Here is a 461,373-nt window from a genome sequence, read left to right as displayed (position 1 = left end):
CAGGTCCTGGGTAAGGGGAACCGGAGCGGGCGCGGGGGCCGCCGGGGCGGCAGCGGCGGTGGTTTTGGTCGTGGTAGTTGTCTTTTTAGCCGGGGCAGTAGTTTTCTTGGTCGTGGTGGTTTTGGTGGTTTTTTTGGTCGTAGCCGGCTTTTTAGTTTGGGCCAGGGCAGGAACGGCAGCCAGCAGGGCGGCCGCGAGTAGCAAATTTTTCATTAGGGAGAGAGGAAATAACGCAAGCCAGCAAACCAGATGGCCGGTGCGGCTGTCTGATACTACCGCGCAAAGGTGCCTACAAAACCTTGCCAAATTTCCCGCCCCGCTTCTTATGGACGTTGAAATCATGACCATCGGCGACGAACTGCTCTACGGGCAGGTGGTCGATACCAATTCGGCCTTTATGGGCCAGCAACTCGGGCGCCTGGGCTTGCGCGTGCGCCAGATAACGAGCGTGAGCGACCAGGCCGACGAGATTGTGGCGGCCCTCGACCAGGCCCGGCAGCGCGCCCGCGTCATTCTGACCACCGGCGGCCTAGGCCCCACCAAAGACGACTTGACCAAGCACGTGCTGGCCCGCTACTTCGGCCGCGAGCTGGTGCTGCACGAGCCCACGCTGCGCCACGTGGAGGAGATTTTTCGGCGCTTCAACCGCCCCATGCTCGACGTGAACCGCCAGCAGGCCCTGGTGCCCGAAGGCACGGAGGTGCTGCACAACGCCGTGGGCACCGCGCCCGGCATGTGGCTGGAAGACCAGGGCACGGTGTTCATCAGTATGCCCGGCGTGCCCTTTGAGATGAAGCGCCTGATGCAGGACGAGGTGCTGCCCCGCCTGCAACGCAAGTTCGACCTGGCCCCCATCGAGCACGTGGTGGTGATGACGGCGGGCCTAGGGGAGTCGTTTCTGGCCGAGAAAATAAAGGACTGGGAAGCCGCCCTGCCGCCCCACGTGAAGCTGGCCTACCTGCCCAGCCTGGGCAGCGTGCGCCTGCGCCTCACTGGCCAGCCCGACGGCCAGCCCGACTTGCGCGGCCGCATGCTGGCCCTGCTGCCCGAGCTGCGCGCCCGCATCGGCAGCTACATTTTTGCCGAGGAAGACTCGCCACTCGAAGTAGTGGTGGGCCAGCTGCTGCAAGCGAAAGGGTGGCAGCTCGGCACCGCCGAAAGCTGCACCGGCGGCGCCGTGTCCCAGCGCCTTACCAGCGTGCCGGGTAGCTCGGCCTACTTCCGGGGCAGCGTGGTGGCCTACGACAACGACCTCAAGGAGAGCCTGCTGGGCGTGAATGCCGAAACCCTAGGCACCCACGGCGCCGTGAGCGAAGCCACCGTGCGCGAGATGGCCGAGGGCGCCCGCGCCCGCCTGGGCTGCGACGTGGCCCTGGCTACCAGCGGCATTGCCGGGCCCGGCGGCGGCACGCCCCTCAAGCCGGTGGGCACCATCTTCATCGCCTGCGCCACCCCTAGCGGCACCGTAAGCCGGCAAATCAGCATTGACCGCGGCCGCCAAACCAACATCGAGTATACCACCCAGGCCGTGCTCATTTTGCTGTGGCAGCAGCTGGCCGGCCACCAGGAAGCTAGCCTGCTAAAGGTGTGAAAATGCATTACCCTAAGTGCCCCTAGGGCCTGATGGGTCTACAAAAGCGCCGACAGAACTATGAATAGCAGTTATAGTTCTTTCGGCGCTTTTGCAGGCCCATTAAGCCCTAGGCCAGCTGTAGCGCCGGCTCGGCCACTGGGCTGGCTAGCAGGGGCGCGCCGGCCAGTATTTCGGGGCTGGCGGCGGGGGCGTACTTCTCGAAGTTGGTCACGAACTTGCGCGCCAGCGTAGCGGCGGCCTGGTCGTAGGCGGCTTTGTCGGCCCAGGTGCGGCGCGGGTCGAGCAGGTCGGTAGGCACGCCGGGCACGGCGCCGGGCATCTGCACCCCGAATACCGGGTGGGGACGAAATTTCACTTCGGCGAGCTGGCCGGTGAGCACGGCCGTAAGCAAGGCGCGGGTGTGGCGCAGCTGCATGCGGTGGCCCACGCCGTAGCCGCCGCCCGTCCAGCCGGTGTTCACGAGCCACACCTGCGCGGCGGGATTTTCATCGAGCTGGCGGCCGAGCAGCTCGGCGTAGCGGGTGGGGTGCAGGGGCAGAAACACCGCCCCGAAGCACGCCGAAAACGTGGCCTGCGGCTCCAGAATACCCATTTCGGTACCCGCTACCTTAGCCGTGTAGCCACTCAGGAAGTGGTACATGGCGTGGCTCTTATCGAGGCAACTCAGGGGCGGCAGCACCCCGGTAGCATCGGCCGTGAGAAAGAAGATGTGCCTAGGGGCCGGCCCTACGCTAGGCCGGGCGACGTTCGGGATATAGTCGATGGGATACGCCGTGCGCGTGTTTTCCGTTACCGATTTGTTGGCGTAGTCCACGGTGCGGGTGCCGGGCACGAAGCGCGTGTTCTCCACAATGGCCCCGTAGCGGATGGCCTGCCAGATTTCCGGCTCCTTCTCCTGGGCCAGGTCGATGACCTTGGCGTAGCAGCCGCCCTCGAAGTTGAAGAGGCCACCCTCGCCCGGCAGCCAGCCGTGCTCGTCGTCGCCGATGAGGTGGCGGTGGGGGTCGGTGGAAAGCGTGGTTTTGCCGGTGCCCGAGAGGCCGAAGAAAATGGCCGCATCGCCCGCGGCGCCCACGTTGGCCGAGCAGTGCATGGGCAGCGTATCGTGCTGGGTGGGCAGCAGGAAATTGAGCACCCCAAAAATGCCCTTCTTCATCTCGCCCGCGTAGGCCGTGCCACCAATCAGCAGCACCTTTTTGCTGAAATTGAGAATAGCGAAGTTTTTCTGCCGGGTGCCATCCACGGTCGGGTCGGCCTCGAAGCCAGGGGCGCAGATGATGCTAAAGTCAGCCGCCCAGCTGGTATCGGCACCCGCCTCGGGCCGCAGAAACAGATTGCAACAGAACAAGTTGTGCCAGGCCAGCTCATTGACGATGCGCAGCTTGAGCTGGGTGGCGGGGTGCGCCCCGGCGTAGGCCTCACGCACGAACAACTCCTTGCCCGCGAGGTAAGCCACCATTTTCTGCTGCAGTTGGTCGAACTGCTGCGGGTCAAAAGCCAGGTTGATGTCGCCCCACCACACGCTAGCGGCCGTCAGCTCATCGCGCACGATAAAGCGGTCCTTGGGCGAGCGGCCCGTGAACTGGCCGGTGTCGCACATCAGCGCGCCGGTATCGGTGAGGGTACCCTCGCCCCGGCGCAGCGCCGCCTCCACGAGGGCCGCGGGCGGCAGGTTGAGGTGAGCTTCCGGGGGAAGGTGCGCGAACCCTAAGGGTTGCAGGCGGCTTGAGGTAGCGTGGCGCATAGGCATGAGGGGATGGCTAAGTGACCTGATGTGGGCGAAGTGTTTCTATCAAAATGCGAGAGCCTTTTGGCAAAAAGGACCAAGGCCCGCAAGCTGGGTGGGATAAGCGGAGGACGCTAGCAAACTTACGACAGCGAATCGAATCAATTAGCGAATTTTCGCTAATTGATTCGATTCGCCTTGACGCCTTATCTTTGCCCGGCCGCAAAAAGTAGTCTGCGGTGGCAGCAAAGGCCTTTTTATTGTTTTTTAGCTGCTCAAACTTTTTATGCGCTGGCTGAGCAACCGGCCGTTTTACGTCACCCCTCATGCTTACCCACGGCCAGATTGTGCGCCTGATTTTTGGCCTGAAGCTGCGCGAGCTGCGCCAGGAGCGGGGCCTGAGCCCGGCCGAGCTGGCCCGCCGCTGCGAGGTGAGCGTGAGCTACCTCAACGAGATTGAGAAGGGCAAGAAGTATCCTAAGGCCGATAAGATACTGGCTTTCAGCAAGGGCCTAGGGGTGCGCTACGACCAGCTGACGGCTACCACGCTGCCGCGCCGCCTCGAGCCCATTGCCGACTTGCTGCAGTCGCAGGTGCTGCAAGAGTTTCCGCTGGAACTGTACGGCCTGGAGCCGGCCCGGCTGTTTGACATGATTGCCACGGCGCCAACCAAGGTGATGGCCTTTATCAGCACGCTCATCGAGATTGCCCGCAACTACGAGCTGCGCCAAGAGCAGTTTTTGGTGGCCGCGCTGCGCGCCTACCAGGAGATGCACGACAACTACTTCGAGGACCTGGAGCAGGCGGCGCGGGCGTTTGGAGCCCGCCACCAGCTCGACCCCGCCGCGCCCCCCGACCCGGCCGCGCTCGAAGCCATCCTGACCCAGGAGTACGGCTATACCATCGACCGCACCACGCTGGCCGCGCACCCCGTGGCGGTGGCGCGGCGGCTGCGCTCGGTGTTTCGGCCTGCCACCAACACGCTGCTGCTGCTGCCCACCCTCAGCCGGGGCCAGCAAAACTTTGTGCTGGGCCGCGAGCTGGGCTTCCAGTACCTGCGCCTCACCGAGCGGCACTACGCCAGCCCTAACCCGCTGGAAGTGCGCTCGTTTGAGGAGGCGCTGAACAATTTTCAGGCCTCCTACTTTGCCAGTGCCCTGCTGCTGGCCGAGGAGCAGCTGGTGCCTGACCTGCGCGCGCTGCTGGCGGCGCCCACCTGGCAGCCGGCGGCGCTGCCCGCCCTGCTGGCGCGCTACGCCGTGAGCCCCGAGCTACTGATGCAGCGCCTCACCACCTTGCTGCCCAAGCACTTCCATCTGAGCGACGTATTTTTTCTGCGCTTCGACCAGGCTACGGTGGCCGCCCCGTACAAGCTCACCAAGCAGCTGCACCTGGGCGGGCGGCACCGCTCGCACGGGCGCGGCCTGCACGAGCACTACTGCCGCCGCTGGGTGGGCCTGCGCCTGCTGGCCGAGGGCCGCGCCAATGCGTTTTCGGCCGGCACTACCCTGGTGCTGCCCGGCGCCCAGCGCTCGCAGTATTTGGGCACTGCCGATGAGTACCTGTGCTTGTCGCTGGCCCGCGTGGGGGCCGCCCACGAGCCGGCCATGAGCGTGACCGTGGGCCTGCGCTGCGACGACAACCTGCGCCAGCAAGTCAGCTTCTTGGCCGACCCAGCCCTGGCCAGCGTGGTAGTAAACGAAACCTGCGAGCGCTGCCTGCTGCCCGACTGCACGGTGCGCGCCGCGCCGCCCACCCAGGCGCAGCACGCCGCCGAGCGCGCCACCTTCGAGGCCGCCGTCGAGGCCCTGGTGCGGGGCGAGGGCCTAGGGGATGCCTAGGCCCCAATGCGGCTATAACCTGCGCGGTATGGGCTGCGTATGAGCGCGGCAACCCGCCCACCTGGCAGGCCCGGCAAGCTGGCACGACTTGTGTTAAGCTCAACCGTTTCTGCTGGCTACCTTGCTTAGGGCCGGGGAAACGTCCTTATTTTTTACCTCTAAGTATTTTTATGAAAAAATTATTGCTCCTCGCGGCGGCTGGCCTACTGGCTGGCTCGGCCCAGGCCCAGTCGCTCAAGTTCGGCCTCAAGGCCGGCGCCAACCTCTCGAACCTGTCCGGCAACCTCACCAACCAGGACCAGTACAAAAACCGCTTTGGCTTTCAGGGCGGCGTGATGCTCAATATTGGCTTGGTTGACAAGGACTTCTTCTCGATTCAGCCCGAGGTGCTGTACTCGCAGAAAGGCTTCCGCTACGCCGACCAGTCCTTTACGGTGCTGGGCAACACCTACCGCAACAGCGGCAACGTACGCTACGACTACCTCGACGTGCCGGTGCTGCTGAAAATCAAAACCCAGGGCGTTTTCTTCGAGGCCGGCCCGCAGTATAGCTACTTGATGAACATCACGACCAACCGCCAGCAGACGCTGAATGGCAATGTGCAGGGCACGGCTGGCTCGGGCACCAGCAACCTCGACAACGTGAACCGCAACGAGCTGGGCTACGCCGCCGGCCTGGGCTTCCAGGCCAACCAAGGCTTCCTGATTGGCGTGCGCTACAACGGCGCGTTCACCGATTTTGCCAAGGACGGCTATAGCAACAACGAGTTCCGCAACGCCCGCAACTCGGCTTTCCAGGCCTACATCGGCTTCTTGCTGGGGGGCAAATAAGGGTACCTGAGCTAAAAGGCAACCAAAAGGGCCGCTTCTCCGCTGGGAGGGGCGGCCCTTTTGGCTGGCCGCGGCTGTAATGAGTCAGCCCCTTGATGCGAAGTAAGCCCTAGGGGCGGCAGGTTTTAGCCGCCGTGCTTAGGTTGCGGCTGCTTTTCACCTTTTCTACCCGCTGGCTATGGGACTATTCGATTTCATTCACAACGAGCTGCTGGAGCTGATTGAGTGGGTAGATGCGTCTACCGACACCGTTATCTGGAAATTTCCCGACCGCGACAACAACCTCAAGAACGGGGCCCAGCTCACGGTGCGCGAGTCACAGGTGGCTATTTTGCTCGACCAGGGCCGGGTGGCCGACGTGTTTGGCCCCGGCCGCCACGAGCTGAGCACGCCCAACCTGCCGGTGCTCACCACGCTACGGGGCTGGAAGTACGGCTTCGACTCGCCGTTCAAGGTGGATGTGTATTTCGTATCGACCCGGCAGTTTACCAACCTCAAGTGGGGCACGCCCAACCCGGTTATTTTGCGCGACCCCGAGTTTAAGCAGGTGCGGGTGCGGGCGTTCGGCACGTTTGCGCTGCGCGTGCGCGAGGCCGCCAAGTTCCTGACCGAGTTTGCCGGTACCAACCCCGTGGTGCGCATCGGCGACGTGGAGGGGCAGCTGCGCTCGGCCATCGTCAATAAATTCTCGGACACGCTGGCCGAAGCCAACGTATCGGTGCTCGATTTAGCACGCAACTACCAGGAGCTGGGCGAGCGCCTGCGCCCGCTGCTGCAAGACGATTTTGGGGCCTACGGGCTGGAGCTGACGCGCTTTTACCTCGAAAACGCCAGCTTGCCGCCCGAGGTAGAGGCGTTCCTCGACAAGACCACTCAGCTGGGCATGGCCGGCGACATGGCGCGCTTTCAGCAGTTTCAGGCGGGGCTGGCCGTGGAGAAAGCGGCCGAGCAGCCGAGCGGCGTGGGCGGGGCGGCCGTGCTACTAGGGGGCCTGGGCTCGATGCTGAACGCAACCGCCGCACCCACGCCCCCCGCGCCCGGCCCCGACCGCGCCCAAACCATGCAACTCCTGCGCGAGCTGGGCCAGCTCAAGGCCGAGGGGGTGCTGACGGAAGAGGAGTTCAACGCCAAAAAAACCGAGCTGCTGGCCCGCCTCTAAGCTCGCCCCGCCCATGGATGCCGCTACCGAAAGCGCCCTACGCCAGCTGCGCACCGAGGATTTGCTGCGGGCGCCCTGCGCCACGTGCGGCTCGCAGCTCACGTTTCGGGCCGAAACCCAGCAGCTGGCGTGCGGCCACTGCGGGGCCACGCAGCCCCTGGCCTTCACCCGCACTAAGCTCCAGGAGCATCCGCTCGGCCCGGCTGGCGTGGGCGCCGAGCTGCCCCCCGGCCGCGTGGTGGAGGAGCAGCTATTCTGCTGCCCCAGCTGCGGGGCGCGCACCCGCGTCAGCGCCGAGCAGCCCACGCTGAGCTGCGGCTTCTGCGGCAGCCGGGCCATCAACCCCGAGGCCCAGCGCACCCGCCTGATTGCGCCGGCCGGGGTGCTGCCGTTCCGGCTGGGGCGCGAGGCGGCCCTAGGGGTGTTTCAGCGCTGGATTGGCAGTAAGTGGCTGGCGCCAAGCGACCTGCCGGCCGGCGCCGTGCTGGATAATCTGCACGGCATCTACCTGCCCTTCTGGACGTTTGATGCCCAGGCGCACTCGGCCTGGCACGGCGAGCGGGGCACGCATTACTACGTGACCGTGACGGGCACCGACGGCCAGGGCCGCCAAACCACGCGCCAGGAGCGGCGCACCCGCTGGAGCTACGAAAGCGGCACCCGCCAGCAGTTTTACGACGACGTGCTAGCCGCGGCCTCGCGCAGCCTGGCCCCGCAGCAGCCGTACCTGGCCGAGGTGCAGCAGTACCAGTTGGCGGAAGTAGTGGACTATGACCCGCGCGTGCTGCTGGGGTGGGAGGCCGAAGTGTATAGCATCGACCTGCACGACGGCCTGGCGCAGGCCCGCCGCACCGTGCGGGCCTGGGAGCAGGAGGCCTGCGCCGAGGCCCTAGGGGGCGACGAGCAGCGCAACCTGCAGGTGCGCACGACCCTTAGCAACGAGTCGTTCAAGCACTTGCTGCTGCCGCTGTGGCTATGCGCCTACGTGTACCGGGGCAGGCTCCACCACTTTCTCATCAACGGCCAAACCGGCAAAATCAGCGGCTCGCGCCCTACCTCCGCCTGGAAGGTAGCGCTCTTGGTGCTGCTGGGCCTGGTGCTGCTAGCGGCGGCGTACTGGGCGTGGCAGCAGTATGGCGGTAGGTAGGGTACCCTCGGGACATTAGAGCGCCCGCGTATAAGCTGAGCTAGGATTGTGAGCGTGCCTGCGTAGTGGCTGCAAAATTTAATTGCGCTACCTAGTAATACTTGGCGGGGCACGCTGGTAATTAGGGGCGCAACTCATTGCTAACCGCCCGTGCGCCACTCTATTGCTTCACTTTGGTCGGCAGGTCGGACACACGCATTCTAATCGCATCGGCGGGCTTGCTTTTTTTGTATCATTTTCTGGCCCAACTCTTTGCTATTCTGCACCACCTTAGGGCCCTGATAGGAGTCGGCGCGGCGCTCGGCGGTTTTCGCGCGGATGGTTTTGGCCTGGGCGGGCGTGGGGTTGCGCGGCGCGGCGGCGGGCGTAGTTTGGGCGCGGGCGGGCTGCAGCAGGGTAGCCAGGGCCAGGCTACCAGCCAGGGAGAGCATCACTTTCATAAGAGGGACCAAGAGCTGTTTGTACCTTGATAATGACAAACATACACCCCATCTTGGCAGAAATTTACTCACCCACTGATGCTGCTAGCGGGCGCCTATTGGGCCTGGCAGCAATATGGGAGCCGGTAAGTATCCCTAGGACATTCCACATGCAAATGGGCCACGTTAAGCAATAAAAAGGCGACTTTTATAGCTTAAATATCTTTTAAGCATTTATTATAAAATAAACAAGCTTTTGTAACACTACCTCATATATGCTACGAATCAACCCGCGCTTTCAAGTAGGTTATCTGACTTTATCAGCACTACTAGTCGGGGCTGCCATTCTTCTTGGCTTTGATGCGTGGACTTCTATTTTAGTGGGCTTAGCTAGTTGGCTAGTTGCCTGTACCACTTACCCCGGGTTTGAGTTTAGCAAGGACGGGCTTCGCATGAGGGATTACCATGGTCTTTTCGGAATTAAAATCGGACGCTGGGAGAAAATACCACCAGTTGTTGGCGTTACTATCAAGCAGTTCTCCGAGATGATAAAAAACGATTCAAAATACAGTGCGGGTATTTGGAATTCGTCTTCGACTCGTCATGCGGAATTAATTGTAATGCTTTCCGTAAAACATTCTACAAACGGCATAATTATGGGCCGTTTTTCAATAGATAAGCCCGAACAAGCAACGGAGTTTGCTAATCAGCTTGCTGAACGCTTTAAAGTACCCGTTAATTCGTATTTGTCTAATGAGTAATTCACTGTGCTATGAATTACCTCACAGCGCCGTATCCAGCACGTCGTCGCCGTCGTCGGCCAGGGTTTTGGCCAGCCGGCCGATGTTGAGGCTGCGGGCCGAGGCGTCGAAGATTTCGCGGTAGGTGCCACGCTGCTCGTAGAGCTGCCCGTGGGTGCCGTGCTCCACCACTTCGCCCTTTTTAAGGACGTAGATGCAGTCGGAATCGAAGATTTGGGCCAGCGAGTGCGAGATGATGACCACCGTGCGGCCCTGCTTGATGGCGTCGAGCGAGTTCTTAATCTGCTCGGTGGCGATGGCGTCGAGGCTGGCGGTAGGCTCGTCGAGGAAGATGATGGGCGGATTTTTGAGGAACAGCCGGGCAATGGCGATGCGCTGCTGCTGCCCGCCGCTGAGCTGCTGCGCGTCGCTGCCATAGCCTAGGGGCAAGTCCAGAATCTGCTGGTGCAGGTAGGCCTGGCGGGCAGCCGCCTCGATGTCGGCCTGGGTAGCCCGGAAGTTGCCGTAGCGGATGTTCTCCTCGATGGTACCCTTGAAAATGTGATTTTTCTGGAGCACCAGGCCAATGTGCTGGCGCAGGTAGTGCAGGTCGTAATCGCCTAGGGGGTGGCCATCGAGCAAGAGCTGGCCGGCGTTGGGGCGGTAAAACTCGCAGAGCAGGTTGAGCACCGTGCTTTTGCCGGCGCCGCTGAGGCCCACCAGCGCCGTGGTGCGGCCGGCCTCGATGGTCAGGCTCACCCCGCGCAGGGCGCTGGTGCCGCTGGGATACGTGAAATCGACGCGGCGCAGTTCGAACTGCCCGCGCAACTGGGCGGGGCGCAGGCGGCCGGGCCGTTCGGCCTGGTCCTGGGCGTCGAGGATGCTGAAGAAGCCCTCGGCGTAAGTCAGCGCCTCATTCATCTCGTCGTAGATGCGGTGCAGCTGGCGGATGGGGGCCGACACGTTGTTGAACAGCAGCACGTGAAACATGATGGCGCCGATGCTCATTTGGCCGGCCAACACTAGGTAGGCCGTGAGTACGATAATAGCCACTACGCCAATCTGTTCCACAAACGTCTTCACGCCGTCGTAGCGGAAGTTGGTTTTGCGGGTTTGCAACTGGGCCTCCTCCAGGCGGTCCTGCACGGCCAGCTGCTTGTCGGCCTCGTAGTCTTCGCGCACGAAGCTCTTGATGACAGTAATGTTGTCAATCAAACTCAACAGGCCGTGGTTTTTTTCCTCGCGCAGGCCGCGCAGCCGGCGCCGGGTACCGTTGAGGCGGTCGGCCTGGCGGTAGCTCAGCCAGAAGTACACCGGCAGCACCCCTAGGGCCACCAGCCCCACCCAGCGGTTGGCCACGAACATGACCACCAGCGCCACCAGGGCGTTGGCAAACAGCGGCAGAATATCGATAAAGAAGTTCTGCACCAGCTTCATCAGGCTCTCCACGCCCCGGTCGATGCGTGTTTGCAAGCGCCCGGCCTGGTTGCCGGCATCAGTGAAGTAGCCGAGCTGGTAGCTGAGCAGCCGCAGCACCGCCGTTTCGGAAAGGGCGCCCGACACGCTGATGCGGATTTTCTCGCCGAAGTACTTCTGGCCGAAGGTGATGCCGGCGTTGAGAATTTCCTTGCCCAGCAAGATGACGCTCACCCACAGCAGCAGGTGCCAGCCCTGCGCCAGGCCCTGGCCGCTGCTCAGCAGCCGCTGCACCGTGTCTACGGTGTAGCGCAGGGCAAACGGATTGACCTGGGCGGCCAGCGAGCCCACCAGCGTAAGCAGCAGCGTGGCGATAACCAGCGGGCGGTAGGGCCGCACGAAGGGCAGCAGGCGCTTGATAATTTCCCAAAGACTCATGCACAAATACCATTTTTAATTTCATTGCCTTTCATCCGCTGGCCCGGCCCTAGGGCCGCAGCTAGACGCTGGCTATCAGCTACACGCGCGGCGGGGCACTGGGGTTGTGAAAGGGCCCACCCGGCGAATGCAGCGGGGCCACCGTCGATGACCGGGGTAAGGACACGTACTTTTTTGCGGCACCCGGCAGTTAGTACCCCGGCAGCAGGGCGCTGCCCGCGGGGCCCGGCCCTGCGCATCCTGGTTTCTTTTGCTGCCAAAACCCATGTTGCGAACTGCCGTCTCCTTTTGCCTGCTGGCTTTGCTGGCCCTGCCCCTCGCCCCGGCCCACGCCCAACCCACCTGGTGGTTCTGGCTTTCGAAGCCCGAGCGCCACGGCAGCCGCAAGATGGCGGGCGACTTCCGGCCGGTGTACGGCACCTACCGCCTGCACAGCCACGAGCGCGCCGCCCGGCGCACCATGCCCGGCAACTTTAAACCCAACTACGCCTCGTACCGCTACCACAGCCGCGAGCGCAGGGGCTTCTTCAGCTTCCTGCATTTTGGCAAGCGTAAGCCCGGCGTCACGTATCGCCGCCAGGCGGGCTCGCCCAGCCACGCCGCACCGCGCCGCTCGCGCACCACGCTCTAGGGGCCACTTGGGCCCTAGGGGGCGGCAGCCGCCCCGCCCCGCTGCCATCTATTGGGTTCTTGACTTATCCTAACCACCGCATCCGTTATTGCCTGTTATAAAAAAAGCCCCGGCCGCTTGGCCGGGGCTTTTTGCGTGAGGCAGCGAGCACTTAGCTCTGCGAGGTCTTCGACTTGATTTTCAGGTCGCCGTCCTTGGCTTTGAACTTGCCGTCGGCGCCTTCGGGGCGCATGCCGTGGTGGCGGCGCTCCTCGCGCATGGCGGTGTACTTGCCAAACTGGTCGGGGGTGAGCACGGCTTTCAGCTGCTCGTCGTATTTGGCGCGGTTGGCTTGCATTTGCTGGCGCAGCTGCTGGCGGTCGGGGCTAGCCGAGGCGGTGGCGTGCATAGCCTGCATGTCTTGGGCGCGCTGCTGCATTATCTGCGCCACCTTGGCCGACTGGTCGGCGCTGAGGCCCAGCTTCTTGCTGAGGCGCTGGGTTTGGTGGGCCGCCATTTCCTGGGGCGAGTGCTGGCGGCGCGGGCCGGGACCCTGGGCAGCAGTGGTTTGGGCCGAAGCCACGCCGAAGGTGAGCGAGAGGGCAGCCAGCAGGGGCAGGGCGGTTTTCGAGAAGGATTTCATGAGTGTTGGAAGCAGAAAAAAGGAGAGAAAAGCGGAATAGAACTAGCCGGCCGGGGCGGGCCACCAACCAGCGGCCTGCTACCCGTTTTGCAAATGCCCGGCCACAAACCGGCGCCCCAGGGCCACTGCCGACGAGCGCCCGCACTTTGCCGACGAAGCTGACTAAAGCCCAGCCCTAGGCGGTAGTTTACGCGTAAAAGGGAGCAGTTCCCTCCCTTCTGCTGGCCGATGGCAACTGTACGCGTTCAGGGCTCTCCCACCGCTTTTCGGCTGGGCGGAGCAGTTTTTTCGCTCGTTGGCGCCCTGCTGCTGGTGCTGGCCTGGCACCTCACGCAGCAGCAGCGGCAATTTCGGGCCGGGGCTAGTACTGCCCAGGGGGTGGTGGAGGGCCTAGGCCGCGACACCCACCCGGGGAATGGCGGCCGCTCCACTACTGCCTTTATCCTGCTGGTGCGCTTCTCCGATGCCAAGGGCAACAGCTACCAGATAGTAGGCACGGCGGGGGCCAGCCGCCCGGCCAGCTACCAGGTGGGCCAGCGCGTGACGGTGTACTACGACCCCGCGCGGCCCTGGGATGGCCAGCTGGGCGGCTTTCTGGGCCAGGGCATGAAGCTAACCTTCGCGTGGGGATTTGGGTTAGTGATGACGGGCGTGGGGCTGCTGTGCCTGCGGCTGAGCAGCCCAGCCAACCGACCGGCCTAGGGGGTGTCGTCCGCCCGAGGCTCGTAGCCCGGGCCGCCCGGGCGCCGCGCTACCTTTGCGCCGTAGTTCTACCCCCATCCCTCCCACCCCCCCCCACTTTTTCCTGCCCTTATTTATGGCCCGATTGGAAATGACCATGCCCAAGATGGGCGAATCCATTATGGAAGGCACCGTGCTCAAATGGCTAAAGCAAGTCGGCGACGTGATTGAGCAAGACGAGTCGGTGCTGGAAGTAGCCACCGACAAGGTGGACACTGAGGTGCCCGCCCTGCACGCCGGCACCCTGGCCGAGATACTGGTGCAGGAAGGCGACGTAGTGGCCGTGGGCGCGCCCATTGCCGTTATCAGCACCGATGCCAGCAACGGCCAGGAAACTCCTAGGCCCACGCCCGCCGAAAACGAGGACGACCTGGAGGAAGCCAGCGCCAACCCGCCCATGGCCGACCCCGACAACGTGCCCGACCTGCCGGTGGCGCCGCCCGATACCGACGGCGTGCCCTACCTGCCCGCGCCAGGCACGCCCATTGCGCCCGCGCCGGGCCAGCCGGCCGTGCTGCCCCCCGCCAGCCAGCAGGGCCCCGCCCCCGCCGACGAGCACCCCGTGCTGCCCGGCCGCTTCTACTCGCCCCTGGTGCTCAGCATCGCCCGCGAAGAAGGTATTGCCATGACCGACCTGGAGCGCCTGCCCGGCACCGGCCAGGAAGGCCGCGTCACTAAAAAGGATATTCTGGACTACGTGGCCGCCGGCAAAAAACCGCTGGTGCCCCAGGCCGCCCCAGCCGCCCAGCCGACGCCCGCCCCCGCCCCGCAGCCCTCGGCCAACGGCCAGCAGGCCAAGGCGCCCAACGCGCCAGCCTCGCTTGATGCGCCGAAGCCCGCCCCTCGCCCCAGTGCTGCGCCGACGGCCCCTAGCCCTCGGCCGGCTCCCAAGCCCGCGCCCTCGGTATCGGGCGGACAGGAGCTGGTAGAGATGGACCGCATGCGCAAGCTGATTGCCCAGCGCATGGTGGATTCCAAGCGCATTGCGCCGCACGTGACGAGCTTCGTGGAAGCCGACGTGACGGAGCTGGTGAACTGGCGCAACCAGCACAAGGACGTCTACAAGCAGCGCACGGGCGAAAACCTGACGTTTACCCCGCTTTTTGTGCACGCCGTGGCCCGCGCCATTCAGGACTACCCGGCCATCAACGTGTCGGTTGATGGCGACTACATCATCAAGAAGCGCGACATCAACATTGGCGTGGCCGTGGCCCTGCCCAGCGGCAACCTTATCGTACCCGTCATTCACAACGCCGACCAGCTCAACCTCAACGGCCTGAGCAAGAAGGTAAACGACCTGGCCAACCGCGCCCGCCAGAACAAGCTCAAGCCCGAAGACCTGGAGGGCGGCACCTACACGCTGAGCAACGTGGGCTCGTTTGGCAACGTCATGGGCACGCCCATTATCATGCAGCCGCAGGTGGCCATCCTGGCCGTGGGCGCCATCAAGAAGAAGCCCGCCGTGATTGAAACGCCCCAGGGCGACCTGATTGGCGTGCGGCAGTTTATGTTCCTCAGCCACAGCTACGACCACCGCGTGGTCGATGGCTCCCTAGGGGGCATGTTCGTGCGCCGCGTGGCCGACTACCTCGAGCAGTTCGACCCCAATACGGCGGTGTAGCGCTGCCGCCGCGTATTTATCCAGAACGTCATGCTGAGCCTGCCGAAGCATCTCTACCACGCCGTATCGTACGGTAGAGATGCTTTGGCAGGCTCAGCATGACGTTCTTTTTTAACGCTTTACCCTCACCATGAAAAATATCCTATTCCTGCTGGTCCTCGCCATCTCGGCGGGCCTCAATATCTTTCTCTACCAGCGCTTCACGGCGGCCAGCCAGGCCCAAAAAGTAGCCGAGCAGCACTTCGCCGACTGCCAGCAGGTGACGTTTCAGCTGCAAAACCAGCTGAGCACGGAGGAAAGCAAAGCCAGTACTGCCGGCGCCAAGAAGCCCTAGGGCCCCCAGCAGCCACCAAGTCTGACCCACCCAAAAAAGCCCGGCCACGTGAGTGTGGCCGGACTTTTTTAGGAGCGGGTGTTACTATAGCAATGCTTTGTCGCCGAGCACCAGGAACATGAAGGCGTACTGCCGGGATACGTCGTGCAGGGCCTTGAAGCGGCCCGAGGCGCCGCCGTGGCCGGCTTCCATGTCGGTGTGCAGCAGCAGCAGGTTGTGGTCTTGCTTGGTGGCGCGCAGCTTGGCTACCCACTTGGCGGGCTCGAAGTACTGCACCTGCGAGTCGTGCAAGCCGGTGGTAACGAGCAGGTTGGGATAGTTCTGGGCCTTCACATTGTCGTAGGGCGAGTACGAGAGCATATAGTCATAGGCGGGCTTGTTGGCGGGGTTGCCCCACTGCTCGTACTCGCCGGTGGTGAGCGGAATGCTGGCATCCGACATGGTCGTAACTACATCCACGAACGGCACGGCCGCGATAACGCCCTTGTAAAGGTCGGGCCGCAGGTTGATGACCGCACCCATGAGCAGGCCGCCCGCGCTGCCACCTTCGGCGAAGAGCTTGGCGGGCGAAGTGTAGTGGTTTTTGATGAGGTATTCCGAGCAGTCAATAAAATCGGTAAACGAGTTCATCTTGTGCATCATGCGGCCGTCCTCAAACCACTGGCGGCCCAGTTCCTGCCCGCCCCGGATGTGGCAGAGCGCGTAGGCAAAGCCGCGGTTGAGCAAGCTCAGGCGGGCGCTCGAAAAGGTGGGGTCCATGGAGTAGCCGTAGCTACCGTAGGCGTATTGCAGCAGCGGCCCCTGCCCGTTTTTGTGAAAGCCCTTCTTGTAGACAATCGCCACGGGCACCTGCTTGCCGTCGCGGGTGGTCACGAACTTGCGCTCCGTCACGTAGTCGTTCTTGTTGAAGCCGCCTAGCACCGGCTGCTCCTTGAGCAGCGCCAGCTTGTGGGTGGCCATATTGTAGTCGTAGGTGCTGGTGGGCGTCGTAAACGAGGTGTAGATGATGCGCAGCGTGGGCGTGTCGAACTCGGGGTTGGCCCCTAGGTAGGTAGTATAGGCCAGTTCCCGAAAATCGACCGTGTGGCCAATCTGGTCTTTGAAGTTGATGACCCGCACCTGCCGGATGCCTTCCTCGCGCTCGTTTAGCACCAGGTGGTTCTTAAACAGCTCCATGCCTTCCAAAAACACGTCTTCGCGCTGCGGAATCACTTCCTGCCACTGGCCGCGGTCGGTGGCGGCCAGCGGGGCGGCCATCACCCGGAAGTTGGGCGCCTCCCAGTTGGTGAAGATGTAGAACTTGCCGTTGGCGTCCTGCACGTCGTAGAGCAAGTCGGGCGTGCGCGGCGCAAATACCTTAAACTCGCCCCTAGGGGTAGTGGCGTCGAGGTAGCGGTACTCCGACGAGAACGCGCTGCTCAGCTCAATGCCCAGGTACTTCTTCGACTTGGTGCGGCTCACGTCCAGGCCAAACGTATCGTCCTTCTCCTCGTACACCAGCACGTCCTGCGCCGGGTCGGTGCCCAGGGTGTGCCGGTACACCTGGTAGGACAGCAGGGTCGTTACGTCCTTCTTGGCGTAGAAAACCGTCTGGTTATCAGCGGCCCACACGGCATGGCCACTGGTGTTGGCTATTTTCTCGGGGTAGAGCTGCCCGGTTTTCAGGTTCTTGAAGCGCAGCGTGTACAAGCGCCGGCTCACGGTATCCACGCCGTAGGCCAGCAGCTCGTTGTTGTCGCTCACGGTGGCGCCGCCTACGGCAAAATAGCTGTGCCCCTGCCCCAGCTGGTTGCCGTTGAGCATCACCTCCTCGGTGGCTTGCAGGCTGCCGGGCTTGCGGCAGTAGAGCGGGTACTCGCCGCCGGTTTCGTAGCGGGTGTAGTAGTAGTAGCCGTTGTCGCGCACCGGCACGCTCTCGTCCTGCTCCTTGATGCGGCCCTTCATTTCCTGGTAGAGCTTGTCTTCCAGGCCCTTAACGGGCGCCATCTGCTGGTCGAAGTAGTTGTTTTCGGCCTTGAGGTAGTCGAGCACCTGCGGGTTTTCGCGCTCGTTGAGCCAGTAGTAATTGTCGGTGCGGGTGCCGTAGGGCGACACTAATTGCTTGGCCTTGACGGCCGCAACGGGGGGCGTAAGCATGGCGGGGGGTGGGGTAGGCTGCTGGGCCAGGGCGGGTAGCGTGGCCCCTAAGCTGAGGCAGCAAAGCCAGAAAGTAGCAAGTGTTTTCATACGGGCAAGCAGTTGGTTGGCCAGCCCAAATAAAGCTAGAAAAACCTATTTTTCTTTATATTATTTGTCAGCACTTGCCAAAGCAAAGATTCGTGAAGTTGCTGGTTGAGTACACCCACCAAAATAAAGGAGTGGGGTATGGCGCAGGCTTTTAAATAGTAGCTGCTCATCAAAAGGCGGTCATGCTAAGCCCCGCGCCGCAACTCTACCAACTGTTGTTTAAACGGCGCGGTAGAGCTGCTGCGCGGGGCTTGGCATGACGACTGGCGGCGGGGTGCTACTACCCCTACTCCATTCCTTGCAGGCCTTGCTCCAGGGCGGCGATTTTTGCCTCGGCATCGGCCAGCTTCTGGCGCTCGCGCTCCAGCACGTCGGGCTTGGCGTTGGCCACGAACTTCTCGTTGCCCAGCTTCTTGTTTACCGAGTCGCGGAAGCCTAGGGCGTAGGTCAGCTCTTTTTCGAGGCGGGCGCGCTCGGCGGCAACATCTACTTGGCCGTCGAGGGGCACGAAGAACTCGCTGCCGCTGGCCACGAAGCCCACGGCGGCAGCCGGCGCGGCCTGCACAAACGTCAGCTCGCTGAGGTTAGCCAGCTTGCTGATAAGCGGGGCGTAGGCCTGCACCAGAGCGGGGTCGTCGGTCTTCACGGCCAGGGCCACCTGCTTGGTAGGGCCAATGTTTTTCTGGTTCCGAATATTGCGCACGCCAGCCACAATCTCTTGGGCTTTCGCCATATCGGCCAGGGCCTCGGCCGCGCCGGCGGGCGCCGTCAGCACCGGCCAGTGGGCCACGCACACATAGTCGCGCGGGCCCCGCTCGGCCAGTTCGTGCCACAGCTCCTCCGTGATGAAGGGCATGAATGGGTGCAGCAGCTTGAGCAGCGTTTCCAGAAAATCGACGGTGCGGCGCAGCGTTTCGGGGTCGATGGGCGCCTGGTAGGCGGGCTTCACCATCTCCAGGTACTGCGAGCAGAAGTCGTCCCACACCAGCTTGTACACCGCCAGCAGGGCGTCGCTCATCCGGAATTTCTCAAAGTGCTCGTCGAGCGCGGCCACGGCCTCGGCCAGCTTGGCCTCAAACCACGCCACGGCCTGCGCGTTGGCGAAGCCTAGGGTGGCGTCGGGTTCCCAACCCTTCACCAGCCGGAAGGCGTTCCAGAGCTTGTTGGTGAAGTTGCGGCCTTGGTCAATCAGCTTCTGGTCGTAGAGTAGGTCGTTGCCGGCCGGCGACGAGAACAGCATGCCCGTGCGCACGGCGTCGGCCCCGAAGTCGCGGATGAGGTCGAGCGGGTCGGGCGAGTTGCCAAGCTGCTTGCTCATCTTGCGTCCTAGGGCATCGCGCACAATACCAGTCAGGTACACGTTGCGGAAGGGCACTTCCTGGCGGTATTCCAGCCCGGCCATAATCATGCGCGCCACCCAGAAAAACAGGATTTCGGGGGCCGTCACCAGGTCGTTGGTCGGGTAGAAATAGTTGATGTCGGCGTTGTCGGGGTCGTCGAACCCGTCGAACACCGAGATGGGCCACAGCCACGACGAAAACCAGGTATCGAGCACGTCCTCGTCCTGGCGCAGGTCGCTGGCTTGCAGCTCGTTGTTGCCGCTTTGCTCGCGCGCCAGCCCTAGGGCCTCCTCGGCGCTCAAGGCCACCACAAACGAGCCATCGGGCAGGTAGTAGGCCGGAATACGCTGGCCCCACCACAGCTGCCGCGAGATGCACCAGTCGCGCACGTTTTCCATCCACACCCGGTACATGTTCTTGAACTTGGGCGGGTGCAGCTTAATCGTGTCATTCTCCACCACTTCCAGCGCCGGCTTGGCCAGGTGCTCCATTTTCAGGAACCACTGCAAGCTCAGCTTGGGCTCAATTACGGCGCCGGTGCGCTCCGAGGTCTGGGCGATGGTGGCGTACTCCTCGATTTTATCGAGCAGCCCGGCCTCCTGCAAGTCCTTGGCAATGAGGCGGCGCACAGCAAAGCGGTCCATGCCCGCGTAGCGCGCGCCGGCCTGCTCGTTAAGCGTGCCGTCGTCGTTGAGCACGTCAATCACCGGCAGGTTGTGGGCCAGGCCGATTTCGTAGTCCACCAGGTCGTGGGCGGGCGTCACCTTCAGCGTGCCGGTGCCAAAGTCCACGGCCACGCGCTCATCGGTGATGATGGGCACCTCGCGGCCCACCAGTGGAATGCGCACCTGCTGGCCCACCAGCGCCGCGTAGCGCGGGTCGGTGGGATTCACAGCCACGGCCACGTCGGCCATGATGGTTTCGGGGCGCGAGGTGGCCACCGTGAGGTAGTGGCCGGGCTCGCTCACCAGCTCGTAGCGCAGGTGGAACATCTTGCCCTGCACGTCCTTAGCAATTACCTCCTCGTCGGAGATGGCGGTGCCGCCCTGGGGGTCCCAGTTCACCATGCGCACCCCGCGGTAAATCAGCCCTTTACGGTACAAATCCACGAACACGCGCAGCACAGCCTCAGTCAGCTTGGGCTCCATCGTGAAGCGGGTGCGGCTCCAGTCGCAGGAGGCGCCCAGCTGCTTGAGCTGCTCCAGAATGATGCCGCCGTACTTCTCCTTCCAGGCAAAGGCGTGCCCTAGGAACTCCTCGCGCGTGAGGTCTTTCTTATTGATGCCCTGCTCTTTGAGCATGGCTACTACCTTGGCCTCGGTGGCGATGCTGGCGTGGTCGGTGCCGGGCACCCAGCAGGCCTCCTTGCCCTGCATGCGGGCCCGGCGCACCAGCACATCCTGGATAGTATTATTGAGCATGTGCCCCATGTGGAGCACCCCCGTCACGTTGGGCGGCGGGATAACGACAGTATACGGCTGCTTCTTGGGGTTAACGTGGGCCTGAAAAAAGCCCTTTTCCTGCCAGCGCTGGTACCATTTGGCTTCTACGTCGGCGGGCGAATAAGTTTTGGCGAGGGACATATCTAGGTTTGGCGGCTACTAAGGGGCAAAAGTACAGCAGGCTGGGTTGGTGGTATAAGGCTCACCTGCTCTTTACTTTTGTTAGTGGCTTGGCCTGCTTGACAACATGACGAACCGAGAATTACGTAACTCGCTACTAGCACTATTGGCTTTAGAGTTTCGGCCTTATGGTTTTGTGCTTAATAAAGCACAGTCAATTTTCACTAAAAAGACAAATGATGGCACGAGGAAAATTTCAATTAATTTTCCTCGTGCGCAGCGAAAGCTGGGAAATCAATCCAGTAATGCTATTACGCAAAAATGTAGTAGAAGATATTTATCACAAGGCATCTTATTATGAAGTTAAATACCACAAAACAACCCCTACAATTGGTATTGCTTTAGAGAATTTTAATAATGATGGCAATCCATATCGTCTTCAGCTTGCTAGACAAGAAGATATTACTTTCTGTCACAACCGTTTAGCAGGCCTTTTTCAAAATGTTGCCATCCCATTTTTTGAGAAATATGACAGGCTGGATGAACTTGACAAAGAAGTAAATATAATCAGTAGAAAAAGCTTATTTTCCGGCCTTAAATACGAGGGAAACTTAGGAATTATTCTTGCTAAATTGGTCGATAATCCCAATTACTATAAACTAGAAGAGAAATATCGAGAATACTATCAGCAATTTTCTAATGGCTTTTATTTATCGGAGTACGAAGGTGTTGTTAAAATCCTAAAGAGTATTTAATGCCCCGCTCACCTTCCCCCACCCACCGCCACCCGCAACGGCCTACTGCTGCTCAACGGCCAGCCCACGGTCGAGAACCTGCTGGCGGCGTACAGCCGGGGCCTTTGCAAATCGCGGCTTTGCGGCAGCTGAATTTGGCGTGAACTTTGGGCACGCAACCACCGGCGGCCTAGGCCGGTCAGCTACTTCATAACCTCCTTTTCCATGGCAACACTTTTTCTCTCGAAATCTGTTCTCGCGCTGGCTGGCGGCGCCCTAGCCCTGGCTAGCTGCTCGCGCGATGAGGCCACCCCTAGCTCCGAAGCCAGCTACCGCCGCACGGTCGTGTACCTCGACCAAGCGCAGCCGGCCCGGCACGATACCACTTACCAAGCGTCCACGCTACAAGCCACGGCCAAGCTCGACGCCAAGTCCTGCGTCGTCTTTCTGCAAGCCGCTACCGGCAAAGCGGGACTGGCTTTCGGCGTTCCGCGGGCGCAGCTGACGCCCGGCTTCGTGGGCAGCTACGCTTTCCGGGCGCCCATCAATCCCGGCCAGGGCCCTAACTACCGCTACTGGGTGAATACCGCCAACGACCCATCGGGCAGCAACTCCTGGACCTACGAGAGCTGGTGGCTGACTTCCACGGGTGCGGTGACGGGCGCCCTAGACATCACCGCCTACGATGCCAAACGGCAGCTGCTCAGCGGCCGCTTCCAGCTGGCCCTAACCGGCACCTACGACCCTAGGGCATCCAGCACCGAGTTCAGCACCCGCCGCTGCGACCTGACCCTAACTGGCACCTTCGCCAACGTGCCGGTTGCCAACACGAACTAAGCAGCCACCTGTTTCCTACCCGGTGCCCCTCGCCTTCCCCCCACCCACCGCCGCCCGCGACGACCTCGACGGCCTACTACTGCTCGGCGGCGAGCCCACGGTCGAAAACCTACTGGCGGCGTACAGCCGGGGCATTTTTCCGTGGCCCATCGAAGGGCTGCCCTTGCCGTGGTTTTGCCCCCCTAGGCGCGGCATCTTGCGGTTTAGCGGGCTGCACGTAGGGCGCAGCCTAGCGCGGGCGCGGCGCCAAAGCCCCTGGCGCATCAGCTTCGACGAGGACTTTAGGGCGGTGATGCGAGCCTGCCAGGCGCAGCCGCGGCCGGGGCAGGATGGCACCTGGATTACCCCGCAGCTGCTACGTGGCTACACGGCGCTGCACGCCGCCGGCTACGCCCACAGCGTGGAAGTATGGGACGGTCCCGAGCTGGTAGGCGGCCTCTACGGAGTGGCCGTGCTAGGGGTATTTGCGGGCGAAAGCATGTTTCACCACCACCCCAATGCCTCCAAGCTGGCCGTGCTGGCGCTGGCCGAGCACCTGCGGGCGCGGGGCGCTAGCTGGTTCGATATTCAGCAGCTAACGCCGCACATGGCTGCCCTAGGGGCCGAGGAGGTTTCGCGGGCCGAGTTTCTACATCTGCTGGCGGCGGAGCAGGACGAGGCGCGAATGTTGTTTTAAAAAAGCACGTCATGCTGAGCCTGTCGAAGCATCTCTACCGCGCCGTATTATTCGGTAGAGATGCTTCGACAGGCTCAGCATGACGTTCTATTGTTTTCCTCGCGGACTCACAGAGTCCACGATACGTTTAGGCCGCCTTGTGCAGCCACTGCTGCTTCTGGGTGAGGCGCTCGCGGCTTTCGCGGTGGTCGGGGTCATCTACGCAGCAGTCTACCGGGCACACGGCGGCGCACTGCGGCTCTTCGTGGAAGCCCACGCACTCGGTGCACTTATCGGTCACGATGTAGTAGTACTCGTTGCTGACGGGGCGCTGGGGGTCGGTGCCGCCTACCTGCTTGCCGTCGAGGGTTTCTACTTGCTTCAGGGTGGTGCCATCGGCCCAGCGCCACTGGGCGCCGCCTTCGTAAATGGCCGTGTTGGGGCACTCGGGTTCGCAGGCACCACAGTTGATGCACTCGTCGGTTATCATGATAGCCATAGGGCGGGCGCAGCTCGCAGGGAGCTAAAAGGGTAATTTTACGTTAGGAAACTGCCCGCCTATACGCAACTGCGGTGGCTAGGGCTGTCGTTTCCACACCCAAAGGTACCTATCGAATGCGGCAAGCAAGGCAACTGTGAAGATGTGAAAAGGAGCTGGTGGCTATGCCGCACGGTTTTTCAAAACTATCCATTTTCACATTCATGCCCTATTTCCACATCTCTCACATCAATCAGTAGATGTTCAACCACTCCGCTCGCCTGGCGGCTTTTGCCGCCCTGGGCCGCCGCCTCGCTACTCTTTCCGACGACGAAATCACCGACCTGGCCGCCCGCGCCCGCTCGCGCAACGGCTGGTTCGACCGCCCCAACGTGAAGGCCGCCCTGGCCGGCGTGGCCCACCTGCTAGCCGAGCCCGCGCTTAGCCAGTGGGCCGGCCGCTACCCCGCCGAGCCCACCCAGCCCCGCCAGGTGGGCGTGGTCATGGCCGGTAATATTCCGCTGGTGGGCTTCCACGACCTGCTGTGCGTACTGCTAAGCGGCCATACGCTGCTGGCCAAGCCCAGCAAGGACGACACGGTGCTCATGCTGTGGATTGTCCAGGAGCTAACCGCTATCGAGCCGGCCTTCGCCGAGCGCATCCAGTTCGTGGAGCGCCTCAACGCGGCCGATGCGTTCATTGCTACTGGCTCGGACAATACGGCTCGCTACTTTGAGTATTACTTTAAGAGCAAGCCTCACCTTATCCGACGCAACCGCACCAGCTTGGGTATCCTCACGGGCCACGAGTCGGCGGCGGAGCTAGCTCTGCTCGGGCCCGATATTTTCCAGTATTACGGCCTAGGGTGCCGTAACGTGAGCAAGCTCTACGTACCTGAGGGCTACGACTTCGTGCCGCTGCTCAATGCCCTGCAGGTGTGCGCGCACGTGCTCGACCACCACAAGTATCAAAATAACTACGACTATAACAAGAGCATCCTGCTGGTAAACGCCGTGCCGCATTACGACACGGGCTTTCTGCTGCTCACCGAGCGCACGGCCGTGGTGTCGCCCATCTCGGTGGTGCACTACAGCCAGTACGCGAGCGAAGTAGACCTGCTCGACCAGCTAACCGGCGTGGCGGCCCAAACGCAGTGCCTGGTGTCGGCCGGCGGGCGCTTTGCCGGCTCGGTGCCCTTTGGCCGGGCTCAGGCTCCCAGTGTGGCCGACTACGCCGACGGTATCGACACGATGGAATTTCTGGCGGCCGAGCTTTAATCGCAGATTTAACGGATTTAACGGATTTCGCAGATACGCCACCTGCGGTGGCTGGCTACGCGGGTGGCGGGGCTAGGGCAACCTGCGGGGCAGGCTGGTCGTCTTTTTAGTAGATTATTTACTTCACGCTTCTTTTTGCATGTTCTACCTACCCACCAACGAGGCTATTGAAACCATTGACCGCGAACACCTTGCTGCATTGCACTTCAACCACGACGACGTGCTGGAAGGGCACCCGGCCGAGCAGCGCCGCCGCCGGGCCGACGCCGAGCGCGCCGTGCTGCTGACTCACGGTGACAACAAAACCACCATCTATTTTCGCACTGCCGACGGCCATACCAAGCGCGTGCGCGCCAAGGTCCTCACCGCCCACAGCCAGTACCTCACCCTCAAGGGCGACATCCAGCTGCCCATCCGAGCGGTGCTGGGCATCGACAGTTAATCGCAGATTTAACGGATTTCGCAGATACGCCACCTGCGGTGGCTGACGACGCGAACGGCGTGTACGCTGCTTTACTCATTCTGCTGTCCTAGGGCAAGCGAAGCAAGTAATGCAGCGATACACGCCGTTCGCGTCGTCAGCCACCGCAGGTGGCGTATCTGCGAAATCCGTTAAATCCGTTAAATCTGCGGTTAAAGGAGCGCCAGGGTTCTGACAATCAATCGCTCCACGATTTCGCCGGTGTCCTTGGCGAACTCGCCGGTGGCGCGATTGGCTACGATGGCGTTGAGGCTCAGTACCTCGTGGCCCAGCAGCTGGCCTAGGGCATAGTAGCCAGCGGTTTCCATCTCGAAGTTGGCGAGGCGAAAATCGCCTTCTGGGCTTTGGTGGCGGAAGTTTTGCAGGCGCTCCATGTAGTCGGGCGAGCGCAGGTCGAGGCGCAGGCGGCGGCCCTGCGGCCCGTAGAAGCCGGGGCAGGTTACGGTGTTGCCAACAAGGAGGTCGGCGGCCAGCTGCTCGCGCAAGAGGTCGGAGCCGCGCACCACGTAGGGCGCGAAAGGCAGACCTAGGGACTGCTGCAAGTCGCGGGCCACCTGGGTTTCGAGACCGGTTTCCACCAACGGGTAAAATTGCATCAGCGAGTCGAGGCCGATGGCGTGCTGGCTGGCCAGCAGGGCGCCCACTGGCACGTCGGGCTGCAGGCTGCCGCTGGTGCCCAGGCGGATGATGCGTAAGCTCAAGCGCTCCTCGGGCGGGCGCACCGTGCGCGACATAAAGTCGATGTTGACCAGCGCATCCAGCTCGTTCATGACAATATCAATATTGTCGGTGCCCATGCCGGTGCTCAGTACCGTCAGGCGCTTGCCGCGGTAGTAACCCACGTGGGTTACAAATTCGCGGTGGGTGCCCTCAAACTCGATGGAGTCGAAATGCCGGCTCACTTGCGCCACCCGCGCTGGGTCGCCCACGGTCAGGATGGTATCAGAAATATGGTCGGGCAGCAGATTGAGGTGGTAAATCGTGCCGTCGGCGTTCAGAATAAGCTCGGATTCAGGAATCATGGGAGTACTTAAGAAGTAAAAAGCACGTCATGCTGGGCCTACCGAAGCATCTTTACTACGTCGGTAACCCTAACGGCAAGAGTTACTGACGCAGTAGAAATACTTCGGTAGGCCCAGCATGACGCTCAACTAGTGGCTTATGCGGCCTTATACGAGGCCAAGCCCTGGGCCGGCGTGTAATGGTTGCTTTGCCTGGGGTACGTGCCCGTACCGTCATACGGGCGCTTATCGGGGTGCTCGGCGCAGCTGGTAGAGCAAGCGCCCTGTAGCTGCTCGGCGCAAGGTTCGCAGAGCGGCACGTGGGCGTTGCAATGCGGGTTGGCGCAGTTTACTAGCCGGGGCGAGGGCTGCTGGCAGTGGTGGCAGCGCGCAATCACGGTGGGGTTCACCGTGTTCACGTCCACCGCCACGCGGTTGTCGAACACGTAGCACTGGCCGTCGAAGTCCTCGCCGCCCACTTCCTGGCCGTACTTGATAATGCCGCCGTGCAGCTGGTACACGTTCTCGAACCCCTGCTCCAGCAGAAAAGCGCTGGCTTTCTCGCACTTCACGCCGCCCGTGCAGTAGGTCAAAATCTTCTTGCCTTCAAACTCGCGCAGCCGCTCTACCCGCTCCGGGAAGTCGCGGAAATTCTCAATATCCAGGGTTATGGCGTTCTTGAAGCGCCCTAGGGTATACTCATAGTCCGAGCGCACGTCCACCACCACCACGTCGTCGCGGTCCTTCAGCTCCTTGAATTCCTGCGGGCTCAGGTGCTGGCCAGTGCGCTCGTGGGGGCGCACGTGGCGCAGGCTGCTGTGCACAATCTCATCCTTCAGCCGCACGTGCAGCTTCTGAAATACGTGCGCCGGGGCCTCGTCCACCTTAAACTCTAGGGCCGCAAAGCGCGGGTCGGCTTGCACGGCGGCCATGTAGGCCGTGCAAGCCGCGGGCGTGCCCGACACGGTGCCGTTCAGCCCCTCAGCCGCCACAATAATGCGCCCGCGCAAGTCTAGGGCTAGGCACAGCCGGTGGTGCTCGTCGCGAAATCGCGCAGGGTCGGCAATCGGGGTATAGCAGTAATAAAGCAGTACCTGCATTTCTTTAATTATGAATTTTGAATTATAAATTATGAAGTGATAATTGCCTTAAGTGACAACGCAAGACGATTCATAAGTTGTAACTCCCAATTTTTAATTAAACGGGCTTAGCGGGGTTGCCGAATACGGTTTGGCCCTTGGGCACGTCGGCCACCACTACCGAGCCGGCACCCACGCGGGCCTTGTCGCCCACCTTCACGCCGGCCACCACCACGGCGCCCGCACCCACAAAGGCGTTTTCGCCCACCGAGGCCCCTACCCCGATTTGGGCGCCCGTGCCCAGCTGGGCGTAGTCGCCCATCGTAGCCCGGCCTTCCACCACGGCGTTGGGGCCCACCAGCACGCCCTGGCCCAGCTTGGCGGTGGCCGCAATTACCGCGTTGGGGCCCACGTAGATACCGTGGCCCACTTCGGCGTGGGTTGATACGCTGGCGCGCTGGTGAATACTATTGACGGGCACCACCTCGTATTCGTCGTGCAGCATTTTGGTGAGGCTGCGGCGGCTGGCCGCGTCGTCGGTGGCTACAAATACCTCGCACTTCTTGCCCAGCAGCTTCAGCAGCTCGCCGTCGTCGGTGTTGCCCATCACGGGCACGTCGAGCAGTTCGGTGCTGTGCAGCTTGGGGTCGTCGTCGAGAATGCAATACACCACCACGTCGTTCGACAAAAAAGCATCGAGCGCCGCCGTGCCCACGGCTTGGCCGCCCAGAATGATAACCGGATTTTCCATAAACCCCAAAGTTACGACTACGACTCTGGAGTGCGGCCCGCACGCTAACGAGCCAGCCTTAGCCCTACGGGTGCCCCTAGGGCCTAGGCACGTTCTAGCTAGTGCGTTGCTTGCTTGGCGGGCGCCGCCGGCGCTTGCAGTACCAGCCACAGCAGCCAGGGCAGCAGCACCGAGCGGTAGCGGTTGAGGGTACCCAGGTTGGGAGTACTTAGGCCAATGAATGCGGCCAACAACACGCAGTGAATCAGTAGCATGGCTACCAGCGCTACCGGCAGCGGGCCTGGCCGCCCGCGGGCGGCGGCCCACAAAGCCCGCAGTACCAGGGCCGTAAGCAGGGCGTTTTCCAGGCCCGCGCCCACGTATTGAGGCCAGGCGGCTTCACCCAGCCAGGGGCGAGTCAGGGTTTCGACAACGGCCTGGGGCGCGTGCGCCAGTAGGCCCAGCGCGGTCGGCTGCCAGTGGGCGTATGCGAGGTGAGGGCGGCCACCAGACGTAGCCAGGCCGTGGTGGTAGTTGAGGTTAACTTCACGCATGAAGTAGCTGGTAGTCAGCAGCTCACCCCCTAGGGCCCTGGCCACGCCCAGCAGCAGGGCCAAGGCTAGCAGCAGGCCGCCTACCTGGGCCAGCCAGCTGGCACCCAGCCAATGGCGCCGGGTGGCGGCGCGCACGCCCGCCAGCGCCACCAGCCCACCCAGCAGGGGCAACGCGAAAAAATAGCGTACCCGCGTCATTACCCAGGCCAGTAGCAAGCCCAGCAGCACCTGCCCCAGCCACCGGGGCCACCCCAGCGCCACCCGGCCGGGCGCGCCGTAGAGGTGGGGCAACACCAGCGCCACTACCCCCGCCCCGGCCCCCACCAGCACGGTTTCCTTATTCAGTCCACCCGTCCACCACAGCACGGTAGGCCAGAGCAAAAACGCCAGCACGGCGGCCGGCGGCGTGGCCTGGGGCAGGGCCCGGCGCACGGCCACCACCAGGCTCCAGCACCCTACAAAGCACCCTATACTTATACATACAGCGCTCGCCCACAAGCCATTGCCACTGAGCAGAGCAACTAACGCTACCAGCTTGTCGAAGAACAGCGTCTGGCTCCAGCGGTACACCTCCTGGCCAGTGTCGGTCAGGCTTTGGTAGAACCGAGGCCGTTGCAATAGGGCCAGCGCCTGGCCGGGATGGGCCAGTAGCCGCGCCGCAATCAGCTGGCCCTGCTCGTTAGCGTGCAGGGCATCCTGGCTGGGCCAGTAGGCCGCGGCGGCCGTGGCAGCCAGGCGCGCAGCCAGGGCCGGTAGCAGCCAGCCTTGCAGTTCGGGCGGGGCCTGGCGGTAGGCCCAGCGCAGCCAGGCCGCAAAAGCCAGCAGCAGCCCAAGGCCCCCCAGCAACAGCCAGGGTATCATCGCACCACGCGCAGCTGGCCCGCGCTGCCCCCCACCAGCCTAGCCCCGATGGCGCAATGCAGGCAGCGCCGCGGCTGGCAGTAGCCCTGGTGCAGGGCCAGCAGCCCCTGCGAGTCGGCGGCCGTGCGGTGCTCGAAGCCTAGGCTGGCGTAGAGGTCGGTGTACTGGTTGTGCTCGGCGGGCAGCTGGCTGAGCAGGCCTACGCTGCTTTCCACCAGCTCGGGCTGGCCGGTGTGGTGGGCGTAGGCCACCCGCAGGGGCACTACCACGTTGGTAATGAGCAGCTCAATGCTGCTTTTGCCCAGCGCCGGCACCTTGCCCGCACGGCCCGGCCGGTAGTGCTGGCGCCAGTAGTCGGGGGCGGGGGCGCCGGCAAAAAACTCCCCCAGGGCCGCCACGCTGGTGGCCGTCAACAGGGCGTCGAACAGGGCCGGGCGGCGGTGTAGCAGCCCCACCAGCTGCCCCAGGCGCACGGCCGGGAAGTTGGCCGGCCGCAGGCGCAGGTAGTTCCACTCGTGGGCAGCCAGCGCCACCTCGGCCAGCCCGTACTTGTGGCGCAAAAACTCGTGCTCCTGCCGCCGGTCGGTTAGGTAGGCGTCGCCCTGGGTTTCTTCATTTTCCACCAAAAAGCCGGCCTGCCCAAACAGCAGCGCCTCCAACTGGCGCGCGTCGTGGCGGTGGCGGCGCAGCACGGCCAGCGGCACGGCCTTAGCCAAGCGGCCCAGGGGCTCGCTGTTTTTTTGAAAGCCAAAGGCCGCCATCAGGGCGTGGTAGGCGGTAGCCTCCCAGTCGTGGCCCAGGTGCTCGTGCAGCGTAGCTAGCGTGTCGGCCTTGCGCTCGACGCGCTCCAGCAGGGCCCGCTCGGTCATCATGGTGCGCGTCAGCATGGGTACTTGGGGTAGCAGCGGGGCGCAGGGCAGCGCGGCGGCCGGCGGGGCCTGCACCAGCGCCTCGTAGCGCGCCAGCAGGTCGGGCGCCAGCCGGGGCCCTAGGGGCAGGGCTGGTATCAGGCTGCCGTTGGTGCGGCGCACATCGGCGTCGGCCGTCAGCACCACGTGCAATACTACCTGGTCGTACTTCTGGTCGGTCTGGTGGTGGTGGCGCTGCCAGTCCGAAGCCCGCAGGTGGATTTCCACGGCCCCGTTCCACTCCACTTCCCCCAGGCGCAGACGCGCGTTCAGAAAGTCGGGGCCCGCGTCGGCGTTGCGCTGGCCGGGGCGCAGCACCTGGATTTCCTCGCCACCGGTGGTGCGCAGGTCGGTTTTATCGAAGTACTGGTGCTGCCAGGCGTAGTGCAGAAAATCCTCGCGCATAGAGGGCAAATGTAACCCGCGGCCGCTCGCCAGCAGCCAGGGCCCGGCTACCAAGCCGCCCAAAAAAAGGGCCCGCTTCCGAAGAAGCGAGCCCTTTGCGGCTGGAATTACCCTAGGGAATTTGCCAGGAGCTAAGCGATACTAGCGCAGGTCAATCACCTTCACGCCGGGGTGCTTGGCTTTGTCGAAGGTGAAGGTGCTGGCCGTCACGGGCACGTTGGGCTTGAAGTTTTTGAGGGTGAAGGTAGTGCGGGTGCCGTTCTTCTTGAACGTTTTCACGCTCTTAATAGCCTTATCAGCCCGGTTCACCAAGATATCCACCTTAAACACGTCGTTGGTTTTGTTGTCGGGCGTCAGCTCAATCTGGTCGTAGGTGATGCCGCCTTCCTTCACTGGCTTGAGCAGCTGATACTTATAGCCCTTCTTGTACATGGTGTACATCTGGGCCGGCGACATATCCTGGTTTTTGGGGTCCGACTCGGTGATGTTCACCTCGTTCTCGTTTTTGAGGTAGGTGTAAGTGTTTTTACCGTCGTTCACCACCTCCTGGCCGTTGGCCGACAGGGCATACTGCTGGCCGCTCACCGTCACTTCGCCGCTCAGGTTCTGCTTGAGCTTGGCAGCGGGGTTTTCCAGGGTTTGGGTAAAGCCGGCCTGGAACGACTTGAGGGCGGTGTACTTGGCGCTTACCGCGTCCAGGATTTTGCCGGCGGCGGGGTCTTGCTGCGCGGCGGCGGGCAGGGCTAGGGTAGCGGCCAGCGCCAGCAGGGAAAAGTTCTTGGTCATGGGTTCAGGAAAAAAGCCCGGCGGGTTGGGGGCCGGGGCGGGCTAGCATACGCAAAAGCGGGGCCAAAGTGTTTGGCCCAAACCAGCACGGCCGGCTGAGCTTAGTGAAGCTCAGCCGGCCGTGCTGGTTTGGGCCGCTGCTCAAATAATTTTCAGCAGTTCCTCCAACTCGTCTTCGCTGCGCACCAGCACGGCGCGGGCCTTGCTGCCCTCAAACGGCCCCACGATGCCCGCTTGCTGCAGCTGGTCCATGAGGCGGCCCGAGCGGTTGTAGCCCAGCTTGAGCTTGCGCTGAATGAGCGACGTGGAGCCCTGCTGGTGCAGCACGATGCAGCGGGCGGCCTCGGCAAACATCGAGTCGCGCTCGCTGGGGTCTAGCTCCTCGTTGCCGCTGCCCTCGTCGCCGTCGGCGCCGGCCACTTCGGGCAGCAGGTAGGCGTCGGCGTAGCCCTGCTGCTCGCCGATGTAGTCGCACACGCGGTCCACCTCGGGCGTGTCGATAAAGGCGCACTGCACCCGAATCAGGTCGGAGCCGGCCGAGAACAGCATATCGCCCTGCCCAATGAGCTGGTCGGCCCCGCCGGTGTCGAGGATGGTGCGCGAGTCGATTTTGCTGGTCACCTTAAAGGAAATCCGGCACGGAAAGTTGGCTTTGATGATGCCCGTAATCACGTTCACCGAAGGGCGCTGGGTAGCCACGATGAGGTGGATGCCGATGGCGCGGGCCAGCTGGGCCAGGCGCGCAATGGGGGTTTCCACTTCCTTGCCGGCCGTCATCATCAGGTCGGCCAGCTCGTCAATCACCAGCACGATGAAAGGTAAAAAGCGGTGACCCTTCTTGGGGTTGAGCCGTCGCTCCACGAACTTGGCGTTGTACTCCTTCAGGTTGCGGCAGCCGGCTTCCTTCAGCAGGTCGTAGCGCCGGTCCATCTCCATGCACAGCGAGTTGAGCGTGTGCACCACCTTTTTGGTGTCCGTGATGATGGGCTCCTCCACATCGGGCAGCTTGGCCAGAAAGTGCCGCTCAATCTTGTTGAAGATGCTCAGCTCCACCTTCTTGGGGTCGACGAGCACGAACTTGAGCTGCGCGGGGTGGCGCTTGTAGAGCAGCGAGGCCAGGATGACGTTGAGGCCCACCGACTTGCCCTGGCCCGTGGCGCCGGCCATCAGCAGGTGGGGCATCTTGGCCAAGTCGGCCACGAACACCTCGTTGGTGATGGTGCGTCCGAAGGCCACCGGCAAGTCCATCTCGGTGCGGGCAAATTTCTCCGAGCCCAGCACCGAGCGGATGCTCACCATCTCCTTCTTGGTATTGGGCACCTCAATGCCGATGGTGCCCTTGCCCGGAATGGGCGCGATAATGCGAATACCCAACGCGGCCAGGCTCAGGGCAATATCATCCTCCAGACTCTTGATTTTGGAGATGCGGATGCCGGCGTCGGGCACGATTTCGTAGAGCGTGACCGTGGGGCCGATGGTGGCCTTGATGCTGGCAATGCTGATGCCGTAGTGCCCCAGCGTTTCCACGATGCGGTCCTTGTTGGCTTCCAGCTCCTCCTTGGTCACCTGGGCCTTGGGCACGCCGTAGTCGTTGAGCAAGTCCAGGGTGGGGTACACGTAGCGCGAGAGGTCGAGCGTGGGGTCGTAGTTGACGTCGGGCATCACGTCGGCGTCCTCGTCCTCGTCGGCCACCGCCGCAATGTCGGCGCCGGCGTTCGGGTCGAGGTCGTCGCGGCTCGGAATGGTGATTTCCAGCTTGGCCGCGGGCGCGCCGGCCGCCGGGGCGAGCGGCAAGCTGCGGGCCGGCAGGGGCCCATCGGCTAAGTCGGCCAGCGAGAGCGGGGTAGGAATGCTGGCGGCCAGCGGGGCCACTTCCGGCTCGGGCGTGGGCAGCTCAAACGAGAATGCGGGACCGCTGCTGGCAGCGCCGGAGCTGGCGGCGGCTGTGGCGGCCAGGGGCCCTAGGGCCACCGCGGGCGACAACGCCACGGCCTCGCCCGCCAGCGCGGCGGCGACGAGCGGCGCGGCCAGCGGCACCGCTACAGGTGTTGGCTCGGCGGCCGGCTCGGCAATTTCCAGGCTCAGGGCCGGGGCGGCGGCAGGGGCCCTAGGGGCCGCGGGGCGGGGCGCCGGCTCAAACTCCTGCGGGGCATCGGTGGCTGCGGCAGCGGCGGGGGCGCTGGCGGCCGGGGCGGCGTAGCTTGGCGCGGGGCTGGCTACCGGGCGAGACGCTTCGGCGGGCACTTCCGCTTCGGCGTCTTCCAGGTCGTCTTCTGCTTCTTCGCGGCTACCCAGGCCCAGGTTGAGGCTGGTGACGTTGAAGAAGAAGACGACAAACATTATCAGCCCAAAGGCCAGCAGCAGCACCGTGCCCCAGCCCAGCAGCGAGTACAGCCACGAAGCCAGCTCGTAGCCCGCGCCGCCACTCAGCCAGTCGAGGCGGTGGGCCTGGCCGGGGTCGGGCAGGCTGCCGGCCGCGTCGGGCTGGCCCAGCTGCACCACCACGTAGCCCAGCAACGTGCTCGCCCAAAGGATACTGAATAAGCTGAGCGCCAGCGCGTAGCTAACCGAGCCGCCCGCTCGCCGAAACACTATTTTATACCCTAGGAAGAACACCAGCGGAATGAGCGCGTAGGCCGCTACCCCGAAGCCGCGGTAAATAATCTTCTCGGCCAGCCAGGCCCCGAGCAGCCCCAGCCAGTTGCTGGTTTCGGCGCCCGCTTCTTTTACGGGCACGGTGCCTAGGGCCGCCACCACGCTCTGGTCGGCGCGCCCGCTCAGCAGAAACGAGGTGAAGGCAATGGTGAGGTAGAGCGAGCCTAGCAGCAGCCCAAACCCGATGAGCAGGTGAAAGCGCCGGTCGCGCAGCACCTCCCCTACTTGCCGCACGAAGGCGGGCGGGCCACTCCGGGCCGGGCGCGGGGCGGCGGCCTTAGCGGGCGCGGCTTTGGCGCTGGCGGCGGGCCTAGGGGCCGGGCGCGGGGCAGCGGCGCGGGCGGCTTTGGGCGCCGGCGCTTCCTCGCGGGGCGGGGCGCCCGCCGGGCCCGGCGCCGGGCGGGGCGTATTGCCGCGGGGCCGGGCGGGCTCGCCGCTGCCGGCCGGCGGCACGGGGCGGTTGGCGGGCGCGGGGCCGCTGGCGGGGTTGCGGTAGCTATTGGTGGCCATTCGCGAAAAGTCGAAGCAGAAAACCCAAATCTACGCCAGCCCCGGCGGTTTTGGGGGCGGCGCGGCCGGGGTGCGCCGCGGCCGCCGGGCGCTTGGTTCGGCGGTGCCTCAGGCCAGGTCAGTAGCTCAGGAAGCTGGTTTGCTCGTTGTTGCGCGACTGACATGAGCAGCCCTAGGGCCCTTTCGAGAGGCTAGCGCGGAGCAGGCTTATCTCCCCCTACCGCCTGCACCGCCGGCTGGTAGCGGCTGGGCGCTGGGCGCACCGCCTCGCCGCTACCGAGCAAAAAGAGGAAGTATGCCGTAGGGGTGGCCCCATAGCCCCACCACTACGGCGAAACTGCGTTACTTCTGCGGGCGGGCCTAGGGGGCCACCTCGTATAGATACAGCCGCCAGTAGGCTTCCGAGTCGTCGAACACACCCAGCAGGCGCAAGTGGCTTTCGGCGGGATTTTCGAGGCGCACGGCGGCCAGCAGGTAGCGCCCGTCCAGCTGCTTAAACTGCGCGGCCCCGAAGGCAAAGTGCCGCACCGTGCGTGCTGGCTGCTTGGCAATGAGGTAGTGGCGGCCCAGCTCGGCGGCTTCCACGTAGCAGCGGTTGCCCCAGGCGTCGAAGTAGGTTTCCAGCTCGGGGCTCTTGGCCAGCTCGCCGGCGATGAGGGGCCGGAAGGCGTGCTTGTAGGGCAGCGGGTAGCTGTTCTGGTTGCTGTCGAGGGTGTAAAAGCCGTTGAGCTGGGCCACGGCCGGCGGCAGCCCCAGGCTGGCCACCCGGTAGGCGGCCGGCGCCTGCCCGGTTTGACGCTCGATGAAGGCGCGCACCTGCCCCAGCAGCTTGGGCGCCACAAAGGCCGCGTAGCTGGGCGCGGCCGGGTTGGGGCGCCCCAGGGCCAGGCGTAAATTGTTGATATATTCCTCATTGAGCGGCAGAGCCACCAAGAATTGCAGCCCTACCAGCCCGTAGGCGAGCCGCGCCGCGCCCGGCTGCCCCAGCGGCAGCTCGCGCAAGCTCAGCACCAGTACCATAAACCAGCCCAGCGAAAACAGGAAGTGAAAGCGGTTAAAGTTGAAGGCCGTGAGCAGCGGCAACTGGTGCTGCCAGGCACCCGCCAGCTGCAGGGCAAACCCGCAAAACAGCGCCAGCCCGGCCATGACCAGCAGCAAGGCGCCCGCCCGGCGCACCAGCTGCGCCCGCGCCGGGCCGCTGGTTTGGCGCCAGGCCAGCCCGAGGGCCAGCAGCACCACGCCTCGAAAGAACGGGCTGGCGTGGTACTGCCCCACCAAGAAAAACCGCGCGGCCTCGTGCAGCCCCACGCCCACGCCGTGCGGCACCAGGCGCTGATAATCGAACTCGGTGCGGTGCGACACGAACTGCTTGGCTACCAGCAGCGAGTAAAATAGGGGCCACTCTACCACCACGTATACGGCCAGCAGCAGCCCTAGGCCCGCTGCCCCGCGCCAGGTGCTCGCCCAGGCCGCCCGCCCGCGCCGCCCCACGTCGAGCGCCAGAAACCCGCCCCACACCACCGCGATAAACGGCCCCACGTACACGAAGCTCGACCACAGCGGAAACACCCCGCATACCGCGTAGGCTACCCCTAGGTGCCGGCCGCGCCGCAAGTCTAGCGCCGCCCGCAGCAGCGCCGGCTGCCCCAGCACCGTGAGGCCGTAGATGCTGTACACGGGCAGCGTGGCCCAGGCCAGGGCCACGGCGGCGGCCAGCCCGCGCTGCCTCGGCTGGCGCAGGCCGTAGCCGCGCAGCAGCCAGTACATAGCCAGCAGCCCCCCTAGGCGCACCAGCGCCTGCTGCACCAAGTAGGCCCGCCACGGCTCGCTTACCAGGCTATAAATGAGCATCGTAGCGCTGAGCCCCGGCCGCAGCGCATTGCGCGGAATACCATTCATCACCTCGGGCACCACCATGCCGGGCCCGTAGGCAAACGCCAGGTGCCGCTTGGCTAGCAGGTACACCAGGCTGATTTCGGTGTCCAGGCAGTCGTGGATGAGCACGTAGGCGTGGCGGCCCAGCAGCAGCACCGGTAGTAGAAAAACAAAGAGGCCTAGCAGGGCCCAGTGGAGGGGTTTCAAGCGAATTCGTCGTGAATAAGTAGCCTAACAAAGAACGTCATGCTGAGCTGGTCGAAGCATCTCTGCCGCGCTATCTGGTAGTCGTCCAGGCGATGCAGTAGAGATGCTTCGACAAGCGGACGCCAGATAAGCATGACGTTCTAGCTACTGCCGGCTAGCTCCTAGGGTGAAACTCGGTCATTACCTGCTTGAGGTAGTCCCTATCCAGGTGGGTATAGATTTCGGTGGTGGTGATGGAGGCGTGGCCCAGCATTTCTTGCACCGCGCGCAAGTCGGCGCCGCCCTCCAGCAGGTGGGTGGCGAAAGAGTGGCGCAGGGTGTGGGGGCTGATATTCTGGGTGAGGCCCGCCTGCGCGGCCAGCGCCTTGATGGTAGTGAAGACGGTAATGCGCGAAAGTGGCCGGCCCCGCGTGCTCAGAAACACGGTGTCTTCGGCGCCGGGCTGCACCGTTTGGTGCTGCCGCACGCCGCCCAGATAGAAGTGCAGGTGCTTGGCCGCCTCGCGCCCTAGGGGCACCAGGCGCTCCTTATTGCCCTTGCCCAGCACCCGCATAAAGCCTTGCTCGAAGTAGATATTGGACAGCCTAAGGTCGCACAACTCGCTCACGCGCAGCCCCGAAGAGTACAGCACCTCCAGCACCGCGCGCGCCCGCAGACCCTCGGTGGTGCTCAGGTCGATGGCGCTTAGCAGGCGCTCCACGTCGGGGTACGCGAGGGTATCGGGCAGGTGGCGGCCGGGCTTGGGGCTTTCGAGCGTGTCGGTGGGGTCGGCCTTCAGCAGGTCTTCCAGCAGCAGAAACTCGTAGAAGGCACGGATGCCCGAGAGCGTGCGCGCTTGCGAGGGGGCCGAGAGGCCTAGCTCGGTGAGGGTGGCCAGAAAATCGCGCAGCAGCCGGGTGGTTACTTGCAGCGGCCCGGCCGGCAGCCGCTCCAGCGCCAGCCACTGCTGCAGCTTGCGCACGTCGCGCACGTAGGCCTCAATGGAATTTAGCGAGAGCGACTTTTCGAGCTGCAAATACCCGCTAAACTGCCTGATTGCCTGGGGCCAAGTGAGGGACATAGTGAAATAAAGGCATCTTATGCCACAAAGAACGCTCTGCCGCGCGGGCCGCCGCACGCCCACCGCGCTGCTTGGGGTAGCGCACGGGCGCGCGGCATGACGTTCTTTGCGCTTTCTCAATTTCTGCGCTACTGCCTTGAATATCCTCATTCTCAACGGCCCTAACCTGAACTTACTGGGCCGCCGCGAGCCGCACATCTACGGCCACCGCTCGTTCGACGACTTTTTGCCCGAGCTGCAAGCTGACTTTCCCGACCTCGTGCTCACTACCTTTCAAAGCAACCACGAGGGCGCCCTGCTCGACCGCCTGCACGCGGCTGCGGGCTGGGGCGATGCCGGGGCCGACGGGGCCAGCCAGGCCGTGGTGCTGAACGCGGGCGGCTTCACCCACACCAGCGTGGCGCTGGGTGATGCCGTGGCGGCCGTGGCCGGCGCGGGCCTGCCCGTGGTGGAGGTGCACCTGAGCAACCTGGCCGGGCGCGAAGAATTCCGGCACACCAGCTATATCGCCAAGCACTGCGTGGGCAGCATCAGCGGCTTCGGGCTCGAAAGCTACCGCCTGGCCCTGCACTACCTGCTGCGCCAAAAGCCTAGGGCTCCGCTGGGCTTCGGGCGGCGCTAAGCCCGCTCCCATCCTTATTCCGCCAGCCCGCGGGCGGCCCTTCCTAACCGGGGGCCGCCCGCGGGTTTTTGTGTTTTTACGGGGTTGACTTGCCGACTTCGGTAGGCTTTTCTGCATTTATCGGATAAATAATTTTCTTTAAAACTGAACTGTACAATTTTCATTCAACGGATAATACTTGTTTAATAGCGCCAGTATAGCTTTACTGAATACGCTATTCAATAAGGTTTTATCGTTATGAACTACAAAGCAATATTTTGCACTATTACTAGTTTTTTAGTTTGGATATTTTGGTTGCTACCCAGCAGCGCAGCAGCCCAATCGGCCTGCCTGCTGGTGCCGGTGCCCCTAGCCCAGCGCATGCAAGCGGCCACGCTGGTAGTGGAGGCGCGGGTGGCCAGCCAGCAGGCCGAGCAGCAACCCGGCGGCCACTTAGCCACTAGCTACACCTTAGGGGTCTATAAAGTATTTAAGGGCCAGCTGCCCGCCGGGCCGCTGCGCGTGCTAACGCCCGGCGGCACCCTGGGCTTGCTGCACGAGGCCGTGAGCGACGGCGTGGTGCTGCCCACGGGCCAGCAGGGCATTTTCTTGCTGGAGCCCGGCCCCACCGGCGCCTACCGCCTGGCGGCGGGCCCGCAGGGCTTTATCGGCTACGACGCGGCCAGCGGGGTAGCCACCGACCCGTTTGGCACCTACCCGGCCATTGAGGCCAGCTTGTACCCCACCCTGGCCAGCCTGGCCGGGCACGCTTATCAGGCCTTGCAGCCTGCCCCGGCCCTAGGGGTGGCCGCGGCGGCGCGGGTAGCCCGCCCGGCCGCCCAGCAGGCGCTGGCCGCCACGCCCACCATCAGCAGCCTGGCGCCGCTGGCCGTGGCGGCGGGCGCCAGCACCAGCACCAATGCCTCGCAGGCGGGCGTGCTCACCATCAGCGGCGCGGGGTTTGGCGCGAGCCAGGGGTCGGGCTACGTGCAGTTTCGCAATGCCGACAACCCCGGTCCCGACGCGACGCCCAATTACGTGCGGCCCCAGGCCGGCGACTACCTCAGCTGGGGCGACAACCAGGTGGTAGTGCGCGTGCCCTCGCTCAGCACCAGCGGCAACGCGGCCGGCACGGGGCTGGTGCGCGTGGTGAACGGCGACGGCAACCTGGCTACCAGCAGCCAGCCCCTGACCGTGAGCTACGCCCTTTCGACGGTGCTGCCCAACAGCGACCCCACCCACCCCTACCGCGTGCACCTGGTGGGCGTGGAGAATGGGGGCTACACCCTGCACTACAGCCCCAGCCTGCCCGCCGCGGCCCAGGCCTCGTTTGAGGCGGCCCTGGGTAGCTGGCGCGACCAGGCCGGCGCCAACCGCTCGGTGGGCGCGGCCACCACCACCGACGCCACCAACCGCGACAATGAGAGCATCGTGCGCTTCGACAACCTGGTGGACGCGCTGCCGGCCGGGGTGCTGGGCCGCACCTACAGCTACTACTCGGGCTGCACCATGAGCGGCATCCTCACCTGGGTGCTCATGGAAACAGACTACGTGTTCTCGGCCAGCGCCAACTGGAACTTCGGGAGCGGCGGCCCTGCCGCGAGCCAGTACGATTTTCAGAGCGTGGCTTTGCACGAGCTGGGCCACGGCCTGCAGCTGGCCCACATTATTTCGGCCACCGGCGCCATGAACTACGCCATCGGCAACGGCCAGGCCCGCCGCACCCTCAGTGCCGACTCGGACCTGGCCGCCGCCCGCGACATGACGACTTACGGCACCGCCGCCAGTTCCGCCGAGCGCTGCAACCTGGCCAGCTATGCTCCTAGCAGCACCGCCGCGCCGCTGCCCGTGGTGCTGGTGGCCTTCGGCGCCCGCTACGTGCCCGGCCAGGGCACCGCCCTTAGCTGGACGACCGCCTCGGAGCGGCAGTCGGCCGAGTTTGTGGTGGAAAGCCAGGCCGGCGCCGACGAGCCCTGGCAAGCCGTGCTGCGCCAGCCGGCCGCCGGCAGCAGCGCCACCACCCGCCAGTACGCCGCCCTTGATGCGCGCCCGCTGGCCGGCACCCGCTACTACCGCCTGCGCCAGCTCGACCAGGACGGCACCGGCCACTACTCGGCCACCGTGGCCGTGCAGGGCCTAGGGGCCGAGACCCTTGCACTGGCCGCCTACCCCAACCCGGCTACTGGCCAGGTGCACCTAAGCGGCCCGCTGGCCCCCGGCGCCACGGCCCGCGTGCGCCTGCTCGATGCCCTAGGCCGCGTGGCCCGCCAAACCAGCGGCCCCGCCGACCAAGCCACCTTCGACCTGCCCCTGGCCGGCCTGCCCGCCGGCCTCTACGTGCTGGAGTGGGACGGCGGCACCGGCCTCAACCGCCAGCGCCTCACGGTGGAGTAGAACCCTAGGGCACTAGAGTTGGTCCAGGCAGTAAGGAATAAAAAAGCACGTCATGCTGAGCTTGTCGAAGCATCTCTACCGCGCCGTTAGGTTTACTAATCCTGATGGGTGTGGTAGAGATGCTTCGACAAGCTCAGCATGACGTGCTTTTTACTTTTTCTAGTAGCCAACCCTAATAGGCCGGCCTAGCCTCGCCCCTACCTTTGCCGGCCTTATGAATCCGCAATTCACCTTCAACCCCGGCCCGGCCGCCGTGTACCCCGAGGTGCGCCAGTACCTGCTCGATGCCTACGACGAGGGCTGGCTGTCGGCCCCGCACCGCGGCGAGCGCTTCCAGGCCATGGTGCGCCAGTGCACCGAAAACCTGCGCCTCAAGCTCAACATTCCGCAGGACTATACCATCCTGTTCACGTCGTCGGCCACCGAGTGCTGGGAAATCCTGGCCCAGAGCCTGACGCCGCGCCGCTCGTTTCACCTCTTCAACGGCTCGTTTGGGCAGAAGTGGTTTGACTACGCCCGCGCCCTGCGCCCCGGCTGCACCGGCCTGCGCTTCGACGTCAACGACGTGCCCGATGCGGCCACCCTGCCCTTCGACCCCGCCGAGACGGACCTGGTGTGCATCACCCAAAACGAAACCAGCACCGCTACCCAGCTGCGCGACCAGTTCGTTTTGAACCTCTTCAACCGCATCGGGCCGGCGCTGCTGGCCGTGGATGCTACCTCGTCGCTAGGTGGGGCGGCGCTCAAGTTCATCAAGGCCGACGTGTGGTACGGCTCGGTGCAGAAGTGCCTGGGCTTGCCGGCGGGCCTAGGGCTGCTGGTGCTCTCGCCCCGCGCCGTGGCCCGCGCCCGCGAAATCAACGAGAAGGCCCACTACAACAGCCTCACGAGCATGATTACCAACATGCTCAACCACCAAACCACCCACACGCCCAACGTGCTGGACATCTACCTGCTGAGCCGCGTCATTGCTCAGCGCGAAGGCATCAAAACCATTGCCCCGCACTTGCAGGAGCGCGCCCAGAAGCTCTACGACTACTTCGAGCAGGTGCAGCCCCTAGGCCTGCGCCCGCTCATCGACAACCCCGACGCGCGCTCCGTCACCGTGGTGGGCGTGCAGGGCCCGGCCGCCCTCATCGAGGAGGTGAAGCGCCGCGCCCGCGACGAGGCCGGCTTGCAGCTGGGTTCGGGCTACGGCGACCACAAGGCCACCAGCTTCCGGCTGGCCAACTTCCCGGCCGTGCCCGACGCTGCCTTCGAGGCGCTGGTGCAGTTTCTGGAGAAAGCGCGGGCGGCAGTGTCGGCCTAGGGCAGCCCTAACTTGAAAAAGAACGTCATGCTGAGCTTGTCGAAGCATCTCTACCGCGCCTCTCGCATCGTGCAATGGCGCGGTAGAGATGCTTCGCAAGCTCAGCATGACGTTCTTATATAGTTATTTATCTTCTTCTCGTCCCTCCCCCACCCCATGATTCAACTGTTCACCGACGGCTCCTCACGCGGCAACCCCGGCCCCGGGGGCTACGGGGCCATTTTGCGCTACGGCCCCCACGAGAAGGAGCTGAGCCAGGGCTTTCGCCGCACCACCAACAACCGCATGGAGCTGCTGGCCGTGATAGTGGGCCTAGAGGCCATCACGCGCCCCGAGGTGCCGGTGCAAGTCATTTCCGACTCGAAGTACGTGGTGGAGGCCGTGGAGCGCCGCTGGGTATTCGGCTGGGCCCAGAAGCCCGACTTTGGTAAGAAGGCCAACGAGGACCTCTGGCGCCGCTTTCTGCAAGTGTACGCCAAGCGCAAAGTCAGCTTCCACTGGATAAAAGGCCACGCCGGCCACGCCGAAAACGAGCGCTGTGACGTGCTAGCCGTGCAAAGTGCCCTAGGGAAGGGCTTATTGGTGGATGAGGGGTATGAGCAGCAGGGGTAATTTTCGCTATGAGCAAGTTATCGCCTGATTTACTGGTCCGTGCAGCAACTTACTATGACTTGGCCCAAACCGAGCAGCGAGCGGTATTGCGGGATATTTTGATAGCCGCCGACGCCGACCCAGCGGGATTTGTGCAGCAGGTTGAGCAGGAGCCATTTAATGAATTAAATAATCTCCCGGTCTTTTATGAGGCGCTTGCTCAGGGAGCCGACCGCTGGTCTGATTTCTTTTTAGCGGAGGCCCAGCGGCTGCTCGCGGCGGCCAGTTCAGTAGCTGAACCCGCCAAGGTTCTTACTCATCTGCGCGAGTTTGCCTTCCTGAGCACTACCGGCTTCTCGCACCGCCGAAAGCTTGTGGCGCTATTTGGGCCGATACTACGCCACGCGAATCCGATTTTCCGCTTCCACGCCGTTCAGCTGCTGGGCGAGTTTGTTAGCAGCTCCGATAGGGTTGTTATGCAGGACATGCAAGCCCTGCAACGAGATGTTAACTGGCGGGTGCGCTACGTTGCTTACCTAACGCTGCTAGATGTAGAGGGGGGCGCTCATGTGGCCGCGCTTGCCTGGCCTGACTGGCTACGTGCCAAGTTTTTCCAGCCCTTCGCCATCGCGTAGCCGCACCAAGCCGTGCCCAACGACTACTTCCAGTTTCAGCAGTTCCGCATCAACCAAGCCAGTTGCGCCCAAAAGGTGAGCACCGACGCCTGCCTGCTGGGCGCGGCCGCCGACCTGCGCGGCGCCACCCGCGTGCTGGACGTGGGCACGGGCACCGGTCTGCTGGCCCTCATGGCGGCCCAGCGCACCCCTAGGGCCCACATCGAGGCCATCGAGATTGACGCCACCGCCGCTGCCCAGGCGGCGGCCAACGTGGCAGCCAGCCCCTGGGTCGAGCGCGTGGCGGTGCACGCGCTAAGCTTGGCCGCCTATGCCGCCACCCAGCCGGGTTCGTTTAGTCACATCATCTGCAACCCGCCCTTTTTCCGGCGCAGCCTGGCCTCGCCCGATGCGGCCCGCACCGCCGCGCGCCACACCGGCGCGCACTCGCTCACGTTTGGCGAACTGGCGGCCTTTGCGGCGGCGCACCTGGCGCCGGGCGGCACCCTTACGGTGCTGCTGCCCCCGCCCGAAATGCAGCAGTTCGCCCGCGAGGCGCAGACGCATGGCCTCGCCGAGCAGGCGCGGCTGGCCGTGCGGCACCGGCCGGGTGGGCGCCTCACGCGCTGCATCAGCCAGTTTGGTGCCCTAGGGCCTGCCGCGCCCCAAACCGAGCTGGTTATCCAGGCGGCTGATGGCAGCTACTCGCCTGAGTTCCGGGCGCTGCTGGCGGGCTTTTACCTGGCGCTGTAGCGCGGCGCTCCAACTTCGCGCCGCCCGCTTGGTACCTGCGTCGCTCAACTAAACGCGAAGCCGGAGCTTCGCGCTACCCCCTAGGCGGGGGCATCGTGCTCGGTGAAGGCAATGCCGTAGTCGGTCGCCAGCTCGGCCAGGATGGGCTCGTACAGCTCGGCCACGGTGGGAATGACGACCCCGCGCGCGCTTACTTCGCCGCGCAGTAGGCGGCGCACGGCCATGCTCAGGGGCAGCCCCACGGTTTGGGCCATGGCCGTGTGGCCGCCGTCGGCGCCAGTTACTACCAGCGACGCGGTGCGGCGGCGGGCTTCCCCGGCCAGCGCGTAATCGAACTGGTGCTGCATCACCACCTGGTCGTGGTCGTGGGGGCCTAGGGCCCATTTGGCCGCCAGCAGGTGCTCCAGCAGCTGGGCGCAGGTAGCGTGGGCCAACCCCACTGGGCGCTCCGAAAACAAGCCCAGCCAGGTTAGGCGGGTCATTTCGGGGCCGTGCGGGTCGAGGCCCAGCTCCTGCACGGTATAAGCCGCCACGTCGTCGATGAGGGGAGCGGGGCGGTTGAAGCTGTCTTGCAGCACCTCGCGCCAGGGCGTAGTGGCGAGGTAGTGGGTAGGCTCCTCATCGTTGGTGAGGCCTAGGGCCACCAGCGCCTGCCAGGCCCCGCAGAAGCCCGGCCGCCGCAGGGTGCCGCGCCGCAGGGTGCGCACGCCGGCCAGGCCATACGCCGCCTGGTAGGTGAGCGCGTCGCGGTTGGCGTAGGCCTCAAAGTGGCCGTGGCCGGGCACGGCTATGGTTTCGGCGCGGGCAAACAGCTCATCGTAGGCAAGGAATTGCTCGCGCCCGTTGTCGAGGTAGCGCGCGGGGCCGGGCTGCCCGGCCAGCACCACGTTGCGCGGGCTCCAGCTAAACTTGTAGCGCCAGGGGTTGTCGCCCTCGCTCGCGGGCGCCACCAGCCCCCCGCAGTCCGAGCGGAAACCCGTAATGCTGGCCCCTTTCGCTTGCAGCTCGTTGATAACCTGCATGGCCGACATGTGGTCGAGGCCGGGGTCGAGGCCGCACTCCATTAAAAAAACCAGGCCGGCCCCGGCAGCTTCGTGGTGCAGCGCCCGAATTTCGGCACTCACGTAGCTGGCCGTGGCCAGGTGGCGGCGGTGGCGCAGGCAGGCGGCGGCCACCACCGGGTGCAGCGCGGCGGGCAGCATCGAGATAACCAAGTCGGCTTCCTGCACCCGCGCGTCGAGCTGCGCGGCGTCGTGGGCGTCGAAGGGCAGCACGCGCACGTACTGCGAGTGCATGGCCAGGGCCGGCGCCAGGTGCGCCGCCTGGGCATCGGCAATGGTGAGAAACCAGTGCTCGGCGGGGGCGTGGCGCAGTAAGTATTCTATCAGGGCCGAGGCCGAGCGGCCGGCCCCCAGCAGCAGCAAGCGGGTGGAGGAAGTCATAAGGCGGGTAAAAGTAGCGGCTACCCGGCGAGCAGCTTCGGCAGCTAACGAGACCTAGAGCGGTGCTGGCCAATTTTTGCCGTTCTTTGCCGCCCCATTTCCCTGCCCATCCGCATGGCCGCCGCCAGTCCGCCTTCCGCCACCCGCCGCCAGCTCAGCCTGGCCTACGACGAGTTTGCCAGCCCCGACCTGCTGGCGCCCGCCGAGCGCCGCACCTGGGACGCCGCCCGCGCGGCCACCCAGTTTGCCTACGCGCCCTACTCGCACTTCCATGTGGGCGCGGCCCTGCTGCTGGCCGATGGCAGCCTCTACCAGGGCACCAACCAGGAAAACGCGGCCTACCCCTCGGGCCTCTGCGCCGAGCGCACAGCTTTGTTTGGGCTGGCTGGTAGCTGGGCGGGTGGCGAGCCGCCGCGCATCGTGGGCATGTCGGTGGCCGGACGGCCCACCACCGGCGACTTCAGCCCCGCGCTGCCCTGCGGGGCCTGCCGCCAAGTGATGCTGGAATACGAGTTGCGCCAGGGCGCGCCCATCTGGCTGCTGCTGCCCAGCCTGGCCGGCACCGTGCTGCGCTTCGAGCGCCTGGCCGACTTGCTCCCCTTCCACTTCTCGCAGAGCGACTTACCCCCTAGGCTGTAGGCTGTAGGATGAGACGGTAAGGGTAAAGAGAACGTCATGCTGAGCTTGCCGAAGCATCTCTCCCGCACCGTTTGAATCGTTCAACGGTGCGGGAGAGATGCTTCGGCAAGCTCAGCATGACGTTCTTTAGGCTTTCAACTCACTCTTCCCAACTTTTCTCCACCGCATGTCTGCCCGCCTTATTCTTCAACTAGCTGCCGTCCTAGGGGCCCTCACGGTGGCCATCGGCGCCTTCGGGGCCCACGGGCTGCGGCCCATGCTCGAAGCCAGCGGCCGCGCCGAAACCTTCGAAACGGCCGTGCGCTACCAGTTCTACCACACCCTGGCGCTGCTGGCGCTGGGCGTGCTGGCCGCCGTCCGCCCCGATGTGCGCGGCCTCGACACGGCGGCGCTGCTGTGGGCGGCGGGCGTCGTCATCTTCAGCGGCTCGCTCTACGCCATCTGCTTCACGGGCATCACCAAGTTTGGCGCCGTGGCGCCCCTAGGCGGCCTGCTGCTCATCGCCGGCTGGGTGCGTCTGCTGTTCGCCGTAAGCAAGCTGTAACGCAAACAGCCGGCGTAGTTACGCTGGCTAAACGGTAGCCAAAAAGAAAAGGCCCGCAGCTAGTGCTGCGGGCCTTTTTCAGTAGAGCTTAGCGTTGCTTACTTCAGGGTAGTGGCGGTAGCGGCTGACTTTACGTCGCCCACCAGCGAGACGGTGGTGCTGCCACCTACCGAGTTCGAGTCGATGGTCAGCACTTTGTTTTGCATGCCTTCCTTGCCGGCCGAGTTAAATTTGGCCGAGATGGTACCCATCTTGCCGGGCTGCACGGGCTCCTTGGTCCAGGCCGGGGTGGTGCAGCCGCAGCTCACGCCGATGTTGGAAATCACGAGCGGCTGGGTGCCCACGTTCTTGAACTTGAAGGTGTGGTCTACGATGTCGCCCTGCTTGATGGAGCCGAAGTCGTACTTCACTTCCGAAAACTCAATTTGAGGACCGGCAACTTTGGTAGCCTTGGCCGATTTCATGGCCGGAGCCTGGGCGTGGGCGGCGGTGGCGGCAAAAGCGAGGCCAGCGGCCAGTAGCAGCATTTTCGTCATGACAAGTAGATGGTTGAAGGAATGAGTGGTAGCAAAAGTAGGGTGCCGAGCAGGCCTGGCAAATTTACGGCCAAAGGTAGCCGCTGGCCGTGGCCGCCGGCTCCAAACCCGCCGCGGCTCCCAAAGATTCCGCGCCGCGCCAGTTTTGGCCGGCTACTGCCCTAGGGGCGGCTGGCGCCGCCGGCTGAGCGTGACCCGCGCCCGCTGGCAAATGCCGCCCAGCGGCGGGTTGAATTTGGAAACGCTGACCCGCGCCCGGCGCACCGGCGGCAGCTCGCCCAGCACGCGGTCGAGAATGCGGTGGGCCAGGTGTTCGAGCAGGCGGGCGGGCTGCTGCATTTCGGCCAGCACTAGGCGGTAAAGCACTTCGTAGTCAATGGTTTCGGTTAGCTTATCGGAAGCTCCGGCGGCGTAGAGGTCGGTGGTGAGGTAGATATCGACGCCGTACTTGTTACCAATTTTTTGCTCTTCGTCATAGTAGCCGTGGAAGGCGAAAAATTCCAGGCCTTCGAGTGCGATTTGCCCCATTGGTGTGGTAGTAAATGAGTGAGAAAAAGCAGGGCGCGGCACCTGGCCCCAGGGCAAAGGTGGGGCGCCGGCGCCGCGCCCGCGGTGGCGGCACCGGCGCAGCGGCTACTTTAGCTGGCGCTAAACCCTTTTCCCCCATGGAACCCACTCCTCCCCAAGCCACCCTGCACCGCTGGGCCGACATGCCCGTCGACCAGCTTTCGGACACCATCGGCCGCCGCCTCATCACGGGCCAGGACATGATGCTGGCCCACGTCTACCTCAAAAAAGGCGCCCTGGTGCCCCGCCACCAGCACCACAACGAGCAGATAACCTACATCTTGGAGGGCGCGCTGCGCTTCCGGGTGGGCGAGGGCGACGGCGAAGAAGTAATTGTGCGGGCCGGCGAGGTGCTCTGCATCCCGTCCAACGTGCCGCACCAGGCCGAAGCCCTCGAAGACACGCTCGACGTGGATGTGTTCAGCCCCCCGCGCCAGGACTGGCTCGACGGCAGCGACGCTTACCTGCGCCAGAAATAAACCCCTAGGCCCTTCATTATGGATTTAGGCATCAAAGGCAAGGTGGCGCTGGTGGCGGCCGCCAGCAAGGGCCTGGGCCGCGCCGTGGCCGAGGAGCTGGCCGCCGAAGGCGCGTCGCTCGTGCTGTGCGCCCGCGGCGAGGCGGCGCTGCTCGCCACCTGCGCCGAAATAGCGGCCGCCCACGGCGTGCCCGTGCTGCCCGTAGTGGCCGATGTAGGCACGCCCGCCGGCGTGGCTCAGGTGACTGAGGCGGCCCTAGGGCGCTTCGGGCAGGTCGATATATTGGTCACGAACTCGGGCGGGCCGCCGGCCGGGCCCTTCGAGGCGCACGACGCGGCCGCGTGGGCAGCGGCCACCCAACTGCTGCTCGGCAGCGTGGTCGAGCTGACGCGGGCCGTGCTGCCGGGCATGAAGGCGCGCGGCTGGGGCCGCATCCTCACCATCACGTCCATTGCCGTTAAGCAGCCGGTGACGGGGTTACTGCTGTCCAATAGCCTGCGGGCGGCCGTGACGGGCCTGGTGCGCACGCTGGCCACCGAGGTAGCGCCGTTCGGCGTCACGGTCAACACTATTTTGCCCGGCTACACCCGCACCGAGCGTGTCGAGCAGCTGGCCCAGGCCGCCGCCGCGCGCGAAGACATCAGCCCCGAAGCTGCCACCGCCCGCTGGACCCAGGAAATCCCCATGCAGCGCCTGGGCGAGCCGGCCGAGTTTGCGGCGCTGGCCGCCTTTCTGTGCTCGGCCCGCGCTAGCTACATCACCGGCACCTCCACGGCCGTTGATGGCGGCTGGATTAAAGGGCTGCTGTAGCCTTGCTAGAAATATATCTGGCAAAAAAGACCGTCCTGCTGAGCTGGCCGAAGCATTTCTACCGAACGATGCCCGAACGGTGCGGTAGAGATGCTTCGGCCAGCTCAGCAGGACGGTCTAACAACGCAAAAGGCCCCGCCAGTGCGGGGCCTTCTGCGTTGTCAATTGCCCTAGGGCGCCCACTTATAGCTCGTCGAAGAACGACTTTTCCCCTGCTGGCGCGGCAGCCATGCCAGGATGCGTGATGGGCTCGGGCTGCTGAATATCGGGGCGGTCGGGGCCAATGGGCGCGATTTCGGGCCGGGCGGGCTCCACATAGGGCGAGGGCGAGTTGGGCACGGTTTCGGGGCCGGGCTCGGGCACGAAAGGCGCGGGCGAGATGCCGGGGTTTTCGCGCGGGGCCTGGGGCCGCTCAATGTCGGGGCCGGGCGCTTGGTTGGGGTTGCGGGGGTCGGGCTGCTGGCCCGGCTTGGGGTTGTAGGCGGTAGGCGCGGCGGCGGGCATGGCAGCGGCGGGGCGAGTGGGGGCAGTTATTTGCATGGCAGGGGCAGGCTTGGGGGGCGTAGGTTCGGCCGGTTCTGAGGGCCGCTCTGGCTTTACGCTGGCCGCCCGCGAAAGGATGGCCGCCGCCCCATTTTTGGGGCGCGCGCCGGCGCGCTGCGCTTTGTCGAGCGCCTCGGTAGCCAGGTGGTGCAGGCTGTGCACCAGCGTGTCGAGCTGCTGCTCGAGGCGCTGGCACTCCTGGCCCAGGCCGCCCACTTCCTTCTGCATGTCGGCCACAGTCGCGGCGGCGGTTTGGTAGGCCTCGTCCACAATGGCGCGGGCCCGCTGGCGGGCATCGGCCAGGGTGTGCTCGGCTTGCAGCTGGGCCTCGCGGCGGCGCAGGTCGGCGTCGCGCTGGGCCTGCTCGGTAATGGAGTTGCCGGTGTCCTCGGCCGTTTTGAGGGTGCGGTACAGGGAGCTTTCCACCTCGCGCAGCTTCTGCACGTCGTGCATCGTATGGTCGAGCTTGAGGCGCAACTCGCGGTTTTCCTCCCCCATGCGCTCCCACTGCTGCGAGAGCATGTTCAAAAATGCCTGCACCTCATCCTTATCAACTCCCCGAAAGGATTTCTCAAACGTTTTCTGCCGAATATCCAGGGCGGTAATTTTCATCTTGCGAAGCAGTTAGCCGCTAGCCAGTTAGCTAGTAGCTTTTTAGTTTTAAAGTATAAACAGAAATAAGCTAGCCACTCCCTGGCCCGCCCTACAACGAAAGCCAACCGCCAACCGCTATAAGCTAGCGGCACCCTCTACCACCTGCCACACGGCCAGGCTGCGGTCATCGCTGCACGAAACTAGCCGGTGCTGCCCGCCCGGCCAAACTACTTTATTGACGGAGGTGCCGTGGCCCGCGGCCCGCGCCCTATCCAGCACCCGCAGCAGCCCTAGGGTGGCGGCATCCCAAAGCTTGATGCTCTTATCGAGCGAACACGAAGCCAGGTAGCGCCCGTCGGCGCTGAAGGCTAGGTGGTTGATAGCGTACATGTGGGCCACCACTACCAGGCCTGGCGCGTAGTCCTGGTCCACGTCATAGCGGCGCAGGTGGGCATCGCGCCCGGCGGCCAGCAGGCTGGCCCCGTCGGGCGAGTAAGTGAGGGCGAATACCGAGTTGGTAGCCTCGGCCAGTTGGAATTTCACGGCCAGTGAGTCGAGGTCGAGCACGTAGGTAACCCAGTCGGAGCTGCCCACGGCCAGCTCGCCGCGCGCTTCGTGCAGGGCCAGGCAGCGCAGGCTTTTCTCGCTGAGGCGCAGCAGCTTTTCCAGCCGGAACTCGGGGCCCACCAGCACGGCCAGCGTGCCATCGGCCAGGGCGCAGTACAGGCGCTGGCGGCTTTCCGCGTACACCATATCGAAAATAGCCAGCGGCGGCAGGGCCGTGGCGTAGGCCAGCCGGCGCGAGGCCAGGTCGAGCAGCTGCACGCCCTGAAAGTTGTGGCCCACCGCCAGCAGCCCGAGGGTTGGCAGCTCGCGCAGGGCGTACACCGAGTTTTCGACCTGGGCCAGCAGCTGGCCGTCCTGGGCGGGGTCGGCGGCGTTCCAGGCCACCACCAGCCCGTCGGCCCCGCTCGAAAACACCCGGTCGGCGTTGGGTCGGCCAGCGAGCGCGTACACCGCGTCGCGGTGCCCGGCCAGCGTGCCGAGGCGGTGCGCGGTAGGGCGAGAAAACGAAGCGGCGGCGGCGAGCATAAGCAACGAGCCCGGTTGGCTAAGGCGCCGGGCGGGCGGCAAAGGTCGGGCCGCGCCGGGGCACTACCTTCGCCGCCCGCTCCTTTTTATGCCGCTCCATTCACTTCAGCCCCTGCCTGGCGGGGCCTGGCTGGGCCGCTGGCACCTGCTCGAAGCCCCCGCCGCCCTGTGGCCCCTGCTGGCCGATGCCCCCGCCTACGCGCCCCTGCTGCCCGCCCGCACCGCCGGCCCGCGCCAGGCGCAGTGGTTGGCCGGGCGCGTGCTGGTGCAGCACCTGCTGGCGGCGGCCGGCTACCCGGCGGCTCCGCTGCGCAACGAGGCCAGCGGCCGTCCCTACCTGCTGGGCGCTACCCTAGGCCCCACCGTGTCGCTGTCGCACGCCGGGGCCTGGGTGGCCGCGCTGCTGGCCCCGCCCGGCGGCGGCGCCGGCCTCGACGTGGAGGCCGTGCGCCCCAAAGCCCAGCGCATTGCGCCCAAGTTTTTGACCGCTGCCGAGCAGGCCGTTAGCGAGCAGGCTATTGGCCGAGGCGCGGCGCCTGAGGCGCTTTATACCCTGCTCTGGAGCGCCAAGGAAACCCTGTTTAAGCTCAGCGGCCGCGCCGGTATTATCTTCCGCCAAAACCTGCTGCTCGACCTGCCGCCCGGGCCCTGGCCGCCTGCCGGCACCCTGCCCGCCCGGCTCTGGCTGGCGGGGCAGGAAACGCGGCACCAGATTTGTTATTTCGAGCCCGCTCCCGGCTACGTGCTTACGTATTGCGTAGGCCCGGCCTAGGGCCACCCGGCTTCGTCACTCGCCAGCCAATCAGACTTTTACCTCGTTTTTAGCTCATCCTATGCGTTTTCACAAACTCTCGATTATAGTAGCCACCGGGTTGCTGCTGGCTACCGTGGCGGTGGGCGTGGCGCGGGCTCAGGGCAGCCCCGTGCGCGATTTCACGGTGCAGAAAACCGGGGGCGGCGATGCCTCGCTGAGCGCCTACGCCGACCGCAAGGCGGTGGTAGTGGTGTTTGTGAACCCCGGCTGCGCCTTTTCGCGGCTCTACCAAGAGCGCCTCAGCGCCCTGCGCAGCGCCTACGAAGGCCGCGACGTGGCATTTATGTTCGTTAACGTGCCCATCAACCTCGACGCGGGCGACGGCGGCGGAGCCAACCTAGCCACCTTTACCGACGGCGGGGCCGCCAGCGCCGCCCTAGGGGTCAGCAAAACTACGGAGGCCGTAGTGCTGCAACCCAGCGGCGGCAGCTTCGCCGTGCGCTACCGCGGCGCCATCGATGATAACCCCCAGGTAGCCAGCGACGTGCGCCAGCCTTACCTGCGCCAAGCCCTCGATAACCTACTGGCCGGCCGCCCTGCCGGCGTGGGCGACACCCGCGCCGCAGGCTGCCTCATTAAACGCTGACCGCAGATTTAACGGATTCAACGGATTAAAACGGATACGCCTGGCGATGCCAGGCTGACTACGCGGACGGTAGGGCGGCTTCGCCTGCCTCTTGCCCTTAGGGATAAGGTGCGAGCCGAAGGCCGCTGCTCGTCCGCGTAGTCAGCCTGGCATCGCCAGGCGTATCCGTTTTAATCCGTTGAATCCGTTAAATCTGCGGTCAGGATAGTTAGCAGCTGCCCAACTTCCTCTACTTTGGCGGGTTCCTGCAGCTTCTCGAAGCCTACTTGCAAGTTGCGCATGGCGCGGCGCACGATGTCGAGGTTGGCGCAGGGCTCGTAGAAGCTTTCCTGCGAGGTGATGCCCAACTGACCCACGTAGTGCTCAATATCGGCCCTGGAAAGCGTGACGCCCCGGTTGTAGCAGTTGATGTAGAACGGGGTAGCGCCCGGCGCCTCGGGCTGGTAGGTGAGCACGAACAGGTTGGGTAGGTTGACGCCGAAGATGGGCAGGTCGAGCCGCTGGGCCACCAGCAGGTATATCACACAGAGCGACAGCGGGTTGCCGCGCTTGGTTTCGAACACCCGGTGCAGCATCGAGTTGGCCGGCGAGTGGAAGTGCTGGGTATTGGCCGCAAACTTATGGTTGCGAAAAATGACGTGGTTGAGCACCTGCACCTGGTCGGCGGGGTGCATGTCGGCGCGCAGCAGCGTCCACACCTCAAAGCGCAGCTGCTCGATGGCCCGGTTTAGGGCCTGCAAGTCGGCGTCGGGGTACTGGTACGAGTTGAGCAGCCACATGCCCTCCAGCAAGTCCTGGCCGCCACTGTCGCGCCATACGCGCAGGCGCTGCTGCAAGCCCTCAAACTGGAGCTGGTGAATCAGGTCTTCGAGGCGGCGCTGCTGCTGGGGGTCGAGGGTTTCCTCCCACGACTCTTCCAAAAACGGGATGATGGCTTCGCCCAGGTTCTGAATTTCGCCCTGCACCTGGGGCGCAATCTCTGGGTCGTCGAGCAGCGAGATAAGGGCTTTGATTTCGTTGGTAGTCATGCAGGCAAGTCACTCCCGCCGGCGGAAGCGGGTCGAATTTAACACCCGCAACTACCCATTTTGTTCGCTTAAATTGACTGACTAGCGTTTTGGGTCGCCTAATACCCTAGGGCCCAACTTCCAGCTCTACGCCAGCTTTAGTCAAAAAGCCTGATTTTGGCCTGGGCCAGTAGCTTGCCGCCGTGCCCGCTCAGCAGCGCCTGCCCAGCGGGCTAGCCCTGGCCCCAGGCCTCGTCGGCAGCGAGGGGCAGCAGCTTTTCGTGGCGCACTACGGCATCTATCACCACGGGTCCGTGGTGCGCCAGCGCCTCGCGCAACACGGCCGCCAGCTGGGCCGGGTCGCGCACGCGCAGGCCCTTGAGGCCAGTAGCCTCGGCCAGCCTGGCAAAGTCGGGGGCAGATAGCTCGGAGCCGGCGGCCGGCTGGGCTTCGTGGCGGTAGCTCCTGTCGTTGAGCACAATAACCTTGACGGGCGCCTGCGTTTGGCGCAGGGTGAGCAGCTCGCTCAGCAGCATGGCGAAGCCCTAGGGGCTGCACAGGGCCACCACCTGGCGGCCGGGCGCCGCCAGGGCCGCCCCAATGGTCTGGGGCAGCGCGGCCCCCAGGTTGCCGTGCACGATAGAGTTGAGTAGCCGGCGCCGGCCGTTCATGTGCAGGTAGCGGCTAGCCCAGGTCAAGGGTGCCCCCGTGTCGCAGGCAAAAATGGCGTCGGCAGTGCCTAGCTCAATTGAGCAGGTGGGCAAGGTGCGCAGCGCGCAACGCTGCCTCACCGGGCGGCGCGGTGGCTAGCGCGGCCAGGTGCACGACCACATCGGCGGGCAGCACCACTACGCCCACCCCGCCCCGGCCAAGGGCTACTTGCACGGCCGCTTCAGTCACGCGCACGGCCTGCGCGGGCACCGCAATAGTGGCGCAGTAGTGGCTGCAATCGCGAAAAAGCAATTCGGGGCGCGTTTCCTGGAAGTAGCTGCTACCAATTTCGTAGCTCGGTACTTGGGCCACAATGGCCAGCACCGGCAGGTGGTTGCGGTGACAGTCGTAGAGCCCGTTGAGGAGCTGCGCAGTGCCGGGCCCGCACGCGCCCACACAGACCGCCAGCGAGCTGCTAATAGTAGCCTCTCCCCCAGTGGCAAGGGCGCTAGCTTCTGCGTGCTGCACTTCTACCAGGGCCAGGCCCTTGCGGGGGTGGATGGCTTTGGCCAAGCCAGCTAGCTCCCAACAATACTTTTCTTTCCTATGTGCGCAAGGCGTTATAATAAATTAAATCATCTATATAGCTGATTTATAGGCTAAAATTTACACGCTGATGTCAACATTCTGTTGCCTTGCTCAGCCGTATCGCGCCTGGCTCGGGCTCGCAACTGGTCCTAGGCGCCGCTCTTAGCCAGCCGTTTTAGGTGGTTGCCCGCCGTGCGTTGCCGGGCGCCGAGCCATTTTTGCCAACCCGCCGCCCGCGGGCCCGTTGCAGCCCTATGTCCATTGTCCAAACTATTGCCGCCCTCGAGGCCGAGCTAGCCGGCACCGCCGCCCGCCTAGTTGTCGTCACCAAAACCCACCCCGTGGAGCGCCTGCGCGAAGCCTACGCCGCGGGTGCCCGCCTGTTTGGCGAAAACCGGGTGCAGGAAATGGCTGCCAAGCAGCCCGTGCTACCCGCCGATGTGGAGTGGCACCAGATTGGCCAGCTTCAAACCAACAAGGTGAAGTATTTGGCCGCCTTCGTGCACACCGTGCAAAGCGTAGACAGCTTGCGCCTGCTGCAAGAGCTAGATAAGCAGGCGGCTAAGCACCAGCGCGTTATCAACGGCCTGCTGCAATTCCACATTGCCCAGGAGGAAACCAAAACCGGCCTAACTCTACTCGAAGCCGAGGAAATACTGCAAAGCCCGGCCTACCAGCAGCTGCGCCACGTGCGCCTAACCGGCGTCATGGGCATTGCCACCTACACGCCCGACGAGGCCGTGGTGCGCGCTGAGTTTCGGCAGCTGCGTCAGTATTTCGAGCATCTGAAGGCCGGCTATTTTGCTGACCAGCCGCAGTTTAAGGAGCTATCGATGGGCATGAGCGCCGACTATGCCCTGGCCGTGGCCGAGGGCAGCACCCTAATACGGGTAGGCAGCGCCATTTTCGGCAGCCGCACCTAGGCCTAGCCCTATACCTGCTGGCATCTTTATCTCTCCGCCTTACCGAACCACCCTGCATGCGCTTTCTATATATTTTCAAATCTATACTAGCCCTCTGTTCTCCGCTGGCGAGCATAGCGCAGCACAGACCACCTGCTCCCATTCAAATTATGATAATGGGCTCCGACCACCTCCAGCAGCTCTACAATAACCAACCGCAGTCCGATGTCTTCAGTCCTAAGAAGCAGGCAGAACTAGCGCGAGTACGAGCGCAGCTCGCGCGGTTTCGTCCTAATATCATCTTGCTGGAGGCCGAGCCTAAGGAACAGGGGCAACTTGATAGTCTGTATGCCCGCTACTTAAAAGGCGACCTACAATTGACAAACCTACCCACTGGGCGCAGTGAGAGGTACCAAGTGGGCCTGGCCTTAGCCAAACAACTCGGGTTACCCAGCCCTAGGGCAGTAGACTATTATGCCGCAACGTCCCAATCGCTGCTGAGTACGGGCACTAATATCGAAGCCTTTACGCAAGCTCTCAAACAGTTGCAAATCACCGCGCGCCCTTTGCGCAGATTAGTGCAGCACGATAGCCTCTCCCTTTATGACTACCTGGCGCTGGTCAACCAACCCGCCATGATTGCTTTGGTTCACCGAGTTCAATTCAATACCCCAGCTCTGGTAATGAATGGCACATTTGCAGCGAACGGTACAAATACTGTAAACCTAGGTAAGGTAGATAACGAATATATTGGTGCTCATTTTATTACGTTGTTCTACAACCGCAATCTTAAAATTTATTCCAATATTTTGCGGGCGCAGCAGCAAAGCCAGGCGCAGCGCATACTCGTCTTGTTTGGAGTAGCCCACGTTGGGGTGCTAGAAGAACTCTTCGCAGCCAACCCAACCTACCAAATCGTTCACGCGGCTACTTACTTAAAGACCAGCAGGAACAAGCTTCGGCACGTCACGAAAGGTGCTAACAAGTAATTTTAAACTGACGAAGCATCCCTAAGCATGCAGCTTAGGCGTCGCGGCGCACGGTAGCTGCCGCCGCCTGCGCGGCCGGAAAAATGATGACTTCGGCAATTTGCACGTGCGGTGGGCGCGTCACCATAAACTGGATGAGGTCGGCAATGTCGGCGGCCGTGAGGGGCTGCACCCCCTTGTACACCGTAGCGGCCCGGGCCTCGTCGCCCTTGAAGCGCACTTCCGAAAACTCGGTCTCCACCATGCCCGGCGCCACTTCGGCCACCCGAATGCCCCTAGGCAGCAAATCGAGCCGCATCGTGCGCGTGAGCATGGCCACGGCCGCCTTCGAGGCGCAGTACACGTTACCGTTGGCGTAGGCCTCGTGCCCGGCAATCGAGCCAATATTGACGATAAAGCCGCCCTCGCCCATGCGCGGCAGCACCGCCCGGCTCACGTAGAGCAGGCCCTTCACGTTGCCATCCAGCATGGCGTCCCAGTCGGCCACGTCGCCGTCCTGAATTGGGGCCAGGCCGTGGGCATTACCCGCGTTGTTGATGAGCACGTCGATGCGGGCAAACTCAGCCGGCAAGCCGCCCACGGCCGCTTCTACTGCCGCGCGGTCGCGCACGTCGAACGCCAGCGCATGCACTGGCACGGGGGCCAGCTCGGCCGCCAGGGCCGCCAGCCGCTCTTGGCGCCGCCCGGCTATTATGAGTTGAAAGCCCGCCGCCGCCAGCGCCCGCGCCGTGGCTTGCCCAATGCCCGACGAGGCGCCGGTTACGAATGCCGTTTTCATGTTAAATTCTCTTGAATAGTAAAAGAACGTCCTGCTCATCTGACGTCCGCCTGCCGAAGCATCTCTACCACGACAGTAATTCTAACGTCAGGAGTTAATTATGCGGTAGAGATGCTTCGACAGGCGGACGTCAGATGAGCAGGACGTTCTTTTTTGAGAAGTTTAATTCAGGAACAAGTCTAACAGCTAAAGAAGCTATTCAATGTTTAAATACAGCGTTACCGTGTTGGTGCGCAGGCTTTGCAGGCTGTTGCTGTAGGTATTGTTCTGGGGCACCAGAATGTTGCGCAGGCCGTGCGAGAAGCGCAGCTCGGGCCCAAACTTGAAGTAGGGGTAAAACAAGTCCAGCCCCACGCCATACTCCAGCATAATGTCGCTGCGGTTAATGGTCAGCTGGTTGATGGCCGGCACGTTCTGGCGCTGCGTCACGGCGAAGCTAGGCTTGATGCCCGCAATGGCGTACACGCGGGTATTGCGCCGGCGGTTCGACTGGTACTTGAGTAGCAGCGGCAGCTCCAGCTGGGTGGTGTTCACCTCCTGCGTACGGATGGTATCGGGTTGCCCCACCCCGCGCCCCTGAAACTCGACGCGGCGCGCCATAAAGTTCAGGCCGGGCGCAAAGCGCAGATGCAGCGGCGTTTCGGGTGGTCCTAGGCGAACATCACCGATGAAGCCCACGGCCAGCCCGCCGCTAATGATGGCATTAGCCGCTAGGCCGCGGCCGTATTGCAGCGCCTGCACGTAGGCGGCCGACTGCTCGATGAAAAAGCGCGAGAAATTGGGCGCGATGTAGAGGCCGGGCCGAAAAAACCGCTGGTTGTAGTTGGGCAGGTTGTCTACCGTCACGCCCCGGATGTGCCCCTTGCGGTTGCGGTCGATGTCGTCGCTGCGCTTGCGCTGGGCCAGGGCCGGCCCGGCCAGCAGCAATAGCAGCCCCAGCAGCACCAGCCCGCGCCCCCCTCCTACTTGTGGCCGGTGTAAATGGAGCTGATGCCGAACGTAAGTGGTTGCCATGTGGGATTGCTAAAGCCGACGCGCCGCAGAATAGCCACGAAATCGGCACCGTCGGGAAACGCCTGCACCGAGGCGGGCAGGTAGGTATAGGCGCTCTGGTCTTTGGAGATAACCTTGCCAAACACCGGCAGTACCCGACTGAAATAAAAATTGTACGCTTGCTTGAGCGGAAAAGCCGTGGGCTTGCTGAACTCCAGAATGACGAGCTTGCCGCCCGGCCGCAGCACGCGGTACATCTCAGCCAGCCCCTTTTCCAGATGCGCAAAGTTGCGCACCCCAAACGAGGCCGTTACCGCGTCAAACGTACTGTCGGCGAACGGCAGGCTCTCCGAGTCAGCCAGCTCTAGCTGGATGCGGTGCCCTAGGCCCTTGGCAGCCAGCTTCTGGCGGCCCACCGCCAGCATCCCAGCCGAAATATCTACGCCCGTCACCTGGGCTTCGGGCGCGGCGGTGCGCAGCGTTTCAATCGCGAAGTCGGCCGTGCCCGTGGCAATGTCCAGAATGCGAGCTGGGCGCAGGGCCTTCAACTCATTCACGGCCTGGCGGCGCCAGTAGATATCGGTGCCCGCACTTAAAAAGTGGTTGAGGAAGTCGTATTTGCCGGCAATGTTGTCGAACATGCGGGCCACCTGCGATTTCTTATCGGCGGCGTCTTCTTTGTAGGGTACTACGGCCATAGCGGGGTGCAAAGAACGGCACGAGGCCGCGAAAATTGCGCAATGCGCGGAAGTGGCCGGCCCACGTGGCCCGCCGCATAGCAGACAAAAAAACGGCCGGACTGTTTGTCCGGCCGTTTTCAATGAAGCTTACCCTAGGGTTACTCGGCTTTGGCTTTCACCTTGGCCTTCTCGCCCGAGGCGTCTTTGGCTTTCGAATCTAACTCGCCGTCTTTCGAAACGGTTTTCGACTTCGAACCCTGCGCGCCTTTGGTTTTCACCTTCACTTTGTCGCTGTCCTCGTCCACCTTGGTTTTCACCTTCGAGCCGTCGGCCATCTTCACCTTGCTCTTGCCGGGCAGCGGCGGGGCAGTTTCCACGGGCACAGCAATAACCGTGGTAGTCGTCGTGGTGCCAGTAGCGGTGGGCGCGGGCGGCATAGGAGCCGGGCCTGCTACGCGGATGGGGCGGAAGTCATCGCGGCGGTTAAGCTGCATGTTTTCCGGCGAATCGTTCGGCGCAATGGGCTTGCGCTCGCCAAAGCTCACGGTCGTAATGCGGGCGTCGGCAATGCCTTGCTTCACGAGGTAGTTCTTGCCCGCGTCGGCGCGGTTCTGGCCGAGTACCATGTTGTACTCATCCGTGTTGCGCGAGTCGCAGTTACCTTCTACCGATACGTTGACACCAGGATTAGCCTTCAAATAGTTCGCGTTGGCATTCAGCACCTTAATGGCCTCGGCGCGCAGCTTGTATTTATCGGTGTCGAAATAAATCGACTTCATCACGTTATTAGCACCGCCGGGCTGGAACGCCAGGCCTAGGGTATCCACGTAGTTCACGTAGAAGTTCTTAGTGATGCTGGTCGAGTCGTTGGTCGAAACCGGCACGGCAAACTCCTGCGTCTCAATGTTCTTGCCGTCCTTGTTTACCACCACCTGGTAGGTGCGGCCCGACAGCACGCTCACCTTGTAGTCGCCGTTGGGGTCCTTGGTGATGTCGCGGAAGCTGATGGCCGTTTTGTCGGCCTGCGTGCCGTTAAACACCAGCTCAACGCCCGGAATGGCCGTGGTGCTATCACGCTTCGAGAACACCTGGCCCTTGATGTTGATGTTCTTGATGTAGCTGATGGTATAGATGTCCTTCTCGCCGTAGCCACCAATGCGGTACGAACTGAGGTAAGCATACGTGCCATCGGGCGCCAGGCGGTAGTACGAGTCGGCGTCGGGCGTGTTGATGGGGTAGCCCATGTTCTCGGGCCGGCCCCACTTGTGGCCGATGCTGTCGTACTGCGACTTGAAGATGTCGTAGTCGCCCATCGTGTTGTGGCCGCGCGAGCTGAAATACAGCGTCTTGCCGTCGCGGCTGATGTAGGGGCTATCCTCGTCGTACTTGGTGTTGATAACACCCCCTAGGGACTTAGCCGGGCCCCAGTCGCCGCCCGGCGTGCGGGTGCTGTAGTAGAGGTCCAGGTTGCCGTCCTCCGAGTAGTGGGCGGTCGAGAAGTACAGCGTGTTGCCGTCCGGGGTGATATAGGCGTCGCCCTCGTACTGCTTCGAGTTGATGTTGTTGTTCAGCTTCACCGGGGCCTGCCAGTCGCCGCCCGCCGCCTTCGAGGCGATGAACACGTCACCGTCCTCGTCGCTGCGATACATCAGCAGCTTGGTGTCGTTGTCAAACAGCTGGTCGGAGGCGTCGTGGCCTTTGCTGTTGAGTGCCTGCGACAGCGAGCGCGGCTTCTCCCAGTTGTCGGCGTCGATGCGGTGCGTTTCCACGATGCCCTCGTAGTACTCACCATCGGCGGCCGTCTTGTCGCGGCGCTTGGTGTCGAGGCCCGGAATGTCGGTGGGGTTGGCGCGGGTCGTGAAAATCAGCGTCTTATCGTCCGACGAGATAACCGGGCTGTGCTCCGAATACTGCGTATTCACCGTGGGGCCCAAGTTCTTCACGAAGATGTCCTTGGGCGAGTTGAACAGCACCTTCGCGTTTTTGCTATGTTGAATGAGCTGCGCTACTTCTTCGCGGCGCGAGTCATTCTTCTTTTTCAGCGTGGCGTTGTAGTTCTGGTAGTGGGTAATCGCCTCGTCGAAATTGTAGTTGAGGTGGTCCACCCGGCCCAGCCAGTACTCCACATCCTTCGACACTTTAGGCTTCACCTTCTGCGCCTTGTAGATGTAGTCGCTCGCCTTTTCTTTATCAAAGGACAGGTAAGCTACCCCGGCCCGAAACAGCGCCGTAGCGTTATTGGGGTCTTTGGCCAGTACGCGCTCGTAATAAGGAATAGAGGCCCGGTAGTTTTCCTGATTATAGAGCTTGTTTGCCGTTTGCAGGTCCTTGCGCACGCTTTGAGCGTCGGCCGAGGTGCTCACGGCCACCGTCAGCGTCAGCGCGCAGGAAGCTTGCAGCAGCCGTTTGGATAGGTTGTCCATTGAAAAAAGGAAGTGATTGAAGAATTTTTTAAGGAAGGACGGTAGTTATAAGTGAGTAGCGGGCGCCCGCCCAGTGCCGCGCCACGCGTAAAAACTGGCAACTTATACTGTAAACTAGCCGCAGGGTTAGCCCCTGGCAGCCTAGGGCTTCAGCTAATAGGCCGACAAATATATTGAATACTTGGGGTTAAGCTCGGCTTTAGGGGTTAGCCAGCGGCCTCCCCTACTGCTGGTGCGCCTTTGCCAGGGCACTCCGCAAAGATAGCGGCAGCCACTAAACCGCAAGCCGCTACCACCTTAGCCTTGCTGATGGGCCTAGGGTGCCGCTTGCGCCCGTAGCCCGCCGCATCTTTGTACCCGCACTGTTTAGAAGGTAACCCGCCATGGTCATTCGCGAAGCAAGTTTTTTGAGCAGCAACACCCAGGTGGCCGCCTGCCCCGCCCCCGACCGCCCCGAGTACGCTTTTATCGGGCGCTCCAACGTGGGCAAGTCGTCGCTCATCAATATGCTGACGGGCCGCCTGGCGCTGGCCAAAATATCGAGCACTCCCGGCAAAACCCAGGTTATCAACCACTTTATGATTAACGACGAGTGGTACTTGGTTGACTTGCCGGGCTACGGCTACGCCCGCGTCAGCAAAAGCTCGCGGGCCGACTGGGGCAAGATGATAAAGGCCTACCTCACCAAGCGCGAAAACCTGACCTGCGTGTGCGTGCTGCTCGACTCGCGCCACGCGCCGCAAGCCGTCGATTTAGAGTTTATGGCCTGGCTGGGCGAGGCGGGCGTGCCGTTCGTCATGATTTTTACGAAGGCCGATAAGCAGTCGGCCACGCGCACCCAAGAGTTGGTGGACGCCTACCTGCGCCAAATGCAGGAGCAGTGGGACGAGCTGCCGCGCCACTTCATCACGTCGGCCGAAACCGGGGCGGGGCGCGAGGCGGTGCTGGGCTTCGTGGACGAGGTGAACCGCCAGCTGGCGGCCGAAGCGCCGAGCAAGTAGCTACTTTTGGCCCGCCGATTGCCCCTAGGGCTGGCTAGCGGGGTTTGCCTGCCCTTATTTACAACTAGTACATGAAAAAATCCTTGTTTACCCTGCTGGCGCTGGCTGGCCTGGCTACAGCCGCCCAGGCACAAACCACGCCGGCCCCCGCTCCAGGTGCGACTGCCTCCAAAAGCATAGGCACCATTGTGCGCCCCACCGAAGCACTGCCGGTAGCCGCTTACTACGAGGGCGGCCAGGAGGCCCTCTATGCCTTTCTGGCGCAGGAAGTGAAATACCCGGCCCTCGCCTACCGCACCCGGCAGCAGGGCCGCTGCCTGCTCGATTTTACGCTCAACGCCGACGGCTCGCTTAGCAACGTGCGCGTCTTGGTGAACCCCGGCGGCGGCATCGGCGACGAGGCCACGCGCCTGCTGCGCCTCATCAAGTTCAAGCGCCCTGACAACCCTATCATCTTGAAGATGCCGATGGATTTCAAGATTAGTCGGCCGACTTCCAACACTACCCAAAACTGATTTTTGTAATGTGACAAATGCGAAGATGTAGAAAGATGTAACATGTAATATTGTCATTGCTCGGCACATACCATCCTTTTTACATCTTCACATTTTACCCATTCTCACATTCTATCTATTCCTCTACTTCTTCCCCAATGCCCTACGATTTGAAAGAGCTGGCTGCCATTAGTGGCCAAAGTGGTTTGTTTCGGCTGGTGCGGCCCGCCCGTCACGGTGTGCTCGTCGAAAGCCTGGATGCTAAAGGCACCCGCTCGCTGGCACCGGCCAGCAACAAGGTTTCGCTGCTAACCGAGATTGGCATCTACACGCAGGACTCGGACGAGACGGTGCCGCTGACGGAGGTATTTGAGCGCATTCACCAGCGCTACGGCGCCGAGCTGCCCGTGACGGGCAAGTCGGGCGAGGCCGAACTAACGAGCTTTATGGGCGAGGTGCTGCCCGAGTATGACCGCAACCGCGTGTACCAGTCCGATATTAAAAAGCTGGCTACCTGGTACGGCATCGTGAGCAAAAACGTGCCCTACCAAGCAGCGGCAGCCGACGAGCCCGCCGCCGATGAGCCCCTGAGCACCGGCGGCGTTATCGGCGAAACCGACCCTAGCCCCACCGACGCCGGCAACCCGGAGGTAACACGGTAGCTTTCTGAGCCAACCAATTTTAATAAGCAGGTCCGGCCGCGTAAGCGTGGCCAGACCTACTTATTAAGCTAATGCGATACAGCTTGTTATACTCCTGCGGGCACCGTTTCCTGGGCCAAAAAGCGCTCGGCCAGTGCCACTAACTCGGGGCTGCCAATGAAGAAGGGGCAGCGCTGGTGGCAGGCAGCGGGCTCTAGCTCGAGGGTGCGCGCGTAGCCGTTGGAGCTGCGGCCGCCGGCCTGCTCCACGATGAAAGCCAGCGGGTTGCATTCGTACATGAGGCGCAGCTTGCCGGCGGGGTTTTTGGCCGTGGCGGGGTAGAGGTAGATGCCGCCCTTGAGCAGGTTGCGGTGAAAATCGGCCACCAGCGAGCCAATGTAGCGGGCCGAAAACTGCGCGTCTTGGCAGTGCCGCACGAAGGCCGCTACGCCGGGCGAAAACGAGTTACTGGAGCCCTCGTTGATGGAATAAATGGTGCCGGTGCGGGGCGTCTGAATGTCGGGATGCGAGAGGAAAAACTCCCCTAGGCTCGGCTCGTAGGTAAAGCCGTTGACGCCGTTGCCGGTGGTGTAGACGAGCATCGTGCTGGAGCCGTAGATGACGTAGCCGGCCGCTACCTGGTGGGTGCCGGGCTGCAGGCAGTCGGCCGCGGTGCCGGGCTGGCCGGTGGGCGACACGCGGCGGTACACGCTGAAAATGGTGCCAATGCTCACGTTCACGTCGATGTTGGACGAGCCATCAAGCGGGTCAATGGCCACGATGTACTTACCCTGCACGTTGCCGGTATCAATGGCCTCGTCGTCTTCTTCCGAGATGATGGTGCAGGCCTCGCCGCCGTTGCGCAGCGCGCGGATAAAACGGATGTTGGCCACTACGTCGAGTTTCTGCTGCTCCTCACCCTGCACGTTCTGGTTGCCGTAGGCGCCGGCAATGTCGATGAGGCCCGAGCGGTTGATTTCGCGGTTCACGATTTTAGCGGCCAAGGCAATGTCGCGCAACAGCTGGCTCAACTCGCCAGTAGCATAGGGAAAATCCTCCTGCTTGCGCATGATGAAGCGGTCGAGTGTAGTGCCGACGGGCAGGGCAAGCTTGCTGGCGTCCATGAGGATGCGTATAAAATGAACCGCTACAAAGCTACTCTAAGCCCGGCGCGCAGCCTAGCAACATTTCCGCAAACGATTACGGAAGCTTTCGGGCCGGGCAGGCCCCAGGCCGGGCGCCGCCAAGCCCCCCGCACCGCCGGGCTTTCCCGACCGCGCCCTAGTTTTGGCATCTATGAGCAACGTAGTACCGGGCCTGCGGGTCTACAAGTTTGGCGGCGCCTCGGTGAAGGACGCGGCCGGCATCCTCAACGTCTGCCGCATCGTGCAGGAAACGGCCCTAGGGCAGCCACTGCTCATTGTGGTGTCGGCGATGGGCAAGACGACCAATGCGCTGGAGGAGATTTTCGACTTGGCCTGGCGGGGGGAGGATTACGCGGAGCCGTTGAAGGTACTGGAAGATACCCATCGGAGTATAGCGTCTAGTTTAGGGCTAACTACAGAATCGACCGGCTGGTTTTACTTCGATAAGCTGCTTCTGCAGCTTGGGCAACGTCTGCAGAAAATAAAATCTAGTAGCGAGGAATACGACGAACAGTATGACCAAATAATCAGCTTTGGCGAAATGTTAGCTTCACAATTGCTTACTCATACACTTGGTGTGCAGTCATGCAATTGCCAGCAGGTTATACAAACAGATACCACTTGGCGCGAAGGAAAAGTAGACTGGCAAAAGACACAAGTCAATTCGTACAGCTGGCTCGCACCACTCTTAAAAGAAGGAGTTGTGGTAACGCAAGGATTCTTAGGCGGCACTAGTTACGGCGTTCCTAAAACTCAGAATTCAACCGAAACTGTTTACAGGGAACGCACCACCACCCTAGGGCGCGAGGGCTCCGACTACTCGGCCGCCATTTTTGCCTACTGCCTGGGGGCCGAGAGCGTGACGATTTGGAAAGACGTGCCGGGGCTGCTTAACGCCGACCCGCGCATCTTTGCCGACACCGTGCTGTACTCCGAAATCAGCTACCAGGAGACGATTGAGATGGCCTACTACGGGGCCAGCGTCATTCACCCCAAGACCTTGCAGCCGCTGGCCGAGCGCGGCATTCCGCTCTACGTCAAGTCGTTTCTAGACCCTAGGGCGCCCGGTACGCTCATCCACGACTGCCGGCACCCGGCGCTGGCCCCGGCCTACATCCGCAAGGGTGGGCAGTGCCTGCTGTCATTTCAGAGCAAGGATTTCGCCTTTATTTCGGAAGAAAACCTGGCGGTGATTTTTGGCGCCCTGGCTCAGGCGCGGCTGAAGCTTAACGTGATGCAGAACTCGGCCATCAGCTTTTCGGTGGCTACCGACTACCACGAAGCGCGGGTGCAGCAGTTGCTGGCGCTGCTGCAGGGGCAGTTTACCATTCACTACAACGCGGGGCTCACGCTGTTCACCATCAAGCACTACGACCAGGCCAGCATCGAGCGCCTCACGGCCGGGCGCCCGCTGCTGCTGGAGCAGCGCACCCGCAGCACCTTCCAGTTTTTGGTGCGCGAATAACCGGGCGGGCGTTTTTGGAGTATGAGGGACAGGCGGCGCGGGAAAGATTTCCCGCAGAAGACGCAGTGTTTTCGCAGAGGACGCAGAGCGCTAGTGGCTTCACTCATAATTTATAACTCATAATTCATAATTTAAAAAATGCCCGTACTCGTTGGTAAGCGCGCCCCCTCCTTTAGGGCCGCGGCCGTTATCGGCACCCAGGTAGAGGAAGAATTTTCGCTTGACCGCTACCTCGGCAAGCGCTACGTACTGTTTTTCTTCTGGCCCTCTGATTTTTCGAGCGTTTGCCCCACCGAGCTGCTGGCGTTTCAGGCCAAGCTGGCCGAGTTTGAGGAGCGTGGCGTGGCCGTAGTAGGCTGCAGCACCGACTCGGTTAACGTGCATAAGGCCTGGCTGCGCACTCCGCGCAGCGAGGGCGGCATTGAGGGCGTCACTTACCCGCTGGTAGCCGATAGTACCATGACCATCTCGGCCAATTACGACGTGCTGGCTGGCCACTTCGACTACAGCGAAACTGGCGAAATGGTCTTTATTGGTGCGCCGGTGGCCTACCGGGGCTTGTTTCTGATTGACCGCGATGGCATTGTGCGTCACCAACTGGTGAACGACCGCCCCCTGGGCCGCCGCATTTCCGACGCGCTGCGCATGGTAGATGCCCTGCGCCACTTGGAGGAGCACGGCGAAACCTGCCCCGCCGACTGGGAAGCCGACGGCTAAGCCAGGGGCAGCCAGACGGTCATGCTCGGCTGGCTTATTCCTTAACTTTGTAGCCGCGCCGGGCCTGATGCCGGGCGCGGCTTTCTTTTTTGCAGTTTCTGTATTCAACCGGCCTAGGGCTGTATGCAAGTGCCGTGCGGCTGGCCGCGCCGTTTAATGCCAAGGCGGCGGCCTGGGTGGCGGGGCGGCAGGGGCTGCTGCCGCGCATCGAGGCCGCGCTGGCCGCCGAGCCCGCCCCGCGCCTCTGGATGCACTGCGCCTCGCTGGGCGAGTTTGAGCAGGGCCGGCCGCTGCTGGAGGGGCTGCGGCGGCAGTACCCCGGCCACAAAATCGTGCTCACCTTCTTCTCACCCTCGGGCTACGAAGTGCGCAAAAACTGGCCGGGCGCCGACTACGTGTTTTACTTGCCGCTCGACACGGCCGCCAACGCGGCCGCGTTTGTGCGCCTGGTGCGGCCTAGCCTGGCCGTGTTCGTGAAGTACGAGTTTTGGTACTACTACCTGCGCGAGTTGCGGCAGCAAGGCGTGCCGGCCGTGGTGGTGGCGGCTATTTTTCGGCCCAGCCAAGTGTTTTTCAAGCCCTGGGGCGGCTTTTTTCGGCAGATTTTACGCGAGCTGCACCACATTTTTACGCAGGATGAGGCCTCGGCGCAGCTACTGCGCGGCCTGGGCCTGGCGCGCGTGACGGTGGCCGGCGACACCCGCTTCGACACGGTGGCGGCGACGGCTTCGGCCCCCCCTAGGGCCCTGCCGCTGGTCGAAGCCTTCGTGGCCGATGGGGCGCCGCTGCTGATAGCCGGCAGCACCTGGCCCGAAGACCTGCCCGCCCTGGCCCCGCTGCTGCGCAAGCACGCCCGCGGCCTGCGCTACCTCGTGGCTCCGCACGAAATCAGCGAAGCGCATTTGCAGCAAGTAGAGGCTGCCCTGCCAGGCCTCACGGTGCGCTACTCGCGGGCCACGCCCGCCACCGTGGCCGAGGCCCGCCTGCTGCTCATCGACAACGTGGGGCTGCTGAGCCAGCTTTACCGCTTCGGGCGCTTTGCCTACGTGGGCGGCGCCTTTGGGGCGGGGCTGCACAATACGCTGGAAGCCGCGGCCTTTGGGCTGCCGGTGTTTTTTGGGCCGCGCTACGAGCGGTTTCAGGAGGCGGTGGAGCTAGTGGCGCTGCACTGCGCCTTCCCGGTGCAGTCGGCCCAGCAGCTTGAGGCGGCCTTCGACCGGCTGTACTACAATGAGGAAGCCCGCCTGAAGGTGCAGGACACCAGCCTCGACTACGTGCACAGCCACGCGGGCGCCACGGGCCGCATCCTGAAGGAGTTAGCAATCAGCGCTTGCTGAGCGTCAGCCTGATGCTCTTTTTTAATTCGTAACGTTCCTCTTGCATGACTGGCACCGTCGTTAAATCTACCGGCTCGTGGTACGTGGTGCGCGAGGCCGGCACCGGCCAGCTGCACCGCTGCCGGCTGCGGGGCAAGTTCAAAAACCAGGGCCTGAAGGTGAGCAACCCGCTGGCCGTGGGCGACGTGGTGGCGTTTGAGGTGCCCGAGCAGTCGGAGGGCGCGGGGGTGATTCACGCCATAGAGCCGCGCCGCAACTACATCATCCGGCGCTCAGTGCACAAGAGCGAGCACGCCCACATCGTGGCTGCCAACCTCGACCAGGCGCTGCTGGTGGTTACGCTGGTGTCGCCGGCTACCTCGTTCGGGTTTATCGACCGCTTCCTGGTCACGGCCGAGGCGTACCACATTCCGGCCAGACTGATTTTTAACAAAGCCGACCTCTACGACGCGGACACCCTGGACTACCAGGCGCAGGTAGCCGACATGTACGCCAGCCTAGGGTACCCGAGCGTGCTGTGCTCGGCCGAAACGGGCGCCGACGTGGCGGCCGTGGCCTCGCTGCTGCCCAATAAGGTATCGCTGCTGTCAGGCCATTCGGGTGTGGGCAAAAGCACGCTCATCAACGAGCTGGTGCCGGACCTGGACCTGAAAACGGCCGAAATTAGCGCTTTTTCCGATAAGGGCAAGCACACCACCACCTTCGCCGAAATGCTGGAGGTAGTGCCCGGCACCTACCTTATCGACACGCCCGGCATCAAGGAGCTGGGGCTGGTGGACGTGCCGCCCGCCGAGCTGGCCGGCTACTTCCCCGAGATGCGCGCCCTGCTGGGGCAGTGCCGCTACCACAACTGCCAGCACGTGCACGAGCCCGGCTGCGCCGTGCGCGAGGCCGTGGACCAGGGCAAGCTGGCCGTACCGCGCTACGAGAGCTACCTCAGCATGCTCGCCGACGAGGACAACCGGCATTAGGCCCTAGGGGTACTACGCAACAAAAAAGGCGGTCATGCTGAGCCTGCCGAAGCATCTCTACCGCGCCGTATTATTCGGTAGAGATGCTTCGGCAAGCTCAGCATGACCGCCTTTTTTGTTGCGTAGTACCCCTACTTGACTTAATACGTGAACACCTTGCCGCCTACCATCACTTCCTGGGTTTTCTCATCAAACGTGGCCTTGAGGCCAGTGTGGGCGGCGGCCGTAGTCATGATATTGGCGATGGAGTGGCTGTAGCCGGCCTCGACGGGCGCGTGGGGCTGCTGGCGGCTGCGCACGCACTCCATCCAGTTGCGCACGTGGTTGGAGGTGAGCACGTCGCCGCCGGTATTGGCCGAGGCGACCACGGCTTCGGCGCTGGCCAGGTTGAACTCGGGCAGCAGGTTGGGCGGCAGGTGCATGGCCTCGGCGTGCTGCTTGGTGAGGCCGCCGGTGGGCGATACGCGGTTGGTAATCAGGTTCAGCTCGCCGCCGTTGGAGTAGTAGATTTCGGCCGGGTGCTCGTCGCCGTTGTGCATGCGCGAGGCGAACGTGACTTGGAAGCCGCTGCTGGGGTCTTGCAGCGGGCCGTAGTCAAACACCGCCGTCAGCGTATCCCAGTTGCGGCGGCCATCCTTCCACATGTAAATGCCGCCGTTGGCCACCACGCTGCGCGGGTGCGGCAGGCCCGTAAACCAGTGCACGGTGTCAATTTGGTGGCTCATCCACTGGCCCGGCAGGCCCGACGAGTAGGGCCAGAACAGGCGGTACTCCAGGTACTTGCGCGGGTCGTAGGCTTCAAAGGGGCGGTTCAGCAGGTAACGCTTCCAGTCCACGTCAGCCTCGCGCAGCTGGGCTACCAGCTCGGGCCGGCGCCAGCGGCCGGGCTGGTTCACGTTCCAGGTCAGCTCTACCATTGTGATGGGGCCAAACTTACCCGACTTGATGAACTGCTCGGCGGCCAGGTAATTGGCCCCGCTGCGGCGCTGCGAGCCGATTTGCACAATCTGCTTCGAGTTTTTAACGGCCTTGAGGGCGGCGCGATTGTCGGCCATCGTTTCGGCAAACGGCTTCTCGACGTAGGCATCGCAGCCAGCCTGCACGGCCTCGATGGCATGCAGCGCGTGCTGAAAATCGGCGGTGCCGATGAACACGGCGTCCACGCTTTTGCTGGCATACAGCTCGTCGTTGTTGCGGTAGGCGGCTACGGGGTGGCCGAGCTTCTCCTGCCACAGGGCGGCGCCCTCGGCGCGGCGCTTGCTCCAGATGTCGGACACGCCCACCACGTCGAAATTCAGCGCCTTGTAATGCTGCAAAAAGCAGGGCATGTGCGAGTTGCGGTGCCGGTCCGAAAACCCGACCACGCCCACCCGCACCCGGTCGTTGGCCCCGATAATGCGCTTGTAGCTGCTGGCCGACCAGGCCAGGCGCGGTAGCAGAGCCGCGGCGCCCCCTAGGGCCACTTGCTGAAGAAACTGACGACGAGGCTGCGACATGGCTAGGATGAGATGGGTGGGATATAGTAGCTAGAGTTTAAAAGCAACCAGTTGAACGTCATGCTGAGCTTGCCGAAGCATCTCTCCCGCGTAACTAACTCCAATCGTTAGAATTACTTACGCAGGAGAGATGCTTCGACAAGCTCAGCATGACGGTCTTTTTTAGATTCAGTTTTACTTCAGCTCTTTGAGCTTGATGCTGCGAAACGACACGCGATTGCCGTGGTCTTGCAGCAAGAGGTGGCCAGCCTTGGCCTCGCCGAAATTGGGCCAGACGTGGTACTTGCTCTGGGCTACCAGCTCCCGAAATTCTGGGGAGCCGCGCTCGTACTCCAGCACCTTGGTGCCGTTGAGGTAGTGCTCCACGTGGTTGTTAGGGTACACCACCACGCGGCCTACGTTCCACTCGCCGATGGGGTGCACGAAGCGCGGCGGCTTGTTAGCGGTTTTCAGGTCGTAGAGCGAGGCCAGGGTGCGGTCGCCGTCGCGGCCCAGCTTGGCGTCGGGGTGCAGGGCATCGTCGAGCACCTGGTATTCGAGGCCGATGGCCGAGGCGTCGGTTTTTTCGGCCAGCGTCACGAAGTACTTCACGCCGCTGTTGGCGCCCGGCGTCAGCTTAAACTCGAACGATAAGTCGAACGCGCCGTACTCGGCCTGGGTCACGATGTCGCCGCCGTTGGCCGCTTCCTTGCCCTCGGAAGGCAGCACGGTGAGCGTGCCGTCGGCTATTTCCCAGCCATGGGCGGGGAAGGTGGGGCCTTTGGCGCTACGCCAGCCCGCCGGGCTTTTCCCATCGAAGAGCAGCTGCCAGCCGTGCTGCTTTTCGTAGGCATTCAGGTAGTTAGGCACGAAGTTGACTACGTAGATATCGGCTGGGAACGCGCTGGGCGTGAGGCCGGTGGTCTTGATGCGGATGTTCTTGAAATATACCTTGTGGCCGGCCTGGGCGGCCTCGCTCACGGCGTGCACCTGCAGGCCGATGAAGCCCCTAGGGTCTACGGGGTCCACCACGTAGGCCACGGGCACGCCGTTCACCCAGGTCTTCATTTCGTTGCCCAGGCACTCCACCTTTATATGGTTGTACTCGCCCACCTTGAACGCCGTTTTGGCCTGCGGGTGCAAGTCTAGCGGGTAGAGCCACTGGCGGCGGGCCTCGTCGTAGATGCCGCCCGACCAGCTCCGGGCCGAGGGGTCAATCTCGACCTGGCGGCCGTAGACCTTGCCCGGCGCCGCGGCCCCGCCGAAGTGGCTGCGCGTTTGCACGCCCGAATTATTGGTGGGGTCGTCAATCTTGGCGTCCAGCTCCAGCACGTAGTCGCCGTACTCCTTTTCCGTCACCAAAAAGGTATTGCCCGAATTGGCTACGGTCGTACCCACGATGGCGCCGTTTTCCACCTTATAGGTGGCCGTGCCCCCTAGGCGCTTCCAGCCGGTCAGGGTCTTGCCATCAAACAGGTTTTGCCAGGTGCCGGCCGGCGGCGTAGCGGCGGTAGCAAGCAGCGGGGCGGCCAGGCAGGCGGCCAGCCAAGCAGTGCGAAGGAGTGGCATGGGCGGGAAAAGGCGAGTGGGTTACAAAAGCTTGGTGCGCTAAAAGTAACATACAGCCCCCAGGCAGTTGCATTTTTAGCATCTTTTGCCTGCGCGTGCTCGTTAGGCGGGCATGAACATTTCTTTTCTGGGCCTGGGCAGCATGGGGGCTGCCATGGCTACTAACCTGCTCAAAGCCGGCTTTCCGCTCACCGTCTACAACCGCACCGCCGCCAAAGCCGAGCCCCTGCGCCAGCTGGGCGCCACCGTGGCGGCCAGCCCCGCCGAGGCCGTGCGCACGGCCGACCTCGTTTTCACGATGGTAACCAACGACCAGGCGCTGGAAGAAATTACGACCGGCCCCGACGGTATACTCAGCACGCTGCCCCTAGGGGCCATTCATGCTTCGTGCAGCACCGTAGCGCCCGATACCAACCGCCGCCTGGCCGAGGCGCACCGGGCGCACGGCTCATTTCTGGTGGCTTCGCCCGTGTTTGGCAAGCCCGATGTGGCGGCGGCGGGCAAGCTGTGGGTGGGCAGCTCGGGCGCCACGGCCGAGGTGCGCGCGCAGCTCACGCCCGCGCAGGCGGCCATCGGCCAGGGCATCCACGACTTTGGCGACGACCCCGGCGCGGCCAGCGTAGCCAAGCTGTGCGGCAATTTCCTGCTCGGCACCGTCATCGAAGGGATGGCCGAGGCGCTGACCCTGGCCGAGAAATGCGGCCTCGACCGCGTGGGCTTCTACGAGATGCTGACCAGCACGCTCTTCAACAACCCCATTTACAAAAGCTACGGCAAGCTCATTGCCGAGCAGCACTACCAGCCGGTGGGCGCGCCGCCCGCCATCATCCGCAAGGATATGAACCTGGTGGTGCAGGAAGCTTATAAAAACGACATGCCCATGCCCTTCGCCAATATCATCCGCGACCGCCTCACCGCGACCGTGGCCCTAGGCGAGCCCGACGTAGACTGGGCCAGCTTCGCCCAGCGCGTGTCGGACGACGCGGGCCTCGCAGGAAAATAGATGCCTGGCAACCACTAAAAAACGTCAGGCTGAGTTGGTGAAGCAACTCAGCCTGACGTTCAGTATTACGCTACTGGCTTACTTGGCCGGCAGGGGCAGAATAACGGTATCGATAACGTGGGTGACGCCATTGCTGGAAATCACGTCGGGAATTTGCACGGTGGCGGGGGCGTCCTTGCCGTTGCCAATCATCACCTTGCCGTCCTTGATGGACACGTGCAACTTCTCGCCGTTCACGGTCGTGATTTCCTGGCCATCCTTGAGGTCGGCGGCCACCAGGCGGCCCGGAATGACGTGGTAGGTAAGCACGCCCTTAAGCTTGGCCACGTTGGAGGGAGCTTGCAGCTCGGTTAGGGCAGCCTTGGGCAGCTTGGCGAAAGCGGCGTTGGTGGGGGCAAATACGGTAAAGGGACCGGGGCCCGACAAGGTTTCTACTAAGCCAGCGCTTTTCACCAGCGTTACTAGGGTGCTCACGCTTTTGGCGCCCATTGCGTTTTGCACAATGTTTTTATCGGCCGTCATAGCCACGCCGTCCACCATTACGCCGCCGGGCTTAGCCATGCGGGCCGAGTCGCCGGCCATAGCGGCTACCGAGTCGGCCGGGTTGGCGGTGCTGGGCGTAGTAGTGGTAGTTTCGGCGGTGTTGTCGCTGCCGCCGCAACTGGCGAGGCTGGCCGACAAAGCCAAGGCCGCAGCGAAGGAAAGAAGGTGTTTGGACATAAAGGGAGAAAAACCGAAAATGGTACGCCCCCTGTACGCAGCAACGGCTAGGCGGGGTTGCTGAACCCCTAGCACGGGCCGCGCCGTACCTTACCCTAGGCCCGGTCGCGGGCTCCATTTTCCCACCAAGCTGTTTTTATGAAAACTGCCGAAATCCACACCCCCAAGGGGGTTATGAAAGTTGAGTTCTACGAAGAGGACGCCCCCAATACCGTTAAGAACTTCACCGACCTGGCCAGCAAAGGCTTCTACGACGGCACGAAGTTTCACCGCGTCATCCCGAATTTCATGATTCAGGGCGGCGACCCCAACACCAAGCCCGGCGCCAAGGGGATGCCCGGCACCGGCGGCCCCGGCTACAAGATTAAGTGCGAAACCAGCGGCGGCCACCAGCACCACGAGCGCGGCGTGCTCAGCATGGCCCACGCCGGCAAAGACACCGGCGGCTCGCAGTTTTTCATCGTGCACGACCGCCAGAACACCGCCCACCTTGACCGCGTGCACACCGTGTTCGGCAAAGTGGTGGATGGCCTGGACGTAATCGACCAGATTCGCGGCAACGACGAGATTACCAAGATAGTAGTGCACGACGACGCAGCCTAGGCCCGCCGCCGTGCCAGCAGCTAGCTGCCTGGCTACCAGCACTGGTAACCCAAAGTGACCGGAAAATTCCGGTCACTTTTTTTGTGCTTTTCAGTCGGGCGCCGCCGCGCCCCGTATAGCTGGGCAGTTCCCTGCTACCTATTTAGTAGCGTTTTTGTAGTTGGCGCCGACTAGTAGGCCTAGGGCCGGCCGCTTCGCCAAAACCCCTCTATTGACATGAGATACTCGTTAAGATTCGTTACGCTGCTGGCCGCAGCTAGCTGCTCGCTGGGTAGCTGCTCGGTTTTCCGCTCCGACGTCAACTCGCCCAATCCTATTATTGCTGAGCAGGCCCGCCGCGTGCAAGACTTGGAAAACCAGCGCAACTCGCAGGAAGCCGTAGTGAACAGCGAGAAGGCCAAATTAAAAGCCATTGATTACCAGATTAAAAGCGCTAAGCAGGAGCTAAAAGCCCGTAAGCAGCAAGTGAAAACCGGCTATTGAGCCCTAGGGTACTAAGCAGCAAAAAGCCCCGCGCACCGATTGGTGCGCGGGGCTTTTTGCTGCTTAGTACCCTAGGGCCTAGCGACGGCGGCGGGGCTTCTCGTCCTCGTCGTCGTCATCATCCTCGCCGAAGCTGGGCATAGTAAACATGCTGGCCAGCAAGTCCTTGAACTGCGCGCCGCCGGTGAGCTTATTACGCGAGATGAGGCTGTATTCGGCCAAGCCGTAGAGCAGGAATTCCATCAGGAAGTACGTGGTATCGGCGTCTTCCTTGGGGTGCAGCTCCTTCACGATGTCGCGCAGACCGGGCACCTTGTCGAGGGCGGCGCGGTAGTCGTTTACGTGGCCGTCGTGCAGCAAATCCAGGGTGTTGCCGCTGCCAAACCAGTCCTGCACCGCCTTGTAGGGGTTGGGGCGGCCCTTGAGCTTCTTAGCCTTGTCGGGGTCGGGGAAGTAGTTGAGGAACTGCGTGCGCATGGCCTTGCCCATGAGCTTCTCGGCCACAATGCCCGCGCCCTCCTGCTCGCCCTCGTACACCAGCTCGACCTTGCCCGTAATGGCGGGCACAGCGGCCACGAAGTCGGCCACGCGCACGTAGGTGCGCTTCTCGCCGTTAATCAGCGCCCGGCGCTCGGCGGCGGCCACCACCTGCTCGTAGGCCGAGATGGTGAGGCGGGCCGACACGCCCGACTTAGCATCCACAAACTCCGAGCCGCGGGCCTCGATGGCAATCTGCTCCACCAAGTCGTGCACGATTTCGTTGCTCGTCACCATCCCTTTCTGCTCTTCCCGAATGCGCGCTTCCTGCTTGGTAATGCGCTTGCCAATCTCAATTGACTTCGGGTAGTGCGTGATGATTTGGGCGTCGATGCGGTCCTTGAGCGGCGTCACGATGCTACCACGATTGGTGTAGTCCTCGGGGTTGGCTGTGAACACGAACTGAATATCGAGCGGCAGCCGCACCTTGAAGCCGCGAATCTGAATATCGCCTTCCTGCAAGATATTGAACAGCGACACCTGAATGCGGGCCTGCAAGTCGGGCAGCTCGTTGATGACGAAGATGCCGCGGTGGGCCCTCGGAATCAGGCCGAAGTGGATAACCCGCTCGTCGCTGTAGGGCAGCTTGAGGGTGGCGGCCTTGATGGGGTCGGCGTCGCCGATGAGGTCGGCCACGGTCACGTCGGGCGTGGCCAGCTTCTCGGTGTAGCGGTCGTCGCGGCCCAGCCAGGTGATAGGCGTATCGTCACCGCGCTCGTCAATGAGGTTTTTGGCGTAAATCGAGAGCGGCTGCAGTGGGTCGTCGTTCAGCTCCGAGCCTTTCACTACCGGCACGAAGGGGTCGAGCAGGTTGATGAGCAGGCGGGCGATGCGGGTTTTGGCCTGCCCGCGCAAGCCCAGCAAATTGATGTGGTGCCCGGCCAAGATGGCGCGCTGCAGCTCCGGAATCACCGTTTCCTCGTAGCCGTAGATGCCCGGAAAAACGTCTTCTTTGTTTTTAAGTTTTTGAATGAGGTTGTCCCGCAATTCCTCTTTCACGGAGCGGGGTTGATAGCCGCTGGCGCGCAATTGGCCCAGGGTGCGGATAGCGTCGTGTTTCATCAGGTAGTAAACTCCCACGGGCGCCTTGAGGTTCAGCCGCTCCCGGCCAAGATTTTACCCTGGGGCCTGGCCGCCGCCCTAGGGGCCGCCAGCCGGGCCAGCGGCTGGCCCACGGCGCCCCGCCTACTGCGGTAGCGACAGCAGGTAGCCAATCGTAAAATTGGCGTCCCAGTCAAATATAAACTTCTTGCAGCCAGTAGCTTGCGCAACTGCCTTATAAATAACTACCCCCGCCTTGCCCTTGGCGCTCTCAAACTGGTATTCATCCGGCGGGCTGAGGACGGTGTAGCGCTCTTTGCCCTTGCGCACCTGCTTGGCCATCTCAAACGGCACGCCGCCCATAATAAAGCAGGTTTGCGACACGCTAATGGGCACCTGCTCGGCCTGGTGCTTGGCATCGAGCGCCACCACGTCGTCGGCCACGCCGTGCTCGTAGTATTTCGAGCCGTAGGTATCTACCGACTGCGTTTTGCCTGCCTGCTGCCACGAAATCTCGGTGCCGCCCGAGCCGATATCCACCACGAAGGCCCGGTCGCCAAACAGCGGCGGCAGGGCCACGTTCAGGCCCAGGGCCGCTTCCTTGGCCGGCGTCATGGTGTTCACCACGTAGTGCATGTGCGCCAGCTGCGCCACAATGCGGTGGGTAGCCAGCACCTTCAGGGCGCCCGAGCTTACCACGAAGTGAATGTCGCGGCCGGCCACGCCGTAGTCCAGCATCTTGGTAATGTAGGCGCGCAGCCCCCGCCGAATATCCTCGTCGGAAGCCATGTTCTCCATTATCAGGCTGTTGTCATACTCCGCTTTTTGCAGCTGCCAGTTGTGAAGCGCATCGGTGCGCACAATAAACGAGTTGAATCCGCTGGCTCCCAGCTCCACCACCCCGCGCAGCTTGCCGCCTACCGGCTTCAGGGGCACGTAGTTGAATACCTGCTCGGGGTGGAGCGCGGCGCTAGCTTTCGCGGGGTGGGCGGTATCGGCCGCGGGCTCCTCCACCAGGGTGGTAGTGGGCTTCGCGGCTTTACTGCTGACTATTTTCAGGGTCATGCCCATTATCGCCAGCACTAGCACCCCCAGTAGGATGCGGGTAAAAGTAGAGTTTTTCATAGACTAAAAAAGGAGGGTGAGGAAGGGGCTTTTTCGAAGCGACGGGCCTAGGAGCACGCACCGCGCGCCGGGTAGCACGCAGCTCAACCAACCGGGGCAGCGCGCACCTGGCCGGAATAAGAGGCCTTACTAGCACGCAATCAAGGCTCTAGGTGCAATATTTTTTTTGAGATGAGGAGTAAAACACGTAAAAACGCCTGAATATAAAGCTATTTTTTCACCTTTAATTGCAAGCAAAAATTAGTTTATCTGCTCCATGAAACCGACTTTACGTTGGCTGGGCATTGCCTTAGGTTTTGGCCTGCTGCTACTGGCTGGGTTCGCTGTTTTCGTGGCTGCCCGCGGCGTTCCGCACTACGCTGTGCCCGTAGTGGCCGCGCCAACCCTAACCAACACGCCGGCCCAGGTGGAGCTAGGTGAGCATCTGGTGCGCGCCAGCTGCGCCGAATGCCACCTCAACAAGCAAACCAACCGCCTCAGCGGGCACCAGCTGCTCGACACGCCCACCGAGTTTGGCGCGCTCTACTCGTCCAACATCACGCAAAGCCAGCAGCACGGCATTGGGGCCTGGACCGATGCGGAAATAGCGGTGCTGCTGCGCACCGGAGTGGGGCGCGATGGGCGCTACCGGCTTATCATGCCCCACTACACCTACCTATCCGACGACGACCTGGCGGCCATCCTGACCTTTTTGCACTCCGACCGCCCGTGGGTGCGGGCCGACCCTACCCCTAGCCGCGCGCAGCAACCCTCGTTTCTGCTAAAGGCACTCACTAATACCGTGATGAAACCCACGCCGCTGCTCGCCAGCACTGCGCGGCCTGTGGCGGCTAGCAGCCCGGTAGCCTATGGCCGCTACCTGGTGGTAGGCCGCTACCTCTGCTACGAGTGCCACTCCAAGGACTTCAAAAGCAACAACGCGCTAGAGCCGGAAAAATCGGCGGGCTACCTGGGCGGCGGCAACCTGCTGCTTGACCAGCAGGGCCAGCCCATCCGCTCGGCCAATATCACCGGCACCGGCATTGGTGGCTGGTCGCCGGCCCAGCTGGCGGCCACGCTGCGCTTCGGGCAGGGCCCGCACGGCCCCGTGCGCTACCCCATGCCTAAGTACTCGGCCATGACCGACGCGGAAGTACAAGCCATCTACGCCTACCTGCAGTCGGTGCCGAGGCTGCCCGCCGTTAAGTAAGCCCTAGGGCCTAACGGGCCGCCAAGGCCTGGGCAATCATTTTTACGGCTGGCAAGCCGTCGGAGGGGCGCGGGGCGTTGCCGCTCCACACGCGGCTCCGGCGGTCGAGCAGCACGTAGGTCGGGAAGCCGTCGATGTGGTAGGCCCGGGTGGCGTAGCGCCCTTCGGGGTCGAGCAGGTGCACGCTGGTGGGCCCGGCCAATCCGTGCTGCTCAATGCTGCGCTTCCAGTCGTCCACGTTGGTTTCGGTGGAAATGTAAGCGAATACCACCTCCTGCCCCGCAAACTGCTGCTTCAGCTTGGCCGCCGCGGGGGCTTCGGCCAGGCAGGGCTTGCAGCCAGCAAACCAAAAATCCAGGTACATTACTTTGCCCCGCAAGTCACTCAGGGCCACCGCCTGGCCGCTGGTATTTATCAGTCGGAAGGCAGGGGCTGCCATACCCTTGGCCAACGGCACTACCGGCGACCCAGTAGCTGGCCTGGGCCGCCCGCCCGGCGCCAACGAAATAGGTTGAGCCCCGCCAGTGAGCACCGCCCCTAGCAACAAAAGGATGGATAGGAAGTAGCGCATAGCAGAGCAGCAATAAGAAAGCCCCCGAAAGTACGTACTTCCGGGGACTCCATGCGTAGCAACGCGGGGCACGCCGCCTGTTTAGCTACAGCGACTTGCGGCGGTTCTTCTTGTAGTCTTCAAACACCAGCTGCCCTAGGCCCTTCAGGCCCGAGTAATAGGCCTTGCCTTGGTTGACTTCCGTAAACTCCTCCACAAACTTCTGCAAATACGGGTCGGAGGTAATCATGAAGGTGGTAATCGGGATTTTGATGCGGCGGGCGGCGGCGGCCAGGTTCAGCGTCTTGTTCACCACCTTGCGGTCGAGCCCAAACGAGTTCTTGTAGTAGCCGCCGGGCTCCTTGAGGCACGTAGGCTTGCCATCGGTAATCATAAAGATTTGCTTGTTAGGCGTTTTGCGCTTGCGCAGCAAATCCATCGCCAGTTCCAGCCCGGCCACCGTGTTGGTGTGGTAGGGGCCCACTTGCAGGTAAGGCAGGTCCTTCACCTCAATCTGCCAGGCGTCGTTGCCAAATACAATCACGTCGAGCGAATCCTTGGGGTACTTCTGCTTCACCAGCTCGGCCAGGGCCATAGCTACCTTTTTGGCAGGCGTGATGCGGTCCTCGCCGTAGAGTATCATGGAGTGCGAGATGTCAATCATCAGTACCGTGCTGGTCTGTGACTTGTGCTCATTCTCGCGCACTTCCAGGTCGCCCTCGGTCAGCATGAAGTTATCGCCGTCCATGCCGTGATTTAGCTGCGCATTGCGGATAGATTCGGTCATCTGAATCTGCTCCAGCGAGTCGCCGAAGCGAAACTCGCGCAGGTCGGTACTTTGCTCGTCGCCCTGCCCGGTGTGGGGCGTGCGATGGTTGCCGGTGTTGCCGCGCTTGAGCTTGCCAAACACCTCTTCCAGCGCATTCTTGCGAATCTTCTGCTCGGTTTTGGGAGTGATTTTCAGTTCACCCCGCTCCTGCTCGTTCTCATCGATGTAGCCCTTTTTCTTCAGGTCCTCGATGAAATTGCCCATTCCGTAGTCGTCATTGGTGAGGCCGTACTGCTTATCTAGCTCATTGAGCCACTGCAGCGCCTCGCCCACATCGCCGCTCGTAATGGTAACGAGCTGCATAAAAAGCTTAAAGAGCTGCTCAAAGCCCTGCTCGCCCTGGTTTTCATCGGGCACAAAATCACGAAAGCGAACGCCAATAGCCATAGTTTCCTCAAGGTACGTAGTGGCTAGGAAAACAAGGCGCGGCGCGGCAATGTTCAATTAAGCAGCCTAGCCCAGCGCGGCGGCCCATCAGCAACCGCGCCGCGCCAAACTAGCCTGTTGCTACTCAGCCATTACGTAACCGGGCCCTAGGACCTTATTTTTTTATGAAAGCCATTTGGAATAATACCGTCGTAGCCGAAAGCAACGACACGGTAGTGGTCGAGAACAACCACTACTTCCCCGCCGACGCCCTCAAGCAAGAGTATTTTGAGGACAGCATTGCCCACACTACCTGTCCCTGGAAGGGCCAGGCTAGCTACTACTCGCTGCGCGTGAACGGCGACTTGAACAAGGATGCTGCCTGGTACTACCCCAGCCCCAAGCCGGCCGCCGACAATATTAAAGGCCGGGTAGCCTTCTGGAAAGGCGTGAAGATTGAGCAGTAGCCGGCTTCAGCTACCAGCGTGTTACTAGCAGTTTCGGCCCTAGGGTCCCGCGCATCGCAACGGGCAACAAACGAAAAAGCCGCCTCCTAAGCAGAGAAGCGGCTTTTTGTATAAACTACCCCTAGGGCTAGCTAATCCACTTGAACTGGTACTCGAGTTTGGGCACGGGCATGCGGTCGCTCACGCGGCGCAGGCGGGCGGGCAGGTTCATCACGTAGTCCTGGGCTTTTTGGGCGGCGGGGGTCAGGCCGGTGCGGCTGGCTATCTTCCACTCGTCGAGCAGCGTATCCAAGATGTCGGTGTAGTCTTGGCTGGTGTAGACGCCGATGCGCTGGGCGGCGTCGGTGAAGTGGCCGAAGGTTTTGCCCATGTCCACCCCCAGCTCGCGCATGTAGTGGGCGGGCATCACGATTTTTTTGCGCATCATATCCTCGAAAGCCAGCATCATCTCGCTGGGGTCGAGGTCGAAAATCATCGAGATAAACGTTTTGTAGGCCTTGGCGTGGCGGTTCTCGTCGCCGGCAATCATGCCGCAGATTTTCGAGAGCTGGTCGTCGCCGGCCTGGCGGGCCAGCTGGCCCACGCGGCGGTGCGACACATTAGTGGCCATTTCCTGGTAGCTCGTGTACACGAAGGCGCGGTACGGGTCGTGGGCGGTGCCCAGGTCAAAGCCGTCGTTGATGAGGTGCTGGGTCGAGGCCTCCATCTCGCGCATGTTGACGCGGCCGCAGAGGTAGAGGTAGCGGTTGAGCAAGTCGCCGTGACGGTTTTCCTCGGCCGTCCAGCCCCGTATCCACTTGGCCCAGCCGTTGTCGCGGTCGCGCTTTAGGTTGTCCAGCTCATGAAACCAAGCCTCATAGTTAGGCAGGGCTTCTTCGGTGATGGTATCGCCGATGAGCACGGCCAGCAGGTCGTAGCTCAGGCCGTTGGCTTTTTCGCGCAACTCCTTCACCTCGGCGAAGAAGGTATCGCGGCGCGAATCGGGCAAGAAATCGCCGGGTTGCCAGCTGTCCTCAACGGGTTTCAGAAAGGTATAGATGTTATCCTTTAGATACCCTTCGAGTTGTTCGAGAACGTGGCCACGGGAAATAAGTAGTTCGTCGGAGATAAGCATAGTAGAGTAAGCGGCAGATGAGCGGCAGCTGAAAGAACGCGCGAAGGTCTGTTTTTAGTTGAGTTTTTTGGGTACAGGATTAAGGCATTTTAAGAAGAAAAGCCCAACGGCTACGCCAACAAGTGCGCGGCCGGGACTAATTTTCCCCGCCTTATCCTACCCTCATGCTCAAGTTTACCGCGGCCGCGCTCCTGGCCCTGGCGGCCCTAGCTGCCTGCCAGTCGTCGCCCACTTCGTCGCAGTCGACTAGCGCGCCCGCAGCGGCGGCACCTAGCCCCGGTGCTCTCTACAACGAGCCATACCGGCCGCAATTTCACTTTTCGCCGCCCAAAAACTGGATGAACGACCCCAACGGGCTGGTGTACGAAAACGGCACGTACCACCTGTTTTTTCAGCAAAACCCCACCGCCAACGTGGCCGGCAACCTGCACTGGGGCCACGCCACCAGCCCCGACCTGGTGCACTGGCAGCCACAGCCCACGGCCCTGGCGCCCGATAGCCTAGGATTGGTTTTTTCGGGCTCGGCGGTGCTCGACTCGGCCAATACCAGCGGCCTGGGGCGGCCCGGCCAGCCCGCCCCGCTGGTGGCGCTGTACACGGCCCACAGCACCGAAAAGGAGAAGGCCAACCGCCAGGACGTGGAAAGCCAGTGCCTGGCCTACAGCCTCGACCACGGCCAGACCTGGACGAAGTACGCCCATAACCCGGTGCTGAAAAACCAGGGCAGCCGCGACTTCCGCGACCCCAAGGTGAGCTGGCACCCCGCCCAGAAGCAGTGGGTAATGGCGCTGTCGGCCCACGACCACGTGGAGTTTTACGCCTCTAAGAACCTGACCAGCTGGGTGAAGCTCAGTGACTTTGGCCAAACCCTAGGGGCCCACGGCGGCGTGTGGGAGTGCCCCGACCTGGTGGCGGTGCCCGACTCGGCGGGCCTGCCGCACTGGGTGCTGATTGTGAACATGAACCCCGGCGGGCCCAACGGCGGCTCGGCCACGCAGTACTTCGTGGGCAAGTTTGATGGCAAGACGTTCAGTACCAGCCAGCCCGGCACGCGCTGGCTCGACTACGGCCCCGACAACTACGCGGGCGTGACCTGGGCCAACCTGCCGAAGGGCAGCCGCCCCACTTACATTGGCTGGATGAGCAACTGGGAATATGGCCAGCAGGTGCCCACCAGCCCCTGGCGCAGCGCCATGACCGTGCCGCGTACCCTCACGCTGCGCCCCGGCCCTAGGGCCAGCGAGCTGCTGCTTACCTCGCGCCCTGTGGAAGGGCTGGTGGGCCGCCTGGCCGAGGATTTCGTGAGCTTGCCCAACGTGCAGGTGCAGGGCCGCTACGACCTGGCCCGCCACCTCAAGCACCCCACCGGCCGCTACACGCTGCATTTCAACGTGCCGCGGGCCCAAACCTGGGCGGTGGAGCTGAGCAACGGTAAGAATGAGCGCGTGCTCATTGGCTACGACCACACCAAGAAGCAGTATTACTTCGACCGCAGCCAGTCGGGCAACGTCACGTTTGCGCCGGCCGATAAGGGCTTTACCCGGGTGGCCTACGCGCCCCGCCAGGCGCGCGGCAACGCGCAGGAAATCGGCCTGGTTATCGACGCGGCCTCGGTGGAGCTGTTTGCCGACGGCGGGCGTACCTGCCTGACGGGCATCTTCTTTCCCAGCCAGCCTTTTACCGGCCTGGCGCTGCAAGCGAAGGGCTTGCAGCTACCGGTGGTGGAGGTGATGGGCATGAAGTCGATTTGGGAGAAATAACCTGCCAGCCACCACCTACCTACTTTTCCACCAGCATTTACCCGTAGCATGAACTTGCGTTTTCTTTGGATAAGCTACTTGCTTACCTGCCTCTTTACCAGCCAGCTGGCCCTAGGGCGAGTAGCGCCGCCGCCCCTGCGCGTGGCTACCTACAACCTGCGCATGAACACGGCCAGCGATGGCCCCAATGCCTGGCCCAACCGCAAGGAGATGGTGAAGGACCTGGTGCGCTACCACCACTTCGACGTGTTTGGCACGCAGGAGGGCTTTCGGGACCAGCTCAACGACATTGCCGAGCTGCGCGACTACGCCTTCGTGGGGCGCGGGCGCGACGACGGGCGCGAGGCGGGCGAGCACTCGGCCATCTTCTACCGCAAAAGCCGCCTGCAGCTGCTCAAAACTAGCGACTTCTGGCTGAGCGAGACGCCCGACAAGCCGGGCAAGGGCTGGGACGCCACCTGCTGCAACCGCATCTGCACCTGGGCCCAGTTTAAAGACCTGGCAACCAAGCAGGAGTTCTATTTTTTCAGCGTGCACTTCGACCACCAAGGCGTGGTGGCCCGGCGCGAGTCGGGCAAGCTGATGGTGCGCAAGATTGCCGAAATCGCCGGTAGCGCGCCCGTTATCTGCACCGGCGACTTCAATTCGACGCCCGACACCGAGCAGATTAAAGCCATGCAAGGCCCGTTGCGCGACGCCCGCGCCAGCAGCACCACCCCGCCCTATGGCCCGGTGGGCACCTTCCAGGGTTTCGACCTGGCCGCGCCCCTAGCCGACCGCATCGACTACATCTTCGTGAGTCCCGGCAGCCAGGTACTAACCTACGGCGTGCTCACCGACTCGCTGCGCGGCCGCTACCCATCCGACCATTTCCCGGTGGTGGCCGACGTGGTGCTGCCTACCAAAACGCGCTAGCGCCGGCAAGGGGCCTAGGCCGGGTGAGCGGCGTAAAAGGCTTGGCGCACCCGGCGCAGGGTTTCTTCGGCCGCGGCGGCAGCGGGCGTTTCGGGCAGCGGCGAGGCGGCAAAGGCGGCCTCGACCCGCGCCACCAGCAGCTCGGCTTCGGCTACCAATTCGGCATACTCGAACTCGCCGCGTCGGATTTGAAGCAGGAACTCGCGGTTGGGGCGGCGCACCTGGAGCTGGCCGGTCAAGGCAATTTCCTCGGCCATTTGCAGCAAGCGAAAGACGTGCAGCATATTCTTGGCGTCGTAGTTTTTGCCGTGCTGCACGGTGTTGGCGTAGCGCTCCTGGTTGCGCTTCTCCACCCACTCCCAGTACTCGCGAAATACGCGGCAGTAGGAGCTGTAGCCGTTGCGGTTGAACGACAAGTACGCCACCGGCGCCTCCCCTTTCGGCACAGCCGAGAGCTGCACGTCCTGGCTGGTATCGGGGTCGCGCACCAGACCGCGGTACCCTAGGGCCTGGTTCGGCGTGCCATCCACAAACAGGGCGTAGAGGTCGGTGAGGTGCGGCACATTGGCCAGGCCGCACTGGGTGGCGCGCAGGCCCTGGCGGCCCAGCCACACCTCGGCCGGCTGCGCGCCGGCGCCCACCGTCACGTAGCAAAAGTCCAGCACCGACTTGCGGCCGGGCGGCTCGGGGTGGTTGATTTTCTTGTTCAGGCCCTTGGCCTTGCGGATTTGCGCCACCGCATACTCGGCAAAGCTTTGGCGGCAGAGCTTGGAGAGAAAGTCTGAGGGCCGAAACTGGTTGAACAGCGGGTGCTGGTAGACGATGCAGTCGGGCGACGTGCCGAGCAGCTCCAGCACGGTGGGATTGTTTTTGAGCAGCAGCTCCACGAAGCGGCGCAACTCGTAGAATACCTCGTCGTTGGTTTCGTTGGCCACTTGTGGCACGTAGCCGAGGCCAAAAAAGTCTTTTTCGGGCAGCACGAATACGCCCTTCAGGTCGGTATCGGAGTGCGGCAAGTTAGTGCCGTAGGCGCGGCTGCCGCTGATGGCTTCGAACAGAATCAGGCGCTGCTGGCGCAAGTCGGCAATGGTCATGGGCGCAAAGTAGCCCAGGCGCTGCGCCCCAAGCTACTTTCAGGCAAAATTCAGCTTTTACCCAGACTGTGGGCCGTGCTTTGCCAAAAAAACACCTGGATTTCACTAAAGCCGGTTCTGCCTCTGCTATGCTGCATCGTTTTGTATTCGCGCTTTTGCTGCTGCTACCGGCCACCTTGCTGGCGCAGAGCCTGCGCTTTACCCTGCGCGACTCCGTCAGCCGCCAGCCGCTCGTTGGAGCCAGCGTGGGCGTGCCGGGCACCGGCATCGGCGGCACCACCGATGCCCAGGGGGCGGTGCAGCTAGCGCCCGCGCCGGCCGCGGGCACTCGCCTGCGGGTCGAAGCGCTTGGCTATAAGCCCCGTATTCTACTCGCTCCCGCCCCCGGCGGCGCGCCCATTACTCTGCTCCTAGCCCCCAGCGCTGCCGAAATCGACGAAGTAGTAGTCACGGCCACCCGCACCAACTCGCGCATCGAGGACCAGCCCGAGCGCGTGGAGGTGCTGGGTGAGGAGGAGATGCAGGAGGAGAACGGCATCAAGCCCGGCAACATCGCCAGCCTGCTCGGCGACATCGCGGGCACCCAGATTCAGCCGACTTCGCCCACTACCGGCAATGCCGATTTGCGCATCCAGGGCTTGCAGGGGCAGTACTCGCAGATTTTGCGCGACGGGCTGCCGCTCTACGGCGGCTTCGCGGGCAGCTTCGGCATTTTGTCGGTGCCGCCCCTCGACTTGCGCCAGATTGAGTTGCTGAAGGGCTCCAACTCGACGCTGTTTGGGGGCGGGGCCATCGCGGGCCTGGTGAATTTGGTGAGCAAGACGCCCACGCTCAGCAAGCCGCAGTTTACGGCCACGCTCAACCAAACGACGCTCAACGAAACCAACCTCAACGGCTTTGCGGCGCAGCGCAACCAGCGTTTCGGCTACTCGGTGTTTGCCGGCCTCACGCGGCAGCAGGACGTGGACGTAGACGGCGACGGCTTCGTGGACGTGCCCCGCGTGCGCAACCTCACGGTGCACCCTAGGCTATTTTATTATCCCAACGCCAATAGCCAGCTGGCCGTGGGCTACACCGGCACCTTCGAAAGCCGGCGCGGCGGCCAGCAGCAGGCCCTGCGCGACGACGCGGAAACGCTGGGCGGGCCGGCCTATTTCGTCAACAACACCAGCCAGCGCCACACCCTCGATGCCGTGTACACCAATGACAGCGTGGGAACCGGCCGCCTGACGCTCAAGGGGGCGGTTACCAACTTCGGGCGCGATGTGCAAACCAACACGGTGGCTTTTAAGGCCTACCAAACCACCTACTACACCGAAGCCAACTACCTGCACGAGCTAGGCCACAACAATACTCTCGTGGCCGGCGCCAACCTCAACGGCGAGCTGCTGCGCACTGCCGACGGCAGCGCCACGCCCCTGCTCAGCCCCTACACCTACCAGACCCTAGGGGTGTTTGCCCAGGATAACTGGACGCCCTCGCCGCGCTTCAACCTGCAAGCCGGCCTGCGCTACGACCACCACAACCAGTACGGCGGCTTCGTGCTGCCGCGCCTCGCGGTGCTCTGGCACCTCACCGACCAGCTCACGGCCCGCCTCAATGGGGGCCTAGGGTACCGCGTGCCCGTGCCCTACGTGAATGCCCTCGACGAGCGCGACTACCCGCAGGTGCAGCCGCTGCGCGGCCTGACGGCCGAAACCTCGCAGGGCCTAAACGGCGACTTGAACTACGAGCGCCGCCTAGGCCCTAAAACGGTGCTGAACCTCAACCAATCGTTTTTCTACACGCGCCTTTCAACCCCGCTCATCCTGCCCGATGGCGGCATTGTGGGTGGCCCCGGCGCGGCCAGCTACCAGCCCGGCAGCGGCCCGCTCACCTGGCAAAACGCGCCCGCGCCCGTCGTCACCAAGGGCCTCGAAACCTACCTGCGCCTGCGGGCTAATGAAACAGAACTCTATCTAGGTTACGTCTTTACCTACGCCCGCCGCCTCTACGATGCCGCGAACCCCAACGTGGAGCTAGCGGCCCGCCACAAGCTGGCGGCCGTGCTAGTGCAGGAGTTCGGCGAGCATTTTGGCGGCGGCATCGAGGCCAGCTACACCGGCCAGCAGTACCTGAGCGACGGCACTACCACGCCCGGCTACCCTATTGTGGCGGCGCTGCTGCGCTATCGCACCGGCCCCTGGACGGTGGTGCTCAACGCCGAAAACGTCTTCGACTACCGCCAAACGCGCCGCGAGCGGGTGGTGCTGCCCGTGGGCGGCAGCTTCCGCAGCCCCATTTTCCGCGAGCTGTGGGCGCCGGTAGAAGGGCGGGTGGTAAACCTGTCGCTGAATTGGCGCTTCGGGCAGTAACACTATAGCTTAAACTATTTGATTCTAAGCTACCCACTCCCGCAGCACCGCATCCAGCGCCTCGCCCAGTCCCGCCGGGCGAACTGCGGGCAGCCTATCCCGCGCCGCCTGTCCGGCCGCGTACTCCGCCGCCAGGAACTCGACCAGTGCGGCGGCCCTAGGCACCGTCGTTTTCTCATTGGAATGCGCTTTTTGGGCCAATAGCTCATCTATCGCGCCTTGCAGCTCGGCCGGCAGCAGCGCCCGCAGCGGCTGAAACTCCATCGGCGGCAGCGCGTGCCGCTCGCGTATCCAGCAGGCGGCCAGGGCCGAGCGCAGGGCATAGAACAAACGTTTCAGGCGCACTTCCTCGCCAATTAAATCTTCCTCCACGCCGCGCCGCAATTGCCCTAGGTAGTGGTGCAGGCCCGCTTTCAGGTTGAAGGCTAGCGGCAGCAGCGGCTTTAGCCGCGCCCGAAACCCCAGGGCCTCGTGGTACACGATGGGCGATTGCAGCCACTCGAAGAGGGCGGCGTTGCTGCCGCGCAGCAGGCGCAGCGTTTTGCGCAGTTCCCAGCCGGCCAGGTCCAGCTCGTCATCAACGGGGAAGTTGAGGGTGTCGGGGCCTTCGTCGAGCCCTAGGTACCAGGCCAGCGGCTGCACGTAGATAAAGCGCACGTCGTAGTCGGAATCGGGCGAGGGAAAGCCCCAGGCCCGGCTACCCGACTCGCAGGCGTAGAGGATGCGGATGCCGCGCTCAGCTTCGAGGGTGGCCAGCGCGGCGGAAATGCGGGTTTGCATGGAGTGAAAAACGGCGGGCTAACGTTTACTAAGGCTCTGGGCGCAAGCGGCGCGCGGTAGCAATAGCTTCAACAAAAGGTAGCAAAAAAACGGCGGGCGTGCAGTTTGTTGAGAATTTATACTACTTTTGTTAAACAAAACAAGGCCCAGTGGCCTTGTACATTACCCAGCCGGCTTTTTACCAAAATGCCAAAATTTTTTACTGGCTTTTCCCAAACCTACGCGTCGGTTGCCGGTAATCTGCGCGGCTTGCCTTTACTTTTTTAGGCCGCGGCTACGGCCGCACCCAATTATTTATTTTCAACTTTCAACCTATTACCACCTACCCAATGGCTGACGAGCATAACCAACACCCGCCCGCGTCCAACACCACGGAGCACTTCATGAACGATGCCTCGGTGGCCAAGTGCCCTTTCTTGTCGGGCATGGCGCAGCAGCACACGGCCGGCGGCGGCACCCGCAACCGCGACTGGTGGCCCAACCAATTGCCGCTCGGCATCCTGCGCCAGCACTCGGTGCTATCCAATCCCATGGGCGCCGAATTCAACTACGTGGAGGAGTTCAAGAAGCTGGACCTCAACGCCGTAAAGCAGGACCTGTTTGAGCTGATGACCACCTCGCAGGATTGGTGGCCGGCCGACTACGGCCACTACGGCCCGTTCTTTATCCGCATGGCCTGGCACTCGGCCGGCACCTACCGCATCTCGGACGGGCGCGGCGGCGCGGGCGCGGGTATGCAGCGCTTTGCTCCGCTCAACAGCTGGCCCGACAACGCCAACCTCGACAAGGCCCGCCTCTTGCTGTGGCCCATCAAGCAGAAGTACGGCGAGCAAATTTCCTGGGCTGACCTCATGATTCTGGCCGGCAACTGCGCCCTGGAGTCGATGGGCCTCAAGCCCTTCGGCTACTCGGGCGGCCGCGCCGACCAGTGGGAGCCGATGGAGGAAGTGTACTGGGGCTCGGAGCGTGAGTGGCTCGGCGACAAGCGCTATACCGGCGACCGCCAGCTCGAAAACCCGCTGGCCGCCGTGCAGATGGGCCTCATCTACGTGAACCCCGAAGGCCCTAACGGCAACCCCAACCCCCTAGGGTCGGCCCGCGACATCCGCGAAACCTTCGGCCGCATGGCCATGAACGACGAGGAAACGGTGGCCCTAATTGCGGGCGGCCATACCTTCGGCAAAACCCACGGCGCCGCCGACCCCGCCCAGTACATCGCCCACGAGCCCGCCGCGGCCGGCATCGAGCAGCAAGGCAAGGGCTGGCTCAACTCGTATGGCACCGGCAACGCCGGCGACACCATCACGAGCGGCCTCGAAGGCGCCTGGACCGCTACCCCCGCCAAGTGGAGCAACGGTTACTTCAACAACCTGTTCGGCTTTGAGTGGGAGCTGACCAAGAGCCCCGCCGGGGCGCACCAGTGGAAGCCCAAGGGCGACGCCGGCGCGGGCATGATTCCCGACGCCCACGACCCCAACAAGTCGCACCAGCCCTTCATGCTAACCTCGGATATCGCCCTGCGCGAAGACCCGATTTACGAGAAGATTTCGCGCCGCTTCCACGAAAACCCCGAGGAGTTTGCTGATGCCTTCAGCCGCGCCTGGTTTAAGCTCACGCACCGCGACATGGGCCCGCTCTCGCGCTACGTAGGCCCCGAGACGCCGGGCGAAGTTCTCATCTGGCAAGACCCGCTGCCCGCCGCCGACTACGCGCCGATTGACGAGCAGGACATCAAGACCCTGAAAGACCGGCTGTTGGCTTGCGGCCTCAGCGGCGCGCAGCTCATTCGCACGGCCTGGGCCTCGGCCTCGACCTTCCGCGGCTCCGACAAGCGCGGCGGCGCTAACGGTGCCCGCATCCGCCTAGCCCCCCAGAAGTACTGGGACGCCAACAACCCGGCCGAGCTGAGCAAAGTGCTCGACGTGCTGACCGGCATCCAAAACGAGTTTAATGCGGCCCAGACCGGCGGCAAAAAGGTATCGCTGGCCGACCTCATCGTGCTGGGCGGCAACGTGGCCATCGAGCAGGCCGCCAAGGAAGGCGGCTTCGACGTGCAAGTGCCCTTCCACCCCGGCCGCACCGACGCCACCCACGAGCAAACCGACGTGCAGTCGTTTGAGGCCCTGGAGCCGCAAGCCGATGGCTTCCGCAACTACCTGGCGGCCAACCACGCCGCTGCGCCCGAGGCCATGCTCATCGACCGCGCCCAGCTCCTGACCCTTACCGCCCCCGAAATGACGGTGCTAGTAGGTGGCCTGCGCGTGCTCGACGCCAACTACGACGGCTCGAAAAACGGCGTGTTCACCGACCGCCCTGGCGTGCTCAGCAACGACTACTTCCTGAACCTGCTCGACATGGGCACCACCTGGAAAGCCACTTCCGACGCCGACCAGGTATTCGAAGGCCGCGACCGCAAAACCAACCTGGTGAAATGGACCGGCACCCGCGTGGACCTCATTTTCGGCTCGAACTCGGAGTTGCGCGCCATCTCCGAGGTGTACGGCACCCACCGCGCCAACGCCAAGTTCGTGCACGACTTCGTGGCCGCCTGGGCCAAGGTGATGGACGCCGACCGCTTTGATTTGAAGAAGGCGTAATTACTGCCTAACTAGCTTGAAAAACGCCGCCCTGGCAACGGGGCGGCGTTTTTTTGTGGGTAATAAACGGTTAAAAAATCAGCTGCTATGAAGGCCTGCGCGTACTGCTTCACCTGGTCGCGCACACTTCGAAACTGCTGCATAATGTCTTCTTCGCTGCCGGTGGCTTTAGCAGGGTCAGGAAAGTTGTGGTGCAGCTTTTTGGCGCTGGATGAGAACACCGGGCACACCTCCTGCGCGTGGTCGCACACGGTGAGCACGTAGTCGAAGGGCACGGCGGCGTATTCCTCGACGTGGTTGCTGGTATGCTGGCTAATGTCTACACCGTCTTCGGCCATCACGTGCACGGCGCGGGGGTTTAGGCCGTGCATCTCCACCCCGGCCGAGTACACGCGGGCCCTAGGGCCCAGCAACTGCTGCAGGTAGCCGTGCAGCAGTTGGCTGCGGCAGGAATTACCAGTGCAGAGCACTAGGATATTTTTAGGATTCATCTAGCTGATACTGAGTTCGTTTAAAAGTTCGCAAATGCTCTGCATAACCTGACAGTCTTAGGGCACTCGTACGGGCGCTACGCCGGGTACCAGCGGCGCCGGAACCAGAACGCCAGGTTGACCAGCGCAATCAGCGCCGGCACTTCAATCAGCGGACCGATGACGCCGGCGAAAGCCTGACCCGAGTTCAGGCCAAACACCCCGATAGCCACGGCAATGGCCAGCTCGAAATTGTTGCCGGTGGCCGTGAAAGCGATACTGGCATTTTCGGCGTAGCTGGCCCCTAGGTACTTACCCGCCGCGAAGCTGAACACGAACATGCTGCCAAAGTATAAACCTAGCGGCAGGGCAATGCGCAGCACGTCGAGCGGAATGCGCACGATGGTTGCGCCCTTCAGGCTAAACATGAGCACGATAGTCAGTAGCAATGCCACCAGCGTAACGGGGCTGATGGCGGGCAGGTAGACGTTTTCGTACCACGCATCGCCCTTCAGGCGGCGCAGCACGAGGCGCGAGAGAAAACCCGCCGCGAAGGGAATGCCCAGATAAACGAGTACGCTCTGGGCAATGTCACCGATGCCGATGTTCACCGCGTAGCCTTTCAGCCCAAAATAAGGCGGTAGCACGGTGATAAACAGCCAAGCCAGGACCGAGTAAAACAGCACTTGAAAGATGGAGTTGAGCGCCACCAGCCCGGCCGCGTACTCGCGGCTACCGTCGGCTAGGTCATTCCAAACCAGCACCATCGCAATGCAGCGGGCACTACCAATAAGTATCAGCCCCATCCTATACTCTGGCTTATCGGGCAGCAGCCAAATGGCCAGCAAGAACATCAGCAGCGGCCCCAATATCCAGTTCAGAAATAGCGAGAGCCCGATGATGCGCGTATTGCGAAAAACCACTGGCAACTGCTCGTATTTCACCTTGGCCAGCGGCGGATACATCATTAGGAGGAGCCCGAGGGCCAGCGGCACGTTTACCGTGCCCACCGAGAAGTACGTGATGGCTCCGTTGATGCCCGGCACAGCGTAACCCAGGGCCACCCCTAGGGCCATCGCCAAGAAAATCCAGAGCGTAAGGCCCCGGTCGAGGCCAGACAGTTTTTTCTCGGCCACCGCCGTGGCGGGCGGGACAGCTTGTTGCGTAATCTCCATGTTTATAAGCTTTTAAGCCACGCCTACGCGCAGGCTGCGGCGCTCCAGCAGCAGCGTATCGCGCCAGGTGCCGGCCAGGCAGCCGATGCGCTCGCGCCGGCCCACCACCCGAAACCCGAGGGCCTGATGCAGCCGCGCACTAGCCTGGTTTTCAGGAAAAATGCTGGCTTGCAACGTCCACAGGCCCTGCGCTTCCGACTCGGCCACCAGCGCCGCCAGCAGCTGCCGCCCCACGCCCCGGCCCCGCGCCGCGGCGGCAATGTAGATGCTGACTTCGGCCACGCCCGCGTACACGTGGCGGCTCGACACGGGCGACAGCGCCGCCCAGCCCAGCACCGGCCCCGCGTCGGCCACGGCCACCAGGCGGCAGTGGGTTAGGTGGCTACGGTCCCACTCTTCCCAGCTAGGTGCTGCGGTAGTGAAGGTGGCTTGGCCGGTGGCCAGGCCCTGCTCATAAATGGCGCGCACGGCGGGCCAGTGCGCAGGTAGCAAAGGCAGTAGCTGCGTCATGGCAGAAGCGGTGGGGTTAAAAGCCTGCTTGCAAGCAATAAGAGCCGGACCTGGGCGGCCAGCCAAACGACGCAACTGGATTCTAGCAGCAGCCGGCGCCCGGTGTGCAGCCAGCTACTTGCAGCTGGGGCAGCGCCAGCGACTGGCTGCCCGAGAGCCCGCAGGTATCTGGCGCCAGGCAGGCCGTGTGCTTGGGCACCAGCAGAAAGTCGGTGCCGTCGAAGTCGAGACCGAACTTTTCAATGGTATTTTGCTGGTATTCTACCTCAATACCCAACTCCTCACTGCCCAAGATTCGCTCCGCTACGTGCAGAATATGCAGGAATTTTTGCGGCGCTAGCCGTGGTCGTAGTCGCCGGCTTCCCAAAGCTGGAAGTTAGCTAGGGTTTCGAAGCGCTCCACGCCGCCGCAGTCAATAAAATGCTTGGTGACCCGGCCCACTTCCGTCACGTGAAAATGGGGCGGCAGGTACGTGCCATTTGGCAGCTTAAAACTTACGGCGGCCAAGCCCACCAGGGCCTGCTTCATTTCGGCGATACGCATAAATTTCTAGTAGGCAGGGAGAGCAATAGTTAATCAGCAGGCACAGGCATCGGTAGCAGGTCCGCACGCATTGGTAGCGGTGGCCGCGCTAAAAAAGGCTGCGAACTGCTGCTGCACCTGGCGTAGCAATTCGGTATTGAGGCAGTAGCAGATGGTGAGGCCATCAATTTCACCTCGTATCAGACCCAGCGCCTTCAGCTCCTGCAAGTGCTGCGACACGGTGGTGCGCGAGAGGGGCAGCTCGGCAGCTATGTCGCCCGAAATGCAGGTGGTCTTGCCGGCCAGCAGTTCAATAATGGCCACCCGCGCTGGGTGCCCTAGGGCCTTAGCCACGCGGGACAGCTGCTGCTGCTGCTCGGTAAAAACGGTAGTCTTGGCGTAAGTCACAAACGATCTAGCTAAGTATGACGCAAACATACGTCATAAACTTCTACCGTAGGACTCTCCCCTGGCTCGCTTTTTCGCGCTGCCAAATCCGCCTACCTTCGCCAACAAAACCGCTGCCATGCACAAAACCCGCCTCGAAGCTTTTAGTGATGGGGTTATTGCCATCATCATTACCATCATGGTGCTGGAGCTGAAGGTGCCGCACGGCGACAGCTTCGCGGCGCTACGGCCACTGCTGCCGGTGGTTCTGAGCTACGTGCTAAGCTTTGTGTACGTGGGTATTTACTGGAACAATCACCACCACTTGCTGACGGGCGTGACGCGCATCAGCGGCGGCGTGCTATGGGCCAATCTACACTTGCTGTTCTGGCTCTCGATGACGCCGGTGGCCACGGGCTGGATGGGCGAAAACCACTTTGCCCCGGCCACACTGGCCCTCTACGGCGTAGTGCTGCTGATGTCGGCCTTGGCCTTCAGTATTTTGCAAAACCGCTTGCTGGCCGTAAACGGCCGCAACTCTACGCTGGGCCAAGCACTTGGGCACGACTGGAAAGGCAAGGTTTCACCGCTGCTGTACTGCGTGGGCATTGGCAGCAGCTTCTTCAATACGTGGGTATCGGGGGCTTGCTACGTGCTGGTGGCCCTGCTTTGGCTGGCGCCCGACCCGCGCATCGAGCGGGCGCTCGCGGCTACCAAGCCGGCCGAGGCGGAAGCCTAGGCCCCGGCGCCCGGCGCCAGCCAGCGCAAGCTCGCCGAGTTCAGGCAGTAGCGCACGCCGCTCGGTGCCGGCCCATCGGGAAAAACGTGCCCCAGGTGCCCGCCGCACACGTTGCAGCGCACCTCCACGCGCTGCATACGGTGGCTGTCGTCGAAATAGTACCCTAGGGCATTTTTGGCCAGCGGCTGCGTAAAGCTGGGCCAGCCCGAGATAGCGTGGTACTTGGTGGCGGAGTCGAACAGAAGGCTACCGCAGCCCGCGCAGGCATACACGCCTGGCTCGTAGCTGCGGCAAAAGGCATTGCGGTAGGGCGGCTCGGTGTGCTGCTGGCGCAGCACCCGGTACTGCGCCGGTGGCAGGCGCGCTTGCCACTCGGCTTCGGTTAGCACCACCCGCATAGGGGGTTCGGGGTTGCTATAGCGGGCGTAGGTGAGGATATCGCGCCAGTGGAGCATCAGGAGGATAACAAAAAAGCCCGGCCCGTTGCCGGGTCGGGCTTGCAACATTCCAGCCGGGGCCGGATGGCTTGCATGGTATGCAGGAGTGTAACAGCGAAGCAGCTAGGAAGTTCCGGCTACTCTACACCGTTACGCTATCAATACCTTTTTGCACAGCCTGAGCTTGCAATTCGGGTAGCTTCACGCCTTCGGCCCGCGCTACCGTTACATCAGTCATGCCCAGGAAGCCCAACATCCAGCGCAGGTAAGGAGCGGCGAAATCGTTGGCCTGCATCGGCCCGGCCGAATAGATGCCGCCGCTGGCAATGGCTAGGTACACTTTTTTGCCGGTAATCAATCCCTCGGGGCCGGTGGGGGTGTAGCGAAAGGTAAGGTTCGCCCTCGTCAGATGGTCGAGCCACGACTTGAGCGAGGCGGGCACGGTGAAGTTGTAAAACGGTACTCCAATGACTAGCACGTCAGCGCCCTGCACCTGCGCAATGGCTTCATCGGAGTGGTGCACGGCGGCTTGCTGCTCGGCAGAGCGGCTCTCAGCGGGCGTGAAATAGGCTTGCAAATGGGCTTCCTCTAGGTAAGGCAGCGGGTTGGCTGCCAGATTGCGCACTACCACTTGGCTGCCTGGATGCGCGGCCAGCAGCTTATCGATGATGCCTTGGCTCAGCTGAGTACTGTAGGACTTAGCGCCTTGGGCGCTCGAAATGATTTGCAAAATTTGCATGAGTGGTTAACTAAAAAGGTGAAACTTTTGGGCGGTTAGGCCCGCTCGGTTGCTACCAATCGCACTGGCAGCTTGATTACAGAAAGTAATCAGATTCCCGTTTGTTCTACCTTTACACCAACTACAGATTACCTACCGGTAGTATGATTACCTGCTGGTAAGCAGCTCATCAGTAGCCCTACTTCTCCCAGCTGACCGCCATGCCACACCACGATGCCACCCAGTGTACCGCCACTATCAATTCCCTGCGCAGCGCGCTGGTCGTTCTCAACGGCAAATGGAAACTGCAAATACTAGTGGCCCTGCTCTCGGGTGCCCGGCATTTTCGCGGCCTAGAGCGCAGCGTACCAGGTATTTCCACCAAGGTGCTAGCCAAGGAGTTGAAGGACCTGGAAGCGCATCAGCTCATTCAGCGCACCGTGCACCCCGGCCCACCGATAGTTGTGGTGTACGAAGCCCTCCCATATGCCAGTACCCTCGACCCCGTTATCGATGTACTGCGAGCGTGGGGCCAGCAGCACCAGCAGCGTCTCGATGCCGCCCAGGCTAGCTAGGCGGAACAAACGCAAAACGGCCGCCCCGGAAACCAGGGCGGCCGTTTCTCAATAGGCTGAACGGGCACTCCTCCTACACGGCTTGCCCGGCCTCTTGCAGCTTTATCAAATTCAGTGCCGAACCGGCCTTGAACCAACCAATCTGGCCTTCATTATAGGTGTGGTTCACCGTAATGAGGTCCGTGTCGCCGTCGGCGTGGCGCAGGCGCACTTGCAGCGGCTGGCCGGGCGCGAAGCTGGTTAAGCCCAAGATATCAATTACATCGTCCTCCTGAATCAGGTCATAGTCAGCCTTGTTGGCGAAGGTCAGGGCCAGCATACCCTGCTTTTTCAGGTTGGTTTCGTGAATGCGGGCAAACGACTTCACCAGCACGGCGCGCACGCCCAGGTGGCGCGGCTCCATGGCGGCGTGCTCGCGCGAGCTGCCTTCGCCGTAGTTCTCGTCGCCCACCACTACCGAGCCGATGTGCAGGCTCTTGAGCACGCGCGCGGCTTGTGGCACTGGCACGTAGGGCTCGCCCTGGGTGCCATGGTCCTTCACCGAGTTGGTTTCGCCGTTGAAGGCGTTGGTGGCCCCGATGAGCATGTTGTTGGAGATGTTGTCCAAGTGCCCGCGGAACTTCAACCACGGCCCAGCCATGCTGATGTGGTCGGTGGTGCATTTACCCTGGGCCTTGATGAGCAGGCGCAGGCCTAGCAGGTCGGTGCCCTCCCAAGCCGCGAAGGGGGCTAGGAGTTCGAGGCGCTGCGAGGTGGGGCTCACCAGCACCTCCACGCCCGAACCATCGGTGGCCGGGGCCTGGAAGCCCGCATCTTCCACGGCGAAGCCAGCCGGCGGCAGCTCGATGCCCTGGGGCTCGTCGAGCTTCACAGGACCATCTTTACCGGGCAGCGTGTCGGTAACGGGGTTGAAGGCCAGGCTGCCGGCAATGGCGAAGGCCGTCACGATTTCGGGCGAGGCCACGAAGGCGTGAGTGTTGGGGTTGCCGTCGTTGCGCTTGGCAAAGTTGCGATTGAAGCTCGTAATGATGGAGTTACGGCGCTTGGGGTCGTCGGTGTGGCGGGCCCACTGGCCGATGCATGGGCCGCAGGCGTTGGCCAGCACCACGCCGCCCATTTCGGCAAACGTGTCGAGCAGGCCGTCGCGGGCCACCGTATAGCGCACCTGCTCCGAGCCGGGCGTGATAGTGAACTCAGCGGCTACGTGCAGGCCCTTGTCTACAGCTTGCTTGGCGATGCTGGCGGCGCGGGTAATGTCCTCATAGCTGGAGTTGGTGCACGAGCCGATAAGGCCTACTTCCAGCTTCTCGGGCCAGCCGTGCTCTTTCACGGCGGCGGCAAACTCCGAAATCGGCCACGCCGCGTCGGGCGTGAAGGGACCGTTTACGTAGGGCTCCAGCGTGTTGAGGTCGATTTCGATGAGCTGGTCGTAGAAATCCTTCGGGTTGTCGTACACCTCCGGGTCGGCGCGCAGGTGGTCCCACTGACCCTTGGCCAAGTCGGCGATGTCGGCGCGGTCGGTACTGCGTAGGTAGTCGCCCATCTTCTCGTCGTAGGCGAATACCGAGGTGGTAGCCCCAATCTCAGCGCCCATGTTGCAGATGGTGCCTTTGCCGGTGCAGCTCAGGCTCTCGGCCCCTTCGCCGAAGTACTCTACGATGGCGCCGGTGCCGCCCTTTACGGTCAGGATGCCGGCCACGCGCAGAATCACGTCCTTGGCCGACGTCCAGCCGCTCATCTTGCCAGTGAGCTTCACGCCAATCACCTTCGGGAACTTCAGTTCCCAGGGCATGCCGGCCATCACGTCCACGGCGTCGGCGCCGCCTACGCCGATGGCAATCATGCCCAGGCCACCCGCGTTGGGGGTGTGCGAGTCGGTGCCAATCATCATGCCGCCGGGGAAGGCGTAGTTTTCGAGCACCACCTGGTGGATAATACCGGCGCCGGGCTTCCAGAAGCCGATGCCGTACTTATTGGAAACCGAGGCTAGGAAGTCGTATACCTCCTTGTTTTCGGCATTGGCTTCGGCCAGGTCCTCAGTGGCGCCGTCGCGGGCCTGGATGAGGTGGTCGCAGTGTACGGTGCTGGGCACGGCGGCCGAGGCTTTGCCGGCCTGCATGAACTGGAGCAGCGCCATTTGGGCGGTGGCATCCTGCATGGCCACGCGGTCGGGCGCGAAGTCCACGTAGCTCACGCCGCGCTGGAAAGCTTCGCCTTGCTTGCCGCCGTAGAGGTGGGCGTAGAGGATTTTTTCGGTCAGGGTAAGCGGGCGGCCAACGGCCGTGCGGGCCGCTTCGATGCGCGAGCCGAGGCCCGCGTACACGGCCCGAATCATATCAAGGTCAAACGCCATAGTAGAGTGGGGAAAATGTAGCTTGGGAGCAAAAGTAACGCGCCGGGGGGCTGGATGCTAGTTTACGCGCATACTTAGAAACAGTCTGAATTGCGTGGTGGTTATGAGCGCACGATACCGCTCGCGGCAGCGACGGCAAGTTGCCCCGGCGCTTCGGCCGGCAAACCATTTTATATTTGGCGGCTACGGCTGCCCTAAGCCACTACTTGATTTTCACGCGTATGCGTTTCCTTATTCGGCAGCTACCCCTGGCGGCCATAGGCCTGCTGGCCGCCTGCAACTCCAAGCCCGATGCTACTACCGCCACCTCGGTGGCGGCGCTGCTCACGCCCGGCCCCTGGCGCGGCGAGCTGGCCATGCAGGGCCAGCAGCTGCCATTTTTGTTCGAGGTCAAGACGGAAGCTAACAATCCAGTCGTTTACCTCCTCAACAAGGGCCTGAACGGCGAAGAGCGCCTGCGCTGCGACTCTATTTCGGCCGCGGGCGACTCGGTGACCATTCGCCTGCACGTGTTCGACGCGGCGCTGGTGGTGCGCGCCGCGGGCCAGGGCAAGCTGCAGGGCACCTGGGTGAAATATGATACCAAGACGCCGTACCGGGTGCCGCTGGTAGCCACGGCGGGCCAGCAGCCGCTGCAATTTGACAGCAACGGCACGGCGGGCGACGTGCTGCCCGTCCTGCACCAGGACTTGCTGAAGGGCGCGACTTACAAAACCACGTTCTTTTACAAGGACGGCGGGTCTTACCCGGCGGTGGGCATTTTTAAATACAACCAAGGGGCTAGCCAGGATGCGCTGACGGGCACTTTCCTGACCACCACCGGCGACTACCGCTACCTGGCGGGCAGCCTCAAAACGGTAAACGACACGCTGCGCCTGCGCCTGAGCACCTTCGATGGCGGCCACGCCTTTCTGTTTACCGGCGCTTACGTGGGCCACCAAACCTTGCGCGGCAACTACTACTCCGGCCTAGGGGGGCACGAAACCTGGACGGCTACCTACGACCCCAGCGCCAAGCTACCCGATGCCGACACGCTAACCTATTTAAAGAAGGGCGAGTCGCGGCTGAATTTCAACTTCCCGAGCATCCAGCCGGGCGGGCGCATCTCGCTTACCGACCCGCGCTACCTGGGCAAGGTGGTGGTGCTGCAAATCCTGGGCTCGTGGTGCCCCAACTGCATGGACGAAACCGCCTACCTAGCCCCCTGGTACGCCAAAAACCGCAGCCGCGGCGTAGAAATAATCGGCCTGGGCTACGAGCGCAGCCCCGACTACGCGCAGGCGGCGGCGCGGCTCCGCACCCTGCGGCAGCGCTATAGCATTGGCTACGACCTGGCCGTGGCGGGCACCTCCAATAAAGACTCGGTAGCCAAATCCATTCCGCAGTTGGCGAAGTTTCTGGGCTTTCCCACCACCATTTTTCTCGACCGGAAAGGCGTGGTACGCAGCATTCGCACGGGCTTTTCGGGGCCGGGCACGGGCAAATACTACGACGAGGAAATCGCCCATTTCAACAATACGGTAGACAAACTGCTGCGCGAGTAAGCTCACGCAACCTTCACGCGGCGCCGTCGTTTGGAAGCTCCATTGCCCCTAGGGCGGTGGAGCTTTTTTGTAGCGCCCGGCTCCAACTGGGCGCTGCGTTGCACTACTGGCACCCGGTTTGTTTAGTAACGAGGCAACTACCCTAACGACTGGCCAGGCTGGCGCTTGGCTTTACACCCACCATCCTTCTATGTCTTTCTCGTTACGCCGGGCCCTGCGGCCCGCCGCTTTGCTAGCTTTGCTACCCCTGGCGGCCGCCGTGCCTTCCTCCAGCCCCTTGCAGGGCGCCAAGCCCGACCCGCAGGTTATCGCCCAGTTCGGCCTCTACAACAGCGCGCCGCTGCAAGCCTACATCACCAAGCAGGGCAAGGCCATGACGGCCATCTCCGACCGGCCCGGCGACTACGGCTTTACCATCGTGGACTCGCCCATTATCAACGCCTTCGCCACGCCCGACGGACACGTGTACTTCACGCGGGGCATTATGGCGTACTTCAACGACGAGGCGCAGTTTACGGGCGTGCTGGGCCACGAGCTGGGCCACATTACGGCCCGCCATGGGCAGAAGCAGCAAACCAAGTCCACCATTGCCAGCATTTTGATGGGCGTGGGCTCGATAGCGGCGCCGCGCCTTATGCAGGGGGTAGTGGGCAACGTGGTGCAGGGCGGCGTGCAGCTAGGTTTGCTTAAGTACAGCCGCGACGCCGAGAACGAGGCCGACGCCCTAGGGGTACGCTACTCGACCAAGACCGGCTACGACGCCTCGCACATGGCCAACTTCTTCCAGACGCTGGAGCGCACCGAGAAAGCCAGCGGCAGCGCCGACACGCCCGGCTTTTTGAGCACCCACCCCAACTCGGCCGACCGCTACACGCGCGTGAAACAGCTAGCCGCGCAAGCCCGCCAGAGCCTGGGTAAGACCACGCTAAAGGTGAACCGTGACAGCTACCTGCGCTCGATTGAGGGCCTGGTGTACGGCAACGACCCGCGCCAGGGCTACGTGGCTGGCAACGTGTTCTACCACCCCGACTTGAAGTTCAGCCTGCCGGTGCCCAGCGGCTGGAAAACCGAGAACACGCCCGCCCAATTCCAGATGGCCGAGCCCAATGGCAAGGCACTACTGGTGTTTCTGGCTGCCCCCGCGGGCACGCCCGAAGCCGCCGCTCAAACGGTGGCGAAGCAGCTGGGCATCAGCGCGGCGCAGGCGCAGAACACGACCATCAACGGCTTCCCGGCGGTAGCGTTTGAGGGCGACCAGGCGGCTTCGTCGTCCTCCTCTTCCTCCACGCCGGCGCGGGTGCGGGGCTACGTCATCAAGGACGGCAACAGCAATTTCGCCTTGCTCGGGCTGGCGCCCACGGCCTCGTTCGGCACCTACGCCCCGCAGTTCGACCAGGTGGCCCAGGGCTATAAGCGCCTCACCGACGCCAGCCGGCTCAACAAGCAGGCCGAGCGCATCAGCATCCGGCAGGCCAAGAGCGCCACTACCCTGCGCCAGGCCCTCACGGCCAACGGCGTAGCCAGCGGCCGCCTCGAAGAGCTGGCCATCGTGAACGGCATGCAGCTCGGTGACCAGCTGCCGGCCGGCACGCTGTTTAAGGTGGTGAAGTAGGGTGAGCGATTGAGTAGTTAGGTAAAATCAGGCGGTCATGCTGAGCTTGTCGAAGCATCTCTATCGCGCCCCTAGGGTGTCGTTCGGTAGAGATGCTTCGACAAGCTCAACATGACCGCCTTTTTGACCAAACCACTTAACCATCCCAAAACCTAAAAACCTCACTGCCCAGCCAACTGCGCGCTGGTTTTGAGCGAGAACGTTTGGAAGGTGTTGACGCTGCCGCCGCGGTAGCCACGACCCATGCCACCGCCGTAGCCGTAGCCCCCCATGCCGCCGTAGCGCCCGCCGTAGCTGCCTAGGCCGCCGCCCTGCATCATGCTTTGGTCGGGCTCCTGCTTGCTGCCGGGCTCGGGCTTGAGCTTGTCGCCTAGCATCCACACGCCCACGGCGGCGCGCTGCCCGGTAGCCAGGGCCGGTACCTTCTTATAAATGAGGCGCAGCGGCACGGCCAGCTCGTAAATCAGGTTATCCTTCTCGTCCAGCCCTAAGGCCGCCTTCACCCCCAGCGGCGCGTCCGAGTCGGTAAGCACCGGCTGCTTGCTACCCCGAAACTTGAGCAGTTCCACGGTGCGCGCGTCGGTGATAGCCGAGCGCAAGCGGGCTACGTGCATGGCCTGGCGCTCGGCGGCCGAGGGGCCCATGGCGCCGGCCGGGCGCTGGTCGGCCTGGTTTTTCAGCGTGCTCAGGTCGATAGGCAGCGGGTAGTGCACGCCAAACTGCTGCTGGTTGCGGCCGGTGCTGTCGAGCCAGGCCACCATGCCCAGCAGTGCCAGCTTAGCCTGAGTGCTGGCGTCGGCCGAGCGCAGGCGCACGTAGAGCGTGCGCGTGTCGTTGAGCACCTCGTACTGCAAGCGGCTGTTGGCGTCGTATTTCAGCGAATCGCTGCCCCAGTCTGTGCTCTTGCCGTCGATGGTGGGCGGCGTGGCAATAAAGCGGCTGCTTACGGCGCTGGCCGGCACATCGGCGGCTTTATCGGCTGCGGCGGTGGGCACGGCATTGTGGGCGCAGGCGGCCAGCAGGGCGGCCGCCGACAGCGCGGCAAGGCTGAGAGGGAGAATACGCATGAGCAGAAACAAAATAACGAGCAGCAAAGCTACTTGTGCTGCTGCATCCTAGCGACTATAGGTGCGGTGAAGTAGCTTAGCGACGGTGGTTGCATCCAGCCAACAACTTATACTTTTCGCACGCACGTCCTCCTTATGCTTACCGCGCAAGCTATTCTGCACGCACTCGATTATTCCAACGACGGCTATTATCATTCTTTCGTGGCGCTGGGCCATCCCTACTCCTACCTCATCGATAGCCGGCTCAATCTATTTCGAGCTGAAGAGCAGTGGGCGGTAGTGGTAGAGCGACTGGGCTACGCGCCTCGCGGTGGCAGCATCGAGCTTGAGTTATTTTACTATGGCAACTGCTTACGCAATCTGCCCGAGTACAACAACCGCACGACCAACGTGCAAGCGGGAACCCCCATTGACTGGGAAGCGCAGCAAGCGCTGCTTACTGACGAGCTGCTGGACCCAGCCGCCAAAACTATTCTTATCCGCGATACGCTGGTGCCCTTGACGCACGACCCAGCGGCTTATGCCCAAGCGGGCATTGAGTTGGTGGAGTACGAACCAGGCGGCATTTCGCTTCACGAGGTTGGCCGTCTCCTCATTCAGAAGCACGCCCACTTACTACGAGCCACCGACTCGGAGCTGTACCAGTCGCTACCCGCCCACTTGCGCAAAATTATGGTGCTGGACGAATGGTACCACCGCGACTTTGACCAGCGGGCGCCTATCGAGCTTTCTGATGAATCGCTGGCTGCTACCTATCAGCTTAGCCAGGCCAGCTTAGCGGCGGCTGGCATCGACCAAGCTGGCTTGGCGGCCCTCGTGCAGGTGCAGCAAGCCCGGCAAGCGCAGCAAAACCGCGCCGAATGGGAGCAGAACCGACCCAGCAGCTATGAAACCTGGCAGCAGCTGGCCCAGGTGCTAGCCACTGGCGATGTGCATCACTACCAGCCCACGCTGCCCGCTACTACGCACTGGCGGCACTGGCCCGAGTCGGGTTCGTTGTAGCCCCTAAAACCGGGCGTAGCGGCGCTTGCGCCACCAAGCGCGCCCTAGGCCAAACAAGGCCAGCAAAGCCAGCGGCGCGCCCAGGTTAAGGGCCTGCCAGAAGCTGCGGCGCTCGGCCAGCTGCACCTTGTCGAGGGGGCGCAGGGTGATTTGCTTGCCGCGCACGGCGATGAGGCCCGTGTCGTCGAGCAGGTAGTCGGTGGCGTTCAGGATAAGCTCGCGGTTGGCAAACTCGGTGCTGGCCAGGCGGTCGTAGCCCAGGCGCAGGGGCCTAGGGGGGTTGGCGCGGGTATCCACGTCGTTGCGCAAAAAGTCTCCATCGCTGATAACCAGCAGCTTGCCGGGTTTGGCTGTGGGGTCCTGGTCGGGCTGGTACTGGGTGGTGCCGGGCCGAGCGCGGTTGGAAAATAGCGAGCGGAACTGCCCTTCCAGCAGGTAGCCCACTGGCTGGAACGGGTTCTGGTAGTTCTTGGGATTGGGCTCCAGCCGGGCGTCGTTGAAGTTGATGGGCACCGGCGCAGGCAGCACGCGCGTGTAGCGCGAGGTGGTCAGCAGCGAGGTTTTGCGCACCCCTAGGGCCTTCACCGTGTCGATATTGCCCACGAAGCGCATGATTACCGCGTCGAGGTTGCGGGTGATGGGGCTGGTGGGGTTGAAGCGGTTGATGAGCGGGTAGAGCTGCCAGGGCAGCGGCTCAATCTTGGGCTTGTTGCCTTCCATGCCCGTCACGAGCGGTATCTGGCCCGAGTTGAGGTCGAGCAGCAGGTTGGGGTTCAGGCGCACGCCGTAGCGGAAAAACAGGTCGTCGAGGTTCAGGTTGTAGGGCGTGGCCAGGGCGGCGCCGTTGCGGCTCACGCTGTCGAGGTCGGTGCGCAGGGCATCCACGAAAAACAGCGCCCGCCCGCCGTGGGTGATGAATTGGTCGAGCTTGAACTTGTCCTCCTCCGAATACGGCCGGGTGGGCTTGGCAATCACCACCGCGCTCAGGTTGCCGCGCAAGTCGGGCACTTTGCTCAAGTCCACCCGAAACACGTCGTAGCTCTGGCTCCAGGCGGTGAGGATGTCGGCCAGCTCGATGTTGGGCAGCTCGCCGTGCCCGTCGATAATGCCCAGCCTGGGGCGCCCGCCGCTGGCCGGGCTCACCTGGCGCACGGCGCTCACCAACTCATATTCCAGCCCTTCAATGCTTTGGTTGAGGCGCTGCTCGGGGCTCACGGCCTGGTTGCCGCGCAGCAGCAGCACGTTGCGCGTTTGGCCGCCGGGGCCCTGCACCACCGCCCACGGAAACACCAGCTTCTCGACGCGCTTGCCGTTTTCGTTGCTGCCCAGGTTAGTAGGGCGCAGGCCTTTCTTGAGCAGGGTTTGGTAAAATTGGTTGCGGCCCGCCTCGGTGCCCGCCGCACTGGGGTCGAGGAAGACGTAGCTGAAATTGGCCCCGCCGTAAATCTGCATCTCGGTCAGGTTTTCGCGCACGGCCTGCTCCAGCCGCCGAAACGCGGGCGGGAAGTCGCCGGTCAGGTACACCGTCACGCTCACCGGCTCCTTGAGCTGGCCCAGCAGCTTCTTGGTGGCCGGCGACATGGTGTAGCGCTTCTCCTCCGTCAGGTCGAGGCGGAAGAAAAAGCGCTGGGCCACGAAGTTGAGCAGCAGCAGCGCGCCGACGAGGGCGGCGAAGCGCAGCAAATCGCGGTTTTTAGCGGTGGGCGGTGGGCTGGTGGCCGTTGGCTCTTGGTTGGGAGTCATTTAAGCGTAATTGGCGCCCTAGGGTGTTTTCACCGCAGAAGACGCAGAGGGGTTCGCAGAAGGAGCGCAGAGGTCGTTCAAAAAAAGCTACCAGGTGCGGCTGCGCAAAGCCAGGCGGGTGCCCAGCAGCGCCACGGCCACCACGGTGAGGAAATAGAGCACGTCGCGCGAGTCGATAAGGCCTTTGCTGAGGTCGCGGTAGTGGGCCGCAATGCCCAGCTGGCTCACGTAGTAGGCGAGCGCTCCGCTCAGCACCGAGGCCAGCGAGTCGAAGCCCGCGTACACCAGAAAGCAGGCTACGGCGGCCAGCACGAAGGCAATAATCTGGTCGCGCGTGAGGGCCGAGGCCAGCACCCCGAGGGCCGCAAACACCGCCGCCAGCAGTCCCAGGCCTAGGTACGAACCCACCGTAGCTGCCGAGTCGATGTTGCCCCTAGGGGTGCCCAACTGGTACACCGAGTAGTAGTAGAGCAGCGTAGGCACCAGCGCCAGCAGGGCCAGCAGCAGGCAGGCCAGGTACTTGCCGCCCACCAGCGCCCCGTCGGTGAGGGGCCGGGTCAGCAGCAGCTCCAGGGTGCCGGCCTTCTTCTCCTCGGCAAACGAGCGCATAGTGATGGCCGGAATTAGCAGCAGGAAAATCCAGGGCGCGAGGTTGAAGAGTGACTGCAAATCGGCGTACCCGTAGTCAAGCACGCTACTGTCGGGGAATACCCACACAAACAGCCCGGTAGCCACCAAAAACACCCCAATGACCACGTAGGCCACGGGAGAATTGAGAAAGGCGTTAAATTCTTTTTTAAGGATGGTAAGCATGATATGTCAGGCGGTCATGCTGAGCTTGCCGAAGCATCTCTACCGCGTCGCCTAGGGCCGTTGTTCGGTAGAGATGCTTCGGCAAGCTCAGCATGACGACCTGATTATGGTTTAGTTATTTAAGCTTAGTCCACTAGTTCGCAGTAAGCTGCTGGGTTACGGGAATCAATTTTTATTTGAATAGAGTCTCCCACGTTGAAATTATACAGGCCGGTTTGAACGACATTGGTGTAAACAGTCCCTTTTCGCAAGTAGCGTAAATTATACCTTTCCGCTCCCGCATTAACATAGTGCAAATGTTCTTTTCCTGTAACTGCGGCCTTGATATAAATACTACGAAGCTCTAGATTCTCTTCGTCAATAAAGCTCTTGGCAATGAAGTAAATCCAGAGCACACTAATACCGAGCAGGGTTAATGCTGCGGTTAGCATACGCCGCTTTCTGCTCCAGCCCTGCATCATCAGCTACCGCGTCAGCTCCCCGAATACCGCCTCCAGGCTCTGCTGCTCCTGGCGCAGGCCTAGCAGCAGCCAGCCCTGTTCCACGGCCAGGCGCGACACGGCGGCGCGCACGTCGGTGCCCGGCGCGGTGTAGATGAGGGCGGTGCTGGGCGTGGCGCCCGCCTCGGCGCGGTGCACGCCGGACAGGGCCCGCAGCGGCCCTAGGGCCACCGGGTTCTCAAACTCGGCGCGCAGCACGGTTTCGCCGGCGGCGCGGGCGGCCAGCTCGGCCACCGGTGCATCGGCCACCAGCCGGCCCCGGCTGATGATGACGGCCCTAGAGCACAGCGCGGCCACCTCGGGCAGGATGTGGGTGCTGAAAATGACTGTTTTATTCTCGCCCAGCTCGCGGATGAGGTCGCGGATTTCGCTGATTTGGTTGGGGTCGAGGCCGGTGGTGGGCTCATCAAGGATGAGCACTTCGGGGTCGTGCACCAGGGCTTCGGCCAAACCCACGCGCTGGCGGTAGCCCTTGCTGAGCGCGCCAATCTGCTTGTTTTGCTCGCGGGTGAGGCCCACGCGCTGCACCAGCCAGGCCACGCGCTGGCGCAGTTCGCGCCCCCGCAGACCGTGCACGCCCCCAATAAATTCGAGGTACTCGTGCACGTACATATCCAGGTAGAGCGGGTTATGCTCGGGCAGGTAGCCCACGCGGCGGCGCACCTCCAGCGGCTGCTCGCGCACGTCGAAGCCGGCCACGCGCACGGTGCCGGCCGTGGGGGGCACGTAGCCTAGGGCCATTTTCATAGTCGTGCTCTTGCCCGCGCCATTGGGCCCCAGGAAGCCCACAATCTCACCCTTATCGGCCCGGAAGCTGATGTCGTCCACGGCCTGCTGGGCGCCGTAGGTTTTCACTAAGTGTTCAACTTCAACCATATAGCAAAGCGTAGGGTGCGGGGCCCGCCCCCGCCCGTCGTTGAACGCTAACCGCTTACCGGGTGCGAACGACGGGCGGGGACGAGCCCCGCACCCCACAAAGTTCGCGCTATTCGCTGTTATTCTGGTATGGCTGGGCCAGCCGCCGACTATTTCACGTTGGTAGGGCGCAGCTGCATCTCCGAAATCATGGTGGCTTGCGGGGCCTCCAGGGCGTGCACAATGGCGTCGGCAATATCCTGGGGCTGCATCTTGGTGGGGTCGGGCTCGGGGCCGGGCTCCTTGCCGTTGAAGTGGGTTTCCACCGAGCCGGGCATCACGCACGTTACCCGAATGCCGTCGGGGCGCAGCTCCTTAAACAGGGCGTCGGAGAAGCCGCGCACCGCGTACTTAGTGGCGCAGTAGCCCGCCAGGTTGGCCGTGCCCGCGGTACCGGCCAGGCTGGCAATGTTGATGATGTGGCCCTCGTGCTGCTTTTTCATTTGGGGCAGCACGGCGCGCGTGCAGTAAAACAAGCCGTTGACGTTGGTATCAAACATCGTGTGCCAGTCCTCACTCTTAAAACCGTCGATGGGCCCGAAGATGCCGAGGCCCGCGTTGTTGACCAGCACGTGCACTTCCGGCCCCAGCTCGCGCTGCGTATTCGTGAAGGCTTCGGCCACGGCGTGCTCGTCGCGCACGTCGCACTCGAAAAACTGGAAGCGGTCGTGGTCGAGGCCCTCGGGGGCGTGGCGGCCCCAGCCGGCTACGGCGGCGCCGTGGGCCAGCAGGGCTTCGGCGGTGGCGCGGCCGATGCCGCTGCTCACGCCCGTTACGATGGCAACTTTGCCGGTCAGGTCCATAGTAGTCCTAGGGGTAATTTTGGGGCAAAGCCCGGTTGAATGAGTGTATTTCCTAACGTAGTGCCGCGCGCCTTGGTTGGCAGCTTCTGGCTGGCCCTAGGGGCCTTAGGGCCCTGGCTGCTGAGCGGCTGCGGCGCGGGCCACGAGGCCGATTGCCTGAAAAGCAACGGCGCGGTGGTGGTGCAGCGCCGCGCCATTAGCCGCCAGCTCAGGCAATTGCGCGTGTATGACAACGTGGACGTGACCATCGTGCCCGACACGGCCAGCTACGCCGAGGTGCGGGCCGGCGAAAACGTGATAGACGACATCGAGTTTTCGACCCCCGCTGGCCCTAGCCAGCTCGTTATCCGCAACACCAGCCGCTGCAACTGGGCCCGCAGCTACAACACCCCGCGCGAGGTGCGCCTGCACCTACCCTACCTGCACGACGTGGAGCAGCGCGGCTACGGCCTACTAACCACTGCCAGCCAGTGGGCCCAGGATACGCTGTTCGTGCGCGTGCTCAGCCCCGGCGACGTAAACCTGAACGTCACCTCCACCTACCTCTACGTAGACAGCTACGACGCGGGCGACCTCACGCTGAGCGGCTTCGCCCACGACTTTCACCCCAACCTGGGCTCCAACGGCTTCCTGTTTGCCAGCGCCCTACAAACCGACTTCTGCTACTTTTACACCTACCCCAGCTGGGTGGGCAACGCCTACGTGCGCACCCGCGGCAACCTAGGCGGCACCCTCAACGGCAGCGGCACGCTCTACTACAGCGGCCCGCCAGCCTACATTGACGTCATCGGGCCCAACAAGCAGCGGCTGGTGAGGGAGCAATAGTAATTAATGAGCACTAAAGCCCGTCATGCTGAGCTTGTCGAAGCATCTCTACCAAACGCCACCCGAACGATGCGGTAGAGATGCTTCGACAGGCTCAGCATGACGGGCTTTAGTGCTCATTGCTCATTGTCCTATATATCCCCCAGCTGCGGCCGAATGAGCAGCTCCTCGACTACGGCGCTGGCCGAGAGCTGGAAGGCACCGAGCACAGCGGCGGCCACGTCGTCGGGGCTGATGAAGCGCTCGGGGGGCAGGCCGGCGCCGGCCCAGCTGCGGGTGAGGGTGGCGCCGGGCAGCACGGCCGTCACGCGCAGGCCCTGGTTTTTTACTTCTTCGCGCAGCGTTTTGGTGAAGCCCAGCAGCGCGTGCTTGGCCACGCTGTAGGAGCCGCCGTTGGGATAGGCCATAATGCTGGCCGTGGAGCAGATGGTGAACACGTGGCCCCGCCCCTGCCCTAGCAGCGTGGACAGCAGTGCGCGCGTCAGGTCGTAGGCGCTCAGCAGGTTGGCGGCCAGCATGGCTCGCAGCTGCGAGCCATCGGCCGGCTCGTCCTGGAAGCGGCCGGGCTCGTAGGCGCCGGCGTTGTGCACCACGGCGGCCAGCGGCAGCCCTAGGCCCAGCACAAAACCGGCAAATTGCTGGCAGCCAGCGTGCTCGCTTAGGTCGGCGGGCAGGGTGTGCAGGGGCGCGGCGGGGTGCAGGCGGGCGGCCTCAGCAGCTAGCTCGGCCAAGGCGGCGGGCTGGCGGGCGCAGGTGGCCACGGCGTAGCCCGCCGCCAACCAGCGCAGCACCAGCGCCCGCCCAATGCCCTGGCTACCGCCCGTTACCACCACTAAGTCAGAAAAGGAAGTCACTATTTTCAGCGTAGTTACGTATGAGGCTCAAAGATGCCCCGCCGCCGCCAAACCCGGCCGGCTCAGGCGCAACAGCCAAGGTTATTTTTCACGTCTTTTATGCTTCAATCTCTCGGCTCATTCGTACTATTTTTACAATCCATGCTGTCGCGCTCCGAGCGCTTCAAAGTATTATGGCGCCGCTTCTTCGAGGAGGCTACCAATATTGGGGTTAACTCGCTTTTCGTGGTTGGGCTGGTAGCCGTTTTCATCGGGGCCGTTACCTGCGTGCAAATTGCCTACAATCTCACTAACCCGCTCATCCCGAAATCTACCATCGGCTACATGGTGCGCGAGATGACCGTTTTGGAAATGGCCCCGACGCTGACCAGCATCGTGCTGGCCGGTAAAGTGGGTTCCTCCATTGCGGGGGGCCTAGGCACGATGCGCATCACCGAGCAGATTTCGGCCCTGGAAGTAATGGGCATCAACTCCTCTTCCTACCTGGTGCTGCCGCGCATTCTGGCGTCCATGTTCATGTTTCCGCTGCTGGTTATTCTGGCCATGGCGCTTGCCATCATCGGCGGCTACCTGGCTGGTACTTTGACTGGTAACATCACCCCGCAAGACTACATTGAGGGCATTCGCAGCGACTTTGTGCCCTACAATATTTTGTTTGCGCTCATCAAGGCCGTGGTATTTGCCTTTATCATCTCGGGCGTGTCGGCGTTTAAAGGGTTTTATACCGAAGGCGGCGCTCTGGAAGTTGGTACTGCCAGCACCGATGCCGTTACCAACTCCATCATCGCTATCCTTATCGCCGATTTCGTGCTGGCCGCCGTGCTGCTTTAATTTAACGGTAACAGCGACTAGCCGGTGGCTACGCATCGGCAGCGCATCCTTTCCGTCTAGCCTTATTAGAAGCTACTAGCTAACTGCTACAACTAATGATTGAGATATCCAACATCGAAAAATCGTTTGACGGCAACCAAGTGCTGAAAGGCATTTCGTGCACCCTCGAAACCGGCAAGTGCAACTTGCTGCTCGGTGGCTCGGGCACTGGCAAAAGCGTGCTGCTCTCGTGCATTGTGGGGCTGATGAAGCCCGATATCGGCTCCATTACATTCGACGGCACCATGTTCACCAACTCGAAGGTGGATATTCGGCAGGAAATTCGGCGCAAAATCGGGATGCTCTTCCAAGGCTCGGCACTATTCGACTCGATGACGGTGGCCAAAAATGTGGAGTTCCCTCTGGAAATGCTGACGCCCGAAATGACCCCCGAGGAACGCCGCGACCGGGTGGAGTTTTGCCTCAAGCGCGTGGGACTCGAAAACGCGGGCAACAAGATGCCCTCCGAGATTTCGGGCGGCATGAAGAAGCGCGTAGGCATTGCCCGCGCCATCGCCCCCAATTGCACTTACTTGTTTTGCGACGAGCCGAACTCGGGCCTCGACCCGGCCACGAGCATCAAGATTGACGAGCTGATTCAGGAAATCACGCACGAATACAACATCACCACCACCATCATCACCCACGACATGAACTCGGTAGTGGGCATTGGCGACCACATTATCTTCCTGCACAAAGGCAAAAAGCTGTGGGACGGCGACAAGGAGCACATCCTGAACGCCGAAGTGCCCGAGCTGCGCGAGTTTATCTTCTCGTCGTCGCTGGTGCGCGCCGCCAAGCGCGTGGAGCAGGAAGATGGCCCCGCAGGCCTGCAGCACTTGGCCGCCGAGCCCTTGTCGGAAGTGTAGGGCCCTAGGGGCTAGCCAGCCCGACTACCAACAAGCCGCTCCAGCTAAAGCATCATTACGCGCTTTGGCTGGGGCGGCTTGCTTGTTGGAGAGGCTGGCTAGCCCCACCCCTACTTACCACGCCCAAATAGCAGGCGCAAGTAGAAGCCCGGCTGCTTGAGGCGGGCGCGCAGGTCAATATCGAGGAACATGGCCGACAGCGTTTCGGCCAGCGTGGGGTTAGCCACGGCCCGGTTGGCGATGAAGTTGAACAGCTGGGGCCAGCGCAGTAGCCGCTGCATAGCCGTGCTCAGGCGCAGCTCCTGGCCTAGGCGGCGGTACACGGCCGCGTCGTAGCCGGCCAGGAAGCCGGCCGATACGTTGCTGGTGGCCAGCGCCCGGCCGGCCCAGTCAGCGGCGTGGCGCCCGCTCACCATAGCGTGGCTGATGCCTTCGCCGCTGAAGGGGTCGATGAGCGAGGCCGCGTCGCCGAGCAGCAGGTAGCCCTCGCCCGAGAGCGGGCGGCGGCGCGAGCCCAGCGGCAGGCCCCAGCCCCGCACCGGCCCCAGCCGCTCGGCCTGGGCAAAGCGGGCCTGCAGGCTGGGGTGGGTGGCTACCAGCTCTTCCAGGCGCTGGCGCAGGTTGAGACGCTTCTTGGCCACGTCCTGGCTCAGCATGCCCAGGCCCACGTTGGCGCCCCCGTCGGCGAGCGGGAAAATCCAGAGGTAGCCGGGCAGCAGCTCGGGCAGGAAGTGCAGCTCCACGAAGTGCTGGGGGTCGAGGCCGGCCACGCCGCGGTAGTAGGCCCGCACGCCGGCGCAGTGGGCGGCGGGCTCCAGCTCGCGCCCTACCACCTGCCGCACAAAGCTCGACTGCGCCCCGTTGGCCACCAGCAGCAGGCGGCACTCGGCCAGCAGGCCACCCTGCTTATCGAGCAGGCGCCAGCCCAGGCCGCCGCGCTCGGTGCGGGCCACCTCGCAGTTTTCGCGCAGCTCAATCAGGGGCTGGCGGCGCACTTCCTCCACCAGCAGGTTGTCGAAGGTGAGGCGGGGCAGCACGTAGCCATCGGGCCGGGCGTGGGCGATGTCGGCGGCCTTTTTGAAGGGCACCCGCAGTAGCTGCCCGCTGGGGGCGGCGAAGGTGATGCCCCAGCTGGCCGCCCCCCGGCCGGCCTCGGCCAAGCGCTCGGTGAGGGGGCCGCCCAGGTGGCGCAGCTCGCTGAGCACCTTGCCCGAGAGCGCGTCGCCGCAAATCTTGTCGCGCGGGAAAGCGGCGCGGTCGAGGAGCAAGCAGCGGTGGCCGGCCTTAGCCAGGTGCAGGGCCGCGATGGCGCCCCCCGGCCCAGCCCCAAGAATACAAATGTCCATGCCCGGCAAAGGTAGGGGCGCGTCGCACGCGCCCGCCCGCACAGACCTAGCCCGGCGGCAGCAGCGGCGCGAAACTAGTTCGGCACCGGCCGCGCACAACCAGCCAGGCGGCGCGGACGGCGGGCGCGTGCGACGCGCCCCTACCTTTGCGGCATGAATCAGACCCTAGCCGGAAAAGTAGCCCTCGTGACCGGGGCCTCGAAAGGAATTGGCCGCGCCATTGCCACCCTCTTTGCCCAGCAGGGGGCGCAGGTGGCTTTTACTTACCTCTCATCGGTGGAGAAGGGCCAGGCCCTGGAGGCCGAGCTGGCCGCCCACGGCGGCAAAGTCAAGGGCTACCGCTCCGACGCCTCGGACTACGCCCAGGCCGAGCAGCTAGTGGACGACGTGGTGAAGGAGTTTGGCAAGCTCGACATCGTGGTCAACAACGCCGGCATCACGCAAGATGGTCTGCTAATGCGCATGACTGAGGCACAGTGGGATAACGTGCTCAACGTCAATCTCAAGTCGGTATTCAACCTCACCAAAGCCGCCACCAAACCCATGATGCGCGCCAAAGCCGGCAGCATCATCAACATGACCTCGGTGGTGGGCCTCAAGGGCAACGCCGGGCAGGCCAACTACGCCGCCAGCAAGGCCGGTATCATCGGCTTCACCAAGTCGGTGGCCCTGGAACTGGGCTCGCGTAACATCCGCTGCAACGCCATTGCCCCCGGCTTCATCGAAACCGAAATGACCGACGCCCTCGACCCCAAGCAGGTGGACGAGTGGCGCAAGGCCATCCCCCTCAAGCGCGGCGGCTCGCCCGACGACGTGGCTAAAGCCACGGCTTTCCTGGCTTCCGACGACAGCAGCTACATCACCGGCCAGGTGCTGCAAGTGGATGGCGGGATGCTGACGTAAAAAACGAACTTAAATCAAAACAGCCATGAACGACCTCGACTTGTATTCCTCGGAAACTTCAGCAGTCAAGAGTCGTCATGACTTTATTGAATTTCTAAACAACCTGCTAACAGATTACCAGAAAACTGGCAAGAATTGGGAGAACCAGAATCTGAGAGATTTTTTAGAAGCACTGGCTTCTTACGCAGCCGACGTAGATGGCTACTATCAAAATCTAGCAAAAGCCGGTGGAGAAGAAATCGATGCTGACACGGCTTCTTGGCGCGTTTTTGCAGATATGCTACGGAGCGCTACCGTGTACGAATAGCTAGTAATGAATCCTCTGCGCTTATTACTTACTCCCTTGTTACTTGGCGCGGTCGGCCTCTTCACCTATCCGCGCCTCTCCGCCAAGCTATACCGCTGGCAGGCTCTGCGCCAAGCTACCGCCGCCGTGCAGCCCATAGGCCCTACTCTGCGCGAGGGCGACTTGATTTTCCACACCTCCCAATCGGCCCAAAGCCAGGCCATTCAGCTAGCCACGCACTCGCCCTATAGCCATTGTGGACTGCTGTATAAAACCGGCGGCGGGGGCAGGTTTTTGAGGCCGTGCAGCCGGTGAAGCTGACGCCGCTGGCCCGCTGGGTGGCGCGGGGGCAGGGCCAGCACTTCGTGGTGAAGCGGCTGCGCGACGCGGATGCGGTGCTGACGCCCGTGGCCCTAGGGCACCTGCGGGCGGCCGGGCAGCCGCTGCTGGGCCGGCCTTACGACCTGGCCTTCAACTGGTCGGACCAGCAGATTTACTGCTCGGAGCTAATTTGGAAGGTGTACGACCGGGGCCTGCACCAGCAGCTGGGCCGCCTACAACGCCTGCGCGACTTCGACCTGCGCCACCCGGCCGTGCAAGCCAAGCTGCGCGAACGCTACGGCCGCCACCTGCCGCTCGATGAGCCCGTCATTTCGCCGCAAGCCGTTTTTGAGAGTCCGCAGTTGGTAACCGTACTGGCGCGGTAGGCCTACCCCTACTCGACCCGCGCCCGGTACACCACGAAGTGCGGCACCTGGAAGCGGCGGTACCACTCGGTTACCGGCACGCGGCTTTGGGCCAGGCCGCAGTAGAGGTACATGCCCTCGTGCTCGTAGGGCAGGGTGTACACGGCCAGGATGGTTTTGGCCCCTAGGGGGAGGCTGAACTCCTCGGCGGGGCTGTTGGGGGCGGCGCCGGCCTGGTCGGCGGCGCGGCGGGTGGGGTGGATGTCGAAGCGCAGGCTGTACTTGTCGGCCTGGCTGGCGGCGGCCTTAAACGAGCGGGTAACGCTGGCGCGGGGTAAGATGAACTTGTTTTCTACCTGTTCGGGGGTTGCCTGCCGGGCGTAGATGGTGAAGCGAAACCGCCCGGCCGAGTCGAGCCGGGTGAGGCTGGCGTCGGTGGTCAGCTCTTTCTCGGGGCCGGGCACGCCGCGCCGGTATTCCTGCCAGGTGAGGTGCAGGCGGCGGCCGGCCAGGCGGCGGTCGTGCAGCTCCAGGCGGTGCTCCTCGATGCTGAGCACCCGGCCCATCAATTCGTTTAGCTCGGCGCTGGGTGAGCCGTAGCGCAGGCGCACACTGGTGCTATCGGGGGCGGGGGCCACGGCGGCGGGCTTCGGGTGGGTGGCGGGCCGCGGGCCGGGGCCGGGCAGCAGGCCTAGGGTGGCCAGCACCAAAAAGGGCTTTAGCATCAGGAAGGGGGCTAGGGTAATAGGATGCTGCAAAACACCGGCGCCCCACCCAGAAAATGGGTTAACTACCCTTAACTACTGTTAACGAGTGTTAAAACTGCTTTTTAGTCGGGTGGCGGCCCCTACCTTGGCCCCATGAAACGGCGCATTTGGCTGGCCACGGGCCTGGTACTGCTGGCTGCTCTAGGGGTAGTGGCCTTCCAGGCGTACTGGACGCAGCAGACTTACCAGCAGGCCAGCCAGCGCCTGCGCCAAGACAGCCAGGCGGCGCTGGTGGCCGCCACCGAGCAGGCGCTGGCCCGGCAGCAAAACCAGTTGCTGGCCCGCTACGCCGGCTGGCTGGGCGACAGCACCCACATCCGCATCAGCTGCCACATTAATGCGCGCTACTACCGCACCGAGTTTACGGTGGCGGGGGTGCCGGCCCGGCCCGGCGAGCGCTCAGGCATCAGCTTCGACGACTTTACGCCCCGGCTAGCGCACATTACCCCGGCGGCGCGGGCCTGGTTTATCCGGCGCTTTGCCTACACCACCGTGCGCCGCGAGCTTAACCAAGGTTTCGTGGTGTTTCATACTCAGTGGCTGGGCGCGCAGCTGGCCGCCGCTCAGCGCAGCATCCGCACCTCCCCGGCTGAGTTCGGCCAGCTGCTAGCCACCGAGCTGCGGCGGCGCGGGCTGGCCGAGCTGCCCTTTCGGGTGCGCCTAACCGAGGCCGGCGCGCCCGACTCACTGCAGCCGGGGCCGGCGGGCTTTCCGCTGGCGCTGGCGCCGGTGCGCTTCGGGCAGTATGACCGCAGCAAACAAGTGGCGCGGGTGTGGCTGCCGGCCGCGCCGGGCGTGGTGCTGCGCCAGCTGCAAGGGGTGCTGCTGGCGTCGGGGCTGCTGCTGGCCCTGGTGCTGGGCGGCGCGGGCTACGCCGTGGGCACCATGCGGCGCCAAAAGCGCCTGGCCGCCCTCAAGGCCGACTTCACCCACAACATGACCCACGAGCTGAAAACGCCGGTGGCGGCCATCCAACTGGCGGCCGACTCGCTGCGCCAGTATGAGCTAGACGCCGCCACCACCGCCGAGTACGCCGCGCTCATCGGCGCCGAAGCCGGGCGGCTGGGTACGCTCATCGACCGCATTTTGCGCGGCGTGGCACTCGAGCAAGCCACCCTGCCGCTGGTGCGGCAGCCCGTAGCCTGGCTGGCGCTGGCCAGCGAGCTGGCAGCTCGCCACCAGCCGCACTTCGCGCGGGCCGGGCATCAGCTGCGCGGGGTGCCCGCGGGACAGGCAGCCACCGTGCTCGGCGACGCCACCCACCTGGGCAGCGCCCTGGCCACGCTGCTCGATAACGCCCTGAAGTACGGCGGCCCGCACGTTACCCTAGGGGCCGAGATAGATGCCACCACTGTGGCCCTGCACCTGCACGACGACGGCCCCGGCATTGCGCCCGAGTACCAGGCGCGGGTATTTGAGCAGTTTTTCCGGGTGCCCACCGGCAACGTGCACACCGTGAAGGGCTACGGCCTGGGCCTGCACTACGCCCGCCAGGTGGCGGCGGCCCACGGCGGCGCGCTCACGCTGCGCAGCCAGCCCGGCCGCGGCACCACCTTCACGCTCGTGCTGCCCCTGGCCCCGGCGGCGCCCAGCCCCCACCCTATTTCGTTGCTGCATGCCGATTGCCCAGTTGCTAGTACTTGAGGATGAGCCCGCCCTGGCCCGCCTGGTGGTAGATGCCCTCACCCGCGTGGGCTACGCGGCCACGGCCTGCGCCGATGGCCGCGCCGGGCTGCGCGCCTGCCAGCAACACCCGCCCGACTTGCTGCTGGTGGACGTGATGCTGCCGGGGCTAGACGGCTTCGCGGTGGTGCGCGCCCTGCGCCAAACGCTGCCCGGGCTGCCTGTGCTGTTCCTAACCGCCCGCTCAGCCCCGGCCGACGTGGTGCAGGGCTTCGAAGCGGGCGGCAACGACTACCTAAAAAAGCCCTTCAGCCTGGATGAGCTGCTGGTGCGGGTGCGCGAGCTGCTGCGCCGCCAGCCGCCCGCCCCCGCCGCCTTGGGCGAGTGCCTGGCCCTAGGGCAGTTTGAGTTTAGCCCGCGGCGGCAAGAGCTGCGCCGCGGCGAATCGGTGGTGGGACTTTCCGCGCGCGAAAGTGAGTTGCTGCTACTCTTGGTGCAGTACCGCAACGGCGTGCTCGACCGCCGCGCGGCCCTGCGCCAGCTCTGGGGCGACGACTCTTTCTTCGCCGCCCGCTCAATGGACGTCTACATTTCGCGCCTGCGCAAGCTGCTGCGCCCCGACCCCACGCTGGAAATCCTGAACGTGCGCGGCGTGGGCTACAAGCTTATCACGTAGAAAAGCAACCCTAGGGTACGCCGCGCGCCAAACAGGGAGCCACCCCTCCCGGCGCGGCCCCCTGCCAACCTGCTAGCCGAGCCAGTGGCAGGCCGCGACGGCCAGTGCCGTATGCAGCGCCTCTTGCAGCAGCCAGAGCCAGAAACCTTTGCCGGCTTCTGGCGGTTTAGGCGGCACGGATTTTTTGTTTTTCCGTACCTTCGCACGTATCTTTCTCATGGGATTGGAGTTAGGTGTGCAACCACCTACTTCCAGAAGCCCTCGGTGTTCCTGCACCGGGGGCTTCGCCTTTTCAGGGGCAGCCGTGTGGTGAGGCGGGATAACCGTGCGGTGGGCCAAAGGTAGCGGCAAGCTCGGCCGTAGTAGTAGGCCGCTCAACTAAAACGCGGCGGCGGGCGTTGGGAAGGCTGCCGCGCCTGCGTAGCCCCTAGGGCGGCCGGGGCGCTTACATTTGCTACGAACCGCCGGCCACCGGGCCACCTGCCTTCTCCTTGCTTTCGACCGCCTATTCTCCCTGGTTTTTGCTGCTGTGCCTGGCCGTGGGCGCGGGCTACGCGGCGCTGCTCTACTCGGCGCGGGCGCCCTGGAGTCGGGGCGTCAACTACGCGCTAGCGGCACTGCGCTTCGTAGTAGTGAGCTTCCTATGCTACCTGCTGCTGGCGCCCTTCGTGCAAACCCGCACCACCCACACCGAGCAGCCTACGGTCGTGCTAGCCGTCGATAACTCGCAGTCCATAAAGCTCTTCACGCCCGCGCCGGCCCTAGGGCAGCTTACGGCAGGGCTGCCGCAGCTGGCCGCCACCCTGCGCGATAAGGGCTTCCGGGTTGAAACGCGCACCCTCACCCAGGCCGAGGCTGCGCCCGACTCGCTCCGCTTCACGGCCTCGCGCACCGACCTGGGCCGGCTGCTGGCCGACAGCCGCGAGGCCAACGCCGACCGCAACCTGGCCGCCGTGGTGCTGGCCACCGATGGGCTGGTCAACCAGGGTCAGCAGCCCCAGCCGGGCGAGTCGAGCGTGCCCATCTTCGGGGTGGCTCTCGGCGACAGCATTGCCAAAAAGGACTTGCGCCTGACCGACTTACGCTACAACCGCGTAGCGTTCAGCGGCAACAAGTTTCCGCTGGAGGTGGAAGTCAGCTACGAAGGCTACGCCGGTGGCGCGGCCACCGTGGAAGTGCGCGAAGGCGGGCGGGTGCTGCAAAGCCGGGTGGTGGCGCTGCCCACCGGGCGGCAACTGGTGCGCACCGCGTTTCAGCTGCTGGCGCCCGCGCCCGGCCGGCGCCGCTACGAGGTGCGCGTGCGCCCCCAGGCGGGCGAGTTCACGACCCTCAACAACGCGCGCACCGCGTTTATCGACGTGGTGAAGGGCAAGCTGCGGGTGCTGCTGGCCGGCGCCGCGCCCCACCCCGACCTCAAGGCGCTGCGGGCCGCCATCCTGGCCAACGACAACTTCGACCTCACGCTGGCCGTGGCCGGCGTGGGCGCCCCGCTGCCGGCCAGCGCCACCTTCGACGTGGCAGTGCTGCACCAGCTGCCGGCCCGCGGCGGCCTCGGGCAGGAGCTGCTAGCGCGGGTGCGGGCGGCGCGGGTGCCCGTGCTGTACGTGCTGGGCGCGCAAAGTGACCTAGGGGCTTATAACCAGCTGAATACGGGCCTGGCCGTGCAGCCCCGCGGCACCCAGACCGACGAGGTAACGCCGCTCATCAACCCCGGCTTTTCGCGCTTCAGCTTCGACGAGGAAACGCGGCGACGCTTTGCCGCCTACCCGCCCGCACCGGTGCCCTTCGGCGACTTGCGCCTGAGTGGCGGCACCGAGGCGGCGCTGTGGCAGCAGGTGGGCCGCTTGCCCACTCAGAAGCCGCTGCTGGCCATTAGCGGGGCAGCGGCACCCGTGCGCACGGCCACGCTGCTGGCCGAAAATACCTGGCAGTGGCGCCTCACCGAGGCCGCCGCCCACCAGGACCGCCCCGAGGCCTACGACCGCCTCATTGGCCGTACCTTGCAGCTGCTGACCCAGAATGCCAACCGCAAGCGCCTCGACGTGTACCCCACCCAGGACGCCTTCGGCACCGAGGACGACGTGACGCTGGCCGCCGAAACCTACAACGCGGTATTTGAGCGCATCTACGACCAGAAAATCACGCTCACCCTCACCGATTCAACCCGGCGCCCGGTGCGCAGCGTCGGCTTCAGCAGCGCCGCCGATGGGGCACCGCTGCACCTGGGGGCGCTGCCGGCCGGCACCTACCGCTACCAGGCCCGCGCCACCCTAGGCGGCCAGCCCCAAACCGCCAGCGGCGAGCTACTGGTGCAAAACCAGCCCCTGGAGGCCCAGGAAACCCGCGCCGACCTGCGCCTGCTGCGCCAGCTTAGCGAGCGCAGCGGCGGCCACCTTTACTACCCTAGCCAACTCGACCAACTAGCGCAAGCTATCGAAAAGGCGAACTTCAAGCCCGTTATTTCCAGCGAGGAAGACCTCAAAGAGCTAATAAACATAAAGTGGCTGTTCTTCGCGCTGCTGGCACTGCTCGGCGCCGAGTGGGCCACGCGCAAGTACCAGGGCGGGGTGTAGGAAAACGGATATGCGCATTGCGTTCGACCTTGATAACACACTAATCCGCAATGACTTCGACTTCCCACTAGCGCGGGCAAAGTACCCGCTGCTGCAAAGGATGCTGAGCACCCAGTTACTGCGGTCGGGTGTGCAAGAGTTATTTGCTTACTGCCGCCAGCAGGGCTGGGAGGTCTGGATTTACACAACCTCTTACCGCAGCTCTTTCTATATCCGCAAGATGCTGTGGACGTATGGCTTGCGAGCTGATGGCATTATCAATCAGGCGCGTCATAACAAGCAGGTGCAGGTTCGAAGTACTAAGCATCCCCCAACGTTTGGCATTAATGCATTGATAGACGACTCAAAGGGCGTTGAGTTAGAAGGGCAACGTTTTGGCTTTCCTGTCGTCCAGATTGAACCCACTAATACAGCGTGGGTTATGACCGTTCAAACACAGCTACAGCAACTAGCTTCCGCCAGGTAAGCACCTATTTTTCATGCCCACCCTGCTCCTCAACAAGCCTTACGAAGTCCTCACGCAGTTCACCGACGAGCACGGCCGCGCCACGCTCAAGGACTACGTGCCGGTGCCGGGCGTGTACCCGGTGGGGCGGCTCGACTACGACAGCGAGGGCCTGCTGCTGCTCACCGACGACAAGCAACTGCAGCACCGCTTGAGCGACCCGCGCTTCAAGGTGCCCAAAACCTACCACGCCCAAGTAGAGGGCTTAGTGAGCGAGGCGGCCCTAGGGCAGCTGCGCCAGGGCGTGCAGATTAAAGACGGCTTCACGCTGCCGGCCGAAGCCCAGGCCCTGCCTGCGGCCGACCCGGCCGGGCCCTGGCCGCGCACGCCGCCCATTCGCTACCGGGCGGCCATCCCCACCGACTGGCTGGAACTCACGATTTCGCAGGGCATGAACCGGCAGGTGCGCAAGATGTGCGCCGCCGTGGGGCTGCCCTGCCTGCGCCTGGTGCGGGTGGCCCTAGGGCCGCTGAGCCTGGGCGAGCTGGCGCCCGGCCAGTACCGCGAGCTAACGGCCGCCGAGGTGCAGGCACTGCGCGGCCTAGGGCAGGCACCGGCCCCCGGCCCGGTGGCGGGGGGCCGGCGCCCCTACCCCACCACCCAGCCGGCAGCCAAGCGCCGGCCCTTCCGCCCCCGATGAAACCTAACAACCGCCGCCGCTGGTCGCGCCGCCTGCTGGTGCTCGTCCTGCTGCTATTCGTAGGCCTAAATGCAATTGCCTTTATGCAGGCCTGGCGGCTTACCCACTTTGTGGCAAGCGGGCCGCGCGCGCCGCGACCCGAGCAGCTGTCGGCGGTGCAGCGGCTGCGGCTGGCGCTCACGGGCCTGCCCACCCCGCGCCCGCGCAACGACTCGCTGCCTGCTTTTCCGTTTCAAACGGTGCGTTTCCCTAGCCTCAACGGGCTGCTGGAAGCCTGGTATGCCGCGCCACTAGGGCCGAGGCGAGGCACGGTGGCGCTGTTTCACGGCTACGGCGGCAGCAAAAGCCACTTGCGCCACGAGGCGGCGGCGTTTCGCAGCCTGGGCTGGGCGGTGCTGCTGGTAGATGAGGAAGGCAGCGGCGGCTCGGCGGGCAGCCGCACCACCGTGGGCTACCGCGAGGCCGAAGATGTGGCCGCCGCCGTGCGCTACCTGCGCGGCCGGGCCGGCGCTGGGCCCGCCCAGCCCCTAGTGCTCTACGGCGTGAGCATGGGCGCCGCGGCCATCACGCGGGCCGAGGCCGAGCTGGGCGTGCGCCCCACGGCCAACATCCTGGAGTGCCCCTACGGCACCATGCGCCAGGCCGTCATCAACCGTTTTCGCCTCTTGCACGCCCCGGTGTACCCGGTGGCCGACCTACTGCTGTTTTGGGGCGGTGTGCAAAACGGCTTCTGGGCCTACGGCCTCAACCCCGAAACCTACGCCCGCCGCATCAACACGCCCACGCTGCTGCTGTGGGGCACCGCCGACCGCCGCGTGCTGCGCGCCGAAACCGACAGCATCTTCGCCCACCTGGCTGGCCCCAAGCAGCGCGTCGATTTCCTAGGGTCGGGCCACGAGCCCTACTGGCGCCGCCACCCGCAGCAGTGGCAGCAGGTTGTAGCAGGGTGGCTGGGGCAGTTGCCCCGCTAAAGCATTTGCAACAGGACTAGCCTCTAAAAAGATACGCCAATGCCTGGCCCCAGTAAGAAAAATAAATCTCCTTTTGATAAACGGTAACCCGCTCCTAAATACAGCGGAAACGTCAGCTTTGCATTCGGACGAATGGGTGTCACTGACCCGATTACTACCAAGCCTAAGTCGCGACCAGTGGCGTTTTCTGCCAAATTAAAGGCATTGAGCGCTACAAAACCCGCGCCTATTTTATAAGGACGCAACTTATTGATACGGTCGGGAGCATAGAAGCTGAGTTGGGCTAGGGTGGCTAAACTAATACCGCTAAAACTGCCGTAGCCAGGCTCGTCTACCGATTTCAGCAGCAAGCCGGCTGGGAAGCTCACGCTGATATCAAAGCTGATGTGGCGGCGCAGCACCAGCTCAATCTGCTGCGAGTAGCCCTTTTCGCTGTACTGCCCAGCAATGTCGCGCACGGTGATAATGATGCGGTACCAGGCGTCGAGGTCGTAGGTTTTGCGGCCCAGGATGCTGTTGAGGCTGAAATTGCCCACCTGGCAGTCGTTGCCCTGGTAGTAGGCGTAGCGCGGCGAGGCCTCGCCGGGGCAGATAACCAGTTGGTCCACCGTGCGCTGGTCGATAAGGTTGCCTTTGTCGTCCACGGTGCGCACGTCCATGGCCAGGTACTGGCGGCCGTAGAGGCTGCCGCTTTCGTCGATGGCGTTGGTGTTGAAGCTGAACACTACGTCGGAAATCGTTTTGTCGTAGAGCACCGGGCCGTTGAGCTGGGTGATGGGCCTAGGGCCGGCGCCGTAGTTTACCTGCACGAAGTTGAGCTGGTGGGGCCGCTTGGCTTCCTGCACGTTCAGGCCGAAGCTGGTGGGCGTGCTGCCATCGAAGATGACAATGCGCTTGCGCACAATGCTCAAAGGCACCTGCACGCGGTAGATAACGGCGCTTTCGGAGCGGGTGGACGAGTCGGAGGGGATGATGTTGGCGCCGTCGAAGTGGTAGCGGCCCTTGAGCAGCGACTCGCCCTCCAGGCGCACGTCCACGGTTTCGCCGGGGCTCACGGTGGAGTTCTGGCTCCAGTCGCCGCCGCGGTGCAGCACGCTTAGCACCGCGATGCGCGGGCGGGGCGTAATATCGAAGTTGGTGATATAGCGGGCCAGGTCGCCATCCTTGATGAAGAGGTAGCCCTCACTCTGGCGGTGCGTGTTGTACACGCGCAAGGTGCACAGTACCCGGTCGTTACTCAAGTAGCTACGGGTAAACAGCTCGGCCACGAGGGCGCCGCCGGGCTCCTGCTGGGCCTCGATGCGGTAGGTGTGGCGCAGCTCGAAGTTGTGGCCGTCGTCGAGCACAAACTCGGTGCCCTGGGTGCGGCCCGCCTCGTCGTACACCACGTCTTTGCGCTCGGGTGTGAGGAAGCGCAGGCGGCTGGCTTTCACTACAAAATCGAAGCGCAGGGGCGCCAGCTGGTAGGTAAGGCGGCCGGCGTCGTCGAGGCGCGGGCGCTCGGTTTGGGCGCGCAGCACCAATGAGTGTGGCCCCAGGCTATTGGGCACCACGTGCAGAAACAGGCCGTTTTTCTCGCGCACCAGCTTGTGGTCGATGTCCTTGCCCTTGGTCCACTCGGCCATGGGCCGCACGTTGGCGATGTTGTCGCTGCTCAGCTCAATGACCCGCTCCTCGCCAATATACAGCTCATTATCAGTCAGGTGCGCATCAAGTGCTGTGTTGGTGAGCGGCAGCAAGCTCACCACCTGCCGGGCCCGCGCCACGCCCCCCGCCGAGTCGGCCGCCGGGGCAAAGGCCAGCCGCACAAACGGCGAGCCCGTGAGGTTGCGGAAGCGCAGCGTGCCGTGGTACTCACCATTGGCCCCCAGCACCAGCGAGTCTTGCAGCACAAACTCGGGCGAGGGCAGCAGCCTAGGGGGCCGGCCGGGCACGGTAGGCACCACACTCAGCTCGGCCGCCTGGTCGTCGAGATGGTAGTAAAAATACAGGCGCGGCTCGCCGGCCACTGTCAGCATCTGCTCGCCCAGGGTGTAGCGCGTGGTGTCGAGCGTGAGGGAGAGCGAGCGCAGCAGCGGCGCCTGGGCGCAGGCCGGCCCCAGGCTGGCCAGCAACAACCCTAAAACGGCCAGGCCGCGCCAAAGAGGTAGTTTCATACGGGTGCAAATGTCCACCTTAACCACGGCTTGCGCCAAGCCTCCGGCAGTATCGGCGGTTTTTAAGCTCCACTAAACCCTAGGGCTCCGGCGCAGTCCAAGCCGGCAGCCGCCCAGCAATTGTGCCAAACTTAGCGGCGCCAAGCGGTGCGCGGCGCGCGGCGGTGGTGGCCTTCACGCGGCGCACATCCCTTAGCGCTCACCTTTTCAGCTTCTTTCCGCCCCTACTTTCTTTATGCTTTGCCTGCTTTGGGTGGCGCTGCTGGCTGGGCCGCTGCCTAGCCTCACTGCCGCCGCCCCGCTGCCTGCCGATACCAGCCGCACCTTCGTGCCTAACCCTAGCCTGCCCCGCCTCACGGCCACCCTCAGCACTGCCAACCGCACGGTGTACTTGCAGCGGGCGCCCCAGTCGGCCGACGACCGGGGTTACCTCGGCACCTTGCTTACCTACCAGGCACCCAGCGGCTTCCTGGCCTCGGGCTACCTCAACCACTCCTACGCCTATACGTTTTTGAGCGAGCCGTTTATCAACTTTGGCGAGGGCACCCTAGGCTGGCAGTCTACCAGCAATTCCGCTACGTACTGGGTGGTCGAGTATACGCGCCTATTTGTGTATGGCGAGAGCGCGCTGGTGCAAGCCTCGCTGCGCAACGACCTCAGCGCCAGCGTCACGCACTTCTTCGACCTGGCCACGGCCAGCGCCAGCGCCGACTGGTTTGTGGGCGGCACCAACGACTTCGTGCTCACCTTCGACCTGAGTCATCCGTTTCAGCTGCCAGTGCTGGCCCACGACACGCTCACCCTCGAGCCCACCATAGAATTTGGGGCCGGCAGCCAGCATTTCTACGCCAACTCGCTGGGCAAAACCAGCACCGTGAAGGTGCGCAAGCGCACCACCACAACCGTATTTGACGTGCCAGCTTCACCGGGCTTCGCAGCCCTAGGGTACACGTTCTCGCTGCCCGTCACTTACCGCACCGGGCGCTTCAGCTTCGCGGCTACGCCCAGCTACCTGGTGCCGCTGCACGTGCCCACCGGCGGCGACGACCGCTCGTTCTTCTACGGCACGCTGGCCGTGAGCCGCACTTTCTGGTAGGCGGGGGCCTAGGGCCTAGGCGCCGGGCGAGGCAGCCGCCACGTCGGTCGGCAGCCAGGCTTTAATCTGGTCTACCAGCTGCTGCGGGGTGGCCGCCACGTCGAGGTGCAGGCCGTAGGCGGGTACTTCCAGCGTTTCAAGCTGCGAGTCGAGCATGGTGGCGTGCATGTAGCTGCCCTGGCGGTGCTCCATGCGCTGGCGCAGCAGGGCCGGGTCGCCGCTCAAAAACACCCAGTGCAGCGGGGCTTGCGCCCCGGCTTGCAGCGTGGTGCGGTAGCTTTCCTTAAGGGCCGAGCAAGCCAGAATGGCGCCCGCCTGCTGCTCCCACTCGCCCAGGTGCCGGGCCAGGTCGGCCAACCAGCCCGCCCGGTCGTCGTCGGTGAGGGGCTGGCCGCTGGCCATTTTCTCTTTGTTGGCGGCGGGGTGAAAGTCGTCGCCATCGTAGAAGGGCACGTTAATCTGCTGGCTCAGCAGTTTGCCGATGGTGGACTTGCCGCTACCCGATACGCCCATCAGGATAATAAGGGGGTGGTTCATGGTTTTAGCTGTTGGCTAGTGGCTGTTGGCTGCTAGTTTTTTAACAATTGGAGGAAATAAAAGTCATTAGCTAATAGCTATTAGCCAGTAGCTTATAAATGGTTACAGCGGGCGCAGTAGTACCCGCGCGGGGGCGCCGTCGCTGCCCACTATCTTCAGGGGCAGGCACAGCAGCTCGTACTCGCCGGGCGCAATGCGCTGCAGGGCCAGGCCCTCAATCACGCACACGCCCGCGTCGAGCAGGGCGTGGTGGGCATCGGCCTTGCCCACCGACAGGTAATCGACGCCCACGCACACCACGCCCTGGTCGCGCAGGTAGCGGGCCGCGTCGCCATCCAGGGCCACGAAGTCGGGCTGAAACGGCGCGGTGCTCCACTCGCTGTCTGAGATGCGGGTTTTGAACAGCAGCCGCGCGCCCGGCCTGATGCTGAGCTGCTGCACCTCGGCCAGCGTAATGGCCCTAGGGTCCTGGATAGCGACTACCGTGGCCGGGCCCATCAGGTGGCCCAGGTTGAGGGCGGTGCTGTCGGCGGCGCCGCTCGTAAAGTGCAACGGCGCATCGACGTGGGTACCGGTGTGGGCGCTCAGGTGCAGCTCGGTCACGTTGGCGGCGTCGCCGCGGTCCTGGCTCAGGGTGCGCTGCACGGTCACGCCCAGGTTATCGGGCCAGTGCACCATGTGGTCGCGAATGGCGGTGGTGGCGTCGAGCCAGGGAGCAGGAACAGGCATTTTTACAGTGATTAGTGGCTAGTACTTCATGACCATAGCCCTAGGGGCTATTCTTCCTCGTAGTGAAACTTAATATCGTAGCGCGCTTGCAAGAGCTTGGTTACGAGGCCAGTCCAGCCGGTTTGGTGGCTGGCGCCCAGGCCTTCGCCAGTGTCGCCGTTGAAATACTCGTTGAACAGCACGTAGTCGCGGAAGTGGGGGTCATCTTGCAGCAGCTTGCGCTCGCCAAAGCAGGCGCGCTGGCCGGTGTGCTCATCACGCAGAAAAAGCCGGTTGAGGCGCTGGGCAATCTCTTCGGCCACGTCCAGGATGGTGACGTAGTGGCCCGAGTGCGTGGGGCACTCCACCTTAAAGTCGTCGCCGTAGTAGTGGTGGAAGCGCTGCAACGACTCCACAATCAAGAAGTTGACCGGAAACCAAATAGGGCCGCGCCAGTTGGAGTTGCCCCCAAATATGTCGCTCTCCGACTCGGCCGGCTGGTAGTTGACCGTGAATTTCGAATCGCCTTCCTCAAACACGTAGGGCTGGTCGAAGTATACCCGCGAGAGGCTGCGGATGCCGTGCTCGGAAAAGAACTCGGCCGGGTCCAACATTCTGAATAGCAGGCGCTTCATGCGGTGGCCGCGCAACAGGCTGAGCAGGCGGCGCGAGCCCTTGCCCGGCTCCTGCCAGTGGCTCACCAAGTCGGCCAGGTGCGGGCGGTTGGTGAGCAGCCAGTTCATGCGGGCCAGGAAAACGGGTGCCCCCACCAGTAAGTCCTCGTCGAGCACTTCTACCGCAAACAGCGGAATCAGCCCCACCATCGAGCGCACTTTTAGCAGCTCGTGGCTGCCGTCGGGCTTGTTGAGGGCGTCGTAGTAAAACTCGTCCTCGTCGTCCCACAGGTCCAGCTCCGTGTTGCCCACGTTGGTCATGGCCTCGGCAATGTAGAGGAAGTGCTCGAAGAACTTGCACGCCAAATCCTGGTACACCGGGTTGGACTGGCTCAGCTCCAGAGCAATGCGCATCATATTAAGCGCGAACATGGCTACCCAGGCCGTGCCGTCGGCCTGCTCTAGGGTACCGCCGAAAGGCAAAGGCGCCGAGCGGTCAAACACCCCAATGTTGTCGAGGCCTAGGAAGCCGCCTTCAAAAATGTTGTGCCCGTCGCGGTCCTTCTGGTTCACCCACCACGTGAAGTTGAGCAGCAGCCGGTGAAACACGGTTTCCAGAAACACAATATCGCCTGCGTCGCCGCGCTGCTTTTGGTCTATCTTAAACACCCGGAACGTGGCCCAGGCGTGTACCGGCGGGTTCACGTCCGAGAAGTGCCACTCGTAGGCCGGCAGCTGGCCGTTGGGGTGCATGTACCAATCGTGGCACAGCAGGCGCAGCTGGTTTTTAGCAAACTCGGGGTCGAGTTGCACCAGCGGCAGGCAGTGAAAAGCCAAATCCCAGGCCGCGTACCAGGGGTACTCCCAGGTATCGGGCATCGAGATAATGTCGTAATTGGTCAGGCTGCGCCACTCCGCATTGCGCCCGGTCAGGCGCTCGGACGGGGGCGGCGGCAGGGCCGGGTCGCCGGCCAGCCAGCGCGGCACGTCGTAGTCGTAGAACTGCTTGCTCCACAGCATACCCGCGAAGGCCTGGCGCTGCACCAGCCGAGCATCATCGTTGGTGATGTCGCGCTGCAAGTCGGCGTAAAACTCGTCGGCTTCCTGCTGGCGCTGCGCGAACACCTGCTCGAAATCGGCGAAGGGCCTTACCTGCCCAGTGGGCCCTAGGCGCAGCCGCACCTGCTGGCTTTCGCCGGGCTGCAGCGTCAGCACGTAGTGGGCGGCGGCCTTGGTGCCCACGCGGCTGGGGTTTACCGCGCCGCGCTGGCCATCCACCAAGTAGTTGTTGATGCCATCCTTATAGTACGGCTCGTCCGAGGGGTGGTGGTCGAGGCGCTGCACATTGGTGTTGTTATCACAAAACAGTAGCTCGGGCCGGCCGTCGGCGTACCAGGTCAAATCGCCTAGCTCGCGGTGCGCCACGGCTACCGTATGGTCATCCAGCGCCCGGAGCTGCGGGCGGTAGTTGTCGTAGCCCCAGGTCCAGGAGTTGCGAAACCAGAGCTGCGGCAGCACGTGCACGGTGGCCGCCTCGGGGCCGCGGTTCACGATGGTGTACTGAAACAGCAGGTCGTTGGCATCGGCCTTGGCCATCTCCACGAACACGTCGAAGTAGCGGCCCTCGTCGAAAATACCCGTGTCCAGCAGCTCGTATTCGGGCTCCAGACGGTCGCGGGCGGCGTTTTCTTTCAGCAACTGCTCGTAGGGAAAAGCCGCCTGCGGGTACTTATAAAGCAGCTTTTGGTAGGAGTGCGTGGGCGTGGCGTCCAGGAAGTAATACAGCTCCTTCACGTCCTCGCCGTGGTTGCCCTGGGGCCCGCTCAGGCCGAAGAGTTGCTCTTTCAAGAACGGGTCTTGGCCGTTCCACAGCGCCAGGCACTCGCACAGCAGCTGCTGCGTGTCGCAGAAGCCGGCCAGGCCCTCCTCGCCCCAGCGGTAGGTGTAGGAGCGGGCCATGTCGAAGGTGGTGTAGTTCCAGGCATCGCCACCGGCCGAGTAGTCCTCGCGCACAGTGCCCCACTGCCGCTCCGAGAGGTAGGGCCCGTAGTGGCGCCAATCTTTCTGGTTGGTATTCGCTGCCTGAAGGCGCTGCTGCTCGGCGTTCAAAATACTATCTGTTAACCTTTTATAGAATAACTGCGCAAGTGCCACCGCCCAAATCCCTTGGGATGGCTTGGGCGCGGCCACCGGCCCTAGGGCCCGGCGCAGCGCTTAGTGCGCAGCACGCCGCGCCGGCCCGGCGCCGCTAGCAGCGGGCCTGGGCTAGCCGCCCGTGGCGAAGCCGGGGTACAGCGTCATGCCGCCATCCATGAAAATGGTTTGGCCCGTGATGTAGTCCGCCTCGTCCGACACCAGCCAGGCGGCCAGCTGGCCGATGTCTTCGGGCACGCCCACGCGGTTGTACGGGATGAGCGTCAGCAGCTTGGCCTCGGCCTCGGGCGTGGCCCAGGCATCGTGGTTGATGGGCGTTTTAATGGCTCCCGGCCCGATGGCGTTCACTCGAATTTTCTGGGGCGCTAGCTCCTGGGCGGCGCTTTTCATGAGCTGCATGATGCCGCCCTTGCTGGTGGCGTAGTTCACGTGCCCAGCCCACGGAATCACCTCGTGCACGCTGCTCATGCACAGCAGCTTGCCTAGGGCCTTGCTTACCTCGGGCTGCGGGCCGCGCCGGATGAACTCGCGGGCGCCCTCGCGCAGGCACAAAAACTGGCCGGTCAGGTTCACGTCAATCACTTTTTGCCACTGGGCCAGGGTCATGTCCACAAAGCCCGAATCGACCTGAATGCCCGCGTTAGCCACCACAATGTGCAGGGTACCGAAGTGCGCGACAGCCTGCTTAAACATGGCCTGCACCTGGTCTTCCTTACTCACGTCGGCCATGATGGCCAGGGCCGTGCCGCCCGCCGCGGCTATTTCCTGCACCACGGCATCGGCCGCGTCGGGGTTGCCGATGTAGTTGACGACCACGGCCGCGCCCTGGGCGGCCAGGGTCTTGGCCACGGCCGCCCCAATGCCGGAACTGGCGCCAGTAACCAAGGCAAACTGCCCCGCTAGGCGGGACGACTCGGGAGTAGGCATACAAAAGAAGGGTTTTGATTGGAGAATAGCGGCCGGCGCACCGGCCCCCTGCTAGACGGTATTTGGCGGGCGCGGGTTGGAAAATTGGGTTTTTCTCACCAACTCTTCACGCCGCTGGCGTTGGTCGGCACATTGGGGGCGCTGGCCGACTACCAGTATTGACGCATGCGCGTATATACCTACTTTTAGTCAACCGCTGTGGCTAACGCGGTGGCTCTCACCCTTTCCCCCTTTTTTCCCGATGTCTACTCGTTTCATTTTCCAAGCAAGCCTACTGGCCGCCCTCGGCCTGGCCGCTACCAGCGCCGCCCACGCCCAAACCACCACCCCCGACCAAGCGGCGCCCGCCCAGGGACGCGGAGGCATGGGCATGGGCCGCCAGGCCGATATGATGAAGGAGCTTAACCTCACGGCCGACCAGCAAACCAAGGTGCAGGCCCTGATGAGCGAAAACCGCGCGGCCATGGCGAACCGCCCCAGCGGCCCGCCCACCGATGCCGAGCGCCAGGCCATGCAAGCCCGCCGCACCGAGATGGAAGCCAAAATGAAGGAGATTCTCACCCCCGAGCAATTCACCAAGTACCAGTCCATGCGCCCGCAGCGCGGCCAGCGCCCCGCGCCCAGCAACTAAGGTACTAGTACCAGCGAACCAACCCAAAAGGCCTTTAGCGCGTGCTAAAGGCCTTTTTTATAAGGCAGCACCCTAGGGCACGGGCGGCATTCAGGCACCGGCCGGCCCTGCAACGCTGGTTGTTGCGCACACGTTGCGCCTCACGCGAGGCCAGCCTTTCTTGCCTCGCTTCCCCCTAGGGCACCTATACTTAATATAGTATAGCTATAGAAAGGCAAGCAGCGCCTAGCTCCAGCGGCTGAGGAACTGCTGAAACGCTTCCTTGTACTGCTCGCCCACCGGAATCGTCTCGCTGCCAATCTGCACCGTCAGGCGGCGCACGGCCTCTATCTTGTCGAGGGCCACGATAAACGAGCGGTGAATGCGCAAGAAGCGCCGGGCGGGCAGCTTTTCTTCCATCGCCCGCAGGCTCATCAGCGAGAGCAGGGCCCTAGGGGTGCTCTTGAGGTGCACCTTCACGTAGTCCTTCAGGCCTTCTATGTAGAGGATGTCGCTCAGCGCCACGCGCACCAGCTGGTACTCAACCTTTAGAAATAGGTAATCCTCCTCGGGCGCGGGAAGCGCTTCGGGTGGGGTGGCGGCGCCGGCGTGAGCTAGCTCGGCGTAGGCGCGGGCTTTGTTGGCCGCGCGCAGAAATTCCTCGTAGTTGAAGGGCTTCACGAGGTAGTCGAGCGCATCTACCTTGTAGCCCTCCAGGGCATACTGCGGGAAGGCCGTGGTGAAGATGATGCGCGGCGGGCTGGCCTGCTGGCTCAGCCCCCGCGCCATTTCCAGGCCGGTCAGCTCCTGCATCTGAATATCAAGGAAAGCCACGTCAACCGGCTCGGTTAGCTCGTGCAGGCCTTGCAGGGCCTCTACCCCGCTGCCGTAGCGGCCCAGTAGCTTCAAGAAGGGCGTTTGCTCAATAAAGGTGCAGAGCAAAGCCAGGGCCAGCGGCTCATCATCAACGGCAATGCAGGTAATGGGCATCTTTTGATTAATTATAAATTATGAATTGCGCCACAGTCAGTCGTCATTGCGAGCCTGCGAAGCAATCGCACCAGCACGTTAACACCTAGGGTCGTCCGGGTTGCAATTGCTGCGCTGCGCTCGCCATGACAGCTTTTTTCGTCCGCTTTGCCCCTAGGCGACTTGCAGCTCCAGCTCTACGGCAAACTCGTTTTCGGGGGTGTGCTTATCAACGTGCAGCGCGTAGCGGCCGGGGTATAGCAAGTCGAGCCGGCGGCGGGTATTAACCAGGCCAATGCCATTGGAGCCGGCCAGGTCGGTGCTGGTGGCGGGCAGCAGTGTGTTGCGCACTTCTATTTCGAGCTGGCCGGTGGCGGGCTGGCGCAGGGCAATGTAGATGCGGCTGGTTTGGGTGGCGGCCACGCCGTGCTTAAACGCATTTTCGACGAAGGGCAGCAGCAGCATGGGCGCAATGCGCGCCTCGCGCACCGGCTCGGGGTGCTCAAACACCACCTGCACCCGGTCGGTGAGCCGCAGCTGCATCAGGGTGATGTAATCCTGAATAAATCCGACTTCCTGGCTGAGCAGGGCCTCGCCATTGGCCGTGTCGTAGAGCACGTAGCGCATCATGCGCGAGAGGCGATGCAGCGCCGCCCTAGCCCGCTCGCCGTCGATGAGGGTGAGCGAGTAGATGTTATTTAAGGTATTGAAAAAGAAGTGCGGGTTAATCTGGGCCTTGAGCAGCGCCAGCTCCGACTCGGTGCGCTGCTGGTCGAGGCGCTCGCGCAGGCGGGCTTCCTGCTGCCAGTGCTGCACCATGGTAATGGCCGTGGCAATGCCCAGCACCAGCAGGGTAATGAGCAGGCTCACCAAATCGAAGCGGTAACCGCGGCCACCTCCACCCGGCGCGCCGGGGCGGGGCGGCCGCCCCGCGGCGGCATCGGCCGCGTGGAAAGCCTGGCGCATGAGTTCGGGCAGGTGCAACACTTGCTCGAGCACCCGGCCCGCCAGCATAATAACCAGCGCCGCGCCCGCCAGCGTCAGCACAAACCAGCCGCTGTGGCCGCGTAGCAGCAGCCGCGGCACGCTCACGTGGGCCGTGAGGTAGAAGGCCGCCACCCACAGCAGCAGCAGCACCACCTGCTTCACCCAGTACTGGGTGGGCAGCACCACGTGGCCCGCCGAGGGTAGAAACACCAGCAGCGTGAGGGCCAGCAGCCCCCAGGCCAGCACGTGGATGAGCGGGGTAATAATGCGCTGAAAAGTAGTAGCGGGCATAGAAAAGCTAAAAAACAGCTTACTCAAAAATACCGCCGCCTACTGGCTTGGCGGGCCCGCCCCCGACCACCGGGCCATTTGTGCCGACCGCACCCCAGCTTTAGTCGGCTGGCTCCGGCCCAGCTTTATTAAAGATTTCGTGTATTTTTACCTACCCTATCCTCCCACCCTGTTTTTTTACTATGTTGCCTTGGCTTGTACGGGCCCGCTGCTGGCAGCAGGCGCGGCCTTGGGCGTTGGCTTGGTTGCTTGGCTGCTGCTGGCTAGCTGCCCAGGCTACCCCGCCCGCCGCCGAAGATACGCTGGTCACCACGGCCAGCCGCCCGGCCCAGTTTCTTCACGGCCGCTTTTACAGCGTGCTAGAAGACTCCAGCAACCGCTTGCCGCTGCGCCTGGTGCGCAGCCCCGCCTACGCGAGCAGCTTTGCCACGCTGGCCGGCACCGGCCGCCCGGCCAATAACCACCACCCGCGCAGCACCTACTGGCTGCGCTTCACGGTGCGCCCCGGCCTAGGGCCCGCTACCGACTGGTACCTCGAGCTGTACGACCCGCACATTGGGGCGGCTACGCTGTTTCGGCCGCTGGCCGGCGGGGGCTACGACAGCGTGATGACGGGGGCCAACCTGCCCTTTGCCACCCGGCCCCAGCCCTACAAAAACTTCCTCTTCGACCTGCCCCGGCACGCTGGCGCCGGCCCGGCCACCTACTACCTGCGCCTGTGCTCCGACTCGCCCACCAGCTTCCGGGCCATGCTGCACAGCGGCGCCAGCCTCATTCCGCAGCTAGGCTTGCAGTACTGGCTGCTAGGCGGCTTCTACGGCATCGTGCTCATCATGCTGGTATACAACCTGTTTCTCTTTTTCTTTCTAAAGGAGAAGCCCTACCTCTACTACGTGCTGTATGTGCTGAGCGGGGCGCTGCTCTTTTTGTCGGAAGACGGCCTAGGGTTTCAGTACCTGTGGCCGGACGGGCCGGGCTTCAACCACTTGGTGGGGGTGGCGGCCCCCGTGCTGCTGCTGCTTACCTTCAGCCAGTACGCCCGCACTTTCTTGGAAACCAGTAGCCGCCAGCCGCGCCTCGACCAGCTTATTCGCTGGGTGGTGGGGGGCAGCGTGGCGCTGCTGGTGTTCGACGCGGCGCTGATGCACTCGGGCTCAGGCTTCTGGCTCTACCTGCTGCCCTACGGGCTGCTTTACTACGCGGCTTGGCGCGTGTGGCGCGAAGGGCTGGCCCCGGCCCGCTACCTACTGCTAGCCCAGGCGCTGGTGGCCGCCAGCCTCATTTTCTTGGTGGCGCGCAAGCTGGGGCTGGAGTTTTACAACAACGCCTATACGGTGTACAGCCTCAACGTGGCCTTCGTGGTGGAAATCGCCATTTTGAGCTACGCCCTGGCCGACAAGATTAAAAGCCTGATGGACACCACGCTGCGCACCCAGCACCGCTTGCTGAAGCAACTACGCAAGCGCCACCGGGCCCAGGAGTTGCTGGTAGAGAAGCTGCACGAAAACCAGGCCCTCAAAGACCAGCTAAATACCGAGCTAGAAGCCTTGGTAGCACGCCGCACCGACGAGCTGCGCCAGCAAAACGACACCATTGCCGCCCAAAACCGCGAACTGCTCGAAACCAATAGCCTGCTGGCGCTGCAGTCGGCTGCCATCGAGCAGCTCAACCGCAACCTGAGCCGCGAGGTGCAGGACCAAAAGGAGGCTCGCCTGGAAGCCCGCGAGTTTGACTTTGGCGAGTTCAGCCAGCTTTATCCCGACAAGGACGCGTGCCTGCGCTACCTGGCCGACCTGAAATGGCAGCACGGCTACCACTGCCGCAAGTGCGGCCACGAAAAAAGCTGCGAAGCCCGCGAGCCCTTCGCCCGCCGCTGCACCCGCTGCCGCTACGTCGAGTCGGCTACCACGGGCACGCTGCTGCAAAAATGTAAGTTCCCCATCGTAAAAGCGCTGTACGCCGTTTTTCTGCTGCACGCCCACCGGGGCCGCTTTGCCCCCGCCGAACTGGCGCGGGTGCTGGAGCTACGTCCGGCTACTAGCTGGTCCTTTGCGCAAAAAGTGCTGGCCGCCTTGCAGCGCCGCAGCCAAGCGCCCGATTACGAGGAAGGGGAAGCCTGGACCCATGTGCTACTGGACGCCACTGCCGAGCTAGAGGTAGAAGAACTACCAGGAGTAGTTGAGCAAGCTTAGGTTAATCAAATCTTTTCCGGCAACGATTGCAGGAAACTTAGGTGGTGAGCAAAAGTGAGTAAACACCCACCCACTTTTTTTAGAAAAAAGTCACTGAAAGCTCATTGTTTTTTAGCCCTAGCACCAGGTTCTGCAATAGTGCCCTCCGCCCCACCAGCGCTACAATTAGGGCTCCCAACTTGTGCTGTAACCGTAAGCACCAACCATTATATCCACTCGAAAGAGCCGTTTGCAGCACCCTAGGGGCTTTTGCCAGCTTGCATTTGCTAAACAAGGCCCCCTAGCTTTGACCACTACTTGCTGTTCAATCAATCTTTCCCCATCCACTTTTCATGGCTAAAAAATTCTACCCAGTGGGTTGGCTGTTTCGCTGCTCGGCAGTGTTACTGGCTGCCGGACTACCGGTCAGCTTCACGCTGGCCGCTCCTCACACTAGCAAGCTTCCCTATCGCTTGGCTCACCGTCCGCTAGCTACCATCCCAGTGCGGGGCCGGGTAGTGGGCGCCGATGGCAGCGGCCTGCCAGGCGTTACCGTCGTGGTGCGGGGCACCACCCTAGGCACCACTACCGGCGCTGATGGTGGTTTCAGCCTCGATGCGCCCGAAGGCAGCACACTTTCCTTTAGCTACGTGGGTTTCATCGCGCAGGCTGTAGTGGTAAATGCTAGCAACGCCAGCAATCTAAGCGTAACTCTACGTGAAAGCGCCCAGGACCTGAACGAGGTAGTGGTAGTGGGCTACGGCACCCAGGAGCGCGGCAGCGTGACGGGCGCTATCTCCTCCGTAGGCGCAGCTGAAATTACGCGCCAGCCGGTGGCCGAAGTATCACAAGCTATTCAAGGCAAAGTATCGGGTGTGACAATTACCTCGGGTGGGGGCGCGCCAGGCGGGGCAGCCGGCACGGCCATCCGCATCCGGGGCATCTCGTCGGCGGGCAACAACACCCCGCTCTTTGTAGTTGACGGCTTCCCGCTACCCGACAACGGCGACGCTCAGCTGAATGCCATCAGCCCGAACGACATTGAAACCATTGACATCCTGAAGGATGCTTCAGCCACGGCCATCTACGGGGTGCGCGCCGCTAACGGCGTGGTGATTATTACCACCAAGCGGGGCAAAGCCGGCAAGACCAGCATCAACTTTGACGGCTACGCCGGGACCCAGAGTGTATCTCGGCGCCTCGACATGATGAACGCGCAGCAGTACGCGACCATCAACAACGAGGCGCGCATCGCTGCCGGCCAGCCTATCGCGCTCGACAAGCTGCGCGACCCGGCCTCCCTAGGGGTGGGCACTAACTGGCAAGACCTGGTTTTCCGTCGGGCACAGCAGCAGAACTACTCTTTTTCAGCTAACGGGGGCAGCGACAAGGCCCGCTACGCTTTGTCAGCTACTTACTTCCAGCAGGATGGAGTTATTATTGGCTCCAACTCCGAGCGCTTTACTTTGCGGGCCAACGGCGACATCCAGCTGAATAAGTACTTCAAGGTTGGTAACAACCTTTCACTTACGCGCTACAGCGACCGCCAAAACTCGACCAATAATGGGGAATACGGCATTGTGCAGGCTACACTGCGGATGCCCCCCACGGTGCAGCCTTACCGACCCGATGGCTACTACTACCAACCCAATAGCCAATCAGACAACTTTACGGAGGAGAATCCACTGGCTGTAGCTCAGCGCACTAACCAGCGCTTCTACCGCAACCGGGCCACTACCACGTTTTACGCCGAGTTAGAGCCCCTCAAAGGCCTGCGCCTCCGCACCAACATCGGCGCCGACCTGATTTTTGAAAACTTCAACGCGTTCAGCCCTAGGGGTCCTGAGCTGGCTGGGTACACGCAGCGCTACATCACGGCCGATGCCTCAGCATCTTCTGGCTACGCGCCGAGCTATCTCATCGAGAACACGGCTACCTACGACCGTTTGGTTGCCGACAAGCATCAGTTTACGGTGCTGGTGGGCCAATCGGCCCAGCAATTTAATTTCAGTAATGTAAGTGCCTATCGCGCGCAGTACCTGCGCAACGACCTGCAAACTATCAACGCGGGCCCCATCAACACGTTGCTGGCCAACGGCGGTACCGTTGACCCCTCGCGTAGCCTCGCCAGCTATTTCGGCCGCCTCAACTATGAGTTTGCCGGCAAGTACATCTTCCAGGCCGTGGGACGCTTCGACGGCTCATCGCGCTTCGAGCCAACTCATAAGTTTGGCTTCTTTCCTGGCGTATCGGCCGGCTGGCGTATCTCGGAGGAGGACTTCCTCAAGGGCAGTAGCTCGGTCAGCAACCTGAAGTTGCGGGTGGGCTATGGCATTGTGGGCAACGAGCTGAATGCTGGTCGCTTTGCTTACCTGTATTCCATCAACTTCGGTATCAACTACCCCTTCGGGCCCGACGGCGCCCTCAACCAGGGGGCGGCGCCCACCCGCCTGGCTAACCCGGACCTGCGCTGGGAGCGTAACAGTCAGTTCAACCTTGGCCTGGATTTAGGCTTCCTCAACAACCGCATCGAGGCGAGCATCGACCTGTACGACCGCCGTTCGCCTAACCTAATTGCCCCCGTACCTGTGTCGCTGGTGTCAGGTACTTATGAGCAAGTGAACCGCAATGCCTTCTCGGCTTACAACCGGGGCTTTGACCTCTCGCTGACCACTCACAACTTCGTGGGCAGCAACGGCGGTTTGAACTGGTCGACCAGCGTAATCCTATCAGGCTTCAAGTCGCGCCTCGAATCGCTGGGCGCCGGCATTCCTTACAACGGTCAGGGTTCGCTAAGCGGTACTATTGTTCGTTACGACGCCAATCAGCCGGTAGGTGCTTTCTACGGCTTCATCGCCGACGGACTCATCCAGACCCAGGGCGAGCTGGATGCCCTGAATGCCAGCGCGAAGTCGGGCTCGGCTAAAGCTAACTACTACCAGAACGCCGGCACGGCGCCCGGCGACATCAAGTTCCGCGATACCAACGGCGACGGGGTTATCACCGATGCGGACCGGGTGTTCATCGGCAACCCCTACCCGAATATCTCGTTCGGCGTAACCAACACACTTTCGTTTAAAGGATTTGACTTGAGCTTCTTTCTTCAAGGCGTGCAGGGCAATGATGTGTACAACCTCAACCGCTACATCACCGAGTCGGCCCTCTACAGCACCACTAACGGCACCACCCACATCCTGAGCCGCTGGACCGGCGAAGGCACTAGCAACGACGTGCCCCGCGCCATTGTGGGCGACCCCAACAACAACCTGCGTGTTTCGACCCATTACATCGAGGATGGCTCCTTCATCCGCCTCAAAAACCTCACCTTTGGCTATACCCTGCCGCGCAGCATCCTCAACAAAATCACCGCCTCCCAGATTCGGGTCTACTTCACGGGCTATAACCTGCTGACTTTAACCCACTACACGGGTTTTGACCCGGAAGTGAGCGTGAGTGGCATTGACCAGGGCGTTTACCCGCAGGTGCGCACGCTCATCGGCGGCATTAACATTGGGTTTTAATAATCTATAGCTGAACTACTTAGCATGAAAGCTACTAAATACACGCTCGGGGTGCTCGCAGTGGCCCTAAGCATCCTGTCCAGCTGCACCGAGAAGTTTCTAGCGGAGGCGCCCGTCGACCAGATTACGGACGCCAACTTCTACCAAACTGAAACCGACGCCATTCAGGCCACCAACGCCGCTTACAGCGAGTTGACTAAGGAAGGCCAGTATAACGCCGCCATGTGGGCCTTCGACATCTGGTCGGACGTGTCGAGTTCGGGCGGGGACTCGGGCAACGACGCCATCGAGTACAAGCAGCTCGAAGCCTACAGCATTCCCACCACCAACTTCATTGCTACCCGCCTGTGGGGCGGCTCGTTTGTGGCGCTGCAGCGGGCCAACTTGGTGATACAGAAGGTACCGCTCATCACCAACATCAGTGCCGACATCCAGAAGCGCTGCATTGGAGAAGCGGAATTTATTCGGGCCAAGATGTACTTCGACCTGGTGCGGGCCTACGGTGACGTGCCCCTATTTACCGCACCGCCGGCCAGCCCGTCGGCCGTTAATATTCCGCGCACGCCGGCCGCCCAGGTATACGCTCAGATTGAGAAAGACCTGGCCGACGCCTACAGCATTCTGCCAGCTTCTTACTCGGGCGCTGACTTGGGCCGCGCCACCAAGTGGGCCGCCGCCGGCCTGCTGGCCAAGGTGTACATCACGGAAGGTAAAAAGACAGAAGCTGCTCAGTGGGCCCGCACCGTTATCAACAACTCGGGCAAGACGATGTGGGCCAATTACGGCGACAACTTCGTGGTAGCCAACGAGAACAACAACGCCAAGGAGTCGCTCTTCGAAATTCAGTTTGTGAATGGCCGCAACCAGTATGACCGCAACAGCGTGGGCTCGGCCATGAACGAATTTTTCGGCCCTAGGGGTCTGAACCAAACTCCCGGCAGCGGCTACGGCTTTAACGTGCCTGACCCCGACTTTATCGCCGGCTACGAAAGCGGCGATACCCGCCGGGCCGTGAGCGCATGGGTGCCTGGCGACGTGTTTCCCGATGGCAGCAAGGACCCGAGCACGCCCATCACGGGCTCCCCGTACGCCTACTTCTGCAAGAAGTGGTTTGTGGGCAAGGTGAATACCAATATCTGGGACTCGCCGCTGAACGTGCCCGTAATTCGCCTGGCCGAGATGTACCTGATTGTGGCCGAGGCCGTGGGCCCCACTACCGAAGGCCTGGAAGCTATCAACAAGGTGCGCCGCCGCGCCTTCGGCCTCAACTACAACAACCCCTCAACGGCCGTAGACCTGACGGCCTCGACGCCCAACTTCATCAACGCCGTGCTGCGCGAGCGCAAGTACGAGCTGGCCTTCGAGTTTGACCGCTGGTTTGACATGAAGCGCGCCCAAACGCTGTACCCCACGCTGACCGACCACGCCCTGATTCCGCGCATGACGGCCCAGGCAGCCTTTTTGCAGGGCAAACTGCCTAACGTGCACGGCATCCCGACCCAGAACACGCTGGTGCTGCCCATTCCACAGTCGGAGATTGACACCAACCCTGGTCTGGTTCAAAACCCTGGATACTAGGCCCTTTCCCACCCAACGACTCACGCTGAACACAGATGAAAACTTATTGGACCAAGGCGGCCTGGGGCATGCTAGCGAGCACGCTGCTCCTGACCGACTGTAAGAAAAACGACAACGGCCAACTCGACGGGCCACTGCCTTCCCCCACGTTTACCTACGCCACCAAGCAAGACGGCTTTAACAGCATCGTGACCTTCACGAATACTACCGCTTACTCGGGGCCTGGCATCGTGCAGTACGAGTGGGACTTTGGCGACGGCACCCGCATCAACAGTTCGTCGGCTACCGTGACGCACACCTACACCGGCGGCGGCACCAAGCAGGCGCAGCTATTAGCCTCTGCGCGGGGCGGCAATGGCTTCTCGGCCGTGCAAACCATCACGCTGCCTGATGCCAGCGTTATTGTGAAGCAACTGCTAACTGGTACTAGCAGCGCGACTGCCACGGGCTCGAAAACGTGGAAGCTGGATAACACGACCACCGACCCCATCACCGTGGGACCCAGCGACAGCGACCCGCGCAGCTACTACCCCGGCGGCATGACCGTGCAGCCCGGCAGCTTGCCCGCCTGCCAGGCCGATGACGAGTACACCTTCTCGAACGCCAATGCGTTCACCTACGATGCCAAAGGCCAAACCTTCGTGGCGGGCGGCACTGGCTGCGACGCGCCCCGGTCGGGCACGGGCACCTATACGTTTGGCTCTACTTCATCGGGCCTGGCCCAGTTCGTACTGAGCACGCCTAACTCAGGCGGTTTTAAGTCGTTCATTGGCGTCACTGACGCGCCCGACCAGATTTACCGCATCGTGAGCATTAGCGCCACCAACATGGTGCTCAAGGCCGGCTCGGCTACTGGCAACCTGGTGTTTCAAATGAAGCTTATTGCCAAGTAGCCTAGCAGCCCTAGGGCCCAGGCCGCGCGGCACCGGGCCCTAGGGCTGCTACTAGCTAGCAACCTTTTCCCTTTTCCCCTGATTAGCTGCTTGCTAAGTGCCCAATGAACTATTCGTTGGGCATTTTTCTTCCCTCTTTCGTATGGCAATTCTCCACCCCTCCCACCCCGCTACCGCTGGCCTGCTGCTGGCGCTGCTACTCAGCTCCTGCACCGAATCGAAGGACGCGGTTATTCCGACGCCCACGCCGACGCCTGCCGTTACCAACTCCGAAACGCGCGACTTTGCGCAGTACACCGAGCTGCAGTGGAGCGACGAGTTTAGCGGCAGCGGGGCCCTAGACCCGGCCAAGTGGGACTACAACACGGGCAACAACAACGGCTGGGGCAACCAGGAGCTGGAAGTATACACCACCTCGACCGACAACGTGAACCAGACCGGGGGCAACCTCGTGATTCAGCCCATCCGGCAGGGCACCAGCCCCAACTATACCTACACCTCGGGGCGCGTGCTCACCAAGGGCCGCAAGGACTTTCAGTATGGCCGCATCGACGTGCGGGCCAAGCTACCCAAAACCCAGGGCATCTGGCCCGCCATTTGGATGCTGGGCAGCGACATCGATACGAATAACTGGCCCAAGTGTGGCGAAATCGACATCATGGAACTGCGTGGGCAGAAGCCCACGGAGATACTCACCACTATGCACTACGCCGACAACGGCGGCAGCCACCAGCAAAGCGGCATCGACGCCGTGAAGCTGCCTAACAACGCCAGCTTCGCCGACGACTTCCACGTGTTCAGCGTAGTGCGCAGCCAGGACCAGACGCGCTTTTACCTCGACGGGCAGCAGTACTATGCGCTGACCAAGAGCAATATCTCGCAGTATCCGTACCCGTTCAACAACAACTTCTTCGTGGTGCTGAACGTGGCCGTGGGCGGCAATTTCCTGGGCAACCCCGATGCCACTACCACCTTCCCCCAGCAAATGCTGGTTGACTACGTTCGGTTTTACCAATACAAAAGCTAGCGAGTCCCAAACTTAATCAGCTACCAAAGGCACCGCTTCGGCGGTGCCTTTTTTGCGGGCGGGCCAGCCGGCTGGCTTCGCCGGCCTGGGCCCGGCCACCGCCCCCTAGGGCCCCGCCAGCCGCCCTAGGGGGCAGTGGCCGGGCCCTAGGGGGGTGCTTGTTCTATAAGCTGAAAAACAGTAACTTGCTTGTCTGGCAGGCGGCACGGCGCCCCTGCTACTCGCACTTTACTGCTATGAAACAACCTACTCTGTGGGCCGCGTATGGGCTGCCCGCCGCGCTGCTCGTGGGGCTAGCCGCGGCCACTACCAAAAGCAGCGGCGAGGGGGCCCGCCTTGCCCTGCCCTACACCCCCACTATTCCGCGCACCTGGGACAGCACCGCGCTGGCGGCCGCCGAGCTGCCGCTGGCCACGCCCAGCGCCTCGCCCCGGCACGTACCGGCCGCCTACTACTATGGGCTGCCCGAGCGCGTGGCCTACAAAAACTACCCGGTGTACGCGCCCGGCCGCGAGCCCAAGGGCTACTGGCAGTGGCTGGAAAAGCAGGAACCCCAGGTGGTGTTCGACCCCGCCAAGCTGCACACCGAGGCCGACTGGATAAAGGCCGGCGAGCTGCTTTTCGACATGCCCATCGACGTGGATGGCGCCGTTATTACGCTGGACAACGTGCGCGACCCGGCCTTTTACGCTGCCGTGAAAGTGCCGCTGACCAAGGACGGCATTATGCCCTACGCCCGCTACGTGGTGAAGGAAAAGGGCAAGGTGCTGCTGGGCAACCTCTCGTGCGGCATGTGCCACACCCGCGTTGAGCAGGGCGGCGTGGTGCTGAAAGGGGCCCAGGGCAATTTTCCCGGCGACCCGGCCACTGCCTGGAATATTCGCCACGACCCCAACTTCCCGGAGCCGGCCGTGCAGTACGTAACCGGCGTGCTCTTCGACGCGCCCTTCGTACCCAACGACCCCAACTCGCAGCTTAGCCGCCAGCCCAAGGAAAAGATTGCCCAGGCGTTTGAGTCGCTGCCGCCCGGCACCAACGGGCGCCAGGGCACCAGCATCCTATTTCCGCCCTCGGTGCCCGACCTTATTGGCGTGCAGCAGCGCACTTACCTCGACCACGGCGGCCTGGCCCGCCACCGTAGCATTGGCGACATGATGCGCTACATCGCCATCAACCAGGCTCTCGATTTTATGGCGAGCTACGACGCGTACATTCCGGCCGGCAAGGCGCACAAAACCCTGCCGCCACCCGGCAAATCTGCTTTTGTCGGCACCTTCGACCGCTACTCCGAGGCGCAGCTATTTGCCCTGGCCAAGTACGTGTACTCGCTGCGGCCGCCCACTAACCCGCACCAGCCCACCGCCCAAACCAAGCGCGGCGGCCAGCTTTTCGTCGAGCAGGGCTGCGTGAGCTGCCACACGCCGCCGCTCTACACCAACAACATGCTCACGCCCGCCGACGGCTTCGAGGTGCCCGAAGAGCACCGCCAGAAATACGACGTGTTTGAGATTTCCATCGGCACCGACCCTGGCTACACCTTGCAAACGCGGCGCGGCACTGGCTACTACAAGGTGCCCTCGCTGCGCGGGGTGTGGTACCGGGGCCCGTTCTTGCACGACGGCTCGCTGGCCACCCTGGAGGATATGCTAGACCCTAGGCGCCTGGACGCCGGCTACGTGCCCACCGGCTTTCGGGGTGCCAGCGGGGCGCCCCACGCCGTGCGCGGCCACGAGTTTGGGCTGGCGCTGCCCGCGCCCGACCGCGCGGCCCTGGTTGCCTTCCTCAAAATCTTGTAACCCAGTCTACTATGCCCCTACTCTTGCTTTGGAGCTGGCTGCTGACCCAGCTTGGCGGCCAGTTCACCCAGCAACCCGCCGAGCCCGCCGTGCGCTTCGAGATTGTGAACGCCGGCTTTACGGTGCAGGGCACCCTAGGGGGCTTGCAGGCGATGGGGCAGTTCGACCCCGCCCAGCTGGCGCAGGCCCACATCCGGGCCACGGTGCCGGTGAGCACCATTCAGACGGGCATCAGCCTGCGCGACAAGCACCTGCAAAAGCCCGACTACTTTGACGCCGCGCAATTTCCGGTGCTTAGTATGCAGTCTACCGCGTTTCGCAGCCTCGGCGGCGGGCAGTACGAGGGCACCTTTACACTTACCATCAAGGGTATTTCGCACGAGGTGCGGGTGCCCTTCACCGTGTCGGCTGCGCGCGAGCTGCAGGGCAGCTTTCACCTCAACCGGCTCGACTATGGCATTGGCAAGAGCAGCCTGGTGCTGGCCAACGACGTGGCGGTGAGCCTGCGCACCAAGCTTGCGGAAGGGCCCTAGGCCGTAGCTGGGGCCCTAGGGCTTGCTTGAGGGGGCAAGTGCCTAACTGCTTAAACTCCCTGCCGGTTTGCGCCTCTAAGTCTGAGGTGCGAACCGGTTTTTTGCATCTGGCCGGGTGGTTTTAGCGTAGGGTTTGCCTAAGCCAAGGAACCTGGGCCAGCGCGCGAAATGCGTGCGCGCGCCTGATTGGGCGAGTGGGTTTTGTGCGCTGCCAAGCCGCTTGCTTGCGCCGCGTTTCCTCACTTGCCGTTCACGCCCAGGGCCTTACTTGGCCGCACTACTTACCTGCTCAGCCGGCGCCCCGCCGCCCCCGCGATGACTTCGACTTTTGACTTGCCCGTGGCCGTTGGCCCCGAGCCGCTGCCCGCGCCCACGGCCGAGCTGGGCCTGGCTTTCCAGCATAAGAAAAGCCTGATTGCCGACTACCTGGCCGCGTTTGCCATCGTGTATTACCGGCTGCCGGCCGAGCGCAGCGCCACCCAGCTCACGGCTACGCTGCGCGGCGAAAACCCCGAGGCCCTCTTCCCCACCGCCGCCGTGCAGCTGCCCCTGGCCGACGTGCTGACCCTGGCCGAGGTGCGGGCCGAGGCGGCCACCCAGCTGCGCATGGGCCTGGCCGGCGTGGGCGAGGAGCTGGGCGCCGCCATCACGCGCTACCGGCTGTCGTTTCCGGCCCCCGAGGCCCAGAGCCCCGACCACGAGTGGTGCCTGACCCTGGACTTTGCCCCCGATGCCCGCGTGCAAGCCAGCTTTGCCTGCACCCGCGACGGCGCTAATGCCCCCGGCACCACCTACCTGCCCACCCACGTGGAGCGCGTGGTGGCGCAGCTGGCCAGCCACCCTACCGTTCCGGTGGGCTACGTGCAGTTTCTAGCCGACGAGGAAATAGCGCTGCTGCGGCAGTTTCGCACGGTGCCGCAGCACGTGCCCGAGGGCGGCCCCCAGCTGCTGCACGGCTTGTTTGCCGAAACCGCCCGGCTCTACCCCAACCAGCTGGCGCTGAGTTGGTTGGGCGAAAACTGCACCTACCAGCAGCTCAACGAGCGCGCCGACCAGCTGGCCGCCCGCCTGCAAGGCCTAGGGGTGCGGGCCGGCGACTTCGTGGGCCTGCTGCTGGCTAAGTCGGTGGAGCTGTACGTGGGGATGCTGGCCGTGCTCAAGGCCGGCGCCGCCTACGTGCCGCTCGATTTATCGTTTCCGGCCGACCGCGTGACGTTCATCCTGGGCGACTGCGGGGCCCGGCTGCTGCTCACCAACCGGCCGCTGCCCGAGGGCTTTGCGGGGTGGCCGGGTGAGGTGCTGGACCTGAGCGCGCCCGCCTCGCCCGCCCCAACCACGCCGGCGGGGCTGGCCCCCGTGGCCCTAGGGCCCGACGCCATTGCCTACGTCATCTACACCTCGGGCACCACGGGGCTGCCCAAGGGCGTGCTGCTGCCGCACCGCAGCATCTGCCACCTGGTGCGGGCCGAGCAGCTGCTGTTTCAGCCCACGCCGCAAGACAAAGTAGCTCAGGGCTTTTCGGTGGCCTTCGATGCTTCGCTGGAGGAAATCTGGCTGGCCTGGGGCAGCGGCGGCACTCTGGTGCCCGTGCCCGAAGACACTATGAAAGCGCCCGACGCACTGCCGAGCTTCCTGAACGAGCACCACCTCACGGTGTTTTCGACCGTGCCCACGCTGCTCTCGCTGCTGCCCGCCGCCGTGCCCAGCCTGCGCCTGCTGATACTGGGCGGCGAGGTGTGCCCGCCCGAGCTGCTGGCCAAGTGGGCCAGCCGCCAGTGCCGGGTGGTGAACACCTACGGCCCCACCGAGGCCACCGTCGTGGCCACCGCCGACGACTTCGTGCACGGCCGCAAGCTCACTATCGGCCGGCCGCTGGCGGGCTACGAGGCGCTGCTGCTCGACCAGCTGGGCCAGCTGGTGCCCCTAGGGGTGCCCGGCGAGCTGTGCCTGGGCGGCGCCGCGCTGGCCGCCGGCTACCTCAACCGCCCCGAGCTGACGGCCGCTAAGTTCAATACCGTGGCCGAGCTGCCGGGCGGCTTTGCCGGCCGCCTCTACCGCACCGGCGACTTAGCCCGCTTTGATGCCGAGGGCAACATCGAGTTTCTGGGCCGCATCGATACGCAAGTGAAAATCCGGGGCTTTCGGGTAGAGCTGGCCGAGATTGAAAGCCTGCTGCTGCAGTGGCCCGGCATCCGCAACGCGGCCGTGGCCCTTAAAGAAGGCGCCGACGGGGTGAAGAAGCTCATCGCCTACCTCATCCTCGACCCCCACCAGTTGCTGGACGAGAAAGCCGTGCGCGCCTACCTGCGCGAGCGCTTGGCGCCCTACATGCTGCCCGCCGCGCTGGTGCCCCTAGGGGCGTTTCCGCTGCTCACCAGCGGCAAAGTGGACCGCAAGGCCCTGCCCTACCCCGTGGGCGGCGACCACGCCCCCACCCGCGAGCTGACCCTGCCGCGCAACCCCATCGAGAGCGCCATTTACGCCGCCTGGCAGAAGCGCTTCGACACCAGCGACCTGTCGGTTACCGACGACTTCTTCGACCTGGGTGGCAACTCGCTACTGGCCTCGCTCATCATCTCGGAGCTGCGCCAACAGCCCGACTTCCAGGGGCTTTCGGTGAAGGAGATGTACACCCGCCGCAGCATCGAGGCGCTGGCGGCGGCCGTAGCTACGGGCACGTTTGGCAGCGCCACCCCCAGCGCCCCGGCCGACCAGCCGCCCGCCGTGCCGCTGCGCCCGGCCGGCCCACTCACCCGCGTGGTTACCGGGGCCTTGCAGCTGCTCAGCATCGCCCTGTTCTACGCCGTGCCGGTGCTACTGCTCAGTTTCTCGCTACACTACCGCCGCAGCGTCACCAGCTGGCCGCTCACCGAAACGCTGGTGGTAAGCGCCCTGGCCGTGGTGCTGTACGTGCCGCTGGCCTGCCTGCTGGTAGTGGCCCTGAAGTGGCTGGTTATCGGGCGCTTCCAAGCCGGCGAGTACCCGCTCTGGGGCTTCTACTACTACCGCTTCTGGGTGGTGAAGAAGCTGGTGGAGGCCGCCCCCACCCAGCTGCTGTCGGCCACGCCCTTCCTGGCCGTGTTCTACCGTTTGCTGGGCGCGCGCATCGGCGACAACGTGTACCTAGGCTCGACGCGCCTCATGTGCTTCGACTTGCTCAGCATTGGCGACGAGGCCAGCGTGGCCCGCGAGGCCGGCCTGCTAGGCTACCGCGTCGAGCGCGACCGGCTCATCATTGGGCCCATTGAGGTGGGCCGCGGGGCTTACGTGGGGCTGCGCTCCATCTTGGAAAGCAGCACGGCCCTAGGCGACGAAGCCGAGCTGGACGACCTGTCGGTGCTGCCGGCCGGGCGCCGGGTGCCCGCCCGCGAGGTGTGGCTGGGCTCGCCCGCCCAGCGCGTGCGCGCCGCCGAGCCCGCCGCGCCGCTGCGCCCGGCCGTGCCCGGCGCGGGCTACCTGGTGGCCCAGCTAGCGGCCATCGGGCTCATGCTGCTGGTGCCTTCGGTGGCGCTGCTGCCCTGCCTGGGCATCCTGTACTGGAGCGTCGAGCGCTTCGGCGCCGAACCATCGCTGCTCACGCTCCTGCCGCTTTCGGGCCTCTACGTGCTGCTGCTGATGGCCGCGCTGGCCCTCATCAAGCGTGTGGTAGCCGGCCGCCAGCCGGCGGGCACGCTGCCGCTCTACAGCCTGGCCTACGTGCGCCACTGGGTGGCCGATGCCGTGCTAGCCCAAAGCCTGGCCTTGCTCAAGTCGCTCTACGCCACCATCTACACGCCCGCCTGGCTGCGGCTGCTGGGGGCCAACATCGGCCACCGGGCCGAGATTTCTACCCTCAACCACATTTCGGCCGACCACCTCACGGTGGCGCCGGGCGCCTTCTTGGCCGACTCGGTGAGTGTAGGGGCCCCTAGGGTGCGGCGGGGGCTGGTAGAGGTGCTGCCCACGGTGGTGGGCCCGCGCACGTTTATCGGCAACAGCGCGGTGCTGGCGGGCGGCACCGTGCTGGGCACCAACAACTTGGTGGGCGCGCTGACGGTGGCGCCCGCCACCACGCCGCCCGATGGCACCTCCTGGGTAGGCTCGCCCGCGTTTCTGCTGCCCAACCGGCCACCCTCCGAGGCCTTCGCGCCCGAGCTGACGTTTGCGCCCCCTAGGCGGCTGATATGGGCGCGCGGGCTTATCGAGGTGTTCAAGATTGGGCTGCCCTTCATGTTCTCGTTCGTCACCTTTGCTGTGCTGTATCACTACGTGCACTGGCACTTGCAGCACTACTCGTTTTGGAGCAGTGTGGGCGTGGGCACGGGCGCGCTGGTGGGGCTCATCTTTGGCTTCTGCCTGCTCACGGCTTTGCTGAAGTGGGTGCTTATCGGGCGCTACCGGCCCATGGAGCGGCCGCTGTGGTCGTCGTTTGTGTGGCGCAACGAGCTAGTCAACTCCTTGTGCGAGAGCTATGTGTACGTGTACTGGCAGGCGGCGCTGTCGGGCACGCCCTTCGCCACCTGGTTTTTCCAGCTCATGGGCAGCCACTTCGGCCACTCGGTGTACATGGACACCACCGAAATCACGGAGTTTGACCTAGCCTGGGTGGCCGACCACGCCGTGCTCAACAACGGCGCCACCATCCAAACCCACCTCTTTGAAGACCGGGTGATGAAGATGTCGAACCTGCGCATCGGGCGCTACGCCACCGTGGGCACCTCGTCGGTGGTGCTCTACGACTCGGTTATCGGCCCCGGCGCCACCCTCAAAAGCCTTTCGCTGCTAATGAAAGGCGAGCAGCTACCAGCCGAAACTCGCTGGCAGGGCATCCCCAGCAGCTTTGTGCCGGGCGGCTAGCCTAGGGCCTTAGGGTATAGGCAGGGGCCAAAAGAGTAACCAGAACGTCATGCTGAGCTTGCCGAAGCATCTCTACCGCGCCGCCTGTATTGCGCGGTAGAGATGCTTCGGCAAGCTCAGCATGACGTTCTTTTTTTCTTACCTACACTATAACAATGTACCTACATTAATTGTCTTATTATTGAACGCCACTTCCCCTATTATGGCCCAATCTGTTTTGCACCCGGCCGCTAGCCGGGGCCACGCCAACCACGGCTGGCTCGACTCTTACCATACCTTCAGCTTCGGGGGCTACCACAACCCGAGCCGCGTGCACTTTGGCGCGTTGCGGGTGCTGAACGATGATACCGTGGCCGGGGGCATGGGCTTCGGCCGGCACCCGCACGACAACATGGAGATTATCAGCATTCCGCTGAGCGGCGCCCTCGAGCACCAGGATTCACTAGGCAGCCAGGCCATCATCCGCCAAAACGATGTGCAGGTGATGAGCGCCGGCACCGGCGTGGCCCACTCCGAGAAAAACCACAGCCCGCGCGAAGCCGTCAAGTTTCTGCAAATCTGGGTGTTCCCGAACCAGCGCGGCGTGGCCCCGCGCTACGCCCAGCAAAGCTTCCCGCCCGCCGAGCGCCACAACCGCCTGCTGCAAGTAGTGGGCCCCAGCGCCGCCGAGGGCAGCGTCTGGATTCACCAGGACGCCTGGTTCCACCTGGGCAACCTCGACCAGGGTTTTACCACGGACTACCAGCTCAAAAAGCCCGGCGACGGCGTGTACGCCTTCGTGCTGGAGGGCGACGTCACCATCAACGGCCAGGCTTTGCACCGCCGCGACGGCCTAGGGCTATGGGAAATGGATAAGCTTGACATCAAAGCCGATAGCCAGGCCGAACTGCTGTTGATGGAGGTACCGATGCAGTTTTAACTTCTTCAATGAAGCGTCAGACCGTCATGCTGAGCTTGCCGAAGCATCTCTCCCGCGTAAGTAACTCCAAGCGTTAGGATTACTTACGCGGGAGAGATGCTTCGGCAAGCTCAGCATAACGGCCGCTTTTAACTCTTTTTTATTTCGTTTTCCCATCAATCTATGAAAACCCGCCTTACCCGCGCCGCCGACCGCGGCCTCAAAGACATTGGCTGGCTGCAAAGCAATTTCTCGCTCAGCTTCGGGCCCTACGCCGACCCCGAGCGCAGCGGCTTCGGGCTGTTGCGCGTCTTCAACGACGATTTTGTGCAGCCCGGCGGCGGCTTCGGCATCCACGGCCACGCCAACATGGAAATCATTTCGGTGATGCTGGCCGGCAGTATGAACCACAAGGACACCCTGGGCTACACCGAGGTGGTGCACCAGGACTGGGTACAAATAATGAGCGCCGGCAGCGGCCTGCGCCACGAAGAGCACAACGTGGGCGAGGATACCGTGAATTTTCTGCAAATCTGGATTGAGCCCAAGCTGCAAAACGTGGGCCCGCGCTACCAGCGCCGCAGCTTTCCCGAGGCTAAGCGCGAAAACCAGCTCACCACCATCGTCAGCAACGAGGAGGGCCAGGCCCACTGCTGGATAAACCAGAACGCCAAGCTCTCGCTGGGTTACTACACCGACGCCCAAACCATTGACTACCAATTCAAGCCGCTCAATAAGCTGCTGTTTCTGTTCGTCATCAGCGGCGCGGCCACAGTGGCGGGGCAGGCGGTGGGCACCCGCGACAGCCTTGGCATCTGGGACACCGACCGGGTGGCCATCGAAGTAGCGGCGGGCACCCGGTTTCTGCTGATTGAGGCGCCTATCAATCACTAGGTGGGCGCCTTGCCCCGGCGCGGTGCTAGGTTTGTGGTTTGGCCGGCCCTAGGGCCCGGCTTCCCTCCCAATTCCCTGGCCTGATGAAGTTTTTTGCGGCGCTGCTCTTTTGGTTTTCCCTGCTACCGGCCCTGGGCCAGCAGCCACGCTTTGCGGTGCGCCGGCTCCGGCTGCCCCCCGAGCTGGCGTACTACGACAACCAGTTTTCGGGGCTGAGCATCAGTGGCAACCAGCTGATTATCATGTCGGAAAGCCGGCTTCAGGACAAGGCCGAGGCCAAGCTCTACACGGTGAAGCTAGCTGACCTCGACCACCAGTTGCGCGACTCTACCTTCGCGCTGCCCTACCAGAAGCTACCCCTGCAGCACCTGGAGAAGCTGCGCGCCCGGATGCACCAGGCCGGCCAGAGCTACGAAGGGCTGGAGGCCATGCTAGCGGATGGAGCTACCATTTACTTCTCGGTCGAAACGGCCACGCCCTCTACCAACTGCTACCTGCTGAAAGGCACCCTAGGCCCCAAGGCGGTGGTGCTGGACACGACGGTGCTGGTGCCGCTGCCCAAGCCCCTGGCCCCGGGGGGCGCCCACATCTACAACGCTGGCTTTGAGGCGCTGGCCGCCGTCCACAAGCGCCTGTACGCTTTTTTTGAGTACAACTATTTTCCCACCGCTAATTCGGTTTATGAGCTGAACGAGCGGCGCCTAAGCAACTACAGCCCCCTAGGGCAGCAGCCCATTGCCAAGGTGCCCTTCCGCGTTACGGACCTGACCCCAGCGGGCGGCGACCGTTTCGTGGGCATCAACTACTTCTTTAAGGGCGACGGAGGCGATGCCGTGTACCGCACGCCCGCCAGCGAAACGGCCAACGCGGCGCTCATCGTGGACAAAGCCGACAAGAGCGGCTACAAGAACTACTGCCGCCTGATAACCATCGAGCTGAAAAACAACCAGTTCAGCTGGCAGCCGCTGTGGGAATTTCCCGAGCAGTACCGCAGCTACAACTGGGAGGGCATTGCGGCTTACCAGGGCGGCTACTTCATCATCAACGACAAGTACTCACCCAGTAAGCCCTACCAAACCACGCTGCTGTACTTGCAGCCGCTAGGCAAGTAGTAAGCTGCGCCTCAGTCATTGGTGATTTAATGACCGTCATGCTGAGCCCCGCGAAGCATCTCTGCCGCACCGTTCGGGAGAGATGCTTCGCGGGGCTCAGCATGACGGCCTAGATGGCTTAGTATAAATTACCACCAGCGTTCGGGAACGGGAAAAGATAATAATTCCTTATTTTTACCCGCTTTTCCCATCCGCTGGCCGTGCCCGACTACCTGTTATTCGTTGATACCGAAACGTCGGGCCTGCCCACCGACTGGCGCCGGCCCTACGCCGAGCCGGGCGCCTGGCCCCACGTGGCGCAGGTGGCGTGGCTGCTCTACACGGCGGAGGGCGAGCTGCTGAAGCGCGAAAACCACTACATCAAGCCTAGCGACTACGACCTGACGCCCGCCTCGGTGCAGGTGCACGGCCTCACGCTGGCCTACCTGCACGAGCACGGCAAGCCCCGCCGCCAGGTGATGCAGCGCCTGCACGACGACCTGCTGCGCTACCGCCCACTGGTGGTGGGCCACTTCGTGGAGCTAGACTACCACATGGTGGGCGTGAGCTTCCAGCGGGCCGACCTGCCCAACGCGCTCCTGGGGCTCAATACCTTCTGTACCATGCGCCTGAGCGGCAGCTTTAGCCAAACCTGGCAGCGCCGCTACCTGCGCCTGGGCGAGCTGTACGACCGCCTGTTTAACCGCCTCATGCCTAGGCAGCACGACGCCCTGGCCGACGCCGAAGCCACCGCCGAGTGTTTCTTTGAGCTGCGCCGCCACGGCGACATCACCGAGGCCACCCTGGCCAGCCAGCCCCGCCTGGCCCCGCCCACCGGCCGGCCCCGCGCTACCCACCCGCCTACCCGGCCCTTCTGGAAATACTGGCTGGGTATATCTTAGTGATTAGTGACTAACTACTAGTGACTAATAATTAATGAGTAATATTCTAAGGGACAAGAGCTTTGCTTTTGCGAGCAGGGTAGTTAAAGCCTGTCGCTACTTAGCTGAGCAGCAACGCGAGTTTGTGCTGTCAAAGCAATTATTGGGTAGCGGAACGGCTATTGGTGCGCTGGTGCGGGAAGCTGAGTATGCAGAAACTAAGCCCGACTTTATTCATAAAATGGCTCTCGCCCGTAAAGAGGCTAATGAGACCCTTTACGGGCTTGAATTGCTGGTAAGTACTAACCTTAGTACGCCTCGCCAAGCTGAGAGCCTTCACCTAGATGCCACGGAATTACTAAAAATGCTAACTAGCTCCATTAAGACTGCCAAAACGGCTTTAACCAGCACCCCTAAAAATTAGTCACTAGTCACTAGTAGTTAGTCACTAATGGAGCGTCTTGCTTTTCTGCGCACCGTAGCGCCCTTTAACCTGCTGCCGCCCGAGGTGCAGGAGGAAGTAGCCAGTCTGCTCGTCGAAGTCATTCACCCGCGCGAAACCATCATCTACCGCCAGGGCGAAAGCAAGCTGCGCGGCGTGGACCTCATTGTGAGCGGGGCCTACGACACGTTCTTCTTCGATGCCCAGCAGCAGCAGCGCCTGCCCGAGGTGTACGGGCCCAGCGAGTGCTACGGCGGGGTGTCGGTGCTGCTCAATAAAAAGCGCTCGCTGCGCACGGTGCGGGCCCGGGCCGGCACGCGGGTGTACTTCTTGCACCGCCACGATTTTCGGGGGCTGTGCCTGGGCTACGAGGCGTTTTTCCACTACTTCACCAGCCGCTACGGCCGGCTGATGCTCGACCCCGAGTACGCCGACCTGGTGCAGCCGGGCCCCCAGGCGCCCCAAAACTTCATCGCGGCCGACGAGCTGTACTCGCGCCGCATGGAAGCCGTGGAGCTGCGTCCGGTGCTGGCCTGCCCCGGCCACACCCCCACCCACGAGGTAGCCCGCCTCATGGCCCGCGCCCGCACCAGCTGCTACTTCGTGCTGGGCGACGACGAGCGCACCATCGTGGGCTACGTCACGGATATCACCTTGCGCGACAAGGTGGTAGCGGGCCTAGGGGATGCGCGCCTGCCTATCGCCACCTACCTCGACGCGCCCACCCGCGAGGTCAGCGCCGACTCGTTTGTGTATGAGGCCCTGCTGCTGATGTTCCGCACCAAGACGCGCTACCTGCTGGTGGCGCGCGGCGGCGAGTACCTAGGGTTCATCAGCCGCAACAAGCTGCTGGCCGAGCAGGCGCAGTCGCCATTCCTGTTTATTCAGGGCGTGAGGCAGGCCGTGAGCGGGCGCGAGCTGAAGCTGCGCTGGCAGAAGGTGCCCGACATCGTGTTTCAGCTGCTCGACCGCGGCGTGAAGCCCGAAATCGTGAACCAGGTCATCACCACCGTGGCCGACACCATCGCCCTGAAGGTCATTGAAACGGTGATTCAGGAGATGGGGCCGCCGCCGGCCAAGTTCGTGTTCGTGGTCCTAGGGTCGGAGGGCCGGCAAGAGCAAACCCTGCTCACCGACCAAGACAACGCTATCATTTACGAAGACAAGGCCAACGAGCACCGCGAGGAAGTGCGCGCGTATTTCCTGGCCTTTGCCGAGCAGGTGAGCGACCGCCTCGACGGCATTGGCTTCAGCTTCTGCGACGGCGGGCTGATGGCCAAAAACCCGAAGTGGACGCACTCGCTCTCGCACTGGAAGCGCAACTACCAGGGTTGGCTGCGCGAGTCGAACCCCGAGAACGTGATGCGCTTCGCGGCGTTTTTCGACATCCGCTACCTCTACGGCGAGGCCGACATCCTAGACGAGCTGCGCGACTTTCTGGATGCCGAGCTGCAAAAGCCGCTCGACCGCTTTCTGCACTTCATGGCCACCAATGCGTTGCAGTACCAACCGCCGCTCACCTTCTTCAACAACATCCGCACCTTCGCCGTGGGCGACCAGCAGGTCATCAACCTCAAGCGCGTCATGTCGCCCATCGTGGATTTGGTGCGCGTATTCGCCCTCAAAAACCGCGTCTTCGCCACCAACACCGGCCAGCGCCTAGGGGCCCTGCGCCAGCTCGACGTGTTCAGCGAGAAGGAATACCAGGAGCTGGTGCAGGCCTACTACTACCTGATGGGCATGCGCCTGAAAAAGCAGGCCACCCAGATGATGAACGCCAAGCAGCCGCCCGACAACTACCTAGACCCCAAAACCTTAACGAAAGTGGAGCGCGTGACGCTGAAAGAAATCTTCAAGGTAATAGAGGATTTCCAATTGAAAATTAAAGTGAATTTTGCGAAGATGCTGTAGCAGTAGTCAATAACATTTGTTGCGTGATGGTGAGCAGTGCGTTACTAGCATTGCACCCTCTACAAATAGCAGAGCAAGTGTAGTATTGAAGAGCCAAATCCTATTATTTTTTCTAAGGATTGCCTGGGAACAGACCTTATGTCAAGGAATGAAACCACGGAATTAAAAAAAGACCATCCTCCAGTACGCCGGCTAATCTCATGCCGGCAGCCACGCAGCGGAGACGAAACCAGAAATTGGCCCATGAGCATAGCGAGCGGGCAGCGGCGTGCCTTCCATTGCTGTGCAAGAAAGGCTTTAACTACTCCTATATTGCCGAGTGGCTCAAGGGACTGCGCTTTTTCACCCGCACGGATAAGGCTTGTCGCGCCGAGCAAGCCAAGCGGTTGTGTCTGCTGCGTGTAATAACTCCTGGCCTCACCCTACCGGGGCCAGCGTCGCCCTTACCGTTAGTAGCCGCGTTGGCAGACGCGTAGAATAGCGCGGGCTGGTTGACAACCGGCTGCCTAAGACTCACCACTAAGCTGCTACGCGCGCTAACGCCTGCGCACCGTACTCGTTCAAAGCGGGCCTACCAGCGCGCCCGGCGCATCTTCTCGGGCTCCAGGACATGGATGGTGTTGGGTGTCAGCGCAATCAGGCCGTCGTGCTTGAACTCGTTGAGCGTGCGGCTCAGTGACTCGGGGGCGGTGCCCACCAGGGCGGCCATGTCGTCGCGGGTGAGCTGGATGGTGGCGTCGGCCCCCGCGCCGCCGGCCTGCTCGTGCAGCTGCACCAGCGTATCGGCCACGCGCCGGCGAATGGAGTTGTAGGCCAGGGCCAGTAGCTGCTCGGCCTGCTCGCTCACTTGGCCCGCCAGCCGGTGCACCAGCTGCCGGCCCACCGCCGGGTTGCGCAGCAGCGCTGTAAACTCCTCCTGCGGAATATAAAGCAGCTCCGACTCGTCTACGGCGATGGCCGAATCGGTGTGCGGGGTGTGTTGCAGCAGCGGCAGGTGGCCGAAAAACTCGCCGGGGCCGTGCAGGCCCACAATCAGCTCCTTGCCGGCGGCGGTGGTTTTCACGATTTTCACCCGGCCGCGCTGCACGAAGTAAAGGCGCGTCGATTCGTCGCCTTCGAGGTAAATGCTTTGCTTTTTGCGAATCAGGTGGGCCTTGCGGTCCAGCGACAGGTCGGCCAGGTCGCCAGCGGGCGGGGCTTCATCCGGCAGCGCGGGCAGGCTTTCCGCACCGGGGCCGGGCACTGGGTGCAGCTGCCGGAAGCGGCTGAGCCGCCCGCTCACGGCGCTGAGCAAATCCGCTTTTTTGAATGGCTTGCTTAGGTAGTCGTCGGCTCCCAGGGCCATACCGCGCCGCCGGTCGGCCAGGTCGGTTTTGGCAGTGAGGAAGATGAAGGGCACGCCCAGCAGCTGCGGGTGCTGATTGAAAATCTGGAGCACGCCGTAGCCGTCGAGCACGGGCATCATAATATCGCAAATCACCAAATCGGGCCGGGCGGCCAGGGCCAGCTGCACGCCCAGTTCGCCGTTTTCGGCCGCTTGCACGGTGTAGCCGGCCAGCTCCAGCAGCTGGGCGGTGTTTTCCCGAATGATTTGGTGGTCTTCAATAAGGAGGATAGTGGACATGGCAAGCATAAGCTAAAAAGGGGGAGCCACTTGGCCGAAAGCAACCCGGCGCAGCCCGGCCGCGCAAGCAACCAGAAGCGGCAACCTGTCCACGTACCTAGCCGCCCGCAGACCCTAGGGGGCAACCGGACCTCACTAGCATCACCCCGACTACCTGCCAGGTGTCATACGGCCCGGCGGCGGCGGGCGATAACTTTTTGGTTATATTTTAGGATAATTTTGGAGTTCGCAGGACCATAGCGCGGGCCCTGGTAATCCGGGCAGGCAGGGCGCGGGTGTTAGGGGCGTGCGCACCAATTACGAATAACGCGCGCACCAAAAGGCCGCACTGCTCTACTATACGGACTGTGGGCCAGCAGGCTAGCAAGGAGTAGCACTCAATGCTAGCCTGCTGGCCCACAGTACGATACGGCAACCCAACAACTGCCCTAGGCCTGGCTTGCGCACGCCTGCAGGGCAACCAGCTTGTTGCAACAGCTCCCGCTATGCCTTTGCTGCTACGCCAGGGCTTGAGGGTGCCAGGTGCTGTTGCAGCTGCCGGGCCGTCTGGCCCGCATTATTGGGGGCCCAGCCGGGCGGGTAGAACACGTACTTCAGCTTATCGGACCACGAGGTGGCCTGCCGCACATCGTGCCCGAGGTGCTCAAACTCGTGGGCAAAAATGGCCCAGGGGTGGTGCGAGGCGGGCGGCGAGAGCACCCCAAACTGCCGCGGCTCGGGGTGGCGGCTGTCGAGGTAAGTGCCAAAAAGGCGGTCCCAGACGATGAGGATGCCGCCGTGGTTTTTGTCGAGAAAGGCGCAGTTGCAGGCGTGGTGCACCTGGTGCAGCTGCGGGGTATTAAACACTTTCTCGACCCAGCCCAGGTGCGGAATTTTCTGCGAGTGCAGAAAAAACTGGTAGAGTGAGCTGAGCGACATGGCCAGCACCACCATCACCGGTGGAAAGCCCAGCGCCGGCAGCCACAGCCAGAACAGGGGCTTGTAGAAAAACACCACCCAGCCGTTGCGAAACGCCGTGCCCAGGTTGAAGTGCCGCGACGAGTGGTGCACCACGTGCGCCGCCCACGGCACCCGCACCGTGTGGCTGAGCCGGTGGTGCCAGTAAAAGCTCAGGTCGTCGCCGAACAGCAGCAGCACCCACGCCCCCACTGAGGTGGCGCTCAGCGCGTCGTAGCCCAGCCAGCGCAGCCGCAACGAACTCAGCGCCGTGAACACAACGTAGAAAACAGCCAGCGTGCCGGCTTTGGTGACAATACCGATGAGGGTGGCTACCAGGCCCATACTGGCGCTGGCCGCCGAGTCGCGCCAGTCGTAGAGGTGCTCGTCGTGGCGGGCGCTCAGCACCACCTCTAGCAAGATAAAAGCGGCCCCCAGCGGTATGAGGTAGACTTTCGGGTCAGAAAATTCCATGGCAAACAGTAATAAGAGGCGCAAGCACCTAGGCCAGCGGAGCGGCGAGCAAGCGAGTGCCGTCGGCGTGGTGGATGACCCAGAATTTGAATTGCCCTAAAATTCTGCCTGCGCGGTGGCCGGCTCCATGACAAACCCCGCCACCGGGCATGACATCCATCAAGTGGCGAAAGGGGGCCTAGGCTGCTTCCTGACGTGAAACAGTCAGGCGCCCCGCCCCACCAGCCGCTGAATGGCAGAAGTAAGCGAGAATCAGCAACACCGATAACCCGGTATAACCGGCCGAGTGGCAACTGATGTAGTTTGGACTTTGTAGTTCAAGCTACAGGCCGAGCTACTACGTGCCTAGCGAGAAGTTGAAGACCACCCTGGAGCCATCGGGAGCAATGGCCAGCAGTTGAATCAGGCCCCGCTGGGCGGCTAGCAGCGCCGCGTCGATGTCCTGGGGCGTGGCGATGGACTGGCCGTTGATGAAGGCGATGACCGTGCCGCTGGGCACGCCCAGCTGCGCGAAGAAGCCGCCCTCGCGCACCTCCGCCACCAGCACCCCCGCCCGCAGCTGGTAGCGCTGCCGGAGCGCATCGGGGAGCGGCGCGAAGCGCGCGCCCAGCTTCTCGCGGATAGTAGTCAGCGCGGCCGTATTGCTGGGGGCTTCGGCCGTAGTTGGCTCGCCCTTCAGCGTCACCGACACGGTGCTGGGGGTGCGGTCGCGCAGGTAAGTGAGCTGCACCACGTCGCCGGGGCGGTGCCGGGCCACGCGCTCCGAAAACTCGGCCGACGAACTGAGCGTGACCCCATCAATGCGTTGAATCACATCGCCTTCGCGCAGGCCGGCTGTGGCCGCGGCGCTGCCCGGCAGCACCCCCGTGATGTAGACCCCCGCCACCGCGCCCGGCTGCAAGCCTTGCTGGCGGAGGTACTGCTCTTCGGCGGCCGGGGCCGGAAACGCCACCCCCAGCACCCCGCGCCGCACCGTGCCGAACTGCTGCAAGTCGCCCAGTATCTTCTTGGCTAGGTTCACCGGAATGGCAAAGGCGTAGCCCGCGTAGCTGCCGGTTTGCGAGGCGATGGCCGAGTTAATACCCACCAGCTCGCCGCGGGTATTGACGAGCGCGCCGCCGCTGTTGCCGGGGTTGATGGCCGCGTCGGTCTGGATAAACGACTCAACCCCGGCGTTGCCGGCGGGTGCTTGGTCCGGCTCGCCGTCGTTGCTGCGGCGGGGCCGGTTGATGATGCCGATGCTGCGGGCCTTGGCGCTCACGATGCCGGCCGTGACGGTGGTATTGAGCGAGAAGGGGTAGCCCACGGCCACCACCCACTGGCCCACCTGCACGCTGTCGGAGTTGCCAAACTGCAGCGTCGGCAGCTCGGTAGCGGCGATTTTAAGCAGGGCCAGGTCGGTGTTGGGGTCGCGGCCCACCAACTCGGCCGCAAATTGGCGCTTGTCGGGCAGAATGACCTGGATGGCGCTGGCGTTTTCCACCACGTGGTTGTTGGTGGCGATGTAGCCATCGGGGGTGATGAGGATGCCCGAGCCGGAGGCCCGCGCCACCCGCTCGCCGCCGGGTGCTCCGTAGGGCTGGCCGTAGGCCTCGGTTTCCGGGGTCGCGGCATACGTGGTTTTAATGTGCACCACAGCGGGGCTGGCCACGCGGGCGGCTACTACAAAATCGGCCATCGGGCTGGGCGCGCTGCTCGCCGGCGCAGTGGTTATTTGCAAAGGCGACCCGGTGGTAGGGGCTGGGGCTCCGGCCGTCGCCGGGCCTTGCTTGCCGGTTTTGCCGGAGCAGCCCCCTAGGAGCAGCGCCGCGCCAAAAATACCGGCCAGCAGCCCGGTGGTCGATTGTATTTTCTTCATACGTACTTACTACATAAGAAACCTGTTTGGGAAGTAGGCAGGTTTTGGCAGGTTTTTGTCTTTACGAGGGAAGGCCGCCCGGGCGTTTTCAGGGCGCTGCGCCTAGGTCAGGCGAGGGACAGCAGCCAGAAGCCCGCGGCCCAGGCTGGTTCAGCTGGTGAAAAAGAGATTTCCCGTAGCAAGCTGCTGAGTAAGAAAGTAGAATCGTATGCCTGCGTAGTAGAATAGATGGCCACTCCATTTTACCCCTACGGGCCCGCGGCCCGCAAAGCCAAGGGCCCCACCCGCGCGCCGCTGAAACGGGGCAGGTGGGGCCTAGGGCAAGGGGCTAGCGGCTAGCGCTTAGCGGCGCCTAGGGGCTTTGCGGGCGGCCGGCTTGCGAGTAGCGGCTTTCTTGGCCGGGGCCTTCTTGGGGGCGGGCGAGGTTTTGCCTTGTTGCAGCAACTCGGCTACCGTGGGGGCGGGGCCGTATTTCGCCTCGGCGGCGTTGGCTTCGCCGGTCAGGTAGGGGTCGAAGTCGACGCGGCGGTTGAGGGCGCGGCCGGCGTCGGTGTCGTTGGTGGCGATGGGCTTGGTTTCGCCGTAACCGCGGGCCTCGATGCGCTCGGCGGCGATGCCTTTGCTGAGCAGGTAGGTGCGGGCCGTCGTGGCTCGCTCGTAGCTCAGGCGCAGGTTGTAGTTGTCATCGCCCTTGCTATCGGTATGGCCGGCAATGCTGAGCGAGTAGTCGGGGTACTCGTTGAGTATCTGCACCATCTGCTGCAGCTTCGGATACGAGCTGGGCTTCAGGGTTGCCTTGTCGAAGTTGAACTGAATATACTTGGTGGCCTCGTTGAGGGTCTTCTTGGCCTCGGCCTTCATCTCGGGGCAGCCTTTGTTGCTGGCCGGGCCGGCGCGGTCGGGGCAGCGGTCCTGGAAGTCGGGCACGCCGTCGCCGTCACGGTCGAGCGGGCAACCGCTGGCATCTACCTGCACGCCGCTGGGCGTGTTGGGGCACTTATCTTGGAAGTCGGGCACCTTGTCGCCGTCCGAGTCGAGCGGGCAGCCCGAGGCATCGACGCGCACGCCGGCCGGGGTGTTGGGGCACTTGTCGTCGCTGTCGGCCACGCCGTCGTTGTCGGTATCGGGGCAGCCCTGCAGGGCAGCCAGGCCTTTTACATCGGGGCACTTGTCCTGGTAGTCGGCCACGCCGTCGCCGTCGCGGTCGAGCGGGCAGCCGTTTAAGTCCACTTTTACACCCGTGGGCGTGCCGGGGCACTTGTCTTTCTTGTCCGATACGCCATCGCCGTCGGTATCCTGGGCCTGGCCCAGGTTGGCGCGCACGCCGGCCGAGAAGTTGAGGTAGCGGTCCTTCTTATCCCAGAAGGTAGTGGCGTTGTTATCTATCCCGTCGAGGCGGTCGTCGGTGGTTTGCAGGTAGCCTTGCGTAGCCTGCAAAAAGAGTACGGCGCCCTGGCCAAGGTGAAAATCGAGACCACCGCCCAGCTGGCCGGTGAAGCTGCCGAAGCGGGTGAAGTTGTTGGCTGCCGTGGTGCTAGCGTAGCGGTCGGCCAGCACCCAGGCAAAGCCCGGCTCAATCAGCACGTAGGGGTGCAGGAAGAAGTTGTCGTTGATGGGGGCCTTAATCTTGAAGCCTAACCCAGCCTGGTACAGCTGCGCCCGGAAGCGCGGGCCAACCCCGGCGTTGTTTTCATCGGCCGGGTAGCGCAGGCGCAGGTAGTCGAGGTCGAGCTTGATATCGAGCACCTTGCCCACGTAGCGGGTAATGTCGATGCCGCCGCTATAGGGCATGTTCTGGAAGTTCCAGAACCGGTTGCCCAGGTCGCCCCGGTACTGCGTGGCATTGGCGTGCAGGCCGATGGCGGTTTTGCGCTCGGCGGTTTGGGCCTGCGCCTGCGGAGAGGCGGCCAGCCCACCTAGACTAAGCAGGGCCGCTGTATAAAGATGGTGTTTCATGCCGAAGGAGATGTTACGTGAGGGTTGGGGGCAACCGCGCGCCCGTGTCGAGCGAATGCTGTTTCCCCGAAAAAAAACTATTGATTATGAGTTTATTAGCTTGTGATTCGGCGTTTGGCCGGGCAGCGGGCCTAGTGGTTTTTGGCCGCCGCCGCGCGCAGGGCCGCGCCTACTCCCGGCTGGCCCACGAAGGGCACGGCGGCCCCCGTAGCCCTGGAGGGAGCTGCGGCGGGGGCCGCCGAATCGGGTATGGGCGCTTTGGTGGGCGCGGTCTGGGTGGACGCATCGGCTACCTGGGCCGGGGCTGGGCCGTTGCAGGCGGCCAGCAGCAGGGCACCGGCGGCGCTGAAAAGTGCGGCGGCCAGCGAATGAGGTTTTTTCACGGCTTGCGGGAGGGGGAATGGGGTGGCCGCCTAGGTGGGGGCCGGCCACCAGCCAGCTAAAGCAACTGGGGTGACGAGCGGCGCAAAAGTTGCGGCGCTAGTGGTTGACTAGGTCAAAAGTAGCGGCCCGCCCAGGCCGCGCGCCCTGACAAAAATCATCGAATCACACAATTAAAGTCATGGCCGAGGGTGCGCCTGCGGACCGAATTTTAAGGATGACCTGCTTTCTCCTCATTCGGTGCTGGTTTGGTGCGGGCGGGTGCTTGCCCCGCTACGCGGCCCCGGCTGCGCCGGCCCGCCAGCTCCTTTTACCCCGGTTTTCCTGACTTATGACGCACTCTGCTACCCTTTCCGAAACCCTGGCGGCCCTGCTGCGCACGGGCTACACCGAAACCTTCACCCTGCGGCCCGACTGCCTGGCTGGTCAGCGCTCGGCCATTCTGCTAGGTGCCCACGAGTTTGAGGTGACCGGGCACTACCACCCGGCGGACGCGCCCCCCCATACCGTAGTCTATGCCATTTTCTCGGCCCGGTTCAACCTGCGGGGCACGCTAGTGCACGACGGTACCGAAGCCGGGGCGGGCCTGCTGGTCGCCGCGCTGCAAGCGAAGGCGGCCTTGGTCAGCCTGGGTTAGGGAGTGTTGGGTGGCCCTAGGGCATAAGGCCCCACCCTAGGGCTGCCCGCAACCACCAGTCATTAAACAAGGCTGCCGGGTGTGGGTGGGCTGCCGGCCAGGCGCAAGAGCTGTTCGGCAATGGCCTCGCCTTCGGGCAGGCCCGCCTGGCGCCACAGCTCGATGCCGTGCCGCACCAGCACAAACGTGGGCAGCGACGCGGCCCGAAAGCTGCGCACCACCACGGGGTCGTTTTCCTCCTCCACCACCAGCACCTGAATGGCGGCTCCCAGCCGGTGCTGAAGCGCCGTGCGCAACTTGGTGGCCGTGGCCCACGCCTGCTGACGCAGGCCCCCGGCCACCAGGGGCAGCAGCACCAGCAGCACCGCCGCTTGGGGGGGGAGCAAGGCAGGGGACGAGGCTAGGGGCATAAGCGCGGAAGCGAGGTGTAAGCCCAAATGTAACCGCTGCTGCGAGCAGCCTCACATGACGCGCAAGGGGCCGAAGCGTGACGTTTGTCAAGTACCCCGGCGCGGGCCGCCAATCGCGCTTTTGTCGGCAGAATCGCCGGCCGCCCGTATACCTAGGGCCACCTGCTGGCCATCCGCTGCCCTTTATGCCAACTCCTACTACCCCGCTGCCGGCCGGCGCGGCCTTTCCGGCCGAGCTGCTGCCCGCTTTGCTCCACCTGTCGCTGGCGGCCGTGCTGCTGCTGCGCCCGGTGTACGCGCCGGAAGGGGGCGAGCTGGTCGATTTTACGGTCGAGTACCTCAACCCCGCCGGGCGGCGCAGTCTCAGGCAGCCCGAGCGGCCGGGTGGCACGCTGCTCACGCATTTCCCGCACCTGGGCGAGAGCGGGGTGCTGGCCTTCTACTGCCGCGTGTACGAAACCGGCGAGGCGGGCCGCTACAACGTGCACTACCAGGCCGATGGCCTCGATAGCTACTTCTACGTGGCCGCCGAGCGCCAGGGGCCGTGGCTGCTGGTGAGCTTTACCGACACCGCCGAGCAGCCCCGCAGCGCGGTAGAGGCCGCGCTGCGGGCCAGCCAGGCCCAGGAGCGCAGCGCCTGGGTGGCGGCCGAAAGCCAGCGCCGCCGCCTGCTGGGGCTCATTGCGCAGGCACCCGTCATCCTGGCCATGCTGCACGGCCCCGAGCACTTGCTCGAACTGGTGAACGAGGGCTTCCGGCAGGCGTTTGGCTACCGCCCGCTGCTGGGCCGCCCCTGCCGCGAAGCCGCCCCGGAGCTGGCCGGCCAGCAGCTGTTCGAGCGCCTCGACGAGGTGTACCGGACGGGCGAGCCGTTTCGGGCCGACGAGCTGCTGGTGCATCTGGACCGCACCAACTCGGGCCGGCCCGACCCGTTTTATTACAACCTGATGTTCCAGGCCATCCGCGACGAGGCCGGCTTGGTGAGCGGGGTGCTCATCGTGGCCACCGAGGTGACGTCGCTGGTGCGGGCCCGCCAGCAGGTGCAGGAGCTAAACCAGGAGCTGGCCGCCGCCGTGGAGCAGCTGCGCCTGAGCAACACCGACCTCGAGCACCAGGTGGCCGATCGCACCCACGCCCTGCTCGTGACCATGACCGAGCTGGAAAAGCAGCGCCAGGCCCTAACCCAGGCCCTGGTGGCCGAGCAGGAGCTGGGCGAGCTGAAGTCGCGCTTCGTGAGCATGGCCTCGCACGAGTTCCGCACCCCGCTCACCACCGTGCTCACCTCGGCCGAGCTGATTGCCGACTACCCCACCGCCGACCAGCAGCCCCAGCGCCTGCGCCACCTCGGGCACATCGGCGCGGCCGTGGCGCAACTCAACGACCTGCTGGAGGAGTTTTTGTCGGTGAGCCGCATCGAGGAAGGCAAGCTGGAAACCCACCCCGGTCCCCTCACCCCGGCCACCCTGCTGGCCGAAACCGTGGCCGCTGTGCAGGGCCTCTGCAAGCCCGGCCAAACCATCGTGCAGCACGCCGACTGCCCCGACCCCATCCTGCTCGATGCCTCGCTGCTGCGCAAAATCCTGCTCAACCTGCTCTCCAACGCCCTCAAGTACTCGGGCGAAAACTCGGTGGTGACGGTGCGCACCCAGTGCCGCGCCAACCAGCTCACGCTCAGCGTGCAGGACCAGGGCGTGGGCATTGCGCCCGAAGACCAGGAACACCTGTTCGAGCGGTTTTTCCGCGCTAGTGCCACCGCCTACGTGCCCGGCACCGGCCTAGGGCTCTACATCATCGCCCGGTACCTGGAGCTGATGAGCGGCAGCGTGGACCTGACCAGCGAGCCGGGCGTGGGCACCACCTTCACGGTGACCATTCCATACGCCCCCGCTGAGGATTGAGGGCGGGGCGCTAGCGTGGCCGACTCTCGTCGCCCGTCAACCCCACCCCCTAGCCCCCTCCCCTCCGGGAGAGGGGGAACTAGCTTCTAGCTCTAAAATTCTAGTCGCCGTTTCTGAAACTAAAGCTAGTCCCCCCTCTCCCTAAGGAGAGGGGGCTAGGGGGTGAGGTTGACGCCCGGCGAGTAACTAGAACGTAACAGCCCTAGGGGCTATGGCGTGAGGCACCTCGCCCGCCCATACCGGCACTTGACAAATGTCATGGGTTGTGCCTGCGTTTTGTCATGTTTGGTCGTGGTTAAGTGCCGGTAGCTTTGAGGCAGTCTCCCAGGCCGGGTTGGCGCTGGCAGCAATGGCCCCGCTAGGTAGGGGCCGCCAGTCGCCAGCGAGCACCGGGGCAGGCAGAGTGGCTGCGTTGCGCCAAACGGCAGCCGCTTGCACTTCTCATTTCCACCCCCTTTTCCCGTTTTTTTAGCATGAAAAACCAAACCGTAGTAGGCATCTTCAACACCGCTGACGAAGCCAAGCAAGCCGTTCAAAAACTTTCCACCGCCGGTTTTGAGCGCAATTATGTCGATATATCGCAGGCCGTACCCGGCACCAGCCCCTCAGGCACCACTGGCACCCAGCCTAGCCAACACGACGATAATGACGGCATCAGCGGCTTCTTCAGCTCGCTGTTCGGGGGCGACGACGACGAGGCCCGCACCTATGCCGAAGTAGCGCGCAGCGGCCACTCGGTCGTGACCGTGCACGTGGACACCGCCGAGCAGGCCCACCGGGCCGCTGATATCCTGGACGATGCCGGCGCGCTCGATGTGAACAGCAAGGCCGCCGAGTACGGCCTGCAAAAGAACTACGCCGCCGGCCAGGACGACAACCAGCGCAACCAAGCCACCCAAGCCGCCCAGGATAAGGCCGATGGCATGACGGCCAAGGTCATCGAAGAGAAGCTGGAAGTAGGCAAGCGCACCGAGCAAACCGGCGGCGTGCGCCTGCGCTCGCGCATCGTGGAGAAGCCCGTGGAGGCCAGCGTGCGCCTGCGCGAAGAGCACGTAACGGTGCAACGCACCCCCGTGAACCGCCCCGCCACCGAGGCCGATTTCAAGGCCTTTAAGGAAGGCGACCTGACCGTGACCGAAAGCGCCGAGCGCGCCGTGGTGGCCAAAGAAGCCCACGTGGTGGAAGAAGTATTGCTGGGCAAAAACGTGACCGAGCGCGAAGAAACCATCCACGAAACGGTGCGCAACACCGAAGTAGATGTGGAGCAGATTCCCGCTAACCAGCAGGGCAACCCCAAGCAATCCTAATTTTTTAAAAGCTCCCTATCCGTCCCGCTGGGATGGGTGGGGAGCTTTTTAGTTAACTGTTACTTACTACTATGACTCCTACTTCTAACTCTTCGAACCTGGAGCGCCCGCCGGTAGTGGCGGCCTTCTCCCCGCCCGAGCCGCTGCCCGTGGCCGCGCCCACCCGGCTGCCGGCTATGAAGCGCATCTCGTGGGGCGCGGTGTTGGCGGGCACGGTGCTGGCCATCGCCTTGCAGCTGGCCCTGAGCTTGCTGGGCCTGGGCATTGGCCTGGGTACCATCGACCCGCTCACCGAGCAAAACCCCATGTCGGGCATCGGCATGGGGGCCGCCATCTGGTGGGTGGTTACCATGCTGGGCTCGCTCTTTTTGGGGGCCACCGTGGCCGGCCGCCTGGCCGGGATGCCCCGGTCTTCCACCGGAATGCTACACGGCCTGCTCACGTGGTCGGTGGTCACGCTGTTCACCTTTTACCTGCTCACCACGGCCGTGGGCCGCGTCGTGGGCGGCGTTACGGGCATCGTGGGCCGGACGCTGTCGGGCGTGGGCTCGGGCATCGCGGCCGTGGCCCCGCAGGCGGGCCAAGCCATTGAGAATGAGCTGCAACGCCAGGGCATCGACCTGAGCGACCTTAAGCAGCAGGCCCGCCTGCTGCTGCGCCAGACCGGCAAGCCCGCCCTCAACCCCGACAACCTCGAAGCCCAGGCCCGCGCCGCCGGCCGCGACGCGCAAGCCGGGGCCGAGCAAAGCGCCACCAATCCCCAGAATACCGGCGACAACTTCGACGACGTCATCGACAACCTCACCCGCCGGGCCGATAACATCGGTAACGCCGCCGACCGCACCGCCGCCGTGAACGTGGTGATGCAGCGCACCGGCAAGAGCCGCGCCGAGTCGGAGCAGATTGTCGACAACTGGATTTCAACCGCCAAGCAGGCACAGGCCAAGCTCGGCAAGCTGAAAGACCAGGCCGGGCAGCAAGCCCGGCAGGTAGGCGACGCCGCCGCCGAGGGCTTGTCCAAAGCCGCCCTGCTGGCCGCCCTAGGGCTGGGCCTGGGGGCCGCCGCCGCCGCCGCGGGTGGCTGGCTTGCCACCCCCGACCGCACCGCCGAAACGGATACGCAGGTAAGCTAGCTTCCTCCAAAAAGGGCCTGAGCGGCAAGCGCGGCAGCCTTTTGGGGCCTGTCCCAGCCTGGCGCTACCCGCCTGCCGAACAGGCCCTTTTTGGGGGAAGCCGCCGCCGGCTCCTCATTACCTACCCCAACCTATGCAACCCTCCGAACCCCTGCCACCCGCCGACGCGGCCCCGGCGCAGACCATCCCGGTCGTCGCCGAAACGCTGCGCGTGGACAAGCAAACGGTGGAAACCGGCCGCGTGGTGCTGCACAAAACCGTGCACGTAGAAACGCAAACCGTGGCGGTGCCCCTGCGCCAGGAGCAGGTGCAGGTGCAGCGTATCGCTGTAGGCCGCTACGTGGACGAGGCCCCCGCCGTGCGCCACGAGGGCGACACCATGATTGTGCCCGTGCTGCGCGAAGAACTGGTAGTTACCAAGCGCCTGCTGCTGGTGGAGGAGCTGCACGTGCGCACCCAGGTGCTCACCACCCAGGACCTTCAAACCGTGGAGTTGCGCCACGAAGAAGTGCACTATGAGCGCCTGACCACACCCGACGCCGACGCGCCAGCGGCCGGGCCCTCGTCGGAGTCAACCCTTCCTTTCTGAGCTGTGAATTCCTTCGCCTAGGCTGGTAGCTCGTTTCCAGCTCTCTGGCGCCGGGCCGCACGTCGAAAAAGCAGCTAGCTACTAGCAGCTGTCCGTCCGAGTCCCGTCCTTGTAACAAGTACCATCAATCCAACTCTTCCCATCCCTATCCCTCTGAAAAGTTTCGCTCTCCTTTTGTTTTTGTGGCCCTAGGCTTGGTAGCCGCCACGCTCCGCTCGTGCGGCCGCGCCGACTACTCCTTTCAATCGAAAGCGTCCGCCTACCTGGGCTCTATACCCGTGGCCCGCACGCCGGCAGCGCCTCCCCACGCCACGCCCCCTGCGGCAGTTGCTACGGTTACGCTGAGTATCATCTTGCTGATAGTTAGCGCGGCGCTGTACTTTTTCAAGCTATTGTAAATAACCTGCCCGCCCCTAGGGCGCTGGCTTGAGCTGACGGGGAGGCCAGGGAATTTTATTCCCTGGCCTCCTTTTTTTATGAGGCTGTTTAGGATTCCCTGTTTAAGCGGTTTGGCAACTCGCTCTCATAGCAAAACCCTAAGCAGCCACATAATTATTCACCGTATTTATAGCACCCTGCCGAGAATAAATACGGTAATGAATCTCGTAGTCGCCACCCGCAAAACGGGTAGTTTAGCGGTGGTAAAGGGAGAGCGGGCAAGGTTGCTTTGCGAAAGCAAATTACTCCTATCCGCTCGTATGCTTATTCTCGTCCACCTACCCGGCCCGGCTACCCTAGGGGCTAGCCCGGCTTTAGCTCGCTGGCCGGCCGGCCGGCGCACTCAACTTAGCCCGCTGCCGCACCCCGATTACAGTGCCCTGCCCGACCGCCGCGCGAAAGGTGCGCCTCTACCTGACCGGCGCGTATGAAGGCACTCACCACCTGCACTGACCCCGGCTACCAAGAACCGGCGGTGCCCTCGCGGCTCGACCACTTCCTGGCGCGCTACCTGCAAGACCGGCGCGACCTGCCCTTTGCCTACCTGCTGCTAAAGCTCTCGGCCACGGTGCTGCCGCTGGCGGTGGCTTTGTTTGTGCCGGCCCTGCGGGGTGGGGCGTGGTGGGCGGCGCTGGCGGCGTTCTGGTACCTGAGCCTGCTGCGCTACAAGGGGCCGTTTGGGCTGATGCTGCACTGCACCAGCCACCGCGTGCTGTTCAAGAAGCAGTACGGCTACCTTAACTACTACATTCCGTGGGTAATAGGGCCGCTGTTTGGGCAAACGCCCGAAACGTATTTCGTGCACCACCTAGGCATGCACCACGCCGAAAACAACCTGCCCGAGGACGAAAGCTCGACCATGTTTTACCAGCGCGACTCGGCACTGGGCTTTCTGCGCTACTTCGGCGATTTTTTCCTGCTAGCGGCCGTGCGGCTCTGGGGCTACCTCACCCGGCGCCACCGGCTGGCGCTGCGCCGCCGCCTGCTGCGCGGCGAGCTGGCCTACCTGGCCGTGGCGCTGGGGCTGGCCTGGCTGAACCTGCCCGCCACGCTGGCCGTGTGCGCGGTGCCGTTCGTGGTGTCGCGCTTCATCATGATGCTCGGCAACTGGGCGCAGCACGCTTTCATCGCGCCCGAGAGCCCCGATAACTGCTACACCAGCAGCATCACCTGCCTCAACACCCCCTACAACCACCAGTGCTGGAACGATGGCTACCACGTCAGCCACCACCTGCGCCCCGCCCTGCACTGGACCGAGCACCCCCGCAGCTTCCGGCAGAACATTCAAATTTACATTGATAATGAAGCCATTGTGTTCGATGGCATTCATTTTCTGCACGTCTTCTGCTACCTCATGGCCAAGCGCTACGACCTGCTGGCCCGCCACTTCGTGGAGCTGCGCCCCATCCCCCGCACCGAGGCCCAGGTTACGGCCCTGCTGCGCGCCCGCACCCAGCGCCTGCCCCGCCCCGAGCTGGTGGCAGCCTAGCGGCTTTTCGCCGCCGCGCCCGGCTGGCCTTCTTTCACGCCCCCCATTTGTTAGCGCCCATGCCTAGGCTATCATTACCGGCAAAAGGCCCCGACGGGCTCCTTACCCACTCGCCCACGCCCGCCCTGGCCCTGACGCCCGGCGTCGACGTAGCTGGGCTGGTGGGCGTGCCGCACTTACTGGGGCGCGTGCTGGATACCTGCGCCAGCTTCCGGGTGGTGCCGGTGGGCCCGCTGACCTTGCAGCTTGATGGCCGCCTTACTGGCTGCTGCCACTTTGAGGCGGGCCGCTGGGTGCGCGGCCCCCTAGGCCCCGACCCCGCCTTTACCCTGCTGCCAACTCAGCACAGCCCATTTCCCCGCTCCACCTGGCAGCAAACCCTCGGCGGGATGCCCCTCGGGTGCAGTGATGATGAGCTGTCTGCCCGGCAGCGCCTGTGCCTGATTCCGCCGCCCGCCGCCCGCCCGGCCCCGCGCCTCGCGTATTTGGTGGCCGCGTGCCGGCGCTCGCTGGCGCAGGCCGTGCCGCGGCTGCTGGCGCAGCTGCGGGCCGAAGGCATCGGACCAGGCCAGCTAAAAGTGGTTGTGCTGGGCTGCGACCGCAACGAAGACCGCGAAATCGGGGGCGTTTCCTACGCCTTCAGCACCCACCGCGCCGGCGTGTGCACCGCCCTCTACGAGGCCCCTTTGCGCTGGCAGTTCGACTATGGGGTGCTGCTGCCCGCTGCCAGCGAGCTGCCGCCAGGCTTTCGCCACCAGGTGGAGCGCTTCAACACGTTTCTACCCTGGGACTACCTGCCGGCCGCCGGGGCGCTGGGCCTGTACTCCCGCGATTTTCTGAGCCGGCTGAATCCCTGGCTGGAACTTCTCGACGGGCTAACTCCCCACAACGAGCTGCTGGCCGAAGCCACCGTCGAGCTGCTGCGCCACGCCCGCACGGCCCTGGTCACGGGCGGCGAGTAGCCCGGCTGGGTGGGCCGGCCGTTACTTCATCCCTGGTAGTTTGAGCAGCGCGCTTTACGGCAAATAAACTAAATTGGGGTTTTAACTAGGTTTCAAAAGGTGCAGTGGCTGACCTATAAAACCAGCTTAATGATTCGCTACTGGGCGGGCCTTAGTAGTGATTCAAGAAGTGGGTTCGGAAAACCAGTTTAGTAACCATACTTCCTAAGCCGCACAACCTACCCTAGGCTTCCCCGTGCGGCTAAATCCCTACTGCGCCGTGGGGAATTTGCTTTGCATTTTGCTATTCTACGTACTTACAGCGAATTCGTAGTCAGTATCCAGTTTAGAGGCTTGCCCCGCCCGCCGGTCGCGCCAGTTCAACAGTGGTCGTGCAACGACGGGCGGAGATAAGCTCTGCCCCTACCCTATACTGACGCTGAACTTGTTTTAGCTCACCGGCCGTAGCAGGCGGCTCCAGCGAATTTTGTGCAGCAGGTCGGCGTAGGGGTCTAGAGAAAACCAGACGAGCACGGCCTTGCCCACCACGTGGTCTTCGGGCACGAAGCCCCAGAAGCGCGAATCCTCCGAGTTGTGGCGGTTGTCGCCCATCATGAAGTAGTAGTTCTGCTTGATGGTGTAGCTGGTCAGCGGCCGGCCATGCTGGGCTATCATGCCGTTCTGCCAGGTAATGCCCTGGTTGTGCTCGTACTGACTCACGATTTTGTAGTAGATGGCGGCGTTGGCGGGCGTCAGCTGGATGGTCTGACCTTTCTTGGGCACCGGCAGCGGGCCGTAGTTGTCGAGCTGCCAGCCGCGCGGCGCGGCGCTTAGCGCGCCCGACACGTGGAAATCGGCCGCATCGGGGAATAAGGTATTGGCCGGGAGGACGCCGCCCGCCACCGTGAGCGCCTGCACGTAGGGCTGCTGCCGGAAATAGGCGGCTACGGGCGCGGGACAGCTGATAACGTAGCCCGTTGTGCCCGTTTCGGGGTCTACCACAGCGGCGGGCAGGCCGTCGGGCTGCGTGTAGTCAACTACGCCGTGGTCGTGCAGGGCTTGGCGCACCTCGTCGTTGGGGTGGGCCACGGCCATGAAGTAGGTGGTTTGGGGCTGGCCCGCCACAACGCTGGGCTGGCCGTTCAGAAATACCTGCCCCTGCCGAATCGTGAGGGTGTCGCCAGCCACGGCAATGCAGCGCTTAACCAGGAACGTGCGCAAGTCGGCCGGGCGCTGCTGCTCGTGCGGCACGTGAAAAACTACTACGTCGTTGCGCTGCACCGAGCTAAAGCCCGGAAACCGGTAGGTGGGCAGCTGGATGAGGTCGGAGTAGCTTGGCCAGCCTAGGCCCGGCAAGGTCTGGTGCGTGAGGGGTACTTGCAGGGGCGTTTGGGGCGTGGTGGGGCCGTAGTGCAGCTTGCTCACGAATAGGTAGTCGCCCACCAGTAGCGAGTGCTCCATGCTCTCCGACGGAATGACGTAGGCCTCTACCGCCGACCAGCGAATGAGGGTGGCCGCCACCACGGCAAACACCAGCGAATTCAGCCACTCCCGCGACTGACTTTTGGGCTGCGGAGGTTGGGCATGAGGTGCCGGGCGCTGGGAGCGAAAGGACAGCATAAGAGAAGATAATGCGCTGAAAATAAGGTGCAAGCCGCTTGAAATGGGGTAGCTGCGGGTTAGTTAATAGCTCACTTTCTAACTTCATTACAGCGTAAATAAATTATTTTTCTCCTCCTATTCTGCGCAACCCTATTCTGCTCAGTGGCTTGCCCTAGGGGTGGAAGGCAAGTACAACTTGCTCCTAGCTTTTGCGCCACGCTGCAGTTGCCGTCAACAAGCAATTTGGCTTCGACCGCACAACCCTTTGCCCAGCCTACTACCTGATAGCCAGCCGATACGCGCCCGCCGCTAGCTGGTATTGCCGCAGCGGCCCCGTGGCCTGCACCACCCGGATACCTGCCCGCGAGGCCACCAGCGGCTGGCCGGCTTCGGATACCGCTTGGCCGGCGGCTACGGGCAGCGTGAGGGTAGCCGTGGCGTTGGGCGGCACCGTGACGTTGTAGACTACGGCAGCACCGTTTCTCGTCCAGGCCGACTTAATGAGGCCGTAGGGCCCTTCGTGGCTGGCCTCGAAGTGGTCGAGCCCGGCCACGAAATGGGGCGTGAGCAGCACGTTTTTGAAGCCCGGCTGCTGGGGGTCGGGCTTGATGCCCCCTAGGCCCTTGTAGAGCCAGGCGCCGATTTCGCCGAACATGATGTGGTTCATCGAGATGTCGCTTTTGGCGTCGATAGGCCAGTTTTCGTAGAGCGTGGTGGCGCCGTTGGCCATCCACCAGCCCCAGGAAGGATAGGTTTCCTGGGCGGCCAGGCGGTAGGCCACGTCGGCCTGGCCGTTGTCGCTCAGGGCCCCGAGGATGGCCTTAGTACCCAGCAGGCCCACGTCGAGGTGGTAGTGGTCGGCGGCCACGCGGCGGGCCAGGTTGGCGGCCACTTGCGCCCGCAGCTCGTCGGGCACCACGCCCCAGTACAGCGGCACGCTCAGCTCGGTTTGCACGCCGCTACCGTAGAGGCCCGTTTGGCGGTTCAGGTACTTGGCGTTGATGGCCGCGCGAATTTTCTGGGCTAGCGCCGAATAATGGGCGTAGTCGGCGGGGTGGCCCAGCAGCTTCGCTGCCTTAGCCAGAATGCTGGCGTCGGTGAAGTAATACACCGAGGACGTCAGCTCGACGGGCGACTTAGACTTGACCGGTACCCAGTCGCCGAGGCCCCAGCTGGTGAGGCCGCCGGGGCTGGTTTCGGCGAGGTGGTCGACGTAGCGCTTGAGGTTACCGTAGCAGTCGGCCAGCAACTTAGCGTCGCCGTAGAAGAGGTAGATATTCCAGGGAATAATAGCGATGGTGCTGGTCCAGTCGGGGCCGTTGCCCCACTCGTAGCCCCAGCCGTCGCTGGGAATAATAGAGGGCAGCACGCCGTTGGGCTGCTGCTCGTCGCGGTGGTCGGCCAGCCACTTCTCGTAGACCGTGATGCCGTCGAAGTTGTAGAGGCCGGTTTCGCTGGCGATGTGGGCGTCGCCGGTCCAGCCGTTTTTCTCGCGCTGGGGGCAGTCGGTGGGGTAGCCAAACAGGTTGGACAGGTACGAGTTGTTGGTGGCCCACCAGATTTTATTGATGGTCGGGTTGCTCGACTGCACCTGCCCCACCGGCGCCACGTCGCTGTGCATGAAGTAGCCGGTCAGGCTGCCCGCGCTCAGGGCCACGGGCTGGCTGCTGGTTACCTCCACGTACTGAAAGCCCTTGTAGTTGAAGCGGGGCATGAACGTTTCCTCGCCCCGGCCCCCTAGGGTGAAAATATCGGTCTGAAACGGGTCACTCTTGTCGGTAGGCCGGTAGTGCACGTCGATGTTCGACTGGTCGACGTGGCCATTGGGGTAGCGCCGCTCGCCGTGCTTGAGGTGCAGCACCGTGCCGGCCGGGCCCTGCACCCGCAGCTCGCTGACGCCCGCAATGTTGCGGCCCAGGTCAAACACGTAGGTCGTGTCGTTGAGCTTGGCCAGGCTTTGGGTCGGAATCTTTTCAACATTGCGGATGGGCGGCAGGGCCTGGGCCACGATGCGGCCGGAGGGCGCGGCGCGCGGCATAACGGGCTGCCACTTCGCGTCATCGAAGTCAACTGTATTCCAGCCCGGCTGCTCGCGGCGGGCGTCGTAGTGCTCGGCCGTGTAGATGCTGTTGAAGACCAGGGGCCCTAGGGCCGTTTTCCAGTCGGTGCCCGACGTGACGGTGGTCACGTGGCCGTCGGCACCGGTTAGGCGCAGGTCGAGGCAGAAGGCGGGGCGGTTGCGCCAGGGCGACTCGTGGAAGTACCACACGGCCGTGGACTGGTGATTGTACCAGCCGTTGCCCAGCAGCACGCCCACCGCGTTGCGGCCCGGCCGCAGGTAGGGCGTCACGTCATAGGTAACGTAGAGCGTGCGCCGGTCGAAGCGCGTGTACATGGGGTCGAGGCGGTGGTTGCCCACCTTGCGGCCGTTGATGTACAGCTCGTAGAGGCCCGCCACCGCGATGTATGCCCGCGCCTTTTGCAGGGCCCTAGGCACCTCAAACGTGGTGCGGAAGTAGGGCGCCGGCTTCAGGGCCACGTCGCGCGTGTCGCTTATCCAGGTGCCTTGCCAGTTCTTTTGGTCCAGAAGGCCGGTTTCAAAGCTGGCCACCTGGCCGGCTGCCGCGCCCCCAGCCTTGCCCCACGCCTGCACGCGCCAGTAGTACTTGGTGAACGGCTGCAGCGCCGGCCCGGCATACGTCACTAGCTGCTGCGCCGCCGCGACCTTGCCCGGTGCCCAGGTGCCGGCCCCGCCGCGCGCCACGACCAGCGAGTCGGTGCCAACCGCCAGCTGATAGGCCGTTTGCGCGGCCCCGCGCCGGTCGTCGTGTAGGCGCCAGGTGAAGCGGGGCCGGGGCGCATCCAGGCCGAGCGGGTTGGTCAGGTACTCGCAGCGCAAACCCACGGGCGTGCCGGCCGCCTGGGCCGCGGCGGCCTGGGACCCCAGCAACCAGCTGATAGCTAGCAAGCTAGCGCAGCTCAACAACCAACCCCAACCAGCAAACGGAACGCGAAATATAACCATCAAAGCAGAGAAGAAAGCAAATTGTAAAACAAATCTTTCGGCACTATTACGCGCCTACTGGGGCCCTAGGGTCGCCGTAGCCTTGGCGGGCCAGGGCGCCGTGAAGTGGTACTGCCCCGAGCCCACGGTGATGGGTACGTAGCCGCCGGCGGCCGGCCCCGTCGGGGTGCCGAGGCTGGCGTCGAGCTTACGCAGGCCTTCGCGCACCACATCGGGGCTGGCGGCGGGCACGTACACGGTAGCCGTCGTATTGGGCGGCACGGTCACGTCGAGGGCAAGCTGGGTGCCGCTGGTTTGCCAGCGGGCCTGGGCGGGGCCGTACACGGTTTCGAGCTGGGCGCTGGCCTGGGTGAAGCCGCCACCGGGCTGGGGCCGCACCGCGAACCTGTGGTAGCCGGGCGCCTCGGCCGTGAGACCCGCCACGCTGGTATACAGCCAGTTGCCGATGGCCCCGTAGGCGTAGTGGTTGAACGAGGTCATGGAGGGCGGGGCGAAGGTGCTGTCGGGCCGCATCGAGTTCCAGCGCTCCCACACGGTGGTGGCCCCCATCGTGACCGGATACAGCCAGGAAGGGTAGGTTTTTTGCAGCAGCAGCTTATAGGCCACGTCGGCGTGGCCGAAGCGGCTCAGCACCTGGCACAGGTAGGGCGTGCCCAAAAAGCCGGTGGTGAGGTGGTTGTTGTACTCAGCCACGTTCTGCACGAGCCGGTCGGCGGCCTGGGCGCGCAGGTTTTCGGGCAGCATATCGAACTGCAGCGCCAGCACGTAGGCCGTTTGGGTGTTCGACATGAGGGCCCCGCCGCCGGTCACGTACTCGCGCACGAACGCGGCCTTGATGCGCGCCAGTAGCGCGGTGTAGTAGGCCGCGTCTTCCGTTTTCCCCAGCACCTGGGCCGCGTTCAGCAGCAGCTGGGTCGAGCGCGCCCAGAAGCACTGCGCCACCAAGCCGTGGCTGGTCACGGCCGAGCGGCCGGCGTTGTCGTCGTCCACGTCGTAGGCCAGCCAGTCGCCAAACTGAAAGCCGGTGTCCCAGAGGCCGTTGCGGCTTCTATCCTCGATGTATTTTACCCAGCGCTGCATGCTGGGGTACTGCACGGCCAGCGTGCGCCGGTCGCCGTACACGGTATACAAATCCCAGGGAATGACGGTGGCCGCGTCGGACCAGCCGGCGGCCCCGATGAGGTTTTTGCCCCAGGTGAAAGGCATGCTCGGCACCACGAAGGGCACGGCGCCATCGGGGCCCTGGTCGGCGGCCAGGTCGCACAGCCACTTGGCAAAGAAGCTGTTGGTGTTGCGGTTGAAGGCCGCCGTGGCGCTGAACACCTCCGCGTCGCCTGTCCACCCTAGGCGCTCGTCGCGCTGGGGGCAGTCGGTGGGCACGTCCAGGAAGTTCCCCTTCTGGCCCCACTGAATATTGCTTTGCAGCTGGTTGACGAGCGGGTTGGAGCAGCTGAACGAGCCCGTGGCGGGCATGTCCGAGTACAGGGCCACGGCCGTGAAGTCGGCCGGGTTCACCGGGCCGGGATACGCGTCGAGGCGCAGGTAGCGGAAGCCGTGGAAGGTGAAGTGCGGCTCGAAGGCCTCGTCCTGGCCGGTGCCGCGCAGGTAGTACGTGTCCTCGGCGGTGGCCGAGCGCAGGTTGGCCAGGTAAAAGTTGCCGTGCTTGTCGAGTACCTCCGAGTGCGAGAGCGTGACTTTGTCGCCGGCCCGGCCGCGGGCCTTCACGCGCACCCAGCCCACCAGGTTCTGGCCAAAGTCGAGGATGGTTTCGCCCTTAGGTGACTTACTGACCTTTAACGCCGTAAAAGTTTCGTGCGCCCGGATGGGCTCGTTGAACGAAGCAAACAGGCCGTCTTTGGCGTAGGGCCGCACCTGGGCCGCCACCCAGCCTAGGGCGGCGTAGCCGGGCTGGGCCCAGCCCAGCTGTGCGCGGCGGGCGTCGTAGGTTTCGCCGCGCTGCAGCTCAGCCCGCCGAATGGGCCCCTCGGCGCTGGTTTGCCAGGTCGCGTCGGTGCCGATGTCCTCGGTGCTGCCATCGGCGTACACTAGGTGCAGCTGCAGCAGCAGGGCAATGTCGCGGCCGTAGATGTTGTGCACGTTGTCGAAGCCTACGAAGCCGCGGTACCAGCCGCTGGCCAGGGTGGCGCCCACGGCGTTGGCGCCCGGCTGCAGCAAGTTCGTCACGTCGTAGGTCTGGTAGGCCAGGCGCTTAGTATAGCTCGTCCAGCCCGGCGTCAGGTAGGCGTCGCCCACGCGGTGGCCGTTCAGCTGGGCTTCGTAGAGGCCGTGGGCCGTGACGTAGGCAGTAGCCGAAGCCAGCTTCTTGCGCACCACAAACTCCTTGCGTAGCACCGGGCTGGGGCGCTGCACCGAGTCTTCGGCGTAGCCCGGTGCTATCCAACTGGCCGTCCAGTTGGTGGGCGTCAGCAGGCCCACCTGCCAGTAGGCGGGCGCGCTCCAGGCCGAAGGGTGGCCGGCATTGTCCCAGGCGCGCACCTGCCAGTAGTAGCGCCGCTGCGCCTGCAAGGCCGGCCCCGCGTACGTGACGTTCACCGACGAGTCGGAAACCACCTTGCCCGATTGCCAAACCGCCTTTTTGCCCGTGCCCAGCCCGGCTACCGAGGCGGCTACCCGCAGCTCGTAGGCCGTTTGGCGCACGCCGCGCCGGTTTTGGGGAGCGCGCAGCTGCCAGCTAAAGCGGGGCTGGGTAACGTCCAGCCCTAGGGGGTTGGTCAGGTTTTCGCAGCGCAGGCTTTGCACTCGCACTTGCGCCGCCGCGCGGCCAGCAGGCAGCAACCCCAAGGCCAGCAGTAGGATAAGTATGTTTTTCATGAGAATAGTGATAAGCTACCGACCCGGCGAAAACTGGCAGCGGATTGCGAAGGCAGAAGCGCCCCAGCTGACTAGCAAGCTTTTGACCGGCAAAAGAAGGCGATAAGCAGCAAATTAGAGCGGTTTCGGAAACAGTATCCGGGTCGCCCTCGGCGTGGGACCCCACCCCCGGCCCCTCCCCTCCGGGAGAGGGGAGCCACGGCGGCCCTAGGCGGTAATCATCAGGCTCCCCTCTCCCGGAGGGGAGGGGATGGGGGTGGGGTCCCACGCCGAGGGCGATTTATACCCTGGGGCTACGGCAAGCTATTCCCAGCTGCCCCGCGTGGCAGAATAAACAACGGGTTGTTTATGTCACGTTGCCATGCCAACCGGCCCTAGGCCCCCCGCCCCGAACCCACCCAGGCCCCCGCTGGCCAGGCAGCTACCCCAGCACAATGCGGTAGCCCGGCATTTCCTGCGCGTAGTCCACCACTACCCGGCGCAGGATGTCCATATCGCGCGGGGCAGCGGCGGCAAACTCCTGCCAGTTAATCAGGCGCAGCTCGGCGGGCATGGGCACGATGGCCACGATGCAGTCGAAAAGGGCGTCCCAATTGGCGCCGTACCAATCGGGGAAGTGCAGGCGCTCCTTAAATAGAGCGTGCAACCCGGCCTTGGTGGTGACGCCTTGCAAGTCGAGGGTCATGGCTGAGTGGCGCGGTTAGTCTTCGGCTACTTCCTCCGCCACCGGTGCGTCGCTGTGCAGGCTCGACTCGCGCACAATGACCCTAGGCTTCAGCACAATGGGCCGGGGCGAGTGCTTACTTTGGTCGGGGCCGGGCAGCATTTTGCGCAGCAACTGCACCGCCGTTTGGCCCATTTGCTGGCAGCGCTGGTCCACGCTGGTCAGGGGCGGCTCGGTGAGGGTGGTGAAGACCTCGTTGCTGAAGCCGGCGATGGCCAAATCCTGCGGCACGCGGAAGCCCAGCTTCTTGGCCATTTGCAGGCCGCCCACCGCCGTCAGGTCGTTGGAGCAGAACACGCCGTCGGGCCGGTGGCTGGGAATGAAGCGCAGCATGCGCTTGAGGGCCGCCGCACCGCCCGCCTGGTTTTGCTCGCACTGGGCCAGCAGGCGCGGCTCGGCGGGCAGGCCGTGGGCGGCCAGCGCATCTAGGTAGCCCTGCTGGCGGTGCTTGAGAATGCTCAGGTGCGGCGGCCCGGTGAGGTGGGCAATGCGCCGGCAGCCCTGCGCAATAAGGTGCTCGGTTACCTGGTAGGCGCCGTAGTAGTCGTTGAGGGTCACGGCGCTCACCTGCTGGCCCTTGAAGCCCTCCACGGCCCGGTCGAAAAACACGAGCGGCACCCCGCTCTGGCGCACCTCCTCGAAGTGGCCGAAATCCTGGGTGGTATCGGCGATGGACACCAGGATGCCGGCCACCTGGGCGTTCATCATCAGCTCGATGGTTTGCTTTTCCTGCTCGGCGTTCTCGTTGCTCTGGCAAATCATTACGTTGAAGCCCGCCGCGCTGGCCTCGGTGGCGATGCCGTGGATAACCTCGGGAAAGAAGAAGCCGGTGATGTGCGGCACCAGCACCCCTAGGGTATTGCTGCGGCCCCGGCGCAGGCCGGCGGCCAGCGGGTTGGGGCGGTAGTGCATTTGCTGGGCCATCTCGCGCACGCGCAGCTTGGTGGCGGCGCTCACCTCGTGGTGGTCGGCCAGGGCGCGCGACACGGTGGAGGGCGAGAGGCCTAGGGCTTTAGCGAGGTCGGTAATGGAGGCGCGGCGGTTCATACTAGCAGAAATAAAGGAATAACAGAGCGGCGGCCAGCAGGGCAGCGGCCCGGCCTAAGCCCAACGGTTGGCAAACGAAAAGTAATGGCTAACTTGGCTACCAGCCCACTAGGCATTTTCTGTTAGCCTTAGGAACAGTAAAATTGCACCAGGGCTGGCAACAATCGGCCCCCAAACCCGACCGGGCACTAAGCAACTTACGTAGGACGTTCCTAAAACCGATTGCCGGCCGGGTGGCCGGGCTGTAGTAGTCGACTGATATGAAGCCAATTCGCTGGTGGCGTGTACTGGGCCTGAGCTTGCTGCTACTGGTGCTGGCGGGCGCGGGCGCGGTTTGGCTACTACTGGCGCGCTATGCTCAGCCCTTTGCCCAGCGCGAAATCAGGAAGGCGCTCACCGGCGAGTCGGAGCTGGCGCTGGCGCCGTTCGAGGTCGATTTTTCTATCTTCCGCGACTTCCCCTACCCCACCGCCACCCTGCGCCACCTGGCCCTCACCGATACCACCCACGGCCGGGCGGTGCCGGTGCTGCAAATCGGCGAGCTGGACCTGCGCCTGGTGGCCCGCGAGCTGCTGCACCGCCGCGTGCGCGTCACCCGCCTCACGGTGCGCGATATTTTGGTGCACCAGGAGGTAGACTCCCTAGGGCGCAGCTGGGGCCTACGCGGCAAAAAGCGCCCCACCCCCCAGGGCCACGCCCCGGCCCTGGAGGTGGCCGTGGACTCGGTGCTGCTCTACAACCTGCGCATCACTACCCATAACGACTACATTCACAGCGCCCTGGCGGCCTCGGCCCGCTACGCCCGCCTGGCCCTGGCCGTGCACGCCGGCCAAATGAGTGTGCGCGGCCACTTTGCGGGCAGCCTCGATGAGCTGCGCAACCGCAGTGGCACGCTGCTGGCCCACGAGCCGGTGCAGGGCCGGGTGCACTACCGCTACGAGTTTGAGCGCCGCCGGGGCACGTTCCTGGGCGGCACGCGCGCCACCCTCAACGGCGACACGATTACGCTGGTGGGCACCCACCGGGCCGACTCGGTGCACACCGGCGGGGCGCCGCGCGGCACTTGGCTCAACCTGCGGTTTTCGGGCAACCAGCCGCTGGTAGAAGTGCTGGATGCCGCCCTGCCCCCGGTGGTGAAGCAGTACATGGCCGGCGCCGTGAGCCCCAGCAAGGCGCGGCTGGTGTACACCATGTCGGGCCTCAGCGGGCCTAGGGTGCGGCCGCGCATCATCATGAACTTTGGGCTGCGCGGGGCCAGCATTCAGTGGCCCGACTCGGCGCGGCGCATCGACCGCTGGGACTTGCAGGCCACCTACGACAACGGCCCGGCCCACGACCCCAGCACCATGCGCGTGCGCTTCAACCAGTGCCGGGTGTACTCGCCGGTGGGCCAGCTCGACGTGAGCTTTTTGCTGCGCGACTTCCGGCGGCCCTACGTGGAAGGGCATTTGCACGGGCGCACCGACCTGCCGGCCCTGGCCGTGGTGCTGCCCAGCAGCCGCTGGCACGCCAGCCAGGGCGTGGCCGACCTCAACGTGCGCCTGCGGGGCTTGCTGCCCATGATGGGCCCTAGGCACCCCGGCGAGTTCCGCAAGAACATGTCGGTGTTTGGCACCGCCACCTTGCACGACGTAACCCTGCGCCTCAAGAACCGCCGCACCGGCTTGCAGCATCTCAACGTGCAGATTGGGCTGCGCGATAGCCTGTGGCAGCTCACCAACGCCTCGGGCGTGCTGGGCCAGGGTATGCGGTTTAAGGCCTCGGCCAGCACGGTGCACCTGCTCGACTTCTTTACCGACCAAAGCGAAACGGCGCGCATCGCGGGCACCTTCGACCTCAACGAGCTGGACCTAGGGCAGCTGCGCGAGCTAATTCGCCGCCCAGGCAGCGTGCTCGCGCCTAGCCCTACGGCGCGCACCACCGCCCAAAAGCGCCGCCTGGCCGCCACCCTGGGCCGCCGCCTCATTCCGCCCGGCCTGCGCCTCGACGTGGCCCTGCACCTAGGCAAGCTGGCCCTGGCCACCGACACCCTGCGCGACTTGGCCGTGCGCGTGCGCCACGATGGGCGGCTGGTGCAGCTTACCGGCATCCGGGGCCGCCTCTGGGATGGCGCAGTAAGTGGCCGGGTGCAGTGGCCCACCGACTCGACCAATGCCGTGGCGCCGGTGAGCTACAACGTAGCGTTTAAGTTTGACACGCTCAGCTACAAGTACTTGTTGAGCCGCCTCAGCCACCCGCCCAAGCATTCGGCCAAGCGCCCCACCAGCCCGGCCGTGCGCGAGTTGCTGCTGGCCGCCAATGGCCACCTGAGCTACGACATCAACACCCTGGCCCTGCCCGACGGCGAAGCCCTGCGCGCCGTGCACCTGCGCCTCGACAAGGATGGCAGCGCCCTCAACATGCCCGAAATGCGCTTTACGGCGCCCCAGGGCGGGCGGGGCCGGGGCCAGGCGCTGGTGCTGCTCGATGGCTTGCACATTGTGGCCGCCGACGCCACGCTGGATTTGCGCTACGCCCAGCTCGATATTCCGCGCCTGCTGCAATTAATGGCCAGCGTGGCCCCACCCCAGCCCGCCGACTCGGCCGCGCGTGCCGCTTTGCGCGCCGCGCGCCTAGCCCGCCGCCTGGCCCGCAATGGCGGCCAGCGGCCCACTTCCATGCTCACCAACGGGCAGTTTACGGCCTTGCTGCGCGTGGAGGCCGACCAAGTACGCTACGGCGGCGTGACGGGGGGCTCGTTCCGGCTGGTGTCGCGGCTGCGCGAGGGCGAGGCCCTGCTCGACGTATGCACCCTCAACACGCAAGAGGGGCGCATCTCGCTGCGCGGCAAGCTCATTACCAACGCCGGCAGCCAGCACCACCCGCTGCAAGTGCAGGCGCTGCTGGAGGACATCAACCTACCCACGCTATTTCAGACGTTTACCGACGTGAACTTGAACGTGCTCACGGCCAACAATATTCGGGGCTCGCTGCGCTGCGCCGCCGCCCTGCGCACCGACCTTGACGCGCGCTTTTTACCCAACCTCAACTACACCACCGGCTACCTCAAAGCCGACATTCGCAACCTGGAGCTGATTGACGTAGAGGCGCTCGAAGATGCCTTTAAGCTGGTGAAGAAGCGCACGCACCACCTCTACTTCGAGCCCGTTGCCACCGAGTTTGTGCTTAGTAAGGGCCAGCTGCTCATCCCCGACCTGCGCCTCGACAGCAACCTCACCGAGCTGCAAGTGAGCGGACGCTACGGGTTCGATGGCCGCGCCAACCTCTTCATCGGCATGAACCCGGTGCACGCGCTGCTGGGCAACAACCAAAAGCGCATTGCCCGCATCCAGGCCGGCGAAGAAGTGAACCGCCACGCTACCAAGCTCACCTACGTGAACCTGAGCCGCACCCAGCCCCACACCAAGTACCAGGTGCGCGTTTTCCAGAAGAACGAGCAGCGCCAGCAGCAGGCCATCTTGCGCCGCCAAAGCCACCTGCTCATCCTCACCCAGCGCCTCGACACCACCCTGCACTTGCTGCCGCGCACGCCCCTCACGGCCTCGCCCGCCCAGCCCGCTACCAGCACCGCCGATACGCCCTAGGGGTTGTTGTTGGTAAAAAGACAGGAAAAGACAACTAAAAAAGGCGGTCATGCTGAGCGCAGCCGAAGCATCTCTACCGAACAATGGCCCTAGGCGGCGCGGTAGAGATGCTTCGGCTGCGCTCAGCATGACGTGCTTTCTGAGTTGTTTCGACTTTTCTATGTTAGCTTAGAAAGCCTCGTTAACCACCCCTAGGCCAGTATTTCCTCGATGCGAGCCAGCTCGTCGGCGCTGAAATCCGCTTTGGCCAGGCTGCCCACCGCGTCGGTAATCTGAGCGGGCTTGCTGGCCCCGATGATGACGGACGTCATGCGTGGGTCGCGTAGCACCCAGGCCAGCGCCAGTTGGGCCAGCGACTGGCCGCGCTGCTGGGCCAGCTCGTTCAGCTGACGGGCTTTTTCGATGTTGGCGGGGTTGAGCTGGCTTTCCTCAATGGCGCCGTTGCCGAGCTGGCGGGCGGCGCGCGAGTCGGGCGGCACGCCCTGCAAGTATTTGTCGGTCAGCACGCCCTGGGCCAGGGCCGAAAAGGCAATGCAGCCCACGCCTTCTTCGGCCAGCGCGTCGAGCAGGCCGTGCTCGGGGTCGCGCACCAGCAGCGAGTACTTGGGCTGGTGCAGCAGGCAAGGCGTGCCCAGCTCGCGCAGCAGGGCGCAGGCGCGGCGGATTTCTTCGGGGTTGTAGCTGCTCAGGCCTACGTACAGGGCCTTGCCCTGGCGCACCATATCGGCCAGCGCCATCATGCTTTCCTCCAGGGGCGTATCGGGGTCGGGGCGGTGGTGATAGAACACATCCACGTAGTCGAGGCCCATCCGGCGCAGGCTTTGCTCTAAGCTGGCCATCAAGTATTTGCGCGAGCCGCCGTCGCCGTAGGGGCCGGGCCACATGCCGTAGCCCGCCTTCGAGCTGATGAACAGCTCGTCGCGGTAGGGCCGGAAATCGCTCTTATACAGTTGGCCAAACGTTTCCTCGGCGGCGCCGGGGGGCGGGCCGTAGTTGTTGGCCAGGTCGAAGTGCGTAATGCCCGCGTCGAAGGCCGTGCGCAGCATGGTGCGGCAGTTGCCCAGGGCATCGCGCTCGCCAAAGTTTTGCCACAAGCCCAGCGAGATGGCGGGTAGCTGCACGCCGCTGCGCCCGCTGCGGCGGTAGCTCATGTGGTCGTAGCGGGTGAGGGTTGGTTGGTAGCTCATGAGTGGAGAAGGGGGTGGCAAAGGAGATGCGGGGCTACAACTAGCCGCGCGGAAGGGAGGTTAAAAGTAGGCTTCCCGTGCCGTACTTGGGGGCCAGGTAGTCTACCAAGCTCAAGTTGCGGAGTATAATCAGGTCATCAATTTCCCTCCTTGGCTAAGGAGGGAATGCTTCGGCGAAGCCGAAGCGGGGTGGTTGCCGGGCGTTGAACGACTCGCCCGCTAACTCGTGCAACGCCCGCAACCACCCCCGTTGGCGCGCCGCGCCAACATCCCCTCCTTGGCTAAGGAGGGGAATTCGCCGCCTGACTATACTCCGCAACTTGAGTTACCAACGCTCCTTTCTATGTCTTTCCGCTTTTTACCGACCCTAGGCCTGCTGGCCGCTGCGCTGCCCGCCCTGGCCCAGTCGCCTGCCCCGGCGCCCACCCGCGCGCAGGATTCAGCCTTTGTGCGCCAGCACTACCGCAAGCTTGACCGCCAAGTAGTTATGCGCGACGGGGTGAAGCTCGCCACCATCGTGTACGTGCCGCGCGATGCCGACCGCGCCCACCCCTACCCCATTATTATGGAGCGCACGCCCTACGGCGCCGGCCCGCGCGGCGAGGACCACTACCCCCTGCGCGGCCCCGGCCCCAGCCGCGAGCTAAGCCAGGAAAAGTACATTTTCGTGTATCAGGACGTGCGCGGCCGCTACCTCAGCGAGGGGCAGTTTGAGGAGATGACGCCCGCCCTAGGGCCCACCGCCGCGAATAAGGCGCGCCGTATTCCTAGAGGCCCGGCCGCGCCCCACGACGAAAGCACCGACACCTACGATACCATTGAGTGGCTGCTCCAAAACGTGCCCGGCAACAACGGCCGCGTGGGCATCATGGGTATCTCGTACCCAGGTTTTTATGCTACGGCTAGCCTGCCCGGCGCCCACCCGGCCCTCAAGGCCGTATCGCCCCAGGCGCCGGTCACCGACGAGTTTATGGGCGACGATGCCTACCACAACGGCGCGTTTTTCCTGCTCGACAACTTCGATTTCACCAACTTCTTCGATGTGCCCCGGCCCCAGCCCACGGCCCGCTACCAGCCGCTGTTCAAGCTGAATATCACCGATAGCTACGCCTTCTTCCGGGCCCTAGGGCCTTTGCAAAATGCCAACCAGCCGCAGTACTTCGGGGGCCGGGCTAAGGTGTGGAACGAGTACTTAGCCCACAACACCTACGACGCCTACTGGCAGGCGCGCAATATTCGGCCGCACCTGACGGGGGTGCGCCCGGCCGTGCTGGTGGTGGGCGGCTGGTTCGACGCCGAGGACTTGTTTGGGGCGCTGCACACCTACCAGGCCATCGAACAGCAGAACCCCAGGGCTACCAACCGCCTGGTGATGGGCCCCTGGACCCACGGCGCCTGGAGCCGCACCGACTGGAGCAAGTTTGGCCCGCTCAGCTTCGGCCAGAACACGGCTGAGTATTACCGCCGCACACTGGAAACGCCGTTTTTCAATTACTACCTCAAAGACAAAGGCAGCTTCAACCCCGCCGAAGCGACGCTATTCGACACCGGCACCAACCAGTGGCAGACCTTTGCGGCCTGGCCGCCCAAAGAGGCGCAGAGCCGGGCCTATTACCTCAATGGCCTAGGCCAATTAGCCGCGGCACCCGCCGCCAGCCCGGCCGACGAATACCGCAGCGACCCCGCGCACCCGGTGCCCTACACAGCCGCCATCCAGGGCGGGCGCAACAATGAGTATATGGTAGAGGACCAGCGCTTTGCCGCCCAGCGCCCCGATGTGCTGAGTTTCCAAACCGAGCCGCTTGCGCAGCCCCTGACCGTGGCCGGGCCCCTAGGGGCTGACCTCTGGGTGAGCACCAGCGGCACCGACGCCGACTTCATCGTAAAGCTTATCGACGTGCTGCCCGACAGCGCCGCCACGCCCGCGCCCGGCGGGGCGCTGCCGGCCGGCGCCCAGCGCCTAGTGCGGGCCGAGGTGTTTCGCGGGCGCTTCCGCAACAGCTTCGAGCAGCCCGAGGCCTTCCAACCCAACGTGCCTACCGAAGTAAAATTTGCCCTCAACGACGTGCTGCACACGTTCAAGCCCGGCCACCGCCTCATGGTGCAGGTGCAAAGCACCTGGTTTCCGCTGGTTGATTTGAATCCGCAGCAGTTTGGCGGCGCGGCACCAGCGGGCACGGCCGATGCTAAACCCGCCACCATTCGCCTGTACCACGAGCCGGGCTACGCGTCGCGGGTGGTGCTGCCGGTGCAGTAAAGGCTCGATAGCATAAGAAAGGCCGTCATGCTGAGCCTGTCGAAGCATCTCTACCACGCCGTATTGTTCGGTAGAGATGCTTCGACAGGCTCAGCATGACGGCCTTTTTTATGCTGTCGGGCCTGTTTCTACTGCCTACTAAGTAAGCGGGTCGGCCGAGGCTTGCTTCTGCGCGTGCCAGAGCACCATTCGCCAGCCTTCGGGCTGCTGCACGTATACCACGGCGTACTTGATACGGATGAAGCTGGGCTGCCCGTCGGCGCCGGGGCCTAGGTTGATGCGCACCTGGCCGTTGACCACAGCCGTACGGTCGTCGGCGTAGGGCCGCACGGTCAGGGCCTCGATGTCAACGTGGTCGTAGCGGCTCTGGCCGCTGGCTACCGAAGCCAGGTAGCTGGCTTTGCTATCCTGGTGGCCGTTGGAATGGGTGTAGATGAGGTCGTTGGCCAGGATGTTGGCCAGCGCATCAGTGTCGCGGGCAATTTGGGCGTCGAAGCGGCGGCGCTCCAGCTGCGCTATTTCGTGGGGTACGGACATGAAAAAAAACGAAGGGAGCCGCAAAGAACGGTCCCGCCGCGCTAGGCCGGCGCGGAGCTGGCCTTTTCGCCCACGTCGGGCCTAGGCAGGTACACGGTGAAGGTAGAGCCCACGCCTAGTTCGCTGGCTACTTCCACGCGCCCGCCCACGTTCTCCACCAGCTTTTTCACCATGTAGAGGCCAATGCCGGCGCCCTCCACGTGGGCGTGCAGCCGCTGAAACATGCCGAAGAGCTTTTGCTGGCTGGCGGCATCCAGGCCCAGGCCATTGTCTTCCACGCTCAAGCGCACGTAGTCGCCGGCGGGGCAGGCGCGCAGCACCACCCGCGGCGGCCGGTCGGGCGAGCGGTACTTGAGGGCGTTGCTGAGCAGGTTGTAAATCACGCCGCGCAGGTTTTTCTCGGAGCACAGCACCGGGGGGCTGTCCTGCACGTCGAGCACCAGCTCGGCCCCGGCGCGCTGCACCAGCGGGGCCAGGTCGAGGGCCACGCCGCGCACCACCTTGTCCAGCAGCACGGGCGTGGCCGCCGCGCTGTGCTGGCGGTGCACCTGCGTCACGTCGGTGAGCTGGTCGATGGTATGCTGAAAGCGCGTAATCGAGCTGCGCATCAGCCGCAGAATATCCTGCACCGGCACCGAGCGCTCGGGGGGTAGCTCGTCGAGCAGCGCTTGCAGCAGCCCGTCGATGTTGTTGACGGGCTGCTTGAGGTCGTGCGAGGCCGCGTACACGAAGGTGTCGAGGTCCACGTTCACGCGGCTGAGCTGGTTGTTTTTATCGCGCAGCTGGCGCTGGGCCAGCTGCAAGCGCGCCTGGGCCAGCTTGTGCTCGTGAATGTCGGTGTAGGTGCCAATCCACTGCCGCACCCAGCCGTGCTCATCGCGCGAGGGCAGGGCGCGGGCCAGCAGCCAGCGGTATTCGCCGGCCGCGTTGCGCACCCGCAGCTCCAGCTCGAAGGGCTCGCCGGTGCGGACGCAGCTCAGCCACTGAGCCAGCACGGCGGCCCGGTCGTCGGGGTGGGTGCGCTCGCGCAGCTGGCGGGCAAAGCTGGCGGAATTATCACCCGCAAAATCAACCCAGCGCTGGTTGACGTAGTAGTTGTGGCCCGTGGCGTCGGCGCTCCAGGCAATTTGCGGAATGCCCTCCAAAATGCGGCTGGTATCAGCCACTACCTGCTTTTGCTGGGCAATTTCTTCGGTTTGCCGGTTCAACTGGTCGCTTTGGGCCGCTACCTGGGCCTGCATGGTGCGCAGCCGCCGCCCCTCCGACAGGTCGGTTACCAGCACCGCCAGCACCTTAGTTTCGTGAAGGAAAAGTGCGCTCACCGATACTACACAGGCAAACAGCTCGCCGGCGGCCGTGCGCAGCAGCACCTCGCCCCGCGTGGGGTTTTGCCAACCTTCACGCAGCAGGGCCGCCCAATACTCTTGGGTTTGCGCCGGCACGTAGGGCGTCAGCTCGCCGCCCAGCACGGTGGCCAACGGGTAGCCCAGCAACTGCGCTAGCGCCACGTTGGCGTACAGTACCAGGCCTTCGGCGCTTAGCAGGGCGGCGCCTTCGCTCATTTGCTCTACCAGCACGCGGTAGCTGTAGTCGGCGCCCTCGCGGGTGGCAAAGCGGGGCCCCAGGCCGGCGTCGGGCAGGGCCAGGCCATCGACGGCTCCGCTGCGCACGGCCGCTACTAGCTCCTCGGCTTCGCGCAGGCGCTGGCGCAGTTCTTCGTTTTCGCGGGCTAGGTCGTCGGCCGAAGTAAGGGGAAGCATAGCGGCAGGGATAGCACCGGCAAATTACGGTAGTAGGGGCAGGCCCAGCGCTTCCAGCACCTTTTCGCGGGCCGATAAGTCGCCGATGATGCGGCGGTGGGGCAGCGGCTCCATGCGCAGCAGCATGGGTACCGCCAGTATCTGGTGTTCACGCACCAGCTCGGGCTGCTGGTATATGTCTACGATGTGCAGCACGTAGCGGCCGGCCAGGTAGTGCTCGCAAATTTCTTTGCAGTTGCGCACTGCCCGCGCCGAGTTGGGAGTAGCGCCGGTGATGAAGAGCTGAAAAATAAATTCCGGCGCTTCATCGGAGTTGGGGGGCCTAGGAGAAGCTATCATGCTGCCTCAGCGGTAAGGCTGCGCAGCAGTTGCTCAGGGTTGGATAAGTCGCCCACCAGGCACTTGCGGCGGCCGGGGCCGCGCTGCACCAGGGCCGGCAGTGCCAGCAGCTGCTCGCGCCGGGCTACTTCCGGAAACGCTTGCACGTCAACCACCTCTAGCGCGTAGCGCCCGGCCAGGTGCTGCTCGCAGCAGCCGCGCAGGTTGGCCAGGGCCCGCGTGGCCCGGTCGCTGGGGCCGGCTACGTACAGGCACAGCTGCCAGGGCTGGCTATTTGCCGCCGCCGGGGTGGCCGCTAGCGTCGTCGTGGTGTCGTCCCGCCGGTTCCTCATCATGGCCGCATGTACGCAGGATTACCCTAGCGGTTGTGTGGAAGGTAGGCTGGCCGGGCCCGACGCCAAACCCTGGCGGGCGTGCTGCTGGGCTTCGGCTTCGCGGTTGCTTTGGCGCAGTTCCTCCTCTACCGACTCAAACTCGGTGCGCAGGTTGGCAATGGAGGCTTCCAGCACCAGGCGCTTGCGGGTTAACTCGCGCTCTTTGCGGGCCAGCTCGTGGGCGTGGGCCTGGGCCTGGCGCTCTTCTAGCAGGCGCTGGGCTTGGCGGCCGGTGCCGGTGATGATGCCGCCGGCCCCCAGCACTACCTCGAGCAGCTGCACGCCATCGTCGGTCAGCAAAAACTCGCGCACCTGGTTGGAGTGGGCCATGCCGCGTGCTTTCAAAATGCTCAGGCCGCGGTTGCGCTCGCCCACGCCTTCGAGGTCGCGCACGGTCAGCCACACGTCGGCCAGCGAGGCAATGCCCTCTTCGGTCATTTCCTGCCCTAGGCGCCCCGATACCAGCGCCGTAAACAACGCCGTTATGTTATTGACTTTTAAGTAGTCAATGAGCCTGGTGAGCATGCCGCGCACTTCCAGCAGCGAGCCCACCGACACCAGGTTGCTGATGGGGTCTACCACCACGGCGCTGGGCTTAAACTCGGCCAGGCGGTTGTGAATGGTGACCAGGTGGCGCTCCAGGCCGTTGAGCGTGGGGCGCGAGGCCTCAATGTGCAGCAGGCCACTATCAACCACCGGCTGCAGGTCGAGCCCCACTGAGCGCATGTTGCGGATGAGCTGCGGCCCCGACTCCTCGAACGCGAAGTAGAGCGTGCGCTCGCCGCGCTGGCAGGCGGCCAGGGCAAAGGCGGCGGCCAGCGTGGTTTTGGCGGTGCCCGCCGTGCCCGAGATGAGTACGCTGCTGCCCCGGTACCAGCCCCGGCGCGTAAACATCTCATCGAGCCCCGCTACCCCCGACGATATTATTTCAGACGAAACCGGGTAGTCGAGCTGCAGCGACGTGATGGGCAGCACCGAAATACCCGTTTCGGTGATGATATAGGGGTATTCGTTGGTGCCGTGGGTGCTGCCACGGTACTTCACCACCCGCAGGCGGCGAGTCGTCACCTGGTCCACCACCCGGTTGTCGAGCACAATAACGCAGTCCGACACGTACTCTTCGAGGCCCTGGCGGGTGAGGTGGCCCTCGCCCCGCTCGGCCGTAATGATGGTGGTCACGCCCCGGTCTTTGAGCCAGCGAAACAGCCGCTGCAGCTCCGAGCGCAGCACGGCCTCGTTGTGAAAGCCCCCAAAGAGCGCCTCCAGCGTATCGAGCACCACTCGCTTGGCCCCCACCTGGTCGATGGCGTAGCCCAGGCGAATGAAGAGCCCCTCCAGGTCGAAGTCGCCGGCCTCGGCCAGCTGCGCCCGGTCTACCTGCACGTGGTCGAGCGCGAGCTGCCCATTGGCTTCCAGGCCGCGCAGGTCGAAGCCCAGCGAGGCGACGTTGGCGGCCAGCTCATCGGCGCTTTCTTCAAAGGTCATGAGCACGCCCGGCTCGTGGTAGTCGAGCACCCCGCGCACCAGAAACTCGATGCCCAGCAGGGTTTTGCCACAGCCCGCGGCCCCGGCCAGCAGCGTGGGGCGGCCTAGGGGCAGGCCGCCTTCGGTAATCTCGTCGAGGCCCGCGATGCCCGTGGGGGCCTTCGGCAGCTTCGGCAGCGGGGGCGCCGCCGGCGGCTGGGAGTAGGACATAAGGTGTAGAGGTGAAGCCCTTAGAGGCTTGCGAAACAAGGTAAAAGTACGGCACAAAAATTTGCGGCTCCTGGGCCGTGCGGCCGGCGCCGCGCCGCCAGCCGAGAACCTTTTAGGGGCCTAGGCGGTCTAGTATAGTAGTTAAGTAACTTACTAAAGTAGCTTTCCTACTATGCCCCCTGCTCCACACCTAGCCACCGACCTGCGCACCGTGGTGACGCGCCTGGTTAAAAAGCTGCGCACCCACTCGCCCAGCCGCGAGCAGCTCTCGCTGACCGAGCGCTCGGTGGTGCGCCTGCTCGACCAGCACCCGCACCTGCTGCCCAGCGAGCTGGCCGCCCGCGAGAAAGTAACCACCCAGGCCATGTCGCAGATACTGCGCCACTTGGCCGCGCGGGGCTACCTCACGCGCCAGCCCTCGCCCACCGACCGGCGCAAGGTGCTGGTGGCGCTGGCGCCCGCCGGGCGCGCGCTGCTACGGGCCGCCCGCCAGGAGCGCGACGAGTGGCTGCACCAAACCCTGCAGCAAACGTGCTCGGCCGCCGAGCTGGCTTGCCTGCAGCAGGCCCTTCCCATTTTAAGCAAGCTGGTTGACGCTGACTAAGGCCCCGGCGGCTGCTATATCACAACATGAATTTAAGCACTTTTCGCGCGCTGAAAAGCCGCAACTTTCGCCTCTACTTTGTGGGGCAAGCCCTGTCGCTGCTGGGCACCTGGATGCAGAAAACGGCCGTGAGTTGGGTTATTTACGCCACTACGCACTCCAAACTAATGCTGGGCCTCAGCGTATTTGCCACCATGTTTCCGGCAGCGGCGTTCTCGCTGGTGGGGGGCGGCGTGGCCGACCGCTACAACCGCTACCGGGTGCTGCTGACTACGCAGGTGCTGGCCATGTTGCAGGCCGCGCTGCTCACGGCTTGGGTGTACTTCCAGCCCGAGGGGGTGTGGGGCATCATTGGGCTGAGCGCGCTGCTGGGCATCATCAACGGCTTCGACGTGCCGGCGCGGCAGTCGCTGGTGCACCAGCTGGTGGAGGACAAAAATGATTTGCCCAACGCCTTGGCCCTCAATTCGTCGATGGTGAACCTCTCGAAGCTGCTGGGGCCGGCCGTGGCGGGGCTGGCCATTGAGGGCCTAGGGGCCACGGCCTGCTTCGGGCTGAATGCCCTGAGCTTCGTGGCCGTCATTGGCTCGCTGCTGGCGCTACGGCTGCCGGCCTACGTGGCCTCGGTGCACAAAAAAAACATCCTGGGCGAGCTGCGCGAGGGCCTAGGGTACCTGCGCGCCACCCACAACATTCGGTTCGTGGTGCTGATGCTGGCCCTGGTGAGCTTGCTAGCGCTGCCTTTTACGACGCTCATGCCCGTGTACGCCAAGGATATTTTTCACGGCACGGCCACCACCTTCGGGCTGATTGACAGCGCCATCGGGGCCGGCGCTTTTGTGGGGGCGCTGTACTTGGCCTCGCGCCCGCCCGGCACCAACCTGAATCGGATTCTGATGCTGAACACGTTCATCTTCGGGGCCGGGCTCATGCTGTTCTCGCACGCGCCCACCTACTGGCTGGCACTGGTGTTCATTGCCCTAGGGGCCTTCGGGATGATGTCGCAGATTACCATCTCCAACACCCTGTTGCAAACCCAGGCGCGGCCCGATATGCGGGGCCGGGTCATCAGCTTCTACGTGCTGGCCTACACGGGCATGGTGCCCTTGGGCAGCCTGCTGGTGGGCTGGGTTTCGCAGCGCATCGGGGTGCAGAACACAGTGCTGCTGCAAGGTCTGCTGGCCCTAGGGCTGGGTGGGCTGCACTGGCGCGAGCTGCACAAGCTGCCGGCCGTGCACACCGATATGCCACCCCAGGCCAACTCCACCCAGGGCCTGGCGCTATCGAGCTAGCCTGTTTATACTAGTATCCTTAAAAAAGAACGTCATGCTGAGCCCCGCGAAGCATCTCTACCGAACGATACGGCGCGGGAGAGATGCTTCGCGGGGCTCAGCATGACGTTCTGGTTTATTGCTAGTTGAGCACTTTACACCTTAGAGGTCGGAATATGCCGTGGGCCGCAGGAAAGCAATATCGATGTGCGCCACGTTGTTTTGGTACTCGGGGCGGGCCGATAGCTGCTTCCATTCGGGGTCGGCGCCGAAGGTTTTCCAGTGCGCCTCGCGGGCGGCCATGTTGGCAAAGGCCGTCATGTACATCAGGTTGGGCATGTGGGCTCCGAAGAGTACCGAGCCGTAGAAGATGCCGTTGAAGCCCAAGCGGTCGAAGAGCTTGATTTCGCCGCCCGCGTTAAACATCTGCACCTTGTTGGCAAATATTTTTTCGCTGGCGCCCTCGTAGCTGCGCAGCTCGTACACGCGCTCGCCGCGGGGCGCGTCGAGCCCCGGGGCCCGCAGGCTGGTCATAGCTGGAAAAGATTGCAGGAAAATAGTTTCCAGCCGGGTGTAGGCGGGTTGGTTGTAGGGCGCGTTTTCGTAGGCACCGCCGGCCGCTTGCAGCTGCGGCGTGGTGGTTTTGGCTAGCTGCTCCCACTGCCGCAATGAGGCGTAGGGCGTGCACACGTACACGCGCCGGTCGGCGGCCGTGTCGTTGCCGATGGGCTTAAACACGCCGATGGTGGCCACGCCGGCGCGGTGCAGCGCCGGCAAATATTGTCGCTGCAAAAAGCTGTCTACCAAGGCTTCCTGGCGCGCGGTTTTTAGGTGGTATACCTTTAGCTCGAAGTAGGCCGGGCGCTCGGCGGCGGGGCGGGGCGCCGCCTGGGGCCGGCCCAGCCAACCAACCAAACCAAGCAGCAACAGGGGGAGGAAACGTAGCTTTTGCATAAGTAGAAAGAGGGCCGGCCCCCGGTGCTGAGCAGCCGCGCTAGCCCCTTTACGCAGAAGTGGGCCGCAGGGGGGCCTAGGCCCCCGGCCGCGCCAGGGTTAGCGCCGGGGCTTTTTACGCCGCGCCCGAATGGCAGCCAGGCGCTGGCGCTCGGCGCGGCGCTCCTCGCGCTGGGCCAGGCGCTCGGGCAGGCGGGCCAGCAGGCGCTCGCGCACGTAGCCGGCCAGGCTGGAAAGCGGCACCGTGCTGCTGGTGCGCAGGTAGTGGGCCACCTCGCGTTGCCGCAGGGTGCTGGCGCCAGCCAGGCCCCGCGCCAGCAGAAACTGCTTGATTTCCTCGACCCAGAGCAGGGCGGCCAGCGGGGCGGCCTGCACGGTGGCGTTGTAGCGGGCCGCGCGGTGCGGGCGCAGCCCTAGGCCCTCGCCCTCGGCCACCAGCACGCCCACCCACTCGGGCAGGCGGGGCAGCAGCTTGGCTAGGTGCTTTTCGGTGACGACGAAGGTGACAAAGTCGTAGACCTCGGCGTAGCAGCGCAGCTGATTTTCGACCCGCGCTAGGGTGTCGCCGTCGCCCTTCACCTCGTAGCCGTGCATGAAGCTGTCGGTCACGTGCACCACGTCGGCGCGGGTGGTGCCGGTGGGCAGCTCGTCGATGTACACGCCACCCAGCAGCAGCGGGTAGAGGCGGGCGCGAATTTCGGGGTCGTTCATGCGGGAAGCAGCGAATACGTCTGTCATGGCGAGCTTGCGAAGCCATCGCACCCGAGCGACTTCCGCCTGGGGCGTTCGGGTGCGATGGCTTCGCAAGCTCGCCATGACAGACGTATCTAACGTGCCCCTCCAACCCGACATCACCACCGAAGACGACATCAAGCTGCTGGTTGATAGCTTCTACGCCCGCGCCCTGACCGACCCGCTGCTCAAGCCAGTCTTTGTCGATTTCGCCCACATCGACCTCAGCCACCACCTGCCGCAGCTCTACGACTTTTGGAGCGGCATCTTGCTGGGCACCAGCCGCTACCGGGGCTTCCCCATGCGCAAGCACTTTCCGCTGCCCCTGGGCCTAGGGCACTTTGAGCGGTGGCTGGCGCTGTTTTTTGAAGCCGTGGATGCGCACTTTGCCGGGCCCACGGCCGAGCTAGCCAAGCGCCAGGCCCTGCACACCGGGCGTGTATTTGCCACTCGGCTGGGGCTGCTGGGCGGGGCGGCCTAGGGCCTGCTGCCGGGCCCAAGGCCGGCCCGCGCGCCCCTGGCCGCCCGGTTGCAAGCACCCCATGCAACGCTTTGGCGGCTAACTGCTTCTTACCAATAACGCTACTCCTATCTTCTTTCCATGATGACCCCTAGGCCTACTATACTAGCGGCGCTGCTGCTGGGCGCCCCCCTCCTCAGCCGGGCCCAAACCCCGGTGGCCCCCACTCCCCTGCCTAGGCTGTACGGGGGGCTGGCGGCCTACGTCAGCTCTTTCCAATCCATTGGCTCGGGGCCGGAAACTGGGTTTCCGCTGCCGCTGCAAGCCACGGTGGGCTACCAGCTGCGGCCCCGGCTGGCGGTGCAGGGCAGCGTGGCCTACCGGGGCGGAGCCTACGCCTACACCTATACCAACCGCGACTACTTTGCCAACGGCCAGGTGGGCCCGGCCTACGAAATCAGCGGCGTGAGCCGGCGCCGGGCGCTGTCGGCCGCCGTGCTCACGCGCCTCACGCTCACGCGCCAGGCCGCGCACCGCCTGCAGTTCGATTTGCTGGCCGGCCTCACGCTCGAGCGCATAGGGTACGTATACAACTCCGTGCGCACCGACAGCGCCGCCGCGCCGGTGGCGGCGGGCTATTCTACCGCCTCCACGGGCCTGCTCGTTACGGCCGGGCCAGGCCTGCGCTACCGCTTTGGGCCGCACCTGGAAGCCACCTACAACTGGCTGTTCAGCACCGGCTTGGCGGGCTTCGACAACCACAACAGCTATTATTACCGCTCCAGCGCCAGCATGGCCCTAGGGGTGCAGTACCGCTTCGGCCGCCACTAGCCTGCTTACTTTGGTGCATGGAACCACAAGCCCGCACCGCCCTAATTAAAGAACTCACCGCGCTGCTGCAAGCCGGCCAGGCGCACGTCACCTTCGAGCAGGCCGTGGCCGACTTGCCCGCGCCGCTGCGCAACCAGCTCGTGCCCGGCGCGCCCTACACCATCTGGCAGTTGGCCGAGCACCTGCGCATCGCGCAGGCCGACATCCTGGAGTTTTGCCTCAACCCGCAGTACGTGGAGCTGGAATGGCCGGCCGCCTACTGGCCCGACCCGGCCGCGCCCGTGGACGAGGCCGGTTGGCACGCCACGCTGGCTGCCATCGCCGCCGACCAGCGGCGCTTTATCGAGCTGCTCCACGACCCGACCACCGATTTCTTCGCCCCCCTGCCCCACGGCAGCGGCCAGAATATCCTGCGCGAGGCCCTGCTCATCGGCGACCACAACAGCTACCACACCGGCGAGATTGTGCTGCTGCGCAAGCTGCTGGGCGCGTGGGGATAAGGCCGCGGCCCGATGCTTACCAGTGGCCCGCGCTGCAACGCTTCAGCCGACCGATTTATCCTACCAATAATGCGTCGTCTTTATGCCTAAAACCGCTGTCTTGGTCGCCTACCTGCTGGGTTTGCCCTTGCTGAGTTACGGGCAAGCTCCTGCCGCCACCCCTCCAGACTCCGCTACCTTGCCGGCGCCTCGGGTCTACGTCGGGCTAGGGCTCTACATCAGCGAATACCAGCCTCTTAGCTTCGACGCTACCCGATACGCCGAACGCCTGCTGCCGGTGCAGCTGACCGTGGGCTACCAGCTGCGGCCCCGCTGGGCGGTGCAAGGCAGCGCCGCCTATAGCGGGTACCAAAGCGGCTACAGCCAACCTGCAAGCTACCCGACGCCGCTGCCGGACGTGTTTACCGAGTTCGTACTCACTTCCTCCCGGCGCAATTTATCGGTGGCCGGGCTGGGCCGCTACACCCTCACGCGCAAGGCAGCCCGGCGCCTGCAAGCAGATGCCCTGGGGGGCGCCACCCTGGTAAAGCAATGGTTCATTAGCGGTAACTACAGCGATGCTCCCAACGGCGCAGGCGTGTATTACCTCACCGGCTATACCCACCGCCAGGTTGTGGGCGTGCTGCTCACAGCGGGCGCCGCCCTGCGCTACCGCTTGGTGCCGCGCCTCGATGCCACGTTCGAGGGCACGGCCAACGTCGATTTGCGAGGTAATTTCTCGGGCCTGAGCAGCTCACTGGCCCTAGGGCTGCGCTACGGCTTCGGAAAAATGCAATAAGCCTAGCCCTCTTTTGTGCCGATTACGGGCTACTCGAAGCTGCCACGTAGATAAGCCACCCGTTTTCTTTTTCGGCAAGAAGGGCTTTTCAGGTCGCAGGAGCTAGCTCCGCACCATCGGCGCGGAGCTAGGTCTTCGCTTATTCAGCTTGCAAAAACTCCAGCACGGCGGCCAGTACTTGGTCGGGCTTTTCCTCGAATAGGTAGTGGCCGCTTTCGGGCAGGCCGATTACCTGCGCACCGGGCGCTACGCTGGGCAGGCCCTGGCGCAGAAACTCGTAGGAGACGTAGCTGCCGATGCCCAGCACGGGCATGGTGAGGGGCGCGTAGGTGCTGGCATCCTCAATGTCTTGCCCCAAGGCCTGATACCAGCCATTGGCCGCCCGGATGCTTTCGGGCTGGTTGTAGGCGGCGGCGTACACAGCCCGGTCGAAGGCCGACATGCGGCGCTCGTCCAGCATGACGTAGGCGAAGAGGTAGTCGAGCAGGTGCTGGAAGCGACCCGCCAGCAGCTTTTCGGGCAGGCCCGGCACCTGGTTGAAGGCCATCCACCACACGTAAGGCTGGTGGCCATCCATCTTGGCGGTGAAGGCGCCGGGAGCGGGCAGCATCGACATATAGCGCAGGCCCGCGCTCGGGTGGGCGCCGTCGGCGAGGAGGAGCTTGTGGGTGCTTTCGGGGTAGTTGAAGGCGAAGCTGCTGGCCACCATACCGCCGATGTCGTGGCCCAGCAGCGACACCCGGCCTAGGCCCAGGTGCTGCACCAAGGCGTGAATATCTTGGGCCATCGTCTTTTTGTCGTAGCCGGTGGCGGGCTTGTCGGAGCTGCCCATGCCGCGGATATCGACGATGATGACGCGGTAGTGCTGCGCGAGCGTGGGGGCAATGGGGTGGAAGGAATACCAGGTTTGGGGCCAGCCGGGCAGGCACACCAGGGGCTGGCCGCTGCCGCCCGCCACGTAGTGCAGTTGCACGCCGTTCACGGTAGCGTAGTGATTGGTGAAGCCGGGCAGCTTTTTCACCAGCTCCTCGTCGCTGTAAGCGGCTGCGTCGGCCGGGCCGGCGGGGGCCTCAAGAACTGGTGCGCCGGTGGGCGCCTGGCCGGCGGGGGCCAGCACGGCGGGGGCGCTGGTCCAGGTCAGGTCGGGGTAACGGTGGTTGTCGAGCGGGTGGTTTTGCACGCTGAACATGCTACGTAGGTACTGCAGCTGCTGCCAGTCGGCGTACAGCTCGTGCTCGCCGGCGGGGTTGGCGGCGCGGACCTGCGCGATGCGGGCGGCCAGGTCGGCGCGCGTGCCGAGCTGCACCAGCTCGAAGCGCCCTAGGCCCGCCTCGGCAGCGGCGGCCACCAACTCGCGCGCACTCAGCTGGAAGCTGGCGATGCGCAGCCACCGGGGCGCGGCGGCGTCGAGGGCCGCGGCGGCGGTGAAGGCGGCCGTGTCGGCCATGGTCGTGAAGTCGATTTGCCAGTCGGCGTCTTCCCAGTAGCCCACCTGGTGCTGCCGGAAGTTGAGCAGCGGAATATTGTAGGTGAGCACCTCGGCAAACGCGCCGTTGAGGATGGACGTGGCCGCGAGGGGCGCCTGGTCGAGGCGGGCCTGAAACTCGCGCCGCAGGTCGAAGTTGCGGTTCTGGCCGGCGGGCTGCTGGGTGTAGTCGCTGTAGAAATCGGACGGGATGAAGCGCGGCACGCCGGCCGCCACCGCCGCGTCGAGCAGCGCCGACTGGGCATCCACGATAACGTCGCGCAGGCCGGCCAGGGCCGATACCACGCAGCCGGCGCCCGCGCAGGCCTGGGTGAGGGCGGCCGCGTCGGCCAGGTCCACGCGCGCTAGTTCGACGCCGCGCTGGGTTAGGACGGCTACTTTGGCGGGGTCGGTTTCGGGGCGCACCAGGGCGCGCACGGCGGCACCACGCGCTAGCAGGGCATCAATAATCAGGCGGCCGAGCTTGCCGGTACCGCCGGCTACTACAATGGGCAGGTTCATAAAAGGCTGGAGGGGAAGGAAGATTTCTTGGCGCAAACCAGCACTGGTTTGCGTTGGCAAAATTCCGTCCTTCCCCACCCGGCGGCCTGCCTGGTTCTTGCGCAGTTCTTACAAATTCTTGCGGTTCTGCCGCCGGCCCTAGGCCTGCCGGAACGCCCGCGGGCTCTGGCCCACCGCCCGCTTAAAGGCCGCCGCGAAGTGCGCGGGCGAGGCAAAGCCCAGCGCGTCGCTGATGGCCGCAACGGGCTGCTCGCCGGCTTGCAGCAGCTGCCGGGCCCGCCTGATTTTCCAGTCCAGCACGTACTGGTAGGGCGCGCGACCAGTGGTCTGCTTGAAGCGGCGCGCGAAGTGAAACACGCTCAGGTTGGCCAGGTCGGCCAGCGCCTCCAGGGTAATGACCTGCTCGGCCGCGGCCTCCAGGTAGGCGTCGATGCGGGCTAGCACCGCCGCCGGCAGCCGGGGGCCGCCGCCCGCGATGCGCCGCTCGTAGCGGGCGTAGTGCGTGATGAGGTGCAGGCTCAGGGCCGCGGTGAGCGACTCGGCGTAGAGCTGCCCTAGGGGGTGCGCGGCACCGGTAGCGGCCAGCAGCTGCCGGCCCAGCTGCGTCAGCAGCCCATCCTCCAGCCGAAACTGGTCACGCAGGGCGAAGTGCGTGAGGTCGAGGCCCTGGCGGGCGCGGGCTTCCAGCAGCGCCGGGCTCAGGTGCAGGTGCAGCACGTCGGCGGGGCCATCCCAAGCCAGGGGGCCATACTCGTCGGCCGGGTACAAGCCGCCATCGCCGTAGCTAAACAGGTCTTCCTCCACCCGGCTGCCAGTCTGCCGCCGCGAGCGCACGGGCTGCGGGCCCTGGTGCAGCAGCAGCAAATGCTCGGCGTGGAAATGCGCGGGCACGGCCATCGCATCGAGCTGAAAGCGCTCTAAGCGCAGTTCGGGGCCAACCGGCGCGGCACTGGCTTCGACGGCCGGGCGGCCGTAGAGCTCGGCGGTGGGCAGGGAGGTGGTAAGGGCAGACATAGGCAAGGCAGCTACTAAGCCAACTCCGTCAGCGGCAAGTTGTTCGGCGGCCAGGCATTCGGTATCACCCGCGCCCTAGGGCAAGCACAGCAACGAGTGCTTGCGGCGCGCAACCTGGTGCTTCAACGTGCCGAGGCTCCGAGGTAACGGAACAGGGAATGGCTAGGTGCTATGGTCAAGCTTCGTTTTTCTTTTTGGCAAAAAACGAGTTTCCATTTTGAAAAAAACCACCTCCTGCTCGGCCTCGCGCCGGGCGGCATTTTTCTTTATCCATAACTCTATCAGCATATTACGCACCACAGCTTAGCTTCTTTTCAGAATCGGCATCTGGCTTGGCATTAGGTAACCATCGCTTACCAACCTGCCTCCTACACCATGCCCATTTTCGATAGCCTGACTAAGGGCGTCAAGGACTTCTTCCTCGAAGAAGAGCCGGGCGCCACCTCCGCCGCGCCGGCTAGCGCCCGGCCGCCGGCCGCCCCGGCCCCGCCGCTGGCGGGCCTCCCGGCGGGCATGACCCAGCCCGAGCAGCGCCACCTCGACCACATTGCCCAAGTGCTGGCCGGCGACGGCCGCGACTTCGGCGCCTTCACCAAAATGGTGAAAAGCCTGGCCGCCAGTGGCCTCAGCGGCCCGCTGCTCTACCAAACGGCCTTCAACGCCTTCGCCGCCGTGACGGGCCAAGACCTGCACTCGCTGCTAGCCTCGGCCGACGAGCTGAGCCAGAAGCTAACCGACGACCGGGCCCGGGTGCAGGAGCGCCACCGCGAAAAAATGGGCGACACGGTGCCGCTGCAAGGCCCGCCCAGCGCCCTAGCCCGGCTGCGCGAGCAGGAAACCCGTCTGCAAGCCGAGGTAACGGCCCTCGGGCAGCAGCTGGCCGACAAAACTCAGCAGCTGCAAGAAGCCCAGCAGCAGCTGCAGCAGGAAAGCGCCAAAGCCCAGTCGGCCCTCGCCAGCTACGAGCTGGCCCACGCCGCCGCCGTGGCCGAGCTAGCAGCCCACCAGCAAGCCACCAAAACCTTTCTACTCAACCACTAACCCTTTCTGAGACTTATGAAAACGCTTCTTGCAGACAACCTCTCCCCTAGCCTGCCCAAGTGGCAGCAGCCCGAAAAAGTGGCCGGCTGGGCGGTGCTGGCGGCCGGGGCCGGCGCCGGCGTGTACTACTGGGGCAAAATCGTGCCCTACCTCGTTGACATCGTGTTCGATAGCGTGAAGCTAGGCATCGGCATCGGGGCGCTGTTCGTGCTTTTTCTGCTGCTCACCAACAAGCGCATTCACGCCGGGCTATGGTACGCCGGGCAGCGCGTTTTGCGGACACTCGCGGGCATCTTCGTCAACACCGACCCCATCGGCATCATGGAGGACTACATCCGCACCACCGAGAAGGAGGCCATGCACATGGAGGCGGAAGTGGGCCACATCGAGGGCGCCCACGAGCTGGTGAAGCGCAAGCTGGCCGCCAACGACCAGCAGATGCGCGAGTACCTGGCCCTGGCCGACTCGGCCACCCGCCAAAACGAGAAGGATGCCGCCGAAGCCTATGCCAGCCGCGCCGCCCAAATCCAGGACTACAACCAGCGCCTGCAGCCCATGGCCCAAACCACGGCCAACGTGAGCGTGGTGATGCGCCAAATCCTGAAAGCCGCCCTGCGCCAGATTGACGGCAGCAAATTCAAGGTGGGCCTCCTGAAAGACGAGTACGAGCTGGTGAAGCGCACCAGCTCGGGCATGCGGGCCGCCATGAACATCCTGCGCGGCGACCCCGACAAGAAGTACTTCTTCGACCTGGCCACCGACCGCGTGGCCGAGGACATGGCCCAGCAACTCGGCCAGATAAAGCAGGCCATGCGCTACTCGCAAGAGTTTGTCAAAGAGATGGATATCAATAACGGCGTGATGAGCGAGAAGGGCCAGCGCCTGCTAGAGAAATACCAGAAAGGCGACTTCAATGCCCTGCTCAACACCCCCGCCAAACCCTCGGCTACTGCCTCGGTAGCCGCCACTCGCAAAGCCACCAACGATGCCTATTCTAGCCTGCTTGATTAGCGGCGGCCTAGCCCTGCTGCTCGGGGCCGCCCTGCTGTAGCGCAGACTTTCAGTCCGCGCGGGTGGGTCGCCCTCCGCGGCAGACCCCACCCCCCGGCCCCCTCCCCTCCGGGAGAGGGGGAGCCTGACGCTCGCCTTCCGACTGCTGACGCCCGCCCCGCCGTAGCTCCCTCTCTCCCGGAGGGGAGGGGGCCGGGGGGTGGGGTCTACCGCGGAGGGCGACCTAACCTACTCAACCACTTAAACCCCAAACTCGCGGACTCACAGAGTCCACGATACTTTACCACTATGACAACCCGCGGTAAAATTGTGCTCGGCGCCATCCTGTTCGCCCTGCTCTACTTTGGCCTCAATAAGCTGATTGCCAGCAATAAATTCTTCAAGAAGGCGGACACCCAATCGGTGCTGCTCAGCTCGATAGAGCTGCCGGCCAGCACCGGTGGCAGCCGCGCCACGCTGGTGGTGCCCCTAGCCCCGCTGCCGGGCACCACCCTGGCCGAGAGCGGCACGCCCATCGTGTGGGAGGTGATGGCCTGGAACTCACAGATGGCCGGCATGCTGGCCAACGGCGGCCCCCGCACTACGCAAGGCTCGGCCCTGGCTGCCAACGGCGTAGACATGCAAATTACCCGCCAGGACGACGTGAGCAAGATGCAGGCCGACCTGGTGAAGAACGCCCTCGACCTGCAAAGCAACCCCGCTACGCCGGGCCTGATTGTCAGCATCATGGGCGACGGGTTGCCCGCCTTCTCGGCCGTGCAGGGCGAGCTGCAAAAGGCCGGCACCCAGCTCCAGATTATCCCCTACTCGGTGGGCAAGAGCTTCGGCGAGGACAAGCTGATGGGACCCAAGGAGTGGCTCGACAACCCCAAGGCGGCCCTAGGCCACACGGTAGCCTGCTACCTGCGCGACGGCGACCACAACATCGCCCTGAAGTGGTGCGCCGACAACGGCTTGAAAGTGAATCCGGACGAGACGACCTACGACCCTGAAGCTGTGAACTTCATGGCCGCTAGCGACTTCCTGGTAGCCGCCGAGAAGTACATCACCGGCCAGCCCGAAAGCCGCCAGAAGGTGGTGAACGGCCGCCGCACCGGCACCACCCAGGACGTAACCGCCGATGCCGTAGCCACCTGGACGCCCGGCGACGTGAACATCGCCAAGCAGAAAGGCGGCCTCGTTAACATCGTGAGCACCAAGGACTACAGCAACCAGATGCCCAACATCATGGTCACGACCAAGCGCTGGTACGACGCCCACCCCAAGGCCGTGAAAGCCCTGATAACCGCCCTGGCCGTGGCCGGCGACCAGGTGAAAAGCCACCCCGAGGCCCTGGCGCGCGCCGCCGACATCTCGGCCCAGGTGTACGGCGACAAAGACAAGCCCGGCGCCTACTGGCTGAAGTACTACAAAGGCACCACCGAGGCCGACCGCACCGGCCAGGTGGTGGAGCTGGGCGGCAGCAAAGCTTTCAATTTCAGCGACAACCTCACGCTCTTCGGCCTCGACAACGGCGGCACCAACATCTACGCCGCCGTGTACAAAACCTTCGGCGACGTGCAAAGCCACCTCTACCCCAAGGAGCTGCCCAGCTATGTGCCCCTCGCCCAGATGCTCGACCTGACGCCCCTGCGTGAGCTGCAAAAGCAGTACGCCGGCAAAACCCTGGCCCCGGCCGAAACCCAGCAGTTTGCCGCCGACGATGAAATCCGCCGTAGCGTGAGCAAGCGCGCCTGGAACATCGAGTTCAACACCGGCCAGAGCACCTTCACCCCCGCCGCCCAGCGCGAGCTCATGCAGCTCTTCGACGACCTGGTGGTGGCCGGCCGCCTCAAAGTGGCCGTGCACGGCTACACTGACAACACCGGCTTGCCCACCGCCAACCAGCAGCTCTCGGAGGCCCGCGCCGAAGCCGTGGCCCACTGGCTCGAAGCCCGCAGCCACAGCGCCTTCCCCCAGGGCCGCGTGCAGGTGTACGCCCACGGCGCCGCCGAGCCGGTAGCCAGCAACGCCACCGAAGCCGGCAAAGCCCAGAACCGCCGCGTGGAAGTAGTGCTGGGTAATTAACCCCACCCCCCGGCCCCCTCCCCGATGGGGAGGGGGAGCCGAGGCAGCACAGGCGCTACCACCCTTTTTTTCTTCGATGCTATCATGCATGCACTCGCCTTTTTCCTCAAATCCAAGCCCGATTATTCGTTAGGCTCCCCCTCCCCATCGGGGAGGGGGCCGGGGGGTGGGGTTGGCGTCCTTTTCACCCCCAATGCCCACCCGCGCCGCACCACCCTGGCCGCGCTGGTAACCGCCCAGGCGCTGGTGCTGCTGGCGCTGTGGCTGTGGCTGCCGCTGCGCCTGTTCCCGAGCCTGAGCGAGGTGCTGCGGGCGCTCGGCGACCTTGTTACCAGCCAAGGCTTACTGCAGGAGCTGTGGGCCAGCCTGACCACTGCCTGGCAGGCCCTAGGGCTGGCCACACTGCTGGCGCTGGGCATCGCCTACCTCACGGCGCTGCCGTTTTTCCGGCCGCTGGCGTTTGCGGCCTCCAAGCTGCGCTACCTCACCCTCACGGGCCTCACGTTTTTCATGGCCCTGCTGCTCTCGTCGGGCCACCAGGTGAAGCTCTCGGTACTGGTGTTCGGGGCCACGGTGTACCTGGTCACGGGCATGACCCAGGTTATCCTGGGCACCACGCAGGAGGAGCTGGACCACGCCCGCACGCTGGGCCTGGGCGAGTGGGGCAGCTTCTGGGAGGTGGTGGTGCGCGGCAAGCTGCCCGACATGCTCGAAGTAGTGCGCCAGAACTTCGCCATCATCTGGACCCTCATCACGCTCGTCGAAACGCTCTACCAGAGCGAGGGCGGCCTCGGCCTGCTGCTCTACAAGCAAAACCGCTACCTGCACCTCGACGGCGTGCTGGCCATCCAGCTGGTGATTCTGGCCCTAGGGGTGGCGCAGGACTATGCGTTTGAAGGTATTAGGCGGACGTTGTTTCCGTACGCGGGGCTGGGGAAGGCCTGACGTTCTACCCCACCCCCGGCCCCTCCCCTCCGGGGGTGGGGAGCCTAATAGCCCTGAAAATTAATTTGCTCTTTATTAAAAACTGCCTGCCGCTGGCACCTGCGCCGCCGTGGCTCCCCTCCCCCGGAGGGGAGGGGCCGGGGGTGGGGTAAACGGAACTACCATGCATCCCCTTCCCTATTCCTACAAATCGCCCCTGCTCACGCTCGACCACGTGTCGATGCGCTACGGCCCTGACCTTATCCTGCGCGACCTCAATGCCCAGGTGCTCGACGTGGTGCGGCCCGGCCTGAGCCAGGGGCAGGTGGTGGGCATCTACGGGCGCTCGGGCATTGGCAAGTCGGTGCTGTGCCGGCTGCTGGCGGGGCTGGCGGCCCCCACCGCCGGCACGGTGCTGGTGGGCGAAGCCCAGGAGCCCGTGCAGGCCGGCATGGTGGGCTACGTGCAGCAGCGATATCCGCTGTTCGGGCACTACACCCTAGAGGGCAACCTGCTGCTGGCCGCCCGCCGCCGGCACCCCGCCGCCGAGGCCCGCGACCGGGTGGCGCACTTCCTTACCCGGTTTGGGCTGGCGGCCCACGCCCGCAAGTACCCGGCCCACCTCTCGGGCGGACAGCGGCAGCGGGCGGCCATTGCCCAGCAGCTGCTGTGCTCCGAGCACCTAATTTTGCTCGACGAGCCGTTTTCGGGCCTCGACGTGGCCATGATTGACGAGGTAAAGCGCCTCATCGTGGAGGTGACGACCCTCGACGAGCTGAACACCGTGCTCATCGTGAGCCACGACATTGCCACCACCACCGCCCTGGCCGACCGCCTCTGGCTGCTAGCCCCCGAGCGCAGCCCCGACACCGGTCAGCTGCTGCCCGGCGCCACCCTCAGTCCCCGCCACCAGTACAACCTGGCCCAGCTCGGCCTGGCCTGGCACCCCGACGTGGAAAGCGAACCCGAGTTCGTCGAGTTCGTGGAGGGCATTAAGCAGGAGATAAGGGGGAGTTAGGGCTTACTTAGCATCACAGTCTCACATCTCATCATTACGCAACCACATGATTGATAACGCAAAATCAGAGATGCTCATTTTGTTCAAAGCAAGTGTCGACGTAGAAAAGCCTAAGCTCGTTACTGGAATTGAAGAAAGTTCCTTTCTTGAATTCAAGAAGTCACTTCATACAAATGGGGAAACTATAGACAAAGCTTACCTATCCTCAATTGCAGGTTTTGCTAATAATGAAGGAGGCACAATTATTTTTGGCATAGACCCTGACACACATGAATTAGTAGGCATAAAAGACAAGTATGAAAATCTTGATAATAGATATGTTAGCACTACAATTAGAAATGGCTTAGATGGAAATATTGATTATATATTTTACACAAATAGATACGTCGGATTGCTAATAGGTTTTTTAACCATAAGTAAAGCCAATAGCAAGCCAGTGCTTGTCAAAGTAGACTCAGGACCAGTTAAGAGAGGCGAGATATATTACCGCTATCCGGCACAAGTTACTAAAATCGAATCTGCTGACCTTAGAAAAATACTAGATGAAGAAGTTCAGAATAGAGTCAATAAATTTATTGAATCGATGCAAAAAATAAAGGATATAGGTATTGACAACGTAGCCTTCGTTAATACTGAGAGCGGAGAAGTTGATTTAGGAAGTAAGAATAATCAAAAGCTTGTATTACATGAGGATACACTTAAGAAACTAAACTTAATCAAACATGGGAAACTAGTAGATAGAGATGGAGCCCCAGCATATGTAGTAAAGGGTGAGATTGAAGTTGAAGCCACAGCAAAACCTGTCTTATCTAAAGAAGCTGATATTTATGAAAGCTTCTTTAATCAAACGTGTGAGCATCCAAACTTAATGCTACAACAACTGACTTTTTCTTCCAGTCAGTATAACCCATTATTTTTTCTTATCTACAAAGCAGACTTAACAAAAACAACTGCTATAGAACTAATAAATAGCATTGAAGGCGCAGACGTTGTTATTAAGACAAAGAACGAAGTTTTAAGAAGAATTGAGCATGATAGTAAAGACGAGCTTTACCAAGAAGGTGTATTGATAACGTCATTACAGCTCCATATTGAAGTTGGAAAAACTCTAGATGAAACAATACAATTGGCATTTGAAAGGCATAATGAGATAAAGCCGTCTGACAAGATAAAGGTTATTCGCACACTTGCATATAATAATTTAATAAATAAAACCAATATTGCTGATGAGTTATATGAAGACCATTTAAAGCGAATAATTGAAGCTTCTAGTCATCTGAGTGCTGACTTTATTATTCAGAACAAAGAATATGTATTAGAACAAGCCAAGAAAATATATTCTCTTATTTCTATAATGAAATCATCTGAAGCAACTCTCATTAGAAAAGTAATTTGCAATATTGACCGTATCTTATACCTCGACAATATCGAAGCCTAACAAATTTTTGATTTATAATCAGTTTCCCTCACCCCCGCCCCAGCGCCTCCTTTATCCCCCCGATGCCGCCGGCGATGTTTTCCAGCTGGGTGAGCACTTGCAGGAGCTGGCCGCTGCTGCTGGTGCGCAGGTTGCGAACGAAGGTGGCCTTGATGTCGGCCCAGCGGGCGGCTTCGGCGGGGGTGAGCCAGCCTAGCAGCTCGCGCAGCTTGAGCAGGTTGGCCTCGGTGCCGCTGGTTAGGGTCTGGGCCTCGCTGGTGTAGTGGGTTTCGAGCAGGGCGCGGATTTCAACTTCGTTCATGATGGGGCGCACCTTCTCGGCCAGCTTGCTCATGTTGCGGTACGAGCCTTGCAGCTTGAAGGGCGGCTCGGTGCGGTAGTCGTTGGCCTGGGCGGCCGAGTGGATGTAGGCCTCGTTTACCCGGAACACCACGTCGCGCAGGGCCAGCAGCTGGCGCAGCACAGCCACGTACTCGGCGATTTCCTCGGGCGAGTGGGCGGCCTCGAAGCTGAGGCCGGTGCTGTCACCGGTTTCGGCCAGGCGCAGCAGCGGGTACACGTCGGCCTGGCTTTTGGCGGCCAGGCGGGCCAGCACGGGGTTGGCTACCAGCGCGTTCTCGACGTAGCTAAGCAGGAAGGCCGCCCGCGTGTCGCCAATGATGTCGCCGAGATTGTAGATGTCGGCGCGGTTGGCCAGCATGTCGGGGATGCGGAATAGCTCGCCCGACTCGGTGTAGGGGTTGCCGGCCATCACCACGGCCACCTTGCGGCCCCGGAAATCGTAGGTTTTGGCCCGGCCCTGGTACACGCCCTCAATCTTGCGCTGGGCGTCGCAGAGCGAGATGAATTTCTGCAAAAACTCGGGGTGGCAGTGCTGAATATCATCCAGATATATCATCACGTTGTCGCCCATCTCGAAGGCCAGGTTGAGCTTGAGCAGCTCCTCGCGGGCGCCCGAGTTGGGGGCCTGGGCGGGGTCCACGCTCGTGACGGCGTGGCCGATGGCCGGGCCGTTGATTTTCATAAAAATCAGCCCTAGGCGGTTGGCCACGTACTCCAGCAGGGTGGTTTTGCCGTAGCCGGGCGGCGAAACCAGCAGCAGCAGCCCCATAAGGTCGGTGCGCTTGTCGGCCCCCGCCGTACCAATCTGCTTGGCCAGGTTGGCCCCGATGAGCGGCAGATACACCTCGTCGATGAGCTTGTTGCGCACGAACGACGCCAGCACCCGCGGCCGGAACTCGCTGAGGCGCAGCTCCTCGGCGGCGCGGGCTAGCAGCTCCTTCTTCTGCGCCTGAAACGCCTCGAAGCGCGGCACCACCGTGCGCGCGTACTGCCCCAACCGGTGCCGAAACTCTGGTAAACCCAGCTCCAGGCGCTGCTCCTGGATGCGCGGGTGCGTGCCCTGGAGGCCGGTGAGGGTTTCGCGCAGGGGCGTGCGCAGCACGCGGGCGGGGTCGTAGGTGTGGGTAGTTAATAGGACGGCGGCCTCTAGGACCCCGGCGCCGTTAGCCCCACCCCCGACCCCTCCCCTCCGGGGGAGGGGAGCCACGGCGGCGCGACCATCTGTATTAGTGCTTTCCGTATGGCTGACGCCCGCAGTCGTCAGGCTCCCCTCCCCCGGAGGGGAGGGGCTGGGGGTGGGGTAGCCTGGCGCGGGCTCAAACGCCCCCAGCCACTGCCGCACCAGCTGGTATTGGGCGGCGGGTTGGTCGGCGAGGGCGGCTACGGAGGCTTCGTAGGGCTCGGTGGCGTTGCGCGCCCCTAGGGCCTGCTGGAAGCGGTCGAGCAGGTCGGCGGCTTCGGCCGAGGTGGTGAAGGTTTCGCCGCGGGTTAGCTCGTAGAACAGGTACTCGCCCGACTCGGCCACCTCCTCCGGGGTGAAGAGGCCGGTATGGCTGGCGAAGGCGTCCATGGCCTGTTGCAGCTCCTGCATGAGGCCGGCAAACTCGCGGGCATCGGGGAATACTTGCAGCAGCACGCCGATGCCGTGCAGCTGCCGCTGCCAGCTGGCGCGCTGAGTTTCGGGGGCGAAGCGCAGCCAGTAGAGGGCCGCGGCGGCGCGGGCGGGCGCGGGGTAGCGCAGCAGGCCCGCCGTGGCGGTGAGGCGCACCAGGGCCGCCAGCAGTAGGGCCGCGTCGGCGTCGTGCACGCCTTTGAGGTAGCCCTCGGCGTAGCGCGGGGCCATAAATTGCTGCACGTAGGCCGCTAGCTCGGGCGGGGTGAGCTTGGCTAATTCGCTGAGGCTGAGCACGGCGGGCGCATCGGCCTGGGCGGGCCTAGGGTGCTCGGCGGCTTGCAGCACCAGCCAGGCCAGGTACTCGGCGCGGTACACGGCGGCGTTTTCCGAGGCCAGGGCTTGCTCCCACACCGGGCGGGCGGCCAGCAGGGCGGGGTCGGTCAGCTTCTGGAAGTAGTTGGTGCACGAGAGGTGGTAGTGCAGCTCGCCGTCGCGCAGCACGATGGTGAGGTCGAGGGGCTGGGTGTTGACGGTGAAGGTGTAGGAACCGAAGCGCAGGGCCTGGCCGCCGTCGGCAAACAGCTCGCTGCGGTCCTTGAGCTGGCGCACGGCGTCCTCGCGCACCGTTTTGAGGCGGCTTTGCAGCTCGTCGGCCTTCACGGTATCCCCTAGGGCCAGCAGGTCCTGCACGGTCTGGCGCACCTTCTCCACCAGCAGGTCGGCGGCGTAGTAGCCGTTGATGTCGGCCACGGTGTCGAGCCGGGCCAGCCGGGTTTGCACCGCCTTGATGATGCGCTCGGCCGACTGCGCCAGGGCCGAGGCGCGCTGGTTGCGGGCTTCCACCAGGCTCACCTTGCGCGACTCGAAGGCCTCCGATACGGCCTCGCGGCGCTCGGCCAGCGTGCTCAGAAACTGGTCGAAGTCGGGGAAGCGGCCTTCCAGCTCCTCCAGCTGCACCAGGAGCTTGGTGCTGTACTCGTCGCACTTGGCGGGCGTGTCGCTCAGGTCGAGGTAGTTGACGAGGGCCTGCTCCAGCAGCTTGAGTTGGGCCGTAAACTCGGCCTGGGCCTCAGTGCCGGCCAGCGCCTGCCGCCGCCTTTTAAGGGCCGCCCGAATCTGGTTGAAGCCGGCGTAGATGCCCGAGATGCTGTCGATGATGCGCGTGGTTTGCGTGGGGTCGTCGAGGGGCAGGTTATTGACCACCTCAATCAGCAATTCCAGCTCGCCGGCCACGGCAGCGGCTTCCTTCTCGCGCTCGGCGGCCTCGGTGGTTTTTTGCACTTTCTCCACCCCCTCGGCAATGGCCTGCACCCGCGTGGCGTAGCTCTTGAGGGCATCGGGCCGCAGCAGGAACTCCACCGTCTGCCCCGCCAGTTGCTGGCTGACTTCGGCCAGGTCGGCGGCGGCGCGTTCGATGGCGGGCAGGTCGGCGTAGCGCAGCTCTTTGAGGGAGATGACTTCGCCGCGGGTGGCGCGCAGCTCGGCCAGCAGGCGCACGTAGTCGTTTACATCCGTCACGTCGGGCAGCCGGGCAATGCGGGCACGCAGCTCGTCGGCCTGGGCTAGCCCGCGCTGCACAGCGTCGGCCGTGCTCTTGCGGATAGCGCGCACTTTATCAAACTCTTCGATGGCGGCCGTGGCCGTCTGGCGTATCTCGCCCAGGGGCTCGGCCAGGGCCTGGGCGGCGGGGTCAGCCAGCCAGTGGTAGGCGTCGGCGAGGGTGGTGGTGCGGCGCACCAGGTCGAGGTAGAGGCCGGCGTAGCTGTCTTCCTTGCCGGCTAGCGTCAGCACCTCCTGCACCTCAGCCATGGCCCGCACTATCTCCTTGTTGCCCAGCTTATAGAGGGCCGATTCCTGGGTCTGAGGCAGCTCGAAGTCGGGGGCCACGTAGGGCGTCTGCCAGATTTGCACGGCGTGGTGCTTCTTGGGCTCGTCGTCGGCCCGAGAATAGCACAATTCCCCATCCTCGAACAGCGCGTAGCCGTGGCAGATGATGGGGTTATCGACCCGCTGGGCAATAAGGTTGTAGGAGAGCAGCAGGTAGGTGCCGTCCTCGCGGTTGTAGAACACATACAGGAAGTCCTCCCCGTTGGGCGAGGCCAACCGCTTCTCGAAGTGCATGTTGCGCAGGCCGTTCTCGAAGAGCTTGCTGGCGCCGGTTTGCAGGTAGAAGCCGTGCGGGAAAATCAGGCCCTGACCATCGGGCAGCAGCACGCAGGCCTCGGCCAGCGCGTCGAGACGCTGGGCGGTGCGCAGCTTGGCGTTGAAGAGGAAGTAGCGGTAGTCGGGCTCCTGATAGGGCTTGATTTTCAGCAGCACCAGATTGTCGAGCACCGCGTAGTACACCTCCGAGTCGTCGAGGGTCTGGTCCTTATCGGCCACCGGCTCGGCCAGGATGCCGCGCCCGGTTTCGGTGTTGTTCTCGACCTTGATAGTGAGGTCGCCGCCGATGGTTTCCACGAATACCTTGTCCTCGATGCTGATGTGGGGGTATTTGCCGGCCACCTGCATGTCGCGGGTGGCGCGCTTCCACACGAACTCCTGCTGCGGCGGGTAGCTGTACTCGTGGTCGCTGCGGTTGTCGAGGTAGCTCAGCGTGTCATTTTCCTCGTCCAGCAGCCACTTAAACGTCTTGATGTCGCTGGCGCTCTTGCCCACCCGAAACACCATGAACAGGTATGGCCCGCGCACCGCAAACTTCACGAACTGCGTGTTCTTGTAGTAGCGGTACAAGTTGCGAAACTCCTCCAGAAACTGCGGGTTTTGCAGCATCTCCAGCCCTAGGGGCTGAAACTCGCGGCCGGCGTACTGGTACACGCCAAACACGTCGCCCAGCTCGGTTTCGGTCTTGAGCCCAATCACCACGTTGAAGCCGAAGATAAACCGGCGGCCCACCGCCACCATGTCCCACGGCACGCAGTTGTTGGTGGTGGTGATGCGGCTGGTGCCCAGCAGGTGCGTATCAATGGCGCCATACACGGCCTTGCGCTCGGCATTGAGCGTTGAGAGGCGGGTTTGGAGGTCGGCGCCGCTGGCCTGCAGGCGGGTGCGCAGGATGTCGTAGGTGCCGCCTTCGAGTTGGGGGGTGGGTTGCATTAGTGCTTGCAAAATAGGTCGCCCTCCGCGGGGCGCCTCACCCCCCGGCCCCCTCTCCTTCAGAGAGGGGGAGCCACGGCAGTCTGGCCGTTGGCTTTGTATCAAAAGACGTCAGGCTCCCCCTCTCTGAAGGAGAGGGGGCCGGGGGGTGAGGCGCCCCGCGGAGGGCGGTCCTAAATCGTCCGCACCGGCTTATCCCCCACCCCCAGCGCCTTGGCCGTGCTGGCCAGCTGCGCCAGGGTGCCGCGGGTTTTGTCGTCGCTGGCTTTGTTCATCAATTGCAGCAGCAGGGCCGATACGCTCAGGTTGCGCATTTCCTCGCTGCTGATGCCGAACTGCTGCACGAACTTGTGCAGGTTGGTCTTGAAGTCGCCGCCGCCGTCGGGGCCGAAGAAGGTGTCCTTCACGGTGCTCAGCACCTCGCTGTTGTGCACGGTGCGGTCCAGGGCCTTGCCCTTGGCGATGGAGCCGATAATCTGGTCGAAGAACATAGTTTCGCCGCCCACGATGTCAATTTTGGCGGCTTTCAGGGCCGCGCCGATAACGTCGGCCTGGGCGGCGGCGATGTCTTTCTGGATGCCGATTTGGGCCAGTTCCACCGACTTCTCTTTGTCAAGGCGCAGCTTGAACTCTTCGTGGTCTTTGCCCACGCCGTCGAGCTTCTTCATGGCGTCGGCCTTGGCCTCGATGCCCTTGGCCTCGACCGTGAACTTCTGCTCGTTGACGGCGGCTTCGGCCAGGCCGCGCTTCTGGTCGGCGGCGGCGCGGGCTTCGACTACGCCGGCTTCGGCCAGGCCTTTTTCGCGGTTTACCTTGGCGGCTACTACGCCCAGCTTCTCGTCGGCTTCGGCCTGGGCGGTGGCTTTGGCCTGGATGGCCTGGGCCTCGGCGGTGGCGGTGAGTTGCAGCACGTTGGCCTGGGTTTCGCCCTCTTTCTGGCGGGCGGTGGCCTTGGCTTGCATCACCTGGGCTTCGGCCAGGCCCACGGCGGCGGCCTTGCTGGCCTCGGCTTCGGCCAAGATGCGCATAGCCTGGGCGCGGTGGTCGGCGGCGGCGCGCTCACCCTCGGCGTCGATGAGCAGCTGCTTGGCGCGGAACTCGGCGGCCTGCTTCTCCATCTCGGCGTTGCCGACGAAGGTGATGGTGCTGGTTTCGTTGGCTTTCTGGGCGGCGGTGAGGGCCACCAGCTTTTCGCGGTCGGCCTGAGCCTGGGCGCGGGTGTCCTTGATGCGCTCCTCTTCCTGCACGGTGGCTTTCTCCACTGTAATGCGCTCGCGGATAATTACCTGGATGTTCTTGCGCTCTTCTTCCAGGGCCTTTTCCTTCTCAATCTGGGCTAGGGCCACAATGCGCTCGCGCTCGTTAGCTTCGAGGGCGTGGGCCTGGGCTACGCGCTCGGTTTCGATGGCGTCGGTGCGCTGCTTGTTGCGCTCGGCCACCAAGATTTGCCGGTCGCGGTTTTGCTCGGCTACCTTCACTTCTTCCTCGGTGGCAATGCGGGCCTTCTCGCTTTTCAGCTTTTCTTCCTGGCGCACCTTCTCGGTTTCGGCCTGCTCGCGGGCCCGGATGCTGGCGATTTCGCGGGTTTGCTTTTCCTGGTTTTCGGCCAACTGCTTTTCCAGCTGCAGGATGGTTTCCTGCGCCTCCACGTTCTGTTTCTTAATGGTTTTCTCCTGCTCGCGCTGAATCTGGTTGGCCTGCATCTTCTGCTGCGAAGTCAGGGCGATAATCTTCTTGATACCCTCCGCGTCGAGAATATTATCTTGATTAAGAGCCGAAAGCGGCGTTTGCTCCAAGTAGTCGATGGCGCAGTCGTCGAGCACGTAGCCGTTGAGGTCGGTGCCGATGATGCGCAGGATTTCCTGCTTGAACTGCTCGCGCGAGTTGTAGAGCTCTATGAAATCGAAGTGCTTACCCACGGTTTTCAAGGCCTCCGAGAACTTGGCATCGAACAGCGCCTCCAGGGCAGCGGGGTCGGAGGCGCGGTGGGCGCCGATGCTCTGGGCCACGTTCACCACGTCATCGTGCGTCTTGTTGACGCGCACGAAAAAGTTTACCTTCACGTCGGCCCGCAGGTTGTCTTTGCACACCAGCCCCTCGCTGCCCGAGCGAGCGATGATGATGGTTTTCAGCTTGATATCCATCACCTCCAGCTTGTGCAGCACCGGCACCACGAAGATGCCGGAAAAGGACACCTTGGTATCGCCCAGGCCGGTGCGCACCAGCGCTTCGCCCTGCACGGCCTTTTGGTACATGCGCGACACGATGGCCAGAAAGCCCAGTATCAGAACGCCCAGGATGACCAATACGGCCCAGGATAGTTGTGCAACCATAAAAGGGGTAGAAATTAATTGATGTATAGAAATGAAAATGTGGTAAAGTAAGCTCAGCCGCAGCGAAACTCCGCTATATCCAGCTATTAGCCAGTACTTCTAGGACGAGTGGCGCGGCTTCGAGCAGCGCCTTTTTCCAAGCGCGGCGCATGAGTGAAGAGTGGGGCCCTAGGGGGTCACGCTGCATAAGGCTCAATCAGGTAGCAGCGGCGCTGCTCGTCGTAGTCGATTACCAGGGCCGTTTCGCCTTTGCGGAGGCTGCCGCGCAGGGCGCGCACGTTGAGCATGAGCGGCGCGCCGTCGATGCGGACGCTGGCCTGGCCCAGGCGCTCGGGGGTGGTGGGCAGCAGCACGGTGCACACCTTGCCGAGGGCACTGGCGGCGCCGGTAGCATCCTGTTCGAGCACGGCAAAGAGCTTCACGAACGGCGTAGTCAGCACCTTGGCTACCAAGAGGCTAGCTAGCCCCAGCGGCAGCAGCAGGGCCAGGCCCAGCAGCAGCGAGGTGTTGCCGGTGTAGTAGTTGGCCAGAATGCTGCCCACCCACAGCGGCAGGACCACGAAGCTCGCGAATAGCATCACCGGCACGCGGCCGATGTTGAAGAACGCCAGCGCCCCGTCGAGCCAGTCGGAGTGGCCGGCGCCGAGGTGGGCGCCATCTAGGTGCACGCCCGGGTGCGCGTCGGCGTGGAAATCTACCGTTTTGAAGTCGAGCAAGCCCACGATGACCGTGAGCCAGTACAGCAGCACCACTACCAGCAGCCCGGTGGGCACCAGGTTGGGCGGCAGCACGGCGGCGCGCAGCAAGTCGTTCATGGGGGGTATATCGGTAGGGCTGGGCGGGAATTACAGGCCGCCTAGGGCCGCGCTAGCCATTGAGGCCGAGCTTGGCTTTGAGGGCGGCCAGCTCCTCGTTGGCCTGGGCTTCGCCGGGGCGGCCAATGGCTTTGTCAATCTCGGCGTCCACACTCTTGCTTTGCTGGGCAATTTCGCCATAGGCCTCCCCTAGGGCCTCCTGCACGGCCACTTTCTCCTTCATGCGCTCGAGCAGGGCCACCGTGCCCGACGAGTCGAGCTGGGCCAGCTGCTTGTTGATGCTGGTGGTAGCGGTGCTCACGGCCAGGCGGGCCTTCAGCGACTTCAGCTCGTTTTCCCACTGGCCGATGGTGGCTTTCAGCTCCTGCACGCGCTGGTCGAGCTGGTTGGCCTGCTGCTCGAAGGTAGCCTGGCTGCTGGCCGCGCGGGTGGCGTGGGTTTCGTTCTCGGCTTTTTTAAGCAGCGCCTCGGTGGCCAGGCGGTCGGCCTCGGCGGCGGGTAGCTCGCCGCGGTGGGCCCGCTGCAACAGGAGCACGGCTTTGCTTTCGTAGTCGGTGGCTTTGGCGCGGTAGCCATCGGCTTCGGTGCGGGCCCGAATGGCGGTGGCCTTCACCTCGGCCAGGGCGTGCAGGGCCTTCTCCTGGTCTTGGCGCAGGTCGCGCAGGCCCTGCTCGGTGAGCTTGATGGGGTCTTCGAGCTGGTTGACGGCGGCGTGGGCTTCGGCCTGCCCTACTTTGAAGAGGCGCTGCAAGATGTTCATAACGCAGAAATAGTGAAAGGAAAACCCGGAAAACTGCGACTACCGCGGGCTTACGGCGCCCTGCGCAACAAACCTAACGCATTATCGCGCAACGCCCATTTCAATTACAGGCCCCTAGGCCAGCCGCTGCGCCTGCTGCACCGCGCTAATGAGGCCCGGCGCATTTTTGAGCGTGGCCAGGGTTAGCTCCTTGGCGGCGCGCTGCCATTCCTCGGGGCTGATATCGCGGGCTTCGTCGCGCAGCAGCTCGGCCAGGGTGTGGAGGGCGTGGGCCAGGGCGTGGTGGCCGGGCCCGGCGGGGCCGCAAGGGGCGGCTTGCAGCGCGGCGTAGGCCGTGTCCCAGTGCGCCCGCAGCTTCTTGCGCCAGGTGCGAAACACCGATTCTTGGATGGGCGGGGATTGCAGGGCCGCGACTATCGCCACCAACGGCAGCAGCCGCGCCGCCGACTCGGCCACGGCCCCATCGAGGCGCTGCCGCCGCTGGCGCACGGCCGCCCTGAACCGCTGGGTGCGCGGCGGCTCGCCCACGCGGCTGGCTTCCGCTAGCTTCCGAAAACGTACTGGCATATCTCTGGCATTGAGGCCACCAAATTAAGCACGACGTTGCACGCTAGTGCACAGGTATTCAGTTTGCCAGCGTGGGGCCCGAACTACGGCAGCTTTAGAACGCTGGTCGTGGGAGCCTAGGCACAAAAAAACGGCCTCACCGCTCCGCGATGAGGCCGTTTTTGGTAAGTGACAACCCTAGATTATAATCGAGAGGTTGGAGTGGCAGATGCCGCAGTACTCCACGGCAATGTCTACTTCTTCGGCCCCTAGGGGACCGGGGTTGTAGCTAAATGGTTCGAGCTGGCCGTGGGCGACGCTGGCAGCCAGGGCTTTTATTTCAGCCATTAGGCAGGTAGTGGTTTGGTTTGAAGCAGGATAAAACAGATTTTTCACGCGGAAACGAGCAGTTGCTTCCTCTAACCACTAGTGGCGCCCTAGGTTTGGCGTGGTAGCTGTACAGCTAAGCTAAACTAAATCGCGTACCTGCCAGAGCGCCGGGCTGCGTTTATCCAAATCATACAGAAAGAATGGCATACCCCACTGATAGAACTTAGCCGTGAGCTTCTGGTCGAGGATATTCTTCCGGTCCTTCTCCGTCACTTTGCGCAGCAGTGTGCTGCGCTGCGGGGCTAGCGGGGTCTCCTCTAAAAAAAGCACTACTTCAATCAGCGGCTGCTGGCTGAGGCAAGCCACCGGCCGCAACGAAGCATTGCCGAGTCGCTCGGCCAGCACCAGACTAGCCAGCGTACCCAGCGTTTTGCGCAGCATCGTCTGCCGAAGCTCCTCGTGGCGCACTGCAATATCGGTGGCAGGGTCACGCTTGCGCTCATCCTTTACCTCGATAAGCTGCAAGCACTTAGACTCGCCCGGTAGCCGGCATACAATGTCCATCCCACGCACCTGCTGCACGCCCTCGCTCAAAATAATCCGCCGGTAAAATCCAGCTGGCTCGCCGCTGGCTGGCTCTGCATCGTGGTCGTATTTTACTGCATACCAGTTGGCCGGAAAATCAAAGGCTAGGTTGTTCTCCTGGATGGTTGGCATAATACTCCCGGTCTTCGCGGATAAAAATTTCCTCTAACTCCTCCGCTTGCTTTAATTCCACTTCCAACGCTACCACGTCGGGCAGATGCTCAAAATTATCGGTGGTAATTACTGTCGTAGCCTTGCCCGGCTGAGCATTTAAACCAAAGTATTTTATCGGCAATGGCTTAGCGTCTTTTTGACGTGAAAGGATATGAAATTCTTTTAGTAAATCTGTGCTATGCGTGGCCAGAATTATTTGAAATCCCTGGCGAGCTAATTCGGCTAAAATAGCGGCGAGTTTTTGGAGAAGCGCGGGGTTTAGGTTAGCCTCGGGCTCGTCCCAATACAGAGTACTTTTTTTAGTGAGACTACCATTCGCAAGCAGCTTCTGCAGCGTACCGAATTTACGAAGTCCTTCAGCCATCATATTAGTTGATACTCGACGCCCACTTTTATCAATTAGCGAGTAAATATCACCTTCTGCCTGTATCTCCCCGCCTATTATATCCTTCAGAGCAGTAATAACGCTATTTTTTTCTAAACTACGAAGCGGTAAAAGCCTAAGTTGATTAAGTAAATCCAAGTAATTTTTTTCTACCGGAATAATTAATTGCTCTATTGTAGGTAGTATCCAACTAAGTGTAAGCACGTCTCTTGCTGGAATAAATACAGGTTTCGCTATCAGGGCTTCATTTTCAAGCGCACTATCTACTTTTATGCCCGCCGAGCCAACATAAGCTTGAATTGTTGCCGAAGCAATTTCTATTAAAACGCCTCTATCTGTTTCAAATTTCACATCAATTTCTGCTTCACCTTCTCCTCCCCACCTAAAAAGTTGAATCAGCTGAGCTACCGAAAAAATACGACTGAGTGAGACGTCTTGCATCTCAGCCCAAGCCGATGAAATAGCCCCAAGCGATGATTTAGAAACAGAACCGTATCGTTTATTTATATCATACCTAGTAGTTTCTACCGCATACCCCACCTTCAGCACGTGGCTCTTCCCGGTCCCATTGGTACCAACAAGCACATTTAGCCCCGGCCCAAACTCAAATTCGGCATCGGCAAAGACAGTGAAATTCTGTAAATGGAGGCGTTTTAGCATAGTTCAAAGATAAACTACTCAAGCCCCGGCGCCTTGCGAATGCCACCGGAGATATTCACTAGCTGACTGAGGGCACGGAGCCACTGGTGCGCAGGTTGCGGGCGAAGCCCTAGGGCCGCACCATGTGCACGTGCGGAATGCCGTCCTCCAGGTACCCTTCGCCTTCCACCACGAAGCCGAAGCTCTGGTAGAAATCCAGCAGGTACTGCTGTGCCCCAATCTTGATGGGCTGCGCGCCAAACTGCGCTTCGCACTGCGCGATGGCCTCGTGCAGCAGCTGCCGCCCTAGGCCCTGCCCGCGGTGGCGCGGCGAGGTCACGACCCGCCCGATGCTGGCTTGCGCGTAGCTGCGCCCGGCCTCGAACAGGCGGGCGTAGGCGGCTAGCTCGCCCGCCTCGGTATGGCCCAGCAGATGCAGGGCGGCCTGGTCGTGCCCGTCGATGTCTTGGAAAGCGCAGGTTTGCTCTACCACGAATACTTCGCTGCGCAGTTGCAGCAGGGCGTAGAGTTCGGCCAGGGTGAGGGCGGCGAAGGGCTTGGTGATCCAGCGAATGGGTGTGGTCATAGGACCGCGAAAATAGTGGGGTAGCCGCGCCCTAGGGTACGGCCGGCCGCTTATGCCTAGCCGACCTACCCATCTCCTACCTTTGGCTTCCTAACCTAAGCCACTAGCAAAGTGCCCACCGGAACCCTGCTCCTCATCGACGACGAAGCGCGGCTGCGCCAGCTGCTGGCCCAGGTGCTGGAGCTGGAAGGCTACACCGTGCTGCAAGCGCCGGATGCCTACCGGGGCCTAGGGCTGCTGGGGCAGCACGCCCAGGAGGTGCTGGTGGTGCTCAGCGACGTGAAGCTGCCCGATGCCCACGGCGTCGATTTGCTGCCCCGCTTCAAGGCGCTGGCGCCCGAGGCCGAGGTGGTGCTGCTCACGGCCTACGGCACCATCCCCGACGGGGTGCGGGCCATGAAGCAGGGCGCCTTCGACTACCTCACCAAGGGCGATTTTGAGCAGCAGCTGGTGGTAGTGGTGGAGCGCGCCGCCGAGAAAGCCCGCCTGCGCCGCCGCGTGGCCGAGCTGGAAAAGCGCATGAGCCAGGGCCACACCTTCGACAGTATGATTGGCGAGGCGCCCGCCCTGCGCCGCGCCCAAGCCCTGGCCCGCCAGGTGGCGCCTACCGACAGCACGGTGCTGCTCGAAGGCCCCACCGGCGCGGGCAAAGAGCTATTTGCCCAGGCGCTGCACCAAGCCAGCGGGCGCAAAAGCAAGCCCTTCGTGGCCGTCAACTGCTCGGCCTTCCCCAAGGATTTGCTCGAAAGCGAGCTGTTTGGCTATAAGAAAGGCGCCTTTACGGGGGCGCTGGCCGACAAGAAGGGCCTGCTGGAAGAAGCCAACGGCGGCACGCTGTTTCTGGACGAAATCGGCGAGCTGGAGTTGAACGTGCAAGCCAAGTTCCTGCGGGTGCTGGAGTTGCAGCAGTTTACCAAGCTCGGCGACACCAAGCCGACCAAGGTGGACGTGCGGCTGGTGGCCGCCACCAACCGCAACCTTAAGCAGGAGGCCGCCGAGGGGCGCTTCCGGCCCGATTTGTACTACCGCCTTTCGGTGTTCACCATCGTGGTGCCGCCGCTGGCCGACCGCCGCACCGACGTGCCGCTACTGGCCGCGTTTTTCTTGCAGCACTTCGCCGCCCGGCTGGCCAAGCGCCTGCCCGGCTTCGAGCCCGACACGCTGGTGCTGCTGCAAGCCTACCCCTGGCCCGGCAATGTGCGCGAGCTGAAGAACGTGCTGGAGCGCGCCGCCATCCTGGCCCCGGCCGGCGAGCTGCTGGCCCCCGCCTACCTGCCCGACGAGTTTCACGCCGGCACCAGCCCTAGGCCCCCTGCCGACGACGAAAGCCTGCGCGGCCTCGAAGCGCGCCACATCCGCCGCCTGATGGGCGAGCTGCTGGGCAACAAGCCCGAAGTAGCCAAGCGCCTGGGCATCGGTCTGACGACGCTCTACCGCAAGCTGCAGGAGTACGGGGTGGAGTGAAGCAGTAAAGGCGGTCATGCTGAGCGCAGCCGAAGCATCTCTACCGAACAACGACACCCCAGGGGGCGTGGTAGAGATGCTTCGGCTGCGCTCAGCATGACCGCTTTTCAATTCAATTAATATATACGGAATCGTAGCCTAGGGGCAATGTTGGGGTAATACGAGCGCGGGAATTTTGCCGGCTAATTCCAGCTCCATCCCCTGTAAAATGCCTAAGCACTACCCGCTGCTAGCCCTCCTCCTTGGCACCGCCGCCCTGGCCAGCTGCCAGAAGGATGTCGACGCCCCGGCCACCGCCAGCTACCCCGCCTACGCCGAAGCCTCGAACCCCAAAACCTTGGCCACCGCCCCCAACGGCACGGTGCTCTACAACGGCGGCTTCGGCTCGGCCCTGGCGCCCGACCCCAGCGACCCCACCGTATTCTACCTGCTCACCGACCGTGGCCCCAACGCGGCCGGCGTGGCCCCCAACTCCATCGTGTTTGGCAAGGCCGATTTCACGCCCCAGATTGGCAAGTTCCGGCTCAAGGACAACCAGCTGACGCTGGAGCAAACCATCCTGCTGAAGAACTCGGCCGGCCTGCCCCTCACCGGCCTGCCCAACCCCGCCGGCCAGGGCAGCACCGGCGAAACCGCCCTCGACCTGAGCGGCAACGCCCTCGGCACCAGCGCCGACGGCATCGACTCGGAAGGGCTGGTGCTGGCCCCCGATGGCACGTTCTGGATTAGCGACGAGTACGGCCCGCATATTGCGCACTTCGACGCCACCGGCAAGCAGCTCGAGCGCATCAACCCCTTCGGCACGGGCCAGGGCGGGCGCACGCTGCCGCTGGTGCTGGCCCGCCGCCGCCCCAACCGCGGCATGGAAGGCCTCTGCCTCACGCCCGACGGCAAAACGCTGGTGGGCCTCATGCAGTCGCCGCTCTACAACCCGTCCTCCTCAGCCGTGAGCGGCTCCACGGTGCTGCGGGTGGTCACGTTCGACCTGGCCAGCGGCGCCACCAAGCAGTACGCCTACTTGATGGAAAACGCCAGCCTAACGGGCTGCAGCGAAATCGCGGCCATCAGCGGCACCACCTTCCTGGCCTTGGAGCGCGACGGCCTCTACGGCGGCGACGCCAGCAAGCCGGCCGCCCTCAAGCGGGTGTACAAATTTGACCTGGCCGGCGCCACCGACATCTCGGATGCCAGCAACGCGGCCGCCGGCAAGCTCTACAATGGCCAGACCGTGGAGCAGCTCAAAGACCAGGCGGGCCTGGCGGCGGCCGGCGTGGTGCCCGTCACCAAAACGCTGGTGCTCGACCTGCTGGGCTCGGCCATTTCGCCGGTGTACCCGCACGACAAGGCCGAGGGCCTGGCCCTCCTCGGCAACGACGTACTGGCTATTTCCAACGACGACGATTTTGGCGTGGTGGATAACGGCAGCAATGGCTTCGCGCCCAAAATTTTGCCCGCCACCGGCAAGGTCGATGTCAATCGCATCTATTTTGTGAAGCTCGATAAAGCCCTGCGCTAAGCAGTACAGCTAGTAGGCCAACAAAGAAGGCCGTCAGGCTGAGCCCCGCGAAGCATCCCTACCGAACGGAACTCCTAGAGACGCGGTAGAGATGCTTCGCGGGACTCAGCCTGACGGCTTTGCTGCACCTGGTTCCACTTGAACCCTAGCCCCCTACGCGCCCGCTGGCTTACGCTCGATATAGCCGGTGCGGAAGTAGTGATTGGGCTTCAGGTACACCACGCCCGCTTGCAGGTCGAGGAAGGTGTTGAACCGCTTCAATACCTCGTTGCCCAGGATGTGCAGGTGCTTGTTTTTGAAGAGCTTACTGCCAGTCAGCTGCTGGACAGGCACGTTCTTGAGCTTGAATTTTCCGAGCTGCAAAACGGCCAGGTTTTTCGTGAGCACCGGAATTTCGTTGCCCTGCGCCCCGTGCATTACCACCTTCTTTATCAGCGGCATCTGGTCCGTTGGGAAGGTGCTCTGCTTTAGTAGCTCGTCGTCCAGCATGGCCGTGCGCTGGTAGCCGCTATCGAATAAAAAGGAGGCGGTGTTTACCACGCCGCTCTGCTTCAGCGCGCCGGTAATCAGCAGCAAGTCCTTTTCAAACGCAAGGGGCAGCTTGGTGTAGCGCTTACTCTCGGCTACGCTGGGCGGCAGGGCAGCGTGCACAATCAGCAGGTTCTTGTCGTAGTCCAGCTCCACAACTTTGCCCTTAAACAAGTCCCAGCCGAAGCGGCCATCCGTTTCGTGCGCCGTCAGCTCGGCGTCGTAGACTTTGGTGCGGTAGGTAGTCGCGCCGATTTTCAGGTCGTACACCGTGCTGTAGAGCGTGGGCGCCGACTTGAGCTTGTGTTGCCGCACGCTATTTATTAGCACCAACTCCGTGGTGCCCGTGTCGAAGTTCAGGTTTAGCGTATCCGCTTTGTTGAATACCGCCCGCACGTACATATTATTTTGCGCGTTCATTTTGAAGGGAATCGTATCGCGCAGCACATTGGGCTGAGCTGCTCCCTGAAAAGCGAGGTGCAGCAGAACAATCAGTAGCAGGTGTTTCATGGTGTATGCGCTTAAGGAGAAAACAGCTACGGCCCCTGTGCTGCTCGTAGCGCAGGCTACGCCAGCACCTAACCCTCCTAGCTCTGTGCGCAAAGTAAATGGCTGGGCTGATGCTATTGATAGCGTTTAGCATGTAAATCTGTTTTTTACGCGCCGTTTCAACTACCCTCAACGTGAAGTATTTGCTCCTGCCATTCCTGCCATTCCTGCTGCTCCTGCTCGCCTTGCCGGCCCTGGCCCAGCAGCAGCTGGTGGTGCTGGGCGTAGCGCAGGACGGCGGCTACCCCCAGGCGGGCGCCACCGGCGAGTACGCGGCCGTGGCGCTGGGCTTGCGCCAGCGGCAGCAGGTGGTGGCCCTAGGGGTGGTGGACGAGGCCGCCCAGCAGAAATTCCTGTTTGAGGCCACGCCCGACCTGCCGGCCCAGCTCTTTGCCCTCAACCAGTACCTGCCCACGCCGGGCACGCTGCCTACCGGCATCTTCCTCACCCACGGCCACATCGGGCACTATACGGGGCTGCTGCACCTGGGCCGCGAAGCGCTGGGGGCCAGCGCCGTGCCCGTGTACGCCATGCCGCGCATGGCCGACTTCCTGACCCGCAACGCTCCCTGGAGCCAGTTAGTGGCATTGCGCAACATTGCCCTGCAGCCGCTGGCGGCCGGCCAGGCGATGGTGCTGAACCCCAAGCTGCGCGTGACGCCCTTCCTGGTGCCGCACCGCGACGAGTTTACCGAAACCGTGGGTTATGCTATTCAGGGTCAGCATAAAACGGCCATTTTCATCCCCGACATTGATAAGTGGAGCCGGTGGGACCAGCGCCTGCCCGAAGTCATCAAACACGCCGACTACGTGCTGCTCGACGGCACCTTCTACCGCAACGGCGAAATTGCGCGTGACATGGCCGAGGTGCCCCACCCCTTCGTGGAAGAAACTCTGCGCCTGCTGGCCGACCTGCCCCCTAGGGAGCGCGCCAAGGTCTACTTCCTCCACCTCAACCACACCAACCCCTTGCTCGACCCCGGCAGCGCCGAGCGGCGCGAGGTGCAGCGCCTGGGCTTTCACGTGGCCAGCGAAGGCCTGGAGCTACCGCTGTAATGGCCGGGCCGCAAAAACGATAAGTAGGTTCTGAATGGTACGCTACGGCTGTCATGGCGAGCTTGCGAAGCAATCGCAATCCGAACAACGCTCTAGGGTCTCGTCTGGGTTGCGATTGCTTCGCAAGCTCGCGCTGGTAGTGTAGCGTAACGTTGAAACGATATGTCTTTAAAAACGCAGATTCGCCTGGGCGTTTTCATTATGCTGGGCCTGCTCCTGAGCTTGGGCAGCTACGTGGTGTTCACCATTCACCAGCTTGAAAGCGAGGCGCCGCCGGTGCAGGCGGCCAATGCGCGGCTGGCCCAGCAAGCGGTCTTCTTGTTTTTGAGCATTAGCACGCTGCTGGGCATCACGCTGATGGTGCGCCTGCCGCGCCTGGTGACGCGCCCGCTGCACCGCCTCACGGCCGATGTGGAGCGCGTGGCAGGGCCGGGGCCGGCTACGCGCGTGGCGGTGGTCAAAAACAACGAGGTGGGCACCGTGGCCGCCGCCGTCAACAGGGTGCTGCGCCAGGCCGAAGACGAGCGCCGCGCCACCCTGGCCGAACTGATAACCCAGCAAAACCGCACCAATAGCCTCGTGCGCGGCCTCGACGAGGGCCTGCTGCTCATCGACCAGCACGGCCTCGTGGTGCTGGCCAACCCCGTGGCCTGCCAGCTGCTGGGGCTGCCGGCGCCGGCGCTGCTGGGCCAGCCCGCCGCCCAGGTGGCCGCCCACTGCCCCATGCTGCACGAGTGGCTGCAAACGCTGGCCGCCCTCGAAGCGGCCTGGGCCACGCCCGACCCCGCCGACGAGGCGGCCCTGCTGGAGGCGGGCGGACCCATCTTCACGGTGCGGCCCCACGGCGAAAATAAACACTACCAACTCAGCATCAGCCCGGTGCAGGAGTACAACGAGCAGCTAGAGCGGGCCGTGCCGGCCGGGCACGTACTCTGCCTACGCGACGTGTCGGTGTTCAAGAACCTCGACCAGGTGAAATCGGAGTTTCTGGCCACCGTGAGCCACGAGCTGAAGACGCCGCTGGCCAGCATCAACCTCAGCCTGATGCTGATGCGCGACGAGCGCCTAGAACCCGAGCGGCGCCAGGAAATTGCCGACGGCATTCGTTCGGAAACGCAGCGGCTGCTGGGCATGGTGGGCCAGCTCATTGAGGTGGCGCGGCTCGACGCTGGCAAGCAGATTCAACTGCGCCTAGGGCCGGTGCCGCTGCCCGAGGTGGTGCGCTACGCCACCGACACGGTGCGCGCCCAGCTCACCGACAAGCAGTTGCAACTGCACGTGCAGCTGGCCGAGCCGCTGCCCGCCGCCCTGGCCGACGTGGAAAAGACCACCTGGGTGCTCATCAACCTGCTGGCCAACGCCATCCGCTACTCGCCCCACGGCGCGGCGCTCACGGTGCGGGCGGTGCCCTGGGGCGAGATGGTGCAGGTAAGTGTAGAGGACGAGGGCCCCGGCATTGCCAAGGAGCACCACCAGCGCATTTTTCAGCGCTTTGGCAGCCTAGGGGCGCCGGGCGGCGGGGCACCGGCGCGGGGCAGCTCGGGCCTGGGGCTCAGCATCTCGCGCGAGTTTATTACGGCCCAGGGCGGGCAGCTGTGGGTCGAAAGCCAGCCGGGGCACGGCAGCTGCTTCACCTTTACGCTGCCAGCGGCCGCGTAAAGCCCGCCTGCGCGAGCGCCGCCGGGCCGCGGTGCTGGCACTGGCTGAGCCAGGCGGTGAGGGCACCCTCCTCGGCAAAAAACGCCGCGCGGTGCCCGGCACTGGGCGGCGCATCGGTGGGCGGCACGGCGCTGCTCAGCCCACTTGGCAGCTGGCGCAGCAGCTGCGGCGAGAGCAGGTAGCCCAGGTACACGGGGGCCGCCAGGGCACCAGGCAGCTGCGGCAAGAACTTGTCGGTCAGCCACTGCCGGGCTTCGGCTTCGGCGGCGTTGCAGCCCCGCAAATCGACCTGCCAGTAGGGGCAGCCCACGGCCACGGCCAGGGCCAAAATGGCGCGGTAGCCTACCCGAAACTCGGCGCCCGATACCGGCCGCCGCCAGCGGCACACGAGCAAGTGCAAATCGGGCCGGTAGGTGAGGGCCAGAAAATCGGGGACGGCGGCGGGGGTGAAGGGCGTCATGGCAAAATCAGTGGCAGTAGTTTTACTAGCTAATGGCCGGCGCGCCCCAAGGGGCGGGCCGGGTCGTGTTCACGTAGTTTTCCCCCATCCAGTGCAGTCTGACTCGTTGTTCGTTGGTAAGTTTAGCGGCCTTGTAAAAGCATTGCATGAAGCCTGGTTTACCAGCCTTCACCCTAGCCAGAGTCCAAAACTGCCCCTAGGGTGGCACGCCGGCCGGGCGCGCTCGGCTAATCCGGTGGTTCAGTCGGCCAAGCGGGCGGTTTCTTCGCGCGCCGGCCGGGCGCCGCTGGCCGGCGCGGGGCGCACCCTGGGCGGCCAGTCGGGGCCGACGTATTCGGCGGCCTTGCTTTTTATGCTGCCGCTCGTTTTGGCGGGGCCAGCTGCCGCGCAGCTGCCCGCTTCGCCAGCGGCCCCGCCGCCCACCCGCCCCGCCGCTTCTTCTGCTACCGCGCCCGTGCCCGATTTCTCGCCCGCCCAGTACCCCGTTTATGCCGGCTCCGACCTGGGCCTGACTTTTGAGGCGCGCACCGGCGCGGGCACGCTGCGGGTGTGGGCGCCCACGGCCACCGCGCTGCGCCTGCGCCTGTACGCGGCCGGCAGCGGCGGCAGCCCTAGGGCCACCCACGCCCTCCAACGCGGCCCCCAGGGCACCTGGGTGCTGCGCCTGCCGCCCGGCACCAGCGGCTTTTACACGGTGCAGGCTACTATTGGCCAGCGGGTGATGGCCGAGGTGTGCGAGCCCTACGCCCGCGCCGTGGGCGTAAACGGCCGCCGCGCCGCCTGGCTCGACCCCAGCCGGGCGGCGCCGCCCGGCTGGGCTCAGGACCGCCGCCCGCCCCTCGCCCACCCCACCGACGCGCTAATCGGCGAGGTGAGCGTGCGCGACTTGTCAGCGGCGGCTAGCGCGGGCATCCAGCACCGGGGCCAGTACCTGGGCCTCACCGAGCGCCACACCAGCGGCCCTGACGGCGTGAGCACCGGCGTGCAGCACGCCCTGGACCTGGGCGTGACGCACCTGCACCTGCTGCCCACCAACGACTTCGCGGCCATCGACGAAGCCCGCCCACCCAGCCCCGACCGCTACAGCTGGGGCTACGACCCGCTCAACTACTTCGTACCCGAGGGCAGCTACGCCACCGATGCCCAAGACCCGGCCGTGCGCATCCGCGAGTATAAGCTGCTGGTGCAGAGCCTGCACCAGCAGGGCCTCGGGGTCATTGCGGACGTGGTGTTCAACCACGTGGCCGACGCGGGCACCAGCGCCTTCGAGCAGCTGGTGCCGGGCTACTACTTCCGCCACACTGCCGATGGTAAGCTCTCGAACGCCACCGCCTGCGGCAACGAGGTGGCGTCGGAGCGGCCTATGGTGCGCCAGCTCATCGTGGACTGCGTAAGCTACTGGGCCCGCGCCTACCACGTCGATGGCTTCCGCTTCGACCTCATGGGCGTGCTCGATATGGGCACCATGCGCGCCGTGCGCCAGGCGCTGGATGCGGTGAGCCCCCAGCTGCTGGTGTACGGCGAGGGCTGGGCGGCTGGCCCTAGCCCCCTGCCCGAAGCCCAGCGCGCCGTGAAGGCCAACCTGCCCCAGCTGCCGGGCATCGCGGCGTTTGGCGACGAGCTGCGCGACGGCGTGAAGGGCCACTACGCCCGCCAGGCCGAGGGCGGCTTCGTGGGCGGCCAGCCCGGCTTGGAAGAGAGCGTAAAGTTCGGCATCGTGGGCGCCGTGCAGCACCCGCAGCTTGACTACCAAAAGGTTAATTACAGCAAAGCGCCCTGGGCCACCCAACCCGGCCAGGCCCTCAACTACGTAGCCTGCCACGACGACCGGGTGCTGTGGGACAAGATGCGCGTAGCCCACCCCACCGCCACCGAGCAGGAGCTAACGCAGATGGACGCCCTGAGCAACACCATCGTCTTCACGGCTCAAGGCATCCCGTTTTTGCCCCTAGGCGACGAGTTTCTGCGCACCAAAAAGGGCGCCAGTAACTCCTACAACCTGCCCGACAGCATCAACGAGCTGGACTGGGCCTTGAAGGCTAAAAACCGGGCGGTGTTTGCCTTCTACCAGCAGCTGCTGGCTTTGCGCAAAGCGCACCCCGCCTTCCGGCTGCGCACCCAGGCCGAGGTGGCCCAGCACCTGGTTTTCCTGCCCGGCGCGCCGGCCGGCACCATCGCCTACCAGCTGCGCGCGCACGCGGGCGGCGACGCCTGGCAAACCATTACGCTGGTGTTTAACGGCCTGCGCCAGGCCGCTACCGTGCCGCTGCCCGCCGGCCAGTACCAGGTAGTGCTGCGCGGCCTAGGGGTCGATTTGCTGGCCAAGGAGGCCCTAGGGGTAGCTGCCGCGGGCATCAGCGTGCCCGCCTGCTCGGCGCTGATTTTAAAGCAGTAATAGAAGCCGGTGAAGACGGTCATGCTGAGCTTGCCGAAGCATCTCTACCGCGCCGCCTGGATTGTTCGGTAGAGATGCTTCGGCTGCGCTCAGCATGACCGCCAGTTTTACTGCACTGCTAATGCTGGAGCTGAATCTGTTGCGGAGCTTCCTTCCTGCGCCGATACGAAGGCCACGATATTCTTAATATTCTGGTCAGTAAGGTTAGGGAAAGCGGGCATCTGCTGCTTACTGTAGTCGCCGTAAAGTCTCACGGCGTACTCGTCGCCGCTGGCAATAACCTTGGCCGAGTTATGCACCCAAGGGATAATCCAGTTGATGGAGCGGCGCTTGGTAATGCCCGCCAGTGCGGGTCCTACCACCTTCTCATTCACGGCGTGGCACTGGGCGCAGTTGCTTTTGAAGAGCGCATCGCCGGCCGCAATGGCGGCGGCTTCCTGCGGGTTGGCCGGCACGTAGGCCACGACCGTCGCCCGTAACGAGTCACCCATTCCAGCTTTACCCAGGCTATCAATCGGCATCGCCGCTGTTTCCTCGGTTGGTGCGAGCTGCACTAAGCCGCCGGCGCTGAGGGCCACAAAGCCAAGCAGTAAAACAATGAGCCCCATGCTAACGGCCAGGGCAAAGCCGGAGTAGTTGGTACGCATAGCGCGGGCTGGCTTCGCTAGTGACAGCCAGGCCACAAGTACAACCAGCGGCCGCGCTTTTTGCTTACTGCCGAAGGAATATTTTCATCAAAAAATCACTGTTTTTTACTGCACCTGCCGGCCCTTCCAGCGGTAGCCGCCGGCCCCGCGCCCGGCCAGCCCCACGGCCAGCGCGTAGGGCGCATATAGCAGCTGCAGGGGCAGTAGCCACGCCAGCCAGCGGCGGCGGCGCAGCAGGCCCAGCACCGGCCCCAGCAGCCAGGCATCGGCGGTTAGCTTGAGCACCCAAGTGGCGGCCACCCAGGGCCGCAGCGCCGGCCAGGCCAGCCCTAGGGCCAGGCCCAGCGCCAAGGCCACGTTGGTGCCCAGCACCAGCAGGGCCAACTGGCGCGGGGCGGCCGGGCGGTAGTGCGGGTACTTGCTGGCCCAGCGCACCCGCTGGCGCAGCAGGGCCCCGAGGGTAGCCGGCGCGGGCGTATCGACCACGGCGCGGGCGTCGGCCAGAAAGCGGATGCCACCGGGGTAGCGCTGGTGCAGCTTGTGCAGCAGAAACTCGTCGTCGCCGCTGGCCAGGCGGGCATTGTCGGCGTAGCCCCCCACCGCGTGGAAGCTGGCGCGTCGAAAAGCCAGGTTGGCGCCGTTGCACATGGTGGGCCGGCCCCGCCCGATGCAGCCCGCCCCCACGCCCATCAGCCCCGCAAACTCCAGTGCCAGCAGCCCGTCAAACCACGCGCCGCCCGGCGTGAGGCGCACCGGCCCGCTGATGAAGTGAATGGGTGAATGCTTGAAGGAGTGAGTTTGCAGCAAGGTAGCGTAGGCGGCCAGCCAGCCGGGGCCGGGGCGGCAGTCGGCGTCGGTGCACACCACCCAGGGCGCGCGGGCCTGGGCTTCGGCGGCCGTGAGGGCGGCTTTCTTGCCCGCGTGGCCGGGCGGCAGCTCTACGAGGCGCAGGCTGAACGGCGCGGTGCGGGCCACTTGCGCCACCACGGCCGCCGTGGCGTCGGTGGAGTGGTCGTCGGCCACAAGCACCTCGAAGCAAGCGGGTAGCAGCGACTGCGCCCCTAGGGCCGCCAACAGCGTGGGCAGCGCATCGGCCTCGTTGCGGGCCGCCACGAGCACCGAGAAAAGCAGCTCCTGGCCAGCAGAGTTGCCTTCAGCTTGGGGCGCGTCATCGCCTTGGCGCTCACCCCACCCCCGGCCCCTCCCCTCCGGGAGAGGGGAGCCTGACGAGTTCAGTACCGCGCCGCCGTGGCTCCCCTCTCCCGGAGGGGAGGGGCCGGGGGTAGGATTTGGCGCCCAGGTGTGGGTTGCAAACCCAACGCCTGCGTCAACTTGTAGCTTCTTGAAAGCCGCCCGCAGCCAGGCCCACACGCCGGCGTAGAGGGCCGCTACCAGCAGCAGGCTGCCGCCAATCAGCGCGGCCATGCTAGCGGCGGCGCTTTGCGCGCAGCACCCGCAGGCCGGGCAGCAGCAGCAGCCCCAGCGCGCTCGGCAGCGCAATGTTAAGCACCCACAAACTGAGGCTGGCGCTGAGCACCGGCAGTGCCGGCTCACCCAGCAGCCCGAAGAGGTGGGTGGCCGTCAGCTCGCGCACGCCCACGTCGGCCAGAGCATTGAGCGAGGGCACCAGCGACTTGAACAGGAACGTGCCCGCCACCGCCGCCAGCGCCGGCCCCAGGGCCCCGCGCACCCCGTAGGCGTGCAGCAGCAACAGAAACTGCCCGCAAAACACGGCGTAGCGCGCGCCCGACAAGGCCAGCACCGCATGCAGCTCGCGGCTGGTGTAGGTGGGCATCACGGCCAGGTAGCGCCGGAAGCGTCGCAGCGGCCGCACCAGAGCCAGGGCCGCCAGCAGCAGGCGCGTGCGGTAGAGCGGCAGCAGGGCCAGGGCCGCCCCTAGGGCCCCCGCCACCAGCACGCCCGCCTGCGCCGCCGGGTAGCCCGCTAGGTAAAACCGCAGCGCGAAGTACAGCAGGCCCGCCCCGCCCGCCAGCACCGTGGCCACCAGCTGCGCGTAGCGCCCCAAAAACACGGCCCCCACGGCATCGAGCCGCCGCCGGCCGGGCAAGGTCAGGATGCGAGCGGCGTAGTCGCCCACCCGGTTGGGGGTGGCGAAGCCCAGCGTGAGGCCTAGCAGCACCGCCCGCAGGCTGCGCCCAAAGGAGTGCCTAGGGCTCAGGTGGCTGGCCAGGCGCTGCCACTTCCAGGCTTCGAGGCCCCAGTTGAGGGGCACCAGGGCCAGGGCCGCCAGCACCGGGCCGCGCCCCGCGCCGCCCAGCGTGGCGGCCACCAGCTGCTGCCAGGCCCGCGCCGTGTCGGGCGCGGTAAACACCGAGCGGTAAAGCAGGCCTAGGGTGAGCAGCGTGAGGCCTAGCTTGGCCCAGCCCACCCAGGCGGTGCGGCGGGGGCGCCGGGGCGGTGGGGCGTAACTTTGCGTGGTATGGCCGCCCCGCGCACTCCCGCCCCCCTCGCCCCGCGGCAGCCGCCCGCCGAGAAGATTATCATGGGCGTCGACCCCGGCACCCAGATTCTGGGCTTCGCCCTCATCGAGGTGCGCGGGCAGCGCGTGGACGTGCTCACCTACGACGTGCTCAACCTGAAGTCGCTCGGGACCAACCATGCCGTAAAGCTAAAGCGCATCTTCTCGCGGATGCTGGAGCTGATTGACGAGTACCTGCCCGACGAGCTGGCCATCGAGGCCCCCTTCTTCGGCGTCAACGTGCAGAGTATGCTCAAGCTGGGCCGGGCCCAGGGCGTGGTCATTGCCGCCTGCCTCTCGCGCGATATCCCATTCGTGGAATACGCCCCTACCAAGGTAAAGCAGGCCGTTACGGGCTCGGGCTCGGCCGATAAGGAGCAGGTGGCCCGCATGCTGCGCCAAACCCTGGCGCTGCCGCCCGTAGAGGAAGCCCCCAAGTTTCTGGACGCCACCGATGCGCTGGCCGTAGCCCTGTGCCACCACTACCAGCAGGGTAACAACGCCAAGGCGGGCACCAAAAGCTGGGACAAGTTCTTGGCCGACAACCCCGCCCGGGCGCTGGCCACCACCGCCAAGCCCGCCCGCCCCGGCGCCAAAACCCCGCGCTAAGCAGTCCAACTCGGCCTTGGCATTCAGCAATTTTCGAGGAATTTTAACCCAGAAACCCCCTGGTTTGGGATTATCGTTTGTACTTATTAAATAATCGATTGGCGTTTGTAACAGTCGTGGTTTTTCTTGTCTTATCTTTGCAATAGAAAAATAACACGCCGTCTTCTATTAAGCTAAAAACTACCCCGCTACTTCCTTCTGCCTTCCTTACTTCTTCTCAACCGAAAACAACCTTTTTACTCATGCGCCTCTCGCCAGCTCTCCGCCTCTGCATCGCTTCTGCCGCCTTCATGCTGTCGCTGCCTTCGCTGGCGGCCAGCCACGAGCCCAGCGCCAAAACGCTGAAGACCCCGAAGGCCCCCGCCAAGCGCACCGTGGCCCTGGGCGCCCCCGCCGCCAAAGCCGCCGCGGCCCCCGCCGCAGTGGTCCCCGCCGCCGCCCCGGCCGCTCCCCAGCAGGTAGTGCTCACGGGCGTGGTGCTGCTAACTGACGGCAAGCCCTGCCCCGGCGCCAGCGTATTTATGGCCAACGCCCCGCGCCAGCTGGCAGTAACCAACGCCCGCGGCGAGTTTTCGCTGGCGGTGCCGGCGGGTAACCCCGTGGCCATCAAGGCCGACTACTTCGGGGTGGGTAGCACCCGCCTGGCCCTCGACCAGCCCAGCGGCCAGCCGCTGCGCCTGACCCTAGGCCGCTAAGTTTTTGCCGGAGTACGGCCAGAAAAAAGGCCCTTTCCCTCGGCGGGAAAGGGCCTTTTACGGCTTTAATAGTAGCTTGCAGTGAAACGCGGGTCGCCCCCATTCCGGCTATCTTTGGCCTAGTAGCAAGCGGCCAGCCCTGGTTGACTGGCGCCGCAAGGTGCTGCAAGCTATGCCGCTTATTTTTGCCGAACCCGCTGCGCCGCTGCCAGCAGAAGCCGAACTGCAAGCCCTGCGCCTGCTGGCCGACCTCAACCCGCACCCCGTGCTGCGCTTCGACGCCCAGGGCCAACAGCTGTATGCCAACCAGGCCGCCCGGCAACTGCTGGGCGGCCTGGCCCCGGCCCAGCAAGCGCTGGTGAGCGAGCGGCTAAGCGCGGCGCTCCTGGCGGGGGGTAGCCCGCTTATTGAGGTGGGCGAACGCTTTTTTCGGGGGCAGGCGGTGGCGTCGGTTCCCCCGGCGGGCAGCCTCACGCTGTACCTGGTCGAGATTACCGAGCAGGTGCTAGCCGAGCGCCAGCTGGCCGAGCAGCGCAGCCTGATTGAGCAGATACTGGACACGACGCCCAACCCCGTATTTGTGCGCAATGCCCAGGCCGAGATAGTATTTGCCAACCGGGCCTCGGTGGAGCTACGCAGCCAAACCAGCCACCTGCACCCCACCCACGCCCAGCCCGCCACCCCGCCGCTGGCCCAGGAAATAGCTAGCTACCAAGCCAATGACGCCCACGTGCTGGCCACCGGCGAGCAACTCACCAGCGAAGGGCCGGTAACGCTGGCCACGGGCGAGCAGCGCTGGTTTCGCACGGTGCGGCGCCTGCTGGTGCGCCCCGATGGCGAGCGCCAGGTGCTGGGCATCAGCACCGACATTACCGCCCAGCGCGTAGCCGTGCGCGGCTTGGAGCTGCGCGACCAGCAGTACCGCGACCTAATGGCGCACTCGCAGGCGCTCATCTTTACCCACGACCTGGCGGGCAAGCTGCTGAGCGTGAACCCCGCCGGGGCCGCCCTGGTGGGCTGCCCCGCCGAGGCCATGGTGGGCGTACACCTGGCCGAGGGGGCCCTGCCCGCCTACCGCGCCGAGGTGGCTGCCTACCTGCAGCAGGTAGCCACCCAGGGCGGGCACCAGGGCGTGATGGCCCTAGCCCCGCCCGGCCACGAAAAGCCCCGCTACGTGCTCTACCACACGCACTTGGTGCGCGAGGAAAGCCAGGCACCCTACGTAGTGGGCTACGGGCAGGACATTACCGAGCGCATTGAGGCCGAGCGCGCCCTGAAGCAGGCTAAAAATGCGGCGGAAGCGGCGGTGAAGGCCCGCGAAAACTTTTTGGCCAATATGAGCCACGAGATTCGTACCCCTCTCAACGGGGTGCTGGGCATGGCCGGGCAGCTGGCCCGCACCGCCCTCGACAGCCGCCAGCAGGAGTTTTTGAGCACCATCCGCCACGCCGGGCAGCACTTGCTGCACATCATCAACGACGTGCTCGACATGGCCAAAATCACGTCGGGCAAGCTCGAGCTGGAGTCGCAGCCCTTCAATCTCTGCGACTCGATGTACGAGTGCCTGCAGCCGCTGGTCGCCCAGGCCCAGGAAAAAGGCATCGAGGTAACGGGCACCCGCCTGCAGAAATCGTGCCCCCAGCCCTGGGTGCTGGGCGACGCCTACCGCCTCAACCAGATACTGCTGAACCTGGTGGCCAACGCCATCAAGTTTACCGAGCCAGGCGGGCGCATTGTGATAGTGGGCCAACTGCTGGCCGAAACCGAGGCCACCATTACGGTGCGCTTCAGCGTGGCCGATACTGGCATTGGCATTGCCTACGACAAGCAGGAAGCTATTTTTGACGGCTTCACCCAGGCCTACGCCGATACCACGCGGCGCTACGGCGGCACGGGCCTAGGGCTCAGCATTTCGCGGGCGCTAGTAGAGCAGCTGGGCGGCAGCCTGCGCCTGAGCAGCGAGCCGGGCCTAGGCAGCACGTTCGCCTTTGTGCTCACGCTGCCTAAGGCCCCCTCGCCCCTAGCCCCCGCCCCCACGGCCCCCTACGACACGGGCGCGCTGCGGGGCCGGCGCGTGCTGGTGGTAGAAGACAACGAGATAAACCGCACTGTGGCCCGCCTGCTGCTAGAGGACTGGGGCGTGGTAGTGGAGGAAGCCGAGGATGGCCGGGCCGGTGTGGACCGCGTGCGCGACGACGCGCCCTACGACCTGGTGCTGATGGATATTCAGCTGCCCGTGCTCAACGGCCTCGATGCCACGGCCGCCATCCGGGCCCTGCCCGACGCCGAGCGCGCCCAGGTGCCCATCGTGGCCCTCACAGCCAACGTCTTTAAGTCGGACCGCGACCACTACCTGGGGGCCGGCATGCAGGCCTGCCTCTCGAAGCCGTTTGAGGAGGAGGACGTGTACCGCACGCTGCTGCGCGTGCTGCCCACCCCGCGCAGCTTCGACCTGACCCGGCTGCGCCAGATGGCGCGGGGCCGCGAGGAATTTGTAGTGAAGATTATCCGCTCGTTTTTGCGCAATATGCCGGGTAGCCTGGCTGCCCTGCGCCAAGCCATGGACAGCGCCAACTGGACGGAGGCGGCCAAAATCACGCACCACATCAAGCCTAGCCTCGAGTCGCTGGGCCTGGTGGACGTGGCCGACGCCGTGCGCCTGCTGGAGGCCGCCCCGGCCGATAGCCACGCCGCCCTGCGCGCCGCTGCCCTGCGCCTACTTATGCAAGGCGAGCTAGCCCTAGCCGAACTGCCCCACGAGCTACCAGGAGGGATTAGGAGCTAGGAGTAAAGAATTAAACAGGGGGCCTGCTGAGCCCCTGTTTAATTCTTTACTCCTACAAGCTTTCGAGGCGGCGCATAAACTCTTCCTGGTACGACTTGCCTATCGGAATCTCGTACTGCATCAGTTTGAGCAGACCATCCTCAATGGCCTCGATGCGGCGAGTATTTACGATGTAGGAGCGGTGCACGCGCACGAAGTGCGCAAAGGGCAAACGCTCGCTCAGGGCCTTGAGGGTGAGGTAAACAATGTGCTTGTGGGTTGGCGTCACCAGCACCGAGTACGTTGACAGCGCTTCGATGTAGAGCACCTCATCGAAGTTGACGCGCACGGTTTTGGTGCCCACTTTCACAAACAGCTCGGAGCTGGCGGGCGTAGCAGGTGGGGGCGGAGTGGGCGCGGCCGGCTGGGCGGCCATCACTCGCGCTACGGCCTGCTGAAAGCGCCCAAACTCCACGGGCTTTACCAGGTAGTCGACGGCCTGAATGTCGAAGGCTGCCACGGCAAACTCGCGGTGGGTGGTCACCAGCACGATGGCGGGGCCGGGGCGTGGCAGCAGTTTGGCCAGCTCCAGGCCGCTGAGCATGGGCATTTCCACGTCGAGCAGCAGCAAGTTGCAGTGCCCGCCCTGGCGAAAAAACTCGAGGGCCTCGAGGCCGCTGGCCAGCGAAGCCGTCAGCGTCAGTTCGGGCGATAAGTCCACGAGATGCTCAAGGGTCAGGCGGTTAATCTCATTATCATCGACGATGACGCAGGCAAGCGGGGCAACACTCATAAGCAAAGAAAGGTACCGAGCAAGCCGGTAGCGCGGACTTGCTCTCAACGGCTGGTGGTTGGCAGCTGCAAGCTACCACCAGTCGGCCGCATCTACGGGATACTGCCCGACCAGGACTGCGCCCGCCCTAGGCCCCGCGCTCACCTGAGCGCTGGCACTAAGCTACTCATTTTATAGCCAGCGCTATGCCCGGCCAAAAACTTTCGCTTACTCGCCTCTTTTGCGGCGCCCGCCGGGGGCCGACGCCTTGCCAGCCGCCGGGGGCCTAGGGCTTGGGCTGCTTCAGCTTGGGCCAGGGGTAGCTGCGCGACCATTCCTGGAAGCCGCGTACTTGGAGGGGGTGGGCCGCCAGCCACTGCCGCACCTCGGGGGCATTAGGCTGGGCGCTGTGGGTGAGGTAGGCGAAGGCCGGCACGAAGCCGCGCCGCTCCATCTCGGCAAAGTAGGGCGCGTAGTAGGTGCGCGCAAAGCCGCGGCCGGCCTGGGGCTGGCGCTCGCCCAGGGCCCGGCACAGCGCCCCAAACTGGTCGATAAATTTCTCGAGCTTGGTTTTGTGCTGGCTGGCGTCGCTCAAGCTAAAAGCGCCCTGCATGGCCAGCAGCACTTCCTCGGGCCCGAAGTCATCGCCCACCCGGCCGCCATCGGCGCGCAGGCCCGAGGCCGGCACGCTTAGCTGCACGTGGTTGCCGCTGGGCTGGGCGGCCACGCCCTGCAGCATCACTTGGTCGAGCCACTGCTGGCGCTGCTGGCTGCGCGGGCCAGTGGGCTCCAGCACCAGGAAGCGGGCCATGGCCAGCAGCCCCGGCACCCGCGCCCCCAGCTGCAACTGCGTGATGCCCAGCAGCATGTGCGCGCTGGCCTGGTCGGGCTGCAAGGCTACTGCGTAGCGAAAGCTGGCGGCCGCCCCCTCGTAGTCGCGCTGCCCGGCCAAGGCAATCCCTTCGTTGAGGTGCAGGTTGGCATCGGTCGGAAAGTACTGAATACCTTGGCGATAAGCCGCCAGGGCCTCGGCGGGGCGGCTATCGGCCAGGCTGCGGCCATACACCGCGTACACGAATGGGCTCACGCGGGGATTCTCCTGCACCAGCTGCTGGCAAAGCGCGGCGGCCTCGTCGTTGCGGTCGAGGGCATTGTAGGCCATGGCCAGCTCGGCGCGGGCCAGGGGGCTAGTGGGCGCCAGGTCGAGGGCCTGCTGGTACTTGGCTAGGGCCTCGGTGTAGCGGCCGGCGTCGTAGAGGCCAATGCCATCGCGCACCAGCTCGGCCGCCGAGGCGGTAGCGGGGGCATCGGCTGGGGCGGGGGTTTGGGCGCGGGCCACCCCTAGGGTAGCGGCCAGCAGCAGCGAGAGTAGCAGTTTGTTCATAGTAGTAGAGTGGTAGAGTGGGGGAATGAAAAGCCGCCCAGGGCGGCCGAAAAGGCTAAGGCACGTCGGGCACGTCAATCTGGCCGCGCAGGTAGGTGACGGCGTAGCCACCAATATCCACGCGGTCGCCGCGCAGGCGGCACCACAGCTCGCCGCCGCGGGCCGACTCCTGGCGGGCAAAAAGCTCGGTTTTGCCCAGCTTGGCGGCCCAGAAGGGGATGAGCGTGCTGTGGGCCGAGCCCGTGACGGGGTCTTCGGGCACGCCCACTTCGGGGGCGAAGAAGCGCGACACAAAATCGACGCCCGCCGGGCCGGGGGCCGTGGCGACTACCCCGATGTAGCCCAGCTTTTCGAGGGCCGCGAAGTGCGGGCGCAGGGCCAGCACTTCGTCGGCGTGGGCAAACTCGACCACCAAGTCGCGGGCGGCCAGCACGGCCAGGGGCTGGGCGGCGCCGGGCCCCAGGGCCTCGGTGAGGGCCGGGGGTACTTCTACCGCGGCCAGGGGCCTAGGGGGCCGGCTGGGGAAGTCGAGCACCAGGCGGCCGTCGACTTCGCGGCGCACGCGCAGCAAGCCGCTCTGGCTCTCAAACGTTACCTCGGCTTTGGCAAAGCCGAACTCCTGCCACAGCACGTGGGCCGTGGCCAGGGTAGCGTGCCCGCAGAGGTCAATCTCGAAGGTGGGCGTAAACCAGCGCAGGTGAAAATCGGCCGCCGCTTCGGCGGGCAAAGGCACGAAGAAGGCGGTTTCGGCCAGGTTGTTTTCGGCCGCAATTAGCTGCATGGTTTCGGCGGGCAGCCAGGCGGGCAGCGGGCACACGGCGGCCGGGTTGCCAGCGAAGGGCCGGCGCGCAAAGGCGTCTACTTGGTACAGGGGCAGGGTCATGCGGCCTTCTACGCAGTTGAGGTTAGCTCGACTGTGTATAAGCACAAATATGCTGGTTTAAGTACCACTACGCAAGCCTTAGCGCAACTTTATTATGGGCCGTACGGCGTTCAGCTTCAGCCGCGTGCGGGCGCTCTTGCGTTGAAGGCACTATGCCAGACCAAGCCAGTGAAAAACAAGATAGCCAGGAGGCGCAGGAACGCAGTGCGCCCTCGGGAAAAGTGATATACCGCGCCATTCTGGCCGAGGGCCAGGAAGAGTTGGAGCGCCCGTCGGCCGCCCTGTTTTGGTCGGGGCTGGCGGCGGGCCTTTCCATGGGTTTCTCGATGATTGCCGAGGGCCTGCTGGAGCGCTACCTGCCCGAGGCGCCCTGGCGGCCGCTGGTGGCCAACCTAGGCTACAGCGTGGGGTTTCTCATCGTCATTCTGGGCCGGCAGCAGCTGTTCACCGAAAATACCCTCACCCCTATCCTGCCGCTGCTGCAACAGCCCACCTGGGCCTGCCTGCGCAACGTGGGGCGGCTGTGGGGCATTGTGCTGTTTACCAATTTAGTGGGCGCTTTTTTACTGAGCCTGGTCGTAGTGCACTCCACAGTTTTTGAAGCCGAGGCCAAGGCGGCGTTTGTCCACATGGGGAAGTTGGCGCTGGCCCCCGGCTTCGGCACGGTGCTGCTGCGGGGCATCTTCGCGGGCTGGCTTATTGCCCTCATGGTGTGGCTGCTGCCCTTTGCCGAGGAAGGCCGCATCTGGGTTATTATTTTCCTGACCTACGTGGTTGGGGTCGGCCATTTCAGCCACGTCATTGCGGGGTCGGTGGAGGTGTTTACGCTGGCCGCCGCGGGCAAAACCACCTGGGCGGCGGCGCTGGGCGGCTTCACGGTACCAGCGCTGCTGGGCAACATCCTGGGCGGGGTGTCGCTGGTGGCCGCCCTCAACCACGCCCAGGTGACGGCCGGCCAGGACGAGGGCAATGAACAATGAGCCATGAGCAACAAAGAACGTCATGCTGAGCGCAGTCGAAGCATCTCTACCACGCCCCTAGGGCATCGTGCGGGAGAGATGCTTCGGCAAGCTCAGCATGACGTTCTTTGTTGCTCATGGCTCATTGCTCCTCACCCATGCCCTCCCCGATTGAATCCTGGCAAACGCTTTCCTCCGAATTAGTTTTCGCCCACCGCTGGTACCAGCTACGCCGCGACCACGTGCGCCTGCCCAGCGGCCAGGAGCTGGACGACTACTTTGTGAGCGTGCGGCCCCACGTGGTACTCACCTTTCCGCTGACTGCTGACAACCAAGTAGTTTTTGTGCGCCAGTACAAGCACGCCGCCGGCGAAATTCTGCTGGAGCTGCCCGGCGGCGTAGTCGATGCCCACGAAACGTCGGTGCCCGAAGCTGCCCGCCGCGAGTTGCTCGAAGAAACCGGCTACGCCCCCGACCAGCCCCTGGAGCACCTGCTCGACACCTACGACAACCCCACCAAAGACACCAACCAAATTTCCTTCTTTTTGGCCCGCGACGTGCGCCCCGTGGCCGCTCAGGACCTGGACGAAACCGAAAACATTGAGGTAGTGCTGGTGCCGCTGGCCGACGTAGAAGCCCGCATTTTGAGCGGCGACATCCGGGTATCGGGCTCGGTGGCGCTGTGCCTGCTGGCTTTGCGCCGGCTGGGGGCCTAGGGGCTAGTGCTGGCTACTCACCCGCTTGCTCTGCTAAGTTCAGCGCCATTTCCAGAATGCGCTGGGCCCGTTCGGCACCAAAAAGCTGGTCGAACTCGGGCGAAGCCAAGATGCGGGCCGTGAGGGCCGGCGACGTGATATATTCCTTCCCTAACAGGCCCGGCGCCACAATGCGAAACCCCGGCTGGCCCGGCGTAGTATCCACTAGCACCTGTAGCGTATACGTGTGCAGCAGCGTTGAAAACAGATTTGCCATTGGTTTTAAAGGGAGGAGACGTTAGGGCAGCTTTAGCTGCATCGCTGTTACCCGAAAGTAATTACGCCTACTCTTATTCACTATGCCAACCACCACCGATTATCACCCCATCGACTGCCACTTCTACGACGTGCTGGAGGCGGCCGCCACGCGCCACCAGCAAGTGTATCTACAGTATTTCAGCGACTTGCGCGAGCTGCGCCAGGGTCCGGCCACGCTCAAAACCTTCGTTACCCGCGAGGGGGCCGAGTACACCATCCTGGCCTCGGGCGAGGAAATCCGCCTCGACCGCATTATTCGGCTCGACGACACGCCCGCCCCGGCCTTTGCCGACTACCCCGACTTTCGCTGCGGCTGCTAGCCAAGCGCGGCCGGGTGTTGCCCGCGCGCTTGACTGTCAGTAGGTTTGTGGCCTAGGCTAGCGCGGCTGCGCTAGCAGTTCGCTCCAACTGCCTATGTCGTTTCGGGGATTTTTACTTTCGCTGCTGCTGCTCGCCGGAGCGGTGCTACTGGTGTTTCTGGGGCTGCAGTGGCTGCACGTGGGCACGGGGCGGCTAGTCGATTGGGTGGCGGGCGTGGCTATTCTCTGGTGGTTCGCGGTGGTGCTCATCCTGCCCTGGAACGCCCACTTCGCCGCCCTCGACGTGGTAGAGCAGGCCCGCGATGCTGCCGCCCAGGGCATTGCCGTGCCTGCCGATACGGTGGCTTATGCCCAGCGCGTGGCGCGGCGGTTTCGGCAGCTAGCCGTGGGGCTGCACCTGGCCACGGCGGCGGTGCTGCTCGGGCTGGCCTACTTCGGGCTGGTGCCGCTGGGCTACTGGGCCGCCGGGATAGCGCTGGCCCTCACGCTGGTGCGCCCCGCCGAGCGGGCCTACGAGCACCTGGCTACCCGCCTGCGCAACATGGGCCAGCAAATCCGCTACCCCCGCGAGGACGTAGCCGAGCTGCGCACCCGCGTGACCGAGCTGGAAACCGGGCAGAAAACCCTTGCTGCACAACTTGACGTGGACCGCGAAGGCTCTTGGGCAAGCTTGCAGGGCCAGAGCTTGGCCGCCCTGCGCCAGGCCATCGACCGCACCGACGGCCGCCTGGAAGAACTGAGCCGTCAGAACGCCCGCGACCACGAAGCGCTAACCCGCCAAACCGTGACGGAAATAGCCCGCCTCTCCGAAGATGCTCGCTTCCTCAACCAAGTGCGCGAGCTGATTCGCTTCTGGAAAGACGCCTAGGGTAACGCGCAGGGGCTAAAACCGTTCAGCGACAGCGCTTTCGGAATCAGGATACAGCTGAGTGTAGCGTCGCCTCCTTGCGTCTAATCGCCGGGCTTATTGAACAACGACGAGACGCAAGGAGACGTCGCTACACCCAGTCATTGAACGGCCCTAGCCCCTGCGCGCTAATCCCTAGCTTACGTCCAGTACTGGATGGGGGCCTGCGGGAAGCGGCGCTGCCATTCAGCGTAAAACCAAGTCTTTAGCTCCTGCATGGTGGGGCGGTCATACACGTATTTCACGCCCCCAAACTTGTTGCGCTTCTGGGCGCGGGTGCTTTCCTCCAGGTCGAGGGTGGTGGCGGGGTACCAGCCCAGCAGCACCTCCTTCGAGCCGGGCGTGAAGCGGTGGGTAATAAACTCCACCGTGAGGTCGAGGCCCGGCACGTCGGCGAGGGCCGCGTGCAGCCGGTCGAGCAGCTCGCCGTAGTGCTGCTGCCAGTCGGGCAGCGGCATGATGGGGGCCAGCACCACGCCTACCGGGTAGCCGCCGCCCCCTAGGGCCACCGGCAGCGCCAGCTGGCGTAGGGCCTGCAAGCGCGCCTCTACGCTGGCCGTGCCGCCTTCTAGCTGCCGGGCCAGGGGCTCGGCATTGAGCGAAGCGCGGGCGCGAGTATGGCCCTGGTGGGGCAAGCCCAGCAGGCTGCCCATGTGGTCGTACTTACTCACGAAGCGCAGCCGAGCCCCCTCGCGGCCCGCGAAGTAACCCACGGTTTCAGCCAGGGCCCCGGTGAGGTGCTCGATGCCCAGCACGTCGGTGTAGCAGCTGGCTTCGAAGCTCACCAGCTGGCCGGGGCGCTCGTACAACTGCGTGTTTTCGAGCAGCTTGGGTAGGTTGGCAAAGGCGCGCACCACGGGCGGCCCGCTTAGGCTGCCGGCCAGGTAGCAGTACTGGCAGTGGGCGGGGCAGCCCTCGGCCAGGTTGAGCTGGTAGTCGGCCGACGGAGGCGTGGGCTGCAGGCGCAGGGCGCCGGCGGGGGCTTTCACCACGGCCAGGGTGCTTTTGGCGGTGCGGTAAGTGGCGCGCTCGTCAGCACCGCGCAGGTTGGTGAGGCGGTTGCTTTTTAGTAGCTCAATGTCCAGCCCCAGGGCCGTGGTGCGGGCCAAGATTCGCTGGCCATACTCCTCATCCAGGGCATCGGGGGTGAAGACTACGCGCTTGGGCAGCCACAGCTTGGCGCCGTGGGCGCGGGGTGCACCGGGGGCAGCCAGGGTAGCGCCGGCCGCGGGCCCTAGGGCCGGGGCGGCGGGCAAAGCAGGGGCGTTCAGTACGGGGAGCAGCAGGTCGAGTTGCATTACATAGTAAACACCCTAGGGCCGCAAATAAGTCATTTCAAGCTAGCTTTGGCGGTTATTAGGCTCCTTGGCTGCCAGCACTTTGCGCATTTTGCCTCTTATTTTTTTGCATGCCTCCCACCCCTACCCCCACTGGCCCGGCCCCCAGCCTGCTGCACCCCCTAGCTGGCCACGAGCGGCTGGTATTTCTGAAGAACAGCATCACGAACCCGCTCATAGAGGTGGGCGACTACACCTATTACGATGACTTCGACGATGTGCGCAATTTTGAGCGCAATGTGCTCTACCACTTTCCCTTCGTGGGCGACCGGCTGCGCATTGGGCGCTTTTGCCAAATCGCCTCGGGGGTGAAATTTGTTATGAATGGCGGCAAACGAAGTTCAGCGAAGCTAACCACCGCACCGACTTATTCACCACGTTTCCTTTCCCGGTCTTCGGCCAGGGCTGGGAAGATGCTTTCGACCCCGCTACCTTCCCCAGCAAGGGCGACTTGGTGGTGGAAAACGACGTGTGGCTGGGCCACGATGCCCTGCTGATGCCCGGGGTGCGCGTGGGCAACGGCGCCATCGTAGCTACCCGCGCCGTGGTCACGAAGGACGTGCCGCCCTACGCCGTCGTGGCCGGCAACCCCGCCACGGTGGTGCGCCACCGCTACGACGAGGCCACCGTGGCGCGCCTGCTGGCCGTGGCCTGGTGGCACTGGGACGCCGCCAAAATCACCCGCCACCTGGCCGCCATCTGCGGCACCGACCTCGTGGCTTTGGAGCAAGCCACCTAGGCCGCCTTTGCGTATGCGGGGCATGACTACCCCCGCACCCCTTATCCTGACCCTCACGCTCGACGACGCTAGCCAGGCATTTTTCGACGAGCAGCGCCGCCGTTATTTTCCGCCCAGCCGCAACTACCTCGGCGCCCACCTCACGCTGTTTCACGCCCTGCCGGGCGACCAGGAAACGGCCATTGCTGCCTACCTGAGCCAGGAGGCCGCCCGCCTGCCCCCCCTAGACCTGGACGTGACGGGCGTTAAGTTTATGGGCCGGGGCGTGATGTATAGCCTGGACTGCCCGCCGCTGGGGGCGCTGCACCGGCGCTGGCAGCAGCATTGGCAACCCCTGGCGCTCACGGCCCAGGACCAGCAGGGCCTGCACCCCCACATTACGGTGCAAAACAAGGTGGACCCCGCCGAGGCCCGCGCGCTGCACGCGCAGCTGGCCGCAGATTTTGAGCCCTGGGCAGCCCTAGGCACGGGTCTGGCGCTGTGGGCCTACCGGGGCGGCCCCTGGGAGGCGCGGCAGCAGTGGCGGTTTGGGGCGGGCGGCTAGTGCAGCGGCACGTAGTCGGCCACCAGAAACTCGTGCAGCAAGTGCCGCACCGAGGTGCTTTTGGTCAGGGCCAGCAGGTGCTCGAGCTGCAGGTAGCCAGGCAGTTGGGTACACTGGCCGGGCACGGTGCAGGCAAAACTCATGTGCCAGTCCTGGAAGTCAGAAACGGGCTTGGGCCCGTCGGCCAGCAGCTCAAGCTTGCCGTGGCGAGGGTCGGCGGCCACGCGGCTGAAAAACTCCCGCAGCGGCGTTTCGGGCCCTTCCAGAATTTGCAGGAAGCGCCCGTCGCGGTACAGCAGCAGGCCGGTTAGCTGCGCCCGCTGGTGCTCGGCCCAGGCTTGCTGCAATAGCGTGAGCAGCGCCGCCTCGCTGAGGTTGGCGGTGGCTTCGCTCATATAGATAATGCAGTGTTGCGTCACTTGTTAGCACCTACGTAATAGCCGCAAATAAACTTTCGCGGTGCGCTTGGCAACTTAAAGGTAGCGCCTAGCCAGGATGATACGCTAGAAAAAAGCGAGTGAAAAGCAGCCCGTTCAGACGAATACCGTAATATGACCGGTTGATTCTTGATTTTACCATATGAACTTACTGACTACACCCGCCAAACCGCTGACCGCCGACGTGGTGCTCATCGGGGCGGGCATCATGAGCGCCACCCTAGGGGTGCTGCTTAAGGAGCTGGACCCCAGCCTGCGCATCGCCATTTATGAGCGCCTCGACGCGGTAGCCGCCGAAAGCTCCGACGCCTGGAATAATGCCGGCACCGGCCATTCGGCTTTTTGCGAGCTAAACTACACCCCCGAACTGCCCGACGGCCGCATCGACATCGCGAAGGCCGACAAAATTGCCGAGCAGTTTGAGCAAAGCAAGCAATTTTGGGCTAGCCTGGTAGCCGCCGGGCAGCTGCCCGAGCCAGCCAGCTTCATTCGCAGCATTGCCCATATGAGCTTCGTGTGGGGGCCAGCCAACGTGGAGTACCTGCGCAAGCGCCACGCGGCCCTGCTGCACTCGCCTTTGTTTGCGGGCATGGAGTACAGCACCGACCCAACCGAGATAGACCAGTGGGTGCCGCTGGTGATGGACGGCCGCAACCCGGCCGAGCCCGTGGCCGCCACGCGCATGGCCATCGGCACCGACGTCAATTTTGGCGCCCTCACCCGCTCGCTCTTCGACTACCTGCGCCAGCAGCCCGGCGTGAGCTTCGAGCTGGGGCAGGAAATCGTGGATTTTCGGCGCAAGCCCGACGGGCTGTGGCGGGTGAAAATCCGCGATGTGGCCAGCGGCAAGAGCCGCAAGGCGCGCACGCGGTTCGTGTTTATTGGGGCGGGGGGCGGCTCGCTGCCACTGCTCGAAAAAACCGGCATTCCGGAGGCCAGCGGCTACGGCGGCTTCCCGGTGAGCGGGCAGTGGCTGAAGTGCCTGAACCGCGAAGTCATTGAGCGCCACGATGCCAAGGTGTACGGCAAGGCTTCGGTGGGCTCGCCGCCCATGTCGGTGCCCCACCTCGACACGCGCCAAATAAACGGCCGCCGCGAGCTGCTGTTTGGGCCCTACGCGGGCTTCTCGACCAAGTTTTTAAAACAGGGCTCGTATTCCGACTTGTTCCGCTCCATCGAGCTGGGCAACATCCGGCCGCTGCTCTTTGCCGGGGCGCGCAACATTCCGCTCACGCGCTACCTCATTGGGCAGGTGATGCAAACGCCCGAGCAGCGCGTGGCGGCCCTACGCGAGTATTACCCCGAGGCCCAGCCCCAGGACTGGCAGCTGGAAGCGGCCGGCCAGCGCGTGCAGGTCATTAAAAAGGATAAGAAGGCCGGTGGCGTGCTGGAGTTTGGCACCGAGGTAGTAACGGCGGCCGATGGCTCGGTGGCGGCGCTGCTCGGGGCCTCGCCGGGCGCCAGCACCGCCGTCAGTATCATGCTCGATTTGGTGCAGCGCTGCTTTCCCGAGCAGGCCGCCACGCCCGAGTGGCAGGCGACGCTGCACCGCCTCGTGCCTTCCTTCGGCCAGTCGCTAGCCGCCAACGCGCCACTTACGGCCGCCGTGCGCCGCCACTCGGCCCAGGTGCTGCAACTGGAAAATTAGGCTCCAGCGTAGTTTATTTATCCTATGAACGCCCTTTTGCTTATCGACGTGCAGCTCGATTTTATGCCCGGCGGCGCGCTGGCCGTGCCTGGCGGCGACGCCATCGTGGCGGGCCTCAACGAGCTGCAGTCCCACTACGACCTGGTGGTAGCTACCCAGGACTGGCACCCCCTAGGGCACCGCAGCTTTGCCAGCAGCCACCCCGGCCAGGCGGTTTTTTCGGAAATCGAGTGGCAGGGCCTACCCCAGCGCCTCTGGCCCGACCACTGCGTGCAGGGCAGCCCCGGCGCCGCCCTGCACCCCGGCCTCGACCTGAACCGAGTGGAAGCCATCTTTCGCAAAGGCACCGACCCTGACTTGGATAGCTACAGCGCGTTTTTCGACAATGGCCACCGCCGCGCCACGGGCCTAGGGGCCTACCTGCGGGCCAGGGGCATTACGCAAGTGGCCGTGGCGGGCCTGGCCCTCGACTACTGCGTCTACTTCTCGGCCAAGGATGCCCTGCAAGAAGGATTCAGCGTGGAAGTGCTCACCGAGCTTACCCGCGGTATTGCCCCCGCTACCATCGCCGCCGCCCGCCAGGACTTGCTGGCGCGCGGCGCGGTGCTGCGGTAGGCAGATAGGTGGTTGAGCATGTAAGTAAGTAGGTGATTAGGTTAGTAAGGAAAAGGCGGTCATGCTGAGCTTGTCGAAGCATCTCTACCACGCCGCCTAGGGTCATCCGGACGATGCGGTAGAGATGCTTCGGCAAGCTCAGCATGACCAGCTTATTTACTCATCTACTCATTTACTACCCAGCCGGGTCGATGGGGATAATGCTGCCATCGGGGCGGCGCTTAAGCTCAGTCACTTTCACGTTGCGCAGCCAGGTTTTGCCGCTGAGCTGGGTGTCATGGTAGAAGATGTACCACTTGCCTTTAAACTCGACGATGGAGTGGTGGGTGGTCCAGCCCTGCACGGGCTTCATCACCACACCCTGATAGGTGAAGGGCCCTAGGGGCGAAGTGCCCGTGGCGTACACCAGCAAGTGGGTGTCGCCGGTCGAGTACGAGAAGTAGTACTTGCCCTGGTACTTGTGCAGCCAGCCACCCTCGAAGAAGCGGTGCTTGTTGTCGCTGGCTTTGAGGGGCTTGCCCAGCGAGTCGAGGATGACGACTTCCTTGGCGGGGCCGGCAAACTCGGTCATGCCGGGGGTGAGGCGCGCCACGCGGGCGCCCACGGCGGGCTCGTGGCCAGCGGGCTCCTTGTCGGGGGCTTTGGGGTCGTAGGTACCGGTTTTCCAGCGCTGAAGCTGCCCGCCCCACAGGCCGCCAAAGTACAAATACGCCTGCCCGTCGGTGTCGGTAAACACGGCCGGGTCGATGCTGTAGCTACCCTTGATGGGCTGCGGCGCGGCCTTGAAGGGGCCGCTGGGCGACTTACTGGTAGCCACGCCCAGCCGAAACACGTCCTGCTTGTCCTTCACCGGAAAGTACAGGTAGTAGGTGCCATTCTTAAAGGCCGCGTCGGGGGCCCACAGCTGGCGGCCGGCCCAGGGGATATCCTTGAGGTCGAGGGCCACACCGTGGTCGGTTACCTTGCCGCCCACGCTGTCGAGCGACAGCACGTGGTAGTCACGCATGGCGAAGTGGTCGCCGTTGTCGTTTTCCGGGATGCCCGCCTCAATGTCGTGCGAGGGATAAATGTAAATTTTATCCTCAAATACGTGGGCCGACGGGTCGGCAGTGTAAATACCGCGCAGCAGCGGCTGGCTGAGGTAGTGCGGTGCGGCGGCCGAGTCGGCAGTAGTGGGCGCGGCGGTCCCGCTGGTAGCGGCAGTTTGGGTGGGCGAGCTTTGGCAGGCGGCCAGGGCTAGCGGCGCGGCCAGCAGCCAGCGACGCGAAGCGAGAGCGTGGGACATAAACAGCAAAAGGAAAGGCGGGAAACGAGTTGCGCTGCAAGATAGAAGCCCCCAGCTTGCGCCAACTATCGGCTTCGTTACGATAGTATTAGCTTGAAAAAAGTATTTTTGGAGCCTGCTTAACCAGCCAGATGGGCCGGTGAATTGTTACTGCTTGCCAGGGGCCGGCCACCAGCCAGCCCTGCCCCCTTATTCCGGCCGCGCGCCGGCCGCCCGCGTTGCCATGCCTGACCTGCTCATCACCCGCCCCGCCCGCCCCGCCGATGTGCCGGGCTTGGTGGTGCTTATCAACCGGGCCTACCGGGGGCCAGCGCGCCGGGGCTGGACCACCGAGGCCGACCTGTTTGACGGCCCACGCACCGACGAGGCCAGCCTGCGGGCGCTGCTGCGCGCGCCCTACACCCGCCTCTGGTGCTGCCACGAGCCCGCCCTAGGGCTGGTGGGCAGCGTGTGCCTCACGCGCCCGCCCGGCGAGGTAATGCACGTGAGCCTGCTGGCCGTGGCCCCTGAAGAGCAGGCCCTGGGCGTGGGCCGCTACCTGCTGCTGCACGCCGACTTGCAGGCCCGCCACCTGCGCTGCACCCGCCTGCGCATGACCGTGCTAGCCGAGCGCCCCGACCTGCTGGCCTGGTATGCGCGCCGCGGCTACCAGCCCACCGGCGCCGTAGAGCCCTTCCCGGCCGGCGCCGGGGCCGGCGAGCCCCGCCAGCCGCTGCACCTGCTGGTGCTCGAAAAACCGGTGTCGGGGGTGGCCTGCGCGGCCCTGAGCGTGCTGGCCGAGCCGGCCCAGCTGGCTTAAAGTAGCTTTGGGCACCCTAGGGCCACTTCGCGCGTACACTGCTCCCCTAGCCCTTGCCGCCTTTATGAACACCTTTTGCACCAGCCTGGCCCTAGGCCTGCTCGGCCTCGCCGCCTGCCAATCGGGCAAAACCACCCAGCAGGCCCCCAACCCCCAGGCGGTGCCGCCGGCCGGCCAGGTAGCCTCGGCCGCGGCGGCCAAGGCGGCCGTCGCCTACTACCTCAGCCAGCAGCCCAACCGCCAGCTGTACGTGACGGACTCGGCGCGGGTGCTAGAGGTGGGTAGCCACTACCAGGTGCTGGTGCCGCGCACCGACTGGGCGGGCCGGATGCCCAACCGCGCCGCCTTTGAGGTCGATAAAGCCACCGGCACCGTCAGTACCCGGCCGGTGAAATAAGGCCGGGTTTGCCGCCTTTTGCACCCTAGGGGCCGGCGGGCGCGTATGCCGGGGTAGCGGGCCCCAGGCGCGCAGTCTTCTTTACCTCACTTGTTCCTTTTCCCATGACTCAGGTAGCCGCTGGCGTGCACCAGCTTCTTATTCAACGCTTTGTTAACGTTTATTTTGTCGATGCCGGCGAGCCGGGCCAGTGGGTGCTCGTCGATACGGGCCTGCCGGGCTCAGAGAAAACCATTCGGGCCCAAGCCGAGAAGCTCTACGGGCCCGGCGCCAAGCCCGAGGCTATCCTGCTCACCCACGGCCACCTCGACCACGTGGGCTCAGCGGCGGCGCTGGCCCAGGCCTGGGGCGTGCCCGTCATTGCGCACCCGCTCGAGCTGCCCTACATCACGGAGCAGGCCTTTTACCCACCCGCCGACCCGACCGTGGGCGGCTCGCTGGGCTTTGCCAGCCGGTTTTTTCCGCGCGAAGTGCCCAGCGTGAAGGACGTGGTAGAGCCCCTGCCCCTCGACTCGGATGAGGTACCCTACCTGCCGGGCTGGCGCTGGCTGCACGTGCCGGGCCACGCGCCGGGCCAGGTTGCCTTCTTCCGCGCGGCCGACCACACCCTGCTCGGGGCCGATGCCTTCGCCACCGCCGACCACGAGTCGCTGCCCAAGCTGCTGCTGGGCATCCCCAAAATCAGCGTGGCCGGCGCGCCTTTTAACTACAACTGGGCGCAGTGCCGCGAGTCGGTGCAGAAGCTGGCGGCCCTGGAGCCGCGCCACATTGGCTGCGGCCACGGCCCGGCCCTGAGCGGCTTGCAGGCCTTGGTCGATTTGCAGAAGCTGGCCAGCAGCTACCCGGTGCCCACCCACGGCCGCTACCACCACGAGCCCGCCCGCACCGATGCCAGCGGCGTCGAGCACCTGCCCCCGCCCGCCAAGGATACGCTGCCCCAGCGAGCGGCCATTGTGGGGGCCAGTTTGGCCGTGGCCGGCGCCACCTGGCTGCTCATCGGTGGCCGGCGCCGCCGCAAGCACCGCGCCTAGGGCTGGCTACTCGCTTTTGACGAGTGGCGCCCCCGGCTGCCCCGCTACCCTAGGGGCCGGGGCAGCCGGGGGCGCCGTATTTTTACCTCGCCTGCCACCACCTTTCCGCTTCTACGGCAGGCGTTTTACTCCAGCTTTATGTACCAGGCCAACGTAGAAATCAGGGTGCGCTACGCCGAAACCGACCAGATGGGCTACGTGTACCACGGCAACTACGCGGCGTACTTCGAGGTGGCCCGCACCGAGGCCTTCCGCCAGCTCGGCATCCGCTACCGCGACCTAGAGGAGCAGGGCGTGGGCATGCCCGTGGGCGAGCTGCAAACCCGCTTCCGGCGCCCCGCCCGCTACGACGACTTACTCATTATCAAGGTAATGCTGCGCGAGCTGGCTGTGGGCTCGCGGGTCAACTTCGAGTACGAAATTACCAACGAAGCCGGCGAGCTGCTCACTACCGGCCACACGCTGATGGTGTTTGTGAGCACCGCCACCGGCCGCCCCGTGCCGGTGCCCGAAAGTGTGCGCAACAAGCTAGCCCCCTACTTCACCCCCGACGAAACCGAAAGCCCCCTAGGCCCCCCCGCCCGCGCCACCCCTGCCGACGCGCCCGCGCCGGCCGCCTTCGGCAAGCAGTGAACTAGGAGTTGCAAGGGAACGTCATGCTGAGCTTGCCGAAGCATCTCTCCCGAACAACCCCTAGGGAATGCGGGAGAGATGCTTCGGCAAGCTCAGCATGACGTTCCCTTGCAACTCCTAACTCATCCCTTTTACCTCCTAACTCGCCAAAGATGCTTGCCCCGCCCGCCCGCCGCCGCGCTACCTTGCCCGATGTGCGCCGCCACCGCGCCTACCGCACGCTCATGGCCTGGGGCAAGCGGCAGCGCCTGCGCGGGGGCCGCATCTCGGTCTACGATGTGGGCGAGCGCGTGCTGCACGAGCTGCGCCTCGACTCGCTGGAGAAGCGCTCGGCCTACATGGCTTTTAACCTCACGCTGGCGCTGTTCCCGACCATCATTTTCCTATTCACGCTCATCCCCTACATCCCGGTGCCCAACCTGGACGTGGACATTCTGCAGTTTCTGGCCGACATTATGCCCCACGAATTGTATAGCGCCACGGCCAGCACCATCGAGGACATTGTGCGCATTCCGCACGGCGGGCTGCTCTCCTTCGGCTTCGGGGCCGCGCTGGTACTATCCAGTAACGGCATCATGGCGCTGCTCGACGCGTTTGAGAAGAAATACCCCTGGTTCAAGCACCGGGGCTATTTTCATAAGCGCCTGATTGCCACTGGCCTCACGTTTGTGCTGGCGCTGGTGCTGGTGGTGTCCATTGCGGGCATCTTCTTCGGCACCTTCATCATCGACGCGCTGGTGTTCTACGAAATAGTGCCCGAAAGCTCCACCGAGTTCCTTATTATGGTGCTGCGCTACGGCTCCCTCCTGGGGTTGTTCCTCACCACTACCTGCGTCATTTATTACTTCGTGCCCCCCGTGCACGACAAGTGGCCTTTCGTATCGACGGGGGCCCTGGTGGCTACGCTGCTCATCTTTTTGGTGTCGTTTCTCTTCACGCTCTACGTGCGCATCTTCGACTCCTACAACCACTTTTATGGCTCCATTGGGGCGCTGGTGGGCTTTATGGTGTGGCTGGAGTTTGTGTGCATGACGCTCATCATTGGCTTTGAAGTCAACGTGAGCATCGACGCCGTAACCGGCCGCCTAGGCCTGCTACCCCAAGAAAAATGACAAACTGATTGTGAGGGCCTTACTAGCTCAGTAAGAAAAAAAACCGCCTAGGCATTTGCCGCCAGCTACTTCTGGCCTACTTTTGCAGCCCCAACCGCTCGTTTGGAACCTTTAGAGAGGTGGCAGAGTGGTCGAATGCGACGGATTCGAAATCCGTTATACCGGCAACGGTATCGGGGGTTCGAATCCCCCCCTCTCTGCAAAAGGCTTTTTCTGCGCTGGAAAAAGCCTTTTTTATGATTCAGCGCAGCAACCTGACCCAGAGGAGTGGCAGAGTGGTCGATTGCGGCGGTCTTGAAAACCGCTGACTGTAACAGGTCCGGGGGTTCGAATCCCTCCTCCTCTGCAAAAAGGCCCCTGGCACTGCGCCAGGGGCCTTTTTAGTTGCTGGCTAGTAACGCCTGCGTAAAACTCGCCTGCTACACCAGCTACCACCGCCTGCCGACTAGTCTGGCCAAAACCCGTCGCCTTGCCAGCGAAAAAGCCCCTGGCAGCGGCTCTCACATAGACCCGTTGCGAGCGGCGAGCAGAGCGTCGGGCGGCCACTGGGCGCAAAGTAAAAGCCCCGGCCGAATGGCCGGGGCTTTTACTTTGTTTTCATAGCACAGGAGTAGAGCAATAGGTGCGAGACCTGACACAAAGAAGCAATCAGCGTGGACTGGCTGTCACCAATCCGCACTGATTGCTCTAAAATGCTATCTAATCACGCAGGATTGCTACTTGAATGAAAAAAAGCTCACTGGAAGCCAGCGAGCCTTTCTGTGCTATGAAATAAACTTAACCAACTCCGTATTTCTCGTAGCCGGTAATGAAAATACGAGGATAGTCCTAGATAGTTATAGCGCACTTAAAAAGCACTCGCCACCAATTCGGGGCTTTTCACGGCTAGCCCGGCTCTCGGGGGCATCTATCTAGGGCAGCTTGCGAGGGGAGTCTTCGCGGGCCATAGTGCGCAGGCACTGGCACTCTATTTTCACGAAAGTCTTGACTATAAGGTGAAAGCGAGACTTTTCCACGCGACCAGTTCTAATAAAGCGCCGCCGTAATCCCCCTTAGGCTATAACTTACGCCCTGGCTGGCGTGCTTAGTTGCTCGGCGTCGGCTTGCTGCTTACTCTTTCTGCCTATGGCCTCCTCTGCCGCCGGGGCTACGCCGGCCCCCGTGCCGCGCAAGCCGCGCCCCAAAGCCGCTGCTAAGCTCCGCCCCACCCCTACCGGTCCCGAAGCCGATGCCGAGCTGCCGCCCGACCGCGTTAACCTCATCGCCGAGGGCTTAGGCCAGAAAGCCAGCGCTAAGCAGGCCATTTTCCGGGCTACGTTGGCGGCTTTCAACTTGCTGCGCTACGCCACCCAGGCGCTGTGCGTAGAGCTGACTCAACGCGTGACGGCCGGTGCCGACGCCAGCGTCAAGATTGAGTACCAACCCATTAACGAGATGGAGTTCCACGTGCGCTTTTCCGGCGATTTGCTGGTGTTCGTCATGCACTCCAACATTATCACCTTTCCCGATAGCTTTGCGCCGCTGGCCACGCCCTACGTAGAAGCCGATTTTCGGCGGCGCTACTTCGGGCACATCATGGCCTACAACTTTATGGCCGACAGCATTCGCTACCAGCGCCTCAACGACCCCGGCTACCTGCTGGGCCGCCTGCTGGTCAACATCGACAGCCACTACTACCTGGAGGGCGTGCGCCAGCTGGAGCTGCCTAGCCCCGACATGAGCCGCAACGTCATCACGCCCGAAGCCATGCGCCTGTTTGTGGAAAGCGCCATGATTGCCGCCATCAACAACGACCTGATTGCGCCGCCGCTGGAAGACATTCAAAAAATCAGCGTGAAACAAAAGCTGGAAAATCAGCAGGTTAGCCGCGGCAGCAAGGTGGGCTTCAGCTTCTCGCACCAGCAGCGCGGGGTAGAGTAGCGGCAAGTTGGCGAGTTGGTAAATGAAAAAGGCGGTCATGCTGAGCGCAGCCGAAGCATCCCTATCGCGTAAGTAATTTCTGACGCTTTGAGATTACTTACGCGATAGGGATGCTTCGGCTGCGCTCAGCATGACCGCCTTTTTCACTTATTCACTTACCGTAGCCTACCCTGGCCCGCACCTTGGCCAGCACGCCCGCGCCATATTCTTGGGCGCGCTGCGCCCCTAGGGCCAGCTGGGCGTCCAGCTCGGGCAGGTTGCTCATATAGAAGTTAAAACGCTCGCGCTCAGTGGCGAAGCGGCGCAAAATCAGCTCGTACAGCGCCTGCTTGGCGTGGCCGTAGCCGTAGCCACCCGCCTCGTAACGCTGGCGCATCACGGCGGTTTCCTCGGGGCTGGCCAGCAGCGCGTACAGCTTGAAAGTCACGTCCTTGCCAGGGTCTTTGGGCGCTTCTAGCGGGGTGCTGTCCGAGATGATGCCTTTAATGCTTTTCAGCAGCTCCTTTTCGGGCGCGAACACGTCGATAATGTTGCCGTAGCTCTTGCTCATCTTCTGGCCATCGGTGCCCGGAATGGTCATTAGCTCGGCATCAACGCGGGCCTGGGGCTCCACCAGCGTGTCGCCGTAGCGGCCGTTAAAGGCGTGGGCAATGTCGCGCGCTATCTCCAGGTGCTGCACTTGGTCTTTGCCCACGGGCACCACCTCGGCATCGTAGAGCAGGATGTCGGCCGCCATCAGCACGGGGTAGGTGAAGAGACCCGCGTTCACGTCCGACAGCTTGTCACTCTTATCCTTGAAGCTGTGCGCGTTGGCCAGCATCGGGTAGGGCGTGAAGCACGACAGATACCAGGTCAGCTCGGTTACCTGCGGCACGTCGGACTGCCGGTAAAACAGGTTTTTCTCGGTATCGAAGCCGCAGGCCAGCCAGGCGGCGGCCACGGCGTAGGTGTTGGCGCGCAGCAGCGCGGGGTCGCGTACGGTGGTGAGCGAGTGCAAATCGGCGATGAAATACAGCGACTCGTTGGCCGGGTTTTTCGACAGCTCGATGGCGGGCAGAATGGCGCCAAGCAGGTTGCCCAAATGGGGCCGGCCGGTGCTCTGGATGCCGGTAAGGATTCGGGACATTAAGGCGAAATTAGTCTATACCGAGGTAAACGGCGGGTGGCTCGGGCGGCGTGAAGGGTTGCCCAGAATTGAGGGAGCGGATGATAGCAGGCAAGCTATTCTCATTGAACCGCTTGCTTTCGAGAGCTGCCACCAAATCGGGCCGGCTAGCTACGTAGGGCCGAAGCGCGGCCCGTTGCTCGCGCGCATGATGCGCAAAAACAGGTATGGCAGCCGTGCCAGTACTATCTCGCAGTAGGTACACATAGCGAGGGTCTTGGTAGCTCCCGGCCAGTATCCTACTACCTATTGGCAACACTAATGGAATGCCAACTGCGTAGTCGTAGCGCAATAGCGTCACCCGGCCAGTATCGAGCACCTCAGCAAAGCCATAGTCCACTATCGCTTTGGTCAACACTTTACGAATCTCAAAGCCACTCACTGTCAAGAAACTGCGCTGCTTCCAGCGTAAGCTCGTTACGTACTGAGCTTTTAAGGTGTATTTCTTGCCATACTTGCTGGTTGCCAGCAACTCGTTGCAGCTTACATAGCTAAACCAAGTGGTAATTTTTACCCCTGGATTTTCCTTTAAAATATAATAATCGCCAGCTTCCGCAGTGGATTGAGCCTGCGCGCAGAGCGGTAACAGGATACAGGCGATTAGTAGTACAAATAGCGTACGCATATCTATAAGTAATTGATATTAAATATTCTACATCCCCCTATCTTTCAATGCCGCTTCTTGCACCTCGGCCGTTTCTTGGGGGCCTAGGTAGCGGTCGATGAGGTAATGCGCTAAGTAGAGCAGCGGCGTGAGTAGGATGGCGGCGGCGAATTTATACCAGTAGTTGAACTTGGCCACGGCCAGCACCTGGGCCATCGTCCAGTTGCCGAACACGTAAAATGCCACGTAGAGCACCACGAAGCTGTCCACGAGCTGCGAGATGAGCGTAGAGCCGGTGGCGCGCAGCCAGATGTACTTGCTGCCCGTAACGCGCCGAAAGGCCTGGAACACGCTGGCATCGAGCACCTGCCCAATGATGAACGCCACCAGCGAGCCCACGATGATACCGAGGCCCTGCCGGAAAATGCTTTGGTAAGCAAACTCGATGTCGAAGGGGCGCCCTAGGGCATCGGTCTTGTTTACGGCCAGCCAGAAGTCGGCCGGGGCCAGCTTGGTAGTGCCGTAAATAACGAGGAACGCGTAGAGCAGCAGCCCGGCCGTGAGAAAGCTGACGCGCAGCACCCCGCGCCGCCCGAAGTACTCGTTGATAACGTCGGTGGTGACGAACACAATGGGCCAAACCAGCACGCCCGCCGTGAGGTTGCCGGTGAGGCCAAAAGTTTTCTCCACCGAGAAAATCTTGACCCCGATGATTTCGGCCAGCAGCGCGTTCACCAAAAAAATAGCGCTCAGCACCAGGTATAGCTGCTGCTTGCGGTGGGCGTAAGTGGCTACTGACAAGTGACGAGCAACAAGTGACGAATGGCAAAAATAGAACATCATGCTACGCTTACCGTAGCAGCTTTCCCGAACGATACCCTAGGGGCGCGGGAGAGCTACTTCGGCAAGCGCCGCATGACGGACTTTGGTGCGCTGTTACTTCTCCCCGACCACTATTTCCAGTCCCTCGGTGGCTAGGATGGTATTGGGGAAAAGCGCCTGGGCCTCCAGCAGATGCGCTTCCGTTTGGCGGTAGCGCGACGAGAAGTGGCCGATGAGCAGCTGGCCCACGCCGGCGGCCTGGGCCAGCTCGGCGGCTTGGCGGGCGGTGCTGTGGTGGGTTTGGGTGGCGCGGTCGCGCAGCTCGTCTAGGAAAGTGGCCTCGTGGTAGAGCAACTCGACGCCGCGCACCAGCTCGGCCAGCTCGGGCTGATAGAGCGTATCGGAGCAGAAGGCGTAGCGCCTAGGGGCCGGAGCGGGCACCGACACCTCGGCGTGCAGCAGGACGGGGCGGTCGGTGGCGGGGTTGGGCGGCAGGTCGTGGCCCTGCGCCAGCTGGCTTAGCTCCGTGGCCAACAGGCCTTCGGGCAGCCGCTCCTTCAGCAGGCGGGCGCGGCGGGGCTGCTCCTCAAACAAGTAGCCGGCGCAGGGCACCCGGTGGCGCATGGGCAGGCTGTGCACCCGCACCAGCGCATCCTCATACACCAGGGCGTGGGCTTCGGTGTCGATGGGCGCAAAAGTGACGTCGTAGCCCAGCTGCTGCTGCGAGTGCAGCCCCACGGCCGTCACCATCTGCTCGATGCCCCAGGGACCCACCACCAGCAGCGGCTCTTGGCGGCCTTGCATGCTCATGGTGCTCAGCAGCCCGAACAGCCCGAGGAAATGGTCGCCGTGCAGGTGCGAGATGAACACCACGCGTAGCGTGCTGAAACGCCGCCGGTGCTCGAGCAGCCGCAGCTGGGTGCCCTCGCCGCAGTCGAGCAGGTAGCGGCCCTCGCCCACGGCCAGCACCTGCGCCGTGGGGTGGCGGCCTACCATGGGCGTGGCCGAGCCGCTGCCCAGTATTTGAAGCTCGAAATTCACTTTTTTTAGCGCTTAGCTGCTGGTTGTTAGCTACTAGCCTTTTGGCGCGGCGGGCCAGCCCTCGGGGCTGGGGGCCAGCAGCTAAAAAAAGCTGTTAGCCGCTGCTCTCTCCTAGAAAGAAAGCTAGCAGCTAACAGCTAATGGCTACGTGCCGAATAAAGGCAACCGCTACAACTACCTATTCCTTATCCGTCAGGTCGCGCTCGATGGAGTGCAGGAAAATGCGGTCGATGGCTTCCTCCACGGTGGGCAGGATGTGCAGCACCGATTCGAGCTTGCTGATGGTGATGAGCTTGAGCACGTGGTCTTGCAGGCCGGTGAGCACCAGCAGGCCGCCGGTCGAATTGCACAAGCGGTTGGCAATGAGGATGCTACTGAGCCCCGACGAGTCGGTATACTTCACGTGTTGCAGGTCCAGAATCAGGTTGTTATTCCCCTCCGCATTAAGCTTGACAAACTCTGATTTCAGGTCGGGCGCAACGGTGGTATCCAGCTTCTTCTCATCGATGGTGATGACGGTGTAGCTTTCTTTCTTATCGATGGAGTACTTCATAGAGAAATCGGGCGGGCGAATGGGATTTGGCTGCCAGAGGACGAAGGTAGGCAAAAAAAGAAGAACGCAAAATGAGCTATTCGTATTAGCTCAGCCCTAGCAAATTAGGAATTTATTTCAGCGCCTAGGCCCCGCTGGCCCCCCAAACGTGAGCGAGGCCCAGGTACTCAGCCAGTCGGCTTGGGGCGCCAGCGCGGGCGGGGCGGGCTCTAGCTGCACGGCGGCCAGCAGGTAGGGTCCGGCGCCCGGCAGGCGCAGCAGCAAGCGCCCCTGCTGGTTGGTGTGGGTGCTGAAATGGCGAGTAGCGGGCTGACCCGCCTCCCATACCTGCACCAGCGCGCCCGCTACCGGCTGGCCCTGGCGCAGCAGCCGCACCGTGAGGGCCGCGCCGGGCGCCAGGCGGTAGGGGTTTTGCTCGGGCACCAGCTCCAGGGGCAGGCCCAGCATCCGGCGGCAAGCGGTATCGGCGGCAGCGGGGCTTAGGGCACCCGCCAGCACCAAGGTTTTGGCGCAGCGGCGGTAGGCTTCGCGGCCGGGCTTGGTAGTGGCCACGCCGGCGGTTTCGCGCTGGCGCAGGGCCAGGGTCAGCCCTTCTTCCTTCAGGTAGGCCGTGAACTTATCGGCCGGCAGCTCGATGAACGATGGCTGGCTGGTGAGTGCCACCACATGCAGGCCCGGTGCGGGGCAGCGCATTGCTGGCGCCAGCGAATCGGCTAGCAGCGCGGGGCGCAGGTCGGTGCTATCGGCCAGGCTGGGCCCTAGGCGCACGAAGCGGCGCACCCGGCGCGTGGGGCGCGGCCAGGTTTCGCCCTGGAAGTTTTCGCCCACTAGCAGCTTGATGGGCACCGAAGCCCCCACGGCCACGCAGTAGCTAGCGGGGGCTAGCCAAAACTCGTGCCCTAGGGCAGCGGTGGCGAGCAGGAGTACGGGGAGAATTTTTCGCACAGAGTTGGGGCGAGTAAAAGGCGTTTCACAGAGTTATGCTGCTCCGTGAAACGCCTTTTTCACTCACTCCAACTCTGTGCGAAAAAACTCTGCTATTGCCGTTCCAGGGCCAGCGCGTACGCCCGGTCGTAGTACACGCGCAGGTTTTTCCAGTCAAAGATGTCGGCCGAGCTTTCCACGCGGTTGCGCTGGGTGATGCGCTCGCGGCGGCTCAGCAGCACGAAGTCCCAGAGCATGTTGGCCAGCTCCTCGGCCGCCTGGTCGAAGCTGCGCTCCTGGCGGTGCACCACAAAAATGCCCTTTTCTTCGTTGTCGGGCACATTTTTCTGCACGTAGTCGCCAAAGCCCGACAGGTCGGAGGTGATGGCCGGCACGCCGCGCGCCACGCACTCGAGGGGAGTGTAGCCCCAGGGCTCGTAGTAGCTCGGGAACACCCCTAGGTGGCAGCCGCGCACAAACTGCCCGTAGTCCATGCCAAACAAGGGCGAGGTAGTGCTCACAAAGTCAGGGTGATACACAATCTTTACCCGGTCGTGCTTGTTGTTCACCAGGTTGGCGCGGCGCACGAAGTTGAGGATGTCGTCGTCCTGGTCATTTACCAGGTTGTGGGTGATGACGGAGGGCAGGGCCGAGGTTTTCCAGCTTTGCAGACCGCGCCGGTAGCGCAGCTTCCAGTAGTCGTCCACCATGGCGTCGAGGTCAGGCAGGCGGTGGTCGGCGCTGGCGGCGGCGGCGTAAAACAGCCGGTCGCCCACCTGCTCCTCGATGGCGCGGCAGGTTTGGCGCACCTCTTCCAGCTGGGCGCGGCTTTGCAGCACCAGCGGGTTGATGCTGGTGTAGGGGCGCTTGGTGATGAAAAACATCACCACCTGGCCTTCCAGCCCGCTTTGCTGCAGGCGGTAGTTGAGGCGGGCCAGGGCCTCCAGCGTCAGGTCGAAGCCTTTATTGTGGTACTCGTAGCGGCCCGACGTGAACAGGTAGAGCGTCTGGTCGAGGTCGAAGGAGTAGCTCTGGAAGAAGTGGGCCATCACAAACTCGTGGATTTTATCCTTGTAGAGCTTGTGCAGGTTCTGAAACTCGTGCAGGGCTACAAAGCGCTCGATGTTGAGGCCGTTGGGCAGCACCGCGTCGGGTATTCTATCCAGTAAGTAGATGCACTCGCGCACCGTCAGCTCGCTCACGGTGGTGAACACGTGCGAGCCGTGGGCGGCGGCGCGCTCCATCTTCACGGCCGGCTCGATGTTGAAGTGCTTAGCTTCGGCCTCCCAGTTCACGCCCATCAGGTGGTCGTAGAAGTTGGGGTCGTTCATGGCCAGGTAGCGGCCCAGCAGCGTGGCGTGAGTCGTAAACACGAGGTGCACCGGCACTTGGCGGCGGCGTAGCTCCGGAATGGCCACGCCCGTCATCCACTCGTGGAAGTGCCCAATAACCTGGTATTTACCTTCGGTTTGGCGGGCCACCATTTCCACGAAGCGCTCGGCCAGGTGGCCGAAGGCAATGACCTGGTGCAGCAGGTCGTCGTTGTCGGGCGCGGGCAGCTGGTGGTCGCGCCAGAGGGCGCTTTTCAGCTCGCCTAGGCGGCTGTACGCCTGAAAAGGGTTGATGAGCACCGCGCGCGGCCGGCCCGTTATCAGCCATACCCCCAGGCAGATGTCCATGCCTTCGGCCCGTAGCGCGCGCACGGCCACGGCGTAGGGGTCGGTCATGGTGGCCACTTGCTCGTCGGAGTAGCTCTCAAACTCGCCCTGGGCCATTTGCGGGAAATAGGGCCCTAGCAGGCAGTAGCGGCTGCCCCAGGCGGGCATGGTAGCAGGTACCTTCGAGCGGATAACGGTGTAGATGCCACCCACTTGGTTGCATACTTCCCAGGCGGCTTCGATAAGCAAAGAATTGGGAAACAGAACTTCGGGCGCGGTGGGCTGGGGCTGCATAGGCGGAGTACTTGGGGGGGAAGAGGTGCGAAAGGTAAGCCGCCCGCTTGCTACCCGCAACCGCGGGCCGGCAAAACATTCCGGCTGATTTTGGGCTTTAGGCCCCCGTAAACCCCCTTTTTTTATGTCCGATACCCTCAATGTGCTCCAGCCCGAGCACGCCATTTTACCGCAGCTCGCGCAGCGCCGCAGCCCCCGCGCCTACACCAATCAGCCAGTTTCCACCGAAACCCTGCAGCAGCTCTTTACGGCGGCGGGCTCGGCGGCCTCGTGCTTTGGCGAGCAGCCCTGGCGCTTCGTAGTGGGTAGCCAGCAAAGTAGCCCCGAGGCGTTTGAGAAGATAGTGAGCACCCTAGCCCCCTTCAATCAGGACTGGGCCAAAAACGCCTCGGCCATTGCGCTGGCCGTGGCCAAAACCACCTTTAGCCACGACGGTAATCCCAACGCCTGGGCCAAGCACGACGTGGGCCAGGCCGCGGCCACGCTGGCCATTCAGGCCGTGGAACTGGGCGTGCAAATTCACCAGATGGCGGGCTTCTCGCAGGATGCTGCCCGCGCCGCTTTCCAAATTCCGGCCGATTTCGAACTGGTGTCAGTATTTACCATTGGCTACCCCGGCAACGTGGACGCGCTGCCCGACGCCCTGAAAGAGCGCGAACTGGCCCCGCGTACCCGCAAACCCCTCGGCGAAATCATGTTTGAAGGCGGCTGGCCTACCGCGCAAAGCGAGGATTATAGCGTAGCCAAGGTCTGAGCGCAAGGTTTCGCAAGGTAAAAAGAGGTCTCGCAAGGTTTTACCCCCGGCATTAAACAGTGCCGAGGGATAAAACCTTGCGAGACCTCTTTTTACCTTGCGAAACCTTGCGCGCTAGACTAGCGCGATAGCACCAGCACCGCGTAGGGCCCTAGGTCGAGCTGGCCGTGCTGGGGGTAGCCGTCGTAGCTGCCGCCCTGGGCTTCGGGGCCGTACGAGTCAAAATCATCAAATTCACGGTCGTAGCCATGCCAGTCGCTGTTGAAGCGGACGCGCCACTTGCCGCCGGCGGGCAGGCCTAGGGTATAGCCCTGGTGAGCCTGGTTGGCGAAATTTACCACCACGACCGTCGCGTTCTGCGGGTCGCCGTCCCAGCGGGCAAAGGCGATAACCTTGTCATTATCATTGACGTGGAACACGCGGCAGCCCTGGCCGCGCAGGCCCGGCGTGTGGCCGTACTGGTTGCGGCGCAGCGCAATGAGGTCGCGGTAAAGCTGCACCATGCCGCCGTGCTGCTCGGCCCAGTTCCAATCTAGCGGCTCGTTGTCGTTAAACGAGCCGGGCGCCAGAAACTCCTGGCCCTGAAACAGCATCGGGATGCCACTGGCCGTGAGGGTAAGGGCAGCGCCCAGCACCGTGCGCTTCTTGGAGTAGTAATTCTCCACGTTACCGGGCATAATTTCCTCGGCAATGCGGCACTTACCGTTGGCCACCTCATCGTGGCTTTCAGTGTAGATAACCCGCTGAAAGGCATTACCATTATACACCGAGCAAATGGCGCTGGCTACCTCGTGCATGTGGCGGTCGGCGTCATTGGGCGTAGTCAGCGCCCGCTGCATGGGGTAAATGTAGTTGGCGCACCACTGGGTCGAGAAGCCCTCGCCGCCCACGTTGGTATCGCCCGTGATGCCGCCGTGGGCGCGCAGGTCCTCGGCAATGGTGATTTTCCAGGGCTGGCGGCGCTGAATCTCCTCGTTTATCCAGCGCATCAGGCTCCAGCCGTCGGGCAGGTCGTCGCCGGGGTTGTTCTCGCCCTTCACGTTGCGAATGAAGGCGATGGCGTCCATGCGCAAGCCGTCGCAGTGATAGTCTTCCAGCCACATCAGGGCGTTGTCACGAATGTATCGGCGCACCTCGGGGCGGCCATAGTCGGGGCGGTTCATGCCCCAGGGCGTTTCGGCGCGCCAATCGTTGTAGAAGTAGATGCCGCCGCCGTTGTTCTCGCTCCAGCCGTCAAACTGCCAGAGGTCGAGGTCGCCCGGCCCGAAGTGGTTGTACACTACGTCGAGCACCACGGCAATGCCGTGCTGGTGGGCCGCGCGCACCAGCTCGCGGAAGGCCGTGGCTCCGCCGTAGTCGCTTTCCAGGGCAAACGGGTTGGCCGGGTTGTAGCCCCAGGAGCGCGCCCCCGGAAACTCGGTGGCCGGCATTATCTCGATGCAATTGATGCCTAGGCCCTGCAGGTAGTCCAGGCGGTCAATAACGTCATAAAAAGTCCCCGGCCGGCTGGGGTCGGGGGCGTTGAAGGTCCCCACGTGCAGCTCGTAAATCACGAGGTCGTTCCAGGCCGGCATCTGAAAATTATCGTTCTGCCAGTCGAAGTCACTGATGTCGAACACGATGCCATTGCCAGCCGAATTAGTCACGGCGCGGGCGTAGGGGTCGTTGCGGTGCAGCTCGCCCTGGGGCGTTTGCAGCACGTACTTGTACTCGTCGCCCGCCTTAGCCTGGGGCAGGTCGCCGGCCCAATTGCCGCCTTCCTCGGCGCGCAGAGGGCTCGCCTTAGTATCCCAGTTATTAAAAGTGCCCATTACGCTCACGGCGGTAGCGTTGGGAGCCCACACCCGGAAGGTAACGCCGCCCTCGTGCGGCAACGCACCAAAACCGTCGCGCACGGGCGCCGCTACGGCAGCAGGAATGGGTTGGGTTTTAGCAGGCGTAGGCGTGGAAATAGTAGCCCCGGCGGCCTTGGCTTTCTTCGCTGAAGTGCGCGCCGGCTTTTTAGTAGAGTGAGTGAGGGTTGTAGGCATATAGAAAGGCCGGCGCACTGCTTCCAGACAGCGGAATGCACGTGCAACCGGCGGATGTGCTTACTTATACGCCTGCGAAGAATTTTAGTTAAAGCAAGGATGAATAGCATTTAACCAGCCCTAGCCCCTACCCTAGCCCAAAGCCCCCGCATCCAGGGGCGCGGGGGCTTTCAAGCTTATTGAAGCAGCCCAGCAAACTTATTCCTTGGCAAAGCGCCGCACCACGCGCCCCGCGCTAGTAGGCAGCTCCAGCAGGTAGACGCCCGCCGGCAACTGGCCGACCGGCAGCTGGTTGAGGCCAGGGGCGACGGGGCCACGCAGCATTTCCTGGCCCAGCAGCGAGCGCACGGTGTAGGTGCCAGCGGCTTCGGTAAAGAAGTAGAGCTGGTCGCGGGTGGGATTAGGGCTGAGCACCAGTTCACTGGCCAGGCCAGCCGCCACCGTTGCCGTGGGCGAGTAGGCGCTGGTGCCGTCCAGGTCTACCAGCCGCAGGCGGTAGTAGAGGGCGCTGGCGGGCGCGGCAGCATCGCGGGCGACGTAGGTGCGCGCTTGGGTGCTGGTGCCCTGGGCCCCTAGGGTAGCCACGGGCGTAAAGGTGACGCCATCCAGGCTGCGCGCCACCTCAAAGCGGGCGCTGTTCAGCTCGCTGGCCGTGGTCCAGGTGAGGGCTACGGCGCCGCCGGCCAGGCGGGTGGCGACAAAGTGCACCAGCTGCACGGGCAGCGGGTTGGCGGCAGTGGCGGGGTCGGTGCTACCCAGGGCAAAATCGGAGAACGAAGTAATGGTACCCGACATGACGAGGTTCCCGTTGGCCGGGCCCGCAGCCTTGCCATGCCCAAAATTGTACCAGGGCTGGGTAACGTCCGAGCGCTTGGCTACTACCAGCGTCGGGTCCGCGGCGTCGGTCACGCCGTCGTCGCTGCCATACGTTAGGGCCACGGCCCCCGTAAAGCCCGCGGGCTGCGTGATGACCGGGGTGGCGTCCAGGTTAAAGGGCGTTAACGTGAAGTAGCGCACGCGGCTAACGCGGGTGAGGGAACCGTTCGGGTCGGTAGCAGCTAGGTTGCGAATGGGATTGCCCTCAAACTGCTCGGCCCGGTAGTTGGTGGTGCCAGTTTGGGAAGCTACCGTGAGCGTGAGCGGCCGGTAGGCCGTGCCCTTGCCAATCGGGAATACGTAGGCTACTGAGGCAGCCGTGGAGGCCACCGGGCCCACCGGGCGCCGCACCGGCCCATTCACGAAGCTGGCATCCGAGCCGCCCTGTACGGCGGCGGTGCCGGCCAGCGTCATGGTCAGGATGTTGGTGGCGTCGGTGGTCAGCAGGCCGCTGGTCAGGGCGAGGGCATTGCTGAGCGTAACGGGCGTTTGGAGCGTAGCCCCGGCAGGGTTGTTGATTTCCAGCTGAATGGTAGCCGCCAGGTAAGAGCTTTGCGCCGCGCTGCTGGCCGTGGGGTCGATGAGGGCGTTGCCCCTGAGCACCTGCGGCGCGGTGCCTTGCAGCACCAGCCGGTAGGTGGGCAGGGGGCTAGGCGCGGGGTTGCCATAGTTGGGGGCGTAGCGAAAGATTCCGTTATTAACTAGGTTGCCGCGCAAGACTAAGTTAGCTAACGCGTTATAGCTCAACGTGGCGCCGCTTTCAATCGTGAGCCCGCCGTTGACCGTGAGGGGGCTGCCCCCACTGGCGCCGTAGTTGATGCTCGTAAAGTTACCGTTGCGCAGAAACTGCAGGATGAGGTTGCCGTAGGTGCGGCCCGCCAGGGGCGTGGTGAAGCTGCTGGTGCCCAGGGGGCGGTAGTAAAAATTACCGGCTTCCGTGCCCGGCGCGCTGGCCAGGTTTTCGACGATACCCGTTACGCCGCGGGCCGTTTGGTGGCGAAAGCTGCCGCCGTTGAGTAGAAATACGGTTGGGTTCGTGCTGCCCATCGCATCGAGCACCGCCCCGCTGGCCGCCCCCGAGGCATTGGTAAAAAAGGCCCGGTTGCTCACCAGTAAGGCCGTATCACCGGCTGCGCTGCGCGTGAGCAGCAGTGCCGGGCCGCCGCCAGCCGCATCCGACACGGTATTAGTGCTCGGGATAACGAACAGAATAGAGTCGCCGCCGGCGGGGCGCAGGCGCAGCGAGGCCACCGACACGGCCGTGGGCGCGGTACTGGCGCTGTTACCTAGCTTCACGGTGTACTTGCCGGCTACGGTACTGTGGTCAAGCACTACGTCGTCGCCCGCGCCCGGCAGGGTGCTGCCCGCCCAGTTGCCCGCGTCAAACCACGAATCGGTGCCGGCGGCGCCCGTCCAGCGCTTGGCCGCTACGGGCGCCAGCACCGCGCCGCGCACCGCCACAGTAGCCGTAGTGGGGCCATTAGTATTAGCGATGCTGCCGCTTACGTTGCCCAGGGCCGTGCCGCTGGCCAGGCGCACATACACGGTAGTGGCCCCTAGGGTGGTGGCGCCATTCAACGGCAGGCTGGCCGAGCGGGCGTAGTTGGTACCGTCGAACGATACTTCCAGGCTGGTGGCCGAAGTCGTGATGGTGAGGCTGGTGCCATCGAGCGCGCTGCCGCTGAGCTGGTAGGTTTGGGGCGCCGAGGCGCTGCCCTGGCTGGCGGCCAGGCCCGCGAGCGACGCGGGCGCCGCGGTGATAACCGGCACTATCACCGTGAAATTATTGGCCGAAGTAACCGAGCCGTTCGCGGTAGTTACCGTGATAGGGCCGCTGGCCGCGCCGCTAGGCACGGTAGCCACTAGCATAGTAGGGCTCGCCACCGCAACTACCGAAGCGGCCACGCCCCCAAACGCCACGCTGGCATTGCCGGCAAAGCCGCTGCCCTGCACCGTTACGCGCGTGCCCGCCGGGCCGCTGGCGGGCGAAAAGCTGCTGATAGTGGGGGCCGGCCCCGCGCACGGGCTAGGCACAAGCGCCGCGTTGCGCGGCGCGGCCGCCGCCAGGCTGAAATCATTCTTGTTATCGTCCGTGTCGGTGCAGCCCCCTAGGGGCCGAAAAATGGCTTGCGTGGTCGAAGGAGCAGGGGCCGCGCCGCTACCCTCGTAGTCACTACCCGTGCCGTAGGCAACCTTATCGACCGAAGTAGCGCCCGGCGCTAGCAGCAGCTCGAGGCGGCCGCCCGCAGTTGCTAGACCGATGCTGCTGGTTTGGTTGGGCGCGGGGAGCGCCATGCCGGCCCCGGTAGTGCCCGCCGCCAGCTGCACCAAGTAGTAGCCGCCGGCCGGCAGGCTGGCCGTGGCCGTCAGTGCGAAGGGAGTGTCGCCGTTGTACGCCAGCGAGTAGCCACTCAAGGAGATGGGACCAGTGCTTTTGTTGAATAGCTCCACGTAATCATTGGCGTAGGTAGCGCCCGAATTGCCGCCTGCCGTGTATACCTGGCTGATGACAAGCGTGGTACTTTGGGCCAAGCCCAGTAGCGGCAGCAGCACCAGCAAAACGCCCGGCAGCGCACGTCGAAATACTTGCTGAAAAAGGAGGAGTAGGGTGTGTTTCAAAACTTATTTATAAAGGACAGGCAATGCGTAATTAATTAAAACTTCAGCTATAAAGCTAGGCCTTAAAGGTTATATACATGAAGTACGCAGCAGCTTACTATGTGAATTTTGAGATATATCCAATCGAAACTGGTTTAAGAGCAACTGGCAACCTAGGCCGGCCGCCGGCGGTTAAGGCTAGCCAGACCCGCTTCAGTATCTACGCTATGCCCCGTCCCGCCCGCCTTACCTACGGCCTCTATGCCTGGCTGCCCGCCCACGGCTACCGCTACGTGCACCCCGCCAACCGCCGCTCGTTTGAGCTGCTGGAGCCCGTGGGCAAGGTGTTCGAGAAAATCAGCCCCGACGACGACTCGGCCGACTGGATAACGCTGCGCTACGATGAGCAGCAGTTTCTGGTCAGCCCCGAGCTGTTCAAGGAACTCTATGAAAAACCGGCCTTTAGCTTCGGCGATTTGGTGCGGGAAGCCCGCCCGGCCAACGGGCGGCCGCCGCACCAGGGCCTCGTGTCGGACGTGTTTTGGAACGAGGCCACCAGCCGCGCCAGCTACCAGCTGGTGGAGCGCAAGCGCAAGCTGCCCCAGGTATTTGCCGAAACGGAGCTGCAGCTGGCCGGGTAGCCGCCGGCGGGCGCGAGCTAGTGGCTTTTGGCCGCACCGGTTGCTACTACGCCAAGCAGCGGCCCACCTTTTGCAGGGCAACTGCCGCACCGTTGTTTTGCACCATGCTGTTTCTTCGTTTGCTGGCCCTAGGGCCGCTGGCCGCGCTGGGCGGGCAGCCAGCCAGGCCACCCGTCGCCTTTTACACCACGTATAGCTACGTGGGCTACACCGTCTACGACTTCACCGAGGGCCAGTCGCCCACCCAGGTGCCGGGCGTGGGCGGCACGCTCACGCTGCGCGCCGACGGCAGCTACACCAAGCGCCTGAGCTTGCTGCTGGGCGACAGCGGCCCGCGCTATTTCAGCCAGCAGGGACGCTTTACTACCCAGGGCGACAGCATTTTCTTCCGCTTCAGCGACAAGAACGGGCCCGATGTGCAGCGCGGTACCTTCCGCTACGAGCCGGCCTCGAAGAAGCTCAGCATCAGCCTGATGGGCTACCCTAGGGGCAACCACGGCGACTACGAGCTGCTGGCGCTGCCGGCGGCCCGGCGGCCCTAGGGGCGCCCGCGCCGGCTTGCCCTCCCCTCGCCGGTCTTGTTACCTTTGCCTTTCCGTTTGGGCCGCCCTTCCCACCCCGCATCGCCCAAGCTGTTAAATCATCGCTAATTGTTACTTATAAAAGATGGGACGCGCATTTGAATTCCGCAAAGGCCGCAAGATGAAGCGCTGGGACCGGATGTCGAAAGACTTTACCCGCATCGGCAAGGAGATTGTGATGGCCGTGAAAGAAGGTGGCCCCAACCCCGACACCAACGCTCGCCTGCGCACGGCCATCCAAAACGGCAAGGGCGTGAACATGCCCAAGGACCGCGTGGACGCCGCCATCAAGCGCGCCAGCGGCAAGGACGAGAAGGACTACCAGGAGGTGGTGTACGAGGGCTACGGCCCGCACGGCGTGGCCATTGTGGTGGAAACCGCTACCGACAACCCCACCCGCACCGTGAGCAACGTGCGCCTTTACTTCAACCGCAACAACGGCGCCCTGGGCACCGCCGGCAGCTCCGACTACACCTTCACCCGCAAGGGCGTGTTTAAGCTGGCCGCCGAGGGGCTCGACCGCGACGAGCTGGAACTGGAGCTGATTGACGCCGGCGCCGAGGACGTGTACGAAACCACCGAGGAGGACGAGCACGGCCACGAGCACAAGTATATGGTGGTCGAAACCGCCTTTACCGACTTTGGGCAGATGCAGCAGGCCCTAGGGGCCAAGGGTGTGAACGTGGTGAGCGCCACCCTGCAGCGCGTGCCCAACACCACGGTTTCGCTCAGCGACGAGCAGGCCGAGGAGGTCGAGAAGCTCATCGACAAGCTCGAGGAGGACGAGGACGTGCAGGCCGTGTACCACACCATGGGCTAGGCGCCCAGCTACCTCCTTGGTAATAGCTCTATAAAGTCGCCCGTCTTCCTGACGGGCGACTTTTTTTATAAACCCCACGCCGGTTTGCGGACTAGTTCCGCCTATTACGGGGTATCTACCGCCGCCCGCACGCCTTGTTATATCAGGCCGCCGCCTCTTACCGCACTCCCCCGATTAACCGTCAGTAGCTGGAGCAGCAATGCTTCCGTTACCTTTCGGCAGCTGCCTACCCGCTGTCTAGCCTACGGCCTCGCTATCTTGTCTATTCTTCTTATTCACTTACTGCTATGCGCCGCTCAGCACTGCTTCTATCCAGTGGTTTGCTACTCCTGACTGCTGCCTGCCAACGTGCTGACCCCGCTCCCCTAGGGGGAGTTAAAGTCACCGTAACGTACACCTTTCCTTACGATACCTATGCCCTCTACACCGAAGTAGGCTGGGCGGGCCCTAATAGAGCGGCTCCTTTGCAAGAAAACAAATTCAATCTCACCGGGACAGCTGGCAGTCTCCGGAAATCAGTTATCGAAGTAAATGATTTGAATCCAGGCAATTATGTCATAACCTTGCTTAGCAGCGCCAAATCTGTGCAGGTGACGGCTGGCCGCCAGAACGAGTATACCTGGAACTTATAAGCACCAGCGGGCCACCTCTATTTTTGCGGCGCCAGCGCCTTTGCGAGCGCCGCCTGCCTTGCTGGTAGGCGGCGCTCGTCGTTTCTTGCAAGTACTTATGAAAATTCTGCTACCCCTACTGCCCGCCTTGCTGCCCCTGGCGGCCCTTGCCCAGCCCACCAATCCGCAGCCGCCCACCGACCCCAACATCCAAAAATGGGTGAATGAGGTATCGGCCAAAACCCTGGAAGCCGACGTGCGCAAGCTGGTTAGCTTCGGCACCCGCCACACCCTAAGCGACACCCAGGACAAGAAGCGCGGCATTGGGGCGGCGCGGCGCTACGTGTTCGACGAGTTTCGGAAGTACAGCAAGGCCGGCGGCGGGCGCATGACGGTGGAGATGGACACCTTCACCTACAACCCCGATGGCCGCCGGGTAGACAAGAAAACGCTGATGGCCAACGTACTGGCCACCATTCCCGGCACCGACCCCACCGATACGCGGGTGCTGCTGATGAGCGGCCACATCGACTCTAGGGTGACGGATGTGATGAACCGCACGGCCGACGCGCCCGGCGCCAACGACGACGCTTCGGGCGTGGCCGCTGTCATGGAAGTGGCCCGCGTGCTGGCCGGCCAGAAGTTTCCGTGCACCATTAAGCTGGTGGCGGTGCAGGGCGAGGAGCAGGGCCTGCTGGGGGCCGACCACCTGGCCAAGCGCGCCAAAATAGAAAACTGGAACCTGGTGGCCATGCTCAACAACGACATCGTGGGCAACTCGCACGGCCACGACCCCGACGTGACCGATACCCTGCACCTGCGCGTGTTTAGCGAGGGCGTGCCGGCCACCGAAACGCCCGAGCAGGCCCGCCAGCGCCGCCAGCTGAGCAGCGAAAACGACGCCAGCAGCCGCCAGCTGGCCCGCTACACCCAAACGGCCGCCCGCCAGTACGTGAACGAAAACGGCTACCAGGTGCTGCTGGAGTACCGCCCCGACCGCTTTTTGCGCGGCGGCGACCACACGCCCTTCAACCAGCAAGGCTACGCGGCCGTGCGCTTCACCGAAACCAACGAGAACTTCGACCACCAGCACCAGGACCTGCGCACCGAAAACGGCGTGGAATACGGCGATAAGCCCGAGTTTATGGACTTCCGCTACCTGCGCCGCACCGCCCAGGTAAACCTGGCTACCCTGGCTAGCCTGGCCCTAGCCCCCGCCGCCCCCCAAAAGGTAGAAGTGCTGACCGCCAAACTCACCAACCGCACCGAGCTGCGCTGGCAGGCCCCGCAGGGCGGCCCCGCCCCGGCTGGCTACGTAGTGCTGGTGCGCGAAACCAGCGCTCCCCAGTGGCAGCAGCGCATCCCCGTAAAGGGCCTCACCGCCGACCTGGCCATCAGCAAGGATAACTACATTTTCGGCGTAGCCAGTGTGGATGCCCTAGGCCACGAGGGCCTGCCGGTGCTGCCGATAGTGGGGCGGTAGGCTATGAAAGCTTTTGAGGCGCTGATTTTTGATTTGGGCAAGGTGGTTTTTGACTTGTCGTTTGACAGAGTCTTTCACTTCTGGGCCGCCGCCTCAGGCCAACCAGTGGAGGCCATCAAAAGCAAATTCCAATTTGATAAATTCTTCGATGAGTTTGAAAGGGGCGAGATTTCAGCCCGAACCTTTAGGGCTGAGGTATCGCGCCGCCTAGGCCTTCAGCTTACCGACCAGGTATTCGACGCAGGTTGGTGTGCGCTGTATCTCGACCATTATCAAGGAATTGATGAGCTACTGACCAATCTGAAGCAGCAATATCGCCTCGTAGCGCTAACCAACACGAACAGCATCCACGCGCGAGTCTGGCAACTAAAGTACCGGGCCAGCCTAGGCTACTTCGAAAAAGTATTCAGCTCGCACGAACTCGGAACCAGAAAGCCGGAAAAGCAAGCCTACCAAGCCGTTCTGGATTACTTAGGCACTAAGCCTGAGCACACCATCTTTCTGGATGACAACCGCGCCAACGTAGCCGGCGCGGCGCAGCTTGGCATCAAGACCATTTTAGTGGAGTCGCAAGCGCAAATGCGAGCTGACTTATACCAATCGCTGAGAATAGGCTAGAGCAGTTTAGCACAGTATAAACCGTGATACCACCAGAGAATACCCCGGACCAATGGTTGCTTGCTTATACAATGAGTAACCTTTCAGAATTGTGTTATGCAGCTAGGTGGATGGATAATCTCGAATATGTCTTGTGGCATTCGGTGATAGAAGGCCCTAGGCGTTATGGACGTGGCGAAATAAGCTTGGATGATATAAAGGCGCTTAAAATGTTCTCCGAAAGGTGTGGAAAATGGATATTTTTCGATGATACGGATGGAGAAACTCCAATTTCCTTGGATTTATGGCAGGAGAAATATACTCAGCATGTCAACACTAACCCTCGTTCTTTACGCTAGCTAATAAGGGTTTATTAGGATTCTATTCCGCTCTTGGCTCTGAACCGGAGAAGCTTAACACAACGTAGCTTACCCTAGTCTACGTGCATCTGTGCCCAGCCACAATTTCAGTTTTACTCATTTCAGCTAAGCCGTTCTACCTTCGCCGCAACGCACGGGATACACCTCGCCAACGCGGTTGCCTATAAACGGCGAACCCCCGGCGTTGTGGCGACGCCGAGGGTTCAGGAAGTAGGTGCTCTCACACCTTACTCCCAACTCACAATGGAAAAAGGTCGTGCGAAAACGGAAGTCAAAGTCAAGCTTGACATCCGGATACCGCCAGAGGTTGCCAAATGGCTACTCTGGTTTCTAATGAGCGGCGGAGCTGTCACGGCAGCCGCGCATTGGATTAGGTAGGGTAAGGGGGTGGGCTGCAAGGCTCATCCCCTTATTTTTTGAGCGTTGAATCTTCAACAAATGTAGAACATTCAACGCAAACCTGATACCGTAAGTTTGGTAGTGCCACGTATAGCGTAGCTGCCCATGTTCCCTACCCCGCCCAGGTCCACGACTACCAAACGGCCCTAGGGGCAATCCAGGCCGGCCGCAAGCGTAGCCATTGGATGAGGTACGTCTCCCCCCAGATTTAGGGCCTGGGGTACAATAGCCTGGCGCAGCGCTACGCCATTGCCGATGCCACCGAGGCGGCTTACCTGGCTCACCCTACCCTAGGGCCCCGGCTGGTGGAAATCGCGCGGGCGCTACCGGCGCTACCGGCAGGACCTCTACTCGGGTAGCTACAGCTTCAAGTCCTTCTTGTTGTCGTCTGAGGTTCTGTCCACTAGCTCGTGGTAGGGGTCGACGGCTACCGAGGCCGGCTTTTGGGCCACGACGAACTGCAGCTTATTGTCACCCGTTGCCAGGCGGCGCTTTACGAGCAGCAGGGGGGCGGCTGGTTTTTTATCCTTGCCCGGCTCGGGGAAAACGGCCACCGGCAGGTAGTCGTGCTCGGGGGCGGGCCGCTGGTTGCCGGTGCTGTCGGCGTAGAACTTGGCGCTCTTCACGGTGAAATCGACCTGGTAGCGGCCGTCGGGTAGCTTTTTGGCGTTGGCGGCCGTTATTCGGTTGTCATAGAGCGTGATACGGTTGAAGTTATCGGCAATAAACTGCTGCAGCGAATCGGGCGCGGCCCGGCGCAGCGCCCCGATAAACTCGGTCGAGTTGGTGTAGGGCGGGCCTTGAAACGCCACCGCTTGCACGTACCCGCGCAGGGCCGCGTTCAGCTTTTGCTCGCCCAGGTAGTCTTGCAGCGCATACATCACCACCGAGCCCTTGCCGTAGTGGATATACGTCTGGTTTTCGACCAGCGCCAGCGGCACTTCCTTCTTCTGCTCGAAAGCGCGGCCGCTGAGGTAGCGGTTGAGGTCGAGCTTGAGAAACTTCTGCATGGCGGCCAGGCCGTAGTGGTGCTTCATCACCATCAGGGCCGAGTATTCGGCCAGGCTCTCGGCCATGAGCGTGCTGCCTTGCACGTTGCCGCCGATGACCTGGTGCGCCCACCACTGGTGCGCCACCTCGTGGGCCGCCACGTAGAAGGGGTAGTCCAGGTCCTCGGGGTCGTTGTCATCAACTTTGGCAATGAAGCCGATGCTTTCCGAGAACGGCACCGTGTTGGCAAAGCTTTGCGCAAAGCTCTGGTAGCCCGGAAACTCCAGGATGCGCAGCTGCTGGTGCTGGTAGGGCGAGAAGTTTTTAGAGCAGTAGCTCAGCGCCTCCTTGGCCCCGGCCGCCATGCGCTTAAGGTCGTACTCGTGGCCGGCGTGGTAGTAAATCTCAATCGGCAGGGTGCGCCCACCGGCCGAATCGACCCACTTATCGGTGTACTTCTGGTAGCGCGCCGAGAGGAAGGTGTAGAAGTTGAGCATCGGCCGGTCCATGCGGTAAGCGAAGTAGCGGCGGCCGTTGCGCACCCATTCCTTTTGCAGGTAGCCGGGGGCTAGGGCCGTTTGGTCGGGCTCGGTGCTCACGGTGGTGGCAAACCGAATCCAGTCGGCGTCGGTGCTGATATAGGTGTTCTGCCTGGCTTTTAAGTCGTTGACCGGCGCCATGCGCGGCTTGGGCTGGAGGCCGTAGCTTTTGCGGTCCTTGTCGCTGCGCAGCTCGACGTTTTCGCGGTAGCCCAGGCTAGGCAAGTACCCACTGCTGACGAACGTGCCGTTTTCCACGATGTTGGTGTTGGAACCGGAGTTTGGAAACCCCAGCTCGCGGTAGTCGAGCGTCAGGGCCAGGGGCAGGGAATCGCCGGGGGCCAGGGGCCGGGCCAGGCGGTAGAGGCGCAGGCCGGCCGTGGTATCGTTCAGCGCCAGCGCGGCCTGCCCGGCCGCGCCGAGGCGCAGGTGGCGCACGCGCGGGTGGTTTTCGGCCGGCAGGCTCACAATCACCGTGTCGAGCGGCCGGGCGTGCTTATTCACCAGCATCATTTCGCCCTGAAAGTGTACCCGCCGGGTGCTCGGAAAAATGTCGGTGTTCAGCGTCACGGCCACGATGCGCGGCTGCGGCACACCCCTGAGGCGGCGGTACTGCTTTTCGTACTGCACCTGCAGCTTTTCGTCCTCCTTGGGCGTGCGGTACTGATTGAGCACGTTGGTGTTATAGTAAATAAAGCTGCCCGTGCCCAAGGCTACCGCTAGGCCGGCGGCCAGGGCGGCGGTGCTGCCCGCGCCCCAGCGGCGACGCGCTTCGCCCAGGCGGCCGCTGGGGTCGGTGCCCCGCACCCAGAGCAGATTGGCCAGCAGCCCCAGCAACAGGGCCACCCCCGCCCACAGCAGCTTGGTCCACCAGAAGGCGGGCAGAAAGTGCCCGTAGCCGTTCATATCCGAATAGGGGCCGGGGCTGCCCCCACCGCCGTAGGAGGTGAGGCGGTGCGTGAGACCCAGCCCGCCCTTGGCCAGCGTGAACACGTAGTACACCACCATCACCAAAAAGCCCACGTACTTGTTGTTGACCACTACCTGCGTCACCATCGCCAGCACGCACAGCAGCAGCAGGTAGGCCAGCTGGTAGAGGAATAGGGCCTGCAGGTACAAGCCGATTTCGTAGTGGAAGTAGCCTTTGAAGGTCTGGATGAGGAGGCAGCAAACCAGCACCACAGCCAGCAGCACTACCTGCACCAGCCCTAGGGCCGCGAGCTTGCTCAGGAAGGGCACCCAGCTGGGCACCGGCGCGGCATCGGCAATCTGGGCCACGCCCGCGTCGCGCTCGCGCCACACCAGCTCGCCGCTGTAGAAGATGATGATGGCCAGAAAGAACAGAAAAAACGAGCCTGTGGCCAGGCTCAGCACCACTTCCGTGACGGGATAGGTGGGCGTGTCGAACGTTTTGCCCGCCTGCGACGCGGTGGTGAGCAGAAAAAGAATACCCGCCCCCACGATGGCCGCGAAGTAGCGGCTGCGCACGATGCCCCGAAACTCGAGCTTGGTGAGGCTCAGCCACTGCTGCCGGTGCATGGCCCCGGTGAAAAGCTGCGTGACGCGGGGGAGGCGCAGGCTGCCCGCCGTGGCCCCCGCCCCCCGCTCGGCGGCCACCTCGGCCGGCACGGCGCGGGGCTTTTTGGCGGCGCGCTCCGAAGCCAGCGCCGCGAAGCGAAACCGCCCGTAGCAGAGCGCCAGCAGGCCCAGTCCTACCCCTAGCCACACCGCCCGGTTGAGCAGCATGTAGGTATTGAGCGGCAGCAGGCGCGTGTTTTTGTCGGCGGCCGTCCAGTACTTGGTGGTGATAAACTGCGCGCCTAGGCCGAAGGCGTCGAGCGTCGAGGCCAGGTACTCGTTCTTTAAATCGGACGTGTAGGACGTGGAAATCAGGTAGGCCACCAGCAGCAGCACGGCCCCGATGTACGTGCTCAAGATGTTGCGCGTGAGCGTGGCCATCGTGAAGAAGATGGCCCCGCAAAACAGCAGGTTGGGCAGCACCAGCAGCAGGTAGGGCCAGAGGTAGGTGCCGGCCGGTGCCACCTTTAGAAAGCGGTCGGCCTCGATGCCGGGCAGCACCCCGGCCACCGCCGCGCCCACCAAAATGCCGCTAAATACCAGCGCTGCCACCACGTAGGAACCCAGGAAGCGGCCGCCCAAATAGCCCCACTTGCTGATGGGCTTGGTGTAGAACAGGGAGTGCGACCGGGTTTCGAAGTCGCGGTACACCGGGTTGCCCATCAGCGACGAGGCGATGACAATGCCAAACACGCTGATGGTGCTGACGATGAGGCTCACCGAGAAGGGCGAGTTGATTTTGACAGTTTGCCCGTCGCCGCCCAGGCTGATGTTGATAGCCGAGCCAAAAACCCCGCCGGCCGCCGCCACCAGCAAGCCGGTCAGCAGCGCCAGCACCAAAAAATAAATCCAGGTAGCCGGCCGCCGCAGCCGGTACTTCAGCTCAAAAAGGAAGATGGGTAGAAACATGACGAGCAATTCAGGAATAGAAATTAAAAGCTAGCAGTCAAGCAGTTGTGGCGCCACGGCCTTGGCTATCTGACTGGCAGCTCCGAGTTTTTAATTTCCGAGAAATACACGTCTTCCAAGTCGGGGCTCACGGCCTCGAAGCCACTGTCGGGCGCGGCGTCGGCCAGCACGTGCACCACCGTTTTGCCCGCAAACAGGCGCGAGCTGATAACCTGCTCGCTGGCTTGCAGGGCGGGCAGCTCGGCTTTCTCAATCAGCTTGCGCCACACGCGGCCGCGCAGGGCCTGCATCACTTGCAGGGGGTCGCCGGTGAGCAGCACTTCGCCCTTATTGATGATGGCCATGTGGCGGCACAAATCACTTACATCGCTGACAATGTGGGTACTGAGAATCACCACCCGGTCTTCGCCAATCTCGCTCAGCAGGTTGTGAAAGCGGTTGCGCTCGGCGGGGTCGAGGCCGGCCGTGGGCTCGTCCACGATGATGAGGCGCGGGTTGCCGAGCAGCGCCTGCGCAATGCCGAAGCGCTGCTTCATACCGCCCGAGTAGCCGCCCACGTATTTTTTGCGCACGTCGTAGAGGTTGGTTTGGTGCAGCAGGGCGGCCACCATCTCCTTGCGCTCCCGGCCGCTGGCAATGCCCTTGAGGGTGGCGAAGTGGTCGAGCAGCTCCTCGGCGCTCACCTTGGGATATACGCCAAACTCCTGCGGCAGGTAGCCCAGCACCCGGCGCACGGCTTCCTTGTCGCGCAGCACGTCGAGGTCATCGAGCAGGATGCTGCCCGTATCGGCATCCTGCAAAGTGGCGATGGTGCGCATCAGGCTGCTTTTGCCCGCCCCGTTGGGGCCCAGCAGGCCAAACATGCCGGTCGGGATGGTGAGGTTGACGCCCCGCAGCGCCTGCGTGCCGTTGGGGTAGGTTTTGGAGAGGTTGGTAATGGTGAGCGCCATAAGCAAAAAATGAGTGCGGGTAGTGAATCACGGTTGGGCGAGCAAGTATTACAGCGCGCGGCTCGCCAGCCCCTTAGCCAGCCCCCTAGGGCCCTGCTAAGGGGATGAAGCCAGCGGCCCAAGGGTTGCCTGGCGGGCCGGCTTATTTGCCGTGGCGCACCACCCAGTCGCCCACAGCTTGCAGCAGCGTGGGCGAGCAGGTCTCTTCCAGCGTGGCATACTCGCTGATGGCGCCGGTGGCCGCAGTTTGAAATAAGTGGTTGAGGCCGGGCAGCTCGCGCACCGTCGCGTCGGGGTTGTGGGCGGCTTGCAGTGCCTGGCGCAGGGCGGCCAGGTTGGGCGCGGCCACCACCTGCACGTCCCGGCTGCCGCCTAGGGCCAGCACGGGGCAGTGCACCCGGCTTATGGTCTGGGCGGGGCGGTCGGCCAGCAGGGCGCGGTAGCCGGGGGTCGTCATTTGGGCGGCGGTGCGCTCGGCGGCGGCCGGGCTGGCGCCGGCGGCCGTTAGCAGTGCCAGCAGCTGGGCGCGGGCCGGGCCGTTGTCGGGGTTCTGCGTAATGGCGGCTAGCGCCGCCCGCTGCCGCTGCTCGATGGTGGCCAGGGCGGCGGGGTCGCTGGTTTGCAGGCGGGCCAGGGCCACGGCCTGCTGCACCATCATTTCATCGCCGGGCAAGCCGGGCGCGGCCAGCAGCACCACAAAATCAGGGCCTTGCGGCTGCGCGGCGGCCAGCAAAGCGGCCGTGCCGCCCTCGCTGTGGCCCAGCAGGCCCACGTGCTTGGGGTCGATGCCCGGCTGGGCGCGCAGCCACCCCAGGGCCGCGCGGGCATCGGCGGCGTAGTCGGCGCTGGTGGTGCCGGCCAGCGTGCCGGTGCTCTGGCCCACGCCCCGGTCGTCGAAGCGCAGCACGGCTACGCCGCGCCGGGTCAGGTAGTCGGCCAGCACGGCGAAGGGCTTGTGGTCAAACAGCGTCTCGTCGCGGTCTTCGGGCCCCGAGCCGGTGAGTAGCACCACGGCCGGAAACGGTCCCGCGCCCGCCGGCTCGGTGAGGGTGCCGGCTAGCGTCACGCCGGCCGCTTCGTTGCGAAACGTCACGTCCTGGCTCTGGTAGGGAAACGGCGCGTGGGGCGTCTGGGGCCGCTGGGGGCCGGCCGCAGTGCCATCGGGCGCCACCCGGCTGAAAACCAGGGGCAGGGCCTGCCCGCCCTGCCGCCACTCGCCGGCCAGGGTTTGCCCGTCGGCGGCGCGGCGGCCGGCAAAGCGGGCGTGGGCCACGGCCAGGTCGAGGTACACGCTGTCGGCTTTCAGCGCAAAAGCCAGGGGTAGGCCAGCAGCTTTCTGAGCCGGAATGTCGAGGGTGGCGGTGCGGGGGCCGCCGGCCGGGTCTTGCAGGTGAGCCGTGAAAGTGAGCCCGCCCAGGCTGCCGCGCCAGTCGCCGGTGAGGCTGGCCGGCGTTTGGGCGGAAGCGGCCGCGGGGCCTAGGAGCAGGGCAGCGAACAAGAGCGTTTTCATGGGGCAGCGCGGTGGGTAGAGGGTGAAAAACAGGCGGGCAGCAGCTGGGCGAAGGCGAGCGGGCTTCCCTTTCAGCTGCGCTCCACTGAGCCAAAAGTGGCTGGCTGCCCCTGCCCGCGCCTTTTTTAAATGACGAAATGCCCCGCTTGGCTGACGAACGCGGGTTAGTGGCGGACAAGCGGCGTTCGTCATTTTTAGCCCCAGCCCGGCCCGGCCGGGCCGTAGTTTTGCCCCATGACCCGGCCCTCCTTTCTCACTCCGCGCGTGCTGCGCCATGCCATCGGCTGGCTGCTGATAGTGAGTTTGTTCACCTACCTGAATCGCGTAGTCTTGCCGGGTCAGTTTCGGGTGTTTGGCCTGCCCTACTCGTTGCCGGTGCTGCTAGGGCCGGCGCTGGCCATCTATGCCCACTATTGGCTGCTGAGCCACCAACTGGAGCACCGCCGCTACGGGTGGTACCTGGCCGGCACGGTGGCGGCCATCCTACTGGGCTCGGCGGTGCTGGCGGCAGTGGGTAGGCACGTAGACCCTAGGCCGCATTCCACCGTCGTCTTCGGCAAAGAAGGGCCGGGGGTAGTGGTTGCCGCGGCGCCAAAGCCCTGGCCGGCAGAGTTCGGCCAAGCCGCCGCCAACGTGGTCACTACACTGCTGCTGGCCACCGTGGCCCGCTACACGCGGCGCGGCATCAAGAGCTACTACCAGGTGCAGCAGCTGCACGCCCGGCAGCTCGAAACGGAGCTGAGCTTGCTTAAAGCCCAGGTGAATCAGCATTTTCTGTTCAACACCCTCAACAACCTCTACGGCCTGAGCCTGGCCGCCCCCGACCAGATACCCGAAGCCCTGCTGCAGCTGGCCGATTTGCTGCGCTACCAGCTCGACAGCTCGCGCCAGGCCCGCAGCACGGTAGGCTCCGAGGCCGACTACCTGCGCAACTATATCGGCCTGGAAAAGCTGCGGCTGCGGGCCGGCACCGAGGTCGAGTTTCAAGCCGAGCTGCCGCACCCCGACCACCCGCTGGCCCCGCTGCTGCTGTTGCCGCTGGTCGAAAACTGCTTCAAGCACGCCGTGGGGCCGGAGGGCGCGGGCTTCATTCGCATCGGCCTGGTGCAAACGGCCACCAGCCTCACGCTGCGCACCGAAAACAGCGTGCCGGCCCACTTCCGGCCGGCCCCTTCGGGCGTGGGGCTGCCCACGCTGCGCGCCCGGCTGGCGCAGTTTTACCCCGGCGCCCGCCACCAGCTGCGCGTAGAGGCCACGCCGGGCTACTACGCGGCCACCCTGCAGCTGAGTCTGTAGCGCCTGGTATCTTCGGGACTCTCTGCGCCCTGCCCATGCCCGTGCCCCTGCGTTGCTTAGTAGTTGATGACGAGCCCCTGGCCCATACCGTGCTGCGCGCCCACCTCGACCGCCTGCCCGGCCTGGTGGCCTGGGCTGGCAGTTGCTACGGCGGCGCCGAGGCCCTGGCCCAGCTGCATACTACGCCCGTCGATGTGCTATTTCTCGACGTGGACATGCCCGGCCTCACCGGCCTGGACTTGCTGCGCGCCCTACCCCAGCCGCCGGCCGTGGTGCTGTGCACGGCCCACGCCACCCACGCCCTCGATGCCTTCGAGCTGGGCGTGGCCGATTATCTACTGAAACCCATTCGCTTCGAGCGCTTTGTCAAAACCATTAGCCGCTTGCACGCTGGCCGCCCCGCCGCCAGCGCGGTGCCCCTAGCCCCGGCGGTGGAGCCAGCCACGACGGCTATTTTCCTCAAGACCGATGCTGGCATGGAGCGGGTGCGGGTGGCCGACCTGCACTTTATCGAAGGCTACGGCAACTTTGTAAAATGCCACCTGGCCAGCGGGCGGGTGCTGCTTACCGCCGAAACGATGAAGCAGTTGGAAAGCCAACTGCCCGCCACGCAGTTTCTGCGCATTCACAAGTCTTACGTAGTCAACCTGGCGAACATCGAACGATTTAGCGGCAACATTCTGGTAGTCGGTACGCGCGAGCTGCCGGTGGGCAGCACCTACCGCCCAGACGTGCTGCGGCAACTCAACGGCGCTGCCCGTGAGCCCAAATAAAGTGGCCCAAAGGCCTTTAGCAACTGCTGGCGAGCGGGCGATAGTTGTGTAAAATCTGATAGCCAGCACTAAACACTGCAAGCCCCTCGCCTGCATCGGCAAGGGGCTTGCAGTATTTAGCCTACCAGCCTTACAGCACCATGCCGCCGGTAGCCTCGATGCGCTGACCGTTGAGCCAGCGGGCCGCGTTGGTGCACAGGAAGGCCACAATACCGCCGATGTCGTCGGGCTCGGCTACGCGGCCTAGGGCCGTGGCCTGGGCCACCCAGGCGCGGATTTCGGGCGTGTCCGTCATGGCCCCGCCGCCGAACACGGCGCCGGGCGCCACCACATTGGCCGCAATATTGCGGCTGCCCAGCTCCAGGGCCAGGTAGCGCGTGAAGACCTCCACGGCCCCTTTCATGGTGGCGTAGGCCGAAACGCCGGCGTAGGAAACCCGCGTGGTGGCCGAGGAGATATTGATGATGCGGCCACCGTCGCGCAACAGTGGCAGGGCCTGCTGCGTGAGGAAGTACACGCCCTTGAAATGGATGTTCAGCATCTCATCGAACTGGGCCTCCGTCGTTTCGGCGATGGGCGCGGTCAGGCTGGTGCCGGCGTTGTTGATGAGGAAATCGAAGCGGTCGGTGCCGAAGGTATCGGCCAGCACCTTAGTGACTTGCGTGAAAAACGCCCCGAAGGTGCTCAGGTCGGCCGCGTCCAGGGGCAGGGCGGCGGCGCGGCGGCCTAGGGCTTGAATTTCGGCCACCACGGCGGCGGCTTCGGCCTGCTGGCTGCGGTAGGTGAGGATAACGTCGATGCCCTGCTGGGCGAGCTTCAGGGCCATGTCTTTGCCCAGGCCCCGGCTGCCGCCGGTGAGCAGGGCGATGTTGGAAGTACTCATAGCGAGTGCGTTTGCAGTGTTGATGGAATACGACAAAGGTCCCCTAGGGCACTAGCGGCGGCGTTGTACGCGCCAATCGACTTGTTGTAGAAATCAAATGAACGCCGCGGCCTGCGCCCGAAAAGCGCCGGGACTTACGGGGGCGTAGCGCCGGAAGAAGTGGGAGAAGTGGGCCACGTCCACGAAGCCCAGGCTGTCGGCAATTTCCCAGAGCGACCACTCCGACTGGTGCAGCAGGGCCTTGGCTTCCTGCGCCAGCCGCCCCCCGATGAGGTCGGTAGTGGTGCGGCCCGTGCTGTCTTTCAGCACCTTGTTGAGGTGGTTGACGTGCACGGCCAGGTGGTCGGCAAAGTCCTTGGCCGTGCGCAGCTGCACGCGCTGCTGGGGCGTGGTGAGCGGAAACTGCCGCTCCAGCAGCTCTACGAAGCGCGACGAGAGCCGGGCGGCCGCCGTGTGCGCGGGGTGCAGCGCGGCGGTAGCTTGCTGCTTCTGGCCCAGGTGCAGCAGCTCCAGCACGTAGGCCCGCAGCAGGTCGTACTTGTGGACGTAGTCGGAAGCTAGCTCCTCGCGCATCTGGTCGAAGATGGCCGCCGCCCGCGCAGCTGCCGGGGGCGTCAGCTGGAACACCGGATACCCCTCGGCCCGGAACAGCGGCAGCTCGTCGGGGGTGCTGCCGCCGAGCACCGGCAGCACAAACTCGGCCGTGAAGACGCAAAATTGCGCCCGCTGCGCCTCGGCGGGCCGCCAGTATAAGGGTACTTTGGGTGTCGTAAACACCAGCGCATCGGGCTCGATGGCTATGGTGCGGTGGGCGTACTCGGCGTGGCTGCGGCTGCGCAGCAAGCTGATTTTGTAAAACGCGCGGCAGGCGTAGGGCGTGCCGGGCCGCAACTGGGGCGGCGGGTAGGAAGTAGCCTGCTCCGCCACCTCAAACACGTTGAAGTGGCCCACCTCGCGCTGAATGCCGCCGGGCAGCAGCGCGCTTAGCTTATCACTGGTGCAGGGGGCTAGCTCCTGGTAAAGGGCGGTCAGCGCGTCGGTGGTCATGGCAGCAGCGGGCTTGTAGGATTCAAAGCATCCCTAACCCCCTAGGGGTTAAAAGGTTTGCCAGCAGCCAATTCCGGGCACCGTAGGGGCGGGCTTGGCCCCGCCCGCCGTTAGCACCGCTGCCCTAGGGGTGAACGAAATTGGCTGCGTGGTGCGGGCGACGGGCGGGGGCCCGCACCACCCGCCGCTAGCTGGCGGTAGTTTTTGCGGGTGCGGGGCCTAGGGGTGGTGGCTGGGCGCACCGCCAGGCCTTCAGCCTACCTGCACCTCCACGGAAGCAATTTTGGTAATCATGTAGTTGCGGCGGTCGGGGTCGTGGGTGGTGGGCTGGCAGTGGCCGGCGCGGTCGGTGGCGCGGGCCTGCAGGGTGTGGCGGCCCGGCGCGGCGGGCGGCGTCCAGCTAAACTCCCAGAGGCGCCAGGCGAAGGGCACGGCCTCGTCGAGCAGGTGGGCGGGCTGCCAGGTGCGGCCGCCGTCGGTGCTCACTTCCACGCGGGCCACCTCGCTCTCGCCCGCCCAGGCCGCGCCAAACATGCGGTAGGGCTGCCCGGCCGGCACGAATTCGTGCAAGGCGGGGCGGGCAATTTCGGCCTTCACCAGCATCTCGGCCACGGGCACCAGGGTGGGCAGGCCGTGCGTGCGCCGCCAGTAGGCGTACTCCAGCGTTTGCCAGTAGCCGGCGTAGGGCGCGGCGCTGACCGTAATGCGGTGCAGCCACTTCACCGAGGCCATGCCGTAGTAGCCCGGCACCACCAGCCGCACCGGAAAGCCGTGCTCGGGCGTCAGGGGCTGGCCATTCATGAGGTAGGCTACCAGCACTTCGGGCTGGCGGGCCTTGGCCAGCGGCAGGCTGCGCGCGTAGGGAATAACGCCCGGCGCCCGCGGCTCGTCGTTGACCGGGCCCTGGTCGGCGCCTTCAAAGATGACTTCCTGCGCGCCCGCTTGCACGCCGGCCCGCGCCAGCAGCGCCGACAAGGGCACGCCGGTCCAGGTGGCGTTGCCCACGGCGCCTTGCTCCCAAAGCAGGCCCTTGGCCTTGGGGGCGAGCCGGGCGCGGCCGTTGCCGGCGCATTCGAGGGTCGCCATGAGGGTGGTGGCGGGCAGGCGGCGCAGCTCGTCGTAGTCGATTGTCAGCGCCTGCCCCACTTCCCCTTCGAGGCTGAGCTGCCAGCTGGCCGCCTCCACCGCCGGCACGGGAAAGTGGCTGCGCACGTAGAACTGATTGGTGGGCACCAGGCGCTCGGCCAGGGTCGGGAAGGGCAGCTCCAGGTTAAGCGGCTCCTGCTCGCGGGTGATGAGGCCGGGAAAGAGTGCTGCGCTGGAACCCGTCGGCACCGGCGGGGGCGGGCTACTTGCGGCAGTACTGGTCGGGGCAGCTTGGGTGGAGCCAGGGGTCGTCTCTTCCATAGAGCAAGGGCGTAGGGGGCCCCTAAAGTAACGGGCAGGGCACCTATCCCACCCAGGCCGCCCGCCGCTGGGAGAGGGCGCGGCCGCGAATCGCCACCAGGGCAAGCCAGGGGAGTGGTTTTGGTGGCTCGGCCTAAACCCGCGGTCGGCTTTGCGCGTCCTACCCTCCTACCTACGGCGGTTTCGTAGTCAGGGCACCGTAGGGGCGGGGCGGGCCCGTCGCCTGCTCCGTTTAGGCGCTTTCGTTCACCCCTAGGGCAGCGGCGCTAACGGCGGGCGGGGGCCAGCCCCACTCCTACTATATACTGACTGCGAATTCGCGCTAATTCACCGCTTGGTTTACCCGGCATGGCCACAGAAATCAACCTCCAGCGCTTCCTCGACGCCCAGCAGCGCGACTACCCGACGGCCCTGGCCGAGCTGCGGGCCGGCCGCAAGCGCAGCCACTGGATGTGGTATATCTTCCCCCAGCTTCGGGGCCTGGGCTACAGCAGCACGGCGCAGTACTACGCCCTGGCCAATGCCCGCGAGGCGGCGGCTTACCTGGCCCACCCTACCCTAGGGCCCCGGCTGGCGGAAATTGCGCGGGCGCTGCTGGCCCTGCCGGGTAGCAATGCCACCGCCATCATGGGCACGCCCGACGACCTGAAGCTGCGCTCGTCGATGACGCTCTTCGCCCAGGTGCCGAGCGCCGACCCGGTGTTTCAGGCGGTGCTAGCTAAGTTTTTCGGCGGGGCGCCGGATGCGCAAACGCTGCGCTTGCTGGGGCAGTGAGCCAGGAGCTGAGCCTCTACTTCTTGCCCTTTACCTCGCTCAGCAGCTGCACGTTGAGGCGCGTGTATTCGTCCTTCGCCACCTCGTTCTTAGTGGCCGCGAGCAAATCCAGCGACTTGCGGGCGGCGGCGCCGGCCTCCTGGGGCTTGCCTTGCTTTTGCAGCAGCTTGGCCTTCCAGTAGTAGTATGAGTAGTTGGGATTGGCCTTGATGGCCTCGTCGAGCCAGCCCACGGCGGGCGTCAGGTCGGGCTGGTTGGAGTTGTAGTAGTACTGCGCCGCCGCCAGGTAGGGCTTCTTCTCGCCCTGCATGGCCGTTTTTATTTGGGCTAGCACCAGCGGGTCGGGGTTGCCCACCAGGGGCAGGCTCACCTGCACCCGCTCCCAGGCCAGGGTGAGGTCGGCGGCGGCGGGGCGCAGGTTTTCAAGGCTGAGGCTTAGGCTTTCCTGGGGGGCGGCCAGCTTGGTGGCCTTGGCGGGCAGGCGCAGCACGTCGAGGCTCTGCTTGTACTCGTAGGCGCCCCACTGGGCGGTGTCGCGGTTGAGGATGAGGGTCCAGTCGGTTTTGCCGGGGATGGTGAGCAGGGCGTAGGTGCCGGCCGGCACGGCCTGCCCGCCCAGCGTCACGGCCTCGCCAAAGCGAATTTTGGTGACCGTGTTGGCCCCCGTGCGCCACACCTGGTCGTAGGGCACGAGCCCGCCGAAAGCCACGCGCCCCTTGAGCGAGGGCCGCGAATAAGCTAGCTCCACGAACGTAGTGGAAAAGGCCTCGCGCAGGCGCACGGCCGGGCTGGGCTGCGGCAAGTTGAGGGGGGCCTGGGCGTGGGCGGCGGGTGCCAGCAGCAGGGCCAGCCCAGCCAGGAGGTGAGCGAGGGCGCGGGGATTGGAAGAAGTCATGGCCCCAAAAATACGCGGTGGCCCTAGGAACGCGGCGCGGGCGAACAAGTGCGTCATTCCTACGTTGTTACTACGCGGGTGGGGCCTAGGGCCCGGCGCCCCGCCCAGGCCCGCGCCGGGGCTCCTTTTGCACTCCTTGCCTGCCTGCCTACCCCATGAAAATTCTGCTCACCGGGGCCACCGGCTACATTGGCCAGCGCCTGCTACCCGCCTTCACCGGGGCCGGCCACGCGGTGGTGTGCCTGGTGCGCGATGCCCGCCGCTTTGCCCTGCCCGATACGCTGCCCGCCAGCCAGCATTCGCTGGTGAGCGTGGCGCAGGGCGACCTGCTGAAGCCGGAAACGCTGGCCGACCTGCCCCGCGACCTTGACGCCGCCTACTACCTGGTGCACTCCATGAGCAGCCACGGCAGCGCGGACTTTTACCGCCTCGAGCAGGCGTCGGCCCAGCACTTCACGGCCTACCTCGACCGCACGACGGCCCGCCAGGTCGTCTACCTCTCGGGCATTGCCAACGACCACGACCTGAGCGTGCACCTGCGCTCGCGCAGCGCCGTCGAGCAGGTGCTGGCCCAGGCGCACACGGCGCGCCTCACGGTATTGCGGGCCAGCATCATTATTGGCTCGGGCTCGGCCTCGTTCGAGATTATCCGCGACATCGTGGAGAAGCTGCCGGTGATGGTGACGCCGCGCTGGCTCAACTCGCGCTGCCAGCCGCTGGGCATCCGGGACGTGATTTTTTACCTCACGGCCGTGCTCGCCAATCCCGCCTGCCTCGGGCAGAGCTTCGACCTAGGGGGGCCCGATGTGCTGACCTACAAGCAAATGCTGCTGGGCCTGGCCGCCGTGCGCGGCTACCGGCGCTGGATAGTCACGGTGCCCGTGCTCACGCCCCGACTCTCGTCGTGGTGGCTGTACCTGGTCACGAGCACGTCGTTTTCGCTGGCCCAAAGCCTGGTCGAAAGCCTCAAAAATGACACCGTGGCCGACCCGGCGCGCAGCATCGCGCGCGTCATTCCGCACCAGTGCATGAGCTACCGGGCGGCGCTGGCGCTAGCCTTTCAGCGCATCGAGCAAAATGAGGTGGTGAGCAGCTGGAGCGACGCCATGAGCAGCGGCACGCTGCGCCAGAACTACATGGATGCCATCCAGATACCTAAGCACGGCATGTTTTTCGACCGCCAGAAGCGCAAGTTTACCCGCCCCGTGGCCGAGGTGCTGGATAATATCTGGCGCATCGGCGGCGAGCGGGGCTGGTACAAAACCGACTGGCTCTGGCGCATCCGGGGGCTGCTGGACAAGCTGGTGGGTGGAGTGGGCTTGCGCCGGGGCCGCCGCTCGCCCAACCACCTGCGGGCCGGCGACCCGCTCGATTTTTGGCGCGTGCTGGTGGCCGACCCCACCGCTTGCCGCCTGCTGCTGTATGCCGAGATGAAGCTGCCCGGCGAGGCCTGGCTGCAGTTCCGCATCAGCCGCAATGCCGATGGCAGCCACACCCTGGAGCAGCTGGCCGCCTACCGCCCCGAAGGCCTGCTGGGTCGCCTCTACTGGTATGCCGTGCTGCCCTTCCACGGCATCATCTTCAAGGGCATGATTAAGAATCTGTTGGCCTACCCCACCAGCGCAGCCTAGGGCAGTCGCGCAGCCAGCATACGGGGGTGTAGCGATGCAAAGATGCGTCGCTACACCCCCGTATGCTGGGCGGCCACCGTGCTTCTAGCGCGCAGCCGACTGCGGCCGGGCGGGTGGCGCGCCCGGCTGGCCCGGCGCCCAGGACGTTTTTTTGCCTAATCCAGGCAACTGCCGGCGGGCTTTGGCCATCTAGCCCTTCGTACCCGCCCGCTGGGGAGCGTGTAACGTTTGGGCCCTAGGGCCGGTAACCGCTACAAACCCTAAAAAAACGAGGCGAAATAGTTGCTCCGCTTGCTGGAAACGGCGATTGAGAAAAATATTTTGCAACAGTACCTTGCAACACAAAGTACCTAGTGTACATTTGTTCTATCAAACGCCTAGTACTGCCCTAAGCCTATAACCTGGCCCCGCCCAGCAGCTACCCGCGCGGCCCCTGCGGCGCCCCGCCCCCCGGCCCCCTTCGCCCCTGGCGAGCAGGAGCCTCCCCTGCCCACCTCCCCTAGCCTTTCATAGGCGCGTTTTTTTCCCCTGGCCGGAACCGCGGCCGGCCGGGAACGGAATCGGCGTGCCCTTTCGCAACCCCACTTTTTGACTTTCAGCCATGAATTTCTCTTTGAAAATCAATGCGCTACTAGCCGCCGGCCTGCTGCTGGCCGCCCCCGTTGCCTTGCGGGCCCAAGCGCCGGGCAGCGCTGGCCAAACCGCCCCTAGCCCCCTGGCCGCCACCCAGGGCGCCACGCTCGGCGGCACGGCCGTAGAGGCTGGCGCCAAGGCCGAGCCGCTGCCCTTTGCCACCATATTGCTGCGCCGCGCCGCTTCCGCCGATACCAGCCTGGTAGCCAGCGGCCAAACCGCGCTCGACGGCCAGTTTGCGCTGCCCGGCGTGCCGGCCGGCACTTACCAGCTGCGGGTGCTGGCCCTGGGCTTCCAGCCGCTAGCGCTGGCCGTGCGAGTGGCGCCTGGCCAAGCCACCGTGGCCCTAGGGGTGCTGAAGCTGCGCGCCGCCACCCAGCAGCTGGGCGAGGTAACCGTGACGGGCCAGAAGGCCGTGGTGCAGCAGGAGTTGGGCAAGACGGTGATTAACGTGGAAAAGGACCTGAGCAGCGTGGGCGGCACGGCCGTGAACGTGCTTGAAAACGTGCCCGCCGTGGCGGTAGACGCGAGCGGCACGGTGAGCTTGCGCGGCTCCTCGAACCTGACCATCCTCATTGATGGCAAGCCGGCCGGCACCAGCAACGGCGGCCCCGGCCCGCGCCTCGACCAGATTCCGGCCTCCCAGATTGCGCAGGTGGAGGTGATGACCAACCCCTCGGCCAAGTACGACGCCAGCGGCGCGGGCGTCATCAACATCATCACGAAGAAGGACAAGAAAGAGGGCTGGAACGGCCAGGCCGCGCTGGTGGTGGGCACCCGCGACAAGTACTCGCCGAGCCTGAGCCTGAGCCGCCACCACGGCAAAGCGACCTGGAACCTGGGCTACGACGGCAGCGACCAGCAGTACCGCACCCTCAACCGCAACGCCCAAACGGCGCGGCTAGCCGACAATACCCAGCTCTACACCAGCCAGGAGGGCCTAGGCCTGCAGCACAACCGCAACCACACCCTGAACCTGGGCCTGAACTACGACCTGACCAAGGAGCAAACGCTGAGCGTGAGCCTGCAGCCGCACTACGAGCACCAAACCGAGCGCGACAACCAAACCCTGACCCAGCAAACCGTGGGCTCGCCCACCATCACCACGCAGTATGGCCAGGAGCTGGCCGACGTGCAAGTGAAAGTGCTGGAAAGCTCGGCCGACTACCGCCACACCTGGGAGGCCCATAAGGGCCGCGAGCTAACCGCCAACGCCGGCGCGGTGCTCATCAGCGCCAACATTCCGGTGAGCCAGTTGATAACGGGCGGCACCGCGCCCGCCGGCTTCAAGCAGCAGCAGCAGGTAGATGCCCGCATTTTCTTCGGGCAGGCAGACTACACGCTGCCCAGCGCCGATGGCAAGGGCAAGCTCGAAACCGGCGCGCGGCTGCAAACCCTGCGCAACGCCGGCCGCACGGCCATGTTCAAGCCCGTTTCGCTTGACCCCAGCGCCGAGTTTCAGCTCGACCCCGCCAACTCCTTCACCTACAGCTTCACGCAGGTGATGCCCGCCGCCTACGCCACCTACTCGCGCACCCTGGCCCACGGCTGGAGCGCCCAGGGCGGCCTGCGCACCGAGGGCACCTTCCTGAACGGCGGCGTGGAGCATAGCCCCGCCAGCGTAAACCGGCAGTACGTCAGCCTTTTCCCCTCGGCCACGGTGGCCCGCGAGCTGGGCAAGGAGCCGGGCCAGAACCGCCTGCAGTTCAGCTACGCCCGCCGCCTCAACCGGCCCGACTTCATGCAGCAGCTGCCCATCCAGCTCTACCAAGACCCGCGCAACTACCGCCAGGGCAACGCCGCGCTGCTGCCCGAGTTCAGCCACAACTTGGAGCTGGGTCACCAGGTCAACCTGGCGGGCGGCGCCAGCATCACGAACACGGTCTTCGCCCGCTTCACGCAGGATGCCATCCGGCGGGTGCGCACCATCGACAGCGCCGCTACCCGCGACAATAACGTGGGCGTAGTGACCCGCGAGACTTACGACAACGTGGGCACTACCAACAGCTTCGGCCTCGAAACGACCTGGGCCCAGCCCCTCACCAAGTGGTGGCGCGTGTCGGCCAGCGGCTCGGTCTACTACTCGCAGGTTGCCGCCAACGCCCTGAACACCGCCAACCGCGCCGCCCTGGCCGGCACCGCCCGCCTGGCCAACAACTTCACGCCCCGCAAAGGCCTCGACGTGCAACTGACGGGCACCATCCGCTCGACGGTGCTCACGGCCCAGGGCCGGCAGCTGGCCACCGGCGGCCTCGACCTGGCCGTGCGCCAGCGCCTGTTTCAGGACCGCGCCGCCCTCACGCTCCGCGTCTCCGACCTACTCAATACCCAAGTGCGCCGCAACGAGCTGGCCACGCCCGAGCTGCAAACCAGCCTCTACAACAAGTACGAGACCCGCGTGGGCTGGCTGGGCTTCACCTGGTTTATCGGCGCCAGCAAGGCCAAGGCCGACCGCATCGACAGCGCCCCCAGCAGTGGCGGCGGCTTCGGGGGCTAGGGCTCCCCGCCCACACCACTACCCGCCAGCTAGTACCCAGGAGCCAGCAATCCTTCGTGGCTCAGCGGCTCGCTGCTGCCTCCACAATCCCTTTTCAACTTCACCCTTTTTCTTTTCAACATCATGAAAACCACCGCTTTGTTGCTCGCCGCCGCCCTTTTTGCCCCCGCCGCCGGCGCCTTGGCCCAGTCAGCTACGTTCGTGGCCGCCGCGTCGGCCCTGGGCCCCGCCGCCGCCCCGCAGGCCACTGCCCCGATGGCCCCGAGCGGCAGCGTCACCTACTTCGGCCTGGTTAGCTCGCACGATGCGCAGCACGCCCAGTTTGCCCAGCTGCGGCAGGTATTTGCCACCAGCCGGCCCACGCTGGTGCTGCTAGAGAAGCCCGATATGGGCGTGGACAGCACCGAGGCCGCCACGGTGAGCCGCTGCGGCGAGACCGGCTACGTGCGCCTGCTGGCCCAGCAGCACGGCGTGCGCACCGAGCGCCTCGACGACGCCCAAGCCGAGTACGAGTACCTGCGCGCCCGCACCGAGCCCGCGCAGCTCCAGGTGTACTACCTGCTGCGCCTCAGCCAGCAGTATTGCCACAACGTGCACCCCTCGAAGGCCGTGCTCCAGCAAGCCATGCAGCAGTTCCTGGCCAATAGCTACGCCATTTTGCCCGGCGCGGCGCTGCCGGTGCGCAGCCTGCCCGAGCTGGCGGCCGCCTACCGCCAGCTGTGCCCCGGCGGCGGCGCGTGGCAGCAGGTGGCCCTAGGCACCCGGCCCGCCCCCGCCTTTGCGCAGCACCTCGACGAAGACGCCCGCGCCTTCCAGCTGCAGCGCTTGGCCCAGCGGGTGGCCCAGCACACCCAGGCCGGCGAGCGCGTGCTGGTGGTGCTCGACGCCAGCCACCTGCCCGCCCCGGCCGCTACCTACGCCGCCACGGCGCCGCGCGGCCGCTAGCCTCAGGGCCCTAGGGCCCCCTAGGGCCGGCCCGCCCCCAACACGCAGCACTCGGCTACTACCCGCTACCCGGCGCGACGATTACGGGGCCGCGGGCGGCGGCGGGGTGTTGCGTTTGGGCGCGGCGCTGGTGGCTGCCCGGTGGGTTTGGGCGGCCCCGCCCGCGCTTACCCGGCAACGGGGCGGGGCGGAATTTATCAGGTAATAGCCGACCAGTTTGCCGGGTCTGGCCGGGAGGCCCTAGGGGTGGGCGCGCGGAATAGCCCGCCCCCAGGCCGGCCGGACCCGGCAGCTGGGAGGTTTGGCCGTTTCTTTACGGTTCCACACATCTCCTTTTTTCTTTAGAATGCTGAAAACACTGCGCCTCACGGCGGCCCTGGTCCTGGCGGCCGGGGCGGTAGCCGCCCAAACGCCCGAGCCCACGGGCAAGGTGAAGGTAAAAACCAAGCGCGGCCGCCGCGACGAAGCCGCCACCACGGCCCCCGCCACTGCCGCCGCTAGCACCACCGACTACTCGCTGCCCTACGCGGCTACCATCACGCCCGAGGCGCTGAAGCAGGACCTCTCGGTGCTGGCCTCGGACGAGTACGAGGGCCGCGAAACCGGCCAGAAGGGCCAGCGCATGGCCGCCGACTACATCGCCAAGGCCTTTGCGGCCGACGGGCTGGCGGGCCCAGTGCCGGGGTCGGACAACCCCTACTTGCAGCACTTCACCATGAACCGGGTGAGCCTGGACCCGGCCTCGGCCATCCAGGTGGGCGGCAAAACGTACACGCAGGGCAAGGATTTTTACGTGGTGCGGCCGGGCGCCTTCGCCGCGGCGGCCGCTACCATCAAGCCCACCTTCGTGGGCTACGGCATCAAGGAAGAGAAGTACGCCGACGCGCTCCCGGCCCCCGGCAGCGACTTGGTGCTGCTGCTGGGCCAGCCGCTCAACAAGGCCGGGCAGCCGCTGCTGGGCGCCGCCAGCCCCTACGGCGCCAGCGGCCTGCCGGCCATCGTAGCCCGCACCCCGGCCATGCGCGCCGCCCAGCCGCACTCGGTGTTTTTGGTGGCCCCCACGGCCGCCGCGTTTGCCCAAGTGCCCAAAGACTACGCTCAGGTGCTCAACGGCGAGCAGCTGGAGTTTCCCGATAAGCCGACCCAGGCGGGCGGGGCGGGCATCGTGCTGGTGTCGCCGGCCCTAGGGGCGGCCTTGCTGGGCACCAACCCAGCCGGCCTGACTGCCTACGAGAAGCAGGTGGGCGCGGCCGGCAAGCCGGTGACCAGCGGCTTCAAGCCCGCCGCGGCCAACGTGCAACTCAAGCAAAAGAAAGAGCCCTTCACCACCGAAAACGTGCTGGGCTACCTCGAAGGCACCGACAAGAAAGACGAAGTAGTGGTGCTGAGCGCCCACTACGACCACCTGGGGGTGAAAAACGGCGTGGTGTTTAACGGGGCCGACGACGACGGCTCGGGCACGGTGAGCGTGCTGGCCATGGCCCGCGCCTTCACCCAGGCCAAAAAGGACGGGCACGGCCCTAGGCGCAGTATTTTGTTTCTGGCCAACGTGGGCGAGGAAGAGGGCTTGCTGGGCTCGCAGTACTACACCGACCATCCCATCTTCCCGCTGGCCAACACCGTGACCGACCTCAACATCGACATGGTGGGCCGCGTGGACAGCCTGCACCAGGGCAAGGGCGACTACCTGTACCTGGTGGGCTCCGACCGCCTGTCGAAGGAGCTGCACACGCTGAGCGAGGCCACCAACCAGCAGTACCAGCCGGTGGCGCTCGACTACAAGTACAACGCCCCCGACGACCCCGAGCACATCTACGAGCGCTCGGACCACTACAACTTCGCCAAGCACAACGTGCCGATTATCTTCTACACCAGCGGCTTGCACCCCCAGTACCATCAGGCCACCGACGACGTGGCGCTGATTGACTTCCCGGCCATGGCCCGGCGCGACCAGCTGGTGTTTCACACCGCCTGGGCCGTGGCCAACCGCGACCAGCGCATCCTGGTGGACGAGCAGTTCCGCGCCACCGGCTACGCGCCCACCGCCACCGACCTCGACCGCTACGCCGGCACCTACGGCAACCCCCAGGTGCCACTCAAAATAGTGCTCAGCAAGAATGCGCAGGGCCAGCTGCAAGCCCAGGCTACCGGCCAGCCCGCCTTCACGCTGGAGCCGGTGAGCCCCGGCATCTTCAAGTTTGACCCAGCCGGCCTGCGCCTGGAGTTCGCGGCCGACAAGCCCACCTTCACGCTCAAGCAAGGTGGGGGCACCCTAGAATTTACCAAGCAGTAGGCCAGGCCTGTAGCTAAGTAAAAGGCGGTCATGCTGAGCGCAGTCGAAGCATCTCTACCGCAGCAGTAATCCTGACGATTGGAATTACTTACGCGGGAGAGATGCTTCGACTGCGCTCAGCATGACCGCCTTCTTTTTCCTTAAATTTTACCCCTAGGCCCCGCTAGCGCCGAAAGCTCAGCCCCAGGAAATACTCCCTGTCGACGGAATGCGTGAGGGGCAGGTGGGTGCCAAAGTCGAGCTGCACGTTGTCCGAAATATCGAGCTGCGGGCCCAGGTTCACCGAGCTGCGCCAGGCGCTCTGGCGGGTGTCCCAGTAGCCCACTACTTCCACGAAGGCCTGCACCAGCTTGCTGAACTGGTAGTCGGTGGTGAGGGTGGGCGTGAGCTGGTAGAAGTGCTGGCCGGCCTCGGGGTCGTAGAAGAAATTGCTGGCCACTTGGCCGCCCACGCTCCAGTTTTTGGTGCACTGAAACACGCCCGTCAGCGTCAGGCCGGGCTCGTAGCCGCCGTCGCCCACCGGGCCGCCGGTGGGCAGCTCCACGTAGCCAACCAGCCCTAGGGCCCCGCGGCTGTCATCGTCGCCCAGCAGCGTGTGCTTGAGGCGCAGCGTCACGTCGCCCACCCCCCGGTTCAGCTGGTTTTGATTGAAGGGGCTGGCCCCGCCCTGGCTGTCGTCGAAGTTGTGCGAATACGTGAACATATCCAGCGCCACCTGAAAGTCGGTGCGGTCGGTGAGGCCGATTTTGGCCAGGAAGTGGTTCACGTACCAGTCGTGGCCGTGGGTGGGGCCCTCGTGGCGCGTGAGCAGGCGCAGCACGTCGGTTTCGTACTGAAAGTGGCCCGCATCCACCGAATACGGGCTCTCGGTGATGCCGGGGCGGTCGGGCACCATGGGGCGCATGTAGCGGCGCGGCGTGGGGTGAAGCAGCGTGTAGTGCCGCTTATCGACGCTGATGCTGTCGTTCAGCGGCTTGTTGGCCTGAGCCGCCGCCGGGCCTGCCAGCGCCAGCAGTCCCAGGCAGCCCGCGTAAAAGTGGCGCATTGCGAAACGTAAAAAAAAGGTAACAGGCCCGCATACGCAGCCCGCCGCGCAGTGACTGAGCGCGGCCAGCAAAACGCCAGCGCCGGCTTGCCTTAGGTGCTGCCACTAGGGTCGATACCCACCCCGGCATCCTGGCCAGGCCTTCCCCGTATAAAGCGCAAGTTCACCAAATAATCATTTATGCGCTCGTCCATTTCGCTGCTTTTCTTGTTCGCCTTCAGCGCCTTGCTGGCCCTGGGCACGGCTGCCTGCGGCACCAAGCCCGATGGCACGCCCTACGGCGTCGACCCCGCCAAGCTGCCCGATGGCCGCCGCAAAACGCAGGAGGCCGCTATGTCGATATATAAAAAAGACATGCCGAAGGGCGCCGAGATGAACGCCGTCACCAACGGGGCCCGCGCGGGCCAGCCGGCCAGCCAGGCGCTGCCCGACCAGCCCGCCCGCTAGCCCGGCGGGCGGCGGTGTAGGCTGGCCCCCGGCCTACCTTTGCGGCCGTAATGGAAAAACCCAGCATCCCGCAAGGAACCCGCGATTTTGGCCCGGCCCAGGTGGCGCGGCGTCAGCACATTTTTGGCGTTATCCGGCGCACGTTCGAGCTGTTTGGCTACGCCCCGCTCGAAACGCCCACCCTCGAAAACCTCTCGGTGCTCACCGGCAAGTACGGCGACGAGGGCGACCAGCTGCTGTATAAGGTACTGAACTCGGGCAATTTCCTGGTGAAGGAGCGCCGCGGCGAAATCACCCCGCTCGTGACGGCCGAGGACCTGGAAACCGGCCCTAGGGCCGTGCTGCCCAAGATAGCCGAGAAGGGCCTGCGCTACGACCTCACCGTGCCCTTTGCCCGCTACGTGGCCATGAACCGGGGCACGCTCACCTTCCCCTTCCGCCGCTACCAGATGCAGCCCGTATGGCGCGCCGACAAGCCGCAGCGCGGCCGCTACCGCGAGTTTTGGCAGTGCGATGCCGACGTGGTGGGCACCACGTCGCTGCTCTGCGAGGCCGAAATCGTGCTCATGATGGCGCGGGTGCTCAGCGAGCTGGGCCTCGACGACTTCACCATCAAAATCAACCACCGCGGGGTGTTGCGCAACGTGTACCAGGCCCTAGGGGGCGAGGGCCAGGAAACCGACCTGTTCGTGGCCATCGACAAGCTCGACAAGATTGGGCGCGAGGGCGTGAGCCGCGAGTTGCTGGCCAAGGGCTTTACCGAGCCCGTCCTCGACACCCTGTTTGACCTGCTGGCGGTAGCGGGCACGTTCGAGGAAAAGCTGGACCGCCTGCTGGCCGGCTTCGTGACGGCCGGCGTGGAGCCCGACGGCCAGCGCCCCACCGCCGACAGCGCCGACGACGACGAGCCCGCCCACTACCGCGGGCTCAGCGAGCTGGGGCAGGTGCACGCCCTGCTGGCGGCCTCGGGCTTCCGGCAGTTCGAGCGGCTGGAGTTTGACCCCACCCTGGCCCGCGGCCTGAGCTACTACACGGGCTGCATCTTCGAGGTGAAAATCAACAACGTGCCGGGCATGGGCAGCGTGAGCGGCGGCGGGCGCTACGACAACCTGACGGGCGCTTTCGGGCTGCCGGGCGTGCCGGGCGTGGGCTTCTCGTTCGGGGTGGATAGGCTCTACGACTGCCTCGAAACCCTCGATTTATTCGTGGGCGCCGGCGAAACGCCCACCCGCGTGCTGCTCACCCACTTCGACGCGGCCAGCGGCCGGGCGGCCCTGCCGCTGCTGGCCGAGCTGCGCCAGGCCGGCATTCCGGCCGAGCTGTACCCCGACGCCAGCAAGCTGCAAAAGCAGTTCAAGTACGCCGATGCCAAGGGCATTCCGCTGGTGCTCATCCTGGGGCCCGAGGAGCTGGCGGCGGGCGTGGCGAAAATCAAGATTCTGCAATCGGGCGAGGAAAAAACACTGCCGCTGGCCGAAGTGGTAGCCGCCCTGACGGTATAAGTGCCTGGGGCCAGCCCGGCGTTGGGCAGCCAGCGCGGGGCGGCGGGGGCGGCCGGCGTAGCGCGGCGCGCCAGCGGCGGGCCGTCCCGTACTTTGTGGCTCCTATGCCCTACCTCCCTCCCGGCCCGCTCACCCTGGGCGCCCTGGCCGAGCTGCTGGCCAGCGATGAGCCCGTGCGCCTGGCCCCCGGCGCCGACTGGCCGCTGGCGCCCGCGGCTGGCCCGGCTGCTGGCCCCGATTTGCTGCTGGCCTGCGCTACCGGCCTCGGGCCCGAGCTGCCGGCCGGCTTGGTGCGCCGCCTGCTGCTGCTCAAAGCCGCCGAGCTGAGCCAGGCTCCGCCCGGCGCCACCCCGGCCGCCGTGCGCCGCCTGCTCGATTTCTTCAGCCGCGACGTGTGGCCGGTAGTGCACACCCTAGGGGCGCGCAGCGACCAAGCCGCACTGGCCCACTTATGCTTGCCGTTGGTGGGCCTCGGGGAGGTGAACTACCAAGGCTACCGCCTAGCCGCCGCCGACGTGCTGGGCCTCTTTGGCTGGGAGCCGCTGCCGCTGCCAGCGCCGGCCGAAGCCCTGGCCCTGCTAAGTGGCCAGGCCTTTACGCTCGCCTACGCTACCGAGGCCCTGGCCCGCGCCGAGGCCCTAGGGCGCGCCGCCACCCACCTGGCCCCCCTGCTGCCCGGCACCGTTCCAACCCTGGGTGCCCTGCCCGCCAGCCGCCAGCTCATCGAGGCCACCCTGCTGGCCCCGCCCCGGCCCGCCCAGCTGCACGCCAACCCAACGCCCACTCCTGAACTGCTGAGCGCCCTAGGGCAGCTTGCCCAAGCGGTGGCCGCGCTGGCCACCGACGCGGCCCGGCGCCTCGGCCAGTTGGTAGCCGGCCGGCCCGCCCCGGCGGCGGGCTACAGCTGGCAGGCTCTGCCCCAGGCGGCCGCCAGCCTGGCCGATACTCTGCCGCGCGCACGAGCGGCGAGCGCCAACGGCGCGGCTGCCGAGGCGCTGCGCACCGTGGAAATAGCCGAGCAGCTACTGGGCTTGGAGTTGCTGGCCGCTGCCTGGCAGCCGGCCGCCAGCGGCGCCGCCGAGCCGGCCGCCTTGGTCACCTTTCGGGCGCACGCTACCTTCGTGGGCCCCGGCCAGCTGCTGGCGCCTGCCCTGGAGCGCGCCGCCCGCTTCGTGCGCGAATACGCCTGGGCCTAGGCCAAGCGTTGGCAAGAAAAGCGAAGAAACATGACTGGTATGCTGAGATTTTTGCTGAGCTGCGCGCTTACCCTAGGGCTGCTGGCCGGGCCGCTTGCCTGCACCTCCTGGGCGCAGTGCCTGGTAAGCCCGCCCCCCGCTACTTGCCCGCAGCCCTTCCGGGCCATTGACGTGGCCAGCGGCCAGGAGGTGCAGGCGCTGTGCGTGGGCCGGGCCGTGCGCTTCGAGCTAGGCTGCGGCCGGCAGGTAGACCCCAACAAGCTCTACTACAACGCCCTGCCGGGTACCAACGCCACCCCGGCCGGCTGCGACTTCACGGTGGCGCCACTACCCAACAACACGTTTACGCCCACCGCCGCTGGCCCCTACTCCATCGCCGAGCTGAGCAACCCGCTCTCGACGGGCATGCCGATGCCGACTACGGGCGTCGTGTACGTGCGCAATTTCCAGGCGTACGCCAGCCCGGTGCCCGATATTAGCTTAATCCCCTGCGCAGCCGGCAATGTTCGGCTTGGTTTTCAGGGATTTCCTCAAAATCCGTACGACCAATACTTTGTGCAGGTAAACGGTGGTCCGTTGAGCGGTCCTTACGCGCGCAACTCGGCGCTTCCGCTCTTTGCCGCGCCGGCGGGCAGCCAGATAACCGTCGTGGCCAATTACCGGGATAATACGCTGTGCGGCAACCAAGTTACCATTACGGTACCCGTTATCCCAACGCAGAAGCCCGTTATTAAAAGCCTGACCGTGCAGGGCAGCTTGCCAGGCCCAATCGCCTTCACGTTTAGCGGCCTGAGCGGCCTAATCGACCTGGGGGGCGGCCATAATATACTGCCTATCAACCAGCTGCAAGTAGCCAGCCCCACCAACCCGACGCGGTTTCGCGCGGTAGTGGGCATCACTTCGCCCACCACTTACTCGCAGAGCCTGTTGCCGCCGGGGCTATACCGCTTGGCTAACTACGATTTATGCGGCCTCGATTCCACCTTCTCCGAACCGGTGCCCACCATCCAGCTCAGCGCCGCCTCGCAAAACAACGTGAACGCACTGACCTGGCAAACGGCGGGGCCGGTGGCCAGCCTCACGCTGCTGCGCAACGGCACGCCCCTGGCCACGCTGCCGCCCACCGCCACCAGCTACCTCGACGCGGCCGTGACCTGCGGCACCACCTATACTTACCGCCTGCAAGCCACCACGGCCGGCGGCAGCCAAACCCTTTCTAACCAGGTAGCGGTGACTACTACTTCGACCCTGGCGCCGCCCGCCCCGCTGGTGGTAGCCAGCTTCGACCTGCTGAACCGCGTGAACCTCACGGCCGCGCTGCCCGGCGGGGCGGCCCTGCCGGCGGGCAGCACCGTGACCTACAGCCGCCAGGGCGGCGGGCAGGACTACACCTTTGCGGCCCTTGCCGCACCGGCTTTGCTGCGCGATTCTACGGCCCTGGGCACGCTGCTAGCCTCGCCGCCCTGCTACGCGGCCCAGGTGCTGGACGTGTGCGGCAATCGCTCGGCCCTAGGGCCCGCCACCTGCCCGGTGCTGCTCGCGGCCGAAGCCGCCGACCCGGCCGGTGCCACGGCCCGCCTCAGCTGGAGCGCGCTGCGCGGGCCCGGCAGCCCGGCCCAGGGCGCTACCTACCGCGTGCTCACCCTAGGGCCCGACGGCACGGTACTAGCTACCTCACCCGTGCTCACGGCCCTCAGCTACCTCGACGTGAGCCCGCCCGCCGACCGCCAGGTGCTGCGCTACCGCATCGAGGCCAGCGGGGCAGGCCTGCCGGGCGGCGCCCTCAGCTACTCCAACCTGGCTACCGTAGTGCGCCAGCCCTACCTAGCCGTGCCCAACGCGTTTACGCCCAACGGCGACGGGCTCAACGACGTGCTGGAAGTGAAGGGGCGTTACCTCACGGCCTTTTCTTTCGTAGTAGTAGACCGCAACGGGCAGGAGGTTTTTCGGGCCACTGACCGCAGCCAGACCTGGGACGGCACCATTCGGGGCCACGCCCCGGCCAACGGCGCCTACGTGTGGCGCTTTACCATGCAGGACGAAACCGGCCAGCCGTTTAGCCAGACCGGCTCGGTCAGCATCTTGAAGTAAGCTCTTGATTACTAAATAAATAAGAACGTCATGCTGAGCGCAGCCGAAGCATCTCTACCGAACAACCGCTGGGAGGCGTGGTAGAGATGCTTCGGCTGCGCTCAGCATGACGTTCTCTTATAAGGGCTAAGGGCAAATTTTAAGGCAAACATTTTTTTTAGCTTCGGAGTCTAACTCGTTAGGCGTTCCATTTTTCCAACCAACACCCTCGCAATGGCTTCTTACGAACCAAACCCCGCCTTCCACGCCACCTACCACCTGGGGCAGTACCAGGCGGCCATCGACCAGAAAATCGCGGACCTCAACCAGCACGATTTCACGACCCGCTTTTGGCAGAAAGACGCCACCCTGTGGGTGCAGGACGCGGAGGCCCAGCAGAGCATCCGCAGCTTTATGGGCTGGCTCGACACCCCTAGGGTGATGCTGGGGCGCACCAGCGAGATTACCCAATTTGTGCACGAGGTAAAGCAGGCGGGTTTTCAGCACGTGGTGGTGATGGGCATGGGCGGCAGCACGATGGCGCCCATCGTGTTCAAGAACTGCTTTCACTGGGGCGAGGGCGACTTGCCGCTCTCCATCCTCGACACCACCGACCCTGGCACCGTGGCCGAGCTGGAAAACGAGCTGCCCCTGCGCCACACCCTGTTTATCGTGGCTAGCAAGTCGGGCACCACGGCCGAGCCCATTGCTTTCGGCGACTACTTCTACGACAAGGTGAAGCAGCTGAAGGGCGACGCGGCCGGCGAGAACTTCGTGGCCATTACCGACCCCGGCTCCAAGTTTGTGGACCAAGCCACCAAGGAGGGCTACCGCCACATCTTCCTGAACTTCCCGGAGGTGGGCGGGCGCTTTTCGGCCCTCACCTACTTCGGGCTGGTGCCGGCCGCCTGCTACGGCGTCAATATCACGGCGCTGCTGCACGGCGCCGAGGGCATGATGAAGGACTGCGGCGCCGACGGCCCCGTGGCCGGCAACCCCGGCCTGCACCTGGGCGCGGCCATCGGCTACCTGGCCACCCAGGGCCGTGACAAGCTCACGCTCATCACCCCCGATACGCTGAGCAGCCTGGGGCTGTGGCTGGAGCAGCTGCTGGCCGAAAGCACCGGCAAGCACGGCAAGGGCATTTTGCCGGTGGCCGGCGAGCCCCTAGGCCGCCCCGACGAGTACGGCGCCGACCGCGTGTTCGTGTACGTGGGCTACGACGATTTTACGGACAACGACAGTCTAGGCAAGCTGCAGGCGCTGGAGCAGGCCGGCCATCCGGTTATCATCATCCGCCTGAAGGAGCCGATGGACCTAGGCCGCGAGTTCTACCGCTGGGAAATTGCCGTGGCCGTGGCGGGCATCATGCTGCAAATCAACCCCTTCGACCAGCCCAACGTGCAGGAAAGCAAGCTGGCTACCGACCGCGTGATGAAGGCCGTGACCGAGCAGGGCCACGCCCCCGACGCCGGCCAACCCGCCGCTAGCCAGGAGGGCGTGCGCTACTATGGCGACGTGACTGGCAAAAACGGCTTTGCGCCCGATGCTGCCGGGGTGCTGCGTGCCTTCTTCGGCCAGGCCCGCGTGGGCGACTACCTCGACTTGCAAGCTTACCTGCACGAAACCGATAAGGTGAGCGCGCAGCTGGCCGATTTCAAGCGGCAGGTGCAGGATGCCTTGCGCATCGCCACCACCTCGGGCTACGGCCCGCGCTTTTTGCACTCTACCGGGCAGTACCACAAGGGCGGTCCCAATACCGGCCTGTTCGTGCAGTTTACCGCCGACCACCCCCAGGACCTGCCCCTGCCCGGCCGCCCCTACACCTTCGGCACCTTCGAGAACGCCCAGGCCCAGGGCGACTTCGAAACCCTGCTTAAGTACGGCCGCCGCGCGCTGCATATCCAATTGGGCGCCAACCCCGAAGCGGGCTTGCAAACTGTACTGGCGGCGCTCAAAACCGCGCTGGCGCAAACCGAGCAGGGCGCTTAGCCAAGCCCAATCTTTTTCGTAGCTTTCTATAGGTGTCGGGCTGCGCAGCCAGGCTACCTCGCTGGTGCGGGGGCCGGTTGCGCAGCCCGTTTGCTACATAGCTCAATTGCCACCTCTCTTTGGTACTATAACGTTTTTTGCACGTATCAGCAATCGGGCTTTATTGGCAGCGGCCCTGGCTGCGGTGGATTCTTGCGCAGCTCTCCCCTAGGGCCGGTTTCTACGCAAGGGACATGCGCTGCTGGCGCGTTTAGCAGCAGTAGCAGCTTAGCGCATTGGTTGGCCTCTCGCCCAAGCTGGCTGGCTCCCGCTTAAGGCTGGGATACAGCAACTTGAAGACCACTTTTACAGCGAATTCATAGCCAGTGGATGCAGGGGCGGGGCTTGCCCTCGCCGCCGGTCGCGCCAGCTCTACGATGGTCGTGCAACGACGGGCGGGGACAAGCCCCGTCCCTACTGGCCACTGACGCTGAAACTGCTTTAAAAGGCGTACCAGCTTGGCTTACCAAGCATACGGCCGGAATACGATGGCCTTGCGCCAGCAAGTCGTTTTCAACCAGCTTCTGGCCAAGGCGGTCCATCCGCGCGGCTACATTTGCAGTCTGCTCACTATTCCCCCACTGCCGCTAACGCTCCGGCACTAATTCAACCATTTGCCCTGTTAAAACGCGCCCCCACTTCCTCGCCGCCGTGGCAAGGGTGCCAAGCAGCTCGTTAGTAGCAGATGGCTGGCGTGCAATAACCAATTGCCAATCAGACTTCCTAACTCCCTCAAGCAGCAGGCTGACTTTGGTATTTATCCAGGTCGGCGACGATTGGCAGGCTGTTCATTCTCAAGCCCTAGGCCGTGATAAGGCCCGTAACAAACCAACTTTAAAAACCGCGTTTCCAGCGCATTTAAGCATTATTTAGTATGGCATTCGACATGATGGGCATGATGGGCAAGGTGAAGGAGCTGCAAGACAAGATGCAGCAGGCCCAATCCCAACTCGGGCACCTCACCGCCACGGGCGAGGCCGGAGGAGGCCTCGTAAAAGCTACCGCCGACGGCCATCGCCACTTGGTGAAGCTCGACATTGACCCCTCGCTGCTGACGCCCGAGGACCGCGAGATGCTGCCCGACCTGGTAGTAGCCGCCGTCAACAAGGCGCTAGATGCCGCCGCCGAGCAGGCCCGCCAGGAAATACAGCGCCAAACCAGCGGACTGCTCCCCAATCTGCCGGGGCTGGATTTGAACGGGATGCTGTAGGGAGTTATGAGTCAAAAGTTATGAGTTATGAGTTTTCTCATGGCCGTAGCTGGCAACCCATAACTTTTAACCCATAACGTATAACTCCTTGCAAGACACAGCTATTGTCATCCTTAACTACAACGGGGCACACTTCCTAAGGCAGTTCTTACCGGGGGTGCTGGCCCACGCCGATGGGGCGCAGGTAGTGGTGGCCGACAATGCCTCAACCGACGATTCGCGGGAGGTGTTGCAGCGCGAGTTTCCGGCGGTGCAGGTGCTGGCGTTCACTGAGAATCTGGGGTTTTGCGAGGGCTACAACCAAGCGCTGGCGCGGCTCAATTACGATTTCTACGTGCTGCTCAACTCCGACGTGGCAGTGCGGCCGGGGTGGCTGCCGCCACTGCGCCAGCTGCTGGCCCAGCACCCCAGGGCGGCGGCCGCGCAACCCAAGATTCTGGCCCACGCCAACCCCACGCTGCTAGAGTATGCTGGGGCCGGCGGCGGCTACCTCGACGCGCTGGCTTACCCTTTTTGCCGCGGCCGGCTCTTTGATACCCTCGAAACCGACCGAGGACAGTACGACGACCCGCGCCCGGTGGCCTGGGCCAGCGGCGCCTGCTGCTTGGTGCGGGCCAGCGCCTGGCGAGCCCTAGGGGGCTTCGAGCCCGCTTTCTTTGCCCACATGGAAGAAATTGACTTCTGCTGGCGCGCCCAGAATGCGGGCTACGAAGTGTGGTATGCGGGCGGCGCCAGCGTGGTAGAGCACGTAGGAGGCGGCACCTTGCCCAAAAGCAACCCGCGCAAAACCTACCTCAATTTTCGCAACGGCCTGGCGCTACTTTTCAAGAATACGGCCCCCGGCGAGTTGGCCCCCAGCCTCATTCTGCGCCTGCTGCTCGACTGGGTGGCGGGCCTGCGCCTGCTGGCGGCCGGCAACTGGCCCGAGGCGCGGGCCGTGGGGCGGGCGCACGCCGCCTTTTTTCTGCGCCTAGGCTACTGGCGGCGGCGGCGCAAGCTGGCCGCCCCCCGCCTGCTGCTGAGCGAGCGAGCAGGCACCTACGCGGGCAGCGTGGTGTGGGCGTATTTCGGGCAGGGTAAAAAACGATTTGCTGACTTGTCAATCACTGCTTACCCATCAGCCGCAGGAAAAACCAACTGAGGCTCTTCCCAGATAGGCGGCGGTTACTTGCTCGCTAGCAATTGCTTACAGGTCCCACACGGTGCTGCGCTGCTCGCGCATGGCCCGGCGAATGTTCATCCAAAACACGCCGGCGAAGTACAGCACGATGGGCGAGCCGAACGTGAAAAACGAGGCGTAGACGAAGGAGAGCCGTACGCTTCGCTTGCTGAAGCCCCAGCGCTGGGCCAGCGCCGAGCACAGCCCAAACGACTGCTCTTCGATATAGTCGGTAAGGCGCTTCATAGCGGTAGGTTTAGGCGGGGTGGTGCAACTTTGCCGCACTAATATACAAGCTAGCGCGCAGCCAACCCCCGGCGCTTCCCTACGTTAAGGCGCGGGGCGGGGTTGCTGCCTGCTTTTTTTTCTGCTTTGAATTCTTCCATCCTTTTGCGTTTAGTATCAAGCTGTAAGCTCGGGGCCCTAGGGCTACTACTGGGGCTGCTGGCGGCTTGCTCGCCCCTGCCGCGCGTGTTGCAGGCTGCCGAAAACGGCCGCCGCGTGGTGGCCCGCCCCAGCCCCCTCACGGCCGTGGGAGCCGCCGTGCCCTTTGAGGCTACGGCCAAAGCCTCGGCCCAGCACCTGCACAAAGGCGTGGTGTACGAGGTGGTGCTCACTTACCGCTACGACCACGACCTGCGCCTCGACACGGTAGGCCGCCTCTCCTTTGCCCAGAGCGAGTACACCTACGACGACTCGGTGAAGGGCCGCCTGGTGAGCACGCGCCGCTTTAGCCTGCCCAACACGCCCCAGCGCTCGCCGGGCCAGCTGCTGGCGCGCGGCCAGGTGCGCGAGCTGAAACCCGGTGGCAAGGTACTGAAAGCGACCACCGAAACCCTGGTGGCCCGCGGCATTGCCGACCCTGGCCGCCGGGTAGTAATAGAAGATACCGCCCTGGCCCTGCTGCCCGAAACGGTGAGCAACGTGCGCAGCGGCACCCGCGTGCTGCCGCTGTATTTCGACCAGGGCCAGTGGTTTATCCGCTCGCACCTGGGCACCAACATCGCGGCGCTCGAAGACCTGATTGACGCCAACCAGCGCACCCAGCGCGTACTGATTGCCGCTGGCCATTCGCCCGACTCCATCGATGCGCACCAACCGGCGCTGGCCAGCAAGCGCGTCAAGATGCTGCTCTACTACTACAAGCAGCGAATCAAGGGCTTTTCGTACCTCAATAAAGTAGAGGATATTAAGTTTGATACCCTGGCTTACCGCCGCAGCTGGGAGCTGTTTCTGAACCAGGTGCAGCACTCGGCCCTCAAGCCCGCGCAGCAGGACTCGGTGGTGAGTATCATCAACAACACACCTGGCTCGTTTGCCAAAAAGGAAAAGGCGCTGCACAAGCTCACGTATTTCGACTACCTGGAGGACTACATCTACCCGGTGCTGCGCTGGGGCACGGTGGCCGTGACCTACACCGCGCCGCCGCGCTACAACTCGGAGGTGTACATCCTGAGCAAAAAAATCCTAGAAAAAGAAGCCGACGTGGAAGCCCTCACGCCCGAGGAGCTACGCTACTCGGCCCAGCTCACGCCGCTGCTGGCCGAGAAGCAGCGCATCTACGAGCTGTCGGCGGCCAACACGGCCAGCTGGCAATCATTTTACAACCTAGGGATGGTATTGCAGTTGCGGGGCGAAAAGGAGCCCACCGAGCGCGTGGCCCGCAGCTATTACCACCGGGCGGCCATCAACTTTACCCTGGCCGCCCACCGCCACCCCACCGCCGAGCTATTTTACCGCGCCGCCGCCGCCCACCAGCGCGCCCAGGAAAATCTGGAGGCCCTCAGCGACTACGACTACGCCATTAAGCTAGGCGGCCCTAGGGCGCTGCTACAGAAAATTTTCTCTGACAAGGCGGCGCTGGAAATCATCATCGGCCAGCCCGAGCAGGCCCTGACCAGCTTGCGCCTGGCCGGCCCCAGCTACCAGAACTACCTCAACCAGGGTTTGCTGCTGCAGCAGCAGGGCGGCTACGATGCGGCCGCTGCCCAGTACCAGCTGGCCCTCGACCTGCGCACTAGGGCCGCCGCGCCCCACTACGGCCTGGCCGTGGCCGCCGCCCGCCGCCACGACGAGGCCGTCATGGCCCGCGAGCTGCACCAAGCCGTACTGCTCGACCCTAACCTAGCCACCCAGGCCACCGAGGACTTGGAGTTTGCCAGCTACGTGCAGGGCGCCGCGTTTCGGGAGGCGCTGAAGAAGTAGAGAACTATGCAGGAGAACCACGTAAAAGAACGTCATGCTGAGCCCCGCGAAGCATCTCTACCGCGCCGCTAGAAATACCCCAGGCGGCGCGGTAGAGATGCTTCGCGGGGCTCAGCATGACCGCCTATTTTGTGTAACCGGGCAGCCAACACCTAGTATCATTCCTTAACTTTACCCCATCATTTATTTTAGCTGATGCGTACCATTCAATTCCGCGAGGCCCTGCGTGAGGCCATGAACGAAGAAATGCGCCGCGACCCATCGGTGTTTCTGATGGGCGAGGAAGTGGCCGAGTACAACGGCGCCTACAAGGTAAGCCAGGGGATGCTCGACGAGTTTGGGCCGGAGCGCGTGATTGACACGCCCATTGCCGAGCTGGGCTTTGCCGGCATCGGGGTGGGCGCGGCCGCCAACGGCCTCAAGCCCATCATCGAGTTCATGACCTTTAACTTCTCGCTAGTCGCTATCGACCAAGTGATTAACTCGGCGGCTAAGCTCTACTCGATGTCGGGCGGGCAGTACTCGTGCCCCATCGTGTTTCGCGGGCCTACCGGCAACGCCGGCATGCTCAGCAGCCAGCACTCGCAAAACTTCGAGAACTGGTTTGCCAACACACCCGGCCTGAAAGTGGTGGTGCCTTCGAACCCCTACGACGCCAAGGGCCTGCTCAAAGCCTCCATCCGCGACCCCGACCCGGTGATTTTTATGGAGTCAGAGCTGATGTACGGCGACAAGGGCGAGGTACCCGAAGAAGAGTACATCCTCGAAATTGGCAAGGCCAATATCGGCCGCGCCGGCAAGGACGTGACCTTGGTGAGCTTCGGCAAGATGATGAAGATTGCCTATGCCGCCGCCGATGAGCTGGCTAAGCAAGGTATTGAGGCCGAAGTGATTGACCTACGCTCGGTGCGGCCCATCGACTACGACACGCTCATTGTCTCGGTGAAGAAAACCAACCGCATGGTGGTGGTAGAGGAAGCCTGGCCGCTGGCCAGCATCTCGGGCGAGCTGGCTTACATCGTGCAGCGCCGCGCCTTCGACTACCTCGACGCGCCGGTTATCCGCATCACCTGCGCCGACGTGCCCCTGCCCTACGCTCCCACCCTCATCGAGGCCTCGCTGCCCAACGTGGCCCGCGTGGTGAAGGCGGTGCAGGAAGTGACCTATTCGGCCGCCTAGGCCCGGATTAGTAGAAATAGAAAGAACGTCATTCCGAGCCTGCGAGGAATCTCGCCTGCGCCGTTAGGTTACTAATTCTAACGGCGCGAACGAGATTCCTCGCAGGCTCGGAATGACGTTCTTTTTGCGTTATGCATTCGGCGCCAGCCCTAGGGCTGGCTGCGCCGCCCCAGCTTATGGCGGTGGTAGCCCTTGAGGGCCAGCGGAATCCAGCCCAGTAGCGGCACGAAATAGGCCAGGGTAAGCGGGTTGCGCCAGATATACTTCCAGAAGGCACCGGGCTGGTCGAGGGGCAGGTGGAAGTTGCGCTCGCCGCAGCGCACGTAGCGCCGCTCGAACTCGGCAAAGGCCACGGGCCAGGCGAAGGGCAGGAAGAAGGGGAAGTAGCGCCGGTTTTCCTTCATGCGCTGCCACAGCTCGCGCCAGCGGTACGGGTGCCGGCCGTGGGTAGCCACGGCGGCCGTTAGCTCGGTTTGCATGCGCTGGCGCACCTGCTCGCTCAGGGCCTGGTAGTCGGCGCGGGTTAGCTCGGCAGCGGGCCTGGGGGCCAGGTCGCGCACCCGAATGCGGGTGCCCATCACGAAGGTGGGCTGGGCCGGCAGCGCCAGGTAGAAAGCCCAAGGCTGCAGCAGCACCAGCAGCAGCAGCGGCGTGAGGGGCAGAAAGGGAATCCCGATTTTCTTGAATGCCCGGTTCACCCACCCGAAACTGTAGGCAAACGGGTTGAAATACTCGGCGTTGACGGTGTAAAAAGGCACGATGTCAGTATCATGCTCCACACTCATGCGCACCATGCTGGTGGCCAGGCGCTGCAGCTCGTACTTGTGGTTGAAGCCCTTGCCAATGCCCGGCACTCCCTCGGGATACACCATTAGGTTGTAATCCTGCTGGTACATCATGGTTTCGAAGTTGAGCGTAGTGGCTTGCACGCTGCCCACCCGCAGCCAAAAATCCGGGATGAGGTAAGGATTCATGAGCGTGGTTTTCGACAGCAGTGGAGCCGAAAGGGGCCTAGGCATGTCGCGCCGGGGCAGCACGCGCCAGAGGTGGGCCAGCGCCACAATGGCATCCCAGGGGAAGGCCATGCCCGAGTGGTTGGAAGCGAAAATGAGGGGCCGCGCGGGGTAGTTGCGCGCCGGAAAATCCTCAAACCCCACCAGCCGCGACCGAAACCACACCCGGTCGAGCAGCTGCAACAGGTTGTTATCGAGCGTAGTAGTGAAGTCGGGCCGAAAGTAGTCGTCGTAAATGTGCTGGTTGGCCCGAATGGCGGGCGGCGGCGACTCGGGCACAAGGGTGGGCATGGCCCGGCAAGTTAGGAAGCAGGGGCCCGACCAACCCGCGCCGCCCAGGCCCTAGGGCCTGCTGGGCACGCAAAGGCTAGCGCGGCGCGGCGCGCGCGCTGGTGAGCAGCACCACGCCGTTGGCGCCGCGCGTGCCGTAGAGGGCAGTGGCCTGGGCACCGCTTTTCAGGTAGGCGATGTGCGCGATGGGCTGGGCGGCCAACTGGCGCAAAAACGCAGCCGTGTGCGCCGGGTAGTTGTCGGCCAGCGGGTAGCCGTCTACCACATACAGGAGCAGAGCCCCCGCCGGACGGGCTTGTTCGGCCAGGGCCCGCGGCCGCTCGGCCTGGTAGTAGGCCTCGCGCTGGCTGGCCGACAAAAGCGTGAGGCACACGTACTGCGGCGGGTGGCGCAGCACCGTGTCGGCGAGTACCCGCGCCCGCACGGCCGCCACTTGCGCTGGCAGCGGCAGGCGGCGCACGCTGTCCATCCAGGCATCGGAGCCGGCTGGGCCAGCGTGTGGGGGCGGGGCGCTTTGGCCCGCGGCCAGTTGGCTGGCCCCCAGCAAGGCCGCCAGCACGTAAGCTCGTTTATAGAGAACAGTCATACTTAGCGGATGCCGGCGGGGGCGCAAGGGCATAAAAATAGCGGCTCTGCCAGAAACCAGCAAAGCCGCTATTTATCTGCTCAGGATGCCCTAGGGCTATTTAGCCGTTCATGGCTAGCAAGAACTCCTCGTTGTCCTTAGTGCCCTTCATGCGGTCTTTCAGGAACTCCATAGCTTCGGTGGCGCTCATGTCGGTCATAAACTTGCGCAGCACCCACACGCGGCTCAGCTCGTCGCGGCCCAGCAGCAGGTCTTCGCGGCGCGTGCCCGAGGCCGGGATGTCGATGGCCGGAAACACGCGCTTGTTGGCCAGCTTGCGGTCGAGCTGCAGCTCCATGTTGCCGGTGCCTTTAAATTCCTCGAAGATAACCTCATCCATCTTCGAGCCGGTTTCAATCAACGCCGTGGCGATAATCGTCAGTGAGCCAGGCCCTTCGATGTTGCGGGCAGCGCCAAAGAAGCGCTTTGGCTTTTGCAGCGCCCCGGCATCGATACCGCCCGAGAGGATGCGCGAGCTGCTAGGCTGCACCGTGTTGTAGGCGCGGGCCAAGCGGGTGATGGAGTCGAGCAGAATCACCACGTCGTGGCCGCACTCTACCAGGCGGCGGGCCTTGTCGAGGGCTAGCTCGGCGATTTTCACGTGGCGGTCGGCCGTTTCATCGAAGGTCGACGATAGCACCTCGGCCTTCACTGAGCGGGCCATGTCGGTTACTTCCTCGGGGCGCTCGTCAATCAGCAGGATGATGAGGTACACTTCGGGGTGGTTTTCCGAAATGGCGTTGGCAACCTCTTGCAGCAGAATGGTTTTGCCCGTCTTCGGCTGCGCTACAATCAGGCCGCGCTGGCCCTTGCCGATGGGCGCGAACAGGTCAAGCACGCGGGTGCTCACCTGCGTGGGCTTGGTGCTCAGCTTCAGCTTTTCGTCGGCAAAGAGCGGGGTGAGGTGGGCGAAGGGCACCCGGTCGCGCACCTCTTCCACGGTGCGGCCGTTGATGCCGTCCACGTTCACCAAGGCGAAGTACTTCTCGTTTTCGCGGGGCGGGCGCATGGTGCAGCTCACCGTATCGCCGGCCTTGAGGCCAAACTGGCGTACCTGCTGCGGCGACACGTAAATGTCATCGGGCGAGGCGAGGTAGTTGTAGTAGGGCGAGCGCAGGAAGCCGTAGCCGCCGTCGGGCATCAGCTCCAGCGTGCCCGAGCCGGGCACGGTCAAATCCAGCTCGGGAGCCCGCTGGGGGCGCTGCTGCTGCGGCTGGGATTGTGGCTGGCGCTGCCCACCGTCGGCCTGGCCATTGGCGGCCGGCTGGTTGCCACTGGCTTGCTCACCACCTTGGCCCTCCGTGCGTTGGCGCTCTTCGCGGCGCTGCTGGCGCTGGGCTTCGCGCTGGGCGTAGCGCTCCTCGCGGCTGAGGCGGGGTTGGTCGGTAGCGCCGTAGCCGTTGGCACGCTGGCCGCCATCGGCGCCGCCGCTAGCGTTGCCGGCAAAGCGCGGCTGACCATTTTCGCCGGTGGCGAGGCTAGGGGCGCCGGTGCCATTGCCGCCGTTGTAGCGGGGCTGGCCATTGCCATCGGGCCGCTCGCTGCGGTTGTCGCGGTACTCGTTGCGCGGCTGGTCATTACGGCGCTGGTTGTTGTCGCGGTTGTCGCGGTTATCCCGATTGTCGCGGTACTCGCGGCCATTGGCGTCGCGGCTGGTGCTGTCGCGGTTGTCGCGCTCGTAGCGCGGGCGCTCGGCCACCGAGCTTTCAAACGACACTTCCGAGGGCGTGGCTACCTCGGCTGCTGCTTCGGCCGCCGTAGGAGTTGTTTCGGCAGGCTGCTCGGCAGCGGCACTGGGCTGGGCGTCGCGGCGCTGAATGGGGCGGCCGGCGCGGTCTACCCGCTCGCGGCGCTCGCGGCGCAGCGGGGCACTAGCGGCGTCGGAGTGAGTTTCGGCGGTAGGGTTGGTTTCGGTGGGCGGGGTGGTGGCTTCCTCCTGGGCCACGGGCACGCTGCCCAAGGCCTGCTCATCGGCCTCTACCACTTCGTAGCGGGTGGGCTGAGGCGTTTCGACCGCCGTTTCCGACGCTGCTTCAGCGGCGGGCTCGGCAGCGGCCGGCGCCACCGGGGCAGCTTCGGCAGTGGCCACCGGGCGAGCGCCGCGGCCAGCGCGGCTGCTAGTTGGGGCCGGGCTCACTTCTGAGAAAGGCAACTCGGCTTCGGGGGCGGCGGGGGCCGCGCTGCGGCGGGGGCGCCCAACGGCCCGGCCACTGGGGGCGGTTTCGGCGGGGGCTTTAGCAGCGGGCGCGTTGGCACCCTCGGCGGCTGGCTTCTTAGCGGGTACTTGGTCGGTGGGCAGCAGGGCCTGCTGGTCCAGAATCTTGTAAATCAGCTCCTGCTTGCTCAGGCGCTTGAAGTTGCCAACTTGCAGCCGCTCGGCTATTTCCTTTAGGTCAGACAGCAGGCGCTCCTTCAGCTCGGTGAGGGTATACATAAAATGGGATAGGGGAAACTCAGAAAGGGGCCGCCCAACCAGGGGCAGCGCCGGCTCAGCCAGCTCGGCCAAGCGCTGGCAGTCAACAGCACGAGGCGCTAAAGCGCCACACAACCAGCAAAGCGGCGGGCAATAATCAAGAAGTGGGAAGTGGTGTAGGCGTGGTGGCCGGCAATTGCGCCAATCAGCAGATTGGTCGGGCTGGCCCCGTAGCGGGCCGGCCCGGTAGGCTGGCCCCGCCGGCCCCGTGGGCCGGCTTGCTGCTGCAATATTAACGCATTGCGGGCAATAATCAATTCCCTGCGCTTCGTGAAATACTGCCGCTCCTGCCTAGGCAAGCCATTGGCCGTTTGGGCAGTACGGCGGGGCGCCCCGCAGGTTGCCCGGCAGGCGGAGCCCTAGGGCCCGGGCGGCGCTAAAAAGGCCAGCTATGTGCGCCGCGCCGCGCCCGGCTTCTACCTTTGCGGCCGTTATGCTGCAACTTTCCGTTCTCAAAGAGCAAACCGCGCGCGTACTGGCCGGGCTGGCCAAGCGCCATTTCAAAACGGCCGAAGCCGACGTGCAAGCCGTGCTCGACCTCGACCAGCGCCGCCGCGCCCTGCAAACCGCCCACGACCAGGCCCAGGCCGAAGCCAACGAGTTGGCCCGCCAGATTGGGGGCCTGATGAAAAGCGGCCAGCGCGCCGAGGCCGACGCCCTGAAAGCCCGCACCGCCGAGCTAAAGGCCACCATTAAGACCCACGCCGACGAGCTGGCGGCCGTGGAGCAGCAGCAAAATGAGCTGCTGTATAAAATCCCGAATATTCCGCACGAGAGCGTGCCGGCCGGCCGCTCGGCCCAGGACAACGAGGTAGTGCGCGAGGGCGGCACCAAGCCCACCCTAGGGCCCGACGCGCAGCCGCACTGGGAGCTGATAAAGCAGTACGATATTATTGATTTTGAGCTGGGTAACAAAATTACCGGCGCGGGCTTCCCGGTGTATAAGGGCCAGGGCGCGCGCCTGCAGCGGGCGCTCATCAACTTCTTCCTCGACCAGGCGCGCGACGCGGGCTACTACGAGGTGCAGCCGCCGGTGCTGGTGAACGAGGCCAGCGGCTACGGCACCGGCCAGCTGCCCGACAAGGAGGGCCAGATGTACCACGACGCGCAGGACAACCTGTACCTGATTCCGACGGCCGAGGTGCCCATCACCAACCTGTACCGCGACGAGATAATTGCCCTCGACAAGCTGCCCATCAAGAACGCGGGCTACACGCCCTGCTTCCGGCGCGAAGCTGGCTCGTGGGGCGCCGACGTGCGCGGCCTCAACCGCCTGCACCAATTCGACAAGGTGGAGATTGTGCAAATCACCCAGCCCGAAAACTCCTACGCGGCCCTGGAGCAGATGCAGGCCCACGTGGAGCACCTACTGCAGCAGCTGGAGCTGCCCTACCGCATTCTGCGCCTCTGCGGCGGCGACATGGGCTTTACTTCGGCCCTGACTTACGACTTTGAGGTGTGGAGCGCCGCGCAGGGCCGCTGGCTGGAAGTATCGTCGGTGTCCAATTTTGAAACGTTCCAGGCCAACCGCCTCAAGTGCCGCTACCGGGCCGAAGGCGGCAAAACCCAGCTGCTGCACACGCTCAACGGCTCGGCGCTGGCGCTGCCGCGCATCGTGGCCGCGCTGCTCGAAAACAACCAGTCGGCCGAAGGCATTCGCCTGCCGGCGGTGCTGCACAGCTACTGCGGCTTCGGGCTCATTACCAACTAAGGACTGCACTCCTGCCACACGCTCCTGCTGCCAGCACTAGCAAAGCCCGCCCTAGCCGGCGGGCTTTGCTACTTTTATGTCCGCAATTGCGCTTTTCTCCTTTTATTTTTTCTTTTATGAAGAACCTTGTGCCGCCCATCGTGGCCGTGGCGCTGGCCGCTGCCCTAGCCCCCATTGCTGCCCAGGCGCAGATTGCTACGCCCCAGCCGAGCCCCAAAGCCACTGTTATGCAGCGCGTGGGCCTCACCGATGTCACCGTCACCTACAGCCGGCCCTCGCTAAAAAACCGCGACGTATTTGGTGCCGCTACGCCGCTGGCACCCTACGGCAAGCGCTGGCGCACGGGCGCCAATGCCACCACCAGCATCAAGTTTGCGGACGATGTGACGATTGAGGGCAAAAAAGTGCCGGCCGGCGAGTACGGGCTGTACACCGTGCCGGGCGCGAGCGAGTGGACGGTAGTACTAAATAAAAGCCTCAAGCAAGGGGCTGACGTGGATGGCTTTAAGGATGAAGACGACGTGGTGCGCTTCATGGTGAAGCCCTACAAGCTGGCCAGCAAGGTCGAAACCTTCACCATCAGCTTTGCTGACCTGACGCCCGCCACCGCCATGCTGGACCTGCTGTGGGGCAACACCGGCGTCATGTTCAAGATAATCAGCGATGTGGATGGCAAAGTAATGGCCCAGATTGACGACAAGGTGGCGAAAAACCCCAATCCCAATCCGCAGGACCTGGCCACGGCTGCCGTGTACTACTACGACAACAACAAGGACCTGAAGCAGGCCCTGACCTGGATTCAGAAAGCCAACGCCACCCAGCCCAAGTTCTGGAACGTGAACACGGAAGCCAAAATCCGCCTGAAAATGAAGGACTACAAGGGCGCCATTGCCGCCGCCGAGAAGTCGAAAAAGCTGGCGATGGAATCGCTGCCGCCCAATACTGAGTATGCCAAAATGAACGAGGAGCTGGTTGCCGAAGCCAAAAAAGGTGGCAAGTAGGCCCTAGGGAGGTTCTATTCAAATAAAAGAACGTCCTGCTGAGCTTGCCGAAGCATCTCTACCGCGCCCCAGGGGTTTTTCGGTAGAGATGCTTCGGCAAGCTCAGCATGACGTTCTTTTTTTGCATCTCCCCGCTTACTGCGCGGTGGTCGGCAGCACTTTCAGCACCAGTTGCGAGGCGTGGGCGGGGTTGTGGTAGAGCTTGTGCGTTTCGGCTTTGAAGTCGCTGGCGTCGGCCTGGTAGATATTGGGCACGTAGGTCTGGGGGTTGCGGTCAACGAGCGGGAACCAGGTGCTTTGGACCTGCACCATGAGGCGGTGGCCCTTCTTGAAGGTATGCATCAGGTCTTGCACCACGAAGGGCACGGTGGTTACCTCGTTGGCCACGAAGGGTTTGGGCTCGGAGAAGCTGTCGCGGAAGCGGCCCCGCATCACTTCGGAGCGCACCATTTGCTGGTAGCCCCCTAGGTGCACGCCGGGCGCGGTGCGGGGGTTGTCGGGCGTATCATCGGGATACACGTCGATGATTTTCACGACCCAGTCGGCGTCGGTGCCGGTGGTGGCCACTTGCAGCTTGGCCTGGATGGGGCCGGCCAGGGTCAGGTCCTCCTCCAGGGGCTCGGTTTGGTAGGTGAGCACGTCGGGGCGGCGGCTGGCGAAGCGCTGGTCGTCGGTCATGTACTCGCGGGTCATGCCGGTGGCGGTGGCTTCGGTGAAGGGCACGGGGTGGGCCGGGTCGCTGATAAACTGGTCGTACTCGAAGTTGACGTCGGGCCGGCGGCGCTCGTTGTCGCCGCTGGTGGGTGCCTGGAAGCTCAGGCCACCCGCCTGGCGGAAGTAGAGCGTTTTGTCCTGCGCCTGCTTGGGCGGCCAGGCCTCGAAGCCGCGCCACTGGTTGGTACCGCCCTCAAACACAATGGCTTCGGGCAGCTTGGCGGCCGCCTCGCCAGGCTTGGCGTCTTTGAGGTAGGAACGGAAAAAGGGCGCCTCCACATTTTGCTGGTACCACACCGAGGGCGCAGGACCGTAGTTGACGTTGCCCACCATCTCGCCGGTGCCGCGGGCCCAGCCGCCGTGCACCCAGGGGCCCATCACGAGGCGGTTGGGGAGGCCCTTGTTTTTCTGTTCGATAGTTTCATAGGTGCGCAGCGCGCCAAATAGGTCCTCGGCGTCGTTGAAGCCGCCCACGGTGAGCACGGCGGTTTTCAGGTCATGCAGGTGGGGGCGCAGGTTGCGGGCCTGCCAGAAGGCGTCGTAGTTGGGGTGCTCCATGAGCTGGTTCCAGAACGCCACCTTGCCTTTGTAATACTGGTCGTTAGCGTTCTTGAGGGGCCCTAAGCGCAGAAAAAAGTCGTAGCCATCGGGGGTGCCGTGCTTGATGCCGGGGTTGCCGGTGGGCGTGGGCTGGGGCCGCGCCTGCCCGAAGCTGTAGAGAAAATTGAAGGCGTGGGGCAGGAAAAACGCGCCATTATGGTGAAAATCGTCCCAGAACCAGTCGGCAATCGGCGCCTGGGGCGACGAGGCTTTCAGGGCCGGGTGGCGGCTGAGCAGGCCGGTGGAGGTGTAGAAGCCAGGGTAGCTAATGCCCCACTGCCCCACGCGGCCGTTGCTCTTGGGCCCGTGCTTGAGCAGCCACTCGATGGTGTCGTAGGTGTCGGTGCCCTCGTCGGTGTCCTTCTTGCTGGCGTGCTTCTCCAGCTCGGGGCGCATATCCAGAAACTCGCCCTCCGACATATAGCGCCCCCGAACGTCTTGGTAGGCAAAGATGTAACCTTCGCGCATCATCAGGCTGCTGGGGCCTAGGGCGTATTTATACTTCTTGCCGTAGGGCCCCACCGAGTAGGGCGTGCGGTTCAACAGGATGGGGTAGCGCACCTGGTCGGCATCCTTGGGCGCGTACACGATGGTGTAGAGCTTCACCCCGTCGCGCATCGGCACCTGGTATTCCGTCTTGGTATAGTGCTGCTGGATGTAGAGCGTATCGGCCAGCACTTTGGCCGTATTCTCCGCATCGGTCACGGACTGGGTGGCGGGCGGCAGGGCGATGGTTTGGGCGCGGGCGGCGCCTAGGCCCAGCGTGAGTAAAAAGGCGACAGGGAAAAGGTGTTTCATGGGCAGGACTGGTTTAAGCGCAAAAGAACAACGAATAAGTATAAAACACAGAACGTCATGCTGAGCCCCGCGAAGCATCTCTATCGAACGACTCAAAAGGCGCGGCAGAGATGCTTCGCGGGGCTCAGCATGACGTTCTTTTTGACAATTCTAGCTTGGCCCTAGGCCGCCGCGGGCTCGAAGCAGCGGTTGAGGGCGATGATGGCCGCCTCGTAGTCCTCGCGGCTGATGACGAACTGGATGTTGACCTTGCGTAGCGCGAAGCCGGCGCTTTTGATGCTGATGTTCGCCTCGGCCAGGGCCCCGGCGGCGCGGCCCAGCAGTCCCACCCGGTCCATGTTGGAGCCGATGAGGCAAACCAGGGCGGCGTCTTCCACGGTCACTTTCTCGTACTTCGCCTCCAGGGCTTCCACCAAGCCGGGCTTCAGGTCTTTCTGCCAGATTACCAGCGAGATGCTGTTGGCGCTGGTGGCCTTGAAGATATAGCTCACCCCGAGGTCGCTGAACGCCTGCATCAGGTGCAGGTCGAAGCCGGCGGCGCCCACCATCAGCGGGTCGTAGATGTCGATGATGCTGACTTTCTCGGTGCCGGTGATGACTTCCACGCGCTGCTCGGGCGACACGTAGTCGCGGGTGATGAGCGTGCCGGGGTGCTCGGGCTCGAAGGTATTCTTGATGCGCAGGTCGATGGCGTTGATTTCGAGCGGCTTGGAGGCCTTGGGGTGAATGGCCTCCATGCCCACGTCGGCCAGCTGGTCGGCCACGTCGTAGTTGGTGAAGCCCACCGGGTGGCAATTGCCGAGGCCCACCAGGTTGGGGTCGGCCGAGCAGAGGTGGTACTCCTTGTGGATGATGGCTTCCTGGGGCTGCACCGCCACGGCTATCTTGCTGAAGGTCACCTCGGAGTAGCCGCGGTCGAACTCGCGCATAATGCCCTCGGTGCCCTTGGTGTAGCCGGTGGCGATGCAGATGGTGCTGGCAAAGTCGATGCCGGCAAACGCCTGCCGGATGCGCTCGTCGATGGTGAGGGCCCTAGGGTCGTCGAAGCCGCTGAGGTCTACCAGCGTGGCATGTACGCCCTTGTTTTGCAAGATATTAACCGAGTTGAAGGCCGAGTGTGCCTCCCCTATCGAGGCCAGGATTTCGCGGGCGGCCTGCAGGATGCTGGCGCCGTTGACGTAGCCCGAGGCCAGCACGCTCACCAGCGAGTCGAGGTAGGTGCGGGCCAGGGCGATGCGGTGGTCGAGGAAGGCGTCGGCGGCGGCCAGGTCGAGCCCCAGGGGCACGTAGTGCTGATTTAGGGCCTTGAGCTTGCCCAGCACGTCTTCCAGCGCCTGGTGAAACTCCTGGTGCTGGGTGATATGGTGGTAGACGCCGGGCGCGCCGGTCTTCTTATTTTCGAGCAGCCAGTTGGTGACGTTGGAGTAGGCCGACACCACCAGAATGCGGTTGTAGGGGCCGGCGCCGTGGAAGATGATGTTTTGCAGAACATCCTGGAAGGCGGTCATGGACGTGCCGCCGATTTTTTCTACTGTGAGCATGTGAAGGTGGTTCCGGTGAACCTTACTCCCCGGCCCCCTCTCCTTGGGGAGAGGGGGAGCCTAGGCAGCGCGGACAGCGGAGCGATAATAGCTAGCTAAGAATACAAAACAAGCCGCCTGCCTTTTTGGGCAAACGGCTCGCAAGTTAAAAGTCAAGCGGATGAAAAGGCGCTGAGGCAGACGCACGAGCCGGGCCGGCTAGCCCCGCAGCCTGCGTAGCCCGAGGCCCCCTAAGCGCAGCAGCCACTGCCACAGCGCCGCCCAGGCCACCACCAGCCAGATGGCCGCCCACACATCGCTCGGGTAGTGCGCGCCCAGCACCAGCCGCCCCAGGGCAATGAGCACCGGCACCAGCAGCAGCGGCCCCCGCCAGCGCGGAAACGCCAGCGCCAGCGGCCAAAACAGGCTCCAGTAAGTAGCCGTGTGCAGCGAGGGAAACGAAAAGGAAACCCCAGCCGCCGGCGTAAACAGCACCGCCGGCCGGGGCCGGTGCACGGCCACTTGCAGCATACTCGCGCTTACCACGCTGCTCAGGTGCGTAAGCAAAACCAGCAGAAACACCGTGGCCCAGCGTTGCCGCAGCACCCAGCGGCCCAGCACGTAGGCCAAGCCTAGGCCGATAAATAGCGTTGGCCGCCCGCCCACGAAGGTTGCTTGTAGGGCCGCATCGGCCGTATTCGTTATCCACTCAAAAAACGGCACTGCCCCGGCTGCATGATAGTGCAGCCACAGCGCCACCGGCTTATCCAGCCATTGCGCGAGCACCAGACACCCTAGGGCCGTGAGCGCCGTGAAAGCCAGCAGCGGGCGCCACTGCCACGGTGCCTGCGTGGGGCGTAGGGTGGGCGCGGGTTGCATCTGCTCGCGCTACTTCCCGTTCGACTCAACCAAATTGGCCAGCACGCGGTAGGCGCCCGGCACGCCAGCCGGCAGCTGCCGGAACAGCGCAAGGCCGGTGTAGATGTAGCGCCCCTTGCCGTAGGGCGCCACCAGGATGGCACTTTGCTGCTCGGCCTCGCCGGGGTCGTGGCTGGCAATGACGGGCTGGTAGTGCGCGTCCCAGGCCGAGGGGTAGTACAGGCCCTGCTCCTGCACCCAGCCGGTGGCAAAGTCGGCGGGCGTGAGCTGGTTGGGCGCGCTCAGCAGCGGCACCGACGGCTTGAGGAAGGTGACGGGCGTGTTCTCGACGGTGATACGGTTGTTGGAGAGCGTGAGCGGGTAGGGGCCGATTTCGGGCAGCACCGTGCCGCGGTTCACCACGTACTGCACCAGTAGGGTGCCGCCGTTTTCGACGTAACGCAGCAGGGCGGGCTGCTGGGTTTTGAGCTGCTCCACGGTGTTGTAGGCGCGCACGCCCAGCACCACGGCGTCGTAGCGGGCGAGGCGCTCGGGCGTGAGGTCGGTGGCGGGGTTGAGCAGGGTCACGGCGTAGCCGAGCTGGCGCAGGGCCTCGGGCACCTGGTCGCCGGCGCCCATTAGGTAGCCGATGGTTTGGGTGTGGCCCCGCGCCACGCGCAGGCGTACTAGCGGCGCGCTAGCCTCCGGAAACAGCGTTTGGGTCGGAATGTGCGGGTACTTGATGGTTTGGATACCCCGGCTGTAGGACTGCCCGCCCACGGTGGCCACGGCGCGTAGCTCGCTCTTACCCTCGGCCGCGCCCCCTAGGGGCCGCAGCATAAAGGTGACGGTCTGCTCCTCGTCCTTGCTCTTGAAGCTGAACGGCGCCGCGGCCGGCTCGGCCTGCCAGCCGGCGGGCACTTGCAGCGCCAGGCTGCCGCTCACGCCGGCCGCGCCTGCCCGCAAGGTCACGGGCACGGGCTTAGCCTGCTGGTCGGCAAAGACGTAGGCCTGGGCGGCGGGAATGTTCACCAGCACCGGCGGTACCACCACCAGCGGCTCGTACAGCTCACCCAGCACCGGGTCGGTGTGCTTGTACTGGACGGGGACGGTGATTGATTTGAACCGTTTCTCCCCCACTGCATAGCGAAAAGTAGCAGTGGCAACAGGGTCATTTTCAGGCTGACCGCGCAGATAGTCTGACTCAGGCTCTGAAAGCTTATACATGCCCACTGAGCCTGGTTCGCGCAGCCAATAAGGCTGCGAAATAAGGGCATTAGTAAATCCCTTGAGTGGAAGCGTACCAGTTGCGTGCTTGCCCGCGCCTAGTGTAATGGCTTGCTTGGAGTCGGGTGCTTCATCGTCGAGCGTAATAGTGGTAGCATCTCCCTTAAAGTGAGCCCTGCTGAGCCTAACCTGCTCTAACCTGATGGGCAGACCCGACCGATTGATTATATCATAAGTAACAAGGGCTTCACCGCCACTGGCTAGCGCTGGCTCGCTAACGGTTGCCTCCGCATAAACACCTGCGCAGGCCTGCATCAGAACGGATTCTTCCTGCAACTTTTTTTGAATCCAAAAGTGGTCTTTATCCACCGTCATCAACGAAGCGAGTCCCTGAAAAACCTTTTCCAGCCCCGCCACGCTAGCGCTGGGGTTACTCGCATCATATTTCCGAATCACGTCCTCCACCATTTTCCCAATGGCTGCGCCGCCGGGCACGCGGTTCCAGGTTTGGTCGATGCCTTCAAATAAATCGGTTTTGGCGGGCGTACCTTTCACGAACTGGAAGTACTCGATGGCCTCGCCGCGCTGGGCGGCGGCGCCGAAGCCCTGGCTGCGGTGCTGCGAGCGTGAGTGGGCCGCGATTTCGCCGTAGCTCTGGCCAAGCAGCGGGTTGTATCCGCCCGCGTCGAGCTTGAGGTAGCCGTCCATGTTCTCGCCGGGCTTCACGAAGAAGCTGCCGGTGTTCCAGTACAGGCGCTTGGGCTGCCACACCTGCACGTACTTAAGCTGCTCGGGGAAGCGCTTGGGGTCGCCGGCCGCGTCGAAGGCCTCGGCGGCGATAATGGCGCTGGCCTGGTGGTGGCCGTGGCCGGCCCTAGGGTCGGGCGGGAAGCGGGTGATGAGCACGTCGGGCCGCTGCTGGCGGATAATCCACACCGCGTCAGAGAGCACCTGCTGGTGGTCCCAGACGCTGAGCGCCTCCTGCGAGGTTTTGCTGAAGCCGAAGTCGTTGGCGCGGGTGAAGAACTGCTTGGCCCCGTCGATGCGGCGGGCCGCCAGCAGCTCCTGGGTGCGGATGACGCCCAGCTGCTCGCGCAGCTCGGGGCCGATGAGGTCCTGGCCGCCGTCGCCCCTGGTGAGGCTGAGGTAGCTGGTTTCGAGGTGGCGCTCGTTGGCCAGGTAGGCCAGCAGGCGGGTGTTCTCGTCGTCGGGGTGGGCGGCGATGTACATCACCGACCCTAAGGTGTCGAGCTTTTTCAAGCCCTGCAAAATCTCGGACGAAGAGTAGGTTTTGGGCGCCTGTGCCTGCGCAATTATCAATGAGCAATTAACAAGTACCAGAGCGAGCACCAGGCGCAAGGAGGCGCAGAAAAAGCGGGTCATAGCATACAAACCAGTTCGGCGGCCGAAGTTACCGGCCGGCGGCTAGCCCCCGCAGCGCCGCTGCCGCGAGGGCACTGGCAGTGGCTGCATCAGCAGGGGACAGGTGGGGGGCGGCTGCACTGCGCTGGCTGGCGCGTAGGCGGCGCAGTAGCCAGCGGCCCAGCAGCGAAGGCAGCCCGCGGCAGGCACCTCGGGAGGGCGCTGGCACGAAAGCGAGGAAAAAGTAGTGGGTGTCATGCCAGGGGTAGCGCGGGCGGCAAATACCCAGCGGCAAGTACCGCCAGCAGGCCGCCTGCGCAACGCAAAGGTCCGGCGGCTCCCCATCGAGCTTACCCTCGCGGGCGACCAAGCCGAACAACTGGGCCATCAACCGTACCCGTTTCTCTCCCAAGGTCTAAAACGGCCGCAAAAGCCATGGCACGCTAGCGGGGTCCGTTTGCACAATACCTCTAAGCTCGGTTATTTACTAAGCAGCTGGCCACCGTGAGTTCTTCGCAGGTCCTAGGGCCTCATAGAGGCTTTCACCCACAATTAACGCCTTTTCAAGTAGTTGCTACCTACTTTTATCGCCCTGTTAATCTATCGTATAAAATATAATTTTAAGCGGATTACGTAGTCTATAAGCTACCCGCCCAAGCAAGGCCGTGCGCTTACTTACGCTCGGAAGCGGCACTGCCCAGGCCGGGCCCAAACGGGCAGTTGATAGGGGGAGCCACGGTGTGCGGCGCGTATACGGCGCAGTAGTGGCGCACGGCACACCGCGCGCAGCTACCCGCGGCAGCTCGGGGTGGCGGCGGGATGTGGGGAGACGGGTCGGCAGGCATTACCAGGCAGCACTAAAGCGGGCAAACAGTGCCTTAGTGCAGTTCAAAATTGCTTAAGTACCACGAAAAAAACGTCTTTTATATGTCAACTGCCGCTTCTACTGGCTCAGATTCCGCTATTCCCTGGCCGACAAGGCATATTTAAACTCACCAAAATACCATTTGCCGGGGGTGGTCGGGGCGGCTTGGCGGGCCCCACCGGCCCTAGGCCCTGGCGTACCTTTGGGGGGTTATGCACCCCTCTCCTACCCTGGCGCCGCTGCTGGCGGCGGCCGGCGCCGCGCCCCGCTCGTTTTTGGCCGCCGTGGCCCACGAGCTACTCGCCACCTACGGCCCCGCCGAGGAGCTGAGCGACCTAGTGGTGGTGGTGCCCACGCGCCGGGCGGTGGTGTACTTGCAGAATGAGTTGGCCCTGGCTACACCCCTGGGCCAGGCACTGTGGGCCCCGCGCATCGCGGCCATGGAGGACTACATGGTGGAGCGCGCCCAGGTGCAGCTCGAAGAGCCCATTGCTTTGCAGCTGCTGCTGTTCGATATTTTTCGTGACATCGACCCGAGCCTGCAGTTCGACCACTTTGTGGGCTGGAGCGGGTTGCTGCTGCAAGATTTTTCGGCCCTCGACCAAAACCTGGCCGATACCAAGGAGGTGTTTGCCTACCTGGCCGAGGCCAAAGCCTTAGAGCGCTGGCAGCTGGAGCCGGGCCAGAAAACCACCGGGCTGGACCGCTACTTCGGCTTCTGGGGGCAACTGCACCGGGTGTACCGGCAGTTTAAGAAGCGCCTGCGCCCCCAGCACCTGGCCTACCCCGGCCTGGCCTACCGCCGCGCTGTGCAGCACCTGCAAGCCGAGCTGGCCGACCCCAAGCGCGAATTGCCTGCCCGCCACGTTTTTGTGGGCCTAGGGCAACTCAGCAAGTCTGAAGAAAAATTCATCAACCTGCTGCGCAAGCACGACCGGGCCGAGCTGTACTTCGACGCCGACCCCTTTTACCTCGAAGACGACTCGCCCAACCGCGCCGGGCAGGCCCTGCGCCGCTACTGGCAGCGCTGGAATTTGCCGCGCGACACCTTCACCTTGCACGAGCATCTGCGCCAGGCGCCCCACCACGTGCGCCTGCTGGGCGTGGCCAACGCCAGCGCCCAGGGCAAGCTGGCCGGCCAGCTGCTGGCCGCGGCCCGCCTGCGCCACCCCCGCGCCAGCGTGGCCGTGGTGCTGCCCGACGAAACCCTGCTGCTGCCCGTGCTGCACGGCCTGCCCCCACGGGAAATCGTGCCCGAGTTCAACGTGACGATGGGCCTCAGCTTTCAAAGCACGGCCCTGTTCAATTTGGTCGATTTACTGTTTGAGGTGCACCTGACGGGCGTGCGCGAGGGCGAAACTGGCCCCGACTACGGCGTGCCGCGCTACCACCACCTGGCCGTGACCAAGCTGCTGGCGCACCCGTTTTTGCGCCGCTACCAGCAGTGGCTGGATAAGCAGGCGGATGCGCCGCAGTACCACGGCCTGCTCGACAACATTTGCCGCACCATCGTGCAGCGCCATATGGTGCTGCTGCCCGCGCCCGATTTGCTGGCCCTCGGGCAGGGCCACCCGCTCATTGGGGCGCTGTTTCAGCCCTGGAACAACTGCGACGACATCATCCGAGCCTGCTATACGCTCATCGACTTGCTCAAGCAGGTGTACGAGCACGACCACTCGGCCATCGAGGCCGAGTACCTGTACTTGTTTTACACGCTGGTGCGGCAGCTCGATTCGGCCTTCGACTGCCGCGAGCAGCGCCTGAGCGTGCGCTCGTTCCGGCGCTTTTTGTACGAGCAGATGCGGCGCACCCGCCTGCCCTTTGCCGGCGAGCCGCTGGCCGAGGTGCAGATTATGGGCTTGCTCGAAACGCGGGCCTTGGACTTCGACCACGTTATCATCCTGAGCTGCAACGAGAACACGCTGCCCGCGCCCAAGCGCCAGCAGTCGCTGTTTCCCTACGACGTGCTCACGCAGTTCAACCTGCCCACCTACGCCGACGCCGAGGCCGGCACCGCCTATAATTTCTGGCGCCTGCTGCAGCGCGCCGCCCGCGTCGATTTGGTGCACGTGCTGCCCGGCGCCGAGGGCGTGAAAGCCGGCGAGCGCAGCCGCTTTCTGCGCCAGCTGGTAGACGACCTAGCCCCCCAAAACCCAGCGCTGACGGTGGAAGATTTGCTGGTAGAAGTGCCCACCGACGCGCCCGCCCCCGCTTCCCTAGGGTCCCGCGTGGGCGCCGAAGTGGACGATGCGGCGCGGAATAGTTCGCCGCTAGGGCCCGGCGCGGGCCTAGGCGCCGGGCCGGCCGGTGACCTGACCCTGCCAAAGGACGACGTGATGCTGGCCGCCCTGCGCGGGGTGCTGGAGCGCGGCCTCTCGCCCTCGGCCCTCAACGAGTACCTGGCGTGCACCCTGAAATTCTACTTTTCGCGCCTGGCCCGCTTTCAGGAAAACGAGGAAGTGGAGGAGACCCTAGGGGTGGATGGCTTCGGCACGGTGGTGCACGACGCGCTGGAGCACCTGCTGAAGCCCTTCGAGCAAAGCGGCCAGCCCCTGACCGCCGCCGACCTGCCCGAGTTGCTGCAAAAAGTGCCCGCCGAGGTGCGCCGCCAGTTGCGCCAGGAAGAAGCCGAGCGCCAGGCCCGCCCCGACGACGGCCTCAACTACGTGCTGGGGCAGGTGGCCGTGCGCATCATCCGCAAGTACTTCGAGAGCCTGCCCAGCCAGCCGCTGGTGCTGCCGCTGCACATTGCCGCCCAGGAAACCGACCTGGTGGCCACCGTCTTCGTGGACTTGCCGGGCGAAACCGAGCCGCTGCCCCTGCGCCTGCGCGGCCGCGCCGACCGCATCGACGCGCTGCCCGACGGCCGCCGCCGCGTGGTGGACTACAAAACGGGCCTGGTGCACCGCAACGAGTTGAACCTGCGCGGCACCCGCACGCCCCTCACCGCCGCCGAAGCCGCCGAGCGCCTGCTCACCGAGTCGAGCAGCGGGGCCGACAAGGTGCGCCAGCTCTGGCTCTACCGCTTCATGCTGGAAAGCGACTTGCGGCGCCCCGCCCCGCCCGGCTCGGAAGCCGCCATCCTCTCGCTGCGCAACATCGACGAGGGCTTGCTCATGGCGCCGCTCGGCTTCATCACCGAGGCCACCGACGAAACCGATTTCCTGCAAGCCAGCGCCACGCTGATACGTCGGCTGGCCCACCGCATCCTCGACCCCAACGAGGCCATTCGCAAAACCGACGACCTGGCCAAGTGCGAGTATTGCCCGTACCGCGGCATTTGCGCGCGGTAAGGGCCCTAGGAGCAGGCTATTGAACAAGGTATAAGTAAAAAAACGTCATGCTGAGCCTGTCGAAGCATCTCTACCGAACAACAGCCCTAGGCAGCGCGGGAGAGATGCTTCGACAGGCTCAGCATGACCGCCCATTTGTTTTACTCACCTCACTTACCTACTCTCAGCTTAAAGCTTGACCCTCGGGTCATACTCAACCCCGTATAGCTATCAAGAAGCGGCGCGAAAGTTGCTGCCACCCAAAAACTACCCTAGGCGCCTCAGAGTTGCCTACCTTCGGCACATGGCGCAGAAACGCATCTACCGCCTCCTCAATCCCTTGCTGCTGTGGCGCCTGCGCCACATCGACGAGCGCATGTACGTGCTGCTGCTGGCGGGGCTGGTGGGCGTGCTAGCCGGCCTGGCGGCGGTGCTGCTCAAAACGGCCGTGCACTGGCAGCAGCAGCAGTTGGCCGACGCCGTAACTGAGCCCAACCGGGTGTTTGCGCTTTCGCTCTACCCCATCATCGGCATTACCCTCACGGTGCTCTTTACCAAGTACTTGCTGGGCGGCAACCTGGGCCGGGGCATTGGCGCCATCATCTACAACACGGCCCGCGAAAGCTCCATCGTGCCGCGCTCCAAGCTGTACTCGCAGCTGGTTACGGCCTTTCTCACGGTGTCGTTTGGCGGCTCGGCGGGCACCGAGGCGCCCATTTCCGTCACCGGCGCGGCCATCGGCTCCAATGCGTCGCGCATTTTGCGGGCGGGGCGGCGCCGGCGCCGGCTGCTCACCGGGTGCGGGGCGGCGGCGGGCGTGGCAGCCATCTTCAACGCGCCCATTACGGGCGTGCTGTTTGCGGTGGAGGTTATTTTACTCGAGCTGCCGGCCCAGTATTTTATTCCGCTGCTCATCTCGTCGGCCACGGCCACGGTGGTGTCCAAGGCCTTGTACGCGGGCCAGCCGTTCGCCCTCATCACCAACTCCTGGATTCTCAATACGGTGCCGTTTTACCTGGCCCTGGGGCTGCTCACGGCCGGGCTGTCGGTGTACATGATTCGCACCTATAACTGGTTTGATAAATTTTGGGAGCGCTGGCCGGGGCTGCGCTGGCAGAAAGTACTGGCGGGCGGCCTAGGGCTGGGCGCGCTCATTTTCCTGTTTCCGCCGCTCTACGGCGAGGGCTACACCACAGTGGTGGAGAAGCTGCTGGCCGGCGAGGCCTCGCGCCTCACCGACGGCAGCCTGTTCTCGGTGTACGGCGACGACAACGTGTGGCTGCTGCTGGCGCTGGTGTTCTTCACCATGCTGTTCAAAGTAGTGGCCACCAGCGTCACGATTGGGGCGGGCGGCAACGGCGGCATGTTTGGCTCGTCGCTGGTGGCGGGGGCCCTAGGGGGTTTCCTATTCGCCCGGCTCATCAACCTCACCGGGCTGGTGGCCATTCCCGAGGTGCACTTCGTGGTGCTGGGCATGGCCGGCGTGCTGGCGGGCGTGGTGCACGCGCCGCTCACGGCCATCTTCCTCATTGCCGAAATCACGGGCGGCTACGCCCTCTTCGTGCCCCTGATGCTGGTTACCAGCTTCTCCTACCTCATTACCAAGCACTTCGAGCCCTACTCGGTGTACACCAAGAAGCTGACGCTAAAGGGCGTGGACGTGAACGCCGACCGCGACCACGACCTGCTCGCGCGTCTCGACCTGCCCCGCCTGCTCGATACGGCCTACGTGCTTTTGCGCCCCCGCACCACCCTAGGCGAGCTGGTGGAGGTATTTCGGCACGCCCACCGCAACGTGTTTCCGGTGGTGAACAAGGAGGGGCGGCTGCGCGGCATCATCACCCTGGACATGGTGCGCGACACCCTTTTCGACAACGAACACTACACCACCACCACCGTGCGCGAGCTGATGCAGCAGCCCCCCGTCACCATCCTGGTCAGCGACTCGGTGGAGCACGCCCTCGAAATGCTGGAGTATACCACCAGCCCCGCCCTGCCGGTGGTGGATAGCGTGGGCACTTACCGAGGCTTCATCACCCGCGCCAACATCCTGGCCCGCTACCGCCGCGAGTTGATTGAGGAAGGGCAGGCGTAGCAGCACCCAATCAGCCGGAGGTTAGTTTTGGCCTTACTACTTCGGCAGTCTAGCCTCATGGCCCACGCTTTACTTACTCCGCGCATGGCGCAGCTTCGCCGCACAGTTGGGCTGGCCCTGGCAATTGCCTGGCAAGGGCTGGCCGGCCCAGCTGCCAGCGCGGCGCAGATGTCTAGTTCCTCTCAAATCGACAGCCTGGTAGGGCGGGCCATGCGCACGTTTGACGTGCCGGGGCTAGGGCTGGCCATCGTGCAGAACGGGCACGTGGTGCTGGCCCAAGGCTACGGCGTGCGCGTGGCTGGCACCCGGCAGGCGGTGGATGCCCACACGCTGTTTGCCATCGCCTCCAATAGCAAGGCGTTTACGGCGGCGGCCCTGGGCATCTTGGTAGATGAGGGCAAGCTGCGCTGGGACGACAAGGTGATTGACCACCTGCCCGAGTTTCGGATGTATGACCCCTGGGTGACGGCCGACTGCACGGTGCGCGACCTACTGACGCACCGCAGCGGCCTAGCCCCGCAGGCGGGCGATTTGATGCGTTGGCCCGACTCGGCGGCGTTTACCATTCCCGACGTTATTCACAACCTGCGCTACCTCAAGCCAGTAGCGCCTTTTCGGAGCCGCTATGCCTACGACAACATCCTGTACCTGGTGGCCGGCGAGCTGGTGGCGCGGGTGAGCGGCCTGAGTTGGGACGACTTTATCGAGCAGCGCATCCTGGCTCCCTTACAGATGCGCGCGAGCCGGGCCGCCTACGCCCGCATCAACCTCAAAAAGAACCCCAACGTGGTGCAGGGGCACTACGAGGTGGGCGGCCACCCGCAGGCCATTGCCACCAGCACCGCCGAGCTGGACGCGGGGGCCGGCGGCATCTACAGCAGCGCCGCCGACATGAGCCGCTGGACGCTGGCGCAGCTGGCGGCCGGCCAGTACGGCGCGGGCCAGCGGCTATTCAGTGCGGCCGTGGCCCAGGAGATGTGGACGCCCCAAATCCCCATCCCGGCTTCGCCCAATGGGGTGTACCACACCCACTTTGGCGCCTATGGCCTAGGGTGGTTTCTGGTGGATGAGGGAGGCTACCAGGTGGTATCCCACACGGGCCAGGACGAAGGCCAGCTATCCGAAATAACGCTGCTGCCCGAGTTGGGGGTGGGCATCGTGGTGCTCACCAACCAGGAGGGCGGCGGGGCCGTGCGGGCGGTAACGGACCAGCTAGTTGATGGCTACCTAGGCTTGCGCGGCACCAACCGCGTGCAGTACTGGGCCGACCGGGTGAAGGCCCGGAGCCAGGCGTCGGATACCGTAGCCGCCGCCGTGTGGCACGAGGTGGCCCGCCACCCGGCCCCCCTAGCCAATGCCCAGGTGTACGTGGGCACCTACCGCGACTCGTGGCTGGGCGAGGTAACCATCTCGCAACGGGGCGCGGGCCTGTGGTTTCAGGCCGCCAAGTCGCCGCAACTGCGCGGGCCGCTGCAGCCCTACCGGGGTAATACGTTCGCCATGCGGTGGGTCAACCCGCTGCTCAGAGCCGATGCCTTGGTAGTGTTCGCGCTGGATGCCCAGGGGCAAGCCAAAGCCATGACCATGCAGACTATTTCGCCAGCCAGTACTTTTCAGGGTCTGGACTTTCAACGAGTTAGTAGATAACCGTGCGGCTGGCGGCCCGGCTCCTCAAAATTCCACGTCGGCGGTGGGGCGCTGGTGCGAAATAATTAGGCCGACCATCATCAGCACGCTGGTGAGCAGAATAACGATGAACAGGATGTTCTCGCTGACTTCACCCAGCTGGTGCTGGGCCGGAATGCTGTAGAACAAGAGCACGGTAATCAGGCCTTTAGGGGCAATAAACAGCTCGGGCATGAGGCTAGCTTGGGCCACGTAGCGCAAGTATAAAAAGCGCAGGGCCGTGAGCACGGCCACTACCAGCAGGCCCTCGCCGATGAGCGGAGCGCTGAGCAGGCTAGGGATGGAGATGGAATAGCCGAAGAGCAGGAAAAAGAACGTGCGAATAAGAAAAGCTGACTCGGCGGTGATGCTTTTGAGCTGGTGCAGCTCGGCTTCGAGCGCGGCGGGGGCCGGGAGGTGCAGGCGGGGCAGCCAGCGCCGCACGGTATTGAGCAGCAGGTCGTAGTTGTTGACGGCTAGCCCGAAAGCCAGCACTAGCAGCAGCGACGAGAGGTGCAGCTTTTTGGCCAGGCTGTAGATGAGCACCAGAAACGAGAACAGCAAGAAGAATTTGACGTGCCCGCGCAGCCGCGTGAGCAGAAACGTGAGCAGCGCCGTGCTAAACATGGCCACCAGCACGATGAGCACTACCCCGCGCCCAAAGGTGAGCAGGCCGCCGCCCTGGGCAAAGTCCTCCTGGTCGACGAAGTTAAACAGCATGATGCCCAGGATGTCGGAGAAGGTGCTTTCGTACACAATAAATTCTTGCTTTTCGCCCGTGAGCGACGCCACGCTCGGGATGGCAATGGCCGAGCTGATGACGACCAGCGGCACGGCATTGAGCAGGCAGGTTTGCCAGCCGGCCCCCAGCCACAGGTGCAGCAGCGCGCCAATGACGGCGGCCTGGCTCACCAGCATCAGCAGCGCCGCCAAAAACGAGCGCCGAATAAGCGGCACCTTGTCGCGGCTCAGGCGCAGGTCGAGCGAGCCCTCCAGCACTATCATTATCAGGCCGATAATACCAAATATTTCGAGCAGCGTTTTGGGAATGTGCAGCGCGTAGCCCACGTACTCGGAGAGCTGCTGCAAGCCAATGCCGGTGAGTAGCAGCAGCAGCACCGACGGAATGCGCGTGGCCTGCGACGCCAGGTTAAATACGTAGGACAGGATAACGGCCAAGCTGAGGCCGATAAGGATGGCATAGGAAGTCATGGGGGCAAGGGTACGGGCGCCGCCGCTGGGCCGTTGCCGCCGGGTGGCCCTAGGGCGGGCGCCCGGCCGCGAGGAGGCGGCGGGCTACTTTTGGGGTGTGCTACCCGCTGCTACCGTTGCTGCTACTGCCGGGGCCGCCCCGCTCGTGGCCGTGGTGGGCGGCGGCCCCGCCGGCCTGCTGGCCGCCCAGCGCCTGGCCGAGGCTGGCTGCCGGGTGCAGGTGTTCGAGCAAAAAGCGACCCTAGGGCGCAAGTTTCTGGTGGCCGGGCACGGCGGCTTCAACCTCACCCACAGCGAGGCCCTAGGGCCATTTGCCACCCGCTACGGTGCGCAGGCGCCCTTTTTTGCGCCAGTCCTGGCCCACTTCTCGCCCCAGGAGTTGCGCCGCTGGGCCGCCGACCTGGGCATCGCCACGTTCGTGGGGAGCAGCGGGCGCGTGTTTCCCGAGGGCCAGCACAAGCCGGCCGATTTGCTGCGCGCCTGGCTGCGCCGCCTGGTCGAGCTGGGCGTCGAAACCTACCCTAGGCACCGCTGGCTGGGCTGGGCCGGCGCGGCGGGCCTGCGGCTGCTGAACGAAAAAACCCAACAGGAATTTACCGTGGCGCCCGCGGCTACCGTGCTGGCCCTCGGGGGCGCCAGCTGGCCCCAAACCGGCTCCGATGGCCGCTGGGTGCCGCTGCTAGCCGAGCTGGGCGCGGCGAGCATGCCCTTCGCGCCGGCCAACTGCGGGGCCGAGGTAGCGTGGTCAGCTTTTTTCCAGGAGAAAGTGGGCCGCGCCCCGCTCAAAAACGTGGCCCTGAGCTGCAACGGCCACACCGTGCGAGGCGAAATACTGCTCACCGACTACGGCCTGGAGGGCACGCCGGTGTACGCCCTTACGCCCCAGGTACGGGCGGCGCTGGCGGCCGGCCGCCCCGCCTGGCTGCACCTCAACCTCAAGCCCGACCTGCCCTTGAGCGAGCTGCAGCAGCGGCTGGCGCGGCGCAAGCCCGGCGCCTCGCTGGCCAGCTTCCTAGCCGAAAGCCTCAAACTTAAGAGCCCGGTGCCCACGCTGTTGCGCGAGCTGACTGGCCCCACCCCGCCCGACCTGGCGGCCGCCCTCACAGCGCTTCCCGTGCCGGTAGCCGGCCTGCGCCCGCTGGCCGAGGCTATTTCGAGCGCGGGGGGCCTAGGGTTTGCGGCAGTGGATGCGCACCTGATGCTGCGGCAGCGGCCGGGCACCTTCGTGGCCGGCGAAATGCTGGATTGGGAAGCGCCCACCGGCGGCTACTTGCTGCAAGGCTGCTTCAGCACCGGCGCCTGGGCGGCGGCCGGCGTGCTGGCGTGGCTGAATAGCGGTGAGCAGGTGAACTAGTGAAATGGGTAAAAAGCCAGAACGTCATGCTCATCTGGCGTCCGCCTGTCGAAGCATCTCTCCCGCGTAAGTAATCCTGACGTTTGGAGTTAGTTACGCGGTAGAGATGCTTCGACTGCGCTCAGCATGACGTTCTTTTTTGCGCACCCTTTTTTACGCACTACCTCACGACTGCACCGATTTGCGCTCGGCCTCGCGCAAAATCTGGCGGGCCTCGCCTATCAGGCGGCGGCCGGGGTCCAGCTCGTCGTGGGCTACTAGGGCCAGCAGCAGCAAGAAGGAGATGATGGGCAGGGCAAACCCCAGCAAGAACCACAGCCAAAACGAGCGGCCGTGCGAGTGCGCGCAGTAGCCGGTCAGTATCGGAATGAAGGACAGGGCCACGGCCACGGCCAAAATCATGTCGATGAAGAGCATAGGCGAGGCGTGGGGGTGAGGGGGATTGGCGCCGGCAGGGGCCAGCAGCCCGAAGGTACGACTTTTAGCGGATTAAAATAAGCGCGGGGACGGATAAAGTCGGCGGTAAGGGCGGTTTTTCCGTATAGGTGGTTTGTCATTCCTGCCCGGTGAGGGCGGGCGACGCCGTGGCCGCGCCGGCCCCCACCCCATCGCCCTGATTGCCACGTATGTGGGAGCACCAAAGTCTGTTTCGCGTTTCGGCCCAGCTGTTTGCCGAAGGTATCTTTAACTTGCTCGACCGCAACCTGCGGCCCGAGGTTTTTTTGCTGGGCTTGGCGTCGGGCCGCGAGGAAGACGACCCGGAGAGCGTGGTGGTGGAGCCCACCAACCTGCGCTACCAGCCCGCCGACTTTGCCACCATTAAAACCCGGGCGGCCTCGTTTGAAACGGCGGATATAGTGGCCCCGCGCGAGAGCGTGTACCACCTGCACCCGCAGGACCACGACCGCATGGAAAAGCAGCGCTGGTACGAGCTGGTGTGCCGCGCCACCGAAGAAACCCTGCGCGAGCTGGTGGGCGCGCGGGCCGAAAACCGCCGCTGCTTCGTTTCGACCCCGCTTAGCCTAAATGGCTACCTGGTGGTGGTGGTGGTGCAGCTGGCGGCCGACGTGTACAGTGCCTATTACTGCCTGCCAGGCAAGGCCACCAGCGGGCGCCCCTCCAACCTGCCCCACGCGGCGGTGCTGGAGTTTTTGCACGAGTGCACCCGCGCTTTGCGAGAGGCTGATACCGCCGACAACGAGCAGCCGGTGCTCGACCGCGACTACAACGAGGTGCTACGCGCCGCCGGCCGCCGCCTGATGCTGCGCGTGAGCCCCGGCAACGCCCACGGCCTGTACGATGCCTGCCTGGGCATTGCGGCCCTGCGCCACGAGGGCGGCGAGGGCCAGGGCACCATGCTGCTAGCCAAACGCCAGCACCCGGCCATTGTGCCGGTGCTGACGCTGGAGGCGCCCGTGCCGCTGCGCGACCACCGCTCCATTCGCAAGCTGCTGGAGTTGACCGAGGGCCGCACGGGCCTGGTGTCGGACGCAGCCCACGTGTTCGGCCTAGGGATTGCCGTGGACGAGGACTCGCCCCAGTACGAGCCGCTGGCCACGGTGCAGTTTACCAACCACTACGGCTGGGAGCTGCGCCACGCCGAGCACACGCTGATGCGCGTAGTGAGCAATACCCCGCGCCTACCCCAGGGCAAGGTGCAGGCCGACAACTTTGCCCGCGTGCTGCACCAGGTATTTCCCGACGTGGATGCGGCTGGCGCAGCCTACCTCTGGGAGCTGGCCCTGGAGGCGTCGGGCCAGAGCCACGGCACCATGCTGTGCATTTCGACCGGGGCCAAGCCCGAGGCCGAGCGCCTGCGCCGCCAGTGCTTCCGGGTGGTGCCCAGGCCCATGACGCCGCCCGTGCTGCGCCAGGCCAGCAGCATCGACGGGGCCGTGCTCATCGAGCCCACCGGCGTGTGCCACGCCATTGGCGTCATTCTGGACGGGCAGGCCACCGAGCGGGGCGACAGCAGCCGCGGGGCCCGCTACAACTCGGCCGTGCGCTATACCAGCTCCTCGCCCTATCCCTGCCTGGCCGTGGTGGTGAGCGAAGACGGCTGGATTGACTTGCTGCCCTCGACGCTGCACACATAATTTCAGCCGTTGGCGGCCGGCGGCTGGCTATTAGCTTTTTTTGACACCTTATCGCGCGGCGGCAAGCAGGAGCAATGCGGGCTAACCGCTATTTTAGCGCCCCTTGCGCAGCGAGTGGCTGGTAGCTACCGGCCCCTGCTATTCTTCTCACCCAACAGACTACTAGCTAACGGCTACTAGCTAACAGCTTCATAACCATGATACTAATTGCCGACGGCGGCTCAACGAAAACCAACTGGTGCGAGCTTTCGGACGAGGGTCAGCGCGTGTATTTCAACACCCAAGGGTACAACCCGGATTTTGTAGACACGGCCTTTATCGTCGCCTCGCTCGAAAAAGACCTGCCCGAAGATTTGAAGCGTGACGAGGTGCGCGAGATTTATTTTTACGGCGCGGGAGTGAGTAGCGCTGCCAAGGGCGAGGTGATTGCCAGCGCCATGCGCCAGGTATTCCCTAATGCCAACCGCGTGGAAGTGACCGAGGACCTGCTGGCCGCCGCGCGGGCGCTGCTGGGCCACTCGGCGGGCTTCGCGGCCATTCTGGGCACGGGCACCAACTCGTGCATCTACGACGGCGAGAAGATTACCTACAACGTGGACTCCCTAGGGTACTTTTTGGGCGATGAGGGCAGCGGCTCGTTTTTGGGCAAGCGCCTGCTGCGCGACTACCTGCGCGGCCTGCTGCCCGACGGCCTGGGCGAGGCGCTGAAGGAGGAATACCACCTGGGCTCGCGCAACGACATCCTGGACCGCCTCTACAACCAGCCGCTGCCCAACCGCTTCCTGGCCAGCTTCGCCAAGTTTGCCTACGACCACAACAACGTGAGCTACTGCCGCCAGATTGTGGTGGAGGCCTTCGAGGCGTTTTTCCAAAACTTGGTGGCTAATTATCCTGATTACCAGAACTATACGTTTAACTGCATTGGCTCGGTGGGCTACAACTTCCGCGATGCGCTGGCGCAGGTAGCCGGCCGCCACGGCATGCAGCTGGGCCGCATCGTGCGCTCGCCCATCGACGACCTGGTGAGCTTCCACGAGGGTAAGCCGGTGGCCTAGGTTCAGTGGGGATAGTCAACGCCGCTACCCCTTTTAACCCCTTTTACTAGAACGTCATGCTGAGCTCCGCGAAGCATCTCGCCTGCGACCCTAGGGTGTTGTTCGGGCGAGATGCTTCGCGGAGCTCAGCATGACGTTTTGGCTTTTTACTTATTTCATTATACTGATAAAGTACTGACCACCAGCCTACTCAATGCTTTCCATCAATGCCCTGCGCGGCCTGCTGGCCCTGCTGCTACTAACCAGCCTGCCCGCCCTGGCCCAGAAAACGCCCACTCCGCCCACCGGCGACGTATTCGTGGATAAAAGCGGCGTGCTGCGCTGGCAGAACACCAAGCGCGAGGTGGCGCTGTTCGGCGTCAACTACACCGCGCCGTTTGCCTATTCATACCGGACGCTGGCGCGCAAAGGCATCCGGCACGAAGACGCCATCGACCAGGACGTGTACCATTTGGCGCGGCTGGGCGTGGATGCCTTCCGGGTGCACGTGTGGGACGTGGAGATAACCGACACCCTAGGCAACGTGACGCCCAACGAGCACCTGCGCCTGCTCGATTACCTGATTAGCAAGCTCGAAGCGCGCGGTGTCAAGGTGATTCTCACGCCTATTGCCTACTGGGGCAACGGCTACCCCGAGCCGGATAATACCGGCAAGGGCTTTTCGAGCCTCTACGACAAGGGCCAGGCCTACACCAATCCTAGGGCCATCCGGGCGCAGGAAACCTACTTGGGCCAGTTCCTAAACCACCGCAACCAGTACACCGGCCAGCTCTACCGGCAAGACCCCGGCATCATCGCCTACGAGGTGTGCAACGAGCCGCACTACCACCTGCCCCTAGGGCCGGTGCTGAGCTTCGCCAACCGCATGGTGGCGGCTATGCGGGCTACTGGCCTCACGAAGCCCATCTTCTACAACATTGCCGAAAGCCCGCAGGTGCACGACGCCATTTTGGACGCCAACGTGCAGGGAGTGAGCTTTCAGTGGTACCCCGAGGGGCTGGTGGCGGGCCACGAGCTGCAGGGCAACCTGCTGCCCTACGTAGACCAGTACCCCTTGCCCTACCGCGGCGACGAGCGCTTCGAGCGCCGGGCCAAGATGGTGTACGAGTTCGAGTCGGCCGACGTGCTGCAGCCCATTATGTACCCCAGCATGGCGCGCAGCTTCCGCGCGGCCGGCTTTCAGTGGGCCACCCAGTTTGCCTACGACCCCCTAGGGCTGGCGCCCTACAATACCGAGTACCAAACCCATTACCTGAACCTGGCCTACACGCCGGCCAAGGCGCTGAGTTTGCTGATTGCCGGCAAGGTATTTCGCGAAACCAAGCGCGGCCAAAGCTTCGGGCGCTACCCAGCCGACTCGGTAGCGGGGGCGGCCACGGTGAGCTACCGCCGCCAGCTGAGCGAGTGGAACGCGCCGACTGAGTTTTACTACACCGCCGACACCCGCGACCAGCCCCGGCAACCAACCGCGCTGCGGCACGTGGCGGGCGTGGGCTCGTCGGCCGTGGCGCAGTACGGCGGCAGCGGCGCCTACTTCCTCGACCAGGTGGCGCCCGGCGTGTGGCGGCTAGAGGTGATGCCCGACGCGATGCAAGTGCGCGACCCGTTCGAGACGGCCTCGGAGCACAAGGAGGTGACGCAGCTAGGCTGGCAGCCGCACCCCCTGACGCTGGCTCTGCCCGACCTGGGGCCGCAGTACCACCTGGCGCGGCTGAGCGCCGATGCCCGCCTGGCTGCCTACGGCGAGCCCAACCAAGCTGCCCAGCAGGGCCGGGTGGTAGTGGCGCCGGGCGTGTACCTGCTAGCCCGGCAAGCAGCTGACTTGCAGCGCCATCCGGCCACCGAAAAGCTCGGCAACATCCAGCTTGGCGAGTACGTGGCCCCTAGGCCGAAAGACGATATCACCCCGGCGCAGGCCTGGGTGCGCCACCAGCCAGTAGCGCAGGCCACGGCCGGCCAGCCGCTGCTCGTGGCGGCCTCCGTGCTGCCGGCCGCGCCCACCGACAGCGTATGGCTGGTAGCGCGGCACTACTACGGCCCCGTGCGCCGGCTGCCCATGCAGCGCACCGGCCCCACCACCTACGCGGCTACCGTGCCCGCGGCCCTCACCTACCCCGGCCAGCTGCAGTACTGGGTAGTAACCAGCGAAGCTGGCCGGCCGCCCGTCACCTACCCCGGCCGCCAGCCCGGCACGCCCCGCCAATGGGACTTTGCCGACCAGGGCCACTACACGGTGCCGCTGGTGCCGGCCGGGGCGCCGCTGCCGCTCTTCGGGGCCGCGGCCGACCAGGGCCACGTGGAAGCGCAGGGCCTAGGGCCCCAGGCCCGGATAGACTACCCCAGCACCAGCAGCGGGGCGCTGGCCCTGCGCCTGGTAGCGGCCCCGCCCAAGGCTGGCGCGCCGGCGCCCGCGCCCGGTCCGGCCGCCGCGCTGCGCACCTACCTAGGCCCGAAACTGGCGGGCCGGCTGGGCGAGCTGGGCAGCTTCAAGGAGCTGGTGGTGAAGGGCAGCCTGAACCTACCGGCGGCGGCCAAGCTGCGGGTGCTGTTCGTAACCAAAGACGCCGTGGCCTACGCCGCCGATGTGCCCCTAGGGCCGGCGCTGGGCGAAGGCCGGGTGCCGCTGAGCGCCCTGCGGCCCGCGCCGCTGCTGCTCACGCCGCGTCCCTACCCCGGCTTTCTGCCCCTTACGTACAGCCCCGCCACCCCGCCGCCCTTCCAACTGGCCGAGGTAGAGGTGCTGCAGCTGGTGCTGGACCGGCTGGATGGCACCCCCGCCGAACAAATCCGCGCTGATGTGGAGGCTGTGGAACTGCGGTAGGCAGCTGCATTCTGGCATTTATCAGGTTAGTTTGTAGTCAGCCAGCTACTTGCCCCCGGTTCCTGCGCGGGCCTGGCCAAACGGCAGCGCCAGCTTGGCTTTCACCCATCCGTTACCTATCTATGCGTCAATACGTTACCTACCTACTACTAGCCCTAGGGATGCTGGCCGGCCGACTACCTGTTGCGGCCCAGACCGCGCCCGCCTTTGCCAAAGGTGCTGACATCAGCTGGATAACGGAGCTGGAAGCCAATAACTACCAGTTTATCAACAAAGCAGGCGCCCAGCAGGACCTGTTTCAGCTGCTGCAGGGCGACTACGGGCTGAATACCATCCGGCTGCGGGTGTGGGTAAACCCCACGGGCGGCTACAACGGCGCGGCCGACGTGCTGGCCAAAGCCAAGCGCGCGCAGGCCCTAGGGTATCGCCTGCTCATCGACTTCCACTACAGCGACACCTTTGCCGACCCGGCCCACCAAACCAAGCCCGCCGCCTGGCAGAGCTACACCGTGGCGCAGCTCAAGCAGGCCGTGTACGACCACACCAGCAGCGTGCTTACCCTGCTGAAAACCAACGGCATCACCCCCGAGTGGGTGCAGGTGGGCAACGAAACCAACGACGGGATGCTCTGGCCCGAAGGCCGCCTCACGGTCAACGGCTTCGCCAACTTCGCCGCGTTCGTCGACCAGGGCTACGCGGCCGTAAAGGCGGTGAGCCCCACCAGCAAGGTTATCGCGCACTTTGCCAACGGGCAGGATAACGGCGCCTTCCGCTACTACTTCGACGGCCTGCAGGCCAACGGCGCGCGCTGGGACGTGGTGGGCCTCTCGCTCTACCCCGACGCCGCCACCTGGCCCACGTATACCGCCCAGGCCCAGGCCAACATGAACGATATGGTGAGCCGCTACCCCGGCAAGCAGGTGCTGGTGGTGGAAGTGGGCATGCCGGCCTACGTGCCCCTGGCCACCCGCGAGTTTCTCTACGACATCATCGCCAAAACCCAGGCCGTGCCCGGCAACGCGGGCCTGGGGGTGCTGTACTGGGAGCCCGAGGCCTACAACTGGCAGGGCTACACCCTAGGGGCCTGGGGCACCGACGGCCGCGCCACCGCGGGCCTGGACGGCTTTTTGCCGCGTCCCGCGGCGCAGCCGCTGGTATACAATGCCGGCTTCGAGTACTCGGCTGCCACCCAGAGCCCGCCGGGCTGGACCACCGTGGCCTCGGCAGATGCCGACGCGGACTACACCGAAACCGGCGGCCACGCCAGCCAGTTTCGCCTGACGCACTACAAGGCCACCGCCTACCAGGTAGCTACCACGCAGGCCATCAGCAACGTGCCCAACGGCACCTATACGCTGCGCGCCTGGGCCCAGAGCGGCGGCGGCCAAACCACCTGCCAGCTCTACGCCCAGCCCAGGGGCGGCACCGAGCTGGCCGTGGCGCTGCCCACGACCACTACCTGGACGCAAATCAGCCTGCCGGGCGTGGTCATCACCAACGGGCAACTCACCATTGGCCTGCGCTCGGTGGCGGCCGCCGGCAACTACTGCAGCCTCGACGACGTGGAGCTGGTGCCCACGGCCCTGGCGGCCGCCCCGGCCACCAGCGCCCCCGCCGCCCCGCAGCTGTACCCCAACCCCAGCCGCGGCCCGCTTACGCTGCGCTACGAGCTACCCAGCGCCGGGCCGGTGCAGGTGGCGCTGTACGCGGCCACGGGCCAACTGGTGCACACCCTGGCCGACCTGCCCTCCCAAGCGGCGGGCCCCCACGAACTGACCTTAACGCCCGCCCCCACTCTAGCGGCCGGCGCCTACGTGCTGGTGCTGCGCAGCGGCGCCCAGCAGTGGCATTTGCGGCTGCTGCAGCCCTAGGGCCCCCTAGGGCGCCTTAAAACAAAAAGCCCCGCAGCCTAGGCTACGGGGCTTTTTGCTTGCTTAATGCGCGGTTTAGAGCACGGCCACCTTACTGGTCGATACTTTGTCGCCTACTTGCACGCGCACCAGGTAGGTGCCCGCCGCCAGCGCGGCCGTGTTGAGCAGGGCCGACTGGCTACCTACCGGTTTCACGCCGTTTTCGAGCACGCGCACCGTGCGGCCCAGCAAATCGGTAAGAGCGATGTGGACCGGGGCGGCGCCTTCAGTTACCTGGTAAGCTACGCTGGAAATACCAGCGGCGGGGTTCGGGTACACGCTCAGGCCAATGGCAGCGGCATCGGCGGCGCGGGTGGCCAGGGCACCAGTACCAAGCTGGTAGGTCAGGTACTGCTTGCCTGCAATAGCAGTAAAGTCCTGGTCGGCGGCCAGGGCCGTAGTCTGGCCCGCAATGGGCGGGAAGGTATCTGAGGTGAAGATGCCCCCGTCGTTTACATAAGCTACAAACAGATTTAGGGACGCAGCACTCGTGAGACCCAGGTTAGCCAGGCTAAACTGAAACTCAGCGGCGGCATTGTTCGTGTTTGACGCCAGGCTAGTAGAAGAAATATAGGCTGTTTTCCAGTTTTGGAAGGGACCAGTAGTAGCCGAGGCCGTAGTTACGGTAGCGCCCGTTTTGTCTACGCTGCCCTGGTATGTATCCGTAGCCCCACCACTGGGGTTGCCATTAGTGTAATCTACGTAACTGATGTAGCCATTGGCAGTTCCGGTAGGCGACACGTTAAGGCGAATACCGTAGTCCACCTCAAAGTCCATCGTAGGCTTTTGTTTTAGCGGGCTATCACCAGCATTACCGCCAGCCAGCTTGGTCCCAGCCGCCACGCCTGTCTTACCGGGCAGGTTCATGTATGCCACAATACCTGGATAGGTAGAAGACTGCTCAAATGAGCCTACTACAGCTATGTACAAATTTGTCGCATCAGCACCTATATAAAGCGACTTTAGGCCGTGGTCGCTTACTGAATGGGTACCGCTATAAGTACTCACCAGCTGATACTTCCCTGAAGTATACGTAGTAGCAACTTCGGAGGCATCGACTTTGCCATCGAGAGTAATTTGGGCTTGAGCTCCTAGTGAAACTAGGGCAAGAGCAGCGGTAACAGCGAAAGTAACGTGTTTTTTCATTGGTGGGAGTGAGAAAAAATGGGGGAAAGAATTACCGCAAACAGCCTGGCGCTAGTAGCCTAGCTTTCAAGCCTTAAATGTATTAGCTATTGCTAAATATTCACTGAATTTCTGGAAATTTTTATACACTAAAATTTCACTTCGGCCGTTACCCCAAGTTTCGCTTAATGCAAAACGCGGGGCCAGCCCCCGAAAGGCCGGCCCCGCGTTGCGGAGAAGAGTTTTTAATCAGCAGGAGGCCCTAGGCCCCTATTGTACCAGCAGGCGAGTCGTTTGGGTGAGGTCGCCGGCGGTGAGCTTCACCAGGTACACGCCGGGGGCCAGGCCTTGCAGCGACAGCACCTGGGTTTGGGCACCGGCGGCTTGGCGCACGGCCGGCAGCTGACGCACCATTTGGCCCAGCAGGCTCTGCACCTGCAGGGTGGCGGTGGCGGCGGCGGGCAGCTCGTAGGCTACGGCCGTGGTGCCAGCGGCTGGGTTGGGCGCCAGGCTTAGCTTGAAGGCGGCCGTTTCAGCTGGGCGGGTGCCTAGGGGGTTGGCCTGGGCCACGGACCGGCTCGTGTATACAGCGTAGTCGCCGGGCTGCAGGGTCAGGGCCATGCTGGTGCTGGTCACGCTCATGGTGCCCCCCGTCAGGTAGTTGTACCAGGTGCCGGTGCTGGGGAAGGTGATGGTCGTGGTTTGGGCATTCACGTCGAAGTTGCCATACGTCACCACGGCCAGGTCGGCGTTGGCGATGTTGATGGTCTTCACGGCGCCGCCCAGGTTTTGAGTGTAGCTGGTAAACGAGCTGAACACTGGCTGCTGCTTGAGCGTGGCCATGGCCTTGTAGGTGCTGTAAAGGTGCTGGCGGTTGGCATCCTGCTGGTAGTCCCAGCGAATGGGCTTGGCAGCGGTGCGGCAGTCGTTGCTGATGGTGGTGCCGTTCGAGCAGGTGTTGATGCTGTAGTCGTAGCCCAGCTCGCCAAACATCCACACCATGCGCGGGCCGGGCTGGCTGAAGAACAGCGCGGCCGACATCTCATCGCGCTTGAGGCCGGTGGCTTGGTCTCTGGTCGAGTAGCTGCCGCTGGCGTTGCCGTAGGTCTTGTTCTTGAACTGCATGCGCTCCTCGTCGTGGCTTTCCATGTAGCCAATGGCGTTGGGCTTGCCCCAGCCGCGGCCGCCCTGGTCGCCGTAGTAGCCGTAGCTCAGGTTCCAGCCGTCGCTGTAGCCCATGGCGGCCTGGGTATAGTTGTAGTTGAGGTTGCTCCACAGCATCATGCCGTAGTCACTCAGCACCTTGCCCTCGTCGGTGGGGTTGCTGGCGCTCACGCCGTTGGGGAAGTGCTCCAGGATGGGATACGAGGTGGGGTCGGTGGCTATCTGGGTGTTGTAGTAGTCCTCCCAGATGTTGACGCGCGACTGGTCGTAGTTGGGGTAGGTGGCTTCCGTCTTGGGCACTTGGCTGAAGCCGCCGGCCAAATCGAAGCGGTAGCCATCGATGTGGTACTCCTGCAGCCAGAACTTAATCACGTTCTTGCTGAAGTAGCGGGTGTAGGGGCTCTCGTGGTTTAGGTCGTTGTAGACGCTGTAGGGGTGCGGCGCCGAGGTATTAAACCAGGGGTTGTCGGCGGTGGGGCCGCCGGAAATGCTGCCGTAGAGCTGCACCATCGGGCTCTGGCCGGTCGAGTGGTTGAGCACCATATCGAGCACCACCGAAATATTGCGGCGGTGGCACTCGTCGATGAAGGCCTTCAGGGCGTTCTTGGTGCCGTAGTACTTGTCGGGCGCGAAGTAGAAGCACGGGCTGTAGCCCCAGTTGTCATTGCCATCAAACTCGTTGATGGGCATCAGCTCGATGGTATTGACCCCTAGGCGCTGAATGTAGTTGAGCGTGTCCTTGAGCGTCTGGTAGTCGTGGCGCAGGGTGAAGTCGCGTACCAGCAGCTCATACACCACCATGTTGGTGCGGGCCGGCCGCTTGTAGCTGGTATTAACCCAGTTGTAAGGCGCCTGGCTGGTTTGCAGCACCGATACCAGCCCCGTGGTGCTGCCCGTGGGGTAGGCCCGGAGGTTGGGGTAGGTGACGGCCGGAATGTACTTGTCGTTGTCGGGGTCCAGGATTTTCTCGCAGTAGGGGTCGGCCACGCGCAGCTGCCCGTCCACCAGAAACTGGTAGGCGTACTCCTGGCCCGGCGTGAGGCCGTCGAGCTGCACCCACCAGCGCCCGGTGGCCGGGTCCGAATCGACGGTGGACGTTTTGTTCATCAAACCGGCCGGGGTGGCCTGCCAGTTATTAAACTCACCAATCACGTACACGAAGCTTTTCTTGGGCGCCGTCAGGGTCAGGATAACCGAGGTGCCGCCCGCCAGGTAGGTGATGCCGTCGGCCTTGGCGCCGCTGGGCAGCGCGACCGTAGTCACGGTCGGGGCCACCGTCACGGTGGTCGTAGCCGAGGCCGTGGTGGTGCCATCGGTAGCCGTGAGCACCAGCGTATTGGTGCCCTGCTGGCTGAGGGTCACGTTGGTAGAAAGCGAAGTGGCGTTGGTTTGCTGCGCCACCTGCGTGCCGTTAAGCGTCAGCGTGATGGTGGAGGCCACCGTGGCCGTGCCCGCCACGGCTACCGACGTGCCAGCGGCCACCACCGTATTGGCGGTGGCAGGGCTGGTGAAGGACACCTGCACGCCGGGCGCCACCAGGATGTCGCTGTTGCCCACGCCCTTGCCCTCGGGTGTGCCGCCCGTGCCGCGAAACACCATCGCCAGCTTTTTCAGCACCTCGCCCGAGGTGGCGAAGCCGGGGTAGTAGGTGCGGGGCGTAAAGGTGATGCTGTACTTGTGGTTACCGAGCGCCGTTAGCTTTTGGGCGTCCGTGGTCGCGCCGTAGGTGGTGCCGGCTACAAAGTGCCAGTTAGTATCGCTGGTGCTCTTATCGGTGATGACGCCGGTCCAGATAAAAACGTCGCCGGTATAGTTGGCCAGGCCGGCATTGCCCAGCGTGGCATCGTAGGTGAGCGTCAGCTGCGTATCGGCCGTGAAGTAAGCCGGGCTCACCGTAACCGGCGACTGGCCCCAGGCCACCGGGGCCCAGCCAAGCACCAGCAGCAACCCTAGCAGCCACCGGCCGCCGAGCGTAGAATTTTTCATAATGGGTGGGTAAAAGAGGAATTTGCCGGGAGCCCTAGCCCCCGCCACACCGCCGAAGTTAGAAAACAAAAACCGCATCGCACGCCCCGCAAAGCCCTTTTTTTGAGCACGTTCCGCAATCGTTTGGGGCCCGGCCTAACCCCTGCCCCACCCCCGCACGTACCTTTGGGCACCGGCCACCCTAGGGCTAGCGCGGGGCCCTAGGCCCCCAGTGGCCCGCCGGGCCGCGCCACCCCCACCAGGCCGCCGGGCCGCCACCAGTTGGCCAAGCCCTTCGCTTATAAATTTTTAGCTATGAACGTAGGAGACCGTGTGCGGCTGCTTACCGGCACCGAAGAAGGCATTATCACTCGCTTGCTCGACAGTGAGCTGGTGGAGGTAGCCATCGACAATGACTTTACCATTCCGGTGCTGCTGCGCGAGCTGGTGCCCGTGGCCGCCGAGGAGGGCCAGGCCTTCCGCCGCCCCGTCACCGAGCCCGCCCGCCCCGCCACCGGCAGCAAGAAGAACAAGCCCATGGGCGGCCAGCCCAAAAACCAGCCCGCCCCGGCCAAAACCCAGCCGGCTGGCCCCAGCGCCGCCATGCCCGCCGCCCCGCCCCGCCCGGCCACGCCCCCGCCGCCCGCCGCCAAGGGTCTCTACCTGGCCCTGGTGCACCAGGCGCCCGAGCTGCTGGCCGTGCACGTTGTGAATAATACTGATAATGAGGCGCTGTTCACCTACGGCGAAGAGCGCCAGGGGCAATACCGCGCTCTGGGGGCCGGCCAGCTCAAGGCCAAGGCCGCCAGCAGCGCCCTAGGGCACCTGCACCTCAAAGACTTCGAGCAGTGGCCGGCCGTGGTGCTGCAGCTACTGGCGTTCAAGCAGGGCAGCCCCCACGCCTACGACCTGCTCACCAAGCGCCAGAGCTTCAAGGCCAGCACCTTCTATACCAGCCGCCGCCCGGCGCCGGTGCTGGGCAAAGAGGCCTACCTGTTTCAGCTCGACGAGAAGCCCGCCCCCGCCCTCAACCCCGAGGCCCTGGCCCAGGCCGAGCAGAAGCTGGAGGCCGCCGCCCAGCCCGTCCCGGCGCTCGATAAGTCGCAGGCTACCAAGCTGCAGCAGGCCCTAGGGGGCGACAAGCCCGCGCCCCCGGTGCCGGCCGCCATCGCGCCCGCGCCGCCCAAGCCGGCCGCCGCCCTGGTGGCCCCGCCCCACGAGCTGGACCTGCACATCGAGGCCCTGCGCCCCGAAGGCGCTGAGGGCCTGAGCAATACGGCCATGCTGCGCCTGCAGCTCGATGCCTTCGAGGATGCGCTGAGCCGCGCCCTGGCCACCAACATGCACGAGATTATTTTTATCCACGGCGCCGGCAACGGCACGCTGCGCAAGGAAATCCACCGCCAGCTGAGCCGCAACAAGGACATCAAGTTCTTTGAGGACGCGCAGAAGGAGAAGTTCGGGTATGGCGCCACGCTGGTGCGGCTGAAGTAGGGCACCTCACCCCCTAGCCTCCTCTCCACGGGCGAGGGGGCTAGGGGATGAGATGCCCCGCCCGCCGCGCAGCGGCATTAATTTGCGCCCATGTACGACCTCATCGGTGATATCCACGGCCACGCCGACGAGCTAACGGCGCTTCTTTCGCTGCTCGACTACGCTCCCGATGCCACCGGCACTTGGCGCCACCCGACCGGTCGGCAGGTCATCTTCCTGGGCGACTATATTGACCGCGGCCCCAAAATCCGGGAAACGCTGCAGCTGGTGCGGGGCATGGTGGAGGGCGGCACGGCCCTAGCCATCCTGGGCAACCACGAGTACAACGCGCTGGCTTTCTGGCAGCAAGACCCGGCCGGTGGCTACCTGCGGCCCCATAAGCCCAACAACATCCTGCAACACGTGGAAACGATGCGGGCCTTCCGCTCGGGAGACTTATTCCGCGAGTGGCAGCAGCAGTGGCTGCCGTGGCTGCTGACCCTGCCGCTGGCCCTGGAGCTGCCCGGCCTGCGCGCCGTGCACGCCTGCTGGGAGCCTAGGGCCCTGGCCTACCTGCAAGCCGAACTGCCCGGCCTGCGCCTCACTGCCGGCTTTTTGCAGCGCGCCGCTTACCCCGGCACGCCCGAGCACGAGGCCGCCGAGGTGGTGCTGAAAGGCCGCGAGGTGCGCCTGCCCGACGGCCTCATCTTCGCCGACAAAGATGGCCACGTGCGCCGCCAGATGCGCGTGCGCTGGTGGCAAAACCCCGCCGCCGCCACCTACGATACCTACTACCTCGAAGACCTGCCCGAGCTGCGCGGCCAACCCGTAGCGCTTACCCAACTGCTCGACCCCTGGTACTACCAAGACGAAACGCCCGTTTTTTTCGGCCACTACTGGCTGCGCGGCACCCCTACCCTGCTGCAGCCCCACGCCGCCTGCCTCGACTACAGCGTGGCCCGCGGCGGCCAGCTGGTAGGCTACCGCTGGGACGGCGAGCAGACGCTCAGTTCCGACAAGCTGGTGTGGGTCAAGTAATTTCAACGCTATGCCCCACTCCACCCCCGCCTTCCGCCCCGCCGCCGACCTGGCCTGGGAGCCCACCGGCCCCGGCGTGCGCCGCTCGCTTCTGGCCTACAACGACGACCTACTGCTGGTAAAGGTCGAGTTTGAGCAGGGAGCCCTAGGGCCGCTGCACCAGCACGTGCACAGCCAGATTTCCTACGTCGAAAGCGGCGACTTTGAAGTGACCGTGGGCGCCGAAACCCGCGTGCTACAAGCCGGCGACACGTTCTACGCCGCCCCCAACGTGCCCCACGGCGTGGTGGCCCGCCAAGCCGGCGCGCTGCTCGACTCGTTCAGTCCCCTGCGCCTCGATTTTCTGCCGGCCGCGCCCTAGGGCTCTTGCACCGTACCTTTGCCCCCGCAAGGAGCCACTCCACCGCGGGGCCGCGAGGCCACGAGGAAAGTCCGGGCAACGCAGGGCGCCCTGCTACCTAACGGGTAGGCCTGGCCAATTGGGCCAGGACAGCCAGTGCCACAGAAAATAACCGCCGACTTTTCATTTAACAGTTAGCAATTAACATTTAACAATTCTTAAATGACTGTTAAATATTAATTGCTAACTGTTAAATGAAAAAGGTAAGGGTGAAAAGGTGCGGTAAGAGCGCACCAGCGGCTGGGTGACCATGCCGGCTGGGTAAACCTCAGGGGTTGCAAGACCAAATAGGCCAACGCGCTTTCTCCTCGGGGAAAGCACCGGGCGGCCCGCTCGGGTTGGCGGGTAGGTTGCTGGAGCCTAGGGGTGACCCTAGGCCTAGATAAATGGTGGGGCCGCCGCCCGTGGAAACACGGAAGGGCGGACAGAACCCGGCTTATCGGCTTCTTGCCTAATTTCGGCGGCTGCTTTCGCAAGAGGGCAGCCGCCTTTTTTTAGATTAGATGAATAAAAGAACGTCATGCTTCGCTTTGCTCAGCATGACGTTCTTTTGACTATCACTTCCTGCTTACGCTATGCCGCGCATTCTCACCATCGACGACGAAAAGGCTATTCGCTTCGCCCTCAAAGACATCCTGGAGCTGGAGGGCTACCAGGTAGACCAGGCCGAGGACGGGCCGACGGGGCTGGACATGCTCATCCAGCAGAAGTATGACGTGGTGCTCTGCGACATCAAGATGCCGCGCATGGACGGCATGGAGGTGCTGGAGCGGGCCCGCATGCTGGCCCCCGACGCGGCCTTTATCATGCTCTCGGCCCACGGCAACATCGAGCTGGCCGTGGAAGCCACCAAAAAGGGCGCCTTCGACTTCCTGCCCAAGCCGCCCGACCTCAACCGCCTGCTCGTGACCGTGCGCAACGCCTTGGACAAGAGCAAGCTGGTAACCGAAACCAAGACCCTGAAGAAGAAGCTGGCCACCGCCGGCAAAAGCGGTTCCGACATGGTGGGCACCTCCGAGGCCCTAGGGACTGTGCGCAAAGCCATCGAGCGCGTGGCCCCCACCGATGCCCGCGTGCTCATCACCGGCCCCAACGGCGCGGGCAAGGAGATGGTGGCCCGGCAGCTGCACCAGCTCAGCCCCCGCGCCGGCGGCCCGCTGGTGGAGGTAAACTGCGCCGCCATCCCGAGCGAGCTGATTGAGAGCGAGCTGTTTGGCCACGAAAAGGGCTCGTTCACCTCGGCCGTAAAGCAGCGCATCGGCAAGTTTGAGCAGGCCGACGGCGGCACGCTCTTCCTGGACGAGATTGGGGATATGAGCCTCTCGGCCCAGGCCAAGGTGCTGCGCGCGCTGCAGGAAAACAAGATTACCCGCGTGGGCGGTGAAAAAGAGATAAGCGTGAACGTGCGCGTGCTGGCCGCCACCAACAAGGACTTGATGCAGGAAATCGCCGACAAGAACTTCCGCGAGGACCTCTACCACCGCCTCTCGGTCATCGTTATCAAGGTGCCGCCCCTCAACGACCGGCGCGACGACATCCCGGAGCTGGTCGAGAAGTTCCTGGCCGACATCGGGGCCGACTACGGCAGCAAGCCCAAGAAAATATCGGCCGCCGCCCTAGGCTACCTCAAGGGCCTCGACTGGCGCGGCAACATCCGCGAGCTGCGCAACGTGGTGGAGCGCCTAGTGATTATGAGCGACGGCACGATTGAAGAAGCGGACGCCAAGGCCTTTGCGGGCAAGTAGCGTTTCGCGTAGCTACGGCTACCCAGTAGAAAATAGCGCCGGCCCTGTAGATAGAGCCGGCGCTATTGTTTTTGTAAGTGCTGTTCTCAGTAATTCCAGCTTCTTCTTCCGGAAGGTTTAAAACGCAAATATCCGGTTTGCTCACTGGTTTACCTGCTGCGAAGCCTGCAGTGCGTCAACTCCTCTTGTCAGCATTATAACGGCCCGGTTACAAACGAAACTACTACGGCGAAACGACCATGCTGAGTTTTTGTAATGCTATCTAGAGTCACATAATCTCTAATTTCCTCTCCTCCGAAATCAATTTCTGTTTGCAGCTTTAAGTGAGAAGAATTTTCAGCCAGATGCTTCGTAAATGCTTGCACGCCTTTCTTGATATCTATCGGTGCATTAATACCGCGTTGAATCTCATTCATAAGCTTGCCGCCAGCCACGTACCAGTATTTTAAATTTGATGTATCTGCCTTAAATCGTGAAGTTTCAAAGCGAAAGGTTAGTACATAATATTCGCATCCCCAATTGGTGACCACCAATTTATCTCCGTTATCGATGCTCGCCGTTTCTACTGCCGTTAGGCTATCCGACTGCAAAACAAAAGTGGTAGTTGGAAAATATTCCTTTCTGAGAACTGGCTCTGCTTGTCCGCGAATACAATCACTATTGCTTTCTACCTTCTCGTTTTTCTCTTGCCTTTGACTAGCAGCTGTCAGGACCACGCTGTCTGGCGATACAGCTTGCCGCACTCCATGCTCTTGCCTACCCACGTTGGTATTACACGCAAAAAGTCCGGTTAGCAAACAACAGACCATCAAATTATTGTGTCGCTTTATAACGCTGCTACTGAGCATTCGAGTGAAGGTAGTCATGCTTAGTTTTAACCAACTAGTACTATTTGCCAGCGCGCCCGCAATTACTGCCCAATGCAAGCCGGTGTCCTATCACAAGGTACTGACATAGGCAGAAATAGACACATTTGCTCCTACGCTGCCTGCTGGCTGCAGCCCCGAATATCCGAGTTATCCAGGCGGCCCAGCACCTCGAAGCTACCATCGGGGTGGCGGCGGGCCAGGTCCTTGGTTTCTAGTAAAGCGCACCTACTGGCATCGCTTCAGACCGAGCAGCATTCTGGTTGGATTTGGAAATTTAGACGGAAAGAACTGGCTAGCTCCTTGCTGAATTAGTTAGAGCCTTTGAGAAGAATCGTCTTCAAAGGGTTGCTCACGTTCTGAGGTCGCGTTTCGTTACAGCAGGCTGGCGAGCGGGTCATTCACCGTTGCTACCGCTGCCCCGGCCTAGGGTTTGAGGATGGCGTCGGCATCGTTCCCGGAAACGATGCCGCAACTATTTCCAGCCAGGAGCTTGCTAATGCGAAAGGGATGCGACTAATATGCACCTTTCCCACCCCTCTCATTCATGAAACTACTCGCGCTCGCGACGCTGGCCGGCGCGCTACTGGCTGGCGGCCCGGCCCTGGCCCAACCCATGTTTCCTGCCCCGCCCACGCTGCCCCCAGTGCCGGTGCCGCAGTTCCGCCCCGATACGTTTGACTTGCGCCGCTACGGGGCCGTGGCCGATGGCCAAACCCTTAACACCCACGCCTTCGAGCAGGCCATTGCCGCCTGTGCCCAGGCGGGGGGCGGCACCGTGCGCGTGCCCGCTGGCCTCTGGCTGACGGGGCCAATTGTGTTGCGCAGTCATGTAAACCTGCACCTCGCGGCCGGGGCGTTGGTGCAGTTCACGGCCGACCATGCGCAGTACCCACTGATACGCACTACCTGGGAGGGCGAGGAAGCCGTGCGCTGCCAGGCCCCACTCTCGGGTACCGACCTGCGGGAGGTGGCCATCACCGGCCCCGGCACCCTCGACGGGGCCGGCGACACTTGGCGGCCGGTGAAGAAAAGCAAGCTCAGCGCGGGTGAGTGGCAGGCGCTGCTGGCGAAAGGCGGCGTGCTGAACGAGAAAAAAGACACTTGGTATCCCTCGGAAGGCTCGCGGCGGGGCAATGAGTTGGCCGCCGCCAAGCAGCTACCCAAGAGCCTGAACCCGGCCGACTTCACCGAGCTGCGCGACTACCTGCGGCCCAACATGCTGAGTCTCACGCGCTGCCAAGGAGTGCTGCTCGACGGATTCACCATTCAGAACTCGCCGGCCTGGACCATGCACCCGCTGCTGTGCCAGCAGGTAACGGTGCGCGGCGTGACGGCCCAAAACCCCTGGTACGGCCAGAACACCGATGCCATCGACCTAGAGTCGTGCCGCGACGCGGTGGTGCGGGGCTGCACCTTCAGCGTGGGCGACGACGGGCTGTGCCTGAAAAGCGGGCGCGACGAAGAGGGCCGCCGCCGGGGCGTACCCACCGAGAACGCACTGATTGAGGACTGCAAAATATACCGTGCCCACGGCGGCTTCGTCATCGGTTCCGAGATGTCGGGCGGCGTGCGCAACGTGGTGGTGCGCAACTGCGCGTTTATGGGCACCGATGTGGGCCTGCGCTTCAAAACAACGCGGGGCCGGGGCGGGCTGGTGGAGAACGTGTGGGTGGAGGGCATCCGCATGACCGACATTGCGGCCCAAGCCATTGTGTTCGACATGTACTACATGGCCAAGGACCCGGTGGCCCAGCCCGGCGACAACGCTGCCCCGCCCGCCATCGCCGCCCAGCCGCTGGGCGAGGGCACGCCCGCCTTCCGCCATTTCTACCTGCGCGACGTGGTGTGCCGCGGGGCCGAGCAGGGCATTCTGGTGCGGGGCCTGCCCGAGCGCAACATCGAGGACGTAGTGGTACGGGATGCCGTGCTGCAATGCCGCCAGGGCCTGCTGTGCCAGGAAGCCCGCAACATTCACTTCCAGAACCTGACCCTGCTGCCCACCGACACCCGCCCCGTGCTGGAGGTGCAAAATGCCCAGGGTATTACTTTCCAGAACCTGCGCTACCCCGCCGGCACCGATCTGCTGCTGCGCGTCAGCGGCCCCGCCAGCCGCGACGTGCGCCTGCTGGGCACCGACACCAAAGCCGCCAAGCAGACCGTGCAGCTAGGCGATGGCGCAGGCAAGAAGGCGGTGCAGGTAGCGGCGAAGTAGGCAACGATTGACCCCACCCCCCGGCCCCCTCCCCTGCGGGAGAGGGGGAGCCTGACGCTAGCGGTCGTCTGCCTTATGCCGTAGCTCCCCCTCTCCCGCAGGGGAGGGGGCTGGGGCGATGCGCCAGAACAACTAACTCCATGAAATTCCTCCTCCCCACCCTCCTCGCCCTGCCCCTGCTGGCCCCCGCCCAGCAGCAGCCGGCGCTGCCCCTCTCGCAGCGCCTGGCCGATACGTTCATCGCCCAGCACCCCGACTCCATCGTAATTGGCAGCCGCAAGACGGCGCGCTGGGACTACGAGCAGGGGCTAATGCTGCGGGCGCTGGAGCGGGTGTGGGAGCGCACAGCCGACAAGAAATACTTCACCTACGTGCAGCACGATGTAGATTCCTTCGTGCAGCCCGACGGCAGCATCCGCACCTATAAGCCCGAGGAGTACCAGCTCGACAACATTGCCACCGGGCGGGCGCTGCTGCTGCTGGGGCAGGTGTCGGTGCCCGGCAACGAGAAGTACCGCAAGACCGCCGCGCTGCTACGAAAACAGCTGGCCGAGCAGCCGCGCACCAAGGAGGGCGGCTTCTGGCACAAGAAGACCTACCCCAACCAGATGTGGCTCGATGGCCTGTTCATGGCCGCGCCCTTCTACGCCGAGTACAGCGCCCTCACCGGCGACCAAGCCGGGCTGGACGACGTGGCCCGGCAGTTCGCACTGGTAGAGAAGCACTTGGTGGACCCTAAGACCGGCTTGCTGCGCCACGGCTACGACGAGAGCCGCCAGCAGAAATGGGCCGACCCCGCCACCGGCCAGTCGCCCAACGCCTGGGACCGCGCCCTGGGCTGGTACGCCATGGCCCTGGTGGACGTGCTCGACTACCTGCCCGACGGCAACCCCCACCGCGCCGAACTGGTGGCCGACCTGCGCCGCCTGGCCCCGGTGCTGGCCAGGTACCAGGATGCCAAAACCGGCCTCTGGTACCTGGTAATGGGCCGCGAGAGCGAAAAAGGCAACTACCCCGAGGCCAGTGGCAGCGCCATGTTTGCCTACGCCCTGGCCAAAGCTGCCCGCCTAGGGTACGTTGATAAAAAATACGCCCAGGTGGCCCGCAAAGGCTACGAAGGCATCGTCAGCACTTTCGTGAAGCCCGATGCCAGCGGCGCGCTGGCCCTAGGCGGCACCGTGAGCGTGGGCGGGCTGGGCGGCACGCCCTACCGCGACGGCTCGCTGGCTTACTACCTCAGCGAGCCGCTACGCGTGAACGACCTCAAGGGCCTAGGGCCGCTCATTCTGGCCGGCATCGAGCAGGACATCGCGGCCGAGCAGGTGGCCGGCCCACCCAAAACCGTGGGCCTTGACTACTACTACAACCACGAGCTGCGCCCGAATGCCTTCACCGGCCGCCCCGAGCAGTGGCACTACACCTGGGACGACCGCACCCACGGCGGCTTCTGGCTCTGGGGCAACCAGCTGCGCGAGCTGGGAGCCCGCACCGTGGCCCTGCCCGCCGCCCCCACCGCCGCCTCGCTCAAGCCCCTGAGCGCCTACATTATCGTGGACCCGGATACCAAGAAGGAAACCCCCGCCCCGCACTACGTGGAGCCGGCCGCCACCCAGGCCCTGGCCGACTGGGTGCGGGCCGGCGGCACGCTGGTGCTGCTGGCCAACGACACCGCCAACTGCGAAACCCGCCACTTCAACGAGCTGGCCGCCCGCTTCGGGGTGCAGTTCACCGGCCAGAGCGTGAACATGGTGCAAGGCAGTCAGTTCGAGCAGGGCCGGGTGGACCTGGCCGGCGGCGCGGCCGTATTCCCGCAGGCCCACACGGCTTATATCAAGGAGCTGGCGGTGCTCAGCGTGCAGTCCCCGGCCACCCCGCTGGTGGTGAACGGCGGCCATAACATCATGGCCGTGGCGCAGGTGGGCCGGGGCCGCGTGTTCCTACTCGGCGACCCCTGGCTCTACAACGAGTATACCGACGGCCGCAAGATTCCGGCCGAGTTTCAGAACTTCCAAGCCGGCAAGGACCTGGGCCAGTGGATGCTGAAGTAGCAGTGACGAAAGCAAAGCAGACCGTCATGCTGAGCTTGCCGAAGCATCTCTACCGCGTGGCTATTCTTCAAACGTTGCGGTTAGTTACGCGGTAGAGATGCTTCGGCAAGCTCAGCATGACGGTCTGAGATAGTTACTTATGAAACTCTTATTCCTCTCCCTCCTCTTTCTCCCATTCGCCGCGCTGGCCCAGCGCCGGCAGCTGACCGTGGCCGCCGATGGCAGCGGCAACTACCGCACCGTGCAGGCTGCCTTCGAGGCCGTGCCCGACGGCAACGCCGAGTGGTTGACCATCCGGGTGAAGCCGGGTACCTACCGCGAGCATCTGACGCTGGCCGCCGCCAAAACCCACGTGCGCCTGCTGGGCGAGGATGCCGCCCGCACCATTCTCACCTTCGACAACTATCACCAAAAAATTGACCCCGCCACGGGCAAAGAGTACGGCACTACCGGCTCGGCCAGCATCCACCTCTACGCCGCCGACTTCACGGCCGAGAATATCACCTTCGCCAACTCGGCCGGGCCGGTGGGGCAGGCCGTGGCCGCCTGGGTGGCCGGCGACCGCAGCTGCTTCCGGCACTGCCGCTTCCTAGGCTTCCAGGATACGCTCTACACCTTCGGCTTCGGCAGCCGCCAGCTCTACGAGGACTGCTACGTGGAGGGCACCGTAGATTTCATCTTCGGCTCCAGCACTGCCTGGTTCGAGCGCTGCACCATCGTGGGTAAGCGCGGCGGCTTCTTCACCGCCGCCTCTACCCCCGACACCACGCGCTACGGCTACGTTTTCAATCACTGCCGGCTGCTGGGCGCACCCGATGCCCCGGCCGGGTCGTTTTACCTGGGCCGGCCCTGGCGGCCCTATGCCAAAACGGTGCTGCTAGGCTGCGAGCTAAGCGCCGTGGTAGCCCCCGCCGGCTGGGACGAGTGGGGCAAAGAAAGCAACAAGCAAACCACTTACTACGCCGAGTACGCCAGCACCGGCCCCGGTGCCGCCCCCGCCGCCCGCGTCCCCTGGTCGCACCAGCTCACTGCTGCCGAAGCTGCCCGCTACACCCGCGCCGCCGTGCTGCGGGGCTGGGTGCCGCGGTAGGGGGTACCTTATCCCCCTCTCCTTTAGAAAGGGGGCTAAGGGGTGAGGTCCATCAGGGAGGTCGATTCGCGCACGTGCAGCGCGGTGGGCATCGTCACGGTAGCGGGTGGGGCGGCGCGGTGCTTGCGCTCAATGATATCGAGCAGGCGGGCCACGGCTTCGCGGCCGATGTCGGTGGCGGGCTGCTCCACGGTGCTCAGAGCAGGGGCCAGCATGTCGGCCACGGTAAGGTTGGTGAAGCCAATAAGCGACACGTCGGCGGGGATGCGCAGGCGGCGCTGGCGCAGGGCGGCCAGGCAGCCCACGGCCAGGCGGTCGCTGGCGGTGAAGAAGGCATCGGGCGGGGGCTGCAAGGCCAGTAGCTCGTCTACGAGCGGGCCTACCTCGTTGGGGCCGAAAGTGCCGAAGCGCACCAGGGTTTCGTCGTAGGCCAGGCAGTTCTGCTCCAAGGCGGCGCGGTAGCCGGCCAGGCGCTCCTGCGTGATGCTAAGCCAGGGCTGGATGGTGAGGTGGGCAATGCGGCGGCGGCCGGTTTTAATCAGGTGCTCGGTGGCGGCGTAGGCCCCGGCAAAGTTGTCAGCCACCACGCGCGGGGTAGCGAGCTGGCTGCTTACGCGGTCGAACTGCACGATGGGCGCGTGCTGCTGGAACTCCTGCAAGTGCGCCACGGTGCTGGTTTCGGAGCTGAGCGAGATGAGCAGGCCATCGACGCGGCGGGCCAGGGCCTGGCGCAGGGCAGCTACCTCGCGCTCGTAGGTTTCGTGGGTTTGGAAGATGATAACGTCGTAGCCACGCTGCTGGGCCACCTCCTCGATGCCGTTGATGGCCTGCGAGAAGTAGTAGTTGGCAATTTGGGGCACCACCACGGCTAGGGCCTTGCTGCTGCTGCCCTTCAGGCTGAGGGCGATGGGGTTGGGGCGGTAGTTGAGGCGGGTAGCGCACTCCATCACCAGCCGCTTGGTTTCGGGGTTTATTTCGTAGCTGTCGCGCAGGGCGCGCGATACGGTGGACACTGAAATATTCAGTTCGCGGGCAATGTCTTTGAGGGTGGCGGCTTCCAAGGGTTCTACTAGTTAGAGTGCAAAAGTGGTGAGTGAGCGCCCACCTACCTAATCACTGCCGCTGCCTAGGCCTAGGGAAGTAGGCAAGGGGCGAACGCAAACGCGGAAACGTTACCGACAACGATTGCGCAAATAAAAACAATCCGGGCGGTGCCAGTGAACTTCATCATTCCTTAAACTTCGACCTATCAGCGCTTCCCATTCTTTTTTAAAGCTGCTTTTGGCTTTGCAAAGTGCTACTGTGGCGCGTTCGGCTTGCCTTCCATTTCTCCCACCCGGCCGCCCGTGCGCGGCGCTTCTTTATGAAACACTTCTTCCTTGTGTGTTGGCTGGTGCTGCTCGGCAGCCTCGGCACGGCCTTTGGGCAGGCCCGCACGGTGCGCGGCACCGTAAAAGGCCCCGACAATGACGCGCTGCCCGGCGTAACGGTGGTGCTGAAGGGCACCACCAACGGGGTTACCACCAATTCCGACGGCAGCTATGCCCTCACTATCCCCGACGGGCTGAAGGGGGCCGTGCTCCGCTTCAGCTTCGTCGGCTACGTGAGCCAGGAGATAGCGGTGGGCAGCCAGTCAACCATCGACGTGAAGCTGGTGAGCGATACACAGAGCCTCGACGACGTGGTGGTGATTGGCTACCAGGAGGTGCGCCGCTCCGACGTGACCGGGGCCGTATCGTCGGTGAGCGCCCAGCAGATTAAGGACGTGCCGGTGAACTCGGCCGCCGAGGCGCTGACGGGCCGCCTGGCGGGCGTGCAGCTGACCAGCTCGGAGGGCACGCCGGGCAACACCAACTTCCAGATTCGGGTGCGCGGCGGCGGCTCCATTACCCAGGACAACTCGCCGCTCTACATCGTGGACGGGGTGCAGATTGAGAACGCGCTGGGTGTTATCGCGCCCCAGGATATTGCCTCGGTGGACGTGCTCAAGGATGCCAGCTCAACGGCCATCTACGGGGCCCGCGGGGCTAACGGCGTAGTTATCATCACCACCAAGGGCGGCAAGGAAGGGCGCACCACGCTTACCTACAACGGCTTCGCGGGCTTCCGCAAGATTACCAAGACCCTAGGGGTGATGGACCCGACCAACTACCTAAACTGGGAGTACGAGCGGGCGCAGCTCACGGGCACGGGCGCGAGCGTGTCGGGCGGCACCAACACCTTCAAGACCGTATTTGGCTCCCTCAATTTCAATGGCGATACGCTCAACCGGCTGCGCAGTATGCCCTTCCAGGACTGGCAGAACCAGGTATTCGGACGCAGCGCCTTCCAGCAGACGCACAACATCTCGCTGAGCGGCGGCACCAAGTCGACCACCTACAACCTGAGCTTGACGCGCAACACCGAGGACGGCATTCAGCTGGGCAGCAGCTACACGCGCAGCCTGGTAAACTTCCGGATTGACACCAAGGCCAGCGACAAGCTCCGCGTGGGCTTCAATGCCCGCTTCAACGACCAAACCAACCTAGGGGCGGGCACCGGCGCGGCGCTGGGCACCAGCAGCACCGGCCAGACGGTGAACACCGGCTCGCTGGTAACCTCGCGCCTGCGCAACGCCGTGGAGTACATTCCCTTCAACCTGCCCTCGTTTAGCGGCGACCCCACCACGGCCTTCGACCCTGACTTCTTCAACAACTCCAGCCTCGTGAACCCGGTGCTGGCCATCAACAACGAGTACCGCGAAGACAAGCGCCGCACCATCAACATGAGCGTGACGGGCAGCTACAACATCCTCCCGCAGCTGGTGTTCCGCACGGTGGGCGGCTTCGACTTCACCTACGCCAACCTCAACACGTTCAACGGCCTGTACTCGCCCACCATCCGGCAGGCGTCTGGCGGCTACCAGAACCTGCCCTTCGTGAGCCTCACCGAGGGGCTGACCTCGACCTTCAACCAGTCGAACGTGCTGGACTACACCTTCAAAAAAGATAAGCACACCCTAAACGTGCTGCTGGGCCAGGAAACCTACCAGCAGCGCACCACCCAGCAGTACGTGCAGGTGAACTTCCTGCCGGCCGACATCACGGCCGAGCGGGCGCTGGCCAACATCAACCAGGCCGTACTGCCCACCGGCACCGTGAGCCAGCCGGTGCTGCCCACCACGAGCGTGCCCGTGGACTACCGGCTGATTTCGGGCTTTGGGCGCATCAACTACAGCTACGACGACAAGTACCTGCTCACGTTCTCGGCGCGCGAGGACGGCTCCTCGAAGTTTGAGCCGGGCAACCGCTTCGGGCTGTTTCCGGGCGGCTCGGTGGCCTGGCGCATCTCGAAAGAGGGCTTCTTCGACCCGCTGACTAACACGGTGTCGGACCTGAAGCTGCGCTTCAGCTACGGGCGGGCGGGCAACAACCGCATCCCCGACTTTCTCACCAAGCAGCTCTTCACGCCCGGCAACGCCTCCTACGCGCTCAACCACATTACCATTCCGGCCACGGCGGCCACTACGCTGGCTAATCCGAATTTGAAGTGGGAAATCACGACCACCCGCGACCTGGGCGTGGACGTGAGCTTGTTTGGCGGGCGGGTGCAACTAACGGCCGATGCCTACTACAACAACACCAACGACCTGCTGGTGGCCGTGCCGCTGCCCGGCTTCACGGGCTACACGCAGTACTACGCCAACGTGGGCTCGACCAGCAACCGGGGCCTGGAGTTCCAGCTGAGCGGCACGGTGGTGCAGACGGGCAGCTTTTCGTGGACAGCCTCGGCCAACGCCTCGCTCAATCGCAACCGCATCGAAAGCCTGAGCAACAACGCCACCGAAATCCAAAGCATCCAGTCGGGCTGGGCGGGCACGGCCCTATCGGGGGCCGACTACGTGGCCCGCGTCGGCTCGCCGGTGGGCCAGATGTACGGCTACGTGACCGACGGCTACTACACCCGCGACGACTTCGAAAACTATAACTACGCCACCCGCACGGGTACGCTCAAGACCACCTCGGCCAGCGACGCGAGCGTGCTGGGCCAGACTGTGAGCATTGGCACCCTGAAGCTGCGCGACGTAAATGGCGACGGCATCGTGAACGAGAGCGACAAGACGGTTATCGGCGACGCGAACCCCAAGATTATCGGCGGCCTCAACCAGCAGTTCACCTTCAAGGGCTTCGACGCCAGCGTGTTCCTCAACTTCGTGGCTGGCAACAGCATCTACAACGCCAACAAGATTGAGTTCACGACCAGCACGGCCAACACCAGCTACGCCAACCTGCTGAGCAGCATGGACAACCGGGTGCGCTACACCGACAACAACGGGGCGCTCATCACCGACGAAACCACTTTCAACCAAGTGAATGCCAACGCCAGCATCTGGAGCCCCGTGCGCGGCAACTACGTGCTGCACTCCTGGGCGGTGGAAAGCGGCTCGTTTCTGCGCGTGAACAACATCACCCTAGGCTACACCGTCCCCAAAACGCTGACCAGCCGCGCCAAGATTCAGCAGCTGCGCTTCTACGTGACGCTCAACAACCTGGCCACCCTCACCGGCTACTCGGGCTACGACCCGGAGGTGAACACGCGCCGCGGCACCCCGCTGACGCCGGGCGTGGACTACGCCGCCTACCCACGCAGCCGCGCCTTTTTGTTTGGCTTGAATTTGAGCTTGTAACACCAACCGCAGGTCAGCCAAGCTAAGCTTCTGCTTGGTGCAATCGCCAGGACGACTTGCCCGCCACGGGCTGCCAGGCCGGAGCTTGGCGCTACACTTCCCACCCGCATCTACGCTACCCATATGTCTCTCAACTTCAAGAAGCTGCTACTTGCCTTGGCCACCGGGCTGGGCCTAGGGGCCTGCCACTACCTCGACGTGGAGCCGGTGGCCCTGCTGAGCACCGCCGACACGTTTTCGACCGTGAGCGGGGCCACCAGCGCCGTGCTGGGGGCCTACGACCCGCTCTCGGGCGACAACACCTACGGCACCCGCCTGAGCATGTACTACCCCTACGATACCGACGAGCTGATTGGCTCCAGCGGCACCTTCGACACGGGGCGGCGCGGCATTGCGCGCTACAAGGCCTACGCTTCCAACACCGAGATTATCAACCCCTGGAACAACCTCTACCAGGGCGTGGAGCGCAGCAACATCTGCATCAAGTACATTCCGCAGATGCCGCAGTACACCAGCGGCAGCGCCGCCGACACGGCCGCCGTGCACCGCCTCTACGGCGAGGCCCTGACGTTGCGGGCGCAGTACTACTACGAGCTGATTCGCAACTGGGGCGATGTGCCGGTGCAGCTGACCCCCAGCAGCTTCGACCAGAACCTGAGCCAGCCCAACGCCGACCGCAACCAGACCCTGACGCAGCTCATTGCCGACCTGGCCGTGGCCGAGAAGCTGGTGCCCTGGCGCTCGAACGCGGGCGTGGCCAGCGAGCGCCTCACCAAGGGCGCGGTGAAGGCCCTGCGCGCCCGGCTTTGCCTGCAGCGCGGCGGCTACGCGCTCATCGGCAATACCATGACCCGCCAGGCCGACTACCAGAGCTACTATACCATCGCGCGCCAGGAGTGCCTGGAAATCATGGCCCAGCGGAGCCAGCACACGCTTAACCCCAGCTACTCGGACCTGTGGCTGGGCGTGAACCAGCAGCGCCGCGACAATTACAACGAGATTCTATTCGAGGTGGGCATGGCCGGCTCTACGGCCACCGGCGACTCGAAGCTGGGCTACTACAACGGCCCGCGCCTCAACAACTCGCCCACCTACGGCAGCACCCAGGGGGCCGTGACGGTGGTGCCCACCTACTTCTACGCCTTCGACTCGCTCGACGTGCGCCGCGACATCACCATCGCGCCCTACCAGTTTGCCAGCGGCAGCAACAACCAGTCGGGCGTGGCCCTCAATACCATCTACGACGGCAAGTTCCGGCGCGACTGGCACAGCCCGGCGCTGCCCGGCACCAACAACTACCTAGGCTACAACTGGCCCATTATCCGCTTCGCCGACGTGCTACTGATGTTTACCGAAGCCGACAACGAGCTGAACGGCCCCACCGCCGCCGGCAAGGCCGCCCTGCTGGAAGTGCGCACCCGCGGCTTCAACGGCAACGCCGCCCGCGCCGCCCTGAACGTGGACTTGAGCAGCAAGGCCAGCATGTTCAACGCCCTGGTGAACGAGCGCCTGCTGGAGTTCGGCTCGGAGGGCGTGCGCAAGTACGATTTGCTGCGCTGGAACCTGCTGGCTGATAAGCTGGCCGCCACCAAGGCCAGCCTGCGCCTGCTGCAAGCCGGCACCGCGCCCTACAACACGGTGCCGCAGTACCAGTATTACAAGGTGGTGAACGGCGTAGTGCAGTGGCAGCGCTCGTTCTACCGCCCCTCGCCCAGCGCCACCCCCAGCGGCACCACCCGCGTGAACTGGCGGGCTGGCATTGATGCCACCTACGTGGCCAACCTGCAGCCTAACGGCACCGCCGTGCAGGTGGGCACCACCAGCGTCAACAGCGTTGGCTCGGGCATGGCTGCCGAGTACGTGCCCGGCCAGGGCAAGGAGCTGCTGCCCATCCCCCAGACCACGCTGGACACCGACCCGGCCCTGAAGCAGAACTACGGGTACTAGCGGCGCGGGCGTTGAGCCTCCCTCCCCCGGCCCCCGCCTGAACGACCTCACTACCGAAACTTATCCGAGTGCAAACCATACCGACCTTATCTGAAGCCCTGGTGCGCGCCGGGGCGGCCAGCGCCGCCGTGCGCCTGCCCGACCCCGCCCTGCTGGCACTGCCCGAGCGGGTACTGCAGTTCGGCACCGGCGTGCTGCTGCGCGGCCTGCCCGACTTCCTCATCGACCAGGCCAACCGCCAGGGCATCTTCAACGGCCGGGCGGTGGTGGTGAAAAGCACCAGCGGCGGCGACGTGGCCGCCTTCGAGCGGCAGGGCGGCTTGTACACGGTGTGCGTGCGCGGCATCGAGGACGAGCGGCCAGTGCACGAGAACGTGGTGTGCGCGGCCATCAGCCGGGTGCTGGTGGCCCGCACGCAGTGGGCCGAGGTGCTGCGCGTGGCCGCCAGCCCCGACCTGGCCGTGGTGGTGTCGAACACGACGGAGGTGGGCCTGGTACTCGATGCCGACGACGACGTGCGCGCCCAGCCGCCGCGCTCATTTCCGGGCAAGCTGCTGGCCGTGCTGCTGGCCCGCTACGAGGCCCTAGGGGGCGCCGCCGCGCCAGGGCTGGTGATTGTGCCCACCGAGCTGCTGTCCGACAACGGCACGCTGCTGCGCGGCATCCTGGCTGAGCTGGCCGAGCGGCAGGGAATGAGCCCGGAGTTCCGGGCCTGGCTGGCCGAGGCCAATACCGTGTGCAACTCGCTGGTGGACCGCATCGTGCCCGGCGCTCCCGACGCGGCCGCCCGCGCCGCGCTAACCCAGGAGCTGGGCTACGACGACGAGCTGCTGCTCATGAGCGAGGCCTACCGCCTCTGGGCCATCGAGGGCGACGAGCAGGTGCGCCGGGTGCTGAGCTTCGAGCAGGCCGACGCAGGCGTGATTGTGCAGCCCGACATTACGCAGTTTAAGGAGCTGAAACTGCGCCTGCTCAACGGCACCCACTCGCTGGGCTGCGGGCTGGCCGTGCTCTGCGGAGTGCCCACCGTGGGCGAGGCCATGCACGACCCGCTGCTGCTGGGCTACCTGCAGGGCCTGCTGCTGGCCGATTTGCTGCCCGGCATCCCCTACCCCGTGGATGAGAAAGTGGGCCAGCGCTTCGGCCTACAGGTGCTCGACCGCTTCCGCAACCCCGCCGTGGAGCACCGCTGGCTGGCCATCACGCTCAACTACTCGGCCAAGCTGCGTAGCCGGGTGCTGCCCGATTTGCTGCACTACGTGGCCCGCTTCGGGCGGGTGCCGCACTACGTGGCCCTGGGCCTGGCCGCCTACCTGCTGTTTATGCGCGGCCAGCGCGAGGAGGGCGGCACCTGGTACGGGGAGGCGCAGGGGCAGGAGTACCCCATCAACGACGAGCAGGCGGGCTACTACGCCGCCCTTTGGCAGCGCCTGCCCGAGCCGGCCGCCCTAACGGCGGCAGCCCTAGGCCACGAAGCGCTCTGGGATACTGACCTGACTACCGTGCCCGGCCTGGCAGACATGGTGAGCAGTTTCCTGACCCAGCTACTGCGCGAAGGCGCGGCCGCCACGCTGGCGGCCGTGCTGCGCGGCAGGGTGGCGGCGTAGACTATTGGTAACGTTTGCGCAGTTTTTATTTTCCAAAAAGCAGCCATTCGCGGTTATTACGCTGTTACTTCAACTACCGCCTGCATCCTTAGCTGCCCGGCGGCTACCCATCCGATGAAGCACCTAGTAGCCAAGATTCACCCCGCCGACAACGTGCTGGTCGCCCTCACGGACCTACCCATCGGCACGCCCGTGGGCTGGGACGGGGTGATGGTGACGACCACCGAGCGCATACCAGCCAAGCACAAGCTGGCCCTGCAGCCCCTGGCTGTCGGCGACGAGGTGACGATGTACGGCGTGCTGGTGGGCCGCATGGCCGCCCCCGTGCCCGCCGGCGGCCTACTCACAACCGGCAACATTAAGCACGCCACCAACGCCTACCAGGAAGGCCAGCACCGCCTGCAGTGGCAGCAGCCCGACGTGAGCCGGTTTGTGGGGCGCACCTTCCTAGGGTACCACCGGCCCGACGGGCGGGTGGGCACGGCTAACTACTGGCTGGTTATCCCGTTGGTGTTCTGCGAGAACCGCAACATTCAGGTGCTGGAAGAGGCGCTGGTGAACGACCTAGGGTATGCGCGCCGCAAGAGCTACCAGCCCCAGACGCAGGAGCTGATTAGCCTCATGCAAGCCGGCAAGTCGGTCGAGGACATCCTGGCGGCCGACCTGCACACCGAACTGGACGGCCGCGAGAAGCCGCGCCTATTTCCGAACGTGGACGGCATCCGGTTTCTGACCCACGAGGGCGGCTGCGGCGGCATCCGGCAGGATGCGCAGGCGCTGTGCGGGCTGCTGGCCGGCTATATTACCCACCCCAACGTGGCCGGCGCTACCGTGCTCAGCCTAGGGTGCCAGAATGCCCAGGTGAGCATGTTGCAGGATGAGATTGCCAAACGCGACCCTAATTTCCAGAAGCCGCTGTTCGTGCTGGAGCAGCAGAAAGTGGGCACCGAGGAGGCGCTGGTGAGCACCGCCCTGCGCCAAACCTTCGCCGGCCTGATGCAAGCCAACGCCCAGCAGCGCCAGCCCGCGCCGCTCAGCAAGCTGTGCCTGGGCTTGGAGTGCGGCGGCTCGGATGGCTTTTCGGGCATCTCGGCCAACCCCGCCGTGGGCCACACCTCCGACCTGCTGGTGGCCCTAGGGGGCTCGGTGATTCTGGCCGAGTTTCCGGAGCTGTGCGGCGTAGAGCAGGAAATCGTGAACCGCTCGGTCAACCACGACACGGCCCAGCGCTTCACCTCGCTCATGAAGGCTTACGGCGACTCAGCCGTGGCCGTGGGCTCGGGCTTCGACATGAACCCCTCGCCGGGCAACATCCGCGACGGACTGATTACCGACGCCATGAAATCGGCCGGCGCGGCCCGCAAAGGGGGCTCATCGCCGGTAGTGGCCGTGCTCGACTACCCCGAGCTGGTGACGCAGCCGGGCCTGAATTTGCTCTGCACCCCCGGCAACGACGTGGAAAGCACCACCGCCGAGGTCGGCTCGGGGGCCAACGTGGTGGTATTTACCACCGGCCTGGGCACGCCCACCGGCAACCCCATTGCCCCGGTCATCAAAATCAGCTCCAACACCAAGCTGGCCCAGCGCATGCCCGACATCATCGACCTGAACACCGGCACCGTCATCGACGGCGAGGAAACCATTGAGCAGGCCGGCGAGCGCATCCTCGACTACGTTATCCAAGTAGCCAGCGGCTTGGAAGTGAGCGCCGTGCGCCACGGCCAAACCGATTTCATCCCGTGGAAGCGCGGGGTGTCGCTGTAGCCGCAGGAGCTAAACAGAACGTCATGCTCATCTGGCGTCCGCGCAGCCGAAGCAGCTCTACCGCGCCGTTTGCGGGTCGTTCAACGAAGCAGGAGAGATGCTTCGGCTGCGCGGACGCCAGATGAGCATGACGTTCTGTTTGCTCATTACTCATTGATAATTGCTCATTACCTATGACTCCCTTTCTCTCCGACGATTTTCTGCTGCACACGCCCACGGCGCGCCACCTTTACCACGAGCACGCCGCGCCGCAGCCCATCATCGACTACCACTGCCACCTGCCGCCCGACCAGATTGCCCAAAACCGGCAGTTCGAGAACGTGACCCAAATCTGGCTCTACGGCGACCACTACAAGTGGCGGGCCATGCGGGCCAACGGCGTGGACGAGCGCTTCGTGACGGGCGACGCCTCGGACTGGGAGAAGTTTGAGAAATGGGCCGAAACGGTACCCTATACCGTGCGCAATCCCCTCTACCACTGGACGCACCTGGAGTTGCGCCGCTACTTCAGCATCACGGAGTTGCTGAACAAGGACAGCGCCCGCCGCATCTGGGAGCAGTGCAACGCCCTGCTGCAAACGCCCGAGTACCGCGTGCAGGGCCTGCTGCGCAAGATGAATGTGCGCACGGTGTGCACCACCGACGACCCGGCCGATACCCTGGAGCACCACCAGGCGCTGCGTGAGCAGGGCTTTGAGGTGCAGATACTGCCCACCTTCCGCCCCGACAAGGCCATGACGCCCGAGGCCGCCGACTACCCGGCCTACCTGGAGCGCCTAGGGGCTGCCGCGGGCAAGAACATCGAGACCTACAGCGACTTGCTGGCCGCCCTGCGCCAGCGCCACGACTACTTCGCCACCTTAGGGTGCCGCCTGAGCGACCACGGCCTAGAGCGCGTGTACGCCGTGCCCTACACCGACGAGCAGGTGGCGGCCATTTTCGCCAAGGCAAAAACCGGGCAGGCACTGTCGCCCGCGGAGGTAGAGCAGTTTAAGTCGGCCATGCTGGTGGAGCTGGCAGTGCTGGACTGGGAAAAGGGCTGGACGCAGCAGTTCCACCTGGGGGCGCTGCGCAACAACAATACCCGCGCCCTGCGCCAGCTCGGCCCCGACACCGGCTGGGACTCGATTGGCGACTTCGGGCAGGCTACGAGCTTGTCGCGTTTCCTCGACACGCTCGACAACCAGAACAAGCTCGCCAAAACCATCCTTTATAACCTTAATCCGGCCGATAACGACTTGTTTGCCACCATGATTGGCAACTTCCAGGACGGCTCGGTGGCCGGCAAGATGCAGTTCGGCTCGGGCTGGTGGTTTCTGGACCAGAAGGACGGCATGGAAAAGCAGCTCACTGCGCTCAGCAACATGGGGTTGCTCAGTCGCTTCGTGGGCATGCTCACCGACTCGCGCAGCTTCCTCTCCTACCCGCGCCACGAGTATTTCCGCCGCATCTTGTGCAACCTGCTGGGTGGCGACGTGGAGCGCGGCGAGCTGCCCGCCGAGGAGCTGCCCTGGCTGGGCGAGCTGGTTGAGCGCATTTGCTACGGCAACGCGCGGGAGTATTTTGGCTTCGAGCAGGCTACTGCGCCGGTAGGTGCGGGAGAGCTTGTGGCCTAGGCTTTTTTAACTATGAAGTATGCATTATCACGTAAAAGCACGTCATGCTGAGCTTGCCGAAGCATCTCTACCGCGTAAGTAACTGCTAACGTTAGGATTACTTTCGCGGTAGAGATGCTTCGGCAAGCTCAGCATGACGTGCTTTTACGTGATAATGCATAATTTACAACTTACTGTAAATCAGCAATGAAAGTCGTTACCTTCGGCGAAGTGATGATGCGGCTCTCGCCGCCGCTGAACTACCGACTGCCCCAGGCCGCGAGCCTGGAGATTACCTACGGCGGCGGCGATGCCAACGTGGCCGCCGCCCTGGCCTGGATGGGCGTGCCGGCCGCCCACGTCACGGCCTTTCCGCAGCACGAGCTGGGCCACGCCGCCGCGGCCCACCTGCGCCGCTTCGGCGTCGATACCCGGCACTGCCTCTTCACCGACCGTGGGCGCCTAGGGCTGTATTTTCTGGAAGTGGGCGCCTCGCTCCGGCCCAGCCGCATCGTGTACGACCGCGCCGACTCGGCCTTCGCCAACCTCGACCCGGCCGCTTTCGACTGGGATGAAATTCTGAAGGATGCCACCTGGCTGCACTGGACGGGCATTACGCCGGCTATTTCGGCCGCGGCGGCCCAGGCTACAGCCGATGCCATTGCGGCGGCGCGGCGCCTAGGGCTCACCGTATCGGCCGACGTGAACTACCGCCGCAATTTGTGGCAGTACGGCCAGCGCGCCCAGGACGTGATGCCGCCCCTGGTGGCCGGCTGCGACCTGGTGGTGTGCACCGAGGGCGACGCCGACGACTTGTTCGGCATCCGGGCCGAGCCGGGTACCGAGAACGGCTTCGTACGCATGAGCGAGCAACTGGCGGCTCGCTTTCCGCAGATTAAGCGCGTGATTGCCACCCATCGCCGCACGCAGAGCGCCTCGCACGAGCGCATTTGCGGGCTGCTGTGGCAGGAAGGGCAGTTTTACGAAACGCCGTTCTACGACATTGCCCCGGTGGTGGACCGCATTGGGGGCGGCGACTCGTTTATTTCGGGGTTCATTTTTGGCGCCGCCACCTACGGCAGCCCGCAGGAGGCCCTAGGGTTCGCTACTATTGCCTCGGCGCTCAAGCACACCGTGCACGGCGACATCAACCTGGTAACGCCCGCCGAAGTCGAGCACCTGATGCAGGGCAACCTCACTGGAAGATTAGTGAGGTAAACGAACGTCATGCTGAGCTTGCCGAAGCACCTTGGCAGGCGGTTGTCGTTCGAATATCGTCCTGCCAAGATGCTTCGCTACGCTCTGCATGACGTTCTTTCTTAGCAATTAATACAATGCCTTCCTCTTCTGAAACCCTTGCCGCCCTGCTGGCCGTGCCGTTAGTGCCGGTGTTTTACCACGCCGATGCCGGCTACGCCGCCGACGTGGTGCGCGCCTGCTACGCCGGCGGCCTGCGGGCCTTCGAGTTCACCAACCGCGGGGGCAATGCCTTCGAGGTGTTTGAGGCCATAGGGCAGCTGGTGGCCCGCGAGTGCCCCGAGCTGGTGCTGGGCATCGGCACCATCTACCGGGCGGCTGAGGCTGAGCGGTTTATCGGGGCTGGGGCGCGGTTTGTGGTGCAGCCCGTGACGACGCCCGACGTGGCCGCCACCTGCCAGTACCACGACGTGCCCTGGGTGCCGGGCGCCCAAACCCTAAACGAGATTTTCCGCGCCTCCGAAATGGGCTCGCCGCTGGTGAAGGTATTTCCTGGCAACGTGGTGGGGCCCGAGTTCATCAAGGCCGTGCGCGGCCCGCTGCCCGGCGTGCCCCTGATGGTAACGGGCGGCGTGGAGCCCACCGAGGCCAGCCTGCACGACTGGTTTGGGGCGGGCGTAAACGTGGTGGGCATTGGCTCGCAGCTCTTTAAAGGCGCCGCCGACCCGGCCGCCATCACGGCGCGGGTGCAGCCGCTGCTGCAGTTTTTGCCCAAACCGAAGGTAGAATGAGTATTGAATAGAACGTCATGCTGAGCGGAGCAACGCGGAGCCGAAGCATCTCTACCGCGTAACTACCTGGCAACGTTTGTGTTACTTATGCGGTAGAGATGCTTCGGCTCCGCGTTGCTCCGCTCAGCATGACGTTCTGCTTTGCATCGATTACCCTAGGTTCCGTCCTCCTTTAGCGCTATCCTTCCCCTCCCGATGAATCCCACGCTTCGCCCTTCCTCCCCGCCTACCGCGCCGCCAATTGCGGAAGTAGTGGGCCGCTACCGCTGGACCATCTGCGGGCTGGTGTTCTTTGCCACCACCATCAACTACCTCGACCGGGCGGTTATCTCGCTGCTCAAGCCCTACCTGGAAACGGCGTTCGGCTGGAATTCGGGCGACTACGCCAACATCGAGATTGCCTTTAAGCTAGCCTATGCCCTGGGCATGGTGGGCGTGGGCCGGGTGGTCGATAAGCTGGGCACCAAAATCGGCTACGCCCTCTCGACGGCGCTGTGGAGCGTGGCCGCCATGGGGCACGCGCTCGTGACGAGCACCCTGGGCTTTGGGGTGGCGCGGGCGGCGCTGGGCGTTACCGAGTCGGGCAATTTTCCGTCGGCCATCAAGACCGTGGCCGAGTGGTTTCCGCAGCGCGAGCGGGCGCTGGCCACCGGCATCTTCAACTCGGGGGCCAACGTAGGCGCCATCATCGCGCCACTCTCGGTGCCGTTTATTGCCGAGCGCATGGGCTGGCAGTGGGCGTTTCTCATTACTGGGGCGTTCGGGTTTATCTGGCTGATTTTGTGGTTTATCTACTACGAAACGCCGCTGCGCCAGAAGCGTCTGGGCGCCGCCGAGCTAGCTTACATCGAGAGCGATAACCAGGGGCCCGTAAACGAGGTGCAGGAGGTGCAGCCCAAGGCCTCGTGGGGCCAGCTGCTGGGCTTCCGCCAAACCTGGGCCTTCCTGCTGGGCAAGTTCCTCACCGACCCCATCTGGTGGTTTTACCTGTTCTGGCTGCCCGACTTCCTGGGCAAGCAGTACGGGCTGAAGGGCACCAGCATTGCCCTGCCAGTGGCGGCCGTGTACGTGCTCTCGAGCGTGGGCAGCGTGTACGGCGGCTACCTGCCCCTCGGGCTGATGCGGCGCGGCGTACCGGCCTTCGAGGCCCGCAAGCGCGCCATGCTGCTCATCGCGTTCTGCGTGCTGCCCATCGTGTTTGCGCAGTACCTGGGGCAGCTGAATATGTGGCTGGCGGTGGGCGTAATCGGGCTGGCGGCGGCGGCCCACCAGGCCTGGAGCGCCAATATCTTCACCACCGTGTCGGATATGTTTCCGAAGCGGGCGGTGGCCTCGGTCACGGGCCTAGGGGGCTTCGCGGGCGGCATGGGCGGCATCGCGCTCTCGGCGCTGGTGCAGAAGCGCATGTTCGTGTACTACGAGCGCATTGGGCAGCTCGACCACGCCTATTTCATCATGTTCCTCATTTGCGGCGCCATCTACCTGCTGGCCTGGGGCCTCATGTTCACGCTAGTGCCGCGCATGGAGCCCATTCAGCTGGACGACGCCGTATAACCTGACAAGCGCTTACCATGAAAAACCTAGTGCTGCCGCTGCTGCTGGCGGGCCCGCTCCTAGGGCTGGCGCAGGCCCGCAAGCCCGCCAAGCCCACTACCGCCCCGTTGCCCGTGCAGGCCAACCTCGCCCGGCGCGATGCCGAAGCTGCTAAGGAGGTGGAAGCCTTGGAGCGTCAGCGCTTTGCCGCGCAGGTGAGCAAGGACTACGCTTTTCTGGAGCGCGCCTTTAGCGACGACCTCGTGTACACGCACGCCAGTGGCAAGCAGCAGGGCAAGGCCGACTACCTGCAAAGCATCCGCGACGGCAAGAGCGTGTACGACAAGATTGACGTGGAAAATATCAACGTGCGCGCTTATAACGGCGGCATGGCGGCCGTGGTGAACGGGCAAATCACCATCACCCAGCCCAACAAGCCCGACGGCAGCCCCAACGTGGCCCACCTCAAGTACGTGACCGTGCAGATACGGCGTCCCCAGGGCTGGCAGGTGGTGCTGTGGCAGTCGCAGAAGCAGCCGGAGAAGCAGTAAGCCCTTAAAGAAGAACGCCATGCTGAGCGCAGCGCAGCATGACGCTTCATTAGCCTTTTGCTGTTTTCCATGAACCCACCCGCCACCCTACCGCAGCACCCCGGCGACGAGCTGGCCACGCCCGTCGGCACCACCCTCGAGCGCTACATCATGCGCAAGCAGGCCGAGTTTCCGTTTGCCACCGGCGAGCTGAGCCAGCTGCTGCGCGACATTGCCCTGGCTAGCAAGATACTGGTGCGCGAAGTGAGCCGGGCCGGCCTCACGGCCATCGCCGCCGCAGTGGGCCCCGAGGGCGAAAGTGCCCCTAGGCACCGCCTGGGCGAGGAAGCCCACATCCGCTTCGTGCGCGCCCTCACCAACGGCCGCGAGTGCTGCGCCGTGCTGAGCGAGGCCAGCGCGGACATCCTCGACACTGGCAACCACACCGGCAAGTACGTAGTGGCCCTAAACCCGCTCAACGGCTCGGTGAGCCTGGATTTCAACGTGAGCACGGGCACCATCTTCAGCATCTACCGGCGCGTGAGCCGCCTGGGGGGGCCGGCGCGGGCCGAGGATTTCCGGCAGGGCGGGCGGGCGCAGGTGGCGGCGGGCTACATCCTCTACGGCAGCAGCACCATGCTGGTGTACACCACCGGGCACGGCGTGGCGGGCTTCACCTACGAGCCCAGCCTAGGGGAGTATTTTCTCTCGCACCCGCAGCTGCACATTCCGGTCACCGGTCGCGTATTCTCCTGCAACGAGGGTAATTGGTTTGATTTCCCGGAGTTTGCGCGCACCTTTCTCACGCGCTGCAAGGAGCGTCGCTACACGGCCCGCTACGTGGGCTCGCTGGCGGCCGACTACCACCGCACCCTTTTCACGGGCGGCATCTACCTCTACCCGCCCACCGCCGAGTGGCCCACCGGCAAGTCGCGCCTGCTCTACGAGTGCTACCCTATTGCCTTCGTGACCGAGCAGGCGGGCGGCGTGGCTACCACCGGCGCGGCCGACGTGCTCGACGTGCCCCCCACCGCCGACCTGCACCAGCGCGTGCCCCTGTTCGCGGGCTCTTCGGAGCTGGTGCGCGAGCTGCAGGCCGTGGCAGCAGCGTAGCGAACTGATGCGTAGTGCGCCCTTACTACCCTAGCACCTAACTCCTTGAAAACGAGTTATTCTTTCGACTTGCAAACCGGCCTAGGCGTCGTATCGCCGGCCGAGCGGCGGTAGGCTTGCCTGCGCCATTACCCTCCCCACGGTTCCCTCCCACCCCATGCGCCCCGTCCTGCCCCCGCTACTGCTCGCTCTCGCTGCTATTGTTCCGGCCGCCGCTCAGCTGCCCGCGTTTCCAGGGGCGGAAGGGGCGGGCAAGTACACCAGCGGCGGGCGCGGCACCCCGGCCCGGCCCACAACGGTGCTGGAAGTAACCTCGCTGGCCGACGACAACACGCCCGGCACCTTGCGCTACGCGCTGGAGCAGCCAGCCAAAGCAGTAGGGCCGCGCACGGTTGTCTTTCGGGTGGCCGGCACCATCCACCTGGCGCAGCCGCTTACCGTGCCGGCCAATACCACCGTGGCGGGGCAGTCGGCCCCCGGCCAGGGCATTTGCCTGGCCGACCAGCCCGTGCGCCTGAAGGGCAACAACATCATCGTGCGCTTCATTCGGGTGCGAATGGGCGACCGGTTTCAAAATAAGGGGAAAGTGGATGAAGCGGGAAGCGACGACGCGCTGGGCGGCACCCGCAACCACCGCCTGGTGCTCGACCACTGCTCACTAAGCTGGAGTACCGACGAGGTGTGCTCGGTGTATGCCGGCGACAGCGTGAGCGTGCAGTGGTGCCTGCTAAGCGAGCCGCTTAACTACTCCTACCACTTCGAAACCGGCGACCAGGACTTTGAGCAGCACGGCTTCGGGGGCATCTGGGGCGGGCGGCACGCCTCATTCCATCACAACCTGCTGGCGCACTGCAAGGGCCGCAACCCGCGCTTCGACGGCTCGCGCAACTTGGAGCCGCGCGCAGCCGGCCAGGAAAACGTGGACTTCGTGAACAACGTCATCTACGACTGGGGCGCCTACAGCACCAATGGCGGCGAGGGCGGCAACTACAACCTGGTGGGCAACTACTACAAGCCCGGTCCCAGCACCGAAAGCGGCAGCAGCGCCGGCGTACCCATCCGGGCCATGATCATGACGCCCTTCCGCAAGCTGCCGCTGCTGCCCTACCCCCACCTCTACCTGGCTGGCAACTACGTGGATGGGGCGCCCGCCACTACCAAATACAACTGGCTGGGCATTGCGCCCCACGAGGGCACCCGCGCCGACACGGCCGGCCTAGGCCGGCGCGCCCGCTTTAACCTGCCCCTCGTGCCCACCCAGCCCGCCCAGGAGGCGTACGAGCTGGTACTGACGCAAGTAGGCTGCACCCTGCCCGCCCGCGACGCGCTCGACCAGCGCGTGGTGCAGGATGTGCGCCGCCGCACCGGCCGCCTCATCGACGTGCAGGGCAACCACCCCCACGGTACCGCCTACGCCGCCACGGCCGCCGCCTGGCCCGACCTAGGCGCCGGCCCCGCCCCGGCCCCCGACACCGACCACGACGGCATGCCCGATGCCTGGGAGCGGCAGCACCACCTCAACCCTGCCGACCCCGCCGACCGCGCCGCCCCGGCCCCCGACGGCTACCCCTGGCTGGAAAGCTACCTCAACAGCGTGGCCGCGCCGACGAGCGGCAAGTAGAGTGGGTCGTCATACTCAAATAAGAACGTCAGGCTGAGCTTACCGAAATCTGACGTTCTGTTTTAAGTCCTTTATGCGCCTCAAAACTGCCCTATTTTCCCTGCTGGCCCTGGTTGCCACCGCGGCCCGCCCCCCGGCCGCCCCGCCCATCACGGTGTACCTGGTGGGCGACTCCACCATGTCCATCAAGGAGCCGAAGGCGTACCCGGAAACCGGCTGGGGCATGCCGTTCGCGGGGTTTTTCGACGAAACCGTGCGCGTGGACAACCGGGCCAAGAACGGTCGCAGCACCCGCAGCTTCGTGGAGGAAAGCCGCTGGCAGCCGGTGGCTGAGGCGCTACGCGAGGGCGACTACGTGCTCATTCAGTTCGGCCACAACGACGAGGTGCCCACCAAGAAAACCTACACCCCGCCCGCCGAGTACCAGGCGCTGCTGCGCCGCTTCGTGGCCGAAACCCGCGCCCACCGCGCCACGCCGGTGCTGCTCACGCCGGTGGCGCGGCGCAAGTTCGACGCCGCCGGACAGGTGCAGGAAACCCACGCCGACTACGCTGAGCTGGTGCGCCAGGTGGCCCGCGAGCAGCAAGTACCCCTGCTCGACCTCGACCACGACAGCCAGCTGCTGCTCCAGCAGCTCGGCCCCGAAACCTCCAAGTTGCTGTTTAACTACCTAGCCCCCGGCGAGCACCCCAACTACCCCGATGGCAAGCAGGACGACACGCACTTCAACGAGCTGGGCGCCCGCCGCGTGGCCGAACTAGTGCTGGCCGAGCTGCGTGCCCAGCACCTGCCGCTGGCTGGGCGCACGGTGCAGCGTCAGGCCGCTGCTACCGTTGACCCCCAGGCACGCTAACCTTTCCAGCCATGCGAATCCTGCGCCTGCTACCGCTGCTGGCTATGCTGCTAGCCGCCGCCCCGGCCGTACCGCCGCCCTTGCACCTCTACCTCATCGGCGACTCTACGATGGCCGATAAGGTGGCGGGCGCGTTTCCGGAAACGGGCTGGGGCATGCCGCTACGCACTTTTTTCGACAGCACGGTGGTAGTAGACAACCGGGCTAAAAACGGGCGTAGCACCCGCACTTTCCTGGCCGAAAACCGCTGGCAGCCCATCGTGGACGCCCTGCAACCAGGCGACTACGTGCTCATTCAGTTCGGCCACAACGACGAGGCTACCCAGTACCCCGACCGCTACACCCCGCCCGCCGACTACCGCCGCAACCTGGCGCGCTTCGTGGCCGAGGCACTGGCCCGGCACGCGCAGCCAGTGCTGCTCACGCCCATCACCCGGCGCAAGTTCGACGCGGCCGGCCGGGTGCCCGAAACCCACGCCGCCTACTCGGCGGCCACCCGCGCGGTAGCCGCCGAGTACCACGTGCCGCTGCTCGACCTGGACGAGCAGAGCCGGCGGCTGCTGGAGCAGTTCGGCCCCGAAACCTCCAAGCTGCTGTTTCTGGACCTAGGCCCCGGCGAGCACCCCAACTACCCCTACGGCCGCCACGACAACACCCATTTTTCGGAGCTGGGCGCCCGCAAGATGGCCGAGCTGGCTGTGCGAGCCATGCAGGCGCAGCACCTGCCGCTGGCCGGGCACCTAGCCCGGCCGCTGCCCAAAAACGCCGTGCCGCCCCCGGCCGGCCCCGATGCCCAACCCACTAAATAGGAAGCCGAACTTCCTTCCAAGACCGGCTATTTTTCCTTTGCCAACCAGCGCGGATACTCCTTGGTGAGTAGCTGCTCGGGCCAGGTGCCCACGTAGGCGTAGCCCACGCGGCGCTCATTCTCGATGTCGGCCAGGTGGGCTCGCTTCACCCCGTCGCGGCCCACGTAAAAGGGCTGGTTGGTGGTTAGGTCGTAGAAGCGCGCCCACAGCCGGTGGCCGGGCTGGGGCACCAGCAGGTGGTCGCGGCCGCTGGGCTGGCGCGGGTCGGTTACTTCCTGCAGGGCCAAGTTAGGCATTTGCACGTCGTTTAGCCACGCCACGGCGGCCTCTATGGCCTGGCGCACCGCGGGCGTGGGCTGCTCCAGGCTGAGCAAGAACGCCACGATGCCCACGGTTTCGTCGCCGCTGAGCGAGGGTAGCTCAAAGGCGCGGGCGGCGCAGGGCAGCAGGGTGCGGCGGTCGTGCTGGGCGCACCAGGCCGTGAGGCGGCCGCGCTGCCGGTACTGCGTGGCCAGGATACACTGCACGCCCCGTCCTACGGCCAAGCGGGCGGGCTCGGCTAGGGCGGCGTCGAGCAGGGCGTAGTCGCCCTGGCGGGCGGCCACGGCTTGCAGCACGCGCAGGGCGTTCACCATCGCGTTGTCGTTGTAGGTAATCTGGGCGCGGTAGAGGCTGCTGTCGGGGTAGTATTGCGGGAAGCCGCCGCTGGGCTGCTGCATGCGCAGCAGGTAGCGCACGCCGCGCTCGGCGGCGCGCTGGTAGGCGCCGTTGTGGGTGCGGGCGGCGGCAGTTACCAGGTAGCGGATTTCGCGGGTAGTGGCGTTGTTGTCGATGGTGGCGTCGGGGCGGCCGGCGTCGGCCAGGGTAGCGGCGCGCAAGGCGGGCGGCAGCGGGGCGGCGTAGTCCACCTTGTGCTCGTGCACCGCCTTGGGCCAGCCGCCCACGCTGCGCTGATACACCAGCATCTTCTCGGCGGTGCTGTCGGCCGCGGCCGCTAGGGTGGGGGTGGGCGCGTCGGGGGCGTGCGCGCCCGTTAGCGGGTTCCAGCGGTGGTCGAAGGCCCAGACGGGCGTAATGTCTTGGGGGCGAGGAGCCCCGGGGGCGCTGGCCAGGTTGTCTTGCAGCCAGGAGTAGTCGCCGCCCCGGCGGTGGCAGCCAGCGTAGTACACGCGCCGGCCCCAGCGCTTGGCGCCCGTGCCCGAGGCGGCTTGGTAGATGTCGGCATCGGCCATGTTGCGCCCGAAGCGGCAGTCTACCAGGTAAAACTGCGCCTCGCGGTGGTAGCGGCCCAGCTTAAAGCCGGGGTCGCCCTCGAAACGGCAGTTGCGCAGCACGGTTTTGGCCTGCTCGCTGCCCGAGCCGTCGTGCCAGATGGCGGCGCTGGTGTTATGGCACACAAAGCGGCAGTTTTCGGCGTAGGCCCAGCCGCGGGGGCAGTAGAAGTCCACCCCGCCTTCCATTGTACAGTCCTGGAAGTAGTACTGGCCGGCGTCCACGTCCCAGGGGCTTACCGTGTCGCCGCCCAGCGCCCGGAACGTACAGTGCCGCACCACCAGGCGCACGGTGCCGGGCATGGTTCGCAGGGCCATCTGGTGGCCGGTGGCGCTCACGGTTTTGGGCTGCCCTCCGTCGGCGGCGCAGGGTACGGCCACGGGCGGCTGCCTCTGGTGCTCAAAGCCGTAGGTATTGAGTACCGTGAGGTTTTCCAGCGTCACGTCGGGGCAGTTGCGCAGGTTGAGGGTCGCCACGCCCCAGTCGTCGTGGTTGGCGGCCGGGTCGCAGTGCCAGAGGTCGCGGGCCTGGCTGCACGTCAGCACCACGCCCCGCTCGCTTTGCCCGCGCAGCACGACGTTGCTTTTGCCATCCAGGTACACCTTTTCGCGGTAGGTGCCGTTGCGAATGTACACCACGCGGGGCTGCGGGGCCGTGGCCGGCAGGCTGTTGAGCGCCGCCTGGATGGTGTTGAAGTCGCCGGTGCCGTCGGCCGCTACCGTAAGCGGGCGCTGGGCGGGCTGCAGCAGCCAAAGCAGCAAGAAAAGCAACGGGCTCATAGAGGGTGGGAAGCGGAGACGGGCGCTAAAAATCCAACCGAAACCAGTGGGGCCAAGCGGCCAGGCTATTTATTTCCGCGCAAACGATGCCGGCAACGATGCCACTGGCCCGGCCCGGCGGGTAGTGACCGGGGCGGCGTTACTTGCAGCCTCACCCATGCTGCCGCCTGCGATGCGCACTCTATTGCTGACCCTGGCCCTGCTGGCGGCCGGGGCCGCGGTCCCGGCCCTAGCCCAGGCGCCGGCCGCCGACACTTCCTTTACCCTGCACAGCGCCCTGCGTAGCGCCCGCAAGCAGCATCCCGGCGTGCAGCTGGCCCAGCCCGCCGCGCCGGCCGGCATCCGCAGCCGCTACGGCCGGCCCTACTGCCGGGTGGGCCAGCAGGTGCTGCACCTCGACGTGTTTGCGCCCCGCGCCCGGCCGCCCCGCGCGGGTTACCCGGCCGTGCTGGTAGTGCACGGCGGCGGCTGGCGCTCGGGCCGCCCCAGCCAGCACTGGCCGCTGGCCCGGCAGCTGGCCGCCCAGGGCTTCGTGGTGGCCACTGCCGAGTACCGCCTCTCGGGCCAGGCTCCCTACCCGGCCGCCCTGCTCGACCTGCGGGCCGCCCTACGCTACCTGCGCGCCCACGCCCGCCGCCTGCGCCTCGATACCACCCGCGTGGCGGCCTGGGGCTTCTCGGCGGGTGGCCAGCTGGCCGCCTTGCTGGCCACTACCGGCGCTGGCAGCGCCCCCGCTCCTGACCTCGCCTGCTGGCCCCACCACAGCAGCGCTGTGCAAGCGCTCGTAGACGTCGATGGTATCCTGGCGTTTACGCATCCTGAGTCGGGCGAGGGCGACGACAGCCGGGGCCCTTCGGCAGCTACCATTTGGCTAGGGGCACCCCGCGCCGCCCAGCCGGCACAGTGGCAGCAGGCCGGCGCCCTTAGTCACGTATCGGCCGCCGCGCCGCCCACGCTGTTCCTCAATAGCGGGGTGGCCCGCATGCACGCCGGGCGCGACGACTTCACGCGGCAGCTCGACGCCTACGGCATCTACCACGAAGCCCACACCTTCGCCGACGCGCCGCACGTGTTCCCGCTGCTCGAGCCCTGGTTTCCGGCGGTACTCGACTATACGGTAGCTTTTCTGCGCCGCGTGCTGCCGGCCCCCGCCCGGTAGCCAGCAGCCACGCGGTGTAGCCGGCGCGGGTGCGCCCGTGGTCGCCGGCTCTCTATTGTTAACAGGCAAACCACGGTAGCTGCGAAGGGTGCGGTAGGCGGACGTGGTGAACACCGTAGAAAACGCCGGCCCGCCAAGCAGCGAGCGGGCTGGTAGTAGAAAAGCAACCTCCGCGAGCTGCGCAACGTGGTGGAGCGCCTAGTCATGACGAGTGAGCGACGCCGTGCTTGAGGAAGCTGACGCAAAAGCGTTTGCGGGTATGTATTACTACTGCTACTTGCTACAGCAGCTTATAAATGAATTCTTCAATCTCTGCTTGTCGTGCATTTGCAAAGCCTTTGTCGGTGCCAATTTTTACAAAGCCACATCTCTCTAATATTTTCTGCGACCCTAAATTATCGAACGCCACTCTCCCTATAAGAGGTCTTGTGCTTTCGATGGTCAGAAAGGTTTTAAGCGCAGCAGTAGCAATACCATTTCCCCAGTATTTTCTATCAATCCAATACGTAATTTCAGCATCACCGCCTAACACAAATTTTGCAATGCTTCCCACGATACTATCACCAAGTAAAATCGTTTGCGTGTTGGTAGTGGGGTCTTTTAAGATTTTGGCGAATTTCTCCAGATATGCCTCCTTATCCGCAGGATTCTTCGGAGTAAAAGCGGCTAAATGAATAGCCGCTTTATCAAGCTGAAACTGGAATAAAGCGGCTAAATCAGCATATTCGGTTTGCCTAAGTCTCAAGGGAAATTGTTCTATTGCGCCCATTCTGCTCAAAATAGTTACTTATCCGTTGCGGAAGTTATCGCCGCTTTCAGGCTACGTTACCAGCCTTCGTAAACTCACCGCAAGCCGGGGACTTGCGCTACCAGGTATATATCAACACCACGCCGCCTACGCCGCCAGCTGGCTGCACCCCCTGATGTCCGAGTTATCCAGCCGGCCCAGCACCTCAAACGAGCCGTCGGGGTGGCGGCGAGCTAGGTCGCGGGTTTCGATAAAGGCGCAGGAGTCCACGTTGGCCAGGTCGATGACGTTAATGGCGCCGTCGGGGCGCGTAGCGTCTATCGAAAATGGGTCGGCGGGGTCGCGCAGCAGCACCTGCAGCTGGGGCGGGCAGTAGAAGCGGCCCGCGCCGGGTGAGTAGGCCTGCGAGAGCAGCTCGGTCATGCCGTACTCGGAGTGGATGGGCGCGGGGCCAAATACCTGGTGCAGCTCGGCGTGCAACTCCTCGCGTATCATCTCGCGGCGGCGGCCCTTCATACCGCCGGTTTCGAGCACCGTGAGGCCTTGCAGCTCGGGCGCGGCGCCTACCTCGGCGGCCAGGTCGAGCAGGGCGAAGGTGACACCAAACAGCATAACGCGGCGGCCGGGCTGGCGCTTGGCCTCGCCTAGGGCCCGCAGCAGCCCTAGGTGGTCGCGCAGAAAAAAGGCCTCCTGGCGCTGGCCCGAGCGCTGCGCAAAATCGGCCACCATGGCCACCAGCGACGACTCGCCCTGCTCGAGGTACGAGGGCAGCAGGGCCAGGAAAATCCAGGAATCGAGCGGGCCGTAGGCGGCCTCGAAGATGGCGGCCGCGTTGGCCCGGTACAGGGCCGGGTCGCGCACGAGGTGGCGGCTGCGCTGCTGCAGGGTGGTGCCGCTGCTGCGAAATACCTCCTGGGCTTCCCACGCGCCGGGGTCGGTGCGCACGGCGTGGGTTTTAAAAAACTCGATGGGCAGGAACGGGATGTCGGCCACTTGGCGCACGGCCGCGGGGTCGCGGCCCAAGGCGGCCAGGTAGGCGGCGTAGGGCGGGCAGTGCTGGGCCTGGTACTGAAACAAGGCCAGGGCCCGCGCCTCGAAACTGGGGGCGGCCAGCTGGGTAAGGTGCTGGTAGTGGGAGCCTAAAAACTCGGCGCGGAAACTCATAGAAGCAAGGGCTAGTTAAGCGGGCGGGGCCGGCTTACCTTTCGGCAATTCTTACAACAAACCGGCGTCGCCGGGCGTTGGCCCTAGGTACCGGGGGCAGCCACCGGTTGTTTGGGCAGTATACTAGCTTTTTCGCGTATGAAACGTTTTCGACTCTTGCTGGCGGGTACGGTGGGCCTGCTTACCCTAGGCCTGGGTAGCTGCCTGAAAGCCCCCAACTACCCCGTGACGCCCGAAATTTCGGTGGACGATACTTCCGTCGTGCTGCGCCACTACGCCAGCGGCGGCACGCAGCCCATCGACTCGGTGTTCATCACCATCCGCTTTCAGGATGGCGACGGCGACCTAGGTTTGAGTTCGGCCGAAAGCGCCGTGTCGCCCTACGCCTACCCCAGCCGCTTCAACAACAACTACTTCATCGAGCCCTACATCAAGCAGCCCAACGGTACGTTCGTGCCCCTAACCAGCCTGATGCCTGCCCGCACGGTGGCCGGGGCCTACAACAGCCGCTTCGAGCACATTGCCACTACGTCCGAAAACCACAGCGCGCCCATCAAGGGTACGCTCACGCGGGTGTATGCCTTTGCCTATCAGTCGCTTTATAGGCCTGGCGAGGAAGCCCGCTTCCAGATTAGCATCGCCGACCGCGCCCTGCACGAGAGCAATACCGTGATAACCAACAGCGTGGTATTTCCGAAATAACCCAGGCCTTTGCCTGGCAAAGAGGCCCTAGGAACTGGCGCAATGCCGGTCCTGGGGCCTCTTTGCGTGCTGGAAAACCCTAGGGCCTAGTAAATGGCCGGGAACCGGGCCGGCTCCACTTCGCGCAGCATTTCGTAGGCGGTATCAAACACGTCCTCGGCGTTGGGCTTCGAAAAGTAGTCGCCATCCGAGCCGTAGGGCGGGCGGTGGGCCTGGGCCGAAAGGCAGCGCGGGGCCGAGTCGAGCAGCTGGTACGCCTGTTGGTTATCCAGCACTTGCTGCAGCATGTAGGCGGTAGCGCCGCCGGGCACGTCCTCGTCGGCAAAGAGCACGCGGCCGGTTTTGCGCAGGCTGTCGGTAATGAGCTGGTCGGTGTCGAAGGGCAGCAGCGTTTGCACGTCCACGACTTCTACGTCAATACCCACCTCGGCTAGCTGCTGGGCGGCGTCGAGCACGATGCGGCACATGGCGCCGTAGGTTACTATCGTCAGGTCGGTGCCTTCGCGCAGCACCTCGGGCCGGCCCAGGGGCAGGGTAAACTCACCCACGTTGCTGGGCAGCTTTTCCTTGCGGCGGTAGCCGTTCAGGCACTCGATCACGAGCGCCGGCTCGTCGCTGCGCAGCAGCGTGTTGTAGAAGCCCGCCGCCTGGGTCATGTCGCGCGGCACGCACAGGTGCATACCCCGGATGGCACCCAGTATCATCTGGATGGGCGAGCCCGAGTGCCACACGCCCTCCAGGCGGTGCCCGCGGGTGCGCACGATGAGCGGGGCCTTTTGCCCGCCCTTGGTGCGGTACTGCAGGGTGGCCAGGTCGTCGGTAAGGGGCGCCAGCGCATACACCAGATAGTCAAGGTATTGGATTTCGGCGATGGGGCGCAGCCCGCGCAGCGCCAGCCCAATGCCCTGCCCCACAATGGTGCACTCGCGAATGCCGGTATCCGTCACGCGCAGCTCGCCAAACTCGTCCTGCAAGCCCGCAAAGGCCTGGTTCACGTCGCCAATGTGACCCACGTCTTCGCCGAAAGCCAGCACCCTAGGGTCGCGCTCGAAGTTGGCCCGGAAGCAGGCCTGCAGCACCTCGCGGCCGTCTACCGGCGCGGCATCGGCGGCGTACTGCACCGGCACCTCCTCGATGTTGCCCACGGCCTCCTCGCTCTGGCTGAAGAGGTAGGAGTTGTAGTAGTCGGCGCTGTTGGCCAGGCACTCTTCGAGCAGGCGCTGGGCGGCGCGGCGGCCGGCGCTGGGCTTGCGGCCGCGCACCTGGCGCAGCACCCGGCGCAAGGTGCGCACAATGTCGGCCCGGATGGGCGTTACGTTGGTTTGCAGGCTATTTACTAGTGCCGATAGGTCATGCTCGGTGCCGGTTTCGGCCACCAGCTCGGTCAGCACCCGCACGGCCGCGTCGCGCTCCTGCTGAATGGGATGGAAGTAGGCGCCCCAGGCGGTGGTGCGGGCCTGCTTGATGACGGCGGCGGCTTCTTTCTCAATTTGCTTCAGCTCCTCCTCACCCGCAATGGCCTCGGTCAGCAGCCACTCGCGCATCTTCACCAAGCAGTCGTGCTCCTCCTCCCAGCGCAGGCGGTCCTTGGGCTTGTAGCGCTCGTGCGAGCCGCTGGTGCTGTGGCCCTGGGGCTGGGTTACCTCGGTTACGTGCAGCAGCACCGGCACGTGCTGCTCGCGGCACACGGCGGCGGCCCGCTGGTAGGTATCGAGCAGTGCCGGGTAGTCCCAGCCGCGCACCACGTACAGCTCGAAGCCGCTTTCGCCCTCGCCCTCGCGCTGCAAGCCCGCCATCAGGGCCGAGATGCTTTGCTTGGTGGTCTGGTACTCGGCCGGCACCGAGATGCCGTAGTGGTCGTCCCACACGCTCACCAGCATCGGAATTTGCAGCACGCCGGCCGCGTTCAGGGCCTCGAAGAACATGCCCTCCGAAGTGCTGGCGTTGCCGATGGTGCCAAACGCCACCTCGTTGCCTAGGGTCGAGAAGTCGCTGAACTGGTGCAGCTCGGCGTTTTGGCGGTAGAGCTTGCTGGCGTAGGCCAGGCCCACGAGGCGCGGCATTTGGCCGGCGGTGGGCGAGATGTCGGCCGAGGAATTTTTGGTCTGGCTCTGGTTTTTGAACTGCCCATCCTCGTCGAGCAGGCGGGTGGCGAAGTGGCCGTTCATGCAGCGGCCGGCGGTGGCGGGGTCGGCCTCGGCGCTGGGCGTGGCGTAGAGCTGGGCGAAGTACTGCTCCCAGGTCAGCTCGCCGATGGCCACCATAAAAGTTTGGTCGCGGTAGTAGCCGGCGCGGTGGTCGCCGGGCTTAAAGGCGCGGGCCATAGCCAGCTGCGGCAGCTCCTTGCCATCGCCAAAAATACCGAACTTGGCCTTGCCCATAAATACCTCGCGGCGGCCCGCCAGCGAGGCATAGCGGCTTTCCCAGCCCAGGCGATAATCGCGCAGGATATCGGCTTTGGTGAGCGCCAGCAGGGCGGGCGCCTCGGTAGCGGCAAGCAGGGGTACGGACATAGCTACGGGATGAAATGAGGGTGGGTGGGCAAGGATAGCAGGTGGCGCAAAGGTACGAAAACGGCCGGGGCACGGCTTATCTTTAACTTGTAGCGCCAAGCGCCAGCTTGGCAGCGGGCCCGCGCCGAGTGGCTAACTTGTAGTGAGTCGTTCGCCGGCCCCTTTTATTGCATTAACCCGCCAAGCTGGCGCTTGGTGCTACTAGTATGCGCTTCTTTGTTACCCTGCTGCTGAGCTTGCTGGCCCTAGGAGCCCGCGCCCAGGGCGTGCTTTCCTTCGAGAGCACCGACCACGACTTCGGCAAGATTGCGGAGGGCACCCAGGCCACCTACGAGTTTCGGTTCAGGAATACCGGCAACCAGCCTATCGTCATTGCCAGCGCCCAGGCCAGCTGCGGCTGCACCACCCCCGACTGGACCAAGGCCCCCATCCAGCCCGGCCACATGGGCATGGTGAAGGCCGTGTACAACAGCGCCGGCCGGCCCGGGGTATTTGCCAAGAGCGTGACCGTGATGAGCAACGCCACCGAGGGCAGCAAGGTGCTCAGCCTCAAGGGCACCGTGCTCACGGCCGACGAGTACCGCGCCACCCTCACGCCGGCCGCCCTGGCCGCCTCGCCCCGCCTGGTGCTGGAGCGCCCCGCCTACGACTTCGGCCGTATCGAGGCTGGGCAGTCGCCGGTGGCCCGCATCGGCATCAAAAACACCGGCCCCAAAGACCTGGTGCTCACCACCGTTACCTCGGGCTGCTACTGCGTGGGCTACCGCCAAGCGCCGGCCCCCATCAAGCCCGGCCAGAGCGCCGTGGTGGAGCTAGTGTACAGCAACCGCCAACTCGGCGCCCGCACCGACGAGGTGAAGCTGGCCAGCAACGACCTGCACGGCGACGCCAAGCTGACGCTGAAAGCCGACGTGGTGAAGGACCTGGTGGCCCCCAGCCTGGTGAAGGAAGCCAGCGCCTCGGTGCCGTTTAAGTAGCCCTAGGGTGCTGGTCTTGCTGCAAGCCGTGCGGGCGGTGCTACCCCACCCGAGCCCGGCCCTGGAGGCGGCCCTAGGGGCTAGCGTGCGGCGCGAGGAGCTGCCTGCCCGGCACCTGCTGCTGCAGCCAGGGCAGGTGGCCCGCCAACTGCACTTTGTGGAGCGCGGGCTGGTGCGCGGCTACGCCCTGCACGCCGGCCAGGAGGTCTCGTCGTGGTTTATGCAGGAGGGCGACTTTGTAATTTCCATCGTCAGCTTCTTCACCCAGCAGCCCGCCACCGAGTATCTGGAGCTGCTGGAGCCCAGCGTGCTGCACACCATCAGCCACGCCCAGCTGCAGGCGCTGTACCACGCGTTTCCGGAGTTCAACCTGGTGGGCCGGGTGCTCACCGAGCGCTACTACGTGCAAAGCGAGCAGCGCGCCTACCAGCTGCGCACGCTGCCGGCCGCGGCGCGCTACGCCCAGCTGGTGCAGCAGGCGCCCAGCCTGGTGCAGCGTGTGCCGCTCAAGCACCTGGCCTCGCACCTGGGCATTGCGCCCGAAACCCTGAGCCGGCTGCGGGCCCGGCGGGAGGCCTAGGGTCGAAATTGACATTTATCAAGTGGCCAGCGGTGGGCAGCGCGGAGATTTGCCTCCGCGACCTACCTACTAAATTATCGACTGACTTTCAGCGGTGTACTAGTGGGCCAGGGCGTTTACCTAACCCCCTTTTCCCACATGAAAAAGCTGTTATTTGTGCTGCTAATGCTGCGCTTGCCTGCCGCTGCGGTTCCACCCTGCCCGGCCCTGCTGCAGCACTTTGTTCTGGACCTACTCGACAAGCAGGTACCCGACTCAGTACTAATTAGCCGCTACATGTGTCCCAGCTTGCTATTGCGGCGCGGCGACCCACAAGCAATGAAAGGCCAGGCTTTACTCCACAGCTTTCGGCTTGAGCATCAAAAGCAGTGGTCGCTAGATTCGCTTAGATTTAAAGCAATTAGTCGGGCTCGCATCCGACCTAGTCGGCAGTCTCTCCACCCTACTTTTCATATGCTTGGCGGCGAAGAAAACGCTTACGTGGTACAGCTTAAAGGCCAGCCTGACTTGTACCTACTGGTCAAGGACCAACAGATAAATTCTTTTCTCCTGATAAACCAGGGTGGCGAAGCCTATTTTCTAGATTTCTGTCATTAATGTGGCAGGCCCTAGGCGCGGCAGGGTTTTTTTACTGTACCAGGCACCTCACGCTAAGTCGGTATTTATCTCCTCATCGTCCTCGTCCCAATCTTCGTCGGCATACCAGCCCCGCCAGCCGATGGGCGCTGGGTAGCGCTGCTGATATAGCTGCTGCGCTTGCGGGCTCAGCGTATCCCACCAGTCGCCAAACTTATAGCGATAATCTTCACCGATACCCATGCGCCAACCGATAGCGTAGCGCGGTATCTCTGGAAACTCGAGCCACAGTGGTAGCAGTGCATGTTGCAGTTCGTCTTCGGCTTGCAGGGACATAAAAGCAAATTACTGATTTGCAAGGCTAAGTAAAGTAGCAAATAATTCATGTACGTACATTATTTTTGCGTATTCTAATCCCTCGTAAGCATGAACCCCACTGCCCCCGCTTCCGCCACTGCCCCGGCCTACACAGTGCCCGCCGGCACCAGCATCGGCCACATCCATTTGCAGGTCACCGACCTCGACCGGGCCCTAGGGTTCTACAGCGGGCTGCTGGGCTTCGAGGTGATGGTGCTCTACGGCGAGCAGGCTGCGTTTCTGTCGGCCGATGGCTACCACCACCACATTGGGCTCAACACCTGGCACAGCCGGGGCGGCCGGCCCGCCGTGCGCCAGGGCGTGGCCGGGCTCTACCACGCTGCCATCCTGTATAAAGACCGGGCTGGGCTGGCCCAGGTAGTGCGCCGCCTGCTCGACGCGGGCTACCCGCTGCGCGGCGCCTCCGACCACGGCGTGAGCGAGGCCATTTACCTCGACGACCCCGACGGCAACGGCCTGGAGCTATACTGGGACCGGCCCCGCGACCAGTGGCCGCTCGATGCCGAGGGCAAGCTCACCATGTACACCCATCCGCTCGACGTGCCAGGGCTGCTTGCTTTAGCACAGTAGCGCGAGCTTTTGGGCTACTATTGGGGAACTCCGGCACCTTGCCGACTGTCAAGTCCGCGCAGCCGTGGCCGTATCTTTGCGGCCCGGTTTCACCACTCCTCATTCCCCTCCCCTGCCCCATGATTATCGGCGTTCCCAAGGAAATTAAAAACAACGAAAACCGCGTGGGCCTCACGCCCGCCGGCGTGGCCGAACTGCGCAAGCACGGCCATTCGCTGCTGGTGCAGGCCGGGGCGGGCGAAGGCTCGGGCTTTGCCGACAGCGAGTACGAGCAAGCGGGCGCCGTGACGCTGCCCACCATTGCCGACGTGTACGGGCAGGCCGAGATGATTATCAAGGTAAAGGAGCCGATTGCCGAGGAGTACCCGCTCATCAAGGAAAACCAGCTGCTGTTCACCTACTTCCACTTTGCCAGCGGCGAGGAGCTGACCCACGCCATGATTGAGCGCAAGGCCATTTGCCTGGCCTACGAAACCGTGGAGCTGCCCTCGCGGGCGCTGCCGCTGCTCATTCCGATGAGCGAGGTGGCCGGCCGCATGGCCCCGCAGGAAGGCGCCAAGTACCTCGAGAAGCCCCTGAAGGGCCGCGGCATCCTCCTAGGGGGCGTGCCCGGCGTGAAGCCCGCGCACGTGCTGGTGCTGGGCGGTGGCATCGTGGGCACGCAGGCCGCCAAGGTAGCGGCGGGCCTAGGCGCCCAAGTAACCATCATGGACATCAGCCTGAACCGCCTGCGCGAGCTGGACGACTTCATGCCCAAGAACGTGCAGACGGTGTACTCCAACGAGTACAACATTCGCGAGGCCATCAAAACGGCCGACCTGGTGGTGGGCGCCGTGCTCATTCCGGGCGCCAAGGCTCCGCACCTTATCACCCGCGACATGCTCAAGACCATGCGCCCCGGCACCGTGCTCGTGGACGTAGCCGTGGACCAGGGCGGCTGCATCGAAACCTGCAAGCCCACGACCCACGAAAACCCGACCTTCATCATCGACGACGTGGTGCACTACTGCGTGGCCAACATGCCCGGCGCCGTGCCCTACACCAGCACCCTGGCCCTGACCAACGCCACCCTGCCCTACGCCGTGCAGCTGGCCAACCTGGGCTGGCAGGAAGCCTGCCGCCGCAACGCCGCCCTGCGCCTCGGCCTGAACGTAGTTCACGGCGAGGTAGTCTATAAGGGCGTGGCCGAAGCCTGGAACCTGCCCCTCGTAGAAGTAGACTCGGTGCTGGAAGGCGCCACCGTATAACGTCTTCGGGACGAAAAAAAGAACGTCCTGCTGCGCTTTCCTGCTGCGCTTGCCAAAGCATCTCTACCGCGCAGTATCATGCGCGAGATACTTCAGCAAGCGCAGCAGGACGTTCTTTTTTACTTTATAATCAGGCCTCCACCGCCTGGCCCATAATCTTTTGCCGGTGCTTGGTTCCCCAGTCGCGCAGGGCAAAGATGACCGGGTCGAGGCTGTCGGCGTAGGGTAGCACCTCGTAGGTCACGAGCACGGGCGGGCCCTCCTGCACCGTGCGCCGAATGAGCTGGTGCTGCTCCAGGTCTTTCAGCTCCTTGGCCAGCACCTTAGACGAAATACCGGGAACACTGCGCTCGATATCGCGAAAGCGCTGGTGGCCAGTGGCCAGCGCCACCAGTATTAGGAGCTTCCACTTGCCGCTCACTACTTCGAGGGCGTCGCGCAGCGAGGGCAGCGTGGTGAGGCAGTGCCCCATCGTGGGGGGTGGCATAGGCGAAGTGGTTACGTGAAGGTTAGCGCTTACCTAGAGGTAGCTGCTCACTTTTGGTTAGCAAATATACCGACCTTTGTCCCGTCATCAAGCCGAGGTAGCTGCCTGGCCGGTGTCGCTTTCCACTAAAACGGGGCCCTAGGCCCCCAACCTTTACCATTCAGCATGAGCCATATTCTCGTAACCGGCGCTACCGGCGGCCTAGGCCAGGCCGTTGTCGAAAATCTACTCAAAACTATTAGCTCCAGCGACATCTCGGTGCTGGTGCGCGACCCCGCCAAGGCGGCCAACCTGCAAGCCCAGGGCGTCACCATCCGGCAGGGCGACTACAACGACTACGCCTCGCTGGTAAAAGCGTTTGCGGGCGTTGAGAAGCTATTTCTGGTATCGGGCAACGATATCCCTAACCGCGTGCCGCAACACACCAACGCCATCAATGCCGCCAAGGAAGCCGGCGTGCAGCACGTGGTATACACCAGCTTCCAGCGCAAAACCGAGGATGGCTCGTCGGCCGCAGCCTTCGTAGCCGAAGCGCACCTGGCCACCGAAAAGCTGCTCCAGGAGTCGGGCCTCACCTACACCATCTTGCGCAACGCGCTGTATTTCGAGGTGCTGCCGCTGTTTATGGGCCCGGTGCTGCAAACCGGCACCATCTACCTACCCGCCGGTGAGGGCCGCTCGGCCTACGCCAGCCGCGCCGACTTGGGGGCCGCCGGCGCCGCCGTGCTCGCTGGCCAGGGCCACGCGCATAAATCCTACGACTTGGCAACTGCCCAAAGCTATTCCTTCCACGACGTGGCCCGCCTGCTGAGCGAGCTCTCGGGCCAGGAAATCCGCTACGTGTCGCCCACGGCCGAGGAGTTTGGCACGGCGCTGGCCGGCGCCGGCGTGCCCGCCGAAGCCATCCACATGACGACCGGCTTCTCGGTAGCCATCGGCCAGGGCGAGTTCGACTTCCCTAGCACCGACCTGGAGAAGCTACTGGGTCACGCGCCGCTTTCGCTGCGCGAGTTTCTGAAGGAAGCTTACAAGCTGTAGGAAGCTGGTTTAATCGGCTTTTAGCACTCATCCGGCTGGGCATGACGCCGGATGAGTGTTAAAAGCCTACGTGGCTACTCCAGCCACTGCCTGCTGGTAAGTCGGGATGTCGGCCAGGCGCTCGTTCACGCCGCGCGCAAAATCGACGTGCCAGCAGTAGTGGGTCAGGCCGTTGGTAAGGAGCAGGAAGGGTGCCCGCATAGTCTGATTGTAGGTAGCCACCTGCTGGGCCACGGCGGGCGTAATGGCCACCGTGGGGCGCTTGCACTCGACCAGCAGCAGGGGCTGGCCGGTGGGGCCCAGGGCCACTAGGTCGGTACGCTTCTGGCGCTGGTTGTAGCGGTGGCCGCGCTCCAGGCTGAGCAGGCCCCTAGGGTAGCCCAGGTGGGCCAGCAGGTAGTGCGCCACATGCTGGCGCACCCACTCCTCGGGGGTCAGGACCACGTACTTACGCCGCAGCTCGTCCCAGATTTCGAGGTTATTCGCCGAATTCTGCTTAATTTTGTGGTCGAAAGGCGGCAGGTCGAGCGCTTGCATCACCTCCAAAGGTATGGCTCCGGCAGTCGCATTTCGCTTCGGTTTTGCACCCGCCGCGCCGCCATACCCCACCGGGTAGGCGGCTTTTTTTGTTTAAACTACTTGTCCATCACAACGCAAAAAGCACGTCATGCTGAGCTTGCCGAAGCATCTCTACCGAACAAGACGGCGCGGTAGAGATGCTTCGACAAGCTCAGCATGACGTGCTTTTTATCCTCATCGCATTCATCATTCACTAACCATCTAACAATACACCCCATGAAAACCAAAGAGGACATCGTAAGCAACTGGCTGCCGCGCTACACGGGCGTGGCGCTGAAGGAGTTCGGGCAGTACATCCTGCTCACCAACTTCAGCAACTACGTATACATGTTTGCCGAGCAGTTTGGCGTGGAGGTGCGCGGCACCGACAAGCCCATGCAGTCGGCCACGGCCAACGACATCACCATCATCAACTTCGGCATGGGCTCGCCGATGGCCGCCACCGTCATGGATTTGCTGTCAGCCATCCAGCCCAAGGCGGCGCTCTTCCTGGGCAAGTGCGGGGGCTTGAAAAAAACCAAGCTCGGCGACCTGATTCTGCCCATCGCGGCCATCCGCGGTGACGGCACCAGTGACGACTACCTACCCAAGGAGATTCCGGCCCTACCCTCGTTCCGGTTGCAGCGCTCAGTGTCGTCGATGATTAAGAAGCACGAGCTGGACTACTACACCGGCACCGTGTACACCACCAACCGCCGGGTGTGGGAGCACGACCAGGAGTTTAAGGACTACCTGCTGCGGGTGCGCGCCCTGGCCGTGGACATGGAAACGGCCACCATCTTTGTGTGCGGCTTCATGAATGACATTCCGCACGGCGCCCTGCTGCTCGTCAGCGACAACCCCATGACGCCCGAGGGCGTGAAAACTTCCGAGTCGGACTCGAAGGTGACCGCCAACTTCGTGAAGAAGCACCTGGAAATCGGCATCGACTCGCTGCTGGAGCTGAAAAACTCGGGCGAATCGGTGAAGCACCTGCGCTTCGAATAGGACCGCAGATTAAACTGATTTAACAGATTTCGCGGATACGCCCCACTAAAGCGGGGCTGACTATGCGGATGTTGGGAAGGCTGCCTTACTATATCAGTAGGCAGCCTTTTTATTTGCAGCTATTTGCAGTCAGATGGGATGGGCCGGCCACTCCGTTGGCGACGCAGACCCCTAGGGCCTTTCGACTACGTGCAGGCTTACAAACAGTCATTCATGCGCCCATCTGCGTAGTCAGCCTGCCACCGCAGGCAGGCGGGCATATCTGCGAAATTCGTTCAATCCGTTAAATCTGCGGTTTACTGTTTTGTACCATGCGGGCACTTTTTAGACTTTCGATTACCACTTCACTGGCAACTGGCTTACTAGCAAGCGCTTGCCAATCTAGGCGCGAGGCGGTGGATTTGCTGGTGACCAACGCCACGGTGTATACTGTGGACTCGACGTTTAGCAAGGCGCAGGCGTTTGCGGTGCGCGACGGGCGGTTTGTGGCCGTGGGCAGTACCGCTGACTTGCAGGGACGCTACCAGGCGGCGCGCACGGTGGATGCCAGCGAGCAATTCGTGTACCCCGGCTTCTACGACGCGCACTGCCACTTTTATCGCTACGCCCTAGGACTGCGCTCGGCCAATTTGGTGGGGGCCAGCTCGTGGGCGGAAACGGTGGGGCGGCTGGCCCGGCACCGCCAACAGCGACCCCAGGATGCCTGGCTGACCGGGCGCGGCTGGGACCAGAACGACTGGCCCGGCCAGCGCTTCCCTACCAAAGACACTCTGGACGCGCTGTTTCCCGGCGTGCCGGTGCTGCTGGTGCGCGTGGATGGGCACGCGGCGCTGGTGAACCAAAAGGCGCTGGATTTGGCCGGCATCACGGCCGCCACGCCCATCAGCGGGGGCGTGATTGGGCGCGACGCACGGGGCCGCCTCACGGGCCTACTCGTGGACAATGCCGTGAAGCTGGTAGCCAGTAAGATACCCGACCCGGCCCCCGCCGAAGCCGACGCGCTGCTGCTGCAAGGCCAGCAGAACTGCCTGGCCGTGGGCCTCACCAGCCTCGCCGATGCGGGGCTGGACCGCGAGGATATTGAGCGCATAGCCGCTCTGCAGCAAGCCGGCCGGCTGCACCTGCGCCTCTACACTATGCTCAACCCCACGCCCGAAAACAAGGCGTACTACCTCCCTAGGGGGCCATATTTCAGCGATAATCTGACGATTAGCTCGTTCAAGATTTACGCCGACGGGGCCCTAGGGTCGCGCGGCGCCTCGCTGCTGGCGCCCTACACCGACCGGCCCCACGAGCGCGGATTCCTATTGCAAAAGCCCGACTATTACCGCAGCATCGCCCGGGAGCTGGCCGCCACCAAGTTCCAGATGAACACCCACGCCATCGGCGACTCAGCCAACCGGCTGCTATTGGATATTTACGGGGCCGTGCTCAAGGGCCACAACGACCGGCGCTGGCGCATCGAGCACGCCCAAATCGTGAGCCAGCAGGACATTCCCAAATTCGGGCAGTACAGCATCGTACCCTCAGTGCAGCCCACCCACGCCACGTCGGATATGTACTGGGCCGGCGAGCGCCTAGGGCAGCGCCGCCTGCCCGATGCCTACGCCTACAAGGCCTTGCTGGCGCAGTACGGCCAGGTGGCCCTAGGGTCGGATTTTCCGGTCGAGGACATCAACCCGCTCTACGGCTTCCACGCCGCCGTGGCCCGGCAGGATGCCAAGAACTACCCGGCCGGCGGCTTCCAGCCCGAAAACGCCCTCACTCGCGAGCAGGCTCTGCGCGGCATGACCACCTGGGCCGCCCACGCCGCCTTCGAGGACCGGCGCAAAGGCCAAATCAAGCCCGGCATGTTGGCAGATTTCGTAGTGCTCAACGAGGACCTGCTCACCGCGCCGAATGAACAACTGCGGGGACTAAAGGTACGGCAGACGTGGATTGGCGGCCGGCAGGTATTTGGTAACGAGCAGTGAGCAATGAAGAGAACGTCATGCTGAGCTTGCCGAAGCATCTCTACCGTGCCGCTCAGGTGTCGTTCGGTAGAGATGCTTCGGCAAGCTCAGCATGACGTTCTCTGCAGTGCTTTTTACCAGCTACTTCTCGTCGGCGCTTGGGCCGTACAGGCCGGGCACGGGCACGTCAAGCAGGCGCAGGTACACTGTGAGCTGGCCGCGGTGGTGGATGCTGTGATTGAGACCCATGATGCGGATGGCCGCCGCTTTGGGGCGCTGCGTGATGGTGTGCTCGCCCCGGTGCAGGCGGAATTCGTGGGTGAGCTGCTCGTCGTCGCTGGCCGCCAGCGCCTCGCGCAGGGCGGCGCTGTACTCCTCAAAGCGGGCTAGGAGCTCCTCTTTGCTGGTGGGCGTGGGGCCGGGCTTAGGGGCGGTGGGGTCGAGGAAGTCGCGCGAGTCGTAGGTGAGAAAGAGTGTCTTGAACGCCAGCAGATTCACGACGTGGGTAGCCAGCTGGCCCAGGCTCATGCTCTTGGGGTGCGGCTTGTAGTCGGCCTGCTCGAAGGGCACGCGCTCGAGCACGCGGCGGGTAGCGGCCAGCTCAATGTCCAGCTCGGCGGTCAGGTTCAGCTTGGGGGAATTCGTATGCATAGTGCAAGGAAAGAAAAAAATTCACAACTCAGAGGCTACACGGTTTGCCGCCCGCCCATCTCGGCGGCGGCCGAGGCGGGCGGCGGGGGCGGCAGCACGATGTCGCCCGCGGGGTCTTCGCGGAGCTTCTTGCCGCGCAGCTGGAGCAGGAATACCAGGCCCAGGATGAAGAACACAATGAGCGCCAGGATGCTGTTGCGCATCGAGCCGGTTACCTGGTTGATGATGCCGAACGTGGCCGTACCAATCACGATGCTCAGCTTCTCGGTCACGTCGAAGAAGCTGAAGAAGCCGGCCGAGTTGGGCGTGTTTTCGGGGATAATCTTGGAGTAGGTGCTGCGCGAGAGGCTCTGGATGGCCCCCATCGTGAGGCCGATGACGGACGCCAAGGCAAAAAAGCTCCAGCCGGCCTGCACGAAGTAGCCGGCGATGCAGATGAGCATCCAGATGAACACCGACCACGACAGGGCCCGCGTGTTGCCGATGCGGTCGGAGAGCTTGGCGAACAGCCAGGCCCCGGCGATGGCCACCACCTGCAGCAGCAGAATGGTAATAATAAGCTGGCCCTCGGGCAGGTGCAGCTCGTCGGTGCCGAAGAGGGTGGCCACGTACATCACCGTTTGCACGCCCATGTTGTAGGTGAAGTAGGCCAGCAGGAAAATCTTGAGGTTGGGCAACTGCTTGAGCTGGTCCCAGACTTTGCCCAGCTCGTGGAAGCCGTTGAGCAGCCAGCCGTCGGAGCTGGCGGGCGCGTCGGCCGGGCGGCCGGGGTCGGCGGGCAGGGTGAAGAAAGGAATTTGGGCGAAGCCGGCCCACCACAGGCCCGTGAGCAGGAAGGAGAGCTGCGCGGCCCGCGCTGCACCGATGCCCACCTTCTCATGAAATTGGTTGATAACCAAACAGATGACTAGCAGGATAACCGACCCTACGTAGCCCATCGAGAAGCCCTTGGCCGAAAGCGAGTCGAACTTCTCCTCGGTGCTGATTTCGGGCAGGTAAGAGTTGTAGAACACGATGCTGCCGCTGAAGCCCACCGTGGCCGCGATGAAGATAAACGTGCTGAGCGTGAGCGTGGCGGGCGAGAAAAAGTATAGCCCCGCGCACGCAGCCGCTCCCAGGTAGCAGAAGATTTGCAGAAACAGCTTCTTGCGCCCCGAGTAGTCGGCCAGCGAGGTCAGGAAGGGGCTGATGAGGGCGATGAGCAGGAACGACACCGAGATGGCGTAGTTGAGCAGCGACGAGCCGGGCACGTGGAAGCCCAGAAAATCGACCGGACTCTGCCCGCTGTTAGTGTGCGTGACCTGCTTGATGACGCTCGACCAGTAGATAGGGAAGATGGACGAGGTGATAACCAGCGGATACACCGAGTTAGCCCAGTCGTAGAACGTCCAGCCGGTGGTGATGCGCTTGTTGTCTTTTTCGACGGCCGCGGCGGGCGCGGTGGCGGTAGAAGCCATAAAATGCAGAGTAAGTTGGCAGGCGCCAAGATACTAGGTTTTGGAGGCCTAGGCCGGTTGCTTAACCCAACAGTAACGCGGCGGCGGGGCCGGCCTCCCCCATCCACGGCGCGCACAGCTCGGCGTATACCGCCTGCACCTCCTGGCGGGCGTAGGCGGTGGGCAGGCTGGCGCGGGCGGTTTCGAGCAGCAGCTGCACCTGCTGGCGTAGCACGGGCAGGCGGGCAGGGTCGCGCACTTGGCTGGCGGCCAGGGCCAGGGCCCGCAGCAGCCGGCGCAGCACGGCCGGGTTGCCGCCGGCGCTCTGGCGCACTAGGTCGAAGGCCAGGCGCACGTAGGCCACGAAGTCGTAGGCGCGCACCAGCACCCGCAGGTGCTGCCCGTCGGAGCGCAGCGCGCCCGGAAAGTCACGCCGGGCCAGCCGGCCCACCAGCTCGCCCAGGTAGTCGATGGCCATGATGGCCGTGGTGGTATCATTAACGGCCGGCGACAGGGCCTTGAGGGCAATATCCACGAGCTGCTGCACGCCGAAGGCCACGTCCTGCTCGGGGTTGCGGTGGGGCCCTAGGCCCACGTAGCGCAGCAGGTCGGCGGGCCAGTCGGCCTGGGCGGGGGCGGCGCGCTCCATGCCGGCGCGCACGCTCAGCAGCGCCTGCCCGGTGCCCACAAAGTCGCCGATGTGCACCTCCAGGCGCAGCACGGTGCGGTGGCGAGTAGTCCAGGCCAGAAGGCCCTGGGTATCTACGTACTGCAAGTAGCCCGGCGCGGGCGCCACCACCGGAAACCAGCCCTCGGGCGCGGCCACGAAGGCCTCGGCGGTGGCGCGGTGGGCGGCTTCCACCTCCAGCCCGAAGCCCAGCGGGAACAGGCGGCGCAGCTCGCGCTCGGTTTCGGCCATGATGCGGCGCACCAGCGTACCCGTTTGTAGCGCCTCGGCAATGTGGTGGATAAAGAAGATGAGCGCGGCCACGCCCCCTAGGGCCAGCAGCAGCCCCGCCAGCACCGCCGTGGTGGGCACAAACCGGTCGGCCCGCCCCGAGCGGATAGTGCCCTGCACCAGCAGCCCAAACGTGAACACGCTCACGAAGTAGCCCATCGTTACCTGGTTCACCGGGTCGCGCATAAAGTTGCGCAGGGCCCTGGGCGAGTACTGGTTGCTGACCTGGGCAATAGCTGCCAGCAGCAGCGAGAAGGTGAGCGCGGCCACCGTGAGCATGGAGCCCGCCACCGCCGTGAGCATGCCCCCCGCCCCGGCCGGGTCGATGCCGAACAGCAGCGGCAGGCGCTGCCCGCCGCCCACGCGCTGGTCGTACCTGATGAGCCCGTAGGCCAGCCCCAACGAGGCCAGCACCATCAGCAGCGGCACAAACCAAAGCGACTCGCGCAGGGGCTGCCAAAGGCGGCGCAGGCGAAAAAGCATGGGGCAAATAGCTAGCGTTGCTACTGCATACGCAGGCGGCTCTGCGATGGCCTACTCACGGCTCGACTTTTTTGCAACATTGTTTCAATTTTAGTGTTCAGGAGTATCTTCGTAATCATTCCTACTTACCGACTCCGCTTCAACCACTTTTTTTCGACTTATGCTTGACGTTCTCATCATCGGCGGCAGCTACGCGGGCTTGAGCGCGGCTATGGCCCTAGGGCGCGCCCGCCGCTCAGTGTTGGTGCTTGACGCCGGCCGCCCGCGCAACCGCTTCACGCCCCACGCCCACAACCTGCTGCTGCACGACGGCGACGCCCCCGCCGACCTGGCCGCCCGCGCCCGCCAGCAGGTAGCCGCCTACCCCAGCGTGCAGCTGCTAGCCACCGAGGCCACGGCCGCCACCCGCCAGCCCGATGGCACTTTTGCGGTAGCTACCCCCCTAGGCACCTACCAGGCCGGCCGGCTGCTGCTGGCCACCGGCATGCGCGATGAGCTGCCGCCAGTGCCCGGCTTTGCCGAGTGCTGGGGCCAGTCGGTCATTCACTGTCCTTTCTGCCACGGCTACGAGGTGGCCGACCAGCCCACCGGCGTGTGGCTGAATGGCGAAGAAGCGGGGCACTACGTGCGGATGCTGCTGAACTGGTCGCGCACCCTCACGCTCTTCACCAACGGCCCGGCCACGTTTGGCCCCGACGTGCACCAATTGCTCCAAAGCCAGGGCGTAGTGCTCGAAGAAACGCCGGTGGCTGCACTGGCGCACCAGGACGGCCAGCTAATCGCCGTGCACCTGGCCGATGGCCGCGCGCTGCCGCTGCCCGTGCTATACGCCCGGCTGCCGGCGCGGCAAGCCAGTAGCCTAGGGGTGCAACTAGGTTGCGAGCTGACCGAGCAGCACCTGCTGCGCATTGATGAGCTGCACCGCACCACCGTGCCCGGCGTATTCGCGGCCGGCGACTGCAGCTCGCCCATGCCCCAGCTGGCCCAGGCCATTGCGGCGGGCAACCTGGTGGGCGGCATATTGAGCCGGGAGCTTATTTTCGGCACTTAATGAGTCTTTCTGGTAAACTTCGGTGCCTGGCCGCGGGCGCAGCCGCCCTTTTTCTCGCCGTGCCGGCCCTGGCCCAGAAGCCGCCCAAAGCGCCTCCTACCCTGCTGGGCCGCTGGGAAACCCGCCAAATTCGGTTTGCTGTGGTGGGCACCGCGCCCGACTCGACCTTGGAGAAGCTCGACAACCCCGACCTGGCCGACCTCAACGACGCCATTTACATGGGCGCGGCGCACTTAGTGGTGGAGTTTCGGGCCGATAGCAGCTACGCCTTCACCATTGAGCGCGACGGCCGGCGCCAGCGCACCGAAACCGGCACCTTCTCGCTGGCCGGCACCCACCTCAGTGCCCGCAGCCCCAGCAGCCCCGACGGCTCTTCGTTCAACGACCAGCAGGTGCAGCGCCTGGCCCGCCGCGTGTTGGTGCTGTCCTTCCCGATGGGCCCCGAATTTCCGGGCGTGGACGAGCAGGTGGAATACCGGCGCGTGGGGCCGTACCCGGCTAGCACCGAGGCCACGCCGAGCAAGTAGCCCGCGCCAGGGTGCCAGCTCGGTGGCTGAAACAGCTGAAGCAGCTAGTTCCGGAAGCAGTGTGCGTGCCGCTTAGTCGTGGCGCCCGCCACCGGCGGGTTAAATGCGCTGCCGCTTGGTCGGATGGGTACTATGCTGCAACTTCGCGGGCGGTCTTGGTAGCTGCGCAGCGCCGGCTTGTGGACTGGTGCTTACCAACTAAGCGCCCTAGCCCTTCAAAAAGCAGCTGCTCGCACATTGCCCGTATTGTTCCATTTCCACCCCAAATCCTCCATGACCACTGCTTCCCTTACGCTACGCTGGCTGCTGGTGGCGCAGCTGCTGCCGGCGTCGGCCGCGCTCGCCCAAACCCGGCAGGAAACCATCCTGAGCCCTGATAAGCGCCTGGCAATGAACCTGTTTTTCACGGGCGACCAGCTCCAATACCAAGTAGTGTTTCGGGGCAAGCCCGTCATCGAGCCGTCCGCGCTTAGCCTGCAGCTGGGCACGCAGGCCGTGGGCCGGGGCCAGGCGTTTGGCAGCGTGCAGCGCACCACCGTTTCCGAAACCTATGCCTGGCGCGGCGTGCACAGCCAGGCCACCAACCACTACAACCAAGCCAGCCTGCTGATTACCCCCACCGCGCCGGCCGCCGCTTTCCGCCTGGAGGCGCGGGTGTTCAACGACGGGGTGGCGTGGCGCTACGTGGTGCCCGAGGCCGGCGCCGGCGAAGTGCGCGCCGACAATACGGAGTTCGTCATTCCGGCGGGCAGCACCGTGTGGAGCCAGCCCGACATTGGCAACTACGAGGGCCGCTACCAACGCCAACGCATTGAGGAAGTGCCGGTGGGCCAGCTGGCGGGGCCGCCGCTCACGGTGGCGCTGCCAGCCCAGCAAGGCTACCTGGCCATCACGGAAGGCGGCGTCACGGATTTTGCGGGCATGTCGCTGGTGGCGGCGGGCCCGCGCGCGTTCAAGGCCAACCTCACGGGCACCGCCACCACGAGCGCCACCGTCGAAACGCCCTGGCGCATTGTGGAAGTAGGCCCGGACCTTAATACTTTGGTTAACTGCGACATCGTGCACAACGTATCGCCCAAGCCCGATGCCGCTTTGTTTCCGCAGGGCCTAGCTACGCCCTGGCTCAAGCCCGGCCGCAGCGTGTGGTCGTGGCTGGCTGGCAACGGCGGCGTGACGTTCGAGAACATGAAGCGGTTTTCCCAGTGGGCGGGCCAGCTCGGCTTCGAGTACAACCTGGTGGACGAAGGCTGGACGCACTGGAACGACGGCGGCAAAGACCCCTGGACGCTGATGCAGGAGCTAGTGGCGTACTCGGCCACGCAGCACGTGAAGGTGTGGGTGTGGAAGGCCTACCCCGACCACGACGGCACGCCCGGCTTGCAGCAGGCGGCGGCGCGGCAGGCATTCTTTCGCCGCTGCCGCGACATTGGCGTGGCGGGCATCAAAATCGACTTCTTCAACGCCGAATCACAGGAAGTAATCAAGTTTTACCAGGCGGCGCTGCACGATGCGGCCGAGCTGCACCTGCTGCTGGATTTTCACGGGGCCAACAAGCCCACCGGCGAGTCGCGCACCTGGCCCAACGAGCTTTCGCGGGAGGGCGTGCGGGGCCTGGAAAACGAAACGGTGTGGCCGGCGCACAATACCACGCTGCCCTTTACGCGCTACCTGGCGGGCCACGGCGACTACACGCCCCTCACGTTTCGGCCCATCGGCAAGGGCACGACCCTAGCCCACCAGGTAGCCACGCTGGCCACCTTCACCTCGCCTTTTCTGTGCGTAGCGGCCAACCCCGAGGACATCCTGACCAGCCCGGCTCGCGAGCTTATTACCAGCATCCCCACTGTGTGGGACGAGACCATTGTGCTGCCCCAGAGCGAGATAGGCGGCTTGTCGCTACTGGCTCGCCGCCGCGGCACCACCTGGTTTCTGGCCGCCCTCAACGGAGCAACCAGCCGCCAGCTGCCCATCAGCCTCACTTTTTTAGGTAAAGGTTCCTACCAGGCTCTGACGCTGGCCGACAGCCCGGATGCCCCAGCTACGGGCACCATCAAGCGAACTCCCGTCACGGCGCAAACCAAGCTCACGCTATCCTTGAGCGAGGGCGGCGGCTACCTGGGTATCTTCCGTAAATAGGCCCTAGGGCTGGCGGCCAAGCCCTATGTTTCCTTGTTCGCCTTTCAAACGGGCCCGCCGGAATACGGCGGGCCCGTTTGAGTGTAGTGCTAAGGGGCGAACTGCTGAGTTAGCGCTACTGCCCTAGGGCCGCGTATTGGGCCTTGGTGTTCACAGTGGAATATACCGGTGCCTAGGGCTGTACCCAGTTATCGCTGGGGCAGAGATGGGAAAGTAGCCCGCACCATACCGGCAAACTCGGCTGAGTCGAGGGCGGCAGCGTTGCGAATAGTGCGTGCCTGAAGAATACGCTTGACCAAAGCTGGGACGGAGCCGCATTTGGCTACTTCGCGGGCCAAATCGGTGGGCGACATGGTAGCTGGGTTTATGTCGGCCATTGAATCGTGGCTTTCCAGATGAGCCAGATGCGTGCGCCGTCGCTCCAGTGTAAATTTTCGGTTTAGCCCGCACAGGTCGATGGTAGCTTGGCCGCGCGGCGTTTTGGCTACTGCCACAGCATGTTGAAAGTCGATATGCGCAGCCGGGTCGTCGTGAGTTGGGTGCAATAGCAGTGGCTGCTCCTGCTGCAGGTCATCGTGGTGCGAGCGGGCACGGCCAGCCGGATGATTGGCTAGCGGGAAATAGTTGCGCTTGTGCCCGCCGTTGCAGCGCTTGCATGAGAATAGCAGGTTGCGCCAAGTATAAGCCAGCCAATAATATCCTGGCTTTTCCAGGGTGGCTCCGCGCGTCTGCCGGAAGCCATTTTTGGGCCGGTAGTGCTCCACATCGCCGTAGCCGACGTGCAGTAGATTGGCCTCGCAGTAGCAGCATTTTTCGTGCTGCACGGCAATTAACTGCGCCTTAATTGCGGGGGCGTTATAAAGAGTAGCTGGTACGTTCAGCCGTTCGCTACCGGGCGCGCGACACGCGGCCGGGTCAGCATCGTAGCGCCGGCGCAAACGCTGCCGGGCAGCTCGAATTTCAGTCGTATCGAGAGCCGCCGGGGCTGGGCCTTGCGTGATTTTTATCATTAGCCGGCCGCAGAAGCACTTGGCTGACGGCCGAGGCGCTCGGTTATCTGACGCAGTAGCTCGGCCTCTTCGGCTTCGGCATGGGGGCTAGTGCTACCCATTGGCTGGCCTTCCAGTTCCTGGGTCAAGGCCTCCAGCTCTTTCCTCTCTTTGGCGGTCAGCTTCACCTTATTCAGCAGGGCAGCCTGCCGCGCCAGCTTATTCTCCGTTTCGACAGAGCGGGCCGTTTCGAGGTTAAAAAAGCTACTGGTCAATATCTGGTCAACACGCCAGCCGCGCACATCTTCCGGGTTCTGGTACACGATAGTCTGGTCGCCTTCGCGCTTGAGCAGCACCACGTTGGCTTCGGCGTCGGTGGCGGCCTGCACTACCAGCGGGCTGTGCGCGGTGGCAATAAACTGCGTGTTCTTGAAGATGCCGCTCAGGAAGCCGATGAGCTTGCGCTGCCAGCTTGGGTGCAGGTGCAGGTCGATTTCGTCGATGAGCACGATGGCGGGCTCTTCGAGCGGGTTTTTGCTGTCGGGGTAGCGGATGAAGAGCTTGCTGGCGAAGTCGGTGAGCCACACCACCAGCGTTTGGTAGCCTAGGCTCATGTCGCGCAGGCGCACCCAGCCGTAGGGGGTTTTGAAGCGCACACCCTGCCTAGGGCTGCCGCCACCTAATGCAACCGGCGACACGTCCATGTCGGTTACTTCGCCTTCCTCCATCACTTTGAGAAGGGCCGCTTTCAGCAAGTTGAAGTTTTGGGTGGTAAGCGGGTCTTTGTCCTTTGCCATGCGGTAATCGGCAAAGAGGAACCACTCTTCGGGATTTAGCAAGTCAGCGCGGTCGTCGAAAAGGCTGGCGCAGGTGTCAACGGTCTCGGGAGATTCGCTAAGCGTTGAAATGCCAGTAGTGCGACCGGCACCGTAACCGTAGCATATAAACTCGTTTGCCTCATAGGTACTGTACTCAGAGTAACTCCCTTCAAACTCATTACTTTCTCCTACCGCACAAGTTACGTTAGCCCAATCCACTTTAATCTCTCCGTCAAGCTGTCTTAGTATTAGGCCTTCAGAGTACTCGTAGCGCACTCCCAACTCCTTAGTACCACTTCTGAAGGGAAACCATTTTCTACTAAAAAGATAGGATAGAATGGGGGAATAATCTCGTTTCCGTGCGTTAGGCTGTTTTATATAGGCTGTCTCTAGACCCGCTAGTGCTTTCAACGCCGTCGTCTTACCTACCCCATTATCCCCTAAAATAATCGTCCACTGCGCGGGGCGGCCATCTTTCCGAGAGAAGGAAATCGTCTGCTTCTCCCCGAAGCTGCGCACGTTTTCTAGGCTCAGCGAGAGGAAGTAGGCCGGGGGGGGAGTGATTGGCTTATCGGACATAATGGCGGGTAGAATTGACCAAAAATAGCCGGCCCGCCGGGGTTTGGCGGGCCGGGCCTTCCTCCTCGCGGACTCGCAGAGTCCACGGTACTGCGCTACTGCCCTAGGGCGGCGTACTGGGCCTCGGTGTCTACGTCGGTAGCGCCGCCGGGGAAGTCGATGGTGGGCAGGTGGTTGTACTGCTGGAGCAGCTCGCGGGCCCCGCTGGCCCCGCGCAAGGCCAACAGCTGCGGGAATATCTCGCGGCTAAACAGCGCCGGCACGCCCTGGGTGCCCGCGTAGGCCGAGGCTACTACCGGCTGGCGGGTGGCCTGAAACTGCACGATGAGCTGGCCGATTACCTCCTCGCTCACCAAGGGCTGGTCGCAAAGCATTACTACTACGGCATCGACCCTAGGGCCTTCGGTGGCCGATTCCAGCTCCTGGAGGCCGGCGGCGATGCTGCCGCCCATGCCGTCGGCCCAGGCATCGTTGCGCACCACGTGGAAGGGCAGGCCCTCAATTTCGGGCAGCAACTCGTCGTGCAGTGCGCCGGTCACGAGTACCAGCGGGCGGCAGGGCGAAGCGGCGGCCACTTCGGCGGCGTGGCGCAGCAAGGTTTGGCCCTGGTAAGGCAATAGCTGCTTGGGGCGGGCCAGGCGCGAGGAGGAGCCGGCGGCCAGCAGCAGCAGGCCCACGGTGGCAGTGGGGTCGTTGTGCATGGGGTGGTTGCGGATTGTTGATTGCTACTACAAAAGAACGTCCTGCTTCGGCAAGCGTAGCAGGACGTTCTTTTGTCACTAGTCACTGGTAGCTAGTTATTAGCTGGGCAGGCCGTTCATCAGCACCTTATCCGGCGTCAGGGGCAGGTCGCGCACGCGCTTGCCGGTGGCGTGGTACACGGCGTTGGCCACGGCGGCGGCCACGCCAACGATGCCGATTTCACCGATGCCCTTCACCCCCATCGCATTGATGTAGGGGTCGTGCTCCTCTACAAACTCGACGGTCATGTCAGGAATGTCCTTATTGACGCACACGTGGTAGTTGGCCAGGTCGGCGTTGGTGTAACGGGCAAAGTGGTCGTCGCGCTCGGTGGCTTCCATCAGCGCCGAACCAATGCCAAAGATGGCGCCGCCCAGGATTTGGCTGCGGGCGGTTTGCGAGTTGAGCACGCGGCCGGCGCCCATCACGCTCACCCATTTCGTGACACGCACCACGCCCAGCTCACTGTCTACGTGCACCTGGCAGAAGTGCGCGCCAAACGAGTGCATGGAGTGGCCGCCGGCCTCGTCCTTCTTGCTGGGGTCGGCGTTTTTGGCGCCCTGCGGGTTTTCGTTGCCGGCGCCATACTTGCCCTGGGCCATTCCTTCAATGTCAGGCATATCGGCGCGGTGCAGCACCTCGGCATAGCTCTCGCCCTTTTTCGGCTTGTTTTTCAAAAACAGGCGGCCTTTTTCCACGCCCACTTCGGCAGGGTCGGCGCCGTGCAAGGGCGACTTGCGGTCGGCCACGGCCATTTTGATAAGCTTATCCCACACGTCCTGGCAGGCCAGGAAAACGCTCGACGATACCGTGCCGGCCGCCACCGAGCCGCCCGAGTTGGGGGCGTTGGGCAGCTGCGTATCGCCCAGCTCGAAGCGCACTTTCTCCAGCGGCAGCCCTAGGGAGTCGGCAGCCACCTGGGTCATTACGGTGTAGGTGCCGGTGCCCAAGTCGGTGGCGCCGGCCTGCACCACGGCGTGGCCGTCGGCGTAGAGGCGGGCGCGGGCCGTGCCCTGCGAGTTGTGCACCGGGTAGCTGGCGGTGGCCATGCCCATACCCACCAGGTAGCGGCCCTCGCGGGTTTGGCCGGCCTTGGGGTTGCGCCGGCTCCAGCCAAACAGCTCGGCGCCGCGGGCGTAGCACTGCTTCAAGCTCTTGCTGCTCCACTGTTGGCCGGTGCTGTAGTCGTAGTCTGAGTGGTTGAGCAGCCGAATCTGCACCGGGTCCACGCCCACGCGGTAAGCCAGGTCGTCCATCGAGCACTCCAGGGCAAACGAGCCGGGGGCTTCGCCAGGCGCGCGCATAAAGGTGCTCGTCATCACGTTGGCCCGCGCCATCTCGTAGCTCGCCTCAAAGTTGGGCGTGGCGTAGAGCATGTCCAGAATCTTAGAGTTAGACTCGGCGTAGTTGTCCCAGGGCGAGGTGGTCGATTTCTTGGTGTGAATAATCGAGGTAATCTTGCCTTCGGCCGTGGCCCCGAGCTTCACCGTCTGCTCCTGGTCTTCGCGGTGGCCCATGCTGGTAAACATCTGGGGCCGGGTCAGCATCAGCTTCACCGGGCGGCCCACCGCCTTGGCCGCCTGAATGGTGAGGATGGTGTGCGGCCAGGTACTGCCCTTACAGCCAAATCCACCCCCTAGGTACTTGGTTATCACCCGAATGTTATCGGCAGGTAAGCCCAGCATGGCTTTTAGCGACGACTGGGTGCGGAAAACGCCCTGCGTGCTTTCGTACACCGTCAGGCGGTCGGGCGCCGTCCACTGGGCCGTGGTCGAGCCGGGCTCCATAGGGTTGTGGTTGTGCACCGGGTGGTGGTAGGTAGCCACCAGCTGAATGGGGGCGCTGGCGAAGCTTTCCTCGGGCGTGCCGCGCTTGGTGTGGCCCTCCTGCTTGCCATCCTGCACCTTCTGGGGGTCAAACAGCTCGGCCTTGGGGTCGGTATAGTAAGCAATGGGCTTGCCGCCGCTCTGGTAGGCTACGCGCACCAACGTGGCCGCGTGCTGGGCGTGCTCCAGGGTATCGGCCACCACTACGGCTACTGGCTGGGCGGCGTAGAAAATCTCGTCGCTGGTGAGGGGCAGGAAACCCATCGGCGCGCCAATTTTCTTCTTACCCTCGGGCGTGTTGGGCGTGGTAGCCAACGGGGGTAGGTTCTGGTGCGTGAGCACGGTCAGCACGCCCGGCTCGCGCATGGCGGCGGCGCTATCGATGCTTTGAATCTTCCCCTTGGCAATGGGGCTGGTCACGATAACCGCGTAGGTGAGGCCCGGCAGCGGAAACTCGGCCGAGTATTTGGCCCGGCCCGTCACCTTGTCGCGCCCGTCCACGCGGATGATAGGCTTGCCGACTACGCCGCCTGGCTGCTCCGTGAAAATAGAATCCATGATTATCAATTAAGTAATAGCTAGTGAGCAAGACCACTTTATAAGGGCGCAGCCCTAGGCCGTCGGCAGCTCCAAAAAGGCCCGCACCAGCGTACGCTGGGCCAGCTCGACCTTGAATTTATTTTGCTCGCGCGGGGCGGCGTCGCGCACGGCCAGCGCCGCGGCCGCCCGGAAGGTGTCTTCGGTAGCCGGCTTGCCCACCAGGTACTTCTCTACGGCGGGCACGCGCCAGGGCACGGTGCCCACGCCCCCTAGGGCCACCCGCGCCGAGCGAATGAGGCCCCCCTGCACGTCGAGACCCACGGCGGCGCTCACCAGGGCGTAGGCGTAGCTGGCGCGGTCGCGCACCTTTAGGTAGTGCGAACGGCGAGCGTGGCCGGCGGCGGGCACCGTAATGGCCGTTATCAGCTCGTCGGGCTGCAAGTGCGTTTCAATATTGGGCGTGCTGCCGGGCAGCTTATAAAACTCGGTGAGCGGCAGCGTGCGCGACTGGCCCTTGGCGTTCTCCAGGGTCAGCCGGGCGTCGAGCGCCACCAGGGCCACGGCCAGGTCGGAAGCGTTGGTGGCGATGCAACTAGGGCTGGTGCCAAAGATGGCCAGGGTGCGGTTGTCGCCGGTTTGGGCGGGGCAGCCCGAGCCGGGCACCCGCTTGTTGCACGGAAATGCCACGTCGCGGTAGTAGCCGCAGCGCGTTTTTTGCAGCAGGTTGCCGCCCATGGTGGCCATGTTGCGCAGCTGGGGCGAGGCCGAGAGCAGCAGCGACTCCGAAATAGCCGGGTAGTTTTGCACCACCTGCGGGTGCTCGCCCACGGTGCTCATGTGCTCCAACGTGCCGATGCGCAGCCCCTCGGCGGTGTCATTGATGCCCGTGAGGGCTAGGCGATTGATGTCGATGAGCAGCGAGTGCTGCTCGATGTTCGACTTCATGATGTCAATCAGCGTGGTACCGCCGCCGATGAAGGCAGCTGCCTTGTCGGCTTGTTTGGCCGTTGTGGCTTCTTTGGTAGAAGCGGCCTGGGTATAAGCGAAGTTGTTCATTGGGTTAGCCTTTTGCTTGTTGGCCAGCCACTTCGCGCACGGCGGCCAGGATATTGGGATAGGCGCCGCAGCGGCAGATATTACCGCTCATCCACTCGCGGGCCTGGTCGTCGGTTTTGGCGTGGCCTTCGCTCACGCAGGCTACGCCGCTCATAATCTGGCCCGGCGTGCAGTAGCCGCACTGAAAGCCGTCGTGCTTCAAGAAGGCTTCCTGCATGGGGTGCAGCTCGTCGCCCTTGGCCAGGCCCTCAATGGTGGTTATCTGCTTGCCCTGGGCCATGACGGCCAGCGTGAGGCAGCTATTGACGCGCTTGCCATCAACCAGCACGGTGCAGGCGCCGCACTGGCCGTGGTCGCAGCCTTTTTTCGAGCCGGTCAGGTCCAGGTACTCGCGCAGGGCGTCGAGCAGCGTTACGCGGGGCTCGAGGCGCAGGTTGCGCACCTGGCCGTTGATGGTAAGCGCCATGTTGGTGGGGCCGCTGGCAACGGGGCTGGGTGGGGCCAGTTTGTCGGCCACGGCTTCGGCTCGGCTGGCAATGGGGGCCGCGAGCGTAGCGCTCAGCAGGCCGCCCGATTGCTTGAGGAAGGAGCGGCGTGAGGGGCCGCCGGGGGCGGGGTGGCCGTCGGCCGGGGTCTGGTCGTCGGGAGTAGTCATAGGAAGTAGCGCGTGGTGAGGCAACTACTTACTACGCTAAACGCAGGCTTATCGTTTGGCGAATCGGTTATTAGTCAAGGCTATATCCCAGCCTATACAACGCTATACCCGGCCGTATCGCTGAGGCCTCGCGTAGTACTCTGCGAGTTAGCCCTAGGGCACTAAAAAGCCCATTCCAATTGGAACGGGCATTTTAATCGTCGATTGGGCAGCTGCTGCCTAGTGGCCGGCGCGGGCGGCCCGCTTGGGGTCGTAGCGCGCGCCGCCGAAGAAATACAGCATCATGGCCCGCGAGTAGCGAAACGCCAGCGGGGTCGTGAGCAGCGACAGCACGAATATGACTACCACGTACACCCACGTATCGGGGTCGCCGGCCAGGTAGTTGAGCGTGAGGCCCACTACCGCGAAGATGGCCACTGCAAAGCCAAAGCTCAGGTACATAGCGCCGTAGTAGAAGCCGGGCTCAGGCTCGAACGTTTGCTCGCACACCGCGCAGGCATCGTACATATCCGAGAAGTGCCAGCTAGCCGCCGGGTACTTAAAGAGCGGCCCCCGATGGCAGCGGGGGCAGCGCAGCGCTAGCAGCGCCGCCGGGGTAGATTTATAAGCGTCGTCGGCCATAGTAAGCACAGTAACTGGTTTAGGCGGGGTAGGGTTACTGAGGGACCTAGGGTGGTTGCCGCCCAAACTCATCCGTTTCGTAACCATTAGCTTGGTAGCTGGCTTTTACTACTCAACTCGTTTTTCCTTTTCCGCCCATGCTTACACATGAAACCTATGACCTGCCCGGCCTCCGCATGCACGTAGCTGAGCAGGGCGAGGGGCCCTTGGTGGTGCTCTGCCACGGCTTTCCCGAAACCTGGTACTCGTGGCGGCATCAACTGCCGGCGCTGGCCCAAGCGGGGTTTCGGGTAGTAGCGCCCGACCTGCGCGGCTACGGCGCCACCGACCAGCCCGCCGCCCCCGACCAATACAACCTGCTGCAACTAGTTGGCGACCTGGTGAACCTGCTGGATACCCTAGGCGAGCCGCAAGCGGTAATAGTAGGCCACGACTGGGGCGCCAGCGTGGCGTGGCAAGCAGCCCTGCTGCGCCCCGACCGGTTTCGGGCCGTGGCAGGTCTTAGCGTGCCGCCCATGGCACAGCCCCCAGCGCCGCCCACTACCCTATTTCCGCAAACGCCCGACGCCTGGTTCTACACCCTTTACTTTCAGCCACTTGGCCTGGCCGAAGCAGAGCTGGAGCACGACGTGCGCCTAACCCTGCGCAAAGTGCTAGTGGCGGCCTCTGGTGAGGCCGGCCCCCGCCATCCCGGCGACGATACGCCCAATCCCTTTGGCATGGTGGCGCGCCGCGATGGCTTGCTAGCGCCGCTTCCCAACCCAGCTACCCTGCCCAATTGGCTTACCGAGGCCGACCTGGACGTCTATGCGCAAGCATTTGCCACCAGCGGTTTCCGGGGCGGCCTGAATTATTACCGCAACCTCGACCGCAACCGCGAGCTACTAATGCCCTTTAGTGGGCAGGTAGTAGCGGTGCCCGCCCTTTTTATGGTGGGCGACCGCGACGTTTCCTACAGCTCGCCCATGATGCAGCAGCTGATTGCTGCCTTGCCCCGCACCTTACCCCGGCTCCACCCCATTCGCATCGTACCAGGCGCCGGCCACTGGCTGCAGCAAGAGCGCCCCGAAGTGGTTACGGCAGCGCTGCTGGATTTCCTGCGCAGCTTACCAGCGTCATAAAAAAAGCCCCTGCCAGATTCGGCAGGGGCTTTTTTACGGCGTGGGCCCTAGGGCCTACCGGCCGCCCACGCCGTTGGTGCTGGCCGGGCGAGGCTGGCGCCCGTCGGGGTTGGGCTTGTTTTCCTGGCGCTGCAGGGGCGACATGGGCGCCGGCTGGCCGGGGGTGCCGGGCGCGGCGCTGCTCATGCCGGCCTGCTGCATGGGGTTTTGGGGCGCGGGGCCGGCCAGGCCCTGCTGAAACAGCTCGAAGCGCGTGGGCGTGGACTGGCGCGGGAAGGCATTGTTGCTAAGGTCGGTATCGGCCGTTTGCTGGTAAGGGTCGATAACGAACGACACCACGTTTTTGGGCGTCAGGATGAGCTTGCTCACCTGCTCGTTGTTTTTGCGCCACAGCTCGGCCGGGATGGTTTGGATTTCCTGGCTGCCGTCGTCGTAGGTCATTTGCAGCACCACGGGCATCACCAGGCCGCCCACGTTGCGCAGGGCCAACTCGTACACGTTCAGGCCGCTGCCCACGCGCTTTTGCTGCTCGGGGGTGAGGGTATTCACGTACTGCTGGTAGCGGGCCTGCTCCTGGGCCGAGCCGGCCAGCGGGTCGTAGCCGTTGTAGAAGTCCTTGAGGTCGGGGTTCTGCTCTACCAGCGTCTGCGGAATGTCTTTGGCGTTGCGCTGCTGCGTAATGGTTTGGGGCTGGGCCTGGCGCTCGGTGCGGATGCGGGCGTTTTCCACGCCGGGGTTTTTGGTGTTGATGCGGTACATCTTCACGTTATCCAGCGCAATGTCGCAGCGGTCCACGGTGTAGAACCAGCCGCGCCAGAACCAGTCCAGGTCCACGGCCGAGGCGTCTTCCATGGTGCGGAACAGGTCGGCCGGCTCGGGGTGCTTGTAGGCCCAGCGCTGGGCGTAGGTTTTGAAGGCGTAGTCGAACAGCTCGCGGCCCATCACCGTTTCGCGCAGGATGTTGAGGGCGGTGGCGGGCTTGCCGTAGGCGTTGTTGCCAAATTGCAGCACGCTCTCCGAGTTGGTCATGATGGGCGTTTGCAGGCTCTTGTCGGTGCGCATGTAGTCCACCATGTTGCGCGGCTCGCCGCGGCGGCTGGGGTAGTTGCGCTCCCAGGCCTGCTCGGTCAAGAACTGCACAAACGAGTTCAGGCCCTCGTCCATCCAAGTCCACTGGCGCTCGTCGGAGTTCACAATCATGGGGAAGAAGTTGTGGCCGACTTCGTGAATAATCACCGAAATCATGCCGTACTTCCGGTCCTGCGAGTAGGTACCATCCTTCTCGGGGCGCCCGCCGTTAAAGCAAATCATGGGGTATTCCATGCCGCCCACCGGCCCGTGCACCGAAATGGCCACCGGGTACTCGTAGGGGATGGTGAAGTGCGAGTACGTCTTGATGGTGTGGGCCACCACCTGCGTCGAGTACTGGCCCCACAGCGGGTTGCCCTCCTTGGGGTAGTAGCTCATGCACAGCACCGGCTTGCCTTCTTCCGTAATGCCCATGGCATCCCAAATGAACTTGCGCGAGGAGCACCAGGCGAAGTCGCGCACATTTTGGGCGGCGAAAGTCCAGGTTTTGGTGCCGGTGGCGCGGCTGCTTTCGTTCTTCACGGCCTCGTCCTGGCTCACGATGAGCACCGGCTTCTTGGCGCCGCGGGCCTGGGCTAGGCGCTGGCGCTGGGCGCTCGTGAGCACCTGGTCGGGGTTTTGGAGCACGCCGGTGGCGCCCACCACGTGGTCGGCCGGGGCGGTGATGCTCACGCGGTAGTTGCCGAAGGGCAGCGTAAACTCGCCGTTGCCCAAAAACTGCTTGTTCTGCCAGCCCACGGCGTCGGAGTACACCGCCATGCGGGGGTAAAACTGCGCGATTTCGTAGAGGTAGTTCTTGTCCTGCGGGAAGTACTCGTAACCGCTGCGCTCGCTGATTTTCAGCTGGTCGTTGATGTTGTAGCTCCACTTCACCCCGAAGGCCACCTTCTGGCCCGGCCGCAGCGGCGTGGGCAAGTCCACGCGCATCATGGTGTGGTTGATGGTGTACTTCAGGGGCCGGCCGCCGGCGTCGGTCACGGTCGCAATCTTGTAGCCGCCGTCAAACTCCTGCACCGCCAGCTGGCTATCCAACTCCTGAAACGACAAGCGCCCGGCCGCCGGGCCGGCGGTCGGAATGGCCCCCACCTGGGTGGCCGCCGTCATCGAGTTCTTGGCCAGAATGTTCTGGTCGAGCTGCACCCACAGGTAGGGCAGCACGTCGGGCGAGAGGTTGGTGTAGGTAATCGTTTCGGCGCCCGTAATGGCCTGCTTCTGGTCGTCGAGGCTCACGCGGATGTTGTAGTCGGCGCGCTGCTGCCAGTACTTGGGCCCCGGCGCGCCGCTAGCGGTGCGGTACTCGTTAGGCGTGGGCAGCTCGGGGCCGAGCTGGGCAAACTTGTCAGTGCCGGAATTAGTGTTCTGAGCCTGGCCCGCTAAGGGAGCCAGCAACAGCCCCAGCCCGGCGGCGAGTAGCGAAATGCGCATGAGGTAAGTAGGAGTAATTAAAGAGCCAGTAGGAAAGTCAGCGAAATTACAGCAAAGTTGCGCGAGGAAGGGAATATGGAAAATGTGAGAAATGTAGAGAATGTGGAAATGTACAGGATGAGGAAAAACCAAGACCAGCCTTATGCCCTGCCCTTGCACATCAATCTTCCATTCTTCACATTTTCACATTTCTACATTCTTCCCTCCTACCCCGCCGCTAGTTGCAGCAGTAGCAGCGCCGACACGCCCAGCGCCGCGCCGCTCACCGTCAGCACCCAGTCGCGCCGCGCCACCCCTAGGCCCCGTAGCAGCAGCCAACCCAGCAGCAGTATCGCGCTCACCACCAGCAGCTGCCCTAGCTCCACGCCCAGGTTGAAGGAAAGCAGCTCCAGCACCGGGCGGCTTTCGCGGCCCAGCAACTCGCGCAGGTAGCTCGAAAACCCTAGGCCGTGAATCAGCCCGAAGCCGGCCGCCAGCAGGTTGGGCGCCGCCCACACCACCGCGCCGGTGGGCCGGGCCCGCGCCTCGCGCCGCGGCGGCCCCGCCCGGTACATATTGACCAGCGCCGTGAGCAGAATGGTGACCGGAATGAGGGCTTCTACCAGCGCCACGTTGATGCGCACCACGCGAAGCGTGGCCAGGGCCAGCGTGAGGGAGTGTCCTAGGGTAAAGCTCGTAACCAAGGCCACCACGCGCCGCCAATCGGCCAGCACGTAGGGCGCGCACAGGGCCAGCAGAAACGTGAGGTGGTCGGTGGCCTGCCAGCTGCAAATGTGCCAGAAACCCAGCTGCAAGTAGGTGGTGAACGTGGACATTAACCGCAAATAAACACGACTGCGCAGGAAGTGCCCCCAGGCCCGGCGCCGCAGCCAGTGCCCTCACGGTTGTGGTTATCGCCTGGGCGCACTAGCTTGCGGACTCTTATGCCCTTATCCACTTAGTTAGATGCGTCACGTTCTTATTATTCTTCCCGCAGTCCTATTTCGTAACAAGTATTTTCCGGGCACCGCTGCGCAAACTACGCTCTTCGTTACCATGGCCACCGCCGCGCCGGCGGGCACTATCGCCCAGCCGGGGGCTTAGGCCTCGCTTCGCCCGCCGGGCCGGAGCTGCCGGCTGATACTCATTTGCGGCCAGTGGCTGCTCACAACATCCATTTACGGGCTTACTGTACTGCCTAGGCTTACTTCGTGGCCATGAGCTACCAACTAGAGATTTGCGCCGGCTCCGTGCAGTCGGCCCTGGCCGCCCAGGCGGGCGGCGCCCACCGCATCGAGCTGTGCCAAAACCTGGAGCAGGGCGGCATCACGCCCTCGCTGGGCCTACTGCGCCAGGTGCGGGCACTGCTAACCATTCCGGTTTTTGTGCTAATTCGCCCGCGGCCTGGCAACTTCGTTTACGACGCCCACGAATTGGCTATTATGCAAGCTGACATCCAGGCCTGCAAAGACTCAGGCTGCGATGGTGTAGTGCTGGGCGTGCTCACTTCTGGCAATCAGGTGGATGTGGCGCGCACCCGCACCCTGGCGCAGCTGGCGCAGCCGCTGCCCGTCACCTTCCACCGCGCCTTCGACGACTGCTCCGACCTGCCCACGGCCCTGGAAGCCGTGGTGGCCACCGGCTGCCAGCGGCTGCTTACTTCCGGGGGCCAGCCCACGGCGCTGGCCGGGCAAGCCACCCTGGCGGCCCTAGGGCAGCAGGCGGCCGGGCGCCTAAGTCTCATGCCCGGCGCGGGCATTACGCCCGCCACGCTGCCTACCCTACTGGCCCACACCAGCGCCCGCGAGTTTCACGCCAGCGCTCGGCGGCCGCTGCCAGCGCCCCTAGCCCCCTCCCTGTTTCAAACCGAGCGCTGGGAAACCGACGCCACCCTGGTAGGCCAGCTTGGTCGCTTGCTGGCGGCGGGCGACGACGCCCCGGCCGCCCAGCAGCTATAGCCTCAACAGCTACACTTAAATCGCCCTTCCTTATTTTAATAGCTTAAATTTCAATTTTTTAACCAACGCTTTTCACTACTATGCTAAAATATCTACTCGTGCTTTTACTGCTAAGCCTGGGCCTGCGCCCGGTGGCCGCGCAAAACCCTATTACCGATGAAAGCCTGGCTTCGCAGCAGCTAAAGCAGCGCCTGCGGGGGCAGTACCTGCACAACGATACTGCGCAGGCCATTATCACGCTCTATAGCCGGCGGCAGGCGGGCGGCGTCAGCTGGATGGTGGGCGCCACCCTCTCGGCCCTGCGCCTGGGCCTAGGCACCGGCAGCACCAGTAACCCCGGCAACAGCCCCTACTACACGACCGGCCCGGATGGCAGCGGCAACCTGGGCGGGGCTTTCTTAATCGCCACGCCCCTGGCAGGCTACGGCCTGGCCAAGCTGCTGCACTACAGCAACGCCCACCTCCAAACGGTGCTTACCAACTACGCCGCCGGCCAGCCCCTGCCCCGCGCCCTGCGCCGCAAGCTGAAGCCTCGCTTTTTCGCGGCGCCCATCGTCAAGTATAAGGCAGTAACCGTCAAGCCGGCGCCGTAAGCGCTCCTTATAGTATGCGTTCGCTGCTTTATACGCTATTGGCTCTGCTGCTCAGCTTGCCGCTTGCCGCCCAAACCCCCGCTCTCCCACCCTTAGGCGCCGCCCCGGCCGACTCGGGGGCCGTGCTGGTGTTCAACAACTGGTATTTGCCGCGCTACGAGCCCAGCGCCCGTAGTGGGGCCGATACCACCGGGGCGCTGCTCTCGCTGTTTCGCAAGCGTCGCTATGCGGGTTTTCTCTACACCATCCCGTTTATTGTGGGCATCTCGCTCGCCCTGCCCCTTTCTACCACCGACCAGTACGGCCAGCGGCACGTGGCCAGCGAGGCCATTTCGCCCCCGCTGGGTAGCGCCATCCTAGTAGGTACGCTGGTCGGCTTCGTCGTGCACGCTAACCGCTTCAACAAAAGCCACCTGCTGGCCCTCGACCGGGCCTACGCGACGGGCACGCCCCTGCCCGCCCGCTACCGCAACCTCCTGAGCGAGCGCCATTTTGCCGAAGCCGCGCTGCTGCGCCAAGCCATTGCCCAGCAGCGCGCCCGCGAGCAGGCCAGCGCCCTTCGCAGCCAGTAGCTTGTCCAAGCCGGAGCCAGCAAATAGCGCCTGACTAGCAAGCTCTTACAGCTTACATCTGGCTAGGGCCTAGGGCTAGCTATGCTGGAATAGTACGGGCCCAGCGCGGCACCAACGGCCGCGCCAGGCTCGCATTCTGGCCGCCTTTTATTTCCTGACTTTATAGAAGCTACCCTCGCTCACCTGCGCAACCAGCACCAGCAAACTTGGGATGCGTTTTCGCCGGGCTAGAAAAAAATGGGATGCCTGGACAATGTATTTTCTGCGGCCAATAGGCACGGCCATCATTGAAGCCCTGCGCCTTCAACCCACCGACCAGGTGCTGGACGTGGCCACCGGCGAGCCCAACCTGAGCCTAGCCCGGCTGGCGCCCTGGGGCCACATTACGGGTTTCGACCTTTCGGCGGGCATGCTGGCTATCGCCCAGGAAAACGCCGCGCGCCAAGGCCTTGCCAACTAGAACACCGTGACCAGTGATGCCTGCGCTCTACCCTTCCCCAACCAGCAGTTCGACGCCGTTAGCTGCCGCATGGGTTTCCTATTTTTTCCCGATATGCTGCTGGCCACTCAGGAAATGTACCGGGTACTGAAGCCCGGCGGCCGGCTGGCCACCAGCGTGTGGTCGGCCCCACCCCACAACCTCTAGATAACGACTAGGATGGGTAGCGTTGGCGCCCACTTGCTGCTGCCAACCCCCGCACCCCTGGCGCCTGGCATGTTTCGCCGCGCCCAGCCGGGCCTGCTAGCGCAAGCGGGCTTCCAAACATTCGCGAAACCGAGCTGCGAAGCGCCGTCGAGTTTGACAGCCCTGAGAGCTACTGGCGAAATATGCTGGAGGTGGCCGCCCCGGTAGTAGCCGCCATGCGCCAAGCCAACGAGCCCACTCGCCTGGCTTTTAAGAAACGCTATTTACCCGACTCGCACCCTAACGGTGGCAGGTTAGCTCTCGCTACCATTCGGGGCGCTAGTGATGGTAGCGAAGAAGGCTTAGAAGCTTAAGCTATCAATTCTGCGCGGCGCAGTCAGCACACCAGAACTTTGTAAACTCACCACCGACGGTTTGACTTACGCTGCCTAGGCTTTTAGCAGCGTTTAATGGCCAACTGGTCCGGGCTGGCGTAGTAGTGGCCAAGCTGAATGCGGCAGTGCGCCGGTGCCTTTATTTGCCGTTTACCCTTAGGACCTATTTATGACTAAAAGTGCTGGCTTCTGGACGTGCCCCGCCAGGAGCCTGGTGCTTTTTACTACCTTAAGGCCAGTGCTGGCCAGCTAGCCAGCATGGCGCGGGCAGCTTGCTGGCCGCTTACTAACGCGGCTTCTACCGTGCCGGCGGCTGGCCCTTCGTAAACGCCCTCGCCAGCAAAAAAGAGCGTGCTAGCCACGGAAGCCCCTAGGGCCGCCCGGGCCGCGCTAGCTCCTACGGTGGGATACGAGTACGCGCCCTGGGCATAGGGGTCGCAGCCCCAATTGCACACGTAGTGCGCGCATAGCTGTGCTTCCAATGCCTTGGGCGTCACGGCCAGCACGTAGCTCAGCGATTCCAAGGCGCGGCGTAGTATCTCATCGTCCGAGGCCATAGCTAACTGCTGCGCCGCCGGTCCGGCCAGCCAGCCCGTGAGTTGCGGCGTGGCAGCCGGCAACTGGCTCCACCAGGTAGGCACTGGCGCGTCGGATAGCAAAAATTCCAGCTCCGGCAGCCGCCCATGCCAGAATGCAGTACGAAACTCCAGCACAATCTTGATAACCGACCCGAAGCCCAGTTGCGCGGCGGCAGCTCGGTGCGCGGCTAGCTCGGGCACAAAACGAAGGTAGCCCGGCTGATGAGGCCCTAGCTGCCATACTCCCAGCGGCACCGTGCACAGTATTTGCCGGGCGCGATAGGTGGCACCCGTAGTGGCAAGCAGCGTTGCCTCTCCCGACTGCCAATCGATTTTCTGAATGGGCGTAGCCAAGTGCAGCACTGCCCCGGCTGCCCGCGCCTGCGCTGCCAGCCAATGCAGCAATGGCCCGTAGCCCCCTAGCGGCCGCGGTGAATCGTCGGCGTCGCCCGTCGCCCACTCATCGCGCAAGGCCCAGGCGCTCACGCGGGTAGCATCAGCTGCATCGTACCCCTCTGCAAACTGCGTGGCAAAAGTTCGCAGTGCAGCGTGCGCCGGCCCCGCAAACTCTTGGGTTAAAAAATCAGCCAGTGGCATATCGTGGGGTAGCGCCCGCAGCTTTTCTAGCAGTGGTGGCAACTGAGCAAAAAAATCGGCATCGGGTTGCAGCTGGCCATCTTGCACTAGGTAAGTTTGCCCATCGGCCGCCTGCCATTCTAGGCCGGCTTCGCCGAGTAGCACGCGGGTAAGAGGCACTGCGCCATGCATAAATTCGGCCCCAGCCTCAATAGCTCGGCTAAAGCCAGGTGGCGTAAGGGTGTGCACACGTCCGCCTACCCGGTCGCGAGCTTCTACTATGCATACTTGCCGGCCAGCGCGGGCCAACTCGCGGGCAGCCAGCAGTCCCGCCGCCCCTGCACCAAGAACTAATACTTCGGTGGAATAAACGGTGCTTCTATCGATAACCATTGAGGGGTCTTTAGAACCTGTATATTAAATATTATAATTATACTATATTAAAGATATAAACTAATCTGCTGCGCTAAAAGCAGAACAACCAAAGTAAGCGCAACTAGTTGATAACCACATAAGTCATAACTATACGACAGTATATGTTTATCTTCAAATCAGTATTGCACCAATAACGCATTCCTTCCTAGTATATCAAAAGGCAAAGAAATCAAGCATCAAGCTATATATTAGCCAATTCACACCACCAAGTCAAACTGCTTACTTATCTACGCTAAGCTGTACAATACAACATAAAGTAAGGTCTTTGCGCCCACCCAAAGCCTATATTTTATACGCAATATTTTGTTTATCAGACATATAGCTCGAACTTATTATACACTATCGACTATTAATTACTACCAGCACCCAGCGAGCTGCAGACATAACAGTTTCTTATTCTTTATAAAAGGAATACAAGATAAAGTACGTATTCTATTAAGAAAACAATCTTTACTTGACCATACCAATCATTATACTAGTTTAACCCTTATCTTAGCGGCCGGTGAGGTGAGCGCATCACATAATCTTTTGTTGATGCAAGATAACACAACCTACTTAACCGAAAAATCTAAATTTAACCTATTCAGCAACTGATAACTAATCAAGTCGCTGACACAAGTGTATAAAAATAGTGCTTCAGAGAAATTCTTACTGATAAAAAGATTTAAACATAACTCTCAAACCTGAACTGTGAAGACAACCATTACAAATACAATAAAAGGCAAATTTTTACAATTTGTGTTTCTATTACTAGCTGGTTCTTGTGTTCCTAATAGAAATATAGTTTACTTCAGCGATTTGAAGGAAACAGCTAGTTATACAGAGGAAATTAAGAATAAAGTTACACCCAGAATTCAACCAGATGACTTATTAAGCATTACCGTTAGCAGCTTAAACCCAGAATCTAACATATTGTTTAATAATGGGGTATTACAATCAGCAGGTAGTGGAGGAATTACTGGAACTACTGGACGAGTTAGTGATGGCTATCTTGTAGATAAGGATGGAGCAATAAATTTTCCTGTTTTAGGAAGTGTCATTCTGGGTGGCTTAACTAAAGAGGAGGCGACTGAAAAAATGGTGTCGGAAATAAAAAAGACTGTTAAAAATCCAATAGTAAATATCAGATTTTTAAATTTTAGAATTACAGTTGTCGGTGAGGTAAATCGTCCATCTACTCTCACAATCCCTAGCGAAAGTATAAATATAATAGAGGCCCTAGGTTTAGCTGGTGATTTAACGGTATACGGCAAAAGAGAAAATATCTTAATTATTAGGGAAAGCGGAGGAAAACGTACTGCTGCCCGACTTGATTTAACCAGCAAAAATATTCTCAATTCGCAATATTTTTATTTGCAACAAAATGACGTTGTTTATGTAGAGCCCGTGAAGGCTAAATCTATACAAACTGGAAATGCTGTAGTATACCTACCAATTATTACTACTGTGATTTCTTTAATAAGCCTTTTATCAGTAATTATTATTCGTCGTTGATTAATTATCACCAACGTAGTTTCAAACTCAATAAATAGATATAATCATGACGAATGATGAGCTTTTTCCATTAGCACCAGAACAATCTAATTTGGTAGATATTAAACGTATTTTACTAAGGTACATCCGTTATTGGTATTTATTTTTGCTTGGAGCCACTATTTCATTAACTGTTGCCTATTTATACTTAAAATACTATGCTGTTCCACAGTATAACGTATACAGCACTCTTTTACTTAAAGATGATAAAAGCGGCCAAGAATTATCTAACGCTGATGCTTTAAATGATTTAGGTGTAGCTAAGTCAACCAAAAACATCGATAATGAAATAGAAGTAATTAAGTCTAAAAGCCTTATGACCAGAGTGGTCAAAGAATTAGGTTTAGTGACAAGTTACTATATTGAGGGCAAAATTAAAGACAAAGAAATTTATGGAAATTCATTACCGATAAAAATACTGCCGGGCAAAATAGACTCTACTGCAGCAGGTAATAGTTTCATAATTAAATTAAAGCCTAACAATAGCTTTGAATTAACTGACGGCGGACGTACTAAGATTTATAAATTTGGTGAAGAGATAAGTAAATCATATGGTGTCTTTACCGTGGTACCAGCTATTGCGAGCAGCAATACAAGCACTAAAATAATTGTACGTTTTCAGAACATAAAGCAAATAGCTGATTACTATAATCATGCTCTTGGAGTACAACCTGTCAATAAGAACGCCAGCATCCTACTTCTAAGTCTCACAGACCCAATACCAGCGAAGGCGAAAGATATTCTCAATAAGCTGATGAGTGTTTATAATAGAGAGGCTGTTGAGGATAAAAACTTAATGACAGATAACACGCTAAAATTCCTGAATGAACGCCTACAATATTTAACTACTGATTTATCCGGCGTTGAAAAAGTAGTAGAAAAATATAAAAGTGTTAATGGCCTAACTGATATAAGTGCACAGGCAACAGAATACACCGCTCAAGCAAGTAATTATAATACTCAACTTTCAGGGCTAGCAATACAAATTGAAGTATTAGAATCACTAGAAAATTACTTAGATAAAAGCGCTAGCAGATACTCAACAGTACCCAGCACGCTTGGCATTACTAATGAAACATTAGTAGCCTTAATAGGAAAATTTAATGAGCTACAGATGGAGCGAGAGCGGATGCTACGCACCACCGAGCCGGATAACATACTTGTTCAGAATATTAATCAGCAACTGGCAGATTTACGAGTTAATATTCTAGAAAATCTACGAAATATAAAAAACGCTTTGCAAATTACTCGTAGCAATCTGCAAGCAAGTTCCGGCCAATTTCAATCAAAGGTTAAACGAGTGCCAGCAATGGAGCGTGAATTGCTAGAAATAAACCGACAGAAACTAATAAAGCAGAATATATATTCATATTTGCTACAAAAACGTGAAGAAACAGCTTTAACATTAGCTGCTACTGCCTCCGTAGCTCGTGTACTCGATCCAGCTATGGGCGGTGATTTTCCAATTAGTCCTAATACCCAAACTATCTATTTGATGTCATTATTATTAGGCTTAGGAATGCCCTTCGCAGGAATATATTTTGCCAGTCTATTAAATAATAAAGTTCAGACACAGCAAGATGTATCTAATATAACGTCAATTCCCATACTTGGTGAAATTGCTCATAATGACGCAAAAGATATATTAGCCATATCTCCTGGAACTCGTAGTCCAATTTCAGAAATGTTTCGCTTAGTGCGTACTAATTTGAACTATGCAGCTATTGGTAAGGAACCGTTAGTCACGTTAATAACTTCAAGTGTAAGTGGGGAGGGAAAAACTTTCTTTAGCATCAATTTAGGCGCTAGCTTAGTGCTGACTGGGAAAAAAGTTTTACTAATTGATTTGGATTTACGTAATCCTAAAATATCTCGCGAATTAGGTTTAGCTAATGGACTTGGTATTACCAATTATCTTATTGACCACGATATTTCCATCAAAAATATTATAAAGTCATCAGAAAAGATTCCAGATTTATTTGTAATAAGTTCCGGACCAATTCCTCCAAATCCTGCTGAATTAATTATGAGTTCTAAGTTTGCTCATTTAATTGATGAATTGAAAGCAAGCTTCGATTATATTCTTATTGACACCTCACCAGTAGGGCAAGTAGCTGATGCCTTTACTATAAGTTCTTTAATAGACTTAACAATATACTTAGTTAGATATAATTACACTCAAAAAGGCCAATTAGCAATATTAAAAAACACCTTTAAAAACAAAACATTAAGTCATCCTATGATTGTATTAAATGATGCCAAAGAAATTAATGGCAGTAATTATGGCTATGGATATGGATATGGATATAAAAATGATAATAGCAAAAAGAAAAAATCATTTTATTAGCATATAACTTAGTTGCTACTAATTGTTACACATTTTATGAAAAATTTGGCTAGCAGTGTTTTTAATCAACATACTTACGCTAAAGGATTGCAGTGGAGTAAGCTTATTGTTATTACTGGTGGATCACAAGTTGTAATTCAATTAGCAAGTCTTATTTGTGGAATTCTAATTATCAGATTACTTTCAACTCAGGAATATGCTCTTTATACTCTAGCTAATACTATGCTTGGCACAATGATTATGTTGGCTGACAATGGCATAAGCAGCGGTGTAATGGCTGAGGCAGGTAAGGTTTGGTTAAACAAAGAGAAATCGGGAATTGTGTTAGCAACTGGCTTACGCTTAAGAAATAAATTCGCTATTTACACTCTAATAATAACACTACCGATATTAGGCAGCTTATTGATAAAAAATAATGCAACATGGATAGGGATGATTTTGATTACACTCTCCATTATTCCTGCTTTCTTTGCTGCTCTATCTGATAATTTATTAGAAATAGCTCCAAAACTACATCAGGATATTAATTCATTGCAGAAGAATCAAATAGAAGTAAGTATTTTAAGATTGATTCTCAACACAGTACTAATTTTAATTTTTCCATTTACATTTATAGCATTAATTGCTAATGGCATCCCCAGAATTTATGGTAATTACAAATTAAAAAAGATATCAAGCAAATTTATTGATAGTAATAATAGTATAGATTACGCAATAGAAAGAGAGGTTATGAAAGCGGTCAAGCGCACATTACCAATCGTAATTTATCACTGCTTGTCTGGCCAAATCTCAATTTGGCTTATTTCATTATTTGGCACAACTTCTAATATTGCACAATATGGTGCTCTAGGAAGATTGTCAGTGATTTTTTCCATATTTTCTACACTTTTTTCGACATTAGTAGTGCCGAGATTTTCTAGAATGGAAATAACAACCAAGGTCTTATTGAAACGTTTTTCTTTAATACAGCTAAGCACAACAATTCTAAGCTTAATCATACTATTTTGTATCTGGCTCTTATCAAATCAAATGCTTTGGATTTTAGGCAATAAATACAAGAGCCTAAATACTGAATTGATATTAATGAGTATAAACGGATGTTTAGGATTTATGACTGGAATAAGTTCACAACTAATAATTAGCCGTGGATGGTTTATGAAACCATATTACCTCATGGGACTTAATTTTTTTTCATCAATAATTTTTATCACAGTATTTCATAACGCTTCACTAATTAGCATACTTTATTTTAATATTATCTTATCACTACTAACTTATTTGTTAAACACTATGTTTGGTTTTTTTCAAATTTCTAAATTCAATTCATTGTCGTTAATTAATTCTTAAAAGATCTATTACTTTTTAAATTTCAACAATTACCTTAGCTATGGATGAAGACTTAATTACCATATGCATTCCTGCTTACAATGCAGCAAAATTTATTGGTGAAACATTGCAATCAGTTAAGAAACAAATATATAAAAATTGGAATATTATAGTAGTTGAAGATGGCACAATGGATGGTACGCGGGAAATAGTTGAAGAATTTAGTACTCAAGTTGTTCAAAAGGTAACATACTTAAGACAAGATAAAAATCAAGGTGCTCCAGCAGCTAGAAATATTGCAGCTAAGGCTTCAACAGGAAAGTGGCTAGCCTTTTTGGATAGTGATGACTTATGGCACCAAAATCATTTATCTTCTTTGATAGCTGCATCCCAATCACATCCCGATAGTGAATTCATCCATAGTGGAGCAATATCTTTTGATAGCGAAACAGGCAAGAAACTCACAGAACAAAATATATCTCAAGAGTTAATTAATCAGTTTCCAATTTCACTTTTTAAATCTAGCTATGGTATACAGCCATCAGCAGCAATGATTTCTTCTAGATTATATAAATCAATTAATGGATTTAATACAGCTTTGAAAGATGGTCAAGAAGATATAGAAATGTGGTTTAGATGTGCTAGAGCTAATTGTAAATTCACATTTACTGGCCAAAACACTTGCGATTATAGAAAACATTCTGAAGGATTATCAAATCACGTACTTAAGATAACAACAGGAATTGCCCAAGTTTATAGTATGCACATAGACTGGGAAGAAATTCCCAAAAAAATCAGACTACAGCTAGCTGCTGATAGTTGGTTATCAGCAGCTAGACTCGCACGAAAAAACAATAAAAATCTAGCTAAAGAGTATTTCTTCAAATCATTAAGTTATAAAAAAACCCTACAGCATTTTCAATTTTGGATTTTATTACAAATAACTTAGTTACATTAAAGTAAACTGGTTTTGCAATAAATTCTACTTATAGTTTTTGTAAAATTATCTTTAGCAAAGATATTTATTAACAACACTGAATGTGAGCATCATATTTTTATTATAATTAATTTTGTAGTACATAAATATAAGTAAGTTATTTCAATTACTTTATTTAAGCCGATCATTAACTACAAATTATAATTTGTAGTTAATGATCGGCTTAAATAAAGTAATTGAAATAAGACCTTTTCGTATAAAAAATTTGCTTATAACTAAGCTATTATGACAAATAACAAAAATATTGAAACTAATTACTACAGAAAATATTCATCACATGAAAAAGTTTAAAGGACAAAGCATAATAACGAAAAAAATAGCATCAAAAATTGCTGAATTCAATAAGAATAGTTTTGCACGGTATATCAATGATTCAAATAGACTAAAGCAACTATATGCAGATATTCACAATGATAAGGTAATTGAAATTGAAATTGTCAGTTTTTCTTCTACCTATGATTTTAATGAACAAGTTTTATCAATTTTATCTTTTATCAAAAATATCGGGATTCCTATTTCTTGGACATTGTATTCAGATGGAACGCATACACAAGAACAGATTAATCGAATTGAATCAGCTTTTACTTTTCTAAAACTTATAAAAACTGATATTATTGAAAATTATATAAGGGACAATATAAAGGATTCATTAATTCCATATAAAAATCTGTTAATTAGTTATGCTAAAAAACTCCCATTAGGAAAACGCCTTTTCTTATATTTAAATTACTCAATAAAATATCCAACTCTATTCATAGATTCTGATATTGTTTTCTATCAGAAATCTCAATGCATAATTAACTTATTAAATGACAGCAAAGATGGATGGTTTTTGCCTGATGCCGACTACAATAATTTAGATAGCCGTTATGTAGCAAACACCACTCCACAACATTATCAAGTAAATGGAGGTTTTTTTCTTTTGAACAAAGAACTTGTAAAAGTATCGAATGGACTTGATTTTTTAAAAATATTAGATGATAAATATGAATATTTTAGCGACCAAACAGTCTTCCATATTATAATATCAGAAAATAATTTTATGCCATTAGATCCAAGAATATTTATTTTAAATTCAGGTGATCAGTTTGATTTTAGCTACTTACATCCGAAGGAAACGATTGCCATCCGACATTATACTGGCCCAGTGAGACATAAAATGTGGCAGCAGAACTGGAAATGGCATCTTTCATTTACCCATTAAATATTAATAAAATATATGACTTTAAAATAAATTGGCAAGTATCCCGACACTAAGTTGATAATATATTAAATAATTTTCGTTTTGTACTAACATATTATAGTTTGTTCTGTCAAAGTGTTAAATTTTATAAATATTAGTTTTAAATATATATTCATTAATGATATAAAATATATTTTTATAATCGCTAACTTAGCTTTTTTAAAGTGAGATAATGAAAAGAGGTATATATATTGTTGCGAATAAAAAGAGTGAGCAATTGTGCAAGAATCTTATATACTCAATAAGAGAAAGTGGTTGCAATTTACCTATCAGATTAATTCACTTCGGCGGGAAACAAATAAGCTCCTCATACATATTAAACCAAGTTGAGTTGTTAAACTATTCAGATTTTTCTGATGAAGCAAAAGACTTTATAACTAATTTAAGAAGTGTGTTAGTTGAATGTCCAATGGGCTTCCTTTATCGCTACTTAGCTTGGTTCTCAGATTGGGATGAATTTATATATTCAGATAATGATATTGTTGCACTTTGCAATTGGGAAATTTTATTCAGTTATTTAAATAAATACGAATTAGTACATGCAGATGAAGAATACACTACGAATGGACTATATAACTATAACAGACCCGAATCAGTCAAGGAGATATTCGGAGAGCTTTCTTTATTATCAGCTGTGACTGCAGGACATTTAGTAGTTAAGCGAAACGAAAAAATGATAATTGATATAAAGAATGCTATAGAATGGTTTAAAAACAATCCCGATATCCCTAAAAAACATGATCAGTCATTATTGCATGTAGCGACATTATTAGGCAGTTGGAATATATTAAACTTATGCAAACCTCCTCACAACTGGTTAAGTTCTTGGGCTGGAGATTACAAGAATTCACTTCACTTAGTGCAGTCTATACAGTTAAACGATTCTAGAATAAGTCATATCCATTATTCAGGAGGGTCTCCAAAAGGAAATTTACCTATCCAAGACTTACTTTTTTCAGCAGACAGTGAACGTAACCGATTAATAAAGTTAGCTTTTATATGCTTACGTTTCTTATCGAAATTTGAAAGTTTTAGTTTCCAGATTTCGAGGATAAAACGGTTTTTAAAAGTTAAAAAAATATGATTGATTTTTAATCAAAAAAGAATCGATTCAAATATAAACTTTTTCATAATTATGAATTCAGCTATTTGCACACTTTTTGAAGGGAATTATCACTATGGCGTAGCTGCTTTGATTAATTCACTCTGCAAACAAGGTTACAAAGGGACAATATATGTTGGTTACCGAGGTAAACTACCAGATTGGTCAGCTAATGCTGTACAGAATCCGACGCTTTATTGGAATGATAGTAGCATATTACAGGTATCTCATGAGGTTCAAGTCCATTTTTTACCTCTTGATACACATTATCATTTCACAAATTATAAACCTGACTTTATACTAAAATTATGGGAAAACTTGGCGAGCGAAGCAACCGCAATCTTTTATTTTGATCCCGACATTGTGGTGACAGCTCCTTGGATTGTCTTTGAAAACTGGACAGCATATGGAGTATGTCTATGTGAAGACATACACTCTCCTAAAGCACAACATCACCCAGTACGCGAAGAATGGCGACTATTTTTTGGTGCGAGAGGTTTCAAGTTAAACTTTAAGGAATCAATATATGCAAACGGGGGGTTCATCGGATTAAGAAAAAAAAATATAGGTTTTTTAATAACTTGGCGTGCTATACAAGAAGCAATGGCTTCTGTCATTGGCGGATTAGACAATTCTTTTCTTTCAATTTTACCTGATTCATTGCCCTTCGATCCATTCAGTATTCCTGACCAGGATGCGATGAACGCTGCAGTAGAAGCATGGGACGGAATAGTAAGTTTTGTAGATAAAGCAGGTATGTCTTTCAGTGCTAGTTCATCATTGATGTCTCACGCAATCGGGACAGGTAAGCCATGGGTTCGCAAACCTTTGGTTAGTATGCTGACTGGCACTCCTCCAAGACGGGCAGATCGAGATTACTGGAACTCGGCGAATGGCCCTATTTTATCGCAACCAACTGGTTTAGTTCGGCGACGTCAGATAGCTATCCGGATAGCTGCCCTATTAGGGCGATTTTATAGTCGAAATTAATAGGAAAATAAATATTTTAAAGAGTTTTACCTCCATTATTCATAGTACAATGATAACTTACCTGATACAGCAAGGATATTTTGTATTACGGTTTCGTTATCGGGCATGGTTTTTAAGTCTATTTAGAAGTTATTGGTATTCTTTATTAGGAATGAATATTGGTTCAGGCACAACAATTCCTTCATTGCACACTACATGGCCAAATCAAATTTCTATTGGAAACAATTGTATACTTGAACATAATATTTATTTCAAATTTGATGGAATTTGGCAACAAGGCTATGCAATAGTAATAAAAAATCAAGTATTTATTGGCACTAATTGCGAATTCAATATTAGACAAAAAATTATTATTGGCAACAATACTCTTATTGCTTCCGGCTGCCGGTTTATTGATCATGACCATGGCATACAAGCAGCTTTGCTTATTAGAGAGCAAGAAGGTTCCGAAAAGCCTATTTACCTCGGTAATGATGTATGGTTAGGCTGTAATGTAGTGGTGCTAAAAGGAGTTATAATTGGTGATGGCGCAGTCATAGCTGCAGGTTCTGTAGTAACAAAATCTATTCCAGCAAACGAAATTTGGGCAGGAGTACCAGCTCGAAAAATTGGTCAACGAGGCACATGAAAATTGCTTTCCTCTGTGGTTCACTTGAACCTGGTCGAGATGGTGTAGGAGATTATGTACGCCAACTGGCTTTAGAACTACGGCGTCAAGGTCAGCAAACAGTTGCAATTGCACTAAAAGACCAGTATATCACCGAAGTAGTTGTGTTACCCCTGCTACTCATAAAAGAAGCATTGCCAGTACTAAGACTTCCAGCTAAATGGCCCGCTTTCCGTCGCTTCCGGCAAGCACATCAATGGTTGGAAGAATTTCAACCTAGTTGGATTAGCATACAATTTGTACCATACTCCTTTCATCAAAAGGGCTTACCAGTTACACTAGGTGAAAAAATAATACGATTAGCTCACAACCGGCAAATACATTTGATGATGCATGAATGTTGGATAGGAAATGAGCCTGGAACAACATTAAAACGGCAGCTAATATCGTGTTTGCAAAAAAAATTAATAAACCGGCTTATTAGCTATATCCATCCATCAGTTATTCATACACATCTTCCAGTTTATCAAGCTAGCTTACAACGATTAGGATGGCATGCATTACCTTTACCACTGTTTTCAAATATTCCAGTTTCACAAAATCCACTATTAGAAACAGAAACTAGTCAGAGAATTTTTCGCATTGGGATTTTTAGTCAAATTAGCTTTAACAGTCCTTTTATCACCTTTCTTATAGCCTTTATTACACAGCTTATTCAATACCCACATAGTTATCAAATAGAAATTTTACTTATTGGCGGCGAACCTGCCAAAATGAGCGTTATAAAATCCGAGCTCGAAATTATCCTTAACTTACGCGGACAAGTGCGCTACACAGGTTTTATAGAGCCTATTAAGTTATCTGATGCTTTACAAGGATGTCAATTAGGCATTACCACTGTGCCTCGTAATGGTTTGGGTAAAAGCGGTAGTGTTGCTGCTTTCCTCGCCCACGGCATTCCTGTAGCAGCTCCTTATATACATCCAGAAGCAATATCTACTGATATTGGTTTTTTTTCTGCAAACTTGCGTTCAGCTATCTTAACAGAGCCAGATATTGCATCTTATCAGAATACGAAAATAGCTGCTCAAAAAGCAAAAAATATAATTACACTTTCTAAGATTGCTCGCACTTTCTTAATAGATATATCAAACAAATAATCAAACCCTTATTAAAAAGCAATAATAATGAACACGATTCATTGTATGTATCAAAATAATACTAATATAGATTATCTGTTTTATGATGAAGCATTTATTTGCATGATCTAATATCAACTTAGTTAAATGCAATGCAAAGTATCACTATTAATCCATAACACCTAATCGCAATTACATTTCATTTAATTAAAAAAACAAAGATATTGATATTTTATTAATACCAATAATTAATGCGATTAGGATGCAGCATAAATCAAATCTACTTATACAAAACATTCAAACTGTGATAAAGGCTTAACCTGTAATATGAATAACATAAGCGTAGATATTGCTATCATCATTAACTCATACAACCGCTTTGCACTTTTACAAGAATGTTTACAAGCATTAGAACGCTGGGTTATTCATTCGGAATTTAAGGATAGGTGTGCAGTAGTAATTTATGAAGCTGGCTCATCTGATGGCAGTATCGAATGGCTACAAAATAATGCCCAAGAGCTAAGTTTTCCAATTAAACTTATTCTTCCTAAAGCGACAGAAGACACGTCTTTTGCTGCCGGGCTCAATAAAGGAGTAATACATGCTGAAATCCAGTTTCCAAATCTTAAGTATCTACTTTTTTACGAAACTGACAATCAAATTCTTAGTAAGAATCCACTTACAAATGCTTTATTCCAGCTTGAACTTCAAAAAAATTTAGGTGCCTGTGGATTTACTGTTCGTCAAATCAATGGAAAGCCAGCAGGAATAGGGCAACCATTTCCAACGCTATTCAATTTTGCTATAGGCAAAAACTTGGTTCATCGCTTTCAATTAGAAGCTATTCCCTACCAATGGATGAAAGGCATTAACGGAGTAGAATTTAGTGAGGTTGACGTAGTGTATACTAGTCCTTTAGTAGTCAAATTAGTGGCTTGGAAAGAATCTGGCGGCCTTGATAGCGAGCGCTTTCCTTTTTCGGATTGCGATATAGATTGGGCTCGCCGTTTACGCAACTTAGGGTGGCGAATGGGAGTTGTTCGTTCAAATGATGTCATCCATGACAATCAAGATGCCCTATCAACTTGGTCAAAATCAAGAGCTATTCAAAATAATAGGGGTCGTTTGCGATACTTCCAGCGTCACCGGCCCATAGGAATTTACATAGTTTGGCCATTTCCTTTAATGCTACGCCACTTAATCGAGTTGATAAGCGTCAAGTTGACGGTAAAAGATCCTGAACGCCGGCTCAAATTATCAAAACAATTTCTGGAGTTATTAAAATCTTGTTTTCGCAAGTATGAATCTACTTAGTAATTTTATAGATATGCTTCACCGTTAATTCACAACTTAATTAATGAGGACAAAGCAGATTCGTCTTATTTCGGGAGAAACTAGCGTTGTGCTCGATACCTTACGCTTAGGGTCATCACTGACGGTATTCTATATTCATGCCCGTGAGATGTGGTTCCCTAATCTTGTCTTGCCACCTGAGGCACCTGGTAATATGGCGCATGCGGCAGTGGTCATCTTTTTCGTTTTATCAGGTTATGTTATTGCTCACACAACTACGAGTAACAACCGCGGGCCAAAGCATTATGCTCTAGCCCGCTTAAGTAGACTTACTTCTGTAGTATGGCCGGCTTTGCTCATCACTGCTATTACAGAATTTATATTGACACAGTTGGCTCCCGCTATAGCAGCTGCTCATAGCCGCGGACTGGCTTTACCGCGCTACTTATTAGCAGGTAGTTTTCTGAACGAAATCTGGTTTATTTCAGCCACTCCACCTATAAATGTACCTTTATGGTCATTAGGATTCGAATTTTGGTATTATACTATTTTTGGGCTTTGGTTTTATCGCCCAGCTAGCTTAAAAAGACTATCATTGCTTTTAGTTGCCTGTCTAATTGCCGGGCCTAAAATATTGCTCATGATGCCTTTATGGTTAGCAGGCGTTATAGCTTATAAGCTAGCTCGTCCACAGCTTTCATCTGCAATTTCTTGGTTATTTGTGTCACTAAGTTTACTAATCGCATATTTACTAGTACTCTATATATCCCCTTTTCCTTTTGCTATTGGGCAAGCTCCACTATTTTTTGCTGGACAGTTCCTAACTGATTGGATAATAGGCCTATTCATTGCACTGGCATTATGGCTTTTACCTACTGCTACTATAAAGTATCCACAATCCCTTTGGATAAAAAAAGTTCGTCAAGTAGCTGACCTAACTTTTCCACTTTATGTCTTGCATTACCCACTGCTAATATTGTGGCAAGGAATTTTTGGTTTGCATCTTTATGAGAAGTGGCAGTTGGCCCAGGCACTGATTGCTGTGGCTCTTACGACAGCAATTTTAGGGACAATAATGGAAAAGCAACGCTCTGGTTGGGCAATCTTTTTTGCTCAATTAATCAATAAGACTTTACCAATCAAACTTAGAAAGCATAGCATTAGCCACAAACATTAAGTATATATTACATGATACATAATTTATTGGTATAATTTTTAAAATAAAAACACTATAATAAGTATTTATCACGCATCCCCAGTATAGGTAAATGCCCAAATGAGGATACTTTTTTTATCTCACGTTTTTTCACCTGCCATTGGTGGTATTGAAGCTAGTTCTGAGTTTTTAGCCGGTGCGTTTGCTAATGCAGGATATGATGTACGCTTAATGACAATGACAGCTGGTGAAAACCTGGCACTTCCCTACTCTATTATTCGTCAGCCATCGATAACAGAAATGTTAAAGCAACATGCTTGGGCAGACATAATCTATGAAAACAACCCCTGCCTACGCTTGGGCTGGCCTAAGCTTCTTTGGAACAAGCCATCTATTATCACACTGCATACTTGGATTGGACGAATTGACGGTACTATTGCCTTAGTGGACAAATTAAAATTTTGTTGGCTAGCACAGGCTAAAAAAGTTATTACTGTTAGTAAAGCATTGCAGCAAAGATGTTGGCCTGCAGCCACCATTATTGGCAATTCTTATGATGAGCAGTTATTCAGGCGGCGGCCAGTGGTCCGGAACAACGACTTCGTCTTTCTAGGCCGCCTGGTTTCCGACAAGGGTGTTGAATTAGCCATTAAAGCTTTTAATGAAGTCGTATTCAGTAAGCCTCTTGCTGGATTAGAAGAAGCTACTTTAACCATTATCGGAGCTGGTCCAGATCGTGAGCAATTAGAGCACTTGGCAGCAAGTTTACCTGACCCAAGCCGCGTCCGCTTTTTAGGAATACTAAAGGGCGAAGACTTAGTAGCAGAACTGAATCGACATGCTTTTCAGTTTATTCCTTCTACTTGGGAAGAGCCGTTTGGCATTGTTGCTTTAGAAGGTATTGCCTGCGGCTTAATTCCAATTGCCTCTAATGGTGGTGGTTTGCCCGATGCCGTTGGGATGGCAGGAGTTACTTTTGAGCGTGGTCAGTTGGCTTCCTTGGTTGAAGTAACAACCGAATTGTTGCAGAACACGGAACAGCAAGTGCGTTGTCTAGCTGCTGCGCCTAATCATCTGGCTTCATTCAGCTCTAAGACAATTATTAAAAAATTTGTGAACATATTAGAAGCTACTGGGGAAAACCGGTGAATCTGCTGCTTCATTTTGGCCATTACCTCGCCTGTTTAACTATAGTTAGTTTGTTATACACTAAGTGAATATTTTAATCCACCATCCTACTGGTAATGCAAATGTTAGGGCCGCTGTGTCGGGGCTATCACAAGCAGATATGCTAGCCGGATTTTACACTTCCATTGCTACATTTCCTGGTAGCATCCTACATGGGCTCAGCGCTTGGTCACCTTTAGCCGAACTAAACCGCCGGCGCTTTGATGAAGCTTTGCGCTCAAAGACTAAGACGTGGCCTTGGCGAGAAATTGGCCGCCTAACAGCCACCAAAGCTGGCTTACCTAGCTTAACAAAACATGAATCCGGATTTTTTAGCGTCGATTCGGTTTATCGTAGTCTTGACCGCCACGTAGCAGCCAGCCTAGGCCAAGCGGCAAAACGAGGCACCACGGCAGTATACGCCTATGAGGATGGAGCTGCCACCTCTTTTCGTAGAGCCAAACAACTGGGATTGCAATGCTTCTACGACTTACCCATCGGCTATTGGCGGGCGGCCAAGCGACTATTAGAACCGGAGCGCGAGCGCTGGCCTGAATGGGTATCTACACTGGGGGGTTTCAAGGACTCAATAGCTAAGCTCGCTCGCAAGGACGAAGAACTACGCTTAGCTAATCGTATTTTAGTAGCTAGCCAATTCACGGCAAATACTCTCCGAGACTTCCCTGGGCTTTTGGCACCCATTGAAGTAATTCCCTACGGGTTTCCGAGCGTAGCCGAAACCCGGCAGTATATAAGCGTTGGCCGCGGTCGGCCTCTAAAGCTGTTGTTTGTGGGAGGCCTCTCGCAGCGCAAAGGTATCGCTGATTTATTTGCGGCAGTGAAAGCGCTTGGTTCACACGTTGAGCTAACAGTTGTGGGAGGCAAGACTACAAACAACTGTCTGGCTCTTGATGCCGCGCTGACTCGCCATCAGTGGATTCCAAGCCTGCCCCACGCTTCCATTCTAAGCTTGATGCGCGAGCACGATGTACTGGTATTTCCCTCTCTTTTTGAAGGATTTGGTTTAGTAATTACCGAAGCCATGTCACAGGGTACACCAGTCATTACCACCGAGCGCACTGCTGGTCCCGACCTAATTACTCACGGCCAAAATGGCTGGCTAATTGAGGCTGGCTCGACGCCAGCGCTCCAAGCAGCAATTGAAGAGTTACTATACCGACCAGCGGCTATAACTGAAGCTGGACAAGCTGCCCGGGAAACGGCGCGTTGCCGTCCTTGGTCAATTTATGGCCAAGAACTAGCCCACGCCCTCGCTCAGTAGCTTATCGCTACCCCTTGGTTTATCTTCCGTTATCTTTTTTATAACCTATGAGCTCAAACCTATTAAGTATAACGAATAATAGCTCCGGGCGGGTGAGCAATACCATTCCTAAACCAACCTCTTTAGCTATTGATTCTACCACCCGCTGGCTTAAGCGAGGCATTTGGGCTTATTTTTTCTTGGTAATTTTTGAAGGAGCCTTGCGCAAATGGTTCGTTCCGGCCTTAGCCACTCCTTTGCTCATCGTTCGGGACCCTATTGCTCTATGGTTAATTGTTGTAGCCTGGAACCGACGACTACTGCCCTCTACCCCTTACCTAATAGGTATGACGCTAATTGCCGTAATCGGGATATTTACGGCCACCTTACTGGGACATGGCAACCTATTGGTAGCCTTATTTGGCGCTCGTCCCATGCTACTGCATTTTCCCTTGATTTTCGTTATGGGATGCCTCTTCACTCGGGAAGACGTCATCGCAATGGGACAAGCTACACTTTGGATTTCTTTACCGATGGTTGTGCTCATCGCGTTTCAATTTTATAGTCCGCAATCGGCTTGGGTAAATCAAGGAGTAGGTGGAGATACTTCAGGAGCAGGCTTTAGTGGGGCAATGGGCTATTTCCGCCCACCCGGCACTTTCTCCTTTACCAATGGAACATCTTCCTTCTTTAGTTTTGTCGCACCGTTCGTCTTTTACTTTTGGCTTAATAAAAAGCTGATTAACAAGTTTTTGCTCATTGCAGCTACGGTAGCCTTATTATTCTCTATTCCCTTATCTATCAGCCGGGGGCTATTTTTTCAGGTAGCAATATCATTTCTTTTTGTGCTCGTAGCCAGCGCCCGCAAGCCTGAATATTTAGGTCGAATGGTTCTTGGAGTAATAGGTGGGTTTCTAGTGCTGACCTTACTAAGTGGCACAGAAACATTTGGCACTGCAATGGCGGCTTTTACTGACCGGTTTGAAAATGCCAACGAGAGTGAAGGTGGCTTGGTAGAAGGTGTCTTTTTGGACCGATACTTAGGCGGCTTTCTAGGGTCACTACTTGGCTCGGCCAGCGTACCTTTTTTTGGTTTTGGATTAGGCATGGGCACCAATGTTGGCGCAATGCTGCTAACAGGGTCTCGTACTTTCTTAATCGCCGAGGGCGAATGGGGTCGTATTATTGGTGAGCTAGGCCCGATAATGGGGCTGAGCGTAGTCTTTATTCGAGTGGCTCTCACTGCCAAAATTTTTATGGCTTGCTATCGTAAGCTTGCGCAAGCAGACTTACTCCCGTGGATGCTGCTAAGCTATGGTTTAATTACACTATCGCAAGGTGGCTGGGGACAGCCTACTTCCCTTGGCTTTTTCACTTTAATTGGAGGTTTAATACTGGCATCACTACGCAGGCCAGGAATTCTGTCAAACAAGGTTAATCACATTAGCACACACGCCTCGCAACTGCATAATAATTGACCGCAATAGGACCTAGACCTTGCCCAGCCTTCTTGATAATGCAGTTTTTTATTCTGTAGACCCTAGGGGGGGTGAGAATTTTGCCAATAATTTCTGCTCTTCTATAGTAGCGGGAAATGACTTACCAGACCAGTAGCCAGACCTTAAAGCAAGCAGTGGAAAGTATAGTCCTCAGGATGGCAAATAGACAATCATTGTCATTCCTTATAGTTAAGCTAACTTTGAAATGAGCTTTCTCCTTTTGAAAAGGCTATATTGCTTAGCTCATCTGTAGAAGATAGTATTGCCATATTTGGTGCTTTCGTCCTCTCCACCGGCCGTTTATGCATATTGTTTTCTTCGCGCATCCTACCTTTCTGAGACATCAAAGTATGCCTCGCTTTGCGCAAATGCTGGTGGAAGGAATGCAAGCGCGGGGGCATCAGGTAGAGTTATGGTCGCCGGCAGCACATTTAGTTCGGCTGCCGGCGCCAGCCTTTTTAAAAAAATGGTTTGGTTACATAGACCAATATGCCATATTTCCGGCAACTATTCGGCGGCGCTTGAAAGCTTGGGCACCTAACACGCTCTTCGTTTTCACCGACCATGCCCTAGGGCCTTGGGTACCCTTAATTGGGCAGCGGCCGCACGTAATCCACTGCCACGATTTTCTAGCTCAATTCGCCGCGCTAAATAAGATTCCAGAGTCGGTGACCGGATGGACTGGTAAGCAGTACCAGGCATACATTCGTCGAGGCTATATTCGTGGGCAAAATTTCATCTCTGTTTCCAAAAGGACGCAACACGACCTTCACCAGTTTTTGTCAGTCCGCCCGCACCGCTCAGAAGTCGTGTATAATGGCTTCAATCAAATAGTTGAAGTTTTGGACCCAACCCAAGCACGGGCTCGGCTAGGTGAACATACAGGGTTGGACCTGGAACTCGGCTACTTGCTGCATGTAGGCGGCAATCAGTGGTATAAAAACCGGCGTGGGGTAATAGAGCTATACAATGCCTGGCGTTCCCTAGGCCAGATATCATTGCCATTGCTTCTAATTGGCACTGCGCCTGATGCGGCGCTTCAGCAAACTCATGGTCAGTCTCCCTACGCGTCAGATATTCACCTGTTGACGGGAGTTGAGGACCAACTGGTGCGCTGGGCCTACAGTGGTGCTACCGTTTTAGTATTTCCTTCCCTGGCTGAAGGTTTTGGCTGGCCCATTGCGGAGGCGATGGCCGCTGGCTGCCCAGTCATCACTACCCAAGAAGCTCCTATGACAGAAGTGGGAGCCACTGCCGCTTTCTACATTTCTCGCCGCCCAGCTACCGATGAGGCTGCTGATTGGGCGACGGCGGGTGCTCAAGTTATACAACAAGTAATAGAATTGGCTTCCCCCGCGCGGCAAACCGTAGTGGCTGCCGGCTTAGTTAATGCCTGCCGGTTTGAAACTACTAAGGCACTAAATCGAATTGAAGAGATTTATCAGGAAATTATCCAATCGTTTGAAGCGGCATGAAACTCCTGCATGTTACTTCCGGGATGAACCCTGCGCTCGGTGGTGTAAGTCAAGCCGTTCGCACAATTATTAAAGGCTTAACTATTACAGGTGTTTATAATGAAGTAGTCAGCCTAGACTCCCCAGATGCATCTTGGAATCAAACTGCTCCCTTTGTAACTCACGCCCTAGGCCCTAGCTGGGGACCTTGGCAGTACAGTTCAAAACTCATTCCCTGGTTGCTTAAAAACCTCGCTCGCTTCGATGCAGTCATTTTACACGGCTTATGGCTTTATCATGGTTACGCACTGTACCGAGTACTCCAACGCCTTCCGAATGCTACCTTAAATAAAGCTCCGCGTCCCAAGTTTTTTGCAATGCCTCATGGTATGCTGGACCCCTATTTTCAGCGAACTGCAAGCCGTAAGGTTAAAGCCTTACGCAATCGAATTTATTGGCACTTCATTGAAGCAACGATTATTAATAATGCCGATGGAATACTTTTCACCTGTGAGACCGAGCGGTTGCTAGCTCGCGAACCATTTGTACCTTATCACCCACAACGTGAGTTGGTAGTAGGGCTAGGGGTAGAAGAGCCTTCCGCCTACACTGCCGCTATGCAAGAAGCCTTCTTAGCGAAATGTATCGAATTAAAAGACCGACCTTATTTACTTTTTCTTAGCCGCATCCACGAGAAAAAAGGGGTTGATTTATTGCTACAGGCCTATGCTCAATTAATTCATTCAATCGCTTTAATGGCTACTCCTACCCGACAGCAGTTCAGAGAAGAATTGCCAGCACCTCTGCTCAAAGTTCCAGCACTTGTCATTGCTGGTCCAGGCATAGAAACTACATATGGACAACGAATACGCAAACTTGCTGCTGAGTTACAAGAGTCGGTTGGCGCTGATATATTCTTCCCTGGTATGCTTTCTGGTGATGCTAAATGGGGAGCTTTTTATGGTTGTGAAGCATTTATACTTCCAAGTCATCAGGAAAACTTTGGAATTGCTATAGTGGAAGCACTAGCATGCAGTAAACCCGCACTCATATCTAATCAAGTGAATATTTGGAGAGAGATTGAAGCCACAGGTAGTGGAATAGTAGCTGACGATACACTAATGGGTGTACGACTATTATTAGAAAAATGGTGTAGTCTAACAACTTTAGAAAAACAGTCGAAAGCGAGACAAGCCCGCACAACCTACCACGATTATTTTGCAATAGAACCAACTACAAAAAAAATCTCTTTAGCCCTACAAAAAATTTAATCTTAAAAAAAAGTGTATATACAATCCGATACAATTTTATAGTTTAATTTTTTATAAAAAGCTTTAATGTATAACCAAGACACATTCGGAGCACCTGCTTTCAACTTAAAAAATCGACTTGCTAGAATAGCCTGGAACATTACATCTATTTTCTTTTTTCAACTATCACCCATTCCGATGCATAGCTGGAGGGCATTTGTTTTGCGCTGTTTTGGAGCTAAAGTAGGTAAAGGTGTTAAAGTTTATCCGAAAGCTAAAATATGGGCTCCTTGGAACCTGCAACTTGACGACGAATGCGCTATTGCAAATGGGGTCATTTTATATTCGCAAGGTAAAATTACTATCGGCCGCAGAAGTATAATTTCGCAAGGTGCTCATTTAGTTACTGGCACTCATGATTATACTAAAAGCGGATTCCCGTTATTTACTAAACCTATTTATATTAAAGAAAATGTGTGGGTAGCTGCTGAAGCATTCATCCATCCTGGAATCACTATAAATGAAGGTTGTGTTATTGGTGCTAGATCAGTTGTCAATAAAGATATGCCAGCGTGGATGGTGTGTTCAGGTCATCCGTGCCAACAAGTAAAAAGAAGACATTTAGTATAAGTATAATTATTTACTTTATAGACTCTGCGTAATTACTTGTTCTTTCTAAACATGATTATAGATTACAATGATGCATCAGTTTCACAAATCCATAAATGCGACATTTGCATTGTTGGAAGTGGCGCAGCTGCCTTAGCTTTTTTGACCAAGTTTTATGAGACTTCTCATCAAATCATAGTTTTAGAAGCCGGCGGAGAGGAAATCACTACGCAAAATCAAGAAATATACAATACATCGAATGTGTTTCATCCCTTACCAGGGGCGAAAGAAGGCCGGTTTCGTGTATTTGGAGGTTCAACTACGAAGTGGGGAGGGCAATCATTACCCTTAGATCCCATTGATTTTGCAAAACGGGATTGGGTCCCATCAAGCGGTTGGCCAATACCATACGAAGAAGTTGCAAAATACTATCCAGCAGTTGATACTTTCCTAGGATTAGAACTTAACAGCTACGAATCCAATATATTTGATTTACTCCAAACAAAAGAATTTAAAAAAACAAATGATTTAAAGTTCAAGTTTTCAAAATGGAGTCCTAAACCTAATTTGCGTGAGGAATACAGAAAAAAAATAAGTACATCAACCAATGTCAAATTAATTCAAAACGCGAATTTAATTGCTATAAATTTATCGGAAAATAACAAAAAGGTCGAGTCTATATCGATTACTAATTTTCTTCATAAGAAAGGAACATTAGAAGCAACTATATACATTCTTGCATGCGGAGGAATCGAAAATGCGCGACTATTATTAGCTTCGAATCATCAAAATAGCAAAGGCATAGGTAACAATTATGATATAGTAGGTCGCTACCTTCAAGATCATCCTAATTCATACATTGGAAACATTAAAAATTCAACTTCTAATACTCAAAAATATTTCAATTATTTTTTCATTAATAAGACCAGGTATTTACCTCGCTTTATTCTTTCGGAGAGATTTCAGACAACTCATCAAGTTTTAAATGCTAGCGCGTCCATTCTGTTTTTTCCTCAAGAAAATGATGTTTTTTCTAAGGTATTAGAAATTTACAGAAAACAGGTAAGAGGCACTATTACCATAAATGATATAGTGACGTTTATGCAGATAGGAAGGCAAGTAAATCAATTAATTAGACCTGCAATATCAATGCTTTTTCATAAAAAAGTATTTACTCCAAACCCTTCTGTTAAATTAAATTTAATGATTGAAAACCCACCAGAGTGGACAAACCGCGTAAAACTAAGCAAAGAGTATGATGCATTGGGAACACCAATTGCTATAATCGAGTGGAAAATTAATGAGCAAGTAAAACATACATTAGATAGTTGTGCTAAACTGTTTGCAGAATATTTCCCTTACCTGAATGTTGGAGATTTGCAATTAGAAGAATGGTTGGATTCAGCAGATTGGTCTACTAGAATTAAGGATGCTTATCACCACATTGGCACAACTAGAATGAGTAATTCACAAAAGGACGGAGTTGTGGATGCTAATTGCAAAATATTTGGATTAGAAAATCTATATATAGCTGGAAGCTCAGTGTTTCCCACTAGTGGGCATTCAAATCCAACTTCTACTATAATTGCGTTAACTTTTCGCTTATCTGAACATATCAAAGCAATTTTAACATGCTAGATTTAGATATATTAACTAATTCTAAAATGGTTGGTATTGGATGCTCAACTTTTGGGGGAAGCAATAGTAAAACAGTAGCTAATTTAGCTTTAAATTATGCATATGAACAAGGTATTATCTACTTTGATGTTGCTCGGTCTTACGGATATGGTACAGCGGAATCAATAATTGGAAAATTTGCTGCTGATAAACGAGGAAAAATATTTATTGCCTCTAAGTTTGGAATCTTACCACCTCCTTCTTTTCCTTTCAAAAGTACTTTATTAGCAGGGATAAGGTCGATTCGGATGTTACCAACCATTCAACAATCATTAAAAAAAGCATCTGCTAAATCTCTTACAAAACACGTATTTTCACCTCAATTGGCCGAAAAATCTTTAAATAAAAGCTTAAAGGAATTAAAAACAAATTATATCGATGTATTCTTACTCCACGAAAGTAATTTAGATGATGTGCTTCGCGATGATATTAAATACGTACTTGAAAAGGCCAAAGAAAAAGGCAAGATTCGGAGTTGGGGAGGAACTTTCTACGGTAGACAAGATGCACAAATAGCCATTGAGAAGAGAAGCTTAGATGTTGTACAGCTTTCCTTCGGATTAGACAATAAATATTCTTTACTGACAAACCAAAAGGATAATCGGATCCAAATTATTTATTCTATACTAAACTATGCAAAGAACACAAATTCTGCTCAATCAAGTAATATACTTGCACATATTATAAACATTTTTCCTCAATTGAAGGCACTTAAGAATATCAAAGAATTATTACTATTTGTCGCGTTTCATTCTTTACCCCGTGGCGTAATATTATTATCCATGTCTAAACCTGAACACATAGACCGTAATAAATTGATCTGCCAGACATCTATTTTAACTAATGACGAACTTTCAAGAGTTATATATATATTGAGACAGTATTTTACTCAATTTTGAAAGCTATTCTACTCATGTAATTTGCACACAATATTTTATGCTTGACCTGACTATTGCTATTCCAGTACGCAACGAAGAAAAAAATTTATTAGGTTGCCTCCAAGCTATTGGCACTGATTTAGCTCGTCAAGTGGTCATTATTGATTCAGGCAGTACTGATAAAACAATAGAAATTGCTAGCAGTTGGGGAGCTGACGTAGTAAACTTTAACTGGAATGGAAAATTTCCAAAGAAACGAAATTGGTTTTTAAAAAACTATCCACTTAACACCAAGTGGATATTTTTTTTAGATGCAGACGAGTATCTAACTCCAGAGTTTAAAATCGAGTTGTGTAGAGCTTTAACAAATAGCAATAATATCGGATATTGGTTAAATTATACTGTATATTTCCTGGGTAAGCAGCTAAAAGGAGGTTATCCTTTGCGTAAATTGGCTCTCTTCCAAGTGGGAGCTGGTGAATATGAGCAGATTGACGAACAGCAATGGAGTCAATTAGACATGGAAGTACATGAACATCCTATTCTAATTGGTAGCTTAGGAAATATTCGCAGTAAAATTGATCACCAGGATTTCAGAGGCATATCGCATTACGTTCTCAAACATAATGAATATGCTAGGTGGGAGACTGAGCGTTTCTTGAACAAAATTAGCTCGACCATTCCAAATCAATGGAATTGGAAGCAAAAATTAAAATATCTTACAATGCGCAGTGTTCTTATTGGACCAATATATTTCTTTGGTAGCTATTTCATTTTAGGTGGTTTTCGAGATGGTAGCCGAGGTTTAGCTTTTGCTATTTTAAAAATGGCATATTTTACTCAAGTATATTGTAGAATAAAGGAAAAAGATATTTAATTATTTAGATTAATTCTAATCAAGAACATTGTTACTAATGAAAAAGAGAGTTTTATTGATAGGTTATAATTTTCATCCTGAACTCACTGGAATTGGTAAGTACAGCGGAGAAATGATGTATTGGCTAGCTAATAATGGGTACGACTGCAGTGTCATCACAAGTTATCCGTATTATCCGCATTGGAAAATACAGCATCCTTATACTAAACAACGTTTCTGGTATAAAACAGAGCGTGAGCAATTTCAATCAGGGGGTAGATTAACGATTTATCGCTGTCCCATGTATGTACCAGCTAAACCTTCTGGGCTTAAAAGAATATTATCTGATTTTTCCTTTTTAGCCACTGCCATTTGTAAGGTAATACAGTTAATATCACACTCAAAATTTGATTTTGTATGTGTAGTTGCGCCTTCTTTTCAATTTGGCTTACTAGGAATTTTATACAAAAAGTTTCGCAAATCGGAATTTCTATATCATATTCAAGATATGCAAATAGAAGCTGCCAGAGAATTACAACTAATAAAATCAAAACAGTTGATAAATTTTTTATTCAAAATAGAAAAATATATATTTGATAAAGCCGATAATATAAGCAGTATATCTTTAACTATGACTCAAAAAATACAAAGTAAAGCAAATAAAAAAATTATTATTTTTCCTAATTGGGTAGATACAAAAATATTTTATCCAATAAAAAATCGTGCTGTTTTGAAAGAAAAATTTGGTTTTAATTCTTTTGATAAAATTATATTATATTCTGGCGCAATCGGTGAAAAACAAGGCCTAGATGCCATATTAAAATCTGCGCAAATATATAAAAATCAAAAAAATTTAAAATTCATTATATGTGGTTCTGGTCCTTATAAACAAAAATTACATATCATAGCAAATAGTTTAAATTTATCAAACGTTGTTTTTTTTCCTTTGCAGCCTTTTGACAAATTTAACGAATTTTTAAATATAGCGGACGTACATTTAGTAATTCAAAAAGCAACTGCCAGTGATTTAGTAATGCCTTCTAAACTTACTACGATTTTGGCAGTAGGCGGATTAGCTCTGATAACAGCTGATAAGCAATCTGATTTATATTCTTTGATAACTCAGTTCAATATGGGTTTAGTAGTAGAACCAGAGAATCAAGAAGCATTGAATAATGCTATAATACAAGCTATTGCAAATGATAAGCAAATCTTAATGAATAATGCTCGTACTTATGCTGAAGATTTTCTTTCTATAGATAGTGTTATGCAGAAATTCAAGAGAGATATTAACTTATAAATTAGATTATTTACCGATAGTCAATGTATCGGCTCAAAGGTTAAAAAAGCTGGTCCAACTAGCTGTGCTGACTTACTGATATTACCCTTCAAAGTTGTTCGTGGTTTGCACATCGGCCGCTGTGTAGTCGCAGGTAGTTTTCCAATGCATCGCAACCATACTTCAAACACATATTAAAACCTTCCGTTTTTCAACGGGACTTATCGTTTCATTCAAGTGTCTATAAACGAAAAGCCCCACCAGCGCACTGCTAGCGGGGCTTTCTACTTTATAATAACCCTAGGGCCTACACCGTCGGCAGTTCCACGTTCTCGAAGTGCACGGCGCCGTCCTCCAGCACCGCCTCAACAACGGCATCCTTGCTCACTTTGCCGGAGAGAATCTCCTTGCTCAGTTCGTTCAGAATGACGCGCTGCAACACGCGCTTGAGCGGGCGGGCGCCGAACTGCGGGTCGAAGCCCTGCTCGCCGAGGTAATCGAGCACCTCGTCGGTGGCTTCGAGGCTGATGCCGGCTTCGGCCAGGCGCTGCTGGATTTGCTTGAACTGGATATCGACAATCTTGCGGATTTCCTTGCGCTTGAGGGGCTGGAACATCACGATTTCGTCGATGCGGTTCAGGAACTCGGGGCGCATGTGCTGGCGCAGGCGCTCTACTACTTCGTCGCGGGTGCGGTCCACGATTTCCTCGACTTCCATCGGATTGTGCTCATCCAAGTGCTTGAAGTTCTTTTGGATGATGTCGGCCCCCGTGTTCGAGGTCATGATGATGATGGTGTTCTTGAAGTTCGCCACCCGGCCTTTGTTGTCGGTGAGGCGGCCATCGTCGAGCACTTGCAGCAGGATGTTGAACACGTCGGGGTGCGCTTTCTCAATCTCGTCGAGCAGCACCACCGAGTAGGGCTTGCGGCGCACGGCCTCCGTGAGCTGGCCGCCCTCGTCGTAGCCTACGTAGCCGGGAGGCGCCCCGATAAGGCGCGATACGGCGTGGCGCTCCTGAAACTCGCTCATGTCGATGCGCACCATCGCGTTCTCGTCGTTGAACAAATACTCGGCCAGGGCCTTGGCTAGCTCGGTCTTGCCTACCCCGGTGGTACCGAGGAAGATAAACGAACCGATGGGCCGCTTAGGGTCTTGCAAGCCGGCGCGCGAGCGGCGCACGGCATCCGAGATGGCGGCGATGGCTTCGCTCTGGCCGGCTACGCGGCGGCCCAGCTCGGCTTCGAGGCCCAAGAGCTTGTCACGGTCCGATTGCAGCATCTTGCTCAGCGGGATGCCCGTCCACTTGGCCACTACCTCGGCAATGTCCTCGCTAGTCACCACTTCTTGCAGCATGCCGCCGTCGGCCTTGGTGGCGTTGGCTTCGTCCTGCAAGGTTTTTAGGCGCTGCTCAGCTTCTTGGATTTTGCCGTAGCGCAACTCAGCCACGCGGCCGTAGTCGCCCTGGCGCTCGGCCTGCTCGGCTTCGGTCTTGAAGCGCTCGATGTTCTCCTTCTCAGTCTGGATATTGGTCAGCACCAATTTCTCGCCTTCCCACTTGGCTTTCAGCTCGTCGCGCTGGCTGCCTAGGTCGGCCAGCTCCTTGCTCAGCACGGCCTCGCGGTCGTGGTTGTCTTCGCGCCGGATGGCCTCGCGCTCAATCTCTAGTTGCATGATGCGGCGCTGGATTTCGTCGAGCTCCACGGGCATGGAGTTCAGCTCGATGCGCAGCTTAGCGGCGGCCTCGTCCATGAGGTCGATGGCCTTGTCGGGCAGGAAGCGGTCGGTGATGTAGCGGCTGCTCAGCTCCACGGCCGCAATCACGGCGTCGTCGGTGATGCGCACGCCGTGGTGCAGCTCGTATTTCTCCTTGATGCCGCGCAGGATGCTAATGGCGTCGGGCACGCTCGGCTCATCCACCATCACGGCTTGGAAGCGGCGCTCCAGGGCCTTGTCTTTCTCGATGTATTTCTGGTATTCCTTGAGCGTGGTGGCGCCGATGGCGTGCAGCTCGCCGCGGGCCAGGGCCGGCTTGAGCAGGTTGGCGGCGTCCATGGCACCTTCACCCCCGCCGCCGGCCCCAATCAGGGTGTGAATCTCGTCGATGAACAGAATAATCTGGCCCTCGGCGTCGGTCACTTCCTTGATAACGGCCTTGAGGCGCTCCTCAAACTCACCCTTGTACTTGGCGCCGGCCACGAGCAGGCCTAGGTCGAGGCTCATCAAGGTTTTGTCTTGCAGGTTCTCGGGCACGTCGCCGGCCACGATGCGCTGGGCCAGGCCCTCGGCGATGGCGGTTTTGCCCACGCCGGGCTCGCCGAGCAGCACGGGGTTATTCTTGGTGCGGCGCGACAAAATCTGGAGCACGCGGCGGATTTCTTCGTCGCGCCCGATAACGGGGTCCATCTTGCCGCTGCGCACGCGCTCGTTCAGGTTGATGGCGTAGCGGTTGAGGCTCTGGTACTGCTCCTCGGCGGTTTGGCTGGTGACCTTGCGGCCCCCGCGCAACTCCTGGATGGCGGCTTTCAGGTCTTTCTCGCTGAAGCCGTTGTCTTTGAGCAGGCTAGCCACGCTGTCTTTGCCGCCCAGGATGCCCAGCAGCAGGTGCTCGACGGACACGAACTCGTCGCCCATCTCCTTCATCTGGGTGTTGGCGCGCTGCACGGCGTTGGCCGCGTCGTTAGCCAGGTAGGGCGAGCCGCCGCTCACCTTGGGGTAGGCCTGCACGATGGCATCGAGCCGCTGGCCGAGGTTGGCCATGTTGGCGCCCAGTTTCTTTCCTAGGAAGGCCAGAGTATTCTCGTCGTTCTGTAATAAAGCCTTCAGCAGGTGGCCCGTTTCGATGGCCTGCTGCTGGTTGGCTCCGGCAATCTCGGTGGCCTTCTGCACGGCCTCCTGTGCCTTGATGGTGAAGTTTTTAAAGTCCATTGGGTTGCTAAGTTCTCGGTAGGTGCTTCGGGTTAGGAAGATTGTACGAGGGTACTAGCAAACGAGGTGCAGAAGTGCGGAAGCGGACTTTTTGGCTGCAAGAATTAATTCTACTTCAAAAAATACGTCAAATAGTCAACTTGTGCAGGACTCCTAAAATGGAGGCTCCTCCATCATAGCGCTACCACTAACACTCTTAATCTGAGCAAGCAAATTAACTAACTCTTTATCAAGTCTATTCAGTCTATTTTTAACTTCTGTGCTACTTTCTCTTTTATTATGTAATCTTAAACGCATTTGCAAATCCACTAACGAATTTCTGATTTCAACAACACTCACATTTTTAGATAAATAACTTTGTTCAATATTTAGATACTCATTCACGAGAGATGTATAAATTTCATTTGAACTAATCAATAACTCAGATGCAGATAAAACCTTTTGACTAACAAACTTATTAATCAAGTTTTTCATTTGAGAAACTTCCTCACGCAACAATTGCATCTGAGCGTTCTCAGTTTCAGCAGGGTTAAGGTGAGATAATTTAGCTGCTGAAAGAGATAGAAGTTGTATTAATGAATTAATACTACCTGATTCAGGCTTGATGTTAGCAGTCGCAATAATTGCCTCTGCTATCACATCCTGGTCAGTCAAAACTTCCCTGTATTTCAATTCTGGCTTGTAATCAATTGCCCTCAGAGGCGAAATATCGAAAATACGAGGGGTATTTTTTTCTTGTATCAAAACTACAGGCTTATCGAATGCCTGTCTTATACCTAATTCAAATAATACATTGGGATTACGAGAACTTAGGTCACAGATAGCCATAGGAGCATCTAGCAGCCTTTTTAGTATATCAACGTGAATAAGATTCGTTTCTTTTACTTGGTCAGCCCTCGTCGCATAGTATCCTGCTTTAACACAAGCAGGCTCTATTATATCATTGTAGACCCTAGCAAAATGTCCTACTTCATATCCATCAGGGTCTGAAATAGGCATTATAATGAAACATTCTTTTGTTTCATTGCCAGTAATACTTTGTTTACTCTGGGCACCATGTTCTTTAGCCATATTCTGTTAGTGCTTTTAATAGGAAGCTATTCATTTCCTAAACTAGCGTGAGTTTGCAGCTCGTGCCTTTTATAAAAGTAGAGATTATACCTCCACTGACGTGTACATGTAGCGGCAAGCTACGGTAAAACAGCCGTTGATTAAACCAGCGTTAGCGAGCTTGCTGGGCCTGTTGCTCATCCTCATACTCCTGCACCCAATCTTCCAACACGATACCAACCATATCGAAAAAGTGGCGGGTGTTGTGCGTAACCAGCGTTAAGCCGTGCGCCACCACCACGCTGCCAATCAGCATGTCGAATTCGCCTTGTAGGCGACCAATTCGTTTCAGGTGAGCTTTCTGCTGGGCATAGGTTTCCAGCGAATCGGAGATGGGTAAAACCCGTTCATCAAATAGCCGCTGGAACTGGGTGAGGCGCTGCCGATTCGCTAATTGGTGTGTGGGGGAGCTATTAGCTACACCATACAGCAGCTCGGCCACCGTCAATTCGCTCAGAAAGCAAGCCGTGAGGCCGGCACGCTTCAAACGGGCCGCTAGGTCAAACTTGCCGTTGATGATATGAACGCAGATGTTCGTATCGAGCAGGTAAGTAGTCATAAGTCCACCTCGCGGGGAGCGTCGCGGCGGGCACCGTAAATCTGGCTCAGTAGGTCTTCTTCACCTTCCTCCTGCTGCCAGGAGCCAAATACTTGGTCGAGCAGCGCATGTTGCTCTTGCTCCGACAAGGGTTCTTTGTTGCTGAGTAGGTCAGTCGCAGGCGCATCCGTTTTCAGAAAACGAATGGTCATTTCTGGCAAGCTTTGTAACTGCCGCATTACGGAGGCAGCCTGCTCATCCGGAAACTCTAATTCAAGGGCGACTCTCATACAGCTAATATACGTAGGTTGCCTACTCGCCCGCACGCTTCGTACACTTGCTCCTATGAAACCGAACACCCTAGCTGCCTTTTACGACGCGCTTGCCCCGGGTCCTACCTCCGCAGGTGGCGTGGTGCCGCCGCCGGATATGGGGTCAGGCGTGGGGCATTTTAACGTGTTCTCTTTGGCGGACCTGCGCGGGACGCCCCCGATGACGTTTAGCCGGCGCGACTACTACAAAATCACGCTCTGCCGCGGGCTCAGCCAGGTGGAGTGTGCCGACCAGCCCCTGCACGTCGGCGCCAATACCTTGTTTCTGGTGACGCCGCGCGTGCCCTACCGGTGGCTGCCGCTCACCGAAGACTTTGGGGGCTACAGCTGCCTCTTCGACGATGCCTTTCTGCTGCCCGCCCGCCCCGGGGTGGTGCTGGCCGAGCTGCCGATTTTTCAGCCCGGGGCCTACCCGGTGTGGGAGGTGGCCGCGGCTGACTGCGCGGCGGTCGAGGCGATTTTTGAGAAGATGCTGCACGAGCTAGGGTCGGGCTACGCCTACAAGCACGACCTGCTGCGCACTTACCTCTGGGAGCTGATTCACTTGGTGCAGAAGCTGCAACCGGCCCCTACCCCGCTGGCTACCCACAGCGCCGCCGAGCGCGTCGCCACCCAGTTCACGGAGCTGCTGGAGCGGCAGTTTCCGCGCCTCAGCCCGCAGCCGCCGCTGCGCCTGCGCACGGCAGCCGACTACGCCGACCAGCTGGCGGTGCACGTCAACCACCTCAACCGGGTGCTGAAGGAAACGACCGGCCACACCACCACCGCCCTGCTCAGCCGCCGCCTGGCGCAGGAAGCCAAGCTGCTGCTGCGGCAAACCACTTGGAGCGTTTCGGAAGTCGCCGATAGCCTGGGCTTTGCCGACGTGGCGCACTTCTGCACCTTTTTCAAGCGCCACGCCGGGCACACGCCGGGGGAGTTTCGGCGGGCGGCGGGAGTTGGGGTGTAAGGTAGAAACTTAAAACTGTCATGCTGAGCGCAGCGTAGTCGAAGTATCTCTACCGGTGAACTAATTCCTGACGCCAGCAACGAAGCGGTAGAGATGCTTCGACTACGCTCAGCATGACGGGTAGTGCAACATTGTTTGAAATCTAAAACAGATGAGTTGACTGGCGAAGTTTACGCCCTGCCTGCTGCTCGGACCTTTGTGGCGTACTAACCCACCTTCCTACCCTAGGGAGTCCAAACCCACAGGCAACATGGCAAATCAGAAAATTGCGCTAGTCACTGGCGGCAACAAAGGCATCGGCTTCGAGATAGTGCGGGGGCTGGTGCAAGCGGGCTGCCGGGTGTACCTAGGGGCCCGCGAGGCCGCCAGGGGCCAGCAAGCCGTAGCGGACCTGGCCGCTAAAGGTGACGTGCGCTTCCTCGAAGTGGACCTAGCCAACCAGGCGACGCTAACCGCGGCGGCGGCGCACCTGCAACGCGAGGAAGGCCGCCTCGACATCCTGGTCAATAATGCGGGCATCAATGTACCCGGCGATGGCTCGCCTAGCCAGGCCGACGTGCACAGCGTAGCGCAAGTGCTTCAAACCAATTTCCTAGGCACGCTGGCCGTAACCCAGGCATTTTTGCCGCTGGTGAAGCAGGCCGCGGCGGGGCGCATCGTCAACGTGTCCAGTCCGTTGGGCTCGCTTACTATCGTGGGGCAGCACGACTGGGCCCTGTTGGGCTACTCGGCCTCAAAGGCCGCGCTGAACATGCTCACCGTGCAACTGGCCTACGAGCTACGCGATACGGGCATCAAAGTGAACTCAGCCGCGCCCGGCTACACGGCCACCGACCTCAACGGCTTTGCGGGCGCCGATACGCCCGCGCAGGGCGCGGCGGAGGCCATCCGGCTAGCCTTGCTGCCGGCCGACGGGCCGAGCGGCACGATGTCGTCTGCTACCGACGGTATTTTGCCTTGGTAGCTGCTTAATAGTCAAGCACCTTTTAGCAACGCGTTAAGCTGAAATACAGATAGTCGTCTGTATAAGCATTCGTGCGTAAGTAAACAGACAGTTCTACTTATGAATCAATACTTTAAGTCGTAAACGAATGACGCGACTAGCTCTATAGTCTTACCGGTTTTTCTAAAACGCAAGCAGGAGCACCCATTACGAATGCTCCTGCTTGTGGGAAGTCCAGACTAGCCCTAGGGCTGCTAGTTCGGCAAAGGCTTCATGGTGCCATCGGGCCGCGAGCGGGGCTTGGCCATTTTCCGCAGGTTCTTGCGCTCCTGGTGCGTCATGCCGGGGGCGGTTTCGTCGCGGCGCCGAGCCCTAGGGCTACCGCCGGCGCGCATGTCGGGCGTTGCCAAGGGCTGGCTGCCGGGCACGGTACCCGGCGTTACGGGCACGCCGGACGGCGCTACCACGGCCCCGGCCGGGGCTACGGCGCCGGAGGGCAGCACCGTTTGGGCCAGGGCCGCGCTGGCACTGAGCGCCAAGGCGCCCGTTATAAGCAGGAGGTATTTCATAGGGAAAACTGAACTAGCGGTAACAGAAAAGTGTGCGGTGGGCAGCGGCCACAACGTTCCCAGCTAGCTCGGCGGTTGCCGGGCGGGGTGCGCCGGCCAGTTGGGAAGTTAGCTTACGGCAGTCCTAGGGGTTGGTTTGAGGCAAGCCGCCAAATGCTTGCCGCACGGCGCCGCACGAACGCGCCAGCCAACGCAACGAGCATTGCCAGGCGCTGGCACCCCTAAGGCCGGGGCTAGGCAGCCAGCACGTCGCGCACCTTCGTCCACTGTATCTCGGGGTAGCGGTCGTTATCGAGCGGCGCCAGCTTGGGGCGGCCAGTGAACATATTGTGCAAATACTGCATGCCCTGCCAGGGCGGAAATACCTCGCCGGGCGCGGGTGCCAGGCGGCGGGTTACCTTAATCATCAGCTTAAGCAGCCAGAGGCCTCCGGCGCGCAGGCGGCCGAAGCGGTGGCCAGTGGCGGCCCCGGCCGCGGCCTGCAGCTGGCGCACGGTGGCTACCTCGCCGGCCACGCGCAGGTAGCGCGGCGTAGTGGGGTCTAGGGCCGCGGCGGCCGTGAAAGCCGCCGTATCGGCAATGGTGGTGAAGTCGAGCGGCTGGTTGGGCGAGCCCCAGTATAGCACGCGCCGGATTTTGGAAAGCACCACCGGCGCCTGGCCGGTCAGCAAGTCCGTAAACATGCCGTTGAGCACCGAGGTAGCCTGAATAGGGGCCCGGTCGAGGCTGCGGCCGAACTCGCGGCGCAGGTCGAGGTTGCGGTTGGAACCTTCGGGCAGCTTGGTGAAATCGATGGAGTAATCGGAGGGGATGAAGCGGGGCACGCCCGCCGCCACGGCCGCGTCGAGCAGGCGGGTTTGGGTATCCACAATCACGCTGCGCAGGCCCGAGAGCACCGATACCACGCAGGCAGCCCCGGCGCAGGCTTTGGTTAGGGCGGGCACGCTGGTGAAGTCAACTTCCAGAATTTCGGCGCCCCGCGCGCGCAAGGCGTTTATTTCGGGCTTGCGATTGCCGGGACGCACGAGGGCACGCACCTGCGCGCCCCGGTCGAGCAGGTTTAGCGCAATGCGGTGCCCTAGGTCGCCGGTAGCGCCGGCCATTACAATGAGGGTGGGTAGCGGAAGGTTAGCAGGGTGAGCTGCTGAGGGAGAGGCAATTGCCATGAAGCTAAGTGGGCGCCAAAGCGCAAAAGAAATGAAAAGCAGCCAGGCCCTAGGGGGTATTGCCGAGGCGCCCCGCCGATAAGGGGCGCCATACCGGCAAGCGTGACGCGAGCGGGGCTAGGGTCTTTAACGCACAAAACGCCGGGGCGGGGGCCGGTTTTCGGTTATTACTGCGCGGGCTGCGTACACGGCGGAAACCCTTTTCTAGCCTTTGCTATGCCTGCTTTCACCGTTGAACGACTTTCCTTCCAGCACCTCGCGGCCCTCCCTACTGCCTGGCAAGATACTGATTACCTGGCCTTACTGAAGCTACTGGACTACGAGAACCCCGAAGCCATTGCCCCGGCCGAGCTGCGCGAAATGACCCAATTAGCCCTTACCGACCTGGAGCCCGCCGCCGCGGCCGAGGTGGTGCTGGGCTACCTTGCGGGGGAGGAGCTAAAAGCCGGGCAAATCGACCAGCTGGCCCACCAGATGCAAACCGAGAAGCTGTGGGAGGAAAACCCCAATTTCGCGCTGCACAAGAGCTTTTTCAACGCTACGCAGCTGCTTTACGACGCCTACAACGGCAAATTTCCGCACCCGCAGGCCGTAGAGTTTAAGGTGAAGCTCACCGCTGCCGACCCGGCCGACCTTGCGGCGCTCGACGCCGAGCCGGCCGCCACGCTGCTACGCCTGCTGGCCCCCGGCCTATCGGATAGCGCCCTGCTGCACCGCTTGTTTGGCGACCAGCTAGCGGGCGGTGACTTTCCCGAAGCCGCCGCTATCCTGTGGCAGCTAACTCCGAGCGAGCGCACCGCCAGCAGCGTGGTGTATGACGTCGTTAGCTCCGACTACTGGCTGGAGGACTTCAAATTCGCTGACACCTACGAAGTTACCGTGGCAGCCGCTCGCAGCTAGGGGCAGTTAGGGGTAGTCGGCCCCTTTTAGTTTAGTCCGACCTTGCCCTTCATCGACTCGAAGAGCTTAGGCGAATCAAAGCCGATGCCGTGCTTAAACACGATTTCCATTTGGCGCAGCTGCCGAATGTCCTGCTCGGGGTCGCCCTTAATGAGTACCAAATCGGCCTGCTTGCCGGGCTCGATGCTGCCGATGTCGCGGGCGCGCCCCAGGTACTTGGCGCCGTTGAGGGTGCAGATGCTGATGGCTTGCAGCGGGGTGAAGCCCCCTTCCACCAGCAGCTCAATTTCGCGGCGGTTGGCGTAGCCGGCAATGGTGCGGCCCGCGCCGGTGGGGTCGGTGCCGGCCACCAGCAGCCCGCCGGCGTCGTAAAACTGCTTTTCCCAGCCCTGCTCTTTCTTAAACAGCGCCACGCTGGCCGAGTCCTTGCCTTGGCTGTTTTGCCAGGTGGCCGTTTCGCGCTCCTGCAGCTGCGGAATAAGCGCCGCCCCCCAGCACTACCTCGTGGCCCGTATAGGGCTCAAATACGGGTAGCGTAGAGGTTAGCGCTACGCCCTTGCCAACCAAGAACTTGATGAGGCTGGTCATGGCTGGGCTGCTGGCGGGCAGGCGCAGCAAGGCCTGGCGGGCGGCGGGGTAGTCGCAGGCGTCGGCCACGTGGCCGGGCGCAAAATCGGAGCTGGCCATAAAGCCGTGCTCCAGGTTGTCGATGCCCGTTTCGGCGGCCTCGCGGTAGGTAATGGCGCAGAGGTGGCCGGTTACTTTGAAGTGGCGGGCGTGGGCCTCGGCTACCACGGCGGCCAGGTCGGCGCGGGTGGCGTGCATGTACATCTTGAACGAGGTGCAGCCCTTGTCGGCCCAAAATTTGGTGCTGGCCGCGGCATCGGCGGGGCCCTTGATGGTATTCAGGGCCGGAATGTCCATGCCGGGCTCTTCCATGTAGGGCGCCGTCACGTCCATATCGGGCCCAATAAACTTGCCCTCGCCGATGAGGCGCTGAATGGCTAAATCGGTTTGCGGCTCGATGCTGCCCGCCGTGCGGATGGTGGTGGCCCCGCCCGCCAGGTAAGGCCTCGGGAACGAGTACGGCATCTGGGCAATGTTGAAGAGCCCGCCCGCCGGCATGGTGTAGTAGAGGTGCTCATGCAGCATGACCAAGCCCGGAATCAGGGTTTTGCCGGTGCAGCTGATAACCTCGGCCCCGGCGGGCACCTTCACCTTGCTGAGCGGGCCCACCTGCTCAATGCGGCCGTTGCGCAGCAGCACGGTTTGGTGCAGCAGCGCGGGCCGGCCGGTGCCGTCAATCACCTTGGCATCGGTAAGGGCCACGACGGGTGCGCTCACCTTGATGAACTCTCGCACCTGCAGCGTGAACTGCGGCGGCGCGGAGCTGGCGCTGGGCGGGGCAGGCTGGGCTAGCGCGGGCACGGCGGCACCCAGCAGCAGCACCAGCCAATAGAACGTTTTTTTCATGGCTGTCAAGGAGAAAAGCTGCGTAATATCTACCCTGCAGGTTAATTTCCTCGCACGCATCTTACCATCCTGACAGCGCCGCTACGAAGAGCACCTATAAGCGCGCAGCTCTAGGCCCCTACTGCACCAAAAGGCCCCCGACTTATACCAGTCGGGGGCCTTTTGGTGCAGTAGGGGCCTAGGGCTACCGGGTAGCTACGGCGGCCGCGGCTGGGCGGGCAGCAGTGGGCTTGGTCGCGCTCACGCGCCACACGTGGTTGCCGGCATCGTCGGTCACGAGTAGGGCGCCGTCGGGCATCGTCACCACGTCCACCGGGCGCCCGTAAGCCTTGTTAGAGCCGTCGTTGACCAAGAAGCCCGTCAGGAAATCCTCCGGCTTGCCGGCTGGCTGCCCCTTCTGGAAGGGCACGAAGGCCACCTTGTAGCCCGAGAACTGCGAACGGTTCCAGGAGCCGTGCTCGCCCACGAAGGCGCCGTTGTGGTACCTGGCGGGGAAGGCACCTTTGTTGTAGAACGTGAGGCCTAGGGCCGCTACGTGTGCACCCATCGGCACATCGGGCACCAGGGCTTTCTGCACCAGGTCGGGGCGCTCGCCTTTGCGGCGGGGGTCTTCATGCTGGCCGTAGTACGAGTAGGGCCAGCCGTAGAAACCGCCTTCCTGCACGCTCGTGATGTAGTCGGGCACCAGCTCGTCGCCCAACTCGTCGCGCTCGTTCACGGCCACCCACAGCTTGCCCGTGGCGGGATTATAGGCCAGGCCGATGGGGTTGCGCAGGCCGCTGGCGTATAGCTTCTCGCCCGTGCCATCAGGGTTGATTTGCAGGATGTTGGCGCGGCGCACTTCGTTTGCGGGGCCGTGCTCCTGCACGTTCGAGCCCGAGCCCACGGTCACGAAAATATGCTGGCCGTCCTGGCTGGCCAGCAGGTTGCGCGTCCAGTGGTTGTTGTAGCCGCCCTCGGGCAGGTCCAGAATCTTCTGGCCCGGCGCGGTAATCTTGGTGGCGCCCGCCTGGTAGGGAAAGCGCAGCAAGCCGTTGGTATTGGCCACGTAGAAGTAGTTGCCCAGCACCAGCATCCCAAAGGGCTGGTTAAGGCCGGTTAAAAATACCGTGCGGGTTTCGGGCTGGCCGTCGCCGTTCGTATCGCGCAGCAGCGTAATGCGGTTGGCGCTGGTGGGCTGCAGCGAGCGCGACTTGTCGAGGTGCAGGGCGGCGGCAATCTGCTTCTTAGTGCCTTTGGGCAGCGTAGTAGCCTCGGCAATAAACACATCCCCATTGGGCGCCACGTAGGCCCAGCGGGGGCTTTCCAGCTTGTCGGCGTAGGCCGTAACAGTGAAGCCGGCCGGGGCAATGGGCGTTTTCCCGGCGGGCCAGTCAATAATGTCCACCCGGTTGGTTACCGACTTGGTGGCGTAGGGCGCGGGCAGGTGCACCGTTTCGTCCTTGGGGGTAGTTATAGTTTGGGCCGGCGTTTCGGCCTGGGCCTGCTGCTTTTCCTCCTGGCTGGGCCCGCTGCCGCACGCGGCCAGCACGGCCAGGGCCGGCAGTAGCGCTATTTTCTTTGTAGGCATTATAAGTTTCTGGTAATTTATTACTTAGC

At 62.3% G+C, this 461,373-nt stretch carries 383 protein-coding genes, 2 tRNA genes, 1 other RNA gene and 5 pseudogenes (1 of these 391 cut by a window edge); 223 read left to right on the top strand and 168 right to left on the bottom strand.

Annotation, left to right across the window (positions count from 1 at the left end):
- Nucleotides 1–213: the beginning of a DUF4197 domain-containing protein gene (locus HHL22_RS02175; RefSeq protein WP_169529329.1), read on the bottom strand. 597 nt of this gene lie to the left of the window's left edge; 213 of the gene's 810 nt are visible here — the first part of the coding sequence; it begins with the start codon at nt 211–213; its stop codon lies beyond the left edge, outside the window.
- Between the two features lie 112 nt (nt 214–325).
- On the opposite strand from HHL22_RS02175, the gene HHL22_RS02170 reads away from it, so the two are divergent.
- On the top strand, nt 326–1,591 hold the full coding sequence (locus tag HHL22_RS02170) for a competence/damage-inducible protein A (protein WP_169529328.1): 1,266 nt from the start codon (nt 326–328) through the stop codon (nt 1,589–1,591).
- A gap of 109 nt (nt 1,592–1,700) precedes the next feature.
- On the opposite strand, the gene pckA is transcribed toward HHL22_RS02170, so the two are convergent.
- Nucleotides 1,701–3,338, bottom strand: coding sequence for a phosphoenolpyruvate carboxykinase (ATP) (gene pckA / locus HHL22_RS02165; protein ID WP_241737944.1), 1,638 nt, complete (start codon nt 3,336–3,338; stop codon nt 1,701–1,703).
- A gap of 308 nt (nt 3,339–3,646) precedes the next feature.
- Between pckA and HHL22_RS02160 the strand changes: the two genes are divergently transcribed.
- The 4 genes from HHL22_RS02160 (at nt 3,647) to HHL22_RS02145 (ending at nt 8,297) form a co-directional block, all read left to right on the top strand.
- A complete protein-coding gene (locus HHL22_RS02160) occupies nt 3,647–5,161 on the top strand; it encodes a helix-turn-helix transcriptional regulator (RefSeq protein WP_169529326.1) in 1,515 nt (504 codons plus the stop codon).
- Nucleotides 5,162–5,331: 170 nt separating this feature from the next.
- Nucleotides 5,332–5,991, top strand: coding sequence for a porin family protein (locus HHL22_RS02155; RefSeq protein ID WP_169529325.1), 660 nt, complete (start codon nt 5,332–5,334; stop codon nt 5,989–5,991).
- Between the two features lie 178 nt (nt 5,992–6,169).
- Entirely contained in the window at nt 6,170–7,150 is a 981-nt protein-coding gene (locus tag HHL22_RS02150) for an SPFH domain-containing protein (RefSeq protein ID WP_169529324.1), read from the top strand.
- Nucleotides 7,151–7,163: 13 nt separating this feature from the next.
- Nucleotides 7,164–8,297, top strand: coding sequence for a hypothetical protein (locus tag HHL22_RS02145; protein ID WP_169529323.1), 1,134 nt, complete (start codon nt 7,164–7,166; stop codon nt 8,295–8,297).
- Between the two features lie 200 nt (nt 8,298–8,497).
- On the opposite strand, the gene HHL22_RS02140 is transcribed toward HHL22_RS02145, so the two are convergent.
- Nucleotides 8,498–8,737 carry a hypothetical protein gene (locus tag HHL22_RS02140; RefSeq protein WP_169529322.1) on the bottom strand — a complete coding sequence of 80 codons (240 nt, stop codon included), beginning with the start codon at nt 8,735–8,737 and terminating at the stop codon, nt 8,498–8,500.
- 254 nt (nt 8,738–8,991) lie between these two features.
- On the opposite strand from HHL22_RS02140, the gene HHL22_RS02135 reads away from it, so the two are divergent.
- Nucleotides 8,992–9,477 (top strand): hypothetical protein, encoded by a 486-nt coding sequence (locus tag HHL22_RS02135; RefSeq protein ID WP_169529321.1) that lies wholly within the window; start codon nt 8,992–8,994, stop codon nt 9,475–9,477.
- A gap of 21 nt (nt 9,478–9,498) precedes the next feature.
- Here HHL22_RS02135 and HHL22_RS02130 read toward each other — a convergent pair whose 3' ends face one another.
- Nucleotides 9,499–11,310, bottom strand: coding sequence for an ABC transporter ATP-binding protein (locus HHL22_RS02130; protein WP_169529320.1), 1,812 nt, complete (start codon nt 11,308–11,310; stop codon nt 9,499–9,501).
- 265 nt (nt 11,311–11,575) lie between these two features.
- Between HHL22_RS02130 and HHL22_RS02125 the strand changes: the two genes are divergently transcribed.
- Complete coding sequence (locus HHL22_RS02125) at nt 11,576–11,941, top strand: hypothetical protein (protein WP_169529319.1); 366 nt, start codon at nt 11,576–11,578, stop codon at nt 11,939–11,941.
- Between the two features lie 151 nt (nt 11,942–12,092).
- On the opposite strand, the gene HHL22_RS02120 is transcribed toward HHL22_RS02125, so the two are convergent.
- Nucleotides 12,093–12,563 carry a hypothetical protein gene (locus HHL22_RS02120; RefSeq protein WP_169529318.1) on the bottom strand — a complete coding sequence of 157 codons (471 nt, stop codon included), beginning with the start codon at nt 12,561–12,563 and terminating at the stop codon, nt 12,093–12,095.
- Between the two features lie 228 nt (nt 12,564–12,791).
- Between HHL22_RS02120 and HHL22_RS02115 the strand changes: the two genes are divergently transcribed.
- From HHL22_RS02115 to HHL22_RS02105, 3 genes are all read left to right on the top strand, one after another.
- On the top strand, nt 12,792–13,265 hold the full coding sequence (locus HHL22_RS02115) for a DUF3592 domain-containing protein (protein ID WP_169529317.1): 474 nt from the start codon (nt 12,792–12,794) through the stop codon (nt 13,263–13,265).
- A gap of 115 nt (nt 13,266–13,380) precedes the next feature.
- Nucleotides 13,381–14,925 carry a dihydrolipoamide acetyltransferase family protein gene (locus tag HHL22_RS02110; protein ID WP_169529316.1) on the top strand — a complete coding sequence of 515 codons (1,545 nt, stop codon included), beginning with the start codon at nt 13,381–13,383 and terminating at the stop codon, nt 14,923–14,925.
- Nucleotides 14,926–15,055: 130 nt separating this feature from the next.
- Nucleotides 15,056–15,259 carry a hypothetical protein gene (locus HHL22_RS02105; protein WP_169529315.1) on the top strand — a complete coding sequence of 68 codons (204 nt, stop codon included), beginning with the start codon at nt 15,056–15,058 and terminating at the stop codon, nt 15,257–15,259.
- Between the two features lie 84 nt (nt 15,260–15,343).
- Here the strand turns inward: HHL22_RS02105 and HHL22_RS02100 are convergent, their stop codons facing one another.
- Both HHL22_RS02100 and HHL22_RS02095 read right to left on the bottom strand, forming a co-directional pair.
- Entirely contained in the window at nt 15,344–17,485 is a 2,142-nt protein-coding gene (locus HHL22_RS02100) for a S9 family peptidase (protein WP_169529314.1), read from the bottom strand.
- A gap of 286 nt (nt 17,486–17,771) precedes the next feature.
- Complete coding sequence (locus tag HHL22_RS02095) at nt 17,772–20,408, bottom strand: valine--tRNA ligase (RefSeq protein ID WP_169529313.1); 2,637 nt, start codon at nt 20,406–20,408, stop codon at nt 17,772–17,774.
- 251 nt (nt 20,409–20,659) lie between these two features.
- Between HHL22_RS02095 and HHL22_RS02090 the strand changes: the two genes are divergently transcribed.
- The 3 genes from HHL22_RS02090 to aat all read left to right on the top strand — a co-directional run bounded on the left by HHL22_RS02090 (nt 20,660) and on the right by aat (nt 22,634).
- A complete protein-coding gene (locus tag HHL22_RS02090; RefSeq protein WP_169529312.1) occupies nt 20,660–21,142 on the top strand; it encodes a hypothetical protein in 483 nt (160 codons plus the stop codon).
- Nucleotides 21,143–21,346: 204 nt separating this feature from the next.
- Nucleotides 21,347–21,958, top strand: a complete 612-nt coding sequence (locus HHL22_RS02085; protein ID WP_169529311.1) for a hypothetical protein — start codon at nt 21,347–21,349, stop codon at nt 21,956–21,958.
- Nucleotides 21,959–21,980: 22 nt separating this feature from the next.
- Complete coding sequence (gene aat / locus HHL22_RS02080; RefSeq protein WP_169529310.1) at nt 21,981–22,634, top strand: leucyl/phenylalanyl-tRNA--protein transferase; 654 nt, start codon at nt 21,981–21,983, stop codon at nt 22,632–22,634.
- A 127-nt stretch (nt 22,635–22,761) separates the two neighbouring features.
- On the opposite strand, the gene HHL22_RS02075 is transcribed toward aat, so the two are convergent.
- Complete coding sequence (locus HHL22_RS02075) at nt 22,762–23,112, bottom strand: 4Fe-4S binding protein (RefSeq protein ID WP_169529309.1); 351 nt, start codon at nt 23,110–23,112, stop codon at nt 22,762–22,764.
- Nucleotides 23,113–23,351: 239 nt separating this feature from the next.
- Between HHL22_RS02075 and HHL22_RS02070 the strand changes: the two genes are divergently transcribed.
- Both HHL22_RS02070 and HHL22_RS02065 read left to right on the top strand, forming a co-directional pair.
- On the top strand, nt 23,352–24,368 hold the full coding sequence (locus HHL22_RS02070; protein WP_169529308.1) for an acyl-CoA reductase: 1,017 nt from the start codon (nt 23,352–23,354) through the stop codon (nt 24,366–24,368).
- 139 nt (nt 24,369–24,507) lie between these two features.
- Nucleotides 24,508–24,810, top strand: a complete 303-nt coding sequence (locus tag HHL22_RS02065; RefSeq protein ID WP_169529307.1) for a hypothetical protein — start codon at nt 24,508–24,510, stop codon at nt 24,808–24,810.
- Between the two features lie 191 nt (nt 24,811–25,001).
- Here HHL22_RS02065 and HHL22_RS02060 read toward each other — a convergent pair whose 3' ends face one another.
- The 9 genes from HHL22_RS02060 to xerD form a co-directional block, all read right to left on the bottom strand.
- Nucleotides 25,002–25,871, bottom strand: coding sequence for a nucleoside phosphorylase (locus HHL22_RS02060; RefSeq protein ID WP_169529306.1), 870 nt, complete (start codon nt 25,869–25,871; stop codon nt 25,002–25,004).
- A 137-nt stretch (nt 25,872–26,008) separates the two neighbouring features.
- Nucleotides 26,009–26,950, bottom strand: a complete 942-nt coding sequence (trhO, locus tag HHL22_RS02055; RefSeq protein WP_169529305.1) for an oxygen-dependent tRNA uridine(34) hydroxylase TrhO — start codon at nt 26,948–26,950, stop codon at nt 26,009–26,011.
- Between the two features lie 97 nt (nt 26,951–27,047).
- A complete protein-coding gene (locus tag HHL22_RS02050) occupies nt 27,048–27,680 on the bottom strand; it encodes a DapH/DapD/GlmU-related protein (protein WP_169529304.1) in 633 nt (210 codons plus the stop codon).
- A 98-nt stretch (nt 27,681–27,778) separates the two neighbouring features.
- Nucleotides 27,779–29,074 carry a hypothetical protein gene (locus tag HHL22_RS02045; protein WP_169529303.1) on the bottom strand — a complete coding sequence of 432 codons (1,296 nt, stop codon included), beginning with the start codon at nt 29,072–29,074 and terminating at the stop codon, nt 27,779–27,781.
- On the bottom strand, nt 29,071–30,387 hold the full coding sequence (locus tag HHL22_RS02040) for a DUF2851 family protein (protein ID WP_169529302.1): 1,317 nt from the start codon (nt 30,385–30,387) through the stop codon (nt 29,071–29,073). Before HHL22_RS02040 ends, HHL22_RS02045 begins: the two co-directional genes overlap by 4 nt.
- Nucleotides 30,388–30,528: 141 nt before the next feature.
- On the bottom strand, nt 30,529–31,173 hold the full coding sequence (locus tag HHL22_RS02035) for a LolA family protein (protein ID WP_169529301.1): 645 nt from the start codon (nt 31,171–31,173) through the stop codon (nt 30,529–30,531).
- Between the two features lie 141 nt (nt 31,174–31,314).
- On the bottom strand, nt 31,315–34,338 hold the full coding sequence (locus tag HHL22_RS02030; RefSeq protein WP_169529300.1) for an FtsK/SpoIIIE family DNA translocase: 3,024 nt from the start codon (nt 34,336–34,338) through the stop codon (nt 31,315–31,317).
- A gap of 360 nt (nt 34,339–34,698) precedes the next feature.
- On the bottom strand, nt 34,699–36,420 hold the full coding sequence (locus tag HHL22_RS02025) for a DUF6044 family protein (protein WP_169529299.1): 1,722 nt from the start codon (nt 36,418–36,420) through the stop codon (nt 34,699–34,701).
- 154 nt (nt 36,421–36,574) lie between these two features.
- A complete protein-coding gene (gene xerD / locus HHL22_RS02020; protein ID WP_169529298.1) occupies nt 36,575–37,480 on the bottom strand; it encodes a site-specific tyrosine recombinase XerD in 906 nt (301 codons plus the stop codon).
- 136 nt (nt 37,481–37,616) lie between these two features.
- On the opposite strand from xerD, the gene HHL22_RS02015 reads away from it, so the two are divergent.
- The 6 genes from HHL22_RS02015 (at nt 37,617) to HHL22_RS01990 (ending at nt 43,742) form a co-directional block, all read left to right on the top strand.
- Nucleotides 37,617–38,102, top strand: a complete 486-nt coding sequence (locus HHL22_RS02015; RefSeq protein WP_169529297.1) for a type II 3-dehydroquinate dehydratase — start codon at nt 37,617–37,619, stop codon at nt 38,100–38,102.
- Nucleotides 38,103–38,462: 360 nt separating this feature from the next.
- The gene (locus HHL22_RS02010) at nt 38,463–40,475 is read left to right on the top strand and encodes a T9SS type A sorting domain-containing protein (protein WP_169529296.1); all 2,013 of its coding nucleotides are present in this window, start codon (nt 38,463–38,465) and stop codon (nt 40,473–40,475) included.
- Nucleotides 40,476–40,689: 214 nt separating this feature from the next.
- A complete protein-coding gene (locus tag HHL22_RS02005) occupies nt 40,690–41,784 on the top strand; it encodes an aminotransferase class V-fold PLP-dependent enzyme (RefSeq protein ID WP_169529295.1) in 1,095 nt (364 codons plus the stop codon).
- Nucleotides 41,785–41,940: 156 nt separating this feature from the next.
- Nucleotides 41,941–42,396 carry a ribonuclease HI gene (gene rnhA, locus HHL22_RS02000; protein ID WP_169529294.1) on the top strand — a complete coding sequence of 152 codons (456 nt, stop codon included), beginning with the start codon at nt 41,941–41,943 and terminating at the stop codon, nt 42,394–42,396.
- 8 nt (nt 42,397–42,404) lie between these two features.
- Nucleotides 42,405–43,010 (top strand): hypothetical protein, encoded by a 606-nt coding sequence (locus HHL22_RS01995; RefSeq protein WP_169529293.1) that lies wholly within the window; start codon nt 42,405–42,407, stop codon nt 43,008–43,010.
- A gap of 12 nt (nt 43,011–43,022) precedes the next feature.
- Entirely contained in the window at nt 43,023–43,742 is a 720-nt protein-coding gene (locus HHL22_RS01990) for a tRNA1(Val) (adenine(37)-N6)-methyltransferase (RefSeq protein ID WP_169529292.1), read from the top strand.
- 80 nt (nt 43,743–43,822) lie between these two features.
- Here HHL22_RS01990 and HHL22_RS01985 read toward each other — a convergent pair whose 3' ends face one another.
- Nucleotides 43,823–45,184 carry a saccharopine dehydrogenase C-terminal domain-containing protein gene (locus HHL22_RS01985; RefSeq protein WP_169529291.1) on the bottom strand — a complete coding sequence of 454 codons (1,362 nt, stop codon included), beginning with the start codon at nt 45,182–45,184 and terminating at the stop codon, nt 43,823–43,825.
- Between the two features lie 114 nt (nt 45,185–45,298).
- Here HHL22_RS01985 and HHL22_RS01980 point away from each other — a divergent pair, with 114 nt between their 5' ends.
- The gene (locus HHL22_RS01980; protein WP_169529290.1) at nt 45,299–45,823 is read left to right on the top strand and encodes a cytidine deaminase; all 525 of its coding nucleotides are present in this window, start codon (nt 45,299–45,301) and stop codon (nt 45,821–45,823) included.
- A gap of 166 nt (nt 45,824–45,989) precedes the next feature.
- Nucleotides 45,990–46,367 carry a DUF423 domain-containing protein gene (locus tag HHL22_RS01975; RefSeq protein ID WP_169529289.1) on the top strand — a complete coding sequence of 126 codons (378 nt, stop codon included), beginning with the start codon at nt 45,990–45,992 and terminating at the stop codon, nt 46,365–46,367.
- Nucleotides 46,368–46,465: 98 nt separating this feature from the next.
- Here the strand turns inward: HHL22_RS01975 and HHL22_RS01970 are convergent, their stop codons facing one another.
- Together HHL22_RS01970 and folB are read right to left on the bottom strand one after the other, a co-directional pair.
- Nucleotides 46,466–46,903: a DUF1573 domain-containing protein gene (locus HHL22_RS01970; protein ID WP_169529288.1), complete on the bottom strand. Its 438-nt coding sequence runs from the start codon at nt 46,901–46,903 to the stop codon at nt 46,466–46,468.
- Between the two features lie 153 nt (nt 46,904–47,056).
- The gene (folB, locus tag HHL22_RS01965; protein ID WP_169529287.1) at nt 47,057–47,431 is read right to left on the bottom strand and encodes a dihydroneopterin aldolase; all 375 of its coding nucleotides are present in this window, start codon (nt 47,429–47,431) and stop codon (nt 47,057–47,059) included.
- Between the two features lie 137 nt (nt 47,432–47,568).
- Between folB and HHL22_RS01960 the strand changes: the two genes are divergently transcribed.
- Together HHL22_RS01960 and HHL22_RS01955 are read left to right on the top strand one after the other, a co-directional pair.
- On the top strand, nt 47,569–47,949 hold the full coding sequence (locus HHL22_RS01960; RefSeq protein ID WP_169529286.1) for a cupin domain-containing protein: 381 nt from the start codon (nt 47,569–47,571) through the stop codon (nt 47,947–47,949).
- Between the two features lie 18 nt (nt 47,950–47,967).
- Nucleotides 47,968–48,759, top strand: coding sequence for an SDR family oxidoreductase (locus tag HHL22_RS01955; RefSeq protein WP_169529285.1), 792 nt, complete (start codon nt 47,968–47,970; stop codon nt 48,757–48,759).
- Between the two features lie 183 nt (nt 48,760–48,942).
- Here HHL22_RS01955 and HHL22_RS01950 read toward each other — a convergent pair whose 3' ends face one another.
- Together HHL22_RS01950 and HHL22_RS01945 are read right to left on the bottom strand one after the other, a co-directional pair.
- Complete coding sequence (locus HHL22_RS01950) at nt 48,943–49,914, bottom strand: DivIVA domain-containing protein (RefSeq protein WP_169529284.1); 972 nt, start codon at nt 49,912–49,914, stop codon at nt 48,943–48,945.
- A 117-nt stretch (nt 49,915–50,031) separates the two neighbouring features.
- Nucleotides 50,032–50,988 (bottom strand): WD40 repeat domain-containing protein, encoded by a 957-nt coding sequence (locus tag HHL22_RS01945; RefSeq protein ID WP_169529283.1) that lies wholly within the window; start codon nt 50,986–50,988, stop codon nt 50,032–50,034.
- Nucleotides 50,989–51,076: 88 nt separating this feature from the next.
- Here HHL22_RS01945 and HHL22_RS01940 point away from each other — a divergent pair, with 88 nt between their 5' ends.
- Both HHL22_RS01940 and HHL22_RS01935 read left to right on the top strand, forming a co-directional pair.
- Nucleotides 51,077–51,760, top strand: a complete 684-nt coding sequence (locus tag HHL22_RS01940; RefSeq protein WP_169529282.1) for a 4'-phosphopantetheinyl transferase family protein — start codon at nt 51,077–51,079, stop codon at nt 51,758–51,760.
- A 61-nt stretch (nt 51,761–51,821) separates the two neighbouring features.
- Complete coding sequence (locus tag HHL22_RS01935; protein WP_169529281.1) at nt 51,822–52,388, top strand: thioredoxin domain-containing protein; 567 nt, start codon at nt 51,822–51,824, stop codon at nt 52,386–52,388.
- A gap of 170 nt (nt 52,389–52,558) precedes the next feature.
- Here the strand turns inward: HHL22_RS01935 and HHL22_RS01930 are convergent, their stop codons facing one another.
- From HHL22_RS01930 to HHL22_RS01915, 3 genes and pseudogenes are all read right to left on the bottom strand, one after another.
- On the bottom strand, nt 52,559–53,416 hold the full coding sequence (locus HHL22_RS01930) for a transglutaminase-like domain-containing protein (protein WP_169529280.1): 858 nt from the start codon (nt 53,414–53,416) through the stop codon (nt 52,559–52,561).
- A 212-nt stretch (nt 53,417–53,628) separates the two neighbouring features.
- Nucleotides 53,629–54,159: pseudogene (locus HHL22_RS01925) on the bottom strand (thiamine pyrophosphate-dependent enzyme).
- Nucleotides 54,140–54,619 carry a thiamine pyrophosphate-binding protein gene (locus HHL22_RS01915; protein ID WP_169529277.1) on the bottom strand — a complete coding sequence of 160 codons (480 nt, stop codon included), beginning with the start codon at nt 54,617–54,619 and terminating at the stop codon, nt 54,140–54,142. The pseudogene HHL22_RS01925 and the gene HHL22_RS01915 overlap by 20 nt, the downstream one beginning before the upstream one ends.
- Nucleotides 54,620–54,888: 269 nt before the next feature.
- Between HHL22_RS01915 and HHL22_RS01910 the strand changes: the two genes are divergently transcribed.
- Together HHL22_RS01910 and HHL22_RS01905 are read left to right on the top strand one after the other, a co-directional pair.
- A complete protein-coding gene (locus HHL22_RS01910) occupies nt 54,889–55,557 on the top strand; it encodes a YggS family pyridoxal phosphate-dependent enzyme (protein WP_169529276.1) in 669 nt (222 codons plus the stop codon).
- Between the two features lie 56 nt (nt 55,558–55,613).
- Entirely contained in the window at nt 55,614–56,525 is a 912-nt protein-coding gene (locus HHL22_RS01905; RefSeq protein WP_241737943.1) for a DUF5694 domain-containing protein, read from the top strand.
- Between the two features lie 34 nt (nt 56,526–56,559).
- Here the strand turns inward: HHL22_RS01905 and HHL22_RS01900 are convergent, their stop codons facing one another.
- The 4 genes from HHL22_RS01900 to HHL22_RS01885 all read right to left on the bottom strand — a co-directional run bounded on the left by HHL22_RS01900 (nt 56,560) and on the right by HHL22_RS01885 (nt 61,399).
- On the bottom strand, nt 56,560–57,303 hold the full coding sequence (locus HHL22_RS01900; protein WP_169529275.1) for an SDR family NAD(P)-dependent oxidoreductase: 744 nt from the start codon (nt 57,301–57,303) through the stop codon (nt 56,560–56,562).
- Between the two features lie 195 nt (nt 57,304–57,498).
- On the bottom strand, nt 57,499–58,317 hold the full coding sequence (porT, locus tag HHL22_RS01895; protein ID WP_169529274.1) for a type IX secretion/gliding motility protein PorT/SprT: 819 nt from the start codon (nt 58,315–58,317) through the stop codon (nt 57,499–57,501).
- Entirely contained in the window at nt 58,266–58,994 is a 729-nt protein-coding gene (gene ubiE, locus HHL22_RS01890; protein WP_169529273.1) for a bifunctional demethylmenaquinone methyltransferase/2-methoxy-6-polyprenyl-1,4-benzoquinol methylase UbiE, read from the bottom strand. The genes porT and ubiE overlap by 52 nt, the downstream gene beginning before the upstream one ends.
- A 140-nt stretch (nt 58,995–59,134) precedes the next feature.
- Nucleotides 59,135–61,399 (bottom strand): OmpA family protein, encoded by a 2,265-nt coding sequence (locus tag HHL22_RS01885; RefSeq protein WP_169529272.1) that lies wholly within the window; start codon nt 61,397–61,399, stop codon nt 59,135–59,137.
- Between the two features lie 383 nt (nt 61,400–61,782).
- On the opposite strand from HHL22_RS01885, the gene yihA reads away from it, so the two are divergent.
- The 3 genes from yihA (at nt 61,783) to HHL22_RS01870 (ending at nt 63,556) form a co-directional block, all read left to right on the top strand.
- Nucleotides 61,783–62,400, top strand: coding sequence for a ribosome biogenesis GTP-binding protein YihA/YsxC (gene yihA / locus HHL22_RS01880; RefSeq protein WP_169529271.1), 618 nt, complete (start codon nt 61,783–61,785; stop codon nt 62,398–62,400).
- Between the two features lie 71 nt (nt 62,401–62,471).
- A complete protein-coding gene (locus HHL22_RS01875) occupies nt 62,472–62,915 on the top strand; it encodes a TonB family protein (RefSeq protein ID WP_169529270.1) in 444 nt (147 codons plus the stop codon).
- 137 nt (nt 62,916–63,052) lie between these two features.
- Nucleotides 63,053–63,556, top strand: coding sequence for a DUF5606 family protein (locus HHL22_RS01870; RefSeq protein WP_169529269.1), 504 nt, complete (start codon nt 63,053–63,055; stop codon nt 63,554–63,556).
- A gap of 86 nt (nt 63,557–63,642) precedes the next feature.
- Here HHL22_RS01870 and fbp (HHL22_RS01865) read toward each other — a convergent pair whose 3' ends face one another.
- The gene (gene fbp, locus HHL22_RS01865; RefSeq protein WP_169529268.1) at nt 63,643–64,659 is read right to left on the bottom strand and encodes a class 1 fructose-bisphosphatase; all 1,017 of its coding nucleotides are present in this window, start codon (nt 64,657–64,659) and stop codon (nt 63,643–63,645) included.
- Nucleotides 64,660–64,831: 172 nt separating this feature from the next.
- Here fbp (HHL22_RS01865) and HHL22_RS01860 point away from each other — a divergent pair, with 172 nt between their 5' ends.
- From HHL22_RS01860 to rsgA, 4 genes are all read left to right on the top strand, one after another.
- Nucleotides 64,832–66,145, top strand: a complete 1,314-nt coding sequence (locus tag HHL22_RS01860) for an aspartate kinase (RefSeq protein ID WP_241737942.1) — start codon at nt 64,832–64,834, stop codon at nt 66,143–66,145.
- Between the two features lie 138 nt (nt 66,146–66,283).
- Entirely contained in the window at nt 66,284–66,862 is a 579-nt protein-coding gene (locus tag HHL22_RS01855; protein ID WP_169529267.1) for a peroxiredoxin, read from the top strand.
- 89 nt (nt 66,863–66,951) lie between these two features.
- A complete protein-coding gene (locus tag HHL22_RS01850; RefSeq protein WP_169529266.1) occupies nt 66,952–68,199 on the top strand; it encodes a 3-deoxy-D-manno-octulosonic acid transferase in 1,248 nt (415 codons plus the stop codon).
- A gap of 44 nt (nt 68,200–68,243) precedes the next feature.
- Nucleotides 68,244–69,170 (top strand): ribosome small subunit-dependent GTPase A, encoded by a 927-nt coding sequence (gene rsgA / locus HHL22_RS01845; protein WP_169529265.1) that lies wholly within the window; start codon nt 68,244–68,246, stop codon nt 69,168–69,170.
- A 140-nt stretch (nt 69,171–69,310) separates the two neighbouring features.
- Here the strand turns inward: rsgA and HHL22_RS01840 are convergent, their stop codons facing one another.
- Together HHL22_RS01840 and HHL22_RS01835 are read right to left on the bottom strand one after the other, a co-directional pair.
- Nucleotides 69,311–70,666: a Gfo/Idh/MocA family protein gene (locus HHL22_RS01840; RefSeq protein WP_169529264.1), complete on the bottom strand. Its 1,356-nt coding sequence runs from the start codon at nt 70,664–70,666 to the stop codon at nt 69,311–69,313.
- Nucleotides 70,667–70,840: 174 nt separating this feature from the next.
- Nucleotides 70,841–72,214 carry a 3-keto-disaccharide hydrolase gene (locus HHL22_RS01835; RefSeq protein ID WP_169529263.1) on the bottom strand — a complete coding sequence of 458 codons (1,374 nt, stop codon included), beginning with the start codon at nt 72,212–72,214 and terminating at the stop codon, nt 70,841–70,843.
- 112 nt (nt 72,215–72,326) lie between these two features.
- On the opposite strand from HHL22_RS01835, the gene HHL22_RS01830 reads away from it, so the two are divergent.
- Nucleotides 72,327–73,217, top strand: coding sequence for an NAD(P)-dependent oxidoreductase (locus tag HHL22_RS01830; RefSeq protein WP_169529262.1), 891 nt, complete (start codon nt 72,327–72,329; stop codon nt 73,215–73,217).
- A 78-nt stretch (nt 73,218–73,295) separates the two neighbouring features.
- On the opposite strand, the gene HHL22_RS01825 is transcribed toward HHL22_RS01830, so the two are convergent.
- Complete coding sequence (locus HHL22_RS01825; protein WP_169529261.1) at nt 73,296–73,937, bottom strand: fasciclin domain-containing protein; 642 nt, start codon at nt 73,935–73,937, stop codon at nt 73,296–73,298.
- Nucleotides 73,938–74,075: 138 nt separating this feature from the next.
- On the opposite strand from HHL22_RS01825, the gene HHL22_RS01820 reads away from it, so the two are divergent.
- Both HHL22_RS01820 and HHL22_RS01815 read left to right on the top strand, forming a co-directional pair.
- Nucleotides 74,076–74,540 (top strand): peptidylprolyl isomerase, encoded by a 465-nt coding sequence (locus HHL22_RS01820; RefSeq protein WP_169529260.1) that lies wholly within the window; start codon nt 74,076–74,078, stop codon nt 74,538–74,540.
- A 216-nt stretch (nt 74,541–74,756) separates the two neighbouring features.
- Nucleotides 74,757–75,023 carry a hypothetical protein gene (locus HHL22_RS01815; RefSeq protein WP_169529259.1) on the top strand — a complete coding sequence of 89 codons (267 nt, stop codon included), beginning with the start codon at nt 74,757–74,759 and terminating at the stop codon, nt 75,021–75,023.
- 78 nt (nt 75,024–75,101) lie between these two features.
- On the opposite strand, the gene HHL22_RS01810 is transcribed toward HHL22_RS01815, so the two are convergent.
- On the bottom strand, nt 75,102–76,622 hold the full coding sequence (locus tag HHL22_RS01810) for a sigma 54-interacting transcriptional regulator (protein WP_169529258.1): 1,521 nt from the start codon (nt 76,620–76,622) through the stop codon (nt 75,102–75,104).
- A gap of 123 nt (nt 76,623–76,745) precedes the next feature.
- The gene (locus HHL22_RS01805; RefSeq protein ID WP_169529257.1) at nt 76,746–77,726 is read right to left on the bottom strand and encodes a hypothetical protein; all 981 of its coding nucleotides are present in this window, start codon (nt 77,724–77,726) and stop codon (nt 76,746–76,748) included.
- 256 nt (nt 77,727–77,982) lie between these two features.
- Here HHL22_RS01805 and HHL22_RS01800 point away from each other — a divergent pair, with 256 nt between their 5' ends.
- The gene (locus tag HHL22_RS01800) at nt 77,983–78,915 is read left to right on the top strand and encodes a c-type cytochrome (protein ID WP_169529256.1); all 933 of its coding nucleotides are present in this window, start codon (nt 77,983–77,985) and stop codon (nt 78,913–78,915) included.
- 10 nt (nt 78,916–78,925) lie between these two features.
- Here HHL22_RS01800 and HHL22_RS01795 read toward each other — a convergent pair whose 3' ends face one another.
- Nucleotides 78,926–79,486 carry a TlpA family protein disulfide reductase gene (locus HHL22_RS01795; protein ID WP_169529255.1) on the bottom strand — a complete coding sequence of 187 codons (561 nt, stop codon included), beginning with the start codon at nt 79,484–79,486 and terminating at the stop codon, nt 78,926–78,928.
- Between the two features lie 85 nt (nt 79,487–79,571).
- Nucleotides 79,572–80,681, bottom strand: coding sequence for a vWA domain-containing protein (locus HHL22_RS01790; protein WP_169529254.1), 1,110 nt, complete (start codon nt 80,679–80,681; stop codon nt 79,572–79,574).
- A 164-nt stretch (nt 80,682–80,845) separates the two neighbouring features.
- Here HHL22_RS01790 and HHL22_RS01785 point away from each other — a divergent pair, with 164 nt between their 5' ends.
- Entirely contained in the window at nt 80,846–81,127 is a 282-nt protein-coding gene (locus HHL22_RS01785; protein WP_169529253.1) for a DUF427 domain-containing protein, read from the top strand.
- A gap of 127 nt (nt 81,128–81,254) precedes the next feature.
- On the opposite strand, the gene HHL22_RS01780 is transcribed toward HHL22_RS01785, so the two are convergent.
- Entirely contained in the window at nt 81,255–82,241 is a 987-nt protein-coding gene (locus tag HHL22_RS01780) for an acyl-ACP desaturase (RefSeq protein ID WP_169529252.1), read from the bottom strand.
- A 164-nt stretch (nt 82,242–82,405) separates the two neighbouring features.
- On the opposite strand from HHL22_RS01780, the gene HHL22_RS01775 reads away from it, so the two are divergent.
- Complete coding sequence (locus HHL22_RS01775; RefSeq protein ID WP_169529251.1) at nt 82,406–84,001, top strand: glycoside hydrolase family 32 protein; 1,596 nt, start codon at nt 82,406–82,408, stop codon at nt 83,999–84,001.
- Between the two features lie 48 nt (nt 84,002–84,049).
- A complete protein-coding gene (locus tag HHL22_RS01770) occupies nt 84,050–84,916 on the top strand; it encodes an endonuclease/exonuclease/phosphatase family protein (RefSeq protein ID WP_169529250.1) in 867 nt (288 codons plus the stop codon).
- Between the two features lie 14 nt (nt 84,917–84,930).
- Here HHL22_RS01770 and HHL22_RS01765 read toward each other — a convergent pair whose 3' ends face one another.
- Nucleotides 84,931–86,010, bottom strand: a complete 1,080-nt coding sequence (locus HHL22_RS01765) for a DNA polymerase beta superfamily protein (protein ID WP_169529249.1) — start codon at nt 86,008–86,010, stop codon at nt 84,931–84,933.
- A gap of 128 nt (nt 86,011–86,138) precedes the next feature.
- Between HHL22_RS01765 and HHL22_RS01760 the strand changes: the two genes are divergently transcribed.
- Nucleotides 86,139–88,364, top strand: a complete 2,226-nt coding sequence (locus tag HHL22_RS01760) for a TonB-dependent receptor (protein ID WP_169529248.1) — start codon at nt 86,139–86,141, stop codon at nt 88,362–88,364.
- Nucleotides 88,365–88,388: 24 nt separating this feature from the next.
- Here the strand turns inward: HHL22_RS01760 and HHL22_RS01755 are convergent, their stop codons facing one another.
- Nucleotides 88,389–89,144: a nucleotidyltransferase domain-containing protein gene (locus HHL22_RS01755; protein WP_169529247.1), complete on the bottom strand. Its 756-nt coding sequence runs from the start codon at nt 89,142–89,144 to the stop codon at nt 88,389–88,391.
- 383 nt (nt 89,145–89,527) lie between these two features.
- Between HHL22_RS01755 and katG the strand changes: the two genes are divergently transcribed.
- Nucleotides 89,528–91,741: a catalase/peroxidase HPI gene (katG, locus tag HHL22_RS01750; RefSeq protein WP_169530936.1), complete on the top strand. Its 2,214-nt coding sequence runs from the start codon at nt 89,528–89,530 to the stop codon at nt 91,739–91,741.
- An 11-nt stretch (nt 91,742–91,752) separates the two neighbouring features.
- On the opposite strand, the gene HHL22_RS01745 is transcribed toward katG, so the two are convergent.
- From HHL22_RS01745 to HHL22_RS01725, 5 genes and pseudogenes are all read right to left on the bottom strand, one after another.
- Nucleotides 91,753–92,232 carry an arsenate reductase ArsC gene (locus HHL22_RS01745; protein WP_169529246.1) on the bottom strand — a complete coding sequence of 160 codons (480 nt, stop codon included), beginning with the start codon at nt 92,230–92,232 and terminating at the stop codon, nt 91,753–91,755.
- Nucleotides 92,233–92,309: 77 nt separating this feature from the next.
- A complete protein-coding gene (gene arsB, locus HHL22_RS01740) occupies nt 92,310–93,386 on the bottom strand; it encodes an ACR3 family arsenite efflux transporter (protein WP_169529245.1) in 1,077 nt (358 codons plus the stop codon).
- Between the two features lie 12 nt (nt 93,387–93,398).
- Nucleotides 93,399–93,896 (bottom strand): GNAT family N-acetyltransferase, encoded by a 498-nt coding sequence (locus tag HHL22_RS01735; RefSeq protein ID WP_169529244.1) that lies wholly within the window; start codon nt 93,894–93,896, stop codon nt 93,399–93,401.
- 82 nt (nt 93,897–93,978) lie between these two features.
- A pseudogene (locus HHL22_RS01730) lies at nt 93,979–94,424 on the bottom strand (DUF6428 family protein).
- A gap of 48 nt (nt 94,425–94,472) precedes the next feature.
- Nucleotides 94,473–94,826 (bottom strand): ArsR/SmtB family transcription factor, encoded by a 354-nt coding sequence (locus HHL22_RS01725; RefSeq protein WP_169529243.1) that lies wholly within the window; start codon nt 94,824–94,826, stop codon nt 94,473–94,475.
- Nucleotides 94,827–94,944: 118 nt separating this feature from the next.
- Between HHL22_RS01725 and HHL22_RS01720 the strand changes: the two genes are divergently transcribed.
- Nucleotides 94,945–95,544 carry a TMEM175 family protein gene (locus HHL22_RS01720; protein ID WP_169529242.1) on the top strand — a complete coding sequence of 200 codons (600 nt, stop codon included), beginning with the start codon at nt 94,945–94,947 and terminating at the stop codon, nt 95,542–95,544.
- Here HHL22_RS01720 and msrB read toward each other — a convergent pair.
- Together msrB and HHL22_RS01710 are read right to left on the bottom strand one after the other, a co-directional pair.
- Nucleotides 95,541–95,999, bottom strand: coding sequence for a peptide-methionine (R)-S-oxide reductase MsrB (gene msrB, locus HHL22_RS01715; RefSeq protein WP_169529241.1), 459 nt, complete (start codon nt 95,997–95,999; stop codon nt 95,541–95,543). The two genes, HHL22_RS01720 and msrB, sit on opposite strands and share 4 nt — an antisense overlap.
- A 124-nt stretch (nt 96,000–96,123) precedes the next feature.
- Nucleotides 96,124–96,720, bottom strand: a complete 597-nt coding sequence (locus tag HHL22_RS01710; protein WP_169529240.1) for an FMN-dependent NADH-azoreductase — start codon at nt 96,718–96,720, stop codon at nt 96,124–96,126.
- A 200-nt stretch (nt 96,721–96,920) separates the two neighbouring features.
- Here HHL22_RS01710 and HHL22_RS01705 point away from each other — a divergent pair, with 200 nt between their 5' ends.
- Complete coding sequence (locus HHL22_RS01705; RefSeq protein WP_169529239.1) at nt 96,921–97,274, top strand: winged helix-turn-helix transcriptional regulator; 354 nt, start codon at nt 96,921–96,923, stop codon at nt 97,272–97,274.
- A gap of 73 nt (nt 97,275–97,347) precedes the next feature.
- Here the strand turns inward: HHL22_RS01705 and HHL22_RS01700 are convergent, their stop codons facing one another.
- Nucleotides 97,348–99,627: an aconitate hydratase gene (locus HHL22_RS01700; RefSeq protein ID WP_169529238.1), complete on the bottom strand. Its 2,280-nt coding sequence runs from the start codon at nt 99,625–99,627 to the stop codon at nt 97,348–97,350.
- 221 nt (nt 99,628–99,848) lie between these two features.
- On the opposite strand from HHL22_RS01700, the gene HHL22_RS01695 reads away from it, so the two are divergent.
- Nucleotides 99,849–101,171 carry a peroxiredoxin family protein gene (locus tag HHL22_RS01695; RefSeq protein WP_169529237.1) on the top strand — a complete coding sequence of 441 codons (1,323 nt, stop codon included), beginning with the start codon at nt 99,849–99,851 and terminating at the stop codon, nt 101,169–101,171.
- A gap of 190 nt (nt 101,172–101,361) precedes the next feature.
- A complete protein-coding gene (locus tag HHL22_RS01690; RefSeq protein WP_169529236.1) occupies nt 101,362–102,783 on the top strand; it encodes a M48 family metalloprotease in 1,422 nt (473 codons plus the stop codon).
- Nucleotides 102,784–102,944: 161 nt separating this feature from the next.
- On the opposite strand, the gene HHL22_RS23610 is transcribed toward HHL22_RS01690, so the two are convergent.
- Nucleotides 102,945–103,850, bottom strand: a complete 906-nt coding sequence (locus tag HHL22_RS23610) for a hypothetical protein (protein WP_195809211.1) — start codon at nt 103,848–103,850, stop codon at nt 102,945–102,947.
- A gap of 135 nt (nt 103,851–103,985) precedes the next feature.
- On the opposite strand from HHL22_RS23610, the gene HHL22_RS01680 reads away from it, so the two are divergent.
- Nucleotides 103,986–104,852 carry a DUF7003 family protein gene (locus HHL22_RS01680; RefSeq protein WP_169529235.1) on the top strand — a complete coding sequence of 289 codons (867 nt, stop codon included), beginning with the start codon at nt 103,986–103,988 and terminating at the stop codon, nt 104,850–104,852.
- A gap of 3 nt (nt 104,853–104,855) precedes the next feature.
- Here the strand turns inward: HHL22_RS01680 and gldG are convergent, their stop codons facing one another.
- From gldG to HHL22_RS01655, 5 genes are all read right to left on the bottom strand, one after another.
- Nucleotides 104,856–106,595, bottom strand: coding sequence for a gliding motility-associated ABC transporter substrate-binding protein GldG (gene gldG / locus HHL22_RS01675; RefSeq protein ID WP_169529234.1), 1,740 nt, complete (start codon nt 106,593–106,595; stop codon nt 104,856–104,858).
- A gap of 87 nt (nt 106,596–106,682) precedes the next feature.
- Nucleotides 106,683–107,408: a gliding motility-associated ABC transporter permease subunit GldF gene (gene gldF / locus HHL22_RS01670; protein WP_169529233.1), complete on the bottom strand. Its 726-nt coding sequence runs from the start codon at nt 107,406–107,408 to the stop codon at nt 106,683–106,685.
- Between the two features lie 125 nt (nt 107,409–107,533).
- Nucleotides 107,534–107,869 carry a hypothetical protein gene (locus tag HHL22_RS01665; RefSeq protein ID WP_169529232.1) on the bottom strand — a complete coding sequence of 112 codons (336 nt, stop codon included), beginning with the start codon at nt 107,867–107,869 and terminating at the stop codon, nt 107,534–107,536.
- 3 nt (nt 107,870–107,872) lie between these two features.
- Nucleotides 107,873–108,784, bottom strand: a complete 912-nt coding sequence (locus tag HHL22_RS01660; protein ID WP_169529231.1) for an ATP-binding cassette domain-containing protein — start codon at nt 108,782–108,784, stop codon at nt 107,873–107,875.
- Nucleotides 108,785–108,933: 149 nt separating this feature from the next.
- Complete coding sequence (locus tag HHL22_RS01655) at nt 108,934–109,626, bottom strand: SDR family oxidoreductase (RefSeq protein ID WP_169529230.1); 693 nt, start codon at nt 109,624–109,626, stop codon at nt 108,934–108,936.
- Between the two features lie 39 nt (nt 109,627–109,665).
- On the opposite strand from HHL22_RS01655, the gene HHL22_RS01650 reads away from it, so the two are divergent.
- Nucleotides 109,666–110,451 carry a GIN domain-containing protein gene (locus HHL22_RS01650; protein ID WP_169529229.1) on the top strand — a complete coding sequence of 262 codons (786 nt, stop codon included), beginning with the start codon at nt 109,666–109,668 and terminating at the stop codon, nt 110,449–110,451.
- A gap of 131 nt (nt 110,452–110,582) precedes the next feature.
- On the opposite strand, the gene HHL22_RS01645 is transcribed toward HHL22_RS01650, so the two are convergent.
- A complete protein-coding gene (locus tag HHL22_RS01645; RefSeq protein ID WP_169529228.1) occupies nt 110,583–111,305 on the bottom strand; it encodes an SDR family NAD(P)-dependent oxidoreductase in 723 nt (240 codons plus the stop codon).
- A 99-nt stretch (nt 111,306–111,404) separates the two neighbouring features.
- On the opposite strand from HHL22_RS01645, the gene HHL22_RS01640 reads away from it, so the two are divergent.
- Nucleotides 111,405–112,136, top strand: a complete 732-nt coding sequence (locus HHL22_RS01640) for an MlaE family ABC transporter permease (RefSeq protein ID WP_169529227.1) — start codon at nt 111,405–111,407, stop codon at nt 112,134–112,136.
- Nucleotides 112,137–112,231: 95 nt separating this feature from the next.
- Nucleotides 112,232–113,044 (top strand): ABC transporter ATP-binding protein, encoded by an 813-nt coding sequence (locus tag HHL22_RS01635; RefSeq protein WP_169529226.1) that lies wholly within the window; start codon nt 112,232–112,234, stop codon nt 113,042–113,044.
- Between the two features lie 110 nt (nt 113,045–113,154).
- Here HHL22_RS01635 and HHL22_RS01630 read toward each other — a convergent pair whose 3' ends face one another.
- The gene (locus HHL22_RS01630; protein WP_169529225.1) at nt 113,155–114,390 is read right to left on the bottom strand and encodes a geranylgeranyl reductase family protein; all 1,236 of its coding nucleotides are present in this window, start codon (nt 114,388–114,390) and stop codon (nt 113,155–113,157) included.
- A 153-nt stretch (nt 114,391–114,543) separates the two neighbouring features.
- Here HHL22_RS01630 and fabG point away from each other — a divergent pair, with 153 nt between their 5' ends.
- The 4 genes from fabG to HHL22_RS23715 are packed head-to-tail and all read left to right on the top strand — an operon-like array spanning nt 114,544 to nt 116,286.
- Nucleotides 114,544–115,293, top strand: a complete 750-nt coding sequence (gene fabG, locus HHL22_RS01625) for a 3-oxoacyl-[acyl-carrier-protein] reductase (RefSeq protein ID WP_169529224.1) — start codon at nt 114,544–114,546, stop codon at nt 115,291–115,293.
- A gap of 25 nt (nt 115,294–115,318) precedes the next feature.
- Nucleotides 115,319–115,600, top strand: coding sequence for a DUF7660 family protein (locus HHL22_RS01620; RefSeq protein ID WP_169529223.1), 282 nt, complete (start codon nt 115,319–115,321; stop codon nt 115,598–115,600).
- A 36-nt stretch (nt 115,601–115,636) separates the two neighbouring features.
- Entirely contained in the window at nt 115,637–115,894 is a 258-nt protein-coding gene (locus tag HHL22_RS23720) for a hypothetical protein (protein ID WP_206680678.1), read from the top strand.
- Entirely contained in the window at nt 115,891–116,286 is a 396-nt protein-coding gene (locus tag HHL22_RS23715) for a YiiX/YebB-like N1pC/P60 family cysteine hydrolase (RefSeq protein ID WP_206680677.1), read from the top strand. Before HHL22_RS23720 ends, HHL22_RS23715 begins: the two co-directional genes overlap by 4 nt.
- 8 nt (nt 116,287–116,294) lie before the next feature.
- Here the strand turns inward: HHL22_RS23715 and HHL22_RS01610 are convergent, their stop codons facing one another.
- Nucleotides 116,295–116,990, bottom strand: coding sequence for a hypothetical protein (locus HHL22_RS01610; protein WP_169529222.1), 696 nt, complete (start codon nt 116,988–116,990; stop codon nt 116,295–116,297).
- 135 nt (nt 116,991–117,125) lie between these two features.
- On the opposite strand from HHL22_RS01610, the gene HHL22_RS01605 reads away from it, so the two are divergent.
- Both HHL22_RS01605 and HHL22_RS01600 read left to right on the top strand, forming a co-directional pair.
- A complete protein-coding gene (locus HHL22_RS01605) occupies nt 117,126–118,676 on the top strand; it encodes a sensor histidine kinase (protein ID WP_169529221.1) in 1,551 nt (516 codons plus the stop codon).
- Nucleotides 118,648–119,331, top strand: a complete 684-nt coding sequence (locus tag HHL22_RS01600; protein ID WP_195809210.1) for a response regulator transcription factor — start codon at nt 118,648–118,650, stop codon at nt 119,329–119,331. Before HHL22_RS01605 ends, HHL22_RS01600 begins: the two co-directional genes overlap by 29 nt.
- A gap of 72 nt (nt 119,332–119,403) precedes the next feature.
- Here HHL22_RS01600 and HHL22_RS01595 read toward each other — a convergent pair whose 3' ends face one another.
- Nucleotides 119,404–119,550, bottom strand: a complete 147-nt coding sequence (locus tag HHL22_RS01595; protein WP_169529220.1) for a hypothetical protein — start codon at nt 119,548–119,550, stop codon at nt 119,404–119,406.
- 272 nt (nt 119,551–119,822) lie between these two features.
- Here HHL22_RS01595 and HHL22_RS01590 point away from each other — a divergent pair, with 272 nt between their 5' ends.
- Genes HHL22_RS01590 through HHL22_RS01575 form a run of 4 tightly spaced genes read left to right on the top strand, consistent with a single transcriptional unit; the run spans nt 119,823 to nt 124,020 of the window.
- Nucleotides 119,823–121,904: a VWA domain-containing protein gene (locus HHL22_RS01590; RefSeq protein ID WP_241737940.1), complete on the top strand. Its 2,082-nt coding sequence runs from the start codon at nt 119,823–119,825 to the stop codon at nt 121,902–121,904.
- Nucleotides 121,905–121,914: 10 nt separating this feature from the next.
- Nucleotides 121,915–122,370 carry an HAD family hydrolase gene (locus tag HHL22_RS01585; protein ID WP_169529219.1) on the top strand — a complete coding sequence of 152 codons (456 nt, stop codon included), beginning with the start codon at nt 121,915–121,917 and terminating at the stop codon, nt 122,368–122,370.
- A gap of 13 nt (nt 122,371–122,383) precedes the next feature.
- Complete coding sequence (locus HHL22_RS01580; protein WP_169529218.1) at nt 122,384–123,049, top strand: pseudouridine synthase; 666 nt, start codon at nt 122,384–122,386, stop codon at nt 123,047–123,049.
- Nucleotides 123,046–124,020, top strand: a complete 975-nt coding sequence (locus HHL22_RS01575) for an alpha/beta hydrolase (RefSeq protein ID WP_169529217.1) — start codon at nt 123,046–123,048, stop codon at nt 124,018–124,020. The genes HHL22_RS01580 and HHL22_RS01575 overlap by 4 nt, the downstream gene beginning before the upstream one ends.
- Nucleotides 124,021–124,043: 23 nt before the next feature.
- On the opposite strand, the gene HHL22_RS01570 is transcribed toward HHL22_RS01575, so the two are convergent.
- Nucleotides 124,044–126,176 carry a hypothetical protein gene (locus tag HHL22_RS01570; RefSeq protein ID WP_169529216.1) on the bottom strand — a complete coding sequence of 711 codons (2,133 nt, stop codon included), beginning with the start codon at nt 126,174–126,176 and terminating at the stop codon, nt 124,044–124,046.
- A 235-nt stretch (nt 126,177–126,411) separates the two neighbouring features.
- Here HHL22_RS01570 and HHL22_RS01565 point away from each other — a divergent pair, with 235 nt between their 5' ends.
- A complete protein-coding gene (locus tag HHL22_RS01565; RefSeq protein ID WP_169529215.1) occupies nt 126,412–127,272 on the top strand; it encodes a hypothetical protein in 861 nt (286 codons plus the stop codon).
- A 15-nt stretch (nt 127,273–127,287) separates the two neighbouring features.
- Here the strand turns inward: HHL22_RS01565 and HHL22_RS01560 are convergent, their stop codons facing one another.
- From HHL22_RS01560 to HHL22_RS01545, 4 genes are all read right to left on the bottom strand, one after another.
- Nucleotides 127,288–127,809 (bottom strand): gluconokinase, encoded by a 522-nt coding sequence (locus tag HHL22_RS01560; protein ID WP_206680676.1) that lies wholly within the window; start codon nt 127,807–127,809, stop codon nt 127,288–127,290.
- Nucleotides 127,810–127,911: 102 nt separating this feature from the next.
- Nucleotides 127,912–128,538: a cyclase family protein gene (locus HHL22_RS01555; RefSeq protein ID WP_169529214.1), complete on the bottom strand. Its 627-nt coding sequence runs from the start codon at nt 128,536–128,538 to the stop codon at nt 127,912–127,914.
- A gap of 47 nt (nt 128,539–128,585) precedes the next feature.
- A complete protein-coding gene (locus tag HHL22_RS01550) occupies nt 128,586–131,240 on the bottom strand; it encodes an MGH1-like glycoside hydrolase domain-containing protein (RefSeq protein ID WP_169529213.1) in 2,655 nt (884 codons plus the stop codon).
- A 156-nt stretch (nt 131,241–131,396) separates the two neighbouring features.
- Nucleotides 131,397–132,212, bottom strand: coding sequence for an SDR family oxidoreductase (locus HHL22_RS01545; protein WP_169529212.1), 816 nt, complete (start codon nt 132,210–132,212; stop codon nt 131,397–131,399).
- A gap of 241 nt (nt 132,213–132,453) precedes the next feature.
- Between HHL22_RS01545 and HHL22_RS01540 the strand changes: the two genes are divergently transcribed.
- Nucleotides 132,454–132,843 carry a Spy/CpxP family protein refolding chaperone gene (locus tag HHL22_RS01540; protein ID WP_169529211.1) on the top strand — a complete coding sequence of 130 codons (390 nt, stop codon included), beginning with the start codon at nt 132,454–132,456 and terminating at the stop codon, nt 132,841–132,843.
- A 225-nt stretch (nt 132,844–133,068) separates the two neighbouring features.
- Here the strand turns inward: HHL22_RS01540 and HHL22_RS01535 are convergent, their stop codons facing one another.
- Together HHL22_RS01535 and HHL22_RS01530 are read right to left on the bottom strand one after the other, a co-directional pair.
- Nucleotides 133,069–133,812, bottom strand: a complete 744-nt coding sequence (locus HHL22_RS01535) for a LytR/AlgR family response regulator transcription factor (protein WP_169529210.1) — start codon at nt 133,810–133,812, stop codon at nt 133,069–133,071.
- A gap of 153 nt (nt 133,813–133,965) precedes the next feature.
- Nucleotides 133,966–135,069, bottom strand: a complete 1,104-nt coding sequence (locus HHL22_RS01530; protein ID WP_169529209.1) for a sensor histidine kinase — start codon at nt 135,067–135,069, stop codon at nt 133,966–133,968.
- Nucleotides 135,070–135,251: 182 nt separating this feature from the next.
- Here HHL22_RS01530 and HHL22_RS01525 point away from each other — a divergent pair, with 182 nt between their 5' ends.
- The 14 genes from HHL22_RS01525 (at nt 135,252) to HHL22_RS01460 (ending at nt 157,541) form a co-directional block, all read left to right on the top strand.
- Nucleotides 135,252–137,261, top strand: a complete 2,010-nt coding sequence (locus HHL22_RS01525; RefSeq protein ID WP_169529208.1) for a 7TM diverse intracellular signaling domain-containing protein — start codon at nt 135,252–135,254, stop codon at nt 137,259–137,261.
- A 452-nt stretch (nt 137,262–137,713) separates the two neighbouring features.
- Nucleotides 137,714–140,761, top strand: coding sequence for a SusC/RagA family TonB-linked outer membrane protein (locus HHL22_RS01520; RefSeq protein ID WP_169529207.1), 3,048 nt, complete (start codon nt 137,714–137,716; stop codon nt 140,759–140,761).
- Between the two features lie 24 nt (nt 140,762–140,785).
- Complete coding sequence (locus tag HHL22_RS01515) at nt 140,786–142,339, top strand: RagB/SusD family nutrient uptake outer membrane protein (RefSeq protein ID WP_169529206.1); 1,554 nt, start codon at nt 140,786–140,788, stop codon at nt 142,337–142,339.
- A gap of 35 nt (nt 142,340–142,374) precedes the next feature.
- Nucleotides 142,375–143,232 carry a PKD domain-containing protein gene (locus HHL22_RS01510; protein WP_169529205.1) on the top strand — a complete coding sequence of 286 codons (858 nt, stop codon included), beginning with the start codon at nt 142,375–142,377 and terminating at the stop codon, nt 143,230–143,232.
- A gap of 142 nt (nt 143,233–143,374) precedes the next feature.
- Nucleotides 143,375–144,259, top strand: coding sequence for a glycoside hydrolase family 16 protein (locus tag HHL22_RS01505; RefSeq protein ID WP_169529204.1), 885 nt, complete (start codon nt 143,375–143,377; stop codon nt 144,257–144,259).
- 236 nt (nt 144,260–144,495) lie between these two features.
- Nucleotides 144,496–146,055 (top strand): c-type cytochrome, encoded by a 1,560-nt coding sequence (locus HHL22_RS01500; RefSeq protein WP_169529203.1) that lies wholly within the window; start codon nt 144,496–144,498, stop codon nt 146,053–146,055.
- Nucleotides 146,056–146,066: 11 nt separating this feature from the next.
- A complete protein-coding gene (locus HHL22_RS01495; RefSeq protein ID WP_169529202.1) occupies nt 146,067–146,588 on the top strand; it encodes a YceI family protein in 522 nt (173 codons plus the stop codon).
- 315 nt (nt 146,589–146,903) lie between these two features.
- On the top strand, nt 146,904–151,424 hold the full coding sequence (locus HHL22_RS01490) for a Pls/PosA family non-ribosomal peptide synthetase (RefSeq protein ID WP_169529201.1): 4,521 nt from the start codon (nt 146,904–146,906) through the stop codon (nt 151,422–151,424).
- Nucleotides 151,425–151,626: 202 nt separating this feature from the next.
- Nucleotides 151,627–152,343 (top strand): pirin family protein, encoded by a 717-nt coding sequence (locus HHL22_RS01485; RefSeq protein ID WP_169529200.1) that lies wholly within the window; start codon nt 151,627–151,629, stop codon nt 152,341–152,343.
- A gap of 162 nt (nt 152,344–152,505) precedes the next feature.
- Entirely contained in the window at nt 152,506–153,216 is a 711-nt protein-coding gene (locus HHL22_RS01480; protein ID WP_169529199.1) for a pirin family protein, read from the top strand.
- An 83-nt stretch (nt 153,217–153,299) separates the two neighbouring features.
- Nucleotides 153,300–154,328: a hypothetical protein gene (locus HHL22_RS01475; protein ID WP_169529198.1), complete on the top strand. Its 1,029-nt coding sequence runs from the start codon at nt 153,300–153,302 to the stop codon at nt 154,326–154,328.
- A gap of 200 nt (nt 154,329–154,528) precedes the next feature.
- Entirely contained in the window at nt 154,529–155,209 is a 681-nt protein-coding gene (locus HHL22_RS01470; protein ID WP_169529197.1) for a 3'-5' exonuclease, read from the top strand.
- A 34-nt stretch (nt 155,210–155,243) separates the two neighbouring features.
- Complete coding sequence (locus tag HHL22_RS01465; protein ID WP_169529196.1) at nt 155,244–155,612, top strand: four helix bundle protein; 369 nt, start codon at nt 155,244–155,246, stop codon at nt 155,610–155,612.
- 27 nt (nt 155,613–155,639) lie between these two features.
- Nucleotides 155,640–157,541 carry a DUF294 nucleotidyltransferase-like domain-containing protein gene (locus tag HHL22_RS01460; protein WP_169529195.1) on the top strand — a complete coding sequence of 634 codons (1,902 nt, stop codon included), beginning with the start codon at nt 155,640–155,642 and terminating at the stop codon, nt 157,539–157,541.
- Nucleotides 157,542–158,112: 571 nt separating this feature from the next.
- On the opposite strand, the gene HHL22_RS01455 is transcribed toward HHL22_RS01460, so the two are convergent.
- The 5 genes from HHL22_RS01455 to HHL22_RS01435 all read right to left on the bottom strand — a co-directional run bounded on the left by HHL22_RS01455 (nt 158,113) and on the right by HHL22_RS01435 (nt 164,772).
- Nucleotides 158,113–159,165 (bottom strand): response regulator, encoded by a 1,053-nt coding sequence (locus tag HHL22_RS01455; RefSeq protein ID WP_169529194.1) that lies wholly within the window; start codon nt 159,163–159,165, stop codon nt 158,113–158,115.
- Between the two features lie 483 nt (nt 159,166–159,648).
- A complete protein-coding gene (locus tag HHL22_RS01450) occupies nt 159,649–160,575 on the bottom strand; it encodes a sterol desaturase family protein (protein WP_169529193.1) in 927 nt (308 codons plus the stop codon).
- Nucleotides 160,576–160,912: 337 nt separating this feature from the next.
- A complete protein-coding gene (locus HHL22_RS01445) occupies nt 160,913–162,433 on the bottom strand; it encodes a trypsin-like peptidase domain-containing protein (protein WP_169529192.1) in 1,521 nt (506 codons plus the stop codon).
- A gap of 342 nt (nt 162,434–162,775) precedes the next feature.
- Nucleotides 162,776–164,389, bottom strand: a complete 1,614-nt coding sequence (locus tag HHL22_RS24305) for an OmpA family protein (RefSeq protein WP_169529191.1) — start codon at nt 164,387–164,389, stop codon at nt 162,776–162,778.
- A gap of 131 nt (nt 164,390–164,520) precedes the next feature.
- Nucleotides 164,521–164,772 (bottom strand): hypothetical protein, encoded by a 252-nt coding sequence (locus HHL22_RS01435; protein ID WP_169529190.1) that lies wholly within the window; start codon nt 164,770–164,772, stop codon nt 164,521–164,523.
- Nucleotides 164,773–165,101: 329 nt separating this feature from the next.
- On the opposite strand from HHL22_RS01435, the gene HHL22_RS01430 reads away from it, so the two are divergent.
- Nucleotides 165,102–165,407, top strand: a complete 306-nt coding sequence (locus HHL22_RS01430) for a hypothetical protein (RefSeq protein WP_169529189.1) — start codon at nt 165,102–165,104, stop codon at nt 165,405–165,407.
- A 62-nt stretch (nt 165,408–165,469) separates the two neighbouring features.
- Here the strand turns inward: HHL22_RS01430 and HHL22_RS01425 are convergent, their stop codons facing one another.
- Nucleotides 165,470–165,793: a thioredoxin domain-containing protein gene (locus tag HHL22_RS01425; protein ID WP_169529188.1), complete on the bottom strand. Its 324-nt coding sequence runs from the start codon at nt 165,791–165,793 to the stop codon at nt 165,470–165,472.
- Nucleotides 165,794–166,002: 209 nt separating this feature from the next.
- Here HHL22_RS01425 and HHL22_RS23825 point away from each other — a divergent pair, with 209 nt between their 5' ends.
- The 6 genes from HHL22_RS23825 (at nt 166,003) to HHL22_RS01395 (ending at nt 173,633) form a co-directional block, all read left to right on the top strand.
- Nucleotides 166,003–167,715, top strand: a complete 1,713-nt coding sequence (locus HHL22_RS23825) for a PAS domain-containing sensor histidine kinase (protein WP_241737939.1) — start codon at nt 166,003–166,005, stop codon at nt 167,713–167,715.
- A gap of 473 nt (nt 167,716–168,188) precedes the next feature.
- Entirely contained in the window at nt 168,189–169,022 is an 834-nt protein-coding gene (locus HHL22_RS01415) for a YsnF/AvaK domain-containing protein (protein WP_169529187.1), read from the top strand.
- A gap of 71 nt (nt 169,023–169,093) precedes the next feature.
- Nucleotides 169,094–170,155, top strand: coding sequence for a hypothetical protein (locus HHL22_RS01410; protein ID WP_169529186.1), 1,062 nt, complete (start codon nt 169,094–169,096; stop codon nt 170,153–170,155).
- A gap of 133 nt (nt 170,156–170,288) precedes the next feature.
- Entirely contained in the window at nt 170,289–170,744 is a 456-nt protein-coding gene (locus HHL22_RS01405; protein ID WP_169529185.1) for a YsnF/AvaK domain-containing protein, read from the top strand.
- 865 nt (nt 170,745–171,609) lie between these two features.
- Nucleotides 171,610–172,671 carry a fatty acid desaturase family protein gene (locus HHL22_RS01400; RefSeq protein WP_169529184.1) on the top strand — a complete coding sequence of 354 codons (1,062 nt, stop codon included), beginning with the start codon at nt 171,610–171,612 and terminating at the stop codon, nt 172,669–172,671.
- A 59-nt stretch (nt 172,672–172,730) separates the two neighbouring features.
- Nucleotides 172,731–173,633 carry a hypothetical protein gene (locus tag HHL22_RS01395; protein WP_169529183.1) on the top strand — a complete coding sequence of 301 codons (903 nt, stop codon included), beginning with the start codon at nt 172,731–172,733 and terminating at the stop codon, nt 173,631–173,633.
- A 429-nt stretch (nt 173,634–174,062) separates the two neighbouring features.
- Here the strand turns inward: HHL22_RS01395 and lepB are convergent, their stop codons facing one another.
- The 5 genes from lepB to HHL22_RS01370 form a co-directional block, all read right to left on the bottom strand.
- The gene (lepB, locus tag HHL22_RS01390; protein WP_169529182.1) at nt 174,063–175,232 is read right to left on the bottom strand and encodes a signal peptidase I; all 1,170 of its coding nucleotides are present in this window, start codon (nt 175,230–175,232) and stop codon (nt 174,063–174,065) included.
- Between the two features lie 259 nt (nt 175,233–175,491).
- Nucleotides 175,492–178,164 carry an alpha-L-rhamnosidase gene (locus tag HHL22_RS01385; protein ID WP_241737938.1) on the bottom strand — a complete coding sequence of 891 codons (2,673 nt, stop codon included), beginning with the start codon at nt 178,162–178,164 and terminating at the stop codon, nt 175,492–175,494.
- A gap of 129 nt (nt 178,165–178,293) precedes the next feature.
- Complete coding sequence (locus HHL22_RS01380) at nt 178,294–181,071, bottom strand: alpha-L-rhamnosidase (protein ID WP_169529181.1); 2,778 nt, start codon at nt 181,069–181,071, stop codon at nt 178,294–178,296.
- A gap of 421 nt (nt 181,072–181,492) precedes the next feature.
- Entirely contained in the window at nt 181,493–181,756 is a 264-nt protein-coding gene (locus tag HHL22_RS01375) for a barstar family protein (RefSeq protein WP_169529180.1), read from the bottom strand.
- A 15-nt stretch (nt 181,757–181,771) separates the two neighbouring features.
- Nucleotides 181,772–182,842: a LacI family DNA-binding transcriptional regulator gene (locus tag HHL22_RS01370; RefSeq protein ID WP_169529179.1), complete on the bottom strand. Its 1,071-nt coding sequence runs from the start codon at nt 182,840–182,842 to the stop codon at nt 181,772–181,774.
- 260 nt (nt 182,843–183,102) lie between these two features.
- Here HHL22_RS01370 and HHL22_RS01365 point away from each other — a divergent pair, with 260 nt between their 5' ends.
- Nucleotides 183,103–186,426 (top strand): AsmA-like C-terminal region-containing protein, encoded by a 3,324-nt coding sequence (locus HHL22_RS01365; protein ID WP_169529178.1) that lies wholly within the window; start codon nt 183,103–183,105, stop codon nt 186,424–186,426.
- Nucleotides 186,427–186,617: 191 nt separating this feature from the next.
- Here the strand turns inward: HHL22_RS01365 and mgrA are convergent, their stop codons facing one another.
- Nucleotides 186,618–187,613, bottom strand: a complete 996-nt coding sequence (mgrA, locus tag HHL22_RS01360) for an L-glyceraldehyde 3-phosphate reductase (RefSeq protein ID WP_169529177.1) — start codon at nt 187,611–187,613, stop codon at nt 186,618–186,620.
- A gap of 343 nt (nt 187,614–187,956) precedes the next feature.
- Between mgrA and HHL22_RS01355 the strand changes: the two genes are divergently transcribed.
- Complete coding sequence (locus tag HHL22_RS01355) at nt 187,957–189,870, top strand: CocE/NonD family hydrolase (protein WP_206680675.1); 1,914 nt, start codon at nt 187,957–187,959, stop codon at nt 189,868–189,870.
- A gap of 138 nt (nt 189,871–190,008) precedes the next feature.
- On the opposite strand, the gene HHL22_RS01350 is transcribed toward HHL22_RS01355, so the two are convergent.
- The 5 genes from HHL22_RS01350 to kaiC are packed head-to-tail and all read right to left on the bottom strand — an operon-like array spanning nt 190,009 to nt 194,575.
- Nucleotides 190,009–190,407, bottom strand: a complete 399-nt coding sequence (locus HHL22_RS01350) for a nuclear transport factor 2 family protein (protein ID WP_169529176.1) — start codon at nt 190,405–190,407, stop codon at nt 190,009–190,011.
- Nucleotides 190,408–190,448: 41 nt separating this feature from the next.
- Complete coding sequence (locus tag HHL22_RS01345) at nt 190,449–192,167, bottom strand: sensor histidine kinase (protein ID WP_169529175.1); 1,719 nt, start codon at nt 192,165–192,167, stop codon at nt 190,449–190,451.
- A 24-nt stretch (nt 192,168–192,191) separates the two neighbouring features.
- Complete coding sequence (locus HHL22_RS01340; protein WP_169529174.1) at nt 192,192–192,506, bottom strand: circadian clock KaiB family protein; 315 nt, start codon at nt 192,504–192,506, stop codon at nt 192,192–192,194.
- Complete coding sequence (locus HHL22_RS01335; protein ID WP_169529173.1) at nt 192,503–192,841, bottom strand: circadian clock KaiB family protein; 339 nt, start codon at nt 192,839–192,841, stop codon at nt 192,503–192,505. The genes HHL22_RS01340 and HHL22_RS01335 overlap by 4 nt, the downstream gene beginning before the upstream one ends.
- Nucleotides 192,842–192,859: 18 nt before the next feature.
- The gene (kaiC, locus tag HHL22_RS01330; RefSeq protein WP_169529172.1) at nt 192,860–194,575 is read right to left on the bottom strand and encodes a circadian clock protein KaiC; all 1,716 of its coding nucleotides are present in this window, start codon (nt 194,573–194,575) and stop codon (nt 192,860–192,862) included.
- A gap of 172 nt (nt 194,576–194,747) precedes the next feature.
- Between kaiC and HHL22_RS01325 the strand changes: the two genes are divergently transcribed.
- Nucleotides 194,748–195,179 carry a MarR family winged helix-turn-helix transcriptional regulator gene (locus tag HHL22_RS01325; RefSeq protein WP_169529171.1) on the top strand — a complete coding sequence of 144 codons (432 nt, stop codon included), beginning with the start codon at nt 194,748–194,750 and terminating at the stop codon, nt 195,177–195,179.
- Between the two features lie 26 nt (nt 195,180–195,205).
- Nucleotides 195,206–196,471, top strand: a complete 1,266-nt coding sequence (locus tag HHL22_RS01320; RefSeq protein ID WP_169529170.1) for an MFS transporter — start codon at nt 195,206–195,208, stop codon at nt 196,469–196,471.
- Between the two features lie 141 nt (nt 196,472–196,612).
- On the opposite strand, the gene HHL22_RS01315 is transcribed toward HHL22_RS01320, so the two are convergent.
- Together HHL22_RS01315 and HHL22_RS01310 are read right to left on the bottom strand one after the other, a co-directional pair.
- Nucleotides 196,613–197,404, bottom strand: coding sequence for an NIPSNAP family protein (locus HHL22_RS01315; RefSeq protein WP_169529169.1), 792 nt, complete (start codon nt 197,402–197,404; stop codon nt 196,613–196,615).
- A 99-nt stretch (nt 197,405–197,503) separates the two neighbouring features.
- Nucleotides 197,504–198,142 carry a sce7726 family protein gene (locus tag HHL22_RS01310; RefSeq protein ID WP_169529168.1) on the bottom strand — a complete coding sequence of 213 codons (639 nt, stop codon included), beginning with the start codon at nt 198,140–198,142 and terminating at the stop codon, nt 197,504–197,506.
- A gap of 76 nt (nt 198,143–198,218) precedes the next feature.
- On the opposite strand from HHL22_RS01310, the gene HHL22_RS01305 reads away from it, so the two are divergent.
- The 4 genes from HHL22_RS01305 (at nt 198,219) to HHL22_RS01290 (ending at nt 200,705) form a co-directional block, all read left to right on the top strand.
- Entirely contained in the window at nt 198,219–198,617 is a 399-nt protein-coding gene (locus HHL22_RS01305; protein WP_169529167.1) for a group III truncated hemoglobin, read from the top strand.
- A 120-nt stretch (nt 198,618–198,737) separates the two neighbouring features.
- Entirely contained in the window at nt 198,738–199,427 is a 690-nt protein-coding gene (locus HHL22_RS01300) for an outer membrane beta-barrel protein (protein ID WP_169529166.1), read from the top strand.
- A 17-nt stretch (nt 199,428–199,444) separates the two neighbouring features.
- Nucleotides 199,445–199,927 (top strand): DinB family protein, encoded by a 483-nt coding sequence (locus HHL22_RS01295; RefSeq protein WP_169529165.1) that lies wholly within the window; start codon nt 199,445–199,447, stop codon nt 199,925–199,927.
- Between the two features lie 82 nt (nt 199,928–200,009).
- A complete protein-coding gene (locus HHL22_RS01290; RefSeq protein ID WP_169529164.1) occupies nt 200,010–200,705 on the top strand; it encodes a hypothetical protein in 696 nt (231 codons plus the stop codon).
- A gap of 139 nt (nt 200,706–200,844) precedes the next feature.
- Here HHL22_RS01290 and HHL22_RS23820 read toward each other — a convergent pair whose 3' ends face one another.
- Together HHL22_RS23820 and HHL22_RS01280 are read right to left on the bottom strand one after the other, a co-directional pair.
- On the bottom strand, nt 200,845–202,692 hold the full coding sequence (locus tag HHL22_RS23820; RefSeq protein WP_169529163.1) for an alpha/beta fold hydrolase: 1,848 nt from the start codon (nt 202,690–202,692) through the stop codon (nt 200,845–200,847).
- A gap of 138 nt (nt 202,693–202,830) precedes the next feature.
- Nucleotides 202,831–203,706 carry a helix-turn-helix transcriptional regulator gene (locus HHL22_RS01280; protein WP_169529162.1) on the bottom strand — a complete coding sequence of 292 codons (876 nt, stop codon included), beginning with the start codon at nt 203,704–203,706 and terminating at the stop codon, nt 202,831–202,833.
- Between the two features lie 375 nt (nt 203,707–204,081).
- Here HHL22_RS01280 and HHL22_RS01275 point away from each other — a divergent pair, with 375 nt between their 5' ends.
- The 6 genes from HHL22_RS01275 to HHL22_RS01250 all read left to right on the top strand — a co-directional run bounded on the left by HHL22_RS01275 (nt 204,082) and on the right by HHL22_RS01250 (nt 211,205).
- On the top strand, nt 204,082–204,747 hold the full coding sequence (locus HHL22_RS01275; RefSeq protein ID WP_169529161.1) for a hypothetical protein: 666 nt from the start codon (nt 204,082–204,084) through the stop codon (nt 204,745–204,747).
- Between the two features lie 15 nt (nt 204,748–204,762).
- The gene (locus tag HHL22_RS01270; protein ID WP_169529160.1) at nt 204,763–205,758 is read left to right on the top strand and encodes a hypothetical protein; all 996 of its coding nucleotides are present in this window, start codon (nt 204,763–204,765) and stop codon (nt 205,756–205,758) included.
- A 288-nt stretch (nt 205,759–206,046) separates the two neighbouring features.
- Nucleotides 206,047–207,825: an OmpA family protein gene (locus HHL22_RS01265; protein ID WP_169529159.1), complete on the top strand. Its 1,779-nt coding sequence runs from the start codon at nt 206,047–206,049 to the stop codon at nt 207,823–207,825.
- An 84-nt stretch (nt 207,826–207,909) separates the two neighbouring features.
- Complete coding sequence (locus tag HHL22_RS01260; protein WP_169529158.1) at nt 207,910–208,770, top strand: ABC transporter permease; 861 nt, start codon at nt 207,910–207,912, stop codon at nt 208,768–208,770.
- Between the two features lie 163 nt (nt 208,771–208,933).
- A complete protein-coding gene (locus tag HHL22_RS01255; RefSeq protein WP_169529157.1) occupies nt 208,934–209,767 on the top strand; it encodes an ATP-binding cassette domain-containing protein in 834 nt (277 codons plus the stop codon).
- A 46-nt stretch (nt 209,768–209,813) separates the two neighbouring features.
- The gene (locus HHL22_RS01250) at nt 209,814–211,205 is read left to right on the top strand and encodes an AlbA family DNA-binding domain-containing protein (RefSeq protein ID WP_169529156.1); all 1,392 of its coding nucleotides are present in this window, start codon (nt 209,814–209,816) and stop codon (nt 211,203–211,205) included.
- Between the two features lie 28 nt (nt 211,206–211,233).
- On the opposite strand, the gene HHL22_RS01245 is transcribed toward HHL22_RS01250, so the two are convergent.
- From HHL22_RS01245 to HHL22_RS01205, 9 genes are all read right to left on the bottom strand, one after another.
- Complete coding sequence (locus tag HHL22_RS01245; RefSeq protein WP_169529155.1) at nt 211,234–216,258, bottom strand: DNA repair ATPase; 5,025 nt, start codon at nt 216,256–216,258, stop codon at nt 211,234–211,236.
- A 173-nt stretch (nt 216,259–216,431) separates the two neighbouring features.
- The gene (locus HHL22_RS01240; protein ID WP_169529154.1) at nt 216,432–218,591 is read right to left on the bottom strand and encodes a flotillin family protein; all 2,160 of its coding nucleotides are present in this window, start codon (nt 218,589–218,591) and stop codon (nt 216,432–216,434) included.
- Nucleotides 218,592–218,767: 176 nt separating this feature from the next.
- Nucleotides 218,768–219,406, bottom strand: a complete 639-nt coding sequence (locus HHL22_RS01235) for a hypothetical protein (protein ID WP_169529153.1) — start codon at nt 219,404–219,406, stop codon at nt 218,768–218,770.
- 52 nt (nt 219,407–219,458) lie between these two features.
- On the bottom strand, nt 219,459–220,166 hold the full coding sequence (locus tag HHL22_RS01230) for a PspA/IM30 family protein (protein ID WP_169529152.1): 708 nt from the start codon (nt 220,164–220,166) through the stop codon (nt 219,459–219,461).
- A gap of 114 nt (nt 220,167–220,280) precedes the next feature.
- Entirely contained in the window at nt 220,281–220,733 is a 453-nt protein-coding gene (locus HHL22_RS01225; protein WP_169529151.1) for a hypothetical protein, read from the bottom strand.
- A gap of 177 nt (nt 220,734–220,910) precedes the next feature.
- Nucleotides 220,911–221,060, bottom strand: a complete 150-nt coding sequence (locus tag HHL22_RS01220; RefSeq protein WP_206680674.1) for a hypothetical protein — start codon at nt 221,058–221,060, stop codon at nt 220,911–220,913.
- A gap of 120 nt (nt 221,061–221,180) precedes the next feature.
- Nucleotides 221,181–221,759, bottom strand: coding sequence for a hypothetical protein (locus tag HHL22_RS01215; RefSeq protein WP_169529150.1), 579 nt, complete (start codon nt 221,757–221,759; stop codon nt 221,181–221,183).
- Entirely contained in the window at nt 221,725–222,846 is a 1,122-nt protein-coding gene (locus HHL22_RS01210) for an AAA family ATPase (protein WP_169529149.1), read from the bottom strand. Before HHL22_RS01210 ends, HHL22_RS01215 begins: the two co-directional genes overlap by 35 nt.
- A gap of 109 nt (nt 222,847–222,955) precedes the next feature.
- The gene (locus tag HHL22_RS01205) at nt 222,956–223,411 is read right to left on the bottom strand and encodes a GNAT family N-acetyltransferase (protein ID WP_169529148.1); all 456 of its coding nucleotides are present in this window, start codon (nt 223,409–223,411) and stop codon (nt 222,956–222,958) included.
- A gap of 111 nt (nt 223,412–223,522) precedes the next feature.
- Between HHL22_RS01205 and HHL22_RS01200 the strand changes: the two genes are divergently transcribed.
- Together HHL22_RS01200 and HHL22_RS01195 are read left to right on the top strand one after the other, a co-directional pair.
- Nucleotides 223,523–224,875, top strand: a complete 1,353-nt coding sequence (locus HHL22_RS01200) for a sigma-54-dependent transcriptional regulator (RefSeq protein WP_169529147.1) — start codon at nt 223,523–223,525, stop codon at nt 224,873–224,875.
- A gap of 208 nt (nt 224,876–225,083) precedes the next feature.
- The gene (locus HHL22_RS01195) at nt 225,084–226,391 is read left to right on the top strand and encodes an esterase-like activity of phytase family protein (protein WP_169529146.1); all 1,308 of its coding nucleotides are present in this window, start codon (nt 225,084–225,086) and stop codon (nt 226,389–226,391) included.
- Between the two features lie 153 nt (nt 226,392–226,544).
- On the opposite strand, the gene HHL22_RS01190 is transcribed toward HHL22_RS01195, so the two are convergent.
- On the bottom strand, nt 226,545–227,429 hold the full coding sequence (locus tag HHL22_RS01190; RefSeq protein WP_169529145.1) for a clan AA aspartic protease: 885 nt from the start codon (nt 227,427–227,429) through the stop codon (nt 226,545–226,547).
- A 173-nt stretch (nt 227,430–227,602) separates the two neighbouring features.
- On the opposite strand from HHL22_RS01190, the gene HHL22_RS01185 reads away from it, so the two are divergent.
- The gene (locus tag HHL22_RS01185) at nt 227,603–228,523 is read left to right on the top strand and encodes an MBL fold metallo-hydrolase (RefSeq protein WP_206680673.1); all 921 of its coding nucleotides are present in this window, start codon (nt 227,603–227,605) and stop codon (nt 228,521–228,523) included.
- A 162-nt stretch (nt 228,524–228,685) separates the two neighbouring features.
- Nucleotides 228,686–230,182 (top strand): HAMP domain-containing sensor histidine kinase, encoded by a 1,497-nt coding sequence (locus HHL22_RS01180; protein WP_169529144.1) that lies wholly within the window; start codon nt 228,686–228,688, stop codon nt 230,180–230,182.
- On the opposite strand, the gene HHL22_RS01175 is transcribed toward HHL22_RS01180, so the two are convergent.
- Nucleotides 230,160–230,642, bottom strand: a complete 483-nt coding sequence (locus HHL22_RS01175) for a hypothetical protein (RefSeq protein WP_169529143.1) — start codon at nt 230,640–230,642, stop codon at nt 230,160–230,162. The two genes, HHL22_RS01180 and HHL22_RS01175, sit on opposite strands and share 23 nt — an antisense overlap.
- Nucleotides 230,643–230,994: 352 nt before the next feature.
- Between HHL22_RS01175 and pulA the strand changes: the two genes are divergently transcribed.
- Nucleotides 230,995–233,037 carry a type I pullulanase gene (pulA, locus tag HHL22_RS01170; RefSeq protein ID WP_169529142.1) on the top strand — a complete coding sequence of 681 codons (2,043 nt, stop codon included), beginning with the start codon at nt 230,995–230,997 and terminating at the stop codon, nt 233,035–233,037.
- Between the two features lie 107 nt (nt 233,038–233,144).
- On the opposite strand, the gene HHL22_RS01165 is transcribed toward pulA, so the two are convergent.
- The 3 genes from HHL22_RS01165 to HHL22_RS01155 form a co-directional block, all read right to left on the bottom strand.
- On the bottom strand, nt 233,145–233,528 hold the full coding sequence (locus HHL22_RS01165) for a c-type cytochrome (RefSeq protein ID WP_241737937.1): 384 nt from the start codon (nt 233,526–233,528) through the stop codon (nt 233,145–233,147).
- A 261-nt stretch (nt 233,529–233,789) separates the two neighbouring features.
- A complete protein-coding gene (locus tag HHL22_RS01160; RefSeq protein ID WP_169529141.1) occupies nt 233,790–235,109 on the bottom strand; it encodes a glycosyltransferase in 1,320 nt (439 codons plus the stop codon).
- 1 nt (nt 235,110) lies between these two features.
- Nucleotides 235,111–236,073, bottom strand: a complete 963-nt coding sequence (locus HHL22_RS01155) for a lysylphosphatidylglycerol synthase transmembrane domain-containing protein (RefSeq protein ID WP_169529140.1) — start codon at nt 236,071–236,073, stop codon at nt 235,111–235,113.
- 51 nt (nt 236,074–236,124) lie between these two features.
- Between HHL22_RS01155 and ruvC the strand changes: the two genes are divergently transcribed.
- The 3 genes from ruvC (at nt 236,125) to HHL22_RS01140 (ending at nt 240,252) form a co-directional block, all read left to right on the top strand.
- A complete protein-coding gene (ruvC, locus tag HHL22_RS01150) occupies nt 236,125–236,772 on the top strand; it encodes a crossover junction endodeoxyribonuclease RuvC (RefSeq protein WP_169529139.1) in 648 nt (215 codons plus the stop codon).
- Between the two features lie 290 nt (nt 236,773–237,062).
- A complete protein-coding gene (locus tag HHL22_RS01145) occupies nt 237,063–237,467 on the top strand; it encodes a carboxypeptidase-like regulatory domain-containing protein (protein ID WP_169529138.1) in 405 nt (134 codons plus the stop codon).
- Between the two features lie 172 nt (nt 237,468–237,639).
- Complete coding sequence (locus tag HHL22_RS01140; RefSeq protein ID WP_169529137.1) at nt 237,640–240,252, top strand: ATP-binding protein; 2,613 nt, start codon at nt 237,640–237,642, stop codon at nt 240,250–240,252.
- Nucleotides 240,253–240,304: 52 nt separating this feature from the next.
- Here the strand turns inward: HHL22_RS01140 and HHL22_RS01135 are convergent, their stop codons facing one another.
- The 3 genes from HHL22_RS01135 to HHL22_RS01125 all read right to left on the bottom strand — a co-directional run bounded on the left by HHL22_RS01135 (nt 240,305) and on the right by HHL22_RS01125 (nt 243,270).
- On the bottom strand, nt 240,305–241,024 hold the full coding sequence (locus HHL22_RS01135; protein ID WP_169529136.1) for a LytR/AlgR family response regulator transcription factor: 720 nt from the start codon (nt 241,022–241,024) through the stop codon (nt 240,305–240,307).
- A 265-nt stretch (nt 241,025–241,289) separates the two neighbouring features.
- On the bottom strand, nt 241,290–242,387 hold the full coding sequence (locus HHL22_RS01130; RefSeq protein ID WP_169529135.1) for a tetratricopeptide repeat protein: 1,098 nt from the start codon (nt 242,385–242,387) through the stop codon (nt 241,290–241,292).
- Nucleotides 242,388–242,442: 55 nt separating this feature from the next.
- A complete protein-coding gene (locus HHL22_RS01125) occupies nt 242,443–243,270 on the bottom strand; it encodes a PhzF family phenazine biosynthesis protein (protein ID WP_169529134.1) in 828 nt (275 codons plus the stop codon).
- Between the two features lie 152 nt (nt 243,271–243,422).
- Here HHL22_RS01125 and HHL22_RS01120 point away from each other — a divergent pair, with 152 nt between their 5' ends.
- Nucleotides 243,423–244,250: a formate/nitrite transporter family protein gene (locus tag HHL22_RS01120; protein ID WP_169529133.1), complete on the top strand. Its 828-nt coding sequence runs from the start codon at nt 243,423–243,425 to the stop codon at nt 244,248–244,250.
- A 137-nt stretch (nt 244,251–244,387) separates the two neighbouring features.
- Entirely contained in the window at nt 244,388–244,945 is a 558-nt protein-coding gene (locus tag HHL22_RS01115) for an NUDIX hydrolase (protein WP_169529132.1), read from the top strand.
- A gap of 13 nt (nt 244,946–244,958) precedes the next feature.
- On the opposite strand, the gene HHL22_RS01110 is transcribed toward HHL22_RS01115, so the two are convergent.
- Complete coding sequence (locus HHL22_RS01110) at nt 244,959–245,201, bottom strand: hypothetical protein (protein ID WP_169529131.1); 243 nt, start codon at nt 245,199–245,201, stop codon at nt 244,959–244,961.
- 82 nt (nt 245,202–245,283) lie between these two features.
- Here HHL22_RS01110 and HHL22_RS01105 point away from each other — a divergent pair, with 82 nt between their 5' ends.
- Complete coding sequence (locus HHL22_RS01105; protein WP_169529130.1) at nt 245,284–245,562, top strand: hypothetical protein; 279 nt, start codon at nt 245,284–245,286, stop codon at nt 245,560–245,562.
- Nucleotides 245,563–245,656: 94 nt separating this feature from the next.
- Complete coding sequence (locus HHL22_RS01100; RefSeq protein WP_169529129.1) at nt 245,657–246,430, top strand: hypothetical protein; 774 nt, start codon at nt 245,657–245,659, stop codon at nt 246,428–246,430.
- Nucleotides 246,431–246,609: 179 nt separating this feature from the next.
- On the opposite strand, the gene HHL22_RS01095 is transcribed toward HHL22_RS01100, so the two are convergent.
- On the bottom strand, nt 246,610–247,767 hold the full coding sequence (locus tag HHL22_RS01095; protein WP_241737934.1) for a spore photoproduct lyase family protein: 1,158 nt from the start codon (nt 247,765–247,767) through the stop codon (nt 246,610–246,612).
- 110 nt (nt 247,768–247,877) lie between these two features.
- Between HHL22_RS01095 and HHL22_RS01090 the strand changes: the two are divergent.
- Together HHL22_RS01090 and HHL22_RS01085 are read left to right on the top strand one after the other, a co-directional pair.
- A pseudogene (locus HHL22_RS01090) lies at nt 247,878–248,545 on the top strand (CatB-related O-acetyltransferase).
- A 22-nt stretch (nt 248,546–248,567) separates the two neighbouring features.
- Nucleotides 248,568–249,089, top strand: coding sequence for a 2'-5' RNA ligase family protein (locus tag HHL22_RS01085; RefSeq protein WP_169529128.1), 522 nt, complete (start codon nt 248,568–248,570; stop codon nt 249,087–249,089).
- On the opposite strand, the gene HHL22_RS01080 is transcribed toward HHL22_RS01085, so the two are convergent.
- Entirely contained in the window at nt 249,086–249,484 is a 399-nt protein-coding gene (locus HHL22_RS01080; RefSeq protein ID WP_169529127.1) for a BLUF domain-containing protein, read from the bottom strand. The two genes, HHL22_RS01085 and HHL22_RS01080, sit on opposite strands and share 4 nt — an antisense overlap.
- 184 nt (nt 249,485–249,668) lie before the next feature.
- On the opposite strand from HHL22_RS01080, the gene HHL22_RS01075 reads away from it, so the two are divergent.
- Entirely contained in the window at nt 249,669–251,174 is a 1,506-nt protein-coding gene (locus HHL22_RS01075) for a malate:quinone oxidoreductase (RefSeq protein ID WP_169529126.1), read from the top strand.
- Between the two features lie 24 nt (nt 251,175–251,198).
- Complete coding sequence (gene pncA / locus HHL22_RS01070) at nt 251,199–251,789, top strand: bifunctional nicotinamidase/pyrazinamidase (protein WP_169529125.1); 591 nt, start codon at nt 251,199–251,201, stop codon at nt 251,787–251,789.
- A gap of 175 nt (nt 251,790–251,964) precedes the next feature.
- Here the strand turns inward: pncA and HHL22_RS01065 are convergent, their stop codons facing one another.
- A complete protein-coding gene (locus tag HHL22_RS01065) occupies nt 251,965–253,074 on the bottom strand; it encodes a glycoside hydrolase family 43 protein (protein WP_169529124.1) in 1,110 nt (369 codons plus the stop codon).
- Between the two features lie 223 nt (nt 253,075–253,297).
- Here HHL22_RS01065 and HHL22_RS01060 point away from each other — a divergent pair, with 223 nt between their 5' ends.
- From HHL22_RS01060 to HHL22_RS01025, 8 genes are all read left to right on the top strand, one after another.
- A complete protein-coding gene (locus HHL22_RS01060; protein ID WP_169529123.1) occupies nt 253,298–253,873 on the top strand; it encodes a GNAT family N-acetyltransferase in 576 nt (191 codons plus the stop codon).
- Nucleotides 253,874–253,937: 64 nt separating this feature from the next.
- Entirely contained in the window at nt 253,938–254,270 is a 333-nt protein-coding gene (locus tag HHL22_RS01055; protein WP_169529122.1) for a hypothetical protein, read from the top strand.
- Between the two features lie 104 nt (nt 254,271–254,374).
- Nucleotides 254,375–255,301 (top strand): MBL fold metallo-hydrolase, encoded by a 927-nt coding sequence (locus HHL22_RS01050; RefSeq protein ID WP_169529121.1) that lies wholly within the window; start codon nt 254,375–254,377, stop codon nt 255,299–255,301.
- A gap of 138 nt (nt 255,302–255,439) precedes the next feature.
- A complete protein-coding gene (locus HHL22_RS01045; RefSeq protein ID WP_169529120.1) occupies nt 255,440–255,934 on the top strand; it encodes an acyl-CoA thioesterase in 495 nt (164 codons plus the stop codon).
- A gap of 152 nt (nt 255,935–256,086) precedes the next feature.
- Nucleotides 256,087–257,046: a YihY/virulence factor BrkB family protein gene (locus HHL22_RS01040; protein ID WP_169529119.1), complete on the top strand. Its 960-nt coding sequence runs from the start codon at nt 256,087–256,089 to the stop codon at nt 257,044–257,046.
- 113 nt (nt 257,047–257,159) lie between these two features.
- A tRNA-Ser gene (locus HHL22_RS01035) sits at nt 257,160–257,246 on the top strand.
- Nucleotides 257,247–257,307: 61 nt separating this feature from the next.
- Nucleotides 257,308–257,392, top strand: a tRNA-Ser gene (locus tag HHL22_RS01030).
- A 779-nt stretch (nt 257,393–258,171) separates the two neighbouring features.
- Nucleotides 258,172–258,966, top strand: a complete 795-nt coding sequence (locus HHL22_RS01025) for a hypothetical protein (protein ID WP_241737933.1) — start codon at nt 258,172–258,174, stop codon at nt 258,964–258,966.
- Nucleotides 258,967–259,117: 151 nt separating this feature from the next.
- Here HHL22_RS01025 and trpS read toward each other — a convergent pair whose 3' ends face one another.
- From trpS to HHL22_RS00990, 7 genes are all read right to left on the bottom strand, one after another.
- Entirely contained in the window at nt 259,118–260,092 is a 975-nt protein-coding gene (gene trpS, locus HHL22_RS01020; protein ID WP_169529118.1) for a tryptophan--tRNA ligase, read from the bottom strand.
- Nucleotides 260,093–260,102: 10 nt separating this feature from the next.
- Entirely contained in the window at nt 260,103–260,756 is a 654-nt protein-coding gene (locus HHL22_RS01015) for a hypothetical protein (protein ID WP_169529117.1), read from the bottom strand.
- A 27-nt stretch (nt 260,757–260,783) separates the two neighbouring features.
- Nucleotides 260,784–261,575: a queuosine precursor transporter gene (locus HHL22_RS01010; protein WP_169530925.1), complete on the bottom strand. Its 792-nt coding sequence runs from the start codon at nt 261,573–261,575 to the stop codon at nt 260,784–260,786.
- Between the two features lie 96 nt (nt 261,576–261,671).
- Nucleotides 261,672–262,598 (bottom strand): ribonuclease Z, encoded by a 927-nt coding sequence (locus HHL22_RS01005; RefSeq protein ID WP_169529116.1) that lies wholly within the window; start codon nt 262,596–262,598, stop codon nt 261,672–261,674.
- Nucleotides 262,599–262,776: 178 nt separating this feature from the next.
- The gene (locus tag HHL22_RS01000; protein ID WP_169529115.1) at nt 262,777–263,151 is read right to left on the bottom strand and encodes an STAS domain-containing protein; all 375 of its coding nucleotides are present in this window, start codon (nt 263,149–263,151) and stop codon (nt 262,777–262,779) included.
- 117 nt (nt 263,152–263,268) lie between these two features.
- Nucleotides 263,269–264,096 (bottom strand): DUF4198 domain-containing protein, encoded by an 828-nt coding sequence (locus tag HHL22_RS00995; protein ID WP_169529114.1) that lies wholly within the window; start codon nt 264,094–264,096, stop codon nt 263,269–263,271.
- A gap of 92 nt (nt 264,097–264,188) precedes the next feature.
- The gene (locus tag HHL22_RS00990; protein ID WP_169529113.1) at nt 264,189–266,027 is read right to left on the bottom strand and encodes a glycosyltransferase; all 1,839 of its coding nucleotides are present in this window, start codon (nt 266,025–266,027) and stop codon (nt 264,189–264,191) included.
- A 124-nt stretch (nt 266,028–266,151) separates the two neighbouring features.
- On the opposite strand from HHL22_RS00990, the gene HHL22_RS00985 reads away from it, so the two are divergent.
- Complete coding sequence (locus HHL22_RS00985) at nt 266,152–266,781, top strand: nitroreductase family protein (RefSeq protein ID WP_169529112.1); 630 nt, start codon at nt 266,152–266,154, stop codon at nt 266,779–266,781.
- Nucleotides 266,782–266,900: 119 nt separating this feature from the next.
- Here HHL22_RS00985 and HHL22_RS00980 read toward each other — a convergent pair whose 3' ends face one another.
- Together HHL22_RS00980 and HHL22_RS00975 are read right to left on the bottom strand one after the other, a co-directional pair.
- A complete protein-coding gene (locus HHL22_RS00980; RefSeq protein WP_169529111.1) occupies nt 266,901–268,811 on the bottom strand; it encodes an alpha-amylase family glycosyl hydrolase in 1,911 nt (636 codons plus the stop codon).
- 198 nt (nt 268,812–269,009) lie between these two features.
- Nucleotides 269,010–272,306: a lamin tail domain-containing protein gene (locus tag HHL22_RS00975; protein WP_169529110.1), complete on the bottom strand. Its 3,297-nt coding sequence runs from the start codon at nt 272,304–272,306 to the stop codon at nt 269,010–269,012.
- A 206-nt stretch (nt 272,307–272,512) separates the two neighbouring features.
- On the opposite strand from HHL22_RS00975, the gene HHL22_RS00970 reads away from it, so the two are divergent.
- The 7 genes and pseudogenes from HHL22_RS00970 to HHL22_RS00940 form a co-directional block, all read left to right on the top strand.
- Nucleotides 272,513–272,926, top strand: a complete 414-nt coding sequence (locus HHL22_RS00970; protein ID WP_169529109.1) for a DUF6960 family protein — start codon at nt 272,513–272,515, stop codon at nt 272,924–272,926.
- A gap of 104 nt (nt 272,927–273,030) precedes the next feature.
- Nucleotides 273,031–273,468 carry a hypothetical protein gene (locus HHL22_RS00965; protein WP_169529108.1) on the top strand — a complete coding sequence of 146 codons (438 nt, stop codon included), beginning with the start codon at nt 273,031–273,033 and terminating at the stop codon, nt 273,466–273,468.
- A 124-nt stretch (nt 273,469–273,592) separates the two neighbouring features.
- Nucleotides 273,593–274,327 (top strand): YebC/PmpR family DNA-binding transcriptional regulator, encoded by a 735-nt coding sequence (locus HHL22_RS00960; RefSeq protein ID WP_169529107.1) that lies wholly within the window; start codon nt 273,593–273,595, stop codon nt 274,325–274,327.
- Between the two features lie 287 nt (nt 274,328–274,614).
- Entirely contained in the window at nt 274,615–274,959 is a 345-nt protein-coding gene (locus tag HHL22_RS00955; RefSeq protein ID WP_169529106.1) for a hypothetical protein, read from the top strand.
- A gap of 97 nt (nt 274,960–275,056) precedes the next feature.
- Nucleotides 275,057–276,421 (top strand): M28 family metallopeptidase, encoded by a 1,365-nt coding sequence (locus HHL22_RS00950; RefSeq protein WP_169529105.1) that lies wholly within the window; start codon nt 275,057–275,059, stop codon nt 276,419–276,421.
- Nucleotides 276,422–276,424: 3 nt separating this feature from the next.
- A complete protein-coding gene (locus tag HHL22_RS00945; protein WP_169529104.1) occupies nt 276,425–277,039 on the top strand; it encodes an HAD family hydrolase in 615 nt (204 codons plus the stop codon).
- Nucleotides 277,040–277,928: 889 nt separating this feature from the next.
- Nucleotides 277,929–278,156: pseudogene (locus HHL22_RS00940) on the top strand (DUF1810 family protein); the annotation flags it as partial.
- Here the strand turns inward: HHL22_RS00940 and HHL22_RS00935 are convergent.
- The 3 genes from HHL22_RS00935 to HHL22_RS00925 all read right to left on the bottom strand — a co-directional run bounded on the left by HHL22_RS00935 (nt 278,157) and on the right by HHL22_RS00925 (nt 284,273).
- Nucleotides 278,157–281,813, bottom strand: coding sequence for a M1 family aminopeptidase (locus HHL22_RS00935; protein ID WP_169529103.1), 3,657 nt, complete (start codon nt 281,811–281,813; stop codon nt 278,157–278,159).
- A 65-nt stretch (nt 281,814–281,878) separates the two neighbouring features.
- Nucleotides 281,879–282,763: an ABC transporter ATP-binding protein gene (locus HHL22_RS00930; RefSeq protein WP_169529102.1), complete on the bottom strand. Its 885-nt coding sequence runs from the start codon at nt 282,761–282,763 to the stop codon at nt 281,879–281,881.
- A 142-nt stretch (nt 282,764–282,905) separates the two neighbouring features.
- Nucleotides 282,906–284,273, bottom strand: coding sequence for an alpha/beta hydrolase family protein (locus HHL22_RS00925; protein ID WP_169529101.1), 1,368 nt, complete (start codon nt 284,271–284,273; stop codon nt 282,906–282,908).
- Nucleotides 284,274–284,507: 234 nt separating this feature from the next.
- Here HHL22_RS00925 and HHL22_RS00920 point away from each other — a divergent pair, with 234 nt between their 5' ends.
- Nucleotides 284,508–285,569: a sensor histidine kinase gene (locus HHL22_RS00920; protein WP_169529100.1), complete on the top strand. Its 1,062-nt coding sequence runs from the start codon at nt 284,508–284,510 to the stop codon at nt 285,567–285,569.
- 35 nt (nt 285,570–285,604) lie between these two features.
- Nucleotides 285,605–286,342, top strand: a complete 738-nt coding sequence (locus HHL22_RS00915) for a LytR/AlgR family response regulator transcription factor (RefSeq protein WP_169529099.1) — start codon at nt 285,605–285,607, stop codon at nt 286,340–286,342.
- Between the two features lie 130 nt (nt 286,343–286,472).
- Here HHL22_RS00915 and HHL22_RS00910 read toward each other — a convergent pair whose 3' ends face one another.
- The 3 genes from HHL22_RS00910 to HHL22_RS00900 all read right to left on the bottom strand — a co-directional run bounded on the left by HHL22_RS00910 (nt 286,473) and on the right by HHL22_RS00900 (nt 289,679).
- A complete protein-coding gene (locus tag HHL22_RS00910) occupies nt 286,473–287,225 on the bottom strand; it encodes an SDR family NAD(P)-dependent oxidoreductase (protein ID WP_169529098.1) in 753 nt (250 codons plus the stop codon).
- Nucleotides 287,226–287,318: 93 nt separating this feature from the next.
- Nucleotides 287,319–288,272: a helix-turn-helix domain-containing protein gene (locus HHL22_RS00905; protein ID WP_169529097.1), complete on the bottom strand. Its 954-nt coding sequence runs from the start codon at nt 288,270–288,272 to the stop codon at nt 287,319–287,321.
- 252 nt (nt 288,273–288,524) lie between these two features.
- On the bottom strand, nt 288,525–289,679 hold the full coding sequence (locus HHL22_RS00900; protein ID WP_169529096.1) for a sulfite oxidase: 1,155 nt from the start codon (nt 289,677–289,679) through the stop codon (nt 288,525–288,527).
- 348 nt (nt 289,680–290,027) lie between these two features.
- Between HHL22_RS00900 and HHL22_RS00895 the strand changes: the two genes are divergently transcribed.
- On the top strand, nt 290,028–290,453 hold the full coding sequence (locus tag HHL22_RS00895; protein WP_169529095.1) for a DUF1810 domain-containing protein: 426 nt from the start codon (nt 290,028–290,030) through the stop codon (nt 290,451–290,453).
- A gap of 16 nt (nt 290,454–290,469) precedes the next feature.
- On the opposite strand, the gene HHL22_RS00890 is transcribed toward HHL22_RS00895, so the two are convergent.
- Nucleotides 290,470–291,348: a DUF2911 domain-containing protein gene (locus tag HHL22_RS00890; protein WP_169529094.1), complete on the bottom strand. Its 879-nt coding sequence runs from the start codon at nt 291,346–291,348 to the stop codon at nt 290,470–290,472.
- A 155-nt stretch (nt 291,349–291,503) separates the two neighbouring features.
- Between HHL22_RS00890 and HHL22_RS00885 the strand changes: the two genes are divergently transcribed.
- The 4 genes from HHL22_RS00885 (at nt 291,504) to HHL22_RS00870 (ending at nt 299,347) form a co-directional block, all read left to right on the top strand.
- On the top strand, nt 291,504–292,979 hold the full coding sequence (locus HHL22_RS00885; protein WP_169529093.1) for an SDR family oxidoreductase: 1,476 nt from the start codon (nt 291,504–291,506) through the stop codon (nt 292,977–292,979).
- Between the two features lie 601 nt (nt 292,980–293,580).
- Nucleotides 293,581–296,109, top strand: coding sequence for an outer membrane beta-barrel protein (locus HHL22_RS00880; protein ID WP_169529092.1), 2,529 nt, complete (start codon nt 293,581–293,583; stop codon nt 296,107–296,109).
- A gap of 123 nt (nt 296,110–296,232) precedes the next feature.
- On the top strand, nt 296,233–297,054 hold the full coding sequence (locus HHL22_RS00875) for a hypothetical protein (RefSeq protein WP_169529091.1): 822 nt from the start codon (nt 296,233–296,235) through the stop codon (nt 297,052–297,054).
- Nucleotides 297,055–297,400: 346 nt separating this feature from the next.
- A complete protein-coding gene (locus HHL22_RS00870; protein ID WP_169529090.1) occupies nt 297,401–299,347 on the top strand; it encodes a M28 family peptidase in 1,947 nt (648 codons plus the stop codon).
- A gap of 163 nt (nt 299,348–299,510) precedes the next feature.
- On the opposite strand, the gene HHL22_RS00865 is transcribed toward HHL22_RS00870, so the two are convergent.
- Nucleotides 299,511–300,392 (bottom strand): transporter, encoded by an 882-nt coding sequence (locus HHL22_RS00865; protein WP_169529089.1) that lies wholly within the window; start codon nt 300,390–300,392, stop codon nt 299,511–299,513.
- 180 nt (nt 300,393–300,572) lie between these two features.
- Between HHL22_RS00865 and HHL22_RS00860 the strand changes: the two genes are divergently transcribed.
- The 7 genes from HHL22_RS00860 to HHL22_RS00830 all read left to right on the top strand — a co-directional run bounded on the left by HHL22_RS00860 (nt 300,573) and on the right by HHL22_RS00830 (nt 309,989).
- Nucleotides 300,573–300,839 carry a hypothetical protein gene (locus tag HHL22_RS00860; protein ID WP_169529088.1) on the top strand — a complete coding sequence of 89 codons (267 nt, stop codon included), beginning with the start codon at nt 300,573–300,575 and terminating at the stop codon, nt 300,837–300,839.
- Between the two features lie 50 nt (nt 300,840–300,889).
- Complete coding sequence (gene hisS, locus HHL22_RS00855) at nt 300,890–302,341, top strand: histidine--tRNA ligase (RefSeq protein WP_169529087.1); 1,452 nt, start codon at nt 300,890–300,892, stop codon at nt 302,339–302,341.
- Nucleotides 302,342–302,445: 104 nt separating this feature from the next.
- Nucleotides 302,446–303,537, top strand: a complete 1,092-nt coding sequence (locus HHL22_RS23700; protein ID WP_206680672.1) for an aromatic amino acid lyase — start codon at nt 302,446–302,448, stop codon at nt 303,535–303,537.
- 39 nt (nt 303,538–303,576) lie between these two features.
- Nucleotides 303,577–305,628 (top strand): T9SS type B sorting domain-containing protein, encoded by a 2,052-nt coding sequence (locus HHL22_RS00845; protein WP_169529086.1) that lies wholly within the window; start codon nt 303,577–303,579, stop codon nt 305,626–305,628.
- A 213-nt stretch (nt 305,629–305,841) separates the two neighbouring features.
- The gene (locus tag HHL22_RS00840; RefSeq protein ID WP_169529085.1) at nt 305,842–307,599 is read left to right on the top strand and encodes a transaldolase; all 1,758 of its coding nucleotides are present in this window, start codon (nt 305,842–305,844) and stop codon (nt 307,597–307,599) included.
- 913 nt (nt 307,600–308,512) lie between these two features.
- A complete protein-coding gene (locus HHL22_RS00835; RefSeq protein WP_169529084.1) occupies nt 308,513–308,848 on the top strand; it encodes a YbaB/EbfC family nucleoid-associated protein in 336 nt (111 codons plus the stop codon).
- Nucleotides 308,849–308,936: 88 nt separating this feature from the next.
- On the top strand, nt 308,937–309,989 hold the full coding sequence (locus HHL22_RS00830) for a glycosyltransferase family 2 protein (protein WP_195809209.1): 1,053 nt from the start codon (nt 308,937–308,939) through the stop codon (nt 309,987–309,989).
- A 45-nt stretch (nt 309,990–310,034) separates the two neighbouring features.
- Here HHL22_RS00830 and HHL22_RS00825 read toward each other — a convergent pair whose 3' ends face one another.
- Nucleotides 310,035–310,253: a PspC domain-containing protein gene (locus HHL22_RS00825; RefSeq protein WP_169529083.1), complete on the bottom strand. Its 219-nt coding sequence runs from the start codon at nt 310,251–310,253 to the stop codon at nt 310,035–310,037.
- Nucleotides 310,254–310,379: 126 nt separating this feature from the next.
- Between HHL22_RS00825 and HHL22_RS00820 the strand changes: the two genes are divergently transcribed.
- Together HHL22_RS00820 and HHL22_RS00815 are read left to right on the top strand one after the other, a co-directional pair.
- A complete protein-coding gene (locus HHL22_RS00820) occupies nt 310,380–312,212 on the top strand; it encodes a hypothetical protein (protein ID WP_169529082.1) in 1,833 nt (610 codons plus the stop codon).
- 195 nt (nt 312,213–312,407) lie between these two features.
- Nucleotides 312,408–313,391 carry a pyruvate dehydrogenase complex E1 component subunit beta gene (locus HHL22_RS00815; protein WP_169529081.1) on the top strand — a complete coding sequence of 328 codons (984 nt, stop codon included), beginning with the start codon at nt 312,408–312,410 and terminating at the stop codon, nt 313,389–313,391.
- 149 nt (nt 313,392–313,540) lie between these two features.
- Here HHL22_RS00815 and HHL22_RS00810 read toward each other — a convergent pair whose 3' ends face one another.
- The 3 genes from HHL22_RS00810 to rho all read right to left on the bottom strand — a co-directional run bounded on the left by HHL22_RS00810 (nt 313,541) and on the right by rho (nt 317,754).
- Complete coding sequence (locus HHL22_RS00810; protein ID WP_169529080.1) at nt 313,541–314,695, bottom strand: lysophospholipid acyltransferase family protein; 1,155 nt, start codon at nt 314,693–314,695, stop codon at nt 313,541–313,543.
- Nucleotides 314,696–314,771: 76 nt separating this feature from the next.
- Nucleotides 314,772–315,281 carry a hypothetical protein gene (locus HHL22_RS00805; protein ID WP_169529079.1) on the bottom strand — a complete coding sequence of 170 codons (510 nt, stop codon included), beginning with the start codon at nt 315,279–315,281 and terminating at the stop codon, nt 314,772–314,774.
- A gap of 100 nt (nt 315,282–315,381) precedes the next feature.
- Complete coding sequence (rho, locus tag HHL22_RS00800) at nt 315,382–317,754, bottom strand: transcription termination factor Rho (RefSeq protein ID WP_169529078.1); 2,373 nt, start codon at nt 317,752–317,754, stop codon at nt 315,382–315,384.
- 472 nt (nt 317,755–318,226) lie between these two features.
- Between rho and serS the strand changes: the two genes are divergently transcribed.
- Nucleotides 318,227–319,504 carry a serine--tRNA ligase gene (gene serS, locus HHL22_RS00795; RefSeq protein ID WP_169529077.1) on the top strand — a complete coding sequence of 426 codons (1,278 nt, stop codon included), beginning with the start codon at nt 318,227–318,229 and terminating at the stop codon, nt 319,502–319,504.
- 116 nt (nt 319,505–319,620) lie between these two features.
- Nucleotides 319,621–320,505 (top strand): DUF2911 domain-containing protein, encoded by an 885-nt coding sequence (locus HHL22_RS00790; protein WP_169529076.1) that lies wholly within the window; start codon nt 319,621–319,623, stop codon nt 320,503–320,505.
- A gap of 135 nt (nt 320,506–320,640) precedes the next feature.
- On the opposite strand, the gene HHL22_RS00785 is transcribed toward HHL22_RS00790, so the two are convergent.
- The 4 genes from HHL22_RS00785 to HHL22_RS00770 all read right to left on the bottom strand — a co-directional run bounded on the left by HHL22_RS00785 (nt 320,641) and on the right by HHL22_RS00770 (nt 327,605).
- The gene (locus tag HHL22_RS00785; RefSeq protein ID WP_169529075.1) at nt 320,641–322,617 is read right to left on the bottom strand and encodes a CocE/NonD family hydrolase; all 1,977 of its coding nucleotides are present in this window, start codon (nt 322,615–322,617) and stop codon (nt 320,641–320,643) included.
- 161 nt (nt 322,618–322,778) lie between these two features.
- Nucleotides 322,779–324,158, bottom strand: a complete 1,380-nt coding sequence (locus HHL22_RS00780) for an aspartate kinase (RefSeq protein ID WP_169529074.1) — start codon at nt 324,156–324,158, stop codon at nt 322,779–322,781.
- Between the two features lie 198 nt (nt 324,159–324,356).
- A complete protein-coding gene (locus tag HHL22_RS00775; RefSeq protein WP_169529073.1) occupies nt 324,357–325,016 on the bottom strand; it encodes a phosphatase PAP2 family protein in 660 nt (219 codons plus the stop codon).
- A gap of 9 nt (nt 325,017–325,025) precedes the next feature.
- Entirely contained in the window at nt 325,026–327,605 is a 2,580-nt protein-coding gene (locus HHL22_RS00770; protein ID WP_169529072.1) for a PIG-L family deacetylase, read from the bottom strand.
- A 1,056-nt stretch (nt 327,606–328,661) separates the two neighbouring features.
- Here HHL22_RS00770 and HHL22_RS00765 point away from each other — a divergent pair.
- From HHL22_RS00765 to HHL22_RS00755, 3 genes are all read left to right on the top strand, one after another.
- Nucleotides 328,662–331,742: a PD-(D/E)XK nuclease family protein gene (locus HHL22_RS00765; protein WP_169529071.1), complete on the top strand. Its 3,081-nt coding sequence runs from the start codon at nt 328,662–328,664 to the stop codon at nt 331,740–331,742.
- Between the two features lie 283 nt (nt 331,743–332,025).
- Nucleotides 332,026–333,816, top strand: a complete 1,791-nt coding sequence (locus tag HHL22_RS00760; protein ID WP_169529070.1) for a chloride channel protein — start codon at nt 332,026–332,028, stop codon at nt 333,814–333,816.
- A gap of 84 nt (nt 333,817–333,900) precedes the next feature.
- Nucleotides 333,901–335,463 (top strand): serine hydrolase, encoded by a 1,563-nt coding sequence (locus HHL22_RS00755; protein ID WP_169529069.1) that lies wholly within the window; start codon nt 333,901–333,903, stop codon nt 335,461–335,463.
- Nucleotides 335,464–335,487: 24 nt separating this feature from the next.
- On the opposite strand, the gene HHL22_RS00750 is transcribed toward HHL22_RS00755, so the two are convergent.
- Nucleotides 335,488–336,693: a cation:proton antiporter domain-containing protein gene (locus HHL22_RS00750; protein ID WP_169529068.1), complete on the bottom strand. Its 1,206-nt coding sequence runs from the start codon at nt 336,691–336,693 to the stop codon at nt 335,488–335,490.
- On the opposite strand from HHL22_RS00750, the gene HHL22_RS00745 reads away from it, so the two are divergent.
- Nucleotides 336,692–338,047: a BaiN/RdsA family NAD(P)/FAD-dependent oxidoreductase gene (locus tag HHL22_RS00745; RefSeq protein ID WP_169529067.1), complete on the top strand. Its 1,356-nt coding sequence runs from the start codon at nt 336,692–336,694 to the stop codon at nt 338,045–338,047. The genes HHL22_RS00750 and HHL22_RS00745 overlap by 2 nt on opposite strands.
- Before the next feature lie 165 nt (nt 338,048–338,212).
- Here the strand turns inward: HHL22_RS00745 and HHL22_RS00740 are convergent, their stop codons facing one another.
- Nucleotides 338,213–338,464, bottom strand: coding sequence for a hypothetical protein (locus HHL22_RS00740; RefSeq protein ID WP_169528927.1), 252 nt, complete (start codon nt 338,462–338,464; stop codon nt 338,213–338,215).
- A 209-nt stretch (nt 338,465–338,673) separates the two neighbouring features.
- Between HHL22_RS00740 and HHL22_RS00735 the strand changes: the two genes are divergently transcribed.
- From HHL22_RS00735 to HHL22_RS23695, 4 genes are all read left to right on the top strand, one after another.
- Nucleotides 338,674–340,143, top strand: a complete 1,470-nt coding sequence (locus HHL22_RS00735; protein ID WP_169529066.1) for a diadenylate cyclase — start codon at nt 338,674–338,676, stop codon at nt 340,141–340,143.
- Between the two features lie 197 nt (nt 340,144–340,340).
- Nucleotides 340,341–341,198: an N-acetylglucosamine kinase gene (locus HHL22_RS00730; RefSeq protein ID WP_169529065.1), complete on the top strand. Its 858-nt coding sequence runs from the start codon at nt 340,341–340,343 to the stop codon at nt 341,196–341,198.
- 193 nt (nt 341,199–341,391) lie between these two features.
- On the top strand, nt 341,392–344,019 hold the full coding sequence (locus tag HHL22_RS00725) for a membrane or secreted protein (RefSeq protein ID WP_169529064.1): 2,628 nt from the start codon (nt 341,392–341,394) through the stop codon (nt 344,017–344,019).
- A 122-nt stretch (nt 344,020–344,141) separates the two neighbouring features.
- On the top strand, nt 344,142–345,890 hold the full coding sequence (locus HHL22_RS23695) for a glycosyl hydrolase 53 family protein (protein ID WP_206680671.1): 1,749 nt from the start codon (nt 344,142–344,144) through the stop codon (nt 345,888–345,890).
- 75 nt (nt 345,891–345,965) lie between these two features.
- On the opposite strand, the gene HHL22_RS00715 is transcribed toward HHL22_RS23695, so the two are convergent.
- Entirely contained in the window at nt 345,966–346,706 is a 741-nt protein-coding gene (locus tag HHL22_RS00715) for a T9SS type A sorting domain-containing protein (protein WP_169529063.1), read from the bottom strand.
- A gap of 618 nt (nt 346,707–347,324) precedes the next feature.
- Entirely contained in the window at nt 347,325–350,204 is a 2,880-nt protein-coding gene (locus HHL22_RS00710; protein WP_169529062.1) for an alpha-amylase family glycosyl hydrolase, read from the bottom strand.
- 294 nt (nt 350,205–350,498) lie between these two features.
- On the opposite strand from HHL22_RS00710, the gene HHL22_RS00705 reads away from it, so the two are divergent.
- From HHL22_RS00705 to HHL22_RS00685, 5 genes are all read left to right on the top strand, one after another.
- Nucleotides 350,499–351,677, top strand: a complete 1,179-nt coding sequence (locus HHL22_RS00705) for a Smr/MutS family protein (protein WP_169529061.1) — start codon at nt 350,499–350,501, stop codon at nt 351,675–351,677.
- 90 nt (nt 351,678–351,767) lie between these two features.
- The gene (locus tag HHL22_RS00700; protein ID WP_169529060.1) at nt 351,768–352,694 is read left to right on the top strand and encodes a metallophosphoesterase; all 927 of its coding nucleotides are present in this window, start codon (nt 351,768–351,770) and stop codon (nt 352,692–352,694) included.
- Between the two features lie 10 nt (nt 352,695–352,704).
- Complete coding sequence (locus HHL22_RS00695) at nt 352,705–353,055, top strand: cupin domain-containing protein (RefSeq protein ID WP_169529059.1); 351 nt, start codon at nt 352,705–352,707, stop codon at nt 353,053–353,055.
- Between the two features lie 26 nt (nt 353,056–353,081).
- Nucleotides 353,082–353,549, top strand: an RNA gene (gene rnpB, locus HHL22_RS00690) — RNase P RNA component class A.
- Nucleotides 353,550–353,669: 120 nt separating this feature from the next.
- Entirely contained in the window at nt 353,670–354,839 is a 1,170-nt protein-coding gene (locus tag HHL22_RS00685; protein WP_169529058.1) for a sigma-54-dependent transcriptional regulator, read from the top strand.
- Nucleotides 354,840–355,033: 194 nt separating this feature from the next.
- On the opposite strand, the gene HHL22_RS00680 is transcribed toward HHL22_RS00685, so the two are convergent.
- Complete coding sequence (locus tag HHL22_RS00680) at nt 355,034–355,705, bottom strand: hypothetical protein (protein WP_169529057.1); 672 nt, start codon at nt 355,703–355,705, stop codon at nt 355,034–355,036.
- A 547-nt stretch (nt 355,706–356,252) separates the two neighbouring features.
- On the opposite strand from HHL22_RS00680, the gene HHL22_RS00675 reads away from it, so the two are divergent.
- The 3 genes from HHL22_RS00675 to HHL22_RS00665 all read left to right on the top strand — a co-directional run bounded on the left by HHL22_RS00675 (nt 356,253) and on the right by HHL22_RS00665 (nt 361,058).
- Entirely contained in the window at nt 356,253–357,920 is a 1,668-nt protein-coding gene (locus tag HHL22_RS00675; RefSeq protein ID WP_169529056.1) for a glycoside hydrolase family 28 protein, read from the top strand.
- A 140-nt stretch (nt 357,921–358,060) separates the two neighbouring features.
- Nucleotides 358,061–359,968, top strand: a complete 1,908-nt coding sequence (locus HHL22_RS00670) for a DUF4350 domain-containing protein (RefSeq protein WP_169529055.1) — start codon at nt 358,061–358,063, stop codon at nt 359,966–359,968.
- Nucleotides 359,969–360,107: 139 nt separating this feature from the next.
- Nucleotides 360,108–361,058 (top strand): pectinesterase family protein, encoded by a 951-nt coding sequence (locus tag HHL22_RS00665; protein ID WP_169529054.1) that lies wholly within the window; start codon nt 360,108–360,110, stop codon nt 361,056–361,058.
- A 35-nt stretch (nt 361,059–361,093) separates the two neighbouring features.
- Here the strand turns inward: HHL22_RS00665 and HHL22_RS00660 are convergent, their stop codons facing one another.
- The gene (locus HHL22_RS00660) at nt 361,094–362,119 is read right to left on the bottom strand and encodes a LacI family DNA-binding transcriptional regulator (protein WP_169529053.1); all 1,026 of its coding nucleotides are present in this window, start codon (nt 362,117–362,119) and stop codon (nt 361,094–361,096) included.
- 302 nt (nt 362,120–362,421) lie between these two features.
- On the opposite strand from HHL22_RS00660, the gene HHL22_RS00655 reads away from it, so the two are divergent.
- The 13 genes from HHL22_RS00655 (at nt 362,422) to HHL22_RS00595 (ending at nt 381,084) form a co-directional block, all read left to right on the top strand.
- On the top strand, nt 362,422–365,724 hold the full coding sequence (locus HHL22_RS00655; RefSeq protein WP_169529052.1) for a SusC/RagA family TonB-linked outer membrane protein: 3,303 nt from the start codon (nt 362,422–362,424) through the stop codon (nt 365,722–365,724).
- A 123-nt stretch (nt 365,725–365,847) separates the two neighbouring features.
- Entirely contained in the window at nt 365,848–367,671 is a 1,824-nt protein-coding gene (locus HHL22_RS00650; RefSeq protein ID WP_169529051.1) for a RagB/SusD family nutrient uptake outer membrane protein, read from the top strand.
- A gap of 68 nt (nt 367,672–367,739) precedes the next feature.
- Nucleotides 367,740–369,278, top strand: coding sequence for a tagaturonate reductase (locus tag HHL22_RS00645; protein ID WP_317172612.1), 1,539 nt, complete (start codon nt 367,740–367,742; stop codon nt 369,276–369,278).
- A 114-nt stretch (nt 369,279–369,392) separates the two neighbouring features.
- A complete protein-coding gene (locus tag HHL22_RS00640) occupies nt 369,393–371,042 on the top strand; it encodes a UxaA family hydrolase (RefSeq protein WP_169529050.1) in 1,650 nt (549 codons plus the stop codon).
- A gap of 173 nt (nt 371,043–371,215) precedes the next feature.
- Nucleotides 371,216–372,658 carry a glucuronate isomerase gene (gene uxaC / locus HHL22_RS00635; RefSeq protein WP_169529049.1) on the top strand — a complete coding sequence of 481 codons (1,443 nt, stop codon included), beginning with the start codon at nt 371,216–371,218 and terminating at the stop codon, nt 372,656–372,658.
- A gap of 186 nt (nt 372,659–372,844) precedes the next feature.
- Complete coding sequence (locus HHL22_RS00630) at nt 372,845–373,855, top strand: sugar kinase (RefSeq protein ID WP_169529048.1); 1,011 nt, start codon at nt 372,845–372,847, stop codon at nt 373,853–373,855.
- A gap of 116 nt (nt 373,856–373,971) precedes the next feature.
- A complete protein-coding gene (locus HHL22_RS00625) occupies nt 373,972–374,625 on the top strand; it encodes a beta/alpha barrel domain-containing protein (protein WP_169529047.1) in 654 nt (217 codons plus the stop codon).
- A gap of 195 nt (nt 374,626–374,820) precedes the next feature.
- Nucleotides 374,821–376,179 (top strand): MFS transporter, encoded by a 1,359-nt coding sequence (locus tag HHL22_RS00620; RefSeq protein ID WP_169529046.1) that lies wholly within the window; start codon nt 374,821–374,823, stop codon nt 376,177–376,179.
- 17 nt (nt 376,180–376,196) lie between these two features.
- Nucleotides 376,197–376,709 carry a nuclear transport factor 2 family protein gene (locus tag HHL22_RS00615; RefSeq protein WP_169529045.1) on the top strand — a complete coding sequence of 171 codons (513 nt, stop codon included), beginning with the start codon at nt 376,197–376,199 and terminating at the stop codon, nt 376,707–376,709.
- Between the two features lie 69 nt (nt 376,710–376,778).
- A complete protein-coding gene (gene fbp / locus HHL22_RS00610) occupies nt 376,779–377,801 on the top strand; it encodes a class 1 fructose-bisphosphatase (RefSeq protein ID WP_169529044.1) in 1,023 nt (340 codons plus the stop codon).
- A gap of 157 nt (nt 377,802–377,958) precedes the next feature.
- Nucleotides 377,959–379,422, top strand: a complete 1,464-nt coding sequence (locus HHL22_RS00605) for a pectate lyase family protein (protein ID WP_195809208.1) — start codon at nt 377,959–377,961, stop codon at nt 379,420–379,422.
- 73 nt (nt 379,423–379,495) lie between these two features.
- Nucleotides 379,496–380,275: a rhamnogalacturonan acetylesterase gene (locus HHL22_RS00600; RefSeq protein WP_169529043.1), complete on the top strand. Its 780-nt coding sequence runs from the start codon at nt 379,496–379,498 to the stop codon at nt 380,273–380,275.
- 11 nt (nt 380,276–380,286) lie between these two features.
- Nucleotides 380,287–381,084, top strand: a complete 798-nt coding sequence (locus HHL22_RS00595) for a rhamnogalacturonan acetylesterase (protein WP_169529042.1) — start codon at nt 380,287–380,289, stop codon at nt 381,082–381,084.
- A gap of 26 nt (nt 381,085–381,110) precedes the next feature.
- Here the strand turns inward: HHL22_RS00595 and pelA are convergent, their stop codons facing one another.
- Nucleotides 381,111–383,135, bottom strand: coding sequence for a pectate lyase (pelA, locus tag HHL22_RS23690; protein WP_206680670.1), 2,025 nt, complete (start codon nt 383,133–383,135; stop codon nt 381,111–381,113).
- Nucleotides 383,136–383,307: 172 nt separating this feature from the next.
- Here pelA and HHL22_RS00580 point away from each other — a divergent pair, with 172 nt between their 5' ends.
- Nucleotides 383,308–384,294 (top strand): alpha/beta hydrolase, encoded by a 987-nt coding sequence (locus HHL22_RS00580; RefSeq protein WP_169529041.1) that lies wholly within the window; start codon nt 383,308–383,310, stop codon nt 384,292–384,294.
- Nucleotides 384,295–384,574: 280 nt separating this feature from the next.
- Here HHL22_RS00580 and HHL22_RS00575 read toward each other — a convergent pair whose 3' ends face one another.
- Nucleotides 384,575–385,063, bottom strand: coding sequence for a GNAT family N-acetyltransferase (locus HHL22_RS00575; RefSeq protein WP_169529040.1), 489 nt, complete (start codon nt 385,061–385,063; stop codon nt 384,575–384,577).
- Nucleotides 385,064–385,189: 126 nt separating this feature from the next.
- Nucleotides 385,190–386,206 carry an acyl-CoA synthetase family protein gene (locus tag HHL22_RS00570; RefSeq protein WP_169529039.1) on the bottom strand — a complete coding sequence of 339 codons (1,017 nt, stop codon included), beginning with the start codon at nt 386,204–386,206 and terminating at the stop codon, nt 385,190–385,192.
- A gap of 138 nt (nt 386,207–386,344) precedes the next feature.
- Here HHL22_RS00570 and HHL22_RS00565 point away from each other — a divergent pair, with 138 nt between their 5' ends.
- Entirely contained in the window at nt 386,345–386,908 is a 564-nt protein-coding gene (locus tag HHL22_RS00565; RefSeq protein ID WP_169529038.1) for a hypothetical protein, read from the top strand.
- 86 nt (nt 386,909–386,994) lie between these two features.
- Here the strand turns inward: HHL22_RS00565 and HHL22_RS00560 are convergent, their stop codons facing one another.
- Nucleotides 386,995–389,421 (bottom strand): alpha-ketoacid dehydrogenase subunit alpha/beta, encoded by a 2,427-nt coding sequence (locus HHL22_RS00560; RefSeq protein WP_169529037.1) that lies wholly within the window; start codon nt 389,419–389,421, stop codon nt 386,995–386,997.
- Between the two features lie 206 nt (nt 389,422–389,627).
- On the opposite strand from HHL22_RS00560, the gene HHL22_RS00555 reads away from it, so the two are divergent.
- The 3 genes from HHL22_RS00555 (at nt 389,628) to HHL22_RS00545 (ending at nt 391,575) form a co-directional block, all read left to right on the top strand.
- Complete coding sequence (locus tag HHL22_RS00555; protein WP_169529036.1) at nt 389,628–390,398, top strand: DUF1573 domain-containing protein; 771 nt, start codon at nt 389,628–389,630, stop codon at nt 390,396–390,398.
- Between the two features lie 7 nt (nt 390,399–390,405).
- On the top strand, nt 390,406–390,978 hold the full coding sequence (locus HHL22_RS00550) for a Crp/Fnr family transcriptional regulator (RefSeq protein ID WP_169529035.1): 573 nt from the start codon (nt 390,406–390,408) through the stop codon (nt 390,976–390,978).
- Nucleotides 390,979–391,116: 138 nt separating this feature from the next.
- On the top strand, nt 391,117–391,575 hold the full coding sequence (locus HHL22_RS00545) for a hypothetical protein (protein ID WP_169529034.1): 459 nt from the start codon (nt 391,117–391,119) through the stop codon (nt 391,573–391,575).
- Nucleotides 391,576–391,623: 48 nt separating this feature from the next.
- Here the strand turns inward: HHL22_RS00545 and HHL22_RS00540 are convergent, their stop codons facing one another.
- Nucleotides 391,624–391,890, bottom strand: a complete 267-nt coding sequence (locus tag HHL22_RS00540) for a hypothetical protein (RefSeq protein ID WP_169529033.1) — start codon at nt 391,888–391,890, stop codon at nt 391,624–391,626.
- A gap of 90 nt (nt 391,891–391,980) precedes the next feature.
- On the opposite strand from HHL22_RS00540, the gene HHL22_RS00535 reads away from it, so the two are divergent.
- Nucleotides 391,981–392,502 carry a VOC family protein gene (locus HHL22_RS00535; protein WP_169529032.1) on the top strand — a complete coding sequence of 174 codons (522 nt, stop codon included), beginning with the start codon at nt 391,981–391,983 and terminating at the stop codon, nt 392,500–392,502.
- A gap of 119 nt (nt 392,503–392,621) precedes the next feature.
- Entirely contained in the window at nt 392,622–393,749 is a 1,128-nt protein-coding gene (ald, locus tag HHL22_RS00530) for an alanine dehydrogenase (RefSeq protein WP_169529031.1), read from the top strand.
- Between the two features lie 130 nt (nt 393,750–393,879).
- On the opposite strand, the gene HHL22_RS00525 is transcribed toward ald, so the two are convergent.
- Entirely contained in the window at nt 393,880–394,236 is a 357-nt protein-coding gene (locus HHL22_RS00525; protein ID WP_169529030.1) for a winged helix-turn-helix transcriptional regulator, read from the bottom strand.
- A gap of 165 nt (nt 394,237–394,401) precedes the next feature.
- On the opposite strand from HHL22_RS00525, the gene HHL22_RS00520 reads away from it, so the two are divergent.
- Complete coding sequence (locus HHL22_RS00520) at nt 394,402–395,274, top strand: SDR family oxidoreductase (protein ID WP_169529029.1); 873 nt, start codon at nt 394,402–394,404, stop codon at nt 395,272–395,274.
- Nucleotides 395,275–395,340: 66 nt separating this feature from the next.
- Here the strand turns inward: HHL22_RS00520 and HHL22_RS00515 are convergent, their stop codons facing one another.
- Nucleotides 395,341–395,811, bottom strand: a complete 471-nt coding sequence (locus HHL22_RS00515; RefSeq protein ID WP_169529028.1) for a type I restriction enzyme HsdR N-terminal domain-containing protein — start codon at nt 395,809–395,811, stop codon at nt 395,341–395,343.
- Nucleotides 395,812–396,069: 258 nt separating this feature from the next.
- Between HHL22_RS00515 and HHL22_RS00510 the strand changes: the two genes are divergently transcribed.
- Both HHL22_RS00510 and HHL22_RS00505 read left to right on the top strand, forming a co-directional pair.
- Nucleotides 396,070–396,840 carry an AMP nucleosidase gene (locus HHL22_RS00510; RefSeq protein ID WP_169529027.1) on the top strand — a complete coding sequence of 257 codons (771 nt, stop codon included), beginning with the start codon at nt 396,070–396,072 and terminating at the stop codon, nt 396,838–396,840.
- Between the two features lie 407 nt (nt 396,841–397,247).
- On the top strand, nt 397,248–398,813 hold the full coding sequence (locus HHL22_RS00505) for an amidohydrolase (protein WP_317172610.1): 1,566 nt from the start codon (nt 397,248–397,250) through the stop codon (nt 398,811–398,813).
- Nucleotides 398,814–398,933: 120 nt separating this feature from the next.
- Here the strand turns inward: HHL22_RS00505 and HHL22_RS00500 are convergent, their stop codons facing one another.
- From HHL22_RS00500 to HHL22_RS00490, 3 genes are all read right to left on the bottom strand, one after another.
- Nucleotides 398,934–399,443, bottom strand: coding sequence for a DinB family protein (locus HHL22_RS00500; RefSeq protein ID WP_169529025.1), 510 nt, complete (start codon nt 399,441–399,443; stop codon nt 398,934–398,936).
- Nucleotides 399,444–399,478: 35 nt separating this feature from the next.
- Nucleotides 399,479–400,900: an MFS transporter gene (locus HHL22_RS00495; protein WP_169529024.1), complete on the bottom strand. Its 1,422-nt coding sequence runs from the start codon at nt 400,898–400,900 to the stop codon at nt 399,479–399,481.
- A gap of 61 nt (nt 400,901–400,961) precedes the next feature.
- On the bottom strand, nt 400,962–402,320 hold the full coding sequence (locus HHL22_RS00490; RefSeq protein ID WP_169529023.1) for a DUF2254 domain-containing protein: 1,359 nt from the start codon (nt 402,318–402,320) through the stop codon (nt 400,962–400,964).
- Nucleotides 402,321–402,480: 160 nt separating this feature from the next.
- On the opposite strand from HHL22_RS00490, the gene HHL22_RS00485 reads away from it, so the two are divergent.
- From HHL22_RS00485 to HHL22_RS00475, 3 genes are all read left to right on the top strand, one after another.
- Nucleotides 402,481–403,371 carry an NAD(P)/FAD-dependent oxidoreductase gene (locus HHL22_RS00485; protein WP_169529022.1) on the top strand — a complete coding sequence of 297 codons (891 nt, stop codon included), beginning with the start codon at nt 402,481–402,483 and terminating at the stop codon, nt 403,369–403,371.
- Between the two features lie 59 nt (nt 403,372–403,430).
- Complete coding sequence (locus HHL22_RS00480) at nt 403,431–403,898, top strand: hypothetical protein (RefSeq protein ID WP_169529021.1); 468 nt, start codon at nt 403,431–403,433, stop codon at nt 403,896–403,898.
- Between the two features lie 273 nt (nt 403,899–404,171).
- Nucleotides 404,172–406,034 (top strand): glycoside hydrolase family 97 protein, encoded by a 1,863-nt coding sequence (locus HHL22_RS00475; RefSeq protein WP_169529020.1) that lies wholly within the window; start codon nt 404,172–404,174, stop codon nt 406,032–406,034.
- Nucleotides 406,035–406,222: 188 nt separating this feature from the next.
- On the opposite strand, the gene HHL22_RS00470 is transcribed toward HHL22_RS00475, so the two are convergent.
- The 8 genes and pseudogenes from HHL22_RS00470 to HHL22_RS00440 form a co-directional block, all read right to left on the bottom strand.
- A complete protein-coding gene (locus HHL22_RS00470) occupies nt 406,223–406,858 on the bottom strand; it encodes an HNH endonuclease family protein (protein ID WP_169529019.1) in 636 nt (211 codons plus the stop codon).
- Between the two features lie 185 nt (nt 406,859–407,043).
- A complete protein-coding gene (locus HHL22_RS23810; RefSeq protein ID WP_241737931.1) occupies nt 407,044–407,820 on the bottom strand; it encodes an AAA family ATPase in 777 nt (258 codons plus the stop codon).
- A gap of 429 nt (nt 407,821–408,249) precedes the next feature.
- Nucleotides 408,250–408,420: pseudogene (locus tag HHL22_RS24435) on the bottom strand (AAA family ATPase); the annotation flags it as partial.
- A gap of 95 nt (nt 408,421–408,515) precedes the next feature.
- The gene (locus HHL22_RS00460; protein WP_169529017.1) at nt 408,516–409,121 is read right to left on the bottom strand and encodes a nucleotidyltransferase family protein; all 606 of its coding nucleotides are present in this window, start codon (nt 409,119–409,121) and stop codon (nt 408,516–408,518) included.
- 99 nt (nt 409,122–409,220) lie between these two features.
- A complete protein-coding gene (locus HHL22_RS00455; protein ID WP_169529016.1) occupies nt 409,221–411,545 on the bottom strand; it encodes a xanthine dehydrogenase family protein molybdopterin-binding subunit in 2,325 nt (774 codons plus the stop codon).
- A 54-nt stretch (nt 411,546–411,599) separates the two neighbouring features.
- Nucleotides 411,600–412,583: an FAD binding domain-containing protein gene (locus HHL22_RS00450; protein WP_169529015.1), complete on the bottom strand. Its 984-nt coding sequence runs from the start codon at nt 412,581–412,583 to the stop codon at nt 411,600–411,602.
- A 4-nt stretch (nt 412,584–412,587) separates the two neighbouring features.
- Nucleotides 412,588–413,238: a (2Fe-2S)-binding protein gene (locus HHL22_RS00445; protein ID WP_169529014.1), complete on the bottom strand. Its 651-nt coding sequence runs from the start codon at nt 413,236–413,238 to the stop codon at nt 412,588–412,590.
- A gap of 219 nt (nt 413,239–413,457) precedes the next feature.
- Entirely contained in the window at nt 413,458–413,859 is a 402-nt protein-coding gene (locus HHL22_RS00440) for a DUF983 domain-containing protein (protein ID WP_241737930.1), read from the bottom strand.
- A 137-nt stretch (nt 413,860–413,996) separates the two neighbouring features.
- Here HHL22_RS00440 and HHL22_RS00435 point away from each other — a divergent pair, with 137 nt between their 5' ends.
- Nucleotides 413,997–414,980 carry an alpha/beta fold hydrolase gene (locus tag HHL22_RS00435; RefSeq protein ID WP_169529013.1) on the top strand — a complete coding sequence of 328 codons (984 nt, stop codon included), beginning with the start codon at nt 413,997–413,999 and terminating at the stop codon, nt 414,978–414,980.
- Between the two features lie 54 nt (nt 414,981–415,034).
- Here the strand turns inward: HHL22_RS00435 and HHL22_RS00430 are convergent, their stop codons facing one another.
- Together HHL22_RS00430 and HHL22_RS00425 are read right to left on the bottom strand one after the other, a co-directional pair.
- Nucleotides 415,035–417,494: a M1 family metallopeptidase gene (locus HHL22_RS00430; RefSeq protein WP_169529012.1), complete on the bottom strand. Its 2,460-nt coding sequence runs from the start codon at nt 417,492–417,494 to the stop codon at nt 415,035–415,037.
- A 206-nt stretch (nt 417,495–417,700) separates the two neighbouring features.
- Nucleotides 417,701–418,309: a HupE/UreJ family protein gene (locus HHL22_RS00425; RefSeq protein ID WP_169529011.1), complete on the bottom strand. Its 609-nt coding sequence runs from the start codon at nt 418,307–418,309 to the stop codon at nt 417,701–417,703.
- 130 nt (nt 418,310–418,439) lie between these two features.
- On the opposite strand from HHL22_RS00425, the gene HHL22_RS00420 reads away from it, so the two are divergent.
- The 6 genes from HHL22_RS00420 to HHL22_RS00395 all read left to right on the top strand — a co-directional run bounded on the left by HHL22_RS00420 (nt 418,440) and on the right by HHL22_RS00395 (nt 421,242).
- Complete coding sequence (locus HHL22_RS00420) at nt 418,440–418,577, top strand: hypothetical protein (RefSeq protein WP_169529010.1); 138 nt, start codon at nt 418,440–418,442, stop codon at nt 418,575–418,577.
- A 113-nt stretch (nt 418,578–418,690) separates the two neighbouring features.
- Nucleotides 418,691–419,431 carry a copper homeostasis protein CutC gene (locus HHL22_RS00415; protein WP_195809207.1) on the top strand — a complete coding sequence of 247 codons (741 nt, stop codon included), beginning with the start codon at nt 418,691–418,693 and terminating at the stop codon, nt 419,429–419,431.
- 80 nt (nt 419,432–419,511) lie between these two features.
- Nucleotides 419,512–420,024, top strand: coding sequence for a hypothetical protein (locus tag HHL22_RS00410; RefSeq protein WP_169529008.1), 513 nt, complete (start codon nt 419,512–419,514; stop codon nt 420,022–420,024).
- A 14-nt stretch (nt 420,025–420,038) separates the two neighbouring features.
- On the top strand, nt 420,039–420,596 hold the full coding sequence (locus HHL22_RS00405) for a hypothetical protein (protein WP_169529007.1): 558 nt from the start codon (nt 420,039–420,041) through the stop codon (nt 420,594–420,596).
- A gap of 253 nt (nt 420,597–420,849) precedes the next feature.
- On the top strand, nt 420,850–421,056 hold the full coding sequence (locus HHL22_RS00400) for a class I SAM-dependent methyltransferase (protein ID WP_169529006.1): 207 nt from the start codon (nt 420,850–420,852) through the stop codon (nt 421,054–421,056).
- A 6-nt stretch (nt 421,057–421,062) separates the two neighbouring features.
- The gene (locus HHL22_RS00395) at nt 421,063–421,242 is read left to right on the top strand and encodes a class I SAM-dependent methyltransferase (RefSeq protein WP_169529005.1); all 180 of its coding nucleotides are present in this window, start codon (nt 421,063–421,065) and stop codon (nt 421,240–421,242) included.
- Nucleotides 421,243–421,840: 598 nt separating this feature from the next.
- On the opposite strand, the gene HHL22_RS00390 is transcribed toward HHL22_RS00395, so the two are convergent.
- Nucleotides 421,841–423,163, bottom strand: a complete 1,323-nt coding sequence (locus HHL22_RS00390) for a flavin monoamine oxidase family protein (protein ID WP_169529004.1) — start codon at nt 423,161–423,163, stop codon at nt 421,841–421,843.
- Between the two features lie 732 nt (nt 423,164–423,895).
- On the opposite strand from HHL22_RS00390, the gene HHL22_RS00385 reads away from it, so the two are divergent.
- The 21 genes from HHL22_RS00385 (at nt 423,896) to HHL22_RS00285 (ending at nt 448,889) form a co-directional block, all read left to right on the top strand.
- Nucleotides 423,896–424,699, top strand: coding sequence for a polysaccharide biosynthesis/export family protein (locus HHL22_RS00385; protein WP_317172609.1), 804 nt, complete (start codon nt 423,896–423,898; stop codon nt 424,697–424,699).
- 46 nt (nt 424,700–424,745) lie between these two features.
- Nucleotides 424,746–427,085: a GumC family protein gene (locus tag HHL22_RS00380; protein ID WP_169529003.1), complete on the top strand. Its 2,340-nt coding sequence runs from the start codon at nt 424,746–424,748 to the stop codon at nt 427,083–427,085.
- 36 nt (nt 427,086–427,121) lie between these two features.
- Nucleotides 427,122–428,432: a lipopolysaccharide biosynthesis protein gene (locus HHL22_RS00375; RefSeq protein WP_169529001.1), complete on the top strand. Its 1,311-nt coding sequence runs from the start codon at nt 427,122–427,124 to the stop codon at nt 428,430–428,432.
- Nucleotides 428,433–428,472: 40 nt separating this feature from the next.
- Nucleotides 428,473–429,360 (top strand): glycosyltransferase family 2 protein, encoded by an 888-nt coding sequence (locus HHL22_RS00370; protein ID WP_169529000.1) that lies wholly within the window; start codon nt 428,473–428,475, stop codon nt 429,358–429,360.
- Between the two features lie 325 nt (nt 429,361–429,685).
- Nucleotides 429,686–430,612: a hypothetical protein gene (locus HHL22_RS00365; RefSeq protein WP_169528999.1), complete on the top strand. Its 927-nt coding sequence runs from the start codon at nt 429,686–429,688 to the stop codon at nt 430,610–430,612.
- A 211-nt stretch (nt 430,613–430,823) separates the two neighbouring features.
- On the top strand, nt 430,824–431,735 hold the full coding sequence (locus HHL22_RS00360; protein ID WP_169528998.1) for an alpha-mannosyltransferase: 912 nt from the start codon (nt 430,824–430,826) through the stop codon (nt 431,733–431,735).
- A 51-nt stretch (nt 431,736–431,786) separates the two neighbouring features.
- Nucleotides 431,787–432,743 (top strand): hypothetical protein, encoded by a 957-nt coding sequence (locus HHL22_RS00355; RefSeq protein ID WP_169528997.1) that lies wholly within the window; start codon nt 431,787–431,789, stop codon nt 432,741–432,743.
- A 49-nt stretch (nt 432,744–432,792) separates the two neighbouring features.
- Complete coding sequence (locus HHL22_RS00350) at nt 432,793–433,371, top strand: acyltransferase (protein WP_169528996.1); 579 nt, start codon at nt 432,793–432,795, stop codon at nt 433,369–433,371.
- Nucleotides 433,368–434,510 carry a glycosyltransferase family protein gene (locus HHL22_RS00345; RefSeq protein ID WP_169528995.1) on the top strand — a complete coding sequence of 381 codons (1,143 nt, stop codon included), beginning with the start codon at nt 433,368–433,370 and terminating at the stop codon, nt 434,508–434,510. Before HHL22_RS00350 ends, HHL22_RS00345 begins: the two co-directional genes overlap by 4 nt.
- A 306-nt stretch (nt 434,511–434,816) precedes the next feature.
- Nucleotides 434,817–435,803: a glycosyltransferase family 2 protein gene (locus HHL22_RS00340; protein WP_169528994.1), complete on the top strand. Its 987-nt coding sequence runs from the start codon at nt 434,817–434,819 to the stop codon at nt 435,801–435,803.
- A gap of 88 nt (nt 435,804–435,891) precedes the next feature.
- Nucleotides 435,892–436,959 (top strand): acyltransferase family protein, encoded by a 1,068-nt coding sequence (locus tag HHL22_RS00335; protein ID WP_169528993.1) that lies wholly within the window; start codon nt 435,892–435,894, stop codon nt 436,957–436,959.
- 99 nt (nt 436,960–437,058) lie between these two features.
- Nucleotides 437,059–438,087: a glycosyltransferase family 4 protein gene (locus tag HHL22_RS00330; protein ID WP_169528992.1), complete on the top strand. Its 1,029-nt coding sequence runs from the start codon at nt 437,059–437,061 to the stop codon at nt 438,085–438,087.
- 64 nt (nt 438,088–438,151) lie between these two features.
- The gene (locus HHL22_RS00325) at nt 438,152–439,387 is read left to right on the top strand and encodes a glycosyltransferase family 4 protein (protein ID WP_169528991.1); all 1,236 of its coding nucleotides are present in this window, start codon (nt 438,152–438,154) and stop codon (nt 439,385–439,387) included.
- A gap of 47 nt (nt 439,388–439,434) precedes the next feature.
- Nucleotides 439,435–440,844 carry a hypothetical protein gene (locus HHL22_RS00320; RefSeq protein ID WP_195809206.1) on the top strand — a complete coding sequence of 470 codons (1,410 nt, stop codon included), beginning with the start codon at nt 439,435–439,437 and terminating at the stop codon, nt 440,842–440,844.
- Between the two features lie 323 nt (nt 440,845–441,167).
- Entirely contained in the window at nt 441,168–442,340 is a 1,173-nt protein-coding gene (locus HHL22_RS00315; RefSeq protein WP_169528990.1) for a glycosyltransferase, read from the top strand.
- Nucleotides 442,337–443,590: a glycosyltransferase gene (locus HHL22_RS00310; protein WP_169528989.1), complete on the top strand. Its 1,254-nt coding sequence runs from the start codon at nt 442,337–442,339 to the stop codon at nt 443,588–443,590. The genes HHL22_RS00315 and HHL22_RS00310 overlap by 4 nt, the downstream gene beginning before the upstream one ends.
- Nucleotides 443,591–443,656: 66 nt before the next feature.
- The gene (locus HHL22_RS00305; protein WP_169528988.1) at nt 443,657–444,199 is read left to right on the top strand and encodes an LbetaH domain-containing protein; all 543 of its coding nucleotides are present in this window, start codon (nt 443,657–443,659) and stop codon (nt 444,197–444,199) included.
- A gap of 51 nt (nt 444,200–444,250) precedes the next feature.
- Nucleotides 444,251–445,816, top strand: coding sequence for a GMC oxidoreductase (locus HHL22_RS00300; protein WP_169528987.1), 1,566 nt, complete (start codon nt 444,251–444,253; stop codon nt 445,814–445,816).
- A 26-nt stretch (nt 445,817–445,842) separates the two neighbouring features.
- A complete protein-coding gene (locus HHL22_RS00295; protein ID WP_169528986.1) occupies nt 445,843–446,754 on the top strand; it encodes an aldo/keto reductase in 912 nt (303 codons plus the stop codon).
- Nucleotides 446,755–446,791: 37 nt separating this feature from the next.
- Nucleotides 446,792–447,610 (top strand): glycosyltransferase family 2 protein, encoded by an 819-nt coding sequence (locus HHL22_RS00290; RefSeq protein ID WP_169528985.1) that lies wholly within the window; start codon nt 446,792–446,794, stop codon nt 447,608–447,610.
- 37 nt (nt 447,611–447,647) lie between these two features.
- Nucleotides 447,648–448,889 carry a WcaI family glycosyltransferase gene (locus HHL22_RS00285; protein ID WP_169528984.1) on the top strand — a complete coding sequence of 414 codons (1,242 nt, stop codon included), beginning with the start codon at nt 447,648–447,650 and terminating at the stop codon, nt 448,887–448,889.
- A 286-nt stretch (nt 448,890–449,175) separates the two neighbouring features.
- Here the strand turns inward: HHL22_RS00285 and clpB are convergent, their stop codons facing one another.
- The 4 genes from clpB to HHL22_RS00265 all read right to left on the bottom strand — a co-directional run bounded on the left by clpB (nt 449,176) and on the right by HHL22_RS00265 (nt 453,654).
- On the bottom strand, nt 449,176–451,794 hold the full coding sequence (clpB, locus tag HHL22_RS00280; RefSeq protein ID WP_169528983.1) for an ATP-dependent chaperone ClpB: 2,619 nt from the start codon (nt 451,792–451,794) through the stop codon (nt 449,176–449,178).
- A gap of 153 nt (nt 451,795–451,947) precedes the next feature.
- Complete coding sequence (locus HHL22_RS00275) at nt 451,948–452,865, bottom strand: hypothetical protein (protein WP_169528982.1); 918 nt, start codon at nt 452,863–452,865, stop codon at nt 451,948–451,950.
- Between the two features lie 151 nt (nt 452,866–453,016).
- A complete protein-coding gene (locus tag HHL22_RS00270) occupies nt 453,017–453,463 on the bottom strand; it encodes a PIN domain-containing protein (RefSeq protein ID WP_169528981.1) in 447 nt (148 codons plus the stop codon).
- A complete protein-coding gene (locus tag HHL22_RS00265) occupies nt 453,460–453,654 on the bottom strand; it encodes a hypothetical protein (RefSeq protein WP_169528980.1) in 195 nt (64 codons plus the stop codon). Before HHL22_RS00265 ends, HHL22_RS00270 begins: the two co-directional genes overlap by 4 nt.
- Nucleotides 453,655–453,787: 133 nt before the next feature.
- On the opposite strand from HHL22_RS00265, the gene HHL22_RS00260 reads away from it, so the two are divergent.
- On the top strand, nt 453,788–454,723 hold the full coding sequence (locus tag HHL22_RS00260; RefSeq protein WP_169528979.1) for a helix-turn-helix domain-containing protein: 936 nt from the start codon (nt 453,788–453,790) through the stop codon (nt 454,721–454,723).
- A 250-nt stretch (nt 454,724–454,973) separates the two neighbouring features.
- Nucleotides 454,974–455,687: an SDR family oxidoreductase gene (locus HHL22_RS00255; protein ID WP_169528978.1), complete on the top strand. Its 714-nt coding sequence runs from the start codon at nt 454,974–454,976 to the stop codon at nt 455,685–455,687.
- Between the two features lie 233 nt (nt 455,688–455,920).
- Here the strand turns inward: HHL22_RS00255 and HHL22_RS00250 are convergent, their stop codons facing one another.
- Together HHL22_RS00250 and HHL22_RS00245 are read right to left on the bottom strand one after the other, a co-directional pair.
- Nucleotides 455,921–456,235 (bottom strand): hypothetical protein, encoded by a 315-nt coding sequence (locus HHL22_RS00250; protein WP_169528977.1) that lies wholly within the window; start codon nt 456,233–456,235, stop codon nt 455,921–455,923.
- A gap of 233 nt (nt 456,236–456,468) precedes the next feature.
- Nucleotides 456,469–457,338, bottom strand: a complete 870-nt coding sequence (locus HHL22_RS00245; RefSeq protein WP_241737929.1) for an NmrA family NAD(P)-binding protein — start codon at nt 457,336–457,338, stop codon at nt 456,469–456,471.
- Between the two features lie 279 nt (nt 457,339–457,617).
- Here HHL22_RS00245 and HHL22_RS00240 point away from each other — a divergent pair, with 279 nt between their 5' ends.
- The gene (locus tag HHL22_RS00240) at nt 457,618–458,301 is read left to right on the top strand and encodes a hypothetical protein (protein WP_169528975.1); all 684 of its coding nucleotides are present in this window, start codon (nt 457,618–457,620) and stop codon (nt 458,299–458,301) included.
- 26 nt (nt 458,302–458,327) lie between these two features.
- Here HHL22_RS00240 and HHL22_RS00235 read toward each other — a convergent pair whose 3' ends face one another.
- From HHL22_RS00235 to HHL22_RS00225, 3 genes are all read right to left on the bottom strand, one after another.
- On the bottom strand, nt 458,328–458,714 hold the full coding sequence (locus HHL22_RS00235; protein WP_169528974.1) for an amidohydrolase family protein: 387 nt from the start codon (nt 458,712–458,714) through the stop codon (nt 458,328–458,330).
- Nucleotides 458,701–459,774 carry an amidohydrolase family protein gene (locus HHL22_RS00230; RefSeq protein WP_169528973.1) on the bottom strand — a complete coding sequence of 358 codons (1,074 nt, stop codon included), beginning with the start codon at nt 459,772–459,774 and terminating at the stop codon, nt 458,701–458,703. The genes HHL22_RS00235 and HHL22_RS00230 overlap by 14 nt, the downstream gene beginning before the upstream one ends.
- A gap of 184 nt (nt 459,775–459,958) precedes the next feature.
- On the bottom strand, nt 459,959–461,344 hold the full coding sequence (locus HHL22_RS00225) for a PQQ-dependent sugar dehydrogenase (RefSeq protein ID WP_169528972.1): 1,386 nt from the start codon (nt 461,342–461,344) through the stop codon (nt 459,959–459,961).
- Nucleotides 461,345–461,373: the final 29 nt, after the last annotated feature.

Source organism: Hymenobacter polaris (assembly GCF_012927305.1).
GTDB lineage: Bacteria > Bacteroidota > Bacteroidia > Cytophagales > Hymenobacteraceae > Hymenobacter > Hymenobacter polaris.
This window is presented reverse-complemented; position numbering and strand designations above follow the sequence as displayed.

Coding starts and splice junctions, on each gene's coding strand:
- HHL22_RS00315 (WP_169528990.1), top strand. CDS start 441,168: ATGCATATTGTTTTCTTCGCGCATCCTACCTTTCTGAGACATCAAAGT.
- HHL22_RS00420 (WP_169529010.1), top strand. CDS start 418,440: ATGCGTCACGTTCTTATTATTCTTCCCGCAGTCCTATTTCGTAACAAG.
- HHL22_RS01355 (WP_206680675.1), top strand. CDS start 187,957: ATGTCTTTCCGCTTTTTACCGACCCTAGGCCTGCTGGCCGCTGCGCTG.
- HHL22_RS02155 (WP_169529325.1), top strand. CDS start 5,332: ATGAAAAAATTATTGCTCCTCGCGGCGGCTGGCCTACTGGCTGGCTCG.
- HHL22_RS00770 (WP_169529072.1), bottom strand. CDS start 327,605: ATGACCCGCTTTTTCTGCGCCTCCTTGCGCCTGGTGCTCGCTCTGGTA.
- HHL22_RS00620 (WP_169529046.1), top strand. CDS start 374,821: ATGAATCCCACGCTTCGCCCTTCCTCCCCGCCTACCGCGCCGCCAATT.
- mgrA (WP_169529177.1), bottom strand. CDS start 187,613: ATGAGCTACCAACCAACCCTCACCCGCTACGACCACATGAGCTACCGC.
- HHL22_RS01755 (WP_169529247.1), bottom strand. CDS start 89,144: ATGCAAACCCGCATTTCCGCCGCGCTGGCCACCCTCGAAGCTGAGCGC.
- gldF (WP_169529233.1), bottom strand. CDS start 107,408: ATGCTTACCATCCTTAAAAAAGAATTTAACGCCTTTCTCAATTCTCCC.
- HHL22_RS01310 (WP_169529168.1), bottom strand. CDS start 198,142: ATGACAGACGTATTCGCTGCTTCCCGCATGAACGACCCCGAAATTCGC.
- HHL22_RS00700 (WP_169529060.1), top strand. CDS start 351,768: ATGTACGACCTCATCGGTGATATCCACGGCCACGCCGACGAGCTAACG.
- HHL22_RS00370 (WP_169529000.1), top strand. CDS start 428,473: ATGGATGAAGACTTAATTACCATATGCATTCCTGCTTACAATGCAGCA.
- HHL22_RS00485 (WP_169529022.1), top strand. CDS start 402,481: ATGCTTGACGTTCTCATCATCGGCGGCAGCTACGCGGGCTTGAGCGCG.
- HHL22_RS00295 (WP_169528986.1), top strand. CDS start 445,843: ATGGTTGGTATTGGATGCTCAACTTTTGGGGGAAGCAATAGTAAAACA.
- HHL22_RS00345 (WP_169528995.1), top strand. CDS start 433,368: ATGAAAATTGCTTTCCTCTGTGGTTCACTTGAACCTGGTCGAGATGGT.
- HHL22_RS00500 (WP_169529025.1), bottom strand. CDS start 399,443: ATGCATACGAATTCCCCCAAGCTGAACCTGACCGCCGAGCTGGACATT.
- HHL22_RS01655 (WP_169529230.1), bottom strand. CDS start 109,626: ATGGACCTGACCGGCAAAGTTGCCATCGTAACGGGCGTGAGCAGCGGC.
- HHL22_RS00405 (WP_169529007.1), top strand. CDS start 420,039: ATGCGTTCGCTGCTTTATACGCTATTGGCTCTGCTGCTCAGCTTGCCG.
- HHL22_RS00845 (WP_169529086.1), top strand. CDS start 303,577: ATGCTGAGATTTTTGCTGAGCTGCGCGCTTACCCTAGGGCTGCTGGCC.
- gldG (WP_169529234.1), bottom strand. CDS start 106,595: ATGACTCCCAACCAAGAGCCAACGGCCACCAGCCCACCGCCCACCGCT.
- HHL22_RS00705 (WP_169529061.1), top strand. CDS start 350,499: ATGAACGTAGGAGACCGTGTGCGGCTGCTTACCGGCACCGAAGAAGGC.
- HHL22_RS01120 (WP_169529133.1), top strand. CDS start 243,423: ATGCCAGACCAAGCCAGTGAAAAACAAGATAGCCAGGAGGCGCAGGAA.
- HHL22_RS00340 (WP_169528994.1), top strand. CDS start 434,817: ATGAATAACATAAGCGTAGATATTGCTATCATCATTAACTCATACAAC.
- HHL22_RS01195 (WP_169529146.1), top strand. CDS start 225,084: ATGCCTAAGCACTACCCGCTGCTAGCCCTCCTCCTTGGCACCGCCGCC.
- HHL22_RS00435 (WP_169529013.1), top strand. CDS start 413,997: ATGCTTACACATGAAACCTATGACCTGCCCGGCCTCCGCATGCACGTA.
- HHL22_RS01160 (WP_169529141.1), bottom strand. CDS start 235,109: ATGGCCGCGCTGATTGGCGGCAGCCTGCTGCTGGTAGCGGCCCTCTAC.
- HHL22_RS00250 (WP_169528977.1), bottom strand. CDS start 456,235: ATGAAATACCTCCTGCTTATAACGGGCGCCTTGGCGCTCAGTGCCAGC.
- arsB (WP_169529245.1), bottom strand. CDS start 93,386: ATGGAGATTACGCAACAAGCTGTCCCGCCCGCCACGGCGGTGGCCGAG.
- HHL22_RS00570 (WP_169529039.1), bottom strand. CDS start 386,206: ATGAGTTTCCGCGCCGAGTTTTTAGGCTCCCACTACCAGCACCTTACC.
- HHL22_RS00890 (WP_169529094.1), bottom strand. CDS start 291,348: ATGACTTCTTCCAATCCCCGCGCCCTCGCTCACCTCCTGGCTGGGCTG.
- HHL22_RS01180 (WP_169529144.1), top strand. CDS start 228,686: ATGTCTTTAAAAACGCAGATTCGCCTGGGCGTTTTCATTATGCTGGGC.
- HHL22_RS01015 (WP_169529117.1), bottom strand. CDS start 260,756: ATGCGTACGCTATTTGTACTACTAATCGCCTGTATCCTGTTACCGCTC.
- HHL22_RS01400 (WP_169529184.1), top strand. CDS start 171,610: ATGAAGGCACTCACCACCTGCACTGACCCCGGCTACCAAGAACCGGCG.
- HHL22_RS00925 (WP_169529101.1), bottom strand. CDS start 284,273: ATGAAAACGCTCTTGTTCGCTGCCCTGCTCCTAGGCCCCGCGGCCGCT.
- HHL22_RS01760 (WP_169529248.1), top strand. CDS start 86,139: ATGCTGCATCGTTTTGTATTCGCGCTTTTGCTGCTGCTACCGGCCACC.
- HHL22_RS01100 (WP_169529129.1), top strand. CDS start 245,657: ATGTCGTTTCGGGGATTTTTACTTTCGCTGCTGCTGCTCGCCGGAGCG.
- HHL22_RS00310 (WP_169528989.1), top strand. CDS start 442,337: ATGAAACTCCTGCATGTTACTTCCGGGATGAACCCTGCGCTCGGTGGT.
- HHL22_RS01770 (WP_169529250.1), top strand. CDS start 84,050: ATGAACTTGCGTTTTCTTTGGATAAGCTACTTGCTTACCTGCCTCTTT.
- HHL22_RS00980 (WP_169529111.1), bottom strand. CDS start 268,811: ATGCCTACAACCCTCACTCACTCTACTAAAAAGCCGGCGCGCACTTCA.
- HHL22_RS00460 (WP_169529017.1), bottom strand. CDS start 409,121: ATGCACAACGACCCCACTGCCACCGTGGGCCTGCTGCTGCTGGCCGCC.
- HHL22_RS01060 (WP_169529123.1), top strand. CDS start 253,298: ATGCCTGACCTGCTCATCACCCGCCCCGCCCGCCCCGCCGATGTGCCG.
- HHL22_RS01860 (WP_241737942.1), top strand. CDS start 64,832: ATGAGCAACGTAGTACCGGGCCTGCGGGTCTACAAGTTTGGCGGCGCC.
- clpB (WP_169528983.1), bottom strand. CDS start 451,794: ATGGACTTTAAAAACTTCACCATCAAGGCACAGGAGGCCGTGCAGAAG.
- HHL22_RS00300 (WP_169528987.1), top strand. CDS start 444,251: ATGATTATAGATTACAATGATGCATCAGTTTCACAAATCCATAAATGC.
- ruvC (WP_169529139.1), top strand. CDS start 236,125: ATGGCCGCCCCGCGCACTCCCGCCCCCCTCGCCCCGCGGCAGCCGCCC.
- HHL22_RS00365 (WP_169528999.1), top strand. CDS start 429,686: ATGAAAAAGTTTAAAGGACAAAGCATAATAACGAAAAAAATAGCATCA.
- HHL22_RS00265 (WP_169528980.1), bottom strand. CDS start 453,654: ATGACCATTCGTTTTCTGAAAACGGATGCGCCTGCGACTGACCTACTC.
- HHL22_RS01700 (WP_169529238.1), bottom strand. CDS start 99,627: ATGGCGTTTGACCTTGATATGATTCGGGCCGTGTACGCGGGCCTCGGC.
- HHL22_RS00655 (WP_169529052.1), top strand. CDS start 362,422: ATGAAACACTTCTTCCTTGTGTGTTGGCTGGTGCTGCTCGGCAGCCTC.
- HHL22_RS00715 (WP_169529063.1), bottom strand. CDS start 346,706: ATGGACTTTGAGGTGGACTACGGTATTCGCCTTAACGTGTCGCCTACC.
- HHL22_RS01445 (WP_169529192.1), bottom strand. CDS start 162,433: ATGAAGAAAATACAATCGACCACCGGGCTGCTGGCCGGTATTTTTGGC.
- katG (WP_169530936.1), top strand. CDS start 89,528: ATGAACGATGCCTCGGTGGCCAAGTGCCCTTTCTTGTCGGGCATGGCG.
- HHL22_RS02170 (WP_169529328.1), top strand. CDS start 326: ATGGACGTTGAAATCATGACCATCGGCGACGAACTGCTCTACGGGCAG.
- HHL22_RS23700 (WP_206680672.1), top strand. CDS start 302,446: ATGCCCTACCTCCCTCCCGGCCCGCTCACCCTGGGCGCCCTGGCCGAG.
- HHL22_RS00735 (WP_169529066.1), top strand. CDS start 338,674: ATGTGGGAGCACCAAAGTCTGTTTCGCGTTTCGGCCCAGCTGTTTGCC.
- HHL22_RS01800 (WP_169529256.1), top strand. CDS start 77,983: ATGAAACCGACTTTACGTTGGCTGGGCATTGCCTTAGGTTTTGGCCTG.
- HHL22_RS00400 (WP_169529006.1), top strand. CDS start 420,850: ATGTATTTTCTGCGGCCAATAGGCACGGCCATCATTGAAGCCCTGCGC.
- HHL22_RS01135 (WP_169529136.1), bottom strand. CDS start 241,024: ATGAGTGTTGCCCCGCTTGCCTGCGTCATCGTCGATGATAATGAGATT.
- HHL22_RS01335 (WP_169529173.1), bottom strand. CDS start 192,841: ATGATGAGGAACCGGCGGGACGACACCACGACGACGCTAGCGGCCACC.
- HHL22_RS01585 (WP_169529219.1), top strand. CDS start 121,915: ATGCGCATTGCGTTCGACCTTGATAACACACTAATCCGCAATGACTTC.
- HHL22_RS00330 (WP_169528992.1), top strand. CDS start 437,059: ATGAGGATACTTTTTTTATCTCACGTTTTTTCACCTGCCATTGGTGGT.
- HHL22_RS01810 (WP_169529258.1), bottom strand. CDS start 76,622: ATGAAACACGACGCTATCCGCACCCTGGGCCAATTGCGCGCCAGCGGC.
- HHL22_RS01695 (WP_169529237.1), top strand. CDS start 99,849: ATGCGTTTCCTTATTCGGCAGCTACCCCTGGCGGCCATAGGCCTGCTG.
- HHL22_RS02100 (WP_169529314.1), bottom strand. CDS start 17,485: ATGAAAACACTTGCTACTTTCTGGCTTTGCTGCCTCAGCTTAGGGGCC.
- HHL22_RS00520 (WP_169529029.1), top strand. CDS start 394,402: ATGAGCCATATTCTCGTAACCGGCGCTACCGGCGGCCTAGGCCAGGCC.
- HHL22_RS01175 (WP_169529143.1), bottom strand. CDS start 230,642: ATGACGCCCTTCACCCCCGCCGCCGTCCCCGATTTTCTGGCCCTCACC.
- HHL22_RS01975 (WP_169529289.1), top strand. CDS start 45,990: ATGTCTGCCCGCCTTATTCTTCAACTAGCTGCCGTCCTAGGGGCCCTC.
- HHL22_RS01735 (WP_169529244.1), bottom strand. CDS start 93,896: ATGACGCAGCTACTGCCTTTGCTACCTGCGCACTGGCCCGCCGTGCGC.
- HHL22_RS00425 (WP_169529011.1), bottom strand. CDS start 418,309: ATGTCCACGTTCACCACCTACTTGCAGCTGGGTTTCTGGCACATTTGC.
- HHL22_RS01545 (WP_169529212.1), bottom strand. CDS start 132,212: ATGCCTACTCCCGAGTCGTCCCGCCTAGCGGGGCAGTTTGCCTTGGTT.
- HHL22_RS01450 (WP_169529193.1), bottom strand. CDS start 160,575: ATGGAATTTTCTGACCCGAAAGTCTACCTCATACCGCTGGGGGCCGCT.
- HHL22_RS01490 (WP_169529201.1), top strand. CDS start 146,904: ATGACTTCGACTTTTGACTTGCCCGTGGCCGTTGGCCCCGAGCCGCTG.
- HHL22_RS01210 (WP_169529149.1), bottom strand. CDS start 222,846: ATGCTAAAACGCCTCCATTTACAGAATTTCACTGTCTTTGCCGATGCC.
- HHL22_RS00320 (WP_195809206.1), top strand. CDS start 439,435: ATGAGCTCAAACCTATTAAGTATAACGAATAATAGCTCCGGGCGGGTG.
- HHL22_RS01565 (WP_169529215.1), top strand. CDS start 126,412: ATGCTTTGCCTGCTTTGGGTGGCGCTGCTGGCTGGGCCGCTGCCTAGC.
- HHL22_RS01970 (WP_169529288.1), bottom strand. CDS start 46,903: ATGACGAAAATGCTGCTACTGGCCGCTGGCCTCGCTTTTGCCGCCACC.
- HHL22_RS01775 (WP_169529251.1), top strand. CDS start 82,406: ATGCTCAAGTTTACCGCGGCCGCGCTCCTGGCCCTGGCGGCCCTAGCT.
- HHL22_RS02120 (WP_169529318.1), bottom strand. CDS start 12,563: ATGAAATCCTTCTCGAAAACCGCCCTGCCCCTGCTGGCTGCCCTCTCG.
- fbp (WP_169529044.1), top strand. CDS start 376,779: ATGAACCCACCCGCCACCCTACCGCAGCACCCCGGCGACGAGCTGGCC.
- HHL22_RS01340 (WP_169529174.1), bottom strand. CDS start 192,506: ATGATAGCTTCTCCTAGGCCCCCCAACTCCGATGAAGCGCCGGAATTT.
- HHL22_RS00920 (WP_169529100.1), top strand. CDS start 284,508: ATGACCCGGCCCTCCTTTCTCACTCCGCGCGTGCTGCGCCATGCCATC.
- HHL22_RS01350 (WP_169529176.1), bottom strand. CDS start 190,407: ATGTCCGTACCCCACGAAATAGCGCAGCTGGAGCGCCGCCGCTTCGAC.
- HHL22_RS00865 (WP_169529089.1), bottom strand. CDS start 300,392: ATGCGCCACTTTTACGCGGGCTGCCTGGGACTGCTGGCGCTGGCAGGC.
- HHL22_RS01230 (WP_169529152.1), bottom strand. CDS start 220,166: ATGAACATCTTGCAGCGCCTCTTCAAAGTAGGGCAGGCCGAAGCCCAC.
- HHL22_RS01430 (WP_169529189.1), top strand. CDS start 165,102: ATGACGCACTCTGCTACCCTTTCCGAAACCCTGGCGGCCCTGCTGCGC.
- HHL22_RS01535 (WP_169529210.1), bottom strand. CDS start 133,812: ATGCCCATTACCTGCATTGCCGTTGATGATGAGCCGCTGGCCCTGGCT.
- HHL22_RS01405 (WP_169529185.1), top strand. CDS start 170,289: ATGCAACCCTCCGAACCCCTGCCACCCGCCGACGCGGCCCCGGCGCAG.
- HHL22_RS01250 (WP_169529156.1), top strand. CDS start 209,814: ATGATTGATAACGCAAAATCAGAGATGCTCATTTTGTTCAAAGCAAGT.
- HHL22_RS00860 (WP_169529088.1), top strand. CDS start 300,573: ATGCGCTCGTCCATTTCGCTGCTTTTCTTGTTCGCCTTCAGCGCCTTG.
- HHL22_RS01855 (WP_169529267.1), top strand. CDS start 66,284: ATGCCCGTACTCGTTGGTAAGCGCGCCCCCTCCTTTAGGGCCGCGGCC.
- HHL22_RS00450 (WP_169529015.1), bottom strand. CDS start 412,583: ATGAACAACTTCGCTTATACCCAGGCCGCTTCTACCAAAGAAGCCACA.
- HHL22_RS01910 (WP_169529276.1), top strand. CDS start 54,889: ATGTCCATTGTCCAAACTATTGCCGCCCTCGAGGCCGAGCTAGCCGGC.
- HHL22_RS01255 (WP_169529157.1), top strand. CDS start 208,934: ATGCATCCCCTTCCCTATTCCTACAAATCGCCCCTGCTCACGCTCGAC.
- HHL22_RS00440 (WP_241737930.1), bottom strand. CDS start 413,859: ATGGCCGACGACGCTTATAAATCTACCCCGGCGGCGCTGCTAGCGCTG.
- HHL22_RS01215 (WP_169529150.1), bottom strand. CDS start 221,759: ATGCCAACCATCCAGGAGAACAACCTAGCCTTTGATTTTCCGGCCAAC.
- HHL22_RS00880 (WP_169529092.1), top strand. CDS start 293,581: ATGAATTTCTCTTTGAAAATCAATGCGCTACTAGCCGCCGGCCTGCTG.
- HHL22_RS00750 (WP_169529068.1), bottom strand. CDS start 336,693: ATGACTTCCTATGCCATCCTTATCGGCCTCAGCTTGGCCGTTATCCTG.
- HHL22_RS00225 (WP_169528972.1), bottom strand. CDS start 461,344: ATGCCTACAAAGAAAATAGCGCTACTGCCGGCCCTGGCCGTGCTGGCC.
- HHL22_RS00775 (WP_169529073.1), bottom strand. CDS start 325,016: ATGCAACCCGCGCCCACCCTACGCCCCACGCAGGCACCGTGGCAGTGG.
- rsgA (WP_169529265.1), top strand. CDS start 68,244: ATGACTGGCACCGTCGTTAAATCTACCGGCTCGTGGTACGTGGTGCGC.
- HHL22_RS00445 (WP_169529014.1), bottom strand. CDS start 413,238: ATGACTACTCCCGACGACCAGACCCCGGCCGACGGCCACCCCGCCCCC.
- HHL22_RS01495 (WP_169529202.1), top strand. CDS start 146,067: ATGCCCCTACTCTTGCTTTGGAGCTGGCTGCTGACCCAGCTTGGCGGC.
- HHL22_RS23820 (WP_169529163.1), bottom strand. CDS start 202,692: ATGAACCTGCCCATTGTAGTAGCCGGCGGTACCGGCAAGCTCGGCCGC.
- HHL22_RS00290 (WP_169528985.1), top strand. CDS start 446,792: ATGCTTGACCTGACTATTGCTATTCCAGTACGCAACGAAGAAAAAAAT.
- HHL22_RS01820 (WP_169529260.1), top strand. CDS start 74,076: ATGAAAACTGCCGAAATCCACACCCCCAAGGGGGTTATGAAAGTTGAG.
- ubiE (WP_169529273.1), bottom strand. CDS start 58,994: ATGGCCGTAGTACCCTACAAAGAAGACGCCGCCGATAAGAAATCGCAG.
- HHL22_RS00950 (WP_169529105.1), top strand. CDS start 275,057: ATGAAAATTCTGCTACCCCTACTGCCCGCCTTGCTGCCCCTGGCGGCC.
- HHL22_RS00765 (WP_169529071.1), top strand. CDS start 328,662: ATGCACCCCTCTCCTACCCTGGCGCCGCTGCTGGCGGCGGCCGGCGCC.
- HHL22_RS00810 (WP_169529080.1), bottom strand. CDS start 314,695: ATGCCCACCCTTGTGCCCGAGTCGCCGCCGCCCGCCATTCGGGCCAAC.
- HHL22_RS00905 (WP_169529097.1), bottom strand. CDS start 288,272: ATGACCACCGACGCGCTGACCGCCCTTTACCAGGAGCTAGCCCCCTGC.
- HHL22_RS00670 (WP_169529055.1), top strand. CDS start 358,061: ATGAAATTCCTCCTCCCCACCCTCCTCGCCCTGCCCCTGCTGGCCCCC.
- HHL22_RS01875 (WP_169529270.1), top strand. CDS start 62,472: ATGAAAAAATCCTTGTTTACCCTGCTGGCGCTGGCTGGCCTGGCTACA.
- HHL22_RS01830 (WP_169529262.1), top strand. CDS start 72,327: ATGAACATTTCTTTTCTGGGCCTGGGCAGCATGGGGGCTGCCATGGCT.
- HHL22_RS01795 (WP_169529255.1), bottom strand. CDS start 79,486: ATGCGCTACTTCCTATCCATCCTTTTGTTGCTAGGGGCGGTGCTCACT.
- HHL22_RS01505 (WP_169529204.1), top strand. CDS start 143,375: ATGGCAATTCTCCACCCCTCCCACCCCGCTACCGCTGGCCTGCTGCTG.
- HHL22_RS00575 (WP_169529040.1), bottom strand. CDS start 385,063: ATGGGCGCAATAGAACAATTTCCCTTGAGACTTAGGCAAACCGAATAT.
- HHL22_RS00930 (WP_169529102.1), bottom strand. CDS start 282,763: ATGGCGCTCACCATTACCAACCTCTCCAAAACCTACCCCAACGGCACG.
- HHL22_RS01600 (WP_195809210.1), top strand. CDS start 118,648: ATGCCGATTGCCCAGTTGCTAGTACTTGAGGATGAGCCCGCCCTGGCC.
- HHL22_RS02005 (WP_169529295.1), top strand. CDS start 40,690: ATGAATCCGCAATTCACCTTCAACCCCGGCCCGGCCGCCGTGTACCCC.
- HHL22_RS02050 (WP_169529304.1), bottom strand. CDS start 27,680: ATGGAAAATCCGGTTATCATTCTGGGCGGCCAAGCCGTGGGCACGGCG.
- HHL22_RS00360 (WP_169528998.1), top strand. CDS start 430,824: ATGAAAAGAGGTATATATATTGTTGCGAATAAAAAGAGTGAGCAATTG.
- HHL22_RS01840 (WP_169529264.1), bottom strand. CDS start 70,666: ATGTCGCAGCCTCGTCGTCAGTTTCTTCAGCAAGTGGCCCTAGGGGGC.
- HHL22_RS00965 (WP_169529108.1), top strand. CDS start 273,031: ATGCTGTTTCTTCGTTTGCTGGCCCTAGGGCCGCTGGCCGCGCTGGGC.
- HHL22_RS01165 (WP_241737937.1), bottom strand. CDS start 233,528: ATGGGTGACTCGTTACGGGCGACGGTCGTGGCCTACGTGCCGGCCAAC.
- HHL22_RS00615 (WP_169529045.1), top strand. CDS start 376,197: ATGAAAAACCTAGTGCTGCCGCTGCTGCTGGCGGGCCCGCTCCTAGGG.
- HHL22_RS01985 (WP_169529291.1), bottom strand. CDS start 45,184: ATGACTTCCTCCACCCGCTTGCTGCTGCTGGGGGCCGGCCGCTCGGCC.
- HHL22_RS00870 (WP_169529090.1), top strand. CDS start 297,401: ATGCTGAAAACACTGCGCCTCACGGCGGCCCTGGTCCTGGCGGCCGGG.
- HHL22_RS01415 (WP_169529187.1), top strand. CDS start 168,189: ATGAAAAACCAAACCGTAGTAGGCATCTTCAACACCGCTGACGAAGCC.
- HHL22_RS01885 (WP_169529272.1), bottom strand. CDS start 61,399: ATGGACAACCTATCCAAACGGCTGCTGCAAGCTTCCTGCGCGCTGACG.
- HHL22_RS01500 (WP_169529203.1), top strand. CDS start 144,496: ATGAAACAACCTACTCTGTGGGCCGCGTATGGGCTGCCCGCCGCGCTG.
- HHL22_RS01320 (WP_169529170.1), top strand. CDS start 195,206: ATGAATTTAAGCACTTTTCGCGCGCTGAAAAGCCGCAACTTTCGCCTC.
- HHL22_RS00935 (WP_169529103.1), bottom strand. CDS start 281,813: ATGTTTCTACCCATCTTCCTTTTTGAGCTGAAGTACCGGCTGCGGCGG.
- HHL22_RS01025 (WP_241737933.1), top strand. CDS start 258,172: ATGGCCTCCTCTGCCGCCGGGGCTACGCCGGCCCCCGTGCCGCGCAAG.
- HHL22_RS02085 (WP_169529311.1), top strand. CDS start 21,347: ATGGCAACACTTTTTCTCTCGAAATCTGTTCTCGCGCTGGCTGGCGGC.
- HHL22_RS00885 (WP_169529093.1), top strand. CDS start 291,504: ATGAAAATTCTGCTCACCGGGGCCACCGGCTACATTGGCCAGCGCCTG.
- HHL22_RS01595 (WP_169529220.1), bottom strand. CDS start 119,550: ATGAGAAAGATACGTGCGAAGGTACGGAAAAACAAAAAATCCGTGCCG.
- HHL22_RS01555 (WP_169529214.1), bottom strand. CDS start 128,538: ATGCCTGTTCCTGCTCCCTGGCTCGACGCCACCACCGCCATTCGCGAC.
- fbp (WP_169529268.1), bottom strand. CDS start 64,659: ATGGACGCCAGCAAGCTTGCCCTGCCCGTCGGCACTACACTCGACCGC.
- rnhA (WP_169529294.1), top strand. CDS start 41,941: ATGATTCAACTGTTCACCGACGGCTCCTCACGCGGCAACCCCGGCCCC.
- HHL22_RS01580 (WP_169529218.1), top strand. CDS start 122,384: ATGCCCACCCTGCTCCTCAACAAGCCTTACGAAGTCCTCACGCAGTTC.
- HHL22_RS01640 (WP_169529227.1), top strand. CDS start 111,405: ATGCTTCAATCTCTCGGCTCATTCGTACTATTTTTACAATCCATGCTG.
- HHL22_RS00240 (WP_169528975.1), top strand. CDS start 457,618: ATGCCTGCTTTCACCGTTGAACGACTTTCCTTCCAGCACCTCGCGGCC.
- HHL22_RS01605 (WP_169529221.1), top strand. CDS start 117,126: ATGAAACGGCGCATTTGGCTGGCCACGGGCCTGGTACTGCTGGCTGCT.
- HHL22_RS01380 (WP_169529181.1), bottom strand. CDS start 181,071: ATGAAAAACATACTTATCCTACTGCTGGCCTTGGGGTTGCTGCCTGCT.
- HHL22_RS02125 (WP_169529319.1), top strand. CDS start 11,576: ATGTTGCGAACTGCCGTCTCCTTTTGCCTGCTGGCTTTGCTGGCCCTG.
- HHL22_RS00840 (WP_169529085.1), top strand. CDS start 305,842: ATGGCTTCTTACGAACCAAACCCCGCCTTCCACGCCACCTACCACCTG.
- HHL22_RS02095 (WP_169529313.1), bottom strand. CDS start 20,408: ATGTCCCTCGCCAAAACTTATTCGCCCGCCGACGTAGAAGCCAAATGG.
- HHL22_RS00455 (WP_169529016.1), bottom strand. CDS start 411,545: ATGGATTCTATTTTCACGGAGCAGCCAGGCGGCGTAGTCGGCAAGCCT.
- HHL22_RS00985 (WP_169529112.1), top strand. CDS start 266,152: ATGTCCGATACCCTCAATGTGCTCCAGCCCGAGCACGCCATTTTACCG.
- HHL22_RS01045 (WP_169529120.1), top strand. CDS start 255,440: ATGTACCAGGCCAACGTAGAAATCAGGGTGCGCTACGCCGAAACCGAC.
- HHL22_RS00910 (WP_169529098.1), bottom strand. CDS start 287,225: ATGAGTACTTCCAACATCGCCCTGCTCACCGGCGGCAGCCGGGGCCTG.
- HHL22_RS01325 (WP_169529171.1), top strand. CDS start 194,748: ATGCCCCCTGCTCCACACCTAGCCACCGACCTGCGCACCGTGGTGACG.
- HHL22_RS01960 (WP_169529286.1), top strand. CDS start 47,569: ATGGAACCCACTCCTCCCCAAGCCACCCTGCACCGCTGGGCCGACATG.
- HHL22_RS01065 (WP_169529124.1), bottom strand. CDS start 253,074: ATGTCCCACGCTCTCGCTTCGCGTCGCTGGCTGCTGGCCGCGCCGCTA.
- HHL22_RS01315 (WP_169529169.1), bottom strand. CDS start 197,404: ATGCAAAAGCTACGTTTCCTCCCCCTGTTGCTGCTTGGTTTGGTTGGT.
- HHL22_RS01510 (WP_169529205.1), top strand. CDS start 142,375: ATGAAAACTTATTGGACCAAGGCGGCCTGGGGCATGCTAGCGAGCACG.
- HHL22_RS00535 (WP_169529032.1), top strand. CDS start 391,981: ATGAACCCCACTGCCCCCGCTTCCGCCACTGCCCCGGCCTACACAGTG.
- HHL22_RS01280 (WP_169529162.1), bottom strand. CDS start 203,706: ATGTCTGCCCTTACCACCTCCCTGCCCACCGCCGAGCTCTACGGCCGC.
- HHL22_RS00275 (WP_169528982.1), bottom strand. CDS start 452,865: ATGGCTAAAGAACATGGTGCCCAGAGTAAACAAAGTATTACTGGCAAT.
- HHL22_RS00835 (WP_169529084.1), top strand. CDS start 308,513: ATGGCATTCGACATGATGGGCATGATGGGCAAGGTGAAGGAGCTGCAA.
- HHL22_RS01530 (WP_169529209.1), bottom strand. CDS start 135,069: ATGCCCGCTACTACTTTTCAGCGCATTATTACCCCGCTCATCCACGTG.
- HHL22_RS01410 (WP_169529186.1), top strand. CDS start 169,094: ATGACTCCTACTTCTAACTCTTCGAACCTGGAGCGCCCGCCGGTAGTG.
- HHL22_RS01945 (WP_169529283.1), bottom strand. CDS start 50,988: ATGCTCGCCGCCGCCGCTTCGTTTTCTCGCCCTACCGCGCACCGCCTC.
- HHL22_RS02060 (WP_169529306.1), bottom strand. CDS start 25,871: ATGATTCCTGAATCCGAGCTTATTCTGAACGCCGACGGCACGATTTAC.
- pncA (WP_169529125.1), top strand. CDS start 251,199: ATGAACGCCCTTTTGCTTATCGACGTGCAGCTCGATTTTATGCCCGGC.
- yihA (WP_169529271.1), top strand. CDS start 61,783: ATGGTCATTCGCGAAGCAAGTTTTTTGAGCAGCAACACCCAGGTGGCC.
- HHL22_RS01245 (WP_169529155.1), bottom strand. CDS start 216,258: ATGCAACCCACCCCCCAACTCGAAGGCGGCACCTACGACATCCTGCGC.
- HHL22_RS02140 (WP_169529322.1), bottom strand. CDS start 8,737: ATGAAAGTGATGCTCTCCCTGGCTGGTAGCCTGGCCCTGGCTACCCTG.
- HHL22_RS00495 (WP_169529024.1), bottom strand. CDS start 400,900: ATGGCTTCTACCGCCACCGCGCCCGCCGCGGCCGTCGAAAAAGACAAC.
- HHL22_RS00490 (WP_169529023.1), bottom strand. CDS start 402,320: ATGCTTTTTCGCCTGCGCCGCCTTTGGCAGCCCCTGCGCGAGTCGCTT.
- HHL22_RS00430 (WP_169529012.1), bottom strand. CDS start 417,494: ATGCGCATTTCGCTACTCGCCGCCGGGCTGGGGCTGTTGCTGGCTCCC.
- HHL22_RS01270 (WP_169529160.1), top strand. CDS start 204,763: ATGAAAACGCTTCTTGCAGACAACCTCTCCCCTAGCCTGCCCAAGTGG.
- HHL22_RS01955 (WP_169529285.1), top strand. CDS start 47,968: ATGGATTTAGGCATCAAAGGCAAGGTGGCGCTGGTGGCGGCCGCCAGC.
- HHL22_RS00790 (WP_169529076.1), top strand. CDS start 319,621: ATGAAGAACCTTGTGCCGCCCATCGTGGCCGTGGCGCTGGCCGCTGCC.
- HHL22_RS00415 (WP_195809207.1), top strand. CDS start 418,691: ATGAGCTACCAACTAGAGATTTGCGCCGGCTCCGTGCAGTCGGCCCTG.
- HHL22_RS01560 (WP_206680676.1), bottom strand. CDS start 127,809: ATGAACCACCCCCTTATTATCCTGATGGGCGTATCGGGTAGCGGCAAG.
- HHL22_RS02135 (WP_169529321.1), top strand. CDS start 8,992: ATGCTACGAATCAACCCGCGCTTTCAAGTAGGTTATCTGACTTTATCA.
- HHL22_RS01825 (WP_169529261.1), bottom strand. CDS start 73,937: ATGTCCAAACACCTTCTTTCCTTCGCTGCGGCCTTGGCTTTGTCGGCC.
- porT (WP_169529274.1), bottom strand. CDS start 58,317: ATGGCAACCACTTACGTTCGGCATCAGCTCCATTTACACCGGCCACAA.
- HHL22_RS00245 (WP_241737929.1), bottom strand. CDS start 457,338: ATGGCCGGCGCTACCGGCGACCTAGGGCACCGCATTGCGCTAAACCTG.
- HHL22_RS00815 (WP_169529081.1), top strand. CDS start 312,408: ATGCGTACCATTCAATTCCGCGAGGCCCTGCGTGAGGCCATGAACGAA.
- HHL22_RS00410 (WP_169529008.1), top strand. CDS start 419,512: ATGCTAAAATATCTACTCGTGCTTTTACTGCTAAGCCTGGGCCTGCGC.
- HHL22_RS02075 (WP_169529309.1), bottom strand. CDS start 23,112: ATGGCTATCATGATAACCGACGAGTGCATCAACTGTGGTGCCTGCGAA.
- HHL22_RS01610 (WP_169529222.1), bottom strand. CDS start 116,990: ATGCTAAAGCCCTTTTTGGTGCTGGCCACCCTAGGCCTGCTGCCCGGC.
- pckA (WP_241737944.1), bottom strand. CDS start 3,338: ATGCGCCACGCTACCTCAAGCCGCCTGCAACCCTTAGGGTTCGCGCAC.
- HHL22_RS00525 (WP_169529030.1), bottom strand. CDS start 394,236: ATGCCACCCCCCACGATGGGGCACTGCCTCACCACGCTGCCCTCGCTG.
- HHL22_RS00230 (WP_169528973.1), bottom strand. CDS start 459,774: ATGAAAAAAACGTTCTATTGGCTGGTGCTGCTGCTGGGTGCCGCCGTG.
- HHL22_RS01145 (WP_169529138.1), top strand. CDS start 237,063: ATGCTGTCGCTGCCTTCGCTGGCGGCCAGCCACGAGCCCAGCGCCAAA.
- HHL22_RS00285 (WP_169528984.1), top strand. CDS start 447,648: ATGAAAAAGAGAGTTTTATTGATAGGTTATAATTTTCATCCTGAACTC.
- HHL22_RS01300 (WP_169529166.1), top strand. CDS start 198,738: ATGATGACCCCTAGGCCTACTATACTAGCGGCGCTGCTGCTGGGCGCC.
- HHL22_RS01125 (WP_169529134.1), bottom strand. CDS start 243,270: ATGACCCTGCCCCTGTACCAAGTAGACGCCTTTGCGCGCCGGCCCTTC.
- HHL22_RS01620 (WP_169529223.1), top strand. CDS start 115,319: ATGAACGACCTCGACTTGTATTCCTCGGAAACTTCAGCAGTCAAGAGT.
- HHL22_RS01660 (WP_169529231.1), bottom strand. CDS start 108,784: ATGGTTGAAGTTGAACACTTAGTGAAAACCTACGGCGCCCAGCAGGCC.
- uxaC (WP_169529049.1), top strand. CDS start 371,216: ATGACTCCCTTTCTCTCCGACGATTTTCTGCTGCACACGCCCACGGCG.
- HHL22_RS00390 (WP_169529004.1), bottom strand. CDS start 423,163: ATGGTTATCGATAGAAGCACCGTTTATTCCACCGAAGTATTAGTTCTT.
- HHL22_RS23825 (WP_241737939.1), top strand. CDS start 166,003: ATGCCAACTCCTACTACCCCGCTGCCGGCCGGCGCGGCCTTTCCGGCC.
- rho (WP_169529078.1), bottom strand. CDS start 317,754: ATGTATACCCTCACCGAGCTGAAGGAGCGCCTGCTGTCTGACCTAAAG.
- HHL22_RS02110 (WP_169529316.1), top strand. CDS start 13,381: ATGGCCCGATTGGAAATGACCATGCCCAAGATGGGCGAATCCATTATG.
- HHL22_RS00305 (WP_169528988.1), top strand. CDS start 443,657: ATGTATAACCAAGACACATTCGGAGCACCTGCTTTCAACTTAAAAAAT.
- HHL22_RS02045 (WP_169529303.1), bottom strand. CDS start 29,074: ATGATACCCTGGCTGTTGCTGGGGGGCCTTGGGCTGCTGCTGGCTTTT.
- HHL22_RS02145 (WP_169529323.1), top strand. CDS start 7,164: ATGGATGCCGCTACCGAAAGCGCCCTACGCCAGCTGCGCACCGAGGAT.
- HHL22_RS00650 (WP_169529051.1), top strand. CDS start 365,848: ATGTCTCTCAACTTCAAGAAGCTGCTACTTGCCTTGGCCACCGGGCTG.
- HHL22_RS00665 (WP_169529054.1), top strand. CDS start 360,108: ATGAAACTCTTATTCCTCTCCCTCCTCTTTCTCCCATTCGCCGCGCTG.
- HHL22_RS01650 (WP_169529229.1), top strand. CDS start 109,666: ATGAGTGTATTTCCTAACGTAGTGCCGCGCGCCTTGGTTGGCAGCTTC.
- HHL22_RS00255 (WP_169528978.1), top strand. CDS start 454,974: ATGGCAAATCAGAAAATTGCGCTAGTCACTGGCGGCAACAAAGGCATC.
- HHL22_RS00955 (WP_169529106.1), top strand. CDS start 274,615: ATGCGCCGCTCAGCACTGCTTCTATCCAGTGGTTTGCTACTCCTGACT.
- HHL22_RS23610 (WP_195809211.1), bottom strand. CDS start 103,850: ATGCGTATTCTCCCTCTCAGCCTTGCCGCGCTGTCGGCGGCCGCCCTG.
- HHL22_RS24305 (WP_169529191.1), bottom strand. CDS start 164,389: ATGAAACACCATCTTTATACAGCGGCCCTGCTTAGTCTAGGTGGGCTG.
- HHL22_RS00805 (WP_169529079.1), bottom strand. CDS start 315,281: ATGACTGTTCTCTATAAACGAGCTTACGTGCTGGCGGCCTTGCTGGGG.
- HHL22_RS00545 (WP_169529034.1), top strand. CDS start 391,117: ATGAAAAAGCTGTTATTTGTGCTGCTAATGCTGCGCTTGCCTGCCGCT.
- HHL22_RS01515 (WP_169529206.1), top strand. CDS start 140,786: ATGAAAGCTACTAAATACACGCTCGGGGTGCTCGCAGTGGCCCTAAGC.
- HHL22_RS01265 (WP_169529159.1), top strand. CDS start 206,047: ATGACAACCCGCGGTAAAATTGTGCTCGGCGCCATCCTGTTCGCCCTG.
- HHL22_RS00540 (WP_169529033.1), bottom strand. CDS start 391,890: ATGTCCCTGCAAGCCGAAGACGAACTGCAACATGCACTGCTACCACTG.
- HHL22_RS00825 (WP_169529083.1), bottom strand. CDS start 310,253: ATGAAGCGCCTTACCGACTATATCGAAGAGCAGTCGTTTGGGCTGTGC.
- HHL22_RS01460 (WP_169529195.1), top strand. CDS start 155,640: ATGGAGCGTCTTGCTTTTCTGCGCACCGTAGCGCCCTTTAACCTGCTG.
- HHL22_RS01050 (WP_169529121.1), top strand. CDS start 254,375: ATGACTCAGGTAGCCGCTGGCGTGCACCAGCTTCTTATTCAACGCTTT.
- HHL22_RS01275 (WP_169529161.1), top strand. CDS start 204,082: ATGCCCATTTTCGATAGCCTGACTAAGGGCGTCAAGGACTTCTTCCTC.
- HHL22_RS01485 (WP_169529200.1), top strand. CDS start 151,627: ATGGCCCAATCTGTTTTGCACCCGGCCGCTAGCCGGGGCCACGCCAAC.
- HHL22_RS01365 (WP_169529178.1), top strand. CDS start 183,103: ATGAAGCCAATTCGCTGGTGGCGTGTACTGGGCCTGAGCTTGCTGCTA.
- HHL22_RS01375 (WP_169529180.1), bottom strand. CDS start 181,756: ATGACCCTCGACTTGCAAGGCGTCACCACCAAGGCCGGGTTGCACGCT.
- HHL22_RS01455 (WP_169529194.1), bottom strand. CDS start 159,165: ATGTCCACTATCCTCCTTATTGAAGACCACCAAATCATTCGGGAAAAC.
- HHL22_RS00605 (WP_195809208.1), top strand. CDS start 377,959: ATGCGCCCCGTCCTGCCCCCGCTACTGCTCGCTCTCGCTGCTATTGTT.
- HHL22_RS00555 (WP_169529036.1), top strand. CDS start 389,628: ATGCGCTTCTTTGTTACCCTGCTGCTGAGCTTGCTGGCCCTAGGAGCC.
- HHL22_RS01475 (WP_169529198.1), top strand. CDS start 153,300: ATGAAGTTTTTTGCGGCGCTGCTCTTTTGGTTTTCCCTGCTACCGGCC.
- HHL22_RS01540 (WP_169529211.1), top strand. CDS start 132,454: ATGTCTACTCGTTTCATTTTCCAAGCAAGCCTACTGGCCGCCCTCGGC.
- HHL22_RS01570 (WP_169529216.1), bottom strand. CDS start 126,176: ATGAAACTACCTCTTTGGCGCGGCCTGGCCGTTTTAGGGTTGTTGCTG.
- HHL22_RS00600 (WP_169529043.1), top strand. CDS start 379,496: ATGCGCCTCAAAACTGCCCTATTTTCCCTGCTGGCCCTGGTTGCCACC.
- HHL22_RS00725 (WP_169529064.1), top strand. CDS start 341,392: ATGCTTTCCATCAATGCCCTGCGCGGCCTGCTGGCCCTGCTGCTACTA.
- HHL22_RS01205 (WP_169529148.1), bottom strand. CDS start 223,411: ATGACCACACCCATTCGCTGGATCACCAAGCCCTTCGCCGCCCTCACC.
- HHL22_RS01870 (WP_169529269.1), top strand. CDS start 63,053: ATGCCCTACGATTTGAAAGAGCTGGCTGCCATTAGTGGCCAAAGTGGT.
- HHL22_RS01765 (WP_169529249.1), bottom strand. CDS start 86,010: ATGACCATTGCCGACTTGCGCCAGCAGCGCCTGATTCTGTTCGAAGCC.
- HHL22_RS01680 (WP_169529235.1), top strand. CDS start 103,986: ATGCTTACCGCGCAAGCTATTCTGCACGCACTCGATTATTCCAACGAC.
- HHL22_RS01395 (WP_169529183.1), top strand. CDS start 172,731: ATGCCTAGGCTATCATTACCGGCAAAAGGCCCCGACGGGCTCCTTACC.
- HHL22_RS01720 (WP_169529242.1), top strand. CDS start 94,945: ATGCACAAAACCCGCCTCGAAGCTTTTAGTGATGGGGTTATTGCCATC.
- HHL22_RS01835 (WP_169529263.1), bottom strand. CDS start 72,214: ATGCCACTCCTTCGCACTGCTTGGCTGGCCGCCTGCCTGGCCGCCCCG.
- HHL22_RS00745 (WP_169529067.1), top strand. CDS start 336,692: ATGGGGGCAAGGGTACGGGCGCCGCCGCTGGGCCGTTGCCGCCGGGTG.
- HHL22_RS00595 (WP_169529042.1), top strand. CDS start 380,287: ATGCGAATCCTGCGCCTGCTACCGCTGCTGGCTATGCTGCTAGCCGCC.
- HHL22_RS01575 (WP_169529217.1), top strand. CDS start 123,046: ATGAAACCTAACAACCGCCGCCGCTGGTCGCGCCGCCTGCTGGTGCTC.
- HHL22_RS01075 (WP_169529126.1), top strand. CDS start 249,669: ATGAACTTACTGACTACACCCGCCAAACCGCTGACCGCCGACGTGGTG.
- HHL22_RS00900 (WP_169529096.1), bottom strand. CDS start 289,679: ATGGAAGAGACGACCCCTGGCTCCACCCAAGCTGCCCCGACCAGTACT.
- HHL22_RS02105 (WP_169529315.1), top strand. CDS start 15,056: ATGAAAAATATCCTATTCCTGCTGGTCCTCGCCATCTCGGCGGGCCTC.
- HHL22_RS01260 (WP_169529158.1), top strand. CDS start 207,910: ATGCATGCACTCGCCTTTTTCCTCAAATCCAAGCCCGATTATTCGTTA.
- HHL22_RS02115 (WP_169529317.1), top strand. CDS start 12,792: ATGGCAACTGTACGCGTTCAGGGCTCTCCCACCGCTTTTCGGCTGGGC.
- HHL22_RS00350 (WP_169528996.1), top strand. CDS start 432,793: ATGATAACTTACCTGATACAGCAAGGATATTTTGTATTACGGTTTCGT.
- HHL22_RS00685 (WP_169529058.1), top strand. CDS start 353,670: ATGCCGCGCATTCTCACCATCGACGACGAAAAGGCTATTCGCTTCGCC.
- xerD (WP_169529298.1), bottom strand. CDS start 37,480: ATGTCCCTCACTTGGCCCCAGGCAATCAGGCAGTTTAGCGGGTATTTG.
- HHL22_RS01115 (WP_169529132.1), top strand. CDS start 244,388: ATGCCCTCCCCGATTGAATCCTGGCAAACGCTTTCCTCCGAATTAGTT.
- HHL22_RS02010 (WP_169529296.1), top strand. CDS start 38,463: ATGCAAGCGGCCACGCTGGTAGTGGAGGCGCGGGTGGCCAGCCAGCAG.
- HHL22_RS01040 (WP_169529119.1), top strand. CDS start 256,087: ATGCTTGCCCCGCCCGCCCGCCGCCGCGCTACCTTGCCCGATGTGCGC.
- folB (WP_169529287.1), bottom strand. CDS start 47,431: ATGGGGCAAATCGCACTCGAAGGCCTGGAATTTTTCGCCTTCCACGGC.
- trhO (WP_169529305.1), bottom strand. CDS start 26,950: ATGCAGGTACTGCTTTATTACTGCTATACCCCGATTGCCGACCCTGCG.
- HHL22_RS01635 (WP_169529226.1), top strand. CDS start 112,232: ATGATTGAGATATCCAACATCGAAAAATCGTTTGACGGCAACCAAGTG.
- HHL22_RS00730 (WP_169529065.1), top strand. CDS start 340,341: ATGATACTAATTGCCGACGGCGGCTCAACGAAAACCAACTGGTGCGAG.
- HHL22_RS02130 (WP_169529320.1), bottom strand. CDS start 11,310: ATGAGTCTTTGGGAAATTATCAAGCGCCTGCTGCCCTTCGTGCGGCCC.
- HHL22_RS01140 (WP_169529137.1), top strand. CDS start 237,640: ATGCCGCTTATTTTTGCCGAACCCGCTGCGCCGCTGCCAGCAGAAGCC.
- HHL22_RS01130 (WP_169529135.1), bottom strand. CDS start 242,387: ATGAACAAACTGCTACTCTCGCTGCTGCTGGCCGCTACCCTAGGGGTG.
- HHL22_RS00565 (WP_169529038.1), top strand. CDS start 386,345: ATGAAACGTTTTCGACTCTTGCTGGCGGGTACGGTGGGCCTGCTTACC.
- trpS (WP_169529118.1), bottom strand. CDS start 260,092: ATGTCCCGAATCCTTACCGGCATCCAGAGCACCGGCCGGCCCCATTTG.
- HHL22_RS01690 (WP_169529236.1), top strand. CDS start 101,362: ATGTCTTTCTCGTTACGCCGGGCCCTGCGGCCCGCCGCTTTGCTAGCT.
- HHL22_RS23810 (WP_241737931.1), bottom strand. CDS start 407,820: ATGGCAAAGGACAAAGACCCGCTTACCACCCAAAACTTCAACTTGCTG.
- pulA (WP_169529142.1), top strand. CDS start 230,995: ATGCTGCCGCTCGTTTTGGCGGGGCCAGCTGCCGCGCAGCTGCCCGCT.
- pelA (WP_206680670.1), bottom strand. CDS start 383,135: ATGAGCCCGTTGCTTTTCTTGCTGCTTTGGCTGCTGCAGCCCGCCCAG.
- fabG (WP_169529224.1), top strand. CDS start 114,544: ATGAATCAGACCCTAGCCGGAAAAGTAGCCCTCGTGACCGGGGCCTCG.
- HHL22_RS02030 (WP_169529300.1), bottom strand. CDS start 34,338: ATGGCCACCAATAGCTACCGCAACCCCGCCAGCGGCCCCGCGCCCGCC.
- HHL22_RS01225 (WP_169529151.1), bottom strand. CDS start 220,733: ATGCCAGTACGTTTTCGGAAGCTAGCGGAAGCCAGCCGCGTGGGCGAG.
- HHL22_RS01805 (WP_169529257.1), bottom strand. CDS start 77,726: ATGAAAAACTCTACTTTTACCCGCATCCTACTGGGGGTGCTAGTGCTG.
- HHL22_RS00625 (WP_169529047.1), top strand. CDS start 373,972: ATGCCTTCCTCTTCTGAAACCCTTGCCGCCCTGCTGGCCGTGCCGTTA.
- HHL22_RS00785 (WP_169529075.1), bottom strand. CDS start 322,617: ATGAAACACCTTTTCCCTGTCGCCTTTTTACTCACGCTGGGCCTAGGC.
- HHL22_RS01905 (WP_241737943.1), top strand. CDS start 55,614: ATGCGCTTTCTATATATTTTCAAATCTATACTAGCCCTCTGTTCTCCG.
- HHL22_RS01480 (WP_169529199.1), top strand. CDS start 152,506: ATGAAAACCCGCCTTACCCGCGCCGCCGACCGCGGCCTCAAAGACATT.
- HHL22_RS01010 (WP_169530925.1), bottom strand. CDS start 261,575: ATGTTCTATTTTTGCCATTCGTCACTTGTTGCTCGTCACTTGTCAGTA.
- HHL22_RS23695 (WP_206680671.1), top strand. CDS start 344,142: ATGCGTCAATACGTTACCTACCTACTACTAGCCCTAGGGATGCTGGCC.
- HHL22_RS01785 (WP_169529253.1), top strand. CDS start 80,846: ATGAAAGCCATTTGGAATAATACCGTCGTAGCCGAAAGCAACGACACG.
- HHL22_RS01220 (WP_206680674.1), bottom strand. CDS start 221,060: ATGGCTGAAATAAAAGCCCTGGCTGCCAGCGTCGCCCACGGCCAGCTC.
- HHL22_RS01305 (WP_169529167.1), top strand. CDS start 198,219: ATGACAGACGTATCTAACGTGCCCCTCCAACCCGACATCACCACCGAA.
- HHL22_RS00380 (WP_169529003.1), top strand. CDS start 424,746: ATGACGAATGATGAGCTTTTTCCATTAGCACCAGAACAATCTAATTTG.
- HHL22_RS00990 (WP_169529113.1), bottom strand. CDS start 266,027: ATGCAGCCCCAGCCCACCGCGCCCGAAGTTCTGTTTCCCAATTCTTTG.
- HHL22_RS00640 (WP_169529050.1), top strand. CDS start 369,393: ATGAAGCACCTAGTAGCCAAGATTCACCCCGCCGACAACGTGCTGGTC.
- HHL22_RS01930 (WP_169529280.1), bottom strand. CDS start 53,416: ATGACTACCAACGAAATCAAAGCCCTTATCTCGCTGCTCGACGACCCA.
- HHL22_RS01630 (WP_169529225.1), bottom strand. CDS start 114,390: ATGGACATTTGTATTCTTGGGGCTGGGCCGGGGGGCGCCATCGCGGCC.
- HHL22_RS01935 (WP_169529281.1), top strand. CDS start 51,822: ATGCGTTTTCACAAACTCTCGATTATAGTAGCCACCGGGTTGCTGCTG.
- HHL22_RS01980 (WP_169529290.1), top strand. CDS start 45,299: ATGGCCGCCGCCAGTCCGCCTTCCGCCACCCGCCGCCAGCTCAGCCTG.
- HHL22_RS00355 (WP_169528997.1), top strand. CDS start 431,787: ATGAATTCAGCTATTTGCACACTTTTTGAAGGGAATTATCACTATGGC.
- HHL22_RS01710 (WP_169529240.1), bottom strand. CDS start 96,720: ATGCAAATTTTGCAAATCATTTCGAGCGCCCAAGGCGCTAAGTCCTAC.
- HHL22_RS00695 (WP_169529059.1), top strand. CDS start 352,705: ATGCCCCACTCCACCCCCGCCTTCCGCCCCGCCGCCGACCTGGCCTGG.
- HHL22_RS01105 (WP_169529130.1), top strand. CDS start 245,284: ATGCCAACCACCACCGATTATCACCCCATCGACTGCCACTTCTACGAC.
- HHL22_RS00875 (WP_169529091.1), top strand. CDS start 296,233: ATGAAAACCACCGCTTTGTTGCTCGCCGCCGCCCTTTTTGCCCCCGCC.
- HHL22_RS00710 (WP_169529062.1), bottom strand. CDS start 350,204: ATGAAAAATTCTACGCTCGGCGGCCGGTGGCTGCTAGGGTTGCTGCTG.
- HHL22_RS02150 (WP_169529324.1), top strand. CDS start 6,170: ATGGGACTATTCGATTTCATTCACAACGAGCTGCTGGAGCTGATTGAG.
- HHL22_RS00630 (WP_169529048.1), top strand. CDS start 372,845: ATGAAAGTCGTTACCTTCGGCGAAGTGATGATGCGGCTCTCGCCGCCG.
- HHL22_RS01900 (WP_169529275.1), bottom strand. CDS start 57,303: ATGAAAACGGCATTCGTAACCGGCGCCTCGTCGGGCATTGGGCAAGCC.
- HHL22_RS01465 (WP_169529196.1), top strand. CDS start 155,244: ATGAGTAATATTCTAAGGGACAAGAGCTTTGCTTTTGCGAGCAGGGTA.
- lepB (WP_169529182.1), bottom strand. CDS start 175,232: ATGCTGTCCTTTCGCTCCCAGCGCCCGGCACCTCATGCCCAACCTCCG.
- HHL22_RS00270 (WP_169528981.1), bottom strand. CDS start 453,463: ATGACTACTTACCTGCTCGATACGAACATCTGCGTTCATATCATCAAC.
- HHL22_RS01345 (WP_169529175.1), bottom strand. CDS start 192,167: ATGCTTCCCCTTACTTCGGCCGACGACCTAGCCCGCGAAAACGAAGAA.
- HHL22_RS01745 (WP_169529246.1), bottom strand. CDS start 92,232: ATGAATCCTAAAAATATCCTAGTGCTCTGCACTGGTAATTCCTGCCGC.
- HHL22_RS01055 (WP_169529122.1), top strand. CDS start 253,938: ATGAACACCTTTTGCACCAGCCTGGCCCTAGGCCTGCTCGGCCTCGCC.
- HHL22_RS01110 (WP_169529131.1), bottom strand. CDS start 245,201: ATGGCAAATCTGTTTTCAACGCTGCTGCACACGTATACGCTACAGGTG.
- HHL22_RS00515 (WP_169529028.1), bottom strand. CDS start 395,811: ATGCAAGCGCTCGACCTGCCGCCTTTCGACCACAAAATTAAGCAGAAT.
- HHL22_RS01085 (WP_169529128.1), top strand. CDS start 248,568: ATGACTACCCCCGCACCCCTTATCCTGACCCTCACGCTCGACGACGCT.
- HHL22_RS02040 (WP_169529302.1), bottom strand. CDS start 30,387: ATGCGCGAGGATTTTCTGCACTACGCCTGGCAGCACCAGTACTTCGAT.
- HHL22_RS01780 (WP_169529252.1), bottom strand. CDS start 82,241: ATGCTTATCTCCGACGAACTACTTATTTCCCGTGGCCACGTTCTCGAA.
- HHL22_RS00895 (WP_169529095.1), top strand. CDS start 290,028: ATGGCCACAGAAATCAACCTCCAGCGCTTCCTCGACGCCCAGCAGCGC.
- HHL22_RS01815 (WP_169529259.1), top strand. CDS start 74,757: ATGAGATACTCGTTAAGATTCGTTACGCTGCTGGCCGCAGCTAGCTGC.
- HHL22_RS00260 (WP_169528979.1), top strand. CDS start 453,788: ATGAAACCGAACACCCTAGCTGCCTTTTACGACGCGCTTGCCCCGGGT.
- HHL22_RS01240 (WP_169529154.1), bottom strand. CDS start 218,591: ATGGTTGCACAACTATCCTGGGCCGTATTGGTCATCCTGGGCGTTCTG.
- HHL22_RS00475 (WP_169529020.1), top strand. CDS start 404,172: ATGACCACTGCTTCCCTTACGCTACGCTGGCTGCTGGTGGCGCAGCTG.
- HHL22_RS01950 (WP_169529284.1), bottom strand. CDS start 49,914: ATGAAAATTACCGCCCTGGATATTCGGCAGAAAACGTTTGAGAAATCC.
- HHL22_RS00560 (WP_169529037.1), bottom strand. CDS start 389,421: ATGTCCGTACCCCTGCTTGCCGCTACCGAGGCGCCCGCCCTGCTGGCG.
- HHL22_RS00970 (WP_169529109.1), top strand. CDS start 272,513: ATGCCCCGTCCCGCCCGCCTTACCTACGGCCTCTATGCCTGGCTGCCC.
- ald (WP_169529031.1), top strand. CDS start 392,622: ATGATTATCGGCGTTCCCAAGGAAATTAAAAACAACGAAAACCGCGTG.
- serS (WP_169529077.1), top strand. CDS start 318,227: ATGCTGCAACTTTCCGTTCTCAAAGAGCAAACCGCGCGCGTACTGGCC.
- HHL22_RS01235 (WP_169529153.1), bottom strand. CDS start 219,406: ATGAACGACTTGCTGCGCGCCGCCGTGCTGCCGCCCAACCTGGTGCCC.
- HHL22_RS01080 (WP_169529127.1), bottom strand. CDS start 249,484: ATGAGCGAAGCCACCGCCAACCTCAGCGAGGCGGCGCTGCTCACGCTA.
- HHL22_RS01000 (WP_169529115.1), bottom strand. CDS start 263,151: ATGAAGTACTCCATCGATAAGAAAGAAAGCTACACCGTCATCACCATC.
- HHL22_RS00580 (WP_169529041.1), top strand. CDS start 383,308: ATGCGCACTCTATTGCTGACCCTGGCCCTGCTGGCGGCCGGGGCCGCG.
- HHL22_RS01095 (WP_241737934.1), bottom strand. CDS start 247,767: ATGCAACTCGACCTGCTGCTCCCCGTACTGAACGCCCCTGCTTTGCCC.
- HHL22_RS01995 (WP_169529293.1), top strand. CDS start 42,405: ATGAGCAAGTTATCGCCTGATTTACTGGTCCGTGCAGCAACTTACTAT.
- HHL22_RS00375 (WP_169529001.1), top strand. CDS start 427,122: ATGAAAAATTTGGCTAGCAGTGTTTTTAATCAACATACTTACGCTAAA.
- HHL22_RS02070 (WP_169529308.1), top strand. CDS start 23,352: ATGTTCAACCACTCCGCTCGCCTGGCGGCTTTTGCCGCCCTGGGCCGC.
- msrB (WP_169529241.1), bottom strand. CDS start 95,999: ATGCTCCACTGGCGCGATATCCTCACCTACGCCCGCTATAGCAACCCC.
- HHL22_RS00675 (WP_169529056.1), top strand. CDS start 356,253: ATGAAACTACTCGCGCTCGCGACGCTGGCCGGCGCGCTACTGGCTGGC.
- HHL22_RS00755 (WP_169529069.1), top strand. CDS start 333,901: ATGGCGCAGCTTCGCCGCACAGTTGGGCTGGCCCTGGCAATTGCCTGG.
- HHL22_RS01940 (WP_169529282.1), top strand. CDS start 51,077: ATGCCGCTCCATTCACTTCAGCCCCTGCCTGGCGGGGCCTGGCTGGGC.
- hisS (WP_169529087.1), top strand. CDS start 300,890: ATGGAAAAACCCAGCATCCCGCAAGGAACCCGCGATTTTGGCCCGGCC.
- HHL22_RS00680 (WP_169529057.1), bottom strand. CDS start 355,705: ATGACTACCTTCACTCGAATGCTCAGTAGCAGCGTTATAAAGCGACAC.
- HHL22_RS00915 (WP_169529099.1), top strand. CDS start 285,605: ATGCCCGTGCCCCTGCGTTGCTTAGTAGTTGATGACGAGCCCCTGGCC.
- HHL22_RS02035 (WP_169529301.1), bottom strand. CDS start 31,173: ATGACCAAGAACTTTTCCCTGCTGGCGCTGGCCGCTACCCTAGCCCTG.
- HHL22_RS01370 (WP_169529179.1), bottom strand. CDS start 182,842: ATGAACCGCCGCGCCTCCATTACCGACCTCGCTAAAGCCCTAGGCCTC.
- HHL22_RS00945 (WP_169529104.1), top strand. CDS start 276,425: ATGAAAGCTTTTGAGGCGCTGATTTTTGATTTGGGCAAGGTGGTTTTT.
- kaiC (WP_169529172.1), bottom strand. CDS start 194,575: ATGTCCTACTCCCAGCCGCCGGCGGCGCCCCCGCTGCCGAAGCTGCCG.
- HHL22_RS00780 (WP_169529074.1), bottom strand. CDS start 324,158: ATGCTCACAGTAGAAAAAATCGGCGGCACGTCCATGACCGCCTTCCAG.
- HHL22_RS01790 (WP_169529254.1), bottom strand. CDS start 80,681: ATGGCTATTGGCGTTCGCTTTCGTGATTTTGTGCCCGATGAAAACCAG.
- HHL22_RS01705 (WP_169529239.1), top strand. CDS start 96,921: ATGCCACACCACGATGCCACCCAGTGTACCGCCACTATCAATTCCCTG.
- HHL22_RS01190 (WP_169529145.1), bottom strand. CDS start 227,429: ATGAAACACCTGCTACTGATTGTTCTGCTGCACCTCGCTTTTCAGGGA.
- HHL22_RS01295 (WP_169529165.1), top strand. CDS start 199,445: ATGGAACCACAAGCCCGCACCGCCCTAATTAAAGAACTCACCGCGCTG.
- HHL22_RS00760 (WP_169529070.1), top strand. CDS start 332,026: ATGGCGCAGAAACGCATCTACCGCCTCCTCAATCCCTTGCTGCTGTGG.
- HHL22_RS01525 (WP_169529208.1), top strand. CDS start 135,252: ATGTTGCCTTGGCTTGTACGGGCCCGCTGCTGGCAGCAGGCGCGGCCT.
- HHL22_RS00740 (WP_169528927.1), bottom strand. CDS start 338,464: ATGCTCTTCATCGACATGATTTTGGCCGTGGCCGTGGCCCTGTCCTTC.
- HHL22_RS02160 (WP_169529326.1), top strand. CDS start 3,647: ATGCTTACCCACGGCCAGATTGTGCGCCTGATTTTTGGCCTGAAGCTG.
- HHL22_RS02065 (WP_169529307.1), top strand. CDS start 24,508: ATGTTCTACCTACCCACCAACGAGGCTATTGAAACCATTGACCGCGAA.
- HHL22_RS01665 (WP_169529232.1), bottom strand. CDS start 107,869: ATGATGCAGGGCTGGAGCAGAAAGCGGCGTATGCTAACCGCAGCATTA.
- HHL22_RS00960 (WP_169529107.1), top strand. CDS start 273,593: ATGGGACGCGCATTTGAATTCCGCAAAGGCCGCAAGATGAAGCGCTGG.
- HHL22_RS01290 (WP_169529164.1), top strand. CDS start 200,010: ATGCCTAAAACCGCTGTCTTGGTCGCCTACCTGCTGGGTTTGCCCTTG.
- HHL22_RS00510 (WP_169529027.1), top strand. CDS start 396,070: ATGAAAACCAAAGAGGACATCGTAAGCAACTGGCTGCCGCGCTACACG.